Here is a 461,373-nt window from a genome sequence, read left to right as displayed (position 1 = left end):
TACATTCCCTATTTCTTTAACATAACCCTCTATATACTCTTCCATCCCTAATTTATCAATAATTGTTCCACCAACCACTGCAAGTACAAGTCCCACCACTACATATGCTATGGCTATTTTAGCTCCAAAGAATGACATAAGTATCATAAATGACCCTAAATCCACTAATGGTGACGATATTAAAAATGAAAAAGTTATTCCAAGAGGGAGCCCTGCCGATGTAAAACCTATAAATATAGGTATACTAGAGCAGCTACAAAATGGGGTTATAGTTCCAAGAAGCGCTCCCAATATATTTCCCTTGATTCCTTTAATATTCCCCAATATTTTCTTTGTTCTCTCTGGTGGAAAATAACTTTGGATATAAGATATTATAAATATTAAAACCGAAAGCAGTATGAAAATTTTTATGGTATCATATATAAAAAAGTGTATGCTGCCACCTAGTCTTTCCTTAATTGACAATCCAAATACCTTCTCCACAAGCAATCTTACAAGCTCATAAAGCCAAGTCATTTTCAAAAGTTGAGCGTTAAGAAAACTAAATATTTGACCTATTATTCCCATAAAAAAACCTCCTTTTTAGCATAAAAACATGCTCCTTATAATATTTTTAGACCTACACATATAGAATTCTTCATTCTGATTTGAATCGTAAATTTCATTTGTATAAATATATAATCACATAACTATATAACTAAATACTTATATAGTTATAATACTTCTAAGTTAGTTTTCTGTCAATACTTTATCGATTTTTAATAATAATATTTTTATTTAATCCAAACAATGCTATAGCCACTGCTTTATTTCATCATTTTTAATTCTATTTGCTAAATCCTTAATTTTTTCTTCAATAATTTTTGCCGTTTTAATGAACTCTTCATCACTCTTACCCGTTGGATCCTCTAATCCCCAATCCTCTGTATGTTTTGCTGGTAAAAATGGACAAACAACATTACATCCCATTTTTATAGCAATATCAACTGATGGTATGTCCGTAAGTAGTTTTGAAAATTGAGTTTGATTCATATCTATTCCGTATAGTTTTTTTATTATTCTTACAGCGTCCTGATTAATTAAGGGTTTTGTTTCTGTACCTGCAGAATACGACTGAAAAACATCCGAAGCAAATAACTTTCCTAATGCCTCTGCTATTTGAGATCTGCAAGAATTGTGAACACATATAAAAGCTACTTTTGGTTTCATAATAATTCATCTCCCTTTATATTATTTGTATCAATTCTAATGTTATTACATACATATGCTTTATCCACTTATGGTCTTATGCTATTTTTTCTTTTTTTTCATTTATACTATACCATATTTTTTATATATCACAACTTTATTATTTAAGTTAAACTTACATAACATTTCAGTGTAATGCTAAAATAATATTTATTGAATTAATAAGACAATATGGTAAATGATAACTATTGAATAATGTTGGAAGTATTATATGTAGTGATATATAATATATATAATAAATATAGGGAGTGGATTAAATTGGATAAATTTATAAAGAATATAAAAGCATTCAAGGATGTAAAAAACTCAATTTACTATAAACTTAGACATGAGTTCTTATATCATTCAAATAAAATAGAAGGAAGTACCTTTACTACAGAATCCCTTGCACTTTTACTTGATAAAAACGTAGTTGAAGGAAAGCATACCCTAGATGATATTCAAGAAACAGTAAACTCTTCCTACGTGTTTGATTACATTATAGAAACTATTGGTAAAAAACTTGATATGAAATACATAAAATATTTACATAGCATGCTAAAGCACAATACAACAGATTATGAACGAGGTTTCTCCGGTGTATTCAAAAAAATACCTAATACTATTTTGGGTACCAATCTGAAGTTAGCCCCACCTTATGAAGTTGAGTATAAATTAGAAAATCTTATATCATGGTATTATGAAAATAACGAAATAAATTTAGATATCATAGCAAAATTCCACTTTATATTTGAAACCATTCATCCATTCCAAGATGGCAACGGAAGAGTAGAGCGGTTTTTAATATTAAAGCAATTACTTGAAAACAATTTACCTTTATTTATAATATCCTGGGATACAGAAGACTTGTACAGGAATGCTCTTTCAAAATGTTCTAAGAAAAACTACAAGCCTCTAGTTGAATATTTAAATTCTCTTGATGATTTTAAGGAAGTGAATAGACCTTTATGGGATTTTTAAACTTTTTTCTATATATTTAAAATCACTATATATGAACTACCACCCATATAAGCAACGGAGTTTTTTAAAATTTTCTATAAGGTACATGAACATAAATAACAAGTAAGTATGCTATTTTATTTTGCATCATACCTGTTCAACAAAACCCACCGATAGTCCTGCTATCCACTTAACCTAATTCTTTGTCTGAAACAAAATATACCCGCATCTTTGACTTGTTATTTCTTTTTATATACCTTATTAATCTAAAAATAACTACATAAAAGGGATTCACATAAAATCCATGATTTTGTGTGAATCCCTTTACTTATGTTTTTCTACTCTAAAGATTAAATACTGAAATCAATCTACATTCCTTTATTTTCCAAAGACTTGCCCAAACTTCCACCTGGGTGGAACTTATGAAAATCATCTTTTGTAAAGTTTTTAGCTTCTGAAACTGCACACGCTATAGCATCACCAATTACTAATGCTACTGTGGTTGAAGATGTTGGAGCTAAATTATTTCCGTCAGCCTCAATTGGTTTATCGTATATTAATTTATAATCACATTCTTTTGCTAATATAGAATCTTTATTTCCTGTGAATGCAATCGTTTTACTACCTATTTTACGAACATAAGGAATTACATTAACAACTTCACTTGTATTTCCACTATTAGATATTAAAATTAAAATATCTCTTTCTTCTATCATTCCTAAGTCTCCATGTACACTTTCTGTAGCATGTACAAAGAAACTTGGAATTCCTAAACTAGCAAAAGACGCTGCTAACTTTTTTCCAATATGTCCAGACTTCCCAACCCCTAGGAATATCACTTTTCCTCTACAGTTAAAAATTATTTCTGCTACTTCATTATATTCTTCTTTAAAATTACATATCAAATTTTCGATTGCCTCAGACTCACGTTTCATTGTTTTTATTATATTTTGCTTAAAATCCATAAATTCATCTCCTATCTTGTATTTTTTAGATATTGAATTGTTTTGTAAACTCTGTCCAATCCGTCCCTTACCTTATCAAGTGATGAACCCACATTGAATCTTAAGTAATATTCTCCGTCTTCCCCATAAGTACTTCCTGGCATAATTGCTACTTTTCCAACATGAATTAAAGCATCTTGAAATTCTTTACTACTTACATTTAGCTTTTTAAAATCTATCCATGCAAAATAACAGCCATCTGGCATTTTCATAGTCAATTCAGGTATATTTTTTTCTAAATATTCCTTTACAAATTTTAAATTTCTATATAGATGTTCTAGAAGCTCATCTACCCAATATTCACATTCGTCATAAGCTGTAATTGTAGCTAACACACTTAAAATAGCTGGGGAATTCACGAAATCTCTATATCGTGTGATAGTCTCAAATTTTTGTTGTATATCTTCTTCTGGTATGATTATATACGATCCAGTTAACGCTGCAGTATTAAACGTCTTAGATGGCGAACTACAAATTACAATATGAATATCTTTTGTATCTGTTATCTTTAAAATAGGTGTCATTTTTTTATGATAGTCAATATCCATGTGTATATCATCAGATATTATATGCACATTATATTTTCTACAAATATCTACCATCTTTACTAAATCATTTTCGCTCCATACTTTTCCAACCGGATTGTGTGGATTACATAATATAAAAACTTTTGATTCCTTACACTTATTCTCAAAATCTTTAAAATCTATTGAATATGATGAATCATTATTTATTAGTGAAGATAGAACTAATTTACGATTGTTATTTTTAACAACATCGAAAAAAGCATTATATGAAGGTGTCAATAACAATACTCCATCGCCTTCCTCACTAAATAACTCTAAGCACTTACTTACAGAATAAATTACACTTGGACTATAGTAAATCCACTGAGAATTTATTTCAGTTTCGAATCTACGATGATACCATCCACAGATAGAGCCTCTGAAGTCCTCATGTTTCCATCTGCTGTATCCCAAAACCCTATGCTCCAAACGCTTTGTTAATGATTTTGAAATCTCCTCTGGGTATTCCAAGTCCATATCAGAAATTGTGAATGGAAGTAAATGCTTTTCATTAAACCTATCTTCAACATAATCCCATTGAGTACAATAGGTATTTGTCCTATCTAATTTTTTATTAAAATCAACCATACTTACACCCCATTCATTGTCAATAATAAATATTTTCTACATCTCCATTGCTTTACTAATTTGTTTCCTTAGTGCGTAAACTTGAGTTCCTATAATAACTTGAATTGAATGTTCATCAAGATGAACCACTGCTATTCCGCCAGCTGCCTTAACTTTATCTTCATTGACTAATGACACGTCCTTCAATTCTAATCTTAATCTAGTTACACAGTTATCCATAGAGATAATATTTTCTTTTCCACCTAAAGCTTCAAGCATTTGCTGTCCTTTATAGGTTGATAGGTTTTTCAAATCGTTTGATCCATTTTCTTCTACACTAACTGGTTCATCTTCTCTACCTGGAGTTTTAATATTAAATTTAACTATTGCCCATTTGAATAAGAAATAGTAAAGCGCCATATAGAATGCTGCAAATAGTACTGCAATAGGCCATCCTGTTCTAACACCTCTTAATACTCCAAAGCTAAAGAACTGAATTATATCTCCTGTGAATCCCATACGTACACCTAAATAAGGAAGAACCATATTTGCAAAACCATTTAAGAATGTGTGTACTAAGAATAATGGCCAGCAGGCGAATAAAAATAAGAATTCTAATGGTTCACTTATTCCACCAACTACTATAGTCAATGCACCAGAGATAAGTAATCCTTTTATTGCCTTACGTCTTTCTGGTTTTGCACAACGATACATTGCTAATGCTGCACCAACTAAACCATACTGTATCATTAATTTACCTTGCTCCATTTTACCTGCAAGATCTAAAGGAATAACCTCGTTATTTGCTACATAAGCCATAAACATATTTAATGTTCCGTAGTACTCTTGACCGTTAATAATTGCTGTACCACCTACAGGAGTAAACCTAAATGTTGATGTTACTAAGTGATTTAGTCCAAATGGTATTGTTAAACGTTCTGCTGCTGCATATAGAAAATATCCAATTGGTCCTGAAGATGATATCCATTGACCTAAAGTTTTTATAGCATAGAAGAATGGAGGCCATACAAATGGTACTATTAAACCAACTCCGCCCATAACAAATAACATTGCAATAGGTACTAAACGGGGACCACTATAGAATCCTAATGATTCAGGAAGTTTTAAATTACTAATTTTATGATATAAAGCATATACGATTAGTCCTGTGATGATACCTCCTAATACACTAGTGTTATAAGTCTGAATTCCCAAAATAGTTGCTTGACCAAATTCTTGCATTTTATCTACTGGTGCTAGTTTTCCTGCTATGGTTAAATAAAAATTAGTACCTAAATGCATTGCCATGAATCCGACAAAACCAGAAAATGCACCAAATTCTTTTTCTTCTTTTAATAATCCTAGAGGTATAGCCATTGCAAACATCATACCTAAATTATTAAATGCAAAAGCACCCATACTTAATAAAAACTTAAAGAAAGTATTCACTACTGGGTTACCTAAAAATGGAACCATTTCAATCATTTTAGCATCAGTTAGCCCCGCTCCCAAACCTAGCATCATACCTGAAACACTTAATAATGCTATTGGGAACATAAAGGTTTTACCTAGCATCTGGAAGAATTGCCAACCTGTTCTTTTACCTTTGTTTTTCATATTTTTTCTCCTTTCTTGTTTAAAAAAATAAAATATATTTTTAAAAAATAAAGACCTAAATCGAAATGGTATGCTTATACCATTTGATCTAGGTCTTGCCTTCTTCAGTAACAATCCTAAGCGATAACTTTTATGATATGAATCATTACATAAAATATTTCTTGTTTAGACAATTCATATCCATAATTATCAAATATGAAATTTTTTATTCTTTCTATACATTGTTTCATATTTTTATTTTTGTGTAAAGCAAATTCATAGAATTTTTCATCTATAGAAATGTCTTTAATTAACTCATTACTTATAATTCGTTTTGCTAAGTACTTCAAATGGGTATTTAAACGTATATAATCATCTTTGTTAAAAGATAGTACAAAACTTGTTTCAATTATATTTAAAATTCCCTTAGTTATATTAATAATTTCTTCAGCTACCCCATTATTTCCTTCAGTGGATGAATTTACAATATGCATTGCAATATATCCTGCTTCATCTTTGGAAAATTTCACTCCAGTTTTTTCCTCAATATAATCAATGGCCCATAACCCTATTTCATATTCTTGTTTATAAAGGGTTTGTATTTCTGGAAGCAATAAATTAGGAATTTTTATATTTTTCTTCTCTCTCTCAATAGCAAATGAGATATGGTCAGTTAATGCAATAACCATCTGACTTCCTAATTTGGGTCCTACAACTTTTAAAGCTTTCTCATAGATTTTATGAGAAATTTCTAAATATTCTAACGAAATCTTTTGTAACATTGGATTTTTCTTATATTTATCGGAAGTGTCAATGATATACTTTTTTTCAATCTTCTTTTCATCAATAGCATCTCCAGCTCTCTTTTGAAACCCAATACCTGAACCTGTTACAACCATTTCGGTCTTATCTTTAGTAACAGTAGCCACAATATTATTATTAAAAACTTTAATAATTTTCATATTGACCCTCCATAAATGAAAAGCTAATATAACTTATCACTTATTTTTTACATATGTTTCTAAACAACTAGTAATATTTTGTAGCATTTTGTATTATATTTCTCATTATATTTATGTTTTTCTTTTTTGTCAACGTTTAAATGACATATTTTTTATTATTTTATTTACAAAAAATACACTTTTTTGTGTTGACATTTGAAGATTTACAATATAAAATACTTGTAACGTGTTACTTTCAGTAGGCATGAGTTTTTACATACTCATGCCTTTTTTGATTAGGAGGAAAAATCATGTTTAACTTGTTTAAAAAGTCAAAAGAAATAAAATCACCAATTAGTGGTAAAGTAGTTTCTCTAGAAAATGTGCCTGATGAAGTATTTTCAAAAAAATTAATGGGCGATGGTGTAGCTATAGTACCCACCGGTGAAACATTATATACTCCAACAAATGCATTAATCGAATTAGTTGCAGAAACAAAACATGCAATTGGTTTTAAAACAGATGATGGTATGGAAATATTGATTCACGTTGGATTAGATACTGTGAATTTGAAAGGTGAAGGATTTACTTCATTAGTTACTGCTGGACAAAAGGTTACTGCTGGAACACCTATTTTAAAAATAGACAGAAATTTCATGCAACAAAAAGGTATTAATTTAATTACCCCAATTATTATTACAAATTCAAACGAAATGACACTTTCTTTTAATAATATTGATAACGATGTACGGTCAAACGAAGATACTATCATTCTTTATAAATAATTAAAATTTGAGACGTTCTATCTCATTTTTGATGTACGCAAATTTAAGGTAAATGCCTTACTATAAAACATCTTTTATAATTTAAAAAGTTATCAAAGTAGTTTTTGCCAATAGCTCCAAGTGGAAAAGCTACTTAAACATAAGAGTAGAGGCAGTGCTAATGAAACTTTAGATAAAAACAACAGACCACATATATTAAAGTATATGCCTCTTTAGCTATGTGGTTTTGTTTTATTGCATTTATCTTATTCCACAATTGAATGTGCCATAATTATTCAATGTTTTCATTCTTAATTTTACTTAATTAAATTCACTTGTATATCTAAATCATTATGTGCTGGTAATATCTTTGTTATTTCTTTCAAACTACTAATTTTATCAATAGATTGTTTAAAAAGTATAGAATCTCTACTTAGATAAAATGCATATAAGGTTTTCTTATGAAATTCTACAATAAACTTCTATGTCATTTCCTTCAGTATCCTTAAACTCTAACACTAAATTATCATTAATTTTTGTTAGAGGAAAAACAATTTTTGCATTTAGTGTCTCTAACCTATCCATTAGTTTACTCATATCATTAACCTCAAAACTTGGCAAGCAATTATCTCCCCAATTAACTTTTTCTTGTACTTTGCTATTATTAAATAGGCAAAATCTAAAACCATCAATATTAAAAATACTAAATATTTCATCCCTTTTTTCAACAGATTGCTCTAGTAATTTCTCATAAAAATCAATTGCTCTATTCATGTCTTTAACACAAATATATAATGAATTCAACGTAAAATTTAGTTCCATATAAATCACCCCTTCAATACTTTTTTATAATTATAATTTTAACCTTCGCAATTATAAAATTACAATTTAAAATTGAAAATGAATGATAAAACCTCTTTATTCATCTAATAAAGTCCATCGTTTCTAATCCTTTGCTTGTTTAATCAAGTTTATAGATATCTTTATTTTTATCAGTATATTTATTATTAAAGCTACAATTAAAGTACATGACCAAAATGTCACAAATCTAGGTTCATTAACATTATTTAAATTAAACCAAAGGGTGATAAATAAAGCTAATAAGGCAAATATAGTTATGCAATCAGTAAAAAAAATGATTTTAAGCTTTTTCCCCTTATTTACCAATACATATAGTATTGTACTTAACAATAATATTATTAGCCACATAAATGCACTACTCATTGAAATTCCCCCTAAAATAATTATTAGTATAATTATAACATTAATGTATTTTTTTTAATAATGTAAATAGAAGAAATATCTTTAACAAATTAGTAATAACAGAAAAATTTCTCACTCCTAAGCCTAAAAACAAAAAGTCAAAAAAATAAAAACGCACCTCTACCATAAAGTGCGTTAATGCCAAAAAACTACTTTCTTGAAAACTTCTTTAACATAAAATCAATGGTCTTTATTATTACTAATAGAGATATCATTGAGTAAATGGCATTTTTAAAATCATGACTTACAATTCCCGAACTTATTACTACAAGTCCATCTAGCATAAATAAAAAAACAGGTATCTTTATCCTTGGAACCATTTTATTTAATAGAGATGCTGCTAAATCAGTTCCACCTGTTGTACAGTTTCTAATCAATGCAATTCCTATTCCTGTCCCTACAAGAAATCCTCCTAATATTGCTGACAGAATTATATTATCAAACAAATTTATCTCCGGGATTACTCTAATAAACAATGGACTTACAATAGTAACATATAATGTCTTTATACCAAATGACTTACCTAAAGCCTTTATTCCTAAAACAAGAAGTGGTATGCTTACTCCAAAATAAACAAAATCTATTGGAATTCCAAGAAGCTTATTCATTACTACTGAAAATCCCGTTATTCCTCCTGGAGCCAATGTATATCTTTTTAAAAATATATTTACAGAAAGGGCCATTAAAAACCCTCCTATAGTTATTAAAAAATAATCCTTAAAAATTTCTGATTTGTCTCTTGATATATGATTTTCCATGGTCATTCTCCTTTTCTGCATCTTTCATAGTTTTTATTATAATAACTAGTAATATCCTTTACAAGGCTGTACGTTGTATATAAATTACCCTTATATTGTGGTAGTTTTTTAACAACCTAAACCCGTTGAGTACACTGAGTTTAGCCCCATAGTTACAGGTTACCATTTCAATAGGGAAATATTATTATAACTGCACACGTGAATGAATATTATAATTTAAGAAAGTCATACCAAATATTTAATTATAAGAGGTGATTTGATGAAAGGCGATTTTTTATCACTACAAAACGGTAACGATGTAAGAGGCATCGCCCTTGAAGGAATGGAAGGAGAAAAGATTAATTTAACCCCCTATCATACAACACTAATAGGCTTAAGCTTTGTAAATTGGCTAAAAGAAAAAACAGGTAAGACTTTGTTAAATATAGCTATTGGAAACGACAGTAGATTGTCTGCATATTCATTAAAAAGAGGTATTATTGATGGTATATGCTTAACTAACTCATCAATATTAGATTGTGGACTTGCTTCAACACCTGCTATGTTCATGAGTACTATAATAGATGAAATCAAAGCTGATGGTGCTATAATGATTACTGCTTCACATCTTCCATATAATAGAAACGGTCTTAAATTTTTCACAAAGAATGGCGCTCTTGAAAAAGAAGATGTAAAAGAAATACTGACACTTGCAGAGGAATATGCAACTTCAGAATATGCATCAAGGGAAATAATAAATTGTGATACACTTATAGGTAAAGTTAACCTTATGGATGCCTATTCTAAAATACTTGTAGAAAAAATAAGATTGGCAACAGAAGATGAGAAGCCTTTACTTAACACAAAGATTGTGGTTGATGCTGGAAATGGCTCAGGAGGTTTCTTCGTTGAAAAGGTACTTGTACCTCTTGGAGCGGATGTAACTGGAAGCCAATTTTTAAATCCAGATGGAACATTTCCAAACCATATCCCAAACCCAGAGGATAAGGATGCAATGCTATCAATTAAAAAGTGTGTTCTTCATAATAAAGCTGATCTTGGTATAATATTCGATACTGACGTGGACAGAGCTGCTATTGTTGATTCGAATGGAGAAATAATAAATAGAAACAGGCTTATAGCACTTATATCTAACATAGTCCTTAAAGAATATCCAGGAACAACAATAGTTACAGATTCAGTTACCTCAGATGAGTTATCTCTATATATTGAATCCATTGGCGGAACCCATCATAGATTCAAAAGAGGATACAAGAATGTTATAAATGAGTCAATAAGATTAAATAAGACCGGTGAGGAATCTCATCTTGCAATTGAAACAAGTGGTCATGCTGCACTAAAAGAAAATTATTTTCTTGATGATGGAGCATATTTAATAGTGAAAATTCTAATTACTATGGCTCAACTTAGAAAGGAAAATAAGTCTCTTCACAGTCTTATAGACTCCCTAGAAGAACCAATTTCTTCAAAGGAAATAAGAATTAAAATAGAGGAAAATAATTTTATTGAATATGGCACAAAAGTACTTGATGCCTTTAAAGAGTTTGTAACTAATACCTCAGGCTGGAGCATTGCTCCAAACAGTTATGAGGGAGTTCGTGTAAATTGCAGCAACAGTGATGAATCAGGATGGTGCCTTATAAGAATGTCCCTTCATGACCCTGTACTTCCAATTAATATTGAATCCAAGCTTAAAACTGGCTCAGATAAAATATTTGAAAAAATCCAGATGTTTTTAAGTAGATTTAATAAACTAAAATTAAACTTATAAATATATAAACTGTAAACCATAAACGTATAAAAACGGGGCTGCCGCATTAAATAATTTACATACAATATACTGTCTTAAAAATTTAAATCTAGTACAATATATTGTAGTATTTATTTTTAGTGCCACAGCTCCGTCTTTACATATAATTTCTTATGGGTTTTTATTTTAAGCGTTTTGTGCAATGGTAACATAGTAATATTAAAATATATAACTTCTTATGCTTACAAAATTATAGAACTTCCTTATACTTCTAGCTTTTCCCAAGCTTTAGTAAAGTCTGCTGCACCTTCTTCAGTCAAACTGTTATAACACACCTTATTTAACATGTCATATGGGATTGCTGCATAATCAGCTCCACACCTAGCAGCTTCTTCTACATGATAAGGATTTTTAATGCTTGCTGCTACAATTTTAGTCTTATATTCCTTTTCCTTTGTTATGCTGCAAATACATTTAAGAGTTTTTAAGCCATCCACTCCTATATTTTCATTTCTACCAATAAAGAAGAATATATAGTCCGCTCCTGCTTCAATTGCTAACATTGCTTGACTTACTGAAAATACAAGTGTCATAGCAGTTTTTATACCCATTTTATTAAGCTTTTTAACGAATTCTAATCCCCTTGAAGAAAAATTGACCTTAATAACTATATCCTTAGATATTTCAGTTATTCTTTCTGCATCCTTAAGCATTTTATCTATGCTATTTTCCATAACCTCAGCAGTTACAATTCCAGCAGTACATTTTCTTATGTGCTGTATAAAAGAATAGAAATTGACCTTTTCTTTAACATACATAGGCGGATTTGCTGTAACTCCAGCTACCCCCATTTTTATTGCCTCATTTATTTGGTCTATATTTGCTGAATCAATTAAAAATCTCATTTATATCATCTCCTAGAATATTTTCAAAATATACAATATGTCCCTATCTATAATATTAACGCCTTACATATGCTTTTCTTATAGTTTTATTTCCTTATTAAAACGGTAATTAATAAAGAAATCCTTTTATTTTTTACCACATATATGTGTAAATTTTTATTTTATATACCCCATTAAAATTAATGTATTATAGATTTATAAGATAAAGTATATAATGCAATGGAGGTAATTCAGTATGAATTTTAATTTTTATCAACCAAGCAAAATTCACTTTGGAGAAGGAAGAATTAATGAACTTGGCTCCACAGTAAAAAAATACGGTAACAGGTGTCTTCTAGTTACAACGCCAATGGAACCACCTCTAGACGGACTTTTCAATAGAGTAATTGATATATTGTCAAAATCTGATATAGAAGTAACACATTTTGATGAAGTAGTTCCAAACCCTTCAGTTGAGGTCATAGAAAAGGGATTTAAACTTGCAAATGAAAATAATGTTGAAGTTGTTGTAGCTGTTGGTGGCGGTTCTTCTATAGACACTGCAAAAATGATTGCTTTAACAAATGGCCTTGAAACCATAGATTGGGAGTATGTATTTAAAACTTATACAAGCCCTTTTGAACACTATGCTCCTCTATCACCTAAAGGATTGCCACTAGTAGCTGTTTCAACAACATCAGGTACAGGAAGTCAAGTAACTCAAGCCGCAGTTATATCTCAAGGTGATGCAAAAAATACAGTATTTCACCCAGATAACTTTACTAAAGAGTGTATAATAGACCCAGAGCTTATGGTAACACTCCCTCCAAGAATTACAGCTTCAACTGGTTTTGATGCTTTTAGCCATGCCTTTGAAAGCTATATAAACCCTAGAGCCTCAAGATTTACAGAAATAATAGCTCTTGAAGCTATGGAGCTTGTTTGTAATAACCTTTCAAAAGTTCTGTTAGATGGTAAGAATATGGAATATAGAAGCAGCCTTGCAATGGCAGACACATTAGCTGGTACAAGTCTTGCTAATTCAGGAGCAGCAGCACCTCATCCACTTGGAGAGATAATAGGAGGAGTAGCACATATACCACACGGAGAAACCTTGGCAATTGTATTCCCTGCATTCATAAAACAACAATGGAAAAATAATATAGAAAAGTTTGCAAAGGTTGCTCATATATTTAACCCAAGCCTAAAGGAATCAACTGAAGAAATAGCTGCTGAAAAACTTTACGATGAAATAATTAAATTCCTTGAAACTATTAATCTCCGTGTTACACTAAGAGATTTTAAAGTAACAGATGAACAATTAAACACAATTTTAAATTGTCCTGTTCTTGGATATTTACCTTTTGGTTCAAAAGAAGACCTACAAAATATAATTAAAGAATCATTTTAATCATTGATATTTAAAATGCCGTGCAATGGATTAACAGAGTTTTTCTCCTTTCTCCACTGCACGGCACTTATGCTTAATTATTGACTTCTAGAGTGATTATATCACCCATTTCAACATTTCCTTTTTGGGTCAATTCAATTTCTTTTCCATTTAAGTTTGTTATGACTACAGGACAAACTATTGAAGGAACCTTAGTTTTTACACTATCAACATCTACACTAAGTATTGGCTCTCCTTTTTTTATAGTCTGATTTTCAGCCACAAGTACTTCAAAACCCTCACCCTTTAATGACACTGTATCCAAACCAAAATGAAGTAATATCTCTAATCCATTATCTGCTATTATTCCAATTGCATGCTTGGTTGGAAAAATCATTTGTACTTTACCATCAACTGGTGAAACAACACTTCCGTTAGCAGGGTCAATGGCAAATCCATCTCCCATCATTTTACCTGAAAAGGCTGGATCTGGTACCTCTGTAATGCTTAATAATCTACCCTTCATAGGTGCAACAAATTCATATTTCTCTTTATTCTTTTTAAATAAATTTTTAAACACAATGCTCACCCCGTAATAAATTTAATAAACTGCATAGTACTTATTTTTAAAAATTAAATACATTTATAGTTGTCCTTTGAGAATCTTGTCCACAGCTTCAGCAAGACCATTGCTGTCACAATCCTCAGTAACATATTTTGAAGCCTTCTTTACATCCTTTTCCGCATTTCCCATTGCAATTCCTAATCCTGCATATTCTATCATAGAAATATCATTGTGATTATCTCCTATTGCGATAATCTCCTCTTTTTTAATTCCTTTTTTCTCAGCATACAGCTTCACTGCCCTCCCCTTTGTTATGCCCTTATTCATAACATCTATTAATACTCTATCTGATTGGCAAAGCTCAATATCAGAAATTTTTTCAAGCTCATAAAATAATTTTTCTTTCATATCCTCACGTCCAATAAGTATAAATAGTACCTTTGTTATTTTTGCAGTATTTTCAGCCAAATCTGAAATACTATTGAATTTTTTTATAGGCACAAATTCATCCTGGGAAGCGTTTTTGTTATTTTCAAGATGCTTACGCACCCTATCATTTTCCCTGTTATAGAATATATTTTCCTTTTCATAAATCCAAAAATCCACATTAAACTTATTTGCAATTTCAATAGCTTTTATAACAGACTCCATATTCATTTCGCTCATGTAAAGAATTTCTTCTGACATTAAATCTTTTATCATTCCACCGTTACAACCAATAACAGGTGTATCAATGCCTAATTTTTTAGGATATCCCTTAAGTAAAGCTGGATGCCTTCCAGAAGCAAGTACCACCTCAATTCCATTTTCAATTAGCCTATTAACTGCTACTTTATTTTCTTTAGTTATTTCTTTATTTGAATTAAGAAGTGTTCCATCCATATCTGTAACAAATAATTTGTATTTCATATATATCTCCTCACTCTCTCAGGCATCTATAGAATCTAATAAATTTCTTCCATTCTATTCTTACTTAATAACATCGCTACCAAATTAGTCTAACCCCAAGATGTATAAAAAACAAAATTCACTTATATCTTAGGATTTTATATTTAAACTACTAAAAACATAGCCTGTTGCTTAAAATATTCAACAACAGGCCTATATTATAAAATCACTGTATACTTCTAATTAGGCACATTTAAATAAATAATAAGTCAATATGCTAGTAGCTTTAACTTGTTATTTCTTTTCACATACCTTATTCTATATTGTACTTTTCGGCAGCACTATCAATAGCCTGTCTACATTTTTTAACCCCTGCTGCAATGCCATCTGGGTCTTTGAATATTGCAGATGATAGTATAATTACATCAGGATTGCATTCTACAACAGGATCCATGTTATTGTATCGTAATCCTCCATCAACTGCAAGCTCACATTTTGGATTCTTTTCATCTATCATTTTTCTTGCTCTTTTTAAAAGATCAATTGCAGACATTCTCCAACCCCAATTATCCTTACCGTCAGTTTCATCAACTCCATGCATAACAATATGAAGACGATCTATATCGTATATAGATTCTTCAACAAAGGATAATGGTGTATAACATCCTACTGTTAATCCCACTTTTATTCCAAACTCTCTACAGTAATTTATGATGTATGCCAAAGGTGCTCCTATAAAATTTTCTGCAGGTAATATTAACATATCTGTTTTCACAGCTGCAAGCTTCTCTATAAAAAGTCTGTCACAGCTTTCAGTATAAATATGACATTCTATAGGTTTATCAGTAACTGGTCTAATACCTTCAATTATCTGGTGTCCTCCCATTAACTGCATATTTTTAAGGTTATGCATATCAGCTGCATCGGAATGTATATAATCAACTCCTGCATCAACTGCTTCCTTTACAACTCCTGCTATATTACCATAATTAACATGCGCAAGTCCTGCTGCTATTTTAATATGTTTCATTATATTATATCTCCTTTCATAATTAAAGCTATAATCTATCTTATATTTCAATTTTAGCACGATATAATATCTGTAATTTATAATAAAATTACCTTTAGTTGTGGTATTTTTTTATCATCTTTAAATTCATATTTTCAAAAGTACTTCTTATGAGATTAGCAAAATTTTGTATGTCCTCCTCCACAGGCAGTGATGGAAGCACAATAGTTTCAACATCTGAATTTATTTTTAGATTACTATTAGTAATAATCAAATCAACCTCTTCAAAATTCCTATCATTACTCAAAGATGTTGGAAACACTTCCATTATATTTATTTGTGCTACGTTATTTTTAAGTATTTCCATTATTAACTTAACTTCAGCATAGCTATTATTGTAAATCACATAAGTTCTCAATGGAAGTTTGCTCCTCTCTATAGCTGCAGCTATATGAAGAGCTATATATGCAATTTCTCCTTTTGATATATCATAATCATAAAATTTCTTTATGATAGGCACAGCTTTACTGGCAAGCTTAAATATCTCTGGAAAATTTCTTTCAACTTCATCTTCTAATGAATTATAAAAATCTAAACCATAATTAATCTTGTTTGCAACAGATTTTAAGTGATGAAATATACCATTATAGAAGCTTTCCTTATCCCTTATGTTGTAATGCTCATAAACAAGCTTAGTAATTTCCCCTGTTATTTCTTTATTAATTTCTAAAAAATCATCTGCTATGTTCCATTTTTTATTTTCCTTATGCGTCTTAGATGCAACTATTATTCCAAAGAGGTATCCTGCTTCATCTTCTGTAAGCTTAATTTGGAAGAGCCTTTCTATTGCTTCTGTAATCTTTGCCATTATTTTGTAATTATTCATATTTCTCAAATCATCAAGGGTATTTTCCTTCATGGTGCAATAATATCCCTTTTTAATTCGCATAATGTTTATTGAAAACTTTATCCTTAATCTTTTAAGATCTTGGGGCACAAATTTAACTCCAAATTCATGTTCTATCAAACAAACTATCTGGCTTATCTTATGTTCACTAACACCTTCAAAAAAATCACTGCTTCTAGAAAATAAATGCTTTGTAAATTCACAGTCAAAGGATTTCCCAGGCACATCATTTTCTTCCATATAAAATCTTTCCTCCTGCCTTTCCTTTAACAGTATCCAATCAAAAATAGCTTTTCTTATTCTTTTTTCTCCGCCTTCTATAACATATCCCTTCTGTTTGCTTCTTAACACCTCAATGTCCCTTTCATGAAGCCATTTTCTAGCCTCGTCAAGATCCTTATAAACAGAGGGCCTGCTTATATAAAACTGATATTCTAAAGAACTTATTTTTATCCTTCTCTTGTTTAAAAGCAAATAGATTATATACAGCTGTCTATCTTTAGAACCATAATTATTATTCAAAAGTCTTAACCCATTAATTTCTGTTATTACCTTAAGCTTTAAGGATTCATCACCAATTACCGAGACTCCTACTCCTGATTTTCTGTTTAGCTCAAGCTTCCTTTCAGAAAGGAATTTATCAACATCATCAAAATCATTCCTTATGGTCTTGTATGAAACATTTAATCTTTCTGCAATATCAGCAATTGTTATGTTATCCTGACATTGAAGTAATATTTTTGCTATTTGTAAGGTTCGAGTATGCAACATTGGCGTCAGTCCCCTTTCTAAGGTTTAATTACTTGGTTAACCCCTTTATCGCTTCATAATAAATTTCGAGAGCTTTATAGAAATTCTTAAGGTTTATACATTCATTTACCTTATGAGAGTTTGGTTTATCATCTTCAAAAGATGGCCCAAAACCTACACAGTTTTTCATAGTCCTTGCGTAACTTGCTGCTCCCTTTGTAAAAAGAAGAGCCCTTTCATTTGTTACTTTTTCATAGCTTCTACTTAATTTATCAATTAACTGGCTCTCTCCTGGAACATATAACAAATCTAAGTCCTTAAGCACATTAAAACTCATTCCAATTTCTCCAGCAATACAGGATAATCTGCCTAATACATATTTTTTATCTATACCCACAGGATATCTAAAATCGAATCCAATTAAAAGCCTTTTGTTTAGAAATTGTACATATGCTAGGTTACTTGTTGTCTTTCCTGTTTCTACATCTTCGTGAAATAGCCCTAGTTTATTTCCATATATATCATTATTAAAATATCTATTAAGTACATCAATTATACCTTTACCTGCTAGATTTAATCCCTTTACATTAATAAAATCATCTACAAATTTAAAAATGGCATTTTCACCTTTATGAGGATTCCTACTTAGAGCAAATTTTCCCTGATACTCTATCTCTATAAGTTTATCCTTTTTTGTAATATTAGAAGCTCCTTTAAGACAATCTGTCAATCCCTCTATATCCTTTGAATTAACATATATTTTAATATTTGAACACACAGCATCAATGTTTAATTCTGATTTAATCTGTACAATATTATTAATTCCATCTAACTGCACTTCTAATTCTCTCTCGTACTGACACTTAATTATACCCTTTTCACAGTTAACAATAGGGAAGTCACAATCCGGTGAGAATCCCATATCAGGCATTTTGTTGTGTTTAGCATAGTATTCCATGCACTCCCAAGTAGTTTCCTCTGCTCCGCCCAATATCAATCTTATTTTTTTATTTGGCTTATAATTAAGTTCTTTTAAAACCTTTAAAATATAAAAACATCCTATAACTGGTCCCTTATCGTCATTTACTCCTCTACCATACCAGAATCCATCTTTTTCTACCATTTCAAAAGGATTTGTACTCCATCCTTCAATATGTTTTGCATCAACCGTATCCAAATGTCCTAATATTCCAAGTGTATCTTTCCCATCACCATATTCAATATGCATTGCATATCCATCAAAATCTTTAACTTTAAAGCCTTCCCTAATAGCAAATTCCATCACTTTATCAAAACACTTTCTAATTCCTCTGCCAAATGGAGCTCCTTTATAAATAGTATGCGGATCTCTCACAGAATTAATACTAATCAATGCAGCAAGGTCACTTTTCATTTGATTTCTATATCCATAGAGCTTTTCTATAAAGTCTTTGTCAAAGGAAGTTCTATAATTTATATTCACTTTATAATTATTGTTGTTTTCTACCACATAATCCACCCTCTTATATTAATCCTTTTTTAAACACAATACGGTGTTAGCGGTAATACCACTAACACCTTCTTATGTAATCTAATTTACTTAAATGAAATTGTAATAAACAATATAGTCTTAGTTTAAACCAAGTACATCCTTTACTTGAGATGCAACCGTTATTACTCTTGGTCCATAAATAATCTGGAAGCTTGTTTTATTTCTAACTACACCATGAGCCTCAAGATTTGATGTCCATTCCTCATTACTTGCAACAAGTGATTCATCTTTAACTATTACTCTTAGTCTTGTTGCACAGTTTGTAACATCATCAATATTATCCGCTCCACCAAGAGCCTCAACTATTCTTTCAGCAAGTTTTCCCTTATTTTCTTTTTTCTCAGCTACTTTTTCTTTATAGTCACTCTTCTTGTAAAGTTTTATTTCGTTCTCATCATCTCCACGACCTGGTGTCTTTATGTTAAATTTCAATATTAATGTTTTGAATATAAAATAGTATAGTGCAAAATATACAGGAACAAGTATTAACAATGACCAAGCATGTACCTTTTGCATTTGGAATAAATTTGGAATCATAAAGAACAATGCATGTCCATTTATTGATACCTTTGTTAATTCAGTTAAAACATACGCAATTCCTGCTAATGGTGCATGAACAAGGAAGTAAAGTATTGGACTTATAAACAAGAATGTATATTCAATTGGCTCAGATATACCAACAAAGATTAATGTTAAAGCCGCTGGAAGCACTAAAGATGCAACCTTCTTTTTGTTTTCAGGCTTTGCCGTTTTATATATTGCATAAGCTGCTCCTGGAAGTCCGCCAAGTTGGAATAATATTCTACCTGTTGTAAAGTTTCTTGTAATATATCCAATCGCACCTGCTGATGCAGCTTGACCGTTCATTATATTTCTAACTCCCTCATAAACGACACCATCAATAGTCATTACACCACCAACACGTGTGTACTCTATTGGGAATGCTATTAAGTGATGTATACCAAATGGAAGAAGCGCTTTATCCATTGCACCAAATAAGAATGTACCAAAAACTCCTGAAGTTGTTATAAGTTTTGTTAAAGCCTGTAATCCTGATGCAATAAATGGCCATACATAGTAAGTTCCAATTGATAATGGAATTGCAAATAATGTTATTAATATTATTACAAATCTTGGGCCGCTAAAGAATGAAAATGCACCCTTGAATTCCTTTTCACACCACTTGTTATGTATGAATGAAGTTGTTATACCTGTTATAATTCCGCTAAATATACCCATATCAAATGTAAATATTCCAGCAATATTTGTCCATAATGCACTAAAATTTTGTGCCTTTTGAAGTGAATATCCTAAGCTTTTTGTTAAATAGTCTACAGTTGTTGTACCAGCATTCCAACCCTCTGCCCCTGCAAACGTTTTAATGCAAGTGTTGAATGCAAAAAACATTACAAGTCCACCAAAGGCTGCCCAACCTTTTTCCTTTTTAGATAATCCAAAGGCAATGCCTACTGCAAACCAGAAAGGTAAATACCTCATTACCATAAATCCTATGCCTTCAAACATTGAAAATATCGTATGAAGCAATGTATTAGGAGTTAAAATGTAGTTGGTAAATGCACTAGCAATTCCAACATAAAAACCAACAATTACGAATAAAATTACCGGTATCATCATTGCGCCAGAAAATTTTTGAATTTTCCCCTTCATAATTATAACCTCCAATCAAATTTGTATAATTCTATTTTAAATCATTTATCTCTAATAATAATTATAAAAAATTCCACAATATTATGGGAATTTTTTAACTATAGTATAAAAAATAATACATTGATTGTGGTAACTTGTAATTTATTAAGGAATAATTTAAAATATTATGATGAAATATTGTAAAAAAAGCTAAAACTAAATATAAATGCTTGATATTAAAATTTAATAATTTGTGATTATTTGCTATTTATGATATATTATTTTTAAAATTGATTATCTAATTATACTTAAAGAAAAGGTGGATTTTGATAATGACTAAGTATGCAATAGTATTTTTTATGTCTATGGTTCCAATCGTGGAATTACGTGGAGCTATACCATATTCTCAACTTTATCAGTTACCCTTACTTCAATCTTATATCATTGCAATTATTGGCAATATGTTACCAGTGCCTTTTATATATCTATTTGCAAGAAAGGTGCTTGTATGGGGAGCCGATAAACCCTTTATCGGAAATTTCTTCACATGGTGCCTAGCAAAGGGTGAAAAAGCAGGAAAAAAATTAAAAGAAACAGCAGGTAATAAAGGCTTATTTATTGGCCTATTGCTATTTGTAGGAGTGCCACTTCCTGGAACTGGAGCTTGGACAGGTACTTTAGCTGCTAGTTTTCTAGATATGGATTTTAAAACTAGTATTGTAGCTGTTATGGCTGGAGTATTATTAGCAGGCATTATAATGGGCGCTGCTAGTGTAGGTATGTTTAGTATATTTTAATTTAGAATTTCTAGACAAACCTCTGTTAAAACATATATTATTGTAAAAAACACATAGATTAAAGTATGGTTTGATGTGTACTTTATCTATGTGTTTTTATATTTATTAGTACCTAATTAAATTTAAAGTATTATTTAATCTTTTAATTGCTTAATGAAGTTTATAGATATCTTTAGTTTTATTAGTATATTTATTATTAAAGCTACAATCAAGGTACATGACCAAAATGTCACAAATTTAGGTTCATTAACATTGTTTAGATTAAACCAAAACATAATAAATAAAACTAATAAAGACAATATAGTTATAAAATCAATAGTGAAAATTAATTTAAGCTTTTTACCTTTGTTTACCAATACGCATAGTATTGTACTTAATATTATTATTATTAGAGACATAAATGGAGCATTCATTCAGCTTCCTCCCAAAATAACTTTTGGCTTAATTATAACATAAATGGTTTTTTTTTCAATATACTTATATTTTATTCTTTAAAAAAGCACAAAGGCTATAGTCATTTCTCTATAACCTTCATGCTTTATAAAACAAATTTATTAATTTTACTTTAAAGTTTTATTATTACATTTATTCCTGTTGTAGGTTTTAAAAAAAGTTTGATCAAAACCTTCTATATGAATAGCTTAAATACATGCAGTGAAAATTTGATTTTAAAATAAAGTTTGAGCAAAATATATAAAACAGCATCCATTTCATGATAATTCATGATAAATTTTTTAAAAAAAGTTTAATCAAAACTTTACTTTTATTACGATGTTAAGCCATTTATATCAGTTTTAACCTTTTATATCAGTTTTAACCTTTAATTTTGATGTAGATTTGTAAAAAAGATTGATCAAAACGTACCTTACAAAGGTTGATTTTACGTAAATTAAAAGAACTAATTTTGAAAAAAGTTTGATCAAAAGTTAGTTCTTTATTATTTTAGGTTGAATTATTTTTGTAAAAAAGTTTGATCATTATTTAAATATATCATCAATATCTACAGAGTTAGTAACTGCTGCATCAGACTGTTCATACTTGATTCCAACCGTACTTAATCGACTGCCTATATTATGTTTCAAAAAAAAATCTATTCTTTCTCCTACATATAATTCTTCATAAGAGGTACCCACGCAATCTATATCTGTATTACATGCTTCAAATGGGATAAATTTCATCTCATTACATCCTAAAATCTTATTCCGATTAAACTCTTCTACAATATCATCAAAAACTTTATATTGCTCCTTTTGCGTCATTTCATTTATATATTTCTTAATTCTTGCTAAATAATTCTTTTCTATACTAGAGATATAAGAAATGTATCCCTTGACAACATCAAGTTTTGAGTAATCAGAAGTACAAATTATGTAATGAATCATTGCTCTTACTTTACGTTTAAGTTCCCTAGGTACTATTACTTTACTATCTACGATTAATAAACCAGTAATAGATTTTCTAGTAGCTGGTCCCATAAATTTTACTTTTTTATTATTCACTTTAAAACCTTCATCTTTTATGATATCATATATCATCTTTTGTGTTTTCCTTAATAAAATTTCATCATTACATGAAAAAATCAAATCATCTGCATACCTAGTATATACTATACCTCTTTTACTTGATACTCCCTCTAATCTAGAATCCATCTTTCTACATATTAAATTTGATAAGCTTGGTGAAGTCACCGCTCCTTGTGGTAAAACATCATTATATGTGCAAATATTGCTAAGAATATTAGATACCAATTTATTATAGCCCAAGCTATAATAAAAGAAGAAAACTTTTTCTCTGTGTATATTATGAAAAAAGTCTTGTAAATCTATTTTTAGAATGTATGAATTAAATCTATGAAATTCAGCATTTTGCCTTATTCCATATCCTGATCCTACTCTAAACCCCATAGAACAGTCTGAAATAGATATCTTGTCCAATATATTGACTTTTATCCACTTCTGAACTAATTTCAAAGAGAAACTTGGTATATCCAATTGCCTAGTTCCTCCTCTTTTTTTAGGTATTTCTTTGCTAGTGTAATATCGCTGCGTTTGTTTAGACAATAAATATAAAATTGTAGTACTAAGTCCTATAGATAGGCTAAATGACTCTATATCAAATATTTTAGGCAAGTTTAAAGTTTCAAGAATAATTAAGTTTTTATATTTAACCTTTTTAATTGCAAACACCCCTTTACCATAAATTCTTTTTGATTAAATCTTTTGATTTATCCACTGTCGTGGATGAATCGGAAGATTTAATTAAAATACTCCCAGATTAAAAATAAAACTGACGGAGACGAATCATCTCCAACTACAAATAGAAGTACTCTCATGCGCAATACTATTATATAGTGCTCTCTAAAGGGGTGTTTCCAGTTAATTCTGTTAACATTATACCATACCTTATGAAATCATACAATTTTATACTATTACTTATCGGTAAATTATTCAACACTCCTTGAATATACACGTTGCCTTTTTTTGTTAATGATATTTCTCCATTCCTAATATTCTTATGAACAAGTTTATTTTTATACAGTAATTTGATTGCTGTATATAATATCATATTTAAATTTTCAGTCTCATAATTATCTTTCTTATATAATCTCTTCATTATTTTCTCTATATTTACCATAGAAATACTTTTTACAAAGTAGACTAGCAAAGGAATATAATAATATTGTCCTATTATTGTATTTATTTCTATATCCTTTTTTACAAATTCTCTACTGAACTTTTTAAACTTGTCCAATATAAATTTAATGAGCGAATCTAATTTGTCTCTATCATAGAAAATTATCCGATCCTTTTCCCTTTGATTTGATATATATTTAATTGGTCCCATCATGATAAAACTTTTTTGTTTTTTGTAATATTTATCCATAATAACAAATAACTTTTCCAATGTTTTTTCATTATTCGTAAAGGCACCCAATTCAACTAACGATCCTGAACTTTCTGGCATCACACATATTATGTCGCTATTTTCTGCTAGAAAATTTTCTAAACTTAACAAATCCATTTTCTTATCCTTATTCAATATATCCATAAATAAATCTTCTGGATATAATACTCTTATTTTATTTTTCTCAAGTTCTATTCTAACCCAATCTCTTAGGCAATTTTCATTAGTGCTTACTCCCCCACATAAGAATACATCTGTATATTCTCTATTTATTTTCTTGTATATATCTGTATAAATTTTATCAATTGAATCTAAGTAAATTTCACTAACACCCATTATAATCTCCTTTAACTACTGTTCTAGTTTCTATTATAACAACTTATTCTATTTTTGGTAAATACGTTTTTCAATCTTTATTGCATTATCATACAGGTTTGTAAAAAAGTTTGGGTATTATAAGCGTAAAAATTTAAGTACCTAGAAACCTTGAACTGCCTCCTGTCTACTTGACAGGGTGCAGTTCAAATTCTACCAGGAAGGGTACTTTTATGTAAACTTAGTTAAGAATAAATACAAATATTTTCTACAATATATTTATAAAAAGTTATCAGCAAAGGTATTACTCATTAAAAAATATAACTTACAGCTTTTCTTTTACTATAAACGTATGGCTCTTTAATCAAATTTACAAGATTAGCTTCATGATAACCAACACCAGATTATACTATTACTTCATAATTTCTACTCTCGTCTCAATTCTCATCAACCAATGCTTCGACATTAATATCTTCGCAGTTGTACGCCCCCATCGGATATTCCCAAATGCTACCAAACACTCTGAAATCTTTCTCACAGTTTTCGCATTTGCATTCTTGCCAATCAAAAGAATATTCTTTTTCTGGTCCCATTTGTCTTTCCTCATATGATGAATTACAGTCATCTGCGAAATTCATGTTATTCTCAGTTCCGCAATAGGGACATGTAATTGCACGTCTTAAAGAAATATGATCCATTTCAAATTCATCCTCTACATAGTTATTATTATAATCACATTGTAATTTCTGTTCGCATTTCTTTTCGCTTGTATATTCTATTTCAGACTGGCTTTTCTTATCTTTTAACACATTTTTAAATAATTTTGCATTCTCATAATATGACTTTAATGCATTTCTAAAAATCTCAGATTTCGCCTCTCCAGTTTCTTTACTGCAAAAACTAAGCATGTCATCTTCTACATCATTAAGTCTTACTCTGTACTGCTTATCCCTGCTATCATCTTTTGGTGGTCTTCCTACCATTAAAATCACTTCTTTCATTTTTTATTTTTGGATATCCATAAATATATTGTATTATCGGATATCCAAAAAGTCAATACATAATTTACTAATGTTTGTGTCAAGTTCCAGTGGGCAACTTTGTTTCATAGAAAACTTATCCATTATAATACAGTTTTTTGAATTTATTTTTATATTTTTTTAAATTTAACTCGTTGTGCTAATTTAAATTACTTCATTAATATTGATATTTAAGATTAATTTACCAATTGAATAATGCATAGAATGTCCGTAAATTTCTTTGTTAAAAATTGAATAATTTATCCAAAAATCAGTTCTTTACTTTAAATGAGCAAATCGCTTACATTATTTTACATTACTTAAGCACACTTATTGTGTGATAATTTAAGAACATCAAAAATAGCATTTAAACTAACTCCTTTTTTATATTGAGAATACACCCAAGCAATTACTTCTTGTTGGGATTGTTTACGAGCTATTTTTAAACCTTCTCCAAATTTAGAACAATCTGTACTTATGCCACAAGTACAATAAATATAAGTCAATTGAGTTAAAATCCAAAATCTCTTTATGGCTTTTTCACTACGAAGTTGATAATTGTCAAAACCTAATTCCATCTTATTTTGACCGAAAAATACTTCAATTGTCCAACGTTCACGGTATTGAAAAAGTATTTCTTCTGTTGTGAGATTTATATCTGTTGATATAAAAGATTTTAATGCTTTTTCATTATAGAGAGCTTCTTTAGGATAACTAATAAGAATTACAACATTTTTAAAACCATTGATTTTGCCCTCATATCTATAAACATAGTAAGAGTGCTTATTCACTGTTACAAGGTGAAAGTCTTCCTTGTTTATAGTTTTGACAAAACCATTAATTTTATGATTCATGCGCGAGCATTTTGGTATATAATTCTATTAGTTTTTAACGCTCCTATATATTCAAAGCCTTTTGCCTTTGCTGTTTTTATAATTATTTCAGCACTATACCAACTATCCCCTAAGACGAAACCTTGGATAGGTGGTTCGGGTAATGAAGATATTATATTTACAGCAATATTAATCTTAGTAAATTTTTTATTGTCTTTATCGACTTTAGTCTTATCATAAAGCGTTAGCTGATAAGGAATTGTAACATCGCCACATTGTAGTAAAGCACCTACAACTTGGTGTCCATAGACTTTTTTATTTTCTAAATGTGATTGATGGAATTGACACTTTTCTATAGGATTTTTAGCCCGTGACGAAGGCTTTGTCTTCTTACAGATAGTATCATCAATAATCACATAAATAGGCTTTCCTGTATCACGAGATAACTGCCAAATTTTGTTAACTGCGAACTTTTGTAATGCTCTCAAAATATAATCTTCATTCCATGGGCTTTTGGATAAAAATTGACCTATGGATGTTCTATAAGTACTCTGATAGCAACTTTCAGCTATATGAATAACTTTGCCATCATACCCACGACCTACGGCTGCAAAGATAAATTCACAAACATGTTTTAATTGAGGCAGTGTTAAATATAATGATAATCCAAGTTTAATTATGAAATTGTTAATCTCTTTATTATATGGTATATTATTTTCTGTAGACATTTATATTCATCCTTTGTTTATGTTTTCTGACAGAAATATAATACACTAGGATATTATGAATGTCTATTTTTATTCCATAATTTGTTATGAGATTTGCTCATTTAAAGCTATTAAATATTCTTTAGGAGATTCTTCTTTTTCTTCTCCATTTGATTCAGTGCTAAATATTTGAAATCTATACTCTTTATAATCTTCCGTATCATTTTCATCATGTATTTTTGCTAATATCAAATTAACTAGTGTGGCAAAAATTTCATTATCATTTACCGCTCCACTTCCCCATAATTTGTTATGAAGTTCTTCTTTTAATTTTTTTGTGTTTTCAACAGATATTTCTCTTCTCAAATCATTTCTTCCCTTTTTAACAAAAGGGAATATATGTGGTTTTTCACCTTTGGGAGGTAAAATATCACTAATACTCTTTCTTCCACCATTAATCCACATTTTATAATTTTTATACTTTTGATGATCAATTATTATTAATTTGTCTACTACATCATTGCCCATGAGTTCACATGTATAATATACTAAATATCTTATATTTATATCTTGATTACTTTGAATATTATTGGCTAAAATAAATAATTGATTTTCTATAGACCATTCCTTTTTATTATCATATTCTTTAAATGGTTTTACTTCAATAAAAAATAGAATATCTTTGTTCTTTGTATCTTTTACTATAACATCAATCCTTTTATCTTCTAATTTTGTACTTCCTCCAACAGGACAAGGAAATTCTAATTCTATAGATTTTAAATCATAATTTAGTTCATTAACTAATTTATCAATTAAATAAGCTGTTGTTTTTTCCTCTAAATTTAAAACAGATTTTTTTCCATTGTGCTCATATATTTGTTCGTTATATTTTATAAAATTAGTTTTCATGTCAATTTCAACAGCTTTAAACCTTCTTCCCTCTAATTTGTCTTGTATTAATTTATCTAACTTATTCATTATACGCTCTCCCCATCTTACTAGTTAATAACTTATTTGTCATAATCTAAGTAAAAAATTTTTTCTACTGATACATTAAGTATTTTAGCTAACTTTAATGCTATTTCTACGCTTGGTATATGTTTGCCGTTCACAATCATAGAAAAATAATTATCTTTAACTCTTATTTTGTTAGCTATATATTTTTGTTTAATTCCCTTTTCTTTCATAATTTTTTTAAGATTATTTTTTATCATCTCACATACCACACTATTCATTTATAGTATTATATTTGTAATTATAATATAATTATATAGAAATTACAATATTTGTATATAAAGGTTATAATTTACTGATATAATTATTATATTATTTTTAATTTTTGATTATTAAATTTAATTTCTATAAAATTAAATAAATATCCACCAGCTTATCTGGTGGTTTTTCTTAAGCCCTATAAGGATATTTTACCAGCACTAAAAGTATCACCAGCCACAATTTAACTGTTACTTTCCACCCTTAAAAGAATACATATATTCTTTAATACTTATTTGGCCCGATCGTATCTTCATTTTGTTAATTTTTTATATACTCTTCTATAGCTTTTTTATTTTTTCCTACTGTGTTGGATTAAATGAAGCAACAATAGCAAAATATATTAGAGAACAAAAAAGCATGATCAGATGATGGATAAAATTACAACAAAAGAATCAGAAGACCCTTTTAAGAGTATGGCTAGGTAATCAGTCCACAATGGGTTGAATATAATGAAAAGCCAGCACCATTTAGGTGCTGGCAGTATTACGCCCTTATAGGTCCTATGCAAGCCACCCCTTTTAGGGGTGATCATGACTTATAGATAATAATATATACTATTTGTATTTCAAAATTAAATTTTATTACAATTCAATTTTTATAAGTAATTTTAATTACATGTTGATTTGTAATTAAGTTTGATCATTTTTCTAATATTCATCAATAACATTTATCAAATCCTCTACTAACTACAAATAACTTTTTTTCTAACGTTACTTCCACATTAATTACATTCGTAGTTATATTTATTACATAAATCTTTACAATACTTTGTAGACACCGTTTTCAGCCCATTAATAATTCTATCTTACCAATTACAGCTTACTTTTTAGGATATTTTATTTTTTATATACATTGATCTCTTAATTCATTACATAAGAACTAACTTCTTTCTCATTAAATATCATAATATGAGCAGGATAAGAATACTTCTTTAATAGTTCATGTAATTCAATTAGAGAATTCCTATCTGTACAACTCATATTAGTTGAATGTTCTGGGTGTGTGTGCCAATCACCAACATAATATATCATATCACCTGTAATATCATTGATATTTTTTAGATGTTCTTTTGTACCTTCAGTTCCTTTAGCAAATAAATAAGGCCACCTTTCACTATCTTTAGGTATATATATATCGGTTACATAAATAACTTTATCCTCTATATTTGCTTTTCCTAATAATATACCTCCAGCTTCATTTGGTTTACACTTATTAAGTTCAGATAATATGCATTCATAAGTCTTTCTATAAACTTTAGTAGTCCATTCATTATCTGAAGAGCTTACTGTAATAAAATCTTGTAAAGAAACTGTTCTGCAATAGTTTTTTGAAAGATTATCTTCATTAAAATAAGAAATTAAAAATTGTCCTTCTCCATTTTCATTTATAAGAGTTCTCTTTATATAACTTGAAAAGACAGCCGCATGATAAGAAATAATATTATCTGAAAGTCGCATAGTATTTGTATTGCATCCCAAACCAATAGTTATATCCTCAAATTGTCCATCTTCAAGATTATACTTTAACTTTTTAAATCTTTTTAACCAATCAGATACCTCATTATTTGAACGAGCATAATTAAATAAACTAGCTTCAATATCATCAACTTTTGGGACTCTATCTACACCTTCTTTAATAATTAACCCTAGTTTACCTTTGTTGGCAAGTTCAGCTCTAATAACTACTGAAGGTAATTTTCCTGTATAATTGCCGAGAAATGAAAAAACTGATTTTGATGCAGAGCAATCTATTAAAACATCATACTGACTTAAACCATTATTTTCAGCATAATTAATAAAAGATACAGGAAAAGCTTTAAAATATCTATCTTTATCTAAAATATACATATTATTAAGCTTATTCGCAATATCTTCCGCTTTATTTCTAGATATTGAATCAGAAAATAATGCATGTCTTACAAGATTATGAGGTGATAATATATCCTCATCTATAATTGTAATGTTTGTATATCCATTTCTCGCAAGATGAAATATAACTTTTGAGCCTAATGCACCAGCTCCAACAAATAATATTTTAGGATTTTTTTCAGATGCTAAGGTTGATATATCAGCGGCTAATCTTCTACTTAGTGGTTCTAAATGACTAAGTGCTAAAGCCCTTCCATCTCCTTCTATCTTTGTTGTATGAGCATTAGTTATTTTTTTAATTTTGAATATATAATTTACAAACTCAATATTTTTATTAAATCCAATTACCTTAGTAGGTCTATTTATTGCCGATATTAATAAAAACTTATCTGGTATATTTCTATCCTTAAGAATCTTTAAAGCCCTTTTAAACTCATTACCTAGTTTTTCATTAAACGCATATAGTTCTTCTAATTCCATCGTAATTAATCTAAAATATTCACTATAGCGAGAGCTTTCTGTACTCCAAACAACTATGCCTACAAAATACCTGCTATTCTTTTGGGTAAGCTTTTTATTATATTGTCGTAAAAAGCTACCTAATTTTTTTCTTTTAACTATGTCTAATATTTGAACTGAAAAACTATTTTTATCCATATCTAAAGATTTGGATTCCTCTCTATTATTAACACAACATAAAGTATAAGCAAAACCACTTTTTCCTTTATTTTCACGCCAGTATGCTTCAATAAACTCTGTAAGCATATCATATGAAAATACTGCATTCCCCGTTTCCCTGTAAAGAATCATAGGTTCAAAATCGTCCCCTAGCCTTATTAAATTACCACTTGCAGCATCACTAAACCAATTACGAATTCTATTAATAAAATCTTCAACTGAATGTTCTATATACCAATCGTCAATGCTCCCTCTATGTAAACATATATAAGTAAGTCCCTTACACAAAGCTACAGTGTGTGGTAACTTCTCCAAAGGAAAGTCTAATCTTCTAGAAAAAACAACTGGTGCCTTATATCTTATTTCTCTTGTATAACATATAAAATCAATAGGTTCAATTGATTTTATGTCAACATCCATTGTAGTTTTTCTACAAGGTAAGTTTATTTTGAGTTCTAATCTTACTATAACAGAATCTTTTGTATACCTATACAATTCAACATTCTTAACATTATCACACGCTATCAACCCATTGTAAAAGTTAGAAAAGTCATCATTTATCTTATATGGTTCAGATATAGCTTTTAATTTATCTACCATATCTTTTAGGTGTTGAAGCTGTGTTAATTAATACTGATGACATTTTCTTTTTTGTAACTTCTTCTGGTTCTTGTTTTAATGGGCCATTTTTAGTGAATGTAAAAATTAATGGTTTGGGTTCATCTGTAGATGGATATTCAGATAAACAATAAAAATTATCATCTCCTACAGCCTTTTTATAAAGATTAGCAGCTCTATAGTGAGGAGGATTATCCTCACTCCTTTTAATTTCTTTACATGAAGCTACTATTACTCTTACGTTTCCATCATCTTTGCCATTTTCAATAAAACTTATTATTTCATCATCTGCAGGTGGAGAATTTTTATAATCCTCACTTGAAAAGAAATACCATGAACAATGATGAGGAGCCATAAAAATATCAAATTTAAGACTGTCTAAACTATTTTTACTCATAATTCTCTTCCAATTTTCAATTCTGCTATCACCTGCAAGTATAACTACATTATTAACTTCTTTAGAATCAATATTAAATTCTGCTTTGAGTATTATTGAACGTTTATTCCTCTCAACATCAGGTTCATCACTTTCATCTTTCACAGGACCTAACACAAAGAACTTGAAATCATCCTGTATTTTTCCATTAATAAGATTTACTGTTTCCCCAGCTGCAGTTGTAATACTCTTTATTTCTCCTAGTTCTTCATTGTCAGTTGAACCAATCATTCTAAGTCTGTTACCTGGATTTGATTTTTCACTTTTCTTATCTTCATAAAGTTTCTTTCTTCTGTTAGCTTCCTTTTTAAAAGCTTTTGCACTCTCATTTAAATCTTTATCTTCTTCCCAAAAAACATCTGGCGCAAACCAAAGTTCATCAATTAAAATTTTATCTTTTTCTTTATCATATTTGCTTGGATCACCTAAATAGAAGTGTTTTTCTATACTTCTACAATGGTCAATGTCAGGGTGAGAAAGTATAAAAACATCTAAATGAGGCATGCTGTCATCATCTTTAGGTAGTGTTTCTCGTAAATATTCTATTATATCATACCTTTCTATAACATTTTCATCACTCGAATCCTTAGTAATATTACAATCCATTAATACATTTGTACTATCTTTAAGTGTAATTAGTGTTGTATCACCATTTCCTACAGGGAAAAAAGTAATTTTATTATCTGTTTGTACCTTTGCCATAATATGAACCTCCTCATAAATTTTGATATATTCGTCATAATCATATTTAATTTAACTTAAAAATATTTTCATAACTCAAAATAAAAAATATTTGTCTAAACTCAATTAAATTCTCTCGCATACTTCTATTAATGACTTTGCATAATCAAAAGAGTTCTTCTCTACTGTTGATTTATTTACGAAAATAACAAACATTAGAATACTAAATATCATAAATATAAATGCCATATACTGTGGATATGGTTTAGTAATAAGTTCTTTCCAATTAAAACTATCATTTATGAAATATTCTCTTATTCCAACTAGACTATACAAAATAATAGCAAAAAATTTTAAACCATATAAATTTCTCCAATAATTATACTTTTTTAATTCTTGATAAACCCTTGGTTCTTTATCACGATTTGAGTTAGCATAATTTCTAAGCCAATTCATAGCCGACTCATAGTATTTATCTGATTCTCTAGTTTCATCTTTAGGTTCTATTGGTAAGCAAACTCCTTCAACTGACTTATTTAATTTTTTATGATATCGTGTTTTTGTTATTTCATCATAAGTTTTATCGCTATATCTCAATACTATTGTTGTTGGCATTGCGCCTAATTTATCATACATTCTATTCTGAAACTTTTTTCCTCTCTCTCTTGCTGCCATCGCAGCAAATGATATAAATGCTATAATAACTAATGTATAAATAGTATTAGTAACCCATGTATCAGTTTGTATACCCTTAAGAATCCATAATAATATAATTGGTATAGAAACTACCAATACTGGCATAACTCTTGAGTGAAATGTAAAATCGTCAAAATAACTTTTTATTTTATTTACCACTTTACCCCCTCCTAATATGCAAAACCTATATTAATTTCTCATAAATATGAATTTCTTTATCATATATACTTCTTTTAATATGTTTATTTCTACAAATATCAATTCCTTTTTGTCTTATCTTGTAAATAGCATTATTGCTCCATTTACCACTTTCATCAACTAATCCTAATAATATTATACTATAAATCTTTTTCCAATTCACCAATATATTACCTTTTAACAACAACATCGATAAAGCCTTATCTTCTCTCTCAACTTCTATTAAGCTACAAACTTCATTATCCATCATAGTTATTTTTCCAATACCATACTTTCTCTTAGTTATTCTATCACTCAGTTTAGAAAACCTCTTGCCCTTTTTACCTTCAGGTAATTCTCCAATTATTATTTCTACTGACCTTACAGCTTGTCTCTTTTCTAATAACTTTAATAGCTCTATAAATTCCTGTAATTCGCCTTTTTCTTTTACATTTGCTATACTCGTGAACTCCAATCCCTTAAGTAACTTTTCCCCGCCTTCATCCGCTGTAGTTCTTAAATTTTCATTTTCTAAAATATATCTTTTGGTATTTTCATCCTCTTTATTTCTTCTTATTTTTCTGCCACTTTTAATTTTATTTATTTTAGGCATTATCTCATATTCATGACTAATTAATAATGTATTTATTTCTTCTGAAGCTTTTGCTGCTCCATCTGCTTTTGAATCTAATTCTCTTTCACTTCCAATATTTTTATTAAAATAACTTCTCTTTTTAGTTTCATTGGTTGTAACAGATTCCTCTAGACTTGGGTGATATATATTTACCTCTTCTACATTTATCTTTTTTCTTCTAAGAGCTACTATTTCCAATATCCTAATATATTTTTCCTTTCTTTCAACTCTTGCTTCTATATTAAAGCTATTAAACAAGAAATCAAATTTTAATTCTTGCATTTCCCACATATTTTTTCCTATGCTATTAAACATTTTAAATACTTTAGGATTTGTAAGTATCCATGCTAAATGATTTATCTTTTCACTTTTCAAAAGATTTTTTTCATACTGTAAAGTAAAATGAATACTTAACTTACTTTGTTCTATTTCATATGTAAAATAATTTTCTAATGTATCCATTTCCACTATTCTATTTAACATGAATCTATCTGGTGCTAAAACAGCTCTTATTACTTCAATTATTGGAATAGTATATAACAATCCATTTTTATTAAAATTAAAGGTCTTAGATTTAGTTTTATCTCTAAATCCAGTACCCCATACCTCCCAATTTCTTTCTATATATTGTGCTTTAACGTTATTTAAGTTTATATCTATTGTTTCTTGATTTTCTAAAACCTCTCCATTATTCAAGTTCCCATCTGTATAATATTTATCTACTGATAAAAAATGTATACTTGCCCAATCTAACATAGCTTTTCTTGTAGAATTATCTCCTCTAAAATAAGCATAAAACACCCATTTATTATTTTGTTTAAATGGTCCTCCTATCCATATTAATTTAGCTTTTTCCCCTCTTTTAAAAGGCCAATCTTTTATTTTAATTGATATTTTGCTCATACTTTCCCCCACGATTTTTTATATTGTTATTCTTTAAAACTTTTTCCTCAATTATTTTAAAATCCTTAGTACTAATTCCAGCCTCCCTCTGTATTTTCCAAAGTATAATATCTTCTTGATTTTTTAATTTATCGTCTATAAGCTTTTTACATCTTCTAATTTGAAATTGTTGTACCGTTTCGATAATTTCACTCAAATATTTTTTTGTTTTAGGTAGCTTATTAATGTTTTTTTCTAAAGCTGCTAAAACTCCTGTAGCCTTTCCCATACTTGATTTTGTTATTGTAACAGGTATATCTTCATTTATTAATTCCTTATATTTAAGTTTTATTAAATGCAAAATTTCCTTATCTCCTTTATCCCAATCCACTCTTTTGTTGTAATTATATTTTCTAATCCTTTGTGGTAACACATTAAGTAGCCACTCTTTATCTCTTCGATACAAATATGTATATTCTTTCTTACAATTTCCCTTATTTGCGTTCTTGATAATGTAGGATTCATTTTTATATTCTTTAAAATGCTATTTTTATACTTATCCGTCATATCGTATTTTATAAAATTTTCATATTTTTCTTCTAATTTAGGTGAATGACTAAAGTAATTTATTTTAAACAATCTATCAAATTTAATTACAGTTTTAGGATCACAATTCATAAGCCTTGCTAATTCTCTAAGACCATATTTACCTTCTTTTAAATATCCCTTTAATTGGTTTTCCCAAACAAATCCAAAATCTTTTATTCTTCCTATTTTATATTTATCATCTTGCTTTTTATCAGGCCCTTTTCTTGAATAAGTAAAACCACATTCACAAGTAAATGTTCCAACAGGCAGCCTAGTTTTATAATCTTCCGTTATCTTTAAATTCTTTACAACATTTTGTTTATAGTGCTCTGCTACTTTATTTAAACAAGGCCAAGGCCCTTCTCCAAAGGGATTGTATTCATTATCAATATCTTTAAAGAATTCCTGTATATCCCCTTCTAAAAAGTTTATTAATAGCAAATGTCTTATGGGATGAACCGTTCTCTTTAAATTTCTTGTTATTAATCTAAGCCAATTATATTCATCATCATTATCTATACTAGATTCCATTATTTTTAAAAAATCTTTACCGTAAAAGCTGATAAATTGTTCATATAAATCATTTTGCCTTATTCTTCTATTTGAATTTGTTAAACCCATAAAATATAGAATATTTTTGTATTTATCTAGAACTTTTTCCTTAGAAATATTTTTTAAATCTGATTTTAGCAAACAATATGCAGACTTAGATAGTTTGTATAAATTGTCACGATATTTACTATATATTGATGTTTCGTTTTCTAAATCTAATAATTCTTTATTTAGCCTTATAAATTGGATTCTACTTGAATTACTTTTATCTATAGGGTACTTTTTTAACTCCATTCCATGGTGTGGACAAACAAATACCCCTTGTAGTTGGTGTTCTCTATGGATAAATGGCTCTCCATAGTTTTTAATCTCCCGTTTTGCACAAGAAGCACAATAATATATACCATCCTTTTTGCATATACTACCTGACACCAATCCTAATTTAGTATAAACTCCACTTCCATCTTCATATTTAATTTCTTGTAAGAGTTGTTCTTTTCTATTTATCGGCAAAAAAGCACTATAAAAAGGAAATATAGTATGCTCTTTTATAATATTGTCTGCTGTATAATTTCCGCCTAAATTCTTAGCTAAAGTATCTATATTACTTCCTATTTCTAAACTAGGTACAACACTTCTTTTTCCAAACAACTCCTCTAAAGTATCCTTACAATCTATATTTCCTGTATAATAATGATATCTTGCAATTGCAGAATATATAAGTTCATCTTTATAAGGGTCAGTAAAAAAATGTACCATTTATAAAATCTCCTTCATAATTACATTTTTTAACCGCCCATTCCCCACTAATTTTATTATTTGACCATAAGAAATTCATCAATAGGAGCTTTTATATATCCTTCTTCTTTCAAAACTTCATATGGATGTTTTTTATTCTTTTTAGCTATTTCAAATAGAGCTAATAACCCTTGATTTTGTTTTTTATTTTTCCGATTTTCTTTTAACTTATTATTTAATTTTTTCTTTTCATTAAGCTCCATTGTCGCCTTTATAGCCATAGCTTTTATTGAATTATATTCTTCATTTACAGGTATGCTCTTTACTAGTTTCTCACATAGATTTTTAATATCAATGTTGTCTAACTCTTCAAATATTCCTATAGCCGATAAATCCATAACTAGGTTTTCTACAGTATTTCTTCTTTTAAGTTCAACAGTGCTATTTCTCTCTTTAAATGATTCTTCTAACTTTCCTATTAATTCAATATCTCTTTTATAATTAATTGATATATCATCTAAATTTATAGATATATCTTCATATTTCATAACCTCTAACATATTATTATTTCTAAGGGCTTTTATCATAGGTTTAATCATATGTAAATCCTCTTTAGCTGTAGTTCTTAAAATACTCACTGTTATTTTTTCTTTTCCTTCACTTAAAGCTCTTTCTTGGGAAAGTATAAATAAATTTACCGCTACTGCTGTTATACCTTGACATTCATCATAAAAAGCATTTTTTATTTCATCTGTTAATATTGTATTTTCTTTTAAACATTGAAAATCCCATAATGTTTCTAAAAAGAAGCCCCATTCTTCACTTTCCTTAGGCATTCTATCCCACATTATAGCCCCTTCACTTGCTGCTCTTCTGGCTTGTCTAAAGTTACCTTTAAATATCCTTTGGGCTTTAGACGTACCTATTAATACTGTTGGTATACCTACCGTATTACTTAATGTAACAAAGAAGTTAAGCATCTCCTCCATGTCATTTTTAGAATTTAATAATTGTTGAATTTCATCTATAACCAGCACTCCTATGCCATAAATACTGGCTAGTGATGTCATGTGTAACATCATACTAGATGTTACCCTATTTACATATCCAAATTTCTCTAAATATCTAGTTGTAAGTAAATCATCTATTGCCTTGAAAAAGCTCTTGCATAGTGTAGATAAACTTCCATCATAAGGACAATCTATTTTAAGCCATACTATTTGTGTTCTACTAAAATTTTGTCCTTTATACTCTTCATGTTTTATTATTTGAGGATACATAAGCAGCAATCTTTCTATAGCTGTGGTTTTTCCTATCCCTGAGATACCTATTATAGCTAAACTATCCGCAGTAGAGCGTATATTGCTCATTCTTTCTTCTAATAAGGTATCATCGTATACTTCTTCATCTCTAAGCCCATTTAATATCCTTAACCTCTCAAAATAACTTTTATTTATAGGATTTCTAGCCAAATATCCTCTTCTAATAAGTGATGATAATCTTCTTTCCACTGTAAAATGAACTGGTAATGGTTGAACAAAGTTTTTAGCTCTTTTTATTATGTGATATCTTAGATTAGACTCCATATTCCTGTCCTTTTCATCTATTCTTGATATAACGCTAAATCTATCAATCACATCATCTTCTGTGAATATATTAGGCAATGCTTCTATAAAGGGATTATTAGAGTATTCTTCTATTTTCTGAGTTTTGTAATTTGCATTCTCTGTATCGCCTTTGAGAATTATAATATTTTGATTATTTTTCACGCTCTTCATCTCTTTTCTTCCTTAACTTTTCCATCAACCTCGCCTTTCCCGTAAGTTCCTTAGAACTCTGTTTCTCTTTATCTGTAGGTAACTGAATTATCTCGGCCTTTTCTTTAATTTCCCCTTTTTCTTCTCCTAAATCAAAAGCTTCAGCTATTCTATTTACTTCTTTTTCAACTGTCCTATTGTTTCTTATTCCTTTTATTTTTTTATTTTTACTTTCATCATAACTTATAGATTTTTGCTTTTCTTTTTGAGCCTTTTTCACTATCTCTTCTATTTCTTTATCTAAGTCTATATTTATTTGAGTTTGCTTATTTTTTTCCTGTTCCTTTAACTCTGATGATAGTTCCTCATTAAATATAATTTCTTCTAGTATGCAATCTTTATATTGCATACTGCCATCTAGCAGATAGCATTTTTCATAATTTATTCCATCGTCATATGGAATATATATTTGATTCATATTTCGTGGATCATATACTATCTCTATGCTTCTAATGTTTGTTTTTATAAACCATTGTTCTTCTATAGCCTTTTTAGAACCGTAATATAAATTTTTAAATCTTATTCCCGCCCTTGATACACTTGCTTTGCCCTTTGGCAATATATTTAATCTAAATCTTTCTTGATTCACAACTCTTAATCTTCCTTTTTTATTTTCTATTCCCCAATTCCAAAGTTTTAGAGGTATTGGTGTTATTCCATCTTTAATCATTTCTTTTTCCATAGGATACTTATCTATTAACTGATTATTGTGGTAAAGTACCATTTTTATGATTATAATGGTGAATTCATTTAAATTAAGAGTTGCATCTAATCTATAATCTCTATCCCCTCTCTCCCTAAATTCCTTTTGTATAGCACCTGGCGTTTTATGTTTTATTTTAGTATTAATTGTTCTAAAATTTCTTTCGACTATCCCTTTTAAATCACCTCTATATGGGGATGTATTTTCTATTTTTATATTTAAATTATTGATTAAATTTTCTACTGAATACCCTTCAAATTCTCCTCTATCAGCTATAATTATTTCTGGTAAATGCTTTGATGGCCATTGTTCTTCTAATATTTCTATATTGTATTTTCTGCAAAACTCAACTTTATCTGTTATCATATTGTCTAAAGCCATCATTGCTCCAATCCAAGAAGGTCCTTCTAATCCTACATATATTCCTGTTATTAACCTTGAAAAAGCATCTATAATTGCATATATAACTGGTCTTCCTATTACTCTGTTTCTATTTAAAGAACTTGCTAGATATACATCCGCTATAGTGGCATCTATTTGAAATCTTGTACCTGGACCATTAGTCTCTAATGTAGAATTGCTCAATATTGGTCTATATTTCAATTCAAATTCTTTTGAACTTTTCCTAAAAATAATATCCTTTTTAGGATCTTCTAACTTTTTAAACCAATAATAAAATTGACCATAAGTTGGTATTCTTGTCTTATCCCATATCCTATGTTTAACTTCATAATCTTCTATATAGCTATCTGAATAAAAATCTTTCAACATTAAATTATATGTTTCTTTTAAAGACATCTTGTTCTTTTTCCTATAATACTTATTTATAGCAATTTCAAAATGAGTCTTTATATCATCAGTTATGTTAATTCCTTGAATAACTTCACCATAATAATCAGCCTTTTTTAGGTCTACCAATCTTATTATTTGATAATTTTTTATTTTTTCCCTTTCCTCCAGAGTTTATATAATCAGGTAACAAAGCATTTTTATTCATTCCCCTCTGCCAATACCTGCTAAATACCTTTTTAACTTTTGTTAAACCTAGTCCACTTAAATTACATATCTCTTTAAAGGTTTTATTTCTACTTCTTTTTTCTAATAGTTCATACCTATTTTTATCCCAAAATTTTAAAATAAAATTCCAATCCTCCTCCCTTTTATAAATTTGCACTTTTGATAGCTTATTTTCATCAACTATCTTTACAAAGGGATCCTTAATTGGAATTAGTTTTTCACTATCAATCTCTTCTTCAATGGTCTTAATTAACTCTTTTTTGGGCATAGATGTGGCTGCATCTATGTTTACTAAATATAAAAACATATCTATTATATCTATTATTCTAATTTTTTCCCCATCTATATACTGAAATACAGAATTAACAGCTATCATATTACATTCACCTTCTTAATTGCTTCTTCCCCTATACTAATTGGTATCCTACTGTTAATATCTATTCTCTTTGTTAAATCTATCTTTATAATCCTATTAATAATTAAATATTTAAAAATGCTCAAGCCACTTCCCTTTATCAAGCCCATATCATTATCGAATTGATTGCAAATCTCTCTCATCTTTTTATTGACATCAATTATTCTTTTTATAAATTCATATATTAAATCTTGCAATTCATTTACGCCTATTTCGTAGAAACAATCTAAGTTTCTTATATCATTATAGGAATGACTAAAGCTTATATTATGAGATACAGTCTTATTTATCTCATTTTCTGTAACTATGCCCCAATCTATATTCCGTTTTTTCCAATATACTCTTTCAATTTCAAACTTTTCTATTATCCTTTTATTTATTAGATCATCTTTTGATTTTATTGTTCTTGCAACTTCACAAGGCTCTTTACCTTTCATCATAGTAATAAAAAAATCTGTAGTCATCACTATAAATTCACCAGTTTCAGGGTTTTTAGGATGTTCTATTCCTAGCTCATTAGCTATAAGAATAGTGTCCTCTAACGGTAACAAATGATACTGCTCTCTAATATCGATAACGTTTTCAGTATACTCTAAAATATAAAAATAATTTGTTTCCATATCTGAAAGAAACTCATGCTGTCTCCCTGTTTTTATTCCTTTAAGTCTTGTTGCTCTTCCTAAAGACGGTACATCTTGAATTTTAATCCATGGTTTGTATTCTACTCCTCTTCCCTGACCTCTTCCCTCTTTAATCATCTTATTTATATTTAAAATTCTCTTTCTTTTAGCCATTTAATACACCTCTAAAACAAAAACTATACATCCCTTTAAATAAGAATGTATAGTTTTATATTCAATAATATTTAACAAATTCATACTATACACTTATAAATATAGTATGTGCTACCTACTTATTTTAATTCAACTTTTTTTTAAAGGTCGTAACTTTATTTTAAATCAACACCTTTATTTGCCACAACATCTTTCCTATTCCACCGTTACTGACTTAGCCAAATTTCTTGGCTTATCTACGTCGCAACCCTTAGCTATAGCTGTGTAGTATGAAAGAAGTTGTAGTGGTATAACTGAAAGCACTGGTGCTAGAAGTTCTATAGTTCTAGGGATGTATTTTACTGAGTACACAGTCTTTTCTATTTCAGTATGACCTTCCATAGCAAAGGCAAGAACATTAGCGCCTCTTGTTTTAACTTCTTTTATATTACTTACCATTTTTTCAAATAAGCTTTCTTGAGTTGCTAAAGCTACAACTACTGTACCATCTTCTATAAGGGCTATAGGTCCATGTTTAAGCTCTCCAGCTGCGTAAGCTTCTGAATGTATATAAGATATTTCTTTTAGTTTTAAGGAACCTTCCATAGCTACTGCGTAGTCAAGGCCTCTTCCAAGGAAGAACATGTCTTTGTAAATATAGTTTGCTTCTGCAAAAGCTTTAATGTCTTCTTCATTTTCAAGAAGCTTTTCTGCTTTTTCTGGAAGAAGAAGCATTTCTTCTTTTATATTTTCTATTTCTTCTTTTGATAAAGTCTCTTTGTTTTCTGCAAAGAATAGAGCTATAATATACATTGCTATAAGCTGAGTTACGTAGGCTTTAGTAGATGCTACAGCAATTTCAGGTCCTGCCCATGTATATAGTATGTCGTCTGCTTCTCTTGCAATAGAGCTACCTACAACGTTTGTAACTGCTATTACTCTAGCATTTTGTCTCTTAGCCTCTCTTAAAGCTGCAAGAGTGTCTGCAGTTTCTCCTGATTGACTTACCACTATCATTAAAGTTCTTTCGTTTATAATAGGGTCTCTGTATCTAAATTCTGAAGCTACATCTACCTCTACTGGTATTCTAGCTAACTTTTCTATAGCATTTTTTCCTATTAATCCAGCGTGATAAGCTGTACCACATGCTACTATATATATTTTATCTATGTTCTTTATTTGCTCTTTTGTTATAGTTATATCATCAAGTCTTATTTTTTCGTTTTTCATAACTCTTGATGTCATAGTATCTTTTATAACCTTTGGCTGTTCATGTATTTCCTTAGCCATGAAATGCTCATATCCACCTTTTTCAGCAGCATTTGCATCCCAAGTTACGTGGTATACTTCTTTTTCTACCTTTTTTCCTTCCAAATCCAATAAAGTAACGCCATTTTCATCCATCACTACGAATTCTTTATCATTTAAAAGATAAACATCTCTTGTATAGTTTAATACTGCTGGTATGTCTGATGCTATGAAATATTCTCCATCTCCAAGTCCTACTATAAGTGGGCTGTCTTTTCTTACTGCCACTAGTTTTCCTGGATCATTAGAACTAACTACGCCTAAAGCATAACTTCCTTCTAATTTTTTAACAGTATTCATTACAGCTTCTACTAAATCCCCATTGTAATAGTAATCTATAAGGTTTGGTATAACTTCAGTATCTGTTTCCGATTTAAAAGTATATCCTTCTTTAATTAACCATTCTCTTAGCTGAATGTAGTTTTCTATTATACCATTGTGAACAACACTTATAGTTTCCTTTGCATTAGAGTGAGGGTGTGAATTTACATCAGATGGCTCTCCATGAGTTGCCCATCTTGTATGTCCTATACCTATATTTCCATGCACTGGAGTTTCTTCTAACTTTCCTTCTAAGTTTGCAAGTCTTCCCTTACACTTAGTTACATCTATACTTCCATCTTCAGTTATTACTGCAACACCTGCTGAGTCATATCCCCTGTACTCCAATTTACTTAATCCATCAACTAATACAGTAGTTGCTTGTTTTTTGCCTAAATATCCTACTATTCCGCACATTATTAAATTCCGCCTTTCTTATTCCATTTATATTTTTAAAAATAGAATAAGGCCTTTACACTGCCATTTATCTTGTGCTAGAAATCACTTTCTAGTTCTATAAATAGCTCTCGGTAGTGTGTACCGCAGGGCATCCGCCGAAATCTCGATACTCCCCGTCCTCGTCAACTTAAGTGACACTCCAAATTTTAATTTGGCTAGTGGAACTTACTCGGACATCAGTCCGAGTTTCCTCTATTCACTCCAAATTTTAATTTGGCTAGTGGAACTTACTCGGACGTCAGTCCGAGTTTCCTCTATTCACTCCAAATTTTAATTTGGTCAGTGGAACTTACTCGGACGTCAGTCCGAGTTTCCTCTATTCACTCCAAATTTTAATTTGGCTAGTCGAACTTTAAACTAGCTAGTGAAACTTAAGTTCTGGCGCTTTAACTTTCTATCCTCCTATTTCAATATTTAAAAGCCTTATGTTATCTCTATAATTATATTCATTTATATGTAAATGTTCAATTAGAATTTGTGCTTTTTTACAAAAAATTTGCACATTAACTAAGTAAACGTTTAAATATCCTTTATTTTCAAAGACATTTTCTTAGAATAACAATTTGCAAACCTTTCTGAAAAATAACTTTTTTGTTGCATGTGATGAATGATTTTTTTCCTATTTTATGCTAAAATAAAATTAGGTTAATTTTTGGTTAGGGGTGATTATAATTGAAAAGGATAAACATAACAGAAACTGTCTTAAGAGATGCAAACCAATCTTTGATAGCTACAAGAATGTCATTTGATCAATTTGCACCTATTTTAAGAGACCTAGACGATGCAGGATATTATTCATTAGAGTGCTGGGGTGGAGCAACTTTTGATTCCTGTTTAAGATATTTAAAAGAAGATCCTTGGGAAAGACTAAAGAAAATAAAATCAGTAGCAACAAAAACTCCTCTTCAAATGCTTTTAAGGGGTCAAAATATATTAGGATACAAACACTATCCTGATGATGTGGTTAGAAGATTTATAAAAATGGCTGTTTACAATGGCATGGACATAATAAGAGTTTTTGATGCACTTAATGACTATAGAAACATAGAAGTTGCCATGGATGAAACTAAAAAACAAGGAGCACATGCACAGGGTACTATAGTTTATACTGTAAGTCCTATTCACGACATAGAAAACTACACAAATCTAGCTAAGAGCCTTGAAAATATGGGTGCTGACTCTATTTGTATAAAGGATATGGCAGGACTTATAATGCCTAATATAGCTTATGATTTAGTTAAGAGCATTAAAGAAACTGTTAAAATTCCAGTATTCCTACACTCACACTGCACTAATGGCATTGCTGAAATGGCTTATTATAAAGCTGCTGAGGCTGGAGTTGATGGAATAGACTGTGCTATATCATCCTTCGCTGGAGGAACAGCGCAGCCACCTACAGAGTCATTACACTATGCTTTACAATCTGCTGGCTTTGAAACTGGTCTAAATAAGGATAAATTAACTAAAATAAATAATTTCTTTAAACCTGTAAGAGAAGAATTTATAAGTAAAGGTACATTAGATCCTAAAGTATTAACTCCAAGACCAGAAGGATTAGTTAACCAAATCCCTGGTGGTATGCTTTCAAATATGATATCTCAACTAAAAGCCCAAAATTCTCTTGATAAGCTAGATGCTGTTTTAGCAGAAGTTCCAGCAGTTAGAAAGGATTTAGGCTATCCACCACTTGTAACTCCTATGAGCCAAATGGTTGGTACGCAAGCTACAGTTAACGTGTTAACTGGTGAAAGATACAAAATGATACTAAAAGAAGTTAAAGCTTATTGTAAAGGTGAATATGGAAAAGCTCCAGGAGAAATAAACCCTGAAGTTATGAAAAAAGCTCTTGGAGATGAACAGCCTATAGAAGGACGATTTGCAGATACTCTAGAACCTGCTTTTGATAAAGCTAAAGAAGAAATAAAAAATCTTTCTACTAGAGAAGAAGACATATTGTCTTATCTTTCCTTCCCACAAGTTACAAAGGAATTCTTAGAGTATAAAAAAAGTAATCCTGACGTAGAATATACTAGGAAAGAAACAAACTCTCAGGTTATTTAAGGTAATTTAATAGTTAATTAACTTTTGTACTATATTATTTTAAAATTTATTGAAGTATAATATTATTCATAGGGTTTAAACAATATACTTCAGGAGGTTATGATTATGAAAAATGAAATAAAAAACATATTTCTTGCAGGTATCGGTTCAGCAGCATATACTTACGAAAAAGCCTCTAAAATGGTTAGCGATTTAGTTGAAAAAGGTAAATTAACTGTAGAAGAAGGCAAAGAATTATCTGAAGAATTAAAGAGAAATATTAAAAATACTACTGAAACTGTAAAAGATAAAATCGAAAATAAGCCATTGACAAAAGAAGATATGGCTAGTTTATTAAAAGAAATGAATTTTGTTTCTAAAGACGAAGTGGATAATTTAAAAGAAGAAATATCTAAACTTCAAGAAAAATTGGATTCTTTGACAAACAATCAATAATGCATTTAAAAGCCCGAAGCCTAAAATCTTACGGGCTTTTCTTTTTATACATACTGAGATTAATATATTTTAATGAACTTATTAATTTATTCTAATATTTATTTCTCCACAGGATAAAAAATTATTTAAAACAGAGGTAATAATATGATTAGAAAATCCGTACGTAGATTTAGAGAAATCATAAGAGTATTAACAAAATATGGCTTTGGTTTCATAATAGACTCTAAAATAAATAAATCCGCTAAGGCCCCTATAAATTTAAGGAGGGCTTTTGAAGAACTGGGACCCACATTTATAAAAATAGGACAAATTTTAAGTACAAGGCCTGATATTCTTCCTGCAAACTATATAGAAGAACTTTCAAAGCTACAGGATAACGTAATAGAAGAGTCTTTTTCGGATATAAATAAAGTCTTTTATAAAGAATTTAATAAAAACATAGACGAAGTGTTTTTTAAATTTAATAGAAAACCCTTAGCTTCTGCTTCTATAGCTCAAGTTCACGAAGCTATCTTAAAGACTGGTGATGAAGTTATAGTTAAAATTCAAAGGCCCGATATATATGAAAAAATGCATTTGGATCTTTCTATACTATCCAAGATTTTTTCTCTAACAAAAGCTAGATTTTCTGATGCTTTAATAGACCCAAAGGAAGCATTGGATGAATTAATAAATTCTACAAAGATAGAACTGGATTTTAATTTTGAGAGGGAAAATATAAAGAAGTTTAGAGTACTTAATGAAGAAGTTAAATGTGCCTATGCTCCTTATGTAGTAGATAAATTTTGTGGCAAAAGAGTTCTTACCATGGAGAAAATAGAAGGTTTTAAGGTAAATAACCGTGAGCTTCTACTGTCTAATGGATATGATTTAAATGACATAGGTAAAAAATTAGCCTTATGCTACTTTAAGCAAGTGTTTAATGATGGTTTTTTTCATGGTGACCCTCACCCAGGCAATTTGATAATAAGAGAGGGTAAAATATGTTTTATTGACTTTGGCATAATGGGACATATTCAACCTTCTTTAAAAGAAAGTTTAAATGATATGATATTAGCTGTAGCCTATAATGATATAAATAAAATGATATCTGTAGTTTTTTCTATAGGAATAAAGAAAGGGTTCATAGATAGAAATAAGCTTTACGAAGATATTGATTATATTTTTGCCAGTTATTTAAATACTTCTTTACAAAATATAAAAATATCTATTCTACTTCAAGAAATATTTGATACTTGCAAAAGAAATAATATCCAGCTTCCAAAGGATTTAACTTTATTAATAAGAGGCATGGTTATAATAGAAGGTGTAGTAGCTGAAATTGCCCCGGAAATTAAAATAGTAGATGTAGTTATTCCATTTGTAAAATCCAACAATAAATTTAATTTTTTAAAAGATCTAAACTTTGATGAATTAGTTATAGGGTCTTATAAATTTCTAAAAAGTATTAAAAAATTGCCCTCCAAAAGCATTGAACTTATAGATAGTATATTAACTGGAAGAGCTAAAGTTAAGCTAGAAGTAAAAAATTTACAAAACTCCATAAATGAATTAAATAAAATGGCTAATAGAATCACCTTTGCCCTAGTAATATCTTCAATGATAATAGGATCATCCTTTATTCTTAGTTCAAATACCGGTCCTAAAATATACAATATGTCTATTATAGGTGTATTCGGCTTTTTCATAGCAGCCATAATGGGTTTTTGGCTTTTAATATCAATTATGCGCTCTGGGAAAATGTAATTATACTTTTTTAAATTTATCAAAGGGCTAGTTAGCATAATTCCTATATATTCTAACAAAATAGGATACAATGGTAATTATGCCCTTTGACAATAATTTATACTATCGAGCTCCTATACCTTCAATAGTATAAGTTATAAGATTATCTATTACCTCATTCACATCTTTTATATCCTTGTTAATAAGCTCGTAAACTGCTGCAGAACACAAAACTCCAAAAAACGTATAAGCCATAAACTTAGGCTCTCCTTTTCTAACTTCACCTTTTTCCATAGCTTCTCTTAAATTTTCCTCTATAAATTCTATATATTTTCCTATAGCATCTCTTAATTTTAAATTTGTTATATGTTGACCCCACAACTGACTCATTATAACTTTAAAAAAATCACCATTTTTATATATAATACTTAGTTGTACTCTACATAGCTCTCTTAACCTAGATATATATGTCTTCTCTGCATTAACCACTTCTGCTACTTCTTCTCTTATCATATTTATACCTTTAGTTATTATATACTCAAATATCTCTTGTTTGCTTTTAAAATGATAGTATAAAGTTCCCTTAGCTACCTTAGCATTAGCTGCAATTTCATCCATAGTAGCTCCTTCATATCCATATTTGGAAAATATCTTTACTGATGATTCAAAAATTGCCTTTTTAGTTTTATTCACTTATATCACTCCATTTAAATTATCGCTATGCCTTTGCCCTTAGTTTGCCTAAGATATATTATACTATTTAGTCTTCTCATAAAAAAGGCTAAAATGTCTTTATTTTATAATTATCCGAAATTTTCTGCATATTAATTCTATATTATGCTTAGATTGTTGATTATACTTACGTTATTGATATACTTATGTTGTTAATTATACTTTACACCATTAATTACTCATCCATTTCTTTTCAAGTTTGCAAAATTCAATATAAGTAATAATGTACACTATCTTTGAATAAGTATATTCATGGAAATTTTGCCTCAGAAAGAATTATGTATGCTATAATACTAATTATATTAAATAAAATAAGCTATTTTAACTAACTGTGAGGTAAATGCGAGGTATAAATATGAAAATCAAGTTTTATGATAGAAAAAATAACTGCTATAAAATTGAGCAAGTAGCAGGTGAAAAATATTTAAACTGGACGTATTCATCACCTATGGGTATGAAGTTTTTAGAAGCAATATTAAAAAAGAAGGTATTTTCAAGACTTTACGGATGCTACTGTGACTCTTCTCTAAGTAAAAGTAAGATAAATGCTTTTATTAAAAACTTTAATATTGATATGTCCCAGTGTAAAGATAACAATTTTAACAATTTTAATGAATTTTTTATTAGAAAATTAACTCCCGAAGCTAGAGTTATTTCCTCGGAAAAAGATATTCTTATTTCTCCTTGCGATGGAAAGATTTTAGCATACGAAAATATTGATATAAATGCCCTAGTACAAGTTAAGGGCATCACTTATTCACTTAGCGAGCTTATAGGTGATATAAAACTATCTAATAAATACCAAAATGGATGTTGCCTTATATTCAGACTTTGTCCTACAGATTATCATAGATTTCACTTTATAGATGATGGTAAATGTTCTGTTTCACGAAAAATACAGGGAAACTACTATTCCGTAAACCCCATAGCTCTTAAAAATATAAATAAGCTATTTTGTCAAAATAAAAGAGAGTGGAGTATTTTAAGCTCTAAAAATTTTAAGGATGTGCTTTATGTAGAGGTAGGTGCCACTTGTGTAGGATCTATAATACAAACCTACGACCCTTACAAAAATGTGAAAAAAGGTGAGGAAAAAGGTTTCTTTAAATTTGGTGGTTCTACAGTAGTTTTATTCTTCCAAAAGAACTCCGTAAAAATTCATGACGATATATTAAAACAAACTAAATTAGGCTATGAGTGCTCTGTAATTTTAGGGGAACCTATAGGAGATGCAATTTGTAAAATTAAAGTGCAGGAATAAAGTTTCCTGCACTTTTTATAAACACTTTTTTTTGTTTTATACTTAGTTTTTTATTTTGTATTTAACCTTTACTTTATACTTAATCTTTACTTTATACTTAATCTTTTTATGTTTATTCCTTTACTTTTAATACTTTCATTTCCCTTTTTATATTTTAAACTTGGCTGTAATTTCTTTAAGTTTTTCTGCACTATACTTATTCTTTAGAGAATTATCTTTTATATTAGACAATTCATGGCTAATGCCTACAACTCTATTAGCTATATTTTCTACATCTTGAGCTTCTGAATTGATATTTTCATTAACCTCTTCTATAGCACTTACTATACTGTTTATAGTAGTATTAATTCCATCTGCTTCATTAGAAAAATGCTTCATAAATGTCTCAAAGGTATTTGCATCTTCTTTATATTGATTTCCCATGCCTATTATTTTCTCGTAATCTACTTTAATTTCCCCATCAACAAATTTTAATATCCTGTCAGAGCTAAGTGTTAAATTTTCCACTGATGAATTTACAACTTTCACTATTTCTTGAATATCCGAAGCAATTTTTGCGGATTGTTCTGCTAACTTTCTAACTTCCTCTGCTACCACTGAAAAACCTCTCCCAGCTTCCCCTGCTCTTGCTGCTTCTATACTAGCATTTAAAGCTAATAAATTAGTTTGATTTGTTATTTCAATAATTCCATTTACTAAACCCTCTATACGCTTTACAACTTTAGATTTTTCTATAGCACTTTCTAGCTCCACTTTAACTTTACTATAAACTTCATTAGAATTCTCTATAGACTTATAGGAGCTTTGTACAAGTTCCTGTGATGATATGACTATATCTTGAGTTTTGTTAAATCCTTCTTGTGATTTATCAGAAATAACCTTAACAGATTCACCCATATTTCCAGAGGAAGCTGATATTTCCTCAAAAGTAGCTGCCATTTCTTCTATAGATGCAGACATTTCCTCTGTATGGTTTGAAGTTTTTTCAGCTTCTACTTTTAACTTCTCTGTTAACTCATTTACTAAGTAAGCATTTTCATTTATATTATCACTGGCTTTTATAAGTTCAAGAACAACTTCTCTTAAGGTATTTCTCATTTGGAACACAGATCTTACTATTAAACCAACCTCGTCTTTTCTATCCGCTAATTCATTATGCTCATCACTGCCAGTTAAATCTAAATTAGATATTTTATTAATAGCATTTGTCATCTTAGCAATAGGATCTGTAATCTTTTTAGAAGCTATCATACCTACAAAAATAGATACGCCTATAATAATTAAACATATAATACTTAAATTCCTAGTTATTGTATTCAATGGCTTATTTATCTCGTTTTGCTCCGAGCTTAATATTAAAAGCCAAGATGTCTTTGGTACTACACTATATGCTCCTACTTTTTTAGAGCCCTTATATTTATATTTTTCTGTAGCATTTTCTACTTTTTTACCTTTTTTTATGTCACTTACAACATTATTAAATATATCTATATCTGAACGCTTGCCCATCTTTTTACTGTCTGGATGATAAATTATAAGCCCTTTTTCATCTACTAAGTAAGCATAGCTATTTTTAGTCTCTCCCACACTAATACTTTTTAGATTTTCTGAAAAACTTTCAGCATATACAGACATGCCCACATATCCTATAACCTGATCATAATTTTTGTGATCTATTATGGGTGAAGTAAATATAACTATAGGCTTTCCTGACTTATTAGATTTTATAGTACCGCTTACTGCAGTATTTCCACCCATTGTCTTAGTATTATATTCTTCCTTAGTTAAATCTTGTCCTATTAAGGACTGTTCACTAGACCCTATTATTTTTCCATCTGCTCCCACTAAAAATATATCTTCTATATAGCTTCTTTTATCTTTGTAATTCAAAAACTGTTCATTACCACTCTTTATCAAATCCTTATAGTTATTCTTGTTTTGAAACTTCAGCTGCAGTATATTAAATAACTCTTGTGAATTTGATAAACTTCCCACTTCTACTGTGTTTTTTTCTAGCATTACATTTATTGTTTCTATACATCTTTTGTTTATAGACATCATTTCATTTTCACTTTGTTTTAGTAACACTTTAGAACCTTCATAGTATACTACTCCATATGTAATAAAAATTGATATAATGACGATTAATGATATAAGTATTGGTATCTGTTTTCTTATAGATATTGTGCCTTTTAAACTTTTCAGCTTACTCTTTTGGGTTTTATCCTTTTGTTTCTTTTCTTTTTGAATATTAACTTCATTTTGAAGTTTTGCTTCCTCTTTAGTGTTTATTTTATCTTGTAGCTTTGTTTTTTTAACCCTTTTCCCTTTTAAAATTTTACTTTTGTTGAGTACACTTTTCTTACCTGAAAGCATATCTTTTAATTTATTCCCCATTTTTCTTATCCCACCCTTCTGATAAAAAAATAAAAATTAATTATATTTATGATATCAATTTAATATATATTTTAACACAATATTGTAATTTTTCTCAATATTCTCCCTAATATATATCATATATATTAAATTAATAATTACAAATAAAAGATTATACTATACTTATTAAAGGAATTTCCATATTAAATTAAGTTCGTATTAAGTATATTATCGGCTTCATACATAATTTGTTTAATCATATATTACATAAAGCATATTGATTTTACCAATACTTCTATTGGTATTATTAACTTTAAATTACAAATATGATTATTTTAATACATAACAAACTCAAAATTCATGGAATAACACTGTTCAACTTGTGAAATATATTATTGAGTAGCTATTAAAAATTAAAAAAAACCTGTAAGTATTAAGCTTACAAGGTTTTATGGTGCGTCAGAGAGGATTCGAACCCCCGGCCAACTGGTTCGTAGCCAGCTACTCTATCCAACTGAGCTACTGACGCAAAATATGCAATTTGAAACATTATAATATTACCACATTACAAATAAAAAATCAAATCTTTTAGCTAAAAATTCATACTATAAATTCTTCCTTTAATATACCCATAATAACCACATTAGTATATTTGCCTTTAACAAAATATCTATTTCTCTTCTGGCCCTCTTCTTTAAATCCACACTTTTTATAACAATTTATAGCTTTTAAATTTAAATCTACCACTTCTAATTCCACTCTAGCGGCTCCTCTATCTAGAAATAAAAAGCTTAATAAGGTATTTATAGAATCTTGACCATACCCTTTTCCCCAAAAGTTTTTACCTATTGTTATACCTAAAGAATATACATTTACACTATCCTTACATTCCTTATAAGTTATATATCCTATGGTAAGTCCTTTTTCATTAACTATTGTTAAATACTTAGTATTCCCCGCCATAATTTTATCAAATTTTTCAACTATATACTCTTTTCCTGGTAACATAATATATGCACCATCAAATTCCCTAACTTCTTTATCACATAATATATTATATATATTGGATACTTCTTTTCTTTCCATAGACTTTAAAATCACCTTTTTACCTTTTAACACAATATCCCCTTCTTATATTATATTTATTCAATGGATATCTACTGTAATACTCCATATGAAACCAAGAAATGTGATTATTATATCTAAGTTAATTATACTTCTTTAAGAAAAATTTTTCAACCTATAATAGGGTTAAAAATACCTTAAATTATGTCATTTTATTAATTTATAAAAGCACTTTGTTTGTAAAATGTTCAAAAAATAAAAAAACATCTAATTTTAATTAGATGTTTTGGCGGAGAAACCGGGATTTGAACCCGGGCGCCAGTTACCCGACCTACGCCCTTAGCAGGGGCGCCTCTTCAGCCACTTGAGTATTTCTCCATGCCCTCGAAATTTATTATTAAATTATGGCGGAGAGATAGGGATTCGAACCCTAGGTGCGCTTCCACGCACGCCGGTTTTCAAGACCGGTGCCTTAAACCAACTCGACCATCTCTCCAAGTTGTGACAATAAACATTATAATAAATATACATTGAATTGTCAATGATTTTTAATTTATATAATTAAATATGGCGGAGAGATAGGGATTCGAACCCTAGGTGCGCTTCCACGCACGCCGGTTTTCAAGACCGGTGCCTTAAACCAACTCGACCATCTCTCCGAGTCTCACGACAATGACTATTATAATAAATATTCTCCACATTGTCAACATATTTTTTATAATAAGAATATATTGTAACATAATACATTGAAAAAAAATGTGATTTTAATTCCGTAATAAATGTGGAATTTGAGACTGTTCACAATACGCCAAGAACTTCTAAATGTCTCACAGTTAAAGCCCCTAAAGCTTTCAAACTCACTCGTTCCTCGTTCAAACATGAAAGCTTCTTAACGGTTCTTTAACTGTGAGACATAAGAAGTTCTAAGGCTAGTTCAATAGTCCCCAATTCCACATTTATTACTACATTAAAATCAGATTTTTAGTTTAATATGTTTATGGTTGAATAGGAGAAGCCTACTAACTGTTTTATTTTGATAAGTAACTTAACTTCTTTAATTTTAAAAGCTAAAAATCCACTTATAGATAAATATTTATGTATATGAATATTATTACATTGATAATACCTATAGTTATTCTATAAATAACTAACAAAATTTTCTAACAGGCTAACTTTAGCTCGGTAAGTACTTTTTCTATAAGTACATCTTTTTTAGCTTGCTCATAAACAAAATATACTAGTTCTTTAGCCGCTAGGCTTTTGAGGGGTTTTATGGTATCTCCAATTGTTTTAAGCTCCTTAAGATGATATAACCTATAAATCTCTAGGAAATTGATTGCTAAAAATGTAAGCAGAAAGTATCTCTCGATAGAGAGTATAGTTCCATATTTATTTTTTGGTAATAGTACCAATTCAACTTTTTATTTTGCAGAATTAAAGTAAGTAATTATTTATTAGTCAGAAGTTTAACACTTAAAATTTTTTGGCGTGAACCTGTTGATTTATAATGAATGATCAATAGGTTAAAAAACATAAATATATATTATAACAACGAATTCTATCATCTAGAACCTAGTACTAAAAAAACATTTGGTGACTAGGGACTAAACGAAAGGTTCTACCTAAAAAATATTATGAGCCATTTCCTATCTATAAATTAAAGATATTCCATAGCGAAGCGGAGGAAAATCATCCTTTAGTCAGCTGTGTTCCTCCTCTGATAGTCTATGAATGAACCGAAAAATCTGTCTTTAAGGTAACAATAACTATATTTTCTTAGACTATTGAGCTAGCCTTAAAAATTCTTTGTTTTCAATTTTCAATACCCGTTAAAGCTTTCATTGTTTGAGCGCCGTCAGAAGCGAGTTTGAAAGCTTTAGGGTATTGAAATTTCAAAACATTAGAATTTCTTGGCGTATTGCGAGTAGTCTAAGAAAATATATTTATTGTGGACTTAAAGACAGATTTTTCTTATTGCACTTGCTTCACAATTTTCTTATTTTATTAGTTCTTTTCCGCCCATGTAGCATCTTAGAGCTTCTGGAATAGTTACGCTTCCATCTGAATTTTGGTAATTTTCAAGAACAGCAGCTACTGTTCTTCCTACAGCTACTCCAGATCCATTTAAAGTGTGTACAAATTCTGGCTTAGCTTTTGGATTTTCTTTGTATTTTATATTAGCACGTCTAGCTTGGAAATCTTCAAAATTACTACAGCTTGATATTTCAACATATCTTCCGTAGCTTGGCATCCAAACTTCTATGTCATATTTAAATGCTGCTGTAAATCCTAGATCACCTTTGCATATCTTAACTACTCTATAAGGAAGTCCTAAGCCTTGTAGAACGCTTTCTGCATCTCTAGTTAGTTTTTCTAATTCTTCATAAGAATCCTCTGGTTTTGTAAATTTAACTAGTTCTACTTTATTAAACTGATGCTGTCTTATAAGACCTCTTGTGTCTCTTCCAGCAGAACCTGCTTCTGATCTAAAGCATGCACTGTATGCAGCATATTTAACAGGTAAATCTTCCCCTTTTAATATTTCATTTCTATGGAGATTTGTAACTGGAACTTCCGCTGTTGGTATTAAGAAATAGTCATCATTTGTAACTTTAAAAGCATCTTCTTCAAACTTAGGTAATTGTCCAGTTCCTGTCATGCTATCTCTGTTTACCATGTAAGGAGGAAGCACTTCTTTGTATCCATTCTTTTCAGTATGAGAATCTAAAAAATAATTGATTATTGATCTTTCTAGTCTTGCTCCCATGCCTTTATAAACAGTAAATCTTGAACCAGTTACCTTTCCTGCTCTTTCAAAATCTAGCATATCTAAATCTGTTCCTATATCCCAGTGAGCTTTCGCTTCGAAATTAAATTTTCTAGGCTCACCCCATTTTCTTATTTCTACATTATCCTCATCTGTATCCCCCTCTGGCACCTCTGGGTTTGGGATATTAGGTATTCTAAGCATATTATAGTTTATTTTTTCGTCAACTTCACCTAGTTCTACGTCTAAATCCTTTATTTTTTCTGATAAGCCCTTCATATGCTCTTTAAGTTCTGATACGTCTTTTCCCTCTTTTATCATCTTTCCTATTGAAGTTGATTCTTCATTTCTTTTTTTCTTTAATTCTTCTACTTCTACTAATATTTCTCTTCTCCTCTTGTCTAAACTAACTACCTGGTCAATTAAGTTAACGCTAAAAGCTTCACCTCTATTGTTCATAGAATTTTTAATTTCTTCTGTATTATTTCTTATCTTTTTAATATCTAACATAGTATACTCCGTTGACAATAACCTATAAAATTCTATAAATATTGCTTTATTATCTATTTAGCATATCTGATTTTGATTTATATAAGATTTTATAGCATTTTTATAGATTTATCGCAACAGTTCACCTCCTCATATATATTTAAGATTTTATAATTTCATAACATTTTAATAAAATATCTATACTTTTAAATATTTTTATAATAAAAAAAGAGCCTTCAATCCCTTTAGGGACGAATAGCTCCGCGTTGCCACCCTACTTAACTAATATTAAAGCTCTAAGTTAGTTCTCTCAAATTGATAACGGTTTGAACCGTACTGCTCATCACAGTCCCTCCGAGGTGGATTCACTAAATGAAAGATATCAGTTTTCACCATGCACTGACTCTCTTAAATCTTTAATAAAGCTACTATTCTCATCAACGGTTTTATATAAATTTTAAATTATCTATTTAGTTAATAATCATTTTACATTCTCAATATAGCATTGTCAACCTTCATTTGTATATTATTATAATATTTCACTAAAACATATTTTTATACATTTTTTCTTTTAACATTTTTAGTACATACTATATCCACCCCTGTATTTAATATGTTACTACATATTATATCACCTTGTTTTATAGGTGCCCCCACATATAGCCTACTTAATGCTCTTGAACAATCTACCCATAATTCTTTTGCTATAGGGGAGCTACTTTTAACTGGAACCACATTATAATCAGAACCCTTTATTCTAACTAAACTAGTAAATATAGAATTTCCCATAAAAATCCCCCCATTAATTAAAGTATTTAAACCTCGTCAAACTCCTTGATTCTCCCTAAAACTACTTTTGAATCTTTAGAGTCCTTAACTATATCCGTAAAATTTTTATTAGTTTCTCTTGCTAATATAGATATTATTTTATTTATACAATTAGCCCCTTGGCAACCACCATAAGCTGCTCCTGTCCTTCTTTTTATTCCTTCTAGTGTACGCGCTCCTAAAGGTCTTCTTATAGAATCTATTATCTCTCCCTCTGTGACCTTTTGACAATGACATATTATCTTGCCATACTTTTCATTCATAATTACAACTTGCTCAATTTCTTCATCAGATAAATCTCTAAACTTGTAAAATTCTCTTCTCTTATCATTAAAATCCTTATTTAATTTGCAATTTAAATTATTCACCACAGTTTCACATATCATTCTAGCTATGAATGGTGTCATGGTTACTTCACTATAATTTTTTCCATCAACCTTTATATATCCCTCATCTATACTACTGTCATCTATAACTATGTTGCTTTCATAAGATTGCCCTTGATAGAAATTTCTAATATGTTTATTGTCTATATCTGGGAAAATCTTATTTATTCCATTTATGAAATAGTCATAACTTATATTTTCTTTACTATACATAGATATGATTGTACTATCTTGTAGAGTAGGTATCACCATTATTTTTTCATCATTTTCATTTGTTAGTACTAATATATGTTCTAAATCTCTTTTAAAGTTCTTATCTAAAAGAAGGTACTTAACATTACCTATAGATTTTTTAGGATATACTTTTTTATCTACATCTATGCTATAGTTTTCTCCTGGAGTAGTATTTATAACTATTTTACATTTAAATTTATTTTTATTTGTAATTACTCTATAACCTTTAGATATTTTTTCTATATCTATAACTTCCTCTTCCAACTTAAATTTAACTCCATTATCAAAAGCTACTTCTCCATAAGCAATAGCTAAATCATATGGACACACCACTCCTGTGTTTTTAGTATAAATACCTCCAACAAAGTCCATGTTCAAGTTTGGCTCTATTTGCTTTATATACTTACTGCTTAAAAAGGCCATGTCTTCTATTTTTCTTTTTATAGCTCTTTCATACATTTCTTTGAGAATTTCTTGATGTTGTATATCCCTTGCAAGCATTAAAGTTCCTATCCTTTTAAATGGAACTTTAAACTTAGAAGTTAAACTATCAAAATCTTTATTTCCCTCTTTTTCTAATCTAGCCATTAAATCATACTCATTCTCTATACCGTCATAAATCATCGCAGTATTCACTAAAGAAATATCATCAGCTATATCATAATCTTTTTCTATTAAAGCTATATTTAAGCTATATTTTGACAATTCATAAGCTATAGCACATCCTGATAAGCCTCCCCCTAATATTAAAACATCATAATCCATTTCCATTTGCCTCCTATAAGAAGAACCTTTTTATTTTTATTAGAAATTATTTTTTATTTTTCAATAATTATTTTGTATAACTATTGTTCTTAATTATTTTATTTACTAACCTCTTCTAATACCTTTCCTAACTGATTTATATATTCACCATACTTAGACCAATCACCTTTTTTCTGTGCCTCTATAGCTTTATCATATAACTCTTTTGCCTTTTTAATTTCACCATTATTTAACTGTTCAGTTTTCTCTTTTTGCTCTTCATTTGCGGGCTTTTCTTCTTCTTTACTTTTTATATTAAATATTTCTTTTAATGCCTTTTCTATGTTTTCCTCTATGACCATTTTATCTCCATATGATATAATTACTCTCTTCATTTGAGGTATACTTTCCTTACCACTGGCCCTTATATACAGCGGTTCTACATATAATAGTGAATTTTTTATAGGTATTATTTGGGTATCTCCAAATATAACTCCTGAACCAGATCCTTTTTGATTCCAAAGTGATATTTCTTTTGATATATTGGCATCCTGTTTTATGCTTTGTTTAAATAAATAAGGACTCTCCACTGATTCATTATTAAAATTATATAAAACCAGCTTGCCATAGTTTTCTCCATCCATTCTTCCACAAAGCAAAGCCTCCATATTATTTTTTCTATTTACATTAAAATATTGAGTAACTACCATCTCTTCTTTATTTTCCCCTGGTAATTTCATAATTATATATGATGGAGGATTTTTTTCTTCTTTCTTTTCATTTTCTACTTGCTTCTCGTTTTTTGATATATCCCATAAATCATCTCCACTGTAAAATACCATAGGATCTGTTACATGATATTTACCAAGAACACTACATTGTATATTAAATAAATCCTCTGGATATTTAATATGCTCTTTTAAGCCTTTTGGCATCTTTGAGTAATCTTTAAATAGTTTAGGAAATATTTTAGAAAAATTGTTGATAACAGGATCTTTATCATCTATTACATAAAAATCTGTATCCCCATTTACTGCATCTATAACAACTTTAACAGAGTTTCTTATATAATTTATACCATTGTATGGTTGTGAAAAAGGATATCTGTCCGATACACTATATCCATCTATTATCCAATATAGCTTTCCTTCATTCATAACTACATATGGATCCTTATCATATAATATGAATGGTGCTATTTTCTTTACTCTCTCCATTATATTTCTATTTATAATTATTTTACTTTGCTTAGTTATATCTCTTGAAAGTAAGAATTTGGGATTCTTCTCGTATATAGAAAATAAAACTTTATTAAGCCCATTCATTTTAATTCCTGCAGTTCCATTGTATTTAGTGGTTTTATTTGTATCGCCTTCAGGATAATCTAATTCTCCTATTTTAGTATTAACAACGGCATACTCGCTGGTTTCTTCACCAAAATATATTCTAGGGTCTTTTAAATCTATATTCATGCTGTTTTCGATAGGAATATCTTTTATTAAAAATTCAGGTTTTCCTGAGCTGGTAACTGCATTCACTTTATTCATCACAACCCCATAGCCATGAGTATAGGTAAGATGTCTATTTTGCCAAGTACTTGCTTTCTCCTTTAATGAATCTACATCTATTTCCCTAGCAGCCATGAATACTTGGGTATTCTTTCCATTAATATTATATCTATCTACATCCATATCTTTAAAAGTATAATAATACTTTAAAACTTGTATTTGGTTGTAATATTCCAATACTTGATTCACTGAATTAACTTTTATGTTTTCTATGGTTTCCTTATTATCCTTCAAATCTTTTTGGGCTAAATTATTTTCTATGGAAAAATCTTTTGAATTTATTTTATCTATATTAAAACCTTTCCTTGTGTAGTCTATATTATATTCTATATATTTCTTTTCCAATGTCTTTTCATTAGACTTAACTACAAAATTTTGCACAAATACAGCTGATAAATTTTCTCCTAATATTAAAACGAATATTAACACTATAGATATAACTATAGGTTTTATTTTAGATGCAAGCAAGCTTACTAAAACCACTATAGAGGTTATTATAGATAAAACGGCTATTACTTTATAAAAATACAAACTAACCTTAACATCTGTATAACTTGCTCCAAAAACTACTCCCCTTGGGGAATATACAAGATTCCATGCCTTTATCATATACCCCATTGAAAGTAATAAAAGTATTAAAGCTGATACCACCGCTAGCTGTCTTCCTGCAAATTCTGTTATGCCACTTTTAAAACCAGATGTAAATGACTTAACATTCCTCAAATGCACACCATTCATGATTTTATCCTTAGTATTTAATACTAAATAAACTATGAAGGTAACTATAACTAGTACTAAACATAAAGTCATTAGTAAACTATAGATAGATTGTATCAATGGCAATTTAAACACAAAAAAAGATAAATCTTTATTAAACATAGGGTCCTTTATATTGAAATCTACGCTGTTTTTATATTGAAGTATTGTATACCAATAACTTCTAGATAGATTTAATGATACTATAAATGACACTACTAAATCCAAAAGTATAAATATCTTATTATATTTTTTTGTATTTAAAGTATTCTTATCTTCTCTCAATTTATATATAGATTTTTTTAAACTCCTATAATATATCCAAAGAGCAAAAAAAACTAGAAAGAACACTGGAAGCATTATCTTTAATACTGCAAATAATTTTGTAAAATATACACTTAAATACCCTACTTCTCTAAACCATTTTATATCTACTATAAGTTTAACCATGCTATTTAAACATGCTAAAATTATAGCTATTATAACTAATGGAACTATAACTCTCCATTTCTTTTTCAAATTTATTTTCCCCTTTCCCCTTTTAACAATTTGCCTAAAAGCTTATCTTTTGTTACTATTGCTCCTACTGGACATAGCTCTTGGCAACAAAAACACCTTATACATTTATTCATATTCCACATAGGAACCTTTTTTCCTTTTTTTTCTATAAATTTTATAACATTAGGTTTTTCCGGGCAAATTTCTCCACATCTAAAGCATGACACACATTTATCATAAATTAAGTAAGGATTTGGTGCTATTAAGCTTTTTAGAAAATTATTTACCACAGGATTTTTAAAATAAAAATCTCCACCTTTTCTACATAATTTAAAGTCCTTTTGTTTCATATCCTGAATAGTTTCTCCTAAAACCTCTATATCTTCAGGTAAAACAGTTCCCCATCGGCTATCATAAACCTCTTTTAAAACTGGAGTATCTAAAGGATTATCATATCCTATTAATCTAACTGCTACAGAGTCTACAGCACTTAAACTTTTTCCCATTATTAATGTATTCATTTTTCTAGGGCTTCCATTTTTAGGCCCATTTCCTTCCATAGCTATAATCCCATCCAATATAGCAAAATTTGTTCCTACTAATGTATTTAAATCTAAAAGCATTTTACAAAAATTTTGTGCATCAGGCATTCTTGTATGCCACTGCGCCTTCTTAGTACCTGATATGCATCCAAATTGATTTTTTATAGCTCCTGTATAGTATGCCATAGCATGAGTTTTTAATTTAGGTAGAGTTATTAATACATCTGATTCATAGGCCTTCTTAGCTACATTCCATGACTTGCATAATATAGAATTATCCAATCTAACATGAACTTCTTCTCTAAAGCCATCAAATTTGATATCATATCTTTCAGCTACTTCCATAAGTCCACAAGCTTCTGCCGCTTTTCTAGAATCTCCAATTCCTGGGGAATCACCAAAAGTTATATTGGAAGAATAATCTCTAATTATTCTTATAACTGCTTCAAAGACGTTATAATTAGTTACTACAGGCGATTCTTTTCTTTCTACACTTAATAGATTAGGCTTTAATAAAACCTTACTATTGTAGGGAATAAGCTCTCTTAAAAAGCTATCTCCACCTAATAGTTGAAACCCATCTCTAAGTTTTTTTTCTATGATTTCTACATTGTATTCTTCACATTTTAAAAGTGCCACCTTTTCCATAAGCTTCCTCCATAATCACACCTTTAGGTACATGAAAAGAAATAACACGTCAAAGATGCTAATATATTTTGTGTCAGCCAAGGAAGCAGTTTCCTTGGCTAGTATAACTATCAGTGGGTGGTGCTGACGCAGTATGACGCAAAATAGACTAGCATACTGACTTGTTACTTATTTGAATGTGCCTTAATTAAAATTAATTCAATTTTTCTCATCACATTCCTTTAATATATTTAATTCTAAATCATTAGATATATCATTATTGTGATGATTTTTCACTAGAAACAAAATTCTATTCTTTTCACCTAATTTTTTTAAAATGTTATATCCTTTTTCAGGATGATTATAATACATATCTATCTTCTTATTTTTTTCATATTTTTTTATTCTTCCTTTAGATATTTTATCTAAAATTACTAAAGCAGATTTGTCTATTAAATTAAGACCACATTCTATCTTACCTATATCATGCAGTAAAGCTGCAATTATTAACTGTTCACCATAATTTATATTAAGTTTCTCACACTGTTTAACTAAATCTCTTGCTACATTTATACAATGTTTTTGTTCATATACTTTTAGCTTTTGAAATAGCTCTATTTGTTCCTTATTCAAATATTTATATACAAAATTCTTATCATCTTTATCTATTTTATAGTTAAAATATAAAAAAAATTGTTTTACTCTAGTTACCATATTTTTCTCCTTTTAATTAGAGTATTCATGAGAAAATATTCATATAAAAATCTTAATTTATCCTCTATTTTTAATTATACCAATAATAACTGTTTTATTTCAAATTCTATTAGAAGTTATATATTTTTTTATAATAAATATCCACCAGCTTAGCTGGTGGTTTTTCTTAAGCCCTATAAGGGCATTTTACCAGCATTGTGCCTTAAGGCACGTGTAAAAGTATCGCCAGCCGCAATTTAACTGTTACTTGCCACCCTTAAAAGGGTCCATATATTCTTTAATACTTATTTGATCGGCGATCATATCTTCATTTTGTTGATTTTTTATATACTCTTCTATCGCCTTTTTATTTTTTCCTACTGTATCCACATAATAACCTCTACACCAAAAATGTCTGTTTCCATACCTATATTTTAAATTTGCAAATTTCTCAAATATCATTAAACTACTTTTTCCTTTTAAAAACCCTACAAATCCTGATACACTCATTTTTGGGGGTATTGATACAAGCATATGTATATGATCCTTACATGCATTGGCTTCTATTATTTCTACTCCTTTCCATTCACATAACGTTCTCAATATTTTTCCTATTTCTTTTTTCTTTTCTCCATATATTTCTTTCCTTCTATATTTAGGTGCAAATACTATATGATATTTACATCTCCACTTAGTATGTGCTAAACTATTATTGTCCATTTTGGGCAATACCTCCTTTGATTTTAGATTGGCTGACGAAACCATTTCTATTTTATCAAAGTGAGGTATTTTTTTTCAACGCTTAAGCTTTTCTGAACACACCTGCATAGCAGGTGGTTTTATTTATAGACAAAAAAAAAGCAACCTTTTTAGGTTGCTTTTGGTGGAGAATAAGGGATTCGAACCCTTGACCCCCTGCGTGCAAGGCAGGTGCTCTCCCAGCTGAGCTAATCCCCCATATGGTGGACCTTCAGGGACTCGAACCCCGGACCAACCGGTTATGAGCCGGTTGCTCTAACCAACTGAGCTAAAGATCCATTAACCTGGCGACGACCTACTCTCCCACAGGGCTTCCCCTGCAGTACCATCGGCGCTTTGAAGCTTAACCGTCCTGTTCGGAATGGGAAGGGGTGTTACCTTCAAGCCATAATCACCAGATAATCAGACATTCAAAATGTTTGATTTTGTGATTGTCGGTTACTCATCAGCCTTGCTGAGTGAGTTTCCTCTTAGAAATTTATCAACTGAGTACATTTAGGATTATATCTTTTTTTCTTTTGCTTGTCAATAAGTTTTTAAAATTTTTTTTAAACTTATTAATTTAGCTAAAAGATTTTGTTCTTTCAAAATTGCACAGTGTGGAAAATCTTTTAATTATCAACTGTCAATCACTAATTGTCAGTTATATTTTGATCAAGCCCTCGACTTATTAGTATCGGTCAGCTGAACATGTTACCATGCTTACACCTCCGACCTATCAACCTGGTAGTCTTCCAGGAGTCTTACTAGCTTACGCTATGGGAAATCTAATCTTGAGGTGGACTTCACGCTTAGATGCTTTCAGCGTTTATTCCTTCCCAACATAGCTACCCAGCTATGCCACTGGCGTGACAACTGGTGCACCAGAGGTTGGTCCATCCCGGTCCTCTCGTACTAAGGACAGCTCCTCTCAAATTTCCTACGCCCGCGACGGAAAGGGACCGAACTGTCTCACGACGTTCTGAACCCAGCTCGCGTGCCGCTTTAATGGGCGAACAGCCCAACCCTTGGGACCGACTTCAGCCCCAGGATGCGACGAGCCGACATCGAGGTGCCAAACCTCCCCGTCGATGTGGACTCTTGGGGGAGATCAGCCTGTTATCCCCGAGGTAGCTTTTATCCGTTGAGCGATGGCCCTCCCACGAGGAACCACCGGATCACTAAGCCCGACTTTCGTCCCTGCTCCACCTGTATGTGTCGCAGTCAAGCTCCCTTCTGCCTTTACACTCTGCGCGCAATTTCCGACTGCGCTGAGGGAACCTTTGGGCGCCTCCGTTACTTTTTAGGAGGCGACCGCCCCAGTCAAACTGCCCACCTAACAATGTCCCGTGACCAGATTCATGGCCTCCGGTTAGAATTTCAATACTGTCAGGGTGGTATCCCAAGGATGACTCCACAGAAGCTGACGCCCCTGCTTCTAAGTCTCCCACCTATCCTGTACAGACAATACCGAAATTCAATGCTAAGCTACAGTAAAGCTCTACGGGGTCTTTCCGTCCAATCGCGGGTAGAAGGCATCTTCACCTCCAATTCAATTTCACCGGATTTGTTGTCGAGACAGTGCCCAAATCATTACGCCATTCGTGCGGGTCGGAACTTACCCGACAAGGAATTTCGCTACCTTAGGACCGTTATAGTTACGGCCGCCGTTTACTGGGGCTTAAGTTCAAGGCTTCGCTTACGCTAACCAATCCCCTTAACCTTCCAGCACCGGGCAGGCGTCAGCCCCTATACATCAGCTTTCGCTTTAGCAGAGACCTGTGTTTTTGCTAAACAGTTGCTTGGGCCTATTCACTGCGGCCTACTCTCGTAGGCACCCCTTCTCCCGAAGTTACGGGGTTAATTTGCCGAGTTCCTTGACAACAATTCTTCCGCTGGCCTTAGGATTCTCTCCTCATCTACCTGTGTCGGTTTGCGGTACGGGCACCATTTTCCTCGATAGAGGCTTTTCTTGGCAGTGTGGAATCGGATACTTCGCTACTAAAATTTCACTCCCCATCACACCTCAGACTTAAGACTGAACGGATTTGCCTGTTCAATCATCCTAAGTGCTTAGACGCACATCCATCAATGCGCACATCCTATCCTACTGCGTCACCCCATTTCTCAAACGGATCATGGTGGTATCGGAATATCAACCGATTGTCCATCACCTACGCCTTTCGGCCTCGGCTTAGGTCCCGACTAACCCTGAGCGGACGAGCCTTCCTCAGGAAACCTTAGATTTTCGGCCAATGAGATTCTCACTCATTTCTCGCTACTTATGCCAGCATTCTCACTTCTGTACAGTCCACCGCTCCTTACGGTACGACTTCAACCCGTACAGAAAGCTCCCCTACCATATACATTGTATATCCATAGCTTCGGTGGTAAGTTTGAGCCCCGGACATCTTCGGCGCAGGATCTCTTGACTAGTGAGCTATTACGCACTCTTTAAATGAGTGGCTGCTTCTAAGCCAACATCCTAGTTGTCTTAGAAATCCCACATCCTTTACCACTTAACTTACACTTTGGGACCTTAGCTGATGGTCTGGGCTGTTTCCCTTTTGACCACGGATCTTATCATTCGTAGTCTGACTGCCAGGATAAAAGTAAATGGCATTCGGAGTTTGATAAGGTTCGGTAAGCGATATGCCCCCTAGCCTATTCAGTGCTCTACCTCCATTACTCATTACCTGACGCTAGCCCTAAAGCTATTTCGGGGAGAACCAGCTATCTCCGAGTTCGATTGGAATTTCTCCGCTATCCACAGCTCATCCCATGGTTTTTCAACACCAACGCGGTTCGGTCCTCCGCGGAATTTTACTTCCGTTTCAACCTGGCCATGGATAGGTCACTCGGTTTCGGGTCTACAGCATGCAACTAATCGCCCTATTCAGACTCGGTTTCCCTGCGGCTCCGCACCAAAAGTGCTTAACCTTGCTACATACCATAACTCGCTGGCTCGTTCTACAAAAAGCACGCCGTCACACATGTAAAGTGCTTCGACAGTTTGTAGGCACACGGTTTCAGGTTCTATTTCACTCCCCTCCCGGGGTTCTTTTCACCTTTCCCTCACGGTACTTCTTCACTATCGGTCACTAGGTAGTATTTAGCCTTGGGAGGTGGTCCTCCCAGCTTCCCACAAGGTTTCACGTGTCTCGTGGTACTCTGGAGTAGATCTTACTTATATTTCTTTTACCTACAGGACTATTACCTTCTGTGGTGGAGCGTTCCAGCTCTCTTCGATTAGAAAATCTAAGACATTATGATCTATCCTCAACCCCTAAATCCGAAGACTTAGGTTTGGGCTCTTTCCCGTTCGCTCGCCGCTACTTAGAAAATCGATTTTTCTTTCTCTTCCTCCGGGTACTTAGATGTTTCAGTTCCCCGGGTTTGCCTCTGTATACCTATGAATTCAGCATACAGTACTCAGCGTAGCTGAGCAGGTTGCCCCATTCGGAAATCTGTGGCTCACAGGCTATTTGCGCCTACCCACAGCTTATCGCAGCTTATCACGTCCTTCGTCGGCTCCTAGTGCCAAGGCATCCGCCATGCGCCCTTTGTAGCTTGACCTTTCGTTAGTTTGCTAGTTGGCCAGTGTGCTAGCGTGCTAGTGTTTAGCTTGCTAGTTTTAGTAACCTTCTAGAAACTACTTTTTATCAGTTTTCTAGTGTGCTAGTTGTCTAGCGACTAGTACTGATTGTTTATTTTAATTGATTCTCCAGTGAAATCATCACAATTGTAATAATTTCTACTTTTCTTCACTGTGCAATTTTCAAAGAACATAAGCAGATGTTCCAAATCTACGATTTGGTACAGTCGCTTAGTTAAACATAAGCAGGTATTCCAATTTTTAATTTGGTATAATCGCTTAAGTGTTTAACTTCATTTGAGAGATCTGGTCTCTCAAAATTAAACAGAGATATCAGTGAACTTGTCATAATTTACGAAAAGGTGACTTCCTTTTCATGTTCTCCTTAGAAAGGAGGTGATCCAGCCGCAGGTTCTCCTACGGCTACCTTGTTACGACTTCACCCCAATCACTAATCCCACCTTCGGCCGCTGGCTCCTTACGGTTACCTCACGGACTTCGGGTGTTACCAGCTCTCATGGTGTGACGGGCGGTGTGTACAAGGCCCGGGAACGTATTCACCGCGACATTCTGATTCGCGATTACTAGCAACTCCAGCTTCATGTAGGCGAGTTGCAGCCTACAATCCGAACTGAGATCGGTTTTTGAGATTTGCTCCACCTCACGGTCTTGCGTCTCTTTGTACCGACCATTGTAGCACGTGTGTAGCCCTAGACATAAGGGGCATGATGATTTGACGTCATCCCCACCTTCCTCCTGGTTAACCCAGGCAGTCTTGCTAGAGTGCTCAACTTAATGGTAGCAACTAACAATAGGGGTTGCGCTCGTTGCGGGACTTAACCCAACATCTCACGACACGAGCTGACGACAACCATGCACCACCTGTCTCCAAGTTCCCCGAAGGGCACTACCGTGTTTCCACAGTATTCTTGGGATGTCAAGTCTAGGTAAGGTTCTTCGCGTTGCTTCGAATTAAACCACATGCTCCGCTGCTTGTGCGGGCCCCCGTCAATTCCTTTGAGTTTTAATCTTGCGACCGTACTCCCCAGGCGGGGTACTTAATGTGTTTACTGCGGCACCGAGGTTGGACCCCCGACACCTAGTACCCATCGTTTACGGCGTGGACTACCAGGGTATCTAATCCTGTTTGCTCCCCACGCTTTCGTGCCTCAGCGTCAGTTACAGTCCAGAAAGCCGCCTTCGCCACTGGTGTTCTTCCTAATCTCTACGCATTTCACCGCTACACTAGGAATTCCGCTTTCCTCTCCTGCACTCTAGATGCCCAGTTTGAAATGCAGCACCCAAGTTGAGCTCGGGTATTTCACATCTCACTTAAACATCCGCCTACGCACTCTTTACGCCCAGTAAATCCGGACAACGCTCGCCACCTACGTATTACCGCGGCTGCTGGCACGTAGTTAGCCGTGGCTTCCTCCTCTGGTACCGTCATTATCGTCCCAGATAACAGAGCTTTACAACCCTAAGGCCTTCATCACTCACGCGGCGTTGCTGCGTCAGGGTTTCCCCCATTGCGCAATATTCCCCACTGCTGCCTCCCGTAGGAGTCTGGACCGTGTCTCAGTTCCAATGTGGCCGATCACCCTCTCAGGTCGGCTACGCATCGTCGCCTTGGTAAGCCTTTACCTTACCAACTAGCTAATGCGCCGCGGGCCCATCTCAAAGCGGATTGCTCCTTTGATTACAGAACCATGCGATTCCATAATTTTATGCGGTATTAATCTCCCTTTCGGGAGGCTATTCCCCTCTTTGAGGCAGGTTGCCCACGTGTTACTCACCCGTCCGCCGCTAATCCATCCCCGAAGGGATTTCATCGCTCGACTTGCATGTGTTAGGCACGCCGCCAGCGTTCGTCCTGAGCCAGGATCAAACTCTCAATTTTAAGAATTTAATCTCAAACTCAAATTCACTGACTTTATGATTTACATCTTTATCTCTGTTTAATTTTCAAAGACCAGCTTTTCTCTGTCGCCTTGCGACGAAATATATAATATCATATAAACGGAACTATATTTTTATAAATTAATCAAATTATATAGTTTAAATATAATTTTCTCTTTTTTATTCCTTTTTACTTGGTTTTTCTCATGTAGATACACAAGGTTAAGTTTATTATTAGTTTTTAGTCAAATAAAAAAATGCCACATGAAATGTAGCATTTTTTTATTTATTATTCTTCAGTCTGTTTTTGTTCTAGTGCATTATTATTTTGCTCTTGACCTACTTCATTACTATTTTGTTCTTGATTGTTTTCTTGAATATTTTCTTCGCACATTTTTTCATCTTCACAGTTTATCTTAGCCATGGCAACTACTTCTATTTCTTCTCCAGTTTTCATAAGAGTTACACCCATAGTATTTCTACTTGTTACAGATATGTCAGAGACATTTATTCTTATAACTATATCTTTACTGTTTATAAGCATTATTTCATCGGTTTCTTTTACCATCTTAGCTCCAACTATATTTCCAGTCTTATCTGTAACCTTGTAAGTTATAATACCTTTTCCGCCTCTTTTTATAGTGCTGTATTCTGAAATAGGAGTTCTCTTACCAAATCCATTTTGACTTACAACTAATAACTTTTCATCTTCATTTACTACGTTCATAGATACTGCTATATCATTCTTTCTTAAAGTTATAGCTTTAACACCAGCTGCATTTCTTCCCATAGGTCTAACATCAGTTTCTTTAAATCTTATGCTGTATCCATTTTTTGTAACCATTATAAGCTCATTACTTCCATCAGTTAACTTAGCATCAATAAGCTCATCTCCATCTTTTAATGTTACAGCATTTAATCCTGATTTTCTTATGTTACCATATTGGCTTAAGGCTGTTTTCTTTACTATACCCTTTTTAGTAGCCATCATTAGATATTTATCTTTATCAAATTCCTTTAAAGCTATTACCGCTTGAATTCTCTCATCTTGATTTAAAGGAATTATATTTATTATGTTAGTTCCCTTAGCTGTTCTTCCTGCTTCTGGTATTTCATATGCCTTTAACTTGTATGTTCTACCTTTATTAGTAAAGAACATCAATTCATTATGGGTTGATGTAATAAATAAATGCTCAACAAAGTCATCTTCCTTTGTGGCCATAGCCTGTATTCCTCTGCCCCCTCTTTTTTGAGCGCTATAGGTGTCTTCTGGCAATCTCTTAATATATCCTTCATGAGTTAATGTTATAACCACATTTTGCTCTTCTATTAAGTCTTCAATGTCTATATCGTGAATACTTTTCTCTATAGCAGATCTTCTTTCATCACCATACTTATCTTTTATTTCTACAAGTTCATCTTTTATTAAGTTTAAAAGTATATCTTTATTTTCTAATATTTCTTTTAATCTCTTTATATTTTCCTGTAATGTATTATATTCCTCTTCTATCTTTTCTCTTTCTAACCCTGTTAATCTTTGAAGTTTCATGTCTAGTATTGCTTGAGATTGCTTTTCAGAAAGATTAAATTTACTCATAAGACCTTCTTTTGCTTCTTGAGCGGTTTTAGAAGCTCTTATTAAGCTTATTACCTCATCGATATGGTCTAATGCTATTTTTAATCCTTCTAAAATATGAGCTCTAGCTAAAGCTTTATCTAGCTCAAATTGAGTCCTTCTCATTATTACTTCTTCTTGAAATTTTACATACTCCACTAATATTTGTTTTAAGTTTAAAATTTTAGGCTGGTTATTTACTAGTGCTAACATTATCACTCCAAAAGTATCTTGAAGCCTAGTATGTTTAAATAATCTATTTAAAACCACATTGGGATTTGCATCTCTTTTTAATTCAATGACGATCCTCATACCCTCTCTATCAGACTCGTCTCTTAAATCAGATATACCATCAACCTTTTTATTTTTAACTAAATTGGCAATATTCTCTATAAGTCTTGACTTATTTACCTGATAAGGAATTTCAGTAACTATTATTCTAGTTCTTCCTTTTTCCTCTTCAATATCAGTTTTTGCTCTCATGACTACCTTTCCTCTACCAGTTTCATAAGCCTGCCTAATTCCAGCAGTCCCTTTTATTATTCCAGCCGTTGGAAAGTCTGGTCCCTTTATCTTTGTCATAAGTTCTTGTATTGTAACTTCAGGGTTATCTATAAGCATGATTATAGCGTCAACCACTTCTCTTAAGTTATGAGGTGGTATATTAGTAGCCATACCTACTGCTATGCCAGCTGAACCATTTACTAATAAATTAGGAAATCTAGATGGTAAAACACAAGGTTCCTTTTCTTCTCCATCAAAGTTAGGTATAAAATCTACAGTATTTTTATTTATATCTCTAATCATCTGTAAATTTATTTTGCTCATCTTTGCCTCAGTATACCTCATTGCTGCAGCACTATCACCATCTATAGAACCAAAGTTTCCATGTCCATCAACAAGAGTATATCTCATATTAAAATCCTGAGCCATCCTAACAAGTGCATCATAAACTGCCGTGTCACCGTGTGGATGGTATTTACCTAAAACGTCTCCGACTATTCTTGCACATTTTCTATATCCTTTTTCTGGTGTTAAACCTAATTCATGCATAGAATAAATTATTCTTCTATGAACTGGTTTTAAACCGTCTCTTACATCAGGCAGTGCACGACCTACTATTACACTCATAGCGTAATCTATATAAGATTTTTTCATTTCATTCTTTATATCTACTGGTAGTATTTTACCTTCAAACATGTAGTTACACCTCTTTTATCTTTATATATCTAGGTTAACAACTTTTTTCGCATTTTCCTCAATAAACTGTCTGCGAGGTTCTACTTTATCACCCATAAGTATAGTGAATATTTCATCTGCAGCCATAGCGTCTTCTACCGTTACCTTTAGTAAGGTTCTTTTATCTGGATCCATGGTAGTTTCCCAAAGTTGTTCCGCGTCCATTTCTCCTAGACCTTTGTATCTTTGAATTTCTGTGTTTGTATCCTTTCCTCCAACTTGCTGTAATATCATATCTAATTCTTTGTCACTATAAGAATAGTATTCTTTCTTGCCTTTAGATATTTTGTAAAGTGGAGGTTGTGCAATGTACACATGTCCTTGCTCCACTAATTCTTTCATGTATCTGTAAAAAAACGTTAAAAGTAAAGTTCTTATGTGCGCACCATCAACGTCCGCATCTGTCATTATTATAATTCTATTATATCTTATTTTAGTTATATCAAATTCTTTTCCTATACCCGCACCAAAAGCTGTTATCATAGACCTTATTTCCTGGTAACCTAATATTTTATCAAGTCTTTGTTTTTCTACATTCATTATTTTACCCCTTAAAGGTAAAATAGCTTGAAATTCTCTGTTCCTTCCTTGTTTTGCACTACCACCTGCAGAGTCCCCTTCTACTAGGTATATTTCACATTTCTCTGGATCCTTTGAAGAACAATCTGAAAGTTTTCCTGGTAATGATGTACTTTCTAGGACAGACTTTCTTCTTGTAAGTTCTCTAGCCTTTTTAGCAGCTTCCCTTGCACGTGATGCAGTAAGTGCCTTATCCATTATAACCTTTGCTATTTGTGGATTTTCTTCAAGGTAAGCTTCTACTGTTTCTGTAAGTATGCTATCTACTATTCCACGTGCTTCACTATTTCCAAGTTTTGTTTTTGTCTGACCTTCAAACTGTGGATCTGTAAGTTTTACAGATATTACTGCTGTAAGTCCTTCTCTTATATCTTCTCCTGATAGGTTTTTATCAGTTTCTTTTAAAAATCCAAATTTCTTAGAATAATCATTTATTATTCTTGTAAGAGCAGCCTTAAAACCAGCTAAGTGAGTTCCACCTTCTACAGTGTCTATATTATTGGCAAAAGAAAAGATATTTTCTGTGTATGTATCATTATGCTGAAGAGCCATTTCTACAATGTAATCATCTTTAGTGCCTTCTACATATATTGGTTCTGGATACAAAGCTTCTTTATTTCTATTTAAATAACTTACGAAGGATTTTATTCCACCTTCATAGTGAAAAATATCTTCCTTTTCCTCTCTTTCATCCTTGAATATTATTTTAATTCCCTTATTTAGAAAAGCTAATTCTCTTAATCTTTGAGCTAATGTTTCATAATCAAAATCTATTTCCTCGAAAATTTCAGAATCTGGTAGAAAATCTACTCTTGTTCCATGTTTATCTGAAGTTCCTATTTTATTTAAACCTGAAGTAGCTTTACCTCTTGAATATTCTTGTTTCCAAATATCCCCATCTATAAATACTGTAACACTACAATATTCTGATAAAGCATTAACTACAGAAGCTCCAACACCATGAAGTCCTCCGGATATTTTGTATCCTCCCCCTCCAAATTTTCCTCCAGCATGAAGCACTGTCATTATAACCTCAACTGTAGGCATTTTCATCTTATGGTGCATACCTACAGGCATACCTCTACCATTATCCTCTATAGTAACTGAGTTATCTTTATGTATATTTACTTGTATTTCATCACAATATCCTGCTAATGCTTCATCTATGCTATTATCTACTATTTCATAAACCAAGTGATGAAGTCCTCTTAAACTAGTGCTGCCTATATACATTCCTGGTCTTTTTCTTACAGCTTCCAGACCTTCTAGCACCTGTATTTGACTTTCATCATAAACTCCGTTATTTTCCATTAAAACTTTACCTCCTAACCTACGCTATAGTTGAAAGTATATGGTTTTAGCTCTTTTTTGAAGAGTAGATGACGATATTGGAGACAAATATATTTTGCTCTTCTTATCAACTTCTGCAATAACAAAAGATTTAGGCTTTTCCTTAGTAACTCTTTCTACAAACCCATCCTCTTCGGCCAATCTTAAAAATTGACTGGTATCTGAACTATACATAGTGGTTTCCATATCAAAAATGCCTATGACATCTTCTACTGGCACTACTACATTTTCACCTAAATGTAAAAACATAAAATATCCTCCTTAGAACTACTTAATTCTTTCTATATTTCCATTTGTAACTTCATAAGCTAAAGAGTCTTCTCCTAGATATTCTTGAATATTATGCATGCCCGTACAGGTTATAATTGTTTGAATGTCTTTTATAGAACTTAATATATATCTTTGTCTCCTAATATCTAATTCTGATAAAACATCATCCAATAAAAGAACAGGATATTCTCCTGTAATACTTTTAATTATATCCAAAGAAGCAAACTTTATTGTTAATACAGAAGTTCTTTGTTGACCTTGAGAACCATATTCTCTAGCATCTATATCGTTTATTTTTATATCAAAATCGTCTCTGTGTGGTCCTGCTGATGTATTTCTTTTTTCCTTATCACCTTTTCTATGATTTTTTAATAAATAAAAAAGAGCCTGTTCTACGTCTTTTGTATCATTGATATTTTTAATTTGAGACACATAGCTAAAACTTATTTTTTCTTTTCCACTGGTTATATTGGAATGTATACTTTCTCCATATTTATTAAGCATTTGTATGTATTTTAATCTTTCTTTGATTAAATACGCGCCAAATGAACTCATTTGAGCATCATACACATCTAAAATAGCCTCATCGCTTTTAATACATTTTAAAAGGGAGTTTCTCTCTCCTAAGGTCTTTTTATATGCAGATAAATTATAATAATATTTTTTGCTTAGTTTACAAAGTTCTATATCTAGAAGCCTTCTTCTTGCAGATGGAGAACCTTTAACAGTATCTAAATCCTCTGGGGAAAACATAACCACATTAAAAATTCCTATAAGATCAGCTACTTTATTAACTTTTATAGAATTTACATTAATGCCTTTCTTTCCCTCTTTAAATATTTTTATGTCTATCTTTTTATCTAACCTTTCTCTTCCTACAGCAAGAGAGATATACGCATTACTGGAATCCCAATTTATAAGTTCCTTATCTCTGTTTGTTCTATGAGATTTAGCTAAACTGCAATAATATATACTTTCAAGTATATTAGTTTTTCCTTGTGCATTATCTCCTACAAGAACATTTACCCCTTTTTTAAAATCTATTAATAAATTATGGTAATTTCTAAAATTTATAAGCTGTAATCCCTTAACATACATAATTCATACACCTTTTTATTATATCACAATATGATTTAATTAATATAATAGTATTTTTTAAACTATTTCGTACTTTATTCCATGAAGTTCTATTATATCACCTTTAACTAATTTTCTTCCTCTTCTTATTTCTGTTTCACCGTTAACTTTAACGTCGCCTTCTTGTATATATATTTTAGCCTCTGATCCTAATGAAGCTGCACCACTCCATTTCAAAAAAGCATCTAACTTTATTTGTTCTGTATTTATAGTTACTTTTTCCATAATACACAAACTCCTTTTGTAATTTATCTAACAGCTACTCTAACTGGAAGTAATAAATATGTGCAATTATTATTTTCCTTATTTCTAATTATGCAAGGACTAACACTACTAGAAAATTCCATATATATTTCTTCTTCTTCTATTATTTTAAATACATCTATTAAGTATCTTGAATTAAATGCAGTTTTCAAAGATTCTCCTTGCAAAATTATATTTAATTCTTCCCTTACTTTTCCCAATTGAGAATTAGATGTAATTATCATATTATCATCTTCTATATCAAACTTTACTAAATTAGTATTTCCGTCTTTTCCCATTAGAGATGCTCTTTCAATACATCCTAATATTTCATCTTTTTTAACAGTAACTCTAAGATTATATTCTTCTGGTATTATAGAGTCGTATTTTATAAAATCTCCTTCTAAAAGCCTTGATATAATCTTAGTTTTCCCTAGATTAAATAATATATGATTGTCTGTAAAGGATACAGCAACCTTTTTTTCGTCATCTTCTAGTATTTTAGAGACTTCATTTAATGTTTTTCCAGGAATTACACAATTTATATCATTTTCTTCATCAATAGTTTCACTGCGTAAAGCGAGCCTATATCCATCTAGGGCAACTAAATTAAGTTTATTTTTTGTTATTTCAAATAAAACACCAGTTAATATAGGTCTTGTTTCATCTTGTGCTACAGCAAATATTGTTCCTTTTATCATGTTTTTAAGTAATTTCTGAGATAAGAAACATATTTTATTTTCATCTATTGTTGGTATTTCAGGGTATTCTTCTGCACTCATGTGGAAAAGCGTGGAGTTGGATTTTTCACATTTTATATCTATACTGTTTTTCTCCGTAGTACGTATATCTACAGTACTATTAGGTAATTTTTTAATTATTTCCCCGAAAAGTCTTGAATCTAAAACTATTCTTCCATTTTCAAGTACGTTAGCTTCTACTTTAGTTTCTATACTTAAATCTATATCTGATCCTACTAAAGTAACAGTATTATTTTCAGCTATTAATAATATTCCTTGTAAAATAGACATAGTTGATTTTCCTGTAATAGCTTTTTGAGCTATATTAATAGCTTCTTGTAATTTACCTTTTTCACATGTAAATATCAAAGTAAAACCTCCTTATTTATAAACAATTAAATTTTATATAGAAAGAGAAGATAATATATATATAATATAGTAGTAATAGTAGTAGGGGCTGTTAGTATGTGGATAAGTAGTTCAAGCCCTTAAAAACGGGGAAAATATAAGCAAAAATAATTGTGGATAAATAAATAATAAATTTAATATTTTATCCACAGTATCCAGAGATGAAAAACATATTTTCTTTTATCCACAGGTAGTTAAGTATATATTATAAACACATGTTAATTTTGAGATATTTTATTGCTTAAGTCCTCTATGGTACTTTTAAGTCCGTCGTCTTTTTTTAAGTTGTTTGAAATTTTTTCATAAGCATGTATAACAGTAGTGTGATCACGTCCTCCAAACTCTTCTCCTATTTTAGGCAGAGACATATCGGTTAATTTTCTACTTAAATACATAGCTATTTGTCTAGGGTAGGCTATATTTCTAGTTCTCCTAGAGGATTTAAAATCATCCACACTAAGATTAAAATAACTAGAAACAATGTCTTGGATAGAACTAATAGTTATTTGTTTATTTTGGCTATTAGATATTATATCTTTTAGTGCTTCAGAAGCCAAATCTACGCTAATTTCTTTATTAGTCAAAGAAGAAAATGCTACTATTCTAATAAGAGCTCCTTCTAATTCCCTAATATTAGATTTTATTTTATTAGCTATGTATACCATAACTTCATTAGGAATATTTAGATTTTCCACATCTGCCTTCTTTTTAAGAATGGCTATTCTAGTTTCAAAATCCGGAGCTTGAATATCTGCAATTAGCCCCCATTCGAATCTAGATCTTAATCTATCTTCCAATGTAGGAATTTCCTTTGGAGGCCTATCACTAGATAATATTATTTGTTTATTAGCTTCGTGAAGAGCATTGAAAGTGTGGAAAAATTCTTCTTGTGTTCTTTCTTTACCAGCTATAAATTGAATATCGTCAATAAGAAGAATATCTACATTTCTATATTTGTTTCTAAATTCTACGTTTTTATCGTCTTTTATAGAATTTATTAATTCATTAGTGAATTTTTCAGAAGTAACATATACAACCTTCGAATTAGGGTTATTTTCTAATACGTAATGACCTATAGCATGCATAAGGTGAGTCTTACCAAGCCCTACTCCTCCATAAATAAAAAGCGGGTTATAAGCTTTAGCAGGGGATTCTGCTACGGCTAAAGAAGCTGCATGAGCAAAGCGATTACTATTACCTATTACAAAGGAATCAAAGGTATACTTAGGATTCAGAGTAGAAGTTATCTCAGGGTTAGCTATTATTGTACTCTGTTCTTGTTTTATTTGTTCCTTTGGTTGGGCATCTACTGCCTCTTCGCTGGCAATTATAAATTCAATATCATAAGATTTTGAACCTATTAATTTAACAGCATTAGAAATTAGATTTTTATATCTATTTTCTAATATTTCCTTAGTAAAATTATTAGGCACCCCTAATTTTAAGCTATTCCTGTCTATGGATATAGGAATTATGCTTTTAATCCAAGTATTAAAGCTTACTTCTGTAAGTTCACCTTTTATAATATTTAAGGTTTTTTCCCAAATTTGAGTAAGATGAACATCCATTTCTTATCCTCCAGTTCAAAAAATAATAAACAATATATAAACAGAGTTATCTACAATTATTAACCCATCTATAAATACTAGACCAATGTACATAAAAATATTCACATGTTGATAATTATGTTTATAATTTCAGAGAATTTTATTATAACATAAATTATCAACAGATACATAAAAAAAGTTATTTACATAAAAAAAATTATAAAACCACTATATAAGCCGAATAAAAAAAATGTAATAAAAAATATATACAGGTTAAAACAGTTTATCCACAAAGTTATCAACAACCTGTGTATAACTATTAATAATAAAAAAATATTCACAGTTCACAATTAATAATATCAAAAGGGATAAAGGTATTCAAGAAGTTATCCACAAAAAGATTAAAAATATGAAAAAATATTCACAGTTTACTATAAAAATTTTAAAATATACCTTTTTAGTAATAGATTTAGTAATAGAAAATATTAAAAATAAAAGTGATTTTAATGAGGGAGATTTTTTAGCATTAATATACATTTTGTTCTTCTTGACAATGAGTATCTATAACTATATAATTTAATAGTAAAACCATAAATATAGTTAGTAAGTAATACTTTGCTATATACTAACTTCAAATGAAGGAGGTGCAGTAAGATGTTAAGAACTTACCAACCAAAGAAGTTACAAAGAAAAAGAGAACACGGTTTCAGAAAGAGAATGAGCACTAAGTCTGGAAGAAATGTTCTTCAAAGAAGAAGACTTAAAGGTAGAAAAAGATTGACAGCATAAGGCCGCAGAAGTGGCCTTTTTCTGCAACTGCAGATAGAAGGAGTAAGGTTTAAATGAAACTGGAAGGTTTAAAGAAAAATGTTGAGTTTAAAAATGTATATAAAAGAGGAAAGTCTTTTTCTAATAACTTATTAGTTTTATATAAGTATAAAAATAAAAAAAACGACAATACTAATAGATTAGGAATTTCAGTTAGTAAAAAGGTAGGAAATAGTGTAGTCAGAAGTAGAGTTAAGAGATTGATAAAGGAAAGCTACAGATTAAACCAACATAATTTCAAAGTAAATGACCTTGATTTAGTAATAATAGCTAGAACTAGTTGCAAGGATAGAACATACAAAGAAATAGAGAAAGCTTTAATCAATATAATTAAGAAAGCTGGTTTATATAATAATGAAGAGAGTTCTAATTTGCATAATTAAATTCTATAGAAAATACATATCTCCATTGAAAAAGCCCTGTTGTAGGTTTTATCCTACATGTTCACAGTATGCCTTAGAGGCTATTGAAAAGTATGGAGCTTTAAAGGGAGGTATTATGGCTATAAAGAGGATTTTTAAATGTCATCCTTTTCATGAGGGTGGATATGATCCTGTTAAATAATAATATTTAATTTTGGGAGGTTTAAAAGTGCAGTTTTTATCACAATGGTTATCGAAATTTTTTGAAATGTTGCACACTGGGTTAAATAGCTTTATACCCAACAATAATATCACGTATGGCTTAGCCATAATATTGTTTACAGCAATAATAAGAATAATATTGTTGCCTATAAACTTTAAACAGATAAGATCTACTGTTAAAATGAGTGAAATACAACCAGAAATGAAAAAATTACAGGAAAAATATAAAAATAATCCTCAAAAAATGCAAGAAGAAGTTATGAAACTTTATAAGGAAAATGGTGTAAGTCCTTTAAGCGGATGTCTACCTTTAATAATACAGATGCCAATATTATTTGCCATGTATTATTTATTTTTAAATTTACCTAACATAAGTGGTGTAAGCTTCTTATGGATGAAAGATTTAGGGGGAGTAGCATCACTTAAAGATCCACTTTCATTAATATTGCCAATATTGTCAGGGGTAACTACATACCTTTCATCAGCTATGATGGGAATGAAGGGTGATGGCATGCAGGCGAAGCAAACTTCTATTATGAATATATTCATGTCTGTGTTCATCACATATATGAGTTTAAAATTTAAAGGGGCATTGGTACTTTATTGGGTAACAAATAACTTATTCCAAATTGGTCAAACTGTTGTAATGAAAAGGAATGAGAAAAAAAGTAAGCAAAATGCCTAAGAATGATTTGTTGTAGAAAGGCGGTGTCTTACGGTAATGAGAAGTATTGAAGTTATGGGGAAAAATGTAGAAGAAGCTATACAAAAAGGGTTGAAACAGCTTAATTTAACTGAGGATAAAGTGGAAATTGAAATACTTGAAGAGGGAAGCAAAGGATTATTTGGTTTTATAGGAGCTAAATCTGCTAATGTTAAACTTACAGAGAAAAAAGATTATACAGAAGAGGCTAGAAGCTTTTTAAGAAAAGTCTTAAATGCTATGGATATAAAATCAGAAATAAGAATAAAGGAAGAAGGCTCTGCTTTAAAAATAAACCTTTCAGGACCTAATATGGGACTCATAATAGGCCATAGAGGGGAAACTTTAGATTCACTTCAATATTTAGTTAGTCTTGCTGTTAATAAGGATAATGATCAGCCGTACAAGAGAATTATTTTGGATACTGAAAATTATAGATATAAAAGAGAGCAGACTTTAAAAAAATTAGCTGAAAAAATGGCCTATAAGGTTAAACAAAAAGGCAGAAGTGTTAAATTAGAGCCAATGAATCCATATGAGAGAAGAGTTATACATTCTGCACTTCAAGGTGATTCGGAAATAAAAACTTATAGTGAAGGACAGGAACCATATAGAAGAGTAGTCATTGATTTAAAGAAAGCCTAAAGGGCTTTCTTTTTCTTAGTTATTCAACTTTCGCACACAATTTTTAAGTTTAATATTATATGAATAAAGAGAATACAAATATAGAGAATACAAATATAGTTTTAAATTGTGATTTTATAGCTGCGAAAGTTCAGTTAGTTATTGTAAATAAGAAAACCACTAATCGTCAAGCTATAAATAAAGCTTTTAGTGGGGATTGGAGACTGGAAATTAACAATTGGTAAAAGCACTTGTGAATACATAGGATGGATTTTTTTATAGGTAGTGATAAATTAGAAAATATAACCTATATTACTGTTTAAATTTATATTTTTATTTGATAAAATTAATACAGTGTAAAAAAAATATATTGGGCTAAAATAATAATATTAAGCAAACATATATAATTGGGAGGAAGTTAAGAGTATGAAAGAATTTGATACCATTGCAGCTGTATCAACTAGTTTAGGTGAAGGAGGAGTTTCAATAATAAGAGTATCTGGGGATAATGCTTTACCTATAGTGGATAGTATTTTTAATGCTAAGAATGGTAAATCCTTAGAAGGAATGAAGACTTATACTATGAGGTATGGCTTTATTGTAGATAAGGATAGTAGAGAAGTAATAGATGAAGTTATTATAAGTTATATGCGGGGCCCTAGAAGTTTTACAGCGGAGGATACTGTAGAAATAAACTGTCATGGTGGAGTGGTGGCTACCAATAGAGTTTTAAAAGAAACTATAAAGGCTGGAGCAAGACTTGCAGAAAGAGGGGAGTTTACTAAGAGAGCTTTTCTCAACGGTAGAATAGATTTGAGTCAGGCAGAGGCGGTAATTGATATAATAAATGCTAAAACAGAACTTAGTATGAAATCTGCTATCAAGCAGTCAGAAGGCATAATTTCCAAGGAAATATCAGCTATAAGGGGTGAACTCCTAGCACTTATTGCCCATATAGAAGCCACAGTAGACTATCCTGAGGATGATTTAGAAGAAGTTACTTCTAAAAGAGTAAATATTCAATTGTCAAATGTTATAGAAGATATAGATAAATTATTAAGTACTGCTGAAGAAGGAAAGATGTTAAAAGAAGGAATAAAGGTGGTAATAGTAGGTAAGCCCAATGTTGGTAAATCATCTCTTTTAAATGCATTGCTCCAAGAAAAGAGGGCCATAGTTACAGATGTACCTGGAACCACTAGAGATGTAATAGAAGAGTATATAAATATAGATGGAATTCCTATAAAGTTAATTGATACAGCTGGCATAAGAGAAACTGAAAACATTGTAGAAAAAATAGGTGTAGAGAAGTCTAAAGAAAAGATTCAAGAGTCGGATTTAATAATATTGATGTTGGATTTAAGCAGAAAATTAGATAGAGAAGATGAAGAAATTATAGAATTTATAGAGGATAAAAAGTATATTGTCCTTTTAAATAAAAAGGATTTAAATAGACAGATAGAAAACAATGAACTTTCTAAACTAGACTCCCAATACCTTATAGATATTTCTGTAAAAACCGGAGAAGGACTAGATAAAATAAGAGATTGTATAAAGCAGTTATTCTTTAAGGGAGAAATAAATACAGAAGATGTATATGTAACTAACAATAGACATAAAGAGGCATTAATAAGATCTAAGGAAAGTTTAAAGGCTGCTATAGACATTTTAGAAAATGTAGAGGCTATAGACTTAGCTTCTATAGACATAAGAAACGCATGGACGGCCTTGGGAGAAATTACTGGTGATACAGTAGAAGAGGATATAATAGATAAGATTTTCTCAGAATTCTGTTTAGGAAAGTAGGGATGAAGATGAGTTACCATGCAGGAGATTTTGATGTAATAGTTATAGGGGCTGGACACGCAGGTTGTGAGGCTGCACTTGCTTCAGCAAGACTTGGATGTAAAACTTTGGTGTGTGCAATAAATTTAGATAGCATTGCTCTTATGCCTTGTAATCCTAATATAGGGGGAACAGCTAAAGGACATTTGGTTAAAGAGATAGACGCCCTAGGCGGAGAGATGGGAGTAAACATAGATGAAACATTCATACAATCTAGAATGTTAAATACTTCTAAAGGACCAGCTGTTCATTCTTTAAGAGCACAAGCAGATAAAAGGAAGTACTCTGAAAGAATGAAATGGGTGTTAGAGAAAGAACCTAATATAGTTTTAAGGCAACTGGAGATAACTGATGTAGATGTTAATGAGGGAAAGGTGCAAGGAGTGTTAACTTCTAATGGAGCTTATTTTAATTGTAAGGCGGTTGTTTTGGCTTCCGGTACATATTTGAAATCTAGGGTTATTGTAGGTGATGTAAGTAGAAATGAAGGACCGAGCGGACTTATGCCTGCCAATGAATTATCTAAAAAGCTTTTAGATTTAGGTATTTCTTTAAGAAGATTTAAAACTGGAACTCCATGTAGGGTTAATAGTAAATCACTGGATTTTTCAAAAATGATAGAGCAGCCAGGAGATAAAAAGATAGTTCCTTTTTCTTTTATGAATGATGATATACAAAGGGAACAAGTATCTTGTTATCTAACTTATACAAATGAAAAAACTCATGGAGTTATTACAGATAATATAAATAGATCACCTCTATATAATGGAAGTATTGAGGGGGTTGGGCCTAGATACTGTCCTTCTATAGAAGATAAGGTAATGAGATTTAGAGATAAGGAACAACACCAAGTGTTTATAGAACCAGAAGGAGAGTTTACAGAGGAGATGTATGTAGGTGGCATGTCCAGCTCTCTTCCAGAGGATGTACAAGTTAAGATGGTTAAGACTGTCCCGGGTCTTGAGGAGGCTGAAATTACAAGAATAGGATATGCCATAGAATATGATTGTATAGATCCAACTCAGCTTAAACTTTCTTTAGAATTTAAAAATATTGATGGATTTTTTTCAGCAGGACAGGTAAATGGAAGTTCAGGATATGAAGAAGCGGCTTCTCAAGGACTTATTGCAGGTATAAATGCTGTTCTTAAAATTCATGGAAAGGAACCTTTTATATTAAATCGTTCAGATGCCTATATAGGGGTTTTAATAGATGATTTAGTTACTAAAGGTACTAATGAACCATATAGAATGATGACATCAAGATCTGAATATAGACTTATTTTAAGGCAGGATAATGCAGATTTGAGATTAACTGAAGCAGGATATAAGGTTGGTCTTGTAAAGGAAGAAAGGTATAAAAAATATTTAGATAGAAAAGAAGCTATAGAAAAGGAAATAGATAGAATTAAGGCATTAAAAATAACTAACAAGAGAGAAGTCAATGAATTTTTAACAGGATTAAATTCTGTAGAATTAAAGAAACCTATTAGTTTATACGAATTAATAAAGAGACCAGAGCTTAATTATTATATAGTAGAACCGTTAGATGTAGAAAGACCCAAATTGCCTGAAAATGTTAAAGAACAGGTAAATATAGTTTCTAAATATGAAGGTTACATACAAAAACAAATAGAACAGGTAAATAGTTTTAAGAAAATGGAAAATAAGATTATACCAGAACGTATAGAGTACAATGATGTAAAAGGTCTTAGAATAGAGGCTATACAAAAGCTTGATAAAATAAGACCTACTAATTTAGGTCAGGCTTCAAGAATTTCAGGAGTTTCTCCAGCGGATATATCTGTGCTTATGATATATTTAGAACAATTAAAAAGAAGCAAGAGGGAAAAGGAAGTAAAATAAAGTAATGTGTAAAGTGAGGAAGTTAAATGGAATATTACGATATTTTAAATAATGCAGCCTTAAAAGAAGGATTGGAATTTAATGAAGAAAAATATAATGAATTCATTCTATATAAGGATATGATAAAAGAATGGAATGAAAAGATAAATTTAACTGCCATAACGGATGATGAAGAAATAATAAAAAAACATTTTATTGACTCCTTTAAAATATTTAAATTTGCAAAACTTAAAGAGTGCAAAAAAATAATAGATGTAGGTACAGGAGCTGGGTTTCCAGGTATACCTATGAAGATTGTTAAAGATAATTTAGAAATAACGTTGCTGGATTCATTAAAAAAGAGAATAACTTTTTTGGATGAAGTGGTGAATAAATTAAGTTTAAATTCTGTAGAAACACTTCATGGGAGAGCTGAAGATTTTGCAAAAGATAAAAAATACAGAGAACAATATGATGCAGTGGTTTCTAGAGCTGTGGCTAACATGACTGTTCTAAGTGAATTTTGTATTCCTTTCGTTAAAAAGGGAGGATATTTTGTAGCTTTAAAAGGGCCAGCTATTGGAGAAGAATTAGAGGAAGCTCAAAAGGCTATTAAGATATTAGGTGGAAAAATTCAAGAAATAATAGAGGTAGATATTGAGGGAAGTAACTTAAGGCATAACTTAGTTGTAGTTAAAAAAGTAAAAGATACACCTAAGGGGTATCCTAGAAAAGCAGGGGTAGTTTCTAAAAATCCATTAAAATAAGGAAATAAAAGTAAAATAAGCATATAAAATAGATAAATAACAAATAAATATTAAAAAAATAAAATAAATTATATAAAAGTTTACAAAAAAGAAGGAATATTAATGTTTCTATAGAAATGTTAATATTAGGAAAACAATAAGAGGGATGGTAGCTATGCAAAAAGATATAAATTATATACCTGTAGAATCCATAGTTCCAAATGCTTATCAGCCAAGAAAACATTTTGATGAGGAAGCTTTAGAAGAATTGGCACAATCAATAAAAGCATATGGCGTTATTCAACCAATTTCTATAAGAAAGTTATCAGCTGAAAAATATGAACTTATAGCTGGAGAAAGAAGACTTAGAGCTGCTAAATTAGCTGGATTAACTGAAATACCAGCTATAATAGTAAATATAACTGATAAGGATTCAGCAGCTATTGCACTTTTGGAAAATTTACAAAGACAAGATTTAAACTTTTTAGAAGAAGCAGAAGCTTATCATAATTTAATAAAGGATCATTCCTATACTCAAGAGCAGTTGGCAGAAGTCATAGGAAAGAAGCAATCTACCATTGCAAATAAAATAAGGCTTCTCAAATTAGAACCTAAAATTCGACAAATTCTTTTGGAAAATAATCTTACAGAAAGACATGCTAGAGCACTTTTGAAATTGCCTTCAGAGGAACTTAGAAATAAGGTATTGAAAGAAGTTGTTAGTAAGTCTTTAAATGTAAAGAAAACAGAAGAAATAGTAGAAAGAGAACTTCTTAAATTATGTAGTCAAGAAGTTGCAGCCGATGGAAAGAAGAGAATAAAGGGGATTTTTAGTCCAAGAATTTATGTAAATACCATAAAGCAAGTTTTTGATAAATATGGCATAAAAGCTAATTATAAATCTAAAGAATTAGAAGACTCTATAGAAGTTACTATATGTATTCCAAAAAAATAGTTGATTTTTTATAGTCTTATATTTAGTTATAATTGTTACAAATTTATAGCAGTAATGTAATTGATATAGTGGATATAAATTAATATGAATGACTAAATTAGTAAAGTGACTATTTCAACTTTCGCAGTTATAAAATAAAAATGTAAAATTTTAAATTTTGTATTCTAAATTTTAAATTAAAGACGCTTATTAATCTAATGTCGAACTTGAATTATGTGCGAAAGTTGAGTTATTATATAAATGTTTTAGGAAATAGATATTTTTTATATTAAATAGACAAAAAACTTAAAGATAAAGTTGGTGTAAAAAAATATTATACTAATTTTATCTTTTTTTATTTTTTTATAGCATTAAGTAAGCAAAAATTACTAGCACAAGAGATGTATTAATATTATAATAGAAGTTGAAGATAATTTTATAAAATATTGGCCACCGTATACTATCGGTGGTAATTTAATAATTTGTGCTGATTTTTAAAATATAATTAAAGGTGATGAGTTTAATGAAGGTTATTTGTATTTTTAATCAAAAAGGTGGAGTGGGTAAAACTACAACCAATATAAACTTATGCTCCTATTTAGCTAATAAAGGACATAAAATACTCACTATAGATATAGATCCTCAAGGAAACACTACCAGTGGATTAGGGTTGGACAAGAGAAATATTGAAAGTTCAATTTATGATGTGTTAGCAGGAGAAAAGAGTATAAAGGAATCTATAATTAAAATAGAGCTTATTGATAATTTTTATATTGTCCCATCTACTATGGAATTAGCTGGAGCAGAAGTGGAATTAATAAATAAGGAAAGTAGAGAAAATATATTAAAAAATGCGTTGCAAGAATTAGATGATGAGTTTGATTATGTGTTTATAGATTGTCCGCCTTCTCTAGGATTTTTAACAATAAATGCCCTTTGTGCAGCCGATAGTGTTCTGATTCCTATTCAATGTGAATTTTATGCATTGGAAGGTGTGGGCCAGCTTATAAATACAGTGCAGCTAGTTAAGAAATCCTTAAATAAATCTCTAGAAATAGAGGGTATTTTAATGAGTATGTATGATAGTAGGACAAAGCTTAGCAATGAGGTAGTAGAAGAGGTAAAGAAATATTTCAAAGATAAGGTGTATAATACTACTATACCAAGAAATATAAGATTAGCAGAAGCTCCTAGTTTCGGACTTCCAATATTATTATTTGATGATAAGTGCAGAGGAGCTGAAGCTTATCAAAAACTTACTAAGGAATTTTTAAGTAGACAAAAGGTTAGAGCATAAATAATATAATATTAAACAAAGGATGGCTTAATACGGATAAAGGAGGAAGAAGCTTGAGTAAAAAGTATGGATTAGGAAAAGGATTAGGAGCTTTAATTCCAGAACAAGATTCTTCAGAAGTGGAGAATAATGAGACAATATTAAAAATCCCTTTAAATTTAATAAAAGCTAATAAAGAGCAACCAAGAAAAAATTTCGATGGGGATAAAATAATGGAGTTAGCTCAGTCTATAAAGCAATATGGAATAATTCAGCCTTTAGTTTTAAAAAGACAAGGTGGGAGTTATGTAATAATAGCAGGAGAAAGACGTTGGAGAGCAGCTAAGGTTGTGGGCGTTAAAGAAGTTCCAGCTGTTGTTATGAATATGCCAGAAAAAGAAGTCTTGGAAGTATCTTTAATAGAAAATATACAAAGAGAGGATTTAAACCCAATAGAAGAAGCTAAAGCATATAAAAGATTAATTGAGGAGTTTAATTTAACACAAAGTGATGTTTCTAGCAAAATAGGGAAATCTAGAACTGCTATAGCAAACTGTATGAGACTTTTAAATTTAGACGAAAGAGTTCAACAATATCTTATAGATGAGGTTATATCAGAGGGGCACGGAAGAGCTTTATTATCTTTAGAAGATAAGGATTTACAGTATTCCTTGGCTCAAAAAATTATTGATGAAAATTTAAGTGTAAGAGAAATAGAAAAGCTAATAAGAAGTGTTTCTAAAAACACACAGGAAATAAAGAAGCAAGCAGCCGATGCGAACCCATATTATGAAGATATTAAAAATAGATTGGAAGGTTATTTTGGAACTAAGGTATTTATAAAAAATAATAAAAATAATAAAGGTAAAATAGAAATAGAATATTATTCAGAAGATGATCTTCAAAGAATAATAGATATTTTAAATATGCAATAGGAAAGTTTAAATAGAAAAGTTTAAAAAATTGTAAGTAACTATTAGTTTTGAATTAAACAAGTATTGATAATGAAAAATAATTTATATATAATTAAAGAAGCTTTAATTTATAAAGTGGTAGTAAGAAAATATCCTTGTTTATTTAGTTGGTAATTGACATTACATAAAATATAAAAATGTTTCACGTGAAACAATAGCAGAAAGGAATGAGTTACTTGAATACAATATTTGAAAATTTATCAGCTTTTCAACCATATATTATAGCGGGAATGGCAATTATAATATTTATACTATTTATAATGCTTATTATTTCATTTAAAGCTATAGGTAAGTTGGAGAAAAAATTTAGGAAATTTACACGTGGAGTGGATAATAAAAATATAGAACAAGTTATAGAAACGTATTTTGATAAAATAGATGAAAGTAAGGATAAAGTAGATGTTTTAGCAGAAAACTATAAGGTTTTAAATGAAAAGTTAAAAAACTGTGTACAAAGAACAGCTATGAAAAGATACAAAGCTTTTGAAAATGTAGGAAGTGATTTAAGTTTTTCTATAGCTTTACTTAATGAATATAATAGTGGCATGATTATAACAGGTATATATGGAAGAGAAGATAGCGTAGTTTATGCAAAACCTATTGATAGGGGAATATCAAGATATGATTTGTCCGAAGAAGAGGAAGAGGTTCTAAACTCAGCTATTAATTAATATCACAAATAAAATTATAAATAACACTTATAAAAACCTCCATTAAGGGAATAATAATCTTAAGGAGGTTTCTTTAGTTATTTAAAATATAAATAAAAGTAATTAAATATAGTAAATGTACTTATGAAAAGGAAGTGAGTACATTTGAAAAATAATAACTATAAAGCAAATGAATTTGCAGAATTAATTAATGTGTCAGTTAGAACATTACAAAGATGGGATAACGAAGGAATATTAAAAGTATTTAGAACACCAACAAATAGAAGATAATATACTTATGAGCAATACAAAGAAAATATAAGAAAAAGATAAAGGAAGATGAAGAAGTTGAAAAAAGCATACAAAATAGAAATTAAACCAACAGAAGAACAGATAACTAAAATTCATCAAACTATTGGTGTAAGTAGGTTCATATACAATTTTTATATTGCTCATAATAAAGAAGTTTACGAAAAAGAGAAAAAATTTATTAGTGGTATGGATTTTTCTAAATGGCTTAATAACAAATATATTCCTAATCATACTGACAAAGCTTGGATTAAAGAAGTGTCTTCCAAAGCTACTAAAAAAGCCATTATGAATGGAGAAAAAGCATTTAAGAAATTTTTTAAAGGGGAAAGCGGCTTTCCTAAATTTAAGAAAAAGAAAAATCAAGATGTTAAAGCTTATTTTCCAAAGAACAATAAAACAGATTGGACTATTGAAAGACATAGAGTTAAAGTTCCAACTTTAGGTTGGGTTAGATTAAAAGAATTTGGCTACATTCCAGTTAACTCCATAGTTAAAAGCGGTACAGTAAGTCAAAAATCAGATAGATATTTTGTTTCAATTTTAGTTGAAGAGGATATTACATTAGATAATAAACCTTATTCAGAAGGAATAGGCGTAGACCTTGGACTAAAAGATTTTGCAATTTGTAATAATGGTTTAACTAAAAAGAATATTAACAAAACTAAAATAGTTAAAAAAGAAGAAAAGAAACTAAAACGTGAGCAAAGAAAGCTTTCAAGGAAATATGAAAGTTTAAAATTAAGAAATAAAAAAGAGAAAGGAGAAGCTACTCGTCAAAATATCCAAAAACAAATAGTCAAGGTACAAAAACTTCATCAAAGACTTACAAATATAAGAACTAATTACATAAATAAAACAGTGAATGAGTTAATAAAACAAAAACCAAGTTTTATAACTATTGAAGATTTAAATGTAAGTGGAATGATGAAGAATAGACATTTAGCTAAAGCGGTTGCTGGGCAAAAGTTTTATGAATTTAGAACTAAGCTTATTTTAAAGGCCAAACAAAATAATATTGAGATAAGAATAGTTGATAGATTCTATCCAAGTAGTAAAATGTGTAGCTGTTGTGGAGCATATAAGAAAGATTTAAAACTATCTGATAGAGTTTATAAATGCAGTTGTGGACTTTTTATTGATAGAGATTTAAATGCTTCAATAAATTTAGCCAATGCTAAAGAATATAAGATAGCTTAATTAAACAAGCACTTATATGTGTACCCAAGGCTATTTGGGGAATTAACGACTGTGGAGTGCTATACAAACTGTAGTAGCTTAGGCAAGACAGAGTACGTTGAAGCAGTAAGAATCTCAATATGGATACATTTGACCATATTTTGAGTAGCAGGTTTTTATTATGATTATATTTGTACCTAAAGATATGCAGTATATTAGTAATGAATTAATAAATAGAGGTTACCAAGTAACTAATGATAAGGAAAAGGCTTGTGATATTATAATATGTGATTTAAAGAATCACGGTCTTATGGATACTAATTTAGAAAACAATCTAAAGGCTGAAGGCACACTAATAATTGATTCTGGTAGAAAGACTATAGATGAAATTGATAGAATAATATTTAACAGGGTTTATAGCTCTATATATTAATGCAAATAAAAAATTCTGTTGTATTTCTTTTCTAAAATATAAATATATATTTTTATATATTATAAAATTAATTGATATTTTTATGTATTTGTTATTATTAGATATTTAAAAATGTTTCACGTGAAACATTACAATAGATTATTTTATCCCTATCACAAATAAATATAGGCATATCCAATATGTTAAGTATTAAAATAATTTGGTTATTTTGCCAAATCTTCTAAGGATTCTTTATGTAATTTTGGACCTCCTATTGTTTTTAAAATAGAATGATACAGGCCCTTTGAAATTATGTCGGCTAGATTCATAACTGTATATAACCTAGTGTTTTGAAGCACTAGAAATTCTAAGTTTCCGGAAATATTTACTATACCCTTTATACTTACATTACCAACAGGGGAAAGATTTTTATTTAATGCGGCCCCCGGAAGTAATGGACCTTTTTCAACAATAACATTTCCTACATTGGAGATATTACCTAAAGAAGCATCTATAGCTATTATAAAAGGATTTTCCAAAGTATCTTTAATATCTTGAAGATTTTCATTTAAATTCTTAGCATGAACAGGTTTTTCTAAATTACCATATAGGGCGACCTTATCCCTTACTAAAAATTTTAATTTATCACCTACCAATGGTCCCAAAGAATCTCCAGTGGATCTATCGGTTCCAATGCACAAAATGGCAATTTGTTTTTGTGAATTTAAAGCATAGGTTATTTGTTCACTTAATATGTCTCTTAATTTAAATATACAATTTCCTTCGGACGTATCTAAAATAATTTTATTATTCATAAAAAACACCTCCCCTTCTAATTATTAACAAAGGGAAGATGTTATATACTATAAAACCTCAACTTTTTTTAATATATTATAGAAAACAACTAAGAATATGCAGAAAAACATTCCACCTATACCATTAGCTTTAAGACCAATAAATATGGCGGCTAATACAGCTACAGGATGAAGACCTAATGATGAAGAAACTATTTTTGGCTCTATTATTTGTCTTATAACAGAAACTATTCCATATAAAATTAATATGCCTATTGCTGCAACATAGTTTTTAGAAAGGAAATATATTATAGCTAATGGAATGTAAATAGCCCCTATACCTAGTACTGGCAATAGATCAAAAAATCCGCAAATAACACTTAAAAGTACAGCATACTTAACTTTAAATATTAAAAATCCAATAAGAGTTTCTAAAAATGTTATGGATATTATAAATAAATAAGATGCTATATAATTTGATAACATTTTTTTAGATTCCAACACTATACTGTATAATCTATTTGATTTGCTTTCGGGTAAAAGATTAAATATCTTATCTTTTGCAGCGGAAAGGTCTTTGGTAAAAAAGTAAGTTGAAAGCAAAGTAAATAATATTACCATAATGGTGTACGGTATTTTAGTTAGAAAAATCAAAAATAAAGATAGCGCTTTTTTGGTAAATGCTACTGTGAAATTAAGGCTTTTTGATGTAAAACTTGAAAGATTCTTTTCTATAGTAGATATTATAGAAGGGTCTAAATGATGATAGTTTGTTTCCAAATTATTAAAAAAGCCCATTATCTCATCTGAATTTTTAGTAATATAAGTTTGTATATTTTTGCCTAGTTGTATGCTTTCTGATGTGAGTGATGTAATACCTAAAGAAAGTATGGTTACAATTATTGCAAAAAATATTATAGTAACTATTAGAGAAGAAAGCCAAGACTCTATTTTAAATTTATTCATTAAAAATTTTACGGGTTTTTGTAATAAAATAGCAAATAAAATACCTAGTACAAATGGAAGTGTATAGCCTATGGTTGCAAAAAATAGTATAAAAACAAGGGTATATATTACTACAAAGAGAATAGTCCTATCTAACCTTTCAAGTAAGTTATTCAAGTTATCACATCCTTTTTATAACTTTATTTATGAAATTTGGGGCATAATCTAAAACCTCTTTATAACTTTATTTATACAACTTAAAGTATAGTCCACGTCTTTTTCATCATTAAATAAACCAAAACTGAATCTGATAGTGCCACTAGGATAAGTACCTATAGTTTTGTGAGCTAAAGGTGCACAATGTAAACCAGTTCGTGTAATTATACCAAACTCATTGTCTAGTATAAATCCTAGTTCTGCATTATCTATTTTTGAAGAATTTATAGATATTGTGGAGGTTCTTGAAGAAACATCTCTAATTCCATAAACTTCTACAGTATCTATGTTTAACACGTTATTTATAAATTTTTTGCATAAATCCTCTTCATACTCCCTTATGTATTTAAGTCCTTTTTCATTTATAAAATTAATTCCTGCAAGAAGTCCAGCTATGCCAGGGGTATTCATAGTTCCACTTTCAAATTTGTCAGGTAAAAAATCTGGTTGTATTACATTAGAAGATACGCTTCCAGTGCCACCTTCTATAAAAGGTTTTGTGATTTCGTTAAGTTTGTCATCTATAATGAAACCACCTATGCCTTGAGGACCTAATAAACTTTTATGACCTGTAAAAGCTAAAGCATTACAATTTAATTTTTGAAAATCTAAATTTAAAACCCCAGCAGTTTGAGCTGAATCTATTATTAAATAAATTCCTTTTTCTTTGCATATACGTCCTATTTCCTCAAGAGGTTGAATAGTTCCTATTATATTGGAAGCATGGGACAGAACAACTAATTTGGTATTGCTTTTTATAGATTTTTTAAAATTATCTACATCAATAAAACCTTCTTTAGAACAATCTAATATAGTAAGTTCGATTATTCCCTTTTCTTTAAGAGAAGAAAGTGGTCTTAAAGAAGCGTTATGATCCATTGAAGATGTTATTACATGCCAACCTTTTTCAACTACACCTTTAATTAAAGTGTTTAAAGATTGAGTAATATTTGAAGCAAAAATTACGTTTTCTATATTTGAGAAGTTAAAAAAATTAGCTAGTGCTTCTCGGCATTGAAAAACAACTCTATTCCCTGCTAAAGAAGATGATGATGCTCCTCTTCCAGGATTAGAACCAACTTGTGTCATATATGTCATTATAGAAGATACTACAGTATCTGGTTTTGGAAAAGTTGTAGCTGCATTATCTAAATAAACTTTCATTTAAAAAAACCTCCATTAATCCAAAAGTGTATTTGATATATAAATAGAAAACGAAGCATCTATTTGAATTTATAATAGATATTGGAATATGTATAAAACCCATAACCAAGTTAAAAATCTTTGATATAATGAAAATTGAAGATTTGATGATAAGTATACTACAATTATAGTTTAAAATCTGAAGTAAGTACAATAGGATTAGTAATATTTCAAATAATATGTTTATATTTTAGGAGGGTTATTATGGCAAAGATAATAGATTGTAAGGGAATGAATTGTCCGATACCAGTTGTAAGTACAAAAAAATATTTTGATTCTATAGAAAGTGGAGAAGCTACTACTGTAGTAGATAATGAAGTTGCTAAAAATAATGTACTAAAATTTGCACAAAACAATGGATTTGAAGCTAATGCAGAAGAAAAAGAAGGATTTTACTATGTAAACATAGTAAAAGGAGAAGGTTCTACTGGTTGTAAAGAGGAAAACAAAGGAAATAAAAATACTAAATTTACCATAGCAATAATGGACAATAAATTAGGAAATGGACATGAAGATTTAGGAAATATATTAATAAAAAGTTATTTATTTGCACTTTCAGAGGCAGATGTAATTCCTACAGATTTAATATTTGTAAATGCTGGAGTAAAGTTAACAGTAGAGGGATCAGAAGTATTAGAAAGTTTAAGTAAATTGGAGGAAAGAGGAGTTAAAATTCAAGTATGTGGAACATGTCTTGATTTCTACAAAATTAAAGAACAATTAAAAATTGGAGAAATAAGCAATATGTACTCAATAGTAGAAACAATGAATACATCAGACAAAATAGTGAAACTATAAACTATATAGATACTATGATGTCCATTTTGTAGGAATTATGCAAAGTAATATAATAAGGTTAGAAATCATATAGAATTACGAAGGTGGTAAAATATGGATAAATATTATGTTGTAACTTTTCAAAACACGCATGAGGCTATGAACGGAGAAAAGGTTGCAAAAGAAAATGAATTAAAGGTACAAGTGATTCCAACACCAACATATATAACCAAAAGCTGTGGCATAAGTTTAAAAGTAACGGAAGCTTGTATAGAAAGTATAAAAAAATTAGTTGAAGAAAATAAAATGAACACTAAGAATATATACTTAAAAGATGGTGAAAAGGTAGAAGTTATAATGTAATTACATATTGTGTTTTACCATTGTGCATATTTATGTTGAGCAAAGCTATGAAAATCATAATAGAATTACATTTTTAAGGGGCTGTTGTATTAAGGAATTCACATGCAATATATTGTTTTGCAAGTTTAAAGTTAAGACAATATATTGTAGGATTTATTCTTAGTGCGACAGCTCCTTGTTATATTAGAGCTAACTATAATACTATTTTTAGTGGAAACATGGCTTTATTTTTAGCTGAGTAAGCCACTTTTATAAAATTATAGATTTTGTCCTTTGCTTAAGTTTCACTTTATTATTTTTACTGCCCTATGGTATAATATCATCACAAAAGGAAAGAATTAATAGATGTAATTGGTAATTTATAGCTGATAAAAGTTATAGTAAGGGGTGAAAAAAATGAAACAATTTGATATTGGATACATAGTAGAGATGAAAAAAGGTCATCCTTGTGGGGCTAATCAGTGGGAAATAATAAGAATGGGAGCAGACATAAAGATAAAGTGTGTGAAATGTGGTAGGATAGTTATGATTGAAAGAAATAAATTCGAAAAGAATATGAAGAAGGTATTGGAGGAACCGAAAAGTTCCTAAAATAAATCCTTGCTTTTTATTTGTACCAGTGTTAAAATATATTGATGTAATCCCTGCTGTAATACATTAAGATATTACGGCCGTTAGTCCAGAGGGAGGAGGTGAACGTAATGAGAAAATATGAAGCTCTATTTATATTACACCCATCATTAGATGAAGAAGCTCTTAATGCTAATATTGAGAAATTCAAAGGTGTTATAGAAAATGGTGGAGGACAAATCGATAACGTTGACGTTTGGGGTAAGAGAAAGCTTGCTTACGAAATCGCAAAAGTTAACGAAGGAACATATGTCCTAATCAACTTCTCTGCAGATGCTGATCTACCAAAAGAATTAGACAGAAACTTCAGAATTGCTGACAGTGTTATAAGACACTTAATAACTAATCAAGAAAACTAGGTGGTGTTTTGATGAATAAGGTTGTATTAATCGGAAGACTCACAAAAGACCCAGAGCTTAGATTTATCCAAGGTTCAGGCACAGCAGTTACTACTTTTACAATTGCTGTAGACAGAAGATTTAAAAGTCCAGGGCAGCCAGAAGCGGATTTTATTCCAATTGTGGTATGGGGTAAACAAGCAGAATCAACTGCTAACTATATGAGCAAAGGAAGGCTTATAGGAATTAGTGGAAGAATTCAAACAAGAAGTTACGAAGCTAAAGATGGCACTAGAAGATATGTCACTGAGGTTGTAGCTGAAGAAGTCCAATTCCTTGAGTGGGGAAATGGAAATAAATCATCAATGTCAAGCAATAATTCTGAGTATAATGGATCTTTTGATAATTTCTCAACGGAAGAGTCAAAGGAACAAAGTTTTGATGAGGATATAACTCCAATGGATGATGAGGATATCCCGTTCTAATTTAAAAAAAGGTAAGGAGGTATTTGGAGATGGCAAATGAACGTAAAAGAGTTAAAAGAAGAAGAAAAAAAGTTTGTACTTTCTGTGCTGATAAAGCAAAAGTTATAGACTACAAAGATATCAATACTCTTAAAAAGTACATAACAGAAAGAGGAAAGATACTTCCAAGAAGAATTTCTGGAAACTGTGCTAAACACCAAAGAGAATTGACAATTGCTATAAAGAGATCAAGGAATATAGCATTATTACCATTTACTACTGAATAGTAAAGAATTTAAGCAACACCTTTTGGTGTTGCTTTTTATTTTAACGTTGCATAAATATGAGGAAATAACTAAAATATAATATATAGGTGGGAAAGGGGATGGTATACTATGAAAAAGGACGATTTTAATATAATGGCAAATATTAAAATTATAGAAAGCTTGAAAGCTGATTTACTATGTGTCATAGGGCAATTTTTTAAACTGCTGACCAAGGGGAGTAATGTAGCTCAAAATGCTATTTTAAACTGTATTTCAGGTGCAATAATATTATTATACGTCATAGGAGATAGACTAGGATATTCTTTTATAACTATAGACGAAGAGATAAAAGATAAATTAAAATTGGGCATAATAGAAGAAGATGAAGTAGAAAAAGATGGGAAAGATTTAAGTAGACTGTATAATCATCTAAAAAAGAGAGAATAGTGGAGGACATATGAAAAATAAAAATATACGTACAAAATCTATGGTCGAAGCAGCATTACTTAGTGTATTAATAGTTATAGCTACTGCAGCAAATTTATATTTACCATTTTTCGAGTTTTTGGGAGTAGTAATTGTACCTTTGATAGTGAGTATACTATTTATAAGGCATGATTTTAAAGTTACTATATTAGCTGTAATATCTAGTTTTATATGCATAATTTTAATAGGTAACGTATGGGCAGCATTTGTATTTATATGCTTAGATGTTTTGCCAGGGCTGGCATTAGGGTATAGTATAAAAAAAGAAAAATCTGTATTGTATACTTTAATAACCACGGCAATTGCATACATTGTTGGAATGTTTTTGGCATTTTTTTTAGCAAGCAAGTTTATTTTTAATGTAGACTTATCTAGTGCTATAGATGAAACTGTAAAAATGTATAATGAAAAAATGAAATTAGTTTTAGAACAATATAAGCAGCTTGGAATAGGCGAAGATAAACTTCTAGAACTACGAAATAAAATGCCTAAATTAACTAGAGAATTAATAATTCATACTTTTCCAGGATATATGATGGTAATAGCTATGATATTTTCTTTTATAAATTATATAGTGGCAGGAACTATATTAAGTAAATTGAATATTAAAATAAACAAAATTAAGAATTTTACTAGTTGGCATGTAAATGATAAGGTGGCAGCTATTACCATAGGATTTATGGCTATTGGAGTAATAATGAAATCTAAAAGTGTACCTGGATCTGAATATATTTTATATACAGCCACTATTGTTGGTGGATTTATTTTCTTTATACTAGGTATATCTGTAATAGTTTATTTATTAAAATATAAGTATAAAATTTCAAAAACTAAGATGTTCATAATAATTTTAATTACTTTTATATTTAGAATTAGTAGTATTTACTTCATAATGGGTATTATGGATAGCATTTTTAACATAAGAAAGCTGATAGAAGATTTCCGAGGAAATAGAAAAGCTTAAATAAAAAACAAATTGAGGGGTAATTATGAAAAATGAAAGAAAAAATTCCATTGGAAACTTTAGATTACAAATAGTCATAATTATATCTTTGCTAGGGATAGTATTCTTCTATAATAAAATATTGGGCATTGTAATTTTTATGACCTGTACTTTTATAGCTGTTTATACTTTTAGATTGAATAAGGTTAAAAAGGATGAATGGAGCGAAATAGAAAAGTTTTCTTCTAAGCTGGATATAGCTAGTCAAAACAACTTAGTAAAACTACCTTATCCTCTTATAATAGTCAGTGGAAAAGGCGTTATATTGTGGTATAATGAAAAATTTCATAACATATTAAATGAACAAAAAATATTGGGAGAAAAAATTCAAAGCATAGCTAGAGAAGTGGATATATTAAAGTTTTTAAATGGAACAGAAAAAATTTCTTTAGTGCCTATAGGAAATAGGTTTTATGATGTTAGTGCTAATGTAGTATCTATAAATGGGGAAAGCGAAAATCCTGACAAGGTAGTACTTTTATATTTTATAGATGTAACAGAAAAATATAAACTTTTGAAACATGTGCAAGAGAATAAGGTTTCTATAATGTTGATAGAAGTAGACAATTTAGATGAAGTAGTTAAAACTACGGAAGAAGATAAAAGGCCGCTTTTAGTAGCAGAAATTGAAAGAAGCATAAATGGTTACGCACAAAATTTAAATGCTATGATAGAAAAGAAATCTCAGAATGACTATATATTGGTTGTTGAGGATAAATATATTCGTATGGAAATGGATAAGAAATTTGATATACTAGATCATATAAGGGATTTAGATATAGGGAATAAATTATCCGCTACCTTAAGCATAGGAGTAGGAGTAAATGGTGATAGCCCTCTTGAAAATCATAAATATGCCATAGCAGCTAAGGAATTAGCACTAGGAAGAGGGGGGGATCAAGTAGTAGTTAAAAACAAGGATAAACTTAATTTTTATGGCGGCAAAACTAAGGAGTTTGAAAAAAGGACGAAGGTGCGTGCTAGAGTTATAGCACATGCTCTAGTGCAACTTATAAACGAAAGTACTAATGTTATTATAATGGGACATGTAAACCCAGACGTAGATTCTCTTGGGGCTGCTATAGGAATAAATACTGCATGTAGAATGCTTAAAAAGAAATGTAATATTGTTATTGATGAGGTTAACAATGGCATCAAAATCATATACAATAAGGTTAAAGAGCTTAAGTCATATGAAAGTACATTTATAAATTCTGATGGTGCTAAAAAGATAATAGAGGATAATACTCTTTTAATATTGGTTGATGTACATGGAATAGATTATGTACAGAATAAGGATATAGTTAATAAGTGCAAGAGAAGGGTTATAATAGACCATCACAGAAGAGGACCTAATTATATACAGAAGAGTATTTTAAGTTATATAGAGGCATATGCGTCCTCTACTTCAGAGTTAGTAACGGAAATGCTTCAGTATATGGTAGAGAATCCGAAACTTAAAGTAGAAGAGGCTGAGGCATTGTTAGCGGGCATATGTGTTGATACTAAAAACTTTTGCTTTAAAACAGGGGTTAGAACCTTTGAGGCTGCAGCTTTTTTGAGAAAGCTCGGGGCCGATACTATAGATGTAAAAAAAGTGTTTTCAAATGACTTAGATAAATATTTAAAAAGAGCAGAAATTATAAAGTCTGCTAAGGTTAATAATAATGTAGCAGTGGCAATATGCCCGAGAGATATAAAAGACCCTATAGTGGCAGCTCAGGCTGCGGATGAACTATTGAACATTACAGATATAGAGGCGTCTTTTGTACTTATAGAAATTGATAATGATATACTTATAAGTGGAAGATCTTTAGGAGATATGAATGTTCAAATAATACTAGAAAATCTTGGCGGTGGTGGACACATTACCATGGCAGGAGCTAGAATTAAAGATAGTAACATAAATGGGGTTTATGAATTATTGAAAAAAGAAATAGATGAATACTTAAAGGAGAGTGACAAATAATGAAGGTTATATTGTTAAAAGATGTTAAGGGATTAGGAAAAAGTGGGGATGTAGCAAATACTTCTGATGGATACGCAAGAAACTATTTATTTCCAAAAAATTTAGCAAAAGAAGCAACTGATGGAAATGTCAAAGAATTAAATTTAAGAAAAGAAGTTGAGAGAAAGAGAAAGTTAGAAGAGATGCAAAAGGCCCAAAAGTTAGCTGCTGATTTAAAGGGAAAAGAAGTTAAAATTGTAGCTAAAGCTGGTGAAGGTGGAAGACTATTTGGAGCCATTACAAGCAAGGATATAGCTGAGGCCATGAATAAACAATATCATATAGAGATAGACAAAAAGAAGATAGTTTCAGATACAATAAAACAAGAAGGGGTATATCAAGTAGAAGTTAAGGTGTACCCGGAAGTATCAACAAAAATAAAAGTAGTTGTGACTTCAAATTAGTACACACCGAAGGGAGGAACATCTTCTTTATATGAAGGTGGAAGATGAATTGAACAAGGAAATTGATAAAAGTGAAGTAATGGAATTAAAGTTTGGTATATCTCTAAAGGAACATGTGGATGTGCTAGAGGAAATTATGAGAAACTCTTTTGAAAAGGGTACTATAAGAGCTAGAATAGTTAGACATAAATTAGATAAGTTTATAAAAAGTAAGAATGATTATGAGAGAATATATGCAATAAATAAGATAGTTACTGACGGAAAAGGTATAGATATAGTGCCAGATGACAACAATATTAAAGAGGTTTTAGAGAAAACAGAAGACAATATTTCTGAAATTTTAGCAAAAAGATATGTACAAAATCAAATAGAAAAAGAAATAGAAAAACTTTTAATAGAAAAACAAGATAAGTTTATGGATGAAATGAGAATGGGCATAATCAAAAAGAAAAAAGGCCCAGAAAATTCAAAAACTATTAAAAAATATGAAAGTCTAAAAAAATTAGATGAGAGAAAAATATCTAAAAGTGTTCAAGCTTTGTTAAGGCCTGAAAGCTTTTCAGAGATAGTTGGACAAGAGAGAGCTATAAAGTCTTTAATGTCAAAAATAGCTTCTCCATACCCACAACATGTTATTTTATATGGCCCTCCAGGAGTAGGAAAAACTACTGCTGCAAGATTGGCTCTTGAAGAAGCTAAAAAGCTTGGATATACACCATTTAGTAAAGATGCTAAGTTTGTTGAAGTTGATGGAACTACTTTAAGATGGGATCCTAGAGAGATAACTAACCCACTTTTGGGCTCAGTCCATGATCCTATATATCAAGGTAGCAAGAGAGATTTAGCTGAAACAGGAATTCCAGAACCAAAGCCAGGTCTTGTTACAGAAGCTCATGGAGGAGTTCTTTTCATAGATGAAATAGGAGAATTGGATAATATACTTCAAAATAAACTTTTAAAAGTGCTAGAGGATAAAAGAGTTGAATTTTCATCTTCCTATTATGACCCAGATGATGAAAGTACTCCAAAGTACATAAAATATCTATTTGAAAATGGAGCGCCAGCAGATTTTGCACTTATAGGGGCTACCACTAGAGAACCTGGTGAAATTAATCCAGCTCTAAGATCTAGATGTGTAGAAGTATACTTTGAGCCATTATCATCAAAAGATATAGAGGATATAGTTTACAACGCTGCTAAGAAGTTAAATGTGCAGTTGGAGGATGGAGTGGCAAGTTTAATAAGCAGATACACCATAGAAGGTAGAAAGGCTGTAAATATACTTTCAGATGCCTATGGATATGTACTTTATAATAAAAAAGAAAATGAACATAAAGAAGGTCAAGTTAATATAACAATAAAAGACATAGAAGATATAATATCCATAGGAAGACTTATACCTTATGAAAAAGAAGTAGACTTAAATAAATCTGAGATTGGACATGTAAATGGACTTGGAGTGGCAGGATACATTGGATCTGTTATAGAAATAGAAGCAGCTGTATTTGAAGCTAGAGAAAAGGGAAAAGGAACTATAAGATTCAACGATACAGCAGGTTCCATGGCTAAGGATTCTGTATTTAATGCAGCCTCTGTAATAAGAAAAATTACAGATAAGGATATAAGAGATTATGATATACATGTAAATGCCATAGGTGGAGGAAAAATAGATGGTCCTTCAGCAGGGGCGGCTATAACTGTTTGTATTATAAGTGCACTTTTGAATAAGCCTATAAGACAGGATATAGCTATAACTGGAGAAATATCTCTTAGGGGAAATGTAAAACCTGTAGGTGGTATTTTTGAAAAAATATTTGGAGCTAGAAGAAAGGGCATAAAGAAGGTTATAGTGCCTAAAGACAACCAAAGTGAAGTGCCAACAGGGCTTACAGATATAGAAGTTAAAACAGTAGATAATATAGAAGAATTATTAAAAATTGTGTTTTAAGGAGAAATGATATATGGAGATGCCTCTTAGAAGTTTACCTCACAATATAGAAGCAGAGCAGGCAGTTATAGGGTCAATGTTTATAGATAAGGCTGCCATAGCAGAGGTCACCGAAACATTAAATTCAGAGGATTTCTATAAGGACCATCACAAGGTGCTTTTTGGAGCAATATATCAATTGTTTCAACAGGATATACCGATAGATATGATAACCTTGATAGAACATCTTAGGGCTAATGGAAACTTAGAGGAGTGTGGAGGTATATCTTATATAACCGAAATAAGCAACTCCGTACCTACTACAGCTAATTTGACTTCACATATTAAAATAGTTAAAGATAAATCTATTTTAAGAAAACTTATAAAATCCTCCACAGAAATAATAGAAGAAAGTTATAAAAGTGGTGGTGCTGTAGAAAATGTATTAGATTTAGCGGAAAGAAGAATATTTAACATTGCAGAAAATAGAACTACCAGTGACTTTGAGCCTATGAACACAGTTTTAGAAAGAGGATTTCTAGAGATAGAAAGACTTTTTAATAATAAAGGGGAGATAACTGGGGTTCCTACAGGGTTCCCTGAATTAGATGATAAGACATCGGGATTTCAAAAGGGAGACATGATTCTAATAGCTGCAAGACCGTCCATGGGGAAAACTACATTTGCTCTTAATATAGCTCAATATGCGGCATTAAGAGGAGGAAAAAGTGTGGCTGTATTTTCTCTAGAAATGTCTAAGGAACAGTTAGCCTACAAGCTTTTGTGTGCAGAAGCAAATGTAGATATGCTTAAACTGAGAACAGGAGATTTAGAGGATAAGGACTGGGAAAACATAGCCAAGGCATCAGGGCCTTTAGCAGCAGCAAAAATATATATAGACGATACCGCTGGAGTTTCAGTTATGGAAATGAGATCTAAATGCAGAAGACTTAAAATAGAGCATGGTATAGATCTTATTGTAGTAGACTACTTACAGCTTATGAGTGGAAGTAGTGGGAGTGAAAGTAGACAGCAGGAAGTTTCTGAAATATCCAGATCTATAAAAGCTTTAGCTAAAGAGATGAAGTGTCCAGTTATAGCACTTTCTCAGCTATCTCGTGCTCCAGAGCAGAGAGCCGACCATAGACCAATGCTTTCTGACCTTAGAGAGTCTGGGTCTATAGAACAGGACGCAGACGTGGTTATGTTCCTTTATAGAGATGAGTACTACAATAAGGAAACAGAGGACAAAAATGTGGCAGAATGTATAATAGCTAAGCAGAGAAACGGTCCAACAGGTACTGTTAAATTAGGTTGGATTGGACAATATAGTAAATTTGCAAGGTTAGATATAATACATCAAGAGTAGTGAGTAAATAATGTATTAGTTAAGGCACATTCAGCGTCCTGACTCAGGTTCGCTAGCTTGGCGTCCTTTTAAGGCTTACGATAATTTTATCTGTCTGAAAGAAGAATTTCTAAAATTAAATTTAGACAGTTCCTTCGCTTCTTATGTAAGTCATTCCAGAGAAATTTCATAATTCAGGTAATGTAATGCTTTTTGTGGGATAATCATACAATTAAATTAAAAATACAAATACAGATAAATAAATTAAAAAAGTAATTAAATTTGTATAGTTTAAATAATTAATAGGCACGAGAACTCCTCTACGAGAACTCGTGCTATTCTTATCAAAAATACCTTAATAAGGGAGAATTTTATGTAAGTATTAATATTAATTTAGGATTAAGTTAAAATATAAATATATCTAATTATTTGCTGTTCCCATGCTGTTAATCTGATAGGACGAAGGGAGAATCATAAAGTTTTTATGAAAAAGGGATACATATATTCAATAATATCCGCAGTACTATTTGGAAGTGCTGGTCTATTTGTAAAATATGCTCATAGCACTGGCTTGGAATCTGTAAGTCTTTTAACTATACAATACATATTTGCTATTATAATAATGTTTTGCTTAATAATGATAAAAAATAAGAGAGAAGTCAAAGTTAATAAGAAAACACTTATAAATCTTGCCATGATGGGGGTATTAGGTAATACATTTATGACTGTATTTTACTACAAGGCTTTTGAATACCTTCCAGTTCCATTAGTAACTATACTACTTTACACTTATCCAATAATGGTGTTTTTTTATTCAATAATTTTTAAAAAAGAAAAAGTTACACTAAAGAAGTCCTTGGCAGTGGCATTAGCTTTTTTCGGATGTATTCTTACTCTAGAACTTCTAAGTGGTAAAATACAGTATTCTATAAGAGGAATAATGTACGGGGGCTTATGTGCTGTTTTTTATGCCTTTATGAATATATTTACCGAAAGCAAACTAGAAAATGTGCCTCCTCTTACAATAAATGCATACTCTACTTTGTTTTCTCTTATAGCACTTTTAATTTATAAGCCCTTGAACTATTCAACGTTAACTTCTCTAAGTGTAAAGGGGATAAGTTCTATAATAATTCTTGCAGTGTTTTGTGAAGTAATACCTCTTACACTTTTATATGCAGCCATATCATACATAGGTGCACTTAAAGTTTCTATCATAGCAAATCTTGAGGTACCCAGTGCTGTTTTTATAGCTTTTTTATTCTTAGGAGAAACAGTTTCTATTACCCAAGCAGTGGGAATTGTTTTGGTTATTGTGGCAACCATGTTGATAAAGTAAAAAAATTGTGGTGGAACACAATTTTAGAGGGCTGGAGGGCTAGAGGACTAGGGGGCTAGTTAAGGTGAATTTTCCTCCGCTATGCTATGGAAAATCTTTAATTGTGGATCATGCCATTAATTTTCAGGTAATTAGGTCCTTGAGGCATAAATTTATTACCAATTTACGTTCTTGGTCAATTTGAAAAAATTATCATAATATGATAAAATGTTCTGGTGAAATGCTCCTGTAGCGCAGCTGGTAGCGCAACTGATTCGTAATCAGTAGGCCGCAGGTTCAAATCCTGTCGGGAGCACCAAAAAAAGTAGCTATTACACTTATTAGTTAGTGTAATGGCTACTTTTTTTAACAGTTTTATTATAGAAATTAATTTTTAAAAAATTATCTATTAATAACTTGTACTATATAGCAGATCTCATCATCATTAATACAAATATCATATTCTTTTTGAAGTAAATTACAGGCGTTTTTTATGGACATGAATTTTTCTAAGTTATTTAATTTAAAGTTTTCTACATTGTCAAATTTAACTTTGTCTCCATGTATACACCTATCTAGCATACAGCCCATATGAAGCATTAAATCCATAATATTATTTTTATTATTGTAAGAATCATCTAAACCTAATTTTATGATAAATTTTTTAATATTAGATATGGCAATTTTAGGATTAACAAATTTTAAATATTCCTCTAGCATCTCCTTTGATAATTCATATACGCTTTTAGAATTCTCTTTTTCACCATTTTTATTAAATTCGTCTTTTTTAAATTTAGTGTCTAAAAATTTGGTGAATTCTTCTTTGAAAGAATTATTTAAAATTTTATTAATAGGGAAATATGGAATATTTAAATTTGGATTTATGCTGCCAACGCAAGCTATTATATGGTATCTGTTTGTAAAATTTTTTATATTATTTTTAACTTCAGAGTAATTAGTTGCGAGTATTTTAATATGTTTTTTATATTCTTCACTTAAATTATCCAATAAAATCTTTTTAGCTATCATGCCTCCACCTTGACCAGTAACACATAAAGTGAGTATTGCCTTTGGTTTTTTAATGGGTTTAAGAGTAAAAGAGGAGGAATTTGAGGAAAGAGAGTCACATATGGTATCTAAATCCTCGTTGTTATACATTACTTTTCTTAAAGCTTCTAAGAGAATCAAGGTAGATATATTACATAGGGTTCTTACCTTTATGCCTGTTTCCTTTTCCAGATTAGTACCAAAGTTACACAGTGAACCCATATCTACGGCAACAAGTATTCCATGCCCCTTATTTACAGCTACTGCTGTGGATTTAAATTTTGTGTATATGTCCTGAATGTTCGCATCTAATGGCATATCTATGGCTTTTATAATATCACTATTAAGAAGTTTATTAGCAACATCAGCCATACTAGAAGCTGTGCTATTACCATGACATAGAATAATTATTGGTATGTTTGAATTAGTACATGTATCAATTTTATTATTGGCTAAAAGTATGGATAGGAAACCCTTTTCATCTTCAGGCACAATTACACCAAATTTATCACTAATTTTTTTTACAAGTACTTTTGAAGCATTGTATTCATTAGGGTGAGATAAACGAGCTTTAAGTAAATTTGAATTTACAACAGGTTCACCCTCTCTGATTCTTTGCAGCAAAGAATTAATATGAAAAGCAAAGGCAAATATAAATTTTGGATTTAAAGAAGTATGAAGTTCTTTTTCTGCTATACTAATTAATTCTATTGAGGTATTTACCACTTCTTCAGGCACTATTTTGTAGAGAGCAGTTTTATTTATATTTTTAACATTAATTTTGTTAAGCATATTTTTGAAGTGGTCTTTTATTATATTGTCTATTTTTGAATCAATTTCTTCCTTTGATAAATTGGATTTTTTATATTTACTTACATAATATGTTATTTTTTTGTATATGTTATCGTTTATTTTTTCGGGATGAAAAATTTTATAATTTCCAGGTGATAAAACTAAATAATTCTTAAACATTTCTAAATATGATTTATCTTCATTTTTAATTTCACTGTTACTAAAAACAAAATCAATAATATCTTCGCTAAGCATCTTAAATTCTATAGTAATGGTGCTGTTGTTTTTAAGATGATTTAAAAAAGATTTAGCACATATGAGTTTTACTTCTGATTTTAATTGCCCTATATTACCTATTTTAAATGGATATAAAGCTAAAGCTTTTAAAACTTCTGGAGATATTTTTATCTCTTTATTTAAATTTGTACACTCATAGTAAAATAAAGTTTCTATAACTTCCATTTTTTCTTGAATGGATTTTTTCCTGAAAGGTGGAAGAGTAATTATAACAGGAATTCTTCTTAAAAAAGTAGATAATAAAGATTTATGAGGATCCTCTGTGGTAGCAGCAATGATCATCACATTACTTTTATGAGTACAATTGGATTCACCTAGTCTATGATATTCACCTTTATCTATAAGGGAAAATAACATCTCTTGACCATCAGAAGGTAATCTATGAACTTCATCAAGGAAAAGTATACCTCCATTAGCCTTTGAAACTAAACCATCTTTATCACAATTAGCGCCAGTAAAAGAACCTTTAACATGTCCAAAAAGTTGGGATAGTAAAAGTTGCGGATTGTTGAAATAATCAGAACAATTGAAAGAAACAATAGGATAAACTTTTTCATCTAATTTTTTATTGATTTTTGCATACTGGTACATGGCCAATGCAAAAGTGCTTTTTCCAACACCACTTTCTCCTAAAAGTAAAGTATGTAGACCTTTAGGCGGATACATAAGGGCAGCCTTAGCTTGTTCGATTTGAGTTAAAAGACTGCTATGCGATCCAATTAATTGGTTAAAAGGATCCTTCTTAATAGTACTATTATTGTTAATACTAGGATTATTTATTGAGTAAATACAATTTCTGAATTTCTCTAGACTATATATAATATTTGATTCATTTTCATTAATTAGATTACAGTCAATGAGAATTTGTTTTGGAAAAAAAGACACAGGTCTAGAGTTTATTTTAATTAATTTATCCTGCTTAACTAACTGATTTAAAATAGTACTAGCATTATTTCTTACAATGTTAAAAGTATTTTCTATTTCGGTAGCATCCACACCTATGTAATTATTATTATTAATACAATTTTTAATATAAGATAAAGTTATCTTGTTAGTTATATAATCAAATATTGCATCTATGTTTTTCAAAATATCACCTACAATTTTTCCTTTTTAAAATTTATAGTCTTGAATTTATCAAAGGCTTTAGGAGAAGAAATATTTTTTGAAAATTTGTTTAAAAACATAGCAAGAGTAAAGGTTAATAGAGTTAAGTAAATATTATGATATATTAGGGAAAAAATAAAAAGTATTAGATTTAAAAAAACAAAAAGGTACCAAATAGAATTTTTCAATGAAATCATCTCCTTTGGAATTTTAAATAAATTATATTTATCTCAATCATAATATAATAATTTTGAAAATACAACCATAATACTCGATTGAATTGTACGATATTAAGAATTGTTAGAATTGTTAGATATCTAAATTTAAAATTAAGGATTAAGAAAAGTTATGCACTAATAAATTTAAAATTTGTTAGTGCATAATTTAATAAGAAAACATTTACAAATCCAAGGATTGTAAGCTTATGCACTAAATTGGCATTATAATTGCTATAGATTTAAATATAAAAAGCATAAGAAAAGGAGAATAGGAACATGAAAGAGGATGTATCATTATTAAATGAAGAATTTATAATATTAGATTATGAAGCAACAGACAAAGAAAGTTTGCTAAGAGGTTTAGCAAATATATTAGAGGAAAAAGGATACGTAAAAGATACATACATTGATGGAGTTTTGCAAAGAGAAGAAGAATTTCCAACAGGACTTAATACCCCAGGGGTAGGTGTAGCAATTCCACATACATATGCAAAACATGTTAAAAAGCCAACTATACTTGTAGCAAAGTTAAAAAATCCGGTTGTTTTTAAAGAAATGGGTAGTGATATTAATGAGGTGGAAGCAAAATTAATATTTATGTTAGCTATTAAAAATCCTGATCAACAAGTAAAAACATTAAGTAAATTAATGTCTATATTTTCAAATGAGGAAATCCTTTTAAATATATATAATTCTAATGAAAAAAGTCAAATAAATTCAATACTAAAAAATGTTTTAGAAAAATAATATAGGTAATTAAAAATTAAAATATATTAAAAAAATTAAGGGAGGATATTATTATGGGTAAAATTAAAAAAATCTATGTAGCGTGTGGTTCAGGTGTAGCAACATCTCAAACTGTTGCATCAAAAATTTCTAATATGTGTGAAGATGAAAATTTACCTGTTAGTGTAGAAGCTGTAGACATTAAGTCACTAGAAAGTTTAATTGATCAATGTGATATTTATGTATCTATAGTTCCACTAAAATCACAAAACTGGGATAAACCAACTATAAGTGGAATACCATTTTTAACAGGCATGGGAATTGATGCAGAATTCGAAAAGCTTAAAAATTATATAAATGAATAGAAAAATATAAAAAATAAAAAATATCTCCCAGATTTATTTTATGAATCTAGGAGATAGAAATAAAAAAATAAGCTATATTATCTTATCATAAAAAATAAAAAAATAAAATGGGAGGTTAGAATATGAATACTATAATACATTATATTCTAGATTTAGGCGCAGCTGTATTTTTACCTGTTATAATGATTTTACTAGGACTTTGTATGAAAATGAAACCTAAAAAAGCAATAATAGCTGGCTTAACATTAGGAATAGCCTTTACAGGGATGAATTTAATTCTAGAATTTATGTTTGGAGCTATAAGTCCAGCAGCTAGTGAATTTGTAAAAGCTACAGGAATAAAGCTAAATTCAATAGATGTAGGTTGGGCACCAATGTCAGCGATTGCTTGGGCGTGGCCGTATGCACTTTTAGTTTTCCCTATAACGATAGGTATAAATATATTGATGTTAGTTTTGGGATGGACAAACTGTCTAAATGTAGATTTATGGAATGTTTGGGGTAAAATATTTACCGCAACATTAGTAACGGCTGTTACTAAGAGTGTTCCACTTGGAATAATTGCGGCAGCAGTTCAAGCAATAGTGGAACTTAAAAATGCAGATATTACACAAAAGCAATTATATGAATTAACTAAAATACCTGGAATAGCATGTACTCACTGTATGACATTAACAGCTGTTTTACTAGCACCTATAAATAGATTACTAGATTTTGTGCCAGGATTAAATAAGAGTAATATAGATGCAGCAAAACTTAAAGAGAAAATAGGTGTATTTGGTGAAAATAGTGTTATGGGATTTATAGTAGGTGCACTTATTGCAATATTTGCAAAATATGATTTAAAAGGAATATTAAATACTGCAGTTCAAGTTTCAACAGCATTGGTACTTTTCCCAATGGTAGCAAAATTGTTTATGCAAGCTCTTGCACCAATTGCTGATGCAGTAGGAGATTTTATGAAGAAAAAATTCAAAGACAGAGAATTATATATAGGACTTGACTGGCCATTCCTTGCTGGAATATCAGAAATATGGGTTGCAGCTATATTAATGGTTCCAATAGAACTAGTACTTGCAGTAATTATGGCTAAAACAGGATCAAACACAGTATTACCTTTAGGATCAATAATTAACATATCTGTAGTAGTTCCAGCTATGATAGTAACAGGTGGAAATATAATTAGAATGTTAATATTAAGTACTATAGTAACACCATTATTCTTAATAGTAGCAACTAACTTCAGTGGAACAGTTACTAGTCTTGCAAAAGCTGTTGGAAGTATAACAGTACCAAATGGACAATTCTTAAGTTGGTTTGCATTTGAAGTGCCTGCTCTAAGATGGGGATTAGCACATGGATTTAATATAATACATGGAGAAATAGCTGGCTTAGCAGTGCTAATAGGTTTAGTAATACTATTTTTCTGGTATGTTAAATATATGAAGAAAAAAGATGAGGCACTAGATTCTTTAAAGTAAAATTTATTAACATAATGAGGAGGAATTTTGATGTTAGAAGAATTAAAGAAAAAGGTAGTAGAAATTGCTATAGAGGCAGATAAATCTGGATTATGTAAGCATAAATCAGGTAATTTTAGTATAAGAGATAAAGAAACTGGATATGTAGTAATTACTCCATCAGGAGTTGCAAGAGAAAAATTAACTTATAGAGATGTTTGCGTTATAGATTTGGATGCAAATGTAATAGAGATGGAAACAAATTTAAGACCTTCTAGTGAAGTTATGATGCATCTTGAAGCTTACAAGGCAAGACCAGACATAAATGCTGTAGTACATACTCATTCTAGATTTGCAACATCCTTTGCGGTACTAAGAAAGGAAATTCCTGCAGTAGTATATGAGTCAATGTCTTATGGTGGAACAGTACCTGTAGCGTCTTATGGAAGACCAGGCACAAGAGCTCTTGCAGAGAGTGTAATTGAACCATTGAAAAAGTCAAATGCATGTTTATTAGAAAGTCATGGAGTAGTAGCTGTAGCTGGAAATATTGACGATGCACTTTTAAATGCTCATTATGTAGAAGAGGTAGCAGAGGTATATTTTAGAGCTCTCCTTATAAACGGAGGCAAAGAACCTAATGTTTTACCAGAAGATGAATTACAGAGATGGGCATATCCTTCTGAAATAAATTTTGATAAAGTGAGAAGGTAAAAAATATGAAGAAATTAATAAATAGACCAGAAGATTTTGTAAGAGAAACCGTAGAAGGAATTATAACGGCCCATAGTGAATGTCTTAAGATGGTAAATAATAATTTTAGATGTATAGTAAGAGCTGATGAAAAGAAAAAGGGTAAGGTAGCTATTGCAACGGGAGGTGGCTCAGGTCACCTCCCTACTTTTCTAGGATATGTAGGATATGGATTAGCTGATGGAGTAACTGTAGGAAATGTATTTGCATCACCAAGTGCGGAATGTATGTATGAAGTGGACAAGGCAATAGAAAATGGTGCTGGAGTTTTACATTTGTATGGGAATTATGGCGGAGACAGAATGAACTTTGGCATGGCACAGGATATGGCGGAAATGGATGATATACAAGTGGAAGAAGTACTTGTGACAGATGACGTAGCTTCAGCACCAAAAGGAAAAGAATCAAATAGAAGGGGTGTAGCTGGCCTTTTCTATGCGTATAAAATAGCTGGTGCCGCTGCAGAAAAAATGTATGAATTAAATGAAGTAAAAAGGCTAGCACAAAAAGCAGTTGATAATACAAGAACCATGGGAGTGGCACTTACTTCTTGCATAGTTCCAGAAGTAGGCAAGGAAACATTTGTAATTAATGATAATGAAATGGAAATAGGTATGGGAATACACGGAGAACCAGGTATTAAAAGGTGTGAGTTAAAACCTTTAGATGAAGTTGTAGATTATATAATTAACAAAATATTGGAAGACTTACCTTTTGAAGATGGAAGCGAAGTATCTATTTTAGTAAATGGATTAGGATCAACACCAAAGGAAGAACTATATATAGCATATAGAAAAGCTTGTAAAGTGTTAGAGGAAAAGAAAATAAAAATATATAGAAATTATATAGGCGAGTTTGCTACATCTCTTGAGATGGCAGGTATGTCTATAACATTACTTAAACTTGATGAGGAACTTAAAGAATTATTAGATTTCCAAGCTTATTCACCATTTTTTCAACAGTTTAAATGACAAAATTAATCCCCATGCTATGCATGGGAGAATAGGGTAAGCAGTAGCGTTACATGGAATAATACAAAACCTCCTATGTTATAATGATATTGGTTTCGCAGGCCATATCAAAAACAGAGGAGGCGGTCCAAATGGACAATAGTAGTTTATCACATTGTAGATGGAATTGCACGTATCACATAGTTTTCATACCAAAGTATAGGAGAAAGATATTATATGGCAATATAAAAAGAGATTTGGGAGAGATATTGAGAAAGTTATGTGAAATGAAAAGAGTAACATTGGTAGAAGGGAAGATATGCAAGGATCATATACATATGTATGTAAGTATTCCACCCAAATTAAGTATATCAGAATTTATGGGTTATCTTAAAGGTAAAAGTGCACTTATGATATTTGATAAGTACCCAAATAAAACATCAAAGTGGGATAGACATTTTTGGGCAAAAGGGTACTATGTTTCAAGTGTAGGTAACGTAGACGAGGAAACAATATTAGAATATATAAAAAATCAAGAGGAGAAAGATAAGCAGGAAGATGGTTTAAGATAATACCTCTTTAGAGGTTGTAAGTACCATGGCCTGTGAAAGACACCTTTAGGTGTGGCTGGTAAAAAGCCCTTATAGGGCTGAAAATAAACCACCACTTGGAGTGGTGGTTGTTAACTTAATTTATAAGGAGAGGCGAGCATGGAAAATATAACAAAGTTATTTATAAAGGATATATTAGAATGCATATTAGGTGTTTTATACGAACAAAAAGATTATTTAACAGAACTAGATTCTGCCATGGGAGATGGGGATCTGGGAATAACCATGACTAGTGGATTTAAGTACTTATACGAGGAATTTGATAAAATCGAATCTAGTGACTTAGGAAATGTATTTATGAAACTTGGAATGCTTATGAATTCTAAAGTTCCGTCTACCATGGGTACTTTAATATCAATATGTCTAATAAAAGGGGCTAAAGAAGCAAAGGGCAAGGAAGAATTAACTCTTGAAGATTTAGTATTGATAGGGAAAGCAGCTATCAATGGTGTTATGGAAAAGGGAAGAGCAAAAATTGGGGATAAAACTATGCTGGATGCGTTACATCCAGCAGTGGAAGCCCTAGAACAATCTTTAAAGTCAAATGCCAACATTAAAGAGGCGTTTAAAATGGCATATGAAGCTGCAAAGCAGGGAGTTGAAAATACAAAAGAATTAAAATCAGTACATGGAAGAGCAGCTTATTATGGAGACAAATCCTTGGGAAGACCAGATTCGGGAGCAGTAGCTGTTATGCTTATTTTTAAAGGTATAATGCTAAGCTTTATATAAATTAAGGTGGCTACGAAACATTGTATAGTTATCTGCAATACTATCAATTTCATGAACACGTTATGCCGTTTAAGCAAGATACTGCAGATTATCTTATAAAAAGTGTACTCAGCCAATGGAAATATATGCACAGGTAATTATCTTACATTTAAAAGGGTAAATAACACAAAATAAAAAAGAACATAGGTAAAGTGATTAAGGTGTTTTCAGTGTATATAAGTATGAAAGCACGTCAAAAGGCGTAAGGAGTTATGTAAATCCTTACGCTATATTTTTTGTTTTTATTATGGTATACCCCAATATGCTTTTGCTTCTGCTTCAAGTTTTGCAAGTCTAGTATAGTAATCAGGAAATTCTCTTAGGTGTGCTAGAGCAATTTTACCTGTAGTAATATGGTCGTCTTCTGTAACATTAGTAGGAAAGTATTTTTTGCCATGCTCTAGTTCAGTGTCTAAACCCATTCGAAATTGTTCTAAATCAAATCTTTCCTTGGTAAAATCAATACCAAGCTGTTCTGCAATTTCTGCTGCTTCTTCAGATGTAAAACCATTTTTTTGTCTAATAAGTGGTTCCAGGTTAAACATATAATGTTCTATAAACGATTTTGGATATCTAATGTATAATTCTGAAGTCATAATTCCTCCTATGAAATCATTAGTACTATTAGCAGTATATGTTCAAAACAAAAAAGATTTCTTTTAAATATGATAAAATATAATTATTAATATTTATTTTTACTATAATTTACATCTAAGACTCATAAATAAGGGTGGTAGTTTAACATGATAGATACTAAGTTAAGGACATTTATAACTGTGTCACAGACTAAAAATTTTACCAAAGCCGCAAGTCTTTTGAATATGACTCAGCCGGCTATATCACAGCATATAAAGTTTCTAGAGGAATACTACAATGTAAAATTGTTTAGGAAGAGAAAAAATGCATTAGAGCTTACATCTCAAGGAGAATTTCTTTATCAAAATGCATTAGAATTAAATAGAATAAGTAATTTTATAGAAAGCTCCTTAGAAAATAGTACATCTTTTATTAAAAAATATAAGCTAGGGGCAAGTCTTACTATAGGTGGATTTACTATACCAAATTTAATAAGTACGTACATAAATAAAAATCCCAATATAGATATAATATTGACCATAGATAATACGGAAAACATAGTAAAAAAGCTTTTAGATGGAGATATAGATTTGGGAGCTGTAGAAGGACCTTTTGATAAAACTAAGGTTAAGTATACTACTTTTAAAAAAGATGAACTTATATTAGTTGTATCACCTAAACATCCTTTTGCTAGTAGAGGGGAAGTTAATGTGGAAGAGGTTTTAAAGGATAAACTTATTTTAAGAGAAAAAGGGTCTGGAACTAGAGAGGTATTTGAAAAATATTTAATAAAATCTGGTCACATGCTTACAGATGAACATATTCATATGGAAATATCTAATATAAGTGCTACGGTGTCTTTAGTGTGTGAAAATTTAGGTTGCACAGTTATATCTAAGGAAGCAGTTAAAGAGCAATTAAAAAAGGGCACATTAATAAACATACCTATAAAAGGATTTACCATGAAGAGAGAGTTTAATTTTATATATAAAGGAAATAAAGAGCCGGAGTTTTCAAAAGATTTTATGAGTTTTTGTAAGGATATAATTTCTAACACTTAAATTAGAATTATAGTAGATATACTTGAACGGGGTTTGAAAATTTTTTAAGATATTTTTTTATAATTCATCTTATGAAATATCGTATCCTTGTGTCCGGGGTAAGTCCACTATAAAAGCTCCTTATATACCCATAACAAATCCTTATTGGATTTATTATATCTATAGTAGTATGCTATAGCTGTGGTTAGGATTTTATTTAAGAATTTAGCTGATAGATGAAGTTTTCTTAAATTTAAATTTTTAACAAGAGCCCCCACTTCAGTGTAAGCAAGTGGAGGGAGAGTTCACTGAGTAAGAATGAAATAGTTAATAAAGATAACTTAGTCTAGCGCAAAACTAAAAATTAAATAGAAGGGGGATTAAACATGGGAAATGTAACAGCTGAGGAAAAGAAAAAATTAAAAGGACAAGGATTTTTACCTCAAAGACAGGATGGTTATTTTGCTTGTAGAGTTATAACAAAGAATGGATGTAATACAGTTGAAGAGATGAAAAAAATTAGTGAAATTGCTGAGAAATATGGAAGGGGATATGTAAGTTACACTACAAGACTTACAGTAGAAATCCCATGGATAGAGTATAAAAATATAGAAAAAGTAAAAGATGAATTAAAAGAATTAGGATTATATAGTGGTGGTACTGGAGATAAGATAAGACCGGTAACTGCTTGCAAAGGAACGGTTTGTGTATATGGATTAGTGGATACTCAAGCTTTAGCAGAGGAGATACACAATACTTTTTATGAAGGATGGAGAGATGTATCACTTCCTCATAAATTTAAAATTGGTATTGGGGGATGTCCAAACAATTGTATTAAGCCAGATTTAAATGATTTTGGAATAGTTGGACAAAGAAAGATTAAAATAGTAGAAGATAAGTGTAAAGCTTGTAATAATTGTGGAATGGAAAAAGCTTGTGTTCATGGAGCTATAAATAAAAAAGAGGAGCAAAAACCAATAATAGATATAGATAAATGCGTTAATTGTGGTAAATGTTTAGAGGCATGCTATTTTGGTGCTACAGCAGTTGAAAAGGAAGGATTTAAAGTATATCTAGGTGGTAAGTGGGGCAAAAAAACTAGACCAGGACAGGCCATACAAGGAATTTTCTCTAAGGAAGAGGTTATGAACATACTAGAAAAATCTATACTTTTCTATAAGGAAAATGGAAATACAAAAGAGAGATTTGGAGATATGATTGATAGAATAGGAAAATCAAAGATAGAAGGGGAGCTTGGGTTTAAATTATTATAAAATGGAATAAAAATTATATTTTTTAATATGAATAAATAAAAAGAGGTTTTGAATAGTAAAACCTCTTTTTATTTGTATCAAATTTTACCAAGGTGAAAAGGTAGCAGTATCTACTAGCCAATTTGTTCCATCAAAAACTAAAGTAGCTTTTTCAGTTTTGAAGTCAATTTTATCATAGTATCCTTGGAAAGTTACATATAGTTTATTACCTTCATATTTTGTTGATGTTATTTTAGCATTTTTCATATCAAGAATTTGACCAAATTGGCCTACCGACATATAATATTGTCCGTCAATTTTTTTGCTAAAAACATAATTTATTAATCTTTCAATATAATCATTAGTAAAGTATTTGTTTAAGTTAAGCTTTTTGTTTAAATAAGCAACAAGTAATTCATGAGATGTTATGCTTTTAGGCATTTTCATATAAGTATGATTATTAAATTCTTCAAATGGTGGGTTATTTACATAAAAGCTCTCCAAATTCCTCATGCTATTGTATGAATTAGATAATAAATTTATAATTTCCTTATTAGAAATGGTATTATTAATTTTAATATCACTTTTGGTATTAGTCTTGATATTATTAATTTTTTTAACAGTATTCTTGTTGTCACTCTTGATGTTATTAATAGAAATGTTTGATTTTTTTTGTTGATTAATTAAGTTTTTGTTTTCAAGTTTTAAAGTACATTTTTTAGTGTTACAAGCTTTAGTGTTTTTTACTGATGATGAAGTTAGTGGTATGCTAGAATCCTTAGCTAGTATACTAGTTTTAGAAGTAACACTATTATCTTTTGCTGAAGCAATGTTTTTTAAGGTTGCATTGTTTTGTTTAAAATCAGTAGATGATGCAGCTTTAGTGTTTGATAATGAAGCAACCCCTATTAATGATGTAAAGAAAATTGTTAAAATAAAGTAAGATAAAGACTTTTTGTTGAATTTAAAGATCATAATAAGATCCTCCTTATAATTTAAGTAATTATTATAATGATTAAACCACAATAAGGTATAATGTGATGAAATTATGAAATTTCTCCTCCATGACTTGCATAAGAGCTCGGAACAATAAATTTAATTTAAGAAATTCTAATCTTTTAGCCATATAAAATTATCTAACGCTCACATTCAGCGTCCTGCCTCAGGTTCGCTAGCCTGGCGTCCTTGCCAGGCTTACGATAATTTTATCTGTCTAAAAGAAGAATTTCTAAAATTAAATTTAAACAGTTCCTTCGCTTCTTATGCAAGTCATTCCAGAAAAATTTTATAATTCAGGTAATGTAATGCTTTTTGTGGGATAATTATTATAATAACTTAAAAATAATTTATAACTACGCAAAAAATAAAAGCTTATTTAGATTATTAACTTTAATAGATATATTTAATCAATATAGTGGTTAAAATTAATAATTTTTTTAGATATATTCTTATAAGAGTTACTGTCTTATTCATGCTATACTAATAGTATATTCAATAAAACTATTTTAGTGGTTAAAAATCAATTGCTAAATAGTAACAGAAAAGTTAATGTTTAAATAAAAAACTGTCTTTAATGGTGTAAGTAAATTAGAGAATAAGCACACAGATTATTAATGTGAATAATTTCTAATATAAATTACTTACAAAATTAAAAACAGTTTTTATATATTTATTTTTAAATTTTTCTATACAAACATCACATACTTAAACATCATCCAAAAGTGACAAAAGCTTCCTAGCATCACAAACAAATGAAATATTTCATGAAATCCAAAGACTTTGGAAGCTATTCGAGGCCTTTTAGTAGCGTAGATTACTGCGCCTATGGTATAAGATAATCCACCAGCTACAAGCCAAAATATTCCTCCTAAAGATAGAGTTTTCCAAAGAGGATATATGGCTATTACAGCAATCCATCCCATGATTACATAGAATAAAGTAGAGAGCCATCTTGGTGCATTAAACCAAAATATTTTTAACATAATACCTACTGCTGCTAAAGTCCAAATAATTATAAAAAGTACTTTTCCTAGGGTTCCCTTTAATGCAATTAAGCATATAGGTGTATATGTTCCTGCGATGAGTATATATATCATGGAGTGATCTATTCTTCTTAAGATTTTTATAACCCTTTCTTGTACTGATAATAAATGATATACAGAACTAGCTGTGTAAAGTAATATGGAGCTGACACCAAATATCACAAAACCTGGTATATAGTAAGGTTTTGAAAATACAAGGGAATTGTGTATTAAAAGTATAAGCCCTAATATAGAAAGGGCAACACCTAAAAGGTGAGTTAAGCCACTTATAGGTTCTCTCATTTTTCTAATCAAATTAAACACATCCTTTAACAGTTATTATAGATTTTTTATATCTAATGTATAAAACATTAGATAACCATATGACAATACATAGTATTCGAAACTACGTATAGATATATTCATATGCTACAATAGTGATTACTAATATTCAAACTTGAAATAGGTTAATTTAAGGAAAAAATTAATAGTAATCGGTAAATAGATTGAAATATATAGTGTAAACTCTAAATTTCGTTATATATTATAATTTATTATGTAAATATGTATTTGTGTAGTAAGCAATACTATATAATGTTATACTAATATTAGTAATTTATTAATATATTGATGATTGAGGTGTTATTATGTTTTTAGATGAAGAAAAACTTAAAAAGCTTATAGATGAAGTTTGTGTAATTGAAGATATAAAAATTCATGATATACCTTGTGTAGATTTATATATGGATCAGGTAACTAGTTTTTTTGATGATAAATTAAGTAGTTTAAAGCGAGAAGAGGAAGAAAAAATATTAACTAAAACTATGATAAATAACTACGCTAAGGCCAGGATACTACTTCCAGTGAAAAATAAGAAATACACTAAGGAAAATATTATATTACTAAACTTAATATATAGCTTAAAACAAATCTTATCCATAAATGATATAAGTCTTTTACTAGGTCCACTATTAGGAGAATTACAAGGAGAATTACAAAAGGAAGAAGAGAGTAGTAGATATTTAAATGATATATACACTAAATTTTTAGAACTAAAAAACGGAAGAGAAATGGAATTTAAGGAGAGTTTCCAAAAAAGCTTAGGGGAAATAGGAGAAGAATTTCATAAGTCTGAAGATACAAATGAAAAAGAGGAAAAGGCTAAACTATTACTGATGGTGCTTCTATTAATCAATGGAGCTAGCATTCAAAAGAGAATGGCAGAAAAAATAATTGATAATTTCTTTAAGGATATAGACAGTAAGAAGAAATAAAAGGTTAAGAGCAGGATAAATAAATCATCGAGAGCGTTAATAATTTAAATCTTGATAATTTAGTAATGTATTCATCCAGCTCCTTTTATTTTTAAAAGTCAATCTTCATCATAAAAATCCAAATAAGAATGTTTTTCTCCATCCTTCTCCCAGCCTAAAATTGAGTCCATATTAACATTTTGGGCAGCCCTGAATATGGATTTATCAACATCCATAAAATTTTGCTTCATTTGCTTAATTAAATCTTTAATTTCATAACGCTTATTTCCTATTTTTTTAGCTGCCACCATGCATGCACAATTAAGAGGCCAAATGCCGCTATTTTGAGTAAAACGCTCAATATGACGCTCATTAATATAATACAGTGGTCTTATTAAATGTAATCCTTTAAAGTTAGAGGATTTTAATTTTGGAAGCATGGTTTTAAAATTCCCAGAATACAATACATTTAATAGGGTTGTTTCTATAACATCATCAAAATGATGTCCAAGGGCTAGTTTATTACAACCTAACTCCTGTGCCTTTGAATATAATGCACCTCTTCGCATTCTTGCACACATATAACAAGGATAATCTTGTGCGATATTGTCTACTATATTAAATATACCAGATTCAAATATGTTAACAGGAATATTTAAATACTTACAGTTGTCTATTAGTAATTTCTTAATATCCTCATGGTAACCTGGATCCATGGCTATAAATTCTAAATCAAATTTCATTTGACCATGACGTTGGAGTTCTTGAAATAGTTTAGCCATTAATAAGCTATCCTTTCCACCAGAAATAGCTACAGCTATTTTATCTCCATCCTCCACTAACTTATAATCCTTTATGGCTTTAATAAATTTTGACCATATATTCTTTCTATAGGTTTTTACTATACTTCTCTCAATTTCCTTAAGAGGCTTTCTTTCATTAAAGGGCACTAATATTTCACAGCCACTTCCTGCAACATTACTCATAAAAAACACCTCACTTTTCATAAAACATTATCTCAATTTTAGCACAAAAACATTGTATATATTATGAATTATTATTGGTATAAAAACCAGTGATTTCACTATGTAATAAGTGATTATAGCACTGAAGTTATATTTACACAACTGTGCAAGCAATAAAAATATTGTAATATGTTTAATTAATATTTGGAACATAATCAAATGTGGTATACTAAGACATTATCAAAAATCAATCAGAAAATTTGCTTTTGAAGCAAAAAATATGTTGACATTATAAAAAAAAGCTAATATAATCTTAAATAACGATTTAAAAATAAATATTATATCTTATCAAGAGATGCGGAGGGACTGGCCCTATGAAGCTCAGCAACCATATTGTAAATAGCAATAAAGGTGCTAAATCCAGCGGCAATTGCCGAAAGATGAGGATACATTGAAGGTTTAGCCTGAGGATGTCCTCAGGCTTTTAATTTTTTTATAAGTAGTTAATCAATAGAATTATTATTGAAATTAGTAATGGTAAATTTGAAAAATTATTTGGAAAGTTGTTTTTAAAAATAAATATTGAACTTATCAAGAGATGTGGAGGGACTGGCCCTATGAAGCTCAGCAACCATACTGCAAAAGGCAGTAAAGGTGCTAAATCCAGCGGCAATGCCGAAAGATGAGGATATTTCAAGGCTCGAGATATTCTCGGGTCTTTTCTTATTATATAAAATATTTCTTTGGAAATATTAATTGAGTTTTAAATTTAGGTTTAACCTTATAAGGAGGAAGAAGAAATGGAAAATAATTGTGAAAAATCAAGTATTATAGAGGTTACTAATATAAATAAGAGCTTTGGAAATTCTAAAGTCCTTAAGAATGTAAGTCTAAGTGTAAATACAGGTGAAATTTTTGGAATTATAGGTCATAGTGGAGCGGGAAAGTCTACTTTGCTTAGATGCTTAAATGGGTTAGAAAGCTATGATGAAGGCAGCATTAAGGTAATGGGAGCAGAAGTAATAGATTTAAAGAACAAAGAAATGAGAAATTTAAGAAAAGACATGGGAATGATATTTCAAAATTTTAATTTGTTGAACTCTAAGAATGTATATGACAATGTGGCTCTTCCACTTAAGGTTTGGAAGAAAGATAAGGGATATATTGATAAAAAGGTTAAAGAGCTTTTGAAACTTGTAGGCCTTGAAAATAAGGCTAAAAGCAAACCTAAAGAGTTAAGTGGTGGGCAAAAGCAGAGGGTAGCCATTGCTAGGGCACTAGCAATGGATCCAAAGATATTGCTATGTGATGAAGCTACTTCAGCATTGGATCCTCAAACCACAAATTCAATATTAAATCTCATAAGAGAAATAAGTGAGAAACAGGGTATAACAGTAATAATAGTTACACATCAGATGGAAGTTATAAAGCAGGTGTGTAATAGAATCGTGCTTATGAAAGATGGGGAAATTAAGGATTGTGGCTTAGTCAAGGAATTGTTCTTAACCCCTGAAGGAGAATTAAAGGATTTGCTATGTGGGGACGAGCTCTTACCAGTACAGGGAATTAATATAAAAATTTTCTTCCCTTCTGAAGTAAGTAATCAATCAATAATTACATCCATGGCTAGAGAACTTCAAATAGATTTTTCTATAGTATGGGGAAAGCTAGAGAACTTTAAACAAGAAGTTTTAGGAAGTTTAATTATAAATGTAGATAAGGACTATAAGAAAGATATATGTGATTATTTAGATTCAAAAAATATAGGATGGGAGGTGGTTTAATTGATTAATGAAGTTTTTATTCCAGCATTAAAAGACACAATTTATATGGTATTTTACTCTACGGTTTTTGCACTTATAATTGGTCTAATATTTGGAGTTGTTTTAGTTGTAACTGAGGAGAAAGGGCTTAAACCTAATAAATTTATTTATCGCATAGTAGATGGCGTTATAAATATATTAAGGTCTTTTCCATTCATAATACTTATGATAGCAGTGATTCCCCTTACTAAGGCTATGGTGGGTAAAAGTATAGGTAGAACAGCAGCAATAGTGCCGTTGACTATAGGGGCCTTTCCATTTGCAGCAAGGGTTATTGAGTCTTCATTAAAGGAAGTGGAATACGGACTTATAGAAGCCGCGAAATCTCTTGGTGCTAGTACTTTTCAAATATTAGTTAAGGTAATATTTCCAGAAGCATTTCCGTCAATGCTTAGGGGAATAACTTTAACCGTAATAAATTTAATTGGTTATTCAGCTATGGCAGGAGTTGTAGGAGCTGGTGGACTAGGTGATGTAGCTATTAAATATGGTTATTATAGATTCAACACTCCAGTAATGGTGTATACCATAATAATATTAGTGGTTCTTGTGCAGTTAATTCAGGGGATTGGAGATATTGCATACAAAAGACTAAGTAAATAAATTCTAATTAAGAAGCTTCCACTTCAGATTAAGTAAATGAAGGGAAAGCCCAGAACTAATAAATTATAGACTGCATAGATTAATGTAGTTTATGTATAAAGTAAGTAAAATCAATTGGTGTATAGGGATATACACGAGATATAAGAAGGAGGAATTTTAAAATGAAAAGGAAAATATGTGCATTGCTAGGAGTTTTATTTTTAAGCACGGCCATAGTAGGTTGTGGAGCCAAAACAGAAGGTGATCAAAAGAGTGCTAGAGATGAAAAAGATAAGAAAGAAATAGTAGTGGGAGCATCACCAGTTCCTCATAGAGAAATATTAGAAAAGGCTGGGGAATTAATTAAGAAAGAAGGATATACTATAAAAATAGTGGAATTTACAGATTATCAAACACCTAACATAGCTCTTGCAGAAGGTCAATTAGATGCTAATTTTTTTCAACATGTTCCATTTTTAAATAAGACTGTAGAAGAAAAAAAATTAGACTTAGACTACACTGTAAAAGTTCATATTGAACCTATGGGGGTATATTCAAAGAAGTTAAAGGACATAAAAGATATAAAAGATGGTGCAGAGATAGCAGTTCCTAATGATCCAACTAATGGCTCAAGAGCTCTTAAAGTTCTACAAAGTGCCGGACTTATAAAGGTTAAGGATGGAGATGTTATTTCTAAATTAGATATTACAGAAAATAAAAAGAAGTTAAAGATAACAGAAGTAGATGCACCGCAGCTTCCAAGAATACTTTCAGATGTAGATGCTGCAGTTATAAACACTAATTTTGCCATTGAAGCAAAACTAAACCCAACAAAAGATGCTCTAGTTCTTGAAGACAAGGATTCACCTTATGCAAACATAATAGCTGTAAAAAAAGAAGATAAGGATAAAAAACATATAAAAGCTTTATCAAAGGTTTTAACTTCACCTGAGATTAAGAAATTCATAGAAGAAAAATATAATGGGAGTATAGTTCCAGCTTTTTAGATGAGGAATACAAAATTCACAGAAATGCTAATAGGGGAATAAAATAAAGGGGTAAAAAGTAAAGTGGGTGCTAGAGATTGAGGATTTAAAATATATCCAAGACTCTGGTGCTTATTTTAAAATATTGTAATACTGTTTATTAGAGAAATATCAATTGTGAAAATGTAAAGAGAAAAGTATAAATATGATTATAGTCTATAATAGTTTCACTATTTGATTATTAGGAGCGTAAAGTGGAATAAAAATGAATAAATGACAGATAACATATATAGACATTTCAATATACAAAAAATTCTTAAAAAACCATCGAAAAGCATTGACAAAATTATCAGAATATTATATTATTGTAGTAACAAAAATAAAACAATAATTACTTAAGTAAAACTCCACTATATCAAAGGGTTAATGGAGTGATAGAAAATATATTGAGTAAATGGAAGGAGTGATACCACCAAAAAATTAATTTATTTACCCAAAGAATATTAAGCCACTAATTTGTAGAAAGTGAAGGTACAGACCCATGGGATAGTCAGAAAATTCTAGAGTCGTAGATCCTAATTCTTATAATAACCCTAAAGGTTATGTATTCAGTAATTAAAAATTTAGTGGAAATTTCTAAATCTTATAATAAGCAAATTATTAGTTTAGTAAATAAGATATAAGTTGTTTAAGTGATTTAAAGGTGAATTAGTAAGTGGTAAATAATGATTACTAATTTATTTAAATTAGTAGATTAATATATTATTAGAAATACAAGTCATTTAACAATAAAAAGTGTAATTAGTTGTAAAATAGTTAAAAGATTTTAGTTTAATATGTGTAGCTTCAAGGAAGAAATTTTTCTAGGAAGACTATAGGGAAAGGAAGGTTTTAGAATTCAAATAATAGATGAAAGTTTTATAAAAGAATTAGGATCTACTTAACAACCGATTCATATGTGATTAGGGCATATGTGAATCGGTTGTTTAATTTTTTGTGTTGACCTGCACCTTGGAGATAGGAATATAGTATAGTTAACATATGAATATGTAAAGATAAAAATTATTTAAAACTATTAATTAAGTCTAATATAAATAATATATTCATAGGTAAATATATACGGTGTGGAGGGAATAAAATGAATATTAAGGAAGCATCTGCAAGGACAGGATTAACTAAAAAGGCTATAAAGTATTATGAGAGTGAGGGACTTATACATCCAGAAAAAAATCCAGAAAACAATTATAGGGAATTTAGCAAAGAAGATATTATTAAACTAAACTTAATTGGTGCTCTAAGAAATTTGGACATTAGTACAAAAAATATAAAAAATGTCATGGATGGAGTTAAAACAATTCCAGAGATCATGAAGGAAAAATTAGAAAAAATACAAAATGAAATGGTAAGTCTTGAGAATACTAAAAGTGTTGTACAGAGTTTTTTAGAAAAAGAGTTTTGTGATTATAAAAACATTGAAGACATAGGCAGCAGTATAAATAAATTAAATAAAAGCTTAGAGCTTTCTATAGAAGATAAAAAGGAATATATAGGGGAGGCTATTATGCGAACTTTTCCTGGTAGCTTTGGTAAAATGTTTGTGGCAAATTATGGGGCTTTTTTAGATATACGTATATCTAATGGTGAGAAGAGAAAAACATGGTTAGATATGGTAGAGTTTTTAGATAACTTAGAAGAAGCAGAGGAAGACCATCCATTTATTAAAATGATAGATACTATGGGAGAAGAAGCTTTAGATGAGTTTATAAAAAATAAAAATAAATTTGTGAAAAGTATATTGGAGAAAGATAAAAAAACTATAAAGGAAGTTAAAGAAGCTAATGTAAAATTTTTAAAATCTTTAAGGGATGATAAAAACTTTAGGGATAGTTATATGGATAACCTGAAAAAAGGAGCAGACCTTATGAATAGCGTAGGAGGAAAGGGAAATCAGTTTGATTTGTACTTAGAAAAGCTCAATGATGACTATAGAAAATTTAGAGAAATAGCCAGAGGCATATTAAGTGAGGCAGAAATGGAAACGGGCACTAAGCTTAGTGAACTGTTAACATATATTGAGACATAATACATTGAAGAAAATCTGATTTTAATTCCGTAATAAATGTGTAATTGGGGACTGTTCACAATACGCCAAGAACTTCTAAATGTCTCACAGTTAAAGCCCCTAAAGCTTTCAAACTCGCTTCTTACATTGCTCAAATAATGAAAGCTTCTTAACGGGTCTTTAACTGTGAGACATAAGAACTAAGGCTAGTTCAATAGTCCCCAATTACACATTTATTACTACATTAAAATCAGATTTTTAGTTTAATATGTTTATGGTTGGAGAGAGAAGCCTACTAAAGGATGATTTTCCTCCACTATGTTACGGAAAATCTTTAATTAAATAAATGGGATAACAAAAAGCTATAACTGTTTTATTAAATGGAGTAGTTATAGCTTTTCTTTAAGGGCTTAAAAATTTTTTATTGGCGATAGCCAGCCTAAATACGTAGGCATGATTAGGATTTATATAAAAATATATAACTTTAATTGTTAGATAAATAAGAACTTGTAGATAAGTAATAAGTAATAAGTAATAGGTAATAGGTAATAGATAAGAAGTAATACCTCTTACCTGGTCTAAATTACAAAATCTGATTTGTACAAACAACTGCCTTACGGCAAAATCAATTGAATTTTAGTTATTATTTTATTTTAATAGGTACCATATAACCTTTCGAAAGGCTCCGCCTAAAAAATATTATGAGCGCCTTTCTATTTATAAATTAAAGATTTTACATAGCGAAGCGGAGGAAAATCATCCTTTAGTCAGCTGTGTTCCTCCTCTGATAGCCTATGCATGAACTGAAAAATCTGTCTTTAAGGTAACAATAAATATATTTTCTTAGACTATTGAGCTAGCTTTAGAAATTCTTTGTTTTCAAATTTCAATACCCGTTAAGAAGCTTTCATGTTTGAGCGCCGTCAGAAGCGAGTTTGAAAGCTTTAGGGGATTGAAATTTGAAAACATTAGAATTCCTTGGCGTATTGCGAACAGTCTAATAAAATATATTTATTGTGGACTTAAAGACAGATTTTTCTTATTGCACTTGCTTCACAATATTCTTATTTATTGTTGCAACAGATTATAAAAACATTTAATATAGCAAAAATTCCAGAGGTAAATCCAAGGAACTTAAAAGCAGTGTTTAGAGTAAATAGATCGCCTATTTTCCCTATGAGAGGGAATAGAAATATCATAAAAAAGCTAAATACCATGCTTTGGAAAGATAGAATGGTTGCTCTGTTTTCGCTAGGAATAAGTTTGTTTAAATAATCACTGGTTACAATATACATTATAGTTTGGAGTATTTCTATAGCTATAAAAAACACATAGGAATAGTTTGTAAAAGCTATGCACCATATGCAAATGCATGTGGCTATAGGTAAAAAAATTAATAAAATACGTTCTTTAAAAAGCTTTTCTATTTTATGCACATTGGGAGCTATAAAGGCATTTATTAATGAGGAAATAGCAAATATAATTCCTATTTTAAATTCATTTAAGCCGTTACCTTTCCAATAGTTTTGCAAATAGTAGAAGAGACTAGTTCCAAACACTGCCATAACTTCTGCAAATATAATAAGTAAGGATATTTTTTTAGTGCTTTTTACTATTTTAAAGCTATTTAAAGTTTGATTTTTAAAAACTTTAAGAGGATGTAGATTATCTAAATTTTTGTTTCTACCTACACTAGGTTCTTGAAAAAAAGTTGATTCTAAAAGAGCTATGCCTGCAAAAACTGCACTTAAAGCAAAGGGCCATAGGTAGTTTTTGTGAGCTAAGTATCCACCTAGCATAAGGGAAAATATACAGCTTATTTCTAATATCATTTCATTAAAACCATTTATTTTCATATAGCTTTTTTCTTCGCCTAACTCTTTAAGAGAATCATAAAGCAGAGCCTCTCCAGCACCAGATTCTAAATTATAGGATATGGCAAGTATTGCGAAAGAAAGAGCAAATAGATAGAAGTTGGTAGATAAAATCAATACAATATTACTTATAATACAGAATACCCTTCCTAAGGTTCTGCTGACTTTTCGTCCATAAATATCTGCAACAGCACCTGTGGGAACTTCCATAAGAAAGGATGTTATGTGGAATATACCCTCTAACATGCCAAGTTTAGCAAGAGATAATCCCCTACTAGCGAGGTATATCATCCATACTCCTTGAGTTAAGTCTAATCTGTTTAAAAAAACAAACAGATAATTTAAATTTATATTTCTTCGTAAATTTTTTTTATAATTCATTTTTAAAACCTCCATAATAACGCATTTAAAGTTTACTGAAAGTGTTACATTATCCCACCCATCCCTAGTGCATACAAAAAAACCTAAGCAGAGTCTTTCTACTTAGGTTTAATGAGGTTATAATAATATATTTCAACCGAAAAAAGTATAAAGATGCTACTTAAAGTTAGTTTACATAATATTTAATTTTGGACGCACTTTCCCTAAAGTACCCAAAATTGAATGTTATGTTTTGAACTATAGCAAGATAATCTTGCATACAGAAACTAACCTTTAAGTCCATTTTTACACCTCCTCTAATGTTTACGTAAAATAAAGTCTTACTAAAATAATAAAAGTATTTTTATTATAAGATCTTCTATATTTATATAAAAACTTATTTAAAATTATAACACAAAGAAGTTTTTTTGGATATATCTAGATTTATGAAAGAAATAAATTAAATTATATTGTCATTCCAAACATAGCTCCAGATAAAAAAGGAATTAACCAAATAATCCATACTATTATACTAAACTTATGGAATTTTAATTTCATTTCTTTATTATTTTTAAACAATACTACGGATGCCCATAATGCATGGAAAAGCATTAGTAATATTGCTAGTAATCCTGTTATGCCATGAAAATTAAGTTTAAAGCCTGTACCAGCTATTTTACCCATTGCAGTAGTCCCTAAGGTATCACAAACTAAGCCTAACCAAAATATAATAACATGCCACTTTTTTAATGTACCCTGTTTCTTTTCGCTCCAAACTCCTATTGTGTAAAACACAAGAGCTAAATTAATAAAGATTATAGCGTAAACTAACATAATATATTTCTCCTAGTATAATTATATTTGTTCAGTCAAATTAATATTTTTATATGCAAAATTTCAATTGTATTCTTATTTTTTAGTAATTATCATCATAGAAATGATAAATATTATTCTCACATGAACAATGTTCATTATAAAAGTTTAATTGCTTATTGTCAATAAATAAAATAACCTATAATTTATTTAATAGTAGGCTAAGGGATAATTGATATTAATTAAAAACTACTATATTATAATTTCTTATGAATTGTTTAATTTCTATATATTGATATATGTAATATAATTAATGTATTACATATTATTTATCTACAGATTAAATATTTGATATAGAAGTAAGAAAGGAATCAATATGAATAGCTTTGTTTATAAGGGAAAAGAAATAAATTATACATTAAAAAGAAGCAGGCGAAGAACCATAGGTATAACTATAACTGAAGAGGGTCAAATAATAATATTCGTGCCTGTTAATTTGAAAAAGGTTTATATAGATGAGGCGTTAGAAAAAAGGGCTAAATGGATTGAAAAAAAATTAGAATTAATGAGAGAGAGACAGATTAAAAAAGCATGTAGAAAATTTGAGAATGGGGAGAAGTTTTATTTACTGGGAAAAGAATATACTTTAAAAATATTTAGTTGCTTTAAGAACCATGAGGAAAACAGAGGTTTTTTGGACAAAGATTTTTCAGCAATTAATTGTTTTGATAAAGAATTGGTAAAGCATGTACATAATAATGAACAGGTGTATATAGATACAGGCAATTTATGTGTTAGTATTGCTCATAATCTATATGATAATGAAGCTAGAACACAATATGTAAAGGAAGCTATAAAAAAGTTTTATATTAAAAAGGCAATGAATTTTTTTAAAGAAAGAGTAGAGGTTTTTTCTAAAAATATGGGGATATATCCTAAAAAGGTAACAGTGAAAGAAGTAAAAACCTTATGGGGTAGTTGTTCATCTAAGGGAAATATAACTCTAAATTGGAAACTCATAATGGCGCCGCCATATGTAATAGATTATGTTGTAGTACATGAGCTTTGCCATCTTAGGCATATGGATCACTCTAAAGATTTTTGGATGGAAGTGGAGAAAGTTATTCCAGATTATAAATATAGGAGAAAGTGGCTTAAGGAAAATGGACATTTGTGCAAATTAATATAAACTACCACCGGGATAAGCAACAGAGGTTTTTGAAAAATTTCTATAAGTTAACATCAAATAATCAATAAAGTGAGTATTTAAATTAACTTAATTATGAAAGGGCATAATAAAGGCAAGTATTAATCGTAAATCTATTTAATAAAAAAGTAAAAAATTAAAAGTCAACTAATATTTTAAAGATGGGAGGGGTAAAATGTTCATTGGTAGAGAATACGAAATAAAAGCTTTAAATAAATTATATGAGAAAGATAGTTTTCAATTTGTGGTTATGTATGGCAGAAGAAGAGTAGGGAAAACAAGATTGCTTACAGAGTTTTGTTTGAAGACCTGCTTTTACATAATTTATAAAAATGATAATATAAACTATTATAAGTAGTGTAATGAAAATGGAGGGGTTGTAAAGTGAAAGGAATAATCGACAGGTTTGAAGGAAATTTTGCAGTGGTGGAATTAGATAATGGAGAAATAATAGATATAGAGAGAGTTAAAATCCCTAAAGAAGCAAAAGAGGGAGATGTAATAGATATAGGAGAAGAAATAAAAGTAGATGTGGAGGAAACCAAAAGAGTAAAAGATGATATAGAAAAAATGGTAGAACATATGTGGGAAGAGTGAGGTAGTTGCATTATGAGTTGACATTCTAGTCATGAAAATGATGTGCATGAGCTAGTTGACAGATAAACTAGTTATATCAAGATTTTACATGAGATAGTGAAATATTAAAAGTCCTAGCTTTGACAAATAGGACTTTTAATATTTTACTTTATTGATATTTTTATCATAAATAATCAGATAGTTAAAGAATGCCACTACAGCACTGGCGACGGCCACGTATATAAGTATCTTTCCCAATTCTTTGCTAAATATTAAAATTAATATAGATAAATAAAATAAAAGGGTAGAAATCTTGCCAAATATATTAGATGGAATTACCATGTGTTTATTCAAAAGTAAAGTACCGCCTATTATCATTGAAAGTTCTTTTAATATTATTACCCAAAGTACCCAAGACACTATATAGTTTTTGACAGTAAGACAATATAAAACAGTTACAAGCATAAGTTTATCAGCTAAAGGATCCATAACTATTCCAAATCGAGTAACTAAATTGTGCTTTCTAGCAATATAGCCATCCAGTACGTCTGTGGCTCCAGCTATTAAAAATATGGCTATGGAAAGAAAAAGGCTGTTTTTTATAGGTGAAAAGAAAATATATGCAAAAGCTGGGACTAACGCAAGTCTAAAAACTGTTAATATATTTGGAATGTTCACGGAATCACATCCTTTCCAAAAGTATTAATAATATTATTCCCTAATGAAAACAATATATAATGAAAATAATATTTTACGTTTATACATGTAACAATAACTAATTATAGCATATAAACCTTTAATATTTAAAATATTGAATGAAATTATCCATTATTTTTGAAAAATAAAAGTAAAAGCATCAAATACGAACATAACGGTAAAAAAAATAAAAAATATTCGTATTTATTATTGACTCTGTAAATTCTGTTTGCTACTATAAATAAGGAGGTGATAACCTATGAAAAATAATTATGATGTTATTATTATAGGAGCAGGTCCAGCAGGAATATTTACTGCATTAGAAGTTACTAAAAAGAATCCTAATTTGAGTTTATTAATAATTGACAAGGGTAGAAATATAGAAAATAGAAAATGTCCTGCAAGAACTACTGGAAAATGTGTGGGATGTAAGCCTTGTGGCATAACCTATGGATGGTCTGGAGCAGGTGCCTTTTCAGATGGTAAGCTATCCTTAAGTCCAGAAGTGGGCGGAAGGCTTTTAGATTATTATACAGAAAAACAGGCTAAAGAACTTATAGATTACTGCGATGAGATTTACTTGAATTTTGGAGCAAATAAAGAAATTCACGGAATTAATAATGAAAGAGTTGAGGAAATAAAATATGAAGCAAGTAAGCACAATATAAGGCTTGTAGAATGTCCTGTAAGACATTTGGGTACAGAAAAGGCCTATGAAGTTTTAAAAGGAATGTATCATTATCTAGTAGAGAAAACAAATACAGAATTTAGTGAGCTAACAGAAGCTTTAGATATAATAGTTGAGGATAATAAGGCAGCAGGAGTCAAGGTATTAAATAAGGGTGAGGAAAAGCAAATAAATGGGAAGTTCGTTGTAGTAGCGCCAGGAAGAGGTGGAGCAGAGTGGCTTTCTAATCAAGCTAAAAAATTGGACTTAAAGGTCACAAACAATGCAGTAGATATAGGAGTCAGAGTGGAGGTACCTAATTCTGTTATGGACCACTTAACAAAAGACCTATATGAAGCTAAACTAGTTTACTATTCAGATACCTTTGATAATAAAGTTAGAACTTTCTGCATGAATCCGGGTGGAGTGGTTTCAGAGGAACACTATGATGATGGCAAAATAGCTGTAGTTAATGGTCATAGTTATTCTCAAAAGGAACTTAGAACAGAAAACACGAACTTTGCAGTGCTTGTTTCTACATCCTTTACAGAGCCTTTTAATCAGCCTATAGAGTATGGCAAATACATTGCAAAACTTGGTAATATGCTTGCGGATGATAGAATAATGGTGCAAAGATTAGGGGATTTATTAAAGGGAAGGAGAACTAATGCATCAAGACTTAAAAAATCAACTACAATACCTACTCTTAAATCAGCAGTACCAGGAGACTTAAGCTTTGTGCTTCCTCAAAGGCATTTAGTTTCTATAGTTGAAGCTCTTAAAGCTTTTGACAATATTGCGCCAGGCTTATACAGTAAAAACACACTACTTTATGGTGTGGAGGTTAAATTTTATTCAAGCAAGTTTGCTACAGATGACAATTTCAAAACATCTATAGAAAATCTATATACAATAGGAGATGGAGCTGGAATAACAAGAGGTTTGATGCAGGCATCTACTACAGGAGTAGTAGTGGCTAGGGACATTACGTCTAGAACATAAAAATCATGAAGGATTTTTAAAAAAAGTATGCAAATGTTCGTAAAAAGTGTATAATATAATTTGTTAAAAATTTAAATCATATATTAATTAAGATTACTTTAAATTATGGTTAGAAATACTCTTATATTAAAGAGGTAAGAAAGCGAGGAATTTATATGTCTTCATTTGTAATTTTAGGTGCCCAATGGGGAGACGAAGGAAAAGGAAAGATGACTGATTACTTAGCAGAAGAGGCTCAGGTAGTTGTTAGATTCCAAGGAGGAAATAACGCAGGACATACTGTAGAGGTAGGCGATAAACAATATAAGCTTCACTTAATACCATCAGGTATATTGTATGATAATAAATTAAATGTGATAGGTAATGGTGTAGTAGTGGATCCAGAAGCTTTATTTAGCGAAATAGATTATTTAGAGGGACTAGGAGTAAAAGTTACTCCAGAAAAGCTTTTAATAAGCGATAGAGCACAATTAATAATGCCATACCACAAGATATTGGATAAGTTAAAGGAAAGCAAAAGGGGAAAAAATGACATAGGAACTACGGGAAAGGGAATAGGACCTTGTTATACAGATAAGATGGAAAGAAGCGGCATAAGAGTATGTGATATTTTAGAAGAAGATACATTTAAAGAAAAATTACAAGCTGCTTTAGATATAAAAAATCCATTCATAACTAAAGTTTTAGGCGGAGAAGCTTTAGATTTTAATGAAATATACGAAAGATATTTAGATTTTGCAGAGAGAATGAGACCATTTGTAAAAGATATATCTGTAACTGTACACGATGCTATAAAATCTGATAAGAATGTTTTATTTGAGGGTGCTCAAGGAACACTGCTTGATATAGACTACGGAACATATCCATTTGTAACATCTTCTAACACTATAGCTGGAGGTGTTTGTACTGGAGGCGGTGTTGGACCTACTATGCTAAATAGTGCTGTAGGCATTGCTAAAGCTTACACTACAAGAGTAGGAAAGGGACCTTTCCCAACAGAGCTAGAAGATGAAATGGGTGATTGGTTAAGAGAAAAAGGTCATGAATTTGGAGTTACTACAGGAAGAGCTAGAAGATGTGGGTGGCTTGACCTTGTAATTCTAAAAAGTTCTGCAAGAATATCAGGACTTACAAGCTTTGCAGTAACTAAAATAGATACTCTAGCAGGTCTTGAAAAAATAAAGGTTTGTGTAGGCTACAAGTGCAATGGAGAAGTTATAGACTACTTCCCAGCAAGTCTTAAAAAACTAGCTCAATGTGAGCCTGTTTATGAAGAGTTTGATGGTTGGGATGAAAGTATTAAGGATGCTAGAAAATACGAAGATCTTCCGGAAAATGCTAAGATTTATTTGAAGAAAATAGAAGAAGTTACAGGAGTTAAGGTGTCTATAGTTTCTGTAGGACCAAGAAGAGATCAAACTATAAAAGTAAGTGAAATTTAATTAAACAAATTAACTAAAGAGATTAAATAAAGGTATGTAGCCTGTGATGTGCAGGTTATATGCCTTTTTTAGGTACATGAAAAGAGATAATAAGTCAAAGATGCAATGAGCTTATAACACAAATTAAATTCAAATAAACATAGAATTTTTTTCTTCCATTAAGTTCTTAGTAACAAAATAAGTTTTTGTGTAAACACTAATATTGAAAACTATAATATGATAAATTTATGGTGTTTTTACCTAGTTTTTGTGATAAAATAAAAATTGCAAAGAAGGGAGTGATATAAATGATAACTAAAGACATGACAATAGGTGAAATATTAAGCAAAAAACCAGAGGCAGCTCCAATTTTAATGAACTTTGGTATGGGTTGTGTTGGATGTCCATCAGCTCAAGCTGAAACTTTAGAAGAAGCGGCTATGGTTCACGGAATGGATATAGAAAAATTATTAGAAGCTTTAAATAAATAATGTTAGTTGAGTTTTTAGAAAATTAGTAGCTAGTCATAGACTTAAGCAAATCTTTGACTAGCTATTATTTTTTTATTTATGTTTTACAATTTTTCTAACTGCAAGTACTATAGGAATTGTTATGGCTACAGCTACTATAGCCTCAGGAATTCCGTTGGCAACTCCAATACCGAATATGGCCTTGCCTGCTAAAGAAGCATCAATACTTCTAGCTTTTGCAAATTCTGCAGCATATAATAAGTACATCATTCCCAAGACACCAACGGTGTTAGTTAAAGAACCCAATGCTGCTCCTATGCCAATTTTTATAGGATTATTTTTATTTTTAATAGGGATTGCCTTGTAAGTATAGTAGGCAACTATTGGTATTATAACCCTAGGGAGCACTGATACTAATGGATTCATAAATGCAAAAGATAAAAGTGATGGCACCATCATGTTTTGAAACACACTAAAGATTCCAAATATAAGTCCTATACATATACCTACCACAGGGCCTTCGATTAAAGCTCCTATGATAACAGGAACATGCATAATGGTTGCTTTGACCCCAGGAAGAGGTATAAAACCATAACCTGTTATGCCCAAAATGATGGATATAGCAGATAGCATACCTACAACTGTCAATTGTCTAGTTTTTGCCTTTCTGTTAGAAAGATTTGCATTATTACGTGATTCTAAATTCATAATACTACCTCCGTTCTTATTCCTTTAAGGATACAAGACGAATTTGCTGTGATCCTTATTAAATTTTATTCAGTTAAGTTTCAAAAGAATACCTGCTGAACATATTGTATTTTACCACTTTTCTATGATAAATGGAATATAGTTTTAACTGTAAATAAAATGTTTAATTAAAAAAAAGTATTTTATAATACTTTTTTTTAATTTTTAGTAAAAACTTTCATTAAACGTATTAAAATCCCCATAAATTTGGTATCATATTAAATATATAAAATTTTACTACTGGGGGTGTTAAAATGTCTGGAATAGTAACAGAAAAGGAGTATAATGTTCACTATTATGAAGTAGATTATAAAGGAAGAGCACTCATATCATCTCTTATGAATTATTTTGGTGATATAGCTATGGTACAAACTGAAGATCTAAAAATAGGCATGGAGTTTTTAAATCAGCATCATATAGCTTGGGTACTTTATAAGTGGGATATAGATATAAATAGATATCCAACATATAATGAGAGAGTAAAGGTAAAAACTTGGGCCTATGGTATAAAAAAATTCTACGCCTACAGAAAATTTACTATAACAGATAGCAGCGGAGAAGTGATAGTGGAAGCAAATTCTATATGGTTCTTAATAGATACAGAGAAGAGAAAAGCTATAAGTGTACCAGATTATATGTATGATATATTTAAAACCAACAAAGAAGAAAAAAGGACTCTTAAAATAGATAAAATAAAGAAAATGAATAAAATTGATGTAGAAAATAAATTTAGTGTGAGATATGGTGATATAGATACTAATAGGCATGTTAATAACGTAAAATATGTAGCTTGGGCTATAGAAACAGTTCCTAGAGATATAATTACAAAGTATGAACTTAAAAATGTAAAAGTAACTTATGAAAAGGAAACTTCCTATGGGGATATTGTAAAAGTTCGCACTCAAATTGTAGAAGAGGAAGATGGAGTAATATGTTTACATAAAATACAGGATAAAAATGAAATTGAATTGGCAGTACTTCAGACTTTATGGAAATAGGGAGTAAGAATATATTGTGAAGCAAGTGCCATAAGAAAAATCTGTCTTTAAGTCCACAATAAATATATTTTATTAGACTGTTCGCAATACGCCAAGGAATTCTAATGTTTTCAAATTTCAATCCCCTAAAGCTTTCAAACTCGCTTCTAACGGAGCTCAAACATGAAAGCTTCTTAACGGGTATTGAAATTTGAAAACAAAGAATTTCTAAAGCTAGCTCAATAGTCTAAAAAAATATATTTATTGTTACCTTAAAGACAGATTTTTCGGTTCATACGTACATTACTTATGGGGGGAGAAAGCCTACTAAAGGAAGATTTTCCTCCACTATGTTACGGAAAATCTTTAATTAAATAAATGGAATAGCAAAAAAGCTATAACAATTTCATTAAATAGAATAGTTATAGCTTTTCTTTAAGGGCTTAAAAATTTTTTATTGGCGATAGCCAGGCTAAATAAACTCCGCCTGAAAATTAAGAACTGCCACTAAATCATTTTGGGACTAATATAAATCCTTAGTCATCAAATGTTTTTTAGTACTAGTTTCTAGTTTCTAGATGTTAGAATTTGTTGTTATAATACATATATATGTTTCTTAACATATATGCCGATCATTCATTATAAATCAACAGGCTCACGCCCAATGTGATCAATTTAATATTCAATAATATGGATAATTAATTATGACATTAATAATTTATAAATGTAAAGCTAGTTATTTGTATTTTTTTGCACAAGAAATAGACACTACAAATCTGAAAAGATTTTTATAGTGTCAACATCAAAAATATAGTCCTGATTTTAGGATTTATAAGCTACGTTTTTTATTTTTTTCTATACTTTCCTCTTGTAATTCTTTTGACACGTACATTTTGTCTATCAGGTCGTATTGGAATACTGCTTTTAGCAACTTGTTTCATGATGTCCTTATAAATTTTATTTCTTTTTCTTGGACTTGGTTCCAAAAGCATTATTATTAATTTGTCTTTTAAGCTGCCTATTAAAACATTTAAATTAGTTTTATATTCATGCTTATTAGCTTTATTTTTTCTTTCACTTTTTATAATATCATCACTATCTTTGCGAGCTAGCTCAATCATATTCGATAGATAAATTGATGCGTAAAAATCCTGCTCAATTGTTATTTTGCTTGTTCCTTAAAAATTCTCTATTTCAAGTCGATTTTTCAATTCATCATATTTTATTTCAACTCCCCATCTTTTGAAATATAGTTCCTTAAAATCTTGTATTTTCAGTTTAGCTTGATGACATTGGGCTCACGCCAAAATATATTAAATTTTATCCAATATTTTATTTTAATAATTGTTTATTGGCTAGTAACTAGGATTGAAAAGTAACCGAATGGCTACGCCTAAAAAATATTCTGAGTGCTTTCTTTTTTATAAATTAAAGATTTTCCGTAACGTAGTGGAGGAAAATTATCCTTTAGTTAGCTGTATTCCCCCATAGATAGCTTATGCATGAACCGAAAAATCACACTTTAAGGGAGTGAAAAAATTGGAATTGGGGACTATGGAACTAGCTTTAGAACTTCTTATGTTTGCAGATTTCAATTCCCGTTAAGAAACCTTCTTGTTTGAGGGACGCAAGGAGCGAGTTAAGGTTTTAGGGAATTGAAATCTGCAAACATGTAGAAGTTCTTAGCGTATTGTGATTAGTCCCAAATTACAATTATTTCACGGACTTAAAGTGTGATTTTTCTTATTGCACTTGCTTCACAATATTCTTATTTTGCAGCGCTTTTAGCGGCTACAACGCCAGAGCTCCAAGCCCACTGCAAATTAAAGCCGCCACAATCACCATCTACATCTAATACCTCTCCACAGAAGTAAAGATTAGATATAAGATTAGATTCTAAAGTGCTATGGTTAACCTCAGTGGTATCAACTCCTCCAGCGGTTACCTGAGCATTTTTTAAGCCATTTGTGTCTGATATGGTGAAGGTCCATTCTTTAAGTAGTGCAAATATATTATTTTTTTCTTTCCAATCTAAATCCCAGCAGGGTTTATGGATGTCTGTAATTCCAGCCTCTTTTAAAAGTATAGGTATTATTTTTTTATTTATTATTCCTATAAAAGACTCCTGTACGGATCTGTAGCTAAAGGTGCCCCAATGATTTTCTAGAAATTCTATTAAGGGTTCTTTAGAAAAGTTAGGCATAAGATCCACTTTTAATGTTACTGCCTTTTTTCTCTCTAAATTATAGGAGGCGGTCCTGCTTACTTGTAAAATAGGAGGACCTGATATGCCATAGTCTGTAAAAAGTATTTCTCCAAATTCTTTTCTCATGGGTTTACCATTTATGAGAATCTCTGCAAAACCATTAAACTTTACACCAGATAGAGCTTTTAAATGTTTATATTGGAGTTTAAGTTGTACCAAAGCCGGTAAAGGAGTTATTATACTATGGCCTAGTGATTTAGCTATATTAAATCCAGAACCATCTGAACCAGTGTTAGCTGCAGATTTTCCACCTGTAGCTATTATTAATTTTTTGCACTGAAATATTTCATCGTTGTTTGTATATATCTTAAAGTGATTTTTCTCAGAGACTATATCCTTAACTTTTGTATTTAAATGCAAGGGTATATCTTTTTCACTTAGAGCCAGTCTAAGCATATCTAAGACTGAAGAAGCCTGTAGGCTCATGGGATACATTTTGCCCTCATCTAGAGTTATTAAAGGAAGTCCTAGAGAAGAAAAAAAGTTAACAGTATCCTTATAGGTAAATTTATTTAAAACATCTACAAAAAAATTAGGGTTATTGCTATGATATCTTAAAGGAATTATATTCTCATTAGTTATATTACATCTGCCGTTTCCCGTGGTGAGTATTTTTTTACCTATCCTATCACTGCCTTCTAAAAGTGCTACGTTGCATCCCATATCTTTAGCTGTGATGGCAGCAGTGATGCCAGAGGCACCAGCACCTACTATTATAATATCGTATTTCAAAATTAATCGCTCCCTTTGACTATTTATGGAAAAAAGCTTGAAGAATATCTGCAAGCTTTAAAGTATACAAGTAATATTTTATCCTATTTAGTTTAATTATAATTATTTTATAGTGTTTTTTCAATGAAAGTATTTGAATCTGCAATAATGGCTTAATTTTGTATGAATTAAATTTGTAAACATAAAAGTACATCATTGATACAATTAAAAAAGTTAGGATATAATAAAGATAAATATAATAAAGAGAGGCAGGTGAAAAGCTTGATTTTTGATAAGTATTTGTAATATAAAATATCAATAATCAAGCAAGTTTATGGTAGCCAGTGAATTATTAGATTATAAAAATTGGGTAGTGGTAGGAGACGTTATAAATCAAAGTAAATATGCATATAGAATTTTGGATAAATTAAAAAGTAAAGGTTTTAAGGTAGTGGGAGTTCACCCTAAGAAAGAGGGAAAAGGAGTTTATAAAAGTTTAAAGGATGTACCTTTTCAAATAGAAGTTATAGATTTATGCATAAATCCTGTTTTAGGCTTAGAAATAATTAAAGAAGCAAAGTCTTTAATTATCAATAAAGTACTAATTCAGCCAGGAGCAGAAAGTGAAGAAATTCTTAATTATTGTAGAGAAAACAATATAATCGCTATAGAGGACTGTGCTTTAGTACAATTATCAGGTATGAAATAATATAAGTTTTCTTCATTTCATTTAAAGAATCTTTAATTCGTTTTTAAATTAAAAATCTTTATTAATCTAATATAGAGATTGAAACTTATGTGCGAAAGCTGAGTTATATACATTTAAGTAAAAGAATAGTGATAATTTTAAATCTGTAAAAGTTGGATTATAAAAAACAGGGGGTGTTACTATGTTTAAAATATACGCCGTCTCTGACTCTATCGGGGAAACAGCAGAACTGGTAGCTAAGGCTACAGCCAGTCAATTTAAAGTAAAAATGCATGTAAAAAGAGTCCCATACATAAAGACATTAGAAGATGTTTATGAATTTATAAAAACTATAGATGTGCCAGACAAATGCATGGTAATTTCAAATATAATTTTGCCGGAGGTTAGAGATTTTTTAGTACAAAGATGTATAGAAAAGGGTATATTTGTATATAACGTGTTAAGTCCCTGTATGAACATAGCAGCTAAAATTACAGGAGAGCAGCCGATATATGAACCCGGTGCTGTATGGAATATAGATAATGAATATTATGAAAAAATTGAGGCTATGCAATTTGCGGTGCAGTATGATGATAGTAAGGATGTAAGTGGAATAAAGAATGCAGATGTAGTTATAGTAGGACTTTCTAGAAGTTCAAAAACAGCTTTATGTATGTATTTGGCCAACAAAGGTATAAAAGCTCTTAATGTGCCACTAATGCCGGAAGTTCCAGTGCCAGAAGAATTATTACAAATAGATAGAAAGAAGATAATTGGTCTTACAATAAATCCTTTGCATCTTATTGAAATTAGGAAACACAGACTTTTAAAATTTGGAGGAGATCATTTTAATATAAACTATGCCAATGAAGAGAGAATTTTAGACGAGTTTGATTTTTTAGATAAGGTATTTAAAAGGCTGGGATGTAGAGTTATTGATGTAACTCAAAGAGCTATAGAGGATACTGCTCTTATTATAATGGAGAGCATAGGATGGGTAGAAAAAAGCAACTAGAAGTATTTTTATTAATGTATGTACAAGAAATTAAAGAGGAATTTAGAAAAAGCTAAAAAAGTTTTAAAAAAATATGTTGACATATGGAGAATAATCTTGTATTATATTATTTGTCAGCGCGGCAGACTCGAATGAAAATAAGCGTTGATAAATAATTTGGCTCCTTGGTCAAGCGGTTAAGACACCACCCTTTCACGGTGGTAACAGGGGTTCGATTCCCCTAGGAGTCACCATTATGTGGGCGCATAGCTCAGCTGGGAGAGCATCTGCCTTACAAGCAGAGGGTCACAGGTTCGAGCCCTGTTGTGCCCACCACATAATATGGCCCAGTGGCTCAGTTGGTTAGAGTGCCGGCCTGTCACGCCGGAGGTCGAGGGTTCGAGTCCCTTCTGGGTCGCCATTATAAGCTGGCATGGCTCAATTGGCAGAGCAGCTGACTTGTAATCAGCAGGTTGTAGGTTCGATTCCTATTGCCAGCTCCAGTAAAAAAATAATTTGGCTCCTTGGTCAAGCGGTTAAGACACCACCCTTTCACGGTGGTAACAGGGGTTCGATTCCCCTAGGAGTCACCATACGTGGGCGCATAGCTCAGCTGGGAGAGCATCTGCCTTACAAGCAGAGGGTCACAGGTTCGAGCCCTGTTGTGCCCACCACTTATTTGTAAAAATATATATGGCCCAGTGGCTCAGTTGGTTAGAGTGCCGGCCTGTCACGCCGGAGGTCGAGGGTTCGAGTCCCTTCTGGGTCGCCATATAAGCTGGCATGGCTCAATTGGCAGAGCAGCTGACTTGTAATCAGCAGGTTGTAGGTTCGATTCCTATTGCCAGCTCCAAAATCCTAAGTAAGTAATTCTTACTTAGGATTTTTATTTTTTTGTAGGGATTAGGCTTATAAGAAAGTATAATTAGATATTAAATAACATTATTGTGTTTGAAATTAGATTTTGGCCATATAAAAATATATAATACTCTTTTAAAAGGATAATTTTATATAAATATAGAATATTATATATGCTAGTTAATATTTTATATAAATGAATTATCTTGGGGGATATGAGTATGAAAAAATGTAGAGTTATGACAAAAAGTTTTATAATAATAAGTATAATATTAATGGTAGGTATAATAGCCTATCAATATAGTGTTAATTTGAATATTAATAATCAACCACCTTCTAATAAGTGGGGAAAAGGAAAATTCCTAGGCCAAGCGTACATCAGCACTACTCCTGCAATTATTAAGGAGGGTAAAAATTACATTATTACGTATAATGATAAAAATAAATTAAAAATCCTAGTACTAGATGCACTAGGTCATAAGAAAAAGGAGAAGAGTTTAGATATAAAAGAAAGCTGTATAAATGGCATAATATTAGTAAAAGATAAAGAAAATAATTTTTATATTGAGTATGTAGGTAACTACTCAAAGACTAATTCATCAGAGAGAATTAAACTGGATAAAGATTTTAATATAATAAAAAGAGAAAATATAGCAGGGTTAATAGCAGTAAAACAGATAAATGACAATATGATTTTAAGAACTTATGGGGATTCGGTGGAATTTATGGATGTAAAAACTGGTAATAGAAAATCTCTAAAAGTATCAAGTGCAGGAGGCCTAAGCGGAGTAGATTACAATGGAAAATATGCAATATGCTACACTGGTCAGGATGTACAGGAAGTCACTCAAATGTGTGTGTTTTACGAGAATGGCAAATTTTCTGATGTAAGAAATTTATTCAATATGATAGTTAGATTTGGACAGTCTAAACCTGATACTAAATTTGCTATAGATGATGGGGTTATGTATTTTTTTGTACCTAAAATAGGAGGAGATATAGTATATGAAATTCCTATTGATAAAATAATAGAGAACAAAGATGAGTTTAAATATAAATTTAAAAAGGTGAAATTCCCAGGGATTGCTTTAAGAAAAATAAATAGTACAAACTATACAGATGGTAAGGCAAAAATTCTAGTAGAAGGAAGTAGAATCTTTGGCATAAATAGAAAGCATGATGATGTAATGGAGTATAGTTTGAGCAATGGAAAGTGTGAGCAAGAAGGAAGTCTTTCAAAATCAAAGCAATTATCTACTTTTGCAAATATCTGCGGAGAAATAGGAATATATTGCGATTTCCAAGCTAAAGCAGATGAGGGATTTAGTTGTCCATACAATTTATATATGACTTCCACAAATGAACAATATAAAAAGGAGAACAATGGACTTAAAAAAATTGAAAAAAATTTATCTATAGGAGAAACAGTTACTGGCGTTGCGTATAGTATAGTATCTATACTGCTAGTGGGAGCTGCATGGATTTTTCCAGGATTAACTTTAATGGGTATATTTACTTTATTATTAAGTAGATTTTCAGATAAGCAAAGAAAGGGTATATATATTGGGGTTCTTGTAGCTACAACAACTATAAAAGCTTTAGCAATATATGTTTCTGTATATAAAAATAGCTTTATGTTTTTGCCTAAAGAATTAACTTCTCCTATGGTGGGAATGCTTATTCTAGTATGTATAAGTGTATTTTGTTATGTATATTCATATTTATTTTATAGAGAATTTACAGAGGATCTCCCAGTTGCAAGGTATCTTCCATTCTTAGTAGGGGATACATTTCTTTCTTTATTGATTTTTTCTCCTTATATAATAAATTAGGTACATGAAAATAAATAACAAGTCAAATATGATGGTATATTTTGTGTCAGACAAGGAAGCAGGTTCCGTTGCGAAGGACTATCAGCGGGTTGTGCTGACGCAGTATGACGTAAAATACTAGTATACTGACTTGTTATTTCTTTGAATGTGCCTTAGATATATTACATAAAATATAAATTTAGAACAATATTAATATGAAAACCCCAGTCTATGATAGGCTGGGGTTTTATATTACCATCATCTTATTTTATTTAAGTTATTTTTTACTCTTATATCGTCGCCGTAGAACTTGTATAGTTCAAAATTACCAAATAGTCTTGAAGTAATTCTTTCTGAGTAGTGTTTAGAAAGCTGTTCAAGGGATAAATTAGTGGAAATAAGCATCTTTTTGCTCTTTAAAAGTTTCCAATTTATTAGATTAAACAGTTCTGATTTGGAAAAATCCGTTATCTGCTCTGTGCCTAAGTCATCTATTATAAGTAAGTCACAGTTTAATATTAAATCTTCTAATGCTTTATTTTCATTAAAACGAGCATCACGCAAATTTTCTATTAATTCTTTTGCGGTTCTGTATACTACAAAGTAACCTCTATCTATAAGCCATTTAGCTATACAGTGAGATAAAAAGGTTTTTCCAGTACCAGAGCTACCATAAAATAATAAATTTATGCCCTCCTGTGAGAAATTCTTTAAATAAGACCTTACGCTAGATGATATCTCTTCCATATTCTTTCTGGGACTTTTTATTTCTGAGTCAGTTTTTTTGGTACCGTATAGGTTTATGTTAAAATTATCAAAATTATTTTCTTTAAATGATGTTTCTAGATCAGAATTTCTATAATGGAGTTTAATTAGATACCTTTTATAGCAAGAGCATTTTTTATTTCCTATAAAACCAGTATCACTGCATTTGTTACATCTATAATGCATATCTAAATAGTCTATTGGATATCCTGATGAAACCAAAAGTTCTGTCTTTTGAATTCTTAGATCTGTTATCTTTTCTTTTAAATCTTTCAAGTATTCATCTCTGTTTTCAATATGATTTAGTATATTTATAGATAAATGTATAGAAAGCCTAGCTATTTCCTTTTCTATAGAATTTATTTTAGGTATTTTATTGTATACTTCTTCTTTTCGGTTCTTTAAGGCCTTCTCTTCATTTTCCCTTATATTTTCATACATTTTTAGTATTTGAGATTGGTATGTGTTAATCATTCATTATCCCATCCTAATAATTTTTTTTCTAGATCATCGTAGTCGTACTTACGTTGAGAATAGTCATTAAAGGTACTATTTTTACCATTGTTATATGATGTCTTTTTCGCAGGTGAATAAGAACTAGTTTTTTTCTTATCTCTTTTTTCTATATCCTCTAAAGTCTTTATGTTCTCCTTGAACCAGCTGTTTAGTATTCCATCTATATATTTAAAGTCAGCTTTATTTATTCTTTCAAAGCAAATGTCACAAGCTTTATATATAATTTCCACAGGGAATTTATAAACATTTATCCACTTATCCATCATTTGTTCTTGAGGTTTCATTATATCAGTAGATTTTATTCCTAAATAATTCAGTATTTTCCTTATTCTAATCCACTTATCTTCATGTTTCTTTATATAACTTTGAGCATCCTCTACATTTTCTATATTTTCATCATTCCAAGCTAAAGCTATTTTTTCTATATATCTATAGTCAGTTTTACCCTTAGAAACACAATACTGAATTAGAAGAAGTATTATTTCAGGAGAAAAGCTGAAGTCCTTTTGCCAGCTTAAATACATAGTCATTTCCTTAGGGGATAGAGGTCTTCCTATAAGTTTCTCTATATCTTGAAGCATATCCTTTATAGAGTTTTTATTTAATTCTTCTAGTAAATTAATTTTATCTACGTCTTCTTCCTCACCATTGTCTTTTAAATCTAAAAAGTCTATATTAAAATTGCCCATATTATCTATGGGTATTAGTTTTATTACTCCTTCTTCATTCCAATAGTTCAGAGCATTCATTATATCACTTTCTAAAAGGTTTAGAGTGGAAGCCATCATGGAAGAATTTACTCCTAGTTCTCCAGAAATGCAGTATTTTAATCCTAAAAGGTAGACTTTAACAAATTCACCTCTAGCCTTAGGCATATATTTTTCTATAAAAATGTTACTTACAGGCGTATATTCATGTATTTTATTCTTAAAAACGAAAGTACCCATGGAAAATCAACCCTTCCTAAATTATACAATATGGTATATATTAATTGCATTAGATAAAATATTATAATCTTTGCTAATGAATTTTAACTCAAAATCTCTAAAATATCAAATAATAAATTTGTATTATTAAATAAAAATTTCATTTTTAGGGTATATTAAGAAAGTTACTAAATAAATTATTAGACCTAAAGGGTCAAAATTATTGTGAAAGGAGCTGAAGACCGTTAAGTCTGTATAATATCACCTAAAAGATATTGTGCAAGAAAAGACGGTAAAAGTTTTGAGTAAAAAAAGCAAAAACTATTTTATCATATGCTTGCTCACTGTTTCTTTATGTTTATTATATTATAACATATTTAGTGACAAGTCTTATGAAGTATTATTAAATGGTAATAGTATAGGTACAGTTCAAGATAGAGAATCCTATATTAAACTAGAGAAGGAGATAAATGAATGTATAAATAGAAGATTTAAAAATAAAGAGGGAAAGGATCAGGTGATTTTTAAAAGCAATAAGAAAAGGAAAGAGTTATCCTCTGAAGAGAGTATAATAAAGAATTTCTTTAAACACAGTAATATTACTGTAGAAACCTTGGGTGTGTTTTGCAAAAATGAATATTTAGGTGCTCTAGATAATGAAAAGGAGTACAATAGCGTTCTAAATAAGGTTAGAGATAAATATAAGGAAATATTGAAGGTAAAGGATATAAATGATTTTAAAATAGATAATCTGCAGCTGAAAAAATGCAGAGCTCCATTGAGTAGAGTTTGTATTGATGAAAAATCCTCCAGAGAAAAAATTACTGGAGAGATTTTAAATAAGCATAAATCTATAAATGTTCAGTTTACATCAGTAATAGAAGAGAAAAAGGATATTCAGCCTAGTACGGTAATGAAGTCATCTAGTGAAATGCTAAAAGGAGAGAGAAAAGTTCAACAGCAGCAAGAAAAAGGACTGAAAAATGTATTTTCTAAAATAACTGTAAAAAACGAAAAAATAATTAGTAAGAAAACAGTAAGTGAAAAAATTATAAAAAATAGCAAAGATAAAATAATATTAGTAGGAAGTAAAAATCCTGCAGTATTAGGTATAACTTGTTTTTCAAAACCCTCTAGAGGAAGTATAAGTTCTGATTTTGGTAGAAGATGGGGAAGAATGCATAATGGAATAGACATTGCCTCATGTTCAGGAAGTCCTATATATGCAGCATATGAAGGTAATGTTACTTTTTCGGGATGGCAGGATGGATACGGCAAGCTGATTATAATTCAGCACGGGGATGGGCTAGAAACTAGATATGGACACTGTAGTGAATTGCTAGTTAAAGAAGGCGATATAGTAAAAGAAAATAGTTTAATTGCAAGAGTAGGGAGTACAGGAAGAAGTACGGGACCACATTTACATTTCGAGGTTAGGAAGAATGGTACTCCTGTAAATCCAATAGAGTATTTAAAATAGTCTTAATAGAAGGGCTGTGGCACTAAAAATAAATTCTACAACACATTGTGGTTGCTATTGAATTTCAAACCAATGTATTGTATATGAATTTCTTAATGCCACAGCCCCTTTATTAAAATTTAAGTAAAGGATATTTTGAAATTATATAGAATTCCTATATAATGTAATTATATAATAATAAATCTACATAAAAGGAGAAGGTCGTATGAGTGTTATAATAATGACGGATTCAAGTTGTGACTTACCGTTATCATATATTGAAGAAAATAAGGTACCTTTTGTAAGTCTAACTTGTCATTTTAATAAATGTGACTATAAAGATGATTTTGGAAAAACCTTTACTTATAGACAATTTTACGATGGATTAAGAAATGGAGAAATGCCAACTACTTCTCAAGTGAATATATATCAGTTTACTGAGGTTTTTACTAGGCTTGTTAAGGAAAAAAAGTCTATTATATATATAGGTATGTCTTCTGCTATAAGTGGTACTGTAAACAGTGCTAGTATGGCTAGAGAAAATGTACTAGAAGAATACAAAGATGCAGATATTACTATAATAGATAGCAAAAGCGCGTGTATAGGACAAGGTATATTAGTATATAACGCAGTAGAGATGATGAAAAAAGGGCGTTCAAAGGAAGAAATAATAAAATGGATTGAAGATAATAAATTAAATATAAATCATTGGTTTATGGTAGGCACTTTGAAACATTTAAGGTATGGAGGAAGAATATCTGCTACTGCTGCTACTATAGGAACATTAATGAAAATAAATCCAATTATATTTATAAATAATGAAGGAAAGCTTGTAAATGTTACAAATGTAAGGGGAAGAAAAAAAGCTATAAAGTACCTATTAGAAAAGTTTAGGGAAAGAGTTGTGGAACCTGGAAATCAACGAATTATGATAAGCCATGGAGATTGTCTAGAAGATGCAATATATTTAAAGCAGATAGTTAAAGAGGAGTTTGGAGTGAAAGAAACCATGATGAATTTTGTGGGACCAGTTATAGCCTCTCATACAGGACCGGACATGCTATCTTTATGTTTTATAGGAAAGGGAAGAGAAATATAGAGATTTTAATATAATTCAAGATATTGGGAATAGTTGCCTAGAACATATGTAAAAAGCAGGGCAGCTATTTTTATGTACCTTATGTATATTTTTTTATTTTAGGGGTAAATTAAAATTAATCACTTGTAGCCACGTTGAAATGCCAAGAAATATAGATTTATAAGAGAAAGTGGCCGCAAAAATAAAAATCATAAATGAAGGGAGGAAGGTTACAGATACTCTGCTTGGCATCATCTGTAACAAAATTCATGGCACATAAAAATAATAAAAATAATAAGGATAACAAAAAGATGAATCCAAAAACAAAGTCAGAAATGAGAGACATGGAAGTTGAAATGTCAAAAGAAATAGGAGCAAATGGTGAATCAAAAAAATTAGGTAAAAAAGAAAGTACCAATGAAAAAAGAATGAGAAGAGAATAATTTTAAAATATAAAATACTAAGGTACATGAAAATAAATAACAAGCCAAATATACTAGCATACTGAATTATTATTTATTTGAATGTGCCTAAAATAAATAATTATAGTGATATATAAATATGGGATATAAGTATAATACATGTGCTTATATCCCTTGTTTTATTTAATAGTTAATGTTTTCTAAATAATAGCAAACATTTTAATTTTCTGAAAAATATATTGACTAGCGGAAGTAGTAATATTATAATAATATTGTGAATTAAAAAACAAACTTAAAAAATGTACATAAATAGAGGAGCGGGTTTACGGTAATTTTTAAATGTTAAGGAGAAGAACCTCCAAAGTTAAGAGTGAAGGGTTTACCTGCCGAAAGGGTTTATTTGTTCTTGAGTATACCTTTGGTTAAGAAGTGTAAATACTTTTTAATTGTCATGACCTTTGTTGTGAAGAGCTATTTATGTAATGAAAGGGATATAATAAATCTTTTCATTGCATAAATAGCTCTTTATATTTTTAGTGCTAATAAAATGTTTGTTGGGGGTATGTAAATGAAAGCTTTAATAAGAATGAGAATGAGCAGTCATGATGCTCACTATGGTGGAAATCTAGTAGATGGAGCAAGAATGTTGCAGCTTTTCGGAGATGTGGCTACAGAACTTTTAATAAGACATGATGGAGACGAAGGGTTATTTAGAGCTTACGACAGTGTAGAATTTTTAGCACCAGTTTATGCAGGAGACTATATAGAAGCAGAGGGAGAAATAGTAAGTGAGGGAAACACATCAAGGAAAATGGTTTTTGAAGCAAGAAAGGTTATAATACCAAGAACAGATTTAAATGATTCAGCAGCAGAGGTTCTAGAAGAGCCTATAGTGGTATGTAAAGCTAGCGGAACTTGTGTAGTTCCAAAAGACAAACAAAGAAAGTAAAAAAATAATATAATAATATGCTAGTAAGCTAGTATACCAGTGTAGTAATTAGCTAGAAGGTTAAGCTTTATACTAGCCAACTGGCCCACTAGCCACTAGCCCACTAATTTGGGGGTGTATACATTGGAAAAACTTATAATAACGGCAGCTATATGCGGGGCAGAAGTCACAAAGGAACACAATCCTGCAGTACCTTATACTGTGCAGGAAATAGGAGATGAAGCGGAAAAGGCTTATAAAGCAGGAGCAAGTATAATACATTTGCATGTTAGAGAGGATGACGGCACACCAACTCAATCAAAAGAAAGATTTAAAGCATGCATAGATGAAATTAAGAAAAGATGCCCAGATGTAATTGTACAGCCATCTACTGGAGGAGCTGTAGGCATGACAAATGCTGAAAGACTTCAACCTACAGAGTTAAATCCAGAAATGGCTACATTAGATTGTGGTACATGTAATTTTGGTGGAGACGATATATTTGTAAATACTGAAAACACTATAAAAGAATTTGGTGAAAAAATGATAGCTCTAGGAATAAAACCAGAGGTAGAGGTTTTTGATAAAGGCATGATAGACATGGCTAAAAGACTTTGCAAAAAAGGATATATAAAGACTCCAATGCATTTTAATTTTGTTATGGGAGTTAATGGGGGCATAAGTGCAGAACCAAGAGATCTTGTATTTATGGCAGGCAGTATACCAGAAGGATCTACATTTACAGTGTCTGGCATAGGTAGAAATCAATTTCCTATGGCAGTTATGGCTATATTAATGGGTGGTCATGTAAGAGTTGGATATGAGGATAATATTTATTTATCAAAGGGAGTACTTGCTAAATCTAATGCAGAACTTGTAGAAAAAGCAGTTAGACTTGCTAAAGAATTTGGAAGAGAAATAGCTACACCAAATGAGGCAAGAGAAATATTAGGATTAAAAAAATAAAGGGGGATTTATTATGAAAAAAGGATGTAAATACGGTTCTCACAGAGTACTTGAGCCACAAGGAGTGTTAACTCAAGCGGCTTATAAAATCGACAATAATATGGAAATATATAGCAATGAAATATTGGTAGACGTCCAATCGTTAAACATAGACTCAGCAAGCTTTACGCAAATTGAAGAAGAAGCAGGCGGAAACATAGAAAAAATCAAAGCAAAAATAATGGAAATAGTAGGTGAAAGAGGAAAACAGCAAAACCCTGTAACTGGATCAGGCGGAATGTTTATAGGAACAGTTGCTAAAATAGGAGAAGATTTAAAAGACAGAGATTTAAAAGTTGGGGATAAAATAGCTTCTCTAGTTTCACTATCACTAACACCTTTAAAAATAGAAGAGATATTGGATGTTAAACCAGAAATAGATAGAGTGGACATAAAAGGCCAAGCAATATTGTTTGAAAGTGGAATATATGCAAAACTTCCAGATGATATGCCAGAAAACCTTGCACTTGCTGCATTAGACGTAGCAGGAGCACCAGCTCAAACTGCAAAATTAGTTAAACCAGGAGATAGTGTTTTAGTATTAGGAGCTGCTGGAAAATCAGGCATGCTTTGTTGCTATGAAGCTAAAAAGAGAGTTGGACCAACTGGTAATGTAATAGCTATGGTAAGAAAACAAGCACAAGCTGATAATCTAATAAAATGGGGATTCTGCCATAAAGCTATAGTAACTAGTGCACAAGAACCAATGGCTGTTTTAAATAAAACGTTGGAAGCTAACAAAGGAAAAGAAGTAGATATATCTATAAGCTGTGTAAATATACCAAACACTGAAATGTCCTGTATATTACCAGTTAGAGATAATGGGGTAGTTTACTTTTTCTCAATGGCTACAAGCTTTACAAAAGCGGCACTTGGAGCAGAAGGTGTAGGAAAAGACGTTACCATGATAGTAGGAAATGGATATACTAAAGATCATGCAGAGATAACATTACAAGAATTAAGAGAAAGTGAAACTTTAAGAAAAATATTTGAAGAAAGATATATCTAAAATATTAGCTAGTTTCCTAGGCAAGAGGGATATTTTATAACTAATCATAAAAACGGGGAATGTTGCAAAAAAGTAATAAAGTAATAAATGGGGGGAATTATCTTGAAGGTAAATCGAAGGCAGGAATTATTTCCGAATGTAAGTGACCAGGAATGGTATGACTGGAAGTGGCAAGTTAAGAATAGAATAGAAGACGTTGAGGAACTTAAGAAATATATACCTCTTACTGCAGAAGAAGAGGAAGGAGTAAGAACTTGTACAAACACTTTAAGAATGGCAATAACTCCATATTACCTATCCTTAATTGACATTAATGATCCTTTTGACCCTATAAGAAAAGAAGCAATTCCAACAGCTTTAGAAGTGCATAAATCAGAGGCTGATTTACTTGACCCGTTACATGAAGACACAGATTCACCAGTGCCTGGTATAACACATAGATATCCAGACAGAGTACTTTTTTTAATAACTGACCAATGTTCTATGTATTGTAGACATTGTACAAGAAGAAGATTTGCAGGGCATAATGATAAATCTCTTCCAATGGAGCAAATAGATAAAGCTATAGAATATATAGCCAATACACCTTCTGTAAGAGATGTTTTATTATCCGGTGGAGATGCTCTTTTAGTTTCTGATGATGTTTTGGAATACATAATAAAGAAATTAAGAGCAATACCTCACGTGGAAATAGTAAGAATAGGTTCAAGAGCACCTGTAGTTCTTCCTATGAGGATTACAGACGATCTTGTAAATATGCTTAAAAAATATCATCCGGTTTGGTTAAATACTCATTTTAACCATCCAAATGAAATAACAGAGGATTCAAAAAGAGCTTGTGCAAAACTTGCAGATGCAGGGGTGCCTCTTGGAAATCAATCAGTTCTATTAAAAGGCGTAAACGATTGCGTGCATGTAATGAGAGAGCTAGTTCATGAACTGGTAAAAATAAGAGTAAGACCTTACTATATTTATCAATGTGACTTATCCATGGGTCTTGAACATTTTAGGACTTCAGTGGCTAAGGGCATAGAGATAATGGAAGGTTTAAGAGGACATACATCAGGCTTCTGCGTTCCTACTTTTGTAGTAGATGCTCCTGGTGGTGGTGGTAAAATACCTGTAATGCCAAACTACGTAGTATCTCAAGGAGAAAATAGAGTTATTCTTAGAAATTTTGAAGGTGTTATAACTACCTACAAGGAACCACAAAACTATCATTCAGAATGTCATTGTGAAGTGTGTGAGAAAAAGAGAAAAGATAAACTTATAGGCGTTGCTTCACTTATAAAAGACGAAAAAATGTCATTGGAACCTGTAGGACTTGAGAGAAATTTAAGAGGGAAACATAATGAAGATTAGTCTACTAGATGTTGTAGATAAATACAACAGTTTATCCATAATAGGTATGGATAAAAATGTAGGCAAAACTACTGTATTAAATCATTTAATAAATAGTTCAAGGGGGAAGATCTCCCTTGGACTTACTTCCATAGGAAGAGATGGAGAAGAAGTAGATAGGGTTACAAGTACGGAAAAGCCTAAAATATATGTAGAAAAAGGCACATTGATTGCCACGGCAAAACAGTGTCTATCAAATGGGGATATAACAAGGGAAATAATTTATACCACGGGCATAAGTACGCCCATGGGAGAGGTTATAATAGTTAGAGCGTTAAGTGACGGATATATAGAATTGGGAGGGCCTTCAATAAATGTATATATATCATACGTATGTCATAAACTTTTAGAATTTGGCTGTAAGATTGTTTTAGTAGATGGTGCGATAAGCAGAAAAAGTAGTGCATGTCCTATAATTACGGAAGCTGCCATATTGTCTACAGGAGCAGCATTAGATAGAGACATGAACAAAGTAGTGGACAGTACGGTGAGCACACTGAAAAATTTATCAATAGAGGGCATAAAAGATGAAGAGATAAAGAAAAAGGCAAATTTAATATATGAAAATTATAAGTTGGGAATAATAAATGGGGATGGAAGTATAGAAAATATAGATGTTTTAATGGCTTTAGAAGGAGCTAAGTTGCTGATAGACAAATTAGGGGGAAATTCAAAATATATTGTAGTAAAGGGAATTCTTTCAGATAAATTTTTAGAGGATATTTGTAAATATCCAGATAAAATTAAAGATAAAACTATATTGGTAGAGGATGGTACGAAAATATTTATAAAAAAAGATACTCTACATAAATTTAAAAAACTAGGGGGAAAAATAAAAGGTATAAACACTATAAATGTAATATGTGTAACTGTAAACCCTACGTCTCCTTATGGATATGAATTTCCTAGAGAGGAATTTATAGAAAAAATAAGAAGGAAAGTAAGTATACCAGTAATAGACGTAATGGGAGGCGATTAAATGAGATTTTTAGATGAAAATCAAAAGGCTCAAGTGGGATTTGAATTTATAATGGATGAGCTAAATGTAATGACTTGTTATGGAAGAGATAAAAAGAAGAATTTAAAACCTTTCCTTAGAAAAGATAAAGATAAGCTTATACATGAATTAGGTAATTTGGAAAAAGTAACTAATAGCTTAAAAGAGCATGAGTTTGAATACGGAAAAATTGAATGCGCCTTTTGTAAGGTAAAGGACATAAGAAATTCTATAAAAAGATGTAAAGAACTAAATGCTCTAGATGATGTGGAACTCTTTGAAATTAAAAGTTTTTGCAGTTTAGTTAATGAAATTATAGATGCTATGAATAATTTACATTTAGATATATCTGAGCTTTGTTTAGAGGAATTAAATGATGCGTTTAAATTACTAGATCCGGAAAATAAAAAAATGCCTACTTTTTACATTTATGATGCGTATTCTTATAATTTAAAAGAAATAAGAGAAAAGAAAAGAGCTTTAGAAGAGCGAATATTAATAGAGATGGACGAAGAAAAAATAAAAATATTGAAAGAAGAACGTCTGAATTATGTAGTTTTAGAGGATAAGGAAGAATTTAAAATAAGAAAGGAATTAACAAAAAAATTAGCTTCATATACGGAAAAGCTAGATAAGGATATTCACATTATTGGAGCACTAGATTTATTGATGGCTAAGGGGAAAATGTCAATAAAATATAGAGGAATAAAACCATGTATATGTGATGATATGCGAATATGCTTAAAAAATGCAGTAAACCCTCAAATAGAAGAATTACTAGAAAGAAAAGGCAAGGAGTTTACCCCTATAAGTGTAGATTTAAGGGAAGGGGTATCCATTATAACTGGAGCAAATATGGGGGGAAAGAGTGTAACATTGAAAACAGCTGTTTTGAATGTTTTTTTAGGCAATATGGGTTTTTTTGTATTTTGTGAAGAGGCTATTATTCCAAACATTGACTTTATAGGATTTATATCAGATGATATGCAATCTATATCTAAGGGATTAAGTACTTTTGGTGCGGAGATAATTAAACTTAATTCTGTTATGGAATGCGCTAAGAGATGGCAGGGATTTATTGTTTTGGATGAGTTTGCAAGGGGTACAAATCCCAAAGAAGGGTGTTATCTTGTAAAAGCTCTATGCAGATATTTAAATAAATTTAATTCAGTAACATTAATATCTACTCACTATGATGGGGTAGTTGAAAAGGGAATGGTTCACTACCAAGTTGTGGGACTTAAAAATGTTAATTTTGAAATTTTGAAAAGAAAAATAGATTTAAATAAAAGGGCATCTGTAGAGATAATTCAAGAGCATATGGACTATAGATTGGAGAGGGTATCTAGAAAAAATAAAGTGCCTAAGGATGCCTTAAATATAGCTACGCTTCTTGGAATCGAAGAGGGTATAGTGGACATCATAAAAGAATTTTATGCAAAGGGGGATGACCATGGAAAGTAAATTAAATTTAAACTGGGAAGTTGTAAATAAAGCTAGAGAATGTGCTAGAAACATAGCCAAGGACACCCAAAATTTTATAGATAGACATACAACAATAGCTGTAGAGAGAACTGTGTGCAGACTTCTAGGAATAGACGGAGTAGATGAATTAAATGTGCCACTTCCAAATGTAGTAGTGGATAATATTAAAAAAGGAAATGGACTTTCATTAGGAGCTGCCAACTTTATAGGAAATGCTATGGTTGAAACTAAGCTGACACCCCAAGAAATAGCTCAGAAAGTATCTAAAGGAGAATTAGATTTAACTAAGCTTCCTATGAATGATGAATTTGAAATAAAGATGGCAGTAATTTCTGAAGCTAAAAAATACGTAAAGAAAATAAAAGAAAATAGAAATAAAAGGGAAGCAAAGCTTGAAGAATTTGGCGATAAACAAGGACCTTATTTATATTTAATAGTTGCTACAGGTAATATACATGAAGATATAACACAAGCAGTGGCTGCAGCAAGACAAGGTGCGGATGTTATTGCTGTTATAAGAACTACAGGTCAAAGTCTTCTTGATTATGTACCATATGGTGAAACCACTGAAGGTTTTGGAGGAACTGTAGCTACTCAAGAAAACTTTAGACTTATGAGAAAGGCTTTAGATGAAGTTGGAGAAGAACTTCATAGATATATAAGACTTTGTAATTACTGTTCAGGACTTTGCATGCCAGAAATAGCGGCTATGGGAGCTCTTGAAAGACTTGATGTAATGCTTAATGATGCTTTATACGGAATTTTGTTTAGAGATATAAATATGAAGAGAACTCTAGTAGATCAATTTTTCTCAAGAGCTATAAATGGATATGCAGGGGTAATTATAAATACAGGAGAAGACAACTACTTAACTACTTCAGATGCTGTAGAGGAAGCTCATACAGTGCTAGCTTCTCAATTAATAAATGAGCAATTTGCTTTAATGGCAGGACTACCAGAAGAGCAACAAGGCTTAGGTCATGCTTTTGAAATGGATCCAGAATTAGAGAATGGTTTTTTATATGAATTAGCTCAAGCACAAATGGCAAGAGAAATATTCCCTAAAGCACCTTTAAAGTATATGCCTCCAACTAAATTTATGACAGGAGATATATTTAAGGGTCAAGTTCAGGATGCGTTATTTAATATGGTAACTATAATGACAGGACAAAAGATTCACTTGCTTGGAATGTTAACAGAAGCAATTCACACTCCATTTATGTCGGACAGAGCACTATCTATTGAAAATGCAAGATATATATTTAATAACATGAAGGACTTTGGAAATGAAATTACCTTTAAGGATGGCGGAATGATTCAAAAGAGAGCAGACGAGGTTCTAAACAATGCATATACTCTTTTAAGGGATATAGAAAAAGAAGGATTATTTACAACTATAGAAAAAGGTAAATTTGCTAACATAAAGAGGCCTATAGATGGTGGAAAAGGCCGCGAAGGGGTTGTGGAGAAAGATTCCAAGTACTTTAATCCATTTATTGACCTAATGCTTGGAGGTGAAAAATAATGAGTGCAGGATTATACTCAACAGACAAAAAGGATTTTGACAAGACACTGGATCTAACAAAGGTTAAGCCATATGGAGATACTATGAATGATGGTAAAGTGCAATTAAGCTTTACTTTACCAGTACCAGATGGAGATAAAGCTGTAGAGACAGCAAAACAATTAGTTAAAAAAATGGGGTTGTTAGAGCCTTCTATAGTTCATCACAAGCCTTTAGATAAAAACTTCACCTTTTTTGTAGCTTATGGCAGTTGTGTTGAAACTATAGATTATGAAGCTATCCACGTTCAATCAGTAGAAGTGGATACCATGTCCATGAAAGAAGTGGATGATTATATAAGAGAGCATATAAAGAGGAAGATAGTAATATTAGGTGCTAGCACTGGTACAGATGCTCATACCGTTGGAATAGACGCGGTAATGAACATGAAGGGATATGCAGGACACTATGGACTTGAAAGATACCAGATGATAGAAGCACATAATTTAGGAAGTCAAGTGGAAAATGAAGATTTCATAAAGAAAGCTATAGAAATAAAAGCAGATGTACTTTTGGTATCTCAAACAGTAACACAGAAAAATATACACATTCAAAATTTAACAAATCTTGTAGAACTTTTAGAGGCAGAAGGTTTAAGGGATAAGATAGTTTTGATATGTGGAGGACCAAGAATAACTCATGAATTAGCTAAAGAATTAGGATATGATGCGGGTTTTGGACCAGGAAAATATGCAGATGATGTAGCTACATTTGCTGTGACAGATATAGTGGAGAGAGGACTTATTTAGTGGGCTAGGGTGTCAGAGGGCTAGAGTGATAGGAAGTAAATTAGAGGGATAGTTTGCTAGAGGTTTAGTGGTGATAGGTAGGAAAGTAAATAATAAAAGTTTTGAGGAGGCTGTGTGGCTTTAGAAAGTGGGTCTAGAGTTATACGGCCTTTTATTTGTGAACAAAGAATTAATTTTAAAGTGTTTTGGGTAAAATTAGAAGAATAATCAAAAAATTTATTGACATAAAAACCTAATTCATATATACTTTGATTATCAAAATATTTGATGGTCAAAATTAATGGTGGTGATAAAGATGAAGGAAGCGTACAACATTTTAAATGAACTTCTAGTAGAAACTTTTAACGATATATTGGAAATAGAACAAAAAGCATTAAAAGAAGGGGCCTTTAGTGAGTTATCTATTACAGAAATACACACTATAGAAGCTATTGGTATGTATGAGACTAAGACTATGACTGAAGTAGCTAAGGCATTAGACATAACAGTAGGAACTCTTACTACGGCTATAAACAATTTAGTTAAAAAGGGTTATGTAGAAAGAAAAAGAGATGAAATGGACAGAAGAGTAGTGCAGATAGCTTTAACAAGAAAAGGTAAATTAGCCTATAGGGTACATGAAAAATTTCATTCTGATATGGTTAAAGCTACTATAGAGGGATTAACAAAAGAAGAAGAAGGTATACTAATAAAATCTTTAGATAAATTAAATAATTTCTTTAAAGAAAAGTATCATCTTCATAAGTAGTGTTTCTAGTAGGAAAGCTACTAGAAGTAAGCGAAAAAATAGTTAGAGAGTTGTAATAGGAAAATATCTTTAGATAAGAGGTATAAAAATGAATGGTATAGAGATTATAGGTACAGGAAGTTACCTTCCTGAATTAATTGTAAGTAATGATGACTTATCAAAAATAATGGACACTAACCATGAGTGGATATGCAGTAGAACCGGAATAAAGGAAAGAAGGATAACTAAAGAAGAAAATACTTCAGACTTAGCAGCTAAAGCAGCTATTGAGGCTATGAAGGATGCAAATATAAGTGCTGAGGATATTGATTTGATGATAGTAGCTACCACTTCACCAGATTATTTTGTACCATCTACTGCTTGTGTGGTTCAAAGTAAAATAGGAGTAAACAATGCAGTGTGCTTTGATATATCTGCAGCTTGCTCAGGATTTATTTATACTATGGAGATAGCTAAGAATTTCATGAAAAGTGGAAGATGTAAAAAAGCACTGATTATAGGAGCAGAAGTACTATCTAAAATATTGGATTGGAAGGATAGAAGTACTTGTGTGTTATTTGGAGATGGAGCTGGAGCTGCAGTGCTTTCTTGCAGTGACAAGGAAGGAATACTAGATATAAAGTTAGGAGCACAAGGGGATAAATGGTCATCTTTAACTTGTAAAACAGCTTTTGTGGAAAATCCATATGTAGAGAAGAAAACTTTAGATAAAGAGATGCAAGGTAGTTTAAAAATAGGAATGAATGGAAAAGATATATTTAAATTTGCAGTTACTACCATAGTAGATAGTGTAAAGGAAGCACTTAAGAATACTGGGTGTAGTATTGAGGAGATAAAATATATAGTTCCTCATCAAGCAAATTTAAGGATAATAGATTTTGCAGCTAAAAAATTAGAAGTAGATGAAAGTAAGTTTTATATCAATTTAAATAAGTATGGAAATACTTCTGGTGCCAGTGTCCCAATAGCACTAGACGAAATGAATAAGGATGGTCTTTTAAAAAAGGGTGATAAGATTATACTTGTAGCCTTTGGAGGAGGACTTACTTGGGGTTATAGTCTTATACAATGGTAAGTTTTACTAATGACTAGCTGTAATAAAGAATTTGCAAGTTATGACATTGCAATATAGAAAATGAAAATTTATAAAAGTGGTATAGTTTTAAAACATATAAAAATATTTCATTATTTTAGGAGGAGTAAAAATGGCTTTTGAAAAGATAAAAAAAATAATAGCAGAACAATTATCAATAGAAGAAGATGAAGTACAATTAAATTCAACTTTCACAGATGATTTAGGAGTAGATTCATTAGAAATATTCGAAATAGTTATGTCTTTGGAGGATGAATTTAACATTGAGATACCAAATGAAGACATTGAAAATATGAAAACAGTAGGCGACATAGTTAAATACGTAGAGTTAAAAATAGAAAAGTAAAAATTCAAGACGGAATAGTATTGCTGGCATTTATATAAGATTATAAAGTAGTAACAACTATTCCGCTTGATATATTTACAGCAATTAATAAACTATATAAAAAAGGAGGGAAACCAAAAGAGATTTCCCCAAATATAAAATAAAAAAAGTTTAGGTATTATAGTTCAAATATATTATAGCAGAAAATATAGAGGTGTTATGATGTTTCATACAAAATTTTGCGAAATTATAAATGTTAAGTATCCAATAATTCAGGGGGCTATGGCATGGATTGCAGATGGAACTTTAGCAGCAGCAGTAGCTAATGCAGGAGGTCTTGGAATAATAGCAGCAGGAAATGCTCCAACTGATTATGTAAGAGAAGAAATAAGAATGGCAAAAAAGCTTACAAATAAGCCTTTTGGAGTTAATATAATGCTTTTAAGCGAAAATGCAGATGAAATAGCTCAGTTGGTTTGCGAAGAAGGAGTAAAGGTTGTAACTACAGGGGCAGGTAATCCAGGCAAGTATATGGATATGTGGAAACAGCATGATATAAAGGTAATACCAGTAGTGGCATCTACTGCTTTAGCTAAAAGAATGGAAAAAGCAGGGGCAGACGCTATAATAGCTGAGGGATGTGAAGCTGGCGGACACATAGGTGAGCTAACTACTATGGCTCTACTTCCACAAGTGGTAGATTCAGTTAATATACCAGTGATAGGTGCTGGTGGTATTGGAGATGGAAGAGGATTGGCAGCAGCTTTTATGCTAGGAGCAGAAGGTGTACAAGTGGGAACTAGATTTTTGGTAGCAGACGAATGTACCGTGCATGAAAACTATAAGGAAAAAGTAATAGCAGCTAAGGATATAGATTCAGTAGTAACTGGAAGAAGTACAGGTCATCCAGTTAGGGTTCTTAGAAATCAGCTATCAAGAAAATATACAGCTTTAGAAAAAGAAAATGCAGCCTTAGAGGAAATTGAAAAATTAGGAGCAGGAGCATTGAGAAAAGCTGCTCGTGAGGGCGATATGGTAGGCGGATCAGTTATGGCTGGTCAAATAGCAGGTCTTATATGTAAAAGAGGAAGTTGTAAGGAGATTGTTCAAGAAATGTTTAATGATGCAGAAAAAATAATAGAGCGTATGGTAAAAAGATAGTTTTATAGGTTGTTTGATTATGCAAAGGAACACTTTAGGAGGATTAAATATGGGCAAAATAGCATTTTTGTTCTCAGGGCAGGGGGCCCAATATGTGGGTATGGGAAAAGAATTAGCACTAAATATAGATGTTTCTAGAGATGTATTTAAAAAGGCTGATGAAGCTTTAGGATTTAGCATAAGTAGTATATGCTTTCAGGGTTCCAAAGAAGAATTAGATAAAACCGAAAATACTCAACCTGCTATATTGACTACAAGCATAGCAGCATTAAGGGTTGTAGAGGACAAGGGAATTAAGCCAGATATAGTTGCAGGATTAAGCTTGGGAGAATACTCAGCACTAGTTTCCAGCGGAGCAATGGAATTTGAGGATGCAGTAAAACTTGTAAAAAAAAGAGGAAGATTAATGCAAGAAGCTGTGCCGCAGGGAGTAGGCACCATGGCAGCTATTATGGGATTAGATAAAGATATGGTTAAAGAGTGTTGTAAGGAAGCTTCAAAAGAAGGAATAGTGGAAGTGGCTAATTATAACTGTCCAGGGCAAATAGTAATTGCCGGGGAAATAAGGGCTGTAGAGCTGGCTGTAAATATATTGAAAGAAAAAGGAGCTAAAAGAGCTGTACTTTTAGATGTGAGTGGCCCTTTTCACACATCCATGTTAAAGGAGGCTGCAAAAAACTTATATAAAGAATTGGAACATGTGCACATAAAGGAATTACAAATACCTCTTATAACTAATGTTACAGGAGACTATATTCAATGCAAGGAAATAAAGGAAAACTTAAAAAATCAAGTAATGTCTTCCGTAATGTGGGAGCATACTATTAATAAAATGATAGAAGCTGGAGTGGATACATTTGTAGAAATAGGTCCAGGAAAAGTTTTAAGTGGTTTTGTAAAAAAGATAGATAGAAAGCTAAAAGTGTTAAATATAGAGGATTTAGATTCACTAGAAAAAGCCATAAGTGTTTTAAAAAATTAGGTTTTATCCCTAGCGTGACAGTGTTAAAAATCTAGGTAGATGGGAGCCGACATAGCCTTGAATAAGTTTTTTCAAGAATAACTTGGTAAAGGAGAGGATTATGTGTTAAAAGGTAAGAATGCTATAGTAACGGGAGCTAGCAGAGGAATAGGAAGAGCAATAGCTTTAAAGCTGGCTGAAAAAGGAGCTAATATAGTTATAAATTATAGAAGTAATAAAGAAAAGGCCGAAGAACTAGTAAAAGAGATAGAAGCTAAGGGAGTAAAGGCATTAGCTATAGAGGGAGATGTAAGTATTTTTTCAGAGGCAGAGAGTATGATAAATAAAGCCTTTGAAAAATTAGGTTCAGTAGATATTCTTGTAAATAATGCAGGAATAACTAAGGATACTTTAATACTTAGAATGAAGGAAGAGGAATTTGATAAAGTAATAGAAGTAAATCTTAAGGGAGCTTTTAATTGCTTAAAACATGTTAGCAAGATAATGATGAAGCAAAGAAGTGGAAAAATAGTAAACATATCTTCTGTAGTTGGGCTTGTAGGAAATGCAGGACAAATAAACTATGCGGCAGCTAAAGCAGGAATTATAGGTATGACTAAATCCGCTGCTAAAGAATTAGCTTCAAGAGGAATAAATGTAAACGCAGTGGCTCCAGGATTTATAAGTACAGATATGACAGCAGTATTATCTGAAAAGGTTAAAGAAGGAGCTATAAATACTATTCCACTAAAGAGATTAGGAAATCCAGAGGATGTAGCTAATGCAGTGACATTTTTAGCTGGTGATGAGGCAAAGTATATAACAGGCCAGGTTATAAATGTAGATGGCGGAATGGTTATGTAGAATTCACAATAGACAATTGATATAGGGAAAGTAGTATTAAAATAGATCAGGGAATTTTCACAAATTAAGAATGTAGAATTGAGAATCAAGAATAGAGGGATGATAAATTATGAAGAGAGCAGTTGTTGTTACGGGAGTAGGTGCAATTACTCCTGTAGGTAATGATGTAGATACATTTTGGAATAATATAAAAAATGGAGTGACAGGGATAGATTTTATAAAAGGATTTGATGCTAGTGATCAAAAGGTAAAGGTTGCAGCAGAAGTTAAAGATTTTGATCCTAAAGATTACATGGATAGAAGAGAAGCTAAGAGAATGGATAGATATTGTCAGCTAGCCATGGTAGCTGCAGAAGAGGCAGTAAAGGATTCAAAATTAGATTTGGAAAAAATAAATAAAGAAAGATTCGGAGTTTTAGTAGGCTCAGGAGTGGGTGGAATACTTACATTAGAAGGAGAGCACAAAAAACTCTTGGAAAAAGGACCTTCTAGGGTTTCACCTTTTATGATACCTATGTTAATAGGAAATATGGCTGCAGGAAACATAGCTATAAAATTTGGAGCTAAAGGTCCATGTACTACTGTAGTTACAGCTTGTGCCACAGGTACTAATGCCATAGGAGATGCTTTCAGACTTATAGAACATGGTTATGCGGATGTAGTAATAGCAGGGGGAAGTGAAGGATCCATAACGCCGCTTACAGTGGCAGGTTTTGCTTCGCTTACTGCTTTAAGTAAAAGTGAAGATCCTAAGAGAGCATCTATTCCTTTTGATAAGGAGAGAGATGGTTTTGTAATTGGTGAAGGAGCTGGAATTGTTGTGCTAGAATCACTAGAGCATGCTAAAAAAAGAGGAGCTAAAATATATGCTGAAATGAAAGGTTATAGTATGACTTGTGATGCATATCATATAACTTCACCAGCACCAGATGGAGAAGGCGGAGCTAGGGCTATGAAGCTTGCTATCGAAGACGCAGGAATAAAAGAAGAGGATATAGATTATATAAATGCTCATGGAACAAGTACACCATATAATGATAAATTTGAAACAGCAGCTATAAAGAATGTATTTGGGGAGAGGGCTTATAAAATACCTGTAAGTTCAACAAAATCCATGACAGGACACCTTTTAGGAGCTGCAGGAGCCGTAGAAGCTATAATTTGTATAAGGGCTCTACAAGAGGGATTTATACCTCCAACTGTTGGCTATAAGGTAAAAGATGAAGAATGTGATCTTGATTACGTTCCTAATGTGGGAAGAAAACAAGATATAACTTATGCATTATCCAATTCACTTGGATTTGGAGGTCATAATGCAACTATAATAATAAAGAAATGGGATGACAGATAGTATGAATTACAAAGAAATATGTGATTTGATAAATACTGTTAGCGAGTCAAAGCTTACTTCTTTTGAAATAGAGATAGATGGAATACATCTAAAAATGGGCAAAGAAGAGAAGATATTAGTAGAAGGAAATAATTCTAAAGAAGTATCTGATAATGTAGCAGCAGCTAAAAGAGAAGAAAACTCTTTTAAAAAGGAAGTTGCTTTAGAAAGAGAAGTTCAAAGAGAAACAGAAAAACAAGCCTCAGATATTCAGGAGGATAAAAATATAGAAATCGTTAAATCACCTATAGTTGGTACTTTCTATGCAGCACCATCTCCAGACAAGGATGACTTTGTAAATATAGGTTCGGTAGTTAATAAGGGAACAACATTATGCATAATAGAGGCCATGAAGCTTATGAATGATATAGAAGCAGAAGTAGATGGTGAAATAGTAGATATACTTGTGAAAAATGAAGATATGGTGGAGTATGGTCAGCCACTTTTTAAAATAAAAAAAAGATAATATAATATCCTCAGTCCTAAGGGATACTTTAAGGATTGAGGATTCAAAGTATTAAATTCTCAACTTTCTCACAAAATTTTCAAGTTCTACATTGAGATGAATAAAGTAAATACAATATAATTTTATAGTGCCAAAGTGGAATTAAATTAATTCATTAAATATATTGTTTGGAGGTAATAATTTATGGAGGATATGAGCAGAAGTCTTAATATAAAAGAAATAATGGAAATAATACCTCATAGATATCCAGTTTTATTAGTGGATAAAATAGAAGAATTGGAACCAGGAGTTAAAGCAGTAGGATATAAAAATGTCACCATGAATGAATATTTTTTTCAAGGCCATTTTCCAGGTGAACCTGTTATGCCAGGAGTTTTAATAATAGAAGCATTGGCTCAGGTTGGAGCAGTAGCCCTTTTAAGCTTAGAAGAATATAAAGGCAAGATAGGATATTTTGGTGGAATAAATAAGGCTAGATTTAGAAGAAAAGTAATACCAGGAGACGTACTTAAGTTAGAAGTGGAAATAATAAAAAGAAAAGGTCCTATGGGAGTAGGAAAAGCAGTAGCTACAGTAAATGGACAAAAGGCAGCTGAAGGCGAGCTTACTTTTGCTATAGGGTAAAAACGGCGAGGTGATTTAATTGTTCAGTAAGATATTAATTGCAAATAGAGGAGAAATTGCAGTTAGAATAATAAGAGCTTGTAGAGAAATGGGTATAGAGACTGTAGCAGTTTATTCAGAAGCTGACAAGGATGCTCTTCATGTTCAGCTAGCTGATGAAGGAGTTTGTATAGGCGGAGCTAAATCTAAAGATAGTTATTTAAATATGGAAAACATAATAAGTGCTACAGTGCTTACAGGAGCAGAAGCTATACATCCGGGCTTTGGATTTTTATCAGAAAATAGCAAGTTTGCTCACATGTGCAAAGATTGCAACATAGTATTTATAGGACCTGATTCTGATGTAATAGAAAAATTGGGAAATAAATCAAAGGCAAAAGAAATTATGAAAGAGGCGCAGGTCCCGGTTATAAGAGGTTCAGAAGGTGCTGTACGCAATGAAGAAGAAGGACGTTACATTGCTAAAGATATAGGTTTCCCTGTAATGATAAAGGCATCTGCAGGTGGTGGAGGAAGAGGAATAAGAATAGTGAGGGAAGAAGAAGAATTCTTAAATTCCTTTAGAAGTGCTAAAAGTGAAGCTAAGGCAGCCTTTGGAGATGACAGCATGTATATTGAAAAGTTCATAGAAAAACCTAGGCATATAGAGTTTCAAATATTAGCAGATAAGTATGGAAATATAATTCATTTAGGGGAAAGAGATTGCTCACTTCAGAGAAGAAATCAAAAGGTACTAGAAGAAGCACCATCTACTGTACTAGATGAAAAGCTTAGAAATAAAATGGGTGAAGTAGCTGTTAGAGCAGCTAAAGCTGCGGGATATAGTAATGCTGGTACCATTGAATTTTTAGTAGACAGTAGAGAAAATTTTTACTTCATGGAGATGAATACTAGAATACAAGTAGAACATCCCATAACTGAAATGGTAACAGGAGTAGATCTTATCAAAATGCAAATAAAAATAGCCAGTGGAGAAAAGCTATCTTTAAAGCAAGAAGATATAAAAATAAAAGGTCATGCTATAGAATGTAGAATAAATGCAGAAAATCCTAATAAGGGTTTTATGCCTTGTCCAGGAGAAATAGAGTATCTTTATGTACCTGGAGGATTAGGAGTAAGACTTGATTCGGCAGTATATCAAGGTTATAAAATTCCTCCAAACTATGATTCCATGATTGGAAAGCTAATAGTTTATGGAGAAACCAGAGATGAAGCTATAATGAGGATGCGAAGGGCTCTTGGAGAATTTATAATAGAAGGAGTAGACACAAATATAGATTTTCAATTTGACATATTAAATAATGAGAAATTTGTGTCTGGAGATTTCCACACAGGCTTTATAGAAAGTCAATTTTTAAAGTAAGGTAGGTAAAGACCTATGTTTAAATTTAGAAAGCTTTTAAAAAAAGATAAATATATTCAAGTAGAAGAGAAAAACATTGTGGATAATGTTGATAAAAAACCTAGTATACCTGATGGAATGTGGATAAAATGTGAGAGCTGTGGAAACATTATATACAAAGAAGATGTGGAAAGAAATTTAAATATATGTACAAATTGCAACTATAATTTTAGATTAAGTGCTAGAGAAAGAATAAAGTTAATTTGTGATGAAGGCACTTTTATGGAAATGGATGCAAATATAGAAAGTAAAAATATACTTAATTTTCCCCAGTACTATGACAAACTAGAAAAGGAAGGTAAGAAATCTGGAGAAAAGGATGCAGTGGTTACTGGAACTTGTAGGATTCATGGATATAAAGCTGTAATTGCAGTTATGGATAGTAATTTTATGATGGGAAGCATGGGAGCTGTAGTAGGTGAAAAAATTACTAGAGCTATAGAAAGAGCAACGCAGGAAAGACTCCCTATAATAATTTTTACTACTTCAGGGGGAGCTAGAATGCAGGAGGGAATGATATCACTTATGCAGATGGCTAAAACTAGTAGCGCTCTGGGAAAACATAGTGATGAAGGGCTTTTATATATAACGGTACTTACGGATCCCACTACAGGTGGAGTAACAGCTAGTTTTGCTATGCTTGGAGATATAATTCTTGCAGAACCAGGAGCCTTAATAGGCTTTGCAGGAAAGAGAGTAATTCAGCAAACCATAAATCAAACCTTACCTAAGGAATTTCAAACTGCGGAATTTTTACTAGAAAAAGGATTTATAGACAAAATAGTTAGCAGGACAGAATTAAAAAGAACTTTAGGACAAATTCTTAGGATGCATAAATAGCTGTGGAGGTGAAAAAATGAGCAATTTAACTCCTTGGGAAAAGCTGAAAATAGCGAGAATGGTGGAAAGACCCACTGCTCTTGATTATATAGATATAATATTTAATTCTTTTATAGAGTTTCATGGAGATAGGTATTTTGGAGATGATAGTTGTATATTAGGCGGTATTGGTGAACTTGAGGATATTCCAGTTACCATAATAGCACAGCAGAAAGGAAAAAATACTAAGGAAAATATAAAGAGAAATTTTGGCATGGCAAATCCAGAAGGATACAGAAAGGCTTTAAGACTTATGAAGCAGGCAGAAAAATTTAAAAGACCTGTAATTTGCTTTGTAGATACTCCAGGTGCTTTTTGTGGTGTAGGAGCAGAGGAGAGAGGTCAAGGAGAGGCTATAGCTAGAAATTTACTGGAAATGTCTAAATTAAAAACACCAATTATATCTATAGTTATTGGTGAAGGTGGCAGCGGAGGAGCACTTGCACTAGCAGTAGGTGATCAGGTGTGGATGCTTGAGAACTCCATATATTCTATATTGTCCCCAGAAGGACTTGCAACTATACTGTGGAAGGATTCTTCTAGAGCAAAAGAAGCTGCCAACATTATGAAAATAACAGCAGAAGATCTTGTAAGTTTAGGAATAATAGATAAGATAATAAAAGAACCAGAAGGTGGAGCACATGAAGCTGTTGAAGATGTTGCTTTAGATATTAAAAATAATTTATTAGAAATTCTAAAGGTGCTAAGGAAGTTGTCTACAGAAGAACTTTTAGAAGGTAGATATAAGAAATTTAGGAAAATGGGTGTATATTAGAGGGCTAGGGTCCAGAGTATGGAACCTGCTTCTTTGTCTGACACAAAATATACTAGCATTTTTCACTTGTTATTTCTTTTCATGTACCTAATTTAGATTCTATGATAATATATGATAAATATAAGTAAAGAGAGATAAGGACTTCATAAGATTAAAGTCCTTATCTCTCTTTGAATTTTTAAATTTAACTTCAAGCATTTGATTTAATTGGGGGATGAAGTTTTTAGTTATTATTGAATTTCTATTTTTTTAGTATCAGTTTTACCTACTTCTTTTTTAGGAAGATTTATTTTTAATATTCCATTTGAGAATTCTGCTTTTATATCTGTATCATTTACATTATCCACATAGAAACTTCTCTTAAATTCACCGTAGGAAATTTCTCTCCTTACGTAATTTGAAGTGGTATCTTCTATCTTATCTTCTTTTTTAGCAGAAATTGTTAGATAATTGTTAGTGTATTCTACATTTATAGATTCTTTGTTTATACCTGGTAATTCAGCCTCGATCATATAATCAGTATCTGTTTCTTTAACATCAACTCTAAAAGAATTTCCCATTAGTTCATTAGAGCTAAAGAAATCATCTTTAAAGAAGTTGTCAAAGAATTTGTTGAAATAATCATCTCTTTTCATTATATTGTTTCTTCTAAAAGGAACTAAATCAAACATAAATAACAACCTCCTAAAAATATTTAATCTTTATTACAAATATATAATACAACAAAGGTCAAAGAAAGTCAAAGTCTATAAAATGTAGATATAAATCTATTTTACAAGATAATAATAGGAAACCGTGATTAATTTAAATATTTTAACATTTTTATTTTATAACTGCGAAATTTGAATTATTTATAAATAACTTAAATTTCTTTATAAATATATAATTTTACAATGAGATTAATGTAAATATATTTAAAAAAATATATAAATAATTATAACTAGTAAGAGTTAATGGTATAATATAAGTAAATAATAGGGTTAATAAAGGGTTAGGTGGTTGTTTATGAAGAGAAAGTTTGCAGATAAAGAGAATTGGATAAGAGTTCTAAAAAAGAGATTTAAATTAACATACATAGATAATGAAGATTTTAAAGGATATATTTCTGCAATATACATAGATGAGGTTACAGATCCTTTAAAAAAGGAAGTCCTAGGAAGACAATTGCTTTTAGCAGATAAGGGTTATTTATGGATGCAGCAGTTTCCAGAAGGAAAAAACTATGCACTTACAACTATGGTAAATGATAAAAAAGAAATCATACAGTGGTATTTTGATATATGTAGAGAACCTAGAATAAATAGAAAAGGAATACCTTATTTTGATGATTTATATTTGGATATAGTGGTACTTCCTAGGGGTGAATTGGTAATTTTAGACGGAGATGAATTGGAAGAAGCATTAAAAAAGGGAGATGTAACAGAAGGGGAATACAAGTTAGCTTGGGCTGAAACTAAAAAGCTGGTAAAAGAAATAAATGAAGGTAGAAGCCACATACTAAATTCTAGTAAACGATACTTAGAGTATATAGAAAAATTATAAATGCATGTATATCTTGGATTCCTTGCTTGTGTTGAAGGATGTAAAGACATAATTTATGAGCCATTCGATATGGCTCATAAATTAGAAATAAGGCTATCTAACCATGTTAGAGGAAACTTAAAAAGGAAACTTTCTACAAAAAAGCTACCGATGCTTGTCTCTGCGGTAGTTCACAAGTAAATAGTTTTATCTTTTTAAATTTTTTCTTGAAGGTTCTAAATCCCTTTCCTTAAATCCACTTACAGAGGTTTCACTATTTTTATGTTCTTTAAAAGCATTTTCTATATCTTCGGCTACTTTTTTATTCGTTTTATTATGATTTTCAGACATAATTTATCTCCTTTTATTGTGATTTTTTAACTGCCATGAAGCATGAAAAAAACTATAATAATATTATTAGTTAAATTATTGATTTTAATTCATTTTTAGTGTAAATTATTGAATACTAGATAAAAAATAAAGGAATAAGCAAACTTAAAGAGAATATTTGTATGTTGAAAAAAATAAGGCAGAAGGAGGGGAGAAACTTGGCAAAGTTCGTTCCAGAAGTTAAAGGGGCTCTAAGAAATCATATTATAGAATTGCCACCAGTTATAAGGGATGCTAGCGGAATAAAGGTATTTGGGAAAAGATTGAAATCGTTTATTTTCTCAACTGATGTTGCTATAATAAGGAATACTAATGCAGATGCTGTTATTGCAGTATATCCATTTACTCCTCAACCCATTATAACTCAAGCGTTAGTTATATCTTCAGATATACCTATTTTCTGTGGAGTGGGAGGAGGCATAACTACAGGCAAAAGAGTGGTGAACTTAGCACTGGATGCTGAATTTAAAGGGGCTATGGGAGTAGTAGTTAATAATCCTACACCTAATGAAGTTATAAGAAATATGAGAGAAACCATAGATATTCCTATAGTAGTAACAGTGGTTTCAGAATATGAGGATATTAGGTCACGTATAGAAGCGGGGGCTAATATAATAAATGTAAGTGGAGCAGATAGAACTCCTATGATAGTAAAGAAAATAAGGGAACAGTTTAAGGAAATTCCTATAATAGCTACAGGTGGACCTAATGAAGAGAGTATAAAGAGAGCTATAGATGCAGGGGCTAATGCCATAACTGTGACACCACCGTCCACAGCACAGATATTTAGGGATATAATGAATAAATATAGAAAGCAATACTCTGACGACAGGTTTGAGTAATATATTTAAATATAATAAAAGCATACGTTGAACACTGAATACTTTGGATTCAACATATGCTTTTACTATTGTAAATCAGTAAAATTTTAATCTTCTTTTTTATTTCTATTAGTTGAAGCTAGTTTCATAACTTCAGGCATTTTAGACATTATATACTCATAACCATTCTTAGAATGAGGAATTAAGCAATTGGTGCAATCTTTTATACCATTATCTGTATATTTAAAGTTTCCACCGCATTTATCTCCTAAGCCATATAGTGGGCAAAAACAAAATAAGCAGTTAAAAGTGGAAGAATCTTTAACTTTATGACAAGGGAAGTATTCGCAGTTTTTGTGTTGGAAAAATTTATAGTTTTCACTCATGATTCTCACTCCAATCTATAATATACTTCTACATAAATTATAACACACAACATAACAATATTGTGAAGCAAGTGCAATAAGAAAAATCTGTCTTTAAGTCCACAATAAATATATTTTCTAGACTGTTCGCAATACGCCAAGAAATTCTAATGTTTTCAAATTTCAATACCCTAAAGCTTTCAAACTCGCTTCTTACGGCGCTCAAACATGAAAGCTTCTTAACGGGTATTGAAATTTGAAAACAAAGAATTTCTAAGGCTAGCTCAATAGTCTAAGAAAATATATTTATTATTACCTTAAAGACAGATTTTTCGGTTCATGCATAAGCTATCAGAGGAGGAATATAGCTGACTAAAGGATAATTTTCCTCCGCTTCGCTATGGAAAATCTTTAATTTATAAATAGAAAGGCGCTCATAATATTTTTTAGGCGGAGCCTTTCGAAAAGTTATATGGTACCTATTAAAATAAAATAATAACTAAAATTCAATTCATTTTGCCGTAAGGCAGTTGTTTGTACAAATCAGAATTTGTAATTTAGACCAGGTAAAAGGTATTACTTCTTATCTATTACCTATTACTTATTACTTATCTACAAGTTCTTATTTATCTAACAATTAAAGTTATATATTTTTATATAAATCCTAATCATGCCTACGTATTTAGGCTGGCTATCGCCAATAAAAAATTTTTAAGCCCTTAAAGAAAAGCTATAACTACTCCATTTAATAAAACAGTTATAGCTTTTTGTTATCCCATTTATTTAATTAAAGATTTTCCGTAACATAGTGGAGGAAAATCATCCTTTAGTAGGCTTCTCTCTCCAACCATAAACATATTAAACTAAAAATCTGATTTTAATGTAGTAATAAATGTGTAATTGGGGACTATTGAACTAGCCTTAGAACTTCTTATGTCTCACAGTTAAAGACCCGTTAAGAAGCTTTCATTATTTGAGCAATGTAAGAAGCGAGTTTGAAAGCTTTAGGGGCTTTAACTGTGAGACATTTAGAAGTTCTTGGCGTATTGTGAACAGTCCCCAATTACACATTTATTACGGAATTAAAATCAGATTTTCCTCAATGCATTATGTCACAATATATTCTTATATTTATGTTGCAACGATATTAAAATTATGATATTATCATATTGACATATGAACATATGAACATATATAGAAACATAAATAATAAGTAGGGGGTAAAAATATGGATAATAAAAATACGGAGATATGTAGTTGTTATAGTATACATGAGGGTGCTTTACAACATGTTAAGAACGATTTACCTGAGGAGGAAATATTATTTCAACTAGCAGATTTTTTTAAGATATTTGGAGATTCTACAAGATTAAAAATTCTTTATGCTCTTTCCATAGAAGAAATGTGCGTATGTGATATATCTAATTTGCTTAGTATGAGTCAATCAGCTATATCACACCAACTGAAAACTTTAAGGCAGAGTAAGCTTGTTAAGTTTAGAAGAGATGGTAAAGTAGTGTATTATTCCTTAGATGATGATCATATAAGAAGTGTTTTAAAACAAGGCTTTGATCATGTTATGGAGTAGATAAAATATAAGGAATAGGGGGGAAAACCTATGGGCAAGGATAAACAATGCAAATTAAATAAACAATATATACTTAAGGGTTTAGGATGTGCTGGATGTGCGGCCAAAATAGAAAGAAAAGTAAATTCATTAGAAGAAGTAGAACAAGCAGTACTTAATTTTAGTACTTCAACTTTAATTATAGATTTAAAAGAGGAAAATAAAATTAACCATGTAGAAAAAAAAGTAAAAGAAATAGTTAATAGTATTGAACCACATGTGGTGGTTGAAGAAAAAAACGTTCAAAAGCCAGTAGATAAAGAAATTAGCAGTGATCATAACCATGGTCATAAACATTCTCATTCCCATACTCATGCCCATGGACAGGAGGGATTAGATAAAAATAATGTGTTAATGGTCGTGGCAGGAACAATAATATTTATAATTGTATCCATTTTTAAATTTTCTAATTATGTAGAGTTAATTATGTATCTAGGTAGCTATATACTTATAGGCGGCGATGTAGCTTTAAGAGCTTTAAGAAATATTTTCAAAGGAGAAATATTTGATGAAAATTTCTTAATGTTTATAGCAACAGTAGGAGCCTTTTCTATAGGAGATTTTCCAGAGGCTGTGTTTGTAATGCTGTTTTATAAAGTTGGAGAGGCATTCCAAGATAGAGCAGTTAATAAGTCTAGAAAATCTATAGCAGACCTTATGAATATTAGGCCAGAAGTAGCTAGGATAAAGGTAGAAAATGAGTATAAAGAAGTATCACCTGAGGAAGTAAAAATTGAGGATGTTATATTAGTTAAGCCTGGAGAAAAAGTACCTTTAGATGGAGTCGTTTTAGAAGGTGAATCCATGGTAAATACATCTAATTTAACAGGTGAATCATTGCCAAGAAGTGTTAGTGTGGGAGATGAAATTTTAAGTGGTTTTATAAATATGAATGGTGTGTTGACTATTAAAGTAACTAAGAGGTTTTCTGAATCTGCTGTATCAAAGATACTAGATTTAGTAGAAAATGCAGGTGCTAAAAAGGCTCAAACAGAACAATTTATAACAAAATTTGCTAGATATTACACACCCATAGTAGTGTTTAGTGCTTTAGCCTTAGCAGTGATACCACCAATAGTGGTACCGGGAGCTGAGTTTGCATATTGGTTAAAAAGAGCTTTAATTTTCCTTGTGGTGTCCTGCCCTTGTGCACTAGTAATTTCCGTACCTCTTGGATTCTTTGCAGGTATAGGAAATGCATCAAAAAATGGAATATTAGTAAAAGGTGGTAACTACTTAGAAGCTTTAAATAGTGTAGAAACTTTAGTATTTGATAAGACAGGCACCTTGACAGAAGGTGTATTTCAAGTTACTAGTGTGGTTCCTAATACTGGTATAAGTGAAGATGAGTTGGTTAAATATGTAGCTTATGCAGAGGCTTACTCTAATCATCCCATTGCTAGTTCTATTAGAAAATATTATGGTAAAGAAATATATAAGGATGTAATTAGTAATTATGAGGAAGTATCTGGTAAGGGAATTAAAGTAGATGTAATGGGTAAAAGAGTGCTTGCGGGTAATGATAAATTAATGAAGTGGCAAAACATAGTTGTTAAAGAAGCTAGAGAATTAGGCACTGTAGTTTATGTAGCAGCAGAGGGTGAATTTTTAGGATATATAGTAATATCAGATAAATTAAAAAAGGACTCTAAAGAGGCTTTAAGAAGACTTAAGAATATAGGTGTAAAAAATACAATTATGCTTACTGGTGATAATAAAACTGTAGGGGAAGGTATAGGACGAGAGTTAAATTTAGACAAGGTTTATAGTGAACTTTTACCTGGAGATAAAGTGGATATATTTGAAAAAGAACAGAGTAACCTTGGAAAAAATAGAAGGATTGCTTTTGTAGGAGATGGAGTAAATGACGCACCAGTTTTAACAAGAGCAGATATAGGAATAGCTATGGGAGGATTAGGTTCTGATGCTGCAATTGAGGCTGCAGATATAGTTCTTATGACAGATGAACCATCCAAAGTAGTTACTGCAATAGATATATCTAAGTTTACAAGAAAGATAGTAATGCAAAATATAATTTTTGCATTGGGCGTAAAATTTGCAGTATTATTAATGGGAGCATTAGGTATAGCAAATATGTGGGAAGCAGTTTTTGCAGATGTGGGAGTGGCACTTATTGCTATATTTAATTCTATGAGAATTTTAAAGTATAAACCTAAGGTATATGAAAAGAAATAACAAGTCAAATGTGCTAGTATATTTTGTGTCAGACAAGGAATCAGGTTCTGTCGCAATGTTATCGGCGGGTCCTGATGACGCAGTATGACGGAAAATAAACTAGCATATTGATTTATTATTTATTTGAATGTGCCTAAATAGATTATATTTAAAATAGTATCGGAGTGGCCATATATGGTATAGACAACATAAAGGATTATTTTGAAAATAAAAAAAGTTTCAAGGTAATCTTTTTTTCTATTGACTTGCGAACGAATGTTCGATACAATGGTATTAGCAAATCAGTTTTGCATGGGGGGTATTTAAATTGGGTAAAGATAATTATTTTGTTAAGATTTCCTATGACACAGGAGAAAAAGAAACAAGTGCTAAACATTCTGATGCTAAAATAAATTGTTTAAATGGTAAAAACCTGAATGGAAAGTATTTAATAGGTGGCGGGGTATATAACAAAAATAGTGGTTGTTTTGTTTTTAAGGCAAAAGATGTAGAAGAGGCTAAGAGGTTAGCAAATAATAATTCGTTTGTAAAGCATAAGGGATACCAATATAAAAATTTATCTGTTACTATGTTTACATAGAGATTTATGATATATTCTGATGGAAAGCGATCCATCAGTTTTTTTTATAATAATGATTAACCCACAATAAGGTAGAATGTAATGGAATTATGAAATTTCTCCTCCATGATTTGCATAAGAGCTAGGAACAATAAATTTAATTTAAGAAATTCTAATCTTTTAGCCATATAAAATTATCTAACGCTCACATTCAGCGTCCTGCCTCAGGTTCGCTAGCCTGGCGTCCTTGCCAGGCTTACGATAATTTTATCTGTCTAAAAGAAGAATTTCTAAAATTAAATTTAAATAGTTCCTTCGCTTCTTATGCAAGTCATTCCAGAGAAATTTCATAATTCAAGCAATGTAATACTTATTGTGGGATAATCATAATAATAAAAAATATTATTTTGCTATGAATAAATAAAAAGATGTTAAAATTTTAAAAATAAGTTTTAAAAAAATGTTAATAATTTCAAAATTATGTGGTATATTAAAGTTATAATCATTTTACATTGGGGAAGTGTTTTAATGGAAATTATAAATAATAGGTATAGGGTTTTGAAATTTATAAAACAGAATAAGGTAGCTTCTTCATATTTAGTTTATGATCTAACTTTACAAAAGAAAGTTATGCTAAATATAATTAATTACGAAAGGGTTCCTAAGTCATTAATTGATTACTATATAGAAGATTTTATAGTATGGACAAATGTGGATTGCCCTAGAATAAATAAAGTATACGATTTTGGAATTATAAATTTAATTGATAACAAAAGATTAGGGGATATAAAATACTTTTTTACCAATGAGTATTATGATGATAATAAAAGATTTAAGGCGCTCATAAGTAATTTATATGGTGAAAAAGAAATGCTAGACTTGTTTATTAAATTGTGTCAAGGCATAGATTATATGCACTTAAAAGGATTCACTTATGGAGAATTAAATTTTAGTAATATATGTGTTGTAGACAATGAAGGAATAGATGATGTAAAACTTAAAGATGTTCCAACTGTAAAATTAGAAGCAGTTAATGGTGCGGGAAATTATTATAATAGGAAAAATAGAAAGCATCAAAAGAGTAGCGATAAGAATATAAGATGTGATATAGAAGCTCTAGGTAAAATACTGTTTTATTTATGCATAGAACAATATGGGCATTTTACAGCTAGCATTTTTAAAAAGGAAGGTATTGAGGTTAAAAGAGATTTATCTAAGTTCTTTTTAGATAAAGTCCAAATAATAATAAAAAAATGTACACTAAATAAAGTCCAGTATGATTCCGTAAGGGATATAATCAAGGATATAAATTATATGTTAGATGTAGACTATAAGCTTGAAAACATAGAGGATGTAAAGAAGCTGAATTTAAATACTAAATTAATAGGTAGAAATGAAGAAGTAAGTTTAGTAGTTAAGCAGTATGCAGAGATATTGCCAGACAATTCTAAGGACAAGCTACTATTAATTCATGGGGATACAGGTATAGGTAAGACTAAGTTTTTAAATAGCATAAAAAACTTACTTACATATAATAAAGCTAATGTATATTATAGTTTTGCTTTGAATAATAGAGAGAATCAACCTTTTAAAGATATATTAAGGCAAATAGTAGCTGAGTGTGAGCATGAAGTTTTAGAGAAATATGAAGAGGATTTAGTAAAATTTATATCAGATAATCACTATAGCAAAAATATACTTCATGACGAAAGCTTAGATATTCCTAAAGAAAGGCTAAAGCTATTAAATAGAATTAATGGGTTTATAAATGATTTTACTAAGTATAAATCAATGATAATAATTATAGATGATATTCACTTAGCAGATAATTTTTCAATTGAAATCCTAGATTATCTATGCAAAAGGCAAGTGAAAAATAAAAGTATATTAATTATATTATCATATTGTGACGGTCAGCATGTACTAAACAAAAATACTCTTCAATTTATAGAAAATATAAAATTCAAGGAAAATGCTAGGAATATTCTTTTAAATGGACTAGATGAAGAAAAAACAGGAGAAATGATAAAAAGTATTTTAGGCATGCATGATATACCTAAGTATTTTTCTCGTTTAATTTATAATAAAAGTTATGGAAATCCATTGTTTATAGAGGAAGTAATTAAAAACTTTTATTATAGTGGAATAATATATGTAAACAAAGAAACTGGATATTGGAGTACGGATTATGAGTATAGCGATATCCCTATTCCTTCCGACATAAATCAAATATTGATAAATCAAATTGAAGACATAGATGACATAAGTTATGATATTTTGTCTATTATATCTATCTTTCTAAATCCAATTTCCATAGAAAATATAATATTTATGAGTGGCTATGAAAAAGATGAAGTTAAAAAACGAATAGAGATTATTTTGGATAAAGGAATTTTATGTAAAAAAATAGGCGATCAAGGTTTTGTATATGATTTTTATAATAAGCTATTTAAAGATTTAGTATATGGAAGAATAACAGAAAAAGAACAACAAAGTAAGCATAAGTTGGCAGCAGAGTTTGTGGAAAAGCAGTATATAGAAGGATATGAAAATTATATAGAGGAACTTATATATCATCTTCAAAAATCTCATCAAAATGAGAAGGTTATAGACTACTGTCTTGAAAATGCTAGCAAAATGAAAAAATACAATAACTATGTGGAGGCTATAAAAAATCTAAAAAACGCGATGAAGGCTTTAGATAAAAAAAGTTTAAATTTGAACAACTTAAAAATAATTATGGAGATAGCAGAACTAAATAAGCATATAGGAGAGTTTAATGAAGCTATAAAATACTTGAACATATTACAACAAGAGAGTAAAAAATTAAATGCCCTAAAATATGAAACATATAGTTTAAATAAAAAAGCTGCTATATATTCTGAGAAAAATGAAATAGATCTTATGGAAGTATGTGTAAATCAAGCAGCTAAAATAGCTAATAAGGAACAGGATTTAGGGAATTATCTAGATTACAGACTAATGCAAGCTAGATTGTATAATGTGCAAGGAAGATACAAGGAAGCAGAAGACATATGTAATCAATCTATTAAACTTTGCCTAGGTGAGTTTGAAGCAAATAAAGGGCCTTTTTATAATATGCTTTCATTTATATTCATAGTAAATAGCGAGCCAGTAAAGGCAGATGAAGCATTAGATAATAGCATAGAAGTATTTACAAAGCTAAATAAACCAGAAGGTTTAGTAATAGCACTTAATAATAAGGGCGTTATATATGGTGATTTTTATCAAGATACTGAAAGAGCTTCTAGAGTTTATAATGAAATTATTGAAATAAGCAGAAAAAACAATTTAATAATTAGTGAAATAATTGCTATTAACAATTTAGGGGAAGGGTATTTTTATCAGCAGGACTATTATGCTGCTTTAAGATATTTTCAAAGAGTTGAAGAAAAGGCTAAAAAATATGATTTAGAAGCTAATGTATTTTATTCTTATGTATTTCAAGCCAAAATACATCTTAAGATAGGGAACTATCAAAAAGCTTATGAGTATTGTAATTTGTCGAGAAAAGAATTGGACAAGTACCATATAAACGATAAAGACATTTTGGAGTATTATAGTGCTTTTGGTGAACTGGCTCTGGAATTTGGTGATTTGGAAAGTTCTAAAAAATTTTTAAAAAGGGTAGTAAACTCCATAGATAAAGAGGAACCATTAGTTCAAATTAATAGTCAATTTTTATTAAAATATATAGAACTAATTAAAAGTGAGGAAGACGGAATAACACAAATAGTAAATGATATGAAAGAACTATTATTCAAGGTTAATAATAGTAATGTAAAAATTCAGTGGTTGTGTAAAGTAGCAAGCTTTTTATATGACAGGGGCAGGTATAGTGAAGGAAAAGAAATATTAAAAGAGATCATAGAGCTTTCAGATAATAGGGAAATAAATTATTTAAAAATGTATATAAATTATTTAGAGGCTTTATATAGCGAGAACAATCAATTAAAAGCCTTAAGTAGTGTTTTAGATTTTGCTAAAAAAGAAGGAAATAAAAAATTAGAAAGTAGAGTTTGTAGTGATATAGGAAGCTATTATTTTAAAAAAGAAGATTATTTTAATTCATTTGTATATTATTTTGAATGCTGCGAAGTATTAATGGATATAATAAAACAGTTGCCAGAAAAGTACAAAAAGACTTTTATAAGTTTTTATAATATAAAAGAAATCGTAGGCACATTGAAATATATAAAAGAATACTATTATGGAAATTCTAAGGCTTCAAATAAAATAAATACAAAAGAAATAGACATAAAAGAAATAGACATAAAAGAAATAGATATAAAAGAAATACAGGATGTATTAAGTTTTATAAACTACAAGAATATAATGGATAATAAACACTTTGTAAAGTCTGTTAAAAATTTCTATAGCTCACTATATCATAATCAAGTACACGACATAAAATCCGTTCTAAAAAAGTTGACTTCAAATGAAATGGACAACTTAAAGTTAATACTCCAATATATGCTTTATGTTACAATGGGGACAAATGCCTATATAATTGAGGAAAAAAACAATGGATTTGAAAAAATTATATACAGTGGAAATGATAAATTTCTAACACAAGAAGATATAAATATTTTAAATTTATGTAAGATAAATAAAGATATAGTACTGGTTTCTAATATTGATAAATATAAAACCAACGACATTGAAAATTTAAAGAATATAAAAGCATGTATATGTATTCCTGTAATTCTTCAATTGGAGAATCGTAGAGGTTTTGAAGGTAGAGACAATGAAGTATATGACAATAATATAATGGCATATGTTTATGTAAATTCAGATAGAGCATTAAATAATTTTAATATTAAATCCCTAAAAAATTGTACTTTACTAAATGGTTTAATTGGCTTAATTATAGAAAAATATAAATTAAATAAAATAGCTGCATATGATAAATTAACTTCAACTTTGACAAGAAAATATTTAGAAGAAGAGATAGAAAAAAATTTAGATATGGCAGCAGAAAATAAAGGAATATTCTCTATGATTATGTTTGATTTAGATTATTTTAAGAATATAAATGATAAATATGGACATCAAACAGGTGATGAAGTACTCAAACAGGTATGTAGTATAGTAAAAAATAATATAAGAAGTACTGATATATGTGGTAGGTATGGCGGTGAAGAATTTATTATTTTGCTTAAAAATATTAGTATAGAGGATGCTAAAGAAGTTGCTGAAAAACTAAGACAAAAAATTGAGCAGGCTCATATTTTAGGAGATAAAGATAATATTACAGTAAGCATGGGTATAGTTGCATATCCAGAGCATGGGCAATGGAAACAACAGTTGATAGAAAAGGTAGACCAGGCTCTTTATGTAGCCAAAGAAAGAGGAAGAAACCAATGTAGAATTTGGCAAGAGGATATAATAAATAAAGTCAAAGTAACAAATAAACTCACAGGTATAATAACTGGAAATGAAGTGCAAAACAATAGAAACGTGTTAGTTATGGTAGAACTAATAGAACTATTAAATCAAAATATGAGTTTAGAAGAAAAAATATATAAAAGTTTAGGTAGAATAATTGAAATAACTGAAGCTCAGTATGGAACATTGTTAAAGATAAAAGATGAGAGCATAACGGAAAGTTTTTCAAGAAAAGCTTTTGAAGAACAGTGGAATAAGAATATTAATTTAAATGATGATATGATAAAGTCAGTAGTGAAAAAGAAACACGGTATATATGCTATTGACTGGGATAATGTAATACAAAAAGATACAATAACTGGGTCACCAGATTGGCACTCAATAGTTGTAGTACCACTGATTAAAAACGACAATATTAACGCTGTTTTATACCTATCGGCTTCTGTTAGAACTAAAGAGTTTGGCTTTGAAGATTTCAATTTTGTTGATACCTTAGCTAAAATTATAAGCAATATGATTTAAGGCACATTCAAATAAATAATAAGTCAGCATGCTAGTCTATTTTGCATCATACTGCGTCAGCAGAACCCGCGGATAGTCCTACCAAAGGCGGAACCTGCTTCCTTGTCTGACGCAAAATATACTAGCATCTTTGACTTGTTATTTCTTTTTATGTACCTTAATTTTTATTTATAATAAGAAATAAAAAAATAACAAAACATTCAGAAAAGCATATGTGAGGACAGTGATATAGAAGACATTTGATTAATAATATGTTTCAATATTTTGTAAAAACAACATTGAATAAAATGTTATACTTATAATAAGGGATTGAATATATAAATAAAATTCTTGTATGGGTATATACGAGACATTATAGAAAGAAGGAATAAATATGAAAGCAGAGATTTTAGCTGTAGGAACGGAGATATTACTAGGAGATATAATTAATACAGATGCACAGTATGTATCTAAAAGGCTAGCAGATTTAGGTATAGAGGTATTTTTTCAAGGGGTAGTTGGGGACAATCCAGGTAGATTAAAAAAAGCCTTGGAATTGGCCTTTACAAGAGCGGATTTAGTTATAACTACTGGGGGACTTGGACCTACTAAAGATGATCTTACCAAGGAAACAGTATTTGAATTTTTAAACAAAAAAGCTGTAATTCATAAGGAGTCATTGGACAGAATAGGAGGATATTTCAATAAATCTCGTAGGTATATGCCAGAAAGCAATAAAAAGCAGGCGTATTTTCCAGAGGATGCTATTATAATGACTAATAACAACGGCACTGCGCCAGGCTGCATATTAGAACATAAAAATAAAATAGTAGCAGTTTTTCCAGGACCACCAAAGGAACTTGTTCCTATGTTTGAAGAATCTTTTGTGCCTTATATTAAAAAATATACTTCAGGAGTTTTGTACTCAAAAGTATTAAGAGTAATAGGTTTAGGAGAAAGCAGAGCAGTAGAGATGATACAAGATATTTTAGATAATCAAACTAATCCTACAGTGGCTCCTTATGCTAAGGATGGAGAGGTAACCTTTAGGATAACCGCCAAAGCTAACAAGGAAGAAGAAGCTAAGAAAATTATAGAACCCTTAGAGAAGCTTTTAAGGGATAGGTTAGGTATAAATGTATATGGTGAAGGAAATACCACTATAGAAGATGAGGTGGCTAAAATTTTAATTAAAAATAATTTAACTATATCTACGGCAGAATCTTGTACTGGAGGCCTTTTATCAGGGAAGTTAATAAATTATCCTGGGATATCTTCTGTATTCTTAGAAGGTGCAGTAACATATAGTAATGAAGCGAAAATCAAAAGATTAGGTGTTAGAAAAGAAACTCTAGACGTATATGATGCAGTTAGTGCTGAAACTGCAGCAGAAATGGCTGAAGGTATAGCCAAGGAGGCAGGAACAAATATAGGATTATCTACTACAGGAATAGCTGGACCAGGGGGAGGAACAGAGAAAAGGCCAGTGGGCTTAGTTTATTTAGGTCTTTATATAAATGGAAAAGTGAAAACCAAGGAGTTGAATTTAAATGGTAATAGGCAAAAGATAAGAGAAGCGGCTGTTATCAAATCACTAGATTGGCTAAGAAGAGAATTAATTGGGAAGTAGTGGTCTTTATGGCAATAGATAAAAAAGAAGTGCTTAGATATTTAGGTTATAGGGGACAATATATAGATAAGAATATGGATAAGCTTATAGATGACTGTATAGAGGAAACAGAAAAAGCTGTTCAGGAGCATTTTTTGTATAATGTATTTCCAATAATAAAAAAAGAAGAGGGTATGGAGCTGGAGGGTACAAATATTGTATTAAAGGGAGGAAATATCCAAAGTCACCTATGTAATGCTAAACGCTGTACTGTTATGGCAGTTACTATAGGAGGGGTCATAGAAAAAATCATAAGGTATAATGAAAGAGTTAATCTTACTAAAGCTACAGTATTAGATGCCTGCGCTACAGCAGCAGTAGAGATTCTATGTGATAAGGTAGAGGGCAATATTAAGAGTTTTGCACAGAAACAAGGTCTATTTATTACCCATAGGTATAGCCCTGGATATGGTGACTTTAATATAGAAATTCAAAAGGATATACTTAGAGTTTTAGGGGCTTATAAGATAGGTCTTACCTGTACTGATAACTTTATTCTTATGCCGAGAAAATCGGTGACTGCATTAATAGGAATTGGAGATAAAGAATTTAATAAAAAAGGACACTGTAAAAATTGTAGTAATTATAAAAGTTGTGCATACAGAAAGGATGAGGGCTATTGTGATCATTAGAGAGAGATTAGGCAAAGAAATTTTATTTTTTGATGGTGCCATGGGCACTATGCTGCAAAAAAGCGGTTTGTTGGCAGGAGAGATTCCAGAAACTTATAACATACTTCACCCAAATAAAATTACTGAAATACATCAAAAATATATAAAAGCAGGAGCAGATATAATTACCACTAATACCTTTGGCGCTAATGAATATAAGTTAAAGGATACTAATTTTACCGTAGAAGAGATAATTGAAAGTGCAGTAAACATTGCTAAAAAATCTGGTGATGGCAAATATGTAGCTCTTGACGTGGGGCCTATTGGACAGCTTTTAGAACCTATGGGAATTTTGAGTTTTGAGGAAGCTTACAATATATTTAAAAGGCAAATAGTAGTAGGTTATAAAGCTGGATGCGACCTTATATTAATTGAGACCATGTCAGATGTATATGAGGCTAAGGCGGCAGTATTAGCTGCCAAGGAAAACACAGATTTACCTATAGTATGTACCATGACCTTTGGGGAAGATGGAAGAACTTTAAGTGGCACGGATCCTCTGACTATGGTGACCATACTGGAAAGCTTAGGAGTGGATGCCCTTGGGGTTAATTGCTCCTTTGGTCCTACGGAAATTAAAAATATAATTAGAGAGATTTGTAAGTATGCCCATTTGCCTATTATGGTTCAGCCTAATGCAGGACTTCCGCATATTCAAGATGGAAAGCTAACTTATAGTTTAGGGCCAGAGGAATTTGCAATAAGCATGAAGAATATAGCACAGATGGGGGCAAGTATTTTAGGGGGATGCTGTGGAACAGATGAAAGGTATATAGAAGAGACGGTGAAACTCATTAAAGGCATGAAAGTGGTTGAAAATAATACGCCCAAAATCACTACTTTGTGTAGCTCCTCTAAGACAATTATAATAGATGAAGGAGCTAAGGTGGCAAGTGACAGAATAAATCCTACAGGTAAAAAAGATTTCAAAGAAGCATTAGAAAATGGGGATATAGATTTTCTACTTAATCAGGTGGTTAAGCAAAAGGACAGTGGTGTAGATTTTATAGATATAAATTTAGGTTTGCCTGGGATAGATGAAAAAGAAATTATGGTAAAGGCAATAAAAGAAATCCAAGCAATTATAAATACACCTCTTCAAATTGATAGTTCAGACAGCCAGGTTATTGAGGCGGCAGTTAGAGTATATAATGGTAAGCCAATTATAAATTCTGTAAATGGCAGAAAAGAAGTCATGGAAAAAATATTCCCTATAGTTAAGAAATACGGTGCTTGCGTAATAGGGTTAACTTTGGATGAAAATGGAGTACCTTCTACTGCAGAAGAGAGATTTGATATAGCAGAAAGAATAGTAAATAAGGCTCAAGAGTATGGTATTCCTAAGGAAAATATATTAATAGATTCATTGGTACTTACAGTATCAGCGCAACAGAAAGAAGCCATAGAAACTTTAAAAACTGTTAGATTAGTAAAAGAAAGATTGAGAGTTAAAACTTTGCTAGGAATAACCAATATATCTTTTGGACTCCCTAATAGAAGACTTTTAGATAGAACATATCTATCTATGGCATTAGCTATGGGAGTTGATGCAGTGATAATAAATCCCATGGATAGAGAGGCTATGAACACTGTATATGCTTATAGAGTTATTGCTGGAGATGATATTGGAGGAGGAGACTATGTAGAAAGAATAATTACATATAAAGAGAAGTACAAGCCACAAAGTCAGGTAGAGGATAAAAGTTTAAAGCATATGGTTATAGCTGGTTTAAAAGAAGAAACTGTAAATGCTACAAGGGAGCTTTTAAAGTTTAGAAATTCTTTAGAAATTATAGAGGGATATTTAATACCCGCATTAGATGAAGTAGGCAAAAAGTATGAAGAAGGAGAGATATTTTTACCTCAACTTATTCAATCAGCAGAAACAGTTAAAGGTGCCTTTAACGTAATAAAAAAGAGTATTAAAGAGCAGGGAAAGCAAGAGGTCTACAAAGGTGAAATAATACTAGCAACAGTGCAGGGAGATATTCACGATATAGGTAAAAACATAGTTAAATTGCTTCTAGAAAACTATGGATTTAAAGTAATTGATTTAGGAAAAGATGTACCAGTTAAAAAAGTGGTGGAAGAGGCAAAAGCAAGAGGTACAAAATTAGTAGGCTTAAGTGCTTTGATGACCACTACTGTAAAGAGTATGGAAGAAACTATTAAAGCCTTGAAAGACAATGGATTAGATGTAGAGGTTTTTGTAGGTGGTGCGGTTTTAAATTCAGATTACGCAAAAAACATAGGTGCTAATTACTATGCAAAAGATGCTAGAGAATCCGTTAAAATAGCTCAAGAAATATTTAAAAATACATAAACTAGGAAGAATCATAGCAAAATTATAAGTGCATAATTTAATATTATGAAAAAATTAAAGAAAATGTATTAAAGAAATTAAAGAGATTAAAGAAAATGTGTTAAAGAAATATGTTGACAGGCTTTAAAAAAGGTGTTAACATATTTTTTAATTTATAAAACACAAATGTATGTTAGATACATACAAAATAGAAAAGGGAGGCAATAGTAGGCTGTTTTAAGATTTGATGAAATTTAGCTAAAAAATTCATACGTAAATAGAAGGGGGCTAACAGATGAAAAAGATAGGTTTATTACCAAGACTTATATTAGGAATCATTTTAGGAATTATTATCGGGTCAGTATCATTGAAGGTGGGCAATTACGCTATACCTAGAGCTTTTGTTACATTTAGTGAATTATTTGGGGCTTTTTTAGGATTTATAATTCCTTGTATAATAATAGCTTTTGTGGCACCAGGAATTGCTGATTTGGGAAAAGAATCAGGAAAACTATTAGCGTTGACTGCTGCTATTGCATACATTTCAACTGTAATAGCGGGCACAGTTTCATATTTTGTAGGAATGTCTATATTACCGAAGGTATTGAAGGCAGGAGAAATAACTAAAAAATCAGGAGTAGATATAAAACCCTATTTTTCATTAAAGATAGATCCTGTTATGGGAGTAATGACAGCACTTGTAATGGCTTTTATGCTTGGGGTTGGAATGTCAAAAATAAAAGGAAAGACATTACTTCAAGGTGCAAAGGATTTTCAAGATATAGTATCTTTAGTAGTTAAAAATATATTAATACCTTTTGTACCAGTGTACATTATAGGCATATTTGTTAAATTGACTATTTCCGGGGATATATTCAGAACATTAAAGGCATTTTCATCAGTATATATTATTTTATTTTTACTTCAAATAGCTTATTTACTGGTACAGTATAGTGTGGCATGGATGGTAAGTGGAAAAAAACCTTTTAAGTCTATTAAGAATATGATGCCAGCATACTTTACTGCTTTAGGAACTCAATCATCAGCAGCAACTATACCTATAACTTTGGAAAGTGCAAGGAAGAATAATATTTCAGAGGGTATAAATGATTTTGTCATTCCACTATGTGCCACTATACATTTAGCGGGTGATACAATAACTTTAGTATTAGCATCTATGGGAGTTATGATTATGAATGGTGTTATTCCAACTTTTAGCGTTATGTTCCCATTTATATTAATGCTAGGGGTAACTATGGTAGCGGCACCTGGAATACCAGGTGGAGGAGTTATGGCATCTTTGGGACTTCTTCAAGATATGCTTATGTTTAACTTAGCTCAGCAGGGACTTATGATTGCCCTTCATGCTGCACAAGATAGTTTTGGAACAGCTACTAATGTTACAGGCGATGGAGCTATAGCAATAATTGTAGATACCATTGCTAAAAGAAAAATCTGTCTTTAAGTCTACAATAAATATATTTTCTTAGACTACTCGCAATACGCCAAGAAATTCTAATGTTTTCAAATTTCAATACCCTAAATCTTTCAAACTCGCTTCTGACGGCGCTCAAACATGAAAGCTTCTTAACGGGTATTGAAATTTGAAAACAAAGAATTTCTAAGGCTAGCTCAATAGTCTAAAAAAGTATATTTATTGTTACCTTAAAGACATATTTTTCAGTCTATATCTCTATTATTCATTATAAATCAACGGGGCCACGCTCCAAAATTTTAAAGTGCTAAACTTCCAGAGTAATAAATAATTACTTATCAAAATAAAAAGGTAAATAAGACTTAATATATTTTGACGTAAGGCATAGGGTTATATAAATCTTAGCTTTAGTATTTAGGCTGGCTGCCGCCAATAAAAGAACTAATTATGCTAAGTATTTGAAATTATATAACAATATGCTATATAATTATATGAAAGTTATATATACAAAGATGGGGGTATCCAATAATGAGTAATATTAATCCATTTGATAAGTGTCCAGTTTATGAAACCAATAACTTAATATTTACAAAAGTTAAAGAGGAAGACGCAATAGACTTATTTGAGTGCTATTCTGATTCGATTACTAAAAATCGTATGAATAATGATAATTGTGGCGGTGTATGGGATACACGCAATATTGACACTGTAATAAAGGGGATTAAGGGGTGGAGCAAGAATTTGACGATAGATTTTATATAAGATGGAGTATTAATCATAAGCAGACAAATAAGATAGTAGGCACTATCGAAATAGCACCCGTTCCTAATACAACAAGATTTTGGGATGGTGCTTGTCAGACTGGTATATTAAGAATAGACATCATTTCATCTCTTGAAAATAAAATAGTTTTATCTGAAATTTTAAGAATGGTTTCTGATAATTTTTATGCAGACTTTGATATTAAAAATATTATCATTAAAGCAACTAAAGACGATGAAGAAAGAGTTTTAGCCTTGGAGAATAATAGTTTTGACAAATTAGAGAACAACACCTTTCCTTATAGTGATTATTATATAAAAAGAAAATAATACATAATGGCTTATATATACTTTACCTAATGACACAAATAGTAGGCCTAAACTATGCATGAACCGAAAAATCACACTTTAAGGGAATAAAAAAATTGTGATTAGTCCCAAATTACAATTTTTTTATGAACTTAAAGTGTGATTTTTCTTATTGCACTTACTTCGTAATATATGCTTTTAGTTAGTAACTGGTGGTGTGAAAGTTCTTTGAGCAAGTTCAGAGTCTAACATGAATAAACCGTGGCTGTCATCTTTTAATAATTTAAGTTTTTTTACAAGTTTACTGAAACTGGCTTCTTCTTCTACTTGTTCGTCTATATACCATTTTAAGAAGCTTATAGTAGCATGCTCTCTTTCTTCAGTAGCTATATCGCTAAGATGATAGATTCTGCTAGTTACAAACTTTTCATGTTCTAGAGCTTTTTCAAATACATTTAAAGCAGACTCATATTCATTACAAGGTTTTTCTATGGCATCTAAAGTAACTCTTCCATCCATTTCATTTATATAATTGAAAAGTTTCATAGCATGGAATCTTTCTTCTTCTGCTTGAACTTTAAAGAAATTTCCAAAACCCTCCAAATCTAACGATTCACAGTATGCGGCCATTGCTAAATAAAGGTATTCAGAATAAAATTCATAGTTAACCTGTTTGTTTAGTTCATCAAATAATCTTTGGCTAATCATATCAATCACTCCTCATAAATAATATCTAATAATAAATATTATTAGTTAATTAAATTATAATATTCATTAGCAATTTTTGCAAGGATTATATAATTTTATATGTTTATCATACAAAACTATATTTTAAAAAGCGAAGAATTACAAGAATTAAGGTAAAAGTTTATCTATATCTATTATTCCACTTCCTTGCAGAGTTTTAGGCATATTTAGCAGGGTACAAGAAACCTTTAGTAAGGATAAAGTATCTTCAAATTTTAAATTAGGATCATTTTCCAATAATAATGCACAAAGCCCACATACATAAGCTGTAGCACAAGATGTACCAGTGTAGAAGGTATAGGGTTTTTTTATGGGTTTAGGATATATTTTCATATTGTTTCTTTGTGATAGATAAGATGTATCGCTATTTAGAGAGGTTAAGTTTACACAAGCTGCTACTAAATCTGGTTTTTGAAAGTTTTTATAAGGGCCTGAAGAAGAAAATTCATAAGGTTTAGCAGGATAATGGCAAGTGTCTATTCCACCTACAGTAATACAACTACTTAGAGTAGCAATACCCCTTATAGAACCTTGTGTATTTCCATTATGTCCAGCAGGTACAAGAATTGTAATACCTTTTTCCTGAGCATTTTTAAATATGGCATCAAATAGAGAGAGTATAAAAGAATTATTATTTAAGCATTCAAAGGGGAGGCAAATTAGCTTTATGTTATTTAATTCGCTTTCTTCTATTAATGTTTCTAAAGCAAATAGTATGTCAGCAATAAAGCCTTTTCCAGTACCATTAAAAGCTTTTATACAGTATATATGACTGTTCTCTGCAATCCCTTTAAATCTACCATTTGAACTTTCACCGCTACCACATAAAAGACCGCTTATGAAAGTACCATGACCGTTATCATCATAAGGGTAATTACAATCTCTAATTAAATCTCTAAATTGCACTATTTTATTAAAAGGTTTTTTTAAATCCTCATGAGGATAAACTCCAGTATCAACTAATCCAATGCCTATTCCTCTTCCAGTTAATCTGTAGTTTCCTTTAAGGGAAATTTTATTCGCTTCTTCTATACTTTGCTCCTCACCACATATTAAGGCAATTTCATCAAAACAAGCATAATCTATTTCTGGATGCTCTAGCAGCCTACTTAGGGTGTAGGGGGAAACGTAAGCACAAAATGTGTTTAAACTTGAAATGTTCCTAATTATATTTCCCTTATAGCGGCTAATTTTACTTTCTATCTTTTTCTTTAGAGTTTTATAGTGAATCAATACTCTGTAGTTTTTATACTCATTGTTATCTAGGGATATTTTTAAGTTTTTTTCTAACTTATTTTTAAATGAAAACATTATATAAAAAACCCCCTAAAAGTGTTACACTATATTACACTATATTATAGTTTAAAATAAAGCTAAGTGTTAAAATAAAAATGAGGTTTTATATAATTTAGTATATGAAATAAATATCTTTATAATTATATAAATAAAAAAATTTATAGGTTTGGAGGTAATTATTATGCCAATAATTGATTTTAAATGCAAAAAATGCGGAAGTGAATTTTTTGAGATAGCTTCATCGGATGAAAAGGTCAAATGTCCTAAATGCAATAGTGAAGAAGTGGAAAGAGTTTATAAGGGAAAGTATTATGGAAAGAATTCCTGTGGTGGAAACTGTTCATGTTGTGGAGGGTGCCACTAAAAAAGTTGTAAGCTGAAATTTACATGGAGTAAAAAACTCTAGTTAAATTTCAGCTTATTTTATTGGCCATGAATATTTTGTAATATTATAATTTAAGGTTGTACTCATCAGCACAAAGTTTTAGAAAAGCTTTTCCGCAAGGTGTTAATGTACGTTTGAAATTTATTATTAAGTATATTCCTCTATTAATATTTATGTCTTTTATTTTACTTATTTTTAGTTTGTTTGAATTAGAACAGTTTTCAAAAATTTTCTTGGAAACTATAGAAATTCCCATGCCTGTATTTACAAACTGAATTAGAGTGTCTATGTTGTTTACTTCACATATAATATTTAGAGAATTTAAATTTATACCGTATTTTTTGAATTCAACTTCCATAGTAGCTCTAGTAGCGGAAGATTTCTCTCTCATTATAAATTTTTGTTTTTTTAATGTATCTACATCTACTAAATCAGGTAAATTTAGATTCTTACTAGAAATTACAACTAGCTCATCGTCTAGTAATTTATAGCTTTTAATTTTGTCATCTTCTATGTAAGTTCCAACTATTCCTAGTTCATGGTCGAAGTTTAAAATGTTTTTAACAATATTACCTGAACTGAGTTCTTTTACATCAAAAGTGGTTTCAGGATATTTACCGCTAAATTTTAAAATTAATTTTGGGACTATTGAATTACAAGGAGTAGTGCTAGCTAATAAGCTTAGCTTGCCACATATATTATTGTTAAAACAAGAAACATGGCTTATAGCATTATTTCTAATATTTATTATATCTATGGCATATTCCAGGAAAGATTCTCCGGCCGGTGTTAAGTTTACTTCTTTAGAAGTCCTATCGAAAAGTTGTACACTTAAATCTTTTTCTAAACTAGAAATATGAGAACTTATAGTAGGTTGTGATAAAAAAATGTCATTTGCAGCTTTTGAGAAACTTTTTAGCTTAGCAACGCTTATAAAAGCTTCTATTTGCTTAAAATCCATGAAACATCCCCCTTAAAATTTTATAAGAAAATTAGCCCCTCCATTTGAACAATACTATACCCAATATCATAAGCCCTAAACCAATATATTTAGTCACACCAAAATGTAATTGTTCACTGCCAAAAGCTCCAAAGGCGTCTATTAGAGCGGCAGCAGCTAGCTGTGAAATTAATATAGTAGCAATGGAATATGTTGGTCCTAGCTTTGATATGCCTTCCATAACTGTGAATATTATTATTACTCCTAGAACGCCCCCGAGGAGATATAACTTATTTGCAGATTTTATATTTTTAAAATTACCCTTTCCTGCTAGAAGTAGTATTACTAAAGTAATAACAAAACCAGTACCTTGAACAAAGACATTTGTTTCCCAAGTACCTATTTTTTCGCCTAATCTAGTGTTAAATACGCCTTGGAGACTCATACAAATCCCAGATATTATAGACATTAATAATCCAATCATAAAATCACCCTCCCATAATATTTTAACCATAATATTAATATGTATTACTTTAATATGGGAGGTAGAGATTAGTATCCTTGTTCTTGACGTTTATGATTTAATTTATTTTTTTTAAAATAGCCATTTTCAATATCTTCTATTGAAAAATTTAGGCTAAACCCTAGTGAAATAAAATCTTGAAATAAAGTTATGTAGTGGTCCTTTGAATTACAAGTTATGAAGTCATTTATGTCTATAAATAGATTTAAAAATTGTTGAATAATTTCAGTTTCGGGTTGTGTAGATATAAAATCTATATTTTCATAACCTTTATCAAGACCAATGCTTAATATGAAATGTAGGCAATCTACATATTCCTCAAGAATTATATCTTTACTTGAAGGACCTTGTTTACTCCAGTATTTAAAGCACCTGGTTTCATTGGCTAACTCTCCAATTTCAACTTGTAAAGCTAGTATTTTTTTAGATAGAAGTGGACCAGTTAAATTATGCGCTTGCTCTATATGATTGTTTAAATCTTTTTGCAAAGAGAACAACCTGTCAAATCTCATAAATAAAAGCCGCCTTTCTAATTTTAAGAGTATAAATACATTTTATCTGATTTTTAAAAATATTGAAAGATTGTGAAACGATTACAGAAAAAAATAATAAAATAAAATTAGATAAGGTACATGAAAAGAAATAACAAGTCAAAGATGCTGGTATATTTTGTGCCAGACAAGGAAGCAGGTTCCGCCGATAGTAGGACTATCGGTGGGTTCTGCTGATGCAGTATGACGCAAAATAGACTAGCATACTGACTTGTTATTTATTTGAATGTGCCTAAGCTTGGCTATTGAATTTATTTAAGCTGATAACTGTGTATAATCATTTTATCATAATCATTTATAGGACTCCAAAGTTCTATTTTCTCAATAGTGCCCCAAAAGTCGCATTTTTGGCTTTTAAGTAAGGTACAAGCTTGTACAAATTCTTCCCGAGACCATTCTCTAGAGGAAAAGTTGGTGTTTGCAATAGAAACATGTAAATCCCAATCTTTAATGTTATCCCTAACATTAAATTTGTGGTCTCCTAATATTTTATTAAAGGATTTAGATAAATCTGTGATTGGACCTTCTTCATCCACTTTAAGATTTACAGATTTATATGGTGGATAAAAGCAGATAACGTCCTTTATTTTAACTTGGAATTTTTTATAATCTTTTAGTATATTAGAGATAATTTCTTGCAATTTATCTAAGTTAGGGTCTTCTATTATTTCCAATGTTATGTGTAACTTTGGTAATTTACTATAAAGATTATACTTATTAGAAAGTTCAATTTGAATTTTTTCTAAACGTTTGTAGGTATTTTTATCAAACAGAGCCACAAGGTAGTATTTCATTTTAAGGCCTCCTGTATGATTTAATAATCTCTTAACTCGTATTTTTTTATACTAGAGTCTTTTTTATTATTTGAATTTTTCCAAACCTCTATTCTATTTACTTTAAAAGTATAATTTTGGTTTGAATTCCATAGAGGATGAAAATTATTATTTTTAAGAAAGTAATTTCTTTTATTACTAAGAATATTGGCTAAAGGAATATATAGTTCATTTTTTTCATTTTGAGTTTTAACAGAAAATCCAGATAAAGAAAGCGTTTCATTTAGGTTTCTAGCTATTCTAGTGATATATCCCTTATTTTCAACTTTTAAACTAATAAGTTTATTACTTTCATCTACCAATATATTATTATTTAGTTGAACTTTAAATTTTTTATAAGGTTTTAGAACCTTATATACTATTGAGTCCAAGTCCTCTATTTTTATGTCCCAAACAGTACCAAGATGTACATATGCACTTGGGAAATTTTTTGTTAATCTATATTTTCTGCATGCTCTATTAAGAATATTGTCCATGTGATAGGTTGAGCTGGTATCGAATAAAGCTACTACTTCATATTTCATTTGCCATCCCCCAAATTAGTATATTTATTTACTAGATTTATTATTATTATATCATATTAGTATTTTTTTTATAATGTTTTAAAATAAACTTAATATAAATACAGAATTTACTTGAATATAAATTTAAAAATATTATTAAAAAATAATTAAGTTATGATATAATAATCTTTGTGAATTAATTTTAAAATTATCGTATAGTGAGGATGGATATTATAAATGGAAAAGTTGATTATAAATGGTGGAAATAAACTTTTTGGAGAAGTTGAAATCAGCGGAGCAAAGAATGCTGCGGTAGCTATTTTACCAGCAGCTATATTGGCGAGTGAAGGTGTTTGTAAAATAGATAATATTCCTGACATAGAAGATGTTCATTGTTTAGAGAGAATACTGGAAAACTTAGGTTGTAAAGTAAATAAAGAGAGAAATACTGCACATATAGATAGTAGTAATTTAAATAGTACAGATGCTTGCACAGAAGATGCAAGAAAGATGAGAGCTTCCTACTATTTAATAGGGGCTCTTTTAGCAAGATTTAAAAAGGCTAAAGTAGAACTCCCAGGGGGGTGTCCAATAGGGGTAAGACCAATAGACCAACACATAAAGGGATTTGAGGCATTAGGTGCAGATGTGGTTATAGAGCATGGAGCTATAATAGTTAAAGCGGACAAGTTAGTTGGAACTAAGATATTCTTTGATGTAGTCAGCGTAGGAGCCACTATTAATGTTATGTTAGCAGCTACTTTGGCTGAAGGAGTAACTGTACTTGAAAATGTTGCTAAGGAACCTCATGTAGTCGATGTGGCGAATTTTTTAAATTCAATGGGAGCAAATATAAAGGGCGCTGGAACTGATGTTATAAAGGTATTTGGTGTAGAAAAGCTAGTTGGTTGTAACTACAGTGTAATTCCTGACCAAATAGAAGCAGGAACATATATGATAGCTACAGCAGCTTGTGGTGGCGAAGTTACAATTAGAAATGTGATACCAAAGCACTTAGAATCTATTTCAGCAAAACTTGTAGAAACAGGAGTGGAAATTGTTCCAAATGGTGATTCTGTTAAAGTCATAAGCCATAAGGATTTAAAGGCAATAAACATAAAAACATTACCTTATCCAGGTTTTCCTACAGACATACAGCAACCAATGACTTCTTTATTGTGTACAGCTAAGGGAAGAAGTATAGTTAATGAAAGTATATGGGAAAACAGATTTAAACATGTAGATGAATTAAAGAAAATGGGAGCTTTAGTAAAGGTAGAAGGAAGAACGGCAATAATCGATGGAATAGATAAGTTAACAGGGGCAGTGTTAAAGGCTACAGATTTAAGAGCTGGAGCTGCTATGGTAATAGCTGCTTTAATGGCTGAAGGGGAATCACAGATAATAGGAATAGAGCATATAGACAGAGGGTATCCGCATATAGAAGAAAAATTTAGAGAATTAGGTGCAAATATAAGAAGAGAAGAAAACATATAGATTAGAAATGGAGATTATGTAAATATGATATTTTGTCCTTTATATAGTGGGAGTAGTGGCAATAGCATTTTTGTAGGCACAGAGAATACTAAAATATTAGTTGATGCTGGATTGCCTGGAAAACATATTGAAAATGCACTAAGCACAATAGGAGAAAAACCTAATGATATTGACGGCATATTTATAACTCATGAGCATATAGACCATGTAAAAGGAGTTGGAGTGCTTTCGAGGAAATACGACATACCTATATATGCCAATGAGGATACTTGGAACGCAATGTGTCATAATATAGGTAAGATTAAAGAACATAATATAAAAGTACTTCAAAGTGCTTCTATTGAAATAAAAGATGTGGAGATATTAAACTTTACAATATCTCACGATGCAGCAAATCCTAAGGGATATGCTATTTGCCATAACAACAAAAAGGCATGTATAGCTACTGATTTAGGTCACTTTTCTAAAGAGGTAAAGGACGCTATAAGTGATTGTGATGTAATTTTACTTGAAAGTAATCATGATGTAGAGATGTTAAAATTTGGGCCATACCCATATAACTTAAAAAGAAGAATTTTGAGTAACGTGGGGCATTTATCCAATGATGATTGTGGTAAGGCTATAGTGGACATAATGAAAGATAAGAAGAAAACTATTTTTTTAGGTCATTTAAGTAAGACAAATAATCATCCAGATTTAGCTTATCAAACAGTATTAAATATACTAAATGATGGTGGGCTTAAACAGGGAAAGGACATAGAATTAAGAGTGGCAGAAAGAAGTAAACCTAGTGGGTATATAAATTTTTAAGGAGTGTTTTATATGATTAAAAAGTTTTGTGCATTCTTTACTGTATTATTGTTAGCATGTACAATAACATTTACAGGATGTGAAAAAAAAGATAAGATAAGTTCTCTTAATAAGGAAAAATTAGAAAATATAAAATTATCTAAGGAAGAAAAGGAAAACTTTTTATCTGTAGATTTGTATTTTGATAGCTCTAAAAACAAAGGAAAAGAGCAATTTGCTAAAGAGCCAAGAGTAATGAATAAGAAAGAAATTATCGCTAAAACGGTAATGGAAGAATTGATAAATGGTCCTTCTACAGAAAGTAAATTAGATCCAATATTGAGCAGGGAGACTAGAGTTCTTAATGTTTCAGTAAAAGATGGCGTAGCATATGTTAATTTAAGTTCTGAAGCTAAATCTAAAATGGATAAGCAAAAAGAAATAATATGTCTAAAGAGTATAGTATATTCTCTTACTAGTTTAGATTACATTAATAAAGTAAGTATACTGATAGAAAATAAAAATATAGATACTTTAGGTGGAAATGTAGATATATCTAAACCCATGGGAAGGGCAGAAGTTGATATTATAAAATAAAGTATATTTTGTTTAAAAATAGTTCTATTTTGAGAATTGATTCTATTAAAACTATAAAAGGTACCTAAGTAAGGTTACAATTGATAAGCGGGTACTTGAAAATAGTTACAAATTTAATTATAATAAGATATATTTAAAGCATAAAGTAATATTAAGTAAAAGGAGATAGAAATTATGAGTTTATATAAACAATGGACAGATATGGTTGTAGATTACGTTAAGACTAGAGGAGAACAAGCTTTTTGGGATGAATATGGTGCTATAGAAGAAAGCATATATACTAAGCTTTTAGCAACTCACAATAATGAATTAAAGGGAACATTTAAGGAGTTAGCAGAAAAATATGAGGCATCTACAGTTTTCTTTATGGGATTTTTAGATGGAATTAATGAAAGTTTAGAAGAAGAGTTACCTTTAGAAAGCTTTGAAGAAAATACTGAAATAGATGCTAAAGTTAACTTTGAAAAGCTATATTTTAATATGTTAGATGCAAAAGCGGATTATTTATATACATTACCACAGTGGGATGGAATATTCTCAGAAGAGAAGAGAAAGGAAATTAAAAAAACTTGGGCAAGCTCTAAAACTGTTGTTAAAGAAGAAAAAATAGGAAGAAATGATCCATGTCCATGCGGAAGTGGAAAGAAATACAAAAAATGTTGTGGAGCAGGAAAGTAGTTTAGAGTTAAATAGTTTCTTTGTTTCTTATGCAAGTCAATACAGAGAAATTTCATAATTTCACCGCATTGTACCTTTTGTGGTTTAATCATTGCATTTATTTGTTAATTTATTAAAAGTAATAAAAAATCATAAATGAATATTGGAATTTTGCATAAGGGCTGAGGAGTTGGGTTAATTCTTCAGCCCTTGTTTTCAGTAAAAATTAATTGTAAAATTTTATGGCGTATTAAAATATTAGAAATACATAAAATAAAATCAATAGATAAAGTCAGTTATAAAATTAACAAGGACATAAAACTTGTGATTTTATAAAAGTGACTCACTTGTAAGAAAAATAAGTTGGCGAAAAAATAAATTTGAGTTCTCATTTAAAATTTTATTAAAGCATTATTGATGGTATAAAGGGTGATTTTAGTGAAGAAGATGGATAGAGAGTTTTTTACAAGGGATGCATTAATAGTGGCCCAAGATTTGCTGGGTAAAGTATTGGTAAGAGAAGTAAATGGAGAAAGAATAAGTGGAAGAATAGTAGAAACTGAAGCCTATATAGCTAGATTAGACAAGGCTTCTCATGCCTATGGTGGTCGAATGACCGAAAGAGTTATGCCGCTATATGCGGAAGGTGGCATAGCCTATGTATATTTTATATATGGGAAATACTTTTGCTTTAATGTAATAACTGGTTCAAAAGGAGATGCACAGGGAGTTTTAGTAAGGGCGCTGGAACCATTAGAAGGACTAGAGAAAATGAGTAAAAATAGATTTTCAATAAGCTACAGGGAACTCACAAAGAGACAGAGAATAAATTTAACTTCAGGGCCTTCAAAGCTTTGTATGGCATTAAATATAGATAGATATATGAATAAGAAAAACTTAATGGGTGATGAAATATATATAGCTCAGGAAGTAAAGCAAGAAAATGGAGAAAAGGCAGAAGAGATAACAGGAGATACAAAATTTAACGATAGCTTAATAGTAGGCAAAGAAATAGAAGAAAAATGCAATAAAGGCAAAGAAATAGTTGAGTGCAAGAGAATAGGCATAGATTATGCAGAAGAAGCCATCCATTTCCCATGGAGATTTTATATAAAAGGTAGTCCCTATGTTTCTGTAAGGGATAGAGAAGCAGAGGGAAAGTTAAAAATTAAATAGATAGTTCTAATAATTTACTGAATGCATAAAATGCGAAGTAATCCTAAGGAATTTATTTTACATAAAAATTAATATACTACAAGGGGGAAAGTTATGAACATAACCATAATTAGTGTAGGGAAGCTTAAAGAAAAATATTTAAAAATGGCCATAGATGAATATAGCAAGAGATTAGGTAGGTATTGTAAACTAGAACTTATAGAAGTTCATGATGAAAAAACTCCTGATAATGCCTCAGAAAAAGAGAAATTAGCTATAAAGGAAAAAGAAGGACAGGCTATTTTAAATCATCTTAAAGACAATATGTATATAGTTGCTTTAGATTTAAAGGGTAAGATGATATCCTCAGAAGAATTGTCAGATTTCATAGGAGAATGTACCTTAAAAGGAAGTAGCCACATAGCCTTTATAATAGGTGGTTCTTTAGGACTTTCCCAGGAAATTTTAAAGAGAGCAAATTATAAGCTCTGCTTTTCAAAGATGACTTTCCCCCATCAACTATTTAGAGTGATGCTTTTAGAGCAGATTTATAGAGGTTTTAGGATTAGGAGCGGTGAACCGTATCATAAGTAAATGCGGTTTCTTACCTTAGGCATTGATATGACTTGCCTAGGGTTATTTTTATAAGTAAAAATACCGTATCGTAAGTAATAATACATTTACAAAATATGTTATAATAAAAGAAGAAAATAATTCTTTAGTGATAGACAAATAATAATTTAGCCAGGAGTTTATATTTTAAAATAAGAAGTAACAATTTTAGAAATATAGTTATTATTGAGATTGTATAAAATGAATTAGTATATTAAAATATAGAAAAAAATATATTGAGGTGAAATATAATGAGAAAATTTATACATTTTGAAAGTGTAGAAGGCTCTGAGCAAAGTCTATAATAAAAATTTGTTTAGAGCCGTATAGAATATTAGTACGGCAACTATAGCCATAGTAGATTTTGCTCAACTATGTACATCAAAAAGTGGATAGGAGCAAAAGTATGAAATATGAAAATGCAAAGGAAGTTTTACCCTTAGATATTTTAGAGATAATACAAGAGTATATTGACGGTAAATATGTATATATACCCCAAAAATATAATAATAAAACATCCTGGGGAGAAGAAAGTGGATTTAGGCGAGAAATTAAGAATAGAAATATAAAAATACTTAATGAATATAAAAATGGGAAAAGTATAAAAGAACTATCTCAAAAGTTTTATTTGACAGAACATAGTATCAGAAGAATTATTAGAGATTATAATAAATAATAAGTTTTAATGCTGTAGTGTAGTTAGAATTACACTACAGCATTTTTGTACAAAGATAATATAGAATTAGATATGTACTTGGTATTATTTATTGATAAATGATAAAATTTAAAATATAAATCATAGATTAGGAGTGAAGTAAGATGATAAGAAATTTTAAAAGTACAGATATAGATAATATAATGAATATATGGTTAAAAAGTACTATAAAGGCACATGATTTTATTAACAAAGAGCATTGGGAGAATAGTTATGATACTGTGAAAACTGTATATATACCTATAGCTGAGACTCTTGTATATGAAGATAATGAAGGGATAAAAGGGTTTATAAGTATAATAAATAATGAGTTTATAGGCGCGTTATTTGTTGATGTAGCTTTTCAAGGTAACGGTATTGGTAAGAATTTAATAAATTATGCAATAGATAAATATAATGAACTAACATTAGCTGTATATAAAGAAAACAAAAAATCGGTAGAGTTTTATATAAATAGAGGATTTAAAATAATAAAAGAACAAGTTAATGATGATTCAGGTCATAGTGAATATTTAATGCAAAGGGAATTGAAAAGAGACTAAAAAGTATTCTTAGAAATTTGTAAGGGATTTAGATAAATGAATTGGTTAAATGTATATGGGTTAATTATTATGATGATAATTATGATACCTAATATTATATTTGCAATGAAAGAAAAAAACTTTGAAAGTAAATATAATAATAAAGTAGTTGAAATCATTGAGCAGATAGGAAGATTTGGTTCAATGGGATTAATGATTTTTAATATATCAGTGTTAGAATTTGGTTATTGGTTTGATAATAACAGCAATACTTTTTGGTATTGGGCATATAATTATAACTTATAATAATAATCGATAAATTCCAATTTATATTATTGAGATTAAAATTTTAAAATAAAAAAATTATATAGGTTTATTTTTTATGAAGATTTGATATAATATAAATAAGAAAAGCTTAGTGCTGGTAACACTAAGCAATCCTTAGAACATTTATTTTGTTTTAGGGCTATTGGATTAGATTTATGTTATAAATTATGAATCTTAGAGAAAGTGCTAATCTTCGTTGGATGGAGCACTTTTTTCTTTGCTTTTAACTTCTATATCAAGACCAAGAAACTTAATCTTAATTTTTAAATGATGTATAAAAAGATTATGTTTTAGAATTAATCTAATGACATAAATAACCGATATACACTTTATTAAAGTATCAAACATATCCAATACCACCCCCTAGCTATGGTGAAATAGTTCACCAATAGTTCAGGAGGATAAAACGTTCAAACCCTCCGCAACCATCCACTAAGGAATTTTCATATTGTAACTTGGACATTATACTGCAATTATGTAGAATGAATATATAGGTAATAGATGGAAAAGCATCACTTACTACTGATTCAGAGAACTATATCATAAGTAACCATGTACTTTTTATAATTTGGTAAGATTAATATTACTATAAATTGTATACAATTATAAAATTGTAATTTTAATAATTAAGGAGCGTAATAGGTTAAATTCATAAAGAATACTTCAATAGGCCAACGTTTACTGTAATAAGGCAAACATCATTTTTTAAAATATACTGGGTAAAATTTTGAACTTGAATACCAAAGCCTCTCGGATAAATAACTCGGTTAGTTTTTTCAGCAATAGTATCATCATAAATTGCAAATATAGGTAAATTAGCTTATGATGAACATTCATAAATAGAACTTATAACAAACTCTCTAATGTCTTTCCATGCAAAATTAATATTCCAAATACCTTCACTTAAAAATTTACCCAAGGTTATTCTATGACAATTAGCAAGATTCAGTAAGACAATATTAGTTATTATTGCTTTGTAAAACTTTTTATGAATTCTTTTTAACTGTAAATATATGTTATAAAATTTTCTCAACTAAAGTACTTTACTAAAAAAGAAAATTAAACTATTGACTTTTTTAGAGTTACAATCGTTATAGTGTATGAAACGTTTTGGAGGTGGCATTAGTGGGGGATACTAAAGTAATACAGGAGATTAAAGATGGAAAAATATATTTATTTGATAATTTAATAAAAAAGTATTACGAAAAAGTATACTACTATTGTTATCGGCATTTAGATAATATGCAGGCTGCACAAGATTTAACACAAGAGGTGTTTATGAAAGTAATAAAAAATATTGGAAATTATAAGCACTACGGGAAATTTGAAAATTATCTCTATGTAATTGCAGGAAATGAATGTAAAGACTTTTATAAAAAAGAATCCAAATATATTTTAAAAGAAGTAGAAGAGTATTCTTCAGAAGAAGAAATTTCTAAATTAGAAAACAAAATTATTGTACAAGAAGCGTTGGACAAGCTTTCTAAAAAAGAACGTGAAATAATAATTTTAAGATTTTATCAGGATCTGAAAATTAAGGATATTGCTAAAATTATGAATGCAGGTGTTTCTATAACAAAATATAGGTTAAAAAAGGCGATGAATATAATTAGTGAGAACATGAAAGGAGGACAAGTATGAATAGGAAGGAAAGAGAAATGAGGGAAATGCTAAATAACTATTATGTGCCTAATTATGACAAAGATGCACCTATGAAGGTAATTAAGTTTATTCATGAAAATTCATTAAGCGTACCAAAATTTAGAATGAGTAATAAGCAGTTTATTTTATATCAAATTGGTTTTATTAGAAAAAGAACATGGATATTTCAAACCCTAATTTTAGGATTAATTTGCTTAGTTTTTTATAATTCAGGTATTTGGAGGTCTGTGGATTTTAGAACTTTTTCTGTTATATCAATTTTATCTCCTCTTCTATTGATTATCAACATTGATGAGATATCAAGGGTTTACAATAAAAGCATGTTAGAAATTGAGTTTTCTACTAAGAATTCATTAAAAAAGGTTTTAGCTGCAAGAATGCTTATTTTGGGTATTACTGATTGTGTTGCATTAATTATTATAATGGTATTTCAAGGTAAATTAGTGAATGTAAGTATGCTTAGAGTTATTATGTATACACTTGTACCCTTTAATTTAGTATGTACTGGGTGTATACAAATTATGAAATACTTTAAAGGTAAAGAACTTAATTATGCTTGTGTAACTTATAGTGTTTTATTAATGGCAATACTTTTTTGGGGAAAACTTAGTGATTTAGGAATTTATGAAAATAAGTACGTATCAAGCTGGATTCTAATTTATGCAATTACTATAGTTATTTTTGTTTTTGAAGTTAAAAAAATGTGGAAGAGATTAGATTTGTTTGATGATGTTGTTAAGGAGGTTATTATATGAATTTATCTATAGAAAGATTAACGAAAAAATATGGGAGCAAATTTGCAGTAAATGAACTTTCATTAAATTTAAATGAAGGAATATATGGTCTTTTAGGAGCTAATGGTGCTGGAAAGACAACTTTGATGAGAATAATTTGTGGAGTGTTAACTCCAACTTCAGGGGAAGTAAAATTAAATGGTAAAAATAACATAAATATGGGGGAGGAATATAGAGATTTGATAGGATACCTTCCGCAGAACTTTGGTTATTATCCAGATTTTACAGCGAAAGAATTTATGCTATACATTGCTTCTTTAAAGGGTTTAATGCCAAGATTTGCAAAAGAGAAGACTAAAGAATTATTAAGTATGGTAGGGTTGGAGTCTGTTGTAAATAGAAAAATTAGAACTTTTTCAGGTGGAATGAAACAAAGATTAGGAATTGCACAGGCAGTATTAAATGATCCTCAAATTTTAGTTTTAGATGAACCTACAGTAGGACTTGATCCAAAAGAAAGAGTACGTTTTCGTAATTTAATATCAAATTTTTCCAAGGATAAAATAGTAATCTTATCTACTCATATTGTGTCAGATGTAGAGTGTATAGCTGATGAAATTCTTATAATGAAAAATGGAAATGTTATTACCAAAAATTCAGTTGAGGGTTTAACGAAAGAAATTGAAAATAGTGTATGGAAATGTACAGTATCTGAATCACAAGAAGATTATTTTTGTAATAAATATTGTGCTGTAAATTTGCAACACAGTAGAAATGGATTTGTGGATTTAAGAATAGTTAGTCATGAAAAACCAATGGATAATGCAATTAATGTGCCTTCATCTTTAGAAGATCTGTATTTATATTATTTTCAAGACAAAGTTAAGTCATAGGAAGGTGAAAGTTATGTATAGTTTGATAAAGTTTGAATTTAAAAAATTAGCGAAAAAAAGAGTAAATATTATAACTAGTTTGGTTAGTTTAATACTTACTATTATTTTTTCCACATTATTCATTACTAAATTTGAATATTTAGATGCAAGTGGAGATTATAAAGGGCTTAAGGCAATAGAATTGAAAAAGGAAGATGTTAAAAAGCTTCCTAATGAAATAACAGAAGAGCAGGTGGCAAAAGACATTAAGGCTTACCAAAAGCTATTTTCAAATCCTAAAAACACCATAAAAAATGAGGTAGGAGAGGTTTCACTAAAAAATGATATTTATCTTAAGTATGTAAGTCCTAAGCGTGAGTATCTTTCAATGATAGCTTATAATTACTGTGAGCCTGGTAATGAAGTTTTTGACTTATCTAAAATACTTACAATCAAATCAAAGGAAGGAACGAGATTTTATAAAATTAGAAATAATAAAGTTTCAACATTTCTAAATATGAATCATAAAGGTGGAAATTATTCTGAGGAAGAAAAGACTTTTTGGTTAAATAAAATTTCTAAAATACAAGGGCCCTATAAGTATGGTTACTACGAAGGATGGGAATCAGTAAATAGAAGCCTTGGAGCATTAATCTTTACATTATTAGCTATAATTATAATGGTTGCACCAATTTTTGCTGGAGAATACCAATCTGGGGCTGATGCAATTATTTTGGCAGCTAAATATGGAAAGACAAAAATAATTGGAGCTAAAATAATAGCAGCATTTGCGTTTGCTACGATAGTATTTGCATTAAATCTTATTTTTGCACTAGCTATACCACTTTTAGCTTTTGGAATTGATGGATGGAATTTACCTATTCAAATTAAGGATACACTAATACCAATACCTTATTCAGTTACATTTTCTTTAAGTACTTTCATATGTATCGGTATTTCTTATGTAGTAATACTTGGTAGTGTTGCTTTTACACTTATATTATCAGCTAAACTTAAAACACCTTTTACGGTTTTGATGGTTCAAGTAATAATTTTATTTGCTTCATTATTTATTAAAAAAGGAGCTGATAATGGATTGTTTAATCATATTCTATATTTGTTACCCAATAAGGCGATGGAATGTGATTTTTCAACTTATTTGTCTTATTCATTTGGGGGATTAACTATAAGTTTACTTTTAATGCGAGTAATAGTTTATGGAAGTATGGCAATTATTTGTTTGATGTTTACTAAAAATATTTTTAGAAAACATCAGGTACAATGAGTACTTTACTTATACAATAGTATTTGCCTAGGCAACTAGTACCATTGTCAAAACTATATACACATATGAAATTTAATAAAGCAAATAGTATGTTCAAAGAATATGATACTAGAGACGCTAAAATATTAAGAATTTAAGAATGTTAAGGTTGATTGACATGTTGCTAAGCTCAATTGGTAATAATTATTAAGTAGAAAATATAAACTTTCAATAGTAGTAGTAAAAAAATAAGGAAGAATTAGTAATGTCAAATATTTTAGGGCTTATTTAAGCATACTAAGACCATAAAGGAGAATGATAGACATGAAAGTAAAGATAGTATGCCAAAGAGATTATGAAACAAAAGAAGTAGAGCTACCTATGGATGAAAAAGCATTATTAAAGATTCAAGGGAGTGTACTTGATAGAGATACATTAGGATATATAACAGGAGCAGATGTAAAATATTATGATGAACATGGAAATGAAATAGAAAATATATTTCTTCTCAATAAGCAGCTACAAAAGTAAAAGTTTGAGGATTAGATACATGAAAATAAATAACAAGTCAAAGATGCAGGTATATTTTGTGTCAGACAAGGAAGCAGGTTCCGCCGCTAGTATAACTATCGGTGGGTTCTGCTGACGCAGTATGACGCAAAATAGACTAGCATACTGACTTGTTATTTATTTGAATGTGCCTTAATTTATGTAATAGGTATAACTACAATTTAATATAGTAAAAAACAGTAGCAAGCACTTGCAAGTAGGAGCTACTATTTTTTTGGAGCTTTTTTATAGTTAACACTAAAAGTGACAATTAAAATCTTTGATTTTGCTATTAGAATTCTTAAATTTTATCTAAAAAACTTTCTAAGTTAATTATATGCTGCTCATATGTTCCAAAACCTATTTTAAATTTTTCATTGAAAGCTTCTACATTGTAGCAAAGTTTTTTGCCTTCAATTGATGTCAATGTTGATTTTACGGTAACTTTCATGTTGATAGGTGTTGAATTTATATGTTCAACATTAATTTTTGTTCCAACAACTCTATAATTTTCAGGCATTTTATCCATTACTACATTTGCAGATGTATTTTCCATAAATCCAATCATACTAGGTGTAGACAACACATTGACACCTGTGTTTCCAATGACGTCTGCTGTATTTTCTGGTTTTACTATGTATTCATTAACGACAGTTTCTCCAACTTTGAAAAAAGTATTAAAATCCATTTACAATCATCCTTCCAACTGTTTTACTAAATTTTTATAATATAATTTATAAATTATTATATCATAGAATCTGTTTTTTGAAGTATGGGTGGGGAAATAGGCATACTTTTGCGAGAATAGATGACTTTGTTAAAAATAGAATGAATTTATATGTAATAAGCATAAAAGGCAGAGAAAATTAAAGATATGACTGAAAAATTTTTTTATAAGTGTGTGGTATTAAGAAAATTATATATGCTAAATTATAGGTTTAAGGCTACTACTATTTTAAGGAGTGGTAGCTTTTTTGGTGGGCAGGATGACTATTGTTAAATAAGTTATATGTTATGTAAATTTAAACTATGTGTAAAAAAATAATTTAGAAATGTACGGTAATAACATATGAAAATGCACATATATTTATAAAGTAAATAAATTCATATTAAATAAAAAACAAAAAAGAAAGGAGGGAAGAAGTATGACTAAAAAAAGATTTTTACAGTTTGTAGCAAAAGAAACTATAAAACTTCAAGGATGTGTATGCCGCAGAGGTATACCTGGTGAAGAACCATACTAGAATGAATAGCATTTAAAAATACAAAACTTATTTGACTGCGAATATATTATTTATTTGCAGTCATTATTATAGGAGGGGAAGTCCATGAACGCAGTATATCCAATTTTTTTAGGGGATAGCAATCTACATTATTTTGGGGATTGTTCTGTAGTTATAAGAGATACTGAAAAATACATGTTAGATGATATAGAAACATATATAGTAGAAAAGATAAATGGAAAAAATACCATAGATGACATAGCAAAAGAAATTGATACTGAATTAGAAATTGGTAATTTTGAAGATGTTAGAGAAAAAGTTTCTCAGTTTGTTGACAGTAAAAAAGAGTTTATTTCTAGTAGTAATGTACCTATACATAGTGAAATGTATGTAACAGGTAGCAAAAAAATAAAAATGCCCTATAATTTAATATTCAGCCTTACTAATAAGTGTCACCATAAATGTATTCATTGTTATAAGGAATGTAGTAATGAAAAGGAGGAATATATATCCAAAGATACAATTTTAAAAACTCTTAATTTTTTTAAGGGTAATTTGAATAGTATACAGCTTACAGGCGGTGAGCCTATGTTGCATGATGACTTTTATGAAATTTTAGATTTTTGTAAGGAGAATTTTAGAACAACTATTACCACAACAGGTACATTAATAAATAGTCAAAATGCTCATAGATTTAAAGGATTAAAGAATATTCAAATACCATTATACTCAGCTAATGAAGAAGAACATGATAAGTTTACTAGAGCTAAAGGGTCTTTTAGAAAAGCTATAACAGCTATTGAAGAACTTATAAAAAATGATGTTTATCCATCTATAGGCTCTATTTTAGCAAAGAATTCTCTTAAAGAGGCAGTAGATTTAATAAATTTATGTATAAAACTTAATATAAAGAGAATAAGATTTGGATATTTATTTCCACTAGGAAGGGCAAATAATACAAATAAGGATGATATATTATCAGAAAAACAAATTTTGAAGGTACTTAATTCTTTAAAAGAGGAGTATAAAGATAAAATAAATGTAGATTGTGATAAGGAAGATGAATATAATTCTGATTTTAATATGAGTCATGATAGTATACAACCCTATTCAAATTCCAAATGTCTTTTGTGCGGAGGAGGAACTTTTTCTTTAGCTATAAGTGGAGATGGAAACGTGAAACCATGTGAGATAGTTCCTGATGACGTTTTTTCTATGGGCAATATAATAAATGAAGATATTAAAGATATAATAGCCAATGAAAAATTTGAAAATTTACCAATATGCATGAGAAAATGGCAGAGTGAATTGCAAAATGAAGGAAAAGATATAGAAAGTGTATGTGTTCAGTTAAAAAATTACTGTCTTAAATATACGTAGAAGATAAATGGGTAATGCCAATCTATCCTATATCAGAAAATACATTTCATCATACATGGATAGATAAGGAATACAACTTTGAAAAAAATCAAAAGGGGGAACTTTATTTTGATGAAATTAAGAAAATTTGTTAGAGGTCACTAATAAAGTAAAAAAAAGTAGCTAATCCATTCGTGATGGGCTGCTTTTTTAATGTTCAAAAACAAATTAGAAATTTTAAGCAAAAAAGTATTGGTTTGTATTTACAAGTAGTATAATTAGTAATATACTTAGTAATACTAAGTATATAGAAATCTAATAATAGAGAGGGGTGAGCTCTTTGCCAGAATTGGATAATCAGCTAAAGAAGGGTACATTATCTATAATAATTTTAAAACTAATTTCAGAAAAAGATATGTATGGATATGAAATAATACAGCTATTAGATGAAATAAGTGAAGGATATTACAAATTGAAAGAGGGTACATTGTATCCAGTACTTTATAGGCTAGAGGATAATGGATTTATTAAAAGTTATAGTGTAGTACCAAAGGGAGAAAGAAAAATTCCAAGAAAATATTATAAAATTACTAAAAATGGAATTGAAGCTTATAGGAAGCAAATTGATATATGGAAATATTTTTATGGAATAACTAATAAAGTTTTAGGTATTTAGGGAAAGGAAGTGTTATAAATGAACAAGGACTTTCAGGATTACATTGACGGAATTGTAGATAGTATAGGGGTAGTTGGGAAAAAGAGAAAACGAATAAAAGAGGATTTATACGTATCTCTTATAGAAAAACAGCAAATTACTGGAGAAAATGATCCATATATTCTTCTTGGTGATCCGGAAGAAATTGCTGAAGAATTTAGAGAAAACCTAGAGGTTAGACAAAATACAAGAAATTGTTGGTGGTATGGACGGAGGTATAAATATGGATATGAGTATGTTTCTAAGGCAAAGATTTTTGGGATACCGCTCGTTCATGTAAATACAAAGCCTTTAGGAATAGCTAAAGGAATATTTTCATTTGGAAGTGTGGCTATCGGATTGGTTAGCCTTGGAGGTGTTTCTATAGGAGTCTTAAGTTTTGGAGGAATATCTTTAGCTATTTTAATGGCAATTGGTGGTGCGGCATTTTCAGGAATGCTATCCATAGGAGGATTTTCTGTAGCTTATGTAGCAAGTTTAGGAGGAGCGGCAATCGCAAAGCACATTGCATTAGGCGGATATGCAAGAGCAGATATAGCTATAGGAGGAGTAGCCAAAGGTATAGTAGCTATCTTTAACCAACATGGAACAGGTGAATATATGTTTAAGATGCCAGTAAATTCAAATGAGGTTATAACTGCTATAAAGCAAGTATATCCTAATATAGGGAAGCTTTTGTTAGAGTTTATTAGAAATTTTTTATAGAAAATGCTCAAAAGTCACCGTTGCTTGTCTCGGTGGTAGTTCACGTGGTATTCCATAACAATATAGGGATTGTGCAGAACTGTATTATAAATAACATAAACTTCAAAAAAGCTATCACTGAAGTAATAAAATGAGTGGTAGCTTTTTTGTAAAGAATGATATAGAAATGTTTTTTACCTATTATAGTAGTATAAAATTATATTAAAATGATTGTATCAGTGTTTTTAAGAAATTGGGGTGATACAATGGAGATAAATATTGAGGAGTTATATAGGGAGTTTTCTAACTTAAAATTTGTTGGCAGTAAAGAGCCTTCAGTAAGAAATATAAATAAATTAATAAAGAATAAAAAGATTGAGGATGAAAACTTATTTGTTATAGAAGGGCTATGGGCATATGAAAAGATAATTAATAGTAATATAAGAATAAAAAGTTTTGTGTTTTGCCCAGATTTTATTAAAAGCAAAACTATGCTTGAAATGGTCCGATTTATTGTTAGTGCAGCAGATAATTCATATTTAATATCAAGTAATCTATGTAGTAGATTAAGTAGTAGAGATAGTGGTGAGGGATTTTTTTTATTATGCAGTTTTCCCCAGTATAAACTTGATGATATAGAATTGAAGGAGAACAATTTGCTAGTAGTACTTGATGGATTGGCGAAGCCAGGGAATATTGGAACAATTATAAGGTCTGTTGATGGGGCTGGTGGAGATGGAGTAATTATTTGCAATAGTAATGTGAGAAAAACAAATCAAAAATTAATAAAATCAAGCATGGGGTCTAGCTTTATGCTGCCAGTAATAGATAAAGATGTAAAAGACGTTATAATGTGGCTTAAAAGTAATCAATTTAAAATTATTATTACTGATCTAAAGGCTAGTAAAAGTTATTATAATACTGACTATAAAGGGAGAACTGCCATTATTGTAGGAAATGAAATACATGGTATTTCAGACATTTGGAATAAATGCCAATGTGAAAGAGTAATAATACCTATGTTTGGAGGAGCAGATTCATTAAATGTAGGAGTTGCAGCCACAATAGTAGTTTATGAAGCAAGTTTTTGTCAAAAAGGATTAGTTAGAAAACTGGGATAAAAACTTGAACTACTCCTGATTTCCCAGTAGCAGATTGCAAAAGGACTAAAGATTTTATTTTATCATTAAAGTCAACATATGTTTGTGTTAAATTGAAATTATTCAATTTAATATTTACTAATAAAAATAGTTTACAGCAGTATTTAGAATTGAATTTCAATACAAAATATATATTTCCTTCTTGACCTTAGTCCAAGGCTAAGGTTTAGAATAACACTTGAAGGAGATGAGAGAATATGAAAAATTATTATAGCATAAATGAAGTGGCTAATATGTTTGATATAACAGCTAATAAAATTAGGCATTATGAGAAAAAAGGATTATTAGCTCCTTTAAGAAATGTAGACAATGAGTATAGAAAATTTACCGAGGAAGATATAATGAAGCTGCAGGCAATATTATTATATAGGTCTGTAGGTTTAACAATTAAAGATATAAAAGACATAATGCTTAATAATAATAGCAGTAACTATTTAAATCACTTTAATAGGGAGTGGCAGATTGTAAGTAATGAAATTGATAGATTAAATGTTGTAAGAAATTCTCTTGAAAGCATAATAGATAATATTTATGAATCAGATGAGTGTAAGGCAGATGATAATATATTAGATATTATAAAAAGTGCTAATGAATTAAGTGAAATTAAAAATAGTTGGAAGGACAGATGGGATTTTAATAGTTGGGCTGATAGTTATGATGAATCTGTAATGAAAGATAAAGGAGCGCTTAAGATATATGAAAATTATAACTTAATATTAGAAAATGTATATAATTTAGCTGTAAGTTCCATAATAAATGATTCTCGTATATTAGAGATAGGCGTTGGAACAGGGAATTTAGCTGGTAAATTTTTAGAGAATGATTATGATATAGTAGGAATAGATCAATCTAGAGAGATGCTTCGAGTTGCAAAAGAAAAATATCCAAAGTTAAAGGTTAGATTAGGAGAGTTTTTAAAAATACCTTATAGTGATAAATGTTTTGATATCATAGTCTCCACATATGCTTTTCATCATTTAAATAATGATGAAAAGTCTATAGCTATAAGAGAAATGCTTAGAGTATTAAGAAATAATGGAAAAATAATTATTGGAGATTTGATGTTTAAAGATAAACAGGGAGAAATAAATGTTGTAAAAAGGTTATCTAAAGAACAAATAGATGAAGTAAGAGATGAGTATTATTCGTATATTGATTTTCTAGAAGCTGAATTCTCAAAATTCAATAAAGAATTAAAATATAAAAAAATAGATGAGTTTAATTATATAATAGAAGTAAATTAAAGAGCGTACATAGATTTGTGTAAATCAAATCTATGTACGCTCTTTAAATTTATAATGATATAAAGCATTTTTTACAATGTTTATGGCAATTTTAACTATAAAACTAGTAAAAAATATCAATATAATAGATTATATAAAGCTGTATTATAAAATGTAAGCTATAAACTTATTTAACGTTACTTACTGCATTTGTAGAAGAGGAAGTATTACTTATAGATAATCAGAGAATAGGTTCATTGGAGGATGTATATGAAAGTAAAGGAATTATTAATTAATATTCCATACACAATAATGAGAGGCTCAGATGAAATAGATATCCACAGTATTGCATGGGATTCTAGAAGAGTTAAATCTAATGCATTATTTGTATGTGTAAAAAATAGAAATATAGACAGGCATGATTATGCCTGTGCAGCGGTTAATGCTGGTGCCATTGCATTGGTGGTGGAACATGAAGTGCAGAACATTCCAGAGAATATTACTATTATTAAAGTTCAAAATACAAAAGTTGTAGTAGCTAGTATTGCAAATACTTATTATAATGAGCCTTCTAAAAAATTCAATCTTATAGGTGTTACAGGAACAAATGGAAAGACTTCTGTGGCTATCTTTATATCAAAAATATTAGAAGGTCTTGGGCGTAAAGTTGGAGTTATTGGTACTATTGAAAATCGTATTGGAAATAAAACACTAAAAACCCAAAAGAAAAACCCCACAACTCCAGATGCTATTGAACTTCAAGAGTCATTTAATGAAATGATTGAATTAGGCGTTGAAGATGTAGTAATGGAAGTTAGTTCATCTGCGCTGAATAATTATAGAGTTTATAAATGTGATTTTGATATTGGCATATTTACAAATTTAACTCAAGATCATTTGGAAGAGCATGGAACAATGGAAAATTATAAAAACGCTAAAATAAAATTATTTAAAATGTGTAGGCTTGGAATTATTAATTATGACGATAAAGTTTCGTGGGATATAAAACAAAATGCTAAATGTGACATTATAACCTATGGAATCCATAACTCTTGTGATTTTAAGGCAAGAGATATATGTTATTCCCTTGAAGGTGTAAACTTTATATTGGATTTTCATGGTGTTTTAAAGAAAGTAAGGTTAAAAATCCCTGGGAAATTTAGCGTTTATAATGCTTTGGCAGCTATTGCAGCTTGTTATTTTCTATGTATACCTTTAGATATAATTATTGAAGAAATAAGTAATATTACTGGTGTAGCTGGGAGGTTTCAGGTAGTTCCCAATAATAAGGACTATCTGACTATAGTAGATTATGCTCATACTCCTGATGCCCTTAAGAATGTATTGAGTACTGCAAGAGAATTAACTAAAAATAGGATTATTTTAGTATTTGGTTGTGGTGGTAATAGAGATAAAACCAAACGGCCTATTATGGGAGAAATGGGGGGAGAGTTTGCAGATATGTGTTTTATAACTTCTGACAACCCAAGAAATGAAAATCCTACAGGTATCATAAATGACATTGAAGTAGGAATTAAAAAAACTAACTGCATATATGAGAAAATTCAAGATAGAAAACAGGCTATATATGCAGCTCTTAATACAGCTAGAACTGGTGACATAGTTATTATTGCTGGAAAAGGACATGAAAATTATCAGATTGTTGGGGAAAAACTTATACACTTTGATGATGCAGAGATAGTAAAGAGTTTTAAATGAGAATATATTTTAATTTGGATATTATACAATAATTTTATCTGTCTAAAAGAAGAATTTCTAAAATTAAATTTAAATAGTTTCTTTGCTCCTTATGCAACTCATTCCAGAGAAATTTCATAATTCAAGTAATGTAATACTTTTTGTGGGATAATTATTGTATATTATTCATTATAGGAATTATATGAAAAAACATTTATAATAGTAGCTCTTAGAAAGGGCTACTAATTTTTGTGTTAATAATTAAATAATATGTAGGCAAAATGAATAAAAGTTTATTTATATATAGACAAAATGCTGAATTTCACCTATAATTTATATAGAAATATATGAAATAGGGGAGTTGAATAGTATGAAGGAAAATAATAAAGAATTATTTTGGGATGCAACTATTGAAGAGGTGAAAAAAGGGTATATAGAGTTAGAGGAAGGCTATAAATGTATAATTTGTGAGGAAGAATTTGCAAAGGGAAGAATATATGAAATAGATTCTATTCTTTATGATTCAAGAAAAGCTACAGAGATGCATATATTAGAAAAACATGGTTCTACCTTAGAATATTTATTAGGTATGAACCCAGCATTTACAGGTATATCACAGGTTCAAAGAGAACTTTTAGTACTAATGGCTTCAGGATTAACTGATAAGGAGATTGCTGAAAAGTTAGGTGTAGCACAGTCTACTATAAGAAATCATCGCTATAAGTTACGTGAAAAAGAAAAACAAGCAAAATTATTTTTATCTATAATGGAATTACTAGCATTAAACACAAAGAAAAAGGTGAATAAATTGGATAAAGATACTCTATGTGATGCACATAAAACAGCAACTACACTAGATGATAGATATAACATTACTGATAAGGAAAGAAAAAGTACAATTAAAATTTATATGGATGAAAGTGGAGCGATAAAAACATTTCCTGCTAAGGAAAAGAAAAAATTAATAATTTTATCTGAAATAGTTAAGAATTTTTCCAAAGGAAAGAAATACTCTGAAAAAGAAATAAATAGAATTTTAAAAAGAATATATGAGGATTATGCAACTATTAGAAGGTCACTTATAGAGTATGGTTTTCTTGAACGTTCTGATGATTGCAGTAGTTACTGGGTAAAAGAATAATTTAAAAATAGGGTAACATTTTCTTGGTAGGATGCAGTGCTTTTTTCATTTGTCTTAAGACTTAATTTAGACATGTAATAATTATTAAATTCAAATTGTAGCAATGAAAATTCATGGAGCTAGGTAATTTACAGAATGTAATGAACATACATAAATGTGTTATAATTCATTATAGTGGGGTGAGAAAATGCTAGATAGAGTGAGTATTGCTATTATTGAAGATGAAAAGGTACAATTAGAACTTTTGAATAAATATGTTAAAAAATGGTCAAGTTCTAAGGGGATAAGGGTAAGCATAGAAAACTTTTATAATGCTGAAAGCTTTTATTTTAAATGGAGTATGGACAAAAGACATGAAATACTTTTATTAGATGTTCAAATGCCAGGAAAAAACGGTATTGAACTTGCCAAGAAGGTACGAAATGAAAACAGTGATGTAAAGATAATATTTATAACAGCAGTTACTGATTATATTCAAGCAGGCTATGATGTGGAAGCAATAAATTATTTAATAAAGCCAATAAAAGAAGAAAAGCTATATGAATGTTTAGATAGAGCCTTAGATAAAATTTCAAAGGAAGAAAAAGCAATTCTTATAGAGGCAGAGGGTGAATTTAATAAAATAAATCAGAAGGATATACTTTACATCGAGGCTTTTGCTCATTATATAGAGATAAATACCCTGCAGAATAAATATACCACTAGAAAAAGCATAGGGACTATAGAAAAAGAGCTGGATAAGAATATGTTTGTAAGATGTCATAGATCCTATGTGGTGGGACTTAGGTATATAAATTCTATAAAAAGTACACAGTTAGAATTAGATAATGGAGAAATTATTCCTGTAAGTAGGAGAAGATATCAGGATACCAATGTGGCATTTATAAAGTATTTTAGAGGTGATATAGATGAGTAGTAGGGGTATTATCCTTATAATTGTAGCTATTATAATTTTAATTGTTCTCTTGTTTTTTTTAATTAGATACATACTATTTAAATTAGTGGACAAGCGTATCTCTGATTATCAAGATGATCTTATAGCAAAGCACTATAACGAGGTGGAAAATATTTATAGAAAAATGAGGGGCTGGAGGCATGATTATCACAATCATATACAGACCATGAAAGCGTATCTTGAATTAGGAAGATATGAGGACATGAAAAATTACTTCAACGATTTAGATAAGGATTTGACCCAAATAGATAGAGTTTTAAAAACAGGAAATATAATGGTGGATGCAATACTGAATAGTAAACTATCCCTAGCAATTAGCCAAAAGATAAATATGAATGCTAAGGCAATAGTGCCTAAGAACCTTCAAGTAGCAGATATAGATTTATGTATTATCATTGGAAACTTAATGGATAATGCTATGGAAGCTACTCTTAAGATAGAAAATCCTGATGAAAGATTTATAAGGGTATACATAAGAGAGATGAAAAAGCAGTTATATATTTCTATAACAAATTCTAGTGGAGGAAAAGTTAAAAAGACAAGTCTAGGATATGTAAGCACGAAAATAGGGATAAACCATGGCTTTGGACTAAAAAGAGTAGATAGCATTGTGGCTAAATATGATGGATTTATAAATAGGCAAAATGAAGAAGGTGTATTTGCAACGGAGATTATTTTATCTATATAGTACCATTGGTGTTTTAAATATAACCATTGGTGCTTTTTTTATACATTAAAATCTTCGTATTGATATTATATAGCTAGGGTAATGAATGGTTACCTGTAATTTGTAATTAATAATCAATGAGCAATTAGGGGTAAAAAAATTTAGAATTTAAAATTGAAAATGAAGGACAAAACTTCGTAGGAGTTTTTAAAATTTAAATCAAGAAACTGGTGTATAAATTCCAACTTAATTCTAGATTTTAAAGTTTACATTAACTAAGTTAATTGCAGTAGTATTACAAAAAAATATAAAAAGGGTGATGATGTTATGAGTGAAAAAGTTCAAAGGGATAAAGCTAAATATTCAACATTTACTAACACTATGTATTTAATAAAAAATATTTGGAGATGGGATAAGACTTTATGGTGGTTAGTTATTGTGCAGATCCCAATAACAGTTATTATTCCGCTTATAGGTATATATTTGCCTAAGATAGTAATAGATTCTGTAACTTCTAATTTGTCAGTTTTTAAGCTTATGATAAATTTAGGCATACCTGTTGTTATAATGATCCTTTTGAATATAATTTTAAATACTACAAAATCTATAACTTATTTTAGAAAAATAGGCTACAGATTTAAATACATGAACTTAGCAATAAATAAGACATTTGATACAGATTTTGAGAACGTAGATAGTTTAGATGGGCAAGAAAATTTATCTAGAGCAAGTAGAGCTATGCAGATGAATGCTTCTGCCACAGAAGCAATAGTAGAGGTTATAATAGAATTATTTTCTAATATGATCGGGTTTGTAATATATTCAGCCATAATAGTTACTATTCATCCTTTCATAATTATATTTATAATTTTATCTTCAGTAATAAATTATTTTATAGGAAGGTATGTAAACAAATATGAGCACAAAAATAAAAACAATACGGTGCCAATGCAAAGAAAAATAAGATATATAAGAGAAAGAACAGGAGATTTTAAATCTTCTAAAGATATAAGAATTTATAATATGTTTCCTTGGTTTAAAAGTATGTACAAAACTTTTCAAAAGAAAGAAATTTATTTTAAAAATAAAAATATAAAAAGAAGATATTTTGCTAATTTCGTTGATGGAATACTTCTTCTTTTAAGAGATGGAATAACCTATGGATTTCTTATATATTCAGTTATTTATAGAGGGATGGCTATAGGAAATTTTGTAATGTATTTTGGAGCTGTAGCTGGTTTTTCTACATGGTTATCAGGCATTGTAAAAAATATTAATACCTTAAATTCCTTTAGTCTTGATGTATGTGATTTGAGAGAGTATCTAGAGATGGAGGATAAGATGAATAGAGGGCAGGGGATAGAAATTCCTTCCTATGGAATGCCCTGTGATATTGAACTTAAAAATGTGTATTATAAATACGGGGGAGCTGAGGATTACACTATTAAGAATATGAATCTACACATAAAAAAAGGAGAAAAATTAGCATTAGTAGGGGTTAATGGAGCAGGTAAAACCACTTTAGTAAAGCTTATATGTGGATTATACACTCCTACAAAAGGACAAATATATATAAACGGTAAGAAAAGCAGGTTTTATAATAGAGATAATTACTATACTTTGTTTTCTGTGGTATTTCAAGAAATGCATGTTTTGCCTACATCTATTGAGAGAAATATTGCACCAGATATAGAAAAAAATATAGATGAGGAGAAAATGCAAAGGGTTTTTAACTTGTCAGGTCTTATGAAAAAAATAGAGTCTCTACCTAAGAAAGAGAAAACTCCAATGATTAAATCTGTGCATAAGAATGCTGTGGAATTATCAGGGGGAGAGATGCAGAAATTAATGCTTGCCAAAGCACTATATAAGGATGCTCCAATTATAATATTAGACGAGCCTACAGCAGCACTGGACCCTATAGCTGAAAATGAAATTTATCAAAAATATAATGAACTTACAAAAGGACATACTTCCATATTTATATCCCATAGGTTATCTTCTACTAGGTTTTGTGACAGGATAGTGTTTATTGAGAATGGAGCGGTAAAAGAAGAAGGAGACCATTATAGCCTTATGAATAAAGAGGGAGAATATAGAAAGATGTACGACATGCAGAGCTACTATTATAAAAATAATGTAGGAGGTGAAAAATATGCGTAAAGGGGATTTAAAAAAACAAATTAAAATATTAAGATTTGGTTTAAAGGAGGTTTATAAATTACAGCCTTGGGTACTGCCTGTTACTATATTTCATTCACTTTTTGAATCTGTCTCGCCTTTTATAAATATATATATGTCTGCATTAATTATTGATGAACTACTTGGAAATAAAAATATTCATAATCTTAAGATGTTGGTAGGGATAACTATTCTGTTAAATTTAGGAATTCATCTTATTTCTACGGCACTTGAACATTTAAAAGGGTTGCTCATAGAGATTGTATATGAAAATCAAGATATGAAATTAAGTGAAAAGATAGCAAATATGGACTATGAATATGTGGAAAATCTAGAGGTGCACAAGCTTCGTACAAAGATAAAGGAAGCTCAAAATATGAATGGAGCAGGTATCCCTCTTATTATACAGGAGATGGGGAGATTTATAAAAGGACTAATAACAGTGATAACATCTACTTTTTTAGTTATAGATTTATTTATACCCAAAATTACAGGTGGAGGTATACCATTTATAAATTCTATATGGTTTTCTTATGTATTTTTAATTGTAATTTTTGTAGGTACATTAATTAGTTTAAAATTAACATCTAAAGCTGAAAAGGGATTATTTAAGTATTTCAATAAGTTAATGGATTTAAATAGAGTTTGGGGATTTTATGGTGACATGGTATCGGATTACAATGTAGGAAAAGGAGTAAGGCTATATAATGAAATACCAATAATTAGTGATGAGTTAAAAAAATTTGATAAAAACTCAAGAAAAATGTTTAATCAAATGGGTAATATGAAGGCAAAATATAGTGCATTTGATGCATTAATATCATCACTTTCTAGTGGTATGGTATATTCCTTTGTTGCATTAAAGGCTATAGCTGGCGCTATAACCATAGGCAGTATAGTCAAGTATGTGGGAAGTATAAATCAATTTATGACTGGAAGTAAGGAAGTTCTATCCTCTTTTAATGAAATTGTTAATAATAATAAATACGTAGAACTTTATTATGATTTTTTAAATATTAAAGGAGAAAAACATAATGGAACCCTCCCAGTAGAGAAGAGAAATGATGATGAATATCAGATAGAGTTTAAAAATGTATCTTTTAAATATCCAGGGTCAGAGATTTATGTCCTAAAGAATGTTTCTATGAAATTAAATATTGGGGAACGCCTTGCAATAGTTGGAATGAACGGCTCAGGAAAAACCACTTTTATAAAGCTTCTTTGCAGATTGTATGACCCAAATGAAGGGGAGATATTATTAAATGGTATAGACATAAAGAAATATAATTATGAGGAATACATGAGCCTATTTTCAATAGTATTTCAAGATTTTAAGCTGTTTTCCTTTTCTCTAGGACAAAACGTTGCAGCAACAACAGATTATGATGAAAAGTCTGTAGTGAATGTAGTAGAAGAGGTTGGACTAAAAGAAAGATTAAATACTATGTCTAAAGGGGTACACACATCCTTATATAAGGACTTTGATGAAGAAGGAATAGAAATTTCAGGCGGAGAAGCTCAGAAGATAGCCTTAGCTAGAGCTTTATATCGTGATGCACCTATTATGATACTAGACGAGCCTACAGCAGCACTAGATCCTATATCAGAATTTGAAATTTATTCTAAATTTAATGAAATAGTAGGCACAAAAACGGCTTTTTATATATCACATAGACTTTCATCTTGCAGATTCTGTGATGAGATAGCAGTATTTCACGAGGGAAGAATAATTCAAAAGGGCAATCACAAAAATCTAATAAAAGATGAAGAGGGCAAATACTATGAGTTGTGGAATTCACAAGCTAGGTATTATAATGAAAAGGAAAGTGCTTAGGTTTTAGGAAAAATATAAACTAAGGAAGTAGTTACTATAAAATTAGGAGTTACTGCCTTAGTTTATATTTTTTTACGATAAAGATTATTAATCCTTATATTTTACCGCTTATTTGAAATAGACTACCGCTTATTTATAATCAGTAGTCTATAGGGGTAATTATTATTATAATAAGTATATAAGATAAATTGCTATGAGGCAGTGGTAGTTATTTAATGAAGAGGGGGGTGAAAACTTGAAAGTTGATATTCAGGTAGATTTAAAATATTATTGGTCAAGAAAAGCTAGAAGAATTTAATGAAGAGATAAAATTAAGAAGAAATAAACTACAATAACATAAGATAAAACTTGGCTTGTAAAGTAGATATCTATCAGAAGTATACGATAAATAAAGAGAATATAAAAAATATAGTAGGTATTGAATTTATGAGTACAGTTTTAAATAAATTAAACAATATAAAAATTTTAGATAAAGAAGATATAGTGACTATTAAAAATTATATAGATAATAAATATTCTGAAAATGTATCTTCCAAAAATTCACAAATACTTTCTCATACAATTAGCAGTATTATATATAATAATTTAAAAGGATTACCAGAAGAATTAAAGTCAGATATTAAGAAAGAGGTATTAGTGAATCTTCTTATTAATGGTAAAAAGATAGTTACTTTTAAAGATGTTTTTGAAATTTGTATAAATTATAATGGGATAAGGTATGATTTACCGGAGAAGTTGGTAGATTGGATTAGTTTAAATACAAAGATGGAGTTTACAACAAGTGAGCTTCAGCAGTGTTTTAAAGACTTAGGTTTTAAAGATATAAATGTAAATATTTCAACAAATGAAGATAAAGAGGAATTAGCAAATAAAAATTTATGTTCGAAAGATCAAGCTTATAAGCAAAATAATGAGAATACTCTACTGCACAGTAATATAGAAGAGTATAAAAAGTCTAAAAATTATTTAATAAAACAATTGATAGGTTGGAAAAAATTAAAAAAGATACCAGGCATGGTTATTGTAATCATTACCAGTATTATATTACTAGGTGGTATAGGGAAGGCTTATTATTCTAATGTCATTGGAAAACAGCAAATAAAAGAAAACTCCATGGTTAAAGAGGAGAAAAATAAGAGCATTAAAAGTAAATATGTGAATTCGCATATGCCTAAATATATGAGATACAAAAAAATAAATGAAGCAAAATTAAAGGAGTTTTTATGCAAACGCAGCTCTCTTTTAGTGGAAGAACCGTATTTTTCCACTATAATTTCTGTGGCAGAAGAATTTAATGTAAATCCAATTTTACTTTTTTCTATAACAGGTCAGGAGCAGAATTTTGTACCGAAAAATAGTGCTAATTCAAAAAAAATAGCTAATAATCCGTTCAATGTATATCATAGCTGGATAGAATATAACACAGATATAGATGATAGTACTAAAATAGCTTCAAGGACAATAATTAACTTATCTAAAGATATGCCTAAAGATGAAGATCCTTTCGAGTGGATAGGCAAAAGATATGCAGAGGATAAGAGGTGGAGTAAAGGTGTAAAGGCTATCTTTAAAGAATTGACTGAATATATGAAATAGGATTTACGGAGTAATTTGAAAATATATGTTTACTAACCTATAATTATATATAGAGAGAATATGGGGGATGGGTAAAGTGAATATAATAATAAAAAAAATCACAAAAGAAAATTATAAGGATGTATTAGCTCTTCATGTTGCAAAAGAACAGGAAGGGTTTATAGAAAGTACAAAAGAATGTTTAGATGAAGCAAAGGAATCAGACTTATGGAGACCAGTTGGTATTTATAATGAAAACCAGTTGGTTGGATTTTCAATGTATGGACTTTTTAAGGATAAAAAAGATAGAGGTAGAGTATGGCTTGATAGATTTATGATTGCAAAAGAATACCAAGGAAAGGGTTATGGCAACAAAAGTCTAGATATTCTAATTGATAGATTATTTAATGAATACAATTGCGGTGAAATATATTTAAGTGTATATGGGGACAATGTACAAGCTATAAAGATGTACAAATGTAGAGGATTTAAGTTTAACGGAGAAATTGATATAAATGGTGAGAAAGTAATGGTTTTAAAAAAGGAAACAGATTCGAAAGTTAGTAATTATAAAAATTAGTCTAATCGTCAAGGGCGTAATATTTTCAATTTAATTTATAGAAAATGTCCGAAAACCTCCGTTGTTCATTTCGGAGGATGAAAGGACATTGATAATTAATAAAAGGATTAAAATGTGCTTGCTTGAAATTTACATATTAAGTTCAAATCATATTTTTTGGTGAGAATTTTTATTCCTCTTAACGTTTAAAGTTAAGGGGAATTTTTTATTTAAATAAAAATTATCTAAAAGTTAATGATATAATTAATGTGTATTGAATTATAAAACACTAAAAAAATAAGTTCAAAATATAGTTTGAAAAAGAAAATGAATATATTTTTATATATATAAAAGCTTGTTTAAGAGGATATACTGATTAGGTAGTCACTGCTTTTTACAATAAGTGGTAGTTAATTATATTTTTATAAGGAGACATATTATGAGACTAAATAATTTTATCAGTTCTACTGGACTTTGTTCTAGGAGAGAAGCAGATGAATTAATTAAGAATAAAAAAGTAAGAGTTAATGGGGAGATTGCAATCATAGGGCAAGTGGTAGATGAGGAAGATAAGGTTGAAGTAAACGGCAAAATGTTAAAAAGTAAGAAAAGGCATGTTTACATTGCCTTAAATAAACCTGTAGGTATTACTTGCACTACTGAGAGACATATAAAAGGAAACATTATTGATTTTGTAAATCATCCAGAGAGAATTTTCCCTATTGGAAGGCTTGATAAGGATTCTCAAGGTTTAATTCTTCTTACCAGTGATGGAAGCATAGTTAATGAGATTTTAAGAGAGCAGAATAATCATGAAAAGGACTATATTGTAACAGTGGATAAGCCAATTAATTCTTCTTTTATAAATGGAATGAGAAATGGGGTAAGAATATATAATCCCGTTAAGAAACAATATACAGTAACAAACAAGTGTAAGGTGGTTAAGTTAAAGGACATAACCTTTAAAATCACCTTATCTCAAGGCTTAAATCGTCAAATTAGAAGAATGTGCGAATATTTTGGGTATAAGGTTATAGATTTAAAGCGTGTAAGGATTACTAATATAACGATAAAGGGATTGCCAGTAGGAAAATGGAGAAATTTAACAAAAGAAGAAGTTAAAAAACTAAGAAATAATGACAGTATATAAATATCAGATTATTAATGAGGATTGGATATAATTATTTATAGGGTCTAATGGAAAGTAAAGTTCATAACCATTAGAACTCTGTTATCAATTGTTTTTTATGAAAAAAGAGATTTAAATGGATAGAGAAAATATTAAAATAAAGTAAAGACAGTAGCACTTAAATTTAATAAGGTGCTGCTATTTTTTTAAAAAAAAGTTATTGGCATTTGACAATAATGAAAAGTAGATGTAATATATAATTAGCAAATGCCAATAACTTTAAAATTAGGGAGGTAAGGAATTATGAAAATAGCAGTTTCTGCATCAGGAAAGGCAGTATATGATTTACTAGATGTAAGATTTGGAAGATGTGAATACTTTCAAATACATGATACTGAAAATGGAGAAGTAAAGGTTGTAGAAAACAGTGGTAAAATCTCTGGTGGTGGGGCAGGTATAGCAGCAGCACAGCAATTAATTGATGAGGGAATAGATATTATAATTACAGGAAATCTTGGACCTAATGCATTTAAAATTATAGAAAAAGCTGATGTTAAGGTATATAAAAGTGAAGGTATTTCTATAAGTGAAGTTTTACAAAGACACAAAAATGGTGAGCTTTCAGAGCTACAAACAGCCGCACCAGCACATAATGGTATGGGAAATGGTTTTAGAGGAGGAAAATAAATTGAATATAGCAGTATTAAGTGGGAAGGGTGGTACGGGAAAAACAACAGTTTCCACTAATCTGGCCTTGGCTCTAAAGGCAAACTATGTTGATTGTGATGTGGAGGAGCCAAATGGATTCTTGTTTTTAAAGCCTAAAATAGATAAAACTTATGAAGTTATGGTGGAATACCCCTTTATAGATGATGATAAGTGCATATCCTGTGGAGCATGCGTGCATGCTTGTAGATTTAATGCTTTAGCAAAAGTTAAAGATGATATAGTGCTTTTTCAAAAACTATGTCATGGCTGTGGGGCTTGTGAAATTGTGTGTAAAGCCGGAGCATTAAGTTATAAAAAGAGACAAATAGGAAGTATTCAAGAGGGAACCGTAGATGGCATAAAATGCAGTAGGGGAATTCTAAATATAAGTGAACCTATGGCTGTACCAATTATAAAGCAACTACTTGAAGAACTTGGTGAGGGTGTTAATTTAATGGATTGCCCTCCAGGAACATCTTGTAATGTGGTTAATTCCTTAAAATATGCAGATAGAGCTATACTTGTAACAGAGCCAACAGAATTTGGATTTAATGATTTAAAAAGGGCTGTGGAATTAGTAAGAAGGTTTAATATACCTTTTGGGATAATCATAAATAGAGATGATGGAAAAGAAAATATAATAAAAAAATATTGTAGTGAAGATGACATTCATATAATAGGCTGCATTCCTTACAGTAGGGAAATAGCTAAAATTTATTCAGAGGGAGAAGAACTTTATAAAAATCCAAAGTACAGGAAAGTTTTTAATGAATTAGCCCAAAGGACAAGGGAGGCATTGAAGTGGAGTTAGTGGTTTTAAGCGGAAAAGGTGGAACAGGTAAGACTACTATTGCTACAGCACTTTCAGAGCTTGCAAATGATGTGATAAGAGTTGATTGCGATGTGGATGTAGCTAATTTTCATCTTTTTTATAAAGGAAAAGATATAAGAAAAGAAGATTTTATAGGAGGACAAAAGGCATATATAGATTCTAAATTATGCATTAATTGTGGACAGTGTGCAGGAGTATGTAGATTTGGAGCTATAGAAAATTTTCAAATTGATCCTTTTGCTTGTGAAGGTTGTGGAGCCTGTACTTTTATATGTCCTAAGGGGGCAATAAATTTAGAGGATGACAAGGCTGCAGAAGCTTATATAACAGATGTAAAAGGAGAAATCATTTCTAGGGCGGATATGGAGATAGGCAGTGATGGATCTGGAAAACTAATAAGTCTTTTAAGAAAGAATGCTAAAGAGTTTTCAAATGAAAGTAAAATTACTATTGTAGATGGTTCTCCTGGAATAGGTTGTTCCGTTATATCTTCTATAACAGGCAGCAATGCGGTGTTAGTAGTCACAGAGCCAACTAAGTCAGGGCTTGAAGATTTAAAAAGAGTGGTTTTACTTTGTGAGCATTTTGGCATATTAACCATGGTATGTATAAATAAATTTGATATAAATGAAAAAATAGCTTGTGAAATAGAAAATCTTATAAAAGATCAGGGGTTGGAGATAGTAGGCAAAATACCTTATGATGATATTGTAATGAGATCTATAAATGAATTAAAGCCTATAACTAATTACAAAGAAAGCAAAGCTAATAAAGCTATTAATAAAATGTGGATTAATATAAAAAATATTATATTTTAGGAGGAATATATTATGAAAATAGCAGTTTCTAGTGAAGAAAAATATGTAAGTGGACATTTTGGACATTGCGAAGGGTTTACTATATATGATGTGGAAGAGGGCAAAATAACAAATAAGAATTTTACACCAAATCCAGGGCATAGACCAGGATTTTTACCAGTATTCTTGAGGGATTTAGGAGTAAATGTTATAATAGCAGGAGGCATGGGAGAAACAGCCCAAGAATTATTTAAGGAAAATAATATAGAAGTAGTTGTGGGAGCTCAGGGAATTTGTGATGAAGTTATAGAGAGTTATGTAAAAGGTGAACTAAGATCTACAGGAAGTGTTTGTAGAGAACATGAGCATGAAGGACACTGTAACGAATAGCTTCTACGGGAAGGAGTTAAAATGCCAAGGCCAACAAAATTCAGAAATGTAGAGTTTTTCCCAAAGGACACATATTTTGTTCCACAGGGAAAGCATAAATGTGAAATAGAAGAAGTGGTTTTAAAAGTGGAAGAACTTGAAGCCATCCGATTGAAAGATATAGAGGGATTAAAGCAAGAAGACTGTGCTGAAAGAATGCAGGTTTCACGCCAAACTTTTCAAAATATAATAGATAGTGCAAGAAAAAAAGTTGCTATAGCATTAACTGAAGGAAAGGCTATAAGTATAAGTGGTGGAAACTATACTACAAGGCACTGTAAATTTAAATGTAAAAGCTGTGGCATTACTTATGAAGTAAATTATGAACAGGATAAACATAAATGTCCTGAATGTGGTTCTGAAGAAGTTATGTGCAGTAAAAAAGCTGGATTTTGTAAGAGATGGTGTAGTGGACAATATAAAGATAAATAAAAGTAAACGATAATAAATGATAGTGAATAATAGAACCCCCAGTTACTAATAACTAATTTCAAAAGGATAAATCTAAGAAGATTAGAGATTAGTGGCTGGGGATTAAATTTTATATATTTCTCAAGTTTTTCATACTTAAATCTAAAATTTTAGCAGAGTGTGTTATATAGCCAGTGGATATATAGTCAACTCCTGTAGCGGCAATGGAAGCTACGGTGTCTAAGTTTACATTACCTGAAGCTTCAGTTAAAGCTTTGCCATTTACCATGGTTACGGCTTTTTTCATGGTTTCTAAATCCATATTGTCTAGCATAATAATGTCTGCTTTAGCATCTAATGCTTCCTCAAGCATTTGAAGATTTTCTACTTCAACTTCGATTTTTCTTACGAAGGATGCGGCTCCTCTTGCAGCTTGCACAGCATTTTTAACCCCACCTGCGGCACTTATGTGGTTGTCTTTTAAAAGTATTCCATCGGAAAGATTAAATCGATGGTTGTGGCCTCCCCCCACTCTTACGGAGTATTTTTCAAATACCCTCATATTTGGAGTTGTCTTTCTAGTGTCTAGAAGTTTAGTCTGGGTGCCTTGAAGTTTATCTACAAATTTTCTTGTAATGGTTGCAATTCCGCTCATTCTTTGAAGAAAATTAAGGGCAGTTCTTTCGCCTATTAAAATATTTCTAGTATTTCCTTCTATAGTAGCTATAAGTGTTTTAGGCTCTACCTTATCTCCATCTTTTTTATAGAATTTAACTTCTACATCTCCTAAAAGAGTAAAAACTCTTTCAAAAACTTGTAGACCTACTATTATACCATCTTCCTTGGCAAACAATTCTACTATGGACTTAGAATTTTCATCTATTACAGATGTAGTTGTTATATCTTCATTGGTTACATCTTCTTTTAAAGCAGATAATATAGCTTCATCAATACTTAAATAGTTCATCATGTAAATCCTCCGACCTTCTTTTTAGTTCTTGTATTACAATTTTTCTATTTTCTTTTTTTAAGTTTTCAACTTCACATTTGGTGAAAGTTTTTTCAGCTTCAATTTTATGTAATTTTATATTAGCTATTTCATTATTTATAGAAATAGCAGCTCTTCTAGAGAATACTAAGCCCTCTAAAAGGGAATTGCTAGCAAGTCTATTTGCACCGTGAACGCCAGTGCAGCTAATTTCCCCTACAGCATATAGGTTTTCCATGGAGGTTTTTGAATATAAATCAACTGATATGCCCCCCATAAAATAATGCTGAGCAGGGGATACTGGTATAGGCTCTTTGGTGATGTTTATACCTTTTTCGAAGCAATGGTTATATATGGATGGAAATCTATTTTCAATATAATCTTTGTCCTTAAAGGAAATATCTAAGTTAACATAAGGCACTTTAAATTTTTTTATTTCACCATATATAGCTTTTGACACCACATCTCTAGGCAATAGTTCATTCACAAATCTTTCACCTTTAGAATTAAATAAAAGACCGCCTTCGCCTCTAACTGCTTCTGAAATAAGAAAGCGCTTGGCATCTGTATTTTTTTCGTAAAGAGCCGTTGGGTGAAATTGAATATATTGAAGATTTTCAAGTTTAACATTATTTCTTAAAGCTATGGCGATGCCGTCACCAGTCATTATTCTTTGGTTAGTGGAATTTTTAAATAATCCACCAATACCTCCAGTAGCTAGAACTACAACTTTAGAATGAATGTTTATTTGCTTTCCATCCTTAAATATTATTCCACCAACACATTTATTATTTATATTAATTAAATCACATAAATAGGTGTCCTCATATATAGTTATATTTTCATGCTTTTTTACCTCATTTATTAGAGTATCTGCAACTATTTCACCAGTGTGATCTTTGCTGTGAACTATTCTATTTATGCTGTGAGCACCTTCACGAGTATATAAAATTTTATTTTCTGATTTATCTAAGTTCATACCTATATTCATGAGATTATCTATATTTTCTATAGATTCTTCTGCTAATACCTTTACAGACTCAAGCTTATTTTTGTATTTACCTGCTTTTAAAGTATCTTCAATAAAGCTTGGAATATCATCTTTACTTCTAGCTGTTGCGATTCCACCTTGTGCTAAATAAGTGTTGGTGTCTGTAAGCTTTGATTTTGAAATAAGTAGTACATTTAAGTTTTTGTTTAGGTTTAAGGCACAATATAGACCTGAAACCCCGGAGCCTGCAATTAGAACGTCTACATTTATTTCCATAATTTTTACCTAGCCATTTCGTGCATATTCATTAAAGCCCTATGAGCTTTAATTCTTGTATCTTCGTCTAATATAATTTCATTTTGCATATTTAAAAGACTATTATATACATCTTCAAGAGTGGTTTTCTTCATATTATTACAAATCATGCCGCTATCTATAACATGGAAGTTTTTATTAGGATTACTTTTCTTTAATTCATAAAGAACGCCTTCCTCTGTTACTATTATGTAGTTTTTATTAGTGTTTTCAGTGGCATGTTTTATAATCCCAGAAGTACTTCCTATATAGTCTGCTATGTCTCTTATTTCCTTATTACATTCAGGATGTACAAGAATTTTTACATCTTCTAAGGAATTTTTTAATTTTAAAATACTTTCTTTTTCTATTTTTTCATGAGTTGGACAGAACCCCTCCCATAAAATAAATTTTTTGTCTGGGAATTGCTCTGCTATGTAACCACCTAAGTTTCTATCAGGAAGGAATATAATTTCCTGGTTGTCAACTTTGTTCATTATTTTTAGAGCGCTAGATGAAGTAACACATACATCGCAAAGAGCCTTAACTTCCGTAGATGAGTTTATATAACATACAGTTAAAGCACTGGGATGCTGATTTTTTAATTTTATTAAATCATCAGTATTGGCCATATCAGCCATTGGACACCCCGCATCAAGCACTGGAAATAACACTGTCTTTTCTGGAGATAAAATTTTAGCGCTTTCCGCCATAAATTTCACACCACAGAAAACGATTACGGACTCTTTGCAATCTCTTGCAATTTCACTTAAATAGTAGGAGTCACCTACTGCATCAGCAATATCTTGAATTTCTGGTATCTGATAATAGTGTGCAAGAATTATTGCATTTTTTTCCTTCTTAAGTTTTAAAATTTGGTCTTTAATATCCTTTTCCATTTTTACCCCGCTTCCCTCAATTGTTTTATTCCATAATCATCAGCTGTTACTTCCTTTTATATAAAGGATTGAAGAGCTGATGATTGGTGGATAGGTTAATATAACAACTTTGTAAATAGTATATCATTGCAATATATACAATTCAATAATTTAAAAATATTGCAATAATTATTTTATGATTATCCCACAATAAGTATTACATTGCTTGAATTATGAAATTTCTCTGGAATGACTTGCATAAGAAGCGAAGGAACTATTTAAATTTAATTTTAGAAATTCTTCCTTTAGACAGATAAAATTATCGTAAGCCTGGCAAGGACGCCAGGCTAGCGAACCTGAGGCAGGACGCTGAATGTGAGCGTTAGATAATTTTATATGGCTAAAAGATTAGAATTTCTTAAATTAAATTTATTGTTCCTAGCTCTTATGCAAGTCATGGAGGAGAAATTTCATAATTCCATTACATTCTACCTTATTGTGGGTTAATCATTTTATAAGTTTTTGAAAATAGTTAAATAACATAGTTATAATGAAGAGTTTTTAGAAATAAAAAAGCTGGGGCTATCGTACTAAAAATAAATACTACAATATATTGTGTTAAGTTTAAACTTGCAAAACAGTATATTGTATGTAAATTTCTTAATGCGACAGCCCCAGTTTATGAAATATTAAAAGTACATATTATTCTAAAATTTTAATGGATGACAGTATGCTATTACAGGTTAGATTAAGTATTTTGTCATTAATACCTAAAAAATTCTTATGCAGTAGCCCTTTTATCATCCACTATTTCTCCATCTTTAAGGGTTATAATTCTATCTGCAAGGGAAGCTATTTTAGGGTCATGAGTTATCATTACAAGAGTTTGATTGTATTTTTTAATGGACATGGTTAAAAGCTCCAAAACTTCTTGGCTATTTTTAGTATCTAGATTTCCAGTAGGTTCATCTGCAAAGATTATTTTAGGTTTAGTAGCAAGAGCTCTGGCTATAGAGGCTCTTTGTTGTTGACCTCCAGATATTTCTCCTGGAAGATGCTTTTTTCTGTCCTCTAGTCCTAAGGTTTTTATAAGCTCATGTATATATTGTTCATCAATTTTTTTGCCATCCATAAGAAGAGGAAGTTTTATGTTTTCTTCAATAGTCAATATAGGAATTAAATTAAAAAATTGAAATATAAAACCTATATTTCTCCTTCTAAATCTTGAAAGCTCCTTTTCGCTCATTTCATGTATATCATGACCATCTATACGCACGTGCCCAGCAGATGGCTTGTCAAGACCTGCAAGGAGGTGTAAAAGAGTACTTTTTCCAGAGCCACTAGGCCCAATTATAGCAGTAAATTCTCCTTCTTTTATGACGATATCTGTAGGCTTTAGTGCTTTAACAGCAGCTTCCCCAAAGCCATAAGTTTTCTGAAGATATTCTGTTTTTAAAATTTCCATGGTAAAGCCCCCTTATAATAATTTTAAATTTACTTATACTTCAGTGCTATCTTACATATATTATTGCAAAGTTCTATAAAAATTAATATTTACAAAATGAAAATGTAGGTAACAAGTCCAATTTTTATATGTTGTAAAAATCTATATAAATACAAGAATTTTTGTTTATAAATATACAATTATTATATCATATAATGTTACATATATTAATTAATTTGATATGTAATTACTTAAATGTTAAAATATATAAAAGATTTTAAGAAAGAAGAGGGTTATATGAAAAGCTTTTGGGGGCTAATACCGAAATATTTAATCAAAAACAAGAAACGAAATTTCTTTGTGGCAGTAGGCATAATGCTGTCTATTTCTTTAATTGTATCTTTAAGCTTAGTTATTAGGAGTTTAAAAAAATCAGCATATGAGCGTTCAGTAGATGAGTCCGGTGGAGTATATGATAATATGTTTTTTACTTCAGATAAAAAAAGCTTAGATAAATTAGTTAAAGATCCGTTGGTGAACAAAATATCTATTTCATGTAAACTGGGAGAGTATAAAGTACCTAATTCTGAATATATTGTAAAAGTAAATGGCTACGATGAAAATATAAGAGAAATTCTTAACTTTAAACTAATTGAAGGAAATTTCCCTAAGAAAAATAACGAAATAGCTATACAAGATTGGGTTTTAAATGCTATGCCTAAAAAGTATAAAGTAGGAGATAAAATTAAATTGAATTTAGCTGTAGGTAACTCTGAAAATTCTAATATTGAAAAAGAGTTTATAATTTCAGGAATCTTTAGTTATAAGTTTAATAATTATTTATTAAAAAATATAGCAGTAGCTTATGTTCCTAGGAGTTATGCTGAGAGCATAGTGCCTTTAGAAGAAATTTCATATGAAGGATATTTTACTATAAAGCCAAATGAGCCTATTGAAAAAAGTTGTAACTCATTAGCATTTAGAGATGAATATAAAAGGATTAAATTTAACTTGAATATTTCAAAAATGTTTTTATTTAAATGTTATAAAATTATTGATTCTATAAGTATTATTCTATATGCAGTAATAAGTATTGTAGCTAGTGTAATAATTTATAATATATTTAATATGTCTATTACTGAAAGAACTAGAGAATTTGGTATGTTAAGGGCTGTAGGCGCTTCACCTGGTAAAATTAAAATACTTGTTCTAGGTGAAGGAGTTATTTTAGGATGTATATTTATTCCTTTAGGAATTGTTATAGGTAACTTTATAACTAGAAGTATTACTGTTTTAATAGCAGGTTACAAAGATATGTGGGGAATAATGAGTATTCCTAAAGAAGGCATTATAGCTTCCTTTATAGTGGGATTTTTATCAATTGTTTTTGGAAGCTATTTTCCAGCTAAAAAAGCATCTAAAATATCACCTATTGAGGCAATTAATTCAAATAATAACTTAAAATTAAAGGGTCAAAAAATAAAGGGAAATTTACAAGATAACAGTATAATAAGTAAAAAATTTGGATTTACATTAAATATGGCACGTTTGAATTTGAATAGAAATAAAAAGAAATTTATAACTACTGTAATTTCACTTAGTATAAGTATAATAATGTTTATGATTGTGAGTTATTTAATAAATAGTTGTGACTTTGTAAAAAATATTGAAAGAAGAATGGAAGGTGACTTTGTAATATCTACAGCATTGAAAGATTCAAATTATACATTATCGGATGAAGATGTAGAGTATATCGAAAGTATAAAAGGTGTAGATAAAGTAAATAAGGAGAAAAAGTTAACCTGTTCAATGGAGGTCCCCGAAAAGGTAATAACAGATGAAGGGTTTAAATTTCTTGCAGAGCGAAGTAAGTTAAATGCTAAAATAGCATATGATTTTTCAAAGCAAATATATTATTTTGATACGGAGGTAAAGGGACTTACACAAGAACAGTTAAACAGTACAAAGAAACATCTAATAAAAGGTAAAATTGATGAAGAAGAACTTCAAGATAAATCACTAGCTATTTTAGCGCAGAATTTAAATTATAGTAAGCATACTAAATTAAACGTAGGAGATAAAATAAAGTTAAATTATTATATTTATGATAAACAAAAAGAAAGCTTGGAAAGTAACACTAAAATTTTTACTATCGGAGCTATATTAAAGGATAATTACAAAACAGACGATTTTCAAATACACAATGTACTTATTATTAGTAATAAGATTTTTGAAAAATATCTTAAAAATAAAGATTATCAGAAGATAAAAATAATTCTAGGGAAAAATGCAAATTATGAAGAAATAGAAAAAAAATTAAAAAATAAGTATAAAAGTCATAGGGAGGTTACTGTAGAATCCTACAAGGAAGAAATAGAAAAAGCTAAAAAAAGTAGTTTGAAATTTTTACTCATAATGTATAGCTTTGTAGCTGTGGTAGCTATAGTCAGCATTACTAATTTAATTAATATTATGAGTATGAATATAATATTAAGAAAAAGAGAAATAGGAATGATGAGGGCAATAGGACTTGGGGAAGATGAAGTTAAAAGGATGATAAGGGAAGAAGGAATATTTTATGGAATAGCTTCTGCTTTTTGGGGAGCAATTATGGGAACAATATTTACTTATATAATTTTCTTAATTTCTAGAAGAATTCTTATAGCTGGAATGACCTGGAGTTTTCCTATAGGTACCATAGTGCTTGTGATTTTAGTTACTGTTGGAGTCTGTATATTAGCTTCAATCAATGCATCTAGAAGAGTATTTTCTTCTAGCATTGTTGATTCCATCAGAATGCAGGAGTAGCAAACAGCTGGGTTTATATCACTTTAATGGTAAAACATATAAGGAGGTTGAGAAAGAAGGGGCAATATGAAAAGCTTTTGGGGGATAATACCGAAATATTTAATTAAAAATAAGAAAAGAAATTTTTTTGTGGCAATAAGTATAGTATTATCTATTACATTAATAACTTCTTTGAGTGTTATGATATATGCTTTAAGAGACAATGAAAAGGCTCGCCTAATTGATGATATAGGGGGCTCATATGATGTAATTATGTATTATAGAAATGAGTACAGAAAAGACACGGAAAAATTAATAAAAGGCAATAATGATATTGTTGAAAATGAAACCACATTTATTTCTATGGGAAACAGTAAAATAAAAGATTCACAGTATTCTATTGATATTAATGGTTATGATAAAAAAGCTATAGATTTATTTAATTTTAAATTATTAAAAGGACATTATCCAGAAAAACCCAATGAAATAGCTTTAGAAAATTGGGTAGTTAAGAAAATTAAACCTAATCTTAAAATAGGTGATAAGGTAAATTTAAGTTCAATGCTAGTAAATGGGAAATATGATTTGAAGTTAAATAATGAATTTGTATTAGTTGGAATTTTTGATCATACATTTAATTATAATGTAGCAAAGAATATCGCCAAAGCGTATGTTTGTAAAGAGTTTGCCATGGATAAAGTTCCAGATAAATTTAAAAGTTATACTACTTATGTGGGATTTAAAGAAGGTATAGAGACGCAAGAGGGGTTTTATAAGATATCTTCTCAAGTAAATTTCGATAAAGCTACAGTTAGAATGAATATTGTTAAAAAGACATTAATTAATAGAATTAATTCATTGAAATTTATCGGTGTAGCTTTATATATAATAGTATCTATCATATCTAGTATATTAATTTGTAATATATTTAATACTTCTGTTATTCAGAGGATTAAGGAATTTGGAATGTTAAGGGCTATAGGTGCTTCTAGTTCTCACATAATAAGATTAGTTATTGGGGAAGGGTTTTTATTAGGATTAATATTTATACCCTTAAGTATTTTTATAGGTAATGTTGCGTCTAAAGGAGTTATGACTTTATTTTCTGGTTACAATTATTTTAAACACCTATTTAGAATACCTAATGAGACACTTATTTTATCTTTTATTTTTGGTTTTATATCAATATTTTTAGGAACATATTTTTCAGCTAAGAAAGCCTCTAAGGTATCTCCTATAGAAGCTGTAAACTCTAGTGGAAATTTTAAGCTTAAAGGTAATAGGCTTAAGGAAAAAATTTCTATTCTTAAAGAAAAAAGCAAGTTCACAAGGAATATGTCTAAAGTTAATATAAATAGAAACAGAAAAAAGTTCATATCCACTGTGGTTTCTTTGAGCATAAGTATAATACTTTTTATAGTAGTAAATTATATAATAAATTGTTCAAATCCAGAAAATACTTTAAAAAAACAGATGGGTGGAGATTTTGTTATAGCTTGTAACGACTTGGCTGGAGAAGCTTCATTAGAAGAGAAATATATAAGTGATATTGAAGAATTAAAAGGAGTAAAAAGCGTAATAAAGTCTAAAGAAACCAGTAATTTCATTAAAGTACAACCAGATAAAGTTACTGATGAGGGGATGAAACTATTACAACGGCAGAGTAGGCTGCAGCCAGAGATAAGTGAGGCATTAAAGAAGAATATTTATAAGTTTAATTGTGAAATAAGAGGGTATGATAAGAAGTTTTTAGAACAATTTAGAAGTAATCTTAAAGAAGGAAATATAAGTTTTGATAATTCTAAAGAAAAACCTATGGTTCTATTAGCGCAAAATTTAAATAATAATCATGTTACTAATTTAAAAGTGAAAGATTCAATAGAAATGGATATAGATGTGTATGAAAATAGAAAGTTTTTGTACAGAAATGTGGAACAATTTATAATTGGAAGCATACTGAAAGAGCATGTTATTAAGCCACAAGATGCTTCTTTAACTAATATTATAATTATGGACAATGAATTACTTAAAAAATATTTTAAAATTTCCGGCTACCAAAGAGTAAGAATAAATTTAGATAAACATGCAGATTATGATTATGTGGAAAACAAGTTAAAGGGTATAGTAAAGAATTCAAGAGGAGTAACTTTAACTTCTTATAAAGAAGAACTTGAAAAAATAAAAAAATCTCGTATTAAAACTGCTGTAATATTATATTCAATTATATTTACTGTAGCACTTGTAAGTATTGTAAATATATTTAATATAATGAGTATGAATGTTATGCTTAGAAAAAAAGAATTTGGCATGTTAAGAGCTATAGGTATGGCAAAGGATGAAGTGAACTCTATGATACGAAATGAGGGTCTGCTTTATGGCATATATTCAATCATTTGGGGAGTATCTTTAGGAATTCTATTCACTTATTTATTTTATGTGGCAACTAGAGGGACATTAATGGCAGGTATGGAATGGACAATATCTATATGGAATGTATTATGTACATCTCTTGCAGTGTTAGTTATATGCCTTCTTGCAGCTATAAACGCTTCAAGAAAAGTATATTCTGATAGTATAGTGGATTCCATAAGAGGAGTAGAATAAAAATAGGGAGTGCGAAGGGTTATTGCTTTTGCACTCTCTTTTTTTAATGTGTATTTAATATTTATAGTTATATATTGAGATTTTATTTGAAAATATTCATTATTTTGAATTTATATTACTATAATGTTAAAATATATAAAAGAGTTTAAGAAAGAGGGGGGCTATATGAAGAGTTTCTGGGGACTAATACCGAAATATTTAGTTAAAAACAAGAAAAGAAATTTCTTTGTGGCAGTAGGCATAATGCTGTCTATTTCTCTAATCGTATCTTTGAGCATAATGATTAAAAACTTAAAAGAATCATCATATAAGCAAATGATAGATGATTTCGGTGGTGTATATGATAATTTCTTTTTTACGGAAGATAAGAAAAGTTTGAATAAATTAGTGAAAGACCCACTTGTAGACAAAGTGTCTATATCATGTAAATTAGGAGAGTATAAGGTACCTAATTCCAAATACGTTTTAAGGGTAAATGGCTATGATGACAACATAGGAGAATTTCTTAATTTTAAGCTACTTGAAGGAAAATACCCTAAAAAAGATAATGAAATAGCCATAGAAGCTTGGGTTTTAAGTGCTATGCATAAAAAGTATAAAGTGGGAGATAAAATTAAGCTAAACTTAACTGTAGGCAGATTTAAAAAATTTAATATAGAAAAAGAATTTATAATTTCAGGAATTTTTGATTATAAATTTAATACCAATCAATTGAAAAACACTGCAATTGCATATGTTCCTAGAAGTTACGTTGAAGGCATAATGCCTTCAAAAGAAATTTTATATGAAGGGTATTTAAATGTAAATTCAGAGGAGTCTATTGAAAGAAATTGTAATTCACTGGCATTTAATGATGATTATAAAAATATAGAATTCCGCATAAATACTGCAAAAACATTTTTACTTAACGCCTATAAAGGTATTGATTTTATAAGCGTTATTCTTTATATAATAATAAGTATTGTGGCTAGTGTAATAATTTATAATATATTTAATATGTCCATAACAGAAAGAACTAGAGATTTTGGCATGTTAAGGGCTATAGGTGCTTCGCCAAGCAAAATAAAAATCCTTGTGCTAGGTGAAGGGTTTATTTTAGGATGTATATTTATTCCTTTAGGAATTATCATAGGAAATTTTACAATTCAAGGAATTACTAAATTAATAGCAGGTTATAAAGATGTGGGGGGAATTATGAACATTCCCAAAAGTGGCATTATAGCTTCTTTTATAGTTGGATTTTTCTCTATTATTTTAGGAAGCTATTTTCCAGCTAAAAAAGCATCTAAAATATCCCCTATGGAAGCAATTAATTCAAATAATAACTTGAAATTAAAGGGTAAAAAAATAAAAAGTAATTTACAGGATAGCACTGTGATAAGTAAAAAAATTGGATTTGCATCAAATATGGCACGTTTAAATTTAAATAGGAATAAAAAGAAATTTATAACTACTGTAATTTCACTTAGCATAAGTATAATAATGTTTATGGCTGTAACTTATTTAATAAATAGTTCTGATCCTATAAAGAATATTAAAAGCAAAATGGGAGGTGACTTTGTAATATCCACGCCTACAGATAAACCAGATTATGCATTATCTCATGAGGATATAGAGTATATTGAAAATATAAAAGGTGTAAATAAAATAAATAAGGAAAAGATGTCATGTGTTTCAATGCAAGTTCCCAAAGATACGGTAACGGAGGAAGGAATTAAAGTTCTTTCAAAAGAAAGCAATTTAAATTCAGCAGCCCAAGATGATTTTAAAAATCAAAGGTATAAGTTTAAAACAGAAGTAAAAGGGTTAACTGAGGAAGGATTAAAGAAGACAAAGGAGCAGCTAAAAGAGGGTAAAATTAATGAAAAGGAACTTCAAGAGAAACCTATGGTTATTTTGGCACAAAACTTAAATTATAGTAATTGTACAAAATTAAATATAGGAGACCATATAGAGTTAATTTGCCATGTATATGATAATGAAAAGAAGCGAACTGAAGTGAAAAATGAGACTTTTACTATTGCAGCCATATTAAAAGAAGATTATATGCCAGAAGATTCGCAAATTAAAAATGTGGTGATTGTCAGTGAGAAGGCTTTTGAAAAATATTTTAAAATTAAGGGGTATCAGAAGGTAAAGATAACATTAGGTAAAGAGGCAAATTATGAGGAAGTAGAAAAAAATTTGAAAAATAAATATAAGAGCAATAGAGGTGTTAATGTAACATCATATAAAGAAGAAGTAGAGGAGGCTAAGAAAAATTATTTAAAAATTTCACTTATAATGTACAGCTTTGTAGCAGTGGTGGCTATAGTCAGTATTATTAATTTAGTAAATATTATGAGTATGAATGTGTTATTGAGAAAGAGAGAAATAGGAATGATGCGGGCAATAGGGCTTGGAAAAGATGAAGTTAAAAAGATGATAAGAGCTGAGGGAATATTTTATGGTATATCCTCTGCATTTTGGGGAGGGATTACAGGAACAATTTTTACCTATATAGTTTTCTTAATTTCCAGAAAAAGTCTTACAGATGGAATGACTTGGAGTTTTCCTATAGGAACCATAGTGCTTGTGATTTTAGTTACTGTTGGAGTCTGTATATTAGCTTCAATCAATGCATCTAGAAGAGTATTTTCTTCTAGTATTATTGATTCCATAAGGATACAGGAGTAGCAAACAAAGGATAGTAAATTCCATAAGAATTATAGAGTAGAGAAATAGGAAGTGTGAAGGTTTATTGCTTTTACACTTCTTTTTTTTAATGTGTATTGAATATTTGTAGTTATATATTGAGATTTTATTTGAAAATGTTTGTTATTTTGAAGTTATATTATTTTAATGGTAAAATATATAAAAGGGTTTAAGAAAGAGGGGGACATATGAAGAGTTTTTGGGGGCTAATACCGAAATACATGTTTAAAAGTAAAAAGAGAGTATGGTTTATAGCTATAGGGCTCATAGTATCTACAATTTTAATTACATCCATAGGAATTATTACTAGAAAAATTGAAAAAGCCCAATGGCAGCATGTAAAAAATTCCATAGGTGGAATACAAGATGTAACTATATCATCACCTAATTTTAAAAAGTTAAAAGATATAAATAAAAATGAAAATATAGACAAGTACACTATATCTTTAGAACTAGGGAAAGCTGAAATACCGAGCTCTTCTTATCAAATGAACATTACTGGATATGATAAAAGGTCAAGGGATATATTAAATTTTCAGTTAATAGAAGGAAGATATCCTCAGAAAGAAAACGAAATTGCTCTAGAGCAGTGGGTGGTTAATAAGTTACCTTCTAATCCCAAGATAGGAGACAAAATAAAAATACCTTCTAAGTTAGATTACAGAACTGCCATGAAAAATCAGACTTTTGAAAGGGATAATGAATTTATATTAGTAGGTACTTTTAGTTACATATTTGACTTTAATGTTGAAAAAAGTGCAAAGGCCTACGTTACTAGGGAATATGTAGAAAAATCGCTGCCTGATATAGCAAAAAACTATAAAGAATACTTAATTTTTAAGCCAGGCATAGATATGGAAAATGGATTTAATTCTTTAAGTTTTAAAAATGATTCCTATAACGAAAGTATGTTATTAAATTATGATAAAAAAAGCTTTTTATCTTTTATGAAGTTCATAAAAACAATAAATACAGCTTTATATATAATTATCATAATTATGGCAAGCGTATTAATATATAATTTATTTAATATTTCTATAATAGAGAGAATAAAAGACTTTGGAGTGCTTAGGGCTATAGGGGCAGAACCTAATCAAATAATAACTTTAATATTAGGCGAAGGTATTGTTTTAGGAATTATATTTATACCTATAGGTATTGTAGCTGGATATATAGTAACATCAATGCTTGTCAATATAATATCAGGATATGGACTTATGACTATAGAAGTATATAAACAGGATGTTATATGTTGTTTAATTGTGGGTTTTATTTCCATATTAGTAGGTTCTTATTTCCCGGCAAGACAAGCTTCTAAAATATCACCGATGGTGGCTATAAATTCAAATAGTAATCTTAAGTTGAACGGTGCAGCTATAAAAAATAATAAAAATAGTAGAGTATATAACAAACTGGGATTTACAGGTAAATTGGCATATACAAACCTAAAGAGAAATAAAAAGAAATTTGTAACTACAATAATATCAATAGGTATGAGTTTAACTTTAATTATATTAGTAAATTATTTTACTGGAATATATAATCCTGTAAATGAGATAAAAAGAAATCTAGGTGGGGATTTTTCTATAGTGAATACATCTAGAAATTATAATGACTCTTTAGAAAAAAGCCATATAAAAGATATTAAAAATCTAAAGGGTATAAAAAATGTAAATGCAATTAAAGAAATAGAAGATGTTACTATGGAAGTTAAAAAAGAAAATATAACTGATAAAGGGATTAAATATTTAGAAAATCTAAGTAAAGGAAATAAATATACAGAGCGGAGTTTTAAAAATGGAAAGTATTATTTTATAGGCGAAAAATTAAATGGATATGACAGTATACATTTGAAAGAGATATTATCCCATGTTAAAGGTAAAAAAATAAGTTTAGATAATATGGATAGAGGACCATTAGTAGTTGTGCCAGAGAGAGAATATACGAGCTTTAAGCCAGGAGATAAAATAGATATAACTATCTCCAGGTACAGTAATAAAGGAGAATATATAGGAAATAAAATACAAAAAGTTACTATAGCAGGAGTTTTAGATAAAGAATATAGTAAAGATATAGGATACAAAATTATTATGAGCAATAATGCAATAGAAAAATATTTTAAAATCAATGCTTATCAAAATATTCAAGTATCTATTACAAGCTCAAGATATTATGAGCAGGTAAACGAAAAGCTTAATAGCTTTATAAAACATTATCCTAAAGTTCAAGTAAAGTCTTTTAAACAAGAGTTATCTAAAGCAAAAAAATCAAAAATGGAGATATATTTAGTTGCATATAGTTTTGTATTGATTGCATCTTTAGTAAGTATAGTGAATGTAATTAGTGTTATGAATACAAATATATTTATGAGAAAAAGTGAATTTGGTATGTTTAGAGCTATTGGTATGGAGAATAATCAAATAAGAAGGATGGTTATAGATGAAGGAGTTTTTTATGGTATAGCTTCGGTAATTTTAGGTGTAACTATAGGATTAATATTTTCTGCCGCAGCAACATTTTTAGTTAATAAATTAATAGGATATAACGCACTTAAATGGGGCTTTTCATCTATTCCATTAATATTACTTTCAATAGCTACTATTGGAGTATGTGTATTATCATCTATATTTCCTTCAAGGCAGATTGTGAAAGGGAGCATAGTAGATTCTATAAGAACTGTGGAATAATTAATGGAAGTGTGAGGGTTTATTGCTTTTGCACTTCTTTTTTTTTATGTGTATTGAATATTTATATATCATTTAAATACAGGTAATATTTTGAATTTGTTTTAGTTAAATGGTAAAATATATAAAAGGGTTTAGAAAGAGGGGGGCATATGAAGAGTTTCTGGGGACTAATACCGAAATATTTAGTTAAAAACAAGAAGAGAAATTTCTTTGTGGCAATAAGTATAGTAATATCCATAACTTTAATAACTTCATTAAGTGTAATGCTTTCTACTTTAAAGGAGAATACAAAGGCTCGTTTAATTGATGATAGGGGCGGAGCATATGATGTAATTATGGATTATAAAAATCAATACAAAAAAGAAGCAGAAGAATTGTGCAAAAATAATAGTAGTATTATTGAAAATTCAACCACATTTGTTTCTATGGGAAACAGTAAAATAAAAGATTCACAGTATTCTATTGATATTAATGGTTATGATAGAAAAGCTATAGATTTATTTAATTTTAAATTATTAAAAGGACGTTATCCAGAAAAACCTAATGAAATAGCTTTAGAAAATTGGGTAGTTAAAAAAATTAATCCTAATCTTGAAATAGGTGATAATATAAAATTAAACTTTAGATTAGGTGAGGGCAAGGAACAGCTGGAATTAAATAATGAATTTGTGCTAGTTGGAACTTTTGCTCACACATTTAATCATAACACATTGAAAAATACTGCTAAAGCGTATATCTGTAAAGATTTTGCCTTAGATAAGGTACCAAATAAATTTAGAAATTTTACTACTTATGTAAAGTTTAAAGAAAATATAGAACAGCAAAAGGGTTTTGATAAATTATGTTTACAGGCGGATCTAGAAAAAATTGCTATTGTTATAGATAGTATTAAACAATTTATGATGAAAGACATTAAAATATTAAAATTTATAAGTATAGTTTTATATACTATAGTATCTATCATATCTAGCATACTAATTTGTAATATATTTAATACGTCTATTCTTCAGAGAAATAAGGAATTTGGGATGCTTAGGGCTATAGGGGCTTCCAGTTCACACATAATAAAATTAGTTATGGGAGAGGGATTTTTACTAGGATTAATATTTATACCTTTAAGTATTTTTATTGGAAATTTTGTTTCTAAAGGAGCTATGACGTTATTTTCTGGTGATAATTATTTTAAATATTTATTTAGAATACCCAAGGAGGCGATTATCCTATCTTTTATTTTTGGTTTTATATCAATATTTTTGGGGACATATTTTTCTGCTAAGAAAGCCTCCAAGGTTTCTCCTATAGAAGCTATAAATTCTAGTAAAAATTTTAAGCTTAAAGAGGGTAGGTTGAAAGATAAAAACTCTATTCTTAATGAAAAAAGTAAATTTACAAGGAACATGTCAAAAGTTAATATCAATAGGAACAGAAAAAAATTTATATCCACTGTAGTTTCTTTGAGTATAAGTATAATACTTTTTATGTTGGTAAATTATATAATAAATTGTTCGGATCCAGCAAGCACTTTAAAGAAAAAGATGGGTGGAGATTTTGTTATAGCTTGCAATGATTCATTTGAGCAAGCTTCAATAGAGCAAAAATATGTAAGGGATATGGAAAATTTAAAAGGAGTAAAAAACGTAGTAAAATCTAAAGAAACTAGTAATTTTATGATAGTACCATCAAATAAGATTACTGAAGAGGGAATCAAACTTCTAAAAAAATGGAGTAAACAATTCTCATATGTAAAAGAAAATTTAAATAAGAATATTTATACCTTTAAGTGTGAAGTACAAGGGTATGATAGAGAGGTTTTAGAAAAATTTAAAAACAGCATAGAAGAAGGAAATGTAGATTTTGATAATTTGAAAAAAAAACCTATGGTTTTATTAGCTCAAAACTTAAATAATAATAATGTTACTACTTTTAAAGTTGGAGATGCCGTAGAGATGAAAATACAAATATATGAAAATAAAGTACCTATATATATGAATGAACAAAAATTTATAGTTGGAGGTATACTTAAAGATGATGCAATTGTACCACAAGATGGTGCTATAACCACTACTATAATCATGGATAATGAATTACTTGAAGAAAATTTTAACGTTCTAGGCTACCAAAGAGTAAGGATAAGCTTAGATAAGCACGGAGATTATGGTTATGTGGAAAACAAGTTAAAGGATATAGTAAAGAATTCAAGAGGAGTATCTTTAACTTCCTATAAGGAAGAACTTGAAAAAATAAAAAAATCTCGTATTAAAACTGCTGTAATATTATATTCAATTATATTTATTGTAGCACTTGTAAGTATTATAAACATATTTAATATAATGAGTATGAATGTAATGCTTAGGAAAAAAGAATTTGGAATGCTAAGGGCTATAGGAATGGCAAAGGATGAGGTGAACTCTATGATACGAAATGAGGGGCTAATTTATGGCATATATTCAACCATTTGGGGAGTATCTTTAGGAATCCTATTCACTTATTTATTTTACGTGGCAACTAGAAAAGTATTAATGGAAGGCATGGAATGGACAATATCTATATGGAATGTATTATGTACATCTCTTGCAGTGTTAGTTATATGCCTTCTTGCAGCTATAAACGCTTCAAGAAAAGTATATTCTGATAGTATAGTGGATTCCATAAGAGGAGTAGAATAAAAGTAGGGAGTGTGAAGGGTTATTGCTTTTGCACTCTCTTTTTAGTGTATATTTTATATTTACGGTTATATAGAGAAACTATTTGAAAATATTCATTATTTTGAATTTATATTATCTTAATGGTAAAATATATAAAAGGTTTAAGAAAGAAGGGGGAAGTTTTATGAGCACGGTATTAGAACTTAAAGATGTTCACAAATCATTTGGAAAAACAGAGATAATAAAGGGCATAAGTTTTGATGTAAATGAGGGGGAGATATACGGATTTCTTGGAGCTAATGGAGCAGGAAAAACCACAACAATAAGGATGATAGTGGGACTTATTAAACCTACATCTGGAAATATTTACATAAATGGACATGATGTGCAAAAGGATTTTGTAAAGGCTATTAGTTCTGTAGGGTGTATTGTGGAAAATCCAGATATGTACTTGGATTTTACTGGAAGAGAAAACTTAAATATGTTTGCAAAGCTTTATGGGAACGTGAAGAAAGAGAGGATAGATGAAGTTATTGAGATTATTGGACTAAAGGACAGAATAGATGATAAGGTTAAGAAATATTCTCTTGGAATGAAGCAGCGTTTAGGACTTGGGCAAGCTCTTTTACCTAATCCAAAGCTTTTAATATTAGATGAGCCTACTAATGGACTTGACCCAATTGGAATTGTGGATTTTAGAAACATAGTTAAAAATCTAGTTAAAGAAAATAATACTGCAGTATTTATATCTTCACATATTTTAGGGGAGATAGAGCAGCTTTGTGATAAGGTGGCATTTATTGATTATGGAGTGATCAAATCTGTAGAACTTACAAATGATCTTCACTTAAAGGATAAGGAAAAAATTCAGCTTAAGGTAAGGCATGAGGATATAGAAAGAGTTAAGAATATTCTGAAAGACAATAGCTTTGTTAAAAATATTGAGACACTGGAGGATAAATTAATATTAACTACTGACAAGGACTGCTATTCCATGCTCATTACTGTTCTATCCACTAAAGGCATTGAGATATTGGACATTAATAGAGTACATGGAAATCTAGAAAATAGATTTATGGAAATAGCAAAAGGGGGCAAATAACTTGGATTTTTTTAAGGTAGAAATTTATAAAATCTTAAAAAATAAGAAATATTTAATTTTTCTTATAGGGCTCTTAGTTTTATTTATCTTTAAAACCTACGGGTTATATGGGGATGCGAAAAGTGAAAGACCTGAGATAAAAATTAAGAACAACGAAAAGCTTCTAGTGGAGTATAAGGCAAAATTAAAGGAAGATGGTATTAAAGATGAGAAAATAAAAACCTATAAGCTTAAGATAAAGAGCTTGGAAAGAGAAAATAAGGAGCTTTCAGAGGAGATAAAAAACCCTAACTATAATTGGAAAGAAAAGCTTAAAAACAAAAACAAAGCCTTAAAAAAGGAAAGAGAAGATTATAAAATAGCTCTGGACTATAATGCCATTGAGAGGATAAATGGTGAGATTCTTCTAAATGATCATTTACTAAAAGAGAATATGGAGCCTCAGCCCTTATACAAAATTTATTCCTTTAGGGATATGAAAAACCTTATGGGATTTATTAATGTGATTTTTCTACCACTTTTAATAATAATATTAACTTATGATAGTGTAAGCTCTGAGATGCAGTATTCCACCATAAAATTAGCTATAACAAAACCCATAGGAAGAGTGAGATTTATAATAACAAAATTTTTAAGTGGATTTTTAGTTTCTATTCTAACAGTTTTTATTATTGAATTTTTAATGTTTGTAATTATAGGGTTGATATTTAATAGGGGAAATCCATCCTATCCCGTAGTTATTGGGACGAAATATCATGTGGATGAATTAGAAAGGGTTACAGCTATTATAGGTAGTTCTTATATAGTTCCAGTATATAAATACCTTATTCAGTTACTTCTTTTGCAGCTTATGTGTATTTTTGTATATTGTAGCTTTGGAATATTAATATCTACATTATTTAAAAACAATGTGGCAAGTTTAATGGTAAGTTCAATAATAATATTTTGTTTAAATATGGCAACCTTCATATTGCCTCAGGAGTCCTTATCAAAAATATATCCCTATTTATTCACCACCTATGGAGATGGAAAGTCCTTAATTGAAGGGGTCATAAATTTAAATCTAAATTCTACAAATATAAATATACCTTTAGGGGTTTTAGTTTGCATATTGTGGGGAGCTGTTTTTTTAGTTACAGCCTCTAGTTATTTTAAGAAAAAGGATATTGTAATTTAGATTAGCTGTAGTGGCATTTAAATTAGATTGGGGGAACTTTATGTTTACACTTATGGGCATTGAGTTTAAGAAATTTATAAGAAATAAGAAATTTTTAGTTGGGTTAGCCTTTTTAATTGCAATTTTTATTTTGATGTTTTTTTTAATAGTGTGTGTAAGGCCTAAAAGAGTTGGGGTAAAAAATACTATAGATAAAATGCAAAAGTATGTTAATGAATTAGAAGAGAAAGGAAATCAAGAAAAGGATAAAGAGGCAGTTGCTGTTAGTAGTGCTTATGATAAATTATTGAAAGAGGGAAAAGAATTTTTAGAAGTTGAAAAAATGAAAGCTGACCCGAATATTCCTTGGAGGAAGAAAGTTGAGAGGGATATTAAATCTTCACAAGATAACTTAAAGAGAAATAGCGAGCTTCATCCTGATGCTGAGCATTCAGAGCTATCTAATATTCGCTTAAAAAAGTACTATTTAGATCATAATATACCATATGATTATGATGATAAGATAACTGCATTTAATAATTTCCCAGATACAATTAGAATAATAGGAACTTTCGGACTTTTTATTATAGTGGGAGTAATGGCCTCTAATGTGGTTTCAGGAGAAAATAAGCCTGCCACTATAAAGCTTTTGCTTACAAAACCTATTAAAAGGTGGAAGGTAATACTAAGTAAATTCATAGTGGCCGTAGTAACTGTGAATTTAATGATTTTACTTTTAGAATTTATCTATTTTATTTTGGTAGGGTTAATATTCGGATTTGGAGATGCTTCTTTGCCATTTTTGGGGGAGGTAAAATACAGAATTGTAGATGCTATTCGTATTAAAGAATTAAGAGGCGCTATAGTTCCAGAGATAGGTAGCGGGGTTTTGATTTCCCAAGGAAGCTTAATTGTAAAGATGCTAATACTTCAAGTTTTAGGTGTAACTTCCACTATAGCCTTTTGTTTTCTCATGGCTGTAGTAATTAAAAATCCAAACAATTCCATGATACTTTCCTTAATTTTAATAGCATTTACCCATGCTATTTTCAATATAAAGGTTAATGATTATTCTATGCAACGATTAAGCCCCGCTACAGTACTAGACCGGATTTTAGCATTTCTATTTCCAATTTACCATAATAGTATTTATGTTGTAAGTGGCGGTATAAATAGGGTGCTGGCGGTGGATTTTATAACATTTAAATTCTCAGTTATACTTCTTTTAGTGTGGATTGGAGTATGCTATGGAATAACTCATGTGGTGTTTGTGAAAAAAGATGTGGTAGCGTAATAACAACGTGTATCATTAATTGATTTATGACTTAAAATATTTATACTATAAGAGTTGTGGAATAGGCAATATATAATTGATTTCATCAGAACTGTGGAATAGGCAATGGATAATAAAAAAGTATGATAAATATTAACTGAATTTGGTATAATGTAAGTAAGGGTCACAAATGAAGTTATAATTATAAAAAGGGTGAGTTAAATGAATGTTAAAATCCCATATGGAGAATCAGATTTTGAAAAAGTAGTAACGGAAAACTATTTATATGTAGATAAAACAAAATATATAGAATTGTTAGAGAATGATGCATCATATGAATTTTTTATTAGACCTAGAAGATTTGGAAAGAGCTTATTTTTGTCAATGCTTCGCAATTATTATGATATTAATCAAAAGGATAGGTTTGAGGAGTTATTTGGAAATTTATATATAGGGAGTAATCCTACAGAAAAAAGAAATTCTTATTTAATTTTAAAATTAGATTTTTCAAACATAAAAACTTTTGGGGGAAAAGAGGAGCTTATTGAGAGTTTTGATGAGCGGGTTATAGAATCAGTAAAAGATTTTTTCATTAGATATTATAATATATTAGATTGTAAAAATGATAAACTTCAATTTAATAATTCTATAGGAGCGATAAATTTTGCTGCGTCAATGACTTCTAATGTAGGTAAGAAAATATTTGTTTTAATAGATGAGTATGATAACTTTGCTAATGATTTGATTACAACTAATGAAGAACTTTATTATGATATAATTTCTAGTCAAGGATATATAAGAACTTTTTATAAAGCGTTGAAGGCACTAACTACAACTACTGTAGATAGAATATTTATGACGGGAGTTAGTCCAATATTATTAGATGATTTAACTAGTGGTTTTAATATAACTAAAAATCTTACATTAGAAAAAATGTACAATGAAATGATGGGGTTTACTCTACCTGAATTGGAGACATTAATGGAAAGGTTATGTTTGTTTAATATATTCAGCAGGGATATCTTAATTGATGATATGAAACAATATTATAATGGATATCTTTTTAGTGAAGATAGTAAACAGCGTCTTTTTAATCCTAATATGGTATTATACTTTTTTGATAATCTAGTAAGATATAATAAGTATCCAAAGAATATGTTAGATTTAAATATAAAAACAGATTATAAGAAATTAGAAACATTAGCATTTAATTTTAAAGACGAAGAAACTATTGAAACTATTTTAGCTGAAGGTCAAATAGAAACTACTTTAGTTCAAAGATTTAATTTAGAATATATGTATGATAGAAAAGAAAACTTTGTTTCATTACTTTTTTATATGGGAATGTTAACTATTAAAGAATCTTTTCTGGGGGATGTTACATTAGTAATTCCTAATATAGCTATGAGGGAAATATATTGGGAGTATTTTAAATTAAAACTTGCGGAGACACATAAACTAGATATAGATAATAAAAAAATTAAAGCCGCAATAAATGAAATGGCTGTAAAGGGAAATTGCAATAAATTTATACAATGTCTAAAGAAAAGTTTAGAAAGTCTTTCTAATAGGGACTTAGTTAAATTTGATGAAAAGCATATTAAAATTTTGATATTATCTATTTTTATGAACAATATATATATTGCTAATAGCGAGTATGAGGTTGAAGAGGGCTTCATTGATATATTATTGTCCAAGAATAAAGCTTTTGCAGAAAGTATAAATTATGAATGGCTTATAGAACTAAAGTATATAAAGGAAAAGGATAGAAATGCATTTGATAAAATTAAATCAGAAGGATTAAAGCAAATTAGTAAATATAAAAATAGTGATAAATTAAGAAAGACTTTTAATTTGGATAATATGAAAAAACTCTTGATAGTTGTTGTTGGTAAAAAGGATGTTTATGTGGAAGAGGAAATTTAGAATAATAAAAGGCTAGTACATTATAAAGTAAATACTACAATAGGTTGTTCGGTACTTTAATCTATGGAACAACCATATTGTATGTAAGATACTTAATGTAATAGCCTTTGTTTTTAAATTGGCAGTATTTTAGTCTTTTCTCCAAGAGAATAAATGTAAAGTTCGTGTAGGGGTCTGGTCATGGCTACGTAAAGAAGTTTTACATCTAATTCACTTTCTGTGTACATATCCTTTGATGCATTAGCAATTATAGCCACATCAAATTCCAAGCCCTTTGCAAGATAGCAGGGAATTAATACTATTCCACCGGGATAGTCCTTTTCCTTACCGGTTATTACAGAAACCTTTTTCTTTTCTTTTAATAGGGATTTTAGTTTTATGCATTCATCTAATGTTTTACATATTATAGCCATGGATTTATATTCACTTTGGAGCAGTTTTTCTATTTTATCATCAATATCCTTGGCAATATTCTTAAGAGAATCCTTTTCAAAAACCTTAACCTCATCACCATGACGTATTACAGGCTTGGCCTTCGGAAGGCGAGGATCGTTTAGTCCTCCTATAACTTCACTGGCTGCATTCATTATTTCAATGGTGGTTCTGTAACTTTGCTCTAGGCAAAGATGGCTTGAATTTTCATCTGTAAATATATATTTTGCTACATCATTCCAATCATGGATTCCTCTGTAGCTATATATACCTTGACATAGGTCTCCAAGTATTGTAAAGGAGCTACTGTTTACTATTTTCTTAAGTACATAAAGCTGAAATAAACTAAAGTCTTGTGCTTCATCAATTACAATGTGCCTTAAATTTATTTTTTCACTGAGACCATATACTGATATGGAGATGTACATTAGCGGTGATAAGTCTTCCACTTCTATATTCTTATTCTTTAAGTTTTCAAGGGAGTAATCTTTTATGTAATCTATAAGTTCGCACATTGATTCATCGGTATTTAATTTAGATAAATTTATTAAGAAATTTTCATAGTATTGCCATACAGATCTTTTAGGAATTTTTGAAGTATAATCTTTTATAACAGTTTTAAGTCCTTTTTTGATATTTAAAAGTAGATTATCTCGTTCATCTATAATCTCAATTATTTGAGATCTTCTCTCTGGGCAATCACCCATGGAAGCTCTAACTTTGTCTAGCTTCCATTCATATTCTTTATCTACACGATCTAATATTTTATCCCTTTGATATTTCACCCTATTTATCATGCTTTTCTTTATTTCATTAATTCTCTTGGAAAAAGGTAGATAGCTATAATCCTTTATGAAGAGTTTTTGAATCTCTTTGTAGGTGAAAAGCACAAAGTCATGTACTTTGAAATCTTCTTTAGGGATATAATGGTATTCTATATATTTTAAATATTTATTGAGAAGCTCTTTAAATTCTAATGAAGATTTAAAACATGAGGCTTCAATAATATTATTGTTTTCTTTAGATTTTTTGTCTGAATAATTTTCTATTATGGTAGATAGCTTTTCGTGAGGTGATTTCAAGCTAGGTTTTTTGCCTATGTTTTTTCCTATTACATTAAAAGCAAAGTCTTCAAAAGTGGTTTGTGTTACATTCTCTACACCAAGCTCTGGTAGAACCTCTGATATATAACTTAAAAAGAATCTATTTGGGGCTATTATCATAAAGTTTTCTGGTTTTAATGTTTTTTCATAGTTATACATAAGATAGGCAATCCTATGTAAAGCTATAGTAGTTTTTCCACCACCAGCGGCCCCTTGTACTATAAGAGGTTTCCACATATCTGCTCTAATAACCTGATTTTGTTCTGATTGGATTGTGGATACAATATCTTTTAGTCTATTATCTTTATTGGAGCCAAGCGCAGCTTGAAGAAAGTCATCATTGGTGGTTATGTCTATATCAAAAATTTCTTTAAGACAGGCATTTTCTATGGTGTATTGCCTTTTTAGAGATATATCCCCATGTATATCCCCATCGGGACAATTATAGCTGGCTTCTCCCAGTCTGCCTTCATAGTAAAGATTGGCCACAGGTGACCGCCAATCTACAATTAAAAATTCTCCGGTTTTTTCATCGAGAAGAGACATTTTACCTATATAGTATTTACCTATTTTGTCCAGACCTTCTTCAGTAAAATCTATTCTAGCAAAATAAGGCTTAGAAAGACTTCTACTGATATTTTTAAGTCTAGACTTCATGCTAACTTGAAGAGCTTCATTTATAACAAGCTCATTGAACTGCTCGGCATTGTCTGAGTTATAATGACTTGTGCTGTATTCAACAGCTTCATCAATTCTTTTCTTTTGTTTACTTATAATCTCATCAAAGTTTTTTAAGTAATTAAGAGTTGTATCTAGTTTTTTACACTCATTTTTATAATCTGGATGTTCAAAAGCAGGCATATCATTATCCTCCAATTTAGGCACATTCAAATAAATAACAAGTCAGTATGCTAGTCTATTTTGCGTCATACTGCATCAGCAGAACCCACCGAGAGTTCCTACTATCGGAGGAACCTGCTTCCTTGTCTGACACAAAATATACAAGCATCTTTCACATGTTATTTCTTTTCATGTACCTTACTAAAATTTTTTTGGAACTGAGAATTTTAGTGTTGGGTTTTAACAAGGCATATTTTATTATATTAGAATACGGTTCAAAAAGGAAATAAATAATAGGGTCGTTGTATAGTGGCAAAACAAATATAAATAAAAAAACTCATTATTTTGAGAAATTTCTAAAATTTCCTTGACAACCTTACGTTTTTTTTATATAGTATATATATAAATTTTAAATGAAATAATATAGCATAGGGCATAAGTACCCTAAAATAATTTAGAAGATGTACTACATAATGTAGTATTCATTATCGCTTAGATTATAAAATATAATAGAAAATATCCGTAAAAGTACGTAGAACAAATGGTTATGTATATAAATAAGGTTTTCTGAAAAGTTAGTGACTTTCTAGAGCCTTTTTTTATTTTAGGCACAGTTAAATAAATTGGGGGTGTATTTATGAATGAAGTTTTAAGTGTAATAAAGAACAGGACATCTCTTAGAAAATATGACAAAAAAGAAATAAGGGAAGAACATTTAAATGAAGTATTAGAGGGTGCCATGAGAGCTCCTACTGCTGGAAATATGATGTTTTATTCTATACTTGTAATTAAGGATAAGGAGAAAAAGGAGATTTTAAGCAAAACTTGTGACAATCAGCCATTTATAGCTTCAGCACCAGTAGTACTTATATTTCTTGCAGATTTGCAAAGACAGTATGATTATTATGAGGCCAGTGGAGTAGAGGAATATTGCCATAAGAATAATATGGACTATACAGCGCCAGGAAAGGGAGACTTTTTACTAGGCTGTTCTGATGCGTTAATAGCAGCACAGAATGCAGTAATAACTGCAGAAGCTTTGGGTATAGGGTCTTGCTACATAGGAGATGTTATGGAGAACTATGAAAAGCATAGAGAGATATTAAATCTTCCAGACTATACTTTCCCTATATGCATGCTTGCATTAGGCTATTATGAAGAAGATGCTAAAAAAATAATAAAGCCAAGATTTGATAAAAAGTACATTGTATTTGATGAGGAATATAAAAGATTAAACAGGGAAGAAGTTAAAGAAATGTATAGAGAAAATGAAAAGTTTGTGGTTAAGGGAAATAAATTTAATGCTGATAATTTTGGACAGTTAATTTATGGAAGGAAATCTGGGTCAAATTTTATGAAAGAGATGAATAGATCCGTTGAAGCTGCATTGAAATTTTGGGATGCTCATAAAATAAAATAATTTATTAATATAAACCAGAAATTCACCAAAGTAATGTGGGTTTCTGGTTTTTTTATTAAATTAATTTTGAAATTATTTTAAGTAATTGTAGAAATATTTTAAAAAAGATGATTAAATTAATATGTGTTTCAAAATTATAGAGGAAAGTTTGGAAGGTAAAAATGGAGAGAAAAAAATTACTATTAATAGTTAGATATGCTGCTATTGCACTTTTAATAGCAGGAATTGTAGGATTTCAAAAGAATAATGTAAAAATAGATACGGTTATTTTAATTCTTTTATTTACAATAAATAATCAAATTAGATTTTTTATACTCAGTCATAAGGAAAAGTTTGTTTTTATATCTTTAATATTAGAGTGCAGTATGGCATACTTTGGTTATAGAAATTATGGTGGCATGGTATTCTTTTATTTCTTTAATGCTGCTTTAGATAGTATTGTACTTATAAAAAGTCAAATTTTATCTTGGATAAGCTGTGGTATAACAATAAGTACGATGATTATAACAGGGTATTATTTAAATTTTAGTGAGATGATATCTATAAGTTCTGCATTAATAACATTATCCATATTAGCTGGATACATTAAAGAAGAGAATTACGGGAAATTGAAAGCACAAAATTTATATGACAAATTGAGAATTTCAGAAGAGAAACTTAAAAAAGCTAATAGTGATTTAGAAAGTTATGCCAAATCTATAGAGGAGTTAACGGTGCTTCGAGAAAGAAATAGAATATCTAGGGAGATACATGATAGTGTAGGTCATAGTATTTCTACTATGATAATACAACTGGGTGCTATAGAAAAAATAGCCCAAAAGGATGCAATGGCAGCAGCTTTAATGGCTAAAAACTTAGGTGAATTTGCAAAAAACAGCCTTCAAGAAGTTAGGATGGCAGTTAGAGAGTTAAAGCCAATAGAATTTGATAAATATGAAGGTATATTAGCAGTAGAGGCACTGATTAAAAATTTTCAAAAACTCACAGGTATAGAAGTGAAGTTAGGATTTACTAAAGATAAGTGGAGCTTAAATTCTGATAAATGTTTTGTCATATATAGAATAGTCCAAGAATTTCTTTCTAATTCCTTGCGTCATGGAAAGGCAACCAAGGTTAATATATTTATGAATTTTAATCTAGAAAGCTTGGTTATAACTTTGCAGGACAATGGCGTTGGGGCAGAGTATATAGAAAAAGGAGTTGGACTTAAAAGTATATGGGAAAGAGTAGGAGAATTAGGCGGAAACGTGTCATACAATAGTAAAAAAGGTGAGGGATTTCTTTTAAAGGTTGTGCTATATCAAACAGATACCTACTGTAATACTCCAAGGAGTTAATGGTAGCTGCGTTGTTGAATAACAATTTTTAAGTTTTAGATAATAGTAAAGATTAAGGGTGAAACTTAGAAATTTGTCTATAAGTAGGAGGAGTAGTATGGAAAAAATAAGAATCGCTATAGTAGATGATGAAAAGTTAATAAGAGAGGGTTTAAAGATAATACTCTCTACTTATGAAGATATAGAAGTAGTTGGTCTTTGTGAAAATGGACAAGATGCCTTAGAACTTTGTAGAAGAGAAAAAATACAAGTGGTACTTATGGACATAAGAATGCCTAAATGTGACGGGGTTTTAGGAACTAGAATAATAAAAGAAGAATTTCAGGATATAAAGGTTTTGGTTTTAACTACTTTTAATGATACAGAATATATACATGAGGCGTTGAAGTTTGGGGCTAGTGGCTATCTTTTAAAAGATAGTTCATACGATTTAATATATGGAGGAATAAAAGCCTGTATAAATGGAAATGTGGTGGTGCATCCAGATGTGGCTAATAAAATAATATGTAGTGGAGTAGAGGAAATTTGTAGCTCTAGGGAGGTAGCACAGGATTTCAGCCTTTCAGAAAAGGAAATTAATATAATAAAGGAAATAGCTAGTGGCCTTTCTAATAAGGAAATAGGTGAAAAATTATATTTATCAGAAGGTACCATAAAAAATAATATAACAAATATACTTTCAAAATTAAGTTTAAGGGATAGAACTCAGATAGCTATTTTTGCATTTAAAAATGGAATAGTAAAATAGAAACAAGGTGACTTGAGAAATGACTTAAGTCACCTTATTTAGTTACTTAGGATAATGGTAAAATTTATTATAATTATCTATTATATAATTAAACTACAAAAAGGTACAATGGAATAGAATTATGAAATTTCTCCTCCATGACTTGCATAAGAGCTTGGAACAATAAATTTAAATAGTTCCGTCGCTTCTTATGCAACTCATTCCAGAGAAATTTCATAATTCAAGCAATGTAATACTTATTGTGGGATAATCATTATATAATTAAATCACAAAAAGGTACAATGCCATGGAATTATAATATGGAAATTTACAATATAAAAGTTCATAATAAACAGTTAAAAACTACAAATGTGTGGATAATTAATGCTCAATGTACCAATGATCAGTGAGCAATTAAGGATATAAATGAAATTTATTAGAACTAATAAAATGGAGGGTTAAAATGAGCATACTGGAAGTGAAAAATGTAACTAAGCGTTTTGATGATAAGATAGTTTTAGATAATATAAATTTTAGGGTTGAGGAAGGAGAATTTTTCGGACTTCTAGGTCCTAATGGAGCAGGAAAATCTACTCTTATAAATATAATAACTGGGCTTTTGAAAAGCAGTTCTGGTGATATAAATATAGGTGGACATTCTATAAGGGATGATGAAATAAAGGCAAAGGAGTTTATAGGATTGGTTCCGCAGGAAGTTGCACTAATGGAAACTGTAACAGCATATGATAATTTAGAGTTCTTTGGAAGTCTGTATGGACTTAGGGGAAGGTTATTAAAAGAGAGAATAGATGAAGCGTTAGAAATAACAGGTACAAAAGACCATAGAAAAGATAAAGTAAAGAAGTTTTCAGGGGGAATGAAAAGAAGATTAAATATAGCTGCAGCTATTATGCATTACCCAAGACTTCTAATAATGGATGAGCCTACAGTAGGTATAGATGCTCAGTCTAGAAATCATATTTTTGAATTTACTAAGAAGATAAATAAGGAGAGGAAAACTACAATTATATACACATCACATTATATGGAGGAAGTAGATTATTTATGTAATAAGTTATTCATAATGGATTTAGGCAGAGAAGTGGCTTATGGAAGTAAAAGTTCCGTAAAGTCTATGGTTAGTGATAAAAATAAGGTTATTTTACGATTGGAAGAATATAAGGGAGAAATGTTAATCAAATTTAAAGATTTAAAAGGAGTTAGAGAGTGCAGCGAAGATGGAAAGGTAATTAAGCTTTTAGTAGAAGAAAGGGATTTTGATTTAAATGCATTGCTTAAAATAATAGAGAATCATGGAATAAAAATAAAGGGGATAAATTTCGAAGAGCCTACTCTTGAAGAGGTATTTTTAACACTTACAGGCAAGAAACTTAGGGATTAGGAGGTATAACTATGAAGTTAAGGGCATTTATAAAATCCACGCTGAAAGGGATTATAAGGGATTTACCTACATTTATATTTGTGTTTGCCGTGTTCCCTATAATTTTAAGTATATTATACGGATATTTTCAAAGAGAAATGTTTAATCCTCCCAATGAGATGAAAAAGATTCCTATAGTTATAGAAGACAAGGACAAATCAGTATTATCAGCTAGTTTAAAAAATTTTTTAACTACAGATGCTATGAAAAATATTATAGAAATTAGTCAAAAGGATTGGAAGTATAAGCTTGTAATACCTAAAGATTATGAGGAGTGTTTAAAAAACTCTAGAGAGTGTAAGATAAGTGTAATTCCTAAACAGGACAAGTCTAGGACTAAGGAAAAGATATTAGCTTCTATTATAAATAAATATCACGAGGAATTAGAGAGTCAAATTTTAATAAAGGAAAAAATAAGTAGGAATAATATATCGGAAAATGAAAAACAGAAGCTATTTAACCAAATAAACAGTGAAATTTATAATGTTTATAAGAAGAAGTCTATACAGAACAATATAGTCACCGAAAATAAAGGTCTAACTTCTTATGAGTACTATTCAATATCAATATTTAGTTTTATGTTCATTGTGCTTATTATATCTTTATCAGCATCATATTATGCGGAAAAGGAAGCTGGAATATTTAAGAGAATATTGTCTACAACTTTAAGCAAAACTCAATATTTTAACTATTCAATAATAAACTGTTTTATTACAGCGGTTATATTAAACTCCATATATGTATTTGGATATAGGTTTATGGGATTATCATTTAATAGATCTATCCCACTGCTTTTAGCAATAATTTTATTACAAAGCCTTTTGGCATCAGTATTGTCAGGGCTTATAATTGCATTTATTAAAGAAAAAAAGACTTTAAATATAATTTCAGGAGCATTTGTAATGTTGTCAGTAACCGTAGGGGGAGCTTTTTGGCCTATAGATAAGACTAGTAATGGTGTGATTAAGTTTTTAAGTAATTTTTCACCAAATGTACTTGTAATAAAAACTTACAAGAATTATTTATTATATAATTCTTTTCATTCTATAAAGTTTTATTCAATATTATTTGTTGTAATTGCAGCGATTGTTTATAGCATTAGTATATTTAAAGTTAGGGTTAAGTGGGGTGAGTGATTTGGCATTTTTAACATTGGTTTTTGTAAATTTTAAGAGGCTTATGAAGGATAAAATAGTTATGCTACTATCATTTTTAATGCCACTAGTAGTTATAACAGCTGTTTATTTCATAAGTAATAAAGAACCGGGGGGAACTGCTAGTATGGTAGATGTATCCTTTAATGTTTTGGATAAAGGTGAATATGGAAGTAAGATGTTAAAGGATTTAAATATAAGTAAATCTATATATTACAATTATAATCAAAGCAAGGTAATGGAGTTGGTAGAAAAAAATGATGTGGTTGCAGTATATGTAATACCAGAAGACTTTACTGATAAAATTAAAAATGGAGAAAAACCAAGTATAAAAGCTTATAAAAAACAAGAGGGGAATGGCACAGTGCCAGTTGAAAGATCAGTGGAGGATGAAATTAATAAAAAAGTGAAAGAGCATTTACTTATAAATAAAAACATAATACAAAATGGTAAGGACATAGAAAAATCTTCAGTAAGCGTTCAAATAAAGAATTCTTCCAAAGATATAGATGGGGCAATGATGATAACTCTTACTATGTTAATAAACTTTATAATGTATTCTGCTAACGGTGTAGGCACTGAGCTGTTAAATTTAAGAAGACAAAAGGTTTTATCTAGGTGCATAACTACAGCTAATAAGGGCTGGCGAATTGTGGGGAGTTTGTATTTGGCAATGTTTTTTCAAATTGTTACGGTATATTCCCTTGTATATTTGATAGAGAAGTTTATAATAGGTTATTCATTTGCATCAGCTCATATAGTCCTGGTTAGTATAATTTTGATTGCTGCTATTTCTATCAGCTTAGGTATATTTGTAACTAGGTTATTTCAAAATGAATCCGTGGTAACCCTTATAATAACACTTGTGTGTACTGCTACCACTTTTCTAAGTGTTTTAGGCCTTGGAATACAAGTGAAAAAAATGCATTGGGTACTAGAAAATATAGTTAGATTCACGCCTCAATACTGGATATTTAATAGTATTGATACTGGAAAGATATTTCCTAATGTTTTTGTGCTTATATTAATGGCGGTGGTTTTATTTACTGCAGGTAATGTTAAACTTAGAGATTTTGCTAGCAGATAGATATATGTTTAGAAAAAAGATAGATATGTGTTTAGAAAAATTGGTTGACAAAAAACTTGATTTGTAAGAAATTTATATTGGGAATAATATTACGAATTGAGGAAGTGTGTTAAATGTATGAACTGAAATCTCCACTTTTTAAAGGGAGATTTTTTTATTTGCCTATTTACATTAGAACGTATGTTTGATATTATATAGTTATAAGTTAAATGTGAAATTTTAACAAAGTATACAGTATTAATTGTGTGGGGTGTTTTACATGGATGTGTTTGAAAAGCTCAATATATTATCTGCTGCAGCCAAATATGATGTATCTTGTTCTTCTAGTGGCAGCAATAGAAGGAATAAAAAAGGTGGCATTGGAAATGCCAGTTACAGTGGCATATGTCATAGTTTTACACCGGATGGTAGATGTATTTCTCTTTTAAAAATACTTCTTACAAATTATTGCTCATACGACTGTGCATATTGTGTAAATAGGGCTTCAAACGATGTGCCAAGAGCAGCTTTTACTCCAGAAGAGGTAGTGGACTTAACAATTAATTTTTATAAAAGAAATTATATAGAGGGGCTATTTTTAAGTTCTGCGGTATATAAGAATGCCAACTACACTATGGAGCTTTTAATAAAGGTAGTAGAATCTCTTAGGAATGCCCATAATTTTAATGGATATATTCACTTAAAGGCTATACCTGGAGCAGATGAGGCTTTGATAAAAAGGGCAGGTATGTTTGCAGATAGAATGAGTGTAAATATTGAGCTGCCCTCCAGTAAAAGTTTAAAACTTTTGGCACCACAAAAAAATAAAGAGAAAATTTTAAAGCCTATGAGCCTTATAAAAAGTAATATTTCAATTATCAAACAGGAGAAAAAAATTTATAAAAGAACGCCTAATTTTGTTCCAGCAGGTCAAAGTAGTCAGCTTATAATTGGAGCCACACCAGAAAGTGACTTTCAAATAATGAAGTTATCAGAGGGATTATATAAAAATTTTGATTTGAAAAGAGTGTATTATTCTGCATATATACCTGTGGGAAATGGTAAGAAAATAACTAAGGTAGATACTCCTCCAACTTTGAGGGAGCATAGGTTATATCAGGCAGATTGGCTTTTAAGATTTTATGGATTCTCTGCAAAAGAGCTTTTGGATGATAAAAAGCCAAATTTTGATTTAGAAGTAGATCCTAAAACAGATTGGGCTTTAAGACACCTAGAATTATTTCCAATAGAAATTAATAAAGCACCAAGGGAGATGCTTTTAAGGATTCCAGGTATTGGAGTCAGGTCTGTAAATAGAATATTGTCTATAAGGCGGGTTCATTATATAAAAGTTGAGGATTTAAAGAAAATAGGTGTGGTTTTAAAAAGGGCAAAATATTTTATAACATGTGAAGGAAAATATTGTGGAACTTGTAGTTTTAAAGAGGAAAATATAAGGCAAAATATAATTATTCCTAAGAAAAATGAGAATAGCGGAAAGTATTATCAGCTTTCATTTTTTGATAGATTATTACCGGATAATAGTGTGATAAATGACTATAGCAAAATAACTGGTCAGCTATAGATTGGAAGATATAGAGGAAACTGTTTACCACTTACTTTTAAAAGGGTCGTATTGGAGGTGTTTTATGGTTTGTTATGTATATGACGGAAGTTTTATGGGATTACTTACGGCAATATATGAAGCTTATTATAGAAGAGAAAGGCTGGAAGAAATATTTGCTGAGGATGAGTTTAAGCCCAGTTTTTTCTATGAACCTGTGTATATAAATAGTGAAAAGGAAAAATATTTAAAAGTCTATAATGCCATAGAAAAAAAGATATCTAAAGATGCTCTACGCATTATATATTATGTTTTTTTATCAGAGGTAGAAGGTACATCTACATTGATTTACAGATATATAAAAATGGGCTTTAAAATAGGAAAAGATGTGGATTTACATTTGCATAATGAAGTGGTCATAAGCATGCATAGAATTTGTAAAAAGGTTATGGATGAGAAACATAGAATGCTAGGGTTTTTAAGATTTAGGCAGCTTGGAAATGGTGTATATTATGCGGCTACGGAACCAGATCATAATATACTTCAACTTATAACTCCTCATTTTGCCAAAAGACTTTCAGGAGAACAATTTATGATACAGGATAGAAAAAGGGAGATAGTCTCCTTATATAAAAATGAAAAATGGGTAATAGCTCCTTTGACTATAGAGCAGGGAGATAATATCTTAAAGTGTACAGGTGACAGTGTTTACGAAAATCTTTGGAAGGAATACTTTAAAAGTACTAATATTGAGAATAGAAAAAACCTAAGACTTCAAAAGAGAAGCATGCCTAAAAGGTACTGGAAATATATAATTGAGACAGAAGACAGTTTGCTATAAAGGAAGAGTTGCGTATAAGAAAAAGTCATGCATAAATAGGGAGGAAGCCCCTTTTAATGCATGACTTTTAATTATGACATCTTATGATTAAACCACAAAAAGGTACAATGCTATGGAATTATGAAATTTCTCCTCCATGCCTTGCATAAGAGCTCGGAACAATAAATTTAAACAGTTCCTTCACTTCTTATGCAAGTCATTTCAGAGAAGTTTCATAATTCAGGTAATGTAATGCTTATTGTGGGTTAATCATCTTATAGAATTTTTGCAAAAACTTCCGGTGTTTATTATTCCCTTGAATGTTTCTTACTTCTTGTTTATTAAATATATTCCTAAAGAAACCAATACAACAGCTAAAAGCACATTTGAGCCGGAGAAACTTTCTTTAAGTAACAAGTAGGATAAAAATACTCCAAATAGTGGGATTGAAAATTTATAAACAGAAACTTTTCCTACGCCATTATATTTTAATAATAAGGACCAAATGGAAAAGGCTGCGGCAGATATAAATGCCATGTATAAAAGCAGAACACTTCCAACGGGAGTAAAGGTTACGTTATGTGTTCCACCTGAAAGTCCCACTAAAATAAGGGCAATAGAGCCAGTAAATAGCTGATAACCGGAAACAGCAAAAGGTGGTATATCCTTTGCTAATTTTTTTGTGTAAATTCCCGCAAAGGCTCCAAATAAACTAGAGATTAAAACAAAGCCTTCACCAGAAAATTTAAACCCACCAGAAAAAGCACCACTTTGGGAATTTACAATAATTACTCCCAAGAAGCCTAAAATTACACCAAGTATTTTCTTCCAAGTCATTTTATCTTCTGTATAAAAAAAGTGTGCAATAACTACGCTAAAAAACGTATTTGAAGAAGATATTATGGAACCTTTTATCCCAGTGGTGTTAGAAAGTCCAAGATAAAAGAAAATATACTGAATAAAGGTTTGAATTATACCTAGAAGCAATAGTCTGTAAAAGTTTTTCTTGCTAACTTTTATAGAGTATTTAGATACAAAGCAAAATAAAAAAATCATAACTGATGCTAGAAAAAACCTATATCCTGCAAATAGAATTTTGCCATAAGTATCCTCTTTAGCTATGTGAAAAAGTTTATAGCCTATTTTTATGGAAGGAAATGCACTTCCCCATAAGAAGCAGGCTATTAAAGCAAGTCCCATTACTACAAATGTATTGGTTAATAAATTGTCCTTTGTTTTTCTCAAAAAAATCTCTCCTTTTTGTTAAATATACAGATACATTATAGCAGATATAAATAGTAATACCTATAGGGGTATAATTGTAAAAAAGGTTATTTATATTACTTGAGCTTACCTCTTACTTAAATAATAAATTCCCATTTAATGCGTAGCTTAATACAGTTAAACTTCAATTCGTAATTTGAAACTCAGCCCAAAATTTTTTAACGAAATAATACGGTTTTAGGGTGTTATTACAATCAATATTTATCCAAAAGCCTATGTAGATTTAATGTATAAATTGTATATTACGAATTGAAGCGGTTAAAGTATAAACTTTACGCCTATATTAATAGAGAGTTATAATATTAACTATATAAATAAACTTACTGTATAAATAGATTTTAGTAATACCAGTTAATAATTACAGAGGATTAATGTAGTATCTAAATTATAGATTCATATAAGTTAACAATAAATTTTATATGTGAAATATAAAATTGCACATAGATAGGGGGATAAAGATGGGTAGTAATGTAAACAAACGCATGGAAAATCTAACTTTAGAAGTAACCGATGATTATGTACATATAGAATTTCCATCATCAGTGGAAATACTCAGTTCAGCGGTTTTAAATGGTGGACATACTTATGCTGATGGAATACTTAATTTAAGGGTACCTAAAAATGAAAGTGATGAGGGGGGAGAGTTTTTACCACCAGAAGTAACTATAGAAAAATACATACAAGAGCATAATTGGAATGGTGAGCATGTAGGTATGATGACTGCGGCTAAAATGGAATCCTTTGCGGAATATTTTATAGAAAAAGATGATGTTAAGATTCAATGTTTTGTAACATTAGGACTTTCTAATGCTAGAAGAGCTGGAGACAAGGCTGATTGGCCATATTTTGATGAAACAGTATTAAAGCCAGGAACTATAAATATAATATTTGGAACCAATGCAAATTTAACAAAGGAAGCTATGGTAGAGTGCATTATGATGATAACAGAAGCAAAGGCAGCTGCTATGCAAGATTTAATTGTAATAAGTCCTATAAGTGATAAAATAGCCACTGGTACAGGCACTGATTCAGTGGTTGTATTTAATGGACAAGGTAGAGAAATAAGATATTGTGGTAAGCATGTTTTATTTGGAGAGATGCTAGCTACAGCAGTTTATAATGCCATTAATGCATCTGTAGATAAGTTGATGAAGATATATTTTGATGTTTAATAACCCCAAAAGGTTGCTGGCTATACCAACAACCTTTATTAACGTTACTACATATATTATAGACCTAAAAGAATTTTTTACTATCTATATAGTCATATACATCTACTAGTGCTTCACCAAATCTTTGATAGTGTACGATTTCTCTTGCCCATAGGAATTTAAGAACATCTTTTACATCTTGGTCATCTGTAAGGTCTATAAGATGCTCATATGTTGCACGAGCTTTTTGTTCTGCAGCCATGTCTTCATGTATATCTGTTACAGGATCACCTAGTGCTTGAATATAGGCAGCAGTCCAAGGTACTCCACTAGCATCTGATGGGAACAAAGCATTGTCATGTTGTGCATAATGTGCACCTAAGCCAGCTTCCCTTAATTCATCTGGAGTTGCATCTTTAGTTAATTGATATATCATAGCACAAATTATTTCTACGTGAGCTAGTTCTTCTGTACCTATATCTGTTAACAAACCTTTAGTCTTTCCTGTTGGCATGGTGTATCGCTGATTTAAATATCTTATAGCAGCGCTTAATTCTCCATCCGGTCCCCCATATTGGGTTACAAGAAATTTAGCCATTTTTAAATCTTTAGATTTTATTTTAACAGGATATTCTAATTTTTTTTCATATATCCACATACGACAACCCCCTTATTCCCCTATTTCCCATGGCCATGGTTCTTCTACCCATTTCCAAGAAGGAGTACTTTTGGCATAACCAAAGTTGGTTAATGGACCGTATTTTACTTCATAGGCTTCTTTCATATCCATCAACATATCTGTAGTCATATTATAGTCATTTAGAGCTCTTTGATTGTTAGGATGATTATCTAAATATAAATTTAATTCTACAGCTGCAAATTCTAATTCTTTAATTTTTTTCATCATTTTACTGCGGTCATTGTCGTCATAGCACATTTTAGCCATTATAACTCCTCCTATTCCTTAGATTTTATTGGGTAAGGTATATAAAGATTAGGGAATAAAGTTCCCTTTTTTAGGGCTTCATCCAATGGAAACAAAGAAATATAAGGTTGATCAGGTATAAAAGCTCTAGTTAGCCTTATTTTTTTCATATTAGCATAAGGATTAACCATTGGATTAGGCATATAGTCCATACATGGATTGAATGATTGATACATATTCCTCCACCTCAGTTATTATTTACAATATATACTATTCATATATAGGTATATGTGTTAACAGTTTATAATTCAACCCGTAAAATCTCGTTCATACCCTTGTAATCGAGGATGAAAGGGCTTTACGTTATGGAGGTTCAATGACCTTGTATAGTAGATATAATACCGTTGTAAGTAAAGTATATAGAGGTAGAAAAATAGTGTACAAAGGAAAAAACATGCATGTAAAAAGTTAACGTAAAATACATTGACATGAAAAAACAGCAGTGTTATACTTTATTTAAATTAATATGGTGAAACCTTCAGGGCGGGGCGAAATTCCCCACCGGCGGTAAAGTCCGCGAGTCTTTTGACTGACTTGGTGAAATTCCAAGACCGACAGTATAGTCTGGATGGGAGAAGGAAAGATATGCTTTATAGCTTTATATAGCATCTCTTTAATTGAATTTATTTAGCGTGATTATGGACCCTGGAGATATATTATCTTCAGGGTTTTTGTGTTAATGGTGAAATTTATTGTTTTGAGCTTTTATAAAGGCAGGGAGGATAAAATTCATAAATACTCCATAGTGTACCTTTTGTGGTTTAATAAACTGATTAAATTTCACATTTCAAATAAAGTTTAGTGTAGTTTTACTAAAACTTTAAGTTTTAAACGCTGTAATAGTTTACAAATCTTGAATACCACTTCTCCTAGTGGAAACATCCCTTTGATTTTACCAATAGTGTTTTAAAAGAGGTGATTTTTTGAAAATAGAATATATGAGAAGAGCCATTGAACTTTCAAAAAAGGGTGCTGGATATACAAATCCAAATCCTTTAGTGGGAGCAGTGATAGTGAAGGAAGGCAAAATTATAGGTGAGGGCTATCATGAATTTTATGGAGGACCACATGCTGAGGTAAATGCCTTTAAAAACTGTCAGGAAGACCCTAAAGGTGCAGATATGTACGTTACCTTGGAACCTTGTTCGCACTATGGAAAGACACCACCCTGTGCAAATGAAATTGTAAAAAGTGGTATAAAAAAAGTAATTATAGGTATGAAGGACCCTAATGAATTGGTATGTGGAAGGGGAATAGACATATTAAAAAAGGCTGGAATAGAAGTTGAAGTGGGGGTATTAGAGGAAAAAATAAGAAAGGTAAATGAGATATTTATAAAATATATAACTACTAGAATGCCCTTTTGCATAATGAAAACTGCCATGACTTTAGATGGAAAAATAGCCTGTAAAACAGGAGATTCCCAGTGGATTTCAAATGAAATATCTAGAGAGTATGTTCACGAATTAAGGCATAGAGTATCAGCTGTAATGGTGGGCATAGGCACTGTACTTGCGGATAATCCTTCTTTAACTACTAGATTAAATAATGGTAGTGGTAAGGATGCTATGAGAGTAGTAGTAGATAGCCATGGAAGAATACCATTAGATTCTAAAGTGATTAATGTAAGTTCTACTGCTAAAACTGTGGTGGCTGTGGGGCAAGAGGTAGAGGATAAAAAGTTAATGGCTTTAGCCCAAAAGGGGGTTCAAGTTATAAAAACTCCTGGAAAGGATGGAAAAGTAGATCTTAAATATTTAATGAATAAACTAGGGGAAATGGGAGTTGACAGTGTGCTTTTAGAAGGGGGAGGTACTTTAAACTACAGTGCTTTAAGGGAAGGGATTGTAGATAAGCTTATGTGTTTCATAGCTCCTAAAATAATAGGAGGGACAGATGCAAAAACTCCTGTAGAAGGTGATGGAGTAGAGTTTATGAAAGAGTGTATTGAGTTAGGAAAGATAGAGGTTAAAAATATTTCAGGAGATATTTTAATAGAGGCACTAGTTAATAATAAGCTAGGGAACTGATAGATGAATATGATGGTGAATAAATGAAAAATACCTAGCATAGATAGAGTAACTTTATCTAAAATAAATGAACTAATAACTATTACATAAAATATAGTGGCTTTCATGTAATTATGTTAGGGGAGGGGTGAATAGCTGTTGTTTACAGGAATAATAGAAGAAATTGGCCAGGTAGAGAACATAAAAAAGGGAGAGAAATCCGCTTCTATAAGGATTAAAAGCAAAAGGATTTTAGGAGATGTAAAGATAGGGGATAGTATAAGCACTAATGGAGTTTGTCTTACGGTAACAGAATTTAACAAGGAGAGTTTTTCTGTAGATGTAATGCCTGAAACCATTAGAAGAACTAATCTAAAGTATCTTAATAATGGTACAAAAGTAAATTTGGAAAGAGCTTTAAAAGTAGGGGATAGATTTGGAGGACATATGGTCAGTGGGCACATAGATGGTACTGGAGTTATAAAGGAATTTGTAAGTGAGGATAATGCTCTGTGGATAAGCATAGGAGCATCTAAAGAGATACTAAAGTATGTGATAACAAAAGGGTCCGTAGCCCTAGATGGTATAAGTTTAACTGTGGCTTATGTGGATGAGGATATATTTAAGGTTTCTATAATTCCACACACTAAAGAACAAACCACTCTTTCAAATAAAAAGGTTGGAGAGAAAATTAACATAGAATGTGATTTAGTGGGAAAATATATGGAAAAGTTCATGAATTTTAATAAGGTTGTGGATAAGAAGAGGGACATTAGTTTAGATTTTCTTAAAGAAAATGGATTTTATTAAAAGGTTACACTTTAAAATTAATAGTAAAAATAAATATCAACTAGTAACTATTAATTATTAACTATTAACTACGAAGGGGTGTTATAAATGTTTAAATTCAATACTATTGAGGAAGCTATAGAAGACATAAAAGAAGGAAAAATGGTGGTAGTAGTAGATGACGAGAATAGGGAAAATGAAGGGGATCTACTTATGGCTGCAGACAAGGTCACAGGAGAAAGTATAAACTTTATGGCCAAATACGGCAGAGGGCTTATATGTGTGCCTATGTTAAGGGAGAGACTTAAAGAGCTTAAGATAACTCCAATGGTTCAGAATAACACAGACCCTAAAGAGACAGCTTTTACTGTGTCTGTGGATTTTAAGAGAGCATCTACAGGAATTTCTGCCTATGAAAGAGCGGAAACTATAAAAAAGTTAGTAGATATAGGTGCAACACCAGAGGATTTTAATAAACCAGGGCATATATTTCCTTTGGCCTATAAAGAAGGGGGCGTATTAAAAAGAGCAGGACACACAGAGGCGGCAGTGGATATGGCAAAGTTAGCTGGGTTTTCTTCTGCAGGAGTTATATGTGAAATAATGAATGAAGATGGAACCATGGCTAGAGTTCCTCAGCTTATGGAATATGTAAAGAAGCATAATTTAAAGATAATAACCATAGCTGATTTAATAGCCTATAGGAGAAAACATGAGTGCCTAGTGGAAAAGGTAGCTGAAGGGGACATGCCTACTAAATATGGAGACTTTAAAATAATAGGTTATGTAAATAAATTAAATGGGGAACATCATGTGGCCTTAGTTAAAGGTGATATTAAAGGTGACGAACCGATACTTGTAAGGGTTCACTCTGAATGTCTTACAGGAGATGCCTTTGGCTCCTTAAGATGTGATTGTGGAGAGCAACTGGCAGCTTCCATGATAAACATAGAAAGAGAAGGGAAGGGAGTGCTTCTATATATGCGTCAAGAGGGAAGAGGCATAGGACTTATAAATAAAATAAAAGCTTACCAGCTTCAAGATCAGGGAATGGACACTGTAGAGGCAAATCTAGCATTGGGTTTTCCAGAGGATTTAAGAGATTATGGCATAGGAGCTCAGATACTTTCACATTTAGGAATAAAGAAAGTAAGACTTATGACTAACAATCCTAAAAAAATATCAGGTATAAAAGGATATGGAATAGAAATTGTTGAGAGAGTATCTATTGACATGGGGCACAATGAAATGAATGAGTTTTATTTAAAGACTAAAAAAGAAAAGATGGGACATTATCTGGACTTTTAGATTTTGGTACAAAAGGTATAGTAAGGCACATTCAAACAAATAATAAGTCAGTATGCTAGTCTATTTTGCGTCATACTGCGTCAGCAGAACCCACCGATAGTCCTACTAGCGGCGGAACCTGCTTCCTTGTCTGACACAAAATATACTAGCATCTTTGACTTGTTATTTCTTTTCATGTACCTAAAATGAAATTTCTATATTTATTGATATTTATAATTTAACTAAGAAGCCTTACTTTAGTGTCATTAGCGTCAGTAAGTGATGAGAAAGGCTACATTATCAATTAAGGAAAAGGGTGGATAGTGTAGAAAAATTAAATAATTGGAGGAAATAATAATGAAGGTATATGAAGGAAAATTAATAGCAGAAGGTTTGAAATTCGGTATAGTTGTTGGAAGATTTAACGAGTTTATAGGAAGCAAACTTTTAGCAGGGGCAGTAGATGCTTTAAAAAGACATGGAGCACAGGAGGAAGATGTAGAAGTGGCTTGGGTTCCAGGAGCATTTGAAATACCTCTAATAGCAAAGAAAATGGCTAAATCAAATAAATATAATGCAGTTATATGTCTTGGGGCTGTTATTAGAGGAACCACATCTCATTATGACTATGTTTGCAGTGAGGTTTCCAAGGGTATAGCTAATGTTTCTTTAGATACAGAAGTACCTGTAATATTTGGTGTTTTAACTACTGAAAGTATTGAGCAGGCTATAGAAAGAGCGGGAACTAAAGCAGGGAATAAAGGCTATGATGCTGGGGTAACAGCTATTGAAATGGCTAATTTATTAAATGATTATCCCACAATAAGGTACAATGTAGTGGAATTATGAAATTTCTCCTCCATGACTTGCATAAGAGCTCGGAACAATAAATTTAATTTAAGAAATTCTAATCTTTTAGCCATATAAAATTATCTAACGCTCACATTCAGCGTCCTGCCTCAGGTTCGCTAGCCTGGCGTCCTTGCCAGGCTTACGATAATTTTATCTGTCTAAAAGAAGAATTTCTAAAATTAAATTTAAACAGTTCCTTTGCTTCTTATGCAAGTCATTCCAGAGAAATTTCATAATTCAGGTAATATAATGCTTTTTGTGGGATAATCATTAAATGAATATATATAATAAATAGAAAATAATAACTTTAATTATTTAATATGGTAAAATATTGTGTTATAATATAATTATATTAAGTATTTAGGGGGTAAAATATGAGAAGTAAAGCTAAATGTGTATTAATTTTAGGGGTATTAATATATGAAAAGTGAAATTAAATATAAGTCCTTAGTGATCTTAATAATAGTCATACCAATTTTATTTGTATCATATATTCTCTACGGCATATTTGGACCCCAAAAAATCTCGGAAACAATTACAGGTTCCGTAGTACTTATAGAAAAAGATAATAAGGAAGAGCATGAAGTTATGAAAAAAAGAAAAAGTCCTTATTCTTATAAAGAAAAAGATGGAGAAAATTATTATATAATTATAAATTCAATAGAGAGCAATTCTTACAAAAAATGTTTGGTTAGTTGCACAAAGGAGCAATTTCAAAAGTTAAGAGTAGGAGAAAATTATTATTACCACGTGAAATATGCAAGGGGTGATGAAACAAAGGGAAATTTACAAGAAGCAACTACCTATAATCCAGTTCAATAGTAAATTTAAAATCAGCCTATTTAAGGGCTGATTTTTTAGTATAATAAAAGTGTACAAGGGAATAATTTAAAATATATTGTAGAATTAAAAAAGGGGGGGGGAAATAGGCTAGTGATGTTTTTAAAAACTCACTACATATAATTTATGAAAGAGAAATACAAGGATTTATTTAAAAGAATTTTATGGGCAAAAGAAGAAGGTAATTTTAAAAGGGAAGTAGGGAATATATTAAAGGAGTACGGAGATGAAAAAAAGGAACTTTCTAAAGTAATATCATCCTTATGTGGTGTTACGGTAGAGTACATTGATGATGAAAGTTTTATAAATTCACTGGAAAGTGCCATGAAGGGATATGAAAGAGAAGCTAAAATAGTGCACAAAATTGGAGAGTGCACTATGGAGTGTGCAGATGAGGAAGGAAAAACTCTATGTCAAAAAGCATGCCCTTTTAATGCAATATTAAATGAAGAAAATAAAATATACATAAATGAAGATTTATGCACAGATTGCGGTAGATGCGTTACAGCTTGTGAAAATGGTGGATATTTAGATAGAATAGAATTCATGCCTTTAGTAGATATTCTTAAATCAGATGTACCAGTGATAGCAGCAGTGGCACCGGCTATAGCAGGTCAGTTTGGAAAAGATGTTTCTTTAGAAAAAATGAGAACTGCTTTTAAAAAGGTTGGCTTTTTAGACATGGTGGAAGTGGCATTTTTCGCAGATATGTTAACTTTAAAAGAAGCTATTGAGTTTGATGCTCATGTAAAAAGTGAAAAGGATATAATGATAACTTCTTGCTGCTGTCCTATGTGGGTAGGAATGCTTAAAAGGGTTTATAAAGATTTAGTAAAGGATGTTTCACCTTCAGTTTCTCCAATGATTGCAGCGGGAAGAGTTTTGAAGAAATTAAATCCAAATTGTAAAGTGGTGTTTGTAGGGCCATGTATTGCTAAAAAAGCTGAAGCTAAAAATGAAGACATAAAAGGAGCCATAGATTTTGTTTTAACCTTTGAAGAGGTTAAAGGAATATTTGAGGTTTTGGATATAAATCCTAGTGATATGGAAGAGGATTTCACCAGTGAATATGCATCTAGAGAAGGAAGACTATATGCGAGAACTGGTGGAGTTTCTATAGCTGTAAGTGAAGCCATAGAGACTCTATTCCCAGAAAGAAAAGGAAAAGTAAAGACAGCTCAAGCTCACGGAGTTAAGGAGTGCAAGGAAATACTTGATAAAGCAGTAAAAGGAGAAATAGATGCCAACTTCATAGAAGGTATGGGATGTATAGGCGGTTGTGTAGGAGGACCTAAAGCTTTAATTCCAGCAGAAGAAGGCAAGAAAATAGTAGATGAAACTGCTGAAAATTCAAAGGTAAGGGTATCCTTAAATAACGAGTGTATGAATGAAGTCTTAAAGCTTATAGGAATTGACGGAGTAGAGGACTTTAAGAATAAAGAGAAAATACAGATTTTTGAAAGAGAGTTTTAAGCATAAATTGGAGAACGCCCATAAATTTGTGTAAAATAGAATAGACATGATAAAAAATATTTGGAAATTATTACTGGAATTTAGTTCCAGTAATAATTTTATTTTTTCTTAGGAATTTAAAAAAATTGACTAAAAAAAAGAGCCCGTTAGGGCCTGAAAAATCAGAGAGTAGATGTTTGAGGAAAATATTACAAGTTATATTTTGGAAACGTATTTTTGGTATAATTATTTGTAAAAACTAGAATAGGATTGATATAAATGCGTGGAGTAATAAAACAAATATTTATTGATAATTGGGAAAAATTCCGTGAAATAAATAAAGGCAAAATCAGAGCTAACATAGATAGAGAAGTTTACAAAATGATTAACTGTGGGTCGCTAGACAATGGGTTTATTGAATTTAAGTGTGAGAGTTGTGGAGAAATTAAGAGAGTTGGTTTCAGATGTAAAAGCAGATTTTGTACGTCTTGTGGCAAGAAAAAATCTGAAGAATGGTCAGATGAAATGGTGGCGAGGCTCATTAACTCAAAACATAGACATATGGTATTCACCATCCCAGAAGAGTTAAGAATATACTTTGCCCGTGATAGAAAATTACTATCTTTATTGCCGCAATGTTCATCTAAAGCAATTGTGAGTTGGTTTAAAGATTTAAATAAAAAAGAATGTTTTACTCCAGGAATAATATCAGTTATTCATACTTTTGGTAGAGATTTAAAGTGGAATCCCCATGTATATTTGATTGTTACCGAAGGTGGGGCAGGTGAAATTACAGCTTGGAAAAATATCAAGCATATAAACTATACAGCATTAAGAAAAAGATGGCAGAAAATATTGTTAGATGAGATAGGAAATAACATTAAGAGTGACAGAAAGAAGTTTAAAAAATTAAAAAATGAACTGTATAAAAAATTTAAAAATGGATTTTATGTATATGGAAAAGGAAAAATAAAAACAGCAAAGGAAGAAGGAAGATATGTTGGAAGATATACTGCAAGGCCAGCAATAGCTGAATCAAGAATAATGCTTACATTTGGTGTGAATCCTTTAAGATGTGAGAAGTGTGAAGCACAAATGAAATTTCATGATATATATTATAAAAATAAAAGAGTAAGAGAAAAATTTAGAGAAAAAATAATGGATGAAAATGAGAGAAAAATAGAAGAGTTAATGTACAGTTATGGTGTTATTAAAGGTATAATTCGTGATAAAATAGAGCCATTATATATATAAATGGGGGTTATTGATATGGCAAGAAATATTAAGAAAGTAAAAGATAAATAAAGAGCAAAATACAAAGCAAAAATAAAAGAAAAACAAATTAAGGAGAAGGATATTTTGTATATATGTACAGAATGTGGGATAAAAGAATATATACCAAGAGATGTGGTTGAAATGTTTGATGAAATAGATGATGAAAATATAATAGAGCCACCTACATTTAGTTGTGAAAAATGTGGAGCTATAATGAGACCCCAAAAATATGAAGGTGTTCATGGGATAACATATGAATTTTAAAGATAAAAACATTAATATGTTACCGCATAAAAAGTATATATAAATTTGATAATAAAAAATATAATAAAGCAGCCTAGTTAAAGAGTTTTGCCAAAAGAAGTTGAGCGAAGCGAAATAACGCGGCAATAGCCACTTTTTTATTTTAGGTTATTACTAAAAATATGAAGTATAGCTTTATCTTGTTATTATTATTTGTATAATTTTTATTATTATGCATATATATATAAATTAGTACAAGCTTAAAATTTATTTTACATATATTGTTCAAGTCTATCCTTATGCATTATATTAAGTTGAGTTAAGATCCAACACCAATTTTGACGTGGAGAAGTCCACTTAAGCATAATCTGCTCAGTAGCTAGATATAGAGCTTTCATTAAGGAGTCATCTGTAGGAAAAACAGTTCTTATTTTAGTGAATTTTCTAAGCTGCCTGTTAAAGCCTTCTAATGCATTAGTTGTATATATTATTTTTCGAATTTCTGGTGCAAAGTTAAAATAAGTAGATAAATTATCCCAATTATTGTTCCATGACTGTATAACTATGGGATATTTATCACCCCAAGTAGCTTCTAATGATTGCAACGCTTGAGTTGCCATAGTTTCATTAACTGCTTGATATACAGTTTTTAAATCTTTCATAAAAGCTCTCATGTCCTTTGAAGCTATATATTTTATAGAATTTCTTATTTGGTGTATTATACAACTTTGTATATTGACCTCTGGAAAAACAGTTTTAATAGCTTCTGGAAGCCCTTTAAGTCCATCCATACATGCTATTAATATATCCTTAACTCCTCTGTTTTTAAGGTCATTGCAAACTGATAATCAAAACTTTGCTCCCTCTTGTTCACCAACCCATATACCAAGAATATCTTTATACCCTTTCATATTAAGTGCCATGCATATATAGGCCGCTTTACTAACAATTCTATGTTCATCTCTAACTTTAAAATGAATATCATCCACAGACATACCTCTTGCATATAAGCCTATAACTTTCTTATCAAGTTCGTTGCATACTGTTTCATATTTTCTAACAATCTTTGGTTCAAACTCTGCATTTCTATCTCTTGGTACAGATACATCCACTTCACCAAAACTGGTTTTAATTTTCTTAGGGCTATATCCATTTCTATAATTTTTTTCTTCTTGGATCTGTCTTTCATACCTCTCTCTTCCCAAATGTTCTTCCATTTCAGCCTCTAAGAATTGTTGAATTATACCTCCAAATAATCTTTGCATTAAACCATTCTTGTCTACTAGGTCCTCCATACTTTTACACTTCTTTAATTCTTTATTCAAATTAATATCAGGTATTTCTAATGGGTTCATTTTTTTCTCTCCTTTTACAAATTATTTTGTAGTTATTATTTCCATTAATGTAAGCTATACATACATAAAAAAGAACATCCGTAGATTTGTTTACACAAATCTATGGATGTTCCCCTTTTACAATGAGGACATATTTTAACTTCTGCTCTATGCTCTACAATTTTAACTTTGATATCTGGTACATCTATAATTTGACGAACAATATATCTTTCGGGAGAGACATTTTTTAGGGATGCTCCGCATTCAGTACAGTGTTTTACAGTATGAATTTCAATTTCACCAGGAGTATCATTTAGCCACAGTGTTGTTCCTTCATGATCTTATTGACCACCAGGTTTTTTACCTGATTTTGTTCTTAAACTTTTAGTTTTCTTTTTGAAACCATCTGACGATGGAGGGTTACTGCTGTTATTACTAGTTTTATTGACTTGATTTTCTAATAATTTTACACGCTCGGTTAGAGCCTTGTTATCTTTTGAAAGTGTTTCCACTTGAGAATTTAGTGTTTTAATTTGGTTTGATAATTCCTTAATAACACTTATAACTCGAGATATACCTTGATTATAAATTTCAATAATTTTGCCTTCGCTCACTACGTGCCACCACTTATCATTAGTTTTTGCAAGACATGTTTTATGATATCAAAAAACAATGATAAATAGAAGGGGCATTTTTAATAAAATAATAATAACATGGAATTTAAGTTATTTTAATAGCTGAATAGTTATTTTTTTCTAATTCTGTTGTAATATATTCTTGATTATTTAGCATAGCCATTTTCTCCTTTTCTATAAGTTGTTTTGGAAACTCAACTTATTTTAAGGGTTGGCTATGTTTTTTCTATGCTTTTTTATTGGTAATTTTACCTGTGATATTTAATTTTAATCTTAGGTGTCTATGTTTCCTTTTTTACTGTCCGCAGGTCAGCGCTCATTATTGGATCATTACTGTTTATTCCATTTTTAATGTATGCTGGAATTACTTCTTGGTAAATATCATTAACAATGACAAATATGACAGTTATAAAGTCTTTTAGATCTTCTATAGCTGTGATATAGAATCAGTTTTGAAAAGCTCTAGCATATATGTTTCCCCCTATCATTAAGAGTGGTCGTGCTTTTCTAATGATACGATAACATGTTTCGCTATGGTTTTTATATTTGTAAATAATACAGTGCATTTAACTAGCACAACAAGTTAATTTAAAAAAGAAGTATGGCTCGGCTCATATATAACTTTCTAGTGTAAGTTTTTAAAATTTAGAAAACTACATTTTTTATATGTTATTTGAATAATACTAGTATGTTACATAAGATATTTTAAATTGATATAATGTAAAATATTTAGAGTTTATGAACTAAAAGGAGGAAAATATAAAAATATGTAGAAATGTTATTATGATGAATTAATATTTTAATAAAAGGAGATGTTGGTTATATGAAGATAATTCAACCTGCTAAATTAAAGCTAAAGAAAAAAATTAATAAGGATAATGGAGAGGTCACAGTAATGAGTTCTCAATGTGATATTTTAGAATTTGGATGTGGGCAAACCTGTCCAATACAAGGGTGTCCAGGAAAATGGGGATTTATAAGTGCCTGTAAATGTTTTTAATTTTTACACTATATAAATTACCAGTAGATAGTCAGTTGTTCTAAAAAGTATGTTTTAAGGAGCACCTTATTTTCAAATTATTATATATCTGATAGTAAGGTGCTAATACTAAATTTAGGAATATTAAAAATAAAGTTATAATTTTTATAAGTATGAAACTTTTATGCTGACTTGAAATATTTTATATAAATATGACCTCTATATATTTTAAAAGTCTTTTTAAAACATTTTAAATTTTTATTCTATTAAAGGCAGGTATTGTATGTATTCATAATTAAAGTTATTTTTATTATCGGTAAAATAAATTTTAAATAGGTTTACTCAGTTTAAGATTAAGTTATATTTAGTGGTTTTTCCAATATATGAGTATTACATAGGGTATGCGACATTAAGCTTATTTTTAGAAATGCTTAAATTTATTATTATTATATTTGGATATTTTCCCGATATAGTTGTAGTTTAGTATTTCATTAAAAGATAGCTATATTTTTACTTATGGAATGGTGATGTATCTTAATTTTTAAAAATCGACAATAAAAGTAAATTGAAATTTTTTAGATGCATAAATAATTAAAATTAATAGATTAATTATGAAAAGTTAGCTATTACAATAAGAAATTTACAAATTTAGACACTAGCCGGTTTAATTTCATATTTGATTTTAAATTTAGGCATGACAAAAAATATTTAAATAGTATATTTTTAAGTTATTAGATTACTAATAGTCCATTAGATTTTTTAATGTTATTAAATTTCAATCTACCTACTTCACAAGATGATAAATTATTTAAAGAAGAGGCGTATAATGAAAAATAGGCATAAATATAAGGATATTAGTTATGCAATCATAATAAATTTGAATTCTAATATGTTTATAACCAGGAAGTTCATTGCATGATGACAGTCATTAGAAATTTATAGATTTACTAATAACTAGGTTTTACTATTGTTTAATACTGAATAAAATTGATAACTATTTCTGGAGGAAGTTAGATAATAAAAATGCGGTAATGATTTATTACTAACCCAATATAATGTTTTTTATCTTTTGTAAAAATTATAATTTCATCAACATGCTACTTGTAGTAGCAAATAAATTTATAGATAAAAGCACATTATCATGTATTTTTTAAATATTGAGTAAATTTTTTGATGTAAGATGCAATTGTAATATAGAATGTTTTAGTATTTACTGTGATTTCTAAATATTCGGAAATTACTTTTTTGAAGAGTAATATGAAAATATAAGGTTAAAGCATTGAGTATAAAAAGAATAGGATATCTGATACTTTAAAGTTGTTTTATTCTAGATTAGGCGATGAGATTAAGGAATTATATCTTAAGACGCTTTAGCTTGAATAATTATATGATTAATATGGATATTTAGGTTAACAATAATGTATATATGTAGGTATTCAGTGAACTTAAGTTTCTTTCTTAATAGTAGTATACCAAAATTGATGTTTAGAATTAGTATATTGATATTTTTTTATTATCATTTTTATTTTTAATAAACTGATATAGTTTTTTACTGTGGCATATGGTACAGCTTGATGTAACTGTTGATATTGAACCTTCAACTTCTAAAGGGAAATAATGTTTTGTGGTGAAGTTATTTAACTATAAGGTTAAGATAGTTAAATATTTATATAAGAAATTAAGAATAGGGGGAATTTTATATGTTGTTAAAAAAATCAAAATTTAACATTAAAGTAGATAAGGATTCTAAGGGAAATCAATTAATATTTAATACATTAACTAATGCGTTTGCATTATTTGATGAAGAAACGTTGAAAGCAATAGATGAAATTGAATATTTGAAAAATTATGAGGAAAAGTTTAATAAAAAAATAGTAGAAAATATTATGCTGGCTTTTGAAAATGGTTTCTTAATAGAACAAGATTTAAATGAGTTAGATATTCTCAAATATTATAGAGAAGTAGGTAGATTTACTAAAGAGACACTAGCTATAACAATAGCTGTAACAATGAATTGTAATATGAATTGTCCTTATTGTTTTGAGAAGAAAAACACTAAAAGAATGGAGGAAAATGTAAAGATAAAATTAATCGAGTTCATTGAAAATTCATTAAAATCAAGTAATACTAAATCATTATCAATAACTTGGTTTGGAGGAGAACCACTATTAGAGTTAAATACAATAGTAGAGTTATCTGAAAGTTTTATAGAAATATGTGAAAGATTAAATGTTAAATATAATACTAAGATTATAACAAATGGAGTTTTATTAGACAGAAATACTGCACAAATATTGTTAGAGAAGTGTAAAATAAAAAATGTTCAAATTACATTAGATGGATTAAGAGATACTAATGATAAAAGAAGACATTTAAAAAATAATAAAAGTAGTTTTGATATTATTTGTAAAAATATAAAAACAACTCAAGATATAATGGATATTTTACTAAGAGTTAATATAGATAAAAATAACTCAAAAGAAGCAAAAGAAATAGTGGAATACTTTTATTCCAATGAGTTCAAGATTAAAAATATAGCTTTTGCTCCTGTTACGTTTATATATGAAGATGATAAAAATAAAGATAATTGTTATAGTAAAGATGAATTTTATAATTTATTACCTCAGTGGGAGGAATATGCTTTTAATAGATTTCATTATATTGAAACACCAAGTACTGTTCCAGTTGCTTGTGGAGCACTTTCAATTAACTGTTTTGGAATAGATCCTGAAGGATATATATATAGATGTTGGACTGATATAGGCATTAAAGATAAAAATTCAGGTGATATTTTTTATGGAGAAAAACTAGATGGCTATACATTAAAGTGGTTAATTGAAGATATTGAAGATGAATGTAAAAAGTGTATATTATTGCCTATTTGCCAAGGAGGTTGTTCATATCATAAGTTTAATGGGAAAGGTGATTCGTTTAGATGTGCTAGTAATGAGAAAGTAATAATTGAAGGCTTAAAGAGATATTACAGAAAGTATTTAAAAGATGAAATAGTTTAATATACTGAAGAATATAGAAAATTATAAAATAACAATAAAAAAATAATACGCTGATTTAAGAAAGTAAACTTAAGTTTTCCAAATGTAGTAATTAAAGCAACTTGCAATTTTATTGAGAGCTTGTATTATTATGTTTTTTACGACATGCAGTATTTCAAAAAATTCCATTAATATTCAATTAATTAGGTTAAAATTATTATATATTTGTTCGTAAAATGATGTATTAAATTTATGTATACTAAGAAGAGGAGAGACTACTATTATTATTTTATATTGGTTTGATTTGTAAAAAAACAATGGTTTTATACCAGTTTAAAGTATTTTTGTATTCTTTATTTATGATATGTACTTAAGCATTAGACATGACATAAATTCTAAATGTATCTGAAATATTTATTTAACTTTATCCATGCGTAAATTACGTTATAATAAGTTATTTGTAAAAGATATATTAAAGTTACATATGGAGAAAGCAAGAATTTATTTTTTATAGTCAATTAGTTTATTAAGTAAATCTTCTCTAATCTCTTCTTAAGGTATAACTCAATATTTAATGTTGGCTTATTAATTTTATAGTGTTAATTATATAAGTAATTATAAAGTTCATCGTTAATACTGAAAAGTTAGTGTGTTATATTTATTTTTTATTTTATAAAGTTAAAAAAATTGAATTTATTATGAAAGTTATTTTATCATCAGAGGATTAAAAAAGCAATATTCATATAAGTTTATCAAACATAATTGTACATATGGAGGATTTATGGAAAAAAACGTTTATTTTAATTATTTAAATAAATATAAAATTAGAATATTAATTATGATGGTATTATGTATTTTACTAACAGTTACATCATTATTGAAGCCTTATATAATTTCAAATTTTTTTGACTTACTAACTAATAACCTTAGAGATACAAAAAAGGTAGTGAACAATATATATTTACTAATTTTAATTTGGATGAATCAAATAATCACAGGATATTTTTTTAATATGGAAAAGATAAAATTAGATAGCAAATTTATGTTTAATATATTATCTAATGTTATAGAACATTTAAAAGTAATTCCCTATTCTGAATATATAAAACTAGATAGCGGTTATTTATGTGATAGATTAGTTTCAGATGCCTCAGAAATTTCAAATTTTATTATTGAAAATATATTTGAGGTGACTATTAATATTCTTTCTATAACAATTTCTTATTTTATGATATTTAAAATATATTTTTTATTTGGATTAATACTTTTGCCTATGTTTTTAATATATAGCATGCTATATATTTTTTTTAAAGAAAAGATATATTTAAGTAATTATACATATACAGATGAACACAGCAAATTTTTTTCAAAATTAATTCGTGAATTAAAAAATATAAAATCAATAAAAATCAATAGTTGGCATAAAGAGAGTAAAAATGAGTTATATAATGCTTTTGTTTTGTTGTTTAATAAAGGAGTCAATTTTTCTAAAATTTCATATATGTATTCTAATGTTCAAAATGTAGTTACCTTTAGTTCTAATATAGTAATTTTATTATATGGTGTTTCACTGGTTGAAAAAAATATCATAACTATAGGTAAACTCATAGTTTTCAACTCTTTTTTTAATGTAATAATATCTGGCATTAATTATTTCTTATCACTTAGTCAGCAATATCAACAATATCTTGCGTCTAAGAATAGGATTGATAAATTATTATTAATAAAGGAAGAGATTATTGGAAATGTTACTTTAAAAGAAGTAGAAGATTTACAAATAAGAAATTTATCTTTTTATTATGAAAAAGAAAATCAAATAATTAAAAATTTGAATTATAAATTTAAAAAAGGAAAAATATATTGTATTTGTGGTAAAAATGGAAGTGGAAAAAGTACTTTATTTGATCTTTTATTAGGGCTATATGACAATTATTCTGGAGAGATTTATATAAATAGTACAAATTTAAAATATATAAATTTATATAATTTTAGAAAAGAAAATGTTTCTATTTGTCAGCAAGAGCCTGATGTTTTTAGTTATACTATAAATAAAAATAAAAAAAATAGTTATTTTAACTGTATTTTTAATAATTATAAAAATTTATCTGGAGGGGAAAAGCAAAAGAGTGCTTTAAATATGTGTTTGAATAAAAAATTTGATATATTACTGTTAGATGAACCTTCATCAGCTTTAGACAAGGATAGTGTAAAAAAATTGAAACAAATTCTTAAAAAGTTGAAGAAAAATTCTATAATAATTGTAATAACTCATGATCGTGAACTTATAGAAAATGCAGATTATATTATTAATATAGGGGATGTTATTAATAAATAAACTTTATAATTTTGCAAGTTAAAAAATATATTTATTAAAGTTATTAAATATATAAGTAATCAATAGAATGTATTATGGTTATAAGAATTGGATACTTAATCTATAATTATTTTTAGTAGATATGAGTATAATTGATAAAAAACTAAATAGTTAAAGTAAAATGATTCCAATTTTTATTAAGCGTAGCTTGTTAAGATAAATTTGAGCTAGGAATTGATAATAAAAAAGCAAAAAAGGGGTAAGCTACTTCTCTAGTAAATTTTAATGTTAAAAAATATATTTTAATTAAGCAGTTCTTTTTAATCCCGATAGGGATTTGGATTTATCTACACCACCAGCTTTTATAGCAGCAAGCACAATGTTTAAAAGGCAAATGTGTCCAATGGTATTTAGGTTAGTAACAGAGTTAATATTTTTAACATAAGCTTGTTCGGTATTAAGATTTTTCCACCTAGAATTGTATCTTTCAGATTCAGTTCTAAGACCATATGTTTTTTAAAAAAATATAGAATCAAGATTTATAGAAGCTCTATAATCAGTATGAATGCTTATTTATTTTACACAACCTCTATTCATTTTGCCATTAAAATATTTTTCACGTTTACATGGACGCGATGAATCATCTTTTGATTTTCTATAAGGACAACAAAATTTTTGCTTAATATAAGAATCAAAATATTGTTTACCATCTTTGTGCATGGCTAAACCGCAATCACATATTATATTCCCTTTAGATGTTAAAGTCTTTTTCTTAGTGCCGCGTTTATTTAAGGCAATAAAGGCGTGAACTTTAAGTATATTACGAATAAAATCATGATTTTGCTTTGAGTCATAACCTTTATCAGCGATAATATAACTACTGTTAAGTGAAAACCATTCATTTGTAGCAGTAGGAATTTTTATAAGAGTAGAAATTTCATTAATATCTGCAGTTGTAGTAAATTTGGCAATAGGAAGACCCGATATAACATCACAAATAATGTGGTGTTTATAACCTCAGTAAAAATTATAAAATTTCGTTGATTTATTGGATTTAACAGGAGCAGCGTCAACGGCTACAAAGTTATTATCAATAAAACCTAACTCTTTAAGGAGAGTAACTTGATTTTTCATAATTTCTTTAATATAAGAGTTAGAAAGATTTTTTATAAATCTTTGAAAAACATAGTATGAAGGCAAAGACTTTAAAATATTGAAACTGCAAAGCTGCGCTATAATTAAATTATTTTCTAAAAAATTTTTAAGGTCAATAATTTGAGCAAACTTTTCACATTTTATAACAATAAATTCTCTAAAAAGGGTATTTCGTGAAAAGCCTGTAGCGCCGTATTTAGAAGGCACCCTATCGGGTAATGAAGATAAATCAAGGTTATCAAAAATTTTTGTATAAAAATTGATAAGTTTTTGGGAAATAAAAAGTTCAATTATATTAAAGATTTCTTGACGTTGATACATAGGGATTTTCACCTTATTGTTTTTATATTATGTGTGATAATCTAGTATAATTCGACAAAAATGTAGAGAGATCCCATGATATATATATTTGAGTGATTAAAAAAATTAGCCCTAATGAGCTCGTGATATTAACCCCTCAGAGTTATGCTCAAGGCTATTATTTTTAGAATTAAGGGGGTGATAAAAACTTTTAATTAATAGGTTTGAGGTGTGTGAATTAAATTATTTGGGTAAAGGTTAAGATTATTTTACATTTTGAAAATCTGCAAAATATACAAAACTATAATAGTGCATCTTATCTTAAATAATTTTACAGTTAAATAACTAAACAGATTCCTAAGCTATTTTTAATAACTCAAAAAATTCTTCTAATGACTTTCCATTAGAAATTGCTTTATAAAATATATATTGTTTTCGATTTTGCTAAATCTTTATTGACTAATTTATACCTAGTATTAAAGTGACAGCAGCAATTAGAATATAATGTGCAATAAGTATAACTTATTATAATTATTGTGAAGTATATATTGATATACTTTTCACTTTTTATTTGGTATCTATCTTTGCAATCTTTAAAAAATAGTTCAATAATCCAGCTGCCAGTATATTTAGATACAAAATTTTATAGTTTGTATTTATATTGTACCTTATGCTACTTTCAAAGCTTAAAAATAGCTTCAAGAGGTAAATTATCTTTTGCAGATTCATAAACCCATTGAATGTTATCTCTTTTAAATTGATCTCTGCAAATTATTAAGCCTTTTCCGAAGGAATCATTAGCGTCCTCTTGAACTGAATAATAAATATATGTCAAAGAAATTAGAAATGATAATCTATCAAGAGATTTTGTAGAGCTTACTTGATAAGTATTAAGTCCAAGATTGTTCTTTGTCTGCCTAAAAAATATTTCAATAGGCCAACGTTTACTGTAACAAGGCAAACATCATCCTTTTGAATATACTGGGAAAAATTATGAACTTGAATACCAAATCCTTTCGGATAAATAACTTGGTTAGTTTTTAATGCACCAATAAGATGATAAAGCTTTTTGAAATGAGCATTTACAACGTTTTTGTTGGTAAAGCATGAATCACACAATCCGTAGGCTGCGCCATTAGGTGAAGGAAGACTCGCTACTATTTGACAAATCATTTCTATTTTGCTTTTTTAAACTTTTTTTATAATGCTTAATAGAATAGGGTGAAATTTTTTTACCACAGGAAAGCATGGTTGTAAGTAATTGATGTCCCAAAACTTTTTTACCTTTTAAATGTGAATGATGAAATCCTATTTCCTAAATTGTGTTTTTAGCCTTTGACGAGGGCTTAGTTTTTTCAGCAATAGTATCATCATAAATTGCAAATATAGGTAAATCAGTTGATGATTAATATTCATAAATGGAACTTACAATAAATTTTCTAATGTCTTTCCATGCAAAATTAATATTCCAAACACCTTCACTTAAAAATTTACCAAAGGTTGTTCTATTACAATTAGCAAGACTTAGTAAGACAATATCATTTATTGTTCCTTTGTGAACCTTTTGGGTAGAAACTTTTATAAATTCTCTAATATGCTTTAATATAGGTTTTGAGAAGTATAAAAAGAATCCAATGTTAAATAAAAACTGGCTTATTGGTGATTTCTTTCATAAAATACTTTTATGAAACATATGTTTCACTCCTGTTATTAAAGTTTTTGTGCAAATTAATTTATACAATAAAATGTGAAGTTTGTCTCTATTTTTTATAATTTTTTAACTGTAAGCTTATGTTGAGAGATTTTCGCAACTAAAGTTAAAAAATATATATAAGAATTAATGATTTATCTAAAGAAATAAATATCTTTAATGAGCAATCATTTTGAAAAGATTTTTTTAGATAAATAACTTTATTAGTTTTTAGAACTTCAATATAGTTGTAACCAGTTTTCACGAAGCTATTAAAAATAGTTTTACAATTATACCAACTATCACACACAACGTAACTTACATTTTCAGGTTTAGGCAGATTTGTAATTAAATTTTTAGTTAACTCTATTTTACTCATAGATTCTTTGTCATAAATATCTATGGAGTACGGAAGAAATAAACTATAACACGAAAGTAAGAAAACTAAATTTCATGTAAATAATAGATGCTAAAAGTATAATTTGAAAAAAGTAGATTTTGATTATAAGATAATTTATTGGGCACTTGACATAGATCAAGATTATAAAAAACTTTGTATGAAAATTGATAAGTTTATTTATGTAAAAGATTTCTTGACGCTGGTAGATGGAAATCATCCTTTATTCTTATTTATATTAGGTGTATTAATATACTATAATTAGAATAAAATGTGACAAAATCCTATTATGTATATTTGAGCAATTAAAAAATTAGCTTTACTGGGCTAATAATATTAAGACCTTGGAATTATGTACAAGCTTAATAAGATTATTTAGGTGGTGATAAAAATATGAAAAAAAGGTTATTGTCAGTATTAGTAGTTTTATTAATATGTTTAAATTTTGTAGGATGTAGTAAAACGGGTACAGATGTAGAGAATTCAAATAAGAAGATACCTAAAAAGGCGTATATAGAGTATCTAGAAAAGAACACTAAGAATCTTGATGTTAGGGATAATGAAGAATTTTCATCATACACACTTTTAAATTCGGATGTTAAGGACAAAGAGATATTTTTGATAGGAGAAGCTCATAATATAGATGTAAATTATGATATTAAGTGGAAATTCATGAAGTATTTTAAAAAGGAAACCAATTTTAAATATTTAATAATAGAATATGGTTTTTTGGATTCACTTAATATAAATAAATATGTTGAAACTGGTAATGAGAATTATTTAAAAAAGGTTTTTATGCCCAATTTGGAAGACTATGAATTTTTTCGTAAAATGTACCGTTACAATATGAGTTTAAGTGACAAAGATAAAATAACAGTGGTAGGCATAGATACGATACCTAGTATTGATGCTTCTCAGTATTTAGTAGAAAAACTTAAAGATAAAAACTTATTACTAGAACAAAAGATGGATCTTCAATCTTTAAAAGAGATATATATGCAAATACAAGATGTATCTAAGCAAGAATATGGAGATAAAAGCAGTGAAGATAAATTAAAAGATAACTACATGGATTTAAAAAAGAAGGTTAATAATGTATATAATAAAATATATAATAAAGAAAAATATTATAGAGAAATTTTAAATGAAGAGGAGTTTAATTTTTTTATTGTACTAGATAACTTAAAGAGTAATATGGATACTTTTGATTTTAGTAAGAAAGGTAATAGTATTGAGGAAATACAAGATGAGGCATATCTTAAAAGAGAAGGTGTAATGTATGAAAATTTTAAAAAGATATATAGTCATTTTCAAAGGGGAAAATATTTTGGACAAATGGGGCTATACCATGTTTTTTTGCACAAAGTTAATATAAACTGGTTTGGTGCACGTGTTAACGAGGGTGATAAACAATTTAGAAATAAAGTAATCAGTATTCCCATATTTTATAAAGAATGTACTAATTCAAAAGGTACTCCTATATCAACTTATAAAGATAGTGATGACTTAGATAAAGTTTTAAAGCAGCAATATAGTCTAATCAAATTAAATGGAAGTAAATCACCATTTTCAAAAGAATTAAGGTGGGACTTTATAAATACACTTCAGTGGAGTTCTTCAGGGAAAACATTAGATATACCAAGGGATGGAATGACTACAGATTATTTTCAATATATGATTATAGTTAAAGATGCTAATGGTGCAACTACTATAAAAGACTAAAAAGTTTTTTAATAAGAATTCACTGAAAAAACTATGGCTTTTCAGTGAATTTTTGTATTGTTTGTGAACTTTTTATATCAAAGATAGAGAGAAATTTTATTTGGAAAATTGAAATTAAAATATGTATAATCACAAAAGTGAAGATTTTTCCTAATGTTTCCCTCTATAATTTTAAATTTGTGGTTCTGTCACAATTTTTAGTTCTTTAGGGTAATTATTTAACACTTCGCAACCATCTTCAGTTACTATAACTAGATCTTCTATTCTAACTCCACATTTTCCAGGTACATATATGCCAGGTTCTATAGAGAAAACCATGCCAGGTTTTGCTATTTCCTCATCAGTAGGTCCTACGCTAGGGTATTCGTGATCTTCTATGCCTATGTTGTGACCTGTTCTGTGATTAAAGTATTTGCCGTAGCCTGCTTTTTCTATAACATCTCTTGAGGCTTTGTCTATATCACAAAGTTTAACGCCAGGCTTTACAGCAGCTATGCCTGCCAGGTTAGATTTTAATACAGTATTATATATTTTTTTGCTTTCTTCATCAGGCTCTCCATAGAATACTGTCCTTGTCATATCTGAGCAATAACCATTAGTTCTGCCGCCTATATCTAGAATTATGCAGTCTCCAGATTTTAGTTTTGTACCATCTGAATCATGGTGAGGAGATGCGGCATTTGGGCCATAAGCTGCTATAGGGTAAAAGGAAAATTCATAAGTATTATGTTTTCTATATAAATCAGCTATGCTTTCTGCTAAGTCTTTTTCAGTTTTTTCTGGATGTATAGAATTTATTAGTTCGTCTATAACCTTGTCGTTTATAATGGAAGCATTTCTTAAAAGGTCTAATTCTTTTGAATCTTTTATCATTCTAACCTCGTCTACAACAATAGAACTGTTTACAAATTTAAGGTTAGGTTTTTTATTCATTAATGAAATTAAAAAGTGAGAAGGCCAAGTTTTGTCTACTCCAAATATGCAATTATCCTTGCATGTAGAAGCTATTTGTTTTATAGGATCTTCTCCGTCTTTATGAAGAACTAAATCTACACCTATGCTTGAATCTAGTGCAAATAATTCATTGGCAAAGAATTTTATAGTTCCTTCCTTATTTATGTATAAGGCCATAAGTCTTTCACCGGGCTCAATAGTTAAATCCAGCAAATAGCATATAGAAGTAGGTGAAGTTACTATAAGCTGATCTATATTTTTATTTTTCATGTTTTGTATAACTTTTTCTATTCTATTTTTATTCATAATAACACCGTCCTTTTTAGTAATCTAACTATATTAAAACATTTACAATGTGGAATATCAATATTTGAATAGTTCTATAGGAATATTGTGATTAAACCACAATAAGGTACAATGTGGTGCAATTATGGAATTTTTCCAATGTATATTTTATAACTGCGAAAGTTAAATTAAATAATGTTTTTATAGAGTTTAACATATTCATTTAAACATTTCATAGATAGTGTACCGATACATTTGAATAAAAATATGAAACGAATATATAATGTAAGTGTGATGTATTGGATTCACTAGTATTAATAATACAAAAAAGGGGGTTCTTATTGTGAATAATATTGGTGAAAGAGTTTCAGAGGCTAAGATTTCTACAGTAAATTCTAAATTAAAGGACATGGTTATATCCGCACTTTTAATAGCCTTAGTATTTGTTGCTACAAGATTTATTAATATTAGATTACCTATAGCCGTAAATGGTGGACTTGTACATTTAGGAAATGCTATGTTATTTGTGGCTGCTATTGTATTTGGAGGCAAAAAAGGAGCCATTGCAGGTGCATTTGGAATGGGATTATTTGATTTATTATCTGAGTGGGCTATTTGGGCACCAGCTACTTTTATAATAAGGGGAATAATGGGATATATTATAGGAACAATGGCAAATTCTAAAGATAGAAATGGAAAAAAATTTTTATGGAATATAGCAGGCATAGTTTTAGCAGCTATATGGATGGTAATGGGATACTATGTGGCAGAGGGAATTCTATATGGAAACTGGATAGCACCGTTAACATCTATTCTAGGAAATATAACACAATTGATTATAGGAGCTATAATAGGAATTCCGCTAGCAGCAGCATTAAAGAAAACTAAGGTTTTTTAGAAATTTAAAATATTAAGTAGTGATTATTGTAATAAATCATTTTACATTAAACACTTAGTTAACATTGAAAATGATAGTAATTTGAATTAAAAATTCAAGGTATTAATTTATATGATTAACCCACAATAAGGTACAATGTAATGGAATTATGAAATTTCTCCTCCATGACTTGCATAAGAGCTTGGAACAATAAATTTAATTTAAGAAATTCTAATCTTTTAGCCATATAAAATTATCTAACGCTTACATTCAGCGTCCTGCCTCAGGTTCGCTAGCCTGGCGTCCTTTTAAGGGTTACGATAATTTTATCTGTCTAAAAGAAGAATTTCTAAAATTAAATTTAAATAGTTCCTTCGCTTCTTATGCAACTCATTCCAGAGAAATTTCATAATTCAAGCAATGTAATACTTATTGTGTGATAATCATTTATATACTATTAAAAGAAAAGAGGGATACATTATGCAGGAAACACTTATAATGACACCAGGTCCAACTTACGTACATGAAGATGTTAGAAGGGCATTAATGAAACCTATTACTAATCCCGATTTAGATTTGAATTTTTATGAATTTTATAAAGGCCTTTGTGACAAAATAAAAAGATTTTTAAATACTGAAAATGAAGTACTTGTTTTATGCGGCGAGGGAATTTTAGGACTGGAAGCAGCCTGTGCCTCTTTAATAGAACCAGGAGATAAAGTTTTGTGTATACACAATGGAATTTTTGGCAAGGGCTTTGGAGACTTTGCGAAGATGTACGGTGGAGATGTAGTTTACTTTGAAGGTGATTATAGAAGAGGCATAAAATATCAGGAGCTGGAGGAATTTTTAAAGAATAATAATGATTTTAAAATTGCTACTTTAGTTCATTGCGAAACACCATCAGGAATAACTAATGATGTTGAAAAGCTATGTCCACTTCTTAAAAAGTATGGAATAATAACAGTAGTGGATTCTGTAGCTGGTATGGGCGGTGAAGAATTTAAGGTAGACGAATGGAATATTGATATAGCTTTAGGAGGATCACAAAAATGTATATCAGCTCCTCCGGGATTAACTTTCTTAAGTATAAGCCAGGATGCTTGGAATAAAATAAGAAATAGAAAATCTCCTATAGTAGGATTTTATGCAAATTTAAATAATTGGAGTACGTGGTATGAAGATAAATGGTTTCCATACACTCAGCCTATAAGTGATTTATATGCTTTGGATGTGGCTTTTGATAGAATACTTCAAGATAAAAATATGATAGAAAGACATAGAGATATAGCACATAGAGTTAGACATAGCCTTATAGAAGGTGGTTTAGAGTTATATCCTTTAGATAGCTTTTCTAATACAGTAACTACCATAAACATACCTGAAGGCATAACTTATAAAGAAATTTATGAGGATATGTTAAATAAGCATAATATAATGATAGCTGGAGCCTTTGATTTCTTAAAGGATAAGGTTATAAGAATAGGTCACATGGGCGAAAATTGCTATGAAGAAAAATTATATTTGACACTAAAGGCTTTAAATAGTGTTTTAAGGCAGCATAATATAGATTTAAAAAAGGATTTACATCAAAGCTTTGTAACTAATTAAATTAATAGATAAAAAATTATATTTTATACATAAAAAAATTATCGTAAGTTTTGGAAGTAATTGAGTAAAATGAAAGATGTGTTTTAAATATATTTCAAAATAAATTTATTAGAACTAATTCTATATAGGATTAGTTCTTTATTTTTTCATTAAAAATATGCGAATGTTTAATAAATAAATTATATTTATAGTTTGGAAAGTTAGAAATTACAATGATATAAACACGAACTTTACAAAAAACTAAAATGCGTAAATAAAAAAACAGCATAAATAATCAAATTTTATTAATAAAACAGTGGATAATGTTCGTGAATTTTATTGACTTATAAAATTTATTTTGATAATATGAACAATGTTGAAAAAATTAAGTACAAAGGAGAAATTTTATGGAGGCATTTTTTAAATTAAAAGAAAATGGAACAAATGCAAAAACTGAAATATTAGCTGGCATAACTACATTTATGACAATGGCATATATACTTGTGGTTAATCCAGGTATACTATCTGATGCAGGTATGAATTTTGGCGCAGTATTTACAGCTACTGCATTATCAGCAGTAATTTCTACTTTAGTTATGGGACTTTATGCTAAATTACCTTTTGCACAAGCACCTGGTATGGGATTGAATGCTTTTTTTGCTTATACTATCGTTAAACAAATGGGATATAGTTGGCAATTTGCCTTAACAGCGGTATTTTTAGAAGGACTTATATTTATAGCGTTAACAGCTTTTAATGCTAGAGAGGCAATTGTAGATTCAATACCAGATAATATAAAGAAGTCTATATCTGTTGGAATAGGACTTTTTATAGCATTTATAGGGCTTGAAAATGCAAAAATAGTTGTACACCCTCAAGGAGGGACTATAGTGGCTCTCGGTGATATTACTAGCGGATATGCACTACTTGCTCTTATAGGAATTTTAATAACTGGTGTACTTCTTGCTAAAAATACAAGAGGAGCATTACTTATAGGTATTGTAGCTACTACAGTTATAGGAATTCCGATGGGTATAACAAAGGTACCTCATAATATAATAAGTGCACCACCTTCACTATCACCTATATTTATGAAATTTCAATGGAGTCATATATTATCCATGGACATGTTTATAGCGTTATTTACACTACTTTTTATGGACATGTTTGATACTATAGGAACATTGGTAGGAGTAGCTACTAAAGCAAATATGATGGATGAAAATGGAAATGTACCAAGAATAAAAAAAGCTCTATTTGCAGATGCAATAGGAACTACATTAGGAGCTTGTCTTGGAACTAGTACTGTTAGTACTTTTGTAGAAAGTGCCTCAGGAGTAGCTGAGGGAGGAAGAACAGGACTTACAGCTGTATCTACTGCAGGTATGTTTGCTATAGCGTTATTCTTCTCACCACTATTTATAATGATACCAGCACCAGCTACAGCTCCTGCTCTTGTATTAGTAGGACTTTTCATGATGGAACCAATAAAGGAAATTGATTTATTAGACTATACAGAAGCAATACCAGCTTTCTTCACAATTATAATGATGCCTTTAACATATAGTATATCTGATGGTATAGCTTTTGGAATGGTTTCTTATATATTTTTAAAAGTTTTGACAAACAGGTATAAGGAAGTGAGCATACCAGCTTATGTGGTAGGCGCGTTATTTATACTAAAATTCTTAATTTAGATCTCTTAATACAATAAGGTACATGAAAATAAATAACAAGTCAAAGATGATAATATATTTTGTGTAAGACAAGGAAGCAGGTTCTGTGGCCAGTAAGATTATTGGCAGGTTTTGCTGACACATTGTGACGCAAAATAGACTAGCATACTGATTTATTATTTATTTTAATGTGGCTAATATAAAATAAATAGGCAATGACTAGTTAAGGTATGTAATTTAGCTGGTCATTGTCTATTTTTAGTTAGACTTATTGTGGCAACTGCAGTTACTGCATTTAGAATCATTATTTCCAGAACAATTATTGCAATTAGATTTATTGTTGCAGCTACAACTATTTTCACATTTAGAAGTTTTGCAACACTTAGAGGTTGTTTCCTTAGATTTATTTTTATTTATAGGAATTGCCTTTAACATAAAGTTAGAATTTTCATATATTACACTTATAGAAGAAATATAAAGAGGTACATAATCTTTATACATAAAAAAAAGATCATCAACTTCATCTATTATATATTCGCTTTTAAATTCATCTAAACATAAATCCACATGGCTATTACCGCATTGAGGTAAATAATCTATCTTAATGCAGCTATAGCTAGGATTTTTTTTAAGTAATTCCATTAGTTTATTCTTTGCTTCTTTGGATAAATCTATTTTTAAAAAATTCATATTAAACCTCCTTTTTAAATAAAAATTAATACATAGTTTATTTTATATATTTGCTATTTTAAGTATAATTATAGCTTTAAATTCAGAATTATAAACTATAATTTATAAAATATTAACAAAAAGCATACATGGATATATTGGGAGGTATAATATATTATTTGTATACTTAAAAGTAAGGAGGGTTTTACATGAAACTTAGGATTAAAAGAGGAAAAAAATTCGAAGTAGTATTAGCTAACGTTATAAGAGGGCTTTTAATATTGTCAATGGTAATTAGTTTTGTTACTAGAAATTACTTGAATTTTTTCACTGCATTACTTACTTTATGGCTTACATTTTTACCTTTTATTATAGCTAAGAAGAATAGAGTTAGGTTACCTCCAAGTTTTCAAATAGTTATATTGCTATTTATATTTGCTGCTCAATACTTGGGAGAGATGAGGGAATATTATATTAAATTTTGGTGGTGGGATTTAATGCTCCACACTTTTTCAGGAATTATATTAGGTTTTACGGGATTTTTACTAATCTATACCCTTAATAAAGATGAAAATGTGCAAGTTTATTTAAGTCCTTTTTTTATAGGACTGTTTGCATTTACTTTTGCTTTAAGTGTAGGAGCTTTGTGGGAGATATTTGAATTTAGCATGGACAATATTTTTGGATTAAATATGCAAAAATCAGGCTTGGTAGATACTATGTGGGATTTAATTGTCGACGGTGTAGGAGGATTAATAGCAGCATTTTCTGGATATTTTTACGCTAAAAAAGATGAAGAAGGCACATTTAAGAAACTTTTACAATCATTTATAGGTATGAATGAAGATATTTTTACAAATAATGAAGGGGAAAAAGAACATAATTCAAAAAAATAAATGTTATTTTGAAATTATTACTAATATTTACACAAATAAATTAAAATGGTATGATATAGGTGAGGGTATACAAAAAACATTGGGGGGTAAAAAAATGAATAAAGAAGAGTTAAAAAATAAGGGCTTTGCAACTAAAGCAATACATGGAGGCCATGCTAAAAATTCAGTAGGAGCACTAGCCACTCCTATATACCAGACTTCTACTTTTGTATTTGATTCTGCTGAGCAAGGTGGTAACAGATTTAAAGGGCAAGAAGAAGGGTATATATACACTAGATTAGGCAATCCAACTAACACATCTGTAGAGGAAAAGGTAGCATTATTAGAAGGAGCAGAAGCATGTGTATCTACAGCATCAGGTATAGGTGCTGTAGCGTCAGCTATATGGTCAGCTATAAAGGGAGAAGACCATATAGTAGCATCTAAAACTTTATACGGATGCACTTTCGCTTTTTTAAATCATGGTATAACAAGATTTAATGTAGATGTAACCTTTGTAGATACATCAGAACCTGAAAATGTAAGAAATGCCATGAGAGATAACACTAGAGTGGTATATTTAGAAACACCAGCAAATCCAACATTGCAGTTGAGTGATATAGAGGAAATATCTAAAATAGCTCATAAAAATGAAGAGTGCATGGTAATAGTAGATAATACTTTTTCAACTCCATATATACAAAAGCCGCTAGAATTGGGAGCCGATGTGGTAATACATTCTGCAACCAAATTTTTAAATGGACATGGAGACGTTATAGCCGGTTTTGTGGCAGGTAAAAAAGAATTTATAGATACTGTAAGATTATTTGGAATAAAAGATATGACGGGAGCTTCCTTAAGTCCTTTTGATGCATTTTTAATAGGAAGAGGAATGAAAACGCTAGATATAAGATTAGAGAAACATTGTAAAAATGCTATGAAAGTAGCAGAGTTTTTAGAGTCTCATCCAGCAGTAGAAAAGGTATACTATCCAGGATTAAAGGATTTTTCTCAATACGAATTAGCAAGAAAGCAAATGAAACTTCCAGGCGCCATGGTGGCTTTTGAAGTAAAAGGTGGTTTTGATGCGGGAATAAAGGTTATAAATAATGTGAAATTATCTTCTATTGCGGTAAGTTTAGGTGATGCAGAGACATTAATTCAACATCCAGCTTCTATGACTCATTCTCCTTATTCAAAAGAGGAAAGAGAAGCGGCGGGTATTAGTGATGGACTAATAAGAATAGCTGTAGGGCTTGAGGATGCAGAGGATATAATAGAAGACCTAAAAAATGCACTAGAAGCATAAATTGTGAAATAATACATTGAAGAAAAATCTGATTTTAATTCCGTAATAAATGTGTAATTGGGGACTGTTCACAATACGCCAAGAACTTCTAAATGTCTCACAGTTAAAGCCCCTAAAGCTTTCAAACTCGCTTCTTGCATTGCTTAAATAATGAAAGCTTTTTAACGGGTCTTTAACTGTGAGACATAAGAGGTTCTAAGTCTAGTTCAATAGTCCCCAATTCCACATTTATTACTACATTAAAATCAGATTTTTAGTTTAATATGTTTATGGTTGGAAAGGGAAGCCTACTAAAGGAGGATTTTCCTCCACTATGTTACGGAAAATCTTTAATTAAATAAATGGGATAGCAAAAAGCTATAACTGTTTCATTAAATGGAGTAGTTATAGCTTTTCTTTAAAGGCTTAAAAATTTTTTATTGGCGATAGCCAGCCTAAATAAACTCCGCCTGAGAATTAAGAGCTGCCACTAAATCATTTTGGGACTAATATAAATCCTTAGTCATCAAATGTTTTTTAGTACTAGGTTCTAGTTTCTAGATGTTGGAATTTGTTGTTATAATACATATATATGTTTCTTAACATATATGTCGATCATTCATTATAAATCAACAAGCTCACGCCAAAAAAACTTTATAAAGCACTAAATAAGGCCTAATATATTTTGCCGTGAGGCATTGATTTATATAAATCTTAAATCTGTAGTGTAGACCAGGTAAGAGCTCTTACTTCTTATCTACAAGTTCTTATTTATCCAACAATTAAAGTTATATATTCTTATATATAAATCCTAATTATGCCTACGTATTTACGCTGGCTGCCGCCAATAAAAGATTTTCCATAGCGAAGCGGAGGAAAATTCTCCTTTAGTCAGCTGTGTTCCTCCTCTGATAGCCTATGCATGAACTGAAAAATCTGTCTTTAAGGTAACAATAAATATATTTTCTTAGACTATTGAGCTAGTCTTAGAAATTCTTTGTTTTCAAATTTTAATGCCCGTTAAGAAGCTTTCATGTTTGAGCGCCGCCAGAAGCGAGTTTGAAAGCTTTAGGGTATTGAAATTTGAAAACATTAGAATTTCTTGGCGTATTGCGAACAGTCTAATAAAATATATTTATTGTGGACTTAAAGACAGATTTTTATTATGGCACTTGCTTCACAATATTCTTATAAAGTGTTGTCGGGAACTAGGCTTCCGCCAGTGGCCCAGCATATATGAGTAGAGTTTGGTAATTTAGTTGTTATGTCCTTGTATAAAGGAGATTTCATAGTGTTTATATTTTGCATCAATTTAACAGGACCTATTAAGCCGGCGCAGGCTGAAGGCTCTAATTTTATATTTTCCTCAGTTCTAATGTTTTTTAGGAGAGAGTGTAATTTTTCATCATCTATAGTATAAATGCCACTTAATAATTCTTCTAAGGTTTTACCTACAAAACCAGAAGGACGTCCAACAGCTAATCCATCAGCTGCAGTTATGTTGTCTATGCCGAAATCTTGAACGCATATGTTCTGGTGCATTTCTGTGGCCATGCCCATTAACATGCATGGAGAATGAGTAGGTTCTGCAAAGAAACAGTGCACATTGTCTTTAAACACTAGCTTTAAACCAAAGGCTACTCCGCCAGGACCTCCCCCTACTCCGCAAGGTAGATATACGAATAGAGGATGCTCACTATCTACTACTATATTCATTTCTTCTAATTGCTTTTTTAGTCTTCTAGCGGCAACGCTATAGCCAAGGAAAAGATCCTTTGAATTTTCATCATCTATAAAATAGCTATTAGGATTTTTATTGGAAAGCTTTCTACCTTCTTCTACAGCTTTACTATAATCAGATTCATACTCCATAACAGTAACACCTTTGCTTCTGAGCAAATCTTTTTTCCATTGTTTAGCGTCTTTTGACATGTGAACTATTACATTGAAACCTATTTTTGCACTGGTTATGCCTATGCTTAAGCCAAGATTTCCAGTGGAGCCTACTTGTATAGTATATTTACTAAAAAAATCTCTGTATTTTTTTTCACTTAATTTTGAATAGTCGTCTTCTATGTGTAGTAAACCATTTTCCATAGCTGTTGTCTCAGCGTGTTTTAAAACCTCGTATATACCACCTCTTGCTTTTATGGATCCAGCTATGGCTAGATGACTGTCACATTTTAAGAGAAGTTTATTAGGAATATTTGTATTGAAAATAGTTTCGATTTTACTTCTCATTTTTGGTATTTCTATAAGTGGAGATTCTATAATTCCATTTAATTTTTCAGTTTCAGGAAATAGTTTTGCTATAAGAGGAGCAAATCTAAGAAGTCTATCTTCAGCGTCTTTTACATCATCTTCTCCTAGAGAAATTTTATCCATAGCTTTTTCAAAGTTGGTGTATTTTTTATTTAGCCAAAATACTTCCTTTGTATCTACTAAGTCCTTGATAATTGAATATTCTTTAATCCAAGTATTTATTGATTTGCCGTAAATAAATTCATTCACCATGAAATCCCTTCTTTCTTATATGATATATTTAAATTATATAGTATAAATATATCAAGTCTCAATGTGCTAAATAATAAAATCTTTTGATTTACATTACATTATTTGTGATAAGATTAAATGGTGGATTAAAATTTTTAAGGGGATGTTAATTTGATTTTAGTTAGTGCATTAATTACTTTGATTTTAACAGGAGTTGCAGGATATTTAGGGAAGAGAAAGGTCAAGAGTTCTAAGGATTTTATAAGAGGTGGAGAAGGTCTTGGAGTTATTGGTGTCACAAGTATGCTTATGGGATCTATAATAGGCGGGGCATCAACTGTTGGTACATCGCAAATGGCATATAAACATGGCATAGCAGCTATATGGTTTATAACTGGAGTAGCTGTAGCCAGTATAATTTTAGGACTTATATATTCTAGACTTGTTAATAAAAAGAACTCTGAAACATTGCCGCAAATCATAGGAAATACCTATGGTGAAAAAGCTAGGACTTCTTCTAGCATATTACTGTCTATTGGTATGTTCATACATATTAATGGGCAGATTATAGCCTGTATAGCTTTATTTACAGCTATATTTGGAATAAATGCAAATATAACAGCCCTTATGGTAGTAGCACTATTAGTGGTATATGTGGTATTTGGAGGTTTTTGGGGAAGTACTTTAGTTGGAGGAATAAAGACTGTATTATTGTATGGTACAAGTATTATATGCGGAATTATTCTTATTTTTAAATTTGGAGCTCATAAGGAAATTATAAGTTTTTTTTCTAAAAATCCTTGGTTTAATTTATTTAGTGATGGGATTTTTGAAGATTTAGCTTCTGGATTTTCAACAGTAGTGGGCATATTATCTACTCAGACTTATTTTCAAGCTATAATGTCTGGAAAAAGCGAAAAGGTATCAAAAATAAGTTCCTTTGTAGTAGCTTTTCTAGTTTTTCCTGTGGGAATAGTATGTACAATGATAGGCATGTATATGAGAATACATTTTCCTAATATTGTTCCAAGTGAAGCTTTTCCTTTATTTTTAGTAAACTATCTAAATCCAGCATTAGCAGGAGTTTCTATAGCTACAGTGCTTATATCATCTATGGCTACAGGAGCAGGACTTACCCTTGGCATATCTACTATGTTTGTTAAGGATGTTTATAAGCAATTGATTGATAAAAAAGCTGATGATAAAAAAGAGCTTTTGGTATTAAGACTTTCTATAATTGCAATAGGAATAGCAACTTTCTTTATAGTTATAAAGAATCAAGACTCAATGATATTGAATTGGGGATTTTTATCTATGATATTTAGAGCAGTGCCTATATTTGTACCTACTATATTTGCACTATTTTTTAAGGAGAAAGTACATAAAAGGGCAGGTTTTTATTCCATAATATGTGGAACATTAGCTAGCATAATATGGATTTTACTAGGACTTCATAGTATAAGTTCTATTTATATAGGTTTAATTACTAATGTAGTGGTAATTTTAGCAGTTAGCAGGAGAGAACTTAGAGTGAATAATTAAGAATGAAGAATGAAAAGTTTAAAATTAATAATGATTAATTAAAAGTAAATACAAATTAATTGAAAATGAACAATTAGAATTAATAACATATAAAAAGATAGCTTGATTATGAATAAATCAAACTATCTTTTTATATGTAGAGAATGAAGGTGATATACTTAGTTTATCTGGTTATAATAATATTATGATTAAAGCACAAAAAGGTACAATGCGGTGGAATTATGAAATTTCTCCTCCATGACTTGCATAATAGCTAGGAACAATAAATTTAAACAGTTCCTTCACTTCTTATGCAAGTCATTCCAGAAAAATTTCATAATTCAGGTAATGTAATGTTTATTGTGAGTTAATCATTTTATAAAATAAAGCATTTATGAATGGAGAGTTTATTATGGATTTAAAAACAACAATAAATATGTTTAATGAAATAGATAAACATATATTAGAAGATAAAAAGCCATCAGAATATATTTTAGAAATTTCCAAGGAACAGTTATTTAATGAAGTGCCTTTTAATATGTTGAAGAACTTAAAAGACACCATGCAATCTCCTAAGTATCATCCGGAAGGAAGTGTGTGGAATCATACAATGCTCGTTTTAGATAAGGCAGCAGAAATGAAAGAGAAAAGCAAAAATAAAAGAGCTTTTATGTGGGCAGCACTTCTTCATGATTTAGGGAAAGCACCTACTACAAAAATAAGAAAGGGAAAAATAACATCCTATAACCATGATAATGTGGGTGAAGAAATGGCTAGAGAATTTTTAAAACAATTTCATCAAGATGAGAGCTTTATATATAAGGTTTGTAAACTAGTTAGATGGCATATGCAGCCTTTATTTATATTAAAAGAGTTACCTTTTGCAGAACCCCAAAATATGCTTAAAGAAGTGGATATAGATGAAATAGCTCTGCTTTTTTTATGTGATAGATTGGGAAGAGGAGGAGACAATGAAGAAAGAGAAATTGAAGAAAAGAATAATGCAGCAAATTTTATAAAAAAGGTAAAGAATGTTTAGGGGATTTAATCCAAGAAAATTAATATTCATTAGTACAAAGCACAGGCATTTGTGGTAAAATTAATCATAAGAAATTTTTCCTTTTTTGTTAGATTAGTTATACTAAATAAACGCTTTAATTTCCTATTTTAATGTCTTTTTTTACTGCAATAATGATTTAATAAACATAAATTTGCAAGTGGAAAGTGGGAATTTAAGAAAGCATTAGGGGCATGCAAGTGATAGGGGGGATTACGTTAGGCATTGTAAATAGGAGATTTTCATAGGGGCTTATATATTAAATAGTATGTTAGGTTAATTTTAATTTTAAGGGGAGAAAAAAATGAGTGAAACCATGAAGTCTTTTATTAAGGATTTACCAATATTAACAGTCGGTATGTTTATCGGGGCATTAGCCGTACATTTTTTTTTGATTCCAAGTAAATTAATTGTTGGATCAATTACGGGTTTATCTATTGTAATTAATTTGCTTACTTCAATATCGCTGCCAGTATTAGTTTTTATTATAAATACTTTTTTATTAATTCTATCTTACTTTCTTATCGGAAAAGAATTTGGTGTTAAGACCATATATTCAGCATTAATTTTATCACCAATGCTTTTCATATTGGAAAAGGTATATCCAATGAAAGAATCATTGATGAAGGATCAGTGGCTGGATCTATTATGCTTTGTACTTATTTTAAGTTTTTCACAAACAATTTTATTTAGGCGTAATGCATCCACTGGCGGATTAGATATTTTGGCTAAAATAGTAAATAAATATTTACATATTGATCTAGGTACATCGGTCTCTATTTCAGGAGCAATTATTTGTTGTACTGCTATTTTTGTGTACGATATGAGAACAGTAATCATAGGATTGCTAGGAACGTATATTAATGGGTTAGTACTAGACCATTTTATGATAGGATTTAACTCCAGGAAAAGGGTTTGTATTATTTCAAAAGATTACCTCTTGATTCGTAAATTTATTATAGAAGATTTGCATCGGGGTGCGACGCTATATCCTGTCAAAGGTGGATTAGGAAATGAGGACAAGTTTGAAATAGAAAGTTTGATGACTAGAAATGAGTTTTCTTATTTGATGGAATTCATTAAAAAGGAACAAATTAATGCATTTATTACAGCAGGAACAGTTAGTGAGATTTATGGCAATCTTGGGATAAAGGGAATCAAAAGCAAACCAAGGTCATTACAGGAATAAAAATAAAAAAAGGGGCTGTTGCATTAAGGAATTCACATGCAATATATTGTTTTGGAAGTTTAAAGTTAAGACAATATATTGTAGGAGTTATTCTTAGTGCAACAGCTCCTTTTTGTTAAGAAATTGTTACAGCTAGTGTAGTATATGCAAAGTTACTGAAATAAAAATTCAAGTGGCTATTAAAGAAACTTTAACCAGAATTCAAAAGGCAATTTATATTGAAAAAAATGTTGGTTTATGTTAAAATGATGTGGAATTTGTATAAGGAGATGAATACATGGAGGATTCTAAAAAAGTCGTTCAAGGTTATCTATTAGTGGCATTGTGTGGAACATGCTGGGGGCTAATGGGAGTGCTTACAAAGAAACTAGATCTTCTTGGCTTTGATGAATTTTCTGTTTCAGCTCTAAGACCTACTGTGGCCGCTATTTTTTATTTGTTATATACTTTAATAAGGGAGCCAAAATATCTTAAGACTGACTTCAAAAGTTTAATATTCTTCTTAATATATGGAGTAGTAACTTTAGATGGGATGTTTTTAACTTTTACTTATGCGGTTAAGTATTCTAGTATAGCTACGGCATCTGTTTTACTTTTTACTAATCCTATATTCGTAATGATTATGTCTAGATTTTTATTCAACGAAAAGCTTACAAAAAAGAAGATAATGGCTTTAATATTATCTATAATTGGATGTTTGCTAGTTGTAAGGGCTTACAATGTAGAAGCGTTTAAGGTAAGTTTTTTAGGAATTATACTTGGAGTTATGTCAGGATTTACAGTTGCTCTTCAAAATGTAATGGGTAAAATAGGAGCTAATAAGTATCACTATAAAACTCATTTAGTGTACTCTTTCTTATTTGCAGCTGTTTTTTTATGGTTTTTTAGACCACCATGGGTATTATTTAGTAATGCAACGTCACCTACAGCTTGGTTTTATATTATTGCCATAGGTTTCTTTGCAACAGTTATACCAAATGGTGCATTTGTAAAGGCGTTACAATATGTAGAGTCTAGTAAGGCGAGTATAGTTTGTAGTATAGAGCCTATTATAGCTACTATACTTGGATTTTTAATATTTAAAGAGCAGCTAGAAATGTGGCAAATAGTAGGTATGGTACTTATAGTACTATCAGTAATTCTTATTCAAGGTAAAGAAGATTAATATTTTTTTACACAATGTGTAAGCGCTACCATGCACAATTGAAAATATATAGCATATGGTAAAATACTAAATAAATAATTAAGGAGTACCGTCGGTACTCCTTAATTATTAGACGCTAATTATTTTTTTCAACTTCTCTCCATTCAGCAAGAAAGGTTTCGCAGGCGGCAATGGTAGCATTACTTTTTATACTTGAAACAGAACCTCTGCCATCCCAGTCGTTTCCATCACTTATATATAAAGTTTCTAAAAAACTTTCTAAATCTTTTATTGAATACTCAGGAACTAATCTTCTATGATCCTTTAAATTTTGGTATACAGAATCAAAAATTCTATCAAACTCCATTTGTTCCCAATCTTTGTTTTCCATAAAATATCCTCCTGTCCCATTAGAGATTATGAATCTAATTAAAATGTTATGAATTAATAATCATTCTTAAGTATACTCTAATGAATTTAATTATTCAAGGAAAAGATGTTGTCATAAAAATAAGTATAATGTTGTCATAAAGATAAGTATTTATAAGGTAATAGTTAAACAAATAACTATTAGAAAAAATAATAAAGAAAATAGAAAAAAACTATTGACTATTTAATAGATAGGTCTTAAAATATAATTGTAAGTTAAAGAAAATTAAATATCGGTGGATGAAGGTCGTTGGAGATATCCTTTATAAGGATAACCGTAGAAGAAAGATATAGATTATGCTATAGATTTATATTGAAGCTTTCAGGTTTGATACAATGATCTGACACAACCCTGGAGAGAGCCCTTAAGTGGGACATCAACGAAGCAACTTAAACTAGAATATGTTTGAGGAAACTTTCAGATAAAAGGACAGGGAGTAGTTAGCAATAGGTATACTATTATAACTACTCCCTGTTTTTTATATATATTTTAAGATAACAAACAAATTTATCCCACATTCATATAAAACTACCCTAAAATAATATAAAACTACCTAACATAAAATCCCTTAACCCACAAGGGATTTTATGCTTTTTTGTATAAAAGGCATTTGATAAGAGAACTTGTATTTTGAGAGAATTTAATAGGAGATTTCATAATTTACTGAATAATAAGAATGTTTTGGGAATTATATTGAAGTATTATGTATGAATGGTATAATATTGATAATATATGTTGGGAAATATATTAGGGGGGTTGGATTTGAAAAATTTTATAAAAAAAGTAATTGTATTTAGTTTATGTTTTTTATGTTTATCTGGTACAGTTAAAGCTATTACAATCTCAAATTTACCAGAGGAGTGTGTAATAGCAATTTGTCCTGAATATGGTACACACGAGGCTCATGCTAAAGCAGTAGTTCAAGCATTTTATAATGATAAATATTTAGGACCATGGACTCTTTATCAGTGTAGTTGTGGTGAAGTTTTTGTTTGTGATGGGAGAACTACTTGGAATACTGGGGCATATGTAGGTAATTATTCAACTAATTTTGAATATGATTATGTAGATAGTTATAGTGTTATTAATTTAAAAAGTTATTATTATCTTCCATGGATACCAGATGGATGGAGCTTTTTTCCATAATAGATATCAATAAGATTTAAAAAGTTTGCAGTAAATAGGGGGTATCTATGTTGAAAAAAATATTTTTAATTTGTGTTGTGGTTATCATAATGTTTCTAGCCGCTGGTTGCTCTAGTTCAAAGGAAGCTAAATTAACAAAAGAATTTTTACAAAAGTACTATACAGTTAGTGAAACTGATTATGAAAAGTATAAAGAAATAATATTAAGTGGGGATAAATTAGATGTTCAAAAATCAGAAAAAGATATTGGTTTAGATTATGAAAAAGTAAAAAAAATTTACCAGGATGAGAATGAAAAATTTAAACCCTATTTAAGTGAAGAAGCATATGGGGATTTTATGAAAATGAGGGAAGCTGTAGGTAGAATCGATAAAGCTTATAAAGGCAAATATTATATTGAGGTTGATAAGATACAAATAGATAAAAAAGATAAAGTTGAAGTAAATAATGAAGAGTGTATAAAATTTTCTTATACAATGAAGTATTCTAAGAAATATATAGATAAGAATACTGTTGAAAATTTGCAGGTAAAAGGTAGTATATTGCTTGAAATGTTAGGTGAACAGTGGAAAATTAGTGAGTATAATAAATTTGCACCAGTTTAAAAAATATTTATAGTTTTTTATGTTTTAAGATATATTTTGTGTAAATTATAAAATTTAAAAGACACCTAGAGCAAGTCGTGAACAGCTCTCTGTCAAGTAGAAAAGAGGGTGTTTATTGGTATGCTTTAGGTGTTCTTTTAGGTTATTTTAATATTAAACGGTTATAATTATAATAAATGAAAAATATTTTATATTAAGAAGTATGATTATTCCACAAAAATCATTACATTAATTGAATTATGAAATTTCTCTGGAATGACTTTCATAAGAAGCGAAGGAACTGTTTAAATTTATTGTTCCGAGCTGTTATGCAAGTCATGGAGGAGAAATTTCATAATTCCATCGCACTGTACCTTTTTCTGGGTTAATCAGAAGTATAAAAAATATTTAAAATTACAACAAAAATTAAACAGGTATGCAAGGCATAGCAGAAGGGAGGGACTGCTACAAGAAGTAGCGTAAAATTATGATTATAGGAACAGCTAAAATATATTTATATGCTAATTGGGTTCATTCCTTAAAGGAGAAGAGAATGATAGTTAAGAGTTTAATTGCAAAAGTTCACAATAAATATAATGTTTCCATTGCGGAGGTTGAAAATCAAGATTACCATAAATCAATAGTATTAGGCATTGCTTGTGTAAGTAACGATACTAGACATGCTAATAGCATGGTTCAGAATGTTTTAGGTTTTATAGAAGGTAATACGGACGCTATAGTGGAGAGAACCGAAATAGAGATACTATAGTATAGGAATATTTTATGAAGAGATAATAATGCCCAATCCTTTAATATGTTTCAATTAAAGATTGGGCATTATTATCTTGCCATTAGCATTAGACTCTAGAAATAGTTTTATTATAAAAACTTCAAAAGTTTTTTTATTTTATCCAAGGTTATGTTGTAAGGTGGATATACTTTTGTATCAATGGATACGCTGCTTTTTAAAACGCTCTTATTATGAGAGAAGGTATCAAAAGAAGCCCTTCCGTGATAACTACCCATGCCACTTTCACCAACACCTCCAAAAGGTAAATAATTAGTGGTCATATGGATTAAAGTATCGTTTATACACACGCCACCAGAAGAGGTGCTTTTTACTATTTCGTCTTGTACTTCTTTAGAAGATGAGAAGATATATAGGGCTAATGGTTTGGGCTTATCATTTATGATATTTATGGCATCCTTTAGAGTTTCATATTCTATTATAGGTAATATAGGACCAAAGATTTCCTCATCCATTACAGGAGCATCTAAGGATACGTTATTCAAAACAGTAGGAGATATAAATCTTTCCTTTTCGTCTACATAACCACCTACTACTACATCTTGTCCACTAATTAAATTTTTCAATCTATTGAAGTGTTTATCATTTATTATTCTTCCAAAGTTAGGACTGCTTTTAGCATCTTGACCATAAAACTGAACCAGTGTATTTTTAATTTCCTCTATTAGAACATTTTTAATATCCTCTTGTACTAACACATAGTCTGGTGATACACAGGTTTGTCCAGCATTAGAGAATTTACCAAAGCATATGCCTTTAGCAGCATTTTTTATATCTGCATCATTATGAATTATACAAGGACTTTTACCACCTAGCTCTAGGGTAACAGGAGTTAAATTTTTCGATGCAGCCTCCATTACAACTCGTCCTATATTAGGTGAACCGGTAAAGAAAATATAGTCAAATTTTTCCTCTAGAACTCTAGAGGACATGCCTTTTGAATTTTCCACCACATAAACATGTCTATCTTCAAAAGCTTCACTTACTATTTTTTTTATGGTATTAGAAGTATTAGGAGACATGCTGGAGGTTTTTACAATACAGCAGTTTCCTGCAGCTATGCTCCCTATAAGGGGATTTATAGCTAATTGGAAAGGATAATTCCAAGGGGAAATAACTAGAGTTAATCCTAAGGGTTCAGGGACAATATAACTTCTACTTCCCACATAGGCTAGAGGAGTTCGCACCCTTTTAGCCCTAGAAAAGCTCCTTATGCTTTTTATCATATAGGTTATTTCTGCTAAAGATATACCTATTTCTGTCATGTATGATTCTATTTCATTTTTATTTAAATCTTTTTTTAAAGCATCTAATATAAGTGTCTCATTATTTTCTATAGAGTTTTTTAAATGTTCTAAGGCATTTATTCTAAAATCTATATTTTTAGTAATCCCTAAATTAAAGAATTCCCTTTGTTCCTTAATTATTCTAGAAAGTGTGTCCATATATAATACCCCCCGTATTATGGATTTACATCCAATTTACCATATGCATTTATGATACAATTAACATTATAACATGTAAAACCATAAATTGTAAAACTATCATTAATTATATATTTATGATTAACCCACAATAAGTATTACATTGCTTGAATTATGAAATTTCTCTGGAATGAGTTGCATAAGAAGCGAAGGAACTATTTAAATTTAATTTTAGAAATTCTTCTTTTAGACAGATAAAATTATCGTAAGCCTGGCAAGGACGCCAGGCTAGCGAACCTGAGGCAGGACGCTGAATGTGAGCGTTAGATAATTTTATATGGCTAAAAGATTAGAATTTCTTAAATTAAATTTATTGTTCCAAGCTCTTATGCAACTCATGGAGGAGAAATTTCATAATTCCATTACATTCTACCTTATTGTGGGTTAATCATATTTATAGTATAACTCCACTACAAAAGGGTATAATGTGGTGGAGTTATAAAGTTTTATAATTAAAGTAATTTAATATACTTTATGGGATAATTACATTATAAATTAACTAGAATTTTATTATGAGCGTATTGACTTTTATAAGTAAAAAAAGTATAATTGTAAATCAATAGGCAAATATATAAATAGTAAGAAACAAATTATATGTTTTTGAATATGCTATAAGTAAATTTATAGTAATAAGACTGTGAAGAGAAGAGTAGGTATAAGAAAGGTTTTAAAGCGAGTCGGTGAAGGTGTAAGACCGATAAATCTCTTATATTGAAGAACATCTTGGAGTTTCTAACCGAAATCTAAAGGAAAGTAGACTTAGAGGGAGCCCAACCCTTATAATGGGAGAGTATAAGAAGCATTAGTTGCTTTCGTACTTTATTGAGGTGGCCTTTTTAGGCAAACTGGGTGGTACCGCGAAATATAGCCTTTCGTCCCAATATGGGATGAAAGGCTTTTTTGACGTTATTTTTATTGCACAATAACTGAAATATAAAATTAATAAGTGTATTGATTATACACAAGATTTGAAAAGGAGGAAATGAAATGAAAGACACACTAATTAAGAGTCTTTACAGAGAAACACAGCAGTATATCGGTAAAGAAGTAAAATTATCAGGTTGGGTGAGAACAGTAAGAGCATCGAAAGCTTTTGGGTTTATAGAAGTTAATGATGGAAGCTTTTTTAAGAATGTACAAATAGTGTTTGATGAAGCATTAGAAAACTTTAATGAATTAGGTAAATTACCTATAAGCGCTTCTATAGAAGTAATGGGAACAGTAGTTGAAACACCAGGAGCAAAGCAGCCTTTTGAAATAAAAGCTTCTAAGGTAATTAAAATAGGAAACTCTTCAACGGATTATCCTCTACAAAAGAAAAGACATACTTTTGAATACTTGAGAAGTATAGCTCACTTAAGACCAAGAAGTAACGCTTTTTCAGCAGTATTTAGAGTACGTTCTATAGCGGCCTATGCTGTTCATAAGTTTTTCCAGGAGCAAGGTTTTGTATATGTACACACTCCAATAATAACTGGTAGTGATTGCGAAGGAGCAGGAGAAATGTTTAGAGTTACTACTTTAGACATGGAGAATCTTCCAAAGGATGAAAAAGGTAAGGTAGATTATTCACAGGATTTCTTTGGAAAATCTGCTAACCTTACTGTAAGTGGTCAGTTAGAGGGAGAGATATATGCTTTAGCATTTAGAAATATATATACTTTTGGCCCAACATTTAGAGCTGAAAATTCAAACACTGGAAGACACGCTTCAGAATTTTGGATGATAGAGCCAGAAATAGCTTTTGCAGATCTTGAAGATGACATGGATTTAGCTGAAGAAATGGTTAAATATATAATAAAGTATGTAATGGAAAATGCTCCAGAGGAAATAGAATTCTTCAATAGCTTTATAGATAAAGGACTAAAGGATAGATTAAACAATGTTTTAAATTCTGATTTTGCAAGAATATCTTATACTGAAGCTGTAGAATTATTGAAAAAAGCAGATGTAGAGTTTAAGTATCCAGTAGAATGGGGATGTGATCTTCAAACAGAGCATGAGAGATATATAACAGAGAAAATATACAATAAGCCAGTATTTGTAACTGACTATCCAAAGGATATAAAGGCATTCTACATGAGAATTAATGATGACAACAAAACTGTTGCAGCTACAGATCTTCTAGTACCAGGTGTGGGGGAAATAATAGGAGCAAGCCAAAGAGAAGAAAGGCTTGATGTTTTAGAGGCTAGAATTGCAGAGCTTGGACTAGAGAAGGAAGATTACTGGTGGTATTTAGAGCTTAGAAAATATGGAGAAACTAAGCACGCTGGCTTTGGTTTAGGATTTGAGAGAATGATAATGTATCTAACAGGTATGAGCAATATAAGAGATGTTATACCATTCCCAAGAACTCCAGGTAGTGCAGAGTTCTAAAATATGTGCATGAAAATAATTTAATAAAGTTATAACTTAAAAACTTCGTTCTTGCTTTTGCAGGAATGAAGTTTTTATATTTATCGGATTTTAACTGATATTTACAAAATCAATAGTTGTCTAAAGTTCTATTGAAAAATCAAAATCTATATGGGAATAGTTTGTGTTACTATTTAGGTGAATGATGAGTAAAGGAGTTGAATTTTATGGCAGACTATAAGGAAATGTGGAAAAAGTTAAATATTGATTTAGAAAAGCATGATCAATTGTGTGAGGTTTTACCAGAATTATATGGGTCAGTTTATTTACAACAAGAGGATAGACCAGAAGGAATGAACTATTTTAATTATGTTGTTTCAGAGGTTCATGGCGCTAGAATTCAGGAATTAGAGGATCACAAGAAAAAAGGCGGGAAGGTTATAGGAACATTTTGTGTTTTTGTACCAGATGAAGTAATATTGGCTACGGGTGCTTTAGGAGTAGGACTTTGTGCAGGATCTCAATTTTGGATAGAGGATGGAGAAAAGGTACTTCCTAAAAACCTATGTCCTTTAATTAAAGCCTTTACAGGAGCAAAAGTTGGGGCTACATGTCCATATTTTCAATCCTGTGATATGTTAGTTGGAGAAACTACATGTGATGGAAAGAAGAAAGCTTGGGAATTATTGAATGAATACACTCCTGTGCATGTAATGGACTTACCACAAATGAAGCGAGAAAAAGATTACAATATGTGGAAAGACGAAATAAGAATATTTATAGATAAAATGGAAGAGCTAACTGGAAATAAAGTTACTGTAGAGAATTTAAAAGAAGCTATAAAATTAGCTAATAAAAAGAGAAGAGCTCTAAAGAGATTATATGACTTAAGAAAACATAAACCATCTCCAATAAGCGGACTTGATTGTCTTTTAATATCTCAAATTGCTTTTTATGATGATGTAAACAGATTTGTAGACAATGTAAACAAGTTATGTGATGAGTTAGAAGATAGAATAAAGAACGGACAAGCTAAGGAAAAGAAGAGACTTATGATAACAGGAACTCCTATGGCTCTTCCAAATTGGAAAATACACAGCATAATAGAAACTTTAGGTGCTGAAATAGTAGTAGAAGAAACTTGTACTGGTACAAGATATTTTGAAAATGAAGTTTGTGAAGATGGAGAAACTTTAGATGATCTAATAGATAATTTAGCTAGAAGATATCTAAATATCAATTGTGCTTGTTTCACACCAAATAGTGGAAGAATAGATGATATATTAAGATATTCAAAAGAATATGATGTAGATGGAGTTATTGACTACAATTTATCCTTCTGTCATACATATGCTGTGGAAGACAAGAGCATTAGAGATATGCTAAAAGAAAAAAATATACCAGTTATGCATATAGAAACAGATTATTCTACAGAGGATTCAGGACAAATTAAGACAAGGGTAGAAGCATTCTTAGAAATGATTTAAGGTGATTTTAATGGAAAAAGAGAATCATTATATACTTTTTAAAAATCATACTGAAGGTATGAAATTAGAAGAACTTTTAAGAGAAAATAATATAAAATATGTGATTTCACCAACACCTAGAGAGTTATCTACTTGCTGCGGTATATCTGTAGTTTATAAAAAAGAAGATGAAGAAAAAATAAAAGGAATAGTAGAAAAAAATAGTATAGATGTAATGGGGTTTTATACTTTAAAGAAGAAATACACTAATTTTTATGCTTAAAGGATGATGAAACATGTACTATGTAGGAATAGATATGGGTTCCACAGCTACAAAGGTAGTAGCTTTTGAGGACGATGGACTGAAAATTAAATTTTCTGTGCCAGCAGGGTGGAACAGCGTAGAAACCTCTGAAGACATAAAGAATAGATTAGAGCAACAGGGGATAAATAAGGAAAATTCTAAAATAGTTGCCACTGGATATGGAAGAATTTCAGTGCCTTATGCCCATAAAACTATTACGGAAATAACCTGTCATGGAAAAGGTGCTCACTATTTATATAAGAATGATTGTACAGTAATAGATGTAGGTGGGCAGGATACGAAAGTAATAACTGTTGAAAATGGAATGGTTACGGATTTTTTAATGAATGATAAATGTTCTGCAGGTACAGGAAGATTTTTGGAGATAATGGCTAATAAATTAGGAGTAGACTTAGAAACTCTATGTAAGCTTTCTAAAGAAGGAAGTGGAGTAACTATAAGTTCTATGTGTACTGTCTTTGCAGAATCAGAAGTTATAAGCTTAGTAGCTAAGGGAAAGAAAAGAGAAGATATAGCTTATGCTATAGTGGATTCCATAGTAAGTAAAGTAAAGTCATTGTGCTATAAACATTCTTCTTCAGAAAATTACTTCTTTACTGGAGGACTTAGTGGAAATGAGGATTTCATAGATAAGCTTTCAGAGAAGTTACAGAAAAAAGTAGAAACACATCCCTTAGCAAAATATGCTGGGGCCATAGGTGCAGCATTAGGTGCTAGAAAACTTTAGAGACGAGGGATTGGTAAGGGGTTAGAGTGCTAGTGTACACAGGAAGCAAGAGATTAGAGTGCTAGTGTACACAGGAAGCAAGAGATTAGAGTGCTAGGAGCCAAAAAATTAGTTTGCTAGTGTGCCAGAGTGCTAGTGTGCTAGGGAAGGATAATTTTCCTTCGCCATGCTGCGGAAAATTTTTATTTATAAGTTTTAGTGGGCAGGAAAAGCGAAGCTTTTCCTGCCCACTATTTTATTATTTTTTTGCGTAATGATTTAATAAGCAGTATCAATAAATAAGTACATACTGTAAGCATTATAATTGATGCTCCAGAAGGAATGTGAAATTCATATGAAATGCCAAGACCTAAAATACATAAAAACATGCCTATGAAAATAGAAGAAATCATTATGTTTTTTAAGTTAAGGGAGAACTCCTTAGCTATAGCTGGAGGTACAGTTAAAAGAGCTATTACAAGTATAATTCCAACCACTCGTATTAAAACAACTATAGTACAAGCTATTAAAATGAATAATATATATTCTAAAAAAACAGTATTAACTCTTAATGTTGAACAATATTCTTCATCAAACAAATAAGCTTTAAATAAGTTGAAAAAGGAAGTGATTATAAATAATATTATTAAATCTATAATAAACATTAGTTTAAGATCAAAAGATGATACCGTCAATATATCTCCAAATAGGTAAGAAGACATATCTGGAGGATACGATGGCATAAAGGATATAAATAGGATTCCTAAAGCCATACCCATAGACCAAAACATCCCTATTATAGTATCTGAATTAGTGGAGGTTTTTCTCTTTATAGAGGTTATACCTAAGGAGGAGATAACTGAAAATACAAGTGCTCCAATTAGTGGTTCTATTTTAAGAAAGTATCCAAGGCCAACTCCACCAAAAGCTGTATGAGCTATACCGCCACTCATCATTACTAATTTTTTTTCCACAATTATAGTTCCAATTATGCCACAGGCTATACTAGCTAAAATAGCAGCTATAAAGGCATGTTGCAAAAATGTATATTTGAATAGTGCGTTAATCACCAAACCACCCCTTTTGATTAAGCATTTCCATAAATTTTTTCCACGAGTTTTTCATATTTAGGAGTTTTATCTTTAAAGTAAAGCGTTTTGTTTAAGCATGCCACTGAATCTACATAGGAAGAAATAAATTCTAAATCATGACTAACTATTAGAATTGTTCTATCTTTGTTTAAATCTTTAAGTAAAGAATATATTTGTGCTTTAGAACTAGCATCTAAGCTAGCAGTGGGCTCATCCATAAGCAAAATTTCAGGATTACTTATAAGAGCTCTAGCAATTAAAACTCTTTGTAATTGTCCACCAGAAAGCATCCCTATTTGCCTATCCTTAAATTCATCTATCTTTAAAAATTTTAAAATTTTCATGGTTTCCTCTCTATCTTTTGAAGAATATTTGAGAAAAAACTTTTTTTTTCTATTTAAAGCTCCAGATAAAACTACGTCCATTACATTTATGGGAAATTTTTTATCAAACTTCGAAAACTGTGGAACATATCCAATAGAACAGGAAGTTTTGTTAATTGAATTTTTTAGTATTTTAATAGAGCCTTCAGATGGTTTAATAAGTCCTAAAATACTTTTTAAAAGTGTGCTTTTTCCACCACCATTAGGTCCTAAAATACCTATAAAATCTCCCCTTTTGATATTTAAATTTATATGGTCTAAAGCACAAAGACTATCGTAGTAAACAGTTAAGTCCTCTATTTCTATTATATTTTCCATGTTATAGCCCTTTCTATTTCATTGAATTAGCTATTTTTTTAGCCATATCTTTTATATTGTTTGCATAATCGGCAGATAAAGGAGATAATTTTTCAGCTTTACCGTTTATAGATTCTGCGAAAGCTTTGGATTGTTTACTATCTACTTCTTCTTCATAAAAAATAGTATTTATACTTTCTTTTTTAGCTAGGTCAATTAAATTTTGCATATCCTTAGGAGAAGCTTCTTTGCCTTCCTTTTCAAGAGCAGTCATATTTAAATTATAGTCTTCTGCAAAATAACCAAAAGCAGGATGATATACAATGAATGTTTTATTTTTATTATTTTTAAAAGTATCTTTAATGTCTTTATCTAAATTCGCTAATTCATCCATGTATTTCTTTGCATTGGTTTCGTATAGAGTTTTGTTTTTAGGGTCTAGAGAAGAGAGTTCAGAACTGATTGTAGATATCATAACTTTTACTCTCTTAGGAGATAACCATATGTGTGGATCATAACCTTCTTCTCCAAACTTTTTTGGAGGGTAGGTTTTAGCCACCACATCAAAAAGTGGTACTATTTTTAAATCCTTATTTATGGATTTAGCCTTTGGAAGTATGCTGGCAGTTTCGCTAGGAACCCCTATGGTAAAATAAGTTTTAGCGTTGCTAAAAGCTTCTAAGGTTTCAGTGCTAGGCTCGCTGTTTTCAGGACTTTTCCCAGGGGGGATTAAAGTTACCACATTTACTAAATCTCCAGCTACAGCTTTTACAAAGGTTTCTTCAGGAACTATGGAAACAGCCACAGTTAATTTATTATTATTTAAATTTATATTTTTGGATGAATTCTTTTTGGAACAACCAGTAAATGATAATATAAAAATTCCCAAGACACAAAGGGATAATAATTTTTTATTCATACAATCGCCTCCTAAATGCTAATCATTTGCATTTACATTTTATATTTTTGAACAGTATTTGTCAATATGCATTACTTATACAAAATACATCTGTTATTCTAACCATATACTAAAAGTCTAAACCTATTGTATATGAGTAAGGTACATTCTAAAATTTAAATTAAAAACTATATTTATATTTCCTTTATTCATATAATAGAGCTTGAAATTTATGTGCCAAAGTCGAGCTAGGAAGCAATAAGATTTCTGAAAATAAATATCCACCAGCTTAGCTGGTGGTTTTTCTTAAGCCCTATAAGGGCATTTTACCAGCATTGTGCCTTAAGGCACGTGTAAAAGTATCGCCAGCCGCAATTTAACTGTTACTTGCCACCCTTAAAAGGGTCCATATATTCTTTAATACTTATTTGATCGGCGATCATATCTTCATTTTGTTGATTTTTTATATACTCTTCTATCGCCTTTTTATTTTTTCCTACTGTATCCACATAATAACCTCTACACCAAAAATGTCTGTTTCCATACCTATATTTTAAATTTGCAAATTTCTCAAATATCATTAAACTACTTTTTCCTTTTAAAAACCCTACAAATCCTGATACACTCATTTTTGGGGGTATTGATACAAGCATATGTATATGATCCTTACATGCATTGGCTTCTATTATTTCTACTCCTTTCCATTCACATAACGTTCTCAATATTTTTCCTATTTCTTTTTTCTTTTCTCCATATATTTCTTTCCTTCTATATTTAGGTGCAAATACTATATGATATTTACATCTCCACTTAGTATGTGCTAAACTATTATTGTCCATTTTGGGCAATACCTCCTTTGATTTTAGATTGGCTGACGAAACCATTTCTATTTTATCAAAGTGAGGTATTTTTTTTCAACGCTTAAGCTTTTCTGAACACACCTGCATAGCAGGTGGTTTTATTTATAGACAAAAAAGAAAAAACCCAATCCTAAATATTTAGAACTGGGTTTTTTATATTTGAATTTAAATGTCTAATAAATTCTTTTCATATGTACAATATAATTTTCTAAGCTCCTGCATTTTATTATCTAGTTCTAATTGAAGTTTAGAAATAAGAGCTAAATCTTCTTTAGTAGTAGCTTCTTTTATTTGAGTAAATAGGCTCTTTCTGTCGTAAGTATCTTTCATTATATATTTTCTTAAATCATTTATTCTTATCCAATATGAAAGGTCTAAATCTAGAGCTAAATCATCTAAATGCAATTTTTTATAGCCTCTAACTTCTCTCATATAGTTATTTATGATTCTATGATTTATTTCCATTAACCATCTTTTAGTTGAAGTAGCTTTAAATCCGTTTATTAATGTATTAGTAAATACATTTCCTTCCTTTAACACAAATACTTTATTGTTACAATTATCTAGGAACGTAAGATTTTCATATACAGTTTCAGGAGCTTTTCCAAAAAATTTATTTCTATCTTCGTCTGAATACTTGTGGAACACATCATCTTCACTTCTATACATTCTATATTTTTCTAAATAGTCTGCTTCTTCACCATAATTCTTAGATAACTCCTTTAATAGGTCATCTTCAGTTTTATCTTTTTTAAATGCGTAATTTATGCCATCTAGCATAGCCATACACATAGAAGCTATACATAAATAAGTATTGGTATGCGGATTAGGTGATCTTAATTCAAATCTAGTGGAAAAAGGATTATTCAGATCTCTAATAAGTGCTAATAGTATTGTTCTATTTCTAGACGGTACTTCTACTTTATGACCTAAAGAAGTAACTATACAAACAGGAGCTTCAAAACCTGGTTTTAATCTCTTAAGAGAGTTATATGTAGGAGAAACAAAAGGGCTTATTACTTCATAATTTTTTAAAATTCCCATTATAGAAGCATATCCTATAGTACTTAAAAAGTGATCTCTAGTTGCAGTAAATAAATTTATAGTTTTTCCAGATTTACATTTTAAAGTTATACTTATATGAGTATGTTTTCCACTTCCAGCTACTGAATCGATAGGTTTGGCTAAAAAAGTAACATCAAGTCCATTTAATCTAAAAGTCTCTCTTACTATATTTTTAACAATGATTTCATTGTCTGAGGTTTGAATGGCATCAGAATACTTCCAGTCTATTTCCAGTTGTTCCATTATGTGTGTAAAGTTTCCGGATTCACCCATTTTAGCTTTTACTCCGCCTACCTCTTTATGGCCCATTTCAGGTTCAAAACCGTAATCCTCCATAAGCATTAAGCACTGCTCTAATGAAGTTCTTACAGAACCTTTAGTTTTAGTCCAATATTGCTCTTGAAGTACTTGTGATGTGGATAGTTCTTCTACATGGGCTTCATCGTTAGGAGTTTGTACCCAAAATTCTAACTCTGTAGCTGAAGTAACTGAAAGATCTTCAATGTCTTCAAATTTTATATTATAAGGAATTAAAAATTTAGGATTTTCTTTAAACATATTTAAAAGGGAAGTTTTAAAAAATTGGATAGCATTTTTTAGAATGGAGCGAGAATCTACAGCTTTGTTATCATGATATAAAAAACAAGGTATCCTAAGTGTTCCAATAGGACGATCACTTTTAGGGTCTAAATGTTCAGGGTTGTAGTCCACAAACCAAGTACAGTTTGTATCTGCAATCATATCTATTTTTGCATTATTTATAGTAGCGACACCTGGCAATGCTACTGAAGAACCGTCAGTTTGGATAGCACCTTTTAAAAATCCCTCAATATCTTTTAAAAACAAAGATATTGGAATTTTTTCATCTGTGTCATTTCCCGCCAAATCAATACCTACAAAAGAAACGAACTTTACTTGAGGATTAGAAGAGAGTATTTCTTTTAGAGATTCAGGAGAATGGTCTTCTTTTGAAATTGTATACAATAAATCATTCATAATTATCCCTCCATGAAAAAATAATATGCCAAAAATTCTACATTAAAGGTGTTTTAATGTCAAGAAAAATGAAATACCTTTAAAGGCTAATTTCACATAAATATTTAAAATAATCTACCTATGGTGAAAAAAAGCATTAAATTTTAAAATTTTTTCTATAATTTATTTGTATTTATGGAGAAGAGTTTGTTAAAATGTTTAAGTAAGGCACATTCAAATAAATAATAAGTCAGTATGCTAACCTATTTTGCGTCATGCTGCGTCAGTAGAACATGACGATAGTATAACTAGCAACGGAACCTGCTTCCTTGTCTGACACAAAATATATTAACATCTTTAACTTGTTATTTCTTTTCATGTATCTAAAGGGAGTTATATTTATTTAACACAAGGTGGTGCAGTGCAAATGGAGGAAAAAAATAAACCTATAGGTATATTTGATTCTGGTTTAGGTGGAATAAGTGTTTTAAAAGAAGCTATTAAATTATTGCCCTATGAGGATTTTATATATTATGGAGATACAAAAAATGCACCCTATGGCACTAGGAGTGTAAAGGAAATAAGAAAACTTACAAGTAATGTGGTGAAATTTCTTTTAGCTAAAGAAGTAAAGGCTATAGTTATAGCATGCAATACAGCAACTAGCGCTTCAGTGGATGAACTTAGGAAAAGGTATTCCATGCCTATTATAGGGATAGAGCCGGCTTTAAAACCTGCTGTAGAACTTAATAGAAAAGGGAGAATTATAATAATGGCAACTACTGTAACCCTTTCGGAAAAAAAGTTTAAAAGTTTAATGGCAAAATATAAAAAAGATCGCTCTATAGTCCCATTACCTTGTCCAGGATTAATGGAGTTCATAGAAAATGGAGATATAGATAGTTTAGAATTAGAAGAATATCTAAGAGAAAAGCTTAATAAATTCACTGATGAACAAATATCATCTATAGTTTTAGGATGTACCCATTATCCATTTATAAAGAATAAACTTTCACAAATAGTTGGTGAAGATGTACCTATTATTGATGGAAGTACGGGGACTTCTATGCAGCTAAAAAGGCAATTGGAGAAAGCGAATTTACTTAATAATAAAAAGGTTCCGGGAAATATAGATATATATAGCTCTCTAGATAGGGAAGACATTATTAACTTGAGTTATAAACTTATGAATATATGAGTAAAAAACTTTGCAGAAGTTTAGCACTTAAAAAAACTTTGTGAAAACATTGACAAATAATATGTGATTTGATATAGTATACATGCAAGATGAAATGAAGAAAATTCTGAAAACAAAATTTAATAAAGTTAATACTCATAATATTACACCCTTACTTTATATGTTAATCTTAGAGGAGCAATTACTTTAATTGCTCTTTTTGTTTTTTGTGCATACTTACAGGTGAAAGTCCAGTTGAGGTAATTGCTTGTCAGGGTAGAATTTTAAATATCAAACCTCCTACGAAGCCACCGTTGCTTATTTTGGTAGTGGTTCACGAATTTATATTAGCTATTGTAAGCACCTTATAATTTTATGGGAATAAAATAATATTACAATTATCCCACAAAAAGCATTACATTACCTGAATTATACCTTATTGTGGGTTAATCATATTCCTTTATATGTAGGATAAACGGCGTATTAATATGAAAGAAAATATTTAGTATTCTTATGAAAATACAATGGTGAGGGTGATGATATGAAAGGATTTATATTGGATAAAGATGATGATGAGTATTTAAAAAATCATGAACTAAAGACAATGGATAAAGAGATAAAAAAGGAACACGAATTTGACAATATAACAATTGCAAATCCCCAAAATAGCAATAGCATATATATAATTAAAAATATATTTATTAAATCAGAAATTAATAAACTTTATTTAGGGATAGGCAGTAGAGGTAGAAAAAATTGTTTTGGGGAAGAAAACCAAGAGTTTCTCTTTTTTAATGATACAATAGAAGAGGGAGAATATATACACTTAGTTAGTATAGATAATAATGAAGAAAAGAGAATGGAGTTATTAAGAAATAAGTGTATAATTTTACTTCCAGAAGGGTTTTTGAATATTAAAGTTGACAAGCCTATTGATAAAATAAATATAAAAATACTTTGGAGAGAAGAAAATATAGAGTAAAGACTAAAGTATTAAATAAATGGATAATACTATAAAATGTGATATAATTATTTAAAAATACAATGTATGTTAAAGGAGAGATAAACATGGCAAATCCAATAGTTACTATTAAAATGGAAAATGGTGATATTATAAAGGCCGAATTGTACCCAGAGGTAGCACCTAATACTGTAAATAATTTCATAAGCTTGATAAATAAAAAATTCTATGATGGTATATGCTTCCATAGGGTTATACCGAGTTTTGTCATTCAAGCAGGATGTCCTCATGGTACAGGAGTAGGCGGACCTGGATATTCTATAAAGGGAGAATTTAAATCTAACGGATTTAAAAATGATTTAAAGCATACTGAAGGTGTTTTATCTATGGCTAGAACTATGGCACCTAATTCCGCTGGCAGTCAATTTTTTATAATGGTGGGAGAGGCTCCGCATTTAGATGGACAATATGCTGGTTTTGGAAAGGTTACAGAAGGCATGGAGGTAGCGCAAAAGATAGCAGCTACAGAAAGAGATCACAGAGATAATCCAATGGAACCTCAAATAATGAAAGAAGTTACTGTAGAAACTTTTGGGTTAGAATATAACGAGCCAGAAAAAATGTAGTAGAGGATACTTTAAAAATTATCCGATAGCTAATTATCATAATAAAGAACTTATGAGAGAGAGGGGATAACTTTGGACAACAACTCTTCTATGTTAGCCTATGGGTTCAGTGATGAAGAAAACCAAGTTTTAAATTCTTTATGCAGGGAAGAATCTCTAAATTTTAAAATAATAAAAAATACCATGGCAAATATGAAAGTGAAAGATATAGTAAGTGGATTAATGATAGAAGTATATGATAAGGAAATGCCAGAAGAAAAGGCAATATTATTTAATAATATAGAGGACCATAAGCTAGAAAAATTAATATCTAGAATTAGAGCTAATGAAAACTTAGGGTGTATTCTCGCGGTGGTTACTAAAACATCAAAAGAATGGACATTTAAAGAGCTTTTAATAGAGCTTTTAAGAGAAAGAGAATGGTATAGAAAGAACTCTAACAAAAGGGCATAAAGAAACGAGGTATAAAAATGAGTAGAATAGGGGAAAAAATACAAAAAATACGAAATGAAAAAGGAATAAGTGCAAAGCAATTAGCTAAAAAACTAGGAGTTGCTGAGAAGTTTATAACCGAAGTGGAATTGGGAAGAAAGGTTATGAATGAGAATCTTATTGAAAAGGCTTCAAAGGTATTAGGAGAAGATTTAAACGATTTAACTATGAACTTTAAAGAAGAGGAAAATGATGAAATAAAGGTTGTAAATAGAAAATTAGGTATAACTAAGGAAAAAGAAGTTTCAGCTGTTTGGGGAGAAGCTTTTTCATCAATATTAAAGGCTATACCAGTATATGATTACAGCTTAAATAAGGTCTTAGGCAAGAAAACACTTCCTTTAATATCAAACAAAATAGAGGGACACAGTCAAGACAAGGTTTTATTTTTAGCTATACAAGATGATGATATGATAGGTTTCAGAATAGCAAAAGGGGATATAGCTTTTGGGCATACTATAAACGAAGTTGAAAATAACTCTGTTTGTTTATTAGAACATAAGGGTGAAAGAGTTGTAAGACAAATTAAAAAGCTAGACAACAATAAGGTTCTCTTAATAAGTAACAGAGGAAATGTGATTACAGAAACAGCAGAAATTAAAAATATTAAACCATTAGTTAAAATAGATAAAGTAGAAATAATACTATAAGAAAATTATGACTTTGTCATAATTTTCAGTGGACTAGTAAAGGATTATTTTTCTCCGCTTCGCTATGGAAAATCTTTAATTTATTTGGCTTATATAAAGTTTAGCTATATAGTAGAGTTGCAGTTAGATTTACTATGGGCAATAAAAGATTGAGAGTGAGCTAAAACAAAGACTCCGATTTACACTAAGTGTAAATTGGAGTCTTTGTTTTCCATTTTAAAAGAAAAAATACCTCAAACTCAAGGAACTTAAAAAATTAAGCGATATATGTTTTGAATTTGAGTAATTAAAACTGGAAGAAAGGTGATTAGTCTAAGATTTTACATTTATAGCAATAGAGTTAAAGCAATTAATTAAGTATCAGCTACAGTAGCAGAAGCTGAAGAAATTCCAAAGGAAACATTTGATATGGAAAGTGGTACTAGGGAAGTTTAAAAAATATTTCAAGGATATAAAGTAACATCAGGGGATTCACTATAGCAATTTATAAAAATTCCAGTAGAAATATAGAACGTATTAAAAGGGCCTATGATTACAACAGGAAACACAATTACTTTGATGGGATAAATAAAAAACAAAGAAAAAAATTTATAATATCATTGCAATTTATGAAAATAATGTTATTATTGTATAATAATGCTATTTCACTAATGGGGCATTTTATGTTTAATATTAAAAAGAACTTAAAAATCTTTATGAGTAGTTTGTTAATCATCAGTATGTTTATTACGATTTTTAGTAATATAGCATATGCAAAAAACACATCTAAGGGTAGTGATATTAACTTAGAATTATCCAATAATGATTTAAAAAATATTAAGCAAAGTATAAAAACTATCTTAGATAGTGAATATGAGGTAATGAAAACTTGGGAGTTTAAAAGTTGTAAAAACATAATAAATGATGATAAGTTACTTGAATTAATTGACCAAACTAATAAGTTTAAAGTTGAATGGTTTAAAGCAGTAAATTTAAAGATAGTAGATTATTTTAGTAATATAAATATAGAAAAAATAATACAAAGTGATAATAGAAGTACTATGTATATGTTAGCTACAATATAGATTTTAATTTGGTGAATTCTGATGTTAAATCATCTTCTTCAAATGAAGAACATATATTTGAAATAGAAGAAAGCTCCAACAAATGGTATGTAACTAAAAAATTAGATTTATTAGATTTGCAAGACATGAATAATAATTCTGCTAAAAAAATAAGAAATTTTGATGAATTAAATATAGATAATAATGAGTATAATGATATTATTAATAATAAAATAACTTCTATAAAAGATATATCTAAAAATATTGATAAATACATTCAAAAACAAAATAAAGAAAAAGCAAATTATGAAAAAAATTCAGATATGGTAATTAGAGCAGCGTATTCTGGGTATAATGCAAGTAATGCTGTAGCTTATGCACATAGATGGGCTAAAGGGAGAAATCCTAGTTTTCATGATTTTGGCATTAATTAGAAGGAGGGGAGTATTATGAAAAGAAAATTTTTGTTAAGTTCCATTATACTGTGCATATTAGCATTGATAATTGTTTTTTTTGTTAAAAATGCGAATTCTAAATTAGTAAGTGAACAAGAATTTTATAATTTCATAAAACAAGCGTATGTAACTGAAAATGGTTATACAGAAGAAATATCTAAGCATATGTCAAAAGAGTTATTTGAAAAAATCAATGTTTTCACAACGTATAAAGGTAATTCAACATTTACAAAACCATATAAAATAAATAAGTTTGAATTAAAGATAGTTTCTAAAAAAACAATGTTTACCAAAACATATTTTTATATAACATATTCCGTTTCCATAAATGATGCTAATAATAAAGAAGTAGGTGGTTCTTGGGATGCTTCGGTAAAATATATTGTTAAAAAAGTAAATAATACTTGGTATATCACTGATAAAGAAGAAAAGGCTTAAATAAAGCCCTTGAAAGAGGTTGTCACATTAAGAAATTTATATACAACATATTGTTTTGCAAGTTTAAAGTTAACATAATATGTTGTAGAAATCATTCTTAATGCGACAGCCTCTTTGTTTTCCATCTTAAAACTTTTCATATCCTAGCCACTAGCCCACTAGCCCCCTGATAAACTTTCCGCCCTCCAAATTTATTTCTTTAGTAATAAGTAACTCATTAGGGTAAGTTTTCATAGAATATAATGTTAGGCACATTCAAATAAATAATAAGTCAGTATGCTAGTCTATTTTGCATCATACTGCGTCAATAGAACCCGCCGATAGTTCTAGCAAAGGCGAAACCTGCTTCCTTGTCTGACACAAAACATACTAACATCTTTGATTTGTTATTTCTTTTCATGTACCTTAAGTAATATTTAGAGGTGAGTATTTACGGGAAAAACCAGCGGGATTTTAAATTTATTAAATAATGTACCACTTGATGTAAAAGAGAGAATAGCCCAGCTTTCTAAAAATGATGATATACTTAAGGGCTTTTTAGAGTTGGTAATTTTGTTTGGAGAGAAAGGAATTATAGTTAAAGAAAAAATAGAAAGTATTGGAGGAAAATTTGAGAATTTAGGATATGGTTTTGGAATAATAACCATAAATAGTGATAAGTTAGAACAGATAGGTGGTATTGAAGAAATTCAATACATAGAGCTTCCTAAGATATTATATACTTCAGATTTAGAGAGCAATAGAGCTTCCTGTGTTCCAGATGTATGGAATTTATATGGACTTACGGGAAAAGGCGTACTTGTTGGATTTATAGATTCGGGTATAGATTTTACTCATCCGGCTTTTAAAGATGCAGATGGAAATACGCGTATAGATTATATATGTGATTTATCTGAAGGAGGAAAGATATGGAGTAAAAATGAAATAAATCAGGCTTTGAAATCTCCTAACCCGTATGAAATAGTAAATGAGAGAGATTTATCAGGTCATGGGACTCATGTAGCAGGTATTGCTTGTGCTGGTGGTAATATAGATAGAAAGTACTATGGCGTGGCGTATGAATCTTCTATAGCCATGGTGAAAATGACACCAGAGGGAAAAGTGAACTATGCCAGAAGTACTCAGTTAATGAGAGGAATAAAATTTTTATTAGATAAAAGTTATGAGATAAAAAAAACATTAGCCATTAATTTGAGTTTTAGTACTAATGATGGGGCACACAATGGGAGCAGTTTGCTAGAGCAGTATATTGACACCATTTGTAATCTTGAAAGAATTAGTTTTGTTGTGGCTTCTGGAAATGAGGGAGATAGAGCGCATCATGTAGGAGGAGTTTTAGAAGCTTCTCAAAATATATCCATAAACATAGCAGAAGATGAGAGAGTTATTGTATTGCAATTTTATAAGGATTTTCTCGATGATATAAGTGTAGAAATAAAAAGTCCTGCTGGAGTAGTATCACAAAATTTGTTTATAAAGGAAGGATACTACGAAGGAGCAATAGGTGACGATAGATATTTTATATATAATAGTGGACCTAAGCCCTTCGACATAAATGGGGAAATAGTAATAACTCTGTCTAGCCAAAAAGAGTTTATACTTGGTGGAGTGTGGCAAATAACCATAAATTCTTTAAGTAAAACTAGAGGTAAGTATGATATATGGATGCCCATTTCTGAAGGATTAAATCCTAATACAAAATTTTTAAAACCAAATCCATTTAACACATTAGGAATTCCTGCTACGGTACAGGGGGTAATATCTGTGGGAAGTTATAATTATAGATTAAATAGTATATCAAGCTTTTCAGGAAGAGGGGAAATTGGTGGAGATAAGCCGGATTTAGCTGCACCTGGTGAAGGCATATTATCTTCTATTCCTATGGGGGAGTTTGATAGCTTGTCAGGTACTTCTATGGCAGCACCACATGTGGTAGGGGCAGCGGCACTTTTAATGCAGTGGGGAATTATTCAGGGTAATGATGTTTATATGTATGGGGATAGGCTAAAGTATTTTTTACTTAAGGGAGCTATAAGAGATAAAAATGATGTTGAATATCCAGGCCCTACTTGGGGTTATGGAAAGTTGTGTGTAAAAGGGGGAGTGGATTTGGCGAAAGGTATTGGTGTTGTTAGACAACAGGTAAATAAGAAAGAATATATAGTGGAGTACGACGGAGACATAATGGCAGCATTTAAAAATATAGACTTCGCATATCCACTTATTTTAGATGAGAGATATGCAGTAGTATATATTGATGAAGACAAAGCAGAAGATTTTTTTAGTAAAACTAAAGAAATAATTTATGTAGAGGATTTAACTCATTACATTCTAAATCAAGTATCGCCTTTAGACTCTGCTAATATATTAAAGTTTCATACTAGTTCATTCTTAAATTTAAGAGGGCAGGGAGTGCTAGTAGGTATAGTAGACACGGGAATTGACTATTTAAATAAAGAGTTCATGTATGAGAATGATACCACTAGGATAATAGACATATGGGATCAAACGTTGCCAGGAGATAGCTTTCCAAAAGATTTCGGCTTTGGTAGGGAATATGTTAGTGAAGAAATAAATAATGCTATAGCAGCTAAATCTAAGGGAGAGGATCCCTATGCTATTGTGAACAGTAAAGATGAAATAGGACATGGGACTAATATGGCAGGAATAATAGGGGGGAGAGGTATAAATCCTCAGTTAGTGGGAGCAGCACCAGATTGTCAGTTTGCAGTAGTTAAGTTAAAACCAGATAGAATAATATTGCCTGAGAATGCTATTGAGGGAAAAGGTATACCAGTATACTCTAGTATAAATATAATATTAGCAATAAAGCATCTGTATAATTTAGCTAGGAAATTGAATATACCTACAGTAATATATATACCTTTAGGAACTAATGAAGGAGCTCATGATGGAAGTTCTATAGTGGAAAGATATATTGATGAAATAAGTAAGATAAGAGGTATAGTGGTGGTTACTGGATGCGGAAACCAAGGGGATCAGGATATTCATACAGATGGAGTACTTAAACAAGATGAAGAAAGAATTGTTGAGATAAAGGTAGATGAAATGGAGAGAGAGTTAAGCTTTGAAATTTGGTGCAAAAAACCGGATAAAGTGTCTATAGGAATAATATCACCTTCAGGGGAAGTAGTAGATAAGATACCAGCTAAGATTCAGGAACAGGAAGAAATAAAATTAGTTTATGAAGGCAGTACTATATTAGTAAAATATTTTATTCCAGAAGAAATAACTGGAGATGAACTCATCAGAGTTAACATTCAAAATATAACCAGTGGAATATGGAGATTTAAATTAATAGGAGATTATATAGTAAGTGGAAGATATGATATATGGCTACCTCAAAGAGAACTTCTTAAAAATGGAACTAGATTTTTAGCCCCATCTCAATATGTAACTCTTACTGTACCATCTACTTCTAATAGAATTATATCCTGTGCTTATTATAATCAAAATAATAATACGGTAGTGGCAGCTTCTGGTAAAGGTTATACTAGAGATTTAAGAGTTAAACCAGATATAGCAGCAGGCGGGGTGAATGCAATAACTACTGCTGTGGGAGGAGGGGTAACTACAGTAAGCGGAAGTAGTGTGGCAGCAGCAGTAACTGCAGGAGCTTCAGCTTTGCTTTTAGAATGGGGTATAGTTAAAGGAAATGATGTTACAATGTACTCTACTAAATTAAAAACTTATCTTATAAGGGGAGCTAGGCAGAGAACAGGAGATGTTTATCCTAATAGAGAATGGGGATATGGTCAATTGGATTTAGATAAAGTTTTTATGTCTGTGAGGGGTTTTGAGAGAGAAAAGAATATTGATAGAGGCATAATTGAATATGAGATGTATAAAAGTAAGTTAGTTAATGAGGCAGAGGGCAATATTTATATAAATATACCCAAGGATGTATATGAATTAATAGATAACTAAACTTTCGCACATAAAGTTCAAGCTCTACATTAGATTAATAGGGTTTTTAATTTAAAATTTAGAATGTAAAATAGGAAATTGTAGAGCTATTACTTACCTGTAAATTTCAAATTATAGTTAATTTCTAAAAAAGCTTTATTCTTCATTTTAAATTTTATATTTTTATTTTATAACTGCGAAAGTTGAATATATAAATAATAAGTGCTCAAAGTGAGTAAGAACATTTTGTATGTGAAATCCATATTATTGTTATTAGAGTAATTATATAAGGAGATTGAATATGCCAAATGAAGGTACCATTCAAGTACAAGTTTTTGAAGGCGAAACCTATATACCTATAGAAGGAGCTAAGGTAACTATAGTGCAAACCCCAGAAGATAGTGCAAGACAGTTAGAAGAAACTACTACCACAGACACATCGGGCTTGACAAATGAGCTAGGATTAAATGCCCCTTCCTTGGAGTTTTCTATGAAGCCTTCAGACGAATTGCCATATAGTTTTTGTGATATAAGGGTAGAGGCTCCAGGGTATAGAACATTGTTTGTAAGGGATTGTCAAATATATCCGGACTCTTTAGCTGTGCAAGAATGTAAAATGGAAAAGAGAGCACCAAATAGGCAAGGTGAGGAATTGGTTAATATACCTCCTAATACTTTAGTTGGAAATTATCCTCCCAAAATACCAGAGGATCCTAATAAGGAAGAACCAAAACCAACAGGGGGAGTAGTGCTACCGGAACCTGTGGTTCCAGAATTTATAGTAGTTCATGCTGGAGTCCCTGATGATCAATCAGCACCTAATTACACCGTTAGATATAAGGATTATGTAAAAAATGTAGCTTCTAGTGAGATTTTTGCTACTTGGCCAGAAACAACTATAAGAGCTAATATATATTGTATAATATCATTTACTTTAAATAGGATATATACGGAATGGTATAGGGGAAAGGGAAAGAATTTTGATATAACTAATTCTACTGCTTATGACCATGCATTTACTTATGGGCGAAACATATATGCTAATATAAGTAGAGTAGTGGATGGTATATTCTCCACATATGCCAAAAGGCCAACGAGAAAACAACCACTTCTTACTCAATATTGTGATGGAGCAAAAGTTCAATGTCCAGGGTGGCTTACTCAATGGGGTAGTAAGTATTTAGGCGATGAAGGAAAAGTTCCGTATGAGATACTAACTAGTTTTTATGGGTCAAATTTGGAATTCCAAACAGCAAAACAGGTTAGGGGAATACCAATGTCTTATCCAGGCTATGTTTTGAAATTAGGTTCATCAGGGGAGCCAGTTAGAACTATACAGACCTACTTAAATAGAATTTCTCAAGACTACCCTGCTATTCCTAAGGTTATAGTAGATGGAATATATGGAGAAAGTACTAAAAATTCAGTTACAACATTCCAAAATGTTTTTTATTTACCACCAATAGGAGTGGTAGATTATCCAACTTGGTATAGAATATCAGATATCTATGTAGCAGTTACTAAAATAGCAGAGTTACAGCCTAGAGGAGAGGAAAAAGCTATTTTTATTCCACCAACACCATATGCCAATCTTTATCATCCAACAATAGAATATCCAATATAGAAAAAAATCAATATAGTGGTATAATTTATATAGTAACACTTACTTTTAATATAAGAGTAGGAATTTTAAGAGAATTGATTTGTATCAATTCTCTATTTTAGAGAATTATTTAATATTAATTATTAATAAAAAATATATATAAACGAATATATATAAACGAATATATAATTAAGATTACAAACTTTTTTAGCTAACAGATTAATATATATTTAGTGAAATTTTATAAAATTATATATAATGATTATCCCACAATAAGTATTACATTGCTTGAATTATGAAATTTCTCTGGAATGAGTTGCATAAGAAGCGAAGGAATTATTTAAATTTATTGTTCCAAGCTCTTATGCAAGTCATGGAGGAGAAATTTCATAATTCCATTACATTGTACCTTATTGTGAGTTAATCATATAATGTCATAAAAGATTATAATAGTGGCTTGTAGAATTGAAAAATAAAAACTGTGGATAATTTTTAAGATTTGGCTTAAAAGCGTGCAAAAAAAGACACGACAAAAAGCCTTTTGTTAAAAAGGTATGCGTAGCATGTGGAAAGATATTTATTTGTGGATATGTTAATTATGAAGCTATTTTAAGAAGTTTATTTATACTTCTAATGTATTCTGGTTTATTTATAGCGTAAGCTAGTATAACATTTATGAGTTTAGAAATAGCCGTTAGGCACAGGTCAGCACGCATAGTTGCGGTGTTTAAAGTTCTTGGTGATTCAATGCATGGGTTAGATTTTAACGATGAAAGAGTTCGTTCAATACATGCACGATTAGGATATTCATCGTCCCATTCATTAGAATTTCTTTGAACACCAGGATAAAGTCTAAAGTCTTTATTGGGATAAACATAAGTCATACGACCACTTTTTTTATCAGTACATGGATTTTCACAAGTATGATAGCACTTACCTTTTTTATCCCTATGGGCTTTGGGACAAGTAAATTTGAATCTTAAGCTTCTATTTTTGCCTTTACAAGGACCTTCAGCTTTAAAAGGGGTTTTGTCTAAAGGACATAGAGGAACACCTTCTATATCATATTCAAGATCACCTATTTTACTGTTACTTTGATTACGAGGGTTAAGAGGTATAAATACTTTTTCAAAGCCACATTGTTGAAGAAAACCAAAGTTATCATAACTATCAAATTCTGAGTCACCTAAGAAATATTTAAATTTAAAGTTAGAGGTGTTACTTAATGTTTCTAAGAATGGCTTAATTACTGGTTTTAAAGAAGCATTATCATAGCAATATTTTTGCTCTTTAGGAGTTTCAAATTCTTTATCAATAGGGTTATAAAAATCTTCATCAAAAAATTTGATATTCAACGGAATGCCCCAACCATTAGTAATTAGACCAAATTTGTAAAAATAGCCGAAATGTCCATTTACGAAGTCTAGCTTAATACTATGGTTTGCAAAAGCAAATTTAGGCATGTTCTTATATGCGACAGCATAAGGATTGAGCTGTTTGTTATTGGTAGCTTTAGCATAGGATTTTACCCTATTTACTTCAGAAACAAGAGTTTTGGGATTATTTTCTTTTACTCTTGGTTTTAAACCTGAAGTATCATATATAAGTTGATAATTACGGTTTTTATGAGGTGAATCATCAGGAAGAGATTCATTGATATTGTTACAAATATCAATGACTTGAGGAACCATTGAATTAAATAAGTCGGCAAGATCACCTTCAAAATCCGTTTTAAATCTACTGAAAAAAGATTCATCAGGAATATCATCATAGAAGCAACAAAATTCTCTTATTTCAGTAGAAAATATAAGAAAAAGATTTAACAGAACAGTAGTAGGAATATGAAATATCTGCATTAGAATTAAAGCAGATAACACTGATGAAAGATTATATTTCCTATCTCTGCCTAAATCGGCATAGTATTTTTGAGTAAAAGATTCTGGAATAAAAGATTGGATATCAAAATTATCAGCAAGTAATTTGATGAAGCCTACAGGTTGCTTTTTTCTAAGGTCTTTAAGTTCGGTTAACTGCTCAAAAATATTAAGTTGCTTAAGTTTATTAATACAAAACATGTAATTCTCCTCCTCTGTGGATAATATTTTGTGTGGTTACATTTATTTTCTCACAGTGGAGGAAAATATAAAAGCCTATCGGCTAAAAAGATAGGCAAATCAACGGTTGTGTAATTTCACAATCGACTAAAAAGATTATAAGAAAAGGAGGTGTACCGTTAGGGAAACTATGAGTTTCTTGTAACGGAGTAACATGAAGGGGACAGTAGTAGCAACTTGGTTAAAAACGTGTAGAAAATTATATAATGATGAAATTGTAGACAGAGCTATGGAGTCTGCTGGGTGGGAAACTAGTAGAATATTTTCTCCATTAGAAGATGTGGAGGATTCTAGAATAAAGAGGGTTATAGAAGATATAGCTTCTGGTGCAGGATTGGATAGTAAAAAACTTTGGATGGAAATAGGCAAGAGTAACATAATGTCATTCCATGAGGATTTTCCAGCTTTTTTCCAACATGAAAATATGTATTCATTTTTTAAGTCCATGTTTAATGTACATGTGGTAATGACTAAAAAATTTAAAGGCGCTAAGCCGCCTATACTAAACATAAATCCAATATCTAGTAGACAAGCTATATTTACATATAGTTCTAATAGGGGCATGTTTGATTATTTTCTTGGTTTAATACAAGGAAGTTGTAATTTTTTTAAAGAGGAAATACACATTGATGAATTAGAGAGACGAGAGGATTTCCTAAAGTTAAAGCTTACTTTTAATGAAGATATTTATTATAAAAAGGTATATAGATTTAATAAGATATTATCCTTAGGTTTTATAAAAAAATTAGAAATTAAGGTTGCTGTATTTACATTTTTAATATCATTCATTGGAACGATACCTATTTTAGGGGCTAATAATATTTTAAAGGGACTAATAATTTCTTTAATTTCTTCTGTAGCGGCAAGCATAGGTACTTATCTGCTTATAAGACCTAAAAATATGATTGAGGAAACTATAAAGCAAATTAATAGTCATAATTACAATGAGGACTCTGATATAGAAACAGATGATTTTTTCCAAGATATATTTAAATTGCTAAAAGGCTATAAAGAAGTTATAAAAGCTGATTTTGTTGAATTTAAAGGTGTTACAGACGAAATGAATAACTTTGTGAATAATATAAACACTATATCTGACACCATGAAAGTTACTTCTGATGAGATAGCTGGAGTTGTGGAACAAGTAGCCAATGGAGCAGTGAGTCAGGCACAAAATACAGAGGGAACTGCGCTGGCATTAAACGACAACGTGCAAATGCTAAAGCGTATAGTAGATAATGAAAATATAAATAAAGAAGAACTAGAAAAAGCTATTGAAAAGATAAACAACAGTTATGAGAATGTGCAAAAGACCAGTACTAATATATTAGACACGCTAGAAAAATTCCAAGGAGTAAAGAATAAGGGTTTGAATTTACAAGGAAGAGCTAATGATATAACTGATATAGTTTTAATAGTATCTCAAATATCTGAACAAACCAATCTTTTAGCATTAAATGCTTCTATAGAAGCAGCTAGAGCGGGAGAGCAAGGGAGAGGCTTTGCCGTGGTAGCAGAAGAGGTTAGAAAGCTGGCAGAACAAACTAAAACTGCTGTAGAAGATATAAATTCAAACTTAGTTGAATTTGTAGGAGACATAAAGGATTTAGTAAATAGTATAGGAAATCAATACGATGTACTAGAGAGTGAAACAAATAGCTTAGAAATGGTTAAGGAAATTAGTTATGAAGCTAATAAATCAATACAAACAGTATCTTCATCTATGATAAAAACTATAGATGAATTAAATAAAGAGGCGAATTCCATAGCTAGTATATACGAAAATATAGAATCTTTAGCAGCTATTGCAGAGGAAAATTCAGCTTCCTCAGAAGAAGTAAGTGCTAGCGTAAATAGCTATACAAATGAGCTAAGAAAGTTAGTTGATAATATAGATAAATTCCAAAAGATTACTCAAATATTTAAAGGCGAATTAGTAAAATATAAAATTTAAATGTTATAAATCTCTAATTCCTAATACATGTTAGTTATTGCTATTTAGATAGCTATGGTTTTATTAAGTATGAAGTTATTATAAATAGGATTCCTTTGATTACTGGAGATTGGGAATTAGGGATTTGTAATATATTTAATACATAATGGGAGTGAGTTTTTTGAAAAATGAGTTTTATACGAAATTACAGATTAGCCCTATAATAGCAGCAGTAAACAATCTAGGAAAGTTAGATAATGCAATACAATCTCCCTGTGAAATAATATTTTTACTTAAAGGTAATATTATTAACTTAGATAAGATAGTTCAAAAGGTAAAAAAGGCAGAAAAAAGCGTCTATATACATGTAGATCTTATGGAAGGTTTCGGAAGAGATGAGTACGCTTTAAGATATATAAAAGAGAAGATAAATCCCCACGGAATAATAAGCACAAAGGCGAGTATAATAAAAGTTGCAAAAGAGATGGATTTATTTGCTATTCAAAGGTTGTTTATATTAGATAATTTATCTTTAAGCAGCGGAATAGCCACTGCTAAGTCTATAAAACCAGATGCAGTGGAAATATTGCCTGGAGTAATGAATAAAATAACAGAGAAGGTTAGAAAAGAAATTAATGTACCAGTAATAACTGGAGGATTAATAGCTGATAAAGAAGATGTAATAGGAAGTCTAAAGGCAGGAGCAATTGCTATTTCTACCAGTAAGGAAGAAATATGGTACATGTAGAGTCTTAGGTACGTTGACAAAGGTATTTATATTAAAGTATAATAATTTCATAATGAAATATACGGCGAGAGTGAGAGAAAAAAGCCACGTTTATAAAGGGAGACCCTCTTTATAGATGGTGGTTTTTTTGCTTTTTTGAGATTAAGGAGGATTAATATGTTTGATGTTATTGTTATAGGTGCAGGTGTTATAGGATGTAGTGTGGCTAGAGAACTTTCGAAATATAGTTTAAATATTTGTGTTTTGGAAAAAGGTTCTGATGTGGCGGTAGGAACCACTAAGGCTAATAGTGCTATAGTACATGCTGGACATGATGCTAAGCCAGGTTCTTTAAAAGCAGTATTGAATAAAAAAGGTAACGTAATGTTTGATAGGCTTTCTAAGGAGTTAGATTTTCCTTTTAAAAGAAATGGATCTCTGGTAGTTTGTTTTAATAAGGATGATTTATATAAGCTTCAAGAACTTAAGGAAAGAGGAGAGCAAAATGGCATTTCTGGACTTAAGATATTAGAAAAGAATGAACTTATGGCTATGGAGCCTAATTTAAATTCTAATATTGTAGCGGCTCTATATGCCCCCACAGGAGGTATAGTTTGTCCTTACGAAATGACCATAGCTTTAGCAGAGAATGCTTTTATAAATGGGGTGGATTTTAAGTTTAATTGTGAAGTTCTAGATGTAGTTAAGGAGAAAGATAATTTTATAGTAAAAACTAATTTAGAAGATATTAGAGGAAGGCTAATAATAAATGCTGCCGGGGTAAATGCAGATAGCATAAACAATATGGTCAGTGAAAATAAAATAAATATAATAGCTAGAAAAGGAGAATATTGCTTATTTGATAAAATATCTGGAAAAACTGTAAAAAAAACTATATTTCAATTACCAACTAAAATGGGTAAAGGTGTTTTAGTAACTCCAACGGTGGATGGAAATTTATTAATAGGGCCTAATGCTATAGATATAGAGAGTAAAGGGGATTTGAATACCACTGGTAAAGGTTTAGAAGAAATATTGGAAAAAGCTAAGTTTACGTTAAAAAGTATTCCTATGAGAAGTATAATAACATCCTTTGCGGGATTAAGAGCTCATAGCACAGAAGATGATTTTATAATTGGAGAAGCTGAAGATGTGGAGAATTTTATAAATGCTGCAGGTATTGAATCACCAGGGTTATCATCTGCTCCAGCCATAGCCGAGATGATTGAGAATATAGTTATAGATAAGTTAAATCCAGATAAAAATCACAAATTTAATCCTATAAGAAAAGGGATACCTAAATTTAGAGAAATGTCTAATGAGGAGAGAAAAGAAATTATAAAAACAAATCCATTGTACGGAAATGTAATATGTAGATGTGAATTAGTTACAGAAGGCGAGATAGTGGAAGCCATAAGAAGACCTATGGGAGCTAGAGACTTAGATGGAGTTAAAAGAAGAACTAGAGCTGGTATGGGAAGATGTCAATCAGGATTTTGTTCTACTAAGGTAGTGGATATATTGGCTAGAGAACTAAATATGTCTAGAATGGATGTAACTAAATTTGGAAGTAAATCTAATATATTATTGAGTGAAAATAAGAGATAAATATGAAGTGTGGTATTCAAAAAACTTCTCATACACATTTGACTTAGTAGGTTTCATTTAAAATGTTTAAATGTAGTTAATTAAGTAAATTTGGAGGTTAAAGCATGAAAAATTATGATATAGCAATAATAGGGGGAGGTCCAGCAGGGCTTGCAGCAGCTATAGCGGCAAAGGAACAGGGAATAGATGATATTATTATGATAGAAAGAGATAACTGCTTAGGGGGAATACTTAATCAGTGTATACACAATGGTTTTGGACTTCATACTTTTAAGGAAGAGTTAACAGGACCAGAGTATGCTCAAAGATTTATAGACCAGGTGAATGAATTAAAGATACCATATATATTAAATAGCATGGTTATAGATATAAATGAGGAAAAGATTTTAACAGTAGTAAATTCTTCTGATGGATTATTAGAAATTAAGGCTAAAGCAGTTATCTTGGCTATGGGATGCAGAGAAAGACCAAGAGGAGCTATAAATATACCTGGAAGCAGATGTGCCGGAATATATTCTGCAGGAGCTGCTCAGAAATTTGTAAATATAGAGGGAGTAATGCCAGGAAAAGAAATAGTTATACTTGGTTCTGGTGATATAGGACTTATAATGGCTAGAAGAATGACTTTAGAGGGAGCTAAAGTTAAAGCAGTGGTAGAACTGATGCCTTATTCTAGTGGACTTAAGAGAAATATAGTACAGTGTCTAGATGACTTTAATATACCTCTTAAATTTTCACACACAGTGGTGAATATAAAGGGAAAAGATAGATTAGAAGGGGTAAATATAGCAAAGGTAGATGAAAACAGAAAACCCATAAAGGAAACAGAGGAGTATATACCTTGCGATACATTGCTTTTATCTGTAGGACTTTTACCGGAAAATGAGTTGTCTACTAAAGCTAATGTAGAATTATCAGGGATTACTGGAGGGCCACAGGTTAATGAAAGTTTCCAAACTAATATAGATGGAATATTTGCCTGTGGAAATGTTCTTCATGTACATGACTTAGTGGACAACGTTACTATAGAAAGCATAAATGCAGGAAAGAGTGCTGCTAATTATGTAAAGGGAAAAGAGTATGGACAAGAGGGCATAGACATAGTAGCTGAAGGAGGAGTTAGATATACTGTTCCAAAGAAAATAAATTCCAATAATATAGAAAAGGAAATAGATATTAGATTTAGAGTGGGAGAAGTTTTTAATAATAGCTATGTGTCAGTTTATTTTGATGATTCAAGGGAGATTTATAGGAAGAAGAGAATACTTACTCCAGGAGAAATGGAAACGGTAAAACTTAATAAGAATATGTTTAATAAATATCCTAGTTGCAAAAAGATAAGGGTAATGGTGGAAAAATAGATATTGATTATAAATTATTACTCACTAATTTGCAGTAGTTGAAGTGTTGTATTAGTTGTAGTAATGGAAGGAAGGGAGAATACTTTAGTATGAGTGATGTTAAAGAATTAACTTGTATAGGTTGTCCTATGGGATGCTCCTTGGAGGTTAAAGTAGAAAATGGTGAAGTGGTAGATGTGAAAGGAAATACTTGTCCTAAGGGTAAGACTTATGCGGAAAAGGAGTGTACCAATCCTACTAGAATAGTCACATCTTCTGTAAAGATAGAAGGTGGAGTGATAGATGTGGTATCTGTAAAAACAGAAAATGATATACCAAAGGATAAGATTTTTCAGTGTATAGATGAATTAAGAGGGTTGGTAGTAAAAGCACCAATAAAAATAGGAGACATAGTATTAAAAAATGTAGCAGATACTGGCGTTAATATAATAGCTACAAAACAGGTGGATAAGCTAATTTAAAATTTTACATTTATTATATAACTGCGAAAGTTGAATTATGTAATGATTAACCCACAATAAGGTAGAATGTAATGGAATTATGAAATTTCTCCTCCATGACTTGCATAAGAGCTAGGAACAATAAATTTAATTTAAATAGTTCCTTCGCTTCTTATGCAAGTCATTCCAGAGAAATTTCATAATTCAAGCAATGTAATACTTATTGTGGGATAATCATCTAATATCTTTTAATTAATTAAAGGATAGTATTATAATATTATTGAATATATAAAAACAAAATAGTAATTTAATTTATGCAAACGTTTATATTAAGATTACCGTAGCACTCGTATTTTCTATAAAACAAAGATAGGCAAGCTAATAGTAGCTATGTTACGGGACAACAATTTCTATATGGAGGATTTATTATGGAGAAATTAATAATGGCGCTTGATCAGGGAACTACCAGTTCAAGATGCATATTGTTCAATAAAAAAGGCGAAATAGTGAGTATGGCTCAAAAGGAATTTAATCAGATTTATCCTAAGTCAGGCTGGGTGGAACATAATCCTATGGAAATTTGGGCTACTCAATTTAGTGTAGCTACAGAAGCTATGTTTACCATAAATGTATCAGCTAAAGATATAGAAGCCATAGGCATAACAAATCAAAGAGAAACTACTATTGTGTGGGATAAGAGGACAGGACTTCCCGTATATAATGCTATTGTGTGGCAATGTAGAAGAACTGCAGATATCTGTGATGAACTTAGAAAAAAAGGCATGGATAAAGTCATAAGAAATAAAACAGGATTGGTTTTAGATGCGTATTTTTCTGCCACTAAAATAAAATGGATACTAGATAATGTACCTGGATTAAGAAAGGAAGCTGAAAGAGGTAACCTTCTATTTGGAAATATAGACACATGGCTTATATGGAATTTAACTAAAGGCAGGATTCACGTAACGGATTATTCTAATGCTTCTAGAACTATGTTATTTAATATTCATGAATTAAAATGGGATGAAGATTTGTTAAGAGAATTTGATATTCCAGAGTCAATGCTGCCAGAAGTAAAACCATCTAGTTATGTCTATGGAGAAACAGATGAAGTACTCTTTGGAATGCCTATAAAGATATCAGGAGATGCAGGAGACCAACAGGCAGCTTTATTTGGACAAACTTGTTATGAAGAGGGAGCAGCAAAGAATACCTATGGCACTGGATGTTTTATGCTTATGAATACAGGGGAAAAAGCTGTTGCTTCTCAAAAAGGACTTCTTACAACTATAGCTTGGGGAGTAGATGGAAAGGTGAATTATGCTTTAGAAGGAAGCATATTTATGGGAGGAGCATCTATTCAATGGCTAAGGGATGAAATGAGAATGCTTAAAAATGCTGGAGACTCAGAAGAATATGCCTTAGCTGTGGAGGATACAGATGGAGTATATTTAGTTCCTGCTTTTGTAGGCTTAGGAGCTCCTTATTGGGATCCCTATGCTAGAGGTACTGTAGTTGGACTTACTAGAGGCACTAGAAAAGAACATTTCATAAGAGCTACATTGGAATCTATAGCGTATCAAACCTATGATATTTTAAAAGCTATGCAAGAGGATTCAGGTATAAAACTTAAAGAACTGAAAGTGGATGGAGGAGCTTGTGCAAATAACTTCTTAATGCAATTTCAGTCAGACATATTAGATGTGTCAGTACACAGGCCTATGGTTACGGAAACCACAGCTTTAGGAGCGGCTTATTTGGCAGGCTTAGCTACAGGATATTGGCAGGATAAAGAAGATATATCTACTAATTGGGCTGTATCTAAGATATTTAATCCCGTTATGATTGAGAAAAGAAGAGAAAAGTTATTAAAGGATTGGCATGATGCAGTAGAAAGATCTAGGGGATGGGCAAGGGATAGGTAAAAATCAACATTAATTTATCCGATGACTACCTGCCGTAACACTCCCACTTCTAACAAAGTGGGAGATAACGGCAGCTACGTCCCTGGATAACGATCTCTAACCTTCAGATGGAGTAAAAACTCTATCTGAAGCTAAGAGCTCTGTTTATATTTATTCTTTGCATTATAAGGATTATCTAATATAGACTCTAGAACTATGCATGAAAGTTGAGTAATTAAAGTATCAAGGCGACGGAAATATTGGTGATATAGGGTAAGATTTTGCAAATTAAAGGGGAGATTATTATATGAGAGAAAAAATTTTTAATTTCAAAGAGAAAAAAGGATTAAATATTTTTATATACAATTGGTTTCCAGAAGAAGATATAAAGCCTGCAGGAGTTGTTCAAATAGCTCATGGCATGGCGGAAACTGCAGAGAGATATAAAAGATTTGCAAATAAATTAACGGAAGCAGGATATATCGTCTATGCAAATGACCATAGAGGTCATGGCAAAACTGCCCAGTGTGTGGATAAAGTAGGGGACTTAGGTGAAAATGGTTTTAATAATATGGTTGATGATATGCATCAAATAACAGATTATATAAAAAAACAACATAAAGATTTACCTATATTTATTTTAGGTCATAGTATGGGCTCCTTTTTAACTCAAAGATATATACAGTTATACAGTGAAGAAATAAATGGAGCTATACTTTCTGGTAGCTGTGGAAAGCAAGGATTAATATTAGATGTGGGAGCATGGATTGCAAAAAGAGAAACTAGGAAAATAGGCAGAAGTAATAAAAGTAAGAAGTTAAATGATTTGTCCTTTGGAGGGTACAATAAAGATTTTAAACCCAATAGAACTGAATTTGACTGGTTGAGCAGGGATGAAAAAGAAGTAGACAAATATGTAGCTGATGAATATTGTGGTGGAATATTTACTGCCGGATTTTTTTACGATTTTATAAATGGATTAAAGCTTATTCAACGTAAAAGTGAAATTATAAAAGTACCAAAAGATCTGCCTATATACATTTTTTCAGGTGATAAAGATCCTGTGGGTAAGGCGGGAAAAGGCGTTATGAATTTAGTTAACACATATAAAAGCTTAGGAATAAAGGATTTAGAATATAAGCTTTATAAAGATGGAAGACACGAGATGCTCAATGAAATTAATAGAGAGGAAGTAATAGAGAACGTATTAAGATGGCTCGATAGGCACAATTTATAGTGGGCTAGAGTGCTAGGTAAGGAAGATTTTCCTCCACTATGTTATGGAAAATCTTTAATTAAATAAATGGGATAGTGGGAAAAGATATAACTGTTTCATTAAATGAAGTAGTTATATCTTTTATTTTATGCGCTTTAAAATCTTTTATTGGCGGTAGCCAGCCTAAATACATAGGTATCATTAGGATTTATATATAAGAATATATAACTTTAATTGTTAGATAAATTAAGAATTTGTAGATAAGTAATAGGTAATAACTAAGAAGTAAGAGTTATGGTGAAAATTCAGCAAAGCTGAACTTTTTCAAGAGCTCTCACTTTTACTAGTTGTTCTCTTGTTACTTATTCATAAATTAATTATAAAAAACTCTTTGAGTTTTATCCTTAACTATTACTTCTTACTTATTACCTCGTACCTGGTCTACCCTACAAATTTAAGGTTTATACAAACCTTAGCCTTATGGCAAAGTATATTAACTATTACCTATCATTGTAGTTTCATAATAAATTATTCACTAGTATATAATCAAAGTTAATAATTATATCTCACAATTAATCAGAAAAGTATTAGTAACTAAGGATTAGGGATAAACGAAAGGCTACGTCTAAAAAAGATTATGTGCGCCTTTTTATTTATCTTATAAATTAAAGATTTTCCATAGCGTAGCGGAGGAAAATCATCCTTTAGTAGGCTTCTCCTCTCCAATCATAAATATATTAAACTAAAAATCTGATTTTAATGTAGTAATAAATGTGGAATTGGGGACTATTGAACTAGCCTTAGAACTTCTTATGCCTCACAGTTAAAGACCCGTTAAGAAGCTTTCATGTTTGAACGAGGAACGAGTGAGTTTGAAAGCTTTAGGGGCTTTAACTGTGGGGCATTTAGAAGTTCTTGGCGTATTGTGAACAGTCCCAAATTACACATTTATTACGGAATTAAAATCAGATTTTTCTTCAATGTACTGTGTTACAATATATTTTTTATATTCCCGACAAATCAAAGTCTGGAGTGAATTCTGGTGTGGAGGTTCCTTCACCTTGAATAAATGCTTTGGTAATGCCTAATTCTAAGCAGTAATCTATTAAGGCATCGTAATGCTTAGGATTTAAAGGTTTATTTATTTCAGTGTATTTGCAGGCATTAAACATGGGGGTATATTGATTCATGAGACTGATATAAACATCATCTCCAAAAGTAGCATATATATAATCTATTATCTTTTTTGAATCAAATAAAAGTCCAGGTAGCATTAGATGTCTTATGATGACGCCTTTTTTAATAAGCCCTTCGCCATCTAATTTAGTTTTCCCAACTTGAGCTACCATATGTTCAATGGCTTTTGAAGCCTTAGAAAAATAGTCTTTTGCACAGGAGTATTTTATGGCATATTTGTCATTGAAATATTTAAGATCCGGCAAATATACATCTATATACCCTTTTAGGGATTCTATGGTTTCTATGTTTTCATATCCATTAGAATTATAAAGTATAGGTATAGTGAGACCATTAGTTTTGGCCATTTTAAGTGCTTCTATTATTTGAGGAACATATTGAGTTGGAGTTACTAGATTTATATTGTGTGCTCCTTTTTTTTGTTGTTCTAAAAATATGCTACTTAACCTATTTATAGACACTTCTTTCCCTTTGGATTCTTGGCTTATGTTGTGATTTTGGCAAAAGACGCATCTCAAATTACAGTTAGAAAAGAATACCGTACCAGAGCCGTTTTTCCCAGATACACAGGGTTCCTCCCAGGGGTGCAGAGAAACTTTAGCTAATTTAATATTTTCACTACTTTTACAAAATCCTAATTGCCCCTCTAATCTATTTACATCACAATTTCTTGGACAAAGTTTACAATTTTTAAGTAAATTTATCATACTAAAACACCTCATAATAAAGAAAGTTTAAACTTACTATTGTACTTTGTAATTATAGCATGTAAATTTTAGTTTTATAAGCAATTGAAGAGTTTTTTAAAAAAATATAAATTAAAAAAATCCCTGTGTAATTTCAATTTAAAATGATAATTAACAATTGACCATTTTAGATTTTACATTGTTATATTAAAAGAACATTTGTTCAATGGAGCATAAGGATTAATATAAAAATTTAAATGTTTTTCCTATAAAACCTTATACAATATATTGTAAAGATCAGGCTTAAGGCACCAAAGGCAGGATATAAAAAAGTAATTAAGTTTTTAAAGCCTACTCTTGCCATAGGTACAGTTATACATAATATTAGTAATACAGCTGCTTTATATGGAATATTAAATTTAAATTTTAAAGTTTTTGCTACACTATATATATCAGATACTTCTGTTGAGAACATTTCAAAAAATATTATTATAAGTAAAACTAGCTGTAATCCCTTTCCAAAAGGATATGCAATGTATAAAAGTGGTATATCGTATTGAAAAATATATGGAATATTTAAAAGAAGCATTAAATTTATCATAAAACATAAAAGGGTCAAGGCTGCAGCACCTAAAGTACAACCAATACATAGAGACTTAGTTTCTTTAACTTCACTGCTTAAGGGAACTAAAACACCAGTGCAACAAAGTATATTAAATCCTCCGTATAGTAGAGCGGACACTAGCCAAGGCTTTTTATAGGTTTCTATAGCTTTTATATATTGAATATTAAAAATGTCTTGGTGAAAAATAAGGTATAAGCAAAATATAGTTATAATAACTGTTATTAGTGATGGCACTATAAAGGAATTTATGGTAATAAGACCTTGGGTGTCTTTCATAAGAGTGATTATGGATATGAGAATCATCAAGCCCATACCTATCCAAGGTGAAATTTTAAAGTATTGATGAAATAGTGCGCCACTTCCAGCTAGTATTATAGCTGAGCTACTTATCATGAAAAATCCTGTGAATAAATCAGTAAATTTTCCAATATGACTTGGCATTACTAGACTTATTAATTCGTTGTAGGATGAAAGGTTATATTTTACGCTTATTTTTATTATTACATTACTCATAAAAGAGTAAATTATGAAGCAGAAAATAATTCCTAAAAAACTTTTGTATCCGTATGTAGTGAAAAATTGAGTGATTTCTTGACCAGAAGCTAAACCTGCTCCAACTATGGTACCGATAAAAACAGCTGCTATTTGAAAAATTAATGCAAATTTTTTTTTCAACTAAATCCCTCCAAGTAAGGCACATTCAAATAAATAATAAGTCAGTATGCTAGTCTATTTTGCGTCATACTGTGTCAGCAGAACCCATCGACAGTCTTACCAAAGGCGGAACCTACTTCCTTGTCTGACACAAAATATACTAGCATCTTTGAATTGTTATTTCTTTTCATGTACCTAATTATTTATATTAAAATAATGATTTAATAAATTAAAATTATGTTTATTTGGGAAACTAAAATAGAACATTAATATATCTTATTTGAATTAGGAGTGATATATGTGAAAAAAAGATTTTTAATTATAATAGGAATTTTATGTTTTCTTTGTATTACAATTGTTGGATGCAAGAATAAAGAATTAAACACACAAGAGCAAAATAAGAAGATTGATACAAATGCAGCTTCTAACTTAGTGGATAGGTATATGAGAGGACTCATTATGAAAGATTATGATGGGGTTAAAAAATTGTACACTGAGGATATGATAAAAGAGCAGGGAAATTATAAAAAAAGTGATATAATTGTAAGAGGGTATAGGATAGAAGATGTATCTGAAATGGAAAAAAGCTCTATTTTCAAAGTTAAAGCTATTAGTACTAGGGAAAAAAACGCTTATACTAGTTTGGATGAGTATAGGATTTCTGTGATAAAAGAGAAAGATGGATATAAAATAGGAGAGGTAAATATAACTCCACAAAAAGAAGTATTTTCAGATGGAGATGAAGTTAGAATAAGGGACAAAAGTAATGTTGAAACTAATTTGGTTATAGATATTGAAAAACTGCCTAAATCTGCATTTCCCAAGGAGGATAAACTCAGCATGTATAAGCAGGAAGTTCCAAGTAAAATTTTTAATGATACCAGTATATCTTTTGATGGTACAAAGGTTTTGGTATCCACTAAAGCTGAGGATGCTTATGCAGCTTCCATATTGATAGATGAAACTTTAGCTGTTCAAGGCAATAGCAAGAATGGTGATAAGGGTGCGGAAGGTGGAGAAAAACAATCAGATAATGATAAAATTAAAGGTGTTAAGGAAAAACCTATAGGAAAAGAAATAATTAATTTAGATATAATAAAGGATGCTACTGTGGATTACATGGTTTTTTCGCAGGACGAAAAATTTATTTTGATTCAATATGCTAAAGCCAACGGTACAAAATGTATTAGAATTTATGAAAGTGATAGTGGTAAAGTTATTCCAGTAAAATTTGAAGATAGTTTTCCTATAGATAAAGTAGATATTCAGTTTTCTTATTTTGACAAAGAAAATGCAAATTTTCAAGTTTTACCCAAGGGTAATTTGGAAGGACAATACAAAGATTTAATAGGAAATTGGAAATTAAATCTTAAGGATTTTAAAATTGATAGAATTTAGGAAGGAAGAAAAACATGATTTGGGGAGACAAAAGATATCACAGCTTAAATTATTTTTTAAGAGAGAAATTTGGTGAAAAGGTATTTAAAATATCATTAGATGCAGGTTTTTCATGTCCCAACAGAGATGGTACTATTGGTACTAAAGGCTGTATATATTGTAGTGAAAGAGGATCTGGAGACTTTGCAGGAAACAGAAAAATTTCCATTAGTGATCAATTTGCAGATATAAAAAATATGATGAATAATAAGTGGAAGAACGGTAGATATATAGCATACTTTCAGTCGTATACTAACACATATGCGCCTGTGAATGTACTTAGGAAAAAGTATGAAGAAGCCATAGGGATGGAAGGTGTTGTAGGATTAGCTATAGCCACTAGACCTGATTGTTTAGGTGAAGAGGTGCTTTCATTACTAGAGGAGTTTTCTAAAAAAGTTTATACATGGGTGGAGCTAGGGTTACAGACTTCTAATGAGAACACTTCTAAATTAATAAATAGAGGTTACAGATTAGAGGTTTTTAAGGAAGCTGTTTGCAATTTAAGAAAAAGAAATATAGATGTGGTTGTACACACCATATTTGGACTTCCAGGAGAAACTAAAGATGATATGTTAAATACCATAAAGTACGTTTCAAATTGTGATGTGCAGGGAATAAAAATTCATCTTCTTCATCTTATGAAGAATACTCCTTTAGTTAAACTATATGAACAGGGCAAACTAATATTTTTAGAAAAAGAGGAATATATAGATTTAATTTGTGAGGCTATTACCATATTGCCACCGGATATGGTAATACATAGACTTACTGGTGATGCGCCTAGGAATTTACTTATAGGCCCTATGTGGAGTCTTAAAAAGTGGGAAGTTTTAAATGGAATAGATAAAGCTTTAGAAGATAGAAAAATATATCAAGGTATAAATTATTAAAATAGAAGTGGGGGATTTACTAATGAAAATAGATGTAATAATATCTGCTAATGATATAAAGGAAGAAAAAATAAAAGGAAAAACAGTGGTGGTAATAGATATGTTAAGAGCTACATCTGTTATAACTACAGCACTTAATAATGGATGTAAGAAGGTCATTCCAGTACTTACAGTAGAAGAAGCTAAAAAGATAGCTAAGAATAGTAAAGAGCCATGCATACTTGGAGGAGAAAGAAATGCTGTTAAAATAGATGGATTCGATTTTTCTAATTCTCCGTTGGATTACAAAAAGGATGTTGCAAAAGATAAAGTGCTAGTTATGACTACTAGCAATGGTACTAGGGCTATAAATGCATGTATACATGCAAATAATATTTTAATAGGTGCAATGTTAAATGCTAAAGCGGTAGCTAAAAGAGTTCTAGAGATAAACAATGATTTGGTTATAGTTAATTCTGGAACTGCTGGTGAGTTCTCTATGGATGACTTTATATGTGGGGGATATATAATACAGTGTATAAGGGATTGTGTTGAGGTAGAGATGACAGATATAGCTAAAACAGCCCATTATATATATCAGCGTAATAATAATGTTATAGATTTCATTAAAGAGGCGAAGCATTATAATAGACTTAAAGAATTAGGTTTACAAGAGGATCTTAAATATTGCTGTAGCAAGGATATAATCGGTATGGTTCCAGAATATGGAAAAGGATATATACATAATGGGCTATATAAAAGTAAATAAAAATCTGCTTTAAAAGCAGATTTTTATTTGCGTTGATATGTGAAAAATCTTTATTTTAAAGTGTTCCATTGTATATATTACTTGAAAGGTCTTCATTAACTAATGATATATAGTTTTCTTTAATCCAACCTTTGGTGGTGGTAGAATCTGATGCATCTAAACATATATAAAACCAATTTTCCGAATCCACTTTAGCTCCATCCAATATATATACTTTAGTATCTTCTTTAAAAGTGATAATTTCTAGAGAACTTTCTAATGGGGAGATGTACAATGTAGCTCCCTTTTGTATAACTCCCCACTTGTATTTAGGAATGGTATAAGATATATTTATAGGTCTTTTGGGATATAATTCAGTTAGTTTGCTTCTCAAAGCATCGTTTTGCCTTGAAAGTAGAATTAGCTGTTTTTTTAAAATATCATTCTTCTTCGAAAATGTAAATATAGTATAGGCATTGCCTCCTAAAGATATTAGTAGCATTAAGAAAAGAAAAACCAAAAAAACTCCCCCTAATAAAGGATTCTTTATTATATTTATTTGATTAATATAATAAATATAACCACCCTTATATTTTAAAATGTGTAAGAGAGGTTATATTATAGGTTATATTAGACAACTTTTAGTAATTCTTCATAGGTGTGTATATATTTGTCAGCTTCTTTAATTAACATTTCCTTTTGATTTTCAGAAAAAGAATCATGTATAGCTACAACTTTCATCCCAGCAGATTTAGCTCCTTGAACAGCGGGTAATATATCTTCAAAAACTATACAGTGCTCTGGAGCTATCTGGAGTCTGCTAGCGGTTAAAAGGTATATATCTGGAAATTGTTTGCCCCTGCTTACTTCATCTGTGGTACATATGGCATCAAAAAAATGGTATATATGATTTTTCTTCAATGCAGCTTCTAAAAGAATTCTATTATTACTAGTAGCTAGTCCAATTTTAATGTTCATAGCTTTTAAAGCTTCTAAATATTCTTTTGCACCAGGCTTAAGGGTTACGTTAAACATATATTCATCATAAGCCATTTTGTTCCATTCGTCCATTATTTGGTCTATGGAGTCTTCAATATTAAATTTATTTTTAAAATAAGTGGCTGCTTCTTCAAAAGTTAAATGTTCTATAGAGGCTTTTAAGTCTTTTGGCACAGGGAGACCTCTTTTCTTTAAGTACTCTTGATCAATTTTAGACCAAATCCACATAGAATCTATTAAAGTTCCGTCCATGTCAAATATAGCAGCTTTTATGTCTTTTAACAAAGTAATCACCTCTTTCTGAAATTTGAAAATAGGTTTTTATGAAAACTGTAAACTTGATTTGGTATAAAGCTATAGGTAGCTCAAACCATTAGTATTGCTTAGGCACATTCAAATAAATAATTTATGATATAATAAAAAATCCTGTGTACAATACACAGGATTTTGGTCGGGGTGACAGGGATTGAACCTGCGACCTCATGGTCCCAAACCACGCGCGCTCCCATCTGCGCCACACCCCGAAGGACAAGAATAATTATATATGATTAACCTTCTTATGTCAACATAAAAAAGTAAAAAAATATTATTATATTGGTAGAGATGTTAAAATACCTATCAATATAATAATATTTTAATTACTTTCTTTTCTTTTTATCTCCTATTCCTCGAGTAGGTACAGTGGACATGACAAAACCAACTAATATGGAAACTAAAGCTGAAGCCACTATATTTAAATAAACTATATATCTAGTTCTGTAAAGAATAAGCGCTGTTATACCGGTAATTACAGCTGTGGCTATAAAAAGATATATTACGAATTTTGCAAAGGAGCTTAAAAATTTCTCATATAATTTGTGGCGCGTTGGACCACTTATAATTGCTCTAAATATGCCATAGGAAATAAGGATTAGCACTATATCAGATAAAGCTGAAATTAAAAAGTTTTTCATATATTACACCTCCAAGCACTTACTATATTATTTACAAAATGGTGTTATAAAATTCATAAATTTAGTAAATGTTTAGAGAATATTAATTATTAGTCTTCATTTATTTGAATGTGCCTTAATTGCTATTTATTAAGAAATATCTCTCCAACTTTAAATATATCTCCTGCACCTACAGTTAAGAGTATGTCCCCAGTACATAAAATAGGTTGTAAATAAGCTACTATATCTTCAAAGTTATGGATATTTGAGCACTTAACACCTTTTTCATTTATTTTATCTGAAAGCATTTGAGAACTTATATTTCCAGGATCTTTTTCTCTTGCGGCATATATATCTGCTAAAATTAATTCATCACAATTAAAAAATGATTCAGCAAAATTGTTGAATAAGCTTATAGTTCGTGTATAAGTATGAGGTTGAAAAACACAATATATTTTATTGTGAGGATAGTTTTTAGTCGCATTTAGAGCAGCTTTTATTTCTGTTGGATGATGAGCATAATCATCTATCACAGTAACCCCATTTTTAACCCCCTTTATTTCAAAACGTCTATGAGTACCTTTAAAAGACTCAATGCCTTTTAAAATAGAGTCATAAGGTATATTTAAACATAGACCAGCACATATAGAAGCTAGTGCATTTAATATATTATGAGTACCAGGAACATTTAAATTAATAGTAAAAAGTTCAGTATTTTCTTTGAAAACTTTAAATGAAGGGCAACCATTCTTATCAAAGTGTATATTCTTTGCTCTTACATCACCATTATTTATTCCAAAGCTCAATATATTGCAATTGGTTTGTTTACATATTTCAGCTGTTACAGGATCATCATAATTAGCTACCAAATAACCATCATCTGGAATTAAACTAATGAATTTTAGAAATGTATTTTTTATTTCCTCTAAATCCCTATAAAAGTCTAAGTGATCCTCTTCTATATTTAAGATAACTCCTATATAAGGAAAAAATTTTAAAAAGGAAGCTTTGTATTCACATGCTTCTGTTAAAAAATATTCACTTTCGCCTGTACGTACATTTCCATTTATAGCTTCTAATTGACCACCTACTAATATAGTAGGATCCACATTAGCTTCTAATAATATGTGAGACATCATAGAAGTTGTAGTAGTTTTACCGTGAGTTCCAGAAACAGCTACGTTGTATTTATGGCCTTTCATTATGTTACCTAAGAATTCAGCTCTGTCCATAAGAGGCATGTTTAATTCCTTGGCTTTTATTATTTCAGGATTATCAGAAGAAATAGCAGCAGTAAAAACTATTAAATCTGCATCCTTTATATTTTCACTTTTGTGTCCATAAAATATTTCAACTCCCATAGATTCTAATTTTTCTGTTATAGGAGAAGAACTTCTATCAGAACCTGAAACTTTAAATCCATTTTTTATCAATATTTCAGCAAGACCGCTCATGCTAATTCCGCCTATGCCAATAAAATGAACCTTTTTATGTTTATCTTGTATAAAATCAAAAGACATATAAAATCCTCCTTATTAAAAAAGCTATATTTTTAATTATATACATATTTTAAATAAAACGATACATGTTTTATATAGTTTTTTATAAATAATACCAGAAGGTCTCTATTATTTAGGTATAATAATGTGCAATAATACAAGAGTTTGCTTTAAATTAAAGCTTTAATAAATTTACATTAAAGTATATTGATTTTAATAGGTTTTTGGAATAGAATATGAATAATAAAGATTTTTTTATAAAAAAAATTCGTAAAATAGGATATAGGTGGTTAGATGAAAAAGTTAAATAGAAATCAAAGAGTGGTTGGAATTACTAAGATTTTGACAGACAATCCAAATAAAGTTGTAAATTTAAACGTTTTTACTGAAAAGTTCAATGCAGCAAAATCTTCTATAAGTGAAGATTTAATGATAGTAAGGGAAGTTTTGAATAGCCTTAATATGGGAACCATAGAGACTATATCAGGAGCAGCTGGTGGGGTAAAATATAGATGCAGCATATCACAGGAAGAAAAGGCTGAATTTGTGGAGGAACTTTGTACATTATTAAAAGATAAGCAAAGAGTAATACCAGGTAATTTTATATATATGACTGATATTATGTATAATCCACAAATTATACGCAAAGCTGGACTAATTCTAGCTTCAACTTTCAGTGGGTTGGATGTAGATTATGTAGTTACTGTAGAAACAAAGGGTATACCTTTAGCTTATGAAGTGGCAAAAATGTTGGGAGTACAGCTTGTAATAGTAAGAAGAGATACTAAGGTTACAGAAGGGACTACTGTTAGTATCAATTATGTTTCAGGTTCAAGTAAGAGAATACAAACTATGTCTCTTGCAAAAAAGGCTATTATTAAAGGAAGTAAATGTGTTTTCATAGATGATTTTATGAAAGCAGGGGGAACGGCTTTAGGCATTTTTAATTTATTGAAGGAATTTGAAAGTGAACTTTTAGGTATAGGAGTTTTGATTGACAATATGGAAACCAAAAATAAACTGGTGGAACACTATATAGCATTGGCAGAACTTGAAGGAATAGATGAAAATGGAAGTGTAAATATATGTCCTTCTAGTAGAATAAAGTGAGAGAATTAAATTAGAAAGTTGAAATATTCTAAAAAATGAATATTTTTTAGAATATTTAGGAGGAATTTTGTGAATAATAGAGAATTAGTATATAGTTAATACTCGCGGAGGTGGATTTATATGCAAGTTACAGACGTTAGAATTAGAAAAATTGCTACTGAAGGCAAAATGAAAGCAATAGTATCTATAACTTTTGATAATGAATTTGTAGTTCATGATATAAAAGTTATAGAAGGAAAAAGTGGATTATTTATAGCAATGCCAAGTAGAAAAACACCAGATGGGGAGTTTAAAGATATTGCACACCCAATAAACACAGATACAAGAGAAAAAATTCAACAAGCAATTTTTGATGAATATGAGAAGGTAAAGAATAAAGATATAGAAAATGAAAATGAAGATGAAGTTGTAGAATAAAAAGGGGTTTTAACTCCTTTTTGTTTTTTTTTATAGTAATTTTTCAAAAAAGTCATAGTTATGTTGAAAATAATTTATCTTTAAAATATAATAGAATATGTGTGTTTTATTAATAAGTAAAAGTGAACAATATATTAAAAATATGCCTAAAAGAGGTGTTAGAATTGTATAAATGTGCTATGATATTAGCTGCAGGAAAAGGCAAAAGGATGAAATCTAGTATGCCTAAGGTTTTACATAAAGTATGCGGCAAAGAGATGATAAATCACGTAATAGACACCATGAGAAAAGCAGAAATAGATGACGTAAATGTAGTAATAGGAACTGGTTCTGAAATAGTTAAAGAGGCTACACAAAATAGAAATGTGATATACTCTTTACAAGAACAGCAATTAGGTACAGGTCATGCAGTAATGTGTGCTAAGGAATTTTTGCAAAATAAAGAAGGTGTAGTTGCTATTTTTACAGGAGATGCACCTTTAATAAAAGCAGAAACAGTAAAAAAACTTATCCAGTACCATTTGGAAAATAGCTTTAAGGCTACCATTTTAACATCAGTAATAGATGATCCTGCTGAATATGGAAGAATAATTAAAAATGAAGCAGGTTCAGTAGAAAAAATAGTAGAGTTTAAAGATTGTAACCAAGAAGAAAAGAAGGTAAATGAAATAAACTCAGGAATGTATTGTTTCAACATAGCTAGTCTTTTAAATTCTTTAGAAAAGCTAAATAATAATAATGCTCAAGGAGAGTATTATTTAACTGATGTTATATCAATTTTAAAGAATGAAGGCCAAAAAGTTGGTGCCATAGACACTGATTTTGAAGAAACAATAGGTGTAAATTCTAGGGTGCAGTTATCACAAGTGGAAGGAATAATGAAAAATAGGATAAATAAATACCATATGGAAAATGGAGTTACTATAATAAGTCCTGATAACACATATATAGGGGACGAAGTACAAATAGGACAAGATACTATAGTATATCCAGGAAATGTGTTGGAAGGAAAAACTATTATAGGAGGAGGATGTATCTTATATCCTAATTCTAGAATAAATAACAGTGTAATAGAAGATAATGTAACTGTTCAAAGCTCAGTAATATTAGATAGCAAGATTGGCGAAAATACTACTGTTGGTCCTTTTGCGTATATAAGGCCAGAAAGTACTATAGGCAAAAGTGCTAGAATTGGTGACTTTGTTGAAATTAAAAAGTCTACTATTGGTGATGGAACTAAAGTTTCACATTTAACATATATAGGTGATGCAGAAGTAGGCAGTGGATGCAATTTTGGATGTGGAACTGTTGTTGTTAACTATGATGGAAAGAAAAAATATAAAACTATAATAGGAAACAACGCTTTCATAGGATGCAATACAAACTTAGTATCACCTGTAGAAGTAGAAGATAACACTTACATAGCAGCAGGTTCTACTATAACTGAAAAGGTTCCTGAAGGTTCTCTTGCTATAGGGAGAGCAAAACAGGTAAACAAAGAGGGATGGGTAGATAAAAAAGGTTTAAGGAAATAAATATAAGGAGGTTTACATAATGATAACCCATGGCAAAAATATAAAAATATTCACAGGTAATTCTAATCCTAAACTTGCTAAGGAAATTGCAGACATATTAGGATTAAAGGTTGGAGATGCAGTCGTTTCTACTTTTAGTGACGGAGAAATTTCTGTAAACATAGGAGAAACAGTAAGAGGAGCAGATGTTTTTGTAATTCAATCAACAAATGAACCAGTAAATGATAACTTAATGGAACTATTAATAATGATAGATGCTTTTAAGAGAGCATCAGCAGGAAGAATAACCGCTGTTATTCCTTACTATGGATATGCAAGACAAGACAGAAAAGCAAAGGCAAGAGATCCAATTACAGCAAAACTAGTTGCTGATTTAATAGCAGCAGCGGGAGCTGACAGAGTACTTACTATGGATTTACATGCAGCACAAATCCAAGGGTATTTTAATATACCATTGGATCATTTAATGGGAGCATCTATTTTGGCTAAACATTTTATTGAAAATGGATTCCAAGAACAAGATGATGTAGTAGTAGTTTCTCCAGACTTAGGTAGTGTAGCAAGATCTAGAAAATTTGCTGACAGACTACACTGTCCAATAGCTATAATAGATAAGAGAAGACCAAAAGCTAATGTTTCTGAAGTTATGAATGTAATAGGAGACATAAAAGGAAAAAGAGTTATACTATTAGATGATATGATAGATACTGCAGGTACTATAACTAATGGGGCTAATGCTTTGATTGATTTAGGTGCAAAAGAAGTTTATGCTTGTTGTAGTCATGCAGTTTTATCTGGACCAGCAATAGAAAGAATTGAAAAATCTGCAATAAAAAAATTAGTTATGTTAAATACTATAGATTTACCAGAAGAAAAGAAATTGGATAAGTTTACTACTCTATCTATAGCTCCAATGTTTGCAGAAGCTATAAGAAGAATATATGAAGATATATCAGTAAGTAAATTATTTGAAGACTAAGGTACGTGAAAAGAAATAACAAGTCAAAGATGCTGGTATGTTTTGTGTCACACAAGGAAGCAGGTTCCGCCTTTTGTAGGACTATCGGCGGGTTCTGATGACGAAGTATGACACAAAATAGACTAGCATATTGACTTGTTATTTATTTGAATGTGCCTAAATTATACTATAATACATATTAATATTATTGAGGCATGCAATATCGTAATGATTTTACGATATTGCATGCCTATTTGTATATACAGTGAAATATTTGTAAATTTTTAATTAAAACTATAATAAATAATAGATTTTGTGGTAAATTTAAAGTAAATAAGTATGTAAAAATCATGTTTAAAATTAACATATAGGAGGTCGAGAAAAATGGAAGGAAGCATAGGAAAAATATTAATTGTTGATGATGATGAAAACATATGTGAAGTAATTAAAATGTATTTAGAGAATTCAGGATATAGCACGACTTGTGTGCATAATGGTAAAGCTGCTGAGGAAAAATTTATAGAATATAAGCCAGACTTAGTGCTCTTAGATATAATGTTACCTAATATTGATGGGATAGATGTACTAAAATGGATAAGAAAAGACAGTTCAACACCAGTAATAATGCTAACGGCTAAGGGAGAAACTTTCGATAAGGTTTTAGGATTAGAATTAGGGGCTGATGACTATATAGTAAAGCCATTTGAACCTAAAGAAATGCTAGCTAGAGTTAAGGCAGTTTTAAGAAGATATAATTCTGAAAATGTGAATAAAGAGGTTTTAAACTTTGATGAATTGATGGTAGATATTAATTCATATAAGGTAATTTATAAAGAAGAGGAAATAAAGATGCCCCCTAAAGAATTTGAATTATTATACTATTTAGCAAGCAATAAGAATAGGGTTTTTACAAGGGAACAATTGCTTTGTGAAGTATGGGGATATGACTACCCAGGCGATTCTAGAACTGTTGATGTGCACGTAAAGAGACTTAGAGAAAAATTGGAAGGTGGCTCTAATTGGAAAATAGAAACTGTATGGGGTGTTGGATATAAGTTTGAGGTGAAATAAATATGAAAAAAGGCTTATTTTCTAAAATGGTTGCCACTTATACTATAATAATAGCCATCAGTTTTACTATTCTTGCTACAGTTTTATCACTATGGTTTGAAAATTATTATTTTGAGCAGAATAAAAATGAATTAGCAGAGAAAGCTACACTAATAGGTGACTCTGCAGTGCAGTATATGTATGGAGATATTTCTTCCTATGAAATGAATAAGCAATTGAAATTAATAGGAGATTACCTCAATGTGGATATATGGCTTACAGATAAATATGGATATATATATGCTGTATCTAATGGAAAATATGAAAAGCTCTTAGGTAAGCAAATATTGACTAATGATTTAAAAGAGTTAAGATTAAAAAGATTTATAGAGAAAAAGGGTAATTATGGAAATGTGTTCTCTGTCCCTGTGCATACAATAGAAATACCAATAGATCATGGAAATAGCTTTAAAGGGACTATAATAATGCATACCTCTTTAGACAATATAAAAGAGGCTTTGAAAAATGTATACAAAATAATATGGGCATCGGCTATTTTAGCTATTGTGGTGTCTAGTATAGTTATATATTATTTTTCACAGAAAATTATAATAAAGCCTTTAGCAGAAATTAATGGTGTAGCTAGAAAGATTTCAAAAGGCGAGGCAGATAAGCGAGTAGATATTAAATCTAATGATGAAATAGGAGAATTAGCAAATTCTTTTAATATTATGGCAGATTCGTTAGAAAAAGTGGAGAATAATAGGAGATTATTTATTTCAAATGTATCTCATGAAATAAGGTCACCTATAACATCAATTAAAGGTTTTATAGGTGGAATGCTAGATGGAATAATACCAGATAATAAAAGAAATTATTATTTATCCATAGCCTATGAGGAAATAGGAAGATTAACCCGATTAGTAAATGACTTATTAGATTTGTCCGCGATAGAGTCTGGAAGATTTACTTTGAAAGTAAGAGAATTGGATTTAAATGAAATAATAAGGTTGGCAGTGATAAAATTTGAAACTCGCATAATAAAAAAGGAATTAAAAGTAGATGTGTGTTTTGAACAAGAGGAATTGTGTGTTTTATCAGATAGAGATAGGACCATACAGATAATTACTAATATAATAGACAATGCATTAAAGTATGTTAATGAAGGTGGCCAAATTAAAGTAACCACAAAAAGTAAAGGTAAAAAAGCCTATATTAGTATATTTAATAGTGGACCTAATATTGATGAAGAGGATTTAAATCATATTTGGGATAGATTCTATAAAGCAGATAAAGCCAGGTCCTCTAAAGTAAGTACGGGATTGGGACTATCTATAGTAAGAAGCATATTATCGCAGTTAGGAGAAGATATATGGGTGGAAAATAAAGAGAATGGAGTTGAATTTACATTCACTTTAACAAAAAATTAAACCTTTCATAAAAGTTTATAAATTAAATTATAGTATATTAGACTTAAATTAAATATTACTAATTCGGGAGGTGCTGTATATGGGTGAGTATAGAGAAAATGATAGCGCACAAATGAATAATGGCGATAGTAACTACCACATAAAATTTAGAAAAAATAAAAAAAGCAATATCTTAAAAAGAATAGTATATTTTATTATCTTTGTATTAATAGCTATGACATCAGGAGCTGTGACAGCGAATTATGTAGTTCAAAGTAAATATCCTCAAGGGACTGATAATTCTAAAAAGACACCTGTAAAAAGTATAAATAACAGTAATAATGCTACTACACAGATAATTAAAGAAAATGCTATAAATAAGGTGGCAGAAACTGTTGGACCGGCGGTAGTGGCCATAAGTAATAGGGCTGAGGGCTTCTTTGGAGATGTAAAACAAGGAACTGGTTCAGGTATAATTTTTAACGAAGAAGGGTATATTGTTACTAATAATCATGTAATTGAAGATGCAACTAAATTAACTGTTAAGCTATCAAGTGGAAAAGAATTAGAGGCTAAGGTAATTGGGAAAGATCCTAAGTCAGATTTAGCAGTAATAAAAATAAATTCTAAAAATTTACCGGTAGCAAAGTTTGGTGACTCTTCTAAAGTTAAAGTAGGAGATTTAGCTATAGCTATAGGTAATCCTCTTGGAGAAGAATTTGCAGGTTCTGTTACAGCAGGAATAATAAGTGCTTTAAATAGAAAAATAGTATCTGGAGAATCTGTATATAAAGTGCTTCAAACAGATGCTGCTATAAATCCTGGTAATAGTGGAGGAGCTCTATGTAATGAAAATGGTGAAGTAGTAGGAATAAACAGTTTAAAATTAGGAGCACAGGTTAATGCGGAAGGAATGGGTTTTGCTATAGCTATAAATGAAGCTAAGGAAATAATAGAACAACTTAAGAATAAGGGTAAGGTTATAAGACCTGTTGTTGGAATATACGGAGGTACAGTTAATCCGCAAGCAACCGGTGGGGTAGAAGGAGTTTATGTTAGCAAATTAGTGCCAAATGGAGGAGCAGAAAAAGCAGGAATCCAGCCAGGAGATATAATGGTGGAGTTTGACAACAAAAAGATAAGAAATTTTTCGGATTTATCATCTATATTATTTGAACATAAAGTTGGAGATGTGGTATCCTGTAAAGTATGGAGAAATGGCAATACAGAAAAGTATAAAGTGAGATTATCTCAAGCAGAGTAGCTTAAATAATATTATAATAAATTAAACAGCAGCTCCATTAGTGAGTATGCTGTTTAATTTAATGTTTAAGATAACTCTAATTTACTGAGAGTATACTCCCTAATAACTTGCCATATAAAAAATGCTAATATATACTAAAATATATGTTAAACATTTATAGTAAGGTACATGAAAAGAAATAACAAGTGAAAGATGCTAGTATGTTTTGCATCAGACAAGGAAGCAGGTTTCGTCTAGGACTATGGGGGGGTTCTGCTGACGCAGTATGGCATAAAGTAGACTAGTATACTGACTTATTATTTATTTGAATGTGCCTAACGATGGAGGTAATTATGTTTTTAATAGTAGGACTAGGAAACCCAGGAAAGGAATATGAAAAGACAAGGCATAATCTAGGATTTGATGTGATCGATTCTATTGCAAGTACGTATAATATTCAATTAAACAGGAAAAAATTTAAAAGTATATATGGTGAAGGATTAATAGGAGATGAAAAAGTAATATTAATGAAGCCGCAAACTTATATGAATCTTAGTGGAGAAAGTCTTATAGAAGCTGTAAATTTTTACAAGATTAAAAATGAAGATATTATAGTTATATATGATGATATAAGTTTAGAGGTTGGCAGAATTAGATTACGGTCTCAAGGAAGTGCTGGGGGACATAATGGAGTAAAAAGTATAATAGCTAATTTAAATTCAGATAAATTTAATAGAATTAAAATTGGTGCAGGCTCTCCTAATGGTGAGCTAGTTTCTCATGTTTTGGGTAAATTTCCTAAGGAACAAAGGGAGAAGATAGACAAGGTTTTATTGGTGGCTGTAGATGCTACAGAGGATATAATAAATAAGGGTATGATTGAGGCTATGAATCAGTTTAATGGCGTAAATGTATAAGATTGAAATCTTGAGAGGTGTTTTGTATGAAATTAAAAGGGCTCATGAAGCCTTTAAAAGAAAATAGCAAATTTAGAGAAATACTTTCTAACGTAGAACAAGAGAGAGTTCCTATAGAGGTATATGGAATAGCTGATTCTAGCAGAAGCTATTTTATAAATGGTATATATGATGAATTGAATAGAAATATATTAATATTAACCCACAGCGATATAGAAGCAAGAAATTTATATGAAGATATGTCTTTCTACACTAATAATGTGTATTATTTTCCAGCGAAGGAAACAGTATTTTACAATATATATGCATTGTCAGGAGATTTAAGATGGGAAAGATTAAAAGTAATAAAAGAAATGCTGAGAAGAGGCAAGAAGATAATAATTACTACAGTTGAAGCAATAACATCAGTATATACTCCAGTGGAGTTATTTAAAAAATATACCTTTAAATATTCTACTGGGAGCAGTTTAGATTTAGAACAGTTTATAAAAAACTTAATAGAAAGTGGATATGAAAGAACCCCATCAGTAGATAGTAAGGGTCAATTTTGTTTAAGAGGAGGCATAGTAGATATATATCCTCCTACAGCATCAGCACCATATAGAATAGAGCTTTTCGGAGATGAAATAGATTCTATAAGAACCTTTAATTTGGAGACTCAAAGAAGTGTAGAAAAGGTGAGTTCTATAGAAATCTTTCCAGCTAAAGAGGTAATACTCACTGGGGAGGACTTAGATAGAGGATATAAAGGAATTTTAAAAGATTTAGAAAATGCGAAAGCTAACTTTAGCAGTAACGAGCTAAAGGAAAATTTGGAGAAATTAATTAAAAGTACAAATAGAAGTCTTGAGTACTTAAGGGAAAATTGGAAATTTGATAATATTGAAAGTTTTATACCATATTTTTATGAAAAGAGAGCTTCTCTATTAGATTATATAAATAATCCATTTGTAATATTGGAAGATGCTAAGAGGTGCATGGGTAAATTAGATAGCGTGTATTTTGAATTTGAAGAAGACTATAAGAACTTTTATCAAAGGGCAAGCATACTCCCTAAACAATGGGATTTACTATTCACTAAGGAAGAAAGTATTCAATTTTTAAAAAATAATTTATTTATAAGTGTAGATTCTATCAGAAAACCTAGTGATATTATAAAATATAGTGAAGAAGTAGATTTTTTTGCTGCAACATTAAGTAATTATCACGGACAGTTAGATTTTTTAATAGATGATATAAGGGATAAAAAAAGCAAGGGATATACTACTGTAATACTATCAGGAACTAAGACTAGAGGTCAAAGATTAGTAAATACTTTAAGAGAAATGGGTATCGAAAGTTTTTATAGTGATGATATAGATGAAATAAAGTTATCTCAGGTTATTGTTACGTCTGGAAGTCTTTTGAAGGGTTTTCAATTTGATGAAATAAAGTTATGTATTATATCTGATAAAGAAGTTTTTGGTGAATCTAAAAGAAAATTAAAAAGAAAAAAGGTAAAAGGTAAAGGTGTAAGTAAAATAAAGAGCTTTTCAGAACTAAGATTAGGAGACTATGTAGTACATGCCAACCATGGTATTGGTGTATACAAGGGGATAAAGCAGCTAGAGGTTCAAGGACATAAGACTGATTACTTAGAATTAGAGTATGATAAAGACGATAAACTTTATGTACCAGTTGAACAGCTGGATCTTGTGCAGAAATATATAGGTAGTGAAGGAAAAACACCAAAAGTAAATAAACTAAGTAGCAATGAATGGAATAAAACTAAGAGTAAAGTTAAAAAATCTATAAATGATATAGCGGGGGAGCTTATTAAGCTTTATGCTATAAGGTCTACGGTAAAAGGAAATAAATATGGCAAAGATACAGTATGGCAAAAGCAATTTGAAGATGAATTTCCTTTTGAAGAAACCCCAGATCAAGTTACTGCAATAGAAGATATAAAAGGTGACTTGGAGTCCGATAAACCGATGGATAGACTTCTTTGTGGTGATGTGGGCTATGGTAAGACTGAGGTAGCGTTGAGAGCAGCGTTTAAAGTGGTAATGGAAGGAAAGCAAGTAGCCTTCTTAGTTCCTACAACTATATTGGCAGAACAACATTATAATAATCTTATAAAAAGATTTTCTGATTTTCCTATAAAGATAGATATGATAAGCAGATTTAGAACAGCAGCTCAACAAAGGAATACACTAAAGAGTTTAAAAGAAGGAAATGTAGACATCCTAATAGGTACCCATAGAATTCTGCAAAAGGATGTAAAGTTTAAAGAGCTTGGACTTTTAGTTATAGACGAAGAACAGAGATTTGGAGTTACTCATAAAGAAAAAATAAAAGAAATGAAGAAAAATGTAGATGTATTGACTTTGACAGCAACGCCAATACCTAGAACTCTGCATATGTCTCTAACAGGAGTTAGGGATATAAGCGTAATTGAAACTCCCCCAGAGGATAGGTATCCTGTACAAACTTATGTGGTAGAATTCAATGAACAACTTATAAGAGATGCTATCATAAAGGAAATAAGCAGGGATGGGCAGGTTTTCTTTGTGTATAATAGGGTGAAAAATATAAAGGACATGGCGGTTTATTTGAGTAAACTAGTGCCAGAAGCTTCTGTAGGAATAGCACATGGGCAGATGACAGAAAGAGAATTAGAACAAGTTATGATGGATTTTATGAATGGCAAAATAAATTTATTGATTTGCACTACCATAATAGAAACAGGTATTGATATACAAAATGTAAATACTATGATTATATATGATGCAGATAAAATGGGTTTATCTCAATTGTATCAATTAAGAGGAAGAGTTGGACGTTCTAATAAGATAGCCTATGCTTACTTTACTTATAGAAAGGATAAAGTCCTAACGGAAGTAGCAGAAAAAAGATTAAAAGCCATTAAGGATTTTACAGAACTTGGTTCAGGATTTAAGATAGCTATGAGAGATTTGGAAATACGAGGTGCAGGCAATATGATGGGCTCTGCTCAACATGGCCATATGGCTGCAGTGGGATATGATTTATATTGCAGAATGCTGGAGGAAACTGTTAAACAATTAAAAGGAGATATAGAAAAAGAAAAAGTAGAAACAGATATTAAAGTAAATGTAGATGCGTATATACCTGAAACATATATAAAAGATGAAACTCAGAAGATAGAGATATATAAAAAGATAGCAGCTATAGAATCTTATGATGATATGATGGATGTGCAAGAAGAAATAGAAGATAGGTATTCTGACATACCGGAAGCGGTAAATAATCTAATTGACATATCCTATAGCAGAGCTTTAGGAAGTAGATATGGAATAGAAGAAATAATCGACCAAAAGGATGAATTGTTATTTAGATTTCATAGTAAAAAGTATTTTAATGGGGAACTTGTTAAAAATATTATAGATAAATATGGAAAGAGTATAGTATTTAAGCTTGGTGAAAAGCCTGCAGTAGCATATAAATTAGAAGGAATGAAAAGGCAAGAAATAGTAAAAATAATGAAAGATGTAGTTCAATTTATAAGTAATTTAGTTGAAAAGCATTAGTTTTATGATAGAATTAGTTTATGAGTTTACTTAGGGCTAAGAAAATAGGGAGGAATGTATTGTGAACAAGACTAAAAAGATAATTGCATCCGTATTGACAGGTGTATTTATGTTGTCTATGACAGGGTGTAATTTAATAGAAAAAACACCAGAACGCGTTAAAAAGTCAACGGTAGCTAAAGTAAAAGGAGAAAAGATAACTAGAGGAGAAATAGATGAACATCCCCAAATGATTAAAACTTTAGAAAGTATAAAGGCTAAGTATGGCAAGGATTATGAAAATAATGAAGAAGCCAAATCACAATTGAAGGATGCAAGAAAAAGTGTATTAGAAGAAATAGCTATGGAAAAAATTATTGTTCAAAAGGCAAAAGAGCTTAAGGTGGATGATGAAAAGAAAGTTGAAGAAGAAGTAACTAAGCAATTTGACGCTATAAAGAAAAACTACAAAGATGAAAAAGAATTTAAGAAAGATATGACAGCAGGTGGTTTTACAGAGAAGACTCTAAAGAATTTTTTAAGAATAAGAGTAATAGCTCCTAAGGTATATGAAAAAGCTGTAAAAGATGTAAAAGCTAGCGAAAAAGAAATAAAATCATATTATGATTCACATATGGCAGAGTTTACAGAAAAACCAAATAAAGTACATGTGGCACATATATTGGTTAAAACAGAAGAAGAAGCTAAAAAGGCAAAGGAAAGATTAGACAAAAAAGAAGATTTTGCAAAAGTAGCTAAAGAAATGTCTATAGATAAAGCAGCAAATGAAAAGGGCGGAGATTTAGGATTTATAAACTATAACGATGCTAATTATGATAGAACATTTATGACTGCAGCACAAGTTCTTTCAAAAGGACAAATCTCCCAACCTGTAAAAACTCAATTTGGAGTTCATATAATTAAGTGTATAGAAAAGGAAGAATATCCAATTAAAAAATATGATCAAGTAAAAGAAGAAATAAATAAGTTAGTTTTAGAAAGTAAAAAAGAAAGTAAGTGGAAAGAATTATTAGAACAATGGAAAAAAGATGCTAAAATTAAAACTTATGAAAAAAATCTATAGTGTTAATCAATTTTTACAAAAAAGATACTTAAAAGCTATTGTAAGGCTTTTAAGTATCTTTTTTATATTTATAGAGGCTATTACATAACATTTGTGTATAAAATTTCATATTTAGAAAGATAATATGAGTACAAGTAATTTTACATACTTTAATTTTAAGGAGGGAAATAAATGAAAGCAACAGGTATAGTAAGAAGAATAGACGATTTAGGAAGGGTTGTTATACCAAAAGAAATTAGAAAAACTTTAAGAATAAGGGAAGGGGATCCATTGGAGATATTTACAGATAGAGAAGGAGGTATAATTCTAAAAAAGTATTCTCCAATCAATGAACTTACAAGTTTTTCTAATGAGTATGCTGAAGCCTTGAACCAATCTACTGGTAACATAGTAATAATATGTGATAGGGATAATATGGTTTCAGTTAGTGGAACAACAAAAAAAGAATATTTAGATAAAAGAATAAGTAATGAATTAGGAGAAATAATAGAAGCAAGAAAAAATGTATTTTTAGATAAAGATAAATTAGTACCTTTGTATGAAGAGGAAGAGGTAGGAGAAAAATATTTTGGTCAGGTTATAGCACCTATAATAGCAGAAGGCGATGCCATAGGGGCAGTAATCTTGATAAGTAAGGAAGAAAATAAAGAGTCTCCTGACTTAGAGATTAAATTAGCTCAAACAGCATCAACCTTCTTAGGAAAACAAATGGAATAAATGGCAGTTTATCTGCCATTTATTTTTCATTTTAGATTATTGACATTAAAACAAATAAATATTCAACTTTAAAATAAAATCATGAGTAATATTAGAAAAAAAATTAAAATATCTATTAGATATAACATTCTTTAGGGGTTGGGGGATTTTATGAAAAAACAGTCACTAGTAAAGGGAACTCTAATTTTAGGGCTTGCTAGTGTATTTACAAGGTTTCTAGGTATATTTTTCAGGATACCAGTGCAAAATCTAATTGGTGATGAAGGTATGGGGTATTATCAGATGTCATATCCTTTATATGCTGTATTCATTGCGGTGTCTTCGGGAATACCAATAGCAGTGTCAAAGATGGTTTCCGAAAGAAATGCAGTAAATGACAGATGTGGAGCAGTGCAGGTTTTAAGAGATTCCATAGCTTTAATGGGTATTTTAAGTATAGGATTTACAGGAACTTTATTAGCCTTCTCTAAAAATATAGTGGAGGCACTAAAATGGGATCCTAAGGCTTACTATGCTTTAATTTGCATAGCTATAGCGCCAGTATTTATAGCTGTTATGAGCTGTTTAAGGGGTTTTTTTCAGGGGTTTCAAAATATGAATCCTACAGCAGTTTCTCAGATTTTAGAACAGGTAGGAAGAGTAGGATTTGGTGTTGGACTTGCTTATGTGTTACTTCCAAAGGGAATAGAATTTGCAGCAGCAGGGGCAGCGCTAGGAGCTACAGCAGGAGGGGTGATTTCAGATATATACTTATTTGGTAAGTATATAGGAGTAAAAAAAGAATTCTATATGGGCAGAGTAAAAAGAGATAAAGGAATTATGGAAGAGTTATTAAATATAGCCATACCTATTTCTTTAGGGGCAGCAGTGGGAGGAATAATGGGCCTTCTAGATTCAATATTGGTACCTCAAAAACTCTTGCAGGCAGGTTTTAATTCTACAGAAGCTACTGTATTGTATAGTCAGCTTACAGGAAAGGCATCTGTACTTATAAATGTACCGCTAGGAATATCTGGAGCATTAGGAAGCTCGTTAATTCCTATAATTTCAGAAGCTTTTATTTTAAACAGAAAAAGGGAGGTTAAAATGAAGGTAGAAACTGCGCTAAAAATTTCTTTTATTATATCAATACCTTCATTATTTGGATTGTACTTCATGTCCTACCCTATTTTAAATTTGGTATTCAATAGGCAAATAGGAGGATACAAGATACTACAATATTTAAGTATATCAATACCTTTTATAATAATGGCACAAACGAGCACATCAATTCTTCAAGGAGTAAGAAGTTTTAGAAAACCAGTAATAAATTTATTTATAGGATGCATAATAAAGTCATTAGTGACTTTTTACTTAGTTTCAATACCATCTATAAATGTGTATGGAGCAGTTATAGGAACTATTTTAGGGTATATTGTGGCTTCTATATTAAATATGAAAGTGCTTAAAAAACATTTGAAGGTATCTGTTAATTATTATCAAGTAATGATAAAACCTTTATATGCATCAGTAATAATGACATTTTTTGTTGTATTTATTTATAAGTACGTATATAATTATACAATGAGCATAAATATTTCTTGCCTTTTAGCAATATTAGCTGGTATAGTAGTTTATGGCATATTAATATGTGTATTGGGCATATTTAGTTATAACAACGTTAAAAAGAGATTCATAAGAAAATAGTAATAAAGAGGGGAAGCTTATGATTAAAATAGTAGGACTAGGACCAGGGTCTCCAGATGCATTGACCATAGGAGCTATAGAACTATTAAGAAAATCAAAACATATATATTTGAGAACTGCCAAACATCCTACAGTAGAATATATAAAAGATCTAGGTATAAATTTTAAAACCTATGATGAACTATATGAAAAATATGAGAAGTTTGACGAAGTATATAATTCTATTGCAGAAGATTTGATTAACAAAAGCATAGATTATAAGGAAGATATAGTTTACGCGGTACCAGGCCATCCTTTGGTAGCAGAAAAATCTGTGAATATATTAAATAAACTTTGCGAAGCTAGAGGAATAGACAGCGAGATTTTACCAGCAGTAAGTTTTGTAGATGCCTTAATGGAGAGTCTTAAAATAGACCCTATAGAAGGAGTTAAAATAATCGATGCTTTTGATATAAAAAAACAAATATTAGATAAAAGAGTTGGACTTATAATAACTCAAGTATATAATAAGTTTATAGCTTCTGAAGTTAAGCTAGCTTTATTGGATTACTATCATGATGAAACAGATATATATTTTGTTAGAGCTGCAGGAGTAAAAGGACTAGAGAGTGTAAGAAAAATAAAGTTATACGAACTTGATAGACAGGAAGATATAGATTATCTAACTTCTATATATGTGCCTAAAGATTTGACAAATACAAAAGATTTTTATGATTTAAAAGAAATAATGGATATACTAAGAGGAGAAAATGGATGTCCATGGGACAAAGAGCAAACTCATAAAACTTTGAAAAGCTGTTTAATAGAAGAATGTTATGAGGTTATAGAGGCAATAGATGAACAAAATGATGATAATTTAGTTGAAGAACTAGGAGATGTATTACTTCAAGTTGTATTTCATTCAAAACTTGGAGAAGAAGAAGGGTATTTTAATATAAATGATGTTATAAAATGTATATGTGATAAGATGATAAACAGACATCCACATATATTTGGTGATATAAAATTAGATAGTTCAGATCAAGTACTAGATAACTGGGATAAGATAAAGAAAAAGGAACAAGGGTTAAACAGCTATACAGACTCATTAAGGCATATACCAAAGATGTTACCTGCTCTTATAAGAGCTGATAAGGTTCAATACAAGGCAGCTAAGGTAGGATTTGATTGGGATTCTGTAGAACCAGCCCTGGAAAAAGTCTTAGAAGAATTTTATGAGGTAAAAAATGTATATAAAAGCAAAAATAAGGGCAAAATAAAAGAAGAACTAGGAGATTTAATATTTTCCTGTGTAAATGTAGCTAGAATTCTTGACATTGACCCCGAAGATGCTTTAAATTATACTATATATAAATTTATAAAAAGATTCCAGTACATAGAGGATAAAGCCATAGAAAATGGTCTAACTTTAGAAGACATGACATTAGAGCAAATGGACAATTTCTGGAATGAAGCAAAATTATTAAAAAATTAACTTAATTTTAGAAGGAATTTTAAAAAAAATGAAGAATATGCTTATTCAATAGCGTACTCTAATTATTTAAGGAGGTAACAAAGGTGAACAAAGCAGAATTAATCGCTAGTATGGCAGAAAAGAGCAAATTAACTAAGAAGGATGCAGAGACTGCATTAAAGGCATTCATAGAAAGCGTACAAGAAACATTAGAAAAAGGTGAAAAGGTTCAATTAATAGGATTTGGAACTTTTGAAACTCGTGAAAGAGCTGAAAGAGTTGGAAGAAATCCAAGAACTAAAGAAGAAATAACAATTCCAGCATCAACAGTTCCAGTATTTAAAGCAGGAAAAGAATTTAAAGAGAGAGTAAACAAATAACTACGAGATAATATTGGCTACATAAGGAAAACCTAGATGCAAATCTAGGTTTTTCGTTTAATAAAAATACCAAAATAATTATTTCATGAATAAATCAATGTTTAAGGGGGAGAATTAAATGAGGTTAGATAAATATCTTAAGGTGTCAAGAATAATAAAAAGAAGAACTATAGCAAAAGAAGCTTGTGAAGGTGGACGAGTTCAGATCAATGGCAAGGTTGCTAAACCAAGTACTGAAGTAAATGAGGAAGACATAATAGAAATAGAATTTGCAAATGGTAAATTAAAAGCTAAGATAATTAATATAGCAGAGCACGTTAAAAAGGAAGCAGCTAAGGAAATGTATGAATTAATAGAGTAATGGTACTAATGATAAGCCTATAATCATATATTAAGTATAGATACTACAGGATTATAGGAGGTTTCATATGGAGGTAAGGAAAGAGATTAAAATAGAAGAGCATAAAAGTATCTTAAGTCTAGATAGCAGAAAAAGATTAGGTCTTACAGGTGTTCAAGAGGTAATAAGTTTTAACGAAGAAGAAATCGACTTAACCACTGAATTAGGACAGTTAAAAATAAAAGGAAATAACTTAAAAATGAATAAATTAGATGTTCAAAATGGTGAACTAGTAATAGTTGGTGTTATTGACTCCTGCACTTATATGAATAGAGAAAAGAAAAAGGATAATGACAGCATTATAAGCAAGCTGTTTAAGTAGATACAGATATGATATTATCCACTACTTCTCAATTAGAATTACTTTTATATAATATTTTGGCAGGGGTGCTAACAGGGGTTTTATTTGATGTATATAGAAGTATAAGAGGCATGTGTAATAATAAGATAATAGTATTCATACAAGATATACTCTTTTGGATTTTTGCTGCTATAATTGTTTTTATATTCTTATTTATTACAAATTACGCATATATGGGGTTTTATTGCTATATTTATATTGCTTTTGGATTATTTGTTTATTTAAAGATAGTTAGTAAATATTTTTTAAATTTTATAAACAAAATTAAGAAAGCAATTGGAAAAATATTGCGTATAACAGTAAATAATGTTAGTTATATCCTAGGACTTTTTACGTATACATTTTCAAAAAAAAGAAAAAAAAATAAAAAGTACAAAAATACCTTGAATAAAAAGTAAAAGCAACTTAAAATATATATATAGTCTATATTATTAAAAAGAAGAGGATATGTGTTATGAAAAAAAAGATTAATTTTAAAAAAATAATAATGGCTATATTAGTGGTTTACATCATAGGTATTTTTGTAAACCAACAAGTGACAATAGGCAAGGTTAAAGAGGAAAAAAATCAAAAGAAACAAGAATTAAGTACAGTTAAGGAAAAAAATAATGAATTACAGGATCAAGTTCAGATGTCTAAAAGTGACAGCTATATAGAAAAGATAGCACGTGAAAAATTAAACTTTATTAAAAAAGGAGAGACTCCTGTAATCAACAATTCATCTAAGGAAAGTTCAAAGTAGTTTAAATTAGTTTTCAAAATTATTTTCTATAGAACATTATTTTATTAAGGAGGAGTCTTTTTAACATGACCTTAAAAGTAGGAAGTATTACAGAAGGTATAGTGGTAAATATAACTAATTTTGGTGCATTTGTAGAAGTGGAGGGCAAAACAGGACTAGTACATATTTCTGAGGTTTCAGAATCATATGTAAAAGATGTAAGTAAACATCTAAAAGAAAAAGATAAAGTTAAAGTTAAAGTTCTTTCCATAGATGACAATGGAAGAATGAGCCTATCAATAAAGCAAGCTAATCCAGTTAAGAAAACTGTTAGACCAGCAGAAATTGATTGGCAAAAGGAAAAAGCTAAGAATGAAGTTGTAAACTTTGAAGATAGAATTTCAAAGTTTTTAAAGGAAAGTGAGGAAAAGTTCCAAGACATAAAGAAACACCAAAATATGAAAAATGGTGGCCGCAATAAAAGAGGTTCTGGCATGTAGTATTTAAAAGAATATCAAGGGGCTTATTAAAGTATGAATAAAGACTTTAATAGCCCTTTATTTATGGCATAAGTAATGGATAATAGGAATAGTTCTATTAAGTAGGTGCTGAGTGATAGTGGATAGTTAGATAGATTTAACATTAGTATATAGGAGTAGAATTTAGTTTTACAATTAAGTTATTGAAGTAGAAATTAAAAATATTTTAAAAAGTTGTTGACATGACTTGATATATACTATATAATAAAATCTGTCCTTGAGATTAGGCAAAAACTCGCTGGAGTGGCGGAACTGGCAGACGCACAGGACTTAAAATCCTGCGGTGCTAAAACACCGTACCGGTTCGATTCCGGTCTTCAGCACCAAATATCGCGGGGTGGAGCAGCTGGTAGCTCGTCGGGCTCATAACCCGAAGGTCACAGGTTCAAGTCCTGTCCCCGCAACCACATGGCGGAATAGCTCAGCTGGCTAGAGCATTCGGTTCATACCCGAAGTGTCGTAGGTTCAAGTCCTATTTCCGCTACCATTTGCTTAATTATTGTAGGGCAAACAGGTTAATAAATTTTTGGTTAGCATTAAATTAATATTTGTTGCGGGCATGTTAATATGCTGGAGTGGCGGAACTGGCAGACGCACAGGACTTAAAATCCTGCGGTGCTAAAACACCGTACCGGTTCGATTCCGGTCTTCAGCACCAAAATGTCGCGGGGTGGAGCAGCTGGTAGCTCGTCGGGCTCATAACCCGAAGGTCACAGGTTCAAGTCCTGTCCCCGCAACCATAATTTACAAAAAATAAATAATATGCTGGAGTGGCGGAACTGGCAGACGCACAGGACTTAAAATCCTGCGGTGCTAAAACACCGTACCGGTTCGATTCCGGTCTTCAGCACCAAATATCGCGGGGTGGAGCAGCTGGTAGCTCGTCGGGCTCATAACCCGAAGGTCACAGGTTCAAGTCCTGTCCCCGCAACCACATGGCGGAATAGCTCAGCTGGCTAGAGCATTCGGTTCATACCCGAAGTGTCGTAGGTTCAAGTCCTATTTCCGCTACCATAAAAAACCTCACAAAAATGTGAGGTTTTTTATTTTGTGAAAACTTCACATTTGTTTATTCCCACAATAAGAAAATTTCCCTAAATCATATCAAAAGAGTATATATAACGACTTTTTTTATTTAGCTTATTTACGTAAAAAAAATAAAGGTAAAATGCCAAATATCCTAATAAGTTATATTGAAAAGTAATATAGACGGAATAATAATATAACAGTAATATATTACAAATTATGGAAGAAAATTACCACTTTATGTTTTATATTGTCCTAAATAAATTTGCTTGAGACAGATATATTGACAATTATTACCATCCAACTTTGCTATAATTGATTTATTAATTAAGGTTGGGGAGGGTGAATATGCAATACGGTGTTAATGTTTTTCCATACCAAAGAGTATCTAGAGTACAAAAAGAGGAAGAAAGTAAAAAAAACTTAAATTTAAATGTAATGCTTAAAGGAATAACTAGTTTCTTTATAGCCCTATTTATAAGCAGAGTTACTATAATGAATTGTATAGCTCCTTTTGGTATTGCATTGCTTATAGCTATGGTATGCTATTTTGAGGATTATACATTCTTATTTCCTTGTGCTGGAAGTGTTTTAGGTTATGTTTGGATACATAATTCAGTTGAAGGAATAGGAAAATATCTAATAGCTATATCCTTGGTAGCAATAATCTTTTATTGCTTAAAAAGTATTGGTAGGAGTAAAAGAGTTATATTTACATGTAGCATAATACTTTTAGAATTTATTATATATCAACTATTTATATTAAAAAAACCTATGGGGACAACCTTTTTGTTTTGTTTTTTGGAAATGGCATGTATCATTCCATTATATTTTATTATTGATCATTCTATTTTATGTTTTAAAGAATTAAATACAAAACATTTATATAGCAGTGAAGAATTAATAACTATGGCTATATTTATATCTCTAGTATTAGCAGGTACCTATGGAATAAGAATACGGAACATATCTCTATGGAATGTATTGTCTCTAACGTTTATTGCAATTTTAACTTATGTAAGTGGAAGTGGTGTTGGAGCGGCTACAGGAGTAGCTCTTGGCGCCGTTATAGGGTTAGGAGCAAAAGACATAAGCATATATACTAGTATTTACGGCTTGTGTGCCTTAATAGGGGGAGCATTTAGAGAAATGGGCAGATGGGCTACTTCTTTGGCATTTATAATAACATTTTTTATAGTAACGGTCTATTCTAAAAGTAGCCAACAATTTAAACTTATAGAACCTATGCTAGCTGCTGGAATTTTTTTATTAATACCAAAGAGTTTTTATGAGAAATTGAGTTTAGAAGTTAATAGGGAAGAAAAGGAAAAATATATTAGTGAAGAATATATTGAAAAAGTTAAAAAGATTTTTGAAAAAAGATTAAATAGTTTTTCAACAGTACTTAACAATATGTCTGAAACTTTAGTGCATTTATCTAAAAATGAGAATTTGAGCATGAAAAACAAAAGCACTTCTTTGATAGAAAATTTAGCTGATAGAGTTTGCAGTAATTGTAGTATGAAAAGCATGTGCTGGAAGAGGGAAATGCATTATACTTATTCTGCCTTTGGAGAACTAATACAGAACTATCAACAAGGTAGAAGAATAATTCCAAAAGAAATAGACAGAAAGTGCATAAATAAGGAAAACTTATTAAAGAATACAGAGGAAATAGGAAATAATTATATAATAAGCGAGCTTTTAAATATAAGATTACAGGAAGGAAGAAAAATATTATCAGATCAGATAAGCAATATGGCAAAGTCCATAAAAGAAGCTACCAACGATTTTGCATATGGTGTTCATTTTAATGTGAATTTAGAACGTCAAGTTATAAGAATATTAAATAAAGGAAATATAAAATATAGTGACGTTACATGTTTTCTAGACAAAAATGGGCGCAGTATTGTAAAACTAACTATGGATAGTTGTACAAGTAAACAAAAATGTGTTAAGTATATATTACCTTTGATAGATGAGGTTACTGGGAGAAGTATGTGTATAGAAGAGGAAGGGTGTTTTATAGATAATAGTACGGGACAGTGCACTGTGAATTTTAAGGAAATGCCTAAATATCATATATCTTCTTATGTAAAAAGAAAGTGTAAGGATGGAGAAGAATACAACGGAGATAGTTATAGCTTTGGGAAAGGTAATGACGGAAATTATTTAATGTTATTAAGCGATGGAATGGGCTCAGGACCTGAGGCTAGCGAGGAAAGTGCAGCAGTAGTAGAAATGATTGAAAATTTTATGAATTCAGGGTTTAGTGAGAATACTTCTATTAATGCAGTTAATTCCATTATGTCATTAAAGTTTTATGAGGAAGAAAAATTTTCTACTGTAGACTTGGGAAACGTAAATTTATATACTGGTGAAGTAGAATTTATAAAAGTGGGGGCGGCCTCAACCTTTATAAAAAAATCCAATGTGGTGAAAACCATAGAGTCTAAGAGTCTTCCTATAGGAATATTAGATAAGGTGGATGCAGATTTAAAAAAATGCAATCTTAGTAATGGGGATATTATTGTAATGGTTACGGATGGTGTGGTAGATTATAATAGCGAAAATGTGGGTAGAAATGACTGGGTGGTTAGGTATTTGGAAAAAACTAATAGCAATAATCCTAGAGAAGTTGCTGAAGGACTTATGGAGCAATCCATGAAATTAAGCAAGGGTAAAGTTAGGGATGATATGACTATAATGGTGTCAAAGGTATACGATTTATATTAAAAATATAATGTGTTGGAAACTGAGCTTTAGATAGATTTACATGAAAATGCACATAATTTATACTAAAACACAGATATGGGGTTGTTTTTATATATGTTTTTTAATAGAATGGGAATAAGTTCTAAAAAAACTTATTCTCGTTCTTTATTTATGTTATAATTGTTTATTATGAAAATATAATTTTGTAGGAAGTGTTTAAATGTTACAAAAGGTGTTAAGTACGATTGATGAATACCAAATGCTCCAAAAGGGCGATAAGGTAATAGTTGGAGTATCTGGAGGCCCAGATTCTATGTGCTTGCTTCACATACTTTATTTACTTAAGGAAAAGATGCATATAGAAATAGTAGTGGCTCATGTAAATCATTGTTTGCGTGGAAATGAGGCAGATGAAGATGAGATATATGTTGAAGAATATTGTAAAAAAATGAATATAGAGTATTACAGCAAAAGAATAGATATAAATTCTATAGCTTTAGAGAAAAATATATCTTGTGAAACTGCAGGAAGAGAAGCTAGATATGATTTTTTTTATGAACTTAAAAAGAAACTGTCAGCTCAAAAGATTGCAGTGGCTCACAATGCTAATGATCAAGCAGAAACCGTGCTCATGCGAATAATGAGAGGAACTGGTTTAGCTGGAGTAGTTGGAATAAAGCCCATAAGGGATAACTTAGTGGTAAGACCTATAATAAGGTTGACTAGAAGGGAAATAGAAAGTTATTGCAAGGATAATAGGATTAGTACTAGAATAGATAAAACAAATTTAGAAAGTATATATTCACGAAATAAAATTAGGTTAGAGCTAATACCATATATGGAAAAGAACTTTAACAGTGATATAGTTAATACTATAAATAGATTTGCAAATATACTTTTTAAGGATAATGAATACATAGATTTGGTAGCAAGTGATAAATATAGGGAGTATTGTGCTTTAGAGTGTGGTAAAATTATAATGAGAAAAGAATTATTTAAAGAACATGAGGCTATAGTGTCTAGAGTTATAAGAATAGCTTTAAAGGAATTAAAAGGTAATTTGTATAATTTAGAGACAAAACACATATATGATATAATACATATTCAAAGGGGCGATACAGGAAAAAGAATTACTTTACCTGAAAACTTAGTTGCCATAAATAATTATGGGAACATTAATATGTATATGTATGTGCCACCAGTGAACAAAGAAAAGAAAGAATTTGTATTAGAAATAGGTGAAAAGTATTTCATAAAAGAAAAGAATCTTTTTTTAAAGATTGAAATACAAACAAAAGGAGAAGAATATAATTTAAAAGGAAATAATTTTACCAAGTATTTTGATTACGAAAAGATAAAAGGACAAATAACTTTTAGATATAGAAGACAAGGCGATAAATTTCAACCTATTGGGATGTTGGGTACAAAAAAGCTAAAGGACATATTCATGGATTTGAAAATTCCCAAGGAAGAAAGAGATGAAATACCACTGATATGCTTTGGGGATGAAATAGCGTGGGTGTGGGGATACAGAATAAGTGAAAAATTTAAAATTGATAAAGATACAAATAAAATATTAAAAATCCAGTTTAGGAGAGGGGAATAAAGATGGCCGCATATGTATGTGATGATGTAAAAGAAGTTCTATATACTGCTGAACAATTAAAAGAGAAAACAAAGGAATTAGCAGAAAAAATAAGTGAGGAATACAAAGGAAAAGATTTGATTTTGATTGGTATATTAAAAGGCTCTGTTATGTTTATGACAGATCTTATAAGAGAAATATCCATACCTTGTCATATTGATTTTATGGATGTGTCAAGTTATGGTAACTCTTCTCAGACCTCAGGGGTTGTAAGAATATTAAAGGATTTAGATTTTGAAATAAAGGGTAAAGATGTGCTTATAATAGAAGATATAATAGATACAGGAATTACCCTTAAATATCTTATGAAATATTTAAGTTCAAGAAATCCTAATAGTTTAGAAATAGCATGTATGCTTAATAAAGCTGAAAGGAGAAAAGTAGACATAAAGGTAAAATACATAGGTTATGAAGTTCCTGATTACTTTTTAGTTGGATATGGTATGGATTACGCTGAAAATTATAGACAGTTTCCTTATGTAGGTATATTAAAAGAGGAAGTTTACATGAAATAATAAATCTACCACATGTCTAGCGGATGCAATACTCCACTTTCTATAAGATGGAGACTAAAACTGATGGGATTCTGGGTAAGTTTTTTGTAAGTTTCAGTCGTATGAGATACTCCTAGTAAATTCCTACTGAAGCTAAGAATAACTTAGGTGCATTAGTGAAAAACTATAATTATAATTTATAAAAGTTTAAAAATGATTGGTATTAGTTTTGGATTTATTGTCAATGAATTTACTATATGATAAAATCTTATAGTAGTTATAAATAGAGGGGAGGGCCTTAAATGAAGAAAATGTCCGGTGCAGTAGTTTGGATAATAGTACTTGTATTGGTTATGTTTGCAGCTTTGGCTTATGTAGAATCAGGGACCAGTGCGGGAAGGGTATCCTTCGGAACATTTACTCAGGAGTGGAAAAAGGATAATGTAAAAGAAATTCAAGTTAAGCAAGATGGTACTGTCTTAGCTAAACTAAAAGATAATAAGCAAATACAAGCTAATGTAGATAAAGCAAGATTGTATGATTTTATAAGTCAAAATCCAAAATCATATTATATAGATGAAAAATATGATCAACCATCTAAAACACCTATGTGGATTAGCTGGCTGCCAAGCATAATAATTACTGTTGTATTAGTGGGATTTTTATTTATATTTATGCAGCAATCTCAAGGTGGCGGCAATAGGGGTGTTATGAATTTTGGAAAGAGCAGAGCTAAGTTAGCTACCAATGATAAAAAGAAGGTCACATTCGAGGATGTGGCGGGAGCAGATGAGGAAAAGGAGGAACTAGAGGAAATAGTAGAATTTTTAAAAGCCCCTAGGAAGTACTTAGAAGTTGGTGCTAGAATACCTAAAGGTGTTTTACTTGTAGGACCTCCGGGTACAGGAAAAACTCTACTTGCAAAGGCTGTAGCAGGAGAAGCTGGAGTTCCGTTTTTTAGCATATCGGGTTCTGATTTTGTTGAAATGTTTGTAGGTGTTGGTGCCTCAAGGGTTAGAGATTTATTTGAGCAAGCAAAGAAAAATGCTCCTTGTATAATTTTTATAGATGAAATTGATGCAGTTGGAAGGCAAAGAGGTGCAGGATTAGGTGGAGGACATGATGAAAGAGAGCAAACTCTAAATCAACTTTTAGTTGAAATGGATGGATTTGGAGTAAATGAGGGAATTATAATTATGTCAGCAACTAATAGACCTGACATACTAGATCCAGCATTACTAAGACCAGGAAGATTTGATAGACAAATACTTGTAGGACAGCCAGATGTAAAGGGAAGAGAAGAAATTTTGAAGGTTCACGCTAAAGGTAAGCCTTTAGCTCCTAAAGTTAGGCTTAATGTTTTAGCAAAAAGAACTCCAGGATTTACAGGAGCTGATTTAGAGAACTTAATGAATGAGGCAGCTCTTTTAACTGTAAGAAACAAGAAAAATGTTATAGGCATGGATGAGCTAGAAGAAGCTATTACTAGGGTAATAGCGGGGCCAGAAAAGAAGAGCAGGGTTATAAGTGATAAAGATAAGAACCTCACTGCATATCATGAAGCAGGTCATGCAGTTGTAATGAAATTTTTACCTAATTCTGATCCAGTTCATGAAATTAGCATAATTCCAAGAGGAATGGCTGGTGGATATACAATGCATCTTCCGGATGAGGATAGAGCATATACCTCTAAATCAAGATTGGAAGATGAAATGGTTGGATTGTTAGGTGGAAGAGTTGCAGAAAGGCTTATAATAGGAGACATAAGTACTGGTGCTAAAAACGATATAGACAGAGCAACTAGTATAGCTAGAAAAATGGTAATGGAATTTGGTATGAGTGAAGAACTTGGACCTATAGCTTTTGGAACAGGACATGAGGAAGTTTTCCTTGGTAGAGATATTGGAAGGAATAGAGATTTCAGTGAAGAAATAGCTTCTAAGATCGATAGTGAAATAAAAAGATTAATAGACGAAGCTTATATGAAAGCAGAAAGATTACTTACTGAACATGTAAATAAACTTCATGATGTAGCAAAGGCATTACTAGCAAAGGAAAAATTAAATGCAGACGAATTTAATGCTTTAATAGATGGAAAAATAACTTTAGAAGAGATTATAGCCGAAATGGATAATACTGAAGAGGCTGTGGATTCTGTAAAAAGTAATGAAGAATTAGTGCAAGAAAGTGTTTCAAAGGTAGAAATTTCTTCGGAAGAGCAAAAAAGTGAAGACGTTAAAGAAGATGAAAAAAGTTTATAGATAAAATTATTTAAAAAGACTATCTTTTGATAAAAAAAGATAGTCTTTTTATTTTTTAAATACACAGACAAATGAAATAAAACTTGCAAAAAATTATATACAAAAAAGGATTTATATGCTATTCTTAATGTAGGAGTTAGTTGTTTATTTTAGTTAGGAGGAACGTCAATGAGTTATGTGGAAAAATTTATGAATGTAAAAATTCAAAATGAAAATGCAAGTAGAGAAAAAATACAAGCTCAACATAATTTGGGTAAAAATACTTGCAAGGAAAGAATGATTAAATTATTTGACTCAGGCACCTTTATAGAATTAGGAGGGTTAATTTCTAAGGATGGAGCTGGAGTAGTAACTGGATATGGCACAGTAAATGGTAGATTGGCTTATGCTTATAGTCAAGACTATACTGTGGATGGAGGAGCTATTGGCAGTGTAAATGCTGAAAAGATAGCTTTATTAATGGATATGGCGGTTAAGATGGGAGCACCATTAGTGCAGATTTTAGATTCCTCAGGAGCTAAAATTACAGAAGGTTTAGATATTTTAAATGCTTATGGAAAAATGTTAAAGAGAAATGCACAAAACTCTGGTGTTATTCCACAAATAACGTTAGTACTTGGGCCATGTGAAGGACTCGCAGCTTTAAGTGCAACTATGGGTGACTTTGTTATAATGACAAAAAACAACAGCAGTTTATGTGTAACTCCTTCTAGCAAACTTATAGAGAAAGAAAAGATATTTCTAGACTCAAAAGTTTATGCAGATGGTGAAAATGCTAATAAAAATGGAAGTGCTCATGTAATAACAGAAAATGAAGAAGAAGCTATTGGTGTTGCTAGAAGAATTTTATCTTATATACCTTCAAATAATATGGATAATAGTCCTTTAAGTGTAGGAGATGTAGAATTAAATATCCCTAAAGAAAAATTAAATAGCATTGCTGATGGTGGGAATTATGATATATACGAAATAGTAGATGGAATTAGTGATAAGGAAAGCTTTATAGAGCTTAATAAAAAATGGGCGGAAGCTGTATTTACTGGTTTAGCCAAAATAAATGGAACAACAGTAGGAATACTGGGTACTAATAAAAATATAAAAGAAGGTACTTTAAATATTCAATGTATAGAGAAACTAACGGGATTTGTAAAGATTTGTGATAGTTTTAATATACCTATAATATCTTTAGTTGATACTAAGGGATTTCAAATTGATTTGAAACAGGAGAAAGAAGGTATGGCATTATATGCTTCTAAATTGATTTATGCTTTAAGTGATGCAACAGTACCTAAGATTTCTCTAGTGATAGGTGAAATATATGGACCAGCATATGCACTTTTAGGAAGTAAAGAGGTTAGTTTTGATATATGCTATGCATGGCCAAGTGCTAAAATATCGTTAACAACACCTGAGGATATGATAAAGATACTATTTAGAGATGAAATAGTTGATAGCGAAAATCCTAAGGAAGAGGAGAAAAAAATAATTTTTGAACATATGGACGAAATAACAAATCCATATGTGGCGGCAGAAAAGGGGTATGTGGATGACATAATAATGCCGTCGGAAACAAAGCAAAGATTATTTGCAGTTATAGACATGTTAGGAAGTAAAAGAGAATTAAGGTACCCTAAGAAACATGGAAGTATATTGATTTAGGGGGCGTATTAAATGAAAACATTATCTTTTGTAGGGTCATTGGAAGTTACATTATTTGCTATGCTCGTGGTATTTTCTGTATTGATTTTTATAGCTTTGATAGTAAAAGTAGAGAGTTTTTTAGTAAACAATACACAAAATATATTAAGAGGTAAAAGCGATAAAAAAGATTTAGAAACAGATAAAAAGGAAAAAACTATTGAAAAACATCAGGAAGAAATTAGTGTAAGCTCTGAGGATGGAGATTTAGAAGTAGTTGCAGCTATAATGGCAGCTTTATCTTCTTATATGGATGTGCCAGCTGAGAATTTAGTAATTAAAAATATAAAACGAGTAAATGGAAATGGGTGGAAAGATTCCGCCATAAAGAGTAGTTTAAGATAATTGGGAGGGTTTATGATATGAAAAAGTATGTGATTACTGTTAATGACAATAGATATGAAGTTGAAGTAGAAGAAGTAAAGGGAGATTTTTCAGAGGTTTCAACAACTTCTATGGTTAAAGAAGATAAAAAAGAAGTTAAGCCAGCGGAAAAAAAGGCAGTAGAAGTTAAAAAATCTAATGCTGATGGAGAAAAGGTAGAATGTCCAATGCCGGGGAAAATACTAAAGGTAAATAAAGCTGCAGGAGATAGTTTCAAAAAGGGGGATGTACTATTTGTGTTAGAAGCAATGAAAATGGAAAATGAAATTATGGCACCTCATGATGGAAATGTTATAGATGTTAATATAGCAGAAGGAGCTATGGTTAATACAGGAGATGTATTAGCAGTAATTCAATAATAGGAAGAGGGGAAAGAGCTATGATTTTAAATTCATTAAAGAACCTATGGCTTTCTTCTGGGTTTGTAGGGATGACATGGCAACAGTTAGTAATGATTATTATATCTTTTATTCTTATATATTTGGCTATTAAAAAAGAATTTGAACCACTACTTCTTTTACCAATAGCCTTTGGAATGCTTTTGGCCAATTTGCCTCTTGCAGGAATAATGGCTCCACCAACAAAGGAACACGTGGGAGGTCTTTTATGGTATCTGTATCAGGGAGTTGAAGCAGATATATATCCACCTCTTATATTTTTAGGTGTTGGGGCTATGACGGATTTCGGCCCACTACTTGCTAATCCATCTAGTGTTATAATGGGGGCAGGGGCACAGTTTGGAGTGTTCTTTACGTTTATATGTGCAATATTGATGGGATTTACTCCACAACAGGCATCTTCTATTGGGATAATAGGAGGAGCAGATGGACCGACAGCTATATATCTTTCAAGTAAATTAGCACCAGAGCTTTTAGGACCAATAGCAGTGGCAGCATATTCTTATATGGCGCTAGTTCCACTGATTCAACCGCCAATAATGAAGGCACTTACTACAAAACAAGAGAGAACGGTTAGGATGGGCCAGCTTAGGCAGGTTAAAAAAGTTGAAAAGATAATATTCCCTATAGTTGTAACGGTAGTGGTGGTATTATTGCTTCCTTCAGTGGCTTCCCTAATTGGTATGTTAATGCTAGGAAACTTATTTAAAGAATGTGGTGTAGTTGAAAGACTTTCAGAAACGGCACAAAATGGATTGATAAATGTGGTAACTATATTTTTAGGAGTTACTGTTGGAGCAACGGCTAATGCGGAAATATTTTTAAAACCTCAAACCATAATGATAGTAATTTTGGGAATGGTAGCTTTTGCTATAAGTACAACGGCAGGAGTGATTATAGGAAAAATAATGTATAAAGTAACTAAAGGAAAAGTAAATCCTTTAATAGGTGCTGCAGGAGTTTCAGCAGTTCCAATGGCAGCGAGAGTTGCACAAGTAGTAGGACAAGAAGAAGATCCGGGTAATTTTTTACTTATGAATGCTATGGGACCTAATGTGGCTGGAGTTATAGGTACTGCAGTGGCAGCAGGAGTATTGCTTTCATTATTTGGTGTATAAAAGTATAAAACACTTGACAAAATAAATGTAATTGTTAAAATTAAATTGTTAATTTCTATATTACTTGAGTTTTACTAAGAGCAGCTTGAAAAGCTGCTCTTATGATTTATATAAGGGGTGTTTAAAATGGTTTTAGTTTTAGATGTTGGGAACACTAATATTGTATTAGGAATATATAAACATGATGAGCTTATAGTTGAATGTAGATTGTCAACTGATTCAAGAAGAACAGCAGATGAATATGGAATACAAGTAAAAGAGTTATTTGATTTACATAAGTTAAGTATAGAAGATATAAAAGGAGTAATAATATCCTCTGTAGTGCCTAATATAATGTATTCTTTGGAACATATGATAAAAAAATATTTTCATACTCAGCCAATAGTGGTTGGACCAGGAGTAAAAACTGGAATAAATATAAAATATGATAACCCCAAGGAAGTGGGTGCTGATAGAATAGTTAATGCTGTAGCAGCACATGAAATATATAAAAGACCTTTAATAATAATCGATTTTGGAACTGCTACAACCTTTTGTATTATTTCAGAAAAAGGTGATTATTTAGGAGGAGTTATTTGTCCAGGTATGAGAATTGCGTCTGATGCACTTTTTGAGAGAGCAGCTAAACTTCCTAGAGTAGAGCTTGTAAAACCTGAAACTATAATATGTAAAAATACTGTTGCTAGTATGCAAGCAGGGATTATATATGGATATATAGGTCAGGTAGATTATATAGTCAATAAGATAAAATCGGAAATGAAAGCTTTGGGAGAAGATGAACCTTTAGTAGTTGCTACGGGAGGACTTTCTAAACTTATATATGAAGAATCAACAACAATAGAGGTAATAAATCCAATTTTAACATTACAAGGTCTGAAGATAATATACGAAAAGAATATGAAGTAGGTGTTAAGATGAAAATAGGTAACCTGAATTTTCCTAAGGGCGTTTTTTTAGCCCCTATGGCAGGAGTAACAGATGTTGCTTTTAGAGAAATTTGTAAGGAAATGGGTTGCGAATTGGTATATACTGAAATGATAAGTGCTAAAGGGATGTACTATGGTAGTGAAAATACAGTAGAGCTTTTAAAAATCTCAAAAAAAGAGAGTCCTGTGGCAGTGCAGATATTTGGAAGTGAACCTTACATAATGGCTAAAGCTGCAGAAGTTTTTAATGATAATGAAGATATATGTTTAGTTGACATAAATATGGGATGCCCTGTGCCTAAAATAGTTAAAAATGGAGAAGGTTCTGCGCTTATGAAAAATCCTAAATTAGCTGCAGAAATAGTTAAGGAAGTAAGAAAAGCATCATCTAAACCTGTAACTGTAAAGTTTAGAAAAGGTTTTGATTCTAGTAGTATAAATGCAGTAGAATTTGCTAAGTATATGGAAGAAGCAGGAGCAGATGGAGTTACAGTTCATGGAAGAACTAGACAGCAAATGTACACTGGGGAAGCTGATTGGAGTATTATAGGAAAAGTTAAGGAAAGTGTAAGTATACCTGTAATAGGAAACGGAGATGTTTTTTCTTCAGAAAATGCTATAAACATTCAGAAGATAACTAATTGTGACGGTATAATGATAGCTAGAGGAGTAATGGGCAATCCATGGATATTTAGAGATATTATAGCTAGATTTCAAGGAAAAGATGCTAATCCGCCTACCAGTTTGGAAAAAGTAGATATGTGTATAGAACATCTTAAGAGGGCGGTATATTATCATGGAGAAAAAAAAGCGGTTAGAGAAATGAGAAAGCATTTAGCTTGGTATATAAAAGGATTGAGTAATTGCACTGCAATTAAAGATATTATAAATAGACAAGAAAATGGTGAAGATGTATTTAAGATACTTAAAGATTACAGAGACTATTTAGAGAATAAAAACAGTAAGTTATAGTAATCTAAACTAATGTAGTGGAATAGAATTATATATAGCAATTATAAGGATGTTTATGTGAATAATATTTTAAGTTTAAAATCCTACCAGGAGCTTTATAGAGATAGTAGTTTTATAGGAAAAGTTAAAGACAGATTTAAAATGACATACAAGTATCAAAGATTTATAAAGGAGTTGGATGTTTCTATTATAAATATAGATATGCCTTCCAATGTACATCCAGAGTCTTATGATAATAACATAAGGAGAGCAGAGAATATTAGAGGCTTAAAATATAAATCACGAGCACCTGAGGTGTGGAGAATTTTAGATTATAAGTGGTTCAATGATTATCAAAAAAGACTATTTGCATTTAGTGTAGTTAAAAGCATAAAGCTATTTTTGAGGTTAAACCTTAAAAATATACGAAACAGCTGTATAGGAGTTATAGATGCAGGCGATTATATTAATAAATATATAATAGAAGAACTGTGTAAATTCAGTAATAATGTAGTACTTGTATCAAAAAATATAGAATACTTAGGCAAGGTAAGAGAATATTTAATAGCACAATATGGTGTTACTCCAGTTATAACTAGAGAATACGAATACCTATTAAATAATGTAGATTTCATTATAACTTCTAGGAATATAGATCCAAAGAATGAAAAACTAAATATATGGTACCTTGATGATAGATATATGCCAGATAATAGTCATAATTTGCATGTAAACAATGTTACTTTTACAGTGCCTTGGGAAGAAAAATCCTTAAAATACACACCCCAATTGGTTGGAGCTATTCTGGACCATATTGGAGGAAAGGAAATAGAAGAAGATTTAAAAAGTAATGACATTCACATTAATAAGTTTGGATTTAACCTTTAATTTAAGGGTATTGTTGCAGTGAGTATAAATGTTGACATTATAAATTTGCTGATTTATAATAACTTAAATGATTATAACTTATAATTTATGTTATAATAAAATAGTTTGTTATGTTGGAATTAAATTATGATATTAAGGATAAAGTATTAGAATATTTAAAAGGGGAGACAAGAAATGAGCGAGAAGAAATATGTAATGACTTATGAAGGGGTTAAAAAGCTAGAAGATGAATTAGAATATTTAAAAACAGTGAAAAGAAAAGAGATAACTGAAAAGATAAAAGTGGCACTTTCCTTTGGAGATTTAAGTGAAAACTCAGAATATGATGAAGCTAAAAATGAGCAGGCTTTTGTAGAAGGAAGAATAGCTCAATTAGAGAATATGCTTAAAAATGCATCTGTAGTAGATGAAAGTGAAATAGATAAAGAGATTGTTGGTGTTGGTACAGTAGTAAAGGTTAAAGATTATGAATTTGATGAAATCGTTGATTTTATAATAGTAGGTTCCGCAGAAGCTGATCCAATGGAGAATAAAATATCTAATGAATCACCAGTTGGAATTGGACTTATAGGTAAGAGAGTTGGAGATGTAGTGGAAATACCTATTCCAGATGGAATAAGTAAATATGAAATTTTAGAGATTAATAGAGCATAAAGTGGAGGGATTTTGATGGCGGAAGAAAAAAATTTAAATGCACAAGGGAATGAGTTAGATTTAAATGAAGTTATGAAGCAGAGATTGGAGAAATTACAGGGTCTTCAACAAGAAGGCAAGGATCCTTTTGATGTTTATAAAGTTAATGTAACTCATCATGCTGAAGAAGTTAAGGAAAATTTTGAAGCATTAGAAGAAAAAGAAGTTACAGTTGCAGGTAGGATATTATCTAAAAGAGGTCAAGGAAAAGTAGTATTTTCTGATGTTCATGACAAGACTGGGAAAATACAACTATTTATAAAGATAGATAATGTAGGAGAAGAAAAGCTAGCAGAATACAAAAGTCTTAATATAGGCGACTTAGTGGCTGCTACAGGAACAGTATTTAAGACTAAAACCGGAGAAATATCAGTAAAGGTATTCTCTTTTGAGCTTATATGTAAATCACTACGACCACTTCCAGAAAAGTTTCATGGATTAAAAGATCCAGATCTTAGATACAGACATAGAGAAGTGGACATAATAATGAATCCAGAAGTAAAGGATACTTTTATAAAAAGAACAGCTATTATAAGATATATAAGAGAGTTTTTAGATAATAAAGGATTTATGGAATGCGAAACTCCTATTCTTTCACCTATAGCTGGAGGAGCTGCAGCTAGACCGTTCATAACTCATCACAATGCTTTAGATATAGATATGTATTTGAGAATTGCTACAGAATTATATTTAAAGAGATTAATAGTGGCTGGATTTGAAAAAGTATATGACATGGGCAAGAATTTTAGAAATGAAGGAATAGACATAAGACATAACCCAGAGTTTACAATGATAGAATTATATCAGGCATATGCTGATTATAATGATATGATGGAAATAACAGAAAATTTAGTGGCATATGTATGTGAAAAGGTTCTAGGTACTACAAAGGTAACATACCAAGGTACAGAAATAGATTTCACACCACCTTGGAGAAGAATAACTATGGTGGATGCAGTTAATGAATTTGCTGGAGTTAACTTCAATGAAATAAGTAATGATGAAGAAGCTCAGAAAATAGCTAAAGAAAAGAATTTGGAATTTAAAAAGGATTTAAAATTTGTAACTAAGGGTGACGTTTTAAATGCACTATTTGAAGAGTTTGCAGAAGAGCATATGATACAACCAACATTTATATATGATTATCCAGTAGAAATATCACCTCTTACTAAGAAGAAAAGAGGTAATGAAGAATTTACTGAAAGGTTTGAAGGATTTATTTTTGGAAGAGAAATTTGCAATGCATATTCAGAATTAAATGATCCTGTAGTTCAAAGGGACAGATTTGTTCAACAAGCTAAAGAAAGAGAACTTGGGGATGATGAAGCATATGTAATAGATGAAGATTTCATGCATGCATTAGAAATTGGTATGCCTCCAACAGGTGGACTAGGAATAGGTATAGACAGACTTGTTATGTTCTTAACAGATTCTTATTCTATAAGAGACGTTATATTATTCCCAACTATGAAACCAGCTCAAAATAATAAATAGATTATTAAAATATACAAAAAAGAGATAAAGTTTAGGCTTTGTCTCTTTTTAATTAAGATATTAATAATAAAATAGTATTTTCAAAAGAGTTTGACTTTTTTTATTCATATGTTATAATTATTTTGTGAAAAAAATTCATTAATGCGAATGTTAATGGAGATAATTTAGAATTAATATTTGGGAAATAAATAAGTTTATACATAACTTTGATTTTTTAATTAAGGTCTTCTTAAGTTGAATAAAATACGAATTGATTATACCACGAAGGTAGAGAAAATTGTTCTCTACCTTTTTTGTACATATAATACTTTTTACAATTAGCGTAGTTAATAATTATTAAGATTTAAATATTATGTATAAAATAATTAAGGGGGAGTAGAGTATGGTTAAAAAAAGAGTGCTTGGCATTTTAAGTGCGGTACTAATAGGAGCCATGGCTGTAGGATGTGGAGGAAAAACATCTACAACTGCAAAAAATGATAGCAAGATAGCTGCTAGTTCATCTAAAGAGAAGACATTAATTTATGGTAGTGCTGCGGATTATGCTAGAATTAATCCAGCTTTAGATGAGCATGCAGAGATTCACAAAATAATATTTTCAGGATTAACTAAACATGATGAAAATAGTAAGGTAACTCCTGACTTAGCAGAAAAATGGACTTATGATGAGAAAAATATGGTTTATACTTTTAATCTAAAGAAAGATGCAAAATGGCATGATGGCAAAGATTTTACAGCTGATGATGTGAAGTTTACTATTGAAACTATAAAAAATCCAAAGAGTAACTCAGAAATTTCTGCAAACTACGAAGAGATAAAGAAAGTTGAAGTAGTAGATCTCCATACAGTAAAAATATATATGAGCAAACCTTGCGTTGCTGTATTAGATTATTTATCTGTAGGAATGATTCCAAAACATCTGCTAGAAGGAAAGGATATAAATAAAGATGCCTTTAACCAAAAACCTGTGGGAACTGGTCCATATAAATTCGATAAATGGGAAACTGGTCAATATATAAGTTTAAAAGCAAATGAAAATTATTATAATGGACAACCTAAAATTAAAAATGTTATATTTAAGATAGTGGAAGATGAAAGAGCAAGGGCATTACAATTAAAATCAGGGGAAATAAATTTAGCTCAATTAGAGCCCCATGATATGGATACTTTTAAAGAACAGAAAAATATAAAATTGTATAGAGAAAAAACTGCAGATTATAGAGGGGTTATGTTTAATTTCAGAAACCCTATGTTTAAAGATTTAAAAGTAAGACAAGCTCTTAGCTATGCTATAGACAAACAAAAAATAGTAGATGAAGTGTTAAAAGGAATGGCGCAAGTTGCCTATAGTCCATTGCAGATGGGAAATTATAAGAATGAAGATGTAGAAAAATATGAATATGATAAGGAAAAGGCAAAAAAATTATTAGATGAAGCAGGATGGAAAGTAGGAAAAGATGGGGTAAGAGAAAAAGATGGTAAAAAATTATCCTTTAAAATAACTGGTTTCGAAGGTGACCCAGTGAGAACAAATATAGCTAATGCTGCATGTCAATACTACAAAGATATAAATGTAGAAGCTAAAGTAGATGTTCAACCAGCAGGTTCAATCCAATGGGATAAATTAGAAGGATCTTTAATAGGATGGGGAAGTCCATTTGACCCAGATGATCATACTTATAAAGTATTCCATTCAAGTCAAGCTGAAAATGGTGTGAACTTAAACGCTTATTCAAATAAGAAAGTTGATGAATTGTTACTAAATGCAAGAACTACACTAGACGATAATAAAAGAAAAGAATACTATAAGGAATTCCAAAAGGAATTTGCCAATGACCCTCCATATGCAATGATTGCATATATAGATGCAGTTTATGGTGCAGACAACAAAATTAAAGGAATAAAAGATACAGTATTAGGACATCATGGTGTTGGTTTCTTATGGAATATAGAAGAGTGGGATATAGAATGATAACTTGTAAACCGAAAAGTATCGTGAAAACCTTAATTAATATAGTTGTGAGTTTTTTTTCTCTAAGTTTTTTAACCTTTATGATGGCTCACATTATGCCGGGTGATCCGCTGTATGCTATGTTTGGCGAATCCGCTGAAAAGATTTCAAGTGTACAGAGAATGAAGATAATAGAAAATATGGGGCTTAACAAGCCCCTGCTTTATCAATACAAGGATTGGCTAACTAATTTTTTTCATGGAAATTTAGGAATTTCTTTTAAATACAATCTTCCAGTAAAAGATATTTTACTAAAAGCTTTAGGAAACACTTTGTTTTTGGGAATAATAACTATAGTAACTATAATGATATTTTCATTGTTGCTGGGATTTTTATGTGCTCTTAATGAAGGAAGTTTTATAGATAAGGCATTAGTAAAATTAGGCACTTTCTTTTACTGTGTACCTGGTTTCTGGTTAGCTTTGATATTTGTATTGATTTTTTCAGTTAAAGCAGGTTTATTGCCCTCATCAGGTGTATATCGAATGGGCAATGAAGGTGACTTGGTAGATAGACTAATACATACCATTTTACCTTGGCTAGTAGTTTTTGTAGGTCACTTAGGCTATTATTCTAATTTTGTCAGAGATAAGATTATCGAAGAGTTAAAAGAAGATTATTTAGTTACTGCTAAGGCAAAGGGCATGCCCAAACATAGGATATTGTTTAATCATCTTCTAAGAAATGTTATGGCTTCCTATATTACTTTGATTGCTATATCTGTAAACCACTTATTGTCTGGGTCCTTAGTTATAGAATCTATATTCAGCTATCCAGGCATAGGTAAATACATATTTGAGGCAGCTAAATATCATGATTATACTCTTTTAATGGGTGGTATAATCATTATAGGAATTATAATAATTTTATGTAATGTAGTATCAGATATGTTCTGTAAATTTATTGACCCTAGAATTAGAGAGGTGGAGGTTTAATATGAGGAACATAAATTCCTTTGGATTTAAATGTCCAAATAATAAGCATATAAGCAAAAATAAATTTCCATATGTATCTGTAGTTTTTTTGATTTTTCTAACATTAGTAGCTTTCATAGCTCCTCTATTTATAAAGGAACCTCAAAATTATATGAATTTATCGAGAACATATATACCGCCAAATTCTAAGTATATTTTTGGTACTGATGGTATGGGAAGGAATATACTCATAAGATGTATATACGGAGGACGAGTTTCCATATTGGTGGGTTTAGTTTGTATGATAGTATCTAGTGCTATAGGAATTATATATGGATGTGTAAGCGGATACTATGGCAAGGTTTTAGATAAAATAATGATGAGAATATTAGACTTTTTTCTGATACTGCCAGCTATAGTTATAGTAGCTTTTATTCAAGCTTTTTTTGAAGAAAAGGGTTTAATAGAGATAATATTAGTTATTTCACTTACGGGTTGGATGCGAGTTGCTAGGATTGTAAGAGGCGAAGTAATAAAATTAAAATCATCAGAATTTGTAGTGGCATCGAAAACATTGGGAGGGGGCTTTTTTCATATATTAAGAAAGCATTTATTGCCTAATTTTATGCCCACTATAATTTTTATATGTACTTTAAATGTGGCTAGTGCAATTGTAATGGAATCTACTTTGAGTTTTTTGGGTCTAGGGTTGCCGGTAGAAATACCTTCTTGGGGAAGTATGCTTATAGATGCTCAGAAGGATATTTTATCTAATAAATGGTGGACAAGTTTATTTCCAGGAATTATGATAATAGCTACAGTTTTTTCTGTAAATAGTATTGGAGAGTATGTAAGAAAGTTGAATCACAAGAATTTTGTGAGCTTATAAATACCTTATATCTTAGGACACAAAATAATAAAAAAGTTAGGATACAAAATAATAAAAAAGTATTGCAATATTAGTTTTTTTTGATATAATAATGAATATAATAAATGTTCCGCAGTAGCTCAACGGTGGAGCACTCGGCTGTTAACCGATAGGTTGGAGGTTCGAGTCCTCTCTGCGGAGCCATTTTTATTTTTTGAATATCTATTGACATATATTTTATATTTGGTAAAATAATATACAAAATCATATGTTTATGTACTATGAAAAAGAGGAGTAGCCATAATTATTTTTTTAGAGAGGTCATGGTAGGTGAAAATGACTAAAATTTATGGCGAAGGGCACTTTGGAGTACATGATAAAGTAAGATGGGCTTATGCCAAAGAGGGTGGAACCGCGGAATAGAATTTCGTCCCTTGTGGTATTGGGCTTTTTTTTTATATAAAAATTCCTAGGTTATATTAAATCATTTAAATAATTTAATAGTGTTTTAAGAAATTCTTTAAAATTATAATAAAGAAAGGTAGGTGAAAACCTGCTTTGTAGTCTCAATAATGAGGTCATACTACCACCTTAGTTCATAAGGTGCAAAAATTTAACTGATGAAATTTTTGATGGCAGGGGAAATTATGGCATGTAAAAAGACTATGGATAAAATAGTTGCTTTGTGTAAGGGAAGAGGATTCGTATTTCAGGGATCAGAGATATATGGTGGATTGGCTAATGCATGGGATTATGGTCCTTTAGGCGTGGAATTTAAAAATAATGTAAAAAAAGCGTGGTGGAGGAAGTTTGTTCAAGAAAGCCCATATAACGTAGGAATTGATTCAGCTATATTGATGAATAGTGAAGTTTGGGTGGCTTCAGGACACGTAGGTGGATTTTCAGATCCATTAATGGATTGTAAAGCTTGTAAAGCTAGATATAGAGCTGATAAGTTAGTTGAAGATCATTTAAGTGCCAATGGAAAAGATGATGTAAGTGCAGATGGATGGACAAGTGAAGAGTTAAAGGAATATATAGAAAAGAATGAAATAGTTTGTCCTAAATGTGGTAAAAAAGAATTTACCGATATAAGAAAATTCAACTTAATGTTTAAGACCTTCCAAGGGGTAACAGAGGATTCCAAGTCAGAATTATATTTAAGACCAGAAACAGCACAAGGGATATTTGTAAATTTTAAAAATGTACAGAGATCTTCAAGGAAGAAAGTGCCTTTTGGTATAGCACAAATAGGAAAGTCTTTTAGGAATGAGATAACTCCGGGAAACTTCACATTTAGAACAAGAGAATTTGAGCAGATGGAGTTAGAGTTTTTCTGTAAACCAGGAACTGATTTGGAGTGGTTTAAATACTGGAAGGATTACTGCTGGAATTTCCTATTAGCACTAGGAATGCAAAAAGAAAATTTAAGATTTAGAGATCATGCTAAGGAAGAATTATCATTTTATAGTAATGCTACTTCAGATGTAGAATATTTATTCCCATTTGGATGGGGAGAGTTATGGGGTATTGCCGATAGAACAGATTATGATTTAAATAAACATATGGAGCATTCAAGTCAAGATTTGAATTATCTAGATCCAACAACCAACGAGAAATATGTTCCATATTGTATAGAGCCATCTCTAGGAGCAGATAGGGTTGCACTAGCATTTTTAGTAGAGGCTTATGACGAAGAAGAACTTGAAAATGGAGATGTAAGAACGGTATTACATTTACATCCAGCTCTTGCACCATTTAAGGCTGCGGTATTACCATTAACTAAGAAATTATCAGATAAAGCATTAGAGGTCTATGGAAGCTTAAGTAAAAAATTCAATGTAGATTATGATGATGCAGGAAGTATAGGAAAGAGATATAGAAGAGAAGATGAAATAGGAACACCATATTGTATAACTATAGATTATGATACATTAGAAAATAATACTGTTACTATAAGAAATAGAGATACTATGGAACAAATAAGATTAAGTATAGAAGAATTAGATAAGTTTATAGAAGAAAAACTTGAATTTTAATAAAAATAAATAATAACTAAAAAATAGCTTATTAATATAAAAGAAAAAAGCCTGTGTTTGTAAATTTTTAGACACAGGCTTTTAATTTAATTATTTAAAATAAAAAAATAACCGGATAATAATTATCCGGTAAATAGGGTTTAATCATGGGGATATGTCATATGTTTACTAAAACTTGGGGAATTATTAATACTTTCTTACGGCACAAGAGAAGTATAACATAGGTTTGTTATAAGATTCAATAGGTAAAAATAAAGTTTTTAAATTAAATAAATTCACGCAATTTGAACAATAAGCACAATGTCCTTCTTTGTAGTTTTGTGTCGTTAACAAATTGTAAAATTCTTCTTTATGCCATAGAAGATAACTTTAAAATTTATTTAAGGGTACATATAATTTTTATTTTTTTATTTCAGTGATATAATAATAATGGAATGGATTGCGATAACACTTATTTTGGAGGTATATATATGAGACATGAATTTAGAGAATTTAAAGAATTTATAAAAGGAAAAAAGGTGGCAGTTGTAGGTATAGGAGTTAGTAATAAACCCTTAATTCATTTTTTAGTTAAATTAGGTGCGAAGGTAACTGCTTTTGATAAAAAAAGTAAAGAAGAACTAGGAGACACATATGATGAATTAGTTGGCATGGGGGTTAATGCAATCTTAGGAGAAGGATATTTAGAAAAATTAACAGGTTTTCAAGTTGTGTTTAAGACACCTTCTATGAGATTTGATAATCCTATTTTAGTAAGAGCAAAGGAAGAAGGGGCATATATAACTTCTGAGATGGAAGAATTTATAAAATATTGTCCGGCAAAAATATTTGGAGTAACAGGAAGCGATGGAAAAACTACGACTACTACATTGATATATAATATTTTAAAATCAGAAGGACATAAGGCCTGGGTAGGTGGAAATATAGGAACACCGCTATTTTCGCAAATAGAAAATATAGGCAAACAAGACAGAGTAGTATTAGAATTATCAAGTTTTCAACTTATGAAAATGAAATACTCTGTGGATGTAGCATTAGTGACAAATTTAAGTCCAAATCATTTAGATATGCATAGGGGGATGGAAGAGTACGTAGAAGCTAAGAAAAATATATTTAAATATCAAAGTGAAAGAGATTTACTTATACTAAATAGAGATAATTACATTACAAATGGAATGGTCAGTGAGGCTAAAGGCAATGTAATGCAATTTAGTGTAAAAGAGATAATTGAAGATGGTGGATATTTTAAAGACGAAACCCTTTATATAAAAGGCAATGCAGTTTGTAAAAGAGAGGAAATTAAAATATTAGGAATGCATAATGTGGAAAATTTATTAGCAGCATTTTGTGCAACTTATGAAGATGCTAGTATAGAAAGTATGAGAAGGGTTGCTGTTAACTTTACTGGAGTTCAGCACAGGACAGAATTTATAAGAAGTATAGATGGGGTTAAATACTATAATGATTCTATTGCTTCAAGTCCTACAAGAACATTGGCAGGATTAAACTCTTTTGACAAACCTGTAGTTTTAATTGCTGGAGGTTACGATAAAAATATACCATTTGAACCTTTAGCTGAAGGAGGTTATTCTAAAATAAAAGCTCTTGTACTTTTAGGGGTAACAAAAGATAAAATAAAAGATGCCTTTAATAGAGTAATGAAAGAAAAAGGAGTAAATATTCCTATATATATAGTAAATAGTTTAGAGGAAGCTGCAAAAAAATCAAGAAAAATTGCTGAAGAAGGAGATATAGTAACTTTATCACCTGCTTGTGCTAGTTTCGATATGTTTCCTAACTTTGAAGTAAGAGGAGATAAATTTAAAGAAATAATCAATAATATGATGTAATAAATGTGCTCATCTAGCCTTTGAGTACATAAATACGGTAGGAACTATCGGAATTAAGCCTGTGGAGATAGTATGTTACGAGGGTAAAGAAGCAGGAAACCCCATGCCCTTGTGGCTGGGGTAAGTTCACTGTTGTGTATCTATATTTGCTAATAATAAAGAAACGTTATCGGGTGTATCAATAGGAGAAAAAGTTAGATATATGCTGAAATACAGAGTAAAATTAGTATAATTTTATTAAAAAGCATTGGAAAGTAAAAACTAGAAAACATTAAGGAGATATAATAACACTTGTCGTTGTTGCCGCGATGTGTGACAACAAAATAAAATTGATTAAGCTATTGACAAGCTAAATTAATTTTGATAATATAAAATACATCGCAAGATGATGTTAAAAAAATGGTCTTTGAAAATTAAACAGAGATAAAGATGTAAATCATAAAGTCAGTGAATTTGAGTTTGAGATTAAATTCTTAAATGAGTAATTATCAAATTTAGATTGGTTTAGTTTTCTATTTGATACTTCTATATTGAATAGAATAAGGAGGTTAAACACTAACGTGTTTAACTAAGCGACTATACCAAATCGAAGATTTGGAATATATGCTTAAAATTGAGAGTTTGATCCTGGCTCAGGACGAACGCTGGCGGCGTGCCTAACACATGCAAGTCGAGCGATGAAATCCCTTCGGGGATGGATTAGCGGCGGACGGGTGAGTAACACGTGGGCAACCTGCCTCAAAGAGGGGAATAGCCTCCCGAAAGGGAGATTAATACCGCATAAAATTATGGAATCGCATGGTTCTGTAATCAAAGGAGCAATCCGCTTTGAGATGGGCCCGCGGCGCATTAGCTGGTTGGTAAGGTAAAGGCTTACCAAGGCGACGATGCGTAGCCGACCTGAGAGGGTGATCGGCCACATTGGAACTGAGACACGGTCCAGACTCCTACGGGAGGCAGCAGTGGGGAATATTGCGCAATGGGGGAAACCCTGACGCAGCAACGCCGCGTGAGTGATGAAGGCCTTAGGGTTGTAAAGCTCTGTTATCTGGGACGATAATGACGGTACCAGAGGAGGAAGCCACGGCTAACTACGTGCCAGCAGCCGCGGTAATACGTAGGTGGCGAGCGTTGTCCGGATTTACTGGGCGTAAAGAGTGCGTAGGCGGATGTTTAAGTGAGATGTGAAATACCCGAGCTCAACTTGGGTGCTGCATTTCAAACTGGGCATCTAGAGTGCAGGAGAGGAAAGCGGAATTCCTAGTGTAGCGGTGAAATGCGTAGAGATTAGGAAGAACACCAGTGGCGAAGGCGGCTTTCTGGACTGTAACTGACGCTGAGGCACGAAAGCGTGGGGAGCAAACAGGATTAGATACCCTGGTAGTCCACGCCGTAAACGATGGGTACTAGGTGTCGGGGGTCCAACCTCGGTGCCGCAGTAAACACATTAAGTACCCCGCCTGGGGAGTACGGTCGCAAGATTAAAACTCAAAGGAATTGACGGGGGCCCGCACAAGCAGCGGAGCATGTGGTTTAATTCGAAGCAACGCGAAGAACCTTACCTAGACTTGACATCCCAAGAATACTGTGGAAACACGGTAGTGCCCTTCGGGGAACTTGGAGACAGGTGGTGCATGGTTGTCGTCAGCTCGTGTCGTGAGATGTTGGGTTAAGTCCCGCAACGAGCGCAACCCCTATTGTTAGTTGCTACCATTAAGTTGAGCACTCTAGCAAGACTGCCTGGGTTAACCAGGAGGAAGGTGGGGATGACGTCAAATCATCATGCCCCTTATGTCTAGGGCTACACACGTGCTACAATGGTCGGTACAAAGAGACGCAAGACCGTGAGGTGGAGCAAATCTCAAAAACCGATCTCAGTTCGGATTGTAGGCTGCAACTCGCCTACATGAAGCTGGAGTTGCTAGTAATCGCGAATCAGAATGTCGCGGTGAATACGTTCCCGGGCCTTGTACACACCGCCCGTCACACCATGAGAGCTGGTAACACCCGAAGTCCGTGAGGTAACCGTAAGGAGCCAGCGGCCGAAGGTGGGATTAGTGATTGGGGTGAAGTCGTAACAAGGTAGCCGTAGGAGAACCTGCGGCTGGATCACCTCCTTTCTAAGGAGAACATGAAAAGGAAGTCACCTTTTCGTAAATTATGACAAGTTCACTGATATCTCTGTTTAATTTTGAGAGACCAAGTCAATTATAATTAATAACTGAGAATTAACAATTAAAATTAAGGGTTAATTCTTTAATTATGGATTGATTAAATTGCATCTCTTTAATATAATAAAATTCTCAGTTGAGTATCATATACTTTTACAAAAAATTGTACATTGTGAAATACTAACTGTGAACTAAAAAATATGGGGGATTAGCTCAGCTGGGAGAGCACCTGCCTTGCACGCAGGGGGTCAAGGGTTCGAATCCCTTATTCTCCACCATATGGGTCTATAGCTCAGCTGGTTAGAGCGCACGCCTGATAAGCGTGAGGTCGATGGTTCGAGTCCATTTAGACCCACCACTTTGTTCTTTGAAAATTGCACAGTGAAGAAAAGTAGAAATTATTACAATTGTGATGATTTCACTGGAGAATCAATTAAAATAAACAATCAGTACTAGTCGCTAGACAGCTAGCACACTAGAAAACTGATAAAAAGTAGTTTCTAGAAGGTTACTAAAACTAGCAAGCTAAACACTAGCACGCTAGCACACTGGCCAACTAGCAAACTAACAAAAGGTCAAGCTACAAAGGGCGCATGGCGGATGCCTTGGCACTAGGAGCCGACGAAGGACGTGATAAGCTGCGATAAGCTGTGGGTAGGCGCAAATAGCCTGTGAGCCACAGATTTCCGAATGGGGCAACCTGCTCAGCTACGCTGAGTACTGTATGCTGAATTCATAGGTATACAGAGGCAAACCCGGGGAACTGAAACATCTAAGTACCCGGAGGAAGAGAAAGAAAAATCGATTTCCTAAGTAGCGGCGAGCGAACGGGAAAGAGCCCAAACCTAAGTCTTCGGATTTAGGGGTTGAGGATAGATCATAATGTCTTAGATTTTCTAATCGAAGAGAGCTGGAACGCTCCACCACAGAAGGTAATAGTCCTGTAGGTAAAAGAAATATAAGTAAGATCTACTCCAGAGTACCACGAGACACGTGAAACCTTGTGGGAAGCTGGGAGGACCACCTCCCAAGGCTAAATACTACCTAGTGACCGATAGTGAAGAAGTACCGTGAGGGAAAGGTGAAAAGAACCCCGGGAGGGGAGTGAAATAGAACCTGAAACCGTGTGCCTACAAACTGTCGAAGCACTTTACATGTGTGACGGCGTGCTTTTTGTAGAACGAGCCAGCGAGTTATGGTATGTAGCAAGGTTAAGCACTTTTGGTGCGGAGCCGCAGGGAAACCGAGTCTGAATAGGGCGATTAGTTGCATGCTGTAGACCCGAAACCGAGTGACCTATCCATGGCCAGGTTGAAACGGAAGTAAAATTCCGCGGAGGACCGAACCGCGTTGGTGTTGAAAAACCATGGGATGAGCTGTGGATAGCGGAGAAATTCCAATCGAACTCGGAGATAGCTGGTTCTCCCCGAAATAGCTTTAGGGCTAGCGTCAGGTAATGAGTAATGGAGGTAGAGCACTGAATAGGCTAGGGGGCATATCGCTTACCGAACCTTATCAAACTCCGAATGCCATTTACTTTTATCCTGGCAGTCAGACTACGAATGATAAGATCCGTGGTCAAAAGGGAAACAGCCCAGACCATCAGCTAAGGTCCCAAAGTGTAAGTTAAGTGGTAAAGGATGTGGGATTTCTAAGACAACTAGGATGTTGGCTTAGAAGCAGCCACTCATTTAAAGAGTGCGTAATAGCTCACTAGTCAAGAGATCCTGCGCCGAAGATGTCCGGGGCTCAAACTTACCACCGAAGCTATGGATATACAATGTATATGGTAGGGGAGCTTTCTGTACGGGTTGAAGTCGTACCGTAAGGAGCGGTGGACTGTACAGAAGTGAGAATGCTGGCATAAGTAGCGAGAAATGAGTGAGAATCTCATTGGCCGAAAATCTAAGGTTTCCTGAGGAAGGCTCGTCCGCTCAGGGTTAGTCGGGACCTAAGCCGAGGCCGAAAGGCGTAGGTGATGGACAATCGGTTGATATTCCGATACCACCATGATCCGTTTGAGAAATGGGGTGACGCAGTAGGATAGGATGTGCGCACTGATGGATGTGCGTCTAAGCACTTAGGATGATTGAACAGGCAAATCCGTTCAGTCTTAAGTCTGAGGTGTGATGGGGAGTGAAATTTTAGTAGCGAAGTATCCGATTCCACACTGCCAAGAAAAGCCTCTATCGAGGAAAATGGTGCCCGTACCGCAAACCGACACAGGTAGATGAGGAGAGAATCCTAAGGCCAGCGGAAGAATTGTTGTCAAGGAACTCGGCAAATTAACCCCGTAACTTCGGGAGAAGGGGTGCCTACGAGAGTAGGCCGCAGTGAATAGGCCCAAGCAACTGTTTAGCAAAAACACAGGTCTCTGCTAAAGCGAAAGCTGATGTATAGGGGCTGACGCCTGCCCGGTGCTGGAAGGTTAAGGGGATTGGTTAGCGTAAGCGAAGCCTTGAACTTAAGCCCCAGTAAACGGCGGCCGTAACTATAACGGTCCTAAGGTAGCGAAATTCCTTGTCGGGTAAGTTCCGACCCGCACGAATGGCGTAATGATTTGGGCACTGTCTCGACAACAAATCCGGTGAAATTGAATTGGAGGTGAAGATGCCTTCTACCCGCGATTGGACGGAAAGACCCCGTAGAGCTTTACTGTAGCTTAGCATTGAATTTCGGTATTGTCTGTACAGGATAGGTGGGAGACTTAGAAGCAGGGGCGTCAGCTTCTGTGGAGTCATCCTTGGGATACCACCCTGACAGTATTGAAATTCTAACCGGAGGCCATGAATCTGGTCACGGGACATTGTTAGGTGGGCAGTTTGACTGGGGCGGTCGCCTCCTAAAAAGTAACGGAGGCGCCCAAAGGTTCCCTCAGCGCAGTCGGAAATTGCGCGCAGAGTGTAAAGGCAGAAGGGAGCTTGACTGCGACACATACAGGTGGAGCAGGGACGAAAGTCGGGCTTAGTGATCCGGTGGTTCCTCGTGGGAGGGCCATCGCTCAACGGATAAAAGCTACCTCGGGGATAACAGGCTGATCTCCCCCAAGAGTCCACATCGACGGGGAGGTTTGGCACCTCGATGTCGGCTCGTCGCATCCTGGGGCTGAAGTCGGTCCCAAGGGTTGGGCTGTTCGCCCATTAAAGCGGCACGCGAGCTGGGTTCAGAACGTCGTGAGACAGTTCGGTCCCTTTCCGTCGCGGGCGTAGGAAATTTGAGAGGAGCTGTCCTTAGTACGAGAGGACCGGGATGGACCAACCTCTGGTGCACCAGTTGTCACGCCAGTGGCATAGCTGGGTAGCTATGTTGGGAAGGAATAAACGCTGAAAGCATCTAAGCGTGAAGTCCACCTCAAGATTAGATTTCCCATAGCGTAAGCTAGTAAGACTCCTGGAAGACTACCAGGTTGATAGGTCGGAGGTGTAAGCATGGTAACATGTTCAGCTGACCGATACTAATAAGTCGAGGGCTTGATCAAAATATAACTGACAATTAGTGATTGACAGTTGACAATTAAAAGATTTTCCACACTGTGCAATTTTGAAAGAACAATAAAGTTCTTTTAAAGGAAACTCGCTCAGCAAAGCTGAGGAGTACTATATGTCTAAGGTCTAAAGACCTAAGAACTATAGCATCTGGTGATTATGGCTTGAAGGTAACACCCCTTCCCATTCCGAACAGGACGGTTAAGCTTCAAAGCGCCGATGATACTGCAGGGGAAGCCCTGTGGGAGAGTAGGTCGTCGCCAGGTTAATGGATCTTTAGCTCAGTTGGTTAGAGCAACCGGCTCATAACCGGTTGGTCCGGGGTTCGAGTCCCTGAAGGTCCACCATATGGGGGATTAGCTCAGCTGGGAGAGCACCTGCCTTGCACGCAGGGGGTCAAGGGTTCGAATCCCTTATTCTCCACCAAAAAGACAATCATATTTGATTGTCTTTTTTCATTTAAACTTACTATAGCTTGTAAGCAATACATAAAATTCAAAATACTTTAGGCACATTCAAATAAATAATAAGTCAGTATGCTAGTCTATTTTGCGTCATAACTGCGTCAGCAGAACCCGCCGATTACTACTAGCGAGAACCTGTTTTCTTGTCTGAAACAAAATATACCAGCATCTTTGACTTGGTATTTCTTTTCATGTACCTTATATAAAAAAATATATTGTAGATTATTTTAACATGTGTTATCATTATACATAGTTGTTAAGTTTTTATTTAGGAGGTGTGAAAATGAAAAGCTTGGTTTTAGTTAATACTGTTTTAGATATACTACCAATTTCCATGTTTGGAATCTGCTTTAATCCAGCAATAAACCTAGGGAGTAGTGCGTCTAAAATTAAATATAATATTAACTAAAGCGAGTAAACCATTTTATGCCGATAATTAAATTTAAGAATATATATCCAGGTATAGCGGTTGCTTGCCTGGATTTTTTTACACTAATATATGAATGAGTTTTGCACAAATACTAGTATAAAATGTAAGCTTAAGTTTTTAACTTATATTTTTAGTAGCTAAATAAATATTGTAGTTACATAATGGAATATTTATATCTTTATATGAGAGATATAACAATAGTTATATTGTTAAGTTTCAATTATGACACTTCACTTAAATTAAAAACTATTTAGGCACATTTTTATGGATTAAGTGCTAGGTGATATGATATAGCATTATTTATATATAAATATATTATTTTTAGAAAAAGTCTAGGCAACGATTATTTGCTTGGACTTTTTTGTCGATTTAAACAATATTAAATTATGTATGAATAAGTAGGAGGAAATAGAAATGATAGAATTAGCATTAAGCAGAGTGGAAAAATATTATGGAGCAAACAAAATTCTTAATAACATTACTTTTGAAGTAAAAACAGGAGAGAAAGTAGGTATTATAGGGAGAAATGGGTCAGGTAAAACTACCATATTAAAAATAATATCAGGAATTGAAAAACAAGATAAAGGAGAGCTTATAATAAAAAAAGGGGCTACTTTAGGATATTTAGATCAAATTCCAAAATATCCTAAAGAGTATACTGTATTAGATGTCTTAAAAACTGCTTTCGAAAGACAAAAAAACATGCTTAAAAATATGAGGAATTTTGAACTGCAGATGAGTAAATTATCTGGTAAAGAATTAGATATTGTAATTAAAAAGTATGGTGAACTTCAGCAGTCTTTTGAGCATGAAGGTGGATACGAAATGGAAGAAAACTTAAGCAAAGTTTGTACAGGGCTAGGGATTACTGAATGGTTTAAAGTTCAAAAATTTGAAGTGTTAAGTGGTGGAGAAAAAAGCATGGTTATTCTAGGAAAAATACTCCTGCAAAATCCGGATATTTTACTTCTTGATGAACCATCTAACCATTTAGATATGGAAGCAATGGAATGGCTAGAAGAATTTCTTTCAAAATATAAAGGCATTATAGTTATAGTATCTCATGATAGATATTTCTTGGATAGTGTGGTTACTAAGGTAGTAGAGATTGAAGATATGAATTCTCAAACTTATAAAGGAAATTATTCTGAGTATATCAAGGAAAAGAAGGCAAGGATGATTTTACAGTTAGAAGCATTCGAAGAACAACAAAAGAAAATTAAGGCAATGGAAAAATCAATAAAGGACTTAAGAGAATGGGGAAAAAGGGGAGATAATGAAAAGTTTTTTAAAAGAGCTGAAAGTATACAGAAGAGGCTTGATAAAATATCTAGAATTGATAAGCCGATTTTAGAAAGAGATAATATGAAAATCACATTTAATATTAATGATAGATCAGGCAAGGATGTTGTTTCTATTGAAGGGTTAATAAAGAGTTTTGATAAAAAAAATCTATTTGATGAAGCAAATATGCATATAAAATATGGGGAGAGGGTTGCTATTATTGGCAAGAACGGAAGTGGTAAGTCTACTTTAATTAAAATGCTAATTAATGAGTATAGTGCAGACTATGGAAAAATTCAATTAGGGACTGGTGTTAATATTGGGTATTTACCACAAAATATTATGTTTAGTGATGATAAACAAAATATTTTGGAATACTTTATGGGGGATATTGTAATAACGGAAGGAAAAGCTAGAGCGTATTTAGCAAGATTTATGTTTTATGGAGAAAGTGTATTCAAAAAGGTTAAAAATCTATCTGGTGGTGAAAAAAGTAGATTAAAGCTATGTAAGTTGATGTTTAATGATATAAATTTTCTGGTACTTGATGAACCTACTAACCACTTAGATATAGATTCAAGGGAAACATTGGAGCAGGCTCTTTTAGAATTTAAGGGGACAATACTGCTTATATCACATGATAGATATTTTATAAATACCCTCTGCAATAGAATTATAGAGTTAAAAAATAAAAAGCTTGTTAATTATGGAGGAAATTATGAGTATTATAGAGAAAAACGTATGGAAGAAAAATCATCAATTGATGAGGAAAATAATATAAAAAAGATTAATCTTCAAAAAAATAATAGTAAAGGAATAGAAAAAGAAAATTTTAATAAAAGCAAAGAAAAAAATGTACAATATGAGTTAAGTGAATTAGAAAAGAAAATTAATTCTCTTGAAAATTATATTGATGAATTAAATAATAACATGTGTAAATATAGCTATGATTTTGAAAAATTAAATGAAATTTGTGAACAAAAGAGTATTTTGCAAAAACAAGTAGATATGTTAATGGAGGAATGGATAAATTTAGCTTAGCAGTGATATAAAAATAAAGTTTGTAGATTATTCGCAACTAAAAAATGCTAGTTGCGAATAATTTATTATTACCATTTAGCAGTATGTTCTTCCACTGTCCCAAAAAGATTGTTTATGCTTAAATTTTTGTTATTTTCGTCTACTATTTTGCCTGAAAAATATCCATAAAGTTGACAAAAATCTGATTTCACTATTAGAAAATTAGTTTTCATACGTTTTTCTATAAAAGGAGAAAATAATAAATCTATTTTATTAGAGTTTTTAGTACGTATATACCACTTGTCCATCATGTTAGCTTTATCATATATAAATTCAACATCGTCACTTATTTTTATGATTTTATCATTTATAGTTATGGCGTTTTCATTTAGTCCCGTTCCATCTGTCCATCCGCTGCCTAAATTAATACCTAAATTCATTCCATTATGTATATCTGAGAAGGAACACCAATTCCAAAAAGTATTGTAGGGCCATAGTCCCCTACCAAAGTCTAAAGACGCAAAGGAATTATTAATATTAAATAATATACTATTAGTTTCATCTATACGGAGTTCACCAGAGACAGGAAGACAGTTTTGCTTAGAGGTAAAATGAAATTTTTCGGTGCTCCAAGGTATAACTATATTTAGTGTTTCATGTTCTAAATTATTATTAATTATAAAATTACCTTTTAAAATGTGATTATTGAAATTTGAACAGTATACTTGTAGCTCTGTTTTATCCTTACTATTGGATACATTTAGGCTGAAGTTCTTTCTAGAAATGGTTGTATTACCATATACCCTATGTGGAAGCTTACATCCAACAGCGAGAGGAACTTTAAAACTTTTTTCAGCTTGAGTTTTATTTTTTATGTCCAAAAGATAAATAGAGATTAATCCTACATAATCAAAATTAGTTATCGTTATATTGAATAAATAGTCCTTATTACATATATTCCAGTAGTTGAATTTTTTCTTCCTTAACCAGTGTCCTTTTATATTGCAATTATGATTTGGATTTCTACTCCAACCTACAGAATTAATATCTAGACAATTATCTTTATTACATAAAGTATAGTAACAATTAGTATTTAATTCTTTTTCCTTAAATGAATAGATGTTTTGTTTTGATAGCCCCATATTTATTATTTGCGCAAAGCTTATAAAAATATATAAGATATAGCGTATTAAATACACTATTACCTAAAAAGTTTATAACTTGTACGCATAAAACCTCCTTATAAAAATTTTATAGTAGTCGATTGTGAAATTACACAACCGTTGATTTGCCTATCTTTTTAGCCGATAGGCTTTTATATTTTCCTCCACTGTGAGAAAATAAATGTAACCACACAAAATATTATCCACAGAGGAGGAGAATTACATGTTTTGTATTAATAAACTTAAGCAACTTAATATTTTTGAGCAGTTAACCGAACTTAAAGACCTTAGAAAAAAGCAACCTGTAGGCTTCATCAAATTACTTGCTGATAATTTTGATATCCAATCTTTTATTCCAGAATCTTTTACTCAAAAATACTATGCCGATTTAGGCAGAGATAGGAAATATAATCTTTCATCAGTGTTATCTGCTTTAATTCTAATGCAGATATTTCATATTCCTACTACTGTTCTGTTAAATCTTTTTCTTATATTTTCTACTGAAATAAGAGAATTTTGTTGCTTCTATGATGATATTCCTGATGAATCTTTTTTCAGTAGATTTAAAACGGATTTTGAAGGTGATCTTGCCGACTTATTTAATTCAATGGTTCCTCAAGTCATTGATATTTGTAACAATATCAATGAATCTCTTCCTGATGATTCACCTCATAAAAACCGTAATTATCAACTTATATATGATACTTCAGGTTTAAAACCAAGAGTAAAAGAAAATAATCCCAAAACTCTTGTTTCTGAAGTAAATAGGGTAAAATCCTATGCTAAAGCTACCAATAACAAACAGCTCAATCCTTATGCTGTCGCATATAAGAACATGCCTAAATTTGCTTTTGCAAACCATAGTATTAAGCTAGACTTCGTAAATGGACATTTCGGCTATTTTTACAAATTTGGTCTAATTACTAATGGTTGGGGCATTCCGTTGAATATCAAATTTTTTGATGAAGATTTTTATAACCCTATTGATAAAGAATTTGAAACTCCTAAAGAGCAAAAATATTGCTATGATAATGCTTCTTTAAAACCAGTAATTAAGCCATTCTTAGAAACATTAAGTAACACCTCTAACTTTAAATTTAAATATTTCTTAGGTGACTCAGAATTTGATAGTTATGATAACTTTGGTTTTCTTCAACAATGTGGCTTTGAAAAAGTATTTATACCTCTTAACCCTCGTAATCAAAGTAACAGTAAAATAGGTGATCTTGAATATGATATAGAAGGTGTTCCTCTATGTCCTTTAGACAAAACCCCTTTTAAAGCTGAAGGTCCTTGTAAAGGCAAAAATAGAAGCTTAAGATTCAAATTTACTTGTCCCAAAGCCCATAGGGATAAAAAAGGTAAGTGCTATCATACTTGTGAAAATCCATGTACTGATAAAAAAAGTGGTCGTATGACTTATGTTTATCCCAATAAAGACTTTAGACTTTATCCTGGTGTTCAAAGAAATTCTAATGAATGGGACGATGAATATCCTAATCGTGCATGTATTGAACGAACTCTTTCATCGTTAAAATCTAACCCATGCATTGAATCACCAAGAACTTTAAACACCGCAACTATGCGTGCTGACCTGTGCCTAACGGCTATTTCTAAACTCATAAATGTTATACTAGCTTACGCTATAAATAAACCAGAATACATTAGAAGTATAAATAAACTTCTTAAAATAGCTTCATAATTAACATATCCACAAATAAATATCTTTCCACATGATACGCATATCTTTTTAACAAAAGGCTTTTTGTCGTGTCTTTTTTTGCACGCTTTTAAGCCAAATCTTAAAAATTATCCACAGTTTTTATTTTTCAATTCTACAAGCCACTAAAAATTTTATAGAATTTTGTATAAAACTAAAGATATTCTCAATAAATAATAAAAAACAAGAATATTCTTAATTTATATAATAACATAATTATGGCTTTCATTTTTGCTTTTATAGATTATTTTGGAATAATATTTACATAATTTGTGATAATATAATGTATATACACAAATAACTAATCCACGTGTATCCATATGTGAAAAATAAATTAATATAGAGATATATTAAATAAATTAATAATAATCTATTATAAGCATATTTATTTTACTGGATATATATACTTTTTATGATAAAATAACAAATGTCGCTAATAACTGCGACGCAAATTCACAAAAAATTAATTTGAAACAAAAATAAAAAATGTTGACAATTTTAATTTAATGTGATAAGATGATTAAGTCGCTTGAAGCGACAGAAAAAAGTTGGTCTTTGAAAATTAAACAGAGATGAAGATGTAAATCATAAAGTCAGTGAATTTGAGTTTGAGATTAAACTTTAAATTGAGAGTTTGATCCTGGCTCAGGACGAACGCTGGCGGCGTGCCTAACACATGCAAGTCGAGCGATGAAATCCCTTCGGGGATGGATTAGCGGCGGACGGGTGAGTAACACGTGGGCAACCTGCCTCAAAGAGGGGAATAGCCTCCCGAAAGGGAGATTAATACCGCATAAAATTATGGAATCGCATGGTTCTGTAATCAAAGGAGCAATCCGCTTTGAGATGGGCCCGCGGCGCATTAGCTAGTTGGTAAGGTAAAGGCTTACCAAGGCGACGATGCGTAGCCGACCTGAGAGGGTGATCGGCCACATTGGAACTGAGACACGGTCCAGACTCCTACGGGAGGCAGCAGTGGGGAATATTGCGCAATGGGGGAAACCCTGACGCAGCAACGCCGCGTGAGTGATGAAGGCCTTAGGGTTGTAAAGCTCTGTTATCTGGGACGATAATGACGGTACCAGAGGAGGAAGCCACGGCTAACTACGTGCCAGCAGCCGCGGTAATACGTAGGTGGCGAGCGTTGTCCGGATTTACTGGGCGTAAAGAGTGCGTAGGCGGATGTTTAAGTGAGATGTGAAATACCCGAGCTCAACTTGGGTGCTGCATTTCAAACTGGGCATCTAGAGTGCAGGAGAGGAAAGCGGAATTCCTAGTGTAGCGGTGAAATGCGTAGAGATTAGGAAGAACACCAGTGGCGAAGGCGGCTTTCTGGACTGTAACTGACGCTGAGGCACGAAAGCGTGGGGAGCAAACAGGATTAGATACCCTGGTAGTCCACGCCGTAAACGATGGGTACTAGGTGTCGGGGGTCCAACCTCGGTGCCGCAGTAAACACATTAAGTACCCCGCCTGGGGAGTACGGTCGCAAGATTAAAACTCAAAGGAATTGACGGGGGCCCGCACAAGCAGCGGAGCATGTGGTTTAATTCGAAGCAACGCGAAGAACCTTACCTAGACTTGACATCCCAAGAATACTGTGGAAACACGGTAGTGCCCTTCGGGGAACTTGGAGACAGGTGGTGCATGGTTGTCGTCAGCTCGTGTCGTGAGATGTTGGGTTAAGTCCCGCAACGAGCGCAACCCCTATTGTTAGTTGCTACCATTAAGTTGAGCACTCTAGCAAGACTGCCTGGGTTAACCAGGAGGAAGGTGGGGATGACGTCAAATCATCATGCCCCTTATGTCTAGGGCTACACACGTGCTACAATGGTCGGTACAAAGAGACGCAAGACCGTGAGGTGGAGCAAATCTCAAAAACCGATCTCAGTTCGGATTGTAGGCTGCAACTCGCCTACATGAAGCTGGAGTTGCTAGTAATCGCGAATCAGAATGTCGCGGTGAATACGTTCCCGGGCCTTGTACACACCGCCCGTCACACCATGAGAGCTGGTAACACCCGAAGTCCGTGAGGTAACCGTAAGGAGCCAGCGGCCGAAGGTGGGATTAGTGATTGGGGTGAAGTCGTAACAAGGTAGCCGTAGGAGAACCTGCGGCTGGATCACCTCCTTTCTAAGGAGAACATGAAAAGGAAGTCACCTTTTCGTAAATTATGACAAGTTCACTGATATCTCTGTTTAATTTTGAGAGACCAGATCTCTCAAATGAAGTTAAACACTTAAGCGATTATACCAAATTAAAAATTGGAATACCTGCTTATGTTTAACTAAGCGACTGTACCAAATCGTAGATTTGGAACATCTGCTTATGTTCTTTGAAAATTGCACAGTGAAGAAAAGTAGAAATTATTACAATTGTGATGATTTCACTGGAGAATCAATTAAAATAAACAATCAGTAACTAGTCGCTAGACAACTAACAAACTAGTAAACTGATAACAGGTCAAGCTACAAAGGGCGCATGGCGGATGCCTTGGCACTAGGAGCCGACGAAGGACGTGATAAGCTGCGATAAGCTGTGGGTAGGCGCAAATAGCCTGTGAGCCACAGATTTCCGAATGGGGCAACCTGCTCAGCTACGCTGAGTACTGTATGCTGAATTCATAGGTATACAGAGGCAAACCCGGGGAACTGAAACATCTAAGTACCCGGAGGAAGAGAAAGAAAAATCGATTTCCTAAGTAGCGGCGAGCGAAAGGGAAAGAGCCCAAACCTAAGTCTTCGGATTTAGGGGTTGAGGATAGATCATAATGTCTTAGATTTTCTAATCGAAGAGAGCTGGAACGCTCCACCACAGAAGGTAATAGTCCTGTAGGTAAAAGAAATATAAGTAAGATCTACTCCAGAGTACCACGAGACACGTGAAACCTTGTGGGAAGCTGGGAGGACCACCTCCCAAGGCTAAATACTACCTAGTGACCGATAGTGAAGAAGTACCGTGAGGGAAAGGTGAAAAGAACCCCGGGAGGGGAGTGAAATAGAACCTGAAACCGTGTGCCTACAAACTGTCGAAGCACTTTACATGTGTGACGGCGTGCTTTTTGTAGAACGAGCCAGCGAGTTATGGTATGTAGCAAGGTTAAGCACTTTTGGTGCGGAGCCGCAGGGAAACCGAGTCTGAATAGGGCGATTAGTTGCATGCTGTAGACCCGAAACCGAGTGACCTATCCATGGCCAGGTTGAAACGGAAGTAAAATTCCGCGGAGGACCGAACCGCGTTGGTGTTGAAAAACCATGGGATGAGCTGTGGATAGCGGAGAAATTCCAATCGAACTCGGAGATAGCTGGTTCTCCCCGAAATAGCTTTAGGGCTAGCGTCAGGTAATGAGTAATGGAGGTAGAGCACTGAATAGGCTAGGGGGCATATCGCTTACCGAACCTTATCAAACTCCGAATGCCATTTACTTTTATCCTGGCAGTCAGACTACGAATGATAAGATCCGTGGTCAAAAGGGAAACAGCCCAGACCATCAGCTAAGGTCCCAAAGTGTAAGTTAAGTGGTAAAGGATGTGGGATTTCTAAGACAACTAGGATGTTGGCTTAGAAGCAGCCACTCATTTAAAGAGTGCGTAATAGCTCACTAGTCAAGAGATCCTGCGCCGAAGATGTCCGGGGCTCAAACTTACCACCGAAGCTATGGATATACAATGTATATGGTAGGGGAGCTTTCTGTACGGGTTGAAGTCGTACCGTAAGGAGCGGTGGACTGTACAGAAGTGAGAATGCTGGCATAAGTAGCGAGAAATGAGTGAGAATCTCATTGGCCGAAAATCTAAGGTTTCCTGAGGAAGGCTCGTCCGCTCAGGGTTAGTCGGGACCTAAGCCGAGGCCGAAAGGCGTAGGTGATGGACAATCGGTTGATATTCCGATACCACCATGATCCGTTTGAGAAATGGGGTGACGCAGTAGGATAGGATGTGCGCACTGATGGATGTGCGTCTAAGCACTTAGGATGATTGAACAGGCAAATCCGTTCAGTCTTAAGTCTGAGGTGTGATGGGGAGTGAAATTTTAGTAGCGAAGTATCCGATTCCACACTGCCAAGAAAAGCCTCTATCGAGGAAAATGGTGCCCGTACCGCAAACCGACACAGGTAGATGAGGAGAGAATCCTAAGGCCAGCGGAAGAATTGTTGTCAAGGAACTCGGCAAATTAACCCCGTAACTTCGGGAGAAGGGGTGCCTACGAGAGTAGGCCGCAGTGAATAGGCCCAAGCAACTGTTTAGCAAAAACACAGGTCTCTGCTAAAGCGAAAGCTGATGTATAGGGGCTGACGCCTGCCCGGTGCTGGAAGGTTAAGGGGATTGGTTAGCGTAAGCAAAGCCTTGAACTTAAGCCCCAGTAAACGGCGGCCGTAACTATAACGGTCCTAAGGTAGCGAAATTCCTTGTCGGGTAAGTTCCGACCCGCACGAATGGCGTAATGATTTGGGCACTGTCTCGACAACAAATCCGGTGAAATTGAATTGGAGGTGAAGATGCCTTCTACCCGCGATTGGACGGAAAGACCCCGTAGAGCTTTACTGTAGCTTAGCATTGAATTTCGGTATTGTCTGTACAGGATAGGTGGGAGACTTAGAAGCAGGGGCGTCAGCTTCTGTGGAGTCATCCTTGGGATACCACCCTGACAGTATTGAAATTCTAACCGGAGGCCATGAATCTGGTCACGGGACATTGTTAGGTGGGCAGTTTGACTGGGGCGGTCGCCTCCTAAAAAGTAACGGAGGCGCCCAAAGGTTCCCTCAGCGCAGTCGGAAATTGCGCGCAGAGTGTAAAGGCAGAAGGGAGCTTGACTGCGACACATACAGGTGGAGCAGGGACGAAAGTCGGGCTTAGTGATCCGGTGGTTCCTCGTGGGAGGGCCATCGCTCAACGGATAAAAGCTACCTCGGGGATAACAGGCTGATCTCCCCCAAGAGTCCACATCGACGGGGAGGTTTGGCACCTCGATGTCGGCTCGTCGCATCCTGGGGCTGAAGTCGGTCCCAAGGGTTGGGCTGTTCGCCCATTAAAGCGGCACGCGAGCTGGGTTCAGAACGTCGTGAGACAGTTCGGTCCCTTTCCGTCGCGGGCGTAGGAAATTTGAGAGGAGCTGTCCTTAGTACGAGAGGACCGGGATGGACCAACCTCTGGTGCACCAGTTGTCACGCCAGTGGCATAGCTGGGTAGCTATGTTGGGAAGGAATAAACGCTGAAAGCATCTAAGCGTGAAGTCCACCTCAAGATTAGATTTCCCATAGCGTAAGCTAGTAAGACTCCTGGAAGACTACCAGGTTGATAGGTCGGAGGTGTAAGCATGGTAACATGTTCAGCTGACCGATACTAATAAGTCGAGGGCTTGATCAAAATATAACTGACAATTTATAATTTATAATTGGCAGTTAATAATTAAAAGATTTTCCACACTGTGCAATTTTGAAAGAACAATAAAGTTCTTTTAAAGGAAACTCGCTCAGCAAAGCTGAGGAGTACTATATGTCTAAGGTCTAAAGACCTAAGAACTATAGCATCTGGTGATTATGGCTTGAAGGTAACACCCCTTCCCATTCCGAACAGGACGGTTAAGCTTCAAAGCGCCGATGGTACTGCAGGGGAAGCCCTGTGGGAGAGTAGGTCGTCGCCAGGTTGAATATTCCGCGATAGCTCAACGGTGGAGCACTCGGCTGTTAACCGATAGGTTGAAGGTTCGAATCCTTTTCGCGGAGCCATTCAATATTAATAAATGTTCCGCGATAGCTCAACGGTGGAGCACTCGGCTGTTAACCGATAGGCTGAAGGTTCGAATCCTTTTCGCGGAGCCATTTTTATTTTTTGGAAAAATAATTGAACACATACTAAGAAAAGTTTCAATTTTAATATATTGAAATTTTTCTTAATATGTGTTTTTTTATTTAATAGGAACTAAAAAGTTTTTATAATATAGATAACTAGCATCCTCCATGTATGAATATGAAAAAAATATATATAATATATATAATATAATAATATTCCAATTAATATATTATATAGTGTTATGCAGCGGATTAAGATTAAGCATAATAGTTATTTTTTATTAATATTAGTTTACAACATAGGTGACTAAAATAGGCATTAATTAAAAATTCAAATTATTTAGAAAATTTCGTTAAATTTAAAGGAGAATTTTCTTTAAAATAGAATAATAAATTAAGGCCAATTATATGTAAGGGGGAAAATGCATATGAAAAGTTATCAAACCCAAAATTTAAGAAATATTGCTATAGTAGGACATAGCGGAGCAGGAAAAACTTCATTAGCAGAGGCTCTATTATATTATTCTAATGTAACAGATAGATTGGGGAGAATAGAAGAAGGTAATACATTATGTGATTATGATAGTGAGGAGAAAAGAAGAAAAATTTCTATTTCTACCGCTATAGCTCCTTTCCAATGGGAAAATACAAAAATAAATATAGTTGATGTACCTGGATATTTTGACTTTGAAGGAGAAATGTTAGAGGGATTGAGAGCATCTGATATAGCTATGATTGCTGTTTCAGGAGTATCTGGTATACAAGTAGGTACAGAGAAGGCGTGGAATTATATTAATGAGAATAATTTACCAAGGGCATTTTTTATAAATAAATTAGATAGGGAAAATAGTAACTTTGAAAAAGTCCTAGGTGATTTAAAAGACAATTTTGGTATTTCCGTAGTTCCAGTTCAATATCCTATAGGAAGTGAAGAAAGTTTTAAAGGATTGATAAATGTTATTTCTAGAGTTGCTAGAATATTTAACCCCAAAACTCATTCTATGGAAAAGGCAGAAATACCCGATGAATTAGTAGAAAAAGTGGATGAATGTAAAAACATGATTATAGAAGCTGTTGCTGAAACAGATGAAAAATTACTTGATAAATATTTTAATGAAGGAACTTTGAGTGACGAGGAGATATATAATGGTTTAATTAAAGGCTGTGCAGAAGGAGAAATAACTCCTGTTATGTGTGGTTCTGCTTATATTGGAATAGGAATGAATACTTTATTAGAAGATATAGTAGAATGTTTTCCATCACCAGAAGAAACAAGACCACATATAGCTATAGATTTAAAAAATAATAAAGAAAAAGAAATAAAGGTAGATGAAAATGCTCCTTTTTCAGCTTTTGTATTTAAAACTATAGCAGACCCATTTGTAGGTAAACTTTCATTATTTAGAGTTATAACAGGTAAGATTAAACCTGATACAATAGTGTATAATTCAAATAAAGAGAAAAATGAAAAGATAGGAAATATGTATTTTATAAGAGGAAAGGAACAATTATTAGCAGAAGAAATTATAGCTGGAGACATAGGTGCTGTGGCTAAACTACAATACACAGCTACAGGAGATACCTTATGTGATGAAAGCTTTAAGATAAAATATAAAGGCATAGAATTCCCAAATCCAATGCTTTCTAAAGCGGTATTTACTACATCAAAGGGTGATGAAGATAAGATTTCTTCTGGACTTAATAAACTTTTAGAAGAAGATCCAACTTTTAAAGTTTCTAGAGACGCTGAGAATGCAGAAACAATTATTTCAGGATTAGGTTCTACTCATTTAGAAATTATAGTTAGTAAGTTGAAAAATAAATTTGGCGTTGGAATAGAATTAAGAAGTCCTAAAATTCCATATAGAGAGACTATAAGAAAGGTTTCTGATGTACAAGGAAAGCATAAAAAACAATCAGGTGGACATGGACAATATGGAGATGTAAAAATTAAATTTGAACCTCGAAATGACGGAGAAGATGAATTGCAATTTGTTGACCAAGTAGTGGGTGGAGTAGTTCCAAGGCAATACATTCCTGCAGTTGAAAAAGGATTAAGAGAATGTATACAACATGGAGTTTTAGCTGGATATCCTGTTATAAGATTAAGGGCTACATTACATGATGGCTCATATCACCCAGTAGATTCTTCAGAAATGGCATTTAAAATAGCCGCTTCTTTAGCCTATAAAAAAGGATTAAAAGAAGCCCAACCAGTGCTTTTAGAACCAGTAATGCATGTGGAAATAAATATTCCTGAAGATTATATGGGAGATATCATGGCAGATGTTAATAAAAAAAGAGGAAGAATTCTAGGTATGGAATCTAACGGAAGCAACCAAAAAATTATGGCAGAGATTCCTCAGTCAGAAGTATTAGATTACGCTACAGATTTAAGATCCATGACCGGTGCAAGAGGAACGTTTGTAATGAATTTTGCTAGATATGAAGAGGTACCAACTTTAGAAGCAACCAAAATAATAGACTCCATGAAAGAAGTAAAAGCAGAATAAAAGTAAAAAAAGTATAGCTATATATTATTAATATGAGTTTTGTAGATTAGAGAAATTAAATTTTTCTCTAATTTTTTTTCATATATCTAAGCAGCTATTTATAATTATATAAGAATTTGTAAGAGGTTAATTATTAACTCAACTTTCCCAGTTATAAAATAAAAATGTAAAATGTAAAATTAAAAACGTTTATTCATCTAATGTAGAACTCAAAATTTACGTGTGAAGTTGAGTTATTAATTATAAAGAATAATGTATAAAGAAAAGAATATTACAAAAAATAAAAAAGACTACCCTAAATTAAATGCAAATTTAGTTATAAATAATAAAAAGTTATATATAAATGTACAGTGTATAAAATAGTAAAGAATAGGGGTGTGATTATTTTGTCTCAATATTTTCTTAATATTATTGGAAAGATGCAGCTAAGTGATTATTCAAACATACATGATTATATGCAGTTTGTAGGTAATAAAGATGAATTAGTAATAAGTATAAATTCTAAGAACACTATAGATTCAGACATAATTTGTACAATGCTTAAAGATAATAATTTTAATGTGGCTTACGAAGGAGGTAACAGAGATGAGGAGTACTACATCAAGGCATATAAGAACTAGAGGAAAAAATTATTATTCAGCAGAATTATTCAATCAGGCTTATGGTTCTGATGGGATTAAAATAAAGCCGATAGATTTTAATATTAATCTTTTGCAAAGTTTTTATGGAACAAAGGCAGAAACTATTGTATTTTACGATTTAGAAAGAGAAAAGCTAGAAAAAGCCTTAAAGGGAGATGAAGAATTAACACAATAAGTGGTAGATATGTAATTGTCATAAAACCTATGGTATTGAAACTATTTTTGTATAATGGTATATTTGTACTATAAACTTTTTAAAATTTCAGTTTATTTTGGGGGGAGTATAAATGAAAAAAGAATTTTTTATTTCTAAAAGAGAACAACTTATGAAAAACATTGAAGATGGTTCTATTGTATTATTATTTGCGGGGAGAGCTCCATATAAGTCAGCAGATGAAACTTATAGCTTTACTCCAAATAGAAATTTTTATTATTTAACAGGTATAGACAGAGAAAACATGATACTTATGCTGCATAAAAGATCAGATAAAACATTTCAAACTCTATTTATAGAGAAAAATGATCCTCAAATGGCAAGATGGGTAGGAGAAAAGATATCTGAAGAGGATGCAGGAGAAATATCTGGAGTAGAGGATATAAAATATTTAGAAGATTTTGAGGGAGCATTTGGATTTTTATTTTCTAGATTTAAATACGATAATCTATATTTAGATTTGGAAAGAGCCGAATTGAATATTCCGATGACTAAATCACAAGAATTTGCTAAACTTGCCAAGGAAAAATATCCTTTTTTAAATATAAAGAATATATATCATGATATATGTGAAATGAGAACTATTAAATCAGAAGAAGAGATAGAAAATATAAGGGAAGCAATAAAGATAACAGAAGAAGGCGTATACAAATTAATGGATAATATGAAGCCTGGTATGATGGAATACGAAATAGAAGCATATTTTGATTTCGTATTAACTAGTCATGGTGTTACGGACAAAGCTTTCAAAACTATAGCTGCCTCAGGGAAAAATGCTGCAATTCTTCATTACTCAGATAATAATTGTCAAACTAAAGATGGAGAACTTATGCAATTCGATTTGGGGGCTCAATACAAATACTACAATGGAGACATAAGTCGTGCTATACCTCTAAATGGTAAGTTTACAGAAAGACAAAAAGAGATTTACAATGTAGTTTTAAAAACTAATAAAGCTATAACATCTATGACTAAACCTGGAGTAACCTTTACTCAATTAAATACAAAGGCAAAGGAATTATTAGCAGAAGGATGTAAAGAATTAGGACTTATAAAGGAAGATTCTGGGTTGTTTAAGTACTATTTTCACAGTATAGGGCATCAATTAGGAATGGATACTCATGATGTAGGAATTGGTGATGAATTGAAACCAGGAATGGTTCTTACTAATGAACCAGGTTTATACATACCAGAAGAAGGTATAGGCATAAGAATAGAAGATGATTTATTAGTAACTGAAGATGGATGTGAAGTATTAACTAAAAATATGATAAGAGAAGTCCATGAAATAGAAGAATATATGGCTAAAAATAATAAATATTTAAAATAAGTTATAATTAAATTTAGATTATTTAACCCCGTGGTGTAGGTCGTGGGGTTTTGTATAAGGAAAGGAGGAAGGTTTTAATAATAAAACTTTTTATATAAATGAAGGGGGGAAAAAAATGATAAAGAAATTTATAAAATATTATAAACCTCATAAAAAACTATTTATTTTAGATTTGTTTTGTGCTTTTTTAGTGGCTGGAGCAGATTTATTTTTTCCTATGTTTACAAGACAAATTATAAATGATGTTATTCCTAATAGAAATTTAAAAATGCTTTATATACTCACTGGAATATTAATTTTATTATATATAATAAAGCTAATATGTAATTATGTAGTTGATTATTGGGGGCATGTTGTAGGAGTTAGAATGCAGTATCATATGAGAAAGGATTTATTTGCCCATTTGCAGGAATTGTCTTTTAGCTATTTTGACGATAATAAGACTGGTCACATAATGTCTAGAATAGTTAACGATTTACAAGAAGTGTCAGAGCTTGCACATCATGGACCAGAAGACTTATTTATTTCATTTGTTATGTTAATAGGTTCATTTATAATACTTTGCACAGTGAATATACCACTTACAATAATTATATTTGCCTTCATTCCTATTATGTTTTGGTTTGCTATTAAAAAGAGGGTTAACATGTCCAATGCATTTAAGGATGTTCGAAAAAAGGTAGCCAATGTAAATGCACAAATTGAAAATAGTATATCTGGGATACGAGTAGCAAAATCATTTACTAATGAAGAATATGAAATGGAGAAGTTTGATGAGGGCAATATAGAATTTAAAGAATCTAGAGAATATGCGTATAAGACAATGGCAGAATTTTTCTCAGGCATAAAATTTACTATGGATATTCTGTATGCTATTGTAATGTTTGCAGGTGGTTTATTTGTATATAAATACTTAATTAATCCAGGAGACTTGGTAGCTTATTTATTATATGTGAATTTATTCATGCAGCCTATAAGAAGACTTACATCTTTTGTTGAACAGTATCAATCGGGAATGGCAGGCTTTGAAAGATTTGTAGAAATTATGAGTATAAAGTCTGATATAAAAGATAAGGATGATGCTGAAGAGTTAAATGGAGTGAAGGGTACAATAGAATTTAATAATGTTACCTTTAAATACAATAATAAGGAAACCATATTGTCTAATTTAAATTTAACAGTAGAACAAGGAAAAACTTTAGCATTAGTAGGACCATCAGGAGGAGGAAAAACTACGTTATGTCATTTAATTCCTAGGTTTTATGATGCAAATGAAGGAGATATATACATAGATGAAAAAAATATAAAGGATGTTACTCTAAAGTCTTTAAGGAAAAATATAGGTATTGTGCAGCAAGATGTTTTTCTATTTACAGGAACTATAAAAGAAAACATTCTATATGGAAATCCTGAGGCTAGTGATGAAGATGTTATAGAGGCTGCCAAAAATGCAAATATACATGAATTTATTTCAGAATTACCAAATGGATATGATACTTATGTGGGAGAAAGAGGTATAAAGTTATCTGGAGGTCAAAAGCAAAGAATATCTATAGCAAGAGTATTTTTGAAAAATCCTCCAATACTTATATTAGATGAAGCTACCTCCGCCTTGGATAATGAAACTGAACTTATCATACAAAAGGCTTTAGAAGGGCTTTCTAGGGGAAGAACTACATTAGTAGTTGCACATAGACTTTCTACTATAAAAAATGCGGATGAAATAATAGTACTTACGGATAAGGGAATAGAAGAAAGAGGAGATCATGATCAACTAATGAAGAAAGGTTCTATATATGCTCATCTTTATAACGCACAGTTTAAGGGATACATTCCAGATCAAGTATAAAAATTAATATATAAGAAAATATAGGGCTGTGGTACTAAGAATAAATTCTACAACACATTGTGTTTGCTATTAAATTTCAAACCAATATATTGTATATGAATTTCTTAATGCCACAGCCGCTTTTTTTATACTAGGTATTTATAATTTTTTATGATAATATGATTTATAGCTATAACAAAACTGTAATAAATTTGTAAACACTAGGTACAGTTGAAGTGATATTATTATAATTAGAATAATAAAGAGGAGTGTTGGAACTTTGTTAAGTAAAGATATTGAAGAAAGTCCTATTGAAATAAAGACAAAACCTAATGTTGATGTAGAAGGTATTGTATGTTTTATAGCTTTTCTTTTATGCATTATTTTTTTAATGTATATAAACATAAAAGGTAGTAGAAATAATAACTTAAAATATTTAAATATATTAGTAATAATAACTGCAGTGGTTTTTTTAGTGTTTTCCATGGATAAAATGAATTTAATGACTAGAATATATGTGAGGTTTATCGGAAAAGAAATTACCATATATCCTAGAATGTTGTGTGATAAAACAGTTATAAATGCGGAAGATATTAAAAAGGTCATAAATATGGAGGACAAGATATTATTAATTTTAAATTATGATAAAAGCTATGTGTCAATAGTTAAGAAGAATATGTGTATTAAGGATCAAAGGACTTTCATATTTAAATTGTCAAAATATAGTAAGGTGGAGAATAAAGGTTGCTTTAAAAATATTATTTATTGATTATTCAAATATTTTTATGATGGCAGATAGAAAAAATAAAATATTGTTAATAATTATAATAGGTAAAGGATTCTAGATGAAATATTTCTCTAGAATCCTTTTTATTGTTCTAAAAATTATAATGAAATCTTATATATAATATTAAAGTGATAAGAAAAGGGAGATGCAATATATAAATGAAAAAAAGAAAACTTTTAGCACTTTTATCATTAGCTATGACTTTTGCATTTGTATTTACGGCTTGTAAAGATAAGCCAAAACCAGATGCTAAGAAACCTAAGGTGGAGGAAGAAGAAATAAAATCAGCTTCAAAACACACAGAGATTATAAAAGCATCAAATCCTAATGGACTACCAGATGTGTCGAAAAATAGAAAGGACATGATAATTATAGGATTTAGTGCACCAGAAGGAAAGTTTAATTCTATATATTCAGGTACAGTAGATGATTCTTATGTATGTAGTCTTATTTATGATGGTATGGTTTCCAATGATGCAGAAGGAAATCCAACAGCTAATGTAGCAGAAAAATGGGAAATATCAGAGGATGGAAAAACATACACATTTAAATTGAAGAAGGGAATTAAGTTTTCAAGTGGAGATGAGCTTACAGCTGAAGACGTAGCATTTACTTATACTGCTATGTGTGATCCGAACTATAAGGGCTCAAGATTTGATGCTGTAGAAAAATTAGTAGGGTATGAAAAATACCATAAGGGTGATGCAAAAGAGGTTGAAGGAATAAAGGTTGTAGATCCATATACTATTTCATTTACATTGACAGAGCCTAAGGCACCAGCTATCTATGATTTTGGATATGGAATAATGCCTAAAAAATACTATGGTTTTGAAAAAGGTAAAATTAAAGAGTTAGAGGATAAATTTTTAAAGCCAATAGGTTCAGGACCGTATATATTTAAGGAATATAAACCAGGTCAAGAAGTTGTTCTAGAAAAGAACCCTAAATATTGGAAGGGTGAACCTAAGATAAAGAAAGTTGTATTAAAAGCTGTTACTGCAGAAAACATGATGCAACAGATAAAAGCTGGAGAAGTGGATGTTTGTAGAGTATCAGCAAAACCAGAGAATATTCAAGAATTGAAGGATGCAGGATTCTTAAATATGCAGCTTTATCCAGGCAATGGATATGGATATATGGGACTAAATTTAAGAAATGAAAAATTTAAAGATAAGAGAGTTCGTCAGGCTTTAGCATATGGTTTAGACAGGAAGGGATTTGCTAATGCATACTTTGGTGAATACGCAGATGTATGTAATGGACCAGTGTCACCAGTTTCTTGGGCATATACAGATGATTTAAATAAATATGAATATGATGCAGATAAAGCTAATAAATTATTGGATGAAGCTGGCTGGGTTAAAAAGGATGATGGTTTTAGATATAAAGATGGCAAGAAATTTACCATATCTTGGTATACTTATAGCGGAAGCAAATATGTTGAAACCTTAATACCAATAGTAAAAGAAAATTGGAAAAAGCTAGGTATAGATGTAGTTCCAGAGATAATGGAATTTGCAACCTTATGTACTAAGGTTTACGATGAACAAAATTTTGAAATGTTTAATATGTCTTGGGTCTTAAGTATAGATCCAGATTCACTTGGCATATTTGGTTTTTCTCAAGATGTAAAAGGTGGATTTAATTCAGGTGGATGGAGAAATGAAGATGGAGAAAAATTATTACAAGAAGGATTAAAGACAACTAAATTGGAAGAAAGAAAAGAAATATATAAAAAATGGTTACAGATAGCTAACGATGATTTGCCATATATATTCTTGGATATGAGTAAAGATATGTGGGCAGTAAGTTCAAAGGTTAAAGGTCTTGATTTATCACCTTATATTGATTTTACAATAGATATATATAAAGCAGAAATTAAATAAGGGTATCTTTAAATATGTGCCTAGTATAGGTTACTAGGCACATATGAATAGAGATAGGGGGTATAAAATGAAAAATTATGTTTTGAGGAGAGTTCTTCAGATGATACCTATTCTTTTGGGGGCTTCTTTGCTTATATTTTTACTTATTCATCTAGCGCCTGGGGATCCATTAACAGGTAAAATAGACCCTCGAATGAGTTTGAAGGCAAAGCAAGAATTAAGAAGACAGGAGGGCTTAGATAAGCCAACTATAGTACAATATGGAGTTTGGTTTAAAAAAGCACTTAAGGGTGATTGGGGAAAATCTTTTTATTATAAACAGCCAGTGGGGAAAGTAATGAATACATATATATGGAATTCATTTAAACTTTCTATAGTATCATTTATTCTTGCAATAATCATTTCTATTCCTATAGGAGTGGCCTCCGCTACTAAGCAGTATTCAGGCTTTGACTATTTTTTTACTATATTTGCCTTGTTTGGTATATCAATGCCTTCATTTTTCTTTGGTGAATTATTAATGAAGTGGTTAGCAGTGGACACACATATTTTTCCGGTAGCGGGTATGTTTACCGCTGGGAGCAATGCGGTGGGAATGGCAAAATTTTTAGATGGAATGAGGCATATGGCGTTACCTCTTATAGTTTTAACTCTGGGAAGCTTGGCTGGTCTTATGAGATATACTAGATCAAGTATGTTGGAGGTTATAAGACAAGATTATATAAGAACAGCTAGGTCAAAAGGCCTTAAAGAAAAAGTTGTAATATATAGACATGCACTTAGAAATGCTATGATACCTGTTATTACATTACTTGGATTTTGGCTTCCAGGTTTATTCAGTGGAGCAATAGTAACTGAATCAATATTTGGGTGGCCAGGTATAGGACCGGTGGAATTAAATGCAGTAAGTGGAAGAGACTATCCGTTATTAATGGGTATAAATATGCTGCTAGCGTTACTAGTTCTATTAGGAAATCTATTGGCGGATATAATTTATGCAGCAGTAGATCCAAGAATAAGGTATAAATAGGAGGTGAAAAAGTTGAAAGAAAATGAAATAGTAAGTCCTTTTAAAATAGTTATGAGAAGGTTGAGAAAAAATAAATTAGCTATGGTAGGCATGTTTATACTTATATTCATGATATTATTCTCTTTTGTTGGACCATTATTTTCTTCTTATGGCTCAGATACTATGAGTTTAATTGATAAGTATAAAGCACCAACAAGTGCACATATTTTGGGAACAGATGAAGTGGGAAGAGATGTTTTGACCAGACTTATGTATGGGGGAAGAGTTTCTTTATTGGTAGGAATATTGGCAGTTATAATTGAGGTTGCCATTGGAAGTATAATGGGAGCTATTGCGGGGTATTACGGTGGAAAAGTAGATGCAGTAATTATGAGAATAGTGGATATGTTTATGTGTTTACCAGGTCTTCCTATACTTATAATGCTTGCTGCAGTTATGTCTGATTTGAAAATAAAACCTGAAAATAGAATGTATGTGATTATGTTTATAATAGGTTTTCTAGGGTGGCCTTCACTTTGTCGTATAGTAAGGGGACAAATACTTTCTCTGAGAGAGCAGGAATTCATGCAGGCGGCAGAATGTTTAGGATTAAGTGATAAAAGAAAGATGTTTGTGCATTTATTACCTAATACTTTTGCATCTATAATAGTTTCTGCAACATTAGGAATAGGAGGAGCTATACTTACAGAGTCTACTTTAAGTTTTCTAGGACTAGGAGTAACCCCGCCTACACCTTCTTGGGGACAAATGGTTCAAAAAGTGAATGATATGTTTACCTTAAAAAATAGAATGTGGGTTTGGGCGCCACCAGGTTTGTGCATATTTTTAACAGTTATGGCTATAAATTTATTTGGTGATGGCTTGAGAGATGCACTAGATCCTAAACTAAAGGTATAGGGGGTGTGGATGTGGATAATACTGACTTAGTAGAAATAAAAAATTTAAAAACATATTTTAAAACAGAAGATGGAATTGTGAAAGCAGTGGATGACGTAAGTTTTAAAATTAAAAAAGGAGAAACTTTGGGATTGGTAGGTGAATCTGGATGCGGAAAAAGTGTTGCGGCTATGTCTCTTATGAGACTTATACCTAATCCTCCAGGAAAAATTATGGGCGGAGAAATGTATTTTGAAGATAAAAATATTTTAGAGTTAAATGATGAAGATATGAGGAATATAAGGGGAAATGATATTGCTGTAATTTTTCAAGAACCTATGACTTCTTTAAATCCTGTACTCACTATAGGATATCAAATAAGTGAGACTATAATACTTCACCAAAAATTAGATAAGGAAAAGGCTAAAAAGAGATCTATTGAAATGCTGAAATTAGTAGGAATACCTAGAGCAGAAGAGGTGTTTCAGTGCTATCCTCATGAATTAAGTGGAGGAATGAGGCAAAGAGCGATGATAGCTATGGCTCTTTCTTGTAATCCTAAACTTTTAATTGCAGATGAACCAACTACTGCATTGGATGTTACTATTCAAGCTCAGATTTTAGAATTAATGAAGGATTTAAAAGATAAAATAGGAGCATCTATAATGCTCATAACTCATGATTTAGGTGTTATTGCTGAAATGGCAGATTATGTTGTAGTTATGTATGCTGGAAAAGTAGTGGAAAAAGCGCCAGTAGTAGAATTATTTAAGAATCCTAAGCATCCTTATACCATAGGACTTTTAAACTCAAAACCTGCATTAAATAAAGAACAGGATAAACTTTATTCTATTCCAGGTCAAGTGCCTAATCCTATAGGTATGCCTGAGTATTGTTATTTTTATGAGAGATGTAATAAAACTTGTGAGGATTGTAAAAAAGGAATACCTTCTTTAATAGATAAAGGGAATAGACATGAAGTAGCTTGTTGGCTTTATGAAAAGGAGGTGGAGTAAGTGGAAGAAAGAAATGATACATTGATAAAGGTTGAAAACTTAAAAAAGTATTTCCCTATAAGTGGGGGCTTTTTTCAAAGAACTGTAGGATATGTAAAAGCTGTAGATGATGTTAGTTTTAGTATAAATAAAGGTGAAACTTTAGGTTTGGTAGGAGAGTCAGGCTGTGGTAAATCTACTATAGGTAGAACCATATTGAGACTGTGGGATAAAACAGATGGAAAGGTACATTTTAAGGATGTGGATGTATATAAATGCAATAAACATCAATTGAGAAAGTTAAGACTTAAGATGCAACTTATATTCCAAGATCCATATAGTTCATTAAATCCTAGATTAACTGTTGGTGAGATAGTTGGAGAAGCTTTAACAGATCACGGAATATGTTCTAAAGGAGAGGTTAGTGATAGAGTAGGTGAAACTCTAAAAGTTTGTGGACTTGCTCCATACCATACAAAACGATATCCTCATGAATTTTCTGGGGGACAAAGGCAGAGAATAGGTATAGCTAGAGCGCTTATTTTAAATCCAGATTTTATAGTAGCAGATGAACCAGTTTCCGCATTAGACGTGTCAATACAGGCACAAATTATAAATTTAATGCAAGAACTTCAAGAAACTCTGGGGTTTTCATATTTATTTATTTCTCATGATTTAAGTGTAGTTAAGCATATATCTCATAGAGTGGGAGTTATGTATTTGGGAGCTTTAGTAGAAATGGCTACAAAAGAGGAGTTATACAAAAATCCATTACATCCATATACTAAGGCTTTATTATCAGCAGTTCCAATACCAGATCCTACTTTGAGAAGAGATAGAATAATATTAAAGGGAGATATACCAAGTCCTGCAAATCCACCTTCAGGGTGTAAGTTTCATACTAGATGTCCCTATGCTATTAAAAGATGTTCAGAAGAAATGCCAGAATATAGAGAAGTTGACAAAGAGCATTTTGTGGCTTGTCACTTAGTATAAGAGGAGAGATAAAATGGGAGATATGAAAAATGAACTGTACAAAGAAGAAAAAGTATGTGAAAAGCTTCAATTTAAAGATTTATTGGCACTTACAATTGCAGGTATAGAGGTGATTTTGCCCTTTGTACTTATATTAGTGGGTTGTTTAACTTTAGTATTAATAATAATGACTAAGTTTTGGATAAAATAGTTATTTTGATAAGTTCTAAGTTTCAGTTTGAGTAAGAAACTCTATTTGAAATTTAGAACTTTATTTATGTTAGAAAATGTGAATAATATTGAGAATAATAGAGAAAAACTAATGTATATACATATATATGAAATAGAATATTTCAGAGATGTATTGCATAAAAGATGTAAAAATAATATGATGAAATTAAGGTCAAAGAAAGATAAAGTCAGGAGAGATAAAAATGGCAAGATTATCCGACATTATAGAGGAATTTATAAAAGACATGATGAAAGAAAATCAAGAGGAAGAACTAGAAATAGTAAGAAATGAACTGGCCAATTACTTTAGTTGTGCACCTTCTCAAATAAATTATGTTTTAACTACAAGATTTACTAACGATAAAGGTTATTATATAGAAAGTAAAAGGGGTGGAGGAGGATGTATTAGAATTAGAAGAATTCAAGTTCAAAATTATAAACCTCTGTTTAGTATTATAAATGAAAAAATTGGAAATAATATTACTTATGATACTGGGGTGAAAATAATTGAAGGGTTATATGAAGCTAGATATATAAGTGAAAAAGAAAGTAATATAATGAAGGCTGCCATAAATGAAAGAGCGCTATCAAATAATACTCAAGATAGAAATACTTTAAGGGCAGATATATTAAAGTCTATGATTACAGTTATACTATTGTAGTTTGTATTTTTGTAAGGAGCAAAGTCTAATTTTAGGGCTAATAAGCTACAATTATACTTAATGTAGCTTAAAGTTTGGAGGGATAAGAAGTGTTATGTAGTGTATGTAACAAGAAAGAAGCAACAGTGCATATTTCAAGGATAATAAATGGGCATAAGGAAGAACTATATTTATGTGAGGAATGTGCTAAAAATACAGAGGGATTAAATATAAACTTAGAAATAGAACCAGAATTCAATTTAGCATCTCCTTTCACTTTTCAAAGCATATTAAGCGGAATAATGGACTATATGAACAAAAATGGTAGTAATAGTTTGGAACAGCCAAGGGAATCTAGATGCGAACATTGTGGTACTACCTATAGTGAATTCAAAGAAAAAGGCTTGCTTGGATGTAGCTATTGTTATAAGAATTTTGGGAGTACATTAAATTCAGTAATAAGAAGAGTTCAAGGGAATGTTGAGCATATAGGAAAAATACCTAAAACAGCTGGTAAGGACATATTGAAAAAGAAAGCAATTTTAGATTTAAAAGAAAAACTACAAAAGGTAATAGCTGCAGAAGAATATGAGAAGGCTGCTGAATTGCGAGATCGAATAAGAGAAATAGAGAAAGAAATTTAGGGAGTGGTTATATGGAAAACTGGATTAAAGCTAACAATAAAACAGATGATATTGTTTTAAGTAGCAGAATAAGACTAGCTAGAAATTTAGAAGGAATTCCATTTCCGGATAAGTTAGAAACATCTAATGCAAAAGATGTGGTAAACAAAATAGAAGAGAATTTTTATAGCATATATGGAGAGAAAGAATATAAAACTATATATCTATGGAATGGTGACAGAGTAACCAACAGTGTATACTTAGAAAAACATTTAATAAGCCCCAAACTTTTAAATAATGAGCATAAGGGAGCCTTTATAGTATCTAATGATGAAACAGTAAGCATTATGGTAAACGAAGAGGATCATTTAAGGATACAATGTATAACTGGAGGATTGAACCTTAAAGAAGCTTATGAAACAGCTAATATATTAGATAATAAATTAGAGGAAAATATGGAATTTGCTTTTGATGAAAAATTGGGATATTTAACAGCATGTCCTACAAATCTAGGAACTGGTTTAAGAGCTTCTGTCATGATACATTTACCTGCATTGGTTATGAAAAATGAAATTGAACAGGTGTTTGCAGCTATTTCCCATTTAGGGATGACTATAAGAGGATTGTATGGAGAAGGATCTAGATCAGAGGGAAATTTATTTCAAGTGTCTAATCAGATAACATTAGGAGCAAGTGAACAAGAAATAATAACCAATTTAATTGCAGTAGTGAAGCAAATAGTAAACCAAGAAAATTTAGCTAGAGAAAAGTTATTTAAAAAATATAATTATGAAATTCAGGATAAAATATATAGAGCTCTAGGAATATTACGTTCTGCAGTAATTCTAGAAAATAGCGAATGTTTAAAACTTTTATCATATGTAAGAATGGGAGTAGAAACAGGAATAATAAAGGATATAGAAAAAAATACTCTTAATGATTTATTAATATCCTTACAGCCAGCTAGTTTGCAGAAAAATTCCCAAGTGGTTTTGTCTAAAAAAGAGAGGGATATACAGAGGGCCATTTTGGTAAAATCTAAGTTATAGTGTCAAGGAGTGATTAATATGATGTTTGGTAGGTTTTCAGAACGTTCCCAAAGAGTTTTTATGTATGCACAAGAAGAGGCGAAAAATTTTAGACATGGATATGTGGGGACAGAACACATACTTTTGGGTATATTAAGAGAAGAAGGTGTTGCTAGAAAGTGCCTTAATGATCAAGGGGTTACAGTGGAAAATGTCAGGACATTGGTTAATAGATATGAAGGACAGGGAGATATGGATTTTGTTCAAAATGAAATTCCATTAACTCCAAGAACAAAGAGGCTTTTAGAAATAAGTTTAATGGAAGCTAGAAATTTAAGTCATAATTATATAAGCCCAGAACATATGCTCATTGCATTAATAAAAGAAGGGGAAGGCGTAGCCTTTACCATCCTTGTAAATTTAAATGTGGATTTTAATAAACTTATAAATGAAATAGTACAAAAATTATCTGGCGAACAGGTATCTCCAAATAGTACCACATCTCAAAACGTAGGACAAAGCACCCCTACTTTGGATCAATATGGAAGAGATTTAACTAATATGGCAAGAGAGGGCGAACTAGATCCAGTAATAGGAAGAGATAAGGAAACGGAAAGAGTTCTAGAAATTCTATGCAGAAGAACTAAGAATAATCCTTGTTTAATTGGAGATCCTGGAGTTGGTAAGACGGCTATAGCGGAAGGTTTAGCACAAAGAATTGTTCAGGGGAATATGCCTGAAATTTTAAAAGATAAAAGAGTAGTTACTTTAGATTTATCATCCCTCATAGCGGGCTCTAAGTATAGAGGTGAATTTGAGGAAAGATTAAAAAATGTAATGATTGAGATAAGAAATTCAAAGAATGTTATATTATTTATAGATGAGATTCATACTATAATAGGTGCAGGAGGAGCAGAAGGGGCCATAGATGCATCTAATATATTAAAACCAGCCCTAGCAAGAGGTGAAATTCAGTGTATAGGCGCTACAACCATAGATGAGTATAGAAAGCATATAGAAAAAGATGCAGCTCTTGAAAGAAGATTTCAACCAGTAATGGTAGGAGAACCTACTAAAGAGGAAACTATACTTATATTAAGAGGATTAAGAGATAAATATGAGGCACATCATAGAGTAAAAATAACAGATGATGCCATAGAATCGGCGGTAAAATTATCGGATAGGTACATTACAGATAGATATTTGCCAGATAAAGCTATAGATTTAATTGACGAAGCAGGAGCAAAGGTTAGAATACAAAATTTAACTGCACCGCCAGATTTAAAAACCATGGAAGAAAAGCTTGAAAAAATATGTAAAGAAAAATCAGATGCTATAAATGTTCAAAATTTTGAAAAAGCGGCAAGTTTAAGAGATGAAGAAAAAAATTTAAGAGATGAATTAGAAAATCTAAAAAGAAACTGGAAAACTAAAAGTGAGGTTGGCGAAGGAATAGTTTCTTCAAAACAAATTGCTGCAGTGGTGGCTAAGTGGACTAATGTGCCAGTGGAAAAACTTACGGAAACAGAATCGGATAGGCTACTTAAATTGGAGAATATACTTCATAAAAGAGTTATTGGACAGGAGGAAGCAGTAAGGTCCGTAGCCAGAGCCGTAAGAAGAGCAAGGGTTGGACTTAAAGATCCAAAAAGGCCAATAGGCTCCTTTATATTCTTAGGCCCTACAGGAGTGGGAAAAACAGAATTATCTAAGGCATTGGCAGAGGCTATGTTTGGAGATGAAAAAAATATTATAAGGATAGATATGTCTGAGTACATGGAAAAGCATGCAGTGTCTAGACTTATAGGATCTCCTCCAGGATATGTAGGTTATGAAGAGGGAGGGCAATTAACAGATAAGGTTAGAAGACATCCATATTCAGTGGTGTTATTTGATGAAATAGAGAAAGCACATCCTGATGTATTTAATATAATGCTTCAGATACTAGAGGATGGCAGGCTTACAGATGGTAAAGGAAAAACTGTGGACTTTAGAAATACTATAATTATAATGACATCAAATGCAGGAGCATCTACTATTAAAAAACAGAAGTCTTTGGGATTTAGTGTGATAGAAGATGAAAGAGAAACAGAGTACGAAAATATGAAAGAAAACATTATGCAGGAATTAAAAAGAACTTTTAGGCCGGAATTTTTGAATAGAATAGACGACATAATTGTATTCCATCAGCTTGAGCAAATACATTTAAGGAAAATAGTTGGGTTAATGCTTAATGAAGTTTCTAAAAGACTTAGTGAGCAAAATATAAAGATATACTTTGATGAAAATGCTGAAAATATACTTGCTAAAAAAGGGTTTGATTCTACTTATGGAGCAAGACCTTTAAGAAGGGAAATAACTAAAGTAGTAGAGGATAAGTTATCAGAAGAAATGTTGAAAGGAAATATTTTAAAAGGTGATAGTGTAAATGTTACTGAAAATCATGGTGAACTAGTATTTATGAAAAAATAAAATACTAAAAAGGGTTGGCTAATGCCAATCCTTTTTTATGAAAGTTTTGTGAATTAATGATGAATTAATAAAGAAATTTATATATTATTAATAGAATTAATGATATTATTAATAATAAGCTATAAGCAAAATTTTTAGTTTCAGGTGCAGTTTTATTGTAAATGAAACTTAGAAATTAGTATGTTCCAGTTGTAGTTACTATTGTATTTTACATTGCTATAATGTGCATCAATTGTGTAGATGACTATAAAACAAAAAAATAAAAGCTTAGTTTATAATAAAACGTGGAAATAATATAAAAAACTATGTTTAATATGTTAAAAACATGTAAATAATAATGGATATAGTTTATATTAAATTAATAATAAAATTGTAGAAATTGTAAAGCATTAGGTATATAATATATATTTAGGTAGTTATGCAGCCACGTTATTAAATGTGGTTTTTTTATTATAAGAAAACGATAAAGTTTTTTAACAAAATAGTATCCTTAAAGCTAGGTGGTGTATAAATTGGCAAAATTAAAAAACTATTTCCAATGTGAAAAATGTGGATATGAAAGTGCAAAGTGGTTAGGCAGATGTCCTGATTGTGGAGCATGGAACAGTTTTGTAGAGGAAGTAAAAGACACCTCCAGAACTGCTAATTTAGCTACTAAAGCTAATTCAAGTACACCTAAAAGCATAATTAGTATAAAATCTAGCGAATATGCAAGATATGATACAGGCATAAGAGAGCTTAATAGAGTATTAGGAGGAGGATTAGTTAAAGGATCTTTAGTACTTATTTCAGGGGATCCAGGTATAGGTAAATCAACACTTTTACTTCAAACAGCCAGCAATATTGGAGAAAAGTATGGGAAGGTTCTGTATGTATCTGGAGAGGAATCTGAAGAGCAAATAAAGATGAGGGGTGATAGACTGAAAACTACTTCTCCAAATTTATATGTGGTATCAGAAACGGATATAGAATCAATTAAGAGTCATATAGAAAATATAGACCCTTCCTTTGTTATAATAGATTCCATTCAAACTCTTTATAATACTGAAATTAGTTCTGCTCCAGGCAGCGTTTCACAAGTAAGAGCATGTTCTAATGAACTTATGAGAACTGCTAAAGGTAAAAATATACCCTTTTTTATAGTAGCTCATGTAACCAAACAGGGAGAATTAGCAGGCCCTAGGGTATTAGAACATATGGTAGATACGGTTTTGTATTTTGAAGGAGAAAGAACTCAAGAATTTAGAATACTACGTACTATGAAAAATCGTTTTGGAACCACTAGTGAAATAGGAGTTTTTGAAATGAGAGATGTAGGCCTAAAGGAAATATATAATCCATCCGAAGTATTTCTTGAGGAAACAAATTTCAATCAAGAAGGTTCAGCAGTTATAGGGATAATGGAGGGTACTAGGCCGCTTTTAGTAGAAATTCAAGCACTTGTGAGTGAAACTAAGGCTCCTATGCCGAGAAGAACAGCTGTAGGAATTGAAAATTCTAGATTAAGCTTAATTCTTGCAGTGTTAGAAAAAAAGCTTAGAATACCTTTTTATAAATATGATGTATACATTAATGTAGTTGGAGGTCTAAATATAGATGGAACCTTTGGTGATTTAGGTTTAGCTCTAGCTTTGGTGTCAAGCGCTACAGGAAGACCTTTTAAGTTAGATAGAATGATAGTTGTGGGAGAAGTAGGACTTACCTCAGAGGTTAGACCAATTTCTCATTGTGAGAAACTTGTAAATGAAGGAAGCAAGATGGGATTTAAGAATATTGTTATACCTTACAGAAATTTGGAAAAGATAAGAAATGAGGAAATAAATATAATAGGAGTATCTTCTCTAAAAGAAGCTATAACTAAAGTTTTTTAGATAAGGGTGAGTAAAGTGAGACTTAAAAAAGATAAGGAACTAATGGAGATTTTAAAAATAATGGCCCCAGGAACGCAGCTTAGAGAAGGCTTAGAAAACATATTAAGAGCTAAAACTGGAGGACTTGTAGTATTAAGTGACAAAGAAGAAGTATTAAAATTGGTAGATGGAGGATTTAATATAAATTCAGAATATAGTCCTTCATACATATATGAATTAGCTAAAATGGATGGGGCAATAATAGTAAGCAGTGATCTTAAGAGAATATTAGTAGCTAATGCACAGCTTATACCGGAATCTTCTACACCTACTTTTGAAACAGGAACTAGGCATAGAACAGCACATAGAATAGCAAGGCAAACTGGTTCTATAGTAGTGGCTATTTCTCAAAGAAGAAACGTAATAACTATATATAAGGATGCTATAAAGTATGTACTTAGGGACAGTAGTGCTATACTTGCTAGAGCTAATCAAGCACTTCAGACTTTGGAGAAATATGTGTCTGTATTAGAGAGAGTAGTAAGCAACTTGAATTTATTGGAATTTCAGGATTTGGCTACTTTGTTTGATGTTATAACTGCTATTCAAAGAACTGAAATGGTAATGAGAATTGTTAGTGAAATAGAGATGTATATATGTGAACTAGGAAATGAAGGAAGACTTATATCTATGCAACTTAGTGAACTTATAAAGAATATAGAAGAAGATGGAATACTTCTTATAAGAGATTACTGTGAAAGTGACATGGACTACAATGAAATATATAAGCAAATTCAAAATATGTCATCTGAAGAACTAATAGACTTAGATGGTATCTCAAAATTGCTAGGATATACTGGGGTACCACTAGTAGATACATTAATATCACCTAGGGGATATAGGATGTTAAATAAGATTCCTAGACTTCCGGTTAATGTAATAGAAAATTTGGTTAGTAATTTTAAAGAGTTAAAATCTGTTATAGAGGCAAGCTATGAACAATTAGATAATGTAGAGGGTATAGGTGAAGCAAGGGCTAAAGCTATAAAAAATGGACTTAGAAGATTGAGAGAACAGTTTATGCTTGATAAACAGTTATAGCACAAAATTAAATTTGTGCTATAACATAGCATTATTTGAGGGAATATTTACCGAGAGTATTTATTCGATTATATTCTTTTAATAATACATCATAGAGGTTTAAATCAAGTACATCACAAAGTGAGGCAATGTAAAACAAGTTATTTCCGATTTCTTTTTCCAGCACATCTCTGCAGTTTTCGCACATTTTACCTTTTAAGTGTGTTTGTAAAAGGGATTGGAAATCATTAATGTTTTCATAAGAGTCAGGAATTTTTTGTTTTTCTACATTTATTTTTATGCAACCACAATTGGTGGCAGATTTAGCAATTGCTCTATTTATTCTAGACTGCGACTCTTGAAGTTTGGTCATTATATCTAAAATACTTTTATGCCTCAAAAGGGACTCAGATACAGAATTCTGGAAATCATCAAATATGACATCTTTCATAAAACTCAACTCCTTACAAAAAATTCAAAATTCATTATTAATGTAATTATAGTTTTATTCACACAATTTTGTCAATAATACTAATAGAGGATTTTGTATCTTGAAAAATTATTTTATTGTTAGTATATTTATATGATAAAATAAAAACGCTATAAAATATAGGGGGATTTGTAAAAGAAAAATATTAAAACATACATTGAAATAAAAAGTTAATTAATATATATTAGTTATATAAAAAGACAAAAAAACCAAAAGGTGTTTAATTACTTATATTCTAGGAGGTGAACAAGTGTTAAAAAAAATATTAAGAAGTTTATTTACAATCATTGGACTTGTATTGGGATTTATTTTGGGTAATGGACTACTTAAAACAGATTATATAGGTAAAGTTGAATATTTTAAAACTAGTCCAGTATTATCTATAGTTTTTATTGTGTTCTGTGTATTATTATTTGGATTCATTATGTTTTTAATTTCTCCTATAATTAACTCTGCTATTATGAAAATCATGGATTATATTGAAAACAATTTTCAAAGAGTTCCGGCTAATGATATTTTATTTGGAACTGTAGGAGCTATTCTTGGACTTATAATAGCAGTACTTATAACTTCAACTTTTTCTAACTTTGGAGCATTGGGTACTATATTGAGCATACTTATAGCTGTTATAATGGCTGCTTTGGGAGTGAATATTTCTATAAGAAAAAAGGAAGAGATAACTAATTTTTTCTCTAGTTTTAAAAAGATGAATACAGGAAAGGATAAAAAAAGTAAGAATACACATAAGGTTACTCCAAAGGTATTGGATACATCGGTTATTATTGATGGACGTATATTAGATATATGTCAAAGTGGATTTATAGAGGGGGCATTGGTTATACCTACTTTTGTCTTAGAAGAATTAAGGCATATAGCTGATTCTTCTGACTCTTTAAAAAGAAATAGGGGCAGAAGAGGTTTAGATATACTAAATAAGATACAAAAAGAATTAAAGATTGAGGTTCAAATATACGAAAAAGATTTTCCTGATATAGCAGAGGTAGATAGTAAATTATTAAAACTAGCTCAAGTATTAGATGGAAAGGTAATAACTAACGACTATAATTTAAACAAGGTAGCTCAATTTCAAGGAGTAGATGTATTAAATATAAATGAGCTAGCCAATGCAGTTAAACCTATGGTATTGCCAGGAGAAGAGATGCTAATACCAATAGTTAAAGATGGAAAAGAGTCAGGGCAGGGTATTGGATATTTAGATGATGGTACTATGATAGTGGTAGAAGGTGGAAGAAAGTACATGGGTGAAACAAAGTATGTAACAGTTACATCTGTTCTACAGACAGCTGCTGGAAGGATGATATTTGCTAAGCCAAAAGATTAATGGTTTAGGGGAATGAAAGGAATTTGATATGAGCAAGAACTGTGCAATTATTTTAGCTGCAGGTAAGGGAGTAAGGATGAGGGCTGGTGTGAACAAGCAATATATAGAATTAGGAGATAGACCAGTGATTTATTATACATTAAAAGCTTTTGAACACAGTGATATTATTGATGATATAATCATTGTTGCAGCTAAGGATGAAATAGAGTATTGTAGAAAAGAAGTAGTTGAAAAATACAAAATAGAAAAAGTTTCTAAAATAGTAGAGGGTGGCAAGGAAAGGCAAGATTCCGTAGTAAATGGGCTGGAAGAAATAGAAAAATGTGATATAGTACTGATACATGATGGTGCAAGACCTTTTGTTAATAAGCGAATTATAGAGGATGGCATAAAATATGCTAAAAAATACGGAGCTGCAGCCTGTGGAGTTCCACCCAAAGATACTATAAAAATAAGGTATCAGGACGGATTTTCTAAGGAGACTTTAAAAAGAAATGAGCTGTTTTGTGTTCAAACACCACAAACTTTTCAATATAAACTAATATTAAATTGCCATAGAAAGTTAAATAAAGATAATGTAAGAGTTACTGATGATACTATGGTAGTAGAGAGGTATGGAAATAAAGTATATCTTTATGAAGGTGACTATAATAATATAAAGATAACTACTCCAGAGGATTTAATAATATGCAGGGGATTATTAGATAACTATTGACATAAATTAAAACTATAAGTATATTAATAAGTAAAATAAAATATTAAGCTATGATGAAGACTAGTAGAAACGTATATACAGAGAGAAAATCCTAGGCTGAAAGATTTTTAATTGTTTTGAACCTACTTTGGAGCTGTAGATAAAAACTACCGGTGTAAGCCGTTATTTAATTAAGTACAAATTTAGGTGGTACCGCGAAAAAACTCGCCCTAATAGCAGGGGGAGTTTTTGTTTTATATAAAATTACAAATCAAACACATTATATGCAAGATGAATAGGAGGAAAAATTATGAAAATGTCAAATATGCTTATAAATACTTTAAGAGAAGTGCCAAAGGAAGCAGAACTTCCAAGTCATCAACTAATGCTAAGAGCTGGAATGATGAAAAAGATGGCATCAGGTATATATAATTTTATGCCATTAGGACTTAGAGTATTAAAGAAAATAGAAAACATAGTTAGAGAAGAAATGGATAATGCAGGGGCACAAGAATTTTTAGCATCAGCTATTATTCCAGCAGAACTTTGGAAGGAATCCGGAAGATGGGAAGTTATGGGTCCAGAAATGTTTAAGCTTAAAGATAGAAATGAAAGAGAATTTTGTTTAGGACCTACTCATGAAGAGGTATTTACAGATATAGCTAGGAATGAAATAAATACATATAAACAGCTTCCATTAAATCTTTATCAAATTCAAACTAAATATAGGGATGAAAGAAGACCAAGATTTGGAGTTATGCGTTCTAGAGAATTTGTGATGAAGGATGCTTATAGTTTTGATAAAAATTATGAAGAGTTAGATGTGGCATATAATAAAATGCATACGGCATATGAAAATATATTTGAAAGATGTGGACTTGAATATAGCTGCGTAGAAGCGGATTCAGGGGCTATGGGAGGAGCAGGTTCAGCAGAATTTATGGTTAAGTCAGAGTTTGGAGAAGATGAAATAGTATTTTGCTCTTGCTGTGATTATGCAGCTAATATGGAAAAAGCACCTTCTACTCCAGAAATAAGTGAGAAAGAGGATATGAAGGAATTAAATAAAATAGCTACACCAGATGTTAGAACTATTGATGATTTAGTTAGCTTCTTTAAAACTAATTCTAAAAAATTTGCTAAAACTATAATATATGAAGCTGATGGAAAAGTAGTGGCAGTTATGGTAAGAGGGGATAGAGAAGTAAATGAAGTTAAGGTTAAGAATGCTATAGGTGGAGCAGTAGAATTTGATATGGCTAGTGAGATAATTGTAAGAAAGGCTACAAATGCAGAAGTTGGGTTTGCAGGCCCTATAGACTTAAAATGTGATGTGCTTTTAGTGGATGAAGAAGTTAAGAATATGTATAATTTTATAGTTGGCGGAAATGAAACTGGATATCACTATGAGAATGTAAACTACGGTAGGGACTTCAAAGGAGAAGTTGGAGATTTTAGAAATGTTATAGAGGGAGATAAATGTCCAAGATGCGGGGCATCACTTACTATAGCAAGGGGTATAGAGGTTGGACACATATTTAAATTAGGAACAAAATATTCAGAATCTATGGGAGCTACATTTATTGATGAAGATGGAGAAGCTAAGCCATTGGTTATGGGATGCTATGGTATAGGAATAAACAGAACTATGGCTGCTGTAATTGAACAAAATAATGATGAAAATGGTATAATGTGGCCTTTGAGTGTAGCCCCATATAGTGTAGTTGTTATACCAGCAGTTCACAAAGATGAAGAACAAATGAGAATTGCAGAGGACATATATAATAAAATAAAAGCAGAGGGTATAGAAGTTATATTAGACGATAGAAAAGAAAGAGCTGGAGTTAAGTTTAAAGATGCAGATTTAATAGGAATTCCAGTTAGAATAACTGTGGGAAAGAAAATAAAAGATGGGCAAGTGGAATTTAAGTTAAGAAAGAATGATGATCTTGAGGTTATAAAAATTGAAGAGGTTCTATTCAAAGTAAAAGAAACGTTAAAAAATAAATTCTAGAATGATGTCTTTTTAGTGTAATTATATATTAGAAAAACAAGCGTATATGCTATATAATATAAGTTATATGGTATATACGCATTTGCTAAAAAAAAGGAGGGCATTAGTATGAAGATTTTTAATTCCATGACTAAAAAAAAGGAAGAATTTATACCAGTAAAACCGGGAGAGGTAAGGATGTATGTTTGTGGTCCTACGGTATATGATTTTTTTCATATAGGAAATGCTAGAACCTTTGTTATATTTGATACTATAAGAAAATATTTAGAATACAGAGGATATAAGGTGAAATTTGTACAAAATTTTACTGATATAGATGACAAAATGATAAGAAGAGCCAATGAAGAAAATGTAACAGTAAAGAGTTTAGGAGATAAATTTATAGAGGAATATTATAAAGATGCAGATGGATTAAATATAGAAAGAGCTACTGTTAATCCTAGAGCCACTGAGTATATAAATCAAATAGTGAATTTTGTTAAGGAACTAGTAGATAAAGGGTATGCTTATGAAGTGAATGGAGATGTTTACTTCCATACTAAAAAATTTGATGAATATGGAAAGCTTTCAGGACAAAACTTAGATGATTTACAAGCTGGAGCTAGAATAAATGTAGATGAGAGAAAAAAAGATCCTATGGATTTTGTTATATGGAAAAGTCAAAAGCCAGGAGAGCCTGCTTGGGAAAGTCCTTGGGGTATGGGAAGACCTGGTTGGCATATAGAGTGTTCCTGCATGTCATATGATTTATTGGGAGAAACTATAGATATACATGGTGGCGGCATGGATTTAATATTCCCTCACCATGAGAATGAAATAGCCCAAAGTGAAGCAAGGACAGGAAAAAAATTTGTTAAGTATTGGATGCATGCTGCTTATTTAAATATAGATAATAAAAAGATGTCTAAATCTCTAAAGAACTTTTTTACTACTAGGGATATATTACAGCAATATGATGTTGATGTAATAAGATTCTTTATGTTATCAGCTCATTATAGAAATCAGCTTAATTTTAGCACGGAGCTATTGGACTCAGCAAAATCTTCTGTTGAAAGAATATATAATACTGTAAGTAACTTAGAAAATTTATTAGAAGAAGTTAAAATTGAAAATATTTTACCAGAGGAAAAGAAATTTGAAGATACATTAAAGGGTCTTAAAAATAGATATATTGAAAAAATGGATGATGATTTTAATACAGCTGATGGAATAACGGTAATATTTGATTTGGTTAAAGAAATTAATTTAAATGTTAGCGTAAATTCATCAAAGGAATTGGTGAAAAAATCTTTGGATTTAATTAGAGAATTAGGGGCACCTTTGGGGATACTTCAAAAGAGCACAAAAACTAAATTGGAAAATGAGATTGAAAAACTTATAGAAGATAGACAGAAAGCTCGAAAAGAAAAAAATTGGGCATTAGCAGATGAAATAAGGGATAATTTAAGCAAAAGAGGAATTGTGTTAGAAGATACTCCACAAGGAGTGAGATGGCATTTAAAATAAAGAAGTAAATATAGATAGAACATAAATTGTGATTAACAAATAGCAAACAGGTGTAGGTTGCTCATAAGAAAATAAATAGTCATATTGTAAAATGACGACTTAGGAGATAAAAATGGAAATTGATATATTGAATAATGAATTAAGTGAAAATGACATTAGAGCTTTGAATCCATTAGTTTTGGCATTTATAGGAGATGCAGTATATGAGGTTTTTGTAAGAACATATTTAGTTGAAAAAAACAAGGATATGTCTGCACATAAGCTTCATGTGAAAACTATATCTTTTGTAAAAGCTAATGCTCAGAGTAATATAATGAAACAAATAATGGACAGTGTTACAGAAGAAGAAATGGCTATTTTTAAAAGAGGAAGAAACTCGAAATCAGCTACAGTGCCTAAAAATGCAGATGTACAGGATTATAGAATGGCTACTGGATTTGAAGCATTAATAGGTTATTTGTACCTTATGAAAAGAAAAAGTAGATTGAATGAAATGATGAATTTTATATTTAAACATTCAAATTAATTTAATAAAATTAATTAAATATTGTGTAAAGGAGAATTTTATATGGCTTTAAAGGTTAAATTAATAGAGTATACGCCTAATCCCGAAGGTGTAATAGCTTCAGCGGCCAAGCTTTGTTATAGCCCAGTGGGTATAGACGAAATACAGGAAAACTTAACAAAAGAAAACACAGAAAAATTTTTAAATATGCTAGTTTCATATGGACACTATTCACCAATAGAACATGTTTCTTTTACTTTTGCGGCAGAGGGGGTTTCTAGAAGCTTAACTCATCAGTTGGTGAGACATAGGATTGCATCCTTTTCACAGCAAAGTCAAAGATATGTGAGATTAGAACAATTTCAATATATTATACCTGAGGCTATAGAACAGGACCCAGAGGCAAAGAAAATTTTTATAGAAACTATGGAAGAATGCCAGAAGTCTTATGATAGTATTGCAGATAAACTAAAAGATAAATATATAAAACAGGGTATGAAGCCTTTAGTTGCAGAAAAAAAAGCAATAGAAGATGCTAGATATGTATTTCCTAATGCATGTGAAACTAAGATAGTATTCACTATGAATGCTAGAAGTCTTATGAATTTTTTTAATCATAGATGCTGTAATAGGGCACAATGGGAAATAAGAGCTTTGGCTAATGAAATGTTAAAGCAAGTGAAAGAAGTTGCACCAGTACTATTTAAATATGCGGGACCAAGTTGTTTAAAAAGTACTTGTCCAGAAGGAAAGATGACTTGTGGAGAAATTGAAAAAATGAGAGAGAAGTATTTACTAGATAATAAAGGAATATAAAGATATACAACATGAAAAAATTGAAGGAGTGTATATATGGAAAGTAGAAATAATGCGCCTATAAGGGAGGAATTGATTGAGGGAAGAAATCCTGTGATGGAAGCTGTAAAAGGCGGAAGAACCATAGAATATATAATGGTTTCAAGGGGAGAAAAAACAGGAAGTATAAGAGAACTTATAAGGATTGCTAGAGATAGAAAAATAGTAATAAAAGAAGTAGATAAGAAGAAATTAGATAGTATATGTCAAACGGGAGCTCATCAAGGGGTCATTGCAGTAGTTACTCCATATGAGTATTGTGATTTAAAAGATATATTAGACTATGCAAAAGAAAAAGAAGAAAGTCCTTTTATAATTATTTTAGATGAAATAGAGGATCCCCACAATTTTGGTTCAATTATAAGAACAGCAGAGGTTTGTGGAGTACATGGAATAATAATACCTAAAAGAAGAAATGTAGGAGTAACTCCAACGGTATATAAATCTTCCGCAGGTGCTATTGAACACGTGAAAATTGCTAAAGTAACTAATGTAAACAATGCAATTGATGAACTTAAAGAACAGGGAGTTTGGGTTTATGGAGCTGACATGTCAGGAAAGGATTACTGTTTTAATGTAAACTTCTCCGGTGCAGTGGCATTAGTTATAGGAAGTGAAGGTCATGGAGTTTCAAAACTAACTAAAGAAAAATGTGATATATTAGTAAAAATACCTATGGCAGGACAAATAAATTCATTGAATGCATCAGTAGCTGGTGGGATAATAATGTATGAGATATTAAAACAAAGGATAAAATGAGGTACGTTTATATAGATGGCTATAATGTAATAAATAGCTGGCCAGAGCTTAGGAAAACTAAAGATCATAGCCTGGAAGGGGCAAGAAATCAATTAATAGATACAGTACAAGAATATGCTGTTTATAAAGGCTATAAGGTTTTTGTAGTTTTCGATGCTCATATGGTAGTAGGCAGTATTGAAAAAAGAGAAAAAATAGGTAATGTCATAGTTGTTTTTACTAAAGAAGGAGAAACAGCAGATAGTTTTATTGAAAAAAGTGTAAATAATATAGGGAGAAAAAAAGACGTTTTAGTAGTTACTTCTGATTCGTTAGAACAACAATTAGCATTTCAAAGGGGTGCTACAAGAATGTCTTCTATAGAATTTAGGTGTGAGATAAATAATATAAGAACAAAAATTAACATAACGACTCAAAAGGAGTATTCAATAAACAGAACTTGGTTAGAAGATGTAGTTGATAAGGAAACATTGGAAAAACTTGAAAAAATCCGCAGAAATAATTGAATTTACTTGACTATAGAAAAAGGCTTAATGTATAATGGTGAGTGTGGTGTATATTTGGCTTGGAGGGGATTTGGGTGAATAAAATACCAGAGGTTGAAGGAGCTAATTTTCCATTTGAAAATAGGTTAGACGAAGAGATTGTTATGGAAGCAAAGCAAGGGGATAGTGTTGCTCAAGAATATTTAATAAATAAATATAAAAATTTTGTTAAAGCTAAATCTAAATCATATTTTCTAATTGGTGCAGATAAGGAAGATATTTATCAAGAGGGAATGATTGGATTATATAAAGCTATTAGAGATTTTAAACCAGATAAGCTTTCTTCTTTTAAAGCTTTTGCAGAACTATGCGTAACCAGGCAAATAATTACAGCTATTAAGACAGCCACAAGACAAAAACATATACCTTTAAATACATATATATCTTTAAATAAGCCAATATATGATGAAGAATCTGACAGGACATTATTAGATATATTATCTGGAATAAAAGTTACAGATCCTGAGGAATTAGTTATAAGCAAAGAAGAAGTTAACCATATTGAAACAGAAATAGGTCAAATACTTTCAGACCTTGAGATGGAAGTCTTGATGTCCTATTTAGATGGAAAATCTTATCAAGAAATAGCTTGTGATTTAGATAGGCATGCTAAGTCTATAGATAATGCTCTTCAAAGGGTTAAAAGAAAATTAGAAAAATGTCTTAGTAAAAGGTAAAATTAAATATTGACAAAGAAAATTTCCAATAGTAAAATTAATAATTGGTATAAATAATATTTTAAAACTAGCGGGAGTAGCTCAGTTGGTAGAGCACTAGCTTCCCAAGCTAGTGGCCGCGGGTTCGAACCCCGTTTCCCGCTCTTAATATAAATTGCCCATATAGCTCAGTAGGTAGAGTGCTACCTTGGTAAGGTAGAGGTCACCGGTTCAATCCCGGTTATGGGCTCCAGGTTACAAAACTATACAACACACCAGGGCAAGTTTATTTATAAGGTAAGGAGGAAGAACAATGGCAAAGTCAAAATTTGAAAGAAGTAAACCACACGTAAATATAGGAACAATAGGTCACGTAGACCACGGTAAGACAACATTAACAGCAGCAATAACAACAGTATTATCAAAGACAGGAAAAGCAGAAGCAACAAAATATGACGAAATAGACAAGGCACCAGAAGAAAAAGAAAGAGGAATCACAATCAATACATCACACGTAGAATATGAAACAGACAACAGACACTATGCACACGTAGACTGCCCAGGCCATGCTGACTATGTAAAGAACATGATAACAGGAGCAGCACAAATGGATGGAGCAATACTAGTAGTAAGTGCAGCAGATGGTCCAATGCCACAAACAAGAGAACATATACTACTAGCATCAAGAGTTGGAGTTAACCACATAGTAGTATTCTTAAACAAAGCAGATATGGTAGATGATCCAGAATTATTAGAATTAGTAGAAATGGAAGTAAGAGAATTACTAAGCGAGTATGGATTTGACGGAGACGGATGTCCAGTAATAACAGGATCAGCATTAGAAGCATTACAAAACCCAGATGATGAAGGAAAAACAGCATGCATCTATGAATTAATGGCATCAGTAGATGAATATATACCAACACCAGAAAGAGCAACAGACAAAGAGTTCTTAATGCCAGTAGAAGATGTATTCACAATAACAGGAAGAGGAACAGTTGCAACAGGAAGAGTAGAAAGAGGAGTACTACACGTAGGAGACGAAGTAGAAATTGTTGGACTAAGTGAAGAAAAGAGAAAAGTAGTAGTAACAGGAGTAGAAATGTTCAGAAAGTTACTAGATGAAGCAATGGCTGGAGATAACATCGGAGCATTATTAAGAGGTATCCAAAGAGCAGACATCGAAAGAGGTCAAGTATTAGCAAAACCAAATACAGTACACCCACACAAGAAATTCGTAGGTCAAGTGTACGTATTAAAGAAAGAAGAAGGTGGAAGACATACACCATTCTTTAACGGATACAGACCACAATTCTACTTCAGAACAACAGATGTAACAGGTTCAATAGCATTACCAGAAGGAGTAGAAATGGTTATGCCAGGAGACCACATCGACATGAATGTTGAGTTAATAACTCAAGTAGCTATGGAAGAAGGACTAAGATTTGCTATAAGAGAAGGCGGAAGAACTGTAGGTTCAGGAGTCGTTACTACTATAGTTGAATAATATTAAAGAGTCAACATTAGGACTAGGTTTCTAGACCTAGTCCTTTATAATGATATAATTATTGTATTTGGTATAAAATTATCAAATTTAGTTAATATATTATAAAGTTGCTAAAAATGCAAATACTTTAAGATGCAACTTATGTTGACATGAAGGCTAAGTTGTGATAAATTAACTAAGTACCTTAATTTTATAGTAAAATACGCTTATGTATGCTAGAAATAATATATTTTTAAAATACATTATTTAAAAGTATTGTGTTAACTCTAATGCTTGATATAATATGTTATTGTTTTTACAACTAAGATTAAGCGTTTTACGTTTAGCTATATACGTAAATCGGGAGGTGGAAATAATGAGAGTTAAAGTAACTTTAGCTTGCACAGAGTGCAAACAAAGAAATTATAATACAATGAAAAACAAGAAAAACAACCCTGACAGAGTTGAAATGCAAAAATACTGTAAATTCTGCCATAAGCATACACTTCATAAAGAAACAAAATAGTGTAGTGCAAAAAGGATGTGAAATTAATGGCTAGTAATGTAGAAATGAAAGATAAGTCTCATATAACCGATAGAGGTATAATAGGCTTTTTCAAAGGTTTAAAAGCTGAATTTAGAAGATTTACTTGGCCAACAAAAGAAGACATTAAAAAGTCAACTATAGCAGTAATAGTATTTTGTGCTATATTTGTAGCAATTACAGGCTTAATGGATAAAGGTTTTGCCAGCCTCTTTAATTTGGTATTTTTAAATAAGTAAAAAAAAGGAGGTAGGGGTTAGGTTACACCGAACCCTTGAATTATGCCGGAAGAAGCTAAATGGTATGTAGTTCATACATATTCAGGATATGAAAATAAAGTAAAAGTAAATTTGGAAAAAACAATAGAAAATAGAAATCTACAGAGTTTAATACTTGATATACAAGTTCCTATGGAGGAACAAGTTGAAGAAAAAGATGGAAAGAAAAAGATTACTTTGAAGAAAATATTCCCAGGATATGTATTGATTAAAATGATAATGAATGATGAATCTTGGTATGTTGTAAGAAATACTAGAGGAGTTACAGGGTTTGTAGGCCCAGGATCAAAGCCAGTGCCTCTTACTGAAGAAGAAATAAGAACAATGGGAATAAAGGATAAGCCGGTGGATATCGACTTAGAAATTGGCGAAAGCGTAAAAGTTGTATCAGGACCACTGGAGGAATTTGTAGCTTCAATTCAAGAAATAAACATAGAAAAAGGTACAGTAAAAGGATTAGTTAATATGTTTGGCAGGGAAATACTTGCTGAACTTGAATTTAATCAAATAAAAAAAATTGATTAACACTTACAGATGAAGTTGAATAAGTGGGAGGATTTTATCCGTATCACCACATTATAGGAGGTGTCAATTCATGGCTAAAAAAGTAATGGGATTAATAAAACTTCAACTTCCTGCAGGTAAGGCGAGCCCAGCACCACCAGTTGGACCAGCACTAGGACAACACGGTGTTAATATAATGGGATTCTGTAAAGAATTTAACGCTAAAACTGCAAATCAAGCAGGAATGATAATACCAGTTGTTATAACTGTATATCAAGACAGATCTTTCAGTTTTATTCTTAAAACTCCACCAGCAGCAGTATTATTAAAGAAAGCTGCAGGAGTAGAGAGTGGTTCTGGAGAGCCTAACAAAAAGAAAGTTGCTAAAGTAACTAAGGCTCAAGTAAGAGAAATTGCTGAAGTTAAAATGCCAGACTTAAATGCAGGATCAGTTGAAGCAGCTATGAGAATGGTTGAAGGTACTGCAAGAAGTATGGGCATAACAATAGAAGAGTAATTTGATTATTTTTCTAATTAAAGTGGGAGGTAAAACCGTTAAAACCACAAAGGAGGAATAGTAATGGCAAAAGTAGGTAAGAAATACCAAGAAAGTTCAAAGCTAGTGGATAGAAACACTCTATACACTGCTGGAGAAGCATTAGATTTAGCTGTTAAAACTTCAAAAGCTAAATTTGATGAAACAATAGAGTTGGCTGTAAGACTTGGAGTAGACCCAAGACATGCAGATCAACAAGTTAGAGGAGCAGTAGTGCTTCCACACGGAACAGGTAAAACTGTTAAGGTTTTAGTTTTTGCAAAAGGTGATAAAGCTAAAGAAGCAGAAGCAGCTGGAGCAGAGTATGTAGGAGCTGAAGAATTAGCTCAAAAAATACAAAGCCAAAACTGGTTTGATTTTGATGTGGTTGTTGCAACTCCAGATATGATGGGTGTTGTTGGTAGATTAGGTAGAATTCTTGGACCTAAGGGATTGATGCCAAACCCAAAATCAGGCACAGTAACATTTGATGTAGCTAAAGCTATAAGTGAAATAAAAGCTGGTAAAGTTGAGTATAGAGTTGATAAAACTGCTATAATCCACGTTCCAGTTGGAAAGGCCTCATTTGGTGTTGAAAAATTGTCAGAAAACTTACGTGCTTTAATGGAAGCTATAATAAAAGCTAAGCCAGCAGCTCTTAAGGGACAATATATTAAATCAATTTCTATATCAAGTACAATGGGACCAGGAGTTAAAATTAATCCAGTTAAAGCACTAGATTAATATTGACATAAATTTAAATTGATGATATAATCATAAAGTCTTAAAAGTGAATAAGTAATAATTCCGTAGACAGTAGGTGCAACGAACGCATAACGGTTAACAACCTACCGAGGATTCCAATATATGAAATATGTGGTCTCTTCGCGTCTGCGGAGAGACTTTAATTTTTATACACAGTTCTATACTGTAAGGAGGTGGACTCTGTGAACAAGAATAGACAATTAAAAGAAGAAAAAGTTCAGGAAATCAAGGGGAAATTAGAAAAAGCTCAAGGAATAATTCTTGCAAAATACCAAGGATTGACGGTTGAGGAAGATACTGAACTAAGAAAGAGATTAAGAGAAGCTGGTGTTGAATATAAAGTTTATAAAAACACATTAGTAACCTTAGCTGCGAAAGAATTAGGACATGAAGGAATAGTTGAATACCTAAATGGGCCACTTTCAATAGCTTTTGGATATGAAGATCCAACTGCGCCAGCAAGAGTATTGAACGATTTTGCTAAGGACCATAAAAAATTGGAACTTAAAGCAGGAATAGTTCAAGGTGAAATATTTGATGAAGCTAAAGTTAAAGAGCTTGCATCAATACCACCAAAAGAAGTTTTACTTGCAAAACTTCTTGGAAGCTTCAAGGCTCCATTATCAAATCTTGTTTACTTACTAAATGCTGTAAAGGAAAAACAAGAATCTGAACAAGAATAATAAATTAAGAAAATTTGGAGGTGCATTTTAAATGACAAGAGAAGATATAATTCAAGCTATAAAAGAAATGTCTGTTTTAGAATTAAATGAATTAGTAAAAGCATGTGAAGAAGAATTCGGAGTAAGTGCAGCAGCACCTGTAGCAGTTGCTGGAGCAGCTGGAGCAGCAGCTGGAGCAGCTGAAGAAAAAACTGAATTCGAAGTTGTATTAGGTAGTGCAGGTGCACAAAAGATCAAAGTTATTAAAGCTGTTAGAGAAATAACTGGTCTTGGATTAAAAGAAGCTAAAGAAATAGTAGACGGAGCTCCTAAGACATTAAAAGAAGGCGTATCTAAAGATGATGCAGAAGCTATGAAAGCTAAATTAGAAGAAGTTGGAGCAACAGTTGAAATAAAATAATATTTCTTTATAAAAAGGCACTTTTATGAGTGCCTTTTTTTATTCTCAATATTCCATTCTTTGCAAAAAAATATATTGACATGAAGGTTCATTTGTGATAACATAACTAAATGCATTGATAATTATCGAAAAATGAAAAATTGTATTTTTTTATACAAAATGGTTATAATAACTAGATGGTAATGTTTTAATCCATTTACACTGATTGCTAATAAAATTGGTGTTTATGGTTATTTTAGTATATACAAGGGGTGAAATTTGATGGTACATCCTATCCAGGTTGGTAAGAGAACAAGAATGAGCTTTTCAAAGGTTAAGGAAACAGCAAAAATGCCAAATCTAATTGAAATTCAATTAGATTCCTACAAATGGTTCTTAGAAGAAGGACTTCAAGAGGTATTCGACGATATAAATCCTATTCAGGACTACACAGGAAATCTTGTTCTAGAATTCGTAGGTTATAAGCTAGACATTGATAACATCAAGTATTACGTGGAAGAATGTAAAGAAAGAGACACCACATATTCAGCACCGTTAAAAGTTAAGATAAGATTACTTAACAAGGAGACAGGAGAGATAAAGGAGCAGGAAGTTTTCATGGGAGACTTCCCTTTAATGACGGAACAAGGTACTTTTGTAATTAATGGTGCCGAAAGAGTAATCGTAAGCCAATTAGTCAGATCACCAGGAGTTTATTATTCTTCATCATTTGATAAGACAGGTAAAAAGTTATTTTCTTCAACTGTCATACCAAATAGAGGTGCATGGTTAGAGTATGAAACCGACTCTAATGATGTAATATATGTAAGAATTGACAAAACTAGAAAATTACCTATATCAATTCTTGCAAGAGCAATGGGTTGCGGATCAGATATACAATTAACTGATTTCTTTGGAGAAGAGGAAAGATTAAAAGCAACTATAGAAAAAGACAATACCAAAAATACCGAAGAAGCTCTATTAGAAATATATAAGAGGTTAAGACCAGGGGAACCGCCAACGGTAGAAAGTGCAATATCTCTTATTGATTCGTTATTTTTTGATGCTAAAAGATATGATTTATCTAAGGTTGGAAGATACAAGTTTAATAAGAAACTTTCATTAAACTTAAGAATAGCTAATGAAGTAGCAGCTAATGATATAGTTAATCCTTCTACTGGAGAAATCATTATAGAGAGCGGAGAAAAAATAGATAGAGAAACTGCTAAGAAGATACAAAACTTAGGTATTAATGTAGTAGACATAAAAGTAGAAGACAGAGTTGTAAGAGTTATAGGAAATAACTTTGTAGATATACGTGAACATATAAACTTTAATATTGATGATTTGAATATAAGGGAACTTGTACACTATCCGACTTTAAAAGGAATACTAGAAAGTTATAGTGATGAGGAAACTATCAAGTCAGAAATAAGAAAAAATATATATAAACTTATTCCAAAACATATAACTAAAGACGATATATTTGCAACAATAAGTTATCAATTAGGATTGCCTTATGGAATAGGTGACACAGATGATATAGATCATTTGGGAAATAGAAGATTAAGAGCTGTAGGAGAATTACTACAAAACCAATTTAGAATTGGTTTATCTAGAATGGAAAGAGTAGTTAAAGAAAGAATGACTATTCAAGACCAAGAAGGAATAACTCCTCAAGCACTTATTAATATAAGACCAGTAGCTGCGGCTATTAAAGAGTTCTTTGGAAGCTCTCAGCTTTCACAGTTTATGGATCAAACTAACCCATTATCTGAGCTGACACACAAGAGAAGGTTGTCAGCGTTAGGACCAGGGGGTCTTTCAAGGGAAAGAGCTGGTTTTGAAGTAAGAGACGTTCACTATTCTCACTATGGTAGAATGTGTCCAATAGAAACTCCAGAAGGACCAAACATAGGTCTTATAAACTCACTTGCTGCTTATGCTAGAGTAAATGAGTATGGATTTATAGAAACTCCATATAGAATTATAGATAAGAAAGCAGGAAAAATAACTGATGAAATTAGATATTTTACTGCTGATGAAGAAGACGGATTCCTAGTGGCTCAAGCTAATGAACCTATTGATGAAAATGGGCATTTTGTTGACGATAAAATAACAGTTAGATATAAAGAAGAAGTTTTAATAGTGCCTAGAGAAGAGGTTGATGTAATAGATATATCACCAAGACAAATAGTTTCTGTTGCTACTGCTATGATTCCATTCCTAGAAAATGATGACGCCAGCCGTGCTCTTATGGGATCAAACATGCAACGTCAGGCGGTACCACTATTAAAACCACAGGCACCGGTAGTAGGAACTGGAATAGAGTTTAAAGCGGCAGTAGACTCAGGAGTTTTACCAAAAGCTAAAAATGCAGGAACAGTAGTTTATGTGGATGCTGAAGAGATAAGAGTTAAAAGAGATAAAGATGGCGGTATCGATAAATATAAATTACTTAAGTTCAAGAGATCTAACCAAGGAACATGCATAAATCAAAGACCTATAGTTGATAAAGGTGATAAACTTGAGATTGGATCTGTTTTAGCGGACGGTCCATCTACGGACTTAGGTGAAATAGCTTTAGGTAAAAACATACGTATGGGCTTTATTACTTGGGAAGGATATAACTACGAGGATGCTATGCTTGTTTCAGAACAGCTAGTTCGAGACGATGTATTTACGTCCATTCATATAGAAGAATATGAAGCAGAAGCTAGAGACACTAAATTAGGACCAGAAGAAATTACAAGAGATATACCAAATGTGGGAGACGATGCACTTAAAGATATAGACGAAAGAGGAATAATAAGAATAGGTGCAGAGGTACGATCTGGAGATATATTAGTAGGAAAGGTTACTCCAAAAGGAGAAACTGAATTAACTGCTGAAGAACGACTTTTAAGAGCTATATTTGGTGAAAAGGCTAGAGAAGTTAGAGATACTTCACTTAGAGTGCCACATGGAGAAGCTGGTATAATAGTAGATGTAAAAGTATTTACTAGAGAAAATGGAGATGAACTTCCACCAGGAGTTAATGAACTTGTAAGATGTTATATAGCTCAAAAGAGAAAGATATCTATAGGAGATAAAATGGCAGGAAGACACGGTAATAAGGGTGTTATTTCTAGAATTTTACCAGAAGAAGATATGCCTTTCTTACCAGATGGAAGACCACTTCAAATATGCTTGAACCCACTAGGCGTTCCTTCACGTATGAATATCGGTCAGGTACTTGAGGTTCATTTAGGATGGGCAGCTAGTAAATTGGGTTGGCATGTAGCAACTCCTGTATTTGATGGTGCTATGGAAGAAGACATAGTAGATTGTTTAAAACAAGCAGGATATGCTGAAGATGGAAAAACTTATTTATATGATGGAAGAACTGGAGAACCATTTGATAATAGAGTAACAGTAGGTTACATGTATATATTAAAACTTCACCATTTGGTTGATGATAAGATACATGCTAGATCTACAGGACCATACTCTCTAGTAACTCAACAACCTCTAGGTGGTAAAGCGCAATTTGGAGGTCAAAGATTTGGAGAGATGGAGGTTTGGGCACTTGAAGCTTATGGTGCAGCATATACTTTACAAGAAATACTAACAGTTAAATCTGACGATGTAGTTGGTAGAGTTAAGACATATGAAGCTATTGTTAAGGGGGAAAATATACCTGAACCAGGTGTACCAGAATCATTTAAGGTTCTTATAAAAGAACTTCAAGCATTGTGCTTAAATGTAAAAGTTCTAAATGATGAACAACAAGAAATAGAGATAAAAGAATCTGTAGATGAAAAAGCAGATGAGGATTTAGATATAAATATAGAAGGAAATGAAGATTCAATGCCTGTAGGTATTGAAAAATCAGAAGTTAATGAAGAAGAGACAGAAGTGGACGAAAAAGATTTAGAAGAAGATGAGTTAGATATAAATGTAGAAGAATATGACTTATCTTTTGGAGATGACTTTAGCGAATTAGAACTTAACGATTTTAATGATGAACATTAATCTATAATTCCATACTATGAAGGGAGGATGTACCCTTGTTTGAATTAAATAATTTTGATGCTATACAAATAGGCTTAGCTTCACCAGAACAAATTAGAGCGTGGTCAAGGGGAGAAGTTAAGAAACCTGAAACTATAAACTATAGAACTTTAAAACCTGAAAGAGACGGATTGTTCTGCGAAAGAATATTTGGACCTATAAAGGACTGGGAATGTCATTGTGGAAAGTATAAAAGGGTAAGATACAAAGGTATTGTTTGTGATAGATGTGGAGTAGAGGTAACTAAGGCAAAAGTTAGACGCGAAAGAATGGGGCATATAGAACTTGCTGCCCCTGTTTCCCACATATGGTATTTTAAAGGTATACCATCACGTATGGGTCTTATATTGGATGTATCTCCAAGATCTTTGGAGAAGGTGTTATATTTTGCATCATATATAGTTTTAGATCCTAAAGAAACACCTCTTCTAAAGAAACAGCTATTAAATGAAAAGGAATATAGAGAAGCTGTAGATAAATATGGTGAAGAGAGCTTTGTTGCAGGAATGGGTGCAGAAGCAATAAAGGTTTTACTTGGAGAATTAGACTTAGAAAATATGTCTATAGATCTTAAAGAAGAGCTAGAAACAAGCACAGGGCAGAAGAGAGTTAGAATTATAAGAAGACTTGAGGTAGTAGAATCATTTAGAAAATCTAATAATAATCCAGAATGGATGATAATAGATGTGATTCCAGTAATACCACCAGATTTAAGGCCTATGGTTCAATTGGATGGTGGAAGATTTGCAACTTCAGATTTAAATGACCTATATAGAAGGGTTATAAACAGAAACAATAGATTGAAAAAGCTGTTAGATTTAGGGGCACCAGATATTATAGTTAGAAATGAAAAACGAATGCTCCAAGAGGCAGTGGATTCACTTATAGATAATGGAAGAAGAGGAAGACCTGTTACAGGTCCAGGAAATAGACCATTAAAATCTCTATCTGATATGTTAAAGGGTAAGCAAGGAAGATTCAGACAAAACCTACTTGGTAAACGTGTTGACTATTCAGGACGTTCCGTTATAGTTGTAGGACCGGAACTTAAAATGTATCAGTGTGGTCTCCCAAAAGAAATGGCTTTAGAATTGTTTAAGCCTTTTGTAATGAAAAAGTTAGTTGAAAAAGGTGTAGCTCATAACATAAAGAGTGCCAAGAGAATGGTAGAAAGAGTAATGACAGAGGTATGGGATGTTTTAGAAGAAGTTATTACAGACCATCCAGTGTTATTGAACCGTGCACCGACTCTTCACAGATTAGGAATTCAAGCCTTCCAACCTGTGCTTGTAGAAGGTAGAGCTATAAAATTACATCCATTAGTATGTACAGCATATAACGCTGACTTTGATGGTGACCAAATGGCTATACACGTACCTTTATCTGTTGAAGCACAAACAGAAGCTAGATTTTTAATGTTAGCAGCTCATAACATACTTAAACCTTCTGATGGTAAGCCAGTTTGTGTTCCTACTCAGGACATGGTGCTAGGTTCTTACTATTTAACATTAGATAAAGATGGAGCAGAAGGCGAAGGAAGAGTATTCTCAAATGTCGAAGAAGTTTTAATGGCATATCAATTAGGTCAAATTGATATACATGCTAAAATTAAAGTGAGATTAACAAAAGAAATAGAAGGAGAAGAAGTTTCACGTATTGTAGCAACTACACCTGGTAAATTAATATTTAATGAATGTATACCACAAGATTTAGGATTTGTGGATAGAAATATACCAGAAAATGAGTTTAAATTGGAAATTGATTTCCTAGTTAGTAAGAAGAATTTAGGAACAATAATTGATAAATGCTATGCTAAATACGGTCCGACAGGAACATCAGTAATGTTAGATAAGATAAAGGCTACAGGATATCATTACTCAACTATAGGTGCTATTACAATTTCCACATCAGATATGACCGTGCCTGAGGCTAAGAAAACATTATTAGGGGAAACTGATAAAGCCGTTGAGAAAATTGAAAAGATGTATAGAAGAGGTTTTATATCAGAGCAAGAAAGATATGAAAGAGTAATAGATAAGTGGACTAAGACTACAGAGGATGTTGCCAATGCATTGATGGATAACTTTGATAAGTTCAATCCTATATACATGATGGCGGATTCAGGAGCCAGAGGTTCCAAGAGCCAGATTAAACAGCTTGCTGGTATGAGAGGATTAATGGCTAGTCCATCAGGTAAGATACTAGAATTACCTATAAGATCTTCATTCAGAGAAGGACTAGATGTATTAGAGTATTTTATCTCAACACACGGAGCTAGAAAAGGTAACGCCGATACTGCATTAAAAACAGCAGACTCTGGTTATTTAACGAGAAGACTTGTTGATGTAAGTCAAGACGTAATAGTTAGAACTGAAGACTGTGGTGCAGAAGAAGGATATGCAGTTTCAGAAATAAAAGAAGGAAATGAAGTAATAGAGACTTTAGAAGAAAGACTTACTGGAAGGTATAGCTCTGAAGATATACTAGATCCTAAATCAGGAGAAGTAATAGTAAGTAAAAATTCATATATAGATGCTAATACAGCTTCTAAGGTGGCAAAAGCTGGTGTTAAAAAGGTTAATATAAGATCAGTGTTTACATGTAAGTCTAAGTTTGGAGTTTGTGCTAAATGTTATGGAATGAACATGGCTACAGCTAATAAGATAAATATTGGAGAAGCGGTTGGTATAATAGCAGCTCAATCTATAGGTGAACCGGGAACTCAGCTTACAATGAGAACATTCCATACTGGTGGAGTTGCTGGAGCAGATATAACTCAAGGTCTTCCAAGAGTTGAGGAATTATTTGAAGCAAGAAAACCAAAAGGGCTTGCTATAATAAGTGAAATGCCAGGTACCGTAAGAGTTGAAGAAACTAAAAAGAAAAGAGTAGTATACGTTAAGAATGAATCAGGAGAAGAAACTAGTTATGATATACCATTTGGTTCGAGATTAAGAGTAACTAATGGGCAACAAATTGAGGCTGGAGATGAAATAACAGAAGGTTCAATAAACCCTCATGATATTTTAAGAATCAAAGGTATAAAGGCAGTTAAAAATTATCTTCTTTCAGAAGTACAGAAAGTTTACAGACTTCAGGGTGTTGATATAAATGATAAGCATCTTGAAGTAGTGGTAAGGCAAATGACTAGGAAAGTTAAAATAGAAGATTCTGGAGATACAGAGTTATTACCAGGTACTATGATAGACATGTTTGACTTTGAAGAGCAAAATAACAAGGCTTTAGAAGAGGGAAATAGACCGGCTGAAGGTAAAGTAACTTTACTAGGAATTACAAAAGCTGCTTTAGCTACAGACTCATTCTTATCCGCAGCTTCATTCCAAGAAACTACTAGAGTACTTACTGATGCAGCTATTAAAGGAAAAATAGATCCTTTAGTAGGCTTGAAAGAAAATGTTATAATAGGTAAGTTAATTCCAGCAGGAACAGGAATGAATAAGTACAGAGGAATAAAAATGAATCTAAATCGCAAGGATTTGGAAGAAGATGAAGAAAATAATATAGAAGCTTAAAGCTAATTTGTTGACATCTATATTTTAAAATGTTAAAATACACTTTGTGTAGTTTTGTTACAAGGGTAAAGTTTTAAACTTTATCTTTGTAATATAGCATATAAGGGGGGTTTCACTATGGCCATTAGGCTTATAGGGAAAAAGTCAGTAGGTACAAAACAAACATTGAAAGCTGTAAAAGAAAATCAATGTGAAAGATTATATGTAGCAAAAGATGCTGAATCTAAGCTTATACAGCCATTAATTAATTTAGCCAAAGATAAATCCCTTGAAATAGTATATATAGACACTATGAAGGAACTAGGACGACTTTGTGGCATTGATGTAGGTGCGGCAGTAGCATGTACATTAAAAGAAAATTGCTAAAACTATAATTTATATATAGCTAAACATCAAAAGGAGGTGTAAAAATGCCAACTATTAACCAATTAGTTAGAAAAGGCAGACAGACAGTAGTTACTAAATCTGGTTCACCAGCTTTAAAAGAATGTCCACAAAAAAGAGGAGTATGTACAGTAGTTAAAACAACAACTCCTAAAAAACCTAACTCAGCGTTAAGAAAAATTGCCAGAGTTAGATTAACAAATGGATACGAAGTTTCAGCTTACATACCAGGTATAGGACATAACTTACAAGAGCATAGTGTTGTTCTTATAAGAGGAGGTAGAGTAAAAGACCTTCCTGGTGTAAGATACCACATTGTAAGAGGTACTTTAGATGCTGCTGGTGTTGCAGACAGAATGCAAAGTAGATCTAAGTATGGAGCTAAGAAACCTAAGAAAAAATAGGTTCACTCATTGATGGTGCAATGTCATCAGCATTTATATAGATTATAGATTGTATTTTGTGCGGTTGACAGAGCGCTTTGCGGCAATAGCCGAGTACCGATGAACTTAAATATTTTATGTTAAGGAGGGAAGAAAAGTGCCAAGAAAAGGACATATAGCAAAAAGAGATGTATTACCAGATCCAATGTACAACAGTAAAGTTGTTACTAAATTAGTAAACCAAATAATGTTAGATGGTAAAAAAGGTGTTGCTCAGAAAATTGTTTACGGTGCATTCGATATAATGGCAGAGAAATCAGGTAAAGAGGCTATAGAAGTATTTGAAACAGCTATGAACAACATCATGCCACTTTTAGAAGTAAAAGCAAGAAGAATAGGTGGAGCTAACTACCAAGTTCCAATAGAAGTTAGACCAGAGAGAAGACAGACATTAGGTCTAAGATGGTTGGTTGACGCTACTAGAAAAAGAAGCGAAAAATACATGAGAGATAGACTTGCAGCAGAATTATTAGACGCATCTAATAACACTGGAGCAGCTGTTAAGAAAAGAGAAGACACTCATAAGATGGCAGAAGCAAACAAAGCTTTCGCACATTACAGATATTAGCAGAAAACTGTTTTGGCCTGGCCAAAACAGTTTTCTAAAATTTGAATTGTTCACAGGATAGAAGGAGGAAAGCATATGGCAAGAGAATATCCTTTAGAAAAATTCCGTAATATAGGAATCATGGCTCATATAGATGCGGGAAAAACAACAACTACAGAACGTATATTATTCTACACAGGAATAAATCACAAAATTGGAGAAACTCACGATGGTAGTGCAACAATGGACTGGATGGAGCAAGAGCAAGAAAGAGGAATAACTATAACTTCTGCTGCAACAACTTGTCATTGGAAAGACCATGTAATTAATATAATTGACACACCAGGACACGTAGATTTCACTGTTGAAGTTGAAAGATCATTAAGAGTACTTGATGGTGCTGTTGGTGTATTCTGTGCTAAAGGCGGTGTTGAGCCTCAATCTGAAACAGTATGGAGACAGGCAGACAAGTATAATGTTCCAAGAGTAGCATACATAAATAAAATGGATATACTAGGAGCAGATTTTT

The 461,373-nt window shown here is 30.9% G+C and carries 392 protein-coding genes, 33 tRNA genes, 9 rRNA genes, 4 pseudogenes, 5 riboswitches and 5 other annotated features (2 of these 448 cut by a window edge); of the genes and pseudogenes, 311 read left to right on the top strand and 127 right to left on the bottom strand.

What is annotated here, in order from left to right; genetic code table 11:
• Both CC89_RS14510 and CC89_RS14505 read right to left on the bottom strand, forming a co-directional pair.
• Positions 1-567, bottom strand: partial view of a permease gene (locus tag CC89_RS14510; protein ID WP_035293287.1) — the 5' portion only. The gene continues 450 nt to the left of window position 1, outside the view; only the first 567 of its 1,017 coding nucleotides appear in the window; its start codon is at positions 565-567; its stop codon lies off the left edge, out of view.
• A 225-nt stretch (positions 568-792) separates the two neighbouring features.
• Complete coding sequence (locus CC89_RS14505) at positions 793-1,209, bottom strand: arsenate reductase ArsC (RefSeq protein WP_035293284.1); 417 nt, start codon at positions 1,207-1,209, stop codon at positions 793-795.
• 297 nt (positions 1,210-1,506) lie between these two features.
• On the opposite strand from CC89_RS14505, the gene CC89_RS14500 reads away from it, so the two are divergent.
• Positions 1,507-2,208, top strand: a complete 702-nt coding sequence (locus CC89_RS14500) for a Fic family protein (protein ID WP_051931810.1) — start codon at positions 1,507-1,509, stop codon at positions 2,206-2,208.
• Positions 2,209-2,555: 347 nt separating this feature from the next.
• On the opposite strand, the gene CC89_RS14495 is transcribed toward CC89_RS14500, so the two are convergent.
• The 4 genes from CC89_RS14495 to CC89_RS14480 form a co-directional block, all read right to left on the bottom strand.
• The gene (locus CC89_RS14495) at positions 2,556-3,152 is read right to left on the bottom strand and encodes a KpsF/GutQ family sugar-phosphate isomerase (protein WP_035293281.1); all 597 of its coding nucleotides are present in this window, start codon (positions 3,150-3,152) and stop codon (positions 2,556-2,558) included.
• Positions 3,153-3,163: 11 nt separating this feature from the next.
• Positions 3,164-4,345, bottom strand: coding sequence for a MalY/PatB family protein (locus tag CC89_RS14490; protein ID WP_035293278.1), 1,182 nt, complete (start codon positions 4,343-4,345; stop codon positions 3,164-3,166).
• A gap of 36 nt (positions 4,346-4,381) precedes the next feature.
• Positions 4,382-5,941: a PTS transporter subunit EIIC gene (locus CC89_RS14485; protein WP_035293277.1), complete on the bottom strand. Its 1,560-nt coding sequence runs from the start codon at positions 5,939-5,941 to the stop codon at positions 4,382-4,384.
• 116 nt (positions 5,942-6,057) lie between these two features.
• Positions 6,058-6,882: a PRD domain-containing protein gene (locus CC89_RS14480; protein ID WP_035293273.1), complete on the bottom strand. Its 825-nt coding sequence runs from the start codon at positions 6,880-6,882 to the stop codon at positions 6,058-6,060.
• A gap of 290 nt (positions 6,883-7,172) precedes the next feature.
• On the opposite strand from CC89_RS14480, the gene CC89_RS14475 reads away from it, so the two are divergent.
• Positions 7,173-7,646 carry a PTS sugar transporter subunit IIA gene (locus CC89_RS14475; RefSeq protein WP_035293265.1) on the top strand — a complete coding sequence of 158 codons (474 nt, stop codon included), beginning with the start codon at positions 7,173-7,175 and terminating at the stop codon, positions 7,644-7,646.
• A 438-nt stretch (positions 7,647-8,084) separates the two neighbouring features.
• Here CC89_RS14475 and CC89_RS14470 read toward each other — a convergent pair whose 3' ends face one another.
• The 3 genes from CC89_RS14470 to CC89_RS14460 all read right to left on the bottom strand — a co-directional run bounded on the left by CC89_RS14470 (position 8,085) and on the right by CC89_RS14460 (position 9,646).
• A complete protein-coding gene (locus CC89_RS14470) occupies positions 8,085-8,447 on the bottom strand; it encodes a VOC family protein (protein WP_035293262.1) in 363 nt (120 codons plus the stop codon).
• 123 nt (positions 8,448-8,570) lie between these two features.
• The gene (locus CC89_RS14465) at positions 8,571-8,849 is read right to left on the bottom strand and encodes a hypothetical protein (RefSeq protein WP_035293260.1); all 279 of its coding nucleotides are present in this window, start codon (positions 8,847-8,849) and stop codon (positions 8,571-8,573) included.
• A 188-nt stretch (positions 8,850-9,037) separates the two neighbouring features.
• Positions 9,038-9,646, bottom strand: a complete 609-nt coding sequence (locus tag CC89_RS14460; protein WP_051931808.1) for a YitT family protein — start codon at positions 9,644-9,646, stop codon at positions 9,038-9,040.
• A 259-nt stretch (positions 9,647-9,905) separates the two neighbouring features.
• Here CC89_RS14460 and CC89_RS14455 point away from each other — a divergent pair, with 259 nt between their 5' ends.
• Entirely contained in the window at positions 9,906-11,417 is a 1,512-nt protein-coding gene (locus CC89_RS14455; RefSeq protein WP_035293255.1) for a phosphohexomutase domain-containing protein, read from the top strand.
• Positions 11,418-11,659: 242 nt separating this feature from the next.
• On the opposite strand, the gene CC89_RS14450 is transcribed toward CC89_RS14455, so the two are convergent.
• Positions 11,660-12,301, bottom strand: coding sequence for a transaldolase family protein (locus CC89_RS14450; protein WP_035293253.1), 642 nt, complete (start codon positions 12,299-12,301; stop codon positions 11,660-11,662).
• 235 nt (positions 12,302-12,536) lie between these two features.
• On the opposite strand from CC89_RS14450, the gene CC89_RS14445 reads away from it, so the two are divergent.
• Complete coding sequence (locus CC89_RS14445; protein ID WP_035293251.1) at positions 12,537-13,691, top strand: iron-containing alcohol dehydrogenase; 1,155 nt, start codon at positions 12,537-12,539, stop codon at positions 13,689-13,691.
• A gap of 73 nt (positions 13,692-13,764) precedes the next feature.
• On the opposite strand, the gene CC89_RS14440 is transcribed toward CC89_RS14445, so the two are convergent.
• From CC89_RS14440 to CC89_RS14415, 6 genes are all read right to left on the bottom strand, one after another.
• Positions 13,765-14,250: a PTS sugar transporter subunit IIA gene (locus CC89_RS14440; RefSeq protein WP_035293248.1), complete on the bottom strand. Its 486-nt coding sequence runs from the start codon at positions 14,248-14,250 to the stop codon at positions 13,765-13,767.
• A gap of 63 nt (positions 14,251-14,313) precedes the next feature.
• Positions 14,314-15,144, bottom strand: a complete 831-nt coding sequence (locus CC89_RS14435; RefSeq protein WP_035293245.1) for a Cof-type HAD-IIB family hydrolase — start codon at positions 15,142-15,144, stop codon at positions 14,314-14,316.
• Positions 15,145-15,436: 292 nt separating this feature from the next.
• Positions 15,437-16,153, bottom strand: coding sequence for a ribulose-phosphate 3-epimerase (locus CC89_RS14430; protein ID WP_035293242.1), 717 nt, complete (start codon positions 16,151-16,153; stop codon positions 15,437-15,439).
• A 94-nt stretch (positions 16,154-16,247) separates the two neighbouring features.
• Positions 16,248-17,810: a BglG family transcription antiterminator gene (locus tag CC89_RS14425; protein WP_035293239.1), complete on the bottom strand. Its 1,563-nt coding sequence runs from the start codon at positions 17,808-17,810 to the stop codon at positions 16,248-16,250.
• Positions 17,811-17,838: 28 nt separating this feature from the next.
• A complete protein-coding gene (locus CC89_RS14420) occupies positions 17,839-19,278 on the bottom strand; it encodes a Sapep family Mn(2+)-dependent dipeptidase (protein WP_051931806.1) in 1,440 nt (479 codons plus the stop codon).
• A 120-nt stretch (positions 19,279-19,398) separates the two neighbouring features.
• Positions 19,399-20,988, bottom strand: a complete 1,590-nt coding sequence (locus CC89_RS14415) for a PTS transporter subunit EIIC (RefSeq protein WP_035293236.1) — start codon at positions 20,986-20,988, stop codon at positions 19,399-19,401.
• A 311-nt stretch (positions 20,989-21,299) separates the two neighbouring features.
• Between CC89_RS14415 and CC89_RS14410 the strand changes: the two genes are divergently transcribed.
• Entirely contained in the window at positions 21,300-21,764 is a 465-nt protein-coding gene (locus CC89_RS14410; RefSeq protein WP_035293233.1) for a COG2426 family protein, read from the top strand.
• Between the two features lie 134 nt (positions 21,765-21,898).
• Here the strand turns inward: CC89_RS14410 and CC89_RS14405 are convergent, their stop codons facing one another.
• From CC89_RS14405 to glmS, 19 genes are all read right to left on the bottom strand, one after another.
• Positions 21,899-22,177 (bottom strand): hypothetical protein, encoded by a 279-nt coding sequence (locus CC89_RS14405; RefSeq protein ID WP_035293231.1) that lies wholly within the window; start codon positions 22,175-22,177, stop codon positions 21,899-21,901.
• Between the two features lie 564 nt (positions 22,178-22,741).
• Positions 22,742-23,950: a retron St85 family RNA-directed DNA polymerase gene (locus tag CC89_RS14400; RefSeq protein ID WP_185750767.1), complete on the bottom strand. Its 1,209-nt coding sequence runs from the start codon at positions 23,948-23,950 to the stop codon at positions 22,742-22,744.
• A gap of 157 nt (positions 23,951-24,107) precedes the next feature.
• Complete coding sequence (locus tag CC89_RS14395) at positions 24,108-25,004, bottom strand: retron St85 family effector protein (RefSeq protein WP_035293228.1); 897 nt, start codon at positions 25,002-25,004, stop codon at positions 24,108-24,110.
• A gap of 416 nt (positions 25,005-25,420) precedes the next feature.
• Positions 25,421-25,984 (bottom strand): ribbon-helix-helix domain-containing protein, encoded by a 564-nt coding sequence (locus CC89_RS14390; protein WP_185750766.1) that lies wholly within the window; start codon positions 25,982-25,984, stop codon positions 25,421-25,423.
• A gap of 338 nt (positions 25,985-26,322) precedes the next feature.
• The gene (locus CC89_RS19615) at positions 26,323-26,856 is read right to left on the bottom strand and encodes a hypothetical protein (RefSeq protein WP_051931801.1); all 534 of its coding nucleotides are present in this window, start codon (positions 26,854-26,856) and stop codon (positions 26,323-26,325) included.
• Complete coding sequence (locus CC89_RS19610; RefSeq protein ID WP_051931799.1) at positions 26,853-27,563, bottom strand: hypothetical protein; 711 nt, start codon at positions 27,561-27,563, stop codon at positions 26,853-26,855. The genes CC89_RS19615 and CC89_RS19610 overlap by 4 nt, the downstream gene beginning before the upstream one ends.
• 84 nt (positions 27,564-27,647) lie before the next feature.
• Positions 27,648-28,520, bottom strand: a complete 873-nt coding sequence (locus tag CC89_RS14380) for a type I restriction enzyme HsdR N-terminal domain-containing protein (protein WP_035293224.1) — start codon at positions 28,518-28,520, stop codon at positions 27,648-27,650.
• A gap of 32 nt (positions 28,521-28,552) precedes the next feature.
• Positions 28,553-28,756 (bottom strand): helix-turn-helix transcriptional regulator, encoded by a 204-nt coding sequence (locus tag CC89_RS14375; RefSeq protein WP_051931796.1) that lies wholly within the window; start codon positions 28,754-28,756, stop codon positions 28,553-28,555.
• Between the two features lie 921 nt (positions 28,757-29,677).
• A complete protein-coding gene (gene cap2-3 / locus CC89_RS14370) occupies positions 29,678-31,963 on the bottom strand; it encodes an anti-phage 6A-MBL system cap2_3 protein (RefSeq protein WP_035293222.1) in 2,286 nt (761 codons plus the stop codon).
• On the bottom strand, positions 31,953-33,119 hold the full coding sequence (mblB, locus tag CC89_RS14365; RefSeq protein WP_035293220.1) for an anti-phage 6A-MBL system MBL-fold protein: 1,167 nt from the start codon (positions 33,117-33,119) through the stop codon (positions 31,953-31,955). Before mblB ends, cap2-3 begins: the two co-directional genes overlap by 11 nt.
• A gap of 105 nt (positions 33,120-33,224) precedes the next feature.
• Positions 33,225-33,953, bottom strand: coding sequence for a hypothetical protein (locus CC89_RS14360; protein WP_035293217.1), 729 nt, complete (start codon positions 33,951-33,953; stop codon positions 33,225-33,227).
• Positions 33,954-33,978: 25 nt separating this feature from the next.
• A complete protein-coding gene (locus CC89_RS14355; protein WP_051931794.1) occupies positions 33,979-35,508 on the bottom strand; it encodes a Tn7-like element transposition protein TnsE in 1,530 nt (509 codons plus the stop codon).
• Positions 35,489-35,920: a TnsD family Tn7-like transposition protein gene (locus tag CC89_RS19605; protein ID WP_286161360.1), complete on the bottom strand. Its 432-nt coding sequence runs from the start codon at positions 35,918-35,920 to the stop codon at positions 35,489-35,491. Before CC89_RS19605 ends, CC89_RS14355 begins: the two co-directional genes overlap by 20 nt.
• On the bottom strand, positions 35,839-37,386 hold the full coding sequence (locus CC89_RS14350; RefSeq protein ID WP_051931790.1) for a TnsD family Tn7-like transposition protein: 1,548 nt from the start codon (positions 37,384-37,386) through the stop codon (positions 35,839-35,841). The genes CC89_RS19605 and CC89_RS14350 overlap by 82 nt, the downstream gene beginning before the upstream one ends.
• Before the next feature lie 56 nt (positions 37,387-37,442).
• Complete coding sequence (locus tag CC89_RS14345) at positions 37,443-39,143, bottom strand: ATP-binding protein (protein ID WP_185750764.1); 1,701 nt, start codon at positions 39,141-39,143, stop codon at positions 37,443-37,445.
• Positions 39,124-40,803, bottom strand: coding sequence for a TnsB C-terminal domain-containing protein (locus CC89_RS14340; RefSeq protein WP_286161359.1), 1,680 nt, complete (start codon positions 40,801-40,803; stop codon positions 39,124-39,126). The genes CC89_RS14345 and CC89_RS14340 overlap by 20 nt, the downstream gene beginning before the upstream one ends.
• Positions 40,781-41,278: a hypothetical protein gene (locus CC89_RS21200; protein WP_286161358.1), complete on the bottom strand. Its 498-nt coding sequence runs from the start codon at positions 41,276-41,278 to the stop codon at positions 40,781-40,783. Before CC89_RS21200 ends, CC89_RS14340 begins: the two co-directional genes overlap by 23 nt.
• Positions 41,275-42,111 carry a heteromeric transposase endonuclease subunit TnsA gene (locus tag CC89_RS14335; protein WP_035293211.1) on the bottom strand — a complete coding sequence of 279 codons (837 nt, stop codon included), beginning with the start codon at positions 42,109-42,111 and terminating at the stop codon, positions 41,275-41,277. The genes CC89_RS21200 and CC89_RS14335 overlap by 4 nt, the downstream gene beginning before the upstream one ends.
• A gap of 195 nt (positions 42,112-42,306) precedes the next feature.
• Complete coding sequence (glmS, locus tag CC89_RS14330) at positions 42,307-44,136, bottom strand: glutamine--fructose-6-phosphate transaminase (isomerizing) (protein WP_035293208.1); 1,830 nt, start codon at positions 44,134-44,136, stop codon at positions 42,307-42,309.
• A 714-nt stretch (positions 44,137-44,850) separates the two neighbouring features.
• Here glmS and CC89_RS14325 point away from each other — a divergent pair.
• From CC89_RS14325 to CC89_RS14315, 3 genes are all read left to right on the top strand, one after another.
• Positions 44,851-46,239 (top strand): pyruvate carboxylase subunit B, encoded by a 1,389-nt coding sequence (locus CC89_RS14325; RefSeq protein ID WP_035293205.1) that lies wholly within the window; start codon positions 44,851-44,853, stop codon positions 46,237-46,239.
• 105 nt (positions 46,240-46,344) lie between these two features.
• On the top strand, positions 46,345-46,674 hold the full coding sequence (locus CC89_RS14320) for a phasin family protein (RefSeq protein WP_035293203.1): 330 nt from the start codon (positions 46,345-46,347) through the stop codon (positions 46,672-46,674).
• A gap of 144 nt (positions 46,675-46,818) precedes the next feature.
• The gene (locus CC89_RS14315) at positions 46,819-48,420 is read left to right on the top strand and encodes an ABC1 kinase family protein (RefSeq protein ID WP_035293199.1); all 1,602 of its coding nucleotides are present in this window, start codon (positions 46,819-46,821) and stop codon (positions 48,418-48,420) included.
• A gap of 102 nt (positions 48,421-48,522) precedes the next feature.
• Here CC89_RS14315 and CC89_RS14310 read toward each other — a convergent pair whose 3' ends face one another.
• Positions 48,523-49,092, bottom strand: coding sequence for a TetR/AcrR family transcriptional regulator (locus CC89_RS14310; protein ID WP_035293197.1), 570 nt, complete (start codon positions 49,090-49,092; stop codon positions 48,523-48,525).
• A gap of 394 nt (positions 49,093-49,486) precedes the next feature.
• Here CC89_RS14310 and CC89_RS14305 point away from each other — a divergent pair, with 394 nt between their 5' ends.
• A complete protein-coding gene (locus tag CC89_RS14305) occupies positions 49,487-50,392 on the top strand; it encodes a phosphatidylserine decarboxylase (protein WP_035293194.1) in 906 nt (301 codons plus the stop codon).
• A 147-nt stretch (positions 50,393-50,539) separates the two neighbouring features.
• Here the strand turns inward: CC89_RS14305 and CC89_RS14300 are convergent, their stop codons facing one another.
• From CC89_RS14300 to dnaA, 26 genes and pseudogenes are all read right to left on the bottom strand, one after another.
• Positions 50,540-52,789 carry a methyl-accepting chemotaxis protein gene (locus tag CC89_RS14300; RefSeq protein ID WP_035293192.1) on the bottom strand — a complete coding sequence of 750 codons (2,250 nt, stop codon included), beginning with the start codon at positions 52,787-52,789 and terminating at the stop codon, positions 50,540-50,542.
• Between the two features lie 431 nt (positions 52,790-53,220).
• Positions 53,221-53,297, bottom strand: a tRNA-Arg gene (locus CC89_RS14295).
• A gap of 71 nt (positions 53,298-53,368) precedes the next feature.
• Complete coding sequence (locus CC89_RS14290) at positions 53,369-53,887, bottom strand: GNAT family N-acetyltransferase (RefSeq protein ID WP_035293189.1); 519 nt, start codon at positions 53,885-53,887, stop codon at positions 53,369-53,371.
• Positions 53,888-54,120: 233 nt separating this feature from the next.
• A tRNA-Ser gene (locus tag CC89_RS14285) sits at positions 54,121-54,211 on the bottom strand.
• A 27-nt stretch (positions 54,212-54,238) separates the two neighbouring features.
• Positions 54,239-54,329: transfer RNA gene (locus tag CC89_RS14280), tRNA-Ser, on the bottom strand.
• 72 nt (positions 54,330-54,401) lie between these two features.
• Positions 54,402-54,492: transfer RNA gene (locus CC89_RS14275), tRNA-Ser, on the bottom strand.
• Between the two features lie 501 nt (positions 54,493-54,993).
• Complete coding sequence (locus CC89_RS14270; RefSeq protein WP_035293186.1) at positions 54,994-55,245, bottom strand: hypothetical protein; 252 nt, start codon at positions 55,243-55,245, stop codon at positions 54,994-54,996.
• Between the two features lie 584 nt (positions 55,246-55,829).
• Positions 55,830-57,110, bottom strand: coding sequence for a serine--tRNA ligase (gene serS, locus CC89_RS14265; protein WP_035293184.1), 1,281 nt, complete (start codon positions 57,108-57,110; stop codon positions 55,830-55,832).
• Between the two features lie 223 nt (positions 57,111-57,333).
• Positions 57,334-57,539, bottom strand: a binding site (T-box leader).
• Between the two features lie 105 nt (positions 57,540-57,644).
• A pseudogene (locus CC89_RS14260) lies at positions 57,645-57,866 on the bottom strand (DUF1667 domain-containing protein); the annotation flags it as partial.
• A 38-nt stretch (positions 57,867-57,904) separates the two neighbouring features.
• Complete coding sequence (locus CC89_RS14255; RefSeq protein WP_035293178.1) at positions 57,905-59,302, bottom strand: NAD(P)/FAD-dependent oxidoreductase; 1,398 nt, start codon at positions 59,300-59,302, stop codon at positions 57,905-57,907.
• 98 nt (positions 59,303-59,400) lie between these two features.
• Entirely contained in the window at positions 59,401-62,124 is a 2,724-nt protein-coding gene (locus tag CC89_RS14250; RefSeq protein ID WP_035293176.1) for a UPF0182 family protein, read from the bottom strand.
• Between the two features lie 2 nt (positions 62,125-62,126).
• Positions 62,127-63,293, bottom strand: a complete 1,167-nt coding sequence (locus CC89_RS14245; RefSeq protein WP_035293173.1) for a DUF362 domain-containing protein — start codon at positions 63,291-63,293, stop codon at positions 62,127-62,129.
• A gap of 198 nt (positions 63,294-63,491) precedes the next feature.
• Complete coding sequence (locus tag CC89_RS14240) at positions 63,492-63,986, bottom strand: HD domain-containing protein (RefSeq protein ID WP_035293171.1); 495 nt, start codon at positions 63,984-63,986, stop codon at positions 63,492-63,494.
• A gap of 243 nt (positions 63,987-64,229) precedes the next feature.
• The gene (gene tnpA, locus CC89_RS14235) at positions 64,230-64,685 is read right to left on the bottom strand and encodes an IS200/IS605 family transposase (protein ID WP_035292798.1); all 456 of its coding nucleotides are present in this window, start codon (positions 64,683-64,685) and stop codon (positions 64,230-64,232) included.
• Between the two features lie 161 nt (positions 64,686-64,846).
• Positions 64,847-64,922: transfer RNA gene (locus CC89_RS14230), tRNA-Ala, on the bottom strand.
• Positions 64,923-64,925: 3 nt separating this feature from the next.
• Positions 64,926-65,002, bottom strand: a tRNA-Ile gene (locus CC89_RS14225).
• 4 nt (positions 65,003-65,006) lie between these two features.
• A 5S ribosomal RNA gene (rrf, locus tag CC89_RS14220) occupies positions 65,007-65,123 on the bottom strand.
• A gap of 251 nt (positions 65,124-65,374) precedes the next feature.
• Positions 65,375-68,279: ribosomal RNA gene (locus CC89_RS14215) — 23S ribosomal RNA — on the bottom strand.
• 408 nt (positions 68,280-68,687) lie between these two features.
• Positions 68,688-70,198 (bottom strand): 16S ribosomal RNA (locus tag CC89_RS14210).
• 288 nt (positions 70,199-70,486) lie between these two features.
• A complete protein-coding gene (gene gyrA, locus CC89_RS14205; RefSeq protein ID WP_035293168.1) occupies positions 70,487-73,012 on the bottom strand; it encodes a DNA gyrase subunit A in 2,526 nt (841 codons plus the stop codon).
• A 21-nt stretch (positions 73,013-73,033) separates the two neighbouring features.
• A complete protein-coding gene (gene gyrB / locus CC89_RS14200) occupies positions 73,034-74,941 on the bottom strand; it encodes a DNA topoisomerase (ATP-hydrolyzing) subunit B (RefSeq protein ID WP_035293165.1) in 1,908 nt (635 codons plus the stop codon).
• Between the two features lie 24 nt (positions 74,942-74,965).
• Positions 74,966-75,229: an extracellular matrix regulator RemB gene (gene remB, locus CC89_RS14195; protein WP_035293163.1), complete on the bottom strand. Its 264-nt coding sequence runs from the start codon at positions 75,227-75,229 to the stop codon at positions 74,966-74,968.
• An 18-nt stretch (positions 75,230-75,247) separates the two neighbouring features.
• Positions 75,248-76,348 carry a DNA replication/repair protein RecF gene (recF, locus tag CC89_RS14190; protein ID WP_035293160.1) on the bottom strand — a complete coding sequence of 367 codons (1,101 nt, stop codon included), beginning with the start codon at positions 76,346-76,348 and terminating at the stop codon, positions 75,248-75,250.
• Positions 76,349-76,405: 57 nt separating this feature from the next.
• Positions 76,406-76,612 carry an RNA-binding S4 domain-containing protein gene (locus CC89_RS14185; RefSeq protein ID WP_035293159.1) on the bottom strand — a complete coding sequence of 69 codons (207 nt, stop codon included), beginning with the start codon at positions 76,610-76,612 and terminating at the stop codon, positions 76,406-76,408.
• 23 nt (positions 76,613-76,635) lie between these two features.
• Positions 76,636-77,739 (bottom strand): DNA polymerase III subunit beta, encoded by a 1,104-nt coding sequence (gene dnaN, locus CC89_RS14180; protein ID WP_035293157.1) that lies wholly within the window; start codon positions 77,737-77,739, stop codon positions 76,636-76,638.
• Between the two features lie 257 nt (positions 77,740-77,996).
• Positions 77,997-79,346 carry a chromosomal replication initiator protein DnaA gene (gene dnaA, locus CC89_RS14175; RefSeq protein ID WP_035293156.1) on the bottom strand — a complete coding sequence of 450 codons (1,350 nt, stop codon included), beginning with the start codon at positions 79,344-79,346 and terminating at the stop codon, positions 77,997-77,999.
• Positions 79,347-79,979: 633 nt separating this feature from the next.
• On the opposite strand from dnaA, the gene rpmH reads away from it, so the two are divergent.
• From rpmH to CC89_RS14100, 16 genes are all read left to right on the top strand, one after another.
• Positions 79,980-80,114, top strand: coding sequence for a 50S ribosomal protein L34 (gene rpmH / locus CC89_RS14170; protein ID WP_035293155.1), 135 nt, complete (start codon positions 79,980-79,982; stop codon positions 80,112-80,114).
• Between the two features lie 53 nt (positions 80,115-80,167).
• Positions 80,168-80,536 (top strand): ribonuclease P protein component, encoded by a 369-nt coding sequence (rnpA, locus tag CC89_RS14165; RefSeq protein WP_035293153.1) that lies wholly within the window; start codon positions 80,168-80,170, stop codon positions 80,534-80,536.
• Positions 80,508-80,717 (top strand): membrane protein insertion efficiency factor YidD, encoded by a 210-nt coding sequence (yidD, locus tag CC89_RS14160; protein WP_035293152.1) that lies wholly within the window; start codon positions 80,508-80,510, stop codon positions 80,715-80,717. Before rnpA ends, yidD begins: the two co-directional genes overlap by 29 nt.
• 27 nt (positions 80,718-80,744) lie before the next feature.
• Positions 80,745-81,422, top strand: a complete 678-nt coding sequence (gene yidC / locus CC89_RS14155; RefSeq protein WP_035293151.1) for a membrane protein insertase YidC — start codon at positions 80,745-80,747, stop codon at positions 81,420-81,422.
• Between the two features lie 36 nt (positions 81,423-81,458).
• A complete protein-coding gene (jag, locus tag CC89_RS14150) occupies positions 81,459-82,085 on the top strand; it encodes an RNA-binding cell elongation regulator Jag/EloR (protein ID WP_035293149.1) in 627 nt (208 codons plus the stop codon).
• 59 nt (positions 82,086-82,144) lie between these two features.
• Entirely contained in the window at positions 82,145-82,309 is a 165-nt protein-coding gene (locus CC89_RS20625) for a hypothetical protein (protein WP_185750763.1), read from the top strand.
• Positions 82,310-82,490: 181 nt separating this feature from the next.
• Positions 82,491-83,870, top strand: a complete 1,380-nt coding sequence (gene mnmE / locus CC89_RS14145; RefSeq protein ID WP_035293147.1) for a tRNA uridine-5-carboxymethylaminomethyl(34) synthesis GTPase MnmE — start codon at positions 82,491-82,493, stop codon at positions 83,868-83,870.
• 8 nt (positions 83,871-83,878) lie between these two features.
• Positions 83,879-85,774, top strand: a complete 1,896-nt coding sequence (mnmG, locus tag CC89_RS14140) for a tRNA uridine-5-carboxymethylaminomethyl(34) synthesis enzyme MnmG (RefSeq protein ID WP_035293662.1) — start codon at positions 83,879-83,881, stop codon at positions 85,772-85,774.
• Between the two features lie 26 nt (positions 85,775-85,800).
• Positions 85,801-86,520, top strand: a complete 720-nt coding sequence (rsmG, locus tag CC89_RS14135) for a 16S rRNA (guanine(527)-N(7))-methyltransferase RsmG (protein ID WP_035293146.1) — start codon at positions 85,801-85,803, stop codon at positions 86,518-86,520.
• Between the two features lie 154 nt (positions 86,521-86,674).
• Positions 86,675-87,454, top strand: a complete 780-nt coding sequence (noc, locus tag CC89_RS14130; RefSeq protein WP_035293144.1) for a nucleoid occlusion protein — start codon at positions 86,675-86,677, stop codon at positions 87,452-87,454.
• Between the two features lie 502 nt (positions 87,455-87,956).
• Entirely contained in the window at positions 87,957-88,730 is a 774-nt protein-coding gene (locus CC89_RS14125) for a ParA family protein (protein ID WP_035293141.1), read from the top strand.
• 53 nt (positions 88,731-88,783) lie between these two features.
• Positions 88,784-89,644, top strand: a complete 861-nt coding sequence (locus tag CC89_RS14120) for a ParB/RepB/Spo0J family partition protein (protein WP_035293138.1) — start codon at positions 88,784-88,786, stop codon at positions 89,642-89,644.
• A gap of 215 nt (positions 89,645-89,859) precedes the next feature.
• Positions 89,860-90,354, top strand: a complete 495-nt coding sequence (locus CC89_RS14115; RefSeq protein ID WP_502685633.1) for a DUF4446 family protein — start codon at positions 89,860-89,862, stop codon at positions 90,352-90,354.
• Between the two features lie 144 nt (positions 90,355-90,498).
• The gene (locus CC89_RS14110; RefSeq protein ID WP_035293660.1) at positions 90,499-90,624 is read left to right on the top strand and encodes a MerR family DNA-binding transcriptional regulator; all 126 of its coding nucleotides are present in this window, start codon (positions 90,499-90,501) and stop codon (positions 90,622-90,624) included.
• Positions 90,625-90,681: 57 nt separating this feature from the next.
• Positions 90,682-91,842: an RNA-guided endonuclease InsQ/TnpB family protein gene (locus tag CC89_RS14105; protein WP_035293132.1), complete on the top strand. Its 1,161-nt coding sequence runs from the start codon at positions 90,682-90,684 to the stop codon at positions 91,840-91,842.
• 160 nt (positions 91,843-92,002) lie between these two features.
• Complete coding sequence (locus tag CC89_RS14100) at positions 92,003-92,254, top strand: YkuS family protein (protein WP_035293130.1); 252 nt, start codon at positions 92,003-92,005, stop codon at positions 92,252-92,254.
• A gap of 203 nt (positions 92,255-92,457) precedes the next feature.
• Here the strand turns inward: CC89_RS14100 and yyaC are convergent, their stop codons facing one another.
• Genes yyaC through CC89_RS14085 form a run of 3 tightly spaced genes read right to left on the bottom strand, consistent with a single transcriptional unit; the run spans position 92,458 to position 95,352 of the window.
• Positions 92,458-93,048, bottom strand: coding sequence for a spore protease YyaC (yyaC, locus tag CC89_RS14095; RefSeq protein ID WP_035293127.1), 591 nt, complete (start codon positions 93,046-93,048; stop codon positions 92,458-92,460).
• Positions 93,049-93,096: 48 nt separating this feature from the next.
• The gene (gene ytvI, locus CC89_RS14090; protein WP_035293125.1) at positions 93,097-94,149 is read right to left on the bottom strand and encodes a sporulation integral membrane protein YtvI; all 1,053 of its coding nucleotides are present in this window, start codon (positions 94,147-94,149) and stop codon (positions 93,097-93,099) included.
• A gap of 48 nt (positions 94,150-94,197) precedes the next feature.
• Positions 94,198-95,352, bottom strand: coding sequence for an aminotransferase class V-fold PLP-dependent enzyme (locus tag CC89_RS14085; RefSeq protein WP_035293124.1), 1,155 nt, complete (start codon positions 95,350-95,352; stop codon positions 94,198-94,200).
• A 243-nt stretch (positions 95,353-95,595) separates the two neighbouring features.
• Between CC89_RS14085 and yedF the strand changes: the two genes are divergently transcribed.
• From yedF to CC89_RS14015, 14 genes are all read left to right on the top strand, one after another.
• Positions 95,596-96,189: a sulfurtransferase-like selenium metabolism protein YedF gene (gene yedF, locus CC89_RS14080; RefSeq protein WP_035293122.1), complete on the top strand. Its 594-nt coding sequence runs from the start codon at positions 95,596-95,598 to the stop codon at positions 96,187-96,189.
• 93 nt (positions 96,190-96,282) lie between these two features.
• A complete protein-coding gene (locus tag CC89_RS14075) occupies positions 96,283-96,531 on the top strand; it encodes a putative Se/S carrier protein (protein ID WP_035293120.1) in 249 nt (82 codons plus the stop codon).
• Positions 96,532-96,927: 396 nt separating this feature from the next.
• Positions 96,928-97,122, top strand: a complete 195-nt coding sequence (locus tag CC89_RS14070) for a DUF951 domain-containing protein (RefSeq protein ID WP_035293117.1) — start codon at positions 96,928-96,930, stop codon at positions 97,120-97,122.
• A 110-nt stretch (positions 97,123-97,232) separates the two neighbouring features.
• On the top strand, positions 97,233-97,520 hold the full coding sequence (gene rpsF / locus CC89_RS14065; RefSeq protein ID WP_035293114.1) for a 30S ribosomal protein S6: 288 nt from the start codon (positions 97,233-97,235) through the stop codon (positions 97,518-97,520).
• An 11-nt stretch (positions 97,521-97,531) separates the two neighbouring features.
• On the top strand, positions 97,532-97,984 hold the full coding sequence (locus CC89_RS14060) for a single-stranded DNA-binding protein (protein ID WP_035293112.1): 453 nt from the start codon (positions 97,532-97,534) through the stop codon (positions 97,982-97,984).
• A gap of 29 nt (positions 97,985-98,013) precedes the next feature.
• Positions 98,014-98,250 (top strand): 30S ribosomal protein S18, encoded by a 237-nt coding sequence (rpsR, locus tag CC89_RS14055; protein WP_035293110.1) that lies wholly within the window; start codon positions 98,014-98,016, stop codon positions 98,248-98,250.
• A gap of 108 nt (positions 98,251-98,358) precedes the next feature.
• Entirely contained in the window at positions 98,359-98,676 is a 318-nt protein-coding gene (locus CC89_RS14050; protein WP_035293108.1) for a MazG-like family protein, read from the top strand.
• 10 nt (positions 98,677-98,686) lie between these two features.
• Entirely contained in the window at positions 98,687-99,679 is a 993-nt protein-coding gene (locus tag CC89_RS14045; RefSeq protein WP_035293106.1) for a DUF2232 domain-containing protein, read from the top strand.
• A 25-nt stretch (positions 99,680-99,704) separates the two neighbouring features.
• Positions 99,705-101,687, top strand: a complete 1,983-nt coding sequence (locus CC89_RS14040; RefSeq protein ID WP_035293104.1) for a DHH family phosphoesterase — start codon at positions 99,705-99,707, stop codon at positions 101,685-101,687.
• Positions 101,687-102,130 carry a 50S ribosomal protein L9 gene (rplI, locus tag CC89_RS14035; RefSeq protein ID WP_035293102.1) on the top strand — a complete coding sequence of 148 codons (444 nt, stop codon included), beginning with the start codon at positions 101,687-101,689 and terminating at the stop codon, positions 102,128-102,130. The genes CC89_RS14040 and rplI overlap by 1 nt, the downstream gene beginning before the upstream one ends.
• A 31-nt stretch (positions 102,131-102,161) precedes the next feature.
• Positions 102,162-104,078 (top strand): Lon family ATP-dependent protease, encoded by a 1,917-nt coding sequence (lonC, locus tag CC89_RS14030; RefSeq protein ID WP_081897059.1) that lies wholly within the window; start codon positions 102,162-102,164, stop codon positions 104,076-104,078.
• 13 nt (positions 104,079-104,091) lie between these two features.
• The gene (locus CC89_RS14025; RefSeq protein ID WP_035293098.1) at positions 104,092-105,426 is read left to right on the top strand and encodes a replicative DNA helicase; all 1,335 of its coding nucleotides are present in this window, start codon (positions 104,092-104,094) and stop codon (positions 105,424-105,426) included.
• 463 nt (positions 105,427-105,889) lie between these two features.
• Positions 105,890-106,744, top strand: coding sequence for a DMT family transporter (locus CC89_RS14020; RefSeq protein WP_051931788.1), 855 nt, complete (start codon positions 105,890-105,892; stop codon positions 106,742-106,744).
• A gap of 222 nt (positions 106,745-106,966) precedes the next feature.
• A tRNA-Thr gene (locus CC89_RS14015) sits at positions 106,967-107,042 on the top strand.
• A gap of 83 nt (positions 107,043-107,125) precedes the next feature.
• Here the strand turns inward: CC89_RS14015 and CC89_RS14010 are convergent.
• Positions 107,126-109,948, bottom strand: coding sequence for a sigma-54-dependent transcriptional regulator (locus CC89_RS14010; RefSeq protein ID WP_035293096.1), 2,823 nt, complete (start codon positions 109,946-109,948; stop codon positions 107,126-107,128).
• Between the two features lie 512 nt (positions 109,949-110,460).
• On the opposite strand from CC89_RS14010, the gene CC89_RS14000 reads away from it, so the two are divergent.
• From CC89_RS14000 to dhaL, 7 genes are all read left to right on the top strand, one after another.
• The gene (locus CC89_RS14000; RefSeq protein WP_035293092.1) at positions 110,461-110,931 is read left to right on the top strand and encodes a PTS sugar transporter subunit IIA; all 471 of its coding nucleotides are present in this window, start codon (positions 110,461-110,463) and stop codon (positions 110,929-110,931) included.
• A gap of 53 nt (positions 110,932-110,984) precedes the next feature.
• On the top strand, positions 110,985-111,275 hold the full coding sequence (locus CC89_RS13995; RefSeq protein ID WP_353601414.1) for a PTS sugar transporter subunit IIB: 291 nt from the start codon (positions 110,985-110,987) through the stop codon (positions 111,273-111,275).
• Between the two features lie 122 nt (positions 111,276-111,397).
• A complete protein-coding gene (locus CC89_RS13990; RefSeq protein ID WP_035293090.1) occupies positions 111,398-112,756 on the top strand; it encodes a PTS galactitol transporter subunit IIC in 1,359 nt (452 codons plus the stop codon).
• 30 nt (positions 112,757-112,786) lie between these two features.
• Positions 112,787-113,449, top strand: coding sequence for a class II aldolase/adducin family protein (locus CC89_RS13985; RefSeq protein WP_035293087.1), 663 nt, complete (start codon positions 112,787-112,789; stop codon positions 113,447-113,449).
• A 5-nt stretch (positions 113,450-113,454) separates the two neighbouring features.
• Complete coding sequence (locus tag CC89_RS13980) at positions 113,455-114,459, top strand: dihydroxyacetone kinase subunit DhaK (RefSeq protein WP_035293085.1); 1,005 nt, start codon at positions 113,455-113,457, stop codon at positions 114,457-114,459.
• A gap of 131 nt (positions 114,460-114,590) precedes the next feature.
• Positions 114,591-115,010 carry an IS200/IS605 family transposase gene (tnpA, locus tag CC89_RS13975; RefSeq protein WP_035288110.1) on the top strand — a complete coding sequence of 140 codons (420 nt, stop codon included), beginning with the start codon at positions 114,591-114,593 and terminating at the stop codon, positions 115,008-115,010.
• 138 nt (positions 115,011-115,148) lie between these two features.
• Positions 115,149-115,781, top strand: a complete 633-nt coding sequence (dhaL, locus tag CC89_RS13970; RefSeq protein ID WP_035293084.1) for a dihydroxyacetone kinase subunit DhaL — start codon at positions 115,149-115,151, stop codon at positions 115,779-115,781.
• A 284-nt stretch (positions 115,782-116,065) separates the two neighbouring features.
• Here dhaL and CC89_RS13965 read toward each other — a convergent pair whose 3' ends face one another.
• The gene (locus tag CC89_RS13965) at positions 116,066-116,416 is read right to left on the bottom strand and encodes a DUF5661 family protein (protein ID WP_286161357.1); all 351 of its coding nucleotides are present in this window, start codon (positions 116,414-116,416) and stop codon (positions 116,066-116,068) included.
• A gap of 147 nt (positions 116,417-116,563) precedes the next feature.
• Between CC89_RS13965 and CC89_RS13960 the strand changes: the two genes are divergently transcribed.
• Complete coding sequence (locus CC89_RS13960; RefSeq protein WP_035293082.1) at positions 116,564-117,457, top strand: LysR family transcriptional regulator; 894 nt, start codon at positions 116,564-116,566, stop codon at positions 117,455-117,457.
• Positions 117,458-117,822: 365 nt separating this feature from the next.
• The gene (locus CC89_RS13955; protein ID WP_035293081.1) at positions 117,823-118,710 is read left to right on the top strand and encodes a ferredoxin-like domain-containing protein; all 888 of its coding nucleotides are present in this window, start codon (positions 117,823-117,825) and stop codon (positions 118,708-118,710) included.
• An 84-nt stretch (positions 118,711-118,794) separates the two neighbouring features.
• Here the strand turns inward: CC89_RS13955 and CC89_RS13950 are convergent, their stop codons facing one another.
• The gene (locus tag CC89_RS13950; RefSeq protein WP_035293079.1) at positions 118,795-119,664 is read right to left on the bottom strand and encodes a DL-endopeptidase inhibitor IseA family protein; all 870 of its coding nucleotides are present in this window, start codon (positions 119,662-119,664) and stop codon (positions 118,795-118,797) included.
• A 710-nt stretch (positions 119,665-120,374) separates the two neighbouring features.
• A complete protein-coding gene (gene trhA, locus CC89_RS13945) occupies positions 120,375-121,025 on the bottom strand; it encodes a PAQR family membrane homeostasis protein TrhA (protein ID WP_035293076.1) in 651 nt (216 codons plus the stop codon).
• Between the two features lie 332 nt (positions 121,026-121,357).
• Here trhA and CC89_RS13940 point away from each other — a divergent pair, with 332 nt between their 5' ends.
• The gene (locus tag CC89_RS13940) at positions 121,358-121,984 is read left to right on the top strand and encodes a DUF1836 domain-containing protein (protein WP_035293073.1); all 627 of its coding nucleotides are present in this window, start codon (positions 121,358-121,360) and stop codon (positions 121,982-121,984) included.
• Positions 121,985-122,082: 98 nt separating this feature from the next.
• Here the strand turns inward: CC89_RS13940 and CC89_RS13935 are convergent, their stop codons facing one another.
• Positions 122,083-122,949 carry a tRNA 2-thiocytidine biosynthesis TtcA family protein gene (locus CC89_RS13935; protein ID WP_035293070.1) on the bottom strand — a complete coding sequence of 289 codons (867 nt, stop codon included), beginning with the start codon at positions 122,947-122,949 and terminating at the stop codon, positions 122,083-122,085.
• A gap of 321 nt (positions 122,950-123,270) precedes the next feature.
• Positions 123,271-123,375, top strand: a riboswitch (SAM riboswitch).
• Between the two features lie 138 nt (positions 123,376-123,513).
• A riboswitch (SAM riboswitch) is annotated at positions 123,514-123,617 on the top strand.
• A 138-nt stretch (positions 123,618-123,755) separates the two neighbouring features.
• Between CC89_RS13935 and CC89_RS13930 the strand changes: the two genes are divergently transcribed.
• The 4 genes from CC89_RS13930 (at position 123,756) to CC89_RS20045 (ending at position 128,402) form a co-directional block, all read left to right on the top strand.
• On the top strand, positions 123,756-124,712 hold the full coding sequence (locus CC89_RS13930; protein ID WP_035293652.1) for a methionine ABC transporter ATP-binding protein: 957 nt from the start codon (positions 123,756-123,758) through the stop codon (positions 124,710-124,712).
• The gene (locus tag CC89_RS13925; RefSeq protein WP_035293068.1) at positions 124,713-125,354 is read left to right on the top strand and encodes a methionine ABC transporter permease; all 642 of its coding nucleotides are present in this window, start codon (positions 124,713-124,715) and stop codon (positions 125,352-125,354) included.
• Between the two features lie 161 nt (positions 125,355-125,515).
• The gene (locus CC89_RS13920; protein ID WP_035293065.1) at positions 125,516-126,340 is read left to right on the top strand and encodes a MetQ/NlpA family ABC transporter substrate-binding protein; all 825 of its coding nucleotides are present in this window, start codon (positions 125,516-125,518) and stop codon (positions 126,338-126,340) included.
• A gap of 1,117 nt (positions 126,341-127,457) precedes the next feature.
• Entirely contained in the window at positions 127,458-128,402 is a 945-nt protein-coding gene (locus CC89_RS20045; protein ID WP_081897058.1) for a MerR family transcriptional regulator, read from the top strand.
• Between the two features lie 1,043 nt (positions 128,403-129,445).
• Here the strand turns inward: CC89_RS20045 and CC89_RS13910 are convergent.
• Together CC89_RS13910 and CC89_RS13905 are read right to left on the bottom strand one after the other, a co-directional pair.
• Positions 129,446-130,636: an MFS transporter gene (locus CC89_RS13910; protein WP_051931786.1), complete on the bottom strand. Its 1,191-nt coding sequence runs from the start codon at positions 130,634-130,636 to the stop codon at positions 129,446-129,448.
• A gap of 444 nt (positions 130,637-131,080) precedes the next feature.
• Positions 131,081-131,449 (bottom strand): HsmA family protein, encoded by a 369-nt coding sequence (locus tag CC89_RS13905; RefSeq protein WP_035293059.1) that lies wholly within the window; start codon positions 131,447-131,449, stop codon positions 131,081-131,083.
• A gap of 355 nt (positions 131,450-131,804) precedes the next feature.
• Here CC89_RS13905 and CC89_RS13900 point away from each other — a divergent pair, with 355 nt between their 5' ends.
• The 3 genes from CC89_RS13900 to CC89_RS13890 all read left to right on the top strand — a co-directional run bounded on the left by CC89_RS13900 (position 131,805) and on the right by CC89_RS13890 (position 133,232).
• A complete protein-coding gene (locus tag CC89_RS13900) occupies positions 131,805-132,617 on the top strand; it encodes a M48 family metallopeptidase (protein ID WP_035293056.1) in 813 nt (270 codons plus the stop codon).
• Between the two features lie 193 nt (positions 132,618-132,810).
• Positions 132,811-132,993, top strand: a complete 183-nt coding sequence (locus CC89_RS13895) for an ATP-binding protein (RefSeq protein ID WP_035293053.1) — start codon at positions 132,811-132,813, stop codon at positions 132,991-132,993.
• 26 nt (positions 132,994-133,019) lie between these two features.
• Positions 133,020-133,232, top strand: a complete 213-nt coding sequence (locus CC89_RS13890; protein WP_035293051.1) for a DUF3006 domain-containing protein — start codon at positions 133,020-133,022, stop codon at positions 133,230-133,232.
• A 135-nt stretch (positions 133,233-133,367) separates the two neighbouring features.
• On the opposite strand, the gene pgsA is transcribed toward CC89_RS13890, so the two are convergent.
• Positions 133,368-133,889: a CDP-diacylglycerol--glycerol-3-phosphate 3-phosphatidyltransferase gene (pgsA, locus tag CC89_RS13885; RefSeq protein WP_035293049.1), complete on the bottom strand. Its 522-nt coding sequence runs from the start codon at positions 133,887-133,889 to the stop codon at positions 133,368-133,370.
• 277 nt (positions 133,890-134,166) lie between these two features.
• Here pgsA and CC89_RS13880 point away from each other — a divergent pair, with 277 nt between their 5' ends.
• The 3 genes from CC89_RS13880 (at position 134,167) to CC89_RS13870 (ending at position 137,488) form a co-directional block, all read left to right on the top strand.
• Positions 134,167-135,576 (top strand): NAD(P)/FAD-dependent oxidoreductase, encoded by a 1,410-nt coding sequence (locus CC89_RS13880; protein ID WP_035293048.1) that lies wholly within the window; start codon positions 134,167-134,169, stop codon positions 135,574-135,576.
• A 155-nt stretch (positions 135,577-135,731) separates the two neighbouring features.
• Complete coding sequence (locus CC89_RS13875) at positions 135,732-137,018, top strand: adenylosuccinate synthase (protein WP_035293046.1); 1,287 nt, start codon at positions 135,732-135,734, stop codon at positions 137,016-137,018.
• Between the two features lie 287 nt (positions 137,019-137,305).
• Positions 137,306-137,488 (top strand): DUF1858 domain-containing protein, encoded by a 183-nt coding sequence (locus tag CC89_RS13870; protein ID WP_035293045.1) that lies wholly within the window; start codon positions 137,306-137,308, stop codon positions 137,486-137,488.
• A 72-nt stretch (positions 137,489-137,560) separates the two neighbouring features.
• Here the strand turns inward: CC89_RS13870 and CC89_RS13865 are convergent, their stop codons facing one another.
• Entirely contained in the window at positions 137,561-138,175 is a 615-nt protein-coding gene (locus tag CC89_RS13865) for an ECF transporter S component (protein ID WP_035293043.1), read from the bottom strand.
• A gap of 293 nt (positions 138,176-138,468) precedes the next feature.
• On the opposite strand from CC89_RS13865, the gene CC89_RS13860 reads away from it, so the two are divergent.
• Positions 138,469-139,212: an acyl-[acyl-carrier-protein] thioesterase gene (locus CC89_RS13860; protein WP_035293041.1), complete on the top strand. Its 744-nt coding sequence runs from the start codon at positions 138,469-138,471 to the stop codon at positions 139,210-139,212.
• A gap of 824 nt (positions 139,213-140,036) precedes the next feature.
• Here CC89_RS13860 and CC89_RS21195 read toward each other — a convergent pair.
• Positions 140,037-140,312, bottom strand: a complete 276-nt coding sequence (locus tag CC89_RS21195; protein ID WP_035293039.1) for a hypothetical protein — start codon at positions 140,310-140,312, stop codon at positions 140,037-140,039.
• 647 nt (positions 140,313-140,959) lie between these two features.
• On the bottom strand, positions 140,960-142,189 hold the full coding sequence (locus tag CC89_RS13850; protein WP_035293036.1) for a BaiN/RdsA family NAD(P)/FAD-dependent oxidoreductase: 1,230 nt from the start codon (positions 142,187-142,189) through the stop codon (positions 140,960-140,962).
• 313 nt (positions 142,190-142,502) lie between these two features.
• On the opposite strand from CC89_RS13850, the gene CC89_RS13845 reads away from it, so the two are divergent.
• The 11 genes from CC89_RS13845 to CC89_RS13795 all read left to right on the top strand — a co-directional run bounded on the left by CC89_RS13845 (position 142,503) and on the right by CC89_RS13795 (position 146,540).
• On the top strand, positions 142,503-142,877 hold the full coding sequence (locus CC89_RS13845; RefSeq protein WP_035293035.1) for a CoA-binding protein: 375 nt from the start codon (positions 142,503-142,505) through the stop codon (positions 142,875-142,877).
• 181 nt (positions 142,878-143,058) lie between these two features.
• On the top strand, positions 143,059-143,871 hold the full coding sequence (locus CC89_RS13840; RefSeq protein WP_035293033.1) for a pyruvate, water dikinase regulatory protein: 813 nt from the start codon (positions 143,059-143,061) through the stop codon (positions 143,869-143,871).
• A 158-nt stretch (positions 143,872-144,029) separates the two neighbouring features.
• A tRNA-Glu gene (locus tag CC89_RS13835) sits at positions 144,030-144,104 on the top strand.
• Between the two features lie 6 nt (positions 144,105-144,110).
• Positions 144,111-144,186 (top strand) — tRNA-Val (locus CC89_RS13830).
• Between the two features lie 8 nt (positions 144,187-144,194).
• Positions 144,195-144,271 (top strand) — tRNA-Asp (locus tag CC89_RS13825).
• A gap of 6 nt (positions 144,272-144,277) precedes the next feature.
• A tRNA-Thr gene (locus CC89_RS13820) sits at positions 144,278-144,353 on the top strand.
• A 15-nt stretch (positions 144,354-144,368) separates the two neighbouring features.
• Positions 144,369-144,443 (top strand) — tRNA-Glu (locus tag CC89_RS13815).
• A gap of 5 nt (positions 144,444-144,448) precedes the next feature.
• Positions 144,449-144,524, top strand: a tRNA-Val gene (locus CC89_RS13810).
• A 21-nt stretch (positions 144,525-144,545) separates the two neighbouring features.
• Positions 144,546-144,622: transfer RNA gene (locus tag CC89_RS13805), tRNA-Asp, on the top strand.
• Between the two features lie 5 nt (positions 144,623-144,627).
• A tRNA-Thr gene (locus CC89_RS13800) sits at positions 144,628-144,703 on the top strand.
• Positions 144,704-144,929: 226 nt separating this feature from the next.
• On the top strand, positions 144,930-146,540 hold the full coding sequence (locus CC89_RS13795) for a hypothetical protein (protein WP_035293030.1): 1,611 nt from the start codon (positions 144,930-144,932) through the stop codon (positions 146,538-146,540).
• Between the two features lie 237 nt (positions 146,541-146,777).
• Here the strand turns inward: CC89_RS13795 and CC89_RS13790 are convergent, their stop codons facing one another.
• Positions 146,778-147,758 carry an ATP-binding protein gene (locus tag CC89_RS13790; protein WP_035293028.1) on the bottom strand — a complete coding sequence of 327 codons (981 nt, stop codon included), beginning with the start codon at positions 147,756-147,758 and terminating at the stop codon, positions 146,778-146,780.
• Positions 147,755-148,747: a DnaD domain protein gene (locus tag CC89_RS13785; RefSeq protein WP_035293027.1), complete on the bottom strand. Its 993-nt coding sequence runs from the start codon at positions 148,745-148,747 to the stop codon at positions 147,755-147,757. Before CC89_RS13785 ends, CC89_RS13790 begins: the two co-directional genes overlap by 4 nt.
• A gap of 280 nt (positions 148,748-149,027) precedes the next feature.
• On the opposite strand from CC89_RS13785, the gene CC89_RS19600 reads away from it, so the two are divergent.
• The 23 genes from CC89_RS19600 to CC89_RS13670 all read left to right on the top strand — a co-directional run bounded on the left by CC89_RS19600 (position 149,028) and on the right by CC89_RS13670 (position 171,511).
• The gene (locus CC89_RS19600) at positions 149,028-150,206 is read left to right on the top strand and encodes a peptidoglycan DD-metalloendopeptidase family protein (RefSeq protein WP_051931784.1); all 1,179 of its coding nucleotides are present in this window, start codon (positions 149,028-149,030) and stop codon (positions 150,204-150,206) included.
• A gap of 205 nt (positions 150,207-150,411) precedes the next feature.
• A complete protein-coding gene (locus tag CC89_RS13775; protein WP_035293025.1) occupies positions 150,412-151,284 on the top strand; it encodes a DegV family protein in 873 nt (290 codons plus the stop codon).
• 194 nt (positions 151,285-151,478) lie between these two features.
• A complete protein-coding gene (locus CC89_RS13770; RefSeq protein WP_502685632.1) occupies positions 151,479-151,706 on the top strand; it encodes a small, acid-soluble spore protein, alpha/beta type in 228 nt (75 codons plus the stop codon).
• A gap of 281 nt (positions 151,707-151,987) precedes the next feature.
• A riboswitch (Lysine riboswitch) is annotated at positions 151,988-152,167 on the top strand.
• 86 nt (positions 152,168-152,253) lie between these two features.
• Positions 152,254-152,634: a 3-aminobutyryl-CoA ammonia lyase gene (gene kal / locus CC89_RS13765; protein ID WP_035293020.1), complete on the top strand. Its 381-nt coding sequence runs from the start codon at positions 152,254-152,256 to the stop codon at positions 152,632-152,634.
• Between the two features lie 123 nt (positions 152,635-152,757).
• On the top strand, positions 152,758-153,579 hold the full coding sequence (gene kce / locus CC89_RS13760; RefSeq protein WP_035293018.1) for a 3-keto-5-aminohexanoate cleavage enzyme: 822 nt from the start codon (positions 152,758-152,760) through the stop codon (positions 153,577-153,579).
• A 13-nt stretch (positions 153,580-153,592) separates the two neighbouring features.
• Complete coding sequence (gene kdd / locus CC89_RS13755) at positions 153,593-154,627, top strand: L-erythro-3,5-diaminohexanoate dehydrogenase (RefSeq protein ID WP_035293016.1); 1,035 nt, start codon at positions 153,593-153,595, stop codon at positions 154,625-154,627.
• Between the two features lie 102 nt (positions 154,628-154,729).
• Complete coding sequence (gene kamA, locus CC89_RS13750) at positions 154,730-155,989, top strand: lysine 2,3-aminomutase (RefSeq protein WP_286161356.1); 1,260 nt, start codon at positions 154,730-154,732, stop codon at positions 155,987-155,989.
• A complete protein-coding gene (gene kamB / locus CC89_RS13745; RefSeq protein WP_035293014.1) occupies positions 155,979-157,007 on the top strand; it encodes a lysine 5,6-aminomutase reactivase subunit KamB in 1,029 nt (342 codons plus the stop codon). The genes kamA and kamB overlap by 11 nt, the downstream gene beginning before the upstream one ends.
• The gene (gene kamC, locus CC89_RS13740; RefSeq protein ID WP_035293012.1) at positions 157,008-158,489 is read left to right on the top strand and encodes a lysine 5,6-aminomutase reactivase ATPase KamC; all 1,482 of its coding nucleotides are present in this window, start codon (positions 157,008-157,010) and stop codon (positions 158,487-158,489) included.
• Positions 158,479-160,035, top strand: coding sequence for a lysine 5,6-aminomutase subunit alpha (gene kamD / locus CC89_RS13735; RefSeq protein ID WP_035293010.1), 1,557 nt, complete (start codon positions 158,479-158,481; stop codon positions 160,033-160,035). Before kamC ends, kamD begins: the two co-directional genes overlap by 11 nt.
• Positions 160,035-160,823: a lysine 5,6-aminomutase subunit beta gene (gene kamE / locus CC89_RS13730; protein ID WP_035293008.1), complete on the top strand. Its 789-nt coding sequence runs from the start codon at positions 160,035-160,037 to the stop codon at positions 160,821-160,823. Before kamD ends, kamE begins: the two co-directional genes overlap by 1 nt.
• A 295-nt stretch (positions 160,824-161,118) precedes the next feature.
• Positions 161,119-161,571: a MarR family winged helix-turn-helix transcriptional regulator gene (locus tag CC89_RS13725; protein WP_035293007.1), complete on the top strand. Its 453-nt coding sequence runs from the start codon at positions 161,119-161,121 to the stop codon at positions 161,569-161,571.
• An 88-nt stretch (positions 161,572-161,659) separates the two neighbouring features.
• On the top strand, positions 161,660-162,646 hold the full coding sequence (locus CC89_RS13720; RefSeq protein ID WP_035293005.1) for a beta-ketoacyl-ACP synthase III: 987 nt from the start codon (positions 161,660-161,662) through the stop codon (positions 162,644-162,646).
• Positions 162,647-162,776: 130 nt separating this feature from the next.
• Positions 162,777-163,010 carry an acyl carrier protein gene (gene acpP / locus CC89_RS13715; protein ID WP_035293004.1) on the top strand — a complete coding sequence of 78 codons (234 nt, stop codon included), beginning with the start codon at positions 162,777-162,779 and terminating at the stop codon, positions 163,008-163,010.
• A 201-nt stretch (positions 163,011-163,211) separates the two neighbouring features.
• Positions 163,212-164,150 carry an enoyl-[acyl-carrier-protein] reductase FabK gene (gene fabK, locus CC89_RS13710; protein ID WP_035293002.1) on the top strand — a complete coding sequence of 313 codons (939 nt, stop codon included), beginning with the start codon at positions 163,212-163,214 and terminating at the stop codon, positions 164,148-164,150.
• Positions 164,151-164,199: 49 nt separating this feature from the next.
• The gene (fabD, locus tag CC89_RS13705) at positions 164,200-165,132 is read left to right on the top strand and encodes an ACP S-malonyltransferase (protein ID WP_035293001.1); all 933 of its coding nucleotides are present in this window, start codon (positions 164,200-164,202) and stop codon (positions 165,130-165,132) included.
• A gap of 102 nt (positions 165,133-165,234) precedes the next feature.
• A complete protein-coding gene (fabG, locus tag CC89_RS13700; RefSeq protein WP_035293000.1) occupies positions 165,235-165,975 on the top strand; it encodes a 3-oxoacyl-[acyl-carrier-protein] reductase in 741 nt (246 codons plus the stop codon).
• A gap of 109 nt (positions 165,976-166,084) precedes the next feature.
• A complete protein-coding gene (gene fabF / locus CC89_RS13695; protein ID WP_035292997.1) occupies positions 166,085-167,326 on the top strand; it encodes a beta-ketoacyl-ACP synthase II in 1,242 nt (413 codons plus the stop codon).
• Between the two features lies 1 nt (position 167,327).
• The gene (gene accB, locus CC89_RS13690) at positions 167,328-167,831 is read left to right on the top strand and encodes an acetyl-CoA carboxylase biotin carboxyl carrier protein (RefSeq protein ID WP_035293647.1); all 504 of its coding nucleotides are present in this window, start codon (positions 167,328-167,330) and stop codon (positions 167,829-167,831) included.
• Between the two features lie 192 nt (positions 167,832-168,023).
• Positions 168,024-168,455, top strand: a complete 432-nt coding sequence (fabZ, locus tag CC89_RS13685; RefSeq protein ID WP_035293646.1) for a 3-hydroxyacyl-ACP dehydratase FabZ — start codon at positions 168,024-168,026, stop codon at positions 168,453-168,455.
• A gap of 19 nt (positions 168,456-168,474) precedes the next feature.
• Positions 168,475-169,818, top strand: a complete 1,344-nt coding sequence (locus CC89_RS13680; RefSeq protein WP_035292995.1) for an acetyl-CoA carboxylase biotin carboxylase subunit — start codon at positions 168,475-168,477, stop codon at positions 169,816-169,818.
• 15 nt (positions 169,819-169,833) lie between these two features.
• Entirely contained in the window at positions 169,834-170,697 is an 864-nt protein-coding gene (gene accD / locus CC89_RS13675) for an acetyl-CoA carboxylase, carboxyltransferase subunit beta (protein WP_035292993.1), read from the top strand.
• Positions 170,698-170,713: 16 nt separating this feature from the next.
• The gene (locus CC89_RS13670) at positions 170,714-171,511 is read left to right on the top strand and encodes an acetyl-CoA carboxylase carboxyltransferase subunit alpha (protein WP_035292990.1); all 798 of its coding nucleotides are present in this window, start codon (positions 170,714-170,716) and stop codon (positions 171,509-171,511) included.
• 230 nt (positions 171,512-171,741) lie between these two features.
• On the opposite strand, the gene hsp18 is transcribed toward CC89_RS13670, so the two are convergent.
• Entirely contained in the window at positions 171,742-172,182 is a 441-nt protein-coding gene (gene hsp18 / locus CC89_RS13665; RefSeq protein WP_035292987.1) for a heat shock protein Hsp18, read from the bottom strand.
• A 334-nt stretch (positions 172,183-172,516) separates the two neighbouring features.
• Here hsp18 and CC89_RS13660 point away from each other — a divergent pair, with 334 nt between their 5' ends.
• Positions 172,517-173,053 (top strand): ribonuclease FAU-1 family protein, encoded by a 537-nt coding sequence (locus CC89_RS13660; protein ID WP_035292985.1) that lies wholly within the window; start codon positions 172,517-172,519, stop codon positions 173,051-173,053.
• A gap of 186 nt (positions 173,054-173,239) precedes the next feature.
• On the opposite strand, the gene CC89_RS20615 is transcribed toward CC89_RS13660, so the two are convergent.
• Positions 173,240-173,383, bottom strand: a complete 144-nt coding sequence (locus CC89_RS20615; RefSeq protein WP_185750761.1) for a hypothetical protein — start codon at positions 173,381-173,383, stop codon at positions 173,240-173,242.
• Positions 173,384-173,544: 161 nt separating this feature from the next.
• Between CC89_RS20615 and CC89_RS13650 the strand changes: the two genes are divergently transcribed.
• Positions 173,545-174,264, top strand: a complete 720-nt coding sequence (locus CC89_RS13650; protein WP_051931783.1) for a hydrolase — start codon at positions 173,545-173,547, stop codon at positions 174,262-174,264.
• 86 nt (positions 174,265-174,350) lie between these two features.
• Here the strand turns inward: CC89_RS13650 and CC89_RS13645 are convergent, their stop codons facing one another.
• A complete protein-coding gene (locus CC89_RS13645) occupies positions 174,351-174,629 on the bottom strand; it encodes a cysteine-rich small domain-containing protein (protein ID WP_035292978.1) in 279 nt (92 codons plus the stop codon).
• 1,207 nt (positions 174,630-175,836) lie between these two features.
• Between CC89_RS13645 and CC89_RS13640 the strand changes: the two genes are divergently transcribed.
• From CC89_RS13640 to CC89_RS13595, 10 genes are all read left to right on the top strand, one after another.
• Complete coding sequence (locus CC89_RS13640; protein ID WP_035292976.1) at positions 175,837-176,196, top strand: ArsR/SmtB family transcription factor; 360 nt, start codon at positions 175,837-175,839, stop codon at positions 176,194-176,196.
• A gap of 30 nt (positions 176,197-176,226) precedes the next feature.
• Positions 176,227-178,431: a heavy metal translocating P-type ATPase gene (locus CC89_RS13635; RefSeq protein WP_035292974.1), complete on the top strand. Its 2,205-nt coding sequence runs from the start codon at positions 176,227-176,229 to the stop codon at positions 178,429-178,431.
• A 307-nt stretch (positions 178,432-178,738) separates the two neighbouring features.
• A complete protein-coding gene (locus CC89_RS13630) occupies positions 178,739-179,011 on the top strand; it encodes a hypothetical protein (protein WP_035292971.1) in 273 nt (90 codons plus the stop codon).
• A 507-nt stretch (positions 179,012-179,518) separates the two neighbouring features.
• Entirely contained in the window at positions 179,519-184,921 is a 5,403-nt protein-coding gene (locus tag CC89_RS13625) for a diguanylate cyclase (RefSeq protein ID WP_035292968.1), read from the top strand.
• Positions 184,922-185,294: 373 nt separating this feature from the next.
• Entirely contained in the window at positions 185,295-186,530 is a 1,236-nt protein-coding gene (locus CC89_RS13620; protein WP_035292966.1) for a competence/damage-inducible protein A, read from the top strand.
• Complete coding sequence (locus tag CC89_RS13615) at positions 186,500-187,201, top strand: vitamin B12 dependent-methionine synthase activation domain-containing protein (RefSeq protein WP_286161355.1); 702 nt, start codon at positions 186,500-186,502, stop codon at positions 187,199-187,201. Before CC89_RS13620 ends, CC89_RS13615 begins: the two co-directional genes overlap by 31 nt.
• Positions 187,179-189,563: a homocysteine S-methyltransferase family protein gene (locus tag CC89_RS13610; protein ID WP_035293643.1), complete on the top strand. Its 2,385-nt coding sequence runs from the start codon at positions 187,179-187,181 to the stop codon at positions 189,561-189,563. The genes CC89_RS13615 and CC89_RS13610 overlap by 23 nt, the downstream gene beginning before the upstream one ends.
• Before the next feature lie 274 nt (positions 189,564-189,837).
• Positions 189,838-191,007, top strand: a complete 1,170-nt coding sequence (locus tag CC89_RS13605; protein ID WP_035292961.1) for a dicarboxylate/amino acid:cation symporter — start codon at positions 189,838-189,840, stop codon at positions 191,005-191,007.
• 498 nt (positions 191,008-191,505) lie between these two features.
• Positions 191,506-191,739, top strand: coding sequence for a hypothetical protein (locus CC89_RS13600; RefSeq protein ID WP_035292959.1), 234 nt, complete (start codon positions 191,506-191,508; stop codon positions 191,737-191,739).
• On the top strand, positions 191,706-192,068 hold the full coding sequence (locus CC89_RS13595) for a hypothetical protein (protein WP_035292957.1): 363 nt from the start codon (positions 191,706-191,708) through the stop codon (positions 192,066-192,068). The genes CC89_RS13600 and CC89_RS13595 overlap by 34 nt, the downstream gene beginning before the upstream one ends.
• A gap of 177 nt (positions 192,069-192,245) precedes the next feature.
• Here CC89_RS13595 and CC89_RS13590 read toward each other — a convergent pair whose 3' ends face one another.
• Together CC89_RS13590 and CC89_RS13585 are read right to left on the bottom strand one after the other, a co-directional pair.
• The gene (locus CC89_RS13590; protein ID WP_035292955.1) at positions 192,246-192,755 is read right to left on the bottom strand and encodes a ferritin; all 510 of its coding nucleotides are present in this window, start codon (positions 192,753-192,755) and stop codon (positions 192,246-192,248) included.
• Between the two features lie 147 nt (positions 192,756-192,902).
• Positions 192,903-194,105, bottom strand: coding sequence for a S8 family serine peptidase (locus tag CC89_RS13585; protein ID WP_035292953.1), 1,203 nt, complete (start codon positions 194,103-194,105; stop codon positions 192,903-192,905).
• A 166-nt stretch (positions 194,106-194,271) separates the two neighbouring features.
• Here CC89_RS13585 and CC89_RS13580 point away from each other — a divergent pair, with 166 nt between their 5' ends.
• On the top strand, positions 194,272-194,454 hold the full coding sequence (locus CC89_RS13580) for an FmdB family zinc ribbon protein (RefSeq protein ID WP_035292951.1): 183 nt from the start codon (positions 194,272-194,274) through the stop codon (positions 194,452-194,454).
• 85 nt (positions 194,455-194,539) lie between these two features.
• Here the strand turns inward: CC89_RS13580 and CC89_RS13575 are convergent, their stop codons facing one another.
• The 5 genes from CC89_RS13575 to CC89_RS13555 form a co-directional block, all read right to left on the bottom strand.
• The gene (locus CC89_RS13575; protein WP_035292949.1) at positions 194,540-195,436 is read right to left on the bottom strand and encodes a selenium metabolism-associated LysR family transcriptional regulator; all 897 of its coding nucleotides are present in this window, start codon (positions 195,434-195,436) and stop codon (positions 194,540-194,542) included.
• Positions 195,437-195,467: 31 nt separating this feature from the next.
• On the bottom strand, positions 195,468-195,899 hold the full coding sequence (locus CC89_RS13570) for a DMT family transporter (RefSeq protein WP_035292947.1): 432 nt from the start codon (positions 195,897-195,899) through the stop codon (positions 195,468-195,470).
• A 68-nt stretch (positions 195,900-195,967) separates the two neighbouring features.
• The gene (locus CC89_RS13565; RefSeq protein WP_035292945.1) at positions 195,968-196,450 is read right to left on the bottom strand and encodes a dUTP diphosphatase; all 483 of its coding nucleotides are present in this window, start codon (positions 196,448-196,450) and stop codon (positions 195,968-195,970) included.
• A 290-nt stretch (positions 196,451-196,740) separates the two neighbouring features.
• Entirely contained in the window at positions 196,741-197,283 is a 543-nt protein-coding gene (locus CC89_RS13560) for a 2'-5' RNA ligase family protein (RefSeq protein WP_035292942.1), read from the bottom strand.
• Between the two features lie 20 nt (positions 197,284-197,303).
• A complete protein-coding gene (locus tag CC89_RS13555) occupies positions 197,304-197,846 on the bottom strand; it encodes a hypothetical protein (protein ID WP_035292940.1) in 543 nt (180 codons plus the stop codon).
• A gap of 216 nt (positions 197,847-198,062) precedes the next feature.
• On the opposite strand from CC89_RS13555, the gene murA reads away from it, so the two are divergent.
• The 14 genes from murA to CC89_RS13480 all read left to right on the top strand — a co-directional run bounded on the left by murA (position 198,063) and on the right by CC89_RS13480 (position 209,758).
• Positions 198,063-199,322 (top strand): UDP-N-acetylglucosamine 1-carboxyvinyltransferase, encoded by a 1,260-nt coding sequence (gene murA, locus CC89_RS13550; RefSeq protein WP_035292938.1) that lies wholly within the window; start codon positions 198,063-198,065, stop codon positions 199,320-199,322.
• Between the two features lie 24 nt (positions 199,323-199,346).
• Positions 199,347-200,132, top strand: coding sequence for an MBL fold metallo-hydrolase (locus CC89_RS13545; RefSeq protein WP_035292936.1), 786 nt, complete (start codon positions 199,347-199,349; stop codon positions 200,130-200,132).
• 12 nt (positions 200,133-200,144) lie between these two features.
• A complete protein-coding gene (locus CC89_RS13540; RefSeq protein ID WP_035292934.1) occupies positions 200,145-200,708 on the top strand; it encodes a GerMN domain-containing protein in 564 nt (187 codons plus the stop codon).
• A gap of 174 nt (positions 200,709-200,882) precedes the next feature.
• On the top strand, positions 200,883-201,386 hold the full coding sequence (locus CC89_RS13535) for an SEC-C metal-binding domain-containing protein (protein ID WP_035292932.1): 504 nt from the start codon (positions 200,883-200,885) through the stop codon (positions 201,384-201,386).
• A gap of 426 nt (positions 201,387-201,812) precedes the next feature.
• Positions 201,813-202,541: a DNA-3-methyladenine glycosylase gene (locus tag CC89_RS13530; RefSeq protein WP_035293640.1), complete on the top strand. Its 729-nt coding sequence runs from the start codon at positions 201,813-201,815 to the stop codon at positions 202,539-202,541.
• 93 nt (positions 202,542-202,634) lie between these two features.
• On the top strand, positions 202,635-203,114 hold the full coding sequence (rlmH, locus tag CC89_RS13525) for a 23S rRNA (pseudouridine(1915)-N(3))-methyltransferase RlmH (protein ID WP_035292930.1): 480 nt from the start codon (positions 202,635-202,637) through the stop codon (positions 203,112-203,114).
• Between the two features lie 406 nt (positions 203,115-203,520).
• Positions 203,521-203,808: a CD3324 family protein gene (locus CC89_RS13520; protein ID WP_353601476.1), complete on the top strand. Its 288-nt coding sequence runs from the start codon at positions 203,521-203,523 to the stop codon at positions 203,806-203,808.
• A 143-nt stretch (positions 203,809-203,951) separates the two neighbouring features.
• On the top strand, positions 203,952-204,389 hold the full coding sequence (locus tag CC89_RS13515) for an N-acetyltransferase (RefSeq protein ID WP_035292926.1): 438 nt from the start codon (positions 203,952-203,954) through the stop codon (positions 204,387-204,389).
• A gap of 36 nt (positions 204,390-204,425) precedes the next feature.
• Positions 204,426-204,674, top strand: a complete 249-nt coding sequence (locus CC89_RS13510) for a hypothetical protein (RefSeq protein ID WP_051931781.1) — start codon at positions 204,426-204,428, stop codon at positions 204,672-204,674.
• Positions 204,675-205,820: 1,146 nt separating this feature from the next.
• A complete protein-coding gene (locus CC89_RS13500) occupies positions 205,821-206,336 on the top strand; it encodes an RNA polymerase sigma factor (protein ID WP_035292922.1) in 516 nt (171 codons plus the stop codon).
• Positions 206,333-207,112 carry a hypothetical protein gene (locus tag CC89_RS13495; protein ID WP_035292920.1) on the top strand — a complete coding sequence of 260 codons (780 nt, stop codon included), beginning with the start codon at positions 206,333-206,335 and terminating at the stop codon, positions 207,110-207,112. Before CC89_RS13500 ends, CC89_RS13495 begins: the two co-directional genes overlap by 4 nt.
• Positions 207,109-207,984 carry an ABC transporter ATP-binding protein gene (locus CC89_RS13490; protein ID WP_035292918.1) on the top strand — a complete coding sequence of 292 codons (876 nt, stop codon included), beginning with the start codon at positions 207,109-207,111 and terminating at the stop codon, positions 207,982-207,984. Before CC89_RS13495 ends, CC89_RS13490 begins: the two co-directional genes overlap by 4 nt.
• 13 nt (positions 207,985-207,997) lie before the next feature.
• Entirely contained in the window at positions 207,998-209,248 is a 1,251-nt protein-coding gene (locus CC89_RS13485) for an ABC transporter permease subunit (protein WP_035292916.1), read from the top strand.
• 303 nt (positions 209,249-209,551) lie between these two features.
• Entirely contained in the window at positions 209,552-209,758 is a 207-nt protein-coding gene (locus tag CC89_RS13480) for a hypothetical protein (protein ID WP_035292914.1), read from the top strand.
• Between the two features lie 319 nt (positions 209,759-210,077).
• On the opposite strand, the gene CC89_RS13475 is transcribed toward CC89_RS13480, so the two are convergent.
• Positions 210,078-210,464, bottom strand: coding sequence for a thioesterase family protein (locus CC89_RS13475; RefSeq protein WP_035292912.1), 387 nt, complete (start codon positions 210,462-210,464; stop codon positions 210,078-210,080).
• 640 nt (positions 210,465-211,104) lie between these two features.
• Here CC89_RS13475 and CC89_RS13470 point away from each other — a divergent pair.
• From CC89_RS13470 to CC89_RS13380, 19 genes are all read left to right on the top strand, one after another.
• Entirely contained in the window at positions 211,105-212,379 is a 1,275-nt protein-coding gene (locus CC89_RS13470) for a radical SAM protein (protein ID WP_035292910.1), read from the top strand.
• A gap of 319 nt (positions 212,380-212,698) precedes the next feature.
• On the top strand, positions 212,699-213,034 hold the full coding sequence (locus CC89_RS13465; protein WP_035292909.1) for a PadR family transcriptional regulator: 336 nt from the start codon (positions 212,699-212,701) through the stop codon (positions 213,032-213,034).
• 18 nt (positions 213,035-213,052) lie between these two features.
• Positions 213,053-213,778 carry a hypothetical protein gene (locus CC89_RS13460; RefSeq protein WP_051931780.1) on the top strand — a complete coding sequence of 242 codons (726 nt, stop codon included), beginning with the start codon at positions 213,053-213,055 and terminating at the stop codon, positions 213,776-213,778.
• A gap of 206 nt (positions 213,779-213,984) precedes the next feature.
• The gene (locus CC89_RS13455; RefSeq protein WP_081897056.1) at positions 213,985-214,878 is read left to right on the top strand and encodes a TrmH family RNA methyltransferase; all 894 of its coding nucleotides are present in this window, start codon (positions 213,985-213,987) and stop codon (positions 214,876-214,878) included.
• A gap of 236 nt (positions 214,879-215,114) precedes the next feature.
• Positions 215,115-216,161, top strand: coding sequence for a MerR family transcriptional regulator (locus tag CC89_RS13450; protein WP_035292906.1), 1,047 nt, complete (start codon positions 215,115-215,117; stop codon positions 216,159-216,161).
• Positions 216,162-216,410: 249 nt separating this feature from the next.
• Complete coding sequence (locus CC89_RS13445) at positions 216,411-217,859, top strand: UDP-N-acetylmuramoyl-L-alanyl-D-glutamate--2,6-diaminopimelate ligase (RefSeq protein WP_035292904.1); 1,449 nt, start codon at positions 216,411-216,413, stop codon at positions 217,857-217,859.
• A gap of 349 nt (positions 217,860-218,208) precedes the next feature.
• Positions 218,209-218,979 carry a DUF2087 domain-containing protein gene (locus tag CC89_RS13440; protein ID WP_035292902.1) on the top strand — a complete coding sequence of 257 codons (771 nt, stop codon included), beginning with the start codon at positions 218,209-218,211 and terminating at the stop codon, positions 218,977-218,979.
• 187 nt (positions 218,980-219,166) lie between these two features.
• A complete protein-coding gene (locus CC89_RS13435) occupies positions 219,167-219,895 on the top strand; it encodes a LytR/AlgR family response regulator transcription factor (protein WP_035292900.1) in 729 nt (242 codons plus the stop codon).
• A complete protein-coding gene (locus CC89_RS13430; protein WP_035292898.1) occupies positions 219,888-220,622 on the top strand; it encodes a sensor histidine kinase in 735 nt (244 codons plus the stop codon). Before CC89_RS13435 ends, CC89_RS13430 begins: the two co-directional genes overlap by 8 nt.
• 306 nt (positions 220,623-220,928) lie before the next feature.
• On the top strand, positions 220,929-222,764 hold the full coding sequence (locus tag CC89_RS13425) for an ABC transporter ATP-binding protein (RefSeq protein ID WP_035292896.1): 1,836 nt from the start codon (positions 220,929-220,931) through the stop codon (positions 222,762-222,764).
• Positions 222,757-224,616 carry an ABC transporter ATP-binding protein gene (locus CC89_RS13420; RefSeq protein WP_035292894.1) on the top strand — a complete coding sequence of 620 codons (1,860 nt, stop codon included), beginning with the start codon at positions 222,757-222,759 and terminating at the stop codon, positions 224,614-224,616. Before CC89_RS13425 ends, CC89_RS13420 begins: the two co-directional genes overlap by 8 nt.
• A 348-nt stretch (positions 224,617-224,964) precedes the next feature.
• Positions 224,965-226,212 (top strand): hypothetical protein, encoded by a 1,248-nt coding sequence (locus CC89_RS13415; protein ID WP_051931778.1) that lies wholly within the window; start codon positions 224,965-224,967, stop codon positions 226,210-226,212.
• Between the two features lie 76 nt (positions 226,213-226,288).
• The gene (locus CC89_RS13410; RefSeq protein WP_035292892.1) at positions 226,289-226,771 is read left to right on the top strand and encodes a GNAT family N-acetyltransferase; all 483 of its coding nucleotides are present in this window, start codon (positions 226,289-226,291) and stop codon (positions 226,769-226,771) included.
• Positions 226,772-227,189: 418 nt separating this feature from the next.
• Positions 227,190-227,900, top strand: a complete 711-nt coding sequence (locus CC89_RS13405; RefSeq protein WP_035292891.1) for a pseudouridine synthase — start codon at positions 227,190-227,192, stop codon at positions 227,898-227,900.
• 282 nt (positions 227,901-228,182) lie between these two features.
• The gene (locus CC89_RS13400; protein ID WP_035292889.1) at positions 228,183-228,566 is read left to right on the top strand and encodes a NifB/NifX family molybdenum-iron cluster-binding protein; all 384 of its coding nucleotides are present in this window, start codon (positions 228,183-228,185) and stop codon (positions 228,564-228,566) included.
• A gap of 1 nt (position 228,567) precedes the next feature.
• Positions 228,568-229,398 carry an ATP-binding protein gene (locus tag CC89_RS13395; RefSeq protein ID WP_035292887.1) on the top strand — a complete coding sequence of 277 codons (831 nt, stop codon included), beginning with the start codon at positions 228,568-228,570 and terminating at the stop codon, positions 229,396-229,398.
• On the top strand, positions 229,389-230,237 hold the full coding sequence (locus CC89_RS13390; RefSeq protein WP_035292885.1) for an ATP-binding protein: 849 nt from the start codon (positions 229,389-229,391) through the stop codon (positions 230,235-230,237). The genes CC89_RS13395 and CC89_RS13390 overlap by 10 nt, the downstream gene beginning before the upstream one ends.
• A gap of 12 nt (positions 230,238-230,249) precedes the next feature.
• Entirely contained in the window at positions 230,250-230,606 is a 357-nt protein-coding gene (locus CC89_RS13385; protein ID WP_035292883.1) for a NifB/NifX family molybdenum-iron cluster-binding protein, read from the top strand.
• 21 nt (positions 230,607-230,627) lie between these two features.
• Complete coding sequence (locus CC89_RS13380; RefSeq protein WP_035292882.1) at positions 230,628-231,077, top strand: DUF134 domain-containing protein; 450 nt, start codon at positions 230,628-230,630, stop codon at positions 231,075-231,077.
• A gap of 109 nt (positions 231,078-231,186) precedes the next feature.
• Here the strand turns inward: CC89_RS13380 and nadC are convergent, their stop codons facing one another.
• The 4 genes from nadC to CC89_RS13360 all read right to left on the bottom strand — a co-directional run bounded on the left by nadC (position 231,187) and on the right by CC89_RS13360 (position 235,672).
• Positions 231,187-232,023, bottom strand: coding sequence for a carboxylating nicotinate-nucleotide diphosphorylase (gene nadC, locus CC89_RS13375; RefSeq protein ID WP_035293635.1), 837 nt, complete (start codon positions 232,021-232,023; stop codon positions 231,187-231,189).
• Positions 232,004-233,311 (bottom strand): L-aspartate oxidase, encoded by a 1,308-nt coding sequence (locus tag CC89_RS13370; RefSeq protein ID WP_035292880.1) that lies wholly within the window; start codon positions 233,309-233,311, stop codon positions 232,004-232,006. The genes nadC and CC89_RS13370 overlap by 20 nt, the downstream gene beginning before the upstream one ends.
• Positions 233,312-233,316: 5 nt before the next feature.
• Positions 233,317-234,228, bottom strand: coding sequence for a quinolinate synthase NadA (gene nadA / locus CC89_RS13365; RefSeq protein ID WP_035292878.1), 912 nt, complete (start codon positions 234,226-234,228; stop codon positions 233,317-233,319).
• 760 nt (positions 234,229-234,988) lie between these two features.
• On the bottom strand, positions 234,989-235,672 hold the full coding sequence (locus CC89_RS13360) for an ABC transporter ATP-binding protein (protein WP_035292877.1): 684 nt from the start codon (positions 235,670-235,672) through the stop codon (positions 234,989-234,991).
• Positions 235,673-235,948: 276 nt separating this feature from the next.
• Between CC89_RS13360 and CC89_RS13355 the strand changes: the two genes are divergently transcribed.
• From CC89_RS13355 to CC89_RS13315, 9 genes are all read left to right on the top strand, one after another.
• Positions 235,949-238,459: an ABC transporter permease gene (locus CC89_RS13355; protein ID WP_035292875.1), complete on the top strand. Its 2,511-nt coding sequence runs from the start codon at positions 235,949-235,951 to the stop codon at positions 238,457-238,459.
• Positions 238,460-238,525: 66 nt separating this feature from the next.
• A complete protein-coding gene (locus CC89_RS13350) occupies positions 238,526-241,042 on the top strand; it encodes an ABC transporter permease (protein ID WP_035292874.1) in 2,517 nt (838 codons plus the stop codon).
• Positions 241,043-241,207: 165 nt separating this feature from the next.
• Positions 241,208-243,718, top strand: coding sequence for an ABC transporter permease (locus CC89_RS13345; RefSeq protein WP_035292872.1), 2,511 nt, complete (start codon positions 241,208-241,210; stop codon positions 243,716-243,718).
• A gap of 206 nt (positions 243,719-243,924) precedes the next feature.
• Positions 243,925-246,423: an ABC transporter permease gene (locus CC89_RS13340; protein ID WP_035292870.1), complete on the top strand. Its 2,499-nt coding sequence runs from the start codon at positions 243,925-243,927 to the stop codon at positions 246,421-246,423.
• Positions 246,424-246,572: 149 nt separating this feature from the next.
• Positions 246,573-249,089 carry an ABC transporter permease gene (locus tag CC89_RS13335; RefSeq protein ID WP_035292868.1) on the top strand — a complete coding sequence of 839 codons (2,517 nt, stop codon included), beginning with the start codon at positions 246,573-246,575 and terminating at the stop codon, positions 249,087-249,089.
• 163 nt (positions 249,090-249,252) lie between these two features.
• Positions 249,253-250,170 (top strand): ABC transporter ATP-binding protein, encoded by a 918-nt coding sequence (locus tag CC89_RS13330; protein WP_035292867.1) that lies wholly within the window; start codon positions 249,253-249,255, stop codon positions 250,168-250,170.
• Position 250,171: 1 nt separating this feature from the next.
• A complete protein-coding gene (locus CC89_RS13325) occupies positions 250,172-251,347 on the top strand; it encodes an ABC transporter permease (RefSeq protein ID WP_035292866.1) in 1,176 nt (391 codons plus the stop codon).
• 40 nt (positions 251,348-251,387) lie between these two features.
• Positions 251,388-252,620: a DUF2705 family protein gene (locus tag CC89_RS13320; protein ID WP_035292865.1), complete on the top strand. Its 1,233-nt coding sequence runs from the start codon at positions 251,388-251,390 to the stop codon at positions 252,618-252,620.
• Positions 252,621-252,821: 201 nt separating this feature from the next.
• Positions 252,822-254,525, top strand: coding sequence for a PD-(D/E)XK nuclease domain-containing ATP-binding protein (locus CC89_RS13315; protein ID WP_035292864.1), 1,704 nt, complete (start codon positions 252,822-252,824; stop codon positions 254,523-254,525).
• 113 nt (positions 254,526-254,638) lie between these two features.
• Here the strand turns inward: CC89_RS13315 and helD are convergent, their stop codons facing one another.
• Positions 254,639-256,921 (bottom strand): RNA polymerase recycling motor HelD, encoded by a 2,283-nt coding sequence (gene helD / locus CC89_RS13310; RefSeq protein ID WP_035292863.1) that lies wholly within the window; start codon positions 256,919-256,921, stop codon positions 254,639-254,641.
• A 616-nt stretch (positions 256,922-257,537) separates the two neighbouring features.
• Between helD and CC89_RS13305 the strand changes: the two genes are divergently transcribed.
• The 8 genes from CC89_RS13305 to CC89_RS13270 all read left to right on the top strand — a co-directional run bounded on the left by CC89_RS13305 (position 257,538) and on the right by CC89_RS13270 (position 266,450).
• Complete coding sequence (locus CC89_RS13305; RefSeq protein WP_035292862.1) at positions 257,538-258,320, top strand: nitroreductase family protein; 783 nt, start codon at positions 257,538-257,540, stop codon at positions 258,318-258,320.
• A gap of 161 nt (positions 258,321-258,481) precedes the next feature.
• Positions 258,482-259,657 (top strand): sensor histidine kinase, encoded by a 1,176-nt coding sequence (locus CC89_RS13300; RefSeq protein ID WP_035292861.1) that lies wholly within the window; start codon positions 258,482-258,484, stop codon positions 259,655-259,657.
• Positions 259,658-259,754: 97 nt separating this feature from the next.
• Positions 259,755-260,405: a response regulator transcription factor gene (locus CC89_RS13295; protein WP_035292860.1), complete on the top strand. Its 651-nt coding sequence runs from the start codon at positions 259,755-259,757 to the stop codon at positions 260,403-260,405.
• A 442-nt stretch (positions 260,406-260,847) separates the two neighbouring features.
• Positions 260,848-261,786 carry an ABC transporter ATP-binding protein gene (locus CC89_RS13290; protein ID WP_035292859.1) on the top strand — a complete coding sequence of 313 codons (939 nt, stop codon included), beginning with the start codon at positions 260,848-260,850 and terminating at the stop codon, positions 261,784-261,786.
• Positions 261,787-261,797: 11 nt separating this feature from the next.
• Positions 261,798-262,961, top strand: coding sequence for an ABC transporter permease (locus CC89_RS13285; protein ID WP_035292858.1), 1,164 nt, complete (start codon positions 261,798-261,800; stop codon positions 262,959-262,961).
• A gap of 1 nt (position 262,962) precedes the next feature.
• A complete protein-coding gene (locus CC89_RS13280; RefSeq protein ID WP_035292857.1) occupies positions 262,963-264,066 on the top strand; it encodes an ABC transporter permease in 1,104 nt (367 codons plus the stop codon).
• Positions 264,067-264,325: 259 nt separating this feature from the next.
• On the top strand, positions 264,326-265,630 hold the full coding sequence (locus tag CC89_RS13275) for a putative DNA modification/repair radical SAM protein (protein ID WP_035292856.1): 1,305 nt from the start codon (positions 264,326-264,328) through the stop codon (positions 265,628-265,630).
• 64 nt (positions 265,631-265,694) lie between these two features.
• Complete coding sequence (locus tag CC89_RS13270; protein WP_035292855.1) at positions 265,695-266,450, top strand: TIGR03915 family putative DNA repair protein; 756 nt, start codon at positions 265,695-265,697, stop codon at positions 266,448-266,450.
• Between the two features lie 306 nt (positions 266,451-266,756).
• Here CC89_RS13270 and CC89_RS13265 read toward each other — a convergent pair whose 3' ends face one another.
• Positions 266,757-267,674, bottom strand: a complete 918-nt coding sequence (locus CC89_RS13265; protein WP_035292854.1) for a DMT family transporter — start codon at positions 267,672-267,674, stop codon at positions 266,757-266,759.
• A gap of 497 nt (positions 267,675-268,171) precedes the next feature.
• Here CC89_RS13265 and CC89_RS13260 point away from each other — a divergent pair, with 497 nt between their 5' ends.
• Positions 268,172-268,885, top strand: coding sequence for an adenosylcobinamide amidohydrolase (locus tag CC89_RS13260; protein WP_035292853.1), 714 nt, complete (start codon positions 268,172-268,174; stop codon positions 268,883-268,885).
• Positions 268,886-268,949: 64 nt separating this feature from the next.
• Here the strand turns inward: CC89_RS13260 and CC89_RS13255 are convergent, their stop codons facing one another.
• From CC89_RS13255 to CC89_RS13245, 3 genes are read right to left on the bottom strand one after another with little or no spacing between them, the layout of a single operon-like run.
• Entirely contained in the window at positions 268,950-269,522 is a 573-nt protein-coding gene (locus tag CC89_RS13255) for a manganese catalase family protein (RefSeq protein WP_035292852.1), read from the bottom strand.
• A 12-nt stretch (positions 269,523-269,534) separates the two neighbouring features.
• Complete coding sequence (locus CC89_RS13250; RefSeq protein WP_035292851.1) at positions 269,535-269,810, bottom strand: spore coat protein CotJB; 276 nt, start codon at positions 269,808-269,810, stop codon at positions 269,535-269,537.
• 11 nt (positions 269,811-269,821) lie between these two features.
• Positions 269,822-270,025 carry a spore coat associated protein CotJA gene (locus CC89_RS13245; RefSeq protein WP_035292850.1) on the bottom strand — a complete coding sequence of 68 codons (204 nt, stop codon included), beginning with the start codon at positions 270,023-270,025 and terminating at the stop codon, positions 269,822-269,824.
• A gap of 294 nt (positions 270,026-270,319) precedes the next feature.
• A riboswitch (FMN riboswitch) is annotated at positions 270,320-270,433 on the top strand.
• A gap of 339 nt (positions 270,434-270,772) precedes the next feature.
• On the opposite strand from CC89_RS13245, the gene ribD reads away from it, so the two are divergent.
• From ribD to CC89_RS13205, 8 genes are all read left to right on the top strand, one after another.
• Positions 270,773-271,879 carry a bifunctional diaminohydroxyphosphoribosylaminopyrimidine deaminase/5-amino-6-(5-phosphoribosylamino)uracil reductase RibD gene (gene ribD / locus CC89_RS13240; RefSeq protein ID WP_051931776.1) on the top strand — a complete coding sequence of 369 codons (1,107 nt, stop codon included), beginning with the start codon at positions 270,773-270,775 and terminating at the stop codon, positions 271,877-271,879.
• A 138-nt stretch (positions 271,880-272,017) separates the two neighbouring features.
• Positions 272,018-272,668 (top strand): riboflavin synthase, encoded by a 651-nt coding sequence (gene ribE / locus CC89_RS13235; protein ID WP_035292849.1) that lies wholly within the window; start codon positions 272,018-272,020, stop codon positions 272,666-272,668.
• 87 nt (positions 272,669-272,755) lie between these two features.
• Positions 272,756-273,955 (top strand): bifunctional 3,4-dihydroxy-2-butanone-4-phosphate synthase/GTP cyclohydrolase II, encoded by a 1,200-nt coding sequence (locus CC89_RS13230; protein ID WP_035292848.1) that lies wholly within the window; start codon positions 272,756-272,758, stop codon positions 273,953-273,955.
• 336 nt (positions 273,956-274,291) lie between these two features.
• Entirely contained in the window at positions 274,292-274,783 is a 492-nt protein-coding gene (gene ribH, locus CC89_RS13225) for a 6,7-dimethyl-8-ribityllumazine synthase (protein ID WP_035292846.1), read from the top strand.
• A gap of 423 nt (positions 274,784-275,206) precedes the next feature.
• On the top strand, positions 275,207-275,608 hold the full coding sequence (locus tag CC89_RS13220) for a hypothetical protein (RefSeq protein WP_035292845.1): 402 nt from the start codon (positions 275,207-275,209) through the stop codon (positions 275,606-275,608).
• Positions 275,609-275,752: 144 nt separating this feature from the next.
• Positions 275,753-277,099, top strand: a complete 1,347-nt coding sequence (locus tag CC89_RS13215; RefSeq protein WP_035292843.1) for a [Fe-Fe] hydrogenase large subunit C-terminal domain-containing protein — start codon at positions 275,753-275,755, stop codon at positions 277,097-277,099.
• A gap of 258 nt (positions 277,100-277,357) precedes the next feature.
• Positions 277,358-278,332 carry an IS91 family transposase gene (locus CC89_RS13210; RefSeq protein ID WP_035292841.1) on the top strand — a complete coding sequence of 325 codons (975 nt, stop codon included), beginning with the start codon at positions 277,358-277,360 and terminating at the stop codon, positions 278,330-278,332.
• A 105-nt stretch (positions 278,333-278,437) separates the two neighbouring features.
• Positions 278,438-278,617, top strand: coding sequence for a hypothetical protein (locus CC89_RS13205; RefSeq protein WP_051931774.1), 180 nt, complete (start codon positions 278,438-278,440; stop codon positions 278,615-278,617).
• A 251-nt stretch (positions 278,618-278,868) separates the two neighbouring features.
• On the opposite strand, the pseudogene CC89_RS13200 reads toward CC89_RS13205, so the two are convergent.
• From CC89_RS13200 to CC89_RS21515, 4 genes and pseudogenes are all read right to left on the bottom strand, one after another.
• Positions 278,869-279,951, bottom strand: a pseudogene (locus CC89_RS13200) (IS256 family transposase).
• A 44-nt stretch (positions 279,952-279,995) separates the two neighbouring features.
• Positions 279,996-280,220, bottom strand: coding sequence for an IS66 family transposase zinc-finger binding domain-containing protein (locus CC89_RS21190; RefSeq protein WP_278320087.1), 225 nt, complete (start codon positions 280,218-280,220; stop codon positions 279,996-279,998).
• 51 nt (positions 280,221-280,271) lie between these two features.
• Positions 280,272-280,544 carry a DUF6444 domain-containing protein gene (locus tag CC89_RS21185; RefSeq protein ID WP_051931773.1) on the bottom strand — a complete coding sequence of 91 codons (273 nt, stop codon included), beginning with the start codon at positions 280,542-280,544 and terminating at the stop codon, positions 280,272-280,274.
• Positions 280,545-280,879: 335 nt separating this feature from the next.
• Positions 280,880-281,034 (bottom strand): annotated as a pseudogene (locus CC89_RS21515) (IS982 family transposase); the annotation flags it as partial.
• A gap of 354 nt (positions 281,035-281,388) precedes the next feature.
• Here CC89_RS21515 and CC89_RS20610 point away from each other — a divergent pair.
• From CC89_RS20610 to CC89_RS13185, 3 genes are all read left to right on the top strand, one after another.
• Positions 281,389-281,565, top strand: a complete 177-nt coding sequence (locus tag CC89_RS20610) for a hypothetical protein (RefSeq protein WP_180963986.1) — start codon at positions 281,389-281,391, stop codon at positions 281,563-281,565.
• Between the two features lie 1,679 nt (positions 281,566-283,244).
• Complete coding sequence (locus CC89_RS13190) at positions 283,245-284,558, top strand: radical SAM/SPASM domain-containing protein (protein WP_035292838.1); 1,314 nt, start codon at positions 283,245-283,247, stop codon at positions 284,556-284,558.
• A 760-nt stretch (positions 284,559-285,318) separates the two neighbouring features.
• A complete protein-coding gene (locus CC89_RS13185) occupies positions 285,319-286,872 on the top strand; it encodes an ABC transporter transmembrane domain-containing protein (RefSeq protein ID WP_035292836.1) in 1,554 nt (517 codons plus the stop codon).
• A gap of 552 nt (positions 286,873-287,424) precedes the next feature.
• Here the strand turns inward: CC89_RS13185 and CC89_RS21180 are convergent.
• The 4 genes and pseudogenes from CC89_RS21180 to CC89_RS20605 form a co-directional block, all read right to left on the bottom strand.
• Positions 287,425-287,856: pseudogene (locus CC89_RS21180) on the bottom strand (transposase); the annotation flags it as partial.
• A 12-nt stretch (positions 287,857-287,868) separates the two neighbouring features.
• Positions 287,869-288,327, bottom strand: a complete 459-nt coding sequence (locus CC89_RS21175) for a hypothetical protein (RefSeq protein ID WP_286161352.1) — start codon at positions 288,325-288,327, stop codon at positions 287,869-287,871.
• Between the two features lie 658 nt (positions 288,328-288,985).
• Complete coding sequence (locus CC89_RS20825) at positions 288,986-289,267, bottom strand: hypothetical protein (RefSeq protein ID WP_051931770.1); 282 nt, start codon at positions 289,265-289,267, stop codon at positions 288,986-288,988.
• An 856-nt stretch (positions 289,268-290,123) separates the two neighbouring features.
• Positions 290,124-290,375 (bottom strand): hypothetical protein, encoded by a 252-nt coding sequence (locus CC89_RS20605; protein ID WP_185750760.1) that lies wholly within the window; start codon positions 290,373-290,375, stop codon positions 290,124-290,126.
• Positions 290,376-290,478: 103 nt separating this feature from the next.
• Here CC89_RS20605 and CC89_RS13170 point away from each other — a divergent pair, with 103 nt between their 5' ends.
• A complete protein-coding gene (locus CC89_RS13170; protein WP_035292834.1) occupies positions 290,479-290,658 on the top strand; it encodes a hypothetical protein in 180 nt (59 codons plus the stop codon).
• Between the two features lie 128 nt (positions 290,659-290,786).
• Entirely contained in the window at positions 290,787-292,115 is a 1,329-nt protein-coding gene (locus tag CC89_RS13165) for an erythromycin esterase family protein (protein ID WP_035292832.1), read from the top strand.
• A 171-nt stretch (positions 292,116-292,286) separates the two neighbouring features.
• Here the strand turns inward: CC89_RS13165 and CC89_RS13160 are convergent, their stop codons facing one another.
• A complete protein-coding gene (locus tag CC89_RS13160) occupies positions 292,287-293,375 on the bottom strand; it encodes a M24 family metallopeptidase (protein ID WP_035292830.1) in 1,089 nt (362 codons plus the stop codon).
• Positions 293,376-293,763: 388 nt separating this feature from the next.
• Between CC89_RS13160 and CC89_RS13155 the strand changes: the two genes are divergently transcribed.
• The 3 genes from CC89_RS13155 to CC89_RS13145 all read left to right on the top strand — a co-directional run bounded on the left by CC89_RS13155 (position 293,764) and on the right by CC89_RS13145 (position 297,518).
• Positions 293,764-294,252: an ECF transporter S component gene (locus CC89_RS13155; protein WP_051931863.1), complete on the top strand. Its 489-nt coding sequence runs from the start codon at positions 293,764-293,766 to the stop codon at positions 294,250-294,252.
• 459 nt (positions 294,253-294,711) lie between these two features.
• Complete coding sequence (locus CC89_RS13150) at positions 294,712-295,842, top strand: pyridoxal-phosphate-dependent aminotransferase family protein (protein WP_035292828.1); 1,131 nt, start codon at positions 294,712-294,714, stop codon at positions 295,840-295,842.
• A gap of 386 nt (positions 295,843-296,228) precedes the next feature.
• Entirely contained in the window at positions 296,229-297,518 is a 1,290-nt protein-coding gene (locus tag CC89_RS13145) for an NCS2 family permease (protein ID WP_035292826.1), read from the top strand.
• A gap of 237 nt (positions 297,519-297,755) precedes the next feature.
• Here CC89_RS13145 and CC89_RS13140 read toward each other — a convergent pair whose 3' ends face one another.
• Positions 297,756-298,187: a hypothetical protein gene (locus CC89_RS13140; protein WP_035292824.1), complete on the bottom strand. Its 432-nt coding sequence runs from the start codon at positions 298,185-298,187 to the stop codon at positions 297,756-297,758.
• Between the two features lie 188 nt (positions 298,188-298,375).
• Between CC89_RS13140 and CC89_RS13135 the strand changes: the two genes are divergently transcribed.
• The gene (locus CC89_RS13135; protein WP_051931768.1) at positions 298,376-299,062 is read left to right on the top strand and encodes a DUF2238 domain-containing protein; all 687 of its coding nucleotides are present in this window, start codon (positions 298,376-298,378) and stop codon (positions 299,060-299,062) included.
• Between the two features lie 94 nt (positions 299,063-299,156).
• Positions 299,157-300,350 (top strand): methionine gamma-lyase, encoded by a 1,194-nt coding sequence (gene megL / locus CC89_RS13130; protein ID WP_035293631.1) that lies wholly within the window; start codon positions 299,157-299,159, stop codon positions 300,348-300,350.
• A gap of 1,167 nt (positions 300,351-301,517) precedes the next feature.
• On the opposite strand, the gene dsdA is transcribed toward megL, so the two are convergent.
• The gene (gene dsdA / locus CC89_RS13125) at positions 301,518-302,843 is read right to left on the bottom strand and encodes a D-serine ammonia-lyase (RefSeq protein WP_035293629.1); all 1,326 of its coding nucleotides are present in this window, start codon (positions 302,841-302,843) and stop codon (positions 301,518-301,520) included.
• A gap of 150 nt (positions 302,844-302,993) precedes the next feature.
• Here dsdA and CC89_RS13120 point away from each other — a divergent pair, with 150 nt between their 5' ends.
• The 4 genes from CC89_RS13120 (at position 302,994) to CC89_RS13105 (ending at position 307,754) form a co-directional block, all read left to right on the top strand.
• Entirely contained in the window at positions 302,994-304,364 is a 1,371-nt protein-coding gene (locus CC89_RS13120) for a sodium:solute symporter family protein (protein WP_035292822.1), read from the top strand.
• A 391-nt stretch (positions 304,365-304,755) separates the two neighbouring features.
• Positions 304,756-305,382, top strand: a complete 627-nt coding sequence (locus CC89_RS13115; protein ID WP_035292821.1) for an HD domain-containing protein — start codon at positions 304,756-304,758, stop codon at positions 305,380-305,382.
• Between the two features lie 322 nt (positions 305,383-305,704).
• Positions 305,705-306,589 (top strand): YitT family protein, encoded by an 885-nt coding sequence (locus CC89_RS13110; RefSeq protein WP_185750759.1) that lies wholly within the window; start codon positions 305,705-305,707, stop codon positions 306,587-306,589.
• 277 nt (positions 306,590-306,866) lie between these two features.
• On the top strand, positions 306,867-307,754 hold the full coding sequence (locus CC89_RS13105; protein WP_051931766.1) for a DMT family transporter: 888 nt from the start codon (positions 306,867-306,869) through the stop codon (positions 307,752-307,754).
• Positions 307,755-307,869: 115 nt separating this feature from the next.
• Here CC89_RS13105 and CC89_RS13100 read toward each other — a convergent pair whose 3' ends face one another.
• On the bottom strand, positions 307,870-308,124 hold the full coding sequence (locus CC89_RS13100; RefSeq protein WP_035292819.1) for a hypothetical protein: 255 nt from the start codon (positions 308,122-308,124) through the stop codon (positions 307,870-307,872).
• 380 nt (positions 308,125-308,504) lie between these two features.
• A riboswitch (glycine riboswitch) is annotated at positions 308,505-308,606 on the top strand.
• A gap of 319 nt (positions 308,607-308,925) precedes the next feature.
• Between CC89_RS13100 and CC89_RS13095 the strand changes: the two genes are divergently transcribed.
• The 3 genes from CC89_RS13095 to CC89_RS13085 all read left to right on the top strand — a co-directional run bounded on the left by CC89_RS13095 (position 308,926) and on the right by CC89_RS13085 (position 310,662).
• Positions 308,926-309,309: a hypothetical protein gene (locus tag CC89_RS13095; RefSeq protein WP_035292817.1), complete on the top strand. Its 384-nt coding sequence runs from the start codon at positions 308,926-308,928 to the stop codon at positions 309,307-309,309.
• A 47-nt stretch (positions 309,310-309,356) separates the two neighbouring features.
• Positions 309,357-309,914 (top strand): hypothetical protein, encoded by a 558-nt coding sequence (locus CC89_RS13090; RefSeq protein WP_035292815.1) that lies wholly within the window; start codon positions 309,357-309,359, stop codon positions 309,912-309,914.
• 466 nt (positions 309,915-310,380) lie between these two features.
• Entirely contained in the window at positions 310,381-310,662 is a 282-nt protein-coding gene (locus CC89_RS13085) for a DUF503 domain-containing protein (RefSeq protein WP_035292813.1), read from the top strand.
• Between the two features lie 110 nt (positions 310,663-310,772).
• Here the strand turns inward: CC89_RS13085 and CC89_RS13080 are convergent, their stop codons facing one another.
• Positions 310,773-312,146 carry an aldehyde dehydrogenase gene (locus CC89_RS13080; RefSeq protein WP_035292811.1) on the bottom strand — a complete coding sequence of 458 codons (1,374 nt, stop codon included), beginning with the start codon at positions 312,144-312,146 and terminating at the stop codon, positions 310,773-310,775.
• Between the two features lie 667 nt (positions 312,147-312,813).
• Positions 312,814-313,068, top strand: a binding site (T-box leader).
• 104 nt (positions 313,069-313,172) lie between these two features.
• On the opposite strand from CC89_RS13080, the gene asnS reads away from it, so the two are divergent.
• The 4 genes from asnS (at position 313,173) to CC89_RS13060 (ending at position 317,061) form a co-directional block, all read left to right on the top strand.
• Positions 313,173-314,564 carry an asparagine--tRNA ligase gene (gene asnS / locus CC89_RS13075; RefSeq protein WP_035292809.1) on the top strand — a complete coding sequence of 464 codons (1,392 nt, stop codon included), beginning with the start codon at positions 313,173-313,175 and terminating at the stop codon, positions 314,562-314,564.
• Between the two features lie 206 nt (positions 314,565-314,770).
• Positions 314,771-316,030 carry a double-cubane-cluster-containing anaerobic reductase gene (locus tag CC89_RS13070; RefSeq protein WP_035292807.1) on the top strand — a complete coding sequence of 420 codons (1,260 nt, stop codon included), beginning with the start codon at positions 314,771-314,773 and terminating at the stop codon, positions 316,028-316,030.
• Positions 316,031-316,040: 10 nt separating this feature from the next.
• Positions 316,041-316,292, top strand: a complete 252-nt coding sequence (locus CC89_RS13065; protein ID WP_035292805.1) for a putative Se/S carrier protein — start codon at positions 316,041-316,043, stop codon at positions 316,290-316,292.
• 13 nt (positions 316,293-316,305) lie between these two features.
• Complete coding sequence (locus tag CC89_RS13060) at positions 316,306-317,061, top strand: acyl-CoA dehydratase activase (RefSeq protein WP_035292803.1); 756 nt, start codon at positions 316,306-316,308, stop codon at positions 317,059-317,061.
• 230 nt (positions 317,062-317,291) lie between these two features.
• Here CC89_RS13060 and CC89_RS13055 read toward each other — a convergent pair whose 3' ends face one another.
• The 5 genes from CC89_RS13055 to CC89_RS13035 all read right to left on the bottom strand — a co-directional run bounded on the left by CC89_RS13055 (position 317,292) and on the right by CC89_RS13035 (position 322,630).
• A complete protein-coding gene (locus tag CC89_RS13055; RefSeq protein ID WP_035292802.1) occupies positions 317,292-318,110 on the bottom strand; it encodes a metal ABC transporter permease in 819 nt (272 codons plus the stop codon).
• Positions 318,111-318,127: 17 nt separating this feature from the next.
• Positions 318,128-318,832 (bottom strand): metal ABC transporter ATP-binding protein, encoded by a 705-nt coding sequence (locus CC89_RS13050; RefSeq protein WP_051931765.1) that lies wholly within the window; start codon positions 318,830-318,832, stop codon positions 318,128-318,130.
• A gap of 13 nt (positions 318,833-318,845) precedes the next feature.
• Positions 318,846-319,730: a metal ABC transporter solute-binding protein, Zn/Mn family gene (locus CC89_RS13045; RefSeq protein WP_035292800.1), complete on the bottom strand. Its 885-nt coding sequence runs from the start codon at positions 319,728-319,730 to the stop codon at positions 318,846-318,848.
• A 362-nt stretch (positions 319,731-320,092) separates the two neighbouring features.
• Positions 320,093-320,548 carry an IS200/IS605 family transposase gene (gene tnpA / locus CC89_RS13040; RefSeq protein WP_035292798.1) on the bottom strand — a complete coding sequence of 152 codons (456 nt, stop codon included), beginning with the start codon at positions 320,546-320,548 and terminating at the stop codon, positions 320,093-320,095.
• 186 nt (positions 320,549-320,734) lie between these two features.
• Positions 320,735-322,630 (bottom strand): type I glutamate--ammonia ligase, encoded by a 1,896-nt coding sequence (locus tag CC89_RS13035; RefSeq protein WP_081897053.1) that lies wholly within the window; start codon positions 322,628-322,630, stop codon positions 320,735-320,737.
• Positions 322,631-323,036: 406 nt separating this feature from the next.
• On the opposite strand from CC89_RS13035, the gene murI reads away from it, so the two are divergent.
• The 8 genes from murI (at position 323,037) to CC89_RS12995 (ending at position 328,451) form a co-directional block, all read left to right on the top strand.
• Positions 323,037-323,807, top strand: a complete 771-nt coding sequence (gene murI / locus CC89_RS13030; protein WP_035292794.1) for a glutamate racemase — start codon at positions 323,037-323,039, stop codon at positions 323,805-323,807.
• Between the two features lie 520 nt (positions 323,808-324,327).
• Positions 324,328-324,768 carry a hypothetical protein gene (locus CC89_RS13025; protein ID WP_035292792.1) on the top strand — a complete coding sequence of 147 codons (441 nt, stop codon included), beginning with the start codon at positions 324,328-324,330 and terminating at the stop codon, positions 324,766-324,768.
• 86 nt (positions 324,769-324,854) lie between these two features.
• Positions 324,855-325,373 carry a peptidylprolyl isomerase gene (locus CC89_RS13020; RefSeq protein WP_035292790.1) on the top strand — a complete coding sequence of 173 codons (519 nt, stop codon included), beginning with the start codon at positions 324,855-324,857 and terminating at the stop codon, positions 325,371-325,373.
• Positions 325,374-325,445: 72 nt separating this feature from the next.
• The gene (locus tag CC89_RS13015; RefSeq protein WP_035292787.1) at positions 325,446-325,826 is read left to right on the top strand and encodes a DUF3783 domain-containing protein; all 381 of its coding nucleotides are present in this window, start codon (positions 325,446-325,448) and stop codon (positions 325,824-325,826) included.
• A gap of 17 nt (positions 325,827-325,843) precedes the next feature.
• Complete coding sequence (locus CC89_RS13010; RefSeq protein ID WP_035292784.1) at positions 325,844-326,515, top strand: helix-turn-helix domain-containing protein; 672 nt, start codon at positions 325,844-325,846, stop codon at positions 326,513-326,515.
• A 662-nt stretch (positions 326,516-327,177) separates the two neighbouring features.
• Positions 327,178-327,579, top strand: coding sequence for a hypothetical protein (locus tag CC89_RS13005; RefSeq protein ID WP_035292781.1), 402 nt, complete (start codon positions 327,178-327,180; stop codon positions 327,577-327,579).
• Positions 327,580-327,587: 8 nt separating this feature from the next.
• Positions 327,588-327,992, top strand: coding sequence for a hypothetical protein (locus CC89_RS13000; protein WP_207641509.1), 405 nt, complete (start codon positions 327,588-327,590; stop codon positions 327,990-327,992).
• Positions 327,993-328,007: 15 nt separating this feature from the next.
• On the top strand, positions 328,008-328,451 hold the full coding sequence (locus tag CC89_RS12995; protein ID WP_051931763.1) for a hypothetical protein: 444 nt from the start codon (positions 328,008-328,010) through the stop codon (positions 328,449-328,451).
• Here CC89_RS12995 and CC89_RS20600 read toward each other — a convergent pair.
• Positions 328,448-328,591 (bottom strand): hypothetical protein, encoded by a 144-nt coding sequence (locus tag CC89_RS20600; protein ID WP_185750758.1) that lies wholly within the window; start codon positions 328,589-328,591, stop codon positions 328,448-328,450. The genes CC89_RS12995 and CC89_RS20600 overlap by 4 nt on opposite strands.
• A 310-nt stretch (positions 328,592-328,901) precedes the next feature.
• Here CC89_RS20600 and CC89_RS12990 point away from each other — a divergent pair, with 310 nt between their 5' ends.
• Both CC89_RS12990 and CC89_RS12985 read left to right on the top strand, forming a co-directional pair.
• The gene (locus CC89_RS12990) at positions 328,902-332,399 is read left to right on the top strand and encodes a S8 family peptidase (RefSeq protein WP_286161370.1); all 3,498 of its coding nucleotides are present in this window, start codon (positions 328,902-328,904) and stop codon (positions 332,397-332,399) included.
• Positions 332,400-332,679: 280 nt separating this feature from the next.
• On the top strand, positions 332,680-334,002 hold the full coding sequence (locus tag CC89_RS12985; RefSeq protein ID WP_035292775.1) for a peptidoglycan-binding domain-containing protein: 1,323 nt from the start codon (positions 332,680-332,682) through the stop codon (positions 334,000-334,002).
• 575 nt (positions 334,003-334,577) lie between these two features.
• Here CC89_RS12985 and CC89_RS12980 read toward each other — a convergent pair.
• Positions 334,578-336,056, bottom strand: coding sequence for a transposase (locus CC89_RS12980; protein WP_035289274.1), 1,479 nt, complete (start codon positions 336,054-336,056; stop codon positions 334,578-334,580).
• Positions 336,057-336,249: 193 nt separating this feature from the next.
• On the opposite strand from CC89_RS12980, the gene CC89_RS12975 reads away from it, so the two are divergent.
• The 7 genes from CC89_RS12975 (at position 336,250) to CC89_RS12945 (ending at position 345,305) form a co-directional block, all read left to right on the top strand.
• A complete protein-coding gene (locus CC89_RS12975; RefSeq protein WP_035292772.1) occupies positions 336,250-338,049 on the top strand; it encodes a heme NO-binding domain-containing protein in 1,800 nt (599 codons plus the stop codon).
• Between the two features lie 160 nt (positions 338,050-338,209).
• On the top strand, positions 338,210-338,776 hold the full coding sequence (locus tag CC89_RS12970; protein ID WP_035292769.1) for a glycerol-3-phosphate responsive antiterminator: 567 nt from the start codon (positions 338,210-338,212) through the stop codon (positions 338,774-338,776).
• 156 nt (positions 338,777-338,932) lie between these two features.
• Entirely contained in the window at positions 338,933-340,363 is a 1,431-nt protein-coding gene (locus CC89_RS12965) for an NAD(P)/FAD-dependent oxidoreductase (protein ID WP_035292766.1), read from the top strand.
• A gap of 104 nt (positions 340,364-340,467) precedes the next feature.
• Complete coding sequence (locus CC89_RS12960; protein WP_035292763.1) at positions 340,468-341,724, top strand: NAD(P)/FAD-dependent oxidoreductase; 1,257 nt, start codon at positions 340,468-340,470, stop codon at positions 341,722-341,724.
• An 89-nt stretch (positions 341,725-341,813) separates the two neighbouring features.
• A complete protein-coding gene (locus tag CC89_RS12955; protein ID WP_035292760.1) occupies positions 341,814-342,185 on the top strand; it encodes a DUF1667 domain-containing protein in 372 nt (123 codons plus the stop codon).
• A gap of 407 nt (positions 342,186-342,592) precedes the next feature.
• Positions 342,593-344,089, top strand: coding sequence for a glycerol kinase GlpK (glpK, locus tag CC89_RS12950; protein WP_035292756.1), 1,497 nt, complete (start codon positions 342,593-342,595; stop codon positions 344,087-344,089).
• 286 nt (positions 344,090-344,375) lie between these two features.
• A complete protein-coding gene (locus CC89_RS12945; RefSeq protein ID WP_035292753.1) occupies positions 344,376-345,305 on the top strand; it encodes an alpha/beta hydrolase in 930 nt (309 codons plus the stop codon).
• A 983-nt stretch (positions 345,306-346,288) separates the two neighbouring features.
• Here the strand turns inward: CC89_RS12945 and CC89_RS12940 are convergent.
• On the bottom strand, positions 346,289-347,185 hold the full coding sequence (locus tag CC89_RS12940; protein ID WP_035293615.1) for a radical SAM protein: 897 nt from the start codon (positions 347,183-347,185) through the stop codon (positions 346,289-346,291).
• Positions 347,186-347,420: 235 nt separating this feature from the next.
• Complete coding sequence (locus CC89_RS12935) at positions 347,421-348,467, bottom strand: YkvI family membrane protein (protein WP_035292749.1); 1,047 nt, start codon at positions 348,465-348,467, stop codon at positions 347,421-347,423.
• Positions 348,468-348,746: 279 nt separating this feature from the next.
• On the opposite strand from CC89_RS12935, the gene CC89_RS12930 reads away from it, so the two are divergent.
• The 3 genes from CC89_RS12930 to CC89_RS12920 are packed head-to-tail and all read left to right on the top strand — an operon-like array spanning position 348,747 to position 351,524.
• Complete coding sequence (locus CC89_RS12930; protein WP_035292746.1) at positions 348,747-349,844, top strand: hypothetical protein; 1,098 nt, start codon at positions 348,747-348,749, stop codon at positions 349,842-349,844.
• Positions 349,845-349,858: 14 nt separating this feature from the next.
• Positions 349,859-350,776, top strand: a complete 918-nt coding sequence (gene mnmL, locus CC89_RS12925) for a tRNA modification radical SAM protein MnmL/YtqA (protein WP_035292744.1) — start codon at positions 349,859-349,861, stop codon at positions 350,774-350,776.
• 22 nt (positions 350,777-350,798) lie between these two features.
• A complete protein-coding gene (locus CC89_RS12920) occupies positions 350,799-351,524 on the top strand; it encodes a 2-phosphosulfolactate phosphatase family protein (protein WP_035292741.1) in 726 nt (241 codons plus the stop codon).
• Between the two features lie 55 nt (positions 351,525-351,579).
• Here the strand turns inward: CC89_RS12920 and CC89_RS12915 are convergent, their stop codons facing one another.
• The 5 genes from CC89_RS12915 to murC all read right to left on the bottom strand — a co-directional run bounded on the left by CC89_RS12915 (position 351,580) and on the right by murC (position 354,954).
• The gene (locus CC89_RS12915; protein ID WP_035292738.1) at positions 351,580-352,023 is read right to left on the bottom strand and encodes a hypothetical protein; all 444 of its coding nucleotides are present in this window, start codon (positions 352,021-352,023) and stop codon (positions 351,580-351,582) included.
• Between the two features lie 110 nt (positions 352,024-352,133).
• Positions 352,134-352,787 carry an HAD family hydrolase gene (locus CC89_RS12910; RefSeq protein WP_035292735.1) on the bottom strand — a complete coding sequence of 218 codons (654 nt, stop codon included), beginning with the start codon at positions 352,785-352,787 and terminating at the stop codon, positions 352,134-352,136.
• Between the two features lie 163 nt (positions 352,788-352,950).
• Positions 352,951-353,026 (bottom strand) — tRNA-Pro (locus CC89_RS12905).
• 114 nt (positions 353,027-353,140) lie between these two features.
• Positions 353,141-353,455, bottom strand: a complete 315-nt coding sequence (locus CC89_RS12900) for a hypothetical protein (protein WP_035292733.1) — start codon at positions 353,453-353,455, stop codon at positions 353,141-353,143.
• 122 nt (positions 353,456-353,577) lie between these two features.
• Positions 353,578-354,954 (bottom strand): UDP-N-acetylmuramate--L-alanine ligase, encoded by a 1,377-nt coding sequence (murC, locus tag CC89_RS12895; RefSeq protein ID WP_035292731.1) that lies wholly within the window; start codon positions 354,952-354,954, stop codon positions 353,578-353,580.
• Positions 354,955-355,227: 273 nt separating this feature from the next.
• Between murC and purR the strand changes: the two genes are divergently transcribed.
• The 55 genes from purR to abc-f all read left to right on the top strand — a co-directional run bounded on the left by purR (position 355,228) and on the right by abc-f (position 407,691).
• Positions 355,228-356,043 (top strand): pur operon repressor, encoded by an 816-nt coding sequence (purR, locus tag CC89_RS12890; RefSeq protein WP_035292728.1) that lies wholly within the window; start codon positions 355,228-355,230, stop codon positions 356,041-356,043.
• A gap of 120 nt (positions 356,044-356,163) precedes the next feature.
• Complete coding sequence (spoVG, locus tag CC89_RS12885) at positions 356,164-356,460, top strand: septation regulator SpoVG (protein WP_035292725.1); 297 nt, start codon at positions 356,164-356,166, stop codon at positions 356,458-356,460.
• Between the two features lie 164 nt (positions 356,461-356,624).
• Entirely contained in the window at positions 356,625-357,995 is a 1,371-nt protein-coding gene (gene glmU, locus CC89_RS12880) for a bifunctional UDP-N-acetylglucosamine diphosphorylase/glucosamine-1-phosphate N-acetyltransferase GlmU (protein ID WP_035292722.1), read from the top strand.
• Between the two features lie 19 nt (positions 357,996-358,014).
• Positions 358,015-358,974: a ribose-phosphate diphosphokinase gene (locus CC89_RS12875; RefSeq protein WP_035292719.1), complete on the top strand. Its 960-nt coding sequence runs from the start codon at positions 358,015-358,017 to the stop codon at positions 358,972-358,974.
• A 363-nt stretch (positions 358,975-359,337) separates the two neighbouring features.
• Positions 359,338-360,024 (top strand): response regulator, encoded by a 687-nt coding sequence (locus tag CC89_RS12870; RefSeq protein WP_035292717.1) that lies wholly within the window; start codon positions 359,338-359,340, stop codon positions 360,022-360,024.
• 2 nt (positions 360,025-360,026) lie between these two features.
• Positions 360,027-361,433 carry a sensor histidine kinase gene (locus CC89_RS12865; RefSeq protein ID WP_035292715.1) on the top strand — a complete coding sequence of 469 codons (1,407 nt, stop codon included), beginning with the start codon at positions 360,027-360,029 and terminating at the stop codon, positions 361,431-361,433.
• 79 nt (positions 361,434-361,512) lie between these two features.
• Positions 361,513-362,676, top strand: a complete 1,164-nt coding sequence (locus CC89_RS12860; RefSeq protein WP_035292712.1) for a S1C family serine protease — start codon at positions 361,513-361,515, stop codon at positions 362,674-362,676.
• 332 nt (positions 362,677-363,008) lie between these two features.
• Positions 363,009-363,572, top strand: a complete 564-nt coding sequence (gene pth / locus CC89_RS12855; RefSeq protein ID WP_035292709.1) for an aminoacyl-tRNA hydrolase — start codon at positions 363,009-363,011, stop codon at positions 363,570-363,572.
• Positions 363,573-363,598: 26 nt separating this feature from the next.
• Entirely contained in the window at positions 363,599-367,123 is a 3,525-nt protein-coding gene (gene mfd / locus CC89_RS12850) for a transcription-repair coupling factor (RefSeq protein WP_035292706.1), read from the top strand.
• 61 nt (positions 367,124-367,184) lie between these two features.
• Complete coding sequence (locus CC89_RS12845; RefSeq protein WP_035292703.1) at positions 367,185-368,186, top strand: peptidylprolyl isomerase; 1,002 nt, start codon at positions 367,185-367,187, stop codon at positions 368,184-368,186.
• 171 nt (positions 368,187-368,357) lie between these two features.
• Entirely contained in the window at positions 368,358-368,903 is a 546-nt protein-coding gene (gene spoVT / locus CC89_RS12840) for a stage V sporulation protein T (protein ID WP_035292700.1), read from the top strand.
• Positions 368,904-369,053: 150 nt separating this feature from the next.
• The gene (locus CC89_RS12835; RefSeq protein ID WP_035292698.1) at positions 369,054-370,589 is read left to right on the top strand and encodes a putative polysaccharide biosynthesis protein; all 1,536 of its coding nucleotides are present in this window, start codon (positions 369,054-369,056) and stop codon (positions 370,587-370,589) included.
• A 19-nt stretch (positions 370,590-370,608) separates the two neighbouring features.
• Positions 370,609-372,063, top strand: coding sequence for a bifunctional methyltransferase/pyrophosphohydrolase YabN (yabN, locus tag CC89_RS12830; protein ID WP_035292696.1), 1,455 nt, complete (start codon positions 370,609-370,611; stop codon positions 372,061-372,063).
• 83 nt (positions 372,064-372,146) lie between these two features.
• The gene (gene hbs / locus CC89_RS12825) at positions 372,147-372,422 is read left to right on the top strand and encodes a non-specific DNA-binding protein Hbs (protein ID WP_035292693.1); all 276 of its coding nucleotides are present in this window, start codon (positions 372,147-372,149) and stop codon (positions 372,420-372,422) included.
• A 118-nt stretch (positions 372,423-372,540) separates the two neighbouring features.
• Entirely contained in the window at positions 372,541-372,783 is a 243-nt protein-coding gene (locus CC89_RS12820) for an RNA-binding S4 domain-containing protein (RefSeq protein WP_035292691.1), read from the top strand.
• A gap of 67 nt (positions 372,784-372,850) precedes the next feature.
• Complete coding sequence (gene yabP / locus CC89_RS12815) at positions 372,851-373,144, top strand: sporulation protein YabP (RefSeq protein WP_035292690.1); 294 nt, start codon at positions 372,851-372,853, stop codon at positions 373,142-373,144.
• Between the two features lie 8 nt (positions 373,145-373,152).
• Positions 373,153-373,581, top strand: a complete 429-nt coding sequence (gene yabQ, locus CC89_RS12810) for a spore cortex biosynthesis protein YabQ (RefSeq protein ID WP_035292688.1) — start codon at positions 373,153-373,155, stop codon at positions 373,579-373,581.
• Positions 373,582-373,637: 56 nt separating this feature from the next.
• Positions 373,638-373,925, top strand: a complete 288-nt coding sequence (locus CC89_RS12805; RefSeq protein ID WP_035292686.1) for an FtsB family cell division protein — start codon at positions 373,638-373,640, stop codon at positions 373,923-373,925.
• Between the two features lie 65 nt (positions 373,926-373,990).
• Positions 373,991-374,404 carry a S1 domain-containing RNA-binding protein gene (locus tag CC89_RS12800; protein ID WP_035292684.1) on the top strand — a complete coding sequence of 138 codons (414 nt, stop codon included), beginning with the start codon at positions 373,991-373,993 and terminating at the stop codon, positions 374,402-374,404.
• Between the two features lie 276 nt (positions 374,405-374,680).
• Positions 374,681-374,769, top strand: a tRNA-Leu gene (locus CC89_RS12795).
• A 5-nt stretch (positions 374,770-374,774) separates the two neighbouring features.
• A tRNA-Met gene (locus tag CC89_RS12790) sits at positions 374,775-374,850 on the top strand.
• A gap of 3 nt (positions 374,851-374,853) precedes the next feature.
• Positions 374,854-374,930, top strand: a tRNA-Met gene (locus CC89_RS12785).
• 82 nt (positions 374,931-375,012) lie between these two features.
• Positions 375,013-375,101, top strand: a tRNA-Leu gene (locus CC89_RS12780).
• A 6-nt stretch (positions 375,102-375,107) separates the two neighbouring features.
• A tRNA-Met gene (locus CC89_RS12775) sits at positions 375,108-375,183 on the top strand.
• A gap of 24 nt (positions 375,184-375,207) precedes the next feature.
• A tRNA-Leu gene (locus tag CC89_RS12770) sits at positions 375,208-375,296 on the top strand.
• A gap of 5 nt (positions 375,297-375,301) precedes the next feature.
• Positions 375,302-375,377 (top strand) — tRNA-Met (locus CC89_RS12765).
• Positions 375,378-375,380: 3 nt separating this feature from the next.
• Positions 375,381-375,457, top strand: a tRNA-Met gene (locus CC89_RS12760).
• A gap of 360 nt (positions 375,458-375,817) precedes the next feature.
• Positions 375,818-378,205, top strand: a complete 2,388-nt coding sequence (gene spoIIE / locus CC89_RS12755; protein WP_035292682.1) for a stage II sporulation protein E — start codon at positions 375,818-375,820, stop codon at positions 378,203-378,205.
• 199 nt (positions 378,206-378,404) lie between these two features.
• Positions 378,405-379,790 (top strand): tRNA lysidine(34) synthetase TilS, encoded by a 1,386-nt coding sequence (tilS, locus tag CC89_RS12750; RefSeq protein ID WP_035292680.1) that lies wholly within the window; start codon positions 378,405-378,407, stop codon positions 379,788-379,790.
• Positions 379,791-379,792: 2 nt separating this feature from the next.
• Entirely contained in the window at positions 379,793-380,344 is a 552-nt protein-coding gene (gene hpt, locus CC89_RS12745) for a hypoxanthine phosphoribosyltransferase (RefSeq protein ID WP_035292678.1), read from the top strand.
• Between the two features lie 281 nt (positions 380,345-380,625).
• On the top strand, positions 380,626-382,584 hold the full coding sequence (gene ftsH, locus CC89_RS12740) for an ATP-dependent zinc metalloprotease FtsH (protein ID WP_035292676.1): 1,959 nt from the start codon (positions 380,626-380,628) through the stop codon (positions 382,582-382,584).
• A gap of 168 nt (positions 382,585-382,752) precedes the next feature.
• Entirely contained in the window at positions 382,753-384,243 is a 1,491-nt protein-coding gene (locus CC89_RS12735) for an acyl-CoA carboxylase subunit beta (protein WP_051931760.1), read from the top strand.
• A 12-nt stretch (positions 384,244-384,255) separates the two neighbouring features.
• Positions 384,256-384,627, top strand: a complete 372-nt coding sequence (locus CC89_RS12730) for an OadG family protein (protein WP_035292674.1) — start codon at positions 384,256-384,258, stop codon at positions 384,625-384,627.
• 17 nt (positions 384,628-384,644) lie between these two features.
• Positions 384,645-385,025: a biotin/lipoyl-containing protein gene (locus CC89_RS12725; RefSeq protein WP_035292672.1), complete on the top strand. Its 381-nt coding sequence runs from the start codon at positions 384,645-384,647 to the stop codon at positions 385,023-385,025.
• Between the two features lie 20 nt (positions 385,026-385,045).
• Complete coding sequence (locus CC89_RS12720; protein WP_035292670.1) at positions 385,046-386,182, top strand: sodium ion-translocating decarboxylase subunit beta; 1,137 nt, start codon at positions 385,046-385,048, stop codon at positions 386,180-386,182.
• A 126-nt stretch (positions 386,183-386,308) separates the two neighbouring features.
• Entirely contained in the window at positions 386,309-387,088 is a 780-nt protein-coding gene (locus tag CC89_RS12715; protein ID WP_035292668.1) for a type III pantothenate kinase, read from the top strand.
• Positions 387,089-387,096: 8 nt separating this feature from the next.
• Positions 387,097-388,080 carry a tRNA dihydrouridine synthase DusB gene (dusB, locus tag CC89_RS12710; RefSeq protein ID WP_035292666.1) on the top strand — a complete coding sequence of 328 codons (984 nt, stop codon included), beginning with the start codon at positions 387,097-387,099 and terminating at the stop codon, positions 388,078-388,080.
• Positions 388,081-388,137: 57 nt separating this feature from the next.
• Positions 388,138-388,947: a hypothetical protein gene (locus tag CC89_RS12705; RefSeq protein WP_051931759.1), complete on the top strand. Its 810-nt coding sequence runs from the start codon at positions 388,138-388,140 to the stop codon at positions 388,945-388,947.
• Between the two features lie 174 nt (positions 388,948-389,121).
• Positions 389,122-389,601 (top strand): transcription elongation factor GreA, encoded by a 480-nt coding sequence (greA, locus tag CC89_RS12700; protein WP_035292664.1) that lies wholly within the window; start codon positions 389,122-389,124, stop codon positions 389,599-389,601.
• Between the two features lie 72 nt (positions 389,602-389,673).
• On the top strand, positions 389,674-391,134 hold the full coding sequence (gene lysS, locus CC89_RS12695) for a lysine--tRNA ligase (RefSeq protein WP_051931856.1): 1,461 nt from the start codon (positions 389,674-389,676) through the stop codon (positions 391,132-391,134).
• 382 nt (positions 391,135-391,516) lie between these two features.
• Positions 391,517-393,106: an ABC transporter substrate-binding protein gene (locus tag CC89_RS12690; protein ID WP_035292660.1), complete on the top strand. Its 1,590-nt coding sequence runs from the start codon at positions 391,517-391,519 to the stop codon at positions 393,104-393,106.
• On the top strand, positions 393,076-394,080 hold the full coding sequence (locus CC89_RS12685) for an ABC transporter permease (RefSeq protein WP_081897051.1): 1,005 nt from the start codon (positions 393,076-393,078) through the stop codon (positions 394,078-394,080). The genes CC89_RS12690 and CC89_RS12685 overlap by 31 nt, the downstream gene beginning before the upstream one ends.
• A 1-nt stretch (position 394,081) precedes the next feature.
• Entirely contained in the window at positions 394,082-394,948 is an 867-nt protein-coding gene (locus CC89_RS12680; RefSeq protein ID WP_051931757.1) for an ABC transporter permease, read from the top strand.
• Positions 394,949-395,056: 108 nt separating this feature from the next.
• Positions 395,057-395,131: transfer RNA gene (locus tag CC89_RS12675), tRNA-Asn, on the top strand.
• Positions 395,132-395,199: 68 nt separating this feature from the next.
• Positions 395,200-395,365 (top strand) — a binding site (T-box leader).
• A gap of 209 nt (positions 395,366-395,574) precedes the next feature.
• Complete coding sequence (locus CC89_RS12670) at positions 395,575-396,966, top strand: glycine--tRNA ligase (protein ID WP_035292658.1); 1,392 nt, start codon at positions 395,575-395,577, stop codon at positions 396,964-396,966.
• A gap of 470 nt (positions 396,967-397,436) precedes the next feature.
• The gene (gene murD, locus CC89_RS12665) at positions 397,437-398,816 is read left to right on the top strand and encodes a UDP-N-acetylmuramoyl-L-alanine--D-glutamate ligase (RefSeq protein WP_035292656.1); all 1,380 of its coding nucleotides are present in this window, start codon (positions 397,437-397,439) and stop codon (positions 398,814-398,816) included.
• Positions 398,817-399,425: 609 nt separating this feature from the next.
• Positions 399,426-400,936: ribosomal RNA gene (locus CC89_RS12660) — 16S ribosomal RNA — on the top strand.
• Positions 400,937-401,189: 253 nt separating this feature from the next.
• Positions 401,190-401,265 (top strand) — tRNA-Ala (locus tag CC89_RS12655).
• Positions 401,266-401,268: 3 nt separating this feature from the next.
• Positions 401,269-401,345, top strand: a tRNA-Ile gene (locus CC89_RS12650).
• A gap of 215 nt (positions 401,346-401,560) precedes the next feature.
• Positions 401,561-404,465 (top strand): 23S ribosomal RNA (locus CC89_RS12645).
• Between the two features lie 156 nt (positions 404,466-404,621).
• Positions 404,622-404,738: ribosomal RNA gene (gene rrf / locus CC89_RS12640) — 5S ribosomal RNA — on the top strand.
• A 4-nt stretch (positions 404,739-404,742) separates the two neighbouring features.
• Positions 404,743-404,819 (top strand) — tRNA-Ile (locus CC89_RS12635).
• Positions 404,820-404,822: 3 nt separating this feature from the next.
• Positions 404,823-404,898, top strand: a tRNA-Ala gene (locus tag CC89_RS12630).
• Positions 404,899-405,219: 321 nt separating this feature from the next.
• Positions 405,220-405,345: a hypothetical protein gene (locus tag CC89_RS21170; protein ID WP_286161351.1), complete on the top strand. Its 126-nt coding sequence runs from the start codon at positions 405,220-405,222 to the stop codon at positions 405,343-405,345.
• 435 nt (positions 405,346-405,780) lie between these two features.
• Positions 405,781-407,691 (top strand): ribosomal protection-like ABC-F family protein, encoded by a 1,911-nt coding sequence (gene abc-f / locus CC89_RS12625; RefSeq protein ID WP_035292653.1) that lies wholly within the window; start codon positions 405,781-405,783, stop codon positions 407,689-407,691.
• Between the two features lie 68 nt (positions 407,692-407,759).
• Here the strand turns inward: abc-f and CC89_RS12620 are convergent, their stop codons facing one another.
• A complete protein-coding gene (locus CC89_RS12620) occupies positions 407,760-408,812 on the bottom strand; it encodes a DUF2804 domain-containing protein (protein WP_051931754.1) in 1,053 nt (350 codons plus the stop codon).
• A 244-nt stretch (positions 408,813-409,056) separates the two neighbouring features.
• Here CC89_RS12620 and CC89_RS12615 point away from each other — a divergent pair, with 244 nt between their 5' ends.
• The 24 genes from CC89_RS12615 to disA all read left to right on the top strand — a co-directional run bounded on the left by CC89_RS12615 (position 409,057) and on the right by disA (position 437,365).
• The gene (locus tag CC89_RS12615) at positions 409,057-410,535 is read left to right on the top strand and encodes a transposase (RefSeq protein WP_035289274.1); all 1,479 of its coding nucleotides are present in this window, start codon (positions 409,057-409,059) and stop codon (positions 410,533-410,535) included.
• Between the two features lie 640 nt (positions 410,536-411,175).
• Positions 411,176-412,686: ribosomal RNA gene (locus CC89_RS12610) — 16S ribosomal RNA — on the top strand.
• 328 nt (positions 412,687-413,014) lie between these two features.
• Positions 413,015-415,919 (top strand): 23S ribosomal RNA (locus CC89_RS12605).
• A 163-nt stretch (positions 415,920-416,082) separates the two neighbouring features.
• Positions 416,083-416,199 (top strand): 5S ribosomal RNA (gene rrf, locus CC89_RS12600).
• Between the two features lie 7 nt (positions 416,200-416,206).
• A tRNA-Asn gene (locus CC89_RS12595) sits at positions 416,207-416,281 on the top strand.
• 18 nt (positions 416,282-416,299) lie between these two features.
• Positions 416,300-416,374 (top strand) — tRNA-Asn (locus CC89_RS12590).
• A 398-nt stretch (positions 416,375-416,772) separates the two neighbouring features.
• Positions 416,773-418,857, top strand: a complete 2,085-nt coding sequence (gene fusA / locus CC89_RS12585; RefSeq protein WP_035292650.1) for an elongation factor G — start codon at positions 416,773-416,775, stop codon at positions 418,855-418,857.
• Between the two features lie 386 nt (positions 418,858-419,243).
• Positions 419,244-419,477, top strand: coding sequence for a hypothetical protein (locus tag CC89_RS12580; protein ID WP_035292647.1), 234 nt, complete (start codon positions 419,244-419,246; stop codon positions 419,475-419,477).
• Positions 419,443-419,673, top strand: coding sequence for a hypothetical protein (locus tag CC89_RS12575; RefSeq protein ID WP_035292644.1), 231 nt, complete (start codon positions 419,443-419,445; stop codon positions 419,671-419,673). Before CC89_RS12580 ends, CC89_RS12575 begins: the two co-directional genes overlap by 35 nt.
• 112 nt (positions 419,674-419,785) lie before the next feature.
• On the top strand, positions 419,786-421,042 hold the full coding sequence (locus CC89_RS12570; protein ID WP_035292641.1) for an aminopeptidase P family protein: 1,257 nt from the start codon (positions 419,786-419,788) through the stop codon (positions 421,040-421,042).
• Positions 421,043-421,157: 115 nt separating this feature from the next.
• Positions 421,158-422,891 carry an ABC transporter ATP-binding protein gene (locus CC89_RS12565; protein ID WP_035292638.1) on the top strand — a complete coding sequence of 578 codons (1,734 nt, stop codon included), beginning with the start codon at positions 421,158-421,160 and terminating at the stop codon, positions 422,889-422,891.
• A 259-nt stretch (positions 422,892-423,150) separates the two neighbouring features.
• Positions 423,151-423,639, top strand: a complete 489-nt coding sequence (locus tag CC89_RS12560; protein ID WP_035292635.1) for a hypothetical protein — start codon at positions 423,151-423,153, stop codon at positions 423,637-423,639.
• Between the two features lie 176 nt (positions 423,640-423,815).
• On the top strand, positions 423,816-425,543 hold the full coding sequence (locus CC89_RS12555) for an ABC transporter substrate-binding protein (RefSeq protein WP_035292632.1): 1,728 nt from the start codon (positions 423,816-423,818) through the stop codon (positions 425,541-425,543).
• A gap of 67 nt (positions 425,544-425,610) precedes the next feature.
• Positions 425,611-426,573, top strand: coding sequence for an ABC transporter permease (locus CC89_RS12550; protein ID WP_035292630.1), 963 nt, complete (start codon positions 425,611-425,613; stop codon positions 426,571-426,573).
• Positions 426,574-426,585: 12 nt separating this feature from the next.
• Positions 426,586-427,470: an oligopeptide ABC transporter permease gene (opp4C, locus tag CC89_RS12545; protein ID WP_286161350.1), complete on the top strand. Its 885-nt coding sequence runs from the start codon at positions 426,586-426,588 to the stop codon at positions 427,468-427,470.
• A gap of 11 nt (positions 427,471-427,481) precedes the next feature.
• Entirely contained in the window at positions 427,482-428,465 is a 984-nt protein-coding gene (locus tag CC89_RS12540) for an ABC transporter ATP-binding protein (protein ID WP_035292626.1), read from the top strand.
• Complete coding sequence (locus CC89_RS12535; RefSeq protein WP_035292624.1) at positions 428,466-429,440, top strand: ABC transporter ATP-binding protein; 975 nt, start codon at positions 428,466-428,468, stop codon at positions 429,438-429,440.
• A gap of 13 nt (positions 429,441-429,453) precedes the next feature.
• Positions 429,454-429,630, top strand: a complete 177-nt coding sequence (locus CC89_RS20595; RefSeq protein ID WP_180963972.1) for a hypothetical protein — start codon at positions 429,454-429,456, stop codon at positions 429,628-429,630.
• A gap of 223 nt (positions 429,631-429,853) precedes the next feature.
• Positions 429,854-430,312, top strand: a complete 459-nt coding sequence (locus CC89_RS12530; protein WP_035292621.1) for a CtsR family transcriptional regulator — start codon at positions 429,854-429,856, stop codon at positions 430,310-430,312.
• 89 nt (positions 430,313-430,401) lie between these two features.
• Positions 430,402-430,935, top strand: coding sequence for a UvrB/UvrC motif-containing protein (locus CC89_RS12525; protein ID WP_035292618.1), 534 nt, complete (start codon positions 430,402-430,404; stop codon positions 430,933-430,935).
• 11 nt (positions 430,936-430,946) lie between these two features.
• Positions 430,947-431,963: a protein arginine kinase gene (locus tag CC89_RS12520; RefSeq protein WP_035292616.1), complete on the top strand. Its 1,017-nt coding sequence runs from the start codon at positions 430,947-430,949 to the stop codon at positions 431,961-431,963.
• An 18-nt stretch (positions 431,964-431,981) separates the two neighbouring features.
• Positions 431,982-434,414: an ATP-dependent Clp protease ATP-binding subunit gene (locus tag CC89_RS12515; RefSeq protein WP_035292614.1), complete on the top strand. Its 2,433-nt coding sequence runs from the start codon at positions 431,982-431,984 to the stop codon at positions 434,412-434,414.
• A gap of 512 nt (positions 434,415-434,926) precedes the next feature.
• Positions 434,927-436,285 (top strand): DNA repair protein RadA, encoded by a 1,359-nt coding sequence (radA, locus tag CC89_RS12510; protein ID WP_035292612.1) that lies wholly within the window; start codon positions 434,927-434,929, stop codon positions 436,283-436,285.
• 15 nt (positions 436,286-436,300) lie between these two features.
• Positions 436,301-437,365: a DNA integrity scanning diadenylate cyclase DisA gene (disA, locus tag CC89_RS12505; RefSeq protein ID WP_035292611.1), complete on the top strand. Its 1,065-nt coding sequence runs from the start codon at positions 436,301-436,303 to the stop codon at positions 437,363-437,365.
• 31 nt (positions 437,366-437,396) lie between these two features.
• On the opposite strand, the gene CC89_RS12500 is transcribed toward disA, so the two are convergent.
• Entirely contained in the window at positions 437,397-437,795 is a 399-nt protein-coding gene (locus CC89_RS12500; RefSeq protein ID WP_035292608.1) for a nucleoside triphosphate pyrophosphohydrolase family protein, read from the bottom strand.
• A 289-nt stretch (positions 437,796-438,084) separates the two neighbouring features.
• On the opposite strand from CC89_RS12500, the gene CC89_RS12495 reads away from it, so the two are divergent.
• From CC89_RS12495 to fusA (CC89_RS12375), 25 genes are all read left to right on the top strand, one after another.
• The gene (locus CC89_RS12495) at positions 438,085-439,176 is read left to right on the top strand and encodes a PIN/TRAM domain-containing protein (RefSeq protein ID WP_035292607.1); all 1,092 of its coding nucleotides are present in this window, start codon (positions 438,085-438,087) and stop codon (positions 439,174-439,176) included.
• A 28-nt stretch (positions 439,177-439,204) separates the two neighbouring features.
• Complete coding sequence (ispD, locus tag CC89_RS12490) at positions 439,205-439,891, top strand: 2-C-methyl-D-erythritol 4-phosphate cytidylyltransferase (protein ID WP_035292604.1); 687 nt, start codon at positions 439,205-439,207, stop codon at positions 439,889-439,891.
• A gap of 41 nt (positions 439,892-439,932) precedes the next feature.
• Positions 439,933-440,106: a binding site (T-box leader), on the top strand.
• A 74-nt stretch (positions 440,107-440,180) separates the two neighbouring features.
• Positions 440,181-441,884, top strand: coding sequence for a proline--tRNA ligase (locus CC89_RS12485; protein ID WP_035292602.1), 1,704 nt, complete (start codon positions 440,181-440,183; stop codon positions 441,882-441,884).
• A gap of 108 nt (positions 441,885-441,992) precedes the next feature.
• Positions 441,993-443,390, top strand: coding sequence for a cysteine--tRNA ligase (gene cysS / locus CC89_RS12480; RefSeq protein ID WP_035292600.1), 1,398 nt, complete (start codon positions 441,993-441,995; stop codon positions 443,388-443,390).
• A gap of 112 nt (positions 443,391-443,502) precedes the next feature.
• A complete protein-coding gene (locus tag CC89_RS12475; RefSeq protein WP_035292598.1) occupies positions 443,503-443,916 on the top strand; it encodes a Mini-ribonuclease 3 in 414 nt (137 codons plus the stop codon).
• 42 nt (positions 443,917-443,958) lie between these two features.
• Positions 443,959-444,711: an FAD-dependent thymidylate synthase gene (gene thyX, locus CC89_RS12470; RefSeq protein ID WP_035292595.1), complete on the top strand. Its 753-nt coding sequence runs from the start codon at positions 443,959-443,961 to the stop codon at positions 444,709-444,711.
• Positions 444,712-444,747: 36 nt separating this feature from the next.
• Positions 444,748-445,509: a 23S rRNA (guanosine(2251)-2'-O)-methyltransferase RlmB gene (gene rlmB, locus CC89_RS12465; RefSeq protein WP_035292593.1), complete on the top strand. Its 762-nt coding sequence runs from the start codon at positions 444,748-444,750 to the stop codon at positions 445,507-445,509.
• A complete protein-coding gene (locus CC89_RS12460) occupies positions 445,506-446,015 on the top strand; it encodes an NYN domain-containing protein (protein ID WP_035292589.1) in 510 nt (169 codons plus the stop codon). Before rlmB ends, CC89_RS12460 begins: the two co-directional genes overlap by 4 nt.
• Positions 446,016-446,089: 74 nt before the next feature.
• The gene (gene sigH, locus CC89_RS12455) at positions 446,090-446,731 is read left to right on the top strand and encodes an RNA polymerase sporulation sigma factor SigH (protein ID WP_051931753.1); all 642 of its coding nucleotides are present in this window, start codon (positions 446,090-446,092) and stop codon (positions 446,729-446,731) included.
• A 70-nt stretch (positions 446,732-446,801) separates the two neighbouring features.
• A tRNA-Gly gene (locus CC89_RS12450) sits at positions 446,802-446,874 on the top strand.
• Positions 446,875-446,887: 13 nt separating this feature from the next.
• Positions 446,888-446,963: transfer RNA gene (locus CC89_RS12445), tRNA-Thr, on the top strand.
• Positions 446,964-447,023: 60 nt separating this feature from the next.
• Positions 447,024-448,217, top strand: a complete 1,194-nt coding sequence (gene tuf / locus CC89_RS12440; protein WP_035292552.1) for an elongation factor Tu — start codon at positions 447,024-447,026, stop codon at positions 448,215-448,217.
• A 355-nt stretch (positions 448,218-448,572) separates the two neighbouring features.
• Positions 448,573-448,722 carry a 50S ribosomal protein L33 gene (rpmG, locus tag CC89_RS12435; RefSeq protein ID WP_035292587.1) on the top strand — a complete coding sequence of 50 codons (150 nt, stop codon included), beginning with the start codon at positions 448,573-448,575 and terminating at the stop codon, positions 448,720-448,722.
• Positions 448,723-448,748: 26 nt separating this feature from the next.
• Positions 448,749-448,979 (top strand): preprotein translocase subunit SecE, encoded by a 231-nt coding sequence (secE, locus tag CC89_RS12430; RefSeq protein WP_035292584.1) that lies wholly within the window; start codon positions 448,749-448,751, stop codon positions 448,977-448,979.
• Between the two features lie 42 nt (positions 448,980-449,021).
• Positions 449,022-449,543 (top strand): transcription termination/antitermination protein NusG, encoded by a 522-nt coding sequence (nusG, locus tag CC89_RS12425; protein WP_035292582.1) that lies wholly within the window; start codon positions 449,022-449,024, stop codon positions 449,541-449,543.
• 70 nt (positions 449,544-449,613) lie between these two features.
• Positions 449,614-450,039, top strand: coding sequence for a 50S ribosomal protein L11 (gene rplK, locus CC89_RS12420; RefSeq protein ID WP_035292579.1), 426 nt, complete (start codon positions 449,614-449,616; stop codon positions 450,037-450,039).
• A 63-nt stretch (positions 450,040-450,102) separates the two neighbouring features.
• Positions 450,103-450,801 (top strand): 50S ribosomal protein L1, encoded by a 699-nt coding sequence (gene rplA / locus CC89_RS12415; protein ID WP_035292576.1) that lies wholly within the window; start codon positions 450,103-450,105, stop codon positions 450,799-450,801.
• Between the two features lie 45 nt (positions 450,802-450,846).
• Positions 450,847-450,975 (top strand) — a sequence feature (ribosomal protein L10 leader region).
• A 29-nt stretch (positions 450,976-451,004) separates the two neighbouring features.
• The gene (rplJ, locus tag CC89_RS12410) at positions 451,005-451,505 is read left to right on the top strand and encodes a 50S ribosomal protein L10 (RefSeq protein ID WP_035292574.1); all 501 of its coding nucleotides are present in this window, start codon (positions 451,005-451,007) and stop codon (positions 451,503-451,505) included.
• A 31-nt stretch (positions 451,506-451,536) separates the two neighbouring features.
• Positions 451,537-451,905, top strand: coding sequence for a 50S ribosomal protein L7/L12 (rplL, locus tag CC89_RS12405; protein WP_035292572.1), 369 nt, complete (start codon positions 451,537-451,539; stop codon positions 451,903-451,905).
• Between the two features lie 261 nt (positions 451,906-452,166).
• A complete protein-coding gene (rpoB, locus tag CC89_RS12400; RefSeq protein ID WP_035292570.1) occupies positions 452,167-455,898 on the top strand; it encodes a DNA-directed RNA polymerase subunit beta in 3,732 nt (1,243 codons plus the stop codon).
• 35 nt (positions 455,899-455,933) lie between these two features.
• Positions 455,934-459,470 carry a DNA-directed RNA polymerase subunit beta' gene (gene rpoC / locus CC89_RS12395; RefSeq protein ID WP_035292568.1) on the top strand — a complete coding sequence of 1,179 codons (3,537 nt, stop codon included), beginning with the start codon at positions 455,934-455,936 and terminating at the stop codon, positions 459,468-459,470.
• Positions 459,471-459,587: 117 nt separating this feature from the next.
• On the top strand, positions 459,588-459,836 hold the full coding sequence (locus CC89_RS12390; RefSeq protein WP_035292566.1) for a ribosomal L7Ae/L30e/S12e/Gadd45 family protein: 249 nt from the start codon (positions 459,588-459,590) through the stop codon (positions 459,834-459,836).
• 44 nt (positions 459,837-459,880) lie between these two features.
• Positions 459,881-460,258, top strand: coding sequence for a 30S ribosomal protein S12 (gene rpsL, locus CC89_RS12385; RefSeq protein ID WP_035292564.1), 378 nt, complete (start codon positions 459,881-459,883; stop codon positions 460,256-460,258).
• Between the two features lie 136 nt (positions 460,259-460,394).
• Positions 460,395-460,865 (top strand): 30S ribosomal protein S7, encoded by a 471-nt coding sequence (rpsG, locus tag CC89_RS12380; RefSeq protein WP_035292561.1) that lies wholly within the window; start codon positions 460,395-460,397, stop codon positions 460,863-460,865.
• 75 nt (positions 460,866-460,940) lie between these two features.
• Positions 460,941-461,373: the beginning of an elongation factor G gene (fusA, locus tag CC89_RS12375; RefSeq protein ID WP_035292554.1), read on the top strand. It continues 1,634 nt past the right edge of the window; only the first 433 of its 2,067 coding nucleotides appear in the window; its start codon is at positions 460,941-460,943; its stop codon lies off the right edge, out of view.

The organism is Clostridium sp. KNHs214, assembly GCF_000744935.1.
GTDB lineage: Bacteria > Bacillota > Clostridia > Clostridiales > Clostridiaceae > Haloimpatiens.
This window is presented reverse-complemented; position numbering and strand designations above follow the sequence as displayed.

Coding starts and splice junctions, on each gene's coding strand:
- CC89_RS14505 (WP_035293284.1), bottom strand. CDS start 1,209: ATGAAACCAAAAGTAGCTTTTATATGTGTTCACAATTCTTGCAGATCT.
- CC89_RS14495 (WP_035293281.1), bottom strand. CDS start 3,152: ATGGATTTTAAGCAAAATATAATAAAAACAATGAAACGTGAGTCTGAG.
- CC89_RS14490 (WP_035293278.1), bottom strand. CDS start 4,345: ATGGTTGATTTTAATAAAAAATTAGATAGGACAAATACCTATTGTACT.
- CC89_RS14485 (WP_035293277.1), bottom strand. CDS start 5,941: ATGAAAAACAAAGGTAAAAGAACAGGTTGGCAATTCTTCCAGATGCTA.
- CC89_RS14480 (WP_035293273.1), bottom strand. CDS start 6,882: ATGAAAATTATTAAAGTTTTTAATAATAATATTGTGGCTACTGTTACT.
- CC89_RS14475 (WP_035293265.1), top strand. CDS start 7,173: ATGTTTAACTTGTTTAAAAAGTCAAAAGAAATAAAATCACCAATTAGT.
- CC89_RS14470 (WP_035293262.1), bottom strand. CDS start 8,447: ATGGAACTAAATTTTACGTTGAATTCATTATATATTTGTGTTAAAGAC.
- CC89_RS14465 (WP_035293260.1), bottom strand. CDS start 8,849: ATGAGTAGTGCATTTATGTGGCTAATAATATTATTGTTAAGTACAATA.
- CC89_RS14460 (WP_051931808.1), bottom strand. CDS start 9,646: ATGGAAAATCATATATCAAGAGACAAATCAGAAATTTTTAAGGATTAT.
- CC89_RS14455 (WP_035293255.1), top strand. CDS start 9,906: ATGAAAGGCGATTTTTTATCACTACAAAACGGTAACGATGTAAGAGGC.
- CC89_RS14450 (WP_035293253.1), bottom strand. CDS start 12,301: ATGAGATTTTTAATTGATTCAGCAAATATAGACCAAATAAATGAGGCA.
- CC89_RS14445 (WP_035293251.1), top strand. CDS start 12,537: ATGAATTTTAATTTTTATCAACCAAGCAAAATTCACTTTGGAGAAGGA.
- CC89_RS14435 (WP_035293245.1), bottom strand. CDS start 15,144: ATGAAATACAAATTATTTGTTACAGATATGGATGGAACACTTCTTAAT.
- CC89_RS14430 (WP_035293242.1), bottom strand. CDS start 16,153: ATGAAACATATTAAAATAGCAGCAGGACTTGCGCATGTTAATTATGGT.
- CC89_RS14425 (WP_035293239.1), bottom strand. CDS start 17,810: ATGTTGCATACTCGAACCTTACAAATAGCAAAAATATTACTTCAATGT.
- CC89_RS14415 (WP_035293236.1), bottom strand. CDS start 20,988: ATGAAGGGGAAAATTCAAAAATTTTCTGGCGCAATGATGATACCGGTA.
- CC89_RS14410 (WP_035293233.1), top strand. CDS start 21,300: ATGACTAAGTATGCAATAGTATTTTTTATGTCTATGGTTCCAATCGTG.
- CC89_RS14405 (WP_035293231.1), bottom strand. CDS start 22,177: ATGAATGCTCCATTTATGTCTCTAATAATAATAATATTAAGTACAATA.
- CC89_RS14395 (WP_035293228.1), bottom strand. CDS start 25,004: ATGGGTGTTAGTGAAATTTACTTAGATTCAATTGATAAAATTTATACA.
- CC89_RS14390 (WP_185750766.1), bottom strand. CDS start 25,984: ATGAAAGAAGTGATTTTAATGGTAGGAAGACCACCAAAAGATGATAGC.
- CC89_RS19615 (WP_051931801.1), bottom strand. CDS start 26,856: ATGAATCATAAAATTAATGGTTTTGTCAAAACTATAAACAAGGAAGAC.
- CC89_RS19610 (WP_051931799.1), bottom strand. CDS start 27,563: ATGTCTACAGAAAATAATATACCATATAATAAAGAGATTAACAATTTC.
- CC89_RS14380 (WP_035293224.1), bottom strand. CDS start 28,520: ATGAATAAGTTAGATAAATTAATACAAGACAAATTAGAGGGAAGAAGG.
- CC89_RS14375 (WP_051931796.1), bottom strand. CDS start 28,756: ATGATAAAAAATAATCTTAAAAAAATTATGAAAGAAAAGGGAATTAAA.
- cap2-3 (WP_035293222.1), bottom strand. CDS start 31,963: ATGGTAGATAAATTAAAAGCTATATCTGAACCATATAAGATAAATGAT.
- mblB (WP_035293220.1), bottom strand. CDS start 33,119: ATGGCAAAGGTACAAACAGATAATAAAATTACTTTTTTCCCTGTAGGA.
- CC89_RS14355 (WP_051931794.1), bottom strand. CDS start 35,508: ATGAGCAAAATATCAATTAAAATAAAAGATTGGCCTTTTAAAAGAGGG.
- CC89_RS14350 (WP_051931790.1), bottom strand. CDS start 37,386: ATGGTACATTTTTTTACTGACCCTTATAAAGATGAACTTATATATTCT.
- CC89_RS14345 (WP_185750764.1), bottom strand. CDS start 39,143: ATGAAGAGCGTGAAAAATAATCAAAATATTATAATTCTCAAAGGCGAT.
- CC89_RS21200 (WP_286161358.1), bottom strand. CDS start 41,278: ATGATAGCTGTTAATTCTGTATTTCAGTATATAGATGGGGAAAAAATT.
- CC89_RS14335 (WP_035293211.1), bottom strand. CDS start 42,111: ATGGCTAAAAGAAAGAGAATTTTAAATATAAATAAGATGATTAAAGAG.
- glmS (WP_035293208.1), bottom strand. CDS start 44,136: ATGTGCGGAATAGTAGGATATTTAGGCAAAAAACAAGCAACTACTGTA.
- CC89_RS14320 (WP_035293203.1), top strand. CDS start 46,345: ATGAAAAATGAAATAAAAAACATATTTCTTGCAGGTATCGGTTCAGCA.
- CC89_RS14315 (WP_035293199.1), top strand. CDS start 46,819: ATGATTAGAAAATCCGTACGTAGATTTAGAGAAATCATAAGAGTATTA.
- CC89_RS14305 (WP_035293194.1), top strand. CDS start 49,487: ATGAAAATCAAGTTTTATGATAGAAAAAATAACTGCTATAAAATTGAG.
- CC89_RS14300 (WP_035293192.1), bottom strand. CDS start 52,789: ATGGGGAATAAATTAAAAGATATGCTTTCAGGTAAGAAAAGTGTACTC.
- serS (WP_035293184.1), bottom strand. CDS start 57,110: ATGTTAGATATTAAAAAGATAAGAAATAATACAGAAGAAATTAAAAAT.
- CC89_RS14255 (WP_035293178.1), bottom strand. CDS start 59,302: ATGGATTATGATGTTTTAATATTAGGGGGAGGCTTATCAGGATGTGCT.
- CC89_RS14245 (WP_035293173.1), bottom strand. CDS start 63,293: ATGGAAAAGGTGGCACTTTTAAAATGTGAAGAATACAATGTAGAAATC.
- CC89_RS14240 (WP_035293171.1), bottom strand. CDS start 63,986: ATGGTAACTAGAGTAAAACAATTTTTTTTATATTTTAACTATAAAATA.
- tnpA (WP_035292798.1), bottom strand. CDS start 64,685: ATGGACAATAATAGTTTAGCACATACTAAGTGGAGATGTAAATATCAT.
- gyrA (WP_035293168.1), bottom strand. CDS start 73,012: ATGTTTGAAGGTAAAATACTACCAGTAGATATAAAGAATGAAATGAAA.
- gyrB (WP_035293165.1), bottom strand. CDS start 74,941: ATGGAAAATAACGGAGTTTATGATGAAAGTCAAATACAGGTGCTAGAA.
- remB (WP_035293163.1), bottom strand. CDS start 75,229: ATGTTTTTACATTTAGGTGAAAATGTAGTAGTGCCAGTAGAAGATGTC.
- recF (WP_035293160.1), bottom strand. CDS start 76,348: ATGTATGTTAAGGGATTACAGCTTATAAATTTTAGAAATTACCATAAT.
- CC89_RS14185 (WP_035293159.1), bottom strand. CDS start 76,612: ATGGAAAAAGTAACTATAAATACAGAACAAATAAAGTTAGATGCTTTT.
- dnaA (WP_035293156.1), bottom strand. CDS start 79,346: ATGGATGTTCATCTTACTCAAATTTGGGAAAAAACCTTAAATATTATA.
- rpmH (WP_035293155.1), top strand. CDS start 79,980: ATGTTAAGAACTTACCAACCAAAGAAGTTACAAAGAAAAAGAGAACAC.
- rnpA (WP_035293153.1), top strand. CDS start 80,168: ATGAAACTGGAAGGTTTAAAGAAAAATGTTGAGTTTAAAAATGTATAT.
- yidD (WP_035293152.1), top strand. CDS start 80,508: ATGAAGAGAGTTCTAATTTGCATAATTAAATTCTATAGAAAATACATA.
- jag (WP_035293149.1), top strand. CDS start 81,459: ATGAGAAGTATTGAAGTTATGGGGAAAAATGTAGAAGAAGCTATACAA.
- CC89_RS20625 (WP_185750763.1), top strand. CDS start 82,145: ATGAATAAAGAGAATACAAATATAGAGAATACAAATATAGTTTTAAAT.
- mnmE (WP_035293147.1), top strand. CDS start 82,491: ATGAAAGAATTTGATACCATTGCAGCTGTATCAACTAGTTTAGGTGAA.
- mnmG (WP_035293662.1), top strand. CDS start 83,879: ATGAGTTACCATGCAGGAGATTTTGATGTAATAGTTATAGGGGCTGGA.
- rsmG (WP_035293146.1), top strand. CDS start 85,801: ATGGAATATTACGATATTTTAAATAATGCAGCCTTAAAAGAAGGATTG.
- noc (WP_035293144.1), top strand. CDS start 86,675: ATGCAAAAAGATATAAATTATATACCTGTAGAATCCATAGTTCCAAAT.
- CC89_RS14125 (WP_035293141.1), top strand. CDS start 87,957: ATGAAGGTTATTTGTATTTTTAATCAAAAAGGTGGAGTGGGTAAAACT.
- CC89_RS14100 (WP_035293130.1), top strand. CDS start 92,003: ATGATTATATTTGTACCTAAAGATATGCAGTATATTAGTAATGAATTA.
- yyaC (WP_035293127.1), bottom strand. CDS start 93,048: ATGAATAATAAAATTATTTTAGATACGTCCGAAGGAAATTGTATATTT.
- CC89_RS14085 (WP_035293124.1), bottom strand. CDS start 95,352: ATGAAAGTTTATTTAGATAATGCAGCTACAACTTTTCCAAAACCAGAT.
- yedF (WP_035293122.1), top strand. CDS start 95,596: ATGGCAAAGATAATAGATTGTAAGGGAATGAATTGTCCGATACCAGTT.
- CC89_RS14075 (WP_035293120.1), top strand. CDS start 96,283: ATGGATAAATATTATGTTGTAACTTTTCAAAACACGCATGAGGCTATG.
- CC89_RS14070 (WP_035293117.1), top strand. CDS start 96,928: ATGAAACAATTTGATATTGGATACATAGTAGAGATGAAAAAAGGTCAT.
- rpsF (WP_035293114.1), top strand. CDS start 97,233: ATGAGAAAATATGAAGCTCTATTTATATTACACCCATCATTAGATGAA.
- CC89_RS14060 (WP_035293112.1), top strand. CDS start 97,532: ATGAATAAGGTTGTATTAATCGGAAGACTCACAAAAGACCCAGAGCTT.
- rpsR (WP_035293110.1), top strand. CDS start 98,014: ATGGCAAATGAACGTAAAAGAGTTAAAAGAAGAAGAAAAAAAGTTTGT.
- CC89_RS14050 (WP_035293108.1), top strand. CDS start 98,359: ATGAAAAAGGACGATTTTAATATAATGGCAAATATTAAAATTATAGAA.
- CC89_RS14045 (WP_035293106.1), top strand. CDS start 98,687: ATGAAAAATAAAAATATACGTACAAAATCTATGGTCGAAGCAGCATTA.
- CC89_RS14040 (WP_035293104.1), top strand. CDS start 99,705: ATGAAAAATGAAAGAAAAAATTCCATTGGAAACTTTAGATTACAAATA.
- rplI (WP_035293102.1), top strand. CDS start 101,687: ATGAAGGTTATATTGTTAAAAGATGTTAAGGGATTAGGAAAAAGTGGG.
- lonC (WP_081897059.1), top strand. CDS start 102,162: ATGAAGGTGGAAGATGAATTGAACAAGGAAATTGATAAAAGTGAAGTA.
- CC89_RS14025 (WP_035293098.1), top strand. CDS start 104,092: ATGGAGATGCCTCTTAGAAGTTTACCTCACAATATAGAAGCAGAGCAG.
- CC89_RS14020 (WP_051931788.1), top strand. CDS start 105,890: ATGAAAAAGGGATACATATATTCAATAATATCCGCAGTACTATTTGGA.
- CC89_RS14000 (WP_035293092.1), top strand. CDS start 110,461: ATGAAAGAGGATGTATCATTATTAAATGAAGAATTTATAATATTAGAT.
- CC89_RS13995 (WP_353601414.1), top strand. CDS start 110,985: ATGGGTAAAATTAAAAAAATCTATGTAGCGTGTGGTTCAGGTGTAGCA.
- CC89_RS13990 (WP_035293090.1), top strand. CDS start 111,398: ATGAATACTATAATACATTATATTCTAGATTTAGGCGCAGCTGTATTT.
- CC89_RS13985 (WP_035293087.1), top strand. CDS start 112,787: ATGTTAGAAGAATTAAAGAAAAAGGTAGTAGAAATTGCTATAGAGGCA.
- CC89_RS13980 (WP_035293085.1), top strand. CDS start 113,455: ATGAAGAAATTAATAAATAGACCAGAAGATTTTGTAAGAGAAACCGTA.
- tnpA (WP_035288110.1), top strand. CDS start 114,591: ATGGACAATAGTAGTTTATCACATTGTAGATGGAATTGCACGTATCAC.
- dhaL (WP_035293084.1), top strand. CDS start 115,149: ATGGAAAATATAACAAAGTTATTTATAAAGGATATATTAGAATGCATA.
- CC89_RS13965 (WP_286161357.1), bottom strand. CDS start 116,416: ATGACTTCAGAATTATACATTAGATATCCAAAATCGTTTATAGAACAT.
- CC89_RS13960 (WP_035293082.1), top strand. CDS start 116,564: ATGATAGATACTAAGTTAAGGACATTTATAACTGTGTCACAGACTAAA.
- CC89_RS13955 (WP_035293081.1), top strand. CDS start 117,823: ATGGGAAATGTAACAGCTGAGGAAAAGAAAAAATTAAAAGGACAAGGA.
- CC89_RS13950 (WP_035293079.1), bottom strand. CDS start 119,664: ATGATCTTTAAATTCAACAAAAAGTCTTTATCTTACTTTATTTTAACA.
- CC89_RS13940 (WP_035293073.1), top strand. CDS start 121,358: ATGTTTTTAGATGAAGAAAAACTTAAAAAGCTTATAGATGAAGTTTGT.
- CC89_RS13935 (WP_035293070.1), bottom strand. CDS start 122,949: ATGAGTAATGTTGCAGGAAGTGGCTGTGAAATATTAGTGCCCTTTAAT.
- CC89_RS13920 (WP_035293065.1), top strand. CDS start 125,516: ATGAAAAGGAAAATATGTGCATTGCTAGGAGTTTTATTTTTAAGCACG.
- CC89_RS20045 (WP_081897058.1), top strand. CDS start 127,458: ATGAATATTAAGGAAGCATCTGCAAGGACAGGATTAACTAAAAAGGCT.
- CC89_RS13910 (WP_051931786.1), bottom strand. CDS start 130,636: ATGAATTATAAAAAAAATTTACGAAGAAATATAAATTTAAATTATCTG.
- CC89_RS13905 (WP_035293059.1), bottom strand. CDS start 131,449: ATGTTAGTTTACGCTATAATCTTTATTAATTTAGCTCTTGTGTTTTAC.
- CC89_RS13900 (WP_035293056.1), top strand. CDS start 131,805: ATGAATAGCTTTGTTTATAAGGGAAAAGAAATAAATTATACATTAAAA.
- CC89_RS13895 (WP_035293053.1), top strand. CDS start 132,811: ATGTTCATTGGTAGAGAATACGAAATAAAAGCTTTAAATAAATTATAT.
- CC89_RS13880 (WP_035293048.1), top strand. CDS start 134,167: ATGAAAAATAATTATGATGTTATTATTATAGGAGCAGGTCCAGCAGGA.
- CC89_RS13875 (WP_035293046.1), top strand. CDS start 135,732: ATGTCTTCATTTGTAATTTTAGGTGCCCAATGGGGAGACGAAGGAAAA.
- CC89_RS13870 (WP_035293045.1), top strand. CDS start 137,306: ATGATAACTAAAGACATGACAATAGGTGAAATATTAAGCAAAAAACCA.
- CC89_RS13865 (WP_035293043.1), bottom strand. CDS start 138,175: ATGAATTTAGAATCACGTAATAATGCAAATCTTTCTAACAGAAAGGCA.
- CC89_RS13860 (WP_035293041.1), top strand. CDS start 138,469: ATGTCTGGAATAGTAACAGAAAAGGAGTATAATGTTCACTATTATGAA.
- CC89_RS21195 (WP_035293039.1), bottom strand. CDS start 140,312: ATGATTGAGCTAGCTCGCAAAGATAGTGATGATATTATAAAAAGTGAA.
- CC89_RS13845 (WP_035293035.1), top strand. CDS start 142,503: ATGGTAGCCAGTGAATTATTAGATTATAAAAATTGGGTAGTGGTAGGA.
- CC89_RS13840 (WP_035293033.1), top strand. CDS start 143,059: ATGTTTAAAATATACGCCGTCTCTGACTCTATCGGGGAAACAGCAGAA.
- CC89_RS13795 (WP_035293030.1), top strand. CDS start 144,930: ATGAAAAAATGTAGAGTTATGACAAAAAGTTTTATAATAATAAGTATA.
- CC89_RS13790 (WP_035293028.1), bottom strand. CDS start 147,758: ATGATTAACACATACCAATCTCAAATACTAAAAATGTATGAAAATATA.
- CC89_RS13785 (WP_035293027.1), bottom strand. CDS start 148,747: ATGGGTACTTTCGTTTTTAAGAATAAAATACATGAATATACGCCTGTA.
- CC89_RS13775 (WP_035293025.1), top strand. CDS start 150,412: ATGAGTGTTATAATAATGACGGATTCAAGTTGTGACTTACCGTTATCA.
- CC89_RS13770 (WP_502685632.1), top strand. CDS start 151,479: ATGAAGGGAGGAAGGTTACAGATACTCTGCTTGGCATCATCTGTAACA.
- kal (WP_035293020.1), top strand. CDS start 152,254: ATGAAAGCTTTAATAAGAATGAGAATGAGCAGTCATGATGCTCACTAT.
- kdd (WP_035293016.1), top strand. CDS start 153,593: ATGAAAAAAGGATGTAAATACGGTTCTCACAGAGTACTTGAGCCACAA.
- kamB (WP_035293014.1), top strand. CDS start 155,979: ATGAAGATTAGTCTACTAGATGTTGTAGATAAATACAACAGTTTATCC.
- kamC (WP_035293012.1), top strand. CDS start 157,008: ATGAGATTTTTAGATGAAAATCAAAAGGCTCAAGTGGGATTTGAATTT.
- kamD (WP_035293010.1), top strand. CDS start 158,479: ATGGAAAGTAAATTAAATTTAAACTGGGAAGTTGTAAATAAAGCTAGA.
- kamE (WP_035293008.1), top strand. CDS start 160,035: ATGAGTGCAGGATTATACTCAACAGACAAAAAGGATTTTGACAAGACA.
- CC89_RS13725 (WP_035293007.1), top strand. CDS start 161,119: ATGAAGGAAGCGTACAACATTTTAAATGAACTTCTAGTAGAAACTTTT.
- CC89_RS13720 (WP_035293005.1), top strand. CDS start 161,660: ATGAATGGTATAGAGATTATAGGTACAGGAAGTTACCTTCCTGAATTA.
- acpP (WP_035293004.1), top strand. CDS start 162,777: ATGGCTTTTGAAAAGATAAAAAAAATAATAGCAGAACAATTATCAATA.
- fabK (WP_035293002.1), top strand. CDS start 163,212: ATGTTTCATACAAAATTTTGCGAAATTATAAATGTTAAGTATCCAATA.
- fabD (WP_035293001.1), top strand. CDS start 164,200: ATGGGCAAAATAGCATTTTTGTTCTCAGGGCAGGGGGCCCAATATGTG.
- fabF (WP_035292997.1), top strand. CDS start 166,085: ATGAAGAGAGCAGTTGTTGTTACGGGAGTAGGTGCAATTACTCCTGTA.
- accB (WP_035293647.1), top strand. CDS start 167,328: ATGAATTACAAAGAAATATGTGATTTGATAAATACTGTTAGCGAGTCA.
- fabZ (WP_035293646.1), top strand. CDS start 168,024: ATGAGCAGAAGTCTTAATATAAAAGAAATAATGGAAATAATACCTCAT.
- accD (WP_035292993.1), top strand. CDS start 169,834: ATGTTTAAATTTAGAAAGCTTTTAAAAAAAGATAAATATATTCAAGTA.
- CC89_RS13670 (WP_035292990.1), top strand. CDS start 170,714: ATGAGCAATTTAACTCCTTGGGAAAAGCTGAAAATAGCGAGAATGGTG.
- hsp18 (WP_035292987.1), bottom strand. CDS start 172,182: ATGTTTGATTTAGTTCCTTTTAGAAGAAACAATATAATGAAAAGAGAT.
- CC89_RS13660 (WP_035292985.1), top strand. CDS start 172,517: ATGAAGAGAAAGTTTGCAGATAAAGAGAATTGGATAAGAGTTCTAAAA.
- CC89_RS20615 (WP_185750761.1), bottom strand. CDS start 173,383: ATGTCTGAAAATCATAATAAAACGAATAAAAAAGTAGCCGAAGATATA.
- CC89_RS13650 (WP_051931783.1), top strand. CDS start 173,545: ATGTTGAAAAAAATAAGGCAGAAGGAGGGGAGAAACTTGGCAAAGTTC.
- CC89_RS13645 (WP_035292978.1), bottom strand. CDS start 174,629: ATGAGTGAAAACTATAAATTTTTCCAACACAAAAACTGCGAATACTTC.
- CC89_RS13640 (WP_035292976.1), top strand. CDS start 175,837: ATGGATAATAAAAATACGGAGATATGTAGTTGTTATAGTATACATGAG.
- CC89_RS13635 (WP_035292974.1), top strand. CDS start 176,227: ATGGGCAAGGATAAACAATGCAAATTAAATAAACAATATATACTTAAG.
- CC89_RS13625 (WP_035292968.1), top strand. CDS start 179,519: ATGGAAATTATAAATAATAGGTATAGGGTTTTGAAATTTATAAAACAG.
- CC89_RS13620 (WP_035292966.1), top strand. CDS start 185,295: ATGAAAGCAGAGATTTTAGCTGTAGGAACGGAGATATTACTAGGAGAT.
- CC89_RS13610 (WP_035293643.1), top strand. CDS start 187,179: ATGAGGGCTATTGTGATCATTAGAGAGAGATTAGGCAAAGAAATTTTA.
- CC89_RS13605 (WP_035292961.1), top strand. CDS start 189,838: ATGAAAAAGATAGGTTTATTACCAAGACTTATATTAGGAATCATTTTA.
- CC89_RS13600 (WP_035292959.1), top strand. CDS start 191,506: ATGAGTAATATTAATCCATTTGATAAGTGTCCAGTTTATGAAACCAAT.
- CC89_RS13590 (WP_035292955.1), bottom strand. CDS start 192,755: ATGATTAGCCAAAGATTATTTGATGAACTAAACAAACAGGTTAACTAT.
- CC89_RS13585 (WP_035292953.1), bottom strand. CDS start 194,105: ATGTTTTCATTTAAAAATAAGTTAGAAAAAAACTTAAAAATATCCCTA.
- CC89_RS13580 (WP_035292951.1), top strand. CDS start 194,272: ATGCCAATAATTGATTTTAAATGCAAAAAATGCGGAAGTGAATTTTTT.
- CC89_RS13575 (WP_035292949.1), bottom strand. CDS start 195,436: ATGGATTTTAAGCAAATAGAAGCTTTTATAAGCGTTGCTAAGCTAAAA.
- CC89_RS13570 (WP_035292947.1), bottom strand. CDS start 195,899: ATGATTGGATTATTAATGTCTATAATATCTGGGATTTGTATGAGTCTC.
- CC89_RS13565 (WP_035292945.1), bottom strand. CDS start 196,450: ATGAGATTTGACAGGTTGTTCTCTTTGCAAAAAGATTTAAACAATCAT.
- CC89_RS13560 (WP_035292942.1), bottom strand. CDS start 197,283: ATGAAATACTACCTTGTGGCTCTGTTTGATAAAAATACCTACAAACGT.
- CC89_RS13555 (WP_035292940.1), bottom strand. CDS start 197,846: ATGAAATATGAAGTAGTAGCTTTATTCGATACCAGCTCAACCTATCAC.
- murA (WP_035292938.1), top strand. CDS start 198,063: ATGGAAAAGTTGATTATAAATGGTGGAAATAAACTTTTTGGAGAAGTT.
- CC89_RS13545 (WP_035292936.1), top strand. CDS start 199,347: ATGATATTTTGTCCTTTATATAGTGGGAGTAGTGGCAATAGCATTTTT.
- CC89_RS13540 (WP_035292934.1), top strand. CDS start 200,145: ATGATTAAAAAGTTTTGTGCATTCTTTACTGTATTATTGTTAGCATGT.
- CC89_RS13535 (WP_035292932.1), top strand. CDS start 200,883: ATGAGTTTATATAAACAATGGACAGATATGGTTGTAGATTACGTTAAG.
- CC89_RS13530 (WP_035293640.1), top strand. CDS start 201,813: ATGGATAGAGAGTTTTTTACAAGGGATGCATTAATAGTGGCCCAAGAT.
- rlmH (WP_035292930.1), top strand. CDS start 202,635: ATGAACATAACCATAATTAGTGTAGGGAAGCTTAAAGAAAAATATTTA.
- CC89_RS13515 (WP_035292926.1), top strand. CDS start 203,952: ATGATAAGAAATTTTAAAAGTACAGATATAGATAATATAATGAATATA.
- CC89_RS13510 (WP_051931781.1), top strand. CDS start 204,426: ATGAATTGGTTAAATGTATATGGGTTAATTATTATGATGATAATTATG.
- CC89_RS13495 (WP_035292920.1), top strand. CDS start 206,333: ATGAATAGGAAGGAAAGAGAAATGAGGGAAATGCTAAATAACTATTAT.
- CC89_RS13490 (WP_035292918.1), top strand. CDS start 207,109: ATGAATTTATCTATAGAAAGATTAACGAAAAAATATGGGAGCAAATTT.
- CC89_RS13485 (WP_035292916.1), top strand. CDS start 207,998: ATGTATAGTTTGATAAAGTTTGAATTTAAAAAATTAGCGAAAAAAAGA.
- CC89_RS13480 (WP_035292914.1), top strand. CDS start 209,552: ATGAAAGTAAAGATAGTATGCCAAAGAGATTATGAAACAAAAGAAGTA.
- CC89_RS13475 (WP_035292912.1), bottom strand. CDS start 210,464: ATGGATTTTAATACTTTTTTCAAAGTTGGAGAAACTGTCGTTAATGAA.
- CC89_RS13470 (WP_035292910.1), top strand. CDS start 211,105: ATGAACGCAGTATATCCAATTTTTTTAGGGGATAGCAATCTACATTAT.
- CC89_RS13460 (WP_051931780.1), top strand. CDS start 213,053: ATGAACAAGGACTTTCAGGATTACATTGACGGAATTGTAGATAGTATA.
- CC89_RS13455 (WP_081897056.1), top strand. CDS start 213,985: ATGATTGTATCAGTGTTTTTAAGAAATTGGGGTGATACAATGGAGATA.
- CC89_RS13450 (WP_035292906.1), top strand. CDS start 215,115: ATGAAAAATTATTATAGCATAAATGAAGTGGCTAATATGTTTGATATA.
- CC89_RS13445 (WP_035292904.1), top strand. CDS start 216,411: ATGAAAGTAAAGGAATTATTAATTAATATTCCATACACAATAATGAGA.
- CC89_RS13440 (WP_035292902.1), top strand. CDS start 218,209: ATGAAGGAAAATAATAAAGAATTATTTTGGGATGCAACTATTGAAGAG.
- CC89_RS13435 (WP_035292900.1), top strand. CDS start 219,167: ATGCTAGATAGAGTGAGTATTGCTATTATTGAAGATGAAAAGGTACAA.
- CC89_RS13430 (WP_035292898.1), top strand. CDS start 219,888: ATGAGTAGTAGGGGTATTATCCTTATAATTGTAGCTATTATAATTTTA.
- CC89_RS13425 (WP_035292896.1), top strand. CDS start 220,929: ATGAGTGAAAAAGTTCAAAGGGATAAAGCTAAATATTCAACATTTACT.
- CC89_RS13420 (WP_035292894.1), top strand. CDS start 222,757: ATGCGTAAAGGGGATTTAAAAAAACAAATTAAAATATTAAGATTTGGT.
- CC89_RS13405 (WP_035292891.1), top strand. CDS start 227,190: ATGAGACTAAATAATTTTATCAGTTCTACTGGACTTTGTTCTAGGAGA.
- CC89_RS13400 (WP_035292889.1), top strand. CDS start 228,183: ATGAAAATAGCAGTTTCTGCATCAGGAAAGGCAGTATATGATTTACTA.
- CC89_RS13385 (WP_035292883.1), top strand. CDS start 230,250: ATGAAAATAGCAGTTTCTAGTGAAGAAAAATATGTAAGTGGACATTTT.
- CC89_RS13380 (WP_035292882.1), top strand. CDS start 230,628: ATGCCAAGGCCAACAAAATTCAGAAATGTAGAGTTTTTCCCAAAGGAC.
- nadC (WP_035293635.1), bottom strand. CDS start 232,023: ATGAACTATTTAAGTATTGATGAAGCTATATTATCTGCTTTAAAAGAA.
- CC89_RS13370 (WP_035292880.1), bottom strand. CDS start 233,311: ATGGAAATAAATGTAGACGTTCTAATTGCAGGCTCCGGGGTTTCAGGT.
- nadA (WP_035292878.1), bottom strand. CDS start 234,228: ATGGAAAAGGATATTAAAGACCAAATTTTAAAACTTAAGAAGGAAAAA.
- CC89_RS13360 (WP_035292877.1), bottom strand. CDS start 235,672: ATGGAAATTTTAAAAACAGAATATCTTCAGAAAACTTATGGCTTTGGG.
- CC89_RS13355 (WP_035292875.1), top strand. CDS start 235,949: ATGAAAAGCTTTTGGGGGCTAATACCGAAATATTTAATCAAAAACAAG.
- CC89_RS13350 (WP_035292874.1), top strand. CDS start 238,526: ATGAAAAGCTTTTGGGGGATAATACCGAAATATTTAATTAAAAATAAG.
- CC89_RS13345 (WP_035292872.1), top strand. CDS start 241,208: ATGAAGAGTTTCTGGGGACTAATACCGAAATATTTAGTTAAAAACAAG.
- CC89_RS13340 (WP_035292870.1), top strand. CDS start 243,925: ATGAAGAGTTTTTGGGGGCTAATACCGAAATACATGTTTAAAAGTAAA.
- CC89_RS13335 (WP_035292868.1), top strand. CDS start 246,573: ATGAAGAGTTTCTGGGGACTAATACCGAAATATTTAGTTAAAAACAAG.
- CC89_RS13330 (WP_035292867.1), top strand. CDS start 249,253: ATGAGCACGGTATTAGAACTTAAAGATGTTCACAAATCATTTGGAAAA.
- CC89_RS13320 (WP_035292865.1), top strand. CDS start 251,388: ATGTTTACACTTATGGGCATTGAGTTTAAGAAATTTATAAGAAATAAG.
- CC89_RS13315 (WP_035292864.1), top strand. CDS start 252,822: ATGAATGTTAAAATCCCATATGGAGAATCAGATTTTGAAAAAGTAGTA.
- helD (WP_035292863.1), bottom strand. CDS start 256,921: ATGCCTGCTTTTGAACATCCAGATTATAAAAATGAGTGTAAAAAACTA.
- CC89_RS13305 (WP_035292862.1), top strand. CDS start 257,538: ATGAATGAAGTTTTAAGTGTAATAAAGAACAGGACATCTCTTAGAAAA.
- CC89_RS13300 (WP_035292861.1), top strand. CDS start 258,482: ATGGAGAGAAAAAAATTACTATTAATAGTTAGATATGCTGCTATTGCA.
- CC89_RS13295 (WP_035292860.1), top strand. CDS start 259,755: ATGGAAAAAATAAGAATCGCTATAGTAGATGATGAAAAGTTAATAAGA.
- CC89_RS13290 (WP_035292859.1), top strand. CDS start 260,848: ATGAGCATACTGGAAGTGAAAAATGTAACTAAGCGTTTTGATGATAAG.
- CC89_RS13285 (WP_035292858.1), top strand. CDS start 261,798: ATGAAGTTAAGGGCATTTATAAAATCCACGCTGAAAGGGATTATAAGG.
- CC89_RS13275 (WP_035292856.1), top strand. CDS start 264,326: ATGGATGTGTTTGAAAAGCTCAATATATTATCTGCTGCAGCCAAATAT.
- CC89_RS13270 (WP_035292855.1), top strand. CDS start 265,695: ATGGTTTGTTATGTATATGACGGAAGTTTTATGGGATTACTTACGGCA.
- CC89_RS13260 (WP_035292853.1), top strand. CDS start 268,172: ATGGGTAGTAATGTAAACAAACGCATGGAAAATCTAACTTTAGAAGTA.
- CC89_RS13255 (WP_035292852.1), bottom strand. CDS start 269,522: ATGTGGATATATGAAAAAAAATTAGAATATCCTGTTAAAATAAAATCT.
- CC89_RS13250 (WP_035292851.1), bottom strand. CDS start 269,810: ATGGCTAAAATGTGCTATGACGACAATGACCGCAGTAAAATGATGAAA.
- CC89_RS13245 (WP_035292850.1), bottom strand. CDS start 270,025: ATGTATCAATCATTCAATCCATGTATGGACTATATGCCTAATCCAATG.
- CC89_RS13230 (WP_035292848.1), top strand. CDS start 272,756: ATGTTTAAATTCAATACTATTGAGGAAGCTATAGAAGACATAAAAGAA.
- ribH (WP_035292846.1), top strand. CDS start 274,292: ATGAAGGTATATGAAGGAAAATTAATAGCAGAAGGTTTGAAATTCGGT.
- CC89_RS13220 (WP_035292845.1), top strand. CDS start 275,207: ATGAAAAGTGAAATTAAATATAAGTCCTTAGTGATCTTAATAATAGTC.
- CC89_RS13215 (WP_035292843.1), top strand. CDS start 275,753: ATGAAAGAGAAATACAAGGATTTATTTAAAAGAATTTTATGGGCAAAA.
- CC89_RS13210 (WP_035292841.1), top strand. CDS start 277,358: ATGCGTGGAGTAATAAAACAAATATTTATTGATAATTGGGAAAAATTC.
- CC89_RS20610 (WP_180963986.1), top strand. CDS start 281,389: ATGAAGATAATTCAACCTGCTAAATTAAAGCTAAAGAAAAAAATTAAT.
- CC89_RS13190 (WP_035292838.1), top strand. CDS start 283,245: ATGTTGTTAAAAAAATCAAAATTTAACATTAAAGTAGATAAGGATTCT.
- CC89_RS13185 (WP_035292836.1), top strand. CDS start 285,319: ATGGAAAAAAACGTTTATTTTAATTATTTAAATAAATATAAAATTAGA.
- CC89_RS21175 (WP_286161352.1), bottom strand. CDS start 288,327: ATGTATCAACGTCAAGAAATCTTTAATATAATTGAACTTTTTATTTCC.
- CC89_RS20605 (WP_185750760.1), bottom strand. CDS start 290,375: ATGAGTAAAATAGAGTTAACTAAAAATTTAATTACAAATCTGCCTAAA.
- CC89_RS13165 (WP_035292832.1), top strand. CDS start 290,787: ATGAAAAAAAGGTTATTGTCAGTATTAGTAGTTTTATTAATATGTTTA.
- CC89_RS13160 (WP_035292830.1), bottom strand. CDS start 293,375: ATGAATAAAAATAGAATAGAAAAAGTTATACAAAACATGAAAAATAAA.
- CC89_RS13155 (WP_051931863.1), top strand. CDS start 293,764: ATGGTTATATCCGCACTTTTAATAGCCTTAGTATTTGTTGCTACAAGA.
- CC89_RS13150 (WP_035292828.1), top strand. CDS start 294,712: ATGCAGGAAACACTTATAATGACACCAGGTCCAACTTACGTACATGAA.
- CC89_RS13145 (WP_035292826.1), top strand. CDS start 296,229: ATGGAGGCATTTTTTAAATTAAAAGAAAATGGAACAAATGCAAAAACT.
- CC89_RS13140 (WP_035292824.1), bottom strand. CDS start 298,187: ATGAATTTTTTAAAAATAGATTTATCCAAAGAAGCAAAGAATAAACTA.
- CC89_RS13135 (WP_051931768.1), top strand. CDS start 298,376: ATGAAACTTAGGATTAAAAGAGGAAAAAAATTCGAAGTAGTATTAGCT.
- megL (WP_035293631.1), top strand. CDS start 299,157: ATGAATAAAGAAGAGTTAAAAAATAAGGGCTTTGCAACTAAAGCAATA.
- dsdA (WP_035293629.1), bottom strand. CDS start 302,843: ATGGTGAATGAATTTATTTACGGCAAATCAATAAATACTTGGATTAAA.
- CC89_RS13115 (WP_035292821.1), top strand. CDS start 304,756: ATGGATTTAAAAACAACAATAAATATGTTTAATGAAATAGATAAACAT.
- CC89_RS13110 (WP_185750759.1), top strand. CDS start 305,705: ATGAGTGAAACCATGAAGTCTTTTATTAAGGATTTACCAATATTAACA.
- CC89_RS13105 (WP_051931766.1), top strand. CDS start 306,867: ATGGAGGATTCTAAAAAAGTCGTTCAAGGTTATCTATTAGTGGCATTG.
- CC89_RS13100 (WP_035292819.1), bottom strand. CDS start 308,124: ATGGAAAACAAAGATTGGGAACAAATGGAGTTTGATAGAATTTTTGAT.
- CC89_RS13090 (WP_035292815.1), top strand. CDS start 309,357: ATGTTGAAAAAAATATTTTTAATTTGTGTTGTGGTTATCATAATGTTT.
- CC89_RS13085 (WP_035292813.1), top strand. CDS start 310,381: ATGATTATAGGAACAGCTAAAATATATTTATATGCTAATTGGGTTCAT.
- CC89_RS13080 (WP_035292811.1), bottom strand. CDS start 312,146: ATGGACACACTTTCTAGAATAATTAAGGAACAAAGGGAATTCTTTAAT.
- asnS (WP_035292809.1), top strand. CDS start 313,173: ATGAAAGACACACTAATTAAGAGTCTTTACAGAGAAACACAGCAGTAT.
- CC89_RS13070 (WP_035292807.1), top strand. CDS start 314,771: ATGGCAGACTATAAGGAAATGTGGAAAAAGTTAAATATTGATTTAGAA.
- CC89_RS13065 (WP_035292805.1), top strand. CDS start 316,041: ATGGAAAAAGAGAATCATTATATACTTTTTAAAAATCATACTGAAGGT.
- CC89_RS13060 (WP_035292803.1), top strand. CDS start 316,306: ATGTACTATGTAGGAATAGATATGGGTTCCACAGCTACAAAGGTAGTA.
- CC89_RS13050 (WP_051931765.1), bottom strand. CDS start 318,832: ATGGAAAATATAATAGAAATAGAGGACTTAACTGTTTACTACGATAGT.
- CC89_RS13045 (WP_035292800.1), bottom strand. CDS start 319,730: ATGAATAAAAAATTATTATCCCTTTGTGTCTTGGGAATTTTTATATTA.
- tnpA (WP_035292798.1), bottom strand. CDS start 320,548: ATGGACAATAATAGTTTAGCACATACTAAGTGGAGATGTAAATATCAT.
- CC89_RS13035 (WP_081897053.1), bottom strand. CDS start 322,630: ATGAATGATTTATTGTATACAATTTCAAAAGAAGACCATTCTCCTGAA.
- murI (WP_035292794.1), top strand. CDS start 323,037: ATGGAGGAAAAAAATAAACCTATAGGTATATTTGATTCTGGTTTAGGT.
- CC89_RS13025 (WP_035292792.1), top strand. CDS start 324,328: ATGAAAGGATTTATATTGGATAAAGATGATGATGAGTATTTAAAAAAT.
- CC89_RS13020 (WP_035292790.1), top strand. CDS start 324,855: ATGGCAAATCCAATAGTTACTATTAAAATGGAAAATGGTGATATTATA.
- CC89_RS13010 (WP_035292784.1), top strand. CDS start 325,844: ATGAGTAGAATAGGGGAAAAAATACAAAAAATACGAAATGAAAAAGGA.
- CC89_RS13005 (WP_035292781.1), top strand. CDS start 327,178: ATGTTTAATATTAAAAAGAACTTAAAAATCTTTATGAGTAGTTTGTTA.
- CC89_RS12995 (WP_051931763.1), top strand. CDS start 328,008: ATGAAAAGAAAATTTTTGTTAAGTTCCATTATACTGTGCATATTAGCA.
- CC89_RS20600 (WP_185750758.1), bottom strand. CDS start 328,591: ATGAAAAGTTTTAAGATGGAAAACAAAGAGGCTGTCGCATTAAGAATG.
- CC89_RS12985 (WP_035292775.1), top strand. CDS start 332,680: ATGCCAAATGAAGGTACCATTCAAGTACAAGTTTTTGAAGGCGAAACC.
- CC89_RS12980 (WP_035289274.1), bottom strand. CDS start 336,056: ATGTTTTGTATTAATAAACTTAAGCAACTTAATATTTTTGAGCAGTTA.
- CC89_RS12975 (WP_035292772.1), top strand. CDS start 336,250: ATGAAGGGGACAGTAGTAGCAACTTGGTTAAAAACGTGTAGAAAATTA.
- CC89_RS12965 (WP_035292766.1), top strand. CDS start 338,933: ATGTTTGATGTTATTGTTATAGGTGCAGGTGTTATAGGATGTAGTGTG.
- CC89_RS12960 (WP_035292763.1), top strand. CDS start 340,468: ATGAAAAATTATGATATAGCAATAATAGGGGGAGGTCCAGCAGGGCTT.
- CC89_RS12955 (WP_035292760.1), top strand. CDS start 341,814: ATGAGTGATGTTAAAGAATTAACTTGTATAGGTTGTCCTATGGGATGC.
- glpK (WP_035292756.1), top strand. CDS start 342,593: ATGGAGAAATTAATAATGGCGCTTGATCAGGGAACTACCAGTTCAAGA.
- CC89_RS12945 (WP_035292753.1), top strand. CDS start 344,376: ATGAGAGAAAAAATTTTTAATTTCAAAGAGAAAAAAGGATTAAATATT.
- mnmL (WP_035292744.1), top strand. CDS start 349,859: ATGATTTGGGGAGACAAAAGATATCACAGCTTAAATTATTTTTTAAGA.
- CC89_RS12920 (WP_035292741.1), top strand. CDS start 350,799: ATGAAAATAGATGTAATAATATCTGCTAATGATATAAAGGAAGAAAAA.
- CC89_RS12900 (WP_035292733.1), bottom strand. CDS start 353,455: ATGAAAAACTTTTTAATTTCAGCTTTATCTGATATAGTGCTAATCCTT.
- murC (WP_035292731.1), bottom strand. CDS start 354,954: ATGTCTTTTGATTTTATACAAGATAAACATAAAAAGGTTCATTTTATT.
- purR (WP_035292728.1), top strand. CDS start 355,228: ATGAAAAAGTTAAATAGAAATCAAAGAGTGGTTGGAATTACTAAGATT.
- spoVG (WP_035292725.1), top strand. CDS start 356,164: ATGCAAGTTACAGACGTTAGAATTAGAAAAATTGCTACTGAAGGCAAA.
- CC89_RS12875 (WP_035292719.1), top strand. CDS start 358,015: ATGATAACCCATGGCAAAAATATAAAAATATTCACAGGTAATTCTAAT.
- CC89_RS12870 (WP_035292717.1), top strand. CDS start 359,338: ATGGAAGGAAGCATAGGAAAAATATTAATTGTTGATGATGATGAAAAC.
- CC89_RS12865 (WP_035292715.1), top strand. CDS start 360,027: ATGAAAAAAGGCTTATTTTCTAAAATGGTTGCCACTTATACTATAATA.
- CC89_RS12860 (WP_035292712.1), top strand. CDS start 361,513: ATGGGTGAGTATAGAGAAAATGATAGCGCACAAATGAATAATGGCGAT.
- pth (WP_035292709.1), top strand. CDS start 363,009: ATGTTTTTAATAGTAGGACTAGGAAACCCAGGAAAGGAATATGAAAAG.
- mfd (WP_035292706.1), top strand. CDS start 363,599: ATGAAATTAAAAGGGCTCATGAAGCCTTTAAAAGAAAATAGCAAATTT.
- spoVT (WP_035292700.1), top strand. CDS start 368,358: ATGAAAGCAACAGGTATAGTAAGAAGAATAGACGATTTAGGAAGGGTT.
- CC89_RS12835 (WP_035292698.1), top strand. CDS start 369,054: ATGAAAAAACAGTCACTAGTAAAGGGAACTCTAATTTTAGGGCTTGCT.
- yabN (WP_035292696.1), top strand. CDS start 370,609: ATGATTAAAATAGTAGGACTAGGACCAGGGTCTCCAGATGCATTGACC.
- CC89_RS12820 (WP_035292691.1), top strand. CDS start 372,541: ATGAGGTTAGATAAATATCTTAAGGTGTCAAGAATAATAAAAAGAAGA.
- yabP (WP_035292690.1), top strand. CDS start 372,851: ATGGAGGTAAGGAAAGAGATTAAAATAGAAGAGCATAAAAGTATCTTA.
- yabQ (WP_035292688.1), top strand. CDS start 373,153: ATGATATTATCCACTACTTCTCAATTAGAATTACTTTTATATAATATT.
- CC89_RS12805 (WP_035292686.1), top strand. CDS start 373,638: ATGAAAAAAAAGATTAATTTTAAAAAAATAATAATGGCTATATTAGTG.
- CC89_RS12800 (WP_035292684.1), top strand. CDS start 373,991: ATGACCTTAAAAGTAGGAAGTATTACAGAAGGTATAGTGGTAAATATA.
- spoIIE (WP_035292682.1), top strand. CDS start 375,818: ATGCAATACGGTGTTAATGTTTTTCCATACCAAAGAGTATCTAGAGTA.
- tilS (WP_035292680.1), top strand. CDS start 378,405: ATGTTACAAAAGGTGTTAAGTACGATTGATGAATACCAAATGCTCCAA.
- hpt (WP_035292678.1), top strand. CDS start 379,793: ATGGCCGCATATGTATGTGATGATGTAAAAGAAGTTCTATATACTGCT.
- ftsH (WP_035292676.1), top strand. CDS start 380,626: ATGAAGAAAATGTCCGGTGCAGTAGTTTGGATAATAGTACTTGTATTG.
- CC89_RS12735 (WP_051931760.1), top strand. CDS start 382,753: ATGAGTTATGTGGAAAAATTTATGAATGTAAAAATTCAAAATGAAAAT.
- CC89_RS12730 (WP_035292674.1), top strand. CDS start 384,256: ATGAAAACATTATCTTTTGTAGGGTCATTGGAAGTTACATTATTTGCT.
- CC89_RS12725 (WP_035292672.1), top strand. CDS start 384,645: ATGAAAAAGTATGTGATTACTGTTAATGACAATAGATATGAAGTTGAA.
- CC89_RS12720 (WP_035292670.1), top strand. CDS start 385,046: ATGATTTTAAATTCATTAAAGAACCTATGGCTTTCTTCTGGGTTTGTA.
- CC89_RS12715 (WP_035292668.1), top strand. CDS start 386,309: ATGGTTTTAGTTTTAGATGTTGGGAACACTAATATTGTATTAGGAATA.
- dusB (WP_035292666.1), top strand. CDS start 387,097: ATGAAAATAGGTAACCTGAATTTTCCTAAGGGCGTTTTTTTAGCCCCT.
- greA (WP_035292664.1), top strand. CDS start 389,122: ATGAGCGAGAAGAAATATGTAATGACTTATGAAGGGGTTAAAAAGCTA.
- lysS (WP_051931856.1), top strand. CDS start 389,674: ATGAAGCAGAGATTGGAGAAATTACAGGGTCTTCAACAAGAAGGCAAG.
- CC89_RS12690 (WP_035292660.1), top strand. CDS start 391,517: ATGGTTAAAAAAAGAGTGCTTGGCATTTTAAGTGCGGTACTAATAGGA.
- CC89_RS12685 (WP_081897051.1), top strand. CDS start 393,076: ATGGAATATAGAAGAGTGGGATATAGAATGATAACTTGTAAACCGAAA.
- CC89_RS12680 (WP_051931757.1), top strand. CDS start 394,082: ATGAGGAACATAAATTCCTTTGGATTTAAATGTCCAAATAATAAGCAT.
- CC89_RS12670 (WP_035292658.1), top strand. CDS start 395,575: ATGGCATGTAAAAAGACTATGGATAAAATAGTTGCTTTGTGTAAGGGA.
- murD (WP_035292656.1), top strand. CDS start 397,437: ATGAGACATGAATTTAGAGAATTTAAAGAATTTATAAAAGGAAAAAAG.
- CC89_RS21170 (WP_286161351.1), top strand. CDS start 405,220: ATGAAAAGCTTGGTTTTAGTTAATACTGTTTTAGATATACTACCAATT.
- abc-f (WP_035292653.1), top strand. CDS start 405,781: ATGATAGAATTAGCATTAAGCAGAGTGGAAAAATATTATGGAGCAAAC.
- CC89_RS12620 (WP_051931754.1), bottom strand. CDS start 408,812: ATGGGGCTATCAAAACAAAACATCTATTCATTTAAGGAAAAAGAATTA.
- CC89_RS12615 (WP_035289274.1), top strand. CDS start 409,057: ATGTTTTGTATTAATAAACTTAAGCAACTTAATATTTTTGAGCAGTTA.
- fusA (WP_035292650.1), top strand. CDS start 416,773: ATGAAAAGTTATCAAACCCAAAATTTAAGAAATATTGCTATAGTAGGA.
- CC89_RS12575 (WP_035292644.1), top strand. CDS start 419,443: ATGAGGAGTACTACATCAAGGCATATAAGAACTAGAGGAAAAAATTAT.
- CC89_RS12570 (WP_035292641.1), top strand. CDS start 419,786: ATGAAAAAAGAATTTTTTATTTCTAAAAGAGAACAACTTATGAAAAAC.
- CC89_RS12565 (WP_035292638.1), top strand. CDS start 421,158: ATGATAAAGAAATTTATAAAATATTATAAACCTCATAAAAAACTATTT.
- CC89_RS12555 (WP_035292632.1), top strand. CDS start 423,816: ATGAAAAAAAGAAAACTTTTAGCACTTTTATCATTAGCTATGACTTTT.
- CC89_RS12550 (WP_035292630.1), top strand. CDS start 425,611: ATGAAAAATTATGTTTTGAGGAGAGTTCTTCAGATGATACCTATTCTT.
- CC89_RS20595 (WP_180963972.1), top strand. CDS start 429,454: ATGGGAGATATGAAAAATGAACTGTACAAAGAAGAAAAAGTATGTGAA.
- CC89_RS12530 (WP_035292621.1), top strand. CDS start 429,854: ATGGCAAGATTATCCGACATTATAGAGGAATTTATAAAAGACATGATG.
- CC89_RS12520 (WP_035292616.1), top strand. CDS start 430,947: ATGGAAAACTGGATTAAAGCTAACAATAAAACAGATGATATTGTTTTA.
- CC89_RS12515 (WP_035292614.1), top strand. CDS start 431,982: ATGATGTTTGGTAGGTTTTCAGAACGTTCCCAAAGAGTTTTTATGTAT.
- CC89_RS12500 (WP_035292608.1), bottom strand. CDS start 437,795: ATGAAAGATGTCATATTTGATGATTTCCAGAATTCTGTATCTGAGTCC.
- ispD (WP_035292604.1), top strand. CDS start 439,205: ATGAGCAAGAACTGTGCAATTATTTTAGCTGCAGGTAAGGGAGTAAGG.
- CC89_RS12485 (WP_035292602.1), top strand. CDS start 440,181: ATGAAAATGTCAAATATGCTTATAAATACTTTAAGAGAAGTGCCAAAG.
- cysS (WP_035292600.1), top strand. CDS start 441,993: ATGAAGATTTTTAATTCCATGACTAAAAAAAAGGAAGAATTTATACCA.
- CC89_RS12475 (WP_035292598.1), top strand. CDS start 443,503: ATGGAAATTGATATATTGAATAATGAATTAAGTGAAAATGACATTAGA.
- thyX (WP_035292595.1), top strand. CDS start 443,959: ATGGCTTTAAAGGTTAAATTAATAGAGTATACGCCTAATCCCGAAGGT.
- rlmB (WP_035292593.1), top strand. CDS start 444,748: ATGGAAAGTAGAAATAATGCGCCTATAAGGGAGGAATTGATTGAGGGA.
- CC89_RS12460 (WP_035292589.1), top strand. CDS start 445,506: ATGAGGTACGTTTATATAGATGGCTATAATGTAATAAATAGCTGGCCA.
- tuf (WP_035292552.1), top strand. CDS start 447,024: ATGGCAAAGTCAAAATTTGAAAGAAGTAAACCACACGTAAATATAGGA.
- rpmG (WP_035292587.1), top strand. CDS start 448,573: ATGAGAGTTAAAGTAACTTTAGCTTGCACAGAGTGCAAACAAAGAAAT.
- secE (WP_035292584.1), top strand. CDS start 448,749: ATGGCTAGTAATGTAGAAATGAAAGATAAGTCTCATATAACCGATAGA.
- nusG (WP_035292582.1), top strand. CDS start 449,022: ATGCCGGAAGAAGCTAAATGGTATGTAGTTCATACATATTCAGGATAT.
- rplK (WP_035292579.1), top strand. CDS start 449,614: ATGGCTAAAAAAGTAATGGGATTAATAAAACTTCAACTTCCTGCAGGT.
- rplA (WP_035292576.1), top strand. CDS start 450,103: ATGGCAAAAGTAGGTAAGAAATACCAAGAAAGTTCAAAGCTAGTGGAT.
- rplL (WP_035292572.1), top strand. CDS start 451,537: ATGACAAGAGAAGATATAATTCAAGCTATAAAAGAAATGTCTGTTTTA.
- rpoB (WP_035292570.1), top strand. CDS start 452,167: ATGGTACATCCTATCCAGGTTGGTAAGAGAACAAGAATGAGCTTTTCA.
- CC89_RS12390 (WP_035292566.1), top strand. CDS start 459,588: ATGGCCATTAGGCTTATAGGGAAAAAGTCAGTAGGTACAAAACAAACA.
- rpsL (WP_035292564.1), top strand. CDS start 459,881: ATGCCAACTATTAACCAATTAGTTAGAAAAGGCAGACAGACAGTAGTT.